Raw genomic sequence first — 352373 nt, forward strand, 5'->3', positions numbered from 1 at the left:
GCCTTTCCGCTCGACTTGCATGTGTTAAGCACGCCGCCAGCGTTCGTCCTGAGCCAGGATCAAACTCTCCATTAAGGCCACACGACCAACCAGAACAGAGGACGAACCCCCAACCCGGCCGGCCAAACCCTGGAAAACAATCCCAGCAATAAACCCCTCCAAAAGAAAGGGTTCCTTGCCTCAAAGAAATCCCCACCACCCCCAAAAAAAGGGGGCGGCCACGGGGCGGCCCGGCCAAATAACGACCGAACCGATAAAGGCACTGGCTTTTAACACGCTGTTGAGTTCTCAAGAAACGGACACCCACCGCGCCGAACCCGCTTCCGCAGGCCCCAGCTCCGGGGCAACCCTTCTAACTTACCCGGTTCGCCGCCGGTGTCAAGCCGATCAACCAAGATCTTTTCGACGGACGGAGACTCTCCAAGTTCCCCCACGCAACGACACAACGACAGACCAGAAGACCCGTCAAGATCGTTTCGTGGAGGATGCCCTACGGGCCGGCCACCTCGCGGCGTCCTGCATCCCGTCTGAGCTTGCCATGCAAGAGTACCCCGGCTCGCAGCATGCTGCGAACCGTTTTGCTCTGCTGGCGTTCCCCGGGGCCGTCCGCCTTCCGGCGTCCCGCATCCCCTTGGGGCACGACAGAGATTAGGCAGCCTTGGACGGTCCGTCAAATCAAGAAGTCCGACCGCGGACACCTACGGTGAACTCGCAGGTCACGCCGCGTTCAATCATTCACTACAGCACTGCGTCAGTGCGGTGTCAGCCGCGCCCGGCCGAGGTAGGCGACATGTCAGCGCGGTCGCCCACGGTGGAGAACGTCACATCCACGACATGTGAGGGACAGCTCGATGGATGAAGTGATCCGTGCCGAAGGACCGCCCAGCCGCCGCCTCGGTCTCCATGTCGCGCAGCATCCAGAACCACACCAGGGCCGCGACGAGCCGCAACCCCGTCCGGGCGTGGCCGGTCTCGATCACATGCCGGAACGCGACCGTGATGTTGCCGCGCTCGGCGGCGACCCGCTCGGCCCAGCGCAGCTGGTCGCGGCGCCGCCGCTCCGGCTCAGAGCGTTCGGCGAGTTCGACCAGGTGGGCGGCGTGGGTGTCCCGGACACGCCGGGTCTCGCCCGCCTGCTCCTGCCGCTCCCCCACATAGGCGTGGACCGCATCCAGCAGGCGGTACCGGACGTCGATGCGCGCAGGACGCAGGACGCAGGACGCAGGGCGCGCAGGGGGCGCGGCCGCCGGCCCGCGGCCTCGCCGGGGCGGGCGGCGGCGTGCCGAACGTCGAGGGGGCCAGGATGCTGGCGCGCACAAGTCCCCTTTCCGGCGCCATTGTTTTGATGTGTGGAACGGGTGTGTCGGGTAAACGTCCGGTATGCCTAGATCACAGATCAAGGACGAGAAGACGTACCAGAAGCTCCGCGATCGGGGCGAAAGCAAGGAGAAGGCAGCGCGGATCGCGAACGCGTCGGCGGGCCAGGGGATGAAGAAGGTCGGCCGCAAGGGCGGCAAGAACCCCCCTTACAGCGACTGGACGAAGGACGAGCTCATGAAGCGGGCCCGCGAGATCGGCATCGAGGGACGGTCCTCGATGAACAAGTCGCAACTGGTGGACGCGCTGCGCAACCACTGAACCGGACCCGTCCTCGTCCGGGCCCGCTCCGATCCCGAGCGGCTCGCGGGCTCTGGTTCGCGGGCCGCTCGTGACGACGGCCGGGCGGTTCCGGTCCTCGCCGGTCCCGAGGGCGGCGAGTTGCACCTGCTCGTCCCGCCGGAAATGGAGAAGACATGAGTACGGTCGTCGACACCGCGCGCAGGCAGAAGGACGAGTACGCCGGCGATGCGGATCGTCCGCTCGGTTCGTACCTCGGCACTCTCGCCGTCTACGGGCTGACCACGGCGGCGATGGTGCTGGCGGGCCGCCGGTTGCGCGACCAGACCCCGTCCATAGGGCTCTCCGACCTGGCACTGATGACCGTCACGACGCACAAGCTGTCCCGGCTGATCGCGAAGGATCCGGTGACGAGCCCGTTGCGCGCCCCGTTCACCCGCTACTCCGGGACGTCCGGGCCGGCCGAGGTGGCGGAGGATGTGCGCGGGCGGGGCATCAGGCACGCCGTCGGGGAGCTGATCACCTGCCCGTTCTGCACGGCCCAGTGGGTCGCGACGGCCTACACGGCGGGCCTCGTGTTCGCCCCGCACGCCACGCGGCTCGCCGGCGCCACGATGACGGCGGTCGCGGGTTCGGACTGGCTGCAGCTCGCCTACGCGCGGCTCCAGCAGTCCGCCAAGGGCTGATCACAGACGTCACATCCTTTACGTTTGTCCCAGATAGGACGGGTACGGCCAACCTCATGGATCTGTCATTCCTCAAGTCGCTGTACCAACATCCGGGGCCCTACGCGTCCGTCTACGCGGACCTCACCCGGACCACCGAGGACGCGCCCAAGGCCGTGGAACTGCGGTGGCGGGCGCTGCGCGCGGACCTGGAGGCCCAGAACGCCCCGCAGGACATGCTCCGCGCGATCGAGCAGACCATCGACGAGGAGATGCTGGACCGCCGCTCCGGGACCATGGTGATCTTCGCGGCGAACGGCGAGGTGGTGCACAGCGAGCGGTTCCCCGGCGCGCCCCGGACGCCCCGCGCGACCCTCGCCCCACTCCCGGACGTCCTGCCCTACCTGGCCGAACGCGGCGAGAGGTTCCCGCACATGGTGGCCGTCGTCGACCGCCGCGGCGGCGCGATCGACTGCGTCACCGCGGACGGGAAGCACCGGCACATCGACGTCGAGGGCGATGAGGACTACCCCATCCGCAAGACGAAGGCGGGCGACTGGAACCAGTCCCGGTTCCAGCGCTCGTCCGAGAACGTCTGGATGATCAACGCCAAGAAGGTCGCCCACGAGATCGACCGCGTCGCCGACAGCTGCGGCGCGGAGGCCATCGTGATCGCCGGTGACACCCGTGCCCGCACCTTTGTGCTGGAGGAGGTCTCCGAGCACGTCTTGGAGCACACCGTCGAGTCCGACAAGAACACCACCGTCGACGACCCTGACCTGGACGCCGAGCTTCGCCGCATCCTGAAGCTGAAGACGACCGAGCGCATCATGACCGTCGCCGAACGTTTCGACCGTGAACTCGCCAACGGCCAGCGTGCCGTCGCGGGCCTGCCCGCCACCGCCGAGGCCGCAAGGCAGGGCCGCGTCGAGACGCTCCTCCTGGACGAGGACCCGGATTCCACCGCCCGCCTCTGGGTCGGCCCGGACCCCGCACAGATCGCCACCACCGCCGACGAGCTCCGCGACGAGTTCGGCGTGGCCGACCCCCGCGAGGAGCGGGCGGACGCCGCCCTGGTCAGAGCGGTGGCGGCGACCGACGGTGAACTGGTCGTCCTGCCGTCCGACGGCCCCGCACCGAACCTTCACGTGGGTGCCGTGCTCCGCTACACGGCCTGACGAGCCCCGGGCGGCGAAGGAAGTGGGGGCGGTGCGTCCCGAACCTCAAGGGCATCGATCGGCGTCCGCCGGTCGGTAGGCTTCCGGTATGTCCATCGAGAGCGAGCACCGCGGTTCGGACTCGCCCTACGTGGCACGTGTGTGGCGCGGGCGCACCTCGGGCGCCGGGATCATGACCTCGGTCGCGACGTCGACCTGGGAGCTGGTCTTCTGGGAGGACGGAGGCGTCGTCCACGCGGCGGTCCGCGGGCCGGAGACGACCGTGTCCAGCGCGGAGATCACCGGTGACTCGGAGTCGTTCGGGATCACGTTCGCGCACGGCACGTCGATGCCGCACCTGCCGATGGCGGGGCTCGTCGACGGCGGCATCGAAAGCCCGCACGTGACTGAACGCACGTTCGTCCTGCGCGGCGAGGAGTGGGAGATCCCCCGCATGGACGACGCGGAGCAGTTCGTCCAGAAGCTCGTGCACGCCGGGGTGCTCACCCGTGATCCGCTCGTGGACGAGGTCGTGTGGGGCGGAATCGCCAAGGTGGGAACACGGTCGGTCCAGCGGCGGGTGTCGTCCGCGACCGGGCTCACGCAGGGCGCGATACGGCAGATCGAACGCGCCAGGGAAGCCGCGATGCTGCTCGGTGAGGGAATCGCGCCGCTCGAGGTGGTGCACCGGCTCGGCTACTACGACCAGCCGCACCTCGCGAAGGCGCTGCAACGGTTCATCGGCCGCACCGCGACGCAGCTGCGGCGGCGCGACGAGGCCGGCGACCCGATGTCGCTCCTGTACAAGACCGAGGATCCGGAGCCTTCCTAACGTGGTCTCACGCGGTGATCGACACCGCGTGAGACCGACCAGGAAGGCCCTCACGTGACCAGCGGAACTGTCACATCGGCCGACGGCACCACCATCGCCTACACGGCGTGGGGCGGCGGCGACCCGATCATCATCATCGACGGCGCGACCGCGTACCGCGCCACCACTCCCGAGAACTCGCAGACGGCCGAGCTGCTCGCCGGCGAGTTCCTCGTGATCAACTACGACCGCCGCGGGCGGGGCGAGAGCGGCGACACCCGGCCCTACGCGGTCGAGCGCGAGTTCGAGGACCTCACCGCGATCATCGAGCAGGCCGGCGGCGGCCGTCCGGCGACGGTGTTCGGCTGGTCCTCCGGCGGGCTGCTCGCACTCAACGCCGCGCAGGCCGGCGTCCCGGTCGCGCGCCTCGCGCTGTTCGAACCGCCCGTCATCGTCGACGACTCCCGTCCGCCACTGCCGGCCGACTACGTCGAGCGGCTCGACGCCGCCGTCGCCGACGGCCGCCCCGGCGACGCCGTCGCCCTGTTCATGACCGCCACCGTCGGCCTGCCGGAGGAGCTCGTCGACGGCATGCGCGAGGACGCCGACATGTGGTCCGGGCTCGAGGCGATCGCCCCCACGATCGCCTACGACGGCCGCAACGTCGGCGACACCATGTCCGGCAAGCCATTGCGCGCCGACCTCTGGAACCGGATCGACGTTCCCATCCTCGCCATGCACGGCAACGACACCTGGCCGTTCATCGCCACGGGCACGCGGGCCCTCGCCGAGCACCTGCCGACGGCGACCCTCAAGCCCGTGCCGGGCGAGAACCACAGCACCACACCCGACGTGCTCGCCGCCGCGCTGCGCGAGTTCATCAAGGAGTCCTGACATGGGAAAGATCGTGCTGACCGAGTTCATCTCCCTCGACGGCGTCGTGGAGGCGCCCGGCGGAGAGGATTTCAAGTACCCGAACTGGAGCTTCGACTTCGACCGCGGACCCGACGCCGAGAAGTTCAAGGAGGACGAATCGCTCGCGGCCGACGCGCTGCTGCTCGGACGCAAGACCTACGAGGGATTCGCCGAAGCCTGGCCGCAGTACGAGGGCGAACTCGCCGACAAGTACAACAGCATGCCGAAGTACGTCCTCTCCAGCACGCTGACCGAACCGAAGTGGAACAACACGACCGTGCTCTCCGGTGACCTGGCCGACGAGGTGTCCCGGCTCAAACGCCGGGTCGACGGCGAGATATCCGTGGCCGGGAGCATCCAGCTCGCCCAGGGGCTGCTCGCACACGACCTGGTGGACGAGATCCACCTCATGTCGTTCCCCGTCATCCTCGGCCACGGCCAGACGCTGTGGACCAAGACCTCCGACAAGACCGTGTGGAAACTGACCGAGGCCACGACGTACGGCGATGGCGTACTCGTCACCATCTACCAGCGCTCTGGGTGACGACCGGGCCGGAACGAGAACCGCCCCGCCGCTCAGGCGAGGCACGTTCGACTTCTCAACTCAGGTGGAGCTATGGGGATTCGAACCCCAGACCTCCTCCATGCCATGGAGGCGCGCTACCAACTGCGCCATAGCCCCTCGGTCGAGGAAAAGCTTAGTGCACGCCGGGAGCGTTTCGGACACGGGCCGCGGAGGGGCGTTCCTCCGCGGCCCGTGAGAACGCGTCAGCCCTGTGTCGCTGTATAGGAGTGCCACTGGTCGTTGACCGTCGGCACATGGACCGTGAGGCTTTTGGGCCACTCGACCGGGATGCCGAGGAGCTTGTTCTCCTTGACGGTCTGGCCGGTGTCGGTGGTGTAGGTGCTGCTGAGCTCGTCCGTGGTCTGCTCCTGCGCCGCGTCCTCCTGCTGCGCCGCGTCATCCTGCGCCTGGTCCTGCTGCATCGCGTCCTGCGGCGTCTCCTCCTGCTTCTCGGCGTTCATCGAGCAGAGGGCTCGCCCGATGTCGGGCTGGTCCGGGAGCAGTTTGAAGTACGACAGGACCTTGAGCGCCTCGGCGCATTCCCCTTCGCTGTAGGTCTCTTCGGCCGGTGGCGGCGCCTCCTGGGCCGTCGCGGGCGCGGCGATCGCGGTGACGGTCGCCGCGGCCAGCGCGGCGGGCAGCAGCCGTCCGGAAATCCGGCTTCTCATCAGTCAGCCCTCATCTCGATCATGCATCGCCACAGGTGGCTGTTCCCGCATGATCGACATTCCGAAGCGCGGCCGGACGAAAGGTAGCCGCGACCATGGCCAACCTTTTAGAGCCAACATGAAGAAGGAGTGGCGTGCCCGCGTTCTCCGCGGCCACGCCACTCCCGACTCGTCTGTGGAGCTATGGGGATTCGAACCCCAGACCTCCTCCATGCCATGGAGGCGCGCTACCAACTGCGCCATAGCCCCGCCGCTGCGTGGACGTTCATCCCGCAGCGCCCCGCCAGTGTATCGGACGGGGGAGGCTGGTCTCGAATCGTTTCCGGCTCAGGTTCCGGCGTCGGGGCGGTCGTCGCTGAGGACGGGCTCGGGGAGGGTGCCGGCGTTGTGTTCGGCGAGGCGCCAGCCGCCGTCGCGCATTTCGGTGATGACGGACCAGCAGCAGTTGGACAGGCCCCCGAGGCGTTCCCATGTCTCTTCGGGGAGGCGCAGGAGGTGGGACATGCCGAGGCGCAGCGCGGCGCCGTGGGAGGCGACGACGAGCTGGCCGGTGGGCGGCAGGTCGTCCAGCGCGCGTTCCAGGGCGGCGCCGACGCGTTTGGCCACCTGGGCGCTGGTCTCACCGCCGGGGGGCTGCCAGGCGGCGTGTTCCGCCGGGTAGCGTTCCCGGATCTCGCGGGCGGTGAGGCCCTCCCAGGCGCCGCCGTCGCGTTCGATGAGGTCCCTGTCGTGGCGGACGGGGAGCCCGGTGATGTCGGCGAGGGCCTGGGCGGTGTCGGCGGCCCGGCGGAGGGGGGACGCGAGCAGGGCGGTGGGGCGGAGCCCGGCGAGGAGCCGGGCGGCGCGCCGGGCCTGCTGTACACCGGTCTCGTCGAGCGGGATGTCGGTCTTGCCCTGGAAGCGGCGTTCGACGTTCCAGGCGGTCTGGCCGTGCCGCCAGAGCACGAGCCGCCGCCTGCCGGGTTCCCGGCTGGGGCGTGCGTCACTCACTCGGGCTCCCGACGGCGCGGGTCCGGTGGTTCTGGTGGGCGGTGACGCTTTCGGGCAGGTCGAGGAGGGGGCAGTCTTTCCAGAGCCGTTCGAGGGCGTAGAACATGCGGTCTTCTTCGTGCTGGATGTGCACGATGATGTCCGCGTAGTCCAGCAGCACCCAGCGGCCTTCGCGCTCGCCTTCGCGGCGGACGGGCTTGGCGTCGCCCTCTTCGCGGAGGCGCCGCTCGACTTCGTCGACGATGGCGCGGACCTGGCGGTCGCTGGGGGCCGAGCAGAGCACGAACGCGTCGGTGATGACGAGCTGCTCGCTCACGTCGTAGGCAAGAATGTCGTCGGCCAGCTTGTCGCCCGCCGCCTCGGCGGCGATCCGGACGAGCTGCGCCGCCCTCTCGGATGCGGTCACGATGCGCTCGCGATCCTCCCTGTAGGGGTCGTCTCCGCTAACACCTTCTCATGCGCGGCGGTTCACTGACCTCTTTGTCGCTGTTCGACCGCGATGCTGATGCGGCCCTGCCCTTTCCAGGGTATGCGGCGGGTCATTCCCCCGGGGCGACGCGGTAGAGGTCGCGCTTGTTGATGTACTGGACGATCCCGTCCGGGACCAGGTACCAGATGGGTTCGCCGGAGCGGACGCGGTCGCGGCATTCGGTGGACGAGATCGAAAGCGCGGGGACCTCCATGAGGGACACCCCGCCGTTCGGGAGGCCGGGGTCGGCGAGCCGGTGGCCGGGGCGGGTGACGCCGACGAAGTGCGCCAGTTCGAACAGTTCGTCGGTGTCGTGCCAGGTCAGCATCTTCTCCAGCGCGTCGGCGCCGGTGATGAAGAACAGGTCGGCGTCCGGGCCCTGGATCTCGCGCATGTCGCGGAGCGTGTCGACGGTGTAGGTGGGGCCGGGGCGGTCGATGTCGACGCGGCTGACGGAGAAGCGGGGGTTGGACGCGGTCGCGATCACGGCCATGAGGTACCGGTCCTCCGCGGCGGTGATCCTGCGGTCCTCCTTGTGGGAGGACAGGCCGGTGGGCACGAAGACGACCTCGTCGAGCGAGTAGAAGTGCGCCACCTCGCTCGCGGCCACGAGGTGGCCGTGGTGGATCGGGTCGAACGTGCCGCCCATGATCCCCAGCCGCCGCTTTTGCGTCATGACGACGAGAATAGCCAGCGGGGCCGTGGCCCGTAACGTCCGGGCGGGAGTCGGGCCAGGCCGGAGCCGGGGCCAGGCGGGAGGCGGGCCGGGCAGGCGCGGTCAGGCCAGGCCGGGCAGCGGCGGCCGGCCGTCCTCCCAGGAGAGGACGCGGACGGCCTTGCCGACCTCGACCCGCGGCACGGTGCCCTCCGGCAGGACGAACACCTCGGCGGTCAGCCCGAGCGACTGGTGGAGGCCGCGGATGAGCTCGTCCCTCGGGTCGCCCGACAGCGCCTCGCAGGCGACGAGGAGGCGGACGGCCGGCGCGCGGCGGTCGACGACGAGCTGGTAGTGCGGCCGGACGAGCCCCGATCCGAGCAGGACGCGCTCGACCTCGCTCGGATACACGTTGACGCCCCGCACGACGATCATGTCGTCGGCGCGGCCGAGGACCTTGCTCATCCGGACCAGGGTCCGCCCGCAGTTGCATTCGCCGCGGTCCAGGGACGCGATGTCGCCCGTCCGGTAGCGCAGCAGGGGCAGCGCCTGCTTGGTCGGCGTCGTGAACACCAGTTCGCCGGGTGTGCCGTCCTCGACCGGGTCGCCCGTCTCGGGGTCGACGGCCTCGACGATGAAGTGGTCCTCGTTGACGTGCAGTCCGTTCTGCTCCAGGCATTCGGTGGCGACGCCGGGCCCGATGACCTCCGAGAGCCCGTAGATGTCCATCGCCTTGATCGGCAGGACCTGTTCGATGGCGGTGCGCAGTTCCTCCGACCACGGCTCGGCCCCGAACAGCCCGGCCTTCAGCGCGTGCGGTTCGGCGCCCGCCTCGGCGAGGGCCTCCCCGAGACGGAGTGCGTAGGCGGGTGTGCAGGTCAGGACGTCCGCCCGGAGGTCGGTGAGCATCCGGACCTGCCGGTCGGTCATCCCTCCCGACATCGGCACGACGGTCGCGCCGAGCGCCACGGCCCCCTGGTGGATCCCGATCCCGCCGGTGAACAGCCCGTAGCCGTAGGCGTTGTGGACGATGCTGCCCGGCGAGGCGCCCGCGCACGACAGTGAACGCGCGCACATCGCCGCCCACAGGTCGAGGTCGGCCTTGGTGTAGGCGACCAGCGTCGGGCGTCCCCGTGTGCCGCTGGAACCGTGCACGGCGGCGACCTGGTCGCGCGGGACGGCGAGCATCCCGAACGGGTAGTTGTCCCACAGGTCCTGCTTGGTGGTGAACGGGAGGTCCCGGAGCCCGGCGAGCGTCACGTCGGAGCCGCCGGCGACACCGGCGTCCTTGAGCCGCCGCCCCTGCACGCCGCCCGCCGCGAGCAGCCGGTCGACCAGCCCCCACAGGCGGTGCCGCTGCAGCGCGGCGCGCTCGTCCGGGGACATCGCCTCGGCTTTCGGGTCGAACATGGGTCGCCTCCCGGGCGGGGCCAGAGCCGGACGGGGGTCCCCCGGCGGGGAACCCTGTGGCGCGGTGGTTCGTCGGAACTACCATGCCAGACATGACGGAGAACACACCGGATCGAGCACGTACGCGGTTCCCGGGGATCAGTTCCCGGGCTTACGAACACCCGGCTGACCGATCGGCGCTGGTGGCGCTGCGCTCGCTGTCCGGTTTCGATGTCGTGCTGCGCAAGATGTCGGGACTCATCAACGAGCGGTCGCTGAGGCTGATGTTCCTCGGCGGGACGGTGCGCGTGGGCGAGGACCAGTTCCGCCACATCTACGACATGGTGCGGGACGCGTCCTACGTCCTCGACATGCCGGAGGTACCGGAGCTGTACGTCCGGCAGGACCCGACGCCGAACGCGATGGCGCTCGGCTCCGACCACCCGTTCATCGTGCTGAACACCGGGCTGATCGACCTGCTGGACGACGAGGAGCTGCGCTTCGTCGTCGGGCACGAGGTCGGGCACATCCTGTCCGGGCACGTCGTGTACCAGACGATGATGCAGATCCTGCTGCAGCTCGGGTCGCGGCTCGCGTGGCTGCCGCTCGGCAACATCGGCATCGCGGCGATCATCATCGGGCTGCGGGAGTGGTTCCGGAAGGCGGAGCTGTCGTCGGACCGGGCGGGCCTGCTGGTCGGCCAGGACCTGGACGCGGCGAAGCGGGTGAACATGAAGCTCGCCGGAGGCGTCAAGCTCAGCGAGATGAGCACCGAGGCGTTCCTGCAGCAGGCCCGCGAGTACGACGCGGCCGGCGACGTGCGGGACGGCATCCTGAAGTTCCTGAACCTGCTCGGGCAGTCGCATCCGTTCGCGGTGATCCGGTTCGCCGAGATCGACCGGTGGGCGCACAGCGGCGAGTACGAGCGGATCCTCGCCGGGGACTACCTGCGCCGCGACGGCGACGGAGACGCGTCGGTCAGCGACGGGGTCAAGGAGGCCGCCAGGTCCTACCGGGAGTCGTGGGAGCGGACGGCGGACCCGTTCGTGGGCAAGGTCCGCGACATGGCGGACGCGGCGGCGGGCGCGGCCGGCGGGCTGTTCGACCGCTTCGCCCGCCGGGACAACGGGCCGACGGACCGCGGCTGAGACCGTTCGGCCGAGGGCCGCCGCGACACGGACGCGGCGGCCCTTCCGCGTCCCCGGCCGGCCGGACGTGGCGGACCGTCCCTAGAACGGTGCGGGGACGAGGAGCTCGACGTTGCGGTCGGCGGCCTCGCCGCGGCGGTTCGAGTCGCGGTCCTGCCAGTCGTTGCCCGCCAGCTCGCGGGACAGCGACGCGAGCCGGACCGGGTCGGTGAGGCGGCCGCCGTAGGACGCCGGGCCCGCCGAGTCCAGGATCGTCGCGAAGATCGACAGTGTGCCGTCGCCGTTGTCGGCGAGTTCGACGATGCGGCTCTGCTGCGGGAAGTCGATGTGCGCGGCCGTGTTCACCTCCCAGAAACCCCCGCCGCCCTGGCGGGCGTGCGGGATGACCTCGTTGCGGTGCGTGTGGCCGTTCACCCACAGGATCACGTTCGGGTGGCGCAGCAGGAGCGCCTTGACCTCGTCGCCGAGGACGCGGTCGCCGCCGAGGCCGTTCTCCATGGAACTGATGGGGTGGTGGCTGAACAGGACGAACAGGCGATCCTTCGCGGCGTGCCTGACGACCGAGCCGTCCGCGGCGAAGTAGCGGCTGCTGCCCGCCTTCAGTTGCGACTCCAGCCACGCGAACTGCGCCTTGTCGAGCGAACCCTCGGAGTAGCCGTTCTGGTTGACGGTGTCGAGGACGAGGCCGCGCACGATGCCCTTGTCGAACGCGTAGTAGGCCGTCCCGTCGCGGAGGTTGGCCCACGTGAAGCCGTGCCCGCGCAGCGGCTTGCTCGTCTTGAAGTGCTCGGCGACGACCTCGCCGCGCGACAGCATCCGCCGGTTCCAGTCGGGCGTGACGGGACGGAACAGGCCGCCGGCGGCGCCCTGCTCGCGGCTGAGGCGGACGAGTTCGGCGGCGTCGCCCTCGCTGACCATGCGGGCGAGGCGCTCGGCCTGGCCGCTGTCCGCCGGGGCACCGATCTTGATGCCGCCGGTGGCGAGGCCCGAGATGAGCGGGTTGACCGGCAGGTTGCCCTGGATGAGGCCGTCGTGGTTGCCGAACACGGCGTACCACGGCGAGTTCAGCCCGGTCGCCTGGAACGGCCTGCGAGCGGCGTCGATCAGGCCCTTCACGCGGGGGAAGCCGTACTTGGCGATCGCGACGTCGGTCTCGGCGCCGGGCGGCGGCCCCTCGGGATGCCAGTACGCGCGGTCGTAGGACGCCCAGTCCATGACGCCCTCGTACCGGTTCGGGTCGCCGGAGTCGGGGCTGACGCGCTCGCCGTCCAGCAGGTCGATGATCCAGCGGACCTCGTTGTACTGGGCGTTGTCGGTGGTGTCGCCGGTGTTGATGGTGAACGCCAGGTTCAGGCCGGTCGCCGGTCCGCGCCCGACCCTGTTCACCGCCTGCACCATCGCCTCGCCGACGTGGGTCGACAGGATCTCCTGCGGACGGTACCCGCCCTCGGGGAACCCGCTGATGACGTCCCTGAAGCGGTCGATGAACTCGACGCGGGCCGGGGACTGCGCGTCGAGAACGTGCACGTCGGTGAGATGCCCGAAGGCCAGGACGCCGCGGCGGGTGGCGGCGCGCCGCGCGGCGGCGGTGCCGCCGAGGTCGCGGCGCAGCAGGTGCGGCTCGCCCGGCCCGGTGATCACGGGACGGTACCCGCCCGCGCCCGCGGCGCCGAGCACGTACGTCCGGTCGATGGTGGTTCCGGCGGCGGGGCCGCGCAGCGCGGGGGCGGCCGCGGCGGCGGGACGCGCCGGGAACGCGGTCAGTCCGGTGGTGGCGATCCCGGCGCCGAGGGCGGCGCCCTTCAGGACACGGCGGCGGCTGTACTCACGAGTCACAATCGTGAATCAGACCACACCCCACAACGTGACATCAATGGCAAAAATGTCACAACTTGCTCCGCGTCGTGTCGGGCAAGGTGTCAGCCGCGCAGATGGCCCTCACCGGTCACCACGTACTTGGTGGACGTCAGCTCCGGAAGCCCCATCGGGCCGCGGGCGTGCAGCTTCTGCGTCGAGATGCCGATCTCCGCGCCGAAACCGAACTCCTCGCCGTCGGTGAAACGCGTCGAGGCGTTCACCATCACGGCCGCCGAGTCGACCAGGGCGACGAAACGCTTCGCGGCGGGCTGGGACGTCGTGACGATCGACTCGGTGTGGCCCGAGCCGTACCGGCGGATGTGGGCGACGGCGTCCTCAAGGGAGTCCACGACGCGTCCGGCGATGTCGAGCGAGAGGTACTCGGCGCGCCAGTCGTCCTCGGTCGCCTCCACCACGTCCTGGCCGTACGACCGCATGCGGTCATCACCGTGCACCGTGACCCCGGCGTCCTTCAGCGCCTCAAGCGCGCGCGGGACGAACGTGTCGGCGATGTCGGCGTGCACCAGGAAGGTCTCTGCGGCGTTGCACACCGACGGACGCTGCGTCTTGGAGTTCAGCAGCACGTCCACGGCCATGTCGACGTCGGCGGCGGCGTCCACGTACACCGCGCAGTTCCCCACGCCCGTCTCGATCACCGGGACGGTCGACTCCTCCACCACCGAGTTGATCAGTGATGCGCCGCCGCGCGGGATCAGCACGTCCACCAGGCCGCGCGCCCGCATCAGGTGCTTCACCGACTCGCGGGACGTGCCCGGCACGAGCTGGACCGCGTCCGGCGGAACCTCGGTCCCGGCCAGCGCGCCCTGCATCACCGCGACCAGCGCCGTGTTCGAGTCGTACGCCGACGACGACCCCCGCAGCAGCGCCGCGTTCCCGCTCTTCAGGCACAACGCGGCGGCGTCCACGGTCACGTTCGGCCGGCCCTCGTAGATCATCCCGACGACGCCGAGCGGCACCCGCACCTGCCGCAGCTCCAGCCCGTTCGGCAGCACGCTCCCGCGCAGCGACTCCCCCACCGGGTCCGGCAGCGCGGCGACCTGCCGGACGGCCTCGGCGATCGCGGCGATCCGCTCCCCCGACAGGCTCAGCCGGTCGATCATGTACTCGGAGGTGCCGTTCTCACGGGCCCGCGCGACATCGCCCTCGTTCGCCTTGACGATCTCCGGCGCGGCGGTGACCAGCGCGTCCGCGATCCGGTGCAGCGCCGCGTCCTTCACCGCACGCGGCAGCGGCGCCAGCACGGCCGCGGCCTCCCTGCCGCGCCCCGCCACCCGCAGGAACTCCTCGCGCTCCGCCTCGCTCATCGCACGTCCCTCTCTCGTCCACTTACGGCGTGTCGTCGTCATGCGTGCGCGTGGAACGGCGGCACGCCGCGACTCAACGTTCGTCGGTCAGGACCACCAGGTGGTCTCTGTGGATTATTTCGCGTTCGTACCCGGCGCCCAGTTCCCTCGCCAGCCAGCGCGTCGAGCGTCCCATCAGCTCGGGGATCTCGGACGCGTCGTAGTTCACCAGGCCGCGCGCGACGACGTGACCGGCGGTGTCGCACAGGTCGACGGGGTCGCCCGCGGCGAAGTCGCCGTCCACGCCCGTGACACCGGCGGGGAGCAGCGACGTGCGGCGCCGCACGACCGCCTCGACCGCGCCGGGGTCCAGCATGACGCGCCCCTGGCCGGTGGTGGCATGAGCGAGCCACAGGTTCCGCGTCGACATGCGGCGTCCCTCGGCCGGGTGGAACAGGGTCCCGACCTGATCGCCGGCGAGCGCCTGCGCGGCCGACGCGGCGTTCGTCAGCACCACCGGGATGCCCGCGATCCGGGCCGCCTCGACCTTGGTGACCATTCCGCCGGTGCCGACGCGTCCCGAACGGCCGAGCTCGACGTCCTTCAGGTCGTCCGGCCCGCGGACGTCGCCGACGCGGCGGGCGCCGGGCCGGCGCGGGTCGCCGGTGTAGAGGGCGTCCACGTCCGACAGGAGGATCAGCGCGTCCGCGCGGGTCAGGTGCGCGACGAGCGCGGCGAGGCGGTCGTTGTCGCCGAACCGGATCTCGTCGGTGGCGACGGTGTCGTTCTCGTTCACGATCGGCAGGATGCCGAGGGCAAGGAGCTGCGCGAGCGTGCGCTGCGCGTTGCGGTGATGCGAGCGGCGCATCATGTCGTCGGCGGTCAGCAGCACCTGCCCGACCGTCAGCGCGTACCGGGTGAACGACGCGGTGTAGCGGGCGAACAGCAGGCCCTGCCCGACGCTCGCCGCCGCCTGCTGGGTCGCGAGGTCCCGGGGGCGGCGGGTCAGCCCCAGCGGCCCGAGCCCGGCGGCGATCGCGCCGGACGAGACGAAGACGATCTCGGTGCCGTCCGCGCGGCGGGCGGCCAGCACGTCCACCAGCGCGTCGATGCGGCCCGCGTCGATCGCGCCCTCCGGCGTGGTGAGCGACGACGACCCCGCCTTCACCACGATCCGCCGGGCCTTCGCGACCGCCTCGCGCTCGCTCATGGACCTCTCTCCTCCAGTGGGTCTAGCGATGTCCGCCGAGGCGCCGGTCCGTGCCACGGGGGCCGGGGACGCCGTCGCCGGCCGGGACCTCGGGCTCCCAGTCGAAGACGATCGAGTCGTCGACCGTGCCGATCAGGACCGTGGCGCCGGGCGACGCGCCGGCGTTCGCGAGCGCGTCCTCCACGCCGAGCCTCGCGAGACGGTCGCCGAGATAGCCGACGGCCTCCTCGTTGGCGAAGTCCGTCTGCCGCAGCCACCGCACCGGCTTCGAACCGGTGATCAGGTACGTGTTGTCACCGAGGTCCTTCACCTCGAACTCGGTGCCGCCGCCGACCGGCTCGGGGCGGATGACGATGCGGGTCGGCTCCGCGGGCGGCAGCGAGGCGCGGTATTCGCTCACCATCGCCGCCATCGCGAACGACAGTTCCCGCAGCCCCTCGTGCGTCGCCGCCGACACCTCGAAGACCTTCAGCCCGCGCGCCTCGAACTCGGGCCTGACCATGTCGGCGAGGTCGCGGCCGTCCGGCACGTCCACCTTGTTCAGCACGACGATGCGGGGACGGTCCGACAACGGCCGGTCGCCGAGGACCCGGTCGTAGGCCTGGAGTTCGCGTTCGATGACCTCGAAGTCGCTGACGGGGTCGCGTCCCGGTTCCATCGTGGCGCAGTCGAGCACGTGCGCGAGGGTGGACGAGCGCTCGATGTGGCGGAGGAAATCCAGGCCGAGGCCCCGGCCCTCGCTGGCGCCCTCGATCAGGCCCGGCACGTCCGCGACCGTGAACGTCGTGTCGCCCGCGCTCACCACGCCGAGGTTGGGGATCAGCGTCGTGAACGGGTAGGCGGCGATCTTCGGCTTGGCGGCCGACAGCGCGGCGATCAGCGAGGACTTGCCCGCGCTGGGGAAGCCGACGAGCGCGACGTCGGCGACGCTCTTGAGTTCCAGGACGACGTCCCGCGCGTCCCCCTGCTCACCGAGCAGCGCGAACCCGGGGGCCTTGCGCTTGGCGGACGCCAGCGCCGCGTTCCCGAGCCCGCCGCTGCCGCCCCGCGCCACCACGAAGCGGGTCCCTTCGCCGACCAGGTCGGCCAGGACCTCCTCACCCGCCTTCACGACGGTGCCGTCCGGGACGGGCAGGACCACGTCGCCGCCGTCCGCGCCCGTCCGGTGGCCGCCCTGCCCCGGGCGGCCGTTGCCCGCCTTGCGGTGCGGGCGCCGGTGGTACTCCAGGAGGCTCGCGGCGTTCGAGTCGACGACGAGGACGACGTCGCCGCCCCGGCCGCCGTTCGCGCCGTCCGGGCCGCCGAGCGGCTTGAACTTCTCCCGGTGGACCGAGGCGCAGCCGTTCCCGCCGTTGCCCGCGGCGACGTGCAGTACCACCCGGTCGACGAACTGCGCGCCCGATCCCGCTCCAGCGGCCACGGTGACTCTCCTCGGTGAAATGGCAAAGGGGCGGACCGAGAACGGTCCGCCCCTTTGAAAACGTTCTGGCCCCAGGCGGACTATTCCGCCGGAGGAACGATGCTCACTGCGTTGCGGCCACGGTAACGGCGGAACTGCACCGCACCCGCGACCAGCGCGAACAGGGTGTCGTCGCCGCCGCGGCCCACACCGGGGCCGGGGTGGAAGTGGGTGCCGCGCTGCCGGACGATGATCTCGCCGGCGTTGACGACCTGGCCGCCGAACCGCTTCACGCCGAGGCGCTGGGCGTTGGAGTCGCGACCGTTACGGCTGGACGATGCGCCCTTCTTGTGTGCCATCTGACCGCTCCCTTACTTCCCGGCCTTGATACCGGTGATCTTGACCTCGGTGTAGGGCTGACGGTGACCCATCCGCCGCTTGTATCCGGTCTTGTTCCGGTAGTGCATGATCTTGATCTTCGGGCCCTTGACCGCGCCGAGGATCTCGGCGGTCACCTCGTAGCGCGCGAGGTCGGCCGACTTGCTGACGACGTCGTCGCCGTCCACGACCAGCACGGCCGGGAACGTGACGGTCGAGCCGATCTCGCCGGCCAGCTTGTCGACGGTCAGCACGTCGTCGACGGCGACCTTCTCTTGCCTGCCGCCTGCGCGGACAATCGCGTACACCGCGGAAACCCTTCGTCTGCGCGCGCTTCCGGACTGAACCGGTCCCGCGCGTGGCTTACCAGCCCCCGTGTGGGGGCCTACCCCCGGCACCGGGCCGAGGGCGGCACACCAGGGAGACCCCGGCGCTCTCTGCTTGGCCCCACCGGATGGGTGAGGTGAACACCGAACGCCCCCCGGACGGGGGTCGCGGTGCAGGTTCGGATGACGCGCCCACGACGCGCCGAAGGCCAAGGATACCGGATGCCCCGAGCGGAACGCGAATGGAGTCTTCATCGCGGCGCCCTTGGCGGCGGGCCCCGGCCCCGGCAGGGATTGACACCTGCCGGGGCCGACACCCTCTTCGGCTATTCCGCTTCGGCTTCGGCGGGCTGGGCGGTGGCGCCGCGGTGAGCGGCCGGCTCCCCCTCGGTGTCCGGCTGGGACGTGGAGCCGTTGGGCTCGGTCGCCTCGGTCGCCTCGGTGCCGTTCAGGCCAGGGGTCCCCGGCTCCGTGCCGTTCGGGTCCGTTCCGTTCAGGTCGGTGCCGGACAGGTCGGTGCCGTTCGCGGCGGCCGTGACCGGCTCCGTGGAATCCAGGGACTCCAGCACGCCCGGGGGCGCCTCGTCGGCCTCGTCGGCGGCCTCGGCCGCCTCCAGCGCGGCCTGCGCCGGGGACTCGTCTGTGTCGATCTCGGGCGGCGGGCCCGCCGGACGCTTGGCCGGCCCCGACCTTCTCGGCCGCGTACGCACGGGCTCCGGCAAGGCCTCCGGCATGGTCTCCGCGGGCTCGGCGGCGGGCGCCGCGGCGACCGGGACGACCGGCGCCTCGGGCTCCTCGGGCTCGGCCGGCCAGGCGGGCTCGACCGGCTTGGCGGGCTCGGCGCGCGTGGTCTCGTGCCGGGACAGCTTCTCCTCGACGGCCTTCTCGACCTCGCCCTTGCGCTTGCGGCGGCGGCCGTTGTCCTTGGCGGCCGCCTTGTCCGCCTTCGGCTCGACGGGGCTCAGGTGGACGTGGATACCGCGGCCGTTGCAGGACTCGCAGGTCTCCGAGAACGCGTCCAGCAGCCCCTGGCCGACGCGCTTGCGGGTCATCTGCACCAGGCCCAGCGAGGTGACCTCGGCGACCTGGTGCTTGGTGCGGTCCCGCGACAGGCACTCCACGAGGCGGCGCAGCACCAGGTCCCGGTTGTTCTCCAGCACCATGTCGATGAAGTCGATCACGACGATGCCGCCGATGTCGCGGAGCCGGAGCTGGCGGACGATCTCCTCGGCCGCCTCCAGGTTGTTGCGGGTGACGGTCTCCTCCAGGTTGCCGCCCTGCCCGGTGAACTTGCCGGTGTTGACGTCGACGACCGTCATCGCCTCGGTGCGGTCGATCACCAGCGAACCGCCCGACGGCAGCCACACCTTGCGGTCCAGCGCCTTGGCGATCTGCTCGTCGATGCGGAACGCCGACAGCGCGTCCTGGCCGCCGGTCCAGCGCTCGACGCGGTCGGCGAGATGCGGCGCGACATACTCGACGTACTCGGAGATCGTGTCCCAGGCTTCGGAGCCGGACACGACGAGCTTGGTGAAGTCCTCGTTGAAGATGTCGCGGACGACCCGGATCGTCAGATCGGGCTCACCGTAGAGAAGGGAGGGCGCGGAGGCCGTCTTCACCTTCTTCTGGATGCTGTCCCACTGGGCGGCGAGGCGCGACACGTCCCGCGAGAGCTCCTCCTCGGTGGCGCCCTCCGCGGCGGTCCGCACGATCACGCCCGCGTTCTCCGGCATGACCCTCTTCAGGATCGACTTGAGGCGGCTGCGCTCCTTGTCGGGGAGCTTGCGGCTGATACCCGTCATCGAGCCGTCCGGCACGTACACGAGATAGCGGCCGGGCAGCGAGACCTGGCTGGTGAGGCGGGCGCCCTTGTGGCCGAGGGGGTCCTTGGTGACCTGGACGAGCACCGACTGGCCCGACTTCAGCGCCGACTCGATGCGGCGCGGCTGGCCCTCCAGTCCGGACGCGTCCCAGTTGACCTCGCCCGCGTACAGGACGGCGTTGCGGCCCTTGCCGATGTCGACGAACGCCGCCTCCATCGACGGGAGCACGTTCTGGACCTTGCCGAGGTAGACGTTGCCCACGTACGACTGGTGGGTGGCGCGGTTGACGTAGTGCTCGACGAGCACGCCGTCCTCCAGAACGGCGATCTGGGTGCGCTCGCCCTCCTGCCGGACCACCATGACCCGCTCGACGGACTCGCGGCGCGCCAGGAACTCCGCCTCGGTGATCACCGGCGGGCGGCGGCGGCCCTGCTCGCGGCCCTCCCGGCGGCGCTGCTTCTTGGCCTCCAGCCGGGTCGAACCGCGGACGGACTGGACCTCGTCCTCGACCGGGCGGGCCTCGGCGGCACGGGTGGAGCGGACGTGCACGACGGTGTTCGGCGGGTCGTCCGTGCCGTTCCCGCCGTCGCCGTCGGTCCCGGACCGGCGCCTGCGGCGGCGACGGCGGCGGCTCGTGCCGGACTCGTCGTCGCCCTCGTCGCCGGAGCCGCCCTCCTGCTCGGCCTCCTCGGCCTTGGGCTCCTTGTCCTTCTCCTTGTCCTTCTCCTTGCTCTTGGCGACCCGTTCCTTCTTGGGCCGGTCCTTCTTGGCGGGCTGCTCGTCCTTGGGCTCCTCGGCCTCCTCGGCCGGCAGCTCGTCCTCGGCGCCGTCCTTGCCGGCCCTGCCCCGGCCGCGTCCGCCCCGGCGGCGGCGCCGGCGGGACGGCCGGTCATCGGAGTCGTCCTCGTCGGACGGCGGCTCGCCGGACTCCTCGTCGACGTCGTCGACGTCGGCGGGCTCGGCGGGGCGCTTCGGCTCGTCCTTGGGACGGGCCGGCGGCTCGGCCTTCGGCTGCGGCGGCTGGAACACGACCATCGGCGGCTGGAACGTCACGCCGGGGACGCCGACACCGCTGGCGGGCTCGATCTCCGACACCTGGTCGGCGGGCGTCCCAGCCCCGGCGGCCGGAACGGAGGGAACCTCCGGAACGGACGGGACCGACGGGACGGACGGGACGGCGGGCACGGCCGGCGCTTCCGCCGCGGCCGCGGAACGCCGGCGGGTCCGGGTGCGGGGCGCCCGGGGCTCGTCGGCGGGCTGGTCCGCCTCGGCGGCGGGCGCGGGCTCGTCCCCGGTGCCGGGAGAGGTCTCGGTGCCGGGAGAGGTCTCGGCGCCGGTCATCGGGACGGGCTCGGACGTCTCGGCGGCCTTCCCGCTCCGGGTGCGGGTACGGGCCCGGGTCGTCTTCTTCGGCGGCTCGGCATCGTCGGCGGGCGCGGCCTCGGCGGGCACCTCGGCGGGCGCCGGCGGCTGCGCCTCCGCGGCGGCGGGGGTGTCGGCGGGGGGCTGGGCGGGGGTGTCGTCCACGTCGGGCGGCGGGCCCGCCGGACGGCTCGCGCGGCGCGGGCGCGAACTCACCGCGTCCGCGTTCCCGGTGCCGGTCTCCTCCGTTTCGGCGTTCTCGTAGTCGGCGTTCTCGTTCTCGGTGCCTTCGGCCGTGGCCGAATCGGCTTCGTTCTCACGCATGCGGGCAATCTCCCGTCAGGCTCCCGGGCGCGTCCGCTTCGCTCCGCCGGTGGCGGATCGGTGCGGTGCGCCGCACGAGAGCTCTCGTCAGTCGGTGCCGTCCTGGCCGGACGGTGTCCGGTCATGACGACGAAGTCGTCGGGGGTGCGCCGGCCGTACCCTGCGGGACCGGTTCCGTGCTGCCACGGCTTCGGTCCCACGGTCAGGCGCTGACGGCATCCGCGCTCGCGGCGTCCCCGGGCTGCGGCCGCTGCGGGCCGCCGGCCGTCTCGGCATCGTCGCCGGACGGCAGGCCGGTCACCCGGTCGGGATCCAGGGGATCCGCGAGGCCACCGGTGTCCGCGTCGAGGGGCCCCTGCGCCAGCCTGGTCACCAGTGGGGGTGACGGCGGCGCTAGGTCGGCGACCTGGCGCAGTCCGGTGAGGATGTCGTCGGGTCGTACGGCCGGTGTGGAATGCCGAACAACCATTCGAAGTATGGCACAAGGGGCATCCGCCGCCTGCGCGGCGCGCCGGTCCAGCTCACAGGAGGACACGGCAGCGCGCACGTCGAAACGGCGTCGCCCCTTCTTCGTGAGGCGCTCGACCTCGATGCTCCCGGCGGCCATGAAGGCGGCCACGGCGGCGGCGGCATCGTCGGATGACACGCCGTCCAGCCTGATCCGCCATTCGGACGCCTGGAGCCGATCGGCGAACGCGCTCGGTCTCGGCTGCGCGTCGCCGCCGCTTCCCGCCCTTACCGGCACGACATCGACGATGTCGAGCCCGGGGGGCAGGGCCGCGTCGAGATCGGCCCGCACCCGCGCAGGGTCGCAGGTGTCGGTGAGCCCGATTTCGAGGTACTCGGCCTCACTGGCCACCCCTGTCGCCGCCGCACCCGCGTACGAGATCTTCGGGTGGGGGGTGAATCCGCCGCTGAACGCGACAGGGATCCCGGCACGCCTGACGGCGCGTTCCACGGCCCGGGAAATGTCGCGATGGCTCGTGAACCGCAGCCTGCCCCGCTTGGCGTAGCGGACGCGCAGTCGCTGGGTCACGGGGGCCGGCGCCGGACCCTCCGGCATGGGTGCCAGGGTTCTGGTCCTTCCTACTCGTGGCGAGTCGAAATAAAGGTCTCCCTACAGAGTACGGGTCGCCGGGCATCGTTTGTCCCCCGGCCGCCCCTTCACGGCTCTGACCCCCGCAGCTCAGGGGGTCCGCGCGACCGATTCCGGGCATCCGGGCACCCGGGCGGGGCGCGAACCGCCCGGAAGGGGCCGCCGGGACGGTCAGACGACCGACAGCGGCAGCAGCTTCTTCCCGGTGGGGCCTATCTGGATCTCGGTGCCCATCGTGGGGCAGACGCCGCAGTCGTAGCAGGGCGTCCAGCGGCAGTCCTCGACCTCGGTCTCGTCGACGGCGTCCTGCCAGTCCTGCCAGAGCCACTCGCGGTCGAGCCCGGCGTCGAGGTGGTCCCACGGCAGGACCTCGACCTCGTCGCGCTCGCGGACGGTGTACCAGGCGAGGTCGACGGGCCCGTCGGCGAGGACCCTCTCGGCGCAGGCCGTCCAGCGCTCGTAGGAGAAGTGCTCGCTCCAGCCGTCGAAGCGGCCGCCGTCCTCCCACACGGCGCGGATGATCTCGCCGACGCGGCGGTCGCCGCGCGACAGCAGGCCCTCGATGATCGACGGCTGCCCGTCGTGGTAGCGCAGGCCGATGGCGCGGCCGTACTCCTTGTCGCCGCGCAGGGCGTCCTTGAGGGCGTGCAGGCGGCGGTCGACGGTCTCGTGGTCGCACTGCGCGGCCCACTGGAACGGGGTGTGCGGCTTGGGCACGAACCCGCCGATGGACACGGTGCAGCGGATGTCCTTGCGGCCGGTGGCCTCGCGCCCGGCCCGGATGACCCGCTTGGCCATATCGGCGATCGCGAGGACGTCCTCGTCCTCCTCGGTGGGCAGCCCGCACATGAAGTACAGCTTGACCTGCCGCCACCCGTTCTCGTAGGCGGTGGTGACGGTGCGGATCAGGTCGTCCTCGGTGACCATCTTGTTGATCACCTTGCGCATCCGCTCGGAGCCGCCCTCCGGCGCGAACGTCAGCCCGGAGCGCCGCCCGCCCCGGGAGAACTCGTTGGCGAGCGTGATGTTGAAGGCGTCCACGCGGGTCGACGGCAGCGACAGCGAGGTGTTGGTGCCCTCGTACCGGTCGGCGAGGCCCTTGGCGACGTCGCCGATCTCGCTGTGGTCGGCGCTGGACAGGCTGAGCAGCCCGACCTCCTCGAAGCCGGACTCCTTCAGGCCCTCCTCGACCATGTTCCCGATCGTGGTGATCGACCGCTCCCGGACCGGGCGGGTGATCATCCCGGCCTGGCAGAACCGGCAGCCGCGGGTGCAGCCGCGGAAGATCTCCACGCTGTAGCGCTCGTGGACGGTCTCGGCGAGCGGGACCAGCGGCTTCTTCGGGTAGGGCCACTGGTCGAGGTCCATGACGGTGTGCTTCTCGATCCGCCACGGGACGCCGGGACGGTTCGGCGCGACCCGCTGGATACGGCCGTCCGGCAGGTAGGTGACGTCGTAGAAGCGCGGGACGTACACGCCGCCGGACGCGGCGAGGCGCAGCAGCAGCTCGTCGCGGCCGCCGGGCCCGCCCTCGGCCTTCCACTCGCGGACGACCTCGGTGATGCCGAGCGCGATCTCCTCGCCGTCGCCGAGGACGGCGGCGTCGACGAAGCCGGCGATCGGCTCGGGGTTGAACGCGGCGTGCCCGCCCGCGATGACGATCGGATGGTCGTCGGTGCGGTCGGCGGCGTCCAGCGGGATGCCCGCGAGGTCGAGCGCCGTCAGCAGGTTCGTGTAGCCGAGTTCGGTGGAGAACGACACGCCGAACACGTCGAACGCGGCGACCGGGCGATGGGCGTCCACGGTGAACTGCGGGATGCCGTTGTCGCGCATGACGGCCTCCATGTCGGGCCACACCGAGTACGTCCGCTCGGCCAGCACGCCGTCGCGCTCGTTCAGGATCTCGTAAAGGATCTGGACGCCCTGGTTGGGCAGCCCGACCTCGTAGGCGTCCGGGTACATCAGCGCCCACCGGACCTCGGCCTCGTCCCAGTTCTTGAGCTGGGAGTTCAGCTCGCCGCCAACGTACTGAATCGGCTTCTGCACGCTCGGGAGCAGCGGCTCCAGGCGTGGGAAGAGCGACTCGACCGGCATGACGGAACCCTCCGTGCAGGAAACGTGGGACAAACGTCCAGCCTACCGCCGCTCAGTCGGAACTCCGCTCAGTCGAATGCGCGGCGACGCACGTGCACGGCCTGCAGCAGCCCGAAGGCGATCATGTTCGCGAACGTGGCGGAACCGCCGTAGGACGTGAACGGCAGCGGCAGCCCGGTGATCGGCATGATGCCGATCGACATCCCCACGTTCTGGAACGTCTGGAACCCCAGCCAGCACACGACGCCGGTCGCGACCAGCGTCCCGAACAGGTCGGCGGCCTGGGTCGCGATCCGCAGCCCGCGCCACAGCACCACGCCGAGCAGCGCGACGATCACGGCACCGCCGACGAAACCGAGTTCCTCCCCCGCCACCGTGAAGATGAAGTCGGTCTGCTGCTCGGGGACGAAGTGGCCGCCGGTCTGCTCGCCCTGGAACAGGCCCTTGCCGAACAGGCCGCCCGACCCGACCGCGATCCGCGCCTGCCGGGCGTTGTAGCCGGCGCCGCGCGGGTCGGCGTCCGGGTTCATGAACGCCGTGAACCGGTCGACCTGGTAGTCCTCCAGCAGGCCGAAGGCCCACACCGCGGCCACCGTGAGCGCGCCCGTGCCGACGAGGCCGGCGAGCCAGCGCTTCTGCACGCCGGAGATCGCCAGCATCCCGACCACCACCGCGATGAAGACCAGCGTGGTGCCGAGGTCGGGCTGCAGGATGATGAGCACCGCGGGCACCCCGGCCAGCACCAGCGCGAGGAGCACGTCGCGGACGCCGGGGCCGATCTCGCCGTCGCGCGGCTCCCCGAGGATCATCGCGAGCAGCACCACGAGGCCGACCTTGGCGAACTCCGACGGCTGCACCTGGAAACCGCCGCCGATCACGATCCACGAGTGCGACCCGTTGATCGTCTCGCCGAGCGGGCTGAGGACGGCGACCAGCCCCACGCACGCCAGCCCGTACAGGATGGGGACGTAGGCGCGCAGCAGCCGGTAGTCCAGGAGGGTGACGACGCCACCGAGCACGAACCCGATGCTCATGTTCAGGATGTGCCGCTTGAGGAAGCCCTCCGGGTCCTTGCCCTGCTCGGCCAGCCCCTGGAACGTCGCCGACCGCACCAGCAGCGCGCCCACCACCGACAGCGCCAGCACTGCCAGGACCAGCGGCCAGTCGAGACGCCGCAGGCCGGCGAGGCGGCCCTTCCACGTCCGCCGCCCGCCGTACCCCTCGACGCTCCCGACGCTGCTGCCGGTGATCACGGGGCGGTCCCTGAGCCGGGCATCTTGGGGATGCCGGTGGGGAGCCTGCCGTCCTTGAGGATGGGCTTGCGGTCCTTCGTCCCGTACATCGCCTCCCAGATCTTCCGGACGATGGGCGCGGACGTCTGCGCGCCGTAGCCTCCCTGCGACACCATCGCGACGATGGCGTAGCGCGGCTCCTTCACCGGGCCGAAGGATGCGAACCAGGACATGTCCTCGCTGCCGTACCGCTCGGCGGTTCCGGTCTTGCCGCCCACCGCGACGCGCTTGAGGTCGAACCCGGCGAAGGCCCCGGCGGCGGTGCCCTCCTTCGGCACTTCGGCGAGCGCCTTGCGCATGTAGGCCAGGACCTTGTCGTCCACCGGCACCCGCTTCGGCTCGGGCGCGTCGATCTTGCGGACGACGGTGCCGTCGGGCCGGACGACCGCGACGCCGATGCGCGGCGTGTGCAGCGTGCCGCCGTTGGCCACCGCCGCGTAGGTACGGACGAGCTGCAGCGGCGTCACCATCACGTTGCCCTGCCCGATCGACAGGTTCGCGGCGTCACCGGCGCGCCACACGAAGCCCTCTTTGCAGTTCTCGTTGGCGACGGCCTTGAGGTAGGCGGCGCGGGCGGGATCCGTCTTGGCGACCTTCGGGTAGCCCTCCTTGGCGCCCCGGCAGCTCCCCTCCCTGGTCGACTCCCAGTACTCCCGCTTCCACCGCCGGTCGGGGATCCGGCCGGCGCTCTCGCTGGGCAGGTCGACCCCCGTGCGGGAGCCGAAACCGAAGCCGCGGGCCATCTGCACCATCGGGTTCTTCGCGTCCGGCGGGGCGTTCTTGCCGCCGTTGTGCAGCCACATCTCGTGCGCGAACTTGTAGAAGATCGTGTCGCAGGACTTCACGAGGGCGGTGTGCAGGTTCATGGAGCCGAGGTTGGCGCTCTGGAAGTTGTTGAACGCGCGGCTGCCGACCATGTACGAGCCGGGGCAGTTGTAGGTGCCGTGCAGGTCGTAGCCGTCCTTCACCGCGGCGGCCAGGGACGACACCTTGAAGGTGGAGCCGGGCGGGCCCAGCCCCTGCGTCACCCGGGAGATCAGCGGATGCTCGTTCTTCTCGCCCAGAAGCGCGTCGTACTTCTTCTGGGAGATGCCGCCGGTCCAGACGGCCGGGTCGTAGGTCGGGTAGCTCGCCATCGCGACCAACCGGCCGGTGCGGACGTCCATGACCACCGCGCCGCCGGAGTCGGCGGGACTGCCGCCCTTGCGCGCGGCCTTGATCCCCTCTTCCAGCGCCTTCTCGGCCGCGCCCTGCACCTCGGCGTCGAGGCTGGTCACGAGGTTGCTGCCGGGGACCGGCTTCTCCTCGTCGGCGACGCCGGTGACGCGGCCGTGGCTGTCGACCAGCACCCGGCGGTACCCGGCGTCGCCGCGCAGGTCGCGGTCGTACTGGGCCTCCAGCCCGGCGCGTCCGACGAGGTCGACGCCGCTGTAGCCGGTGACCTTGATGCTCTCGCGCTTCTCCAGCTCCTCCTGCGTGATCGGCTGCAGGTAGCCGAGGGTCTGTACGGCACTGGCGCCGTGCGGCTCCGGGTAGGCGCGGACGGGCTGGATCCGCGCCGTGACGCCGGGGAAGTCCTCCTGGCGCTCCATGATCTGCAGGGCGCGCTGGGGGTCGGCGTCGTCCTCGACGGGAATCGGCTGGTAGGGCGAGCCCGACCAGCAGGGCCGCTTGACAGTGGGGCTGCACAGCCGGACCCGCTTGGAGATCTCCTCGTGGCTCGTCCCGAGGGCACCCGCCAGCCGTTTGAGGACGGCCTCGCCGCCGTCCTCAAGCCGCGCCAGCGTGGTGCTGTCGACGGACACGACGAGAGAGCTGGTGTTGCGCGCGAGGGGCCGCCCCCGGTCGTCCAGGATCATGCCGCGCAGGGCCGGGACGACGATGTCGCGGGTGCGGTTCTCGGCGGCGATCCGCTCGTAGCGCTCGCCCTCCAGGACCTGCAGCGTCCACATGCGCGCCACCAGGACGAACAGCAGCACGCCGACCATCACGTACAGGACGAGGATGCGGAAGTGCGTGCGCGGGTTCACAGGTTCCCGCCCCGGCCGGACATCGCGCGGTAGCGGGCGGCGGGCACCGAGAGGCCGTCTCCCCGGGATCGTTCGCCGCGTTCGTACCGCCGGGTGGCGCGCAGAACCGCCCACACGACGAACGGGCTCGCGATGACGTCGTACAGGACCTGCAGCGGCACCATGCTCGACACGGTGTCCCACCCGGCGCGCGGGTCGTCGAGCATCATCCCGGTCCCCGCGTACAGGACGGTCCCGGCGAGGGCCCCGGCGGCGACGGCGAAGAACGGCACGGCCGACTGCCGGTCCATCTCGGCGGACGCAACGCCGCACAGGAAGCCGATCAGGCAGTAGACGAGCGCGTAGCGGCCGAGGGTGTGGTCGGCGGGCGGGATGATGTCGGCGGCGAGGCCGGCCAGGAAGCCGGTGACCATCCCGGTCATCGACCCGGCGACGAGCGCCAACGCCACGACGGCCAGCAGCACCAGATCGGGCTGGACGCCGCCGGGCAGCGGCAGCCGGTTGGCCACCGACACCTGCAGGATCAGTGTCACCGCGATCACCACCGCGCTCATCGCGGTGCGGCCGGCCGGCGACGGCTCGGGCGGGTTCAGCACGTCAGTCCCCCGAGTTCGGTTCTGTGGACAGGCCTCGCGTGCCGCGCGGCCGATCGTCCGGGTCACCGCCCGGCGACGGGCTCGCGGACGGGCTCGCGGATGGGCTCGCGCTCGGTGTGGCGGACGGCGGCGGCTTCGGCTTCGGCGGCAGCACCGCGTCCCGGGGGTTCTTCTTGGGCGGGGCGACCACGACCGCGACGACGTCCAGGCTCGTGAAACGCACGAACGGCCGGACGTGGGCGGTACGGGTGAGGCCGTTGGAGTTCTCGATCCGCTCGACCACGCCGATCGGGACGCCCGGGACGTACGGACGCTGGCCCTGCGACCCGAGCGTCACGATCCGCTGGCCGACGCGGATCGGCGCGGCGGCGTCCAGGAGCTGGAAGCGCAGCGGCGTCTCGCCGTGCCCGCCGAGGCCGCGGCGCCCGAGGCCCTGAACGATCCCGATCTCCTTGGAGTCCTCGAGGCGGGACCCGACCGACGACGTCTGGTCGGTGGCGAGCAGGACGGTCGACGTCGCGGGCCCGACGCGGGTGACGCGGCCGACGAGCCCGTCCGCGCTCATCACGGTCATGTCGCGCTTGATGCCGTCGCCGCCGCCGACGTCGATGGTGACGGTGTCCTCGAATCCCTGACCCGCGGAGATCACCCGCGCGGCGAGGATCTTGTAGCCGCCCATCCCGGCGGTGCCGAGCAGCCGCTGGAGCTGCGCCGACCGGTCCCGGTCGAGGCCCGAGGCGCGCAGTTTCTCGCGCAGCTTCTGGTTCTGGCGTTCGAGCCGCTCCGCGCGCCGCCGCTGTCCCGGCGCGTCGGTGATCGACTCGAAGGTGTTGCTCACCGGCCGCACGACCGACGCCGACACCCGCTCCACGGGGCCGAACACGGTCGCGCCGATGCTGCGCAGGCCGCGCAGCGGGGAATCGTCCCCGCCGCGATGGTCAATGGTGATCATCGCGAGCGCCACCACGAGCAGCGCGGCGAGGACCACGCGGGTGCGCCGGGTGTCCTTCACCCACCGACCTCCCGTTTCCCAGTCCGTTCGGTCCCAGTCCGTCGGGGGGTGTTCAGTGCCGCGGCTCCGGCACGAGGACCTGCCGGAGCTCCTCGAAGTCCTCGACGCACTTGCCGGTGCCGAGCACGACCGAGTCGAGCGGGTTGTCCACGAGGTGGATCGGCATCCCGGTCTCCTCGCGGAGGCGCTCGTCGAGGTTCTTCAGCAGCGCGCCGCCGCCGGTGAGCGCTATCCCGCGGTCCATGATGTCGCCGGACAGCTCGGGCGGGCATTTGTCGAGCGTGGTCTTCACCGCGTCCACCACGGCGTTGACCGGCTCTTCGATGGCCCGCCGTACCTCCTCGGCGGAGATCACGACGGTCTTCGGCAGCCCGCTCACGAGGTCGCGGCCCCGGATCTCGGCGTGCGGTTCCTCCTCGCCGCCGGGATAGGCCGAACCGATCGCCATCTTGATCTCCTCGGCGGTACGTTCCCCGAGCATCAGGGAGTACTCCTTCTTGGAGAAGGAGATCACCGCCTGGTCGAGTTCGTCGCCGCCGACGCGGACCGACTGGCTGGTGACGATGCCGCCGAGGGAGATGATCGCGACCTCGGTGGTGCCGCCTCCTATGTCGACGACCATGTTGCCGGTCGGCTCGTAGACGGGCAGCCCGGCGCCGATCGCGGCGGCCATCGGCTCCTCGATGATGTAGACGCGGCGGGCGCCGGCCTGGTAGCCGGCCTCCTTCACCGCGCGCTGCTCCACCCCGGTGATCCCGCTCGGCACCGCCACCACGATCCGCGGTTTGGCGAAGTGCCGGCGCTTGTGGACCTTCTGGATGAAGTAGCGCAGCATCCGTTCGGTGACGTCGAAGTCGGCGATGACGCCGTCCTTGAGCGGGCGGACCGCGACGATGTTGCCCGGTGTGCGGCCGATCATCCGCTTCGCCTCGATGCCGACCGCGACGATCTTCCCGGTGTTGGTGTTGATCGCCACCACGGACGGTTCATTGAGGACGATGCCACGCCCGCGCACATACACCAGGGTGTTGGCAGTACCGAGGTCGACCGCCATGTCGCGGCCAAGGAACGACAACTTGTTACCCATGAAGAAAGGGAGCCCTTCACGATTGACGGGCGTGTATAGCGGCGCGTCCATCGTAACGTGAACACGTGTCCGCGGGCAGTAACCCAGCCGCCGCGCGTCGCCCAAAAAAGGACCCCTGACCTGCTCGGGCGACCAAGAAGAAGTCTGGCCCGGGGCCGGTTTCCCCCGGGCCGGAACGAGCTCAGCCCAGGTCGGGGAAGAACAGCTTGATCTCGCGGTCGGCGGAGTAGGTGGAGTCCGAGCCGTGGACGATGTTCTCGCCGATCTCCAGGGCGAAGTCGCCCCGGATGGTGCCGGGCGAGGCGCTCACCGGGTCGGTGGCGCCGGCCAGGGAGCGGAACGCCTCGATGGCGCGGGGGCCCTCGACGACCATGGCGACGAGGGGGCCGCCGGTGATGAATTCGACCAGCTCGCCGAAGAACGGCTTGCTGGCGTGCTCCTCGTAGTGGGCCTCGGCCGTTTCCCGGGCCAGGGTGCGGAGTTCCATCGCGGCGAGCGTCAGGCCCTTGCGCTCGATGCGGGAGATGACCTCACCGATGACGCCGCGGCGGACGCCGTCGGGCTTGACAAGGACGAGAGTGCGCTCGGACACGGGTGGTTCTCCTCGAAGAATTCGGATGGTGCAGCGCGCGAATCCTACCCGGCTCGCGACCTCGCGGCCGCCTTACCGGTGTGAGTCGCACTTCTCGTCCCGGCGCGTCGCGCGCTCACGCGGGCGGTGGCGGCGGCGAGGAGGACGGTGGCGGCCGCCGCGATCACGAGCCAGACGTGGTACGCGTCGAGCAGCACGGCGGCCTGCTGCGTCTCTGTCGCCGGCCGCAGCCGTTCCAGCCGGGACGCCTGCAGGGACAGGACGAGGAGCTGCCCGGCCAGCAGCGCCGGGAAGCACAGCGACAGGCCGAACAGCGCCGCGCCGACTCCCGCGTCCCGCAGGGAGGCGGCGAGGGCCAGGCCGGCGCCGGCGGCGAGCGGCACGAGCGGGAGGAGCGGCGCCCAGCGGTCGTGGGGGTCGGCGGCGAGGCCGAGCAGCACGGCCGCGGTCATCAGGCAGTACCCGGCCGGGACGGCGAGGCGCGCACTCAGGCGGGTCGAGGCGAGCGCACCGGCGAGCGCGGCCGCCGCGGCCACGGCGGACGGGAGCAGCGGCACGCCCGCGGCGTCCCCTCGCGCCCGGGCGGTGACGGAGGCGAGCCCGGCCAGCGGCCCGGCGACCGGATGGCAGAGCAGGCCGACGGCGATCATGACGAGCGCGCAGCCGAACGGGCTGCCGGCCGTCGCGTCCCGGCCGGCGGCGACGGCGAGGCCGAGCAGGGCGGCGAGGGCGAGCCCCGCCACGACGAGCCGTGCACCGGGCGACCAGTCCTGCGCGGCGACGACGGCGAGGAACGCGAAGCCCGCCGCGGGGACGAACGGGAGGAGCAACTGGCCCCGTTCGGCGTGCCGGGCGACGGGCAGCGACCAGGGCCCGCGCCCGCGCAGCAACGGGTAGGCGGGCGCGGCGACGGCGGCGGCAACGGCGGGCCACGGGAAGGGCGCGAGCGCGACGCGCCAGTCGGGGACGGCGGTGCCCTCTGCGGGCATCGGGACGGCCTTCAGCGCGAGGGGCATGGCGAAGATCAGCGTGCCCGCGAGCGCACCGGCCCAGGCGGCGGCGAGCACCCGGCTTCCGCGCTCCCACACCAGGACGAGGGAGGCGGGGAGCACGATGCCCGCGCCCGCGCCCTGCGCCGCGCGGACCACCGCGACCAGGGGCACCGAGTCGGCGAACCGGGCGGCGCCGAGGCCGGCCAGCAGGACGGCCACGCCGGTGACGAGGACGCGCCACGCGGGGAACCGGCGCGCGGCCACGGCGGCGAGCGGGACCGCGAGCAGCAGCGCGGGCAGGGAGTACCCCGTGGCGCGGAGCAGCCCGGCGATCTCGGTGTCGCCGAGTCCGAGGGCGCGTGCCGCGGCGGGGACGACGTGGAAGGCGGCGTCGGGGACCACCAGGACGGCGGCGGGCAGCGCGGTGAACGTCAGCAGCAGCGCGCCGGGAACCGCGAGCCGGTGTTCGGGGGCGTGCGGGGACACGGCCTGCTCCTTCGCAGAGTCGACGTCATCCACCGGACGCACATTTCCCAAAAGGGAAGAATGTCGGAATTAATGCACTAACCCGAATTGTCGGATCGGCGGATGAAAAGGCTTGCCGTTCCCTCGCGAATTTAGCGCGCCTGAACCGCCGCCGCCTTGCGTCCCATCCAAATCGCCGTGGCCCAAAGCGCCCCGAACACGGCACCGAGGAAGAACATGGCCGGCACCATGAACCCGGTCGCGATGATCAGCACCTGCAGGACGCTCCCGGCCGCGACCGCCCACGGGAAGCGCAGCAGGCCCGCCATCAGCAGGCAGGCGACGGCCAGCCCGCCGCACACCGCCCCGGCGGTGCCGCCGTCCACGTCCAGCACGGTCACCGCGACCGGGATCGCGAGCGCGATGACGATGGCCTCGCTGGCCAGGATCGCGGCGAACAGCCTCCGCGCCGGGTTCGCCGTTCTCTCGGCGTTCATGCCGGTCACCGTCCTTCCGCGACGCGCAGCAGCGTCCTGGCCTCGCCGGCGGTGACGACCGAGCCGGTGATCAGCACGCCGGCGCCCCGGTACTCGCCGGTCTCCTCGGCGATGCCGATCGCCCGGTCGATCGCGTCGTCCAGGCGCGGCTCGAGATGGACCCGCTCGGGACCGAAGACGCTCCCGGCCAGCTCGGCCAGCTCCTCGGGCGGCATCGAGCGCGGCGAGGAGTTACGGGTCACCACCAGCTCGGCCAGGACGGGTTCGAGCTGGTCGAGGACTCCCGCGACGTCCTTGTCGGCGGAGATGGCGAGGACTCCGGCGAGCCGGGTGAAGCCGAACGACTCGGTGATGGTGGCGACGGTCGCGGCCATCCCCGCCGGGTTGTGCGTCGAATCCAGCAGGACGGTCGGGCCGGTGCGGGCCACTTCGAGGCGTCCCGGGGATGCCGACTTGGCGAAGCCGCTGCGCACCAGCGCCGGGTCGAGCTGCCCCTCCTCGCCGCCGATGAAGGACTCCCCGGGCGCGATCCGGGTCGCGGCCTCCAGGTTCGCCTCTCCCCTGGTCGGCGCTCCGCTCGCGAACGCCTCGACGGCGGCGAGGGCCGTCGCGGCGTTGCCCGCCTGATGATCGCCGAACAGCGGGAGGTAGATCTCGTCATAGACGCCGTGCAGGCCCCTCAGGCGCAGCATCTGGCCGCCCACGGCGACGTCCCGCTCGAGCACCCCGTACTCGATGCCCTCGCGCGCCGCCGCGGCGCCGATCTCCACGACCCGCCGCAGCAGCACCTCGGCCGCCTCGACCGGCTGCTGCGCCAGCACCGCGACCGACTCCGGCTTGATGATGCCCGCCTTCTCCCCGGCGATCGCCTCCAGCGTGTCGCCCAGGTAGCGGGTGTGGTCCAGCCCGATCGGGGTGATCACCGCGACGACGCCGTCCGCCACGTTCGTGGCGTCCCACACGCCGCCCATGCCGGCCTCGACCACCGCCACGTCGACCGGCGCGTCGGCGAACGCCGCGAACGCCATCGCCGTGAGGACCTCGAAGAACGACAGGCCCGCCGGGTGCTTGCCGTCGATCAGCTGGACGAAGGGCAGCACGTCCTCGAACGCCTCGGTGAACCGTTCCTCGCTGAGCGGCTCCCCGTCGATCGCGATCCGCTCCCGCAGCGTGGTCATCTCGGGGCTGGTGAACAGCCCGGTGCGCAGCCCGCGCTCGCGCAGCAGCGACTCGACGAGCCGGGCGGTGCTGGTCTTGCCGTTCGTCCCGGCGATGTGGATCACCGGATACGCGCGGTGCGGCTCGCCCAGGACGTCGACCAGATCCCGGATCCGGTCGAGGGTGGGATCGATCTCCCACTCGACCCCGCGGGCCATGATCGCGCCGATGGTGCGCTGATAGCCGGACGGCTCGGATGGCTGGCTCACGGTCACAGAGCCTACTCGGCGGTGCCGGTGGTCCCGTCCGGGCCCACACTGGAGATATGGACGTGTTCTTCCGCGAATGGGAACGTCGCACCCCGGGCGAGACCCGCGACGTCGGACGGGCCCGTGCCCTGGCGAGCGCCCTGGACGTCCTCGCGCCGGCCCCGCCCGTCCTGACCGTCGTGGGATCCAAGGGGAAGGGGACCGCGGCGCTCTACGCCTCGGCCTTCCTCGCGGCCGCCGGCCTTCGCGTGTGCACCGTCACGAGTCCCGGCCTGCGCACCGACCGCGACCGGATCAGGGTGGACGGCCGCGCCGTCACCGAAGCGGAACTGGCCTCTCTCGCGGACGCGCTCGACGAGGCGATCAGCACGCTCCCGCCGCCCTCGGACGGCTATCTGTCGCCGGCCGGGCTCTTCACCCTCGCGGGCGTCCTGCACGCGCGGCGCGCCGGCGCGGACGCGATCGTCCTGGAGGCGGGGATGGGCGGGCGGTCGGACGAGGTCGCCCTCTTCCCGCCGGCCGTCGCCGCGATCACACCGGTCTTCCGCGAGCACGCCGGCGTCCTCGGAGACACCCCGGCGGAGATCGCCGAAGAGAAGCGCGGCGTCGCCGGCCCGGACACGGTCGTCGTGTCGGCGCCGCAGTCCCCCGAGGTCGCCGCGGTGCTCGGGGCGGTGGAACGGGTGGAGTCAGGCGGCAGCGGGCTCCCGGCGGACCTGCTGCCCGCCGGACTGGGCCGCGGCAACGCCGAAGTGGGAGTCGCCGCGGCCCGGCGGCTCCCGGGGGTGAGCGAGCCCCCGGCCGGGCCGCTCAGGGACGTGCTGTCCTCGGTCGTCCTGCCGGGGCGGCTCTCGTGGCACGACGTGCCCGGGTCGGCGACCCGGCTGCTCGTCGACTCCGCCATCGACCGGACGGGCGTCGCCGCCGCCCTCGCGGCCGCGCGGCGCGCCTGGGGGACGATCGACCACGCCGTCGTCTGCCTCCCCGACCACAAGGACCTGGACGGGGCCGCCGCCGAGCTCGGCGGGCTGCCCGTGACGTTCGTCCGGCTGCCGCTGCCGCACCTGCGCTTCACCCGTCCGCTGCCGTCCGGCTGGGACGTCGTCGGCCCCGGCGCCATCACACCCGAATCCCTGGCCACCCTCGGGCACCGCGTGGCCGTCCTCGGCACCGGCTACTTCACCGGGCTCGTCCTCGGCGTGGTGGACGCCGACACCGAGCGGCTGTTCCTCACCGCGGCTTCTCGACGTCGTTCCTGATCCGGCGCATGACGTCGGCCATCAGCGGGAACTGCGGGCTCAGCGCGGGACGGTTGGAGGCGACGACCCCGAAGGAGTCCCGCGTCGCCCACGCGCAGAACGTGTGGGTGTCGGCGAGGACGGCGAACGTCCCGCACGCGGCCTTCCCGCCCTTGCGGCCGGGGTCGGCGTCCTGCCCGGCGATGAACGTGGTGGGCTGCACCTTCTGCAGGAAGGCCTCGGGATCGCCGACCGGGCCCGTCCCGCCCATGAACAGGACGTCGACCGGCCCGGCGGGCTCCTCGGTGTAGACGGCCTGGCCGCCCTTCACGACGGGGATCCCCGCCGCCTCGACCGCTCCCGCGACGAACGGGTACGCGGCGCTCGCCTGGGGTGCGGTCAGGGCGTCCTTGCGCAGCCCGCCGGCCATCGCCCCCGCGACGATCACCTTGCCGGACGCCGGGACGCCGATGGTGCGGGCGTCCTTCTCGCCGCCGGCGGTGCCGGCGCCCTCCATCCCGAACGCCAGCACGCCCACCATCAGCACGCCGGCCGCGACCGTGGCGGCGCCGGTGACCAGCAGGAACCTGGGAAGCCGCCGTCTCCTGGCCGGAGCCGGCGCGCCCGGCGGCGCATGGCCCGGAGCCATCGGGAGCGGGCCGGTGCCGCCGGGGACCACCGGATGCGCGCCGGACCCGCCCGCCACGAGGGGGTGGCCGCCGGTACCGTCCGAGATCACGACCTGCGGGCCGGTGCCGTCCCGCAGGACGCCGTGCGGGCCCGTCCCGCCGGGGATCGGATGCGCACCCGACCCGTTCGCCGGGCCCGCCATCGCATGCGGGCCCGTCCCGTCGCCGGAGTCGGCCGACCACCACGGACGTGAACCGCCCCAGGGTGCCGGCTCGGCGCCGGCCCGCCAGGGCGGGCCCCCGTCCTCGACGACCTGAGGCGCGTTCAGGTCATCGCCGGACGCGGAGTCCTGCGTGTCGGACCGAGGGGGTGATTCGGCCATTGCGCTCCTGATCGTTCGGCTGCCGGCAAGCCTCGGGGGCACACCCACGGATCGTAGCCGCGACGGGCGGCGCACGCCGACCGTTCGCCGGGTCAGCTCCCCTGTCAGCCCGCCGGAAGGGCGGTCAGCTGCGACTCCAGCCGGCTGATGTCGGCCTCGGCCTGCGCGAGACGCTCCCGGTTCTTGGCGACGACGGGCTCGGGCGCCTTCGCCATGAACGCCTCGTTGCCGAGCTTGCGGGTCGCCTGATCGACCTCCTTGCGGGCGGCGGCCAGGTCCTTCTCCAGCCGCTTGCGCTCCGCGGCCACATCGATGGCCCCGGCGGTGTCGAGCCGGACGGTGACGCCCTCGGCCGGCAGGGACGCGGTGGCGGAGAAGCCGGCGCCCGGCTCGGTCAGGCGCAGCAGCGCGCGGACGCCCTCCTCGTGCGCGGACAGCGGCGAGGCGCCCCACTCCAGCGTCGCGGCGACCTTCTGGCCCGGTTTGAGGCCCTGGTCGGCGCGGAACCGGCGGACCTCCGTGACGAGGCGCTGCAGCGACTCGATGACGGTCTCGGCCTCCCGGTCGCCGCGGGCGGGATCGGCGGACGGCCACGGAGCGGTGACGACGGTGCCGGCCCCGGTCAGGGACGTCCACAGCTCTTCGGTGACGAACGGGATCACCGGGTGCAGCAGCCGCAGGAGCTTGTCGAGGACCTCGCCCAGGACGCGGCGCGTGCCTTCGGCCCGCTCGTCGGCCAGCTGGACCTTCGCCAGCTCCACGTACCAGTCGCAGACCTCGTCCCAGGCGAAGTGGTACAGCGTCTCGCACGCCTTCGCGAAGTCGTAGCCCTCCAGGTAGCCGTTCACCTCGGCGATGACGGACTGGAGCCGCGACAGGATCCAGGCGTCCACGGTGGACACCTCGGCGGGCATGTCACCGCGGACGTGCGCGCCGTTGATGAGCGCGAACCGCGTCGCGTTCCACAGCTTGTTGCAGAAGTTGCGCGAACCCTGCGCCCACTGCTCCGCCACCGGGACGTCGCCGCCCGGGTTCGCGCCGCGCAGCAGCGTGAAGCGGGTCGCGTCGGCGCCGTACGCGTCGATCCAGTCGAGCGGGTCGATGACGTTCCCGAACGACTTGGACATCTTCTTGCCGTACTGGTCGCGGACCATCCCGTGCAGGGCGATCGTGTCGAACGGCTGGACGCCGTCCATCGCGTACAGGCCGAACATCATCATCCGGGCGACCCAGAAGAACAGGATGTCGTAGCCGGTCACCAGCACCGACGTCGGGTAGAACCGCTTCAGATCGGCGGTCTCGTCGGGCCAGCCCAGCGTGGAGAACGGCCACAGCGCCGAGGAGAACCACGTGTCGAGGACGTCGGTGTCCTGCGTCCAGCCGGCGGGCGGCTCCTCGCCGGGCCCCGGGCAGACGACCTCCCCGTCCGGCCCGTACCAGACGGGGATGCGGTGCCCCCACCACAGCTGCCGGCTGATGCACCAGTCGTGCATGTTGTCGACCCACTCGAAGTAGCGGGCCGCCATCTCCGGCGGGTGGATCGTGACGCGGCCGTCGCGGACGGCGTCGCCGGCGGCGCGCGCCAGCGACTCGACCTTCACGAACCACTGCAGCGACACACGCGGCTCGACGACCGTGGCACAGCGCTGGCAGTGCCCGACCGAGTGCTCGTAGGGGCGGACCTCCTTGACGATCCGGCCCTCCTCGCGCAACGCCGCCACGACCGCCGGGCGCGCCTCGAACCGGTCGAGGCCCTCGAACGGGCCGGACGCGGTGACGACGCCGCGCTCGTCCATGACCGACAGCGACGGCAGGGAGTGCCGCCGGCCGATCTCGAAGTCGTTGGGGTCGTGCGCCGGGGTCACCTTCACCGCGCCCGTCCCGAACTCGGGATCGACGTGCTCGTCGGCGACGACCGGGATGCGGCGGCCGGTCAGCGGAAGCTCGATCTCCCGGCCGATGAGGTGCGCGTACCGGGCGTCCCCCGGGTGGACGGCGACGGCGGTGTCGCCGAGCATCGTCTCCGCCCGCGTGGTCGCGACGACGATCTCGTCCTCGCCGGAGCCGTACCGGATCGACACCAGCTCCCCATCGACGTTCTCGTGCTCGACCTCGATGTCGGACAGGGCCGTCAGGCAGCGCGGGCACCAGTTGATGATGCGCTCGGCGCGGTAGATCAGCCCGTCGTCGAACAGCCGCTTGAAGATCGTCCGGACGGATTCGGCGCGTGCGGCGTCCATCGTGAACGCCTCGCGCGTCCAGTCGACGCCGTCGCCGAGCCGGCGCATCTGGCCGAGGATCCGGCCGCCGGACTCCGCCTTCCACTCCCACACCCGCTCGATGAACGCCTCGCGCCCGAGGTCGTGCCGCGACACGCCCTCCTTGGCCAGCTCGCGCTCCACGACGTTCTGGGTGGCGATGCCCGCGTGGTCCATGCCGGGGAGCCACAGGGTCTCGTGGCCGCGCATCCGGTGCCACCGGACGAGGGCGTCCTGGATCGAGTGGTCGAGCGCGTGCCCCATGTGCAGGGAGCCGGTGACGTTCGGCGGCGGGATCACGATCGAGAACGGGGGCCGGTCCGGGGCGCGCCCCGGGTCCGCGGTGAACAGCCCCTCCGATACCCACCGCTCGTAGAGCCGGCCCTCAACATCCGCCGGTCGGTACTGGGTGGGCAGGTCGACGTCCGCGGCGGCCCCCTGGCCGCGCTCAGTGCTGGGCTGTGTCACGGCTGACGATTCTACGGGGACCGGAAAGGTAGAACGCCCCGGGCCACTCCCGCGTCCCATAATCGATCGTGGGTGGGAACGCTCCCACCCGTCCGTTCACGGCATCAGGACGAGGAGTCTCATGAGTGGCTGGAACCCCCCGCCCGCCCATCCGCCCGGTGGGCCCGGACCCCAGGGACCGTTCGGACCACCGCCCGGCCCGCCCGGACCACCGCCGTACGGCGGGGCGGGACCGGTCATGCCCGGCAGGCCGCCGGGCGCCCCGCGGCGCAAGCGCGGCCCCGGCTGCGTGATCGGGCTGCTGGCCGGCGCGTTCGTGCTGGTGCTGGTGCTCGCCGTCGGCGGGTTCGCCGTCTATCTCGCGGGCACGAGCCACGAACTCTCCACTCCGCGGACGGCGGGTGGAATGACCCTCGACAACAGGTATGACAAGGGGGCGGACGACCTCGCCGACACCCTGCGCGGGGCGATCCGCAGCACCACGCGCCCCTCGGGCTCCGACTGGGCGGACGGCGTCTACCGGGACGGCGACCTGGCGTTCCTGTTCATCGGGTTCAGCGGCTCCTACGACCGGGACAACGTCATCAGCCAGCTGGACTTCCACCTGCGCCACGCGCTCAGCACGCCCAGCGTCCGCGTCACCACCAGGCTCTGGGAGATCGACGACCCGGGCGGGGACGGAACGGGGTTCTGCGGGCGCGTGACCGCGGCGGCGAAGAGCACCTACGCGTACTCCTCGGTCTGCGGGTGGGCGACCAGGACGACGTTCGCACTGGTGGTCCCGGCCGGCAACTACACCAAGAGCAACGAGCCACGGGAGTACAAGGTCTCCGGGCTCCAGCGCGTGATGCGCGCCGTGCGCGCGGACGTGGAGGACTGACCGGTGCGGAGAGGCGCCGGACGCCCCCTTCCACGCGCCTCACCCAGAGAGCGTTTTCCCGCCGCGGTCGGGACACAGGTCACCTGACACCGGGTCGCCCCGCCGGAAAGGGTGACGGTGAACACCCGCGACGGCGGGGCGAAAGGAGAGGGACGGGATGCGAGCGGTCCTGGCACGCGCCGCCGTGCTTGCCGGCGCGTTCACCGCGGGGGCCGTGGCGGCACGTGCCGCGACCATCCCTCACCTCCGCAGCCTCACCGCCGACCTGCAGCGCTCCCGGGAGCGGATCCTCGCCAGCCGGGAGGAGGAGCGGCGGCGGCTGCGGCACGACCTGCACGACGGGCTCGGGCCGACACTGGCCAGCCTCGCGATGTCGCTGGACGCGGCGCGCATCACGCTGGCCGGAGAGCCGGAGCGGATGGAGCCGCTGCTGTCCGACGTCCGGGACCGGCTGGCGACGGCCGTCGGGGAGATCCGCGACCTCGCGCACGGGCTGCGCCCGCCCGCCCTGGACGACCTCGGGCTCGTCGCCGCCATCGAGTCGTTCGCCGGAGGCTGCTGCGAACGGGTGGACGTGCGGTTCGACGGCGAGCATCTGGAACTGCCGGCGGCGGTGGAGGTGGCGGCGTACCGGATCGTCCAGGAGGCGCTGACGAACGTCCGGCTGCACGCCCCCGGCAGCACCGCGACGGTCCGGCTGTCCCGCGACACCGACTTGCGGCTCGTGGTCGCCGACACCGGGCCGGGCCTGCCCGACCTGGCCCGCAACGGCGGCCAGCCGAGGTCGCGCCGCGGCATGGCCGCGATGAAGGAATGGGCGGCGGAGCTCGGCGGCAGCTGCTCGATCACGTCCCGGAGCGGCGGCGGGACCGTCGTCTCGGTCCGGCTTCCGCTCGCCGCCGCGGAGACCGCCGCCGGGTACGATCGTCCTTCGACCGGAAGAGGCGGACGCAGATGACGGAGAACATCCGGGTTCTCATCACCGACGACCACCCGGTGTTCAGGCAGGGCCTGAAGGGGCTGCTGCAGGCGCTGGGCGTGGAGGTCGTCGGCGAGGCCGAGAACGGGCCGGCGGCGGTGCGGCTCTCCGCCGAACTGCAGCCCGACGTCGTCGTGATGGACCTGCACATGCCGGGCGGCAACGGCATCGAGGCCACCCGGACGATCACCCGGACCAGCCCGCGCATCGGCGTGCTGGTGCTGACGATGTTCCGCGACGACGACTCGGTCTTCGCGGCGATGCGCGCCGGCGCCCGCGGCTACCTGCTGAAGGAGTCGGGCGCCGAGGAGATCGCCCGCGCCGTGCGGGCCGTCGCGGCGGGCGAGGCCATCTACGGGCCCGAGATCGCCCGCCGCGTGCTGACCTACTTCACCGACATGCCCGACCCGCGTCAGGCCGCGTTCCCGGAGCTGACCGAGCGGGAACGGGAGGTCCTCGAACTGATCGCGCAGGGCCGCAGCAACACCGAGATCGCCGGGACGCTGTTCCTCAGCCCCAAGACCGTCCGCAACCACGTCTCGAACATCTTCATGAAGCTGCACGTCGCGGACCGCGCGCAGGCCATCGTCGTCGCGCGCGAGGCCGGTCTCGGCGAATCCGCGCGTTGACCGCGGTGACGGCCCGCCGCGCTTGCGTGCATGGCTGAGGCCGCTTCACCAAGTATTCGCCGCCCCGCGGACGCGTGACGCGTGGACGCGTGGCGTGGCGTGGAACACGCGAACGCCCCCGCGGCCGGGGGCGTTCGGGTGCTCTGTTCAGGCGCTCTTCTCCCGCGGCTCACGCTTGGGGCGGTCGCGGGGGACGAGCGTCGGGTTGACGTGCTCCAGGACCGCCTCGCGGGTGATGACGACGCGGGCGACGTCCTGCCGGCTCGGCACCTCGTACATCACCGACAGGAGCACTTCCTCCATGATGGCGCGCAGGCCGCGCGCGCCGGTACCGCGCAGGATCGCCTGGTCGGCGATCGCCTCCAGCGCGTCGTCGGTGAACTCGAGGTCGACGCCGTCGAGTTCGAAGAGGCGGTGGTACTGGCGCACCAGCGCGTTCTTCGGCTCGGTGAGGATGTTGATCAGGGCCTCGCGGTCGAGGTTGTGCACCGAGGTGATCACCGGGAGCCGGCCGATGAACTCCGGGATCAACCCGAACTTCAGCAGGTCCTCGGGCATCACCTCGCCGAACACCGCCGACGACTCCTCGAAGTCGGACTTGGAGCGGATCTGTGCACCGAAGCCCATGCCCTGCTTGCCGACCCGGGACTCGACGATCTTCTCCAGGCCGGCGAACGCGCCGCCGCAGATGAACAGCACGTTGGTGGTGTCGATCTGGATGAACTCCTGGTGCGGGTGCTTGCGGCCGCCCTGCGGCGGGACGCTCGCGGTGGTGCCCTCCAGGATCTTCAGCAGGGCCTGCTGGACGCCCTCGCCCGAGACGTCCCGCGTGATCGAGGGGTTCTCGCTCTTGCGGGCGACCTTGTCGACCTCGTCGATGTAGATGATCCCGGTCTCGGCCTTCTTGACGTCATAGTCGGCCGCCTGGATCAGCTTGAGGAGGATGTTCTCGACGTCCTCCCCCACATATCCGGCCTCCGTCAACGCCGTGGCGTCCGCGATGGCGAACGGGACGTTGAGGAGCTTGGCGAGCGTCTGCGCGAGGAGCGTCTTGCCCGATCCGGTGGGGCCCAGCAGCAGGATGTTGGACTTGCCGATCTCGACCGGTTCGTCCCTGCCGGTGTCGCCCGACTGGATCCGCTTGTAGTGGTTGTAGACGGCGACGGACAGCGCCTTCTTCGCCGTGTCCTGCCCGATGACGTAGGAGTCCAGGAACTCGTAGATCTCCCGCGGCTTGGGCAGGCTGTCCCACTTGAGGTCGGAGGTCTCGGAGAGCTCCTCCTCGATGATCTCGTTGCAGAGATCGATGCACTCGTCGCAGATGTACACGCCCGGACCCGCGATGAGCTTTTTGACCTGCTTCTGGCTCTTACCGCAGAACGAGCATTTCAGCAGATCACCACCGTCGCCGATGCGTGCCACCCAACTGTCTCCTTTTCGTGGGGCCGCCCGCCTTGGAGGATGCGGCGCAGCTCGGTTGCGTCCCGAAGGCTCTCGACGTTGGACTCGACGTTACCGCCTCCAACGGACTTGGAAAGCCCCTCGCCCGGAAGTGTGGCGGCCGGGCTCGGGGATCTCCGTGTCCTCGTGTCGTCTCAGGACGACACTACCTCGGCCTTGCGCTTCCTGCTGGCGAAGACGTCGTCGATGAGACCGTAGTCCTTCGCCTCGTCCGCCGTGAGGATCTTGTCGCGTTCGATGTCCTTGCGGACCTCGTCCATGCTCCTGCCGCTGTGCTCGGCAAGGATGCTCTCCAGCAGCTCGCGGATCCGCATGATCTCGCGCGCCTGGATCTCAATGTCGCTGGACTGGCCGTAGGTGCCCTCGGTCGCGGGCTGGTGGATCAGGATCCGCGAGTTGGGCAGCGCGGCCCGCTTGCCCGGCGTCCCGGCCGCGAGCAGCACCGCGGCGGCCGAGGCGGCCTGGCCGATGCAGACGGTCTGGATGTCGGGCTTGACGAACTGCATCGTGTCGTAGATCGCCGTCATGGCGGTGAACGAGCCGCCGGGCGAGTTGATGTAGATGCTGATGTCGCGGTCGGGGTCGATCGACTCCAGCGTGATCAGCTGGGCCATCACGTCGTTCGCGGACGCGTCGTCGATCTGCACGCCGAGGAAGATGATCCGCTCCTCGAACAGCTTGTTGTACGGGTTCATCTCCTTGACCCCGTACGTGGTGCGCTCGACGAACGACGGAATGATGTAGCGGCTCTGCGCCGGAGCCGGGGAGCCGCCCGCCTGGACGCCGGGCCGGACCAGATCGCTGAAGCCGGGTCGGTTGAGATCGCTCACTGTGTGCCTCCGATAAGTGAACAGGTCGTCAGGAGACGGTGCCCTCGGAGGGCACCTGGGTGGCACTGAGCACCACGTGGTCCACCAGCCCGTAGTCCTTGGCCTCGTCGGCGGTGAACCAGCGGTCGCGGTCGGAGTCGCGCTCGATCTGCTCGAGCGACTGGCCGGTGTGTTCGGCGATCTTCTCGGCGAGCGTCTTCTTGACGTAGAGCATCTGCTCTGCCTGGATCTTGATGTCGGAGGCCGTGCCGCCGATGCCGCCGGACGGCTGGTGCATCATGATGCGCGCGTGCGGCAGGGCGTAGCGCTTACCCGTCGTCCCGGCGCACAGCAGGAACTGGCCCATCGAGGCGGCCAGGCCCATGCCCACCGTGACGATGTCGTTCGGGACGTACTTCATGATGTCGTAGATCGCCATGCCGGCGGTGACGGAACCACCGGGCGAGTTGATGTAGAGCGTGATGTCGCGCCGGCCGTCCTCGGCCGACAGCAGCAGGAGCTCGGCGCAGATGCGGTTGGCGATATCGTCGTCGACCTGCTGGCCGAGAAAGACGATCCGCTCGCGCAGCAGCCGCTGGAACAGCTGGTCGCCCAGAGGCGACAGGGGCGCCTCGGCGACCCGCGCCTGGATCCGCGACGACTCGTCGAAAGTCGGAGGCATGCTCACCGGTGTTCCTCCGGTCCTTTTTAATCGGTTCGGATGTTTGGACATTAACGCGCGCACGGGCCCGCTTAAGCCCGGGGGGCCGCCTTTTCGCCAGGGGCGTACCCGCGCGGCGCCGGACGCCTCCCGACACTCCCGGCGATCTTCATGAAGGCGGCATCCCCCCGGGGACGCCTCCCACACCCGTTTCGCTCCGCCCCGCACCCCGGTTCTCCGCACTCAAAGCGGACGCCCCGCACCCGGTGACCGGATGCGGGGCGTGCCCGATGCTCAGAGAACGTCCAGGAGGTGCTAGGAGTCCTTGTCCTGCGCGTCCTTCGCCTCAGCGGCCGGAGCCTCCTCAGCAGCGTCCTCAGCCGTCTGCGCGGGCGCCTCCCCGGCGTCCTCGACGGTCTCGGCGTCCTCGGCCGTCTGGGCGTCCTCGGCCGTCTCGGCGTCCTCGGCCTGGACGGTCTCGCCCGTCTCGCCGTTCAGCTCCCGCTGCACGGCCTCGACGTCGATCTCGTTGCCGGACTCGTCCTTGACGGCGACGTGCTCGACGACGAGGTTCAGCGCCTTGCTGCGCAGCACCTCGGAGACGATCGCCGGAAGCTGGTTGTTCTGGGTGAGGTACTCGGCGAGCTGCTGCGGCTGCACGCCCATCTGCATCGCCTGGGTGACGACGTACTCGCTGAGCTCCTCGTTCTCGACGGTCAGCTCCTCCTGGACGGCGAGCTGGTCGAGCACGAACCCGCCCTTGACCGCGAGCCGGGCGGCGTCGGCGACCTCGGTGTCGAACTCCTCCGCGGTCTTCTCCTCGCCGGAGAGGTAGTCGTCCTTGGTCATGCCCGCCATCTGCAGCTGCTGCTCCAGCTGCTGGTTGCGGCGGTCGATCTCCTCCTCCACGACCTTGTCGGGAAGCGGGATCTCGACCTTCTCCAGCAGCGCCTCGAGGGCCTTGTCGCGCGCCTCGGACAGCTGCTGCATCTTCACCTGCCGGCCGAGCCGCGTCCGGACGTCGTCGCGGAGCTCGCCGATGGTGTCGAACTCGCTGGCGAGCTGGGCGAACTCGTCGTCCAGGTCGGGCAGGTTCTTCACCTTGACGCCCTGCACGGTGGCGGTGATCTCGGCCTCCTCGCCGGCGTGCTCACCGCCGGTCAGGGTGCCCGTGAACGTCTTGTCCTCGCCGGCGGCCAGGCCGATGAGCGCCTCGTCCAGGCCCTCGATGGCCGACTTGCTGCCGACCTCGTAGGAGTAGCCGCTGGTCGAGGCGTCCTCGATCTCCTCGCCGTCGATCTTCGCGACCAGGTCGACGGTGGCGAAGTCGCCCTCCTCGACGGCCCGCTCGGCGTTGGTGAGGGACGCGAACCGCTCGCGCAGGTTGTCGATCGTCTCGTCGACCTGCTCGTCGGTGACCTCGGCGTCGTCCACCACGACCTCGAGGCCGTCGTAGTCGGGCACCTCGAACTTCGGCCGGATGTCGACCTCGGCGGTGAACGCGAACTGGGTGCCGTCCTCCAGCTCGGTCACCTCGACGTCGGGCTGCCCGAGCACGAAGATCTCGGACTCCTCGACGGCGCGGCCGTACAGCTCGGGAAGCGCGTCGTTGACCGCCTCCTGCAGAACCGCACCCCGGCCGACGTACTTGTCGATCAGCGGGGCGGGGACCTTGCCGGGCCGGAAGCCCTTGATCCGCACCTGCTGCGAGATCTCCTTGTACGCCTTGTCGAGGTTCGGCTTGAGCTCGTCGAACGGAACCTCGACGGTGAGCTTGACCCTCGTGGGGGTCAGCTCCTCGACATCGGTCTTCACTGGGGTAGGTCTCCTTGATCGGGCGCTGTCTCGGCCGCGGCGTTCGACGCGTACTTCTTCCTGCCTGCGAGCTTGTTGCCTGCGAGTCCTCGGACTGCACGCCTACGGGCCCGGTACCCGGTCCGTCTGCGTCGTCACTCAGCCGGTCAGTCTCTCAGCGGCGCGGGCACGCCGAATACGGCTCCGCGCCTTCGCGCGGCCAAGTCTATGGGGTAGCGGAGCCGTGTGCGGACATCGGACGCCCGCAAGACAGGCGAACCCGCGTCAACGTTCCCGCACGGGCAGTGACATAACGCATCGGAAGGCCCATACTCGTCCGGGATGAACGGGATAGCTGCGGCCTTCAGTGCCACCGGGCTCTACTACCTCGGGTTCGCCGTCTTCAAATTGGCCGCGGACCGGATGGCCCCTCTCCGGGGCAACCGCATCATGCACATGATCTGGACGATCGTCACCAACTGGATCTTCCTGATTGCTCTCACGATCGTGCTCGGCGGGCTCGGCCTGCAGATCCTCGCGCTGAGCATGCTGCCGTTGTCGACCGCCGTGCCGATCTTCATGTCCGGCATGGTCCCGCTGCTGCTGATCGCGCTGGTGTTCTTCGGAGAGCGGCTCACCGCGCGCGAGTGGCTGAGCGTGGTGCTGATCGGCGCGGCGATCCTGCTGCTCACCGCGTCGCTCAGCGGGGACGAGCCGATCGGCTCGGCGGACGCGCCGCTGTGGAAGATCGCGGTGGCGGTCGCCCCGGCGGTGCTCGTGCCGCTGCTGATCCTGGTGCTCGGCGACTACCGGCCGGACGGCCGGCACGCCCGCCCGGTCACCGGGATCGCCTACGGGCTCGGCTCGGGCTTCCCGGTCGGCACCGCCGAGCTGGCGATCAAGGGGTGGAGCGACCACGCGGACGCCACCAGCCTGCGGATCGCGCTGACGCCGTGGCCGTATCTGACGGTGATCGCGGCGGCCATCGGGTTCGGGATCATGGTCATGGCGTTCCAGCGCTGCCGGGTGTCGATCGTGGCCACCGTGATGACGGTCAGCGCCAAGACGTACCTGCTGGCGATGGGCACGTTCATGTACGAGGAGGCCTGGCCGCAGGACGGGGCCTACTCCGCGATGCGGCTGGGCGCGCTGACGCTGGGCGCGATCGCCGTCCTGCAGTTCCCCCGGCACAGGCCCGTCGAAGGTGAGCCCCGCGACTCCCGGGAGGACCTGTCCTCCGCGCACGACCCGTTCGGCGGTTTCGTGCAGGGCGGGCCGGCACTCGGGGGGCCGCAGCTCCGCCATGCCGACCAGCCGTTCCCCGGACATGCCGACCAGCCGTTCCCCCACCTCAGGGAGCGGGCCGAGGACGGGACGCCGCTCCTGTCGGCACCGCCGCAGCGTTCGCCGTACGCGCAGGACCCGCTCGGCCAGGGCCCCTACGACCGGCCGCCGGGAGCGGAGCCGCGGCCGCCGCGTCGTCCCGTCCGCCCGGAGAGCCCCACGGAGACGGGTACCGACGGACGCTGGCGCGGCTTCGGCAACTGACCGGCGGCGCCCCCGGTCCCGCCCGTCCGACGTTCGCTTGCGGCGTGTCGCCCTTTCGTGGGCCGATGAGGGCGACACGCCGCAGCTCAACGGTTCTTGCGGTCCTTGGCGGGGAGACCCTTGTCCAGCCCTGCGCGGCGGAGGGCGTCGGCCATGGCACCGCCGCCGGAGGCGTCGCCGCCTCCCTGGCCGCCTCGTCCGCCTCCGCCTTGCCCGCCGCGTCCACCGCCCTGACCTCCGCGCTGGCCGCCCTGCCCACCGCCCTGCCCACCGCCTTGCCCGCCGCGTTGGCCACCGCCTTGCCCGCCGCGTGGGCCACCGCCTTGCCCGCCGCGTCCGCCGCCGCGGTTCTGGCGGCCGCCTCGGTCGCGCTGCTCGCCGCGTCCGCCGCCGCCCTGCCGGTCACGACCCTGCCGGTCGCCGCCTTGCCTGTCACCACCGGGCCCGTCACCACCGGGCTCGTCGTCCAGCCGTAGCGTGAGCGAGATGCGCTTGCGCTGCAGGTCGACGTCCAGGACCTTGACGCGGACGATGTCGCCGGGCTTGGCGACATCGCGCGGATCGGACACGAACTTGTCGGACATCGCGGAGATGTGGACGAGCCCGTCCTGGTGGACGCCGACGTCCACGAACGCGCCGAACGCGGCGACGTTGGTGACGACGCCCTCCAGGATCATGCCGGGCTCGAGGTCTCCGAGCTTGTCGACGCCCTCCTTGAACGTGGCGGTCTTGAACGCCGGGCGCGGGTCGCGGCCGGGCTTCTCCAGTTCGGCGAAGATGTCGGTGACGGTCGGCAACCCGAACGTGCCGTCGACGAAGTCCGCGGGCTTCAGCGAGCGCAGCGCGGCGCTGTTGCCGACGAGCGCCTTGATGTCGTTGCCCGCCGCGTCCAGGATCCGGCGGACGACCGGGTACGACTCCGGGTGCACGCTGGAGGCGTCGAGCGGGTCGTCCCCGCCGGGGATGCGCAGGAAGCCCGCGCACTGCTCGAACGCCTTCGGGCCGAGCCGCGGGACGTCCTTCAGCCCGCCGCGGGTCCGGAACGGGCCGTTGGCGTCGCGGTGGGCGACGATGTTCTCCGCGAGCCCGTCGCCGATGCCCGACACGCGGGTGAGCAGCGGCGCGGACGCGGTGTTGACGTCGACGCCGACGGCGTTCACGCAGTCCTCGACGACGGCGTCGAGCGACCGGGACAGCTTCACCTCGGAGATGTCGTGCTGGTACTGGCCGACGCCGATCGACTTCGGGTCGATCTTGACCAGTTCGGCGAGCGGGTCCTGGAGCCGGCGGGCGATGGAGACGGCGCCGCGCAGCGACACGTCCATGCCGGGCAGTTCGCGGCCGGCGTATTCGGAGGCCGAGTACACCGACGCGCCGGCCTCCGACACCATGATCTTGGTGAGCTTGAGGTCGGGGTACCGGGCGATGAGGTCGGCGGCGAGCTTGTCGGTCTCCCGGGACGCGGTTCCGTTGCCGATGGAGACGAGGTCGACCTTGTGCTCGCGGGCGAGGCGGGCGAGCGTCTCGATCGACTCGTCCCACTTCCGGCGCGGTTCGTGGGGATAGATCGTGTCGGTGGCGACGACCTTGCCCGTGGAGTCGACGACGGCGACCTTGACGCCGGTGCGCAGGCCGGGGTCCAGGCCCATCGTCGAGCGGGTCCCGGCGGGCGCGGCGAGAAGCAGGTCGCGCAGGTTCGCGGCGAACACGCGGACCGCCTCGTCCTCCGCCTCCTGCCGGAGCCGGGTGCGCATGTCGATGCCGAGGTGGACGAGGATGCGGGTGCGCCACGCCCAGCGGACGGCGTCCGACAGCCACTTGTCGGCCGGACGGCCCTGGTCGGTGATCTGGAACCGGCGCGCGATCTCCACCTCGTAGGAGCTGCGGGCGCCTTCCTGGGGGGCCTCCTCGGGCTCCAGGTCGAGGTCGAGGACCTCTTCCTTCTCGCCGCGGAACAGTGCGAGGACGCGGTGCGAGGGCAGCCTCGTGAACGGCTCGGCGAACTCGAAGTAGTCGGAGAACTTCGCGCCCGCCTCCTGCTTGCCGTCCCGGACCCGTGAGACCACCCGGCCCCGGTTCCACATGCGTTCGCGGAGGGCGCCGATGAGGTCGGCGTCCTCCGCGAAACGCTCGACGAGGATGGCCCGCGCGCCCTCCAGCGCGGCGGCCGCGTCGGCGATGCCCTTGTCCGCGTCCACGTAGTCGCCGGCGGCGGCCTGCGGATCGTGGGACGGGTCGTCCAGCAGCAGGCCGGCGAGCGGTTCGAGGCCGGCCTCACGGGCGATCTGCGCCTTGGTGCGCCGCTTCGGCTTGTACGGGAGGTAGATGTCCTCCAGCCGCGCCTTGGAGTCGGCCGCCGTGATCTGGGCTTTGAGCGCGTCGTCGAGCTTGCCCTGCGACTCGATCGAATCCAGGATCGCGGCGCGGCGCTCGTCCAGCTCGCGCAGGTAGCGCAGCCGCTCCTCCAGCGCGCGCAGCTGCGCGTCGTCGAGGGTGCCGGTCGCCTCCTTGCGGTAGCGGGCGATGAACGGGACGGTCGCCCCGCCGTCGAGCAGGTCCACCGCGACCCGCACCTGTCCCTCGCCGACGCCGATCTCCTCGGCGATGCGCTGGGTGATGGGCCGGACCGCGGGCTCGGTGCCCTGCTGGCCGGTGGACGTCTGGCTGGTGGTCGCTGTCACAGCTTGGATTCGCTTTCTCCCCTGGATGTCAGCGTGCATTGTCCAGGGAACGGGCCTCGTTGTCTTGTCACCGCGTTGTCTTGTTACCGCGTTGTCTTGTTTCCGCTCGATGACCGCCGAGCACGTGGGTGCGCTGGGGGCAGGGTAGGTCTAAGCCCCCTGCATCCGCCCGCGAAAGTGGGCCTAGCACCACCGAGCCCTGGACCGGGGCAGACCACAATGAGGGAGTCGGGATCTACCGGATGGAACGCCCACGGAGGACCAGGTGAGTGAACGCCAGCACGTCGTCGAGCTACTCGCAGAGTATGCGCGGCGTGTCCTCACGAGCTTCATCCGCGGGGTCGTCCAGATCGTGCTGGCGTTCACCGTGAACCTGCCGCTGTTCATCCTCGCGGTGTTGTCGCTGGTGTTCATCCCGCTGGGCGTGGGAGTCGTGCTGACACCCGTCGCGTTCCAGGCGATCCGCACGATCGCCGACCGGCAGCGGGCCTGGGCGGCCGAATGGTCGGGCGTGCGGATCGCCGTCCCGTACCGGCCGGAACCGCCGGGCGTGCTCGGCCCGTTCGCGCGGCTGCGGTGGCTGCTGGCGGACCCGGCGTCGTGGCGCGACCTCCTGTGGACGTTCGTGAACATCCCGGTCGCGCTCGTCCTCGGGGTCCTGGCGGGCGGTCTGGCGGTGTACGGGCTGGAGGGCGTGTTCGTCGCGCCGTGGATCGCGTTGTTCGGGAACTTCGGCTGGGGCCCGTTCTGGACGCTGGACGACTACGGGCTGCTCGGCTTCGCCGGCCCGATCGTCCTCGGGGCCGGGATGGTGGCGGCGTCCGTCCCGCTGGGGCCGGTGTTCCTGAAGGCGCACGCGCTGTTCGGCCGGGCGCTGCTCGCACCGACGCGGGGCGCGCTGACCGAGCGCGTCCAGCGGCTCACCGAGACGCGTTCGGAGACGGTGGACGCGTCCGCCGCCGAGCTGCGCCGCATCGAGCGGGACCTGCATGACGGCGCGCAGGCCCGGCTGGTCGCGCTGAGCATGAACATCGGGCTCGCCGAAGAGATGATGAAGCACGATCCGGAGACCGCGCAGCAGCTGCTGGCCGAGGCCCGCGCCGCCAGCGGGACGGCCCTCACCGAGCTGCGCGACCTGGTCCGCGGCATCCATCCGCCGGTCCTGGCCGAGCGCGGTCTGGACGGTGCCGTCCGGGCGCTGGCGCTGACCCTGCCGCTGCCCGTGGACGTCCGGATCGACCTGCGGGGGCGTCCGGACGCCCCCGTCGAGTCGGCGGCGTACTTCGCGGTCGCGGAGATGCTCGCCAACGTGGTCAAGCATTCGGGCGCGCGGCGGGCGTGGCTCCAGATCGAGCATTCGGACGGCCGGCTGCTCACGATCATCGGGGACGACGGGACGGGCGGCGCCGATCCGGCGCGGGGCTCCGGCATGCGCGGCATCGAGCGCCGGCTCGCGGCCTTCGATGGGACGATGGCCGTGACGAGCCCGCCCGGCGGGCCGACCGTCGTGACCATGGAGCTGCCGTGCGCGTTGTCATCGCCGAAGATCTCGCCCTCCTCAGAGACGGGCTGATCCGCCTTCTCGGGGCGTTCGGGTTCGAGGTCGTCGAGGCCGTCGACAACGGCCCGTCGCTGCTGCGGGCGCTCACCACGCACCGTCCGGACGTGGCGGTCGTGGACGTGCGGCTCCCGCCGACGTTCACCGACGAGGGCCTGAGGGCGGCGCTGGAGGCGCGCCGGGAGCTCCCCGGGCTGCCGGTGCTGGTGCTGTCGCAGCACGTGGAGCAGTTGTACGCGCGGGAGCTGCTGTCCGACAGCACGGGCGGCATCGGCTACCTGCTGAAGGACCGGGTGTCGGACGTCAAGGTCTTCGTGGAGGCGGTGCGCCGGGTCGCGGGCGGCGGCACCGCCCTGGACCCGGACGTCGTGGCGCAGCTGCTGACCCGGCACGCCCGCGAGGAGCCGCTGCAGCAGCTGACCCCCCGCGAGCGCGAGGTGCTCGGGCTGATGGCCGAGGGCCGCTCGAACGCGGCGATCGCCGGGAAGCTGTTCGTCACCGAGAAGGCGGTCAGCAAGCACACCAACGGCATCTTCGGCAAGCTCGGGCTGCCGCAGTCCGAGGACGACAACCGGCGGGTCCTCGCCGTCCTCGCCTACCTGGGCGCCTGACGGCTTGCCCCAGCGGCCAGGGCCCGCCGGGTCACCGCGCCCAGGGCGGGACGATCCGCTCGTCGCCCTGGGGTGCGATCTCGCATTTGGAGTCGTCGACGACCTCGTCCGGGTCGTAGGCGAGGCAGCCCGCGTGGGCGGCGACGACGGCGGTGAACCCGGCGTCGGGCGGCGAGGTCATCTGGCGCGGCGTGTCGGCGGGCAGGACGACGGTGTCGCCGGGGCCCGCCTCCAGCTTGCGCCCGTCCAGGTCGATGGTGGCGGTGCCTTCCAGGAACGTCCAGACCTGCTCGGTGTCGAAGGCGTGCAGCGGGCCGGTCCTGCCGGGCGCCATGTCGACGCGCCAGACGGCGAGGCCCCGCGTGCCGCCCTGGGTGGGCGTCGCGAACGTGGTCATGGTGCCGTTGGGCGTGTCGGTGCGACGGCTTTCGGCGTCGTGGATGAGCGTCATGAGTCCCGATCCCCTAGATTAGACAATGTGGTTGTCCATATAGTCAATGAGGTTGTCTTCTATGTCAAGTGACGGCGACGCCCCGGGGTTCGAGCTGCCGCTGCGGCTCTTCCTCGCCTTCCGGGTGATCATCGATGAGCTGCACACCGAACTGGCCGCCCAGGGACATCCCGACATGCGCCCGCTGCACGGCTTCGTGTTCCAGGCGATCGGCCCGGACGGCACGACGGCGGTGGAGCTCGGCCGCCGGCTCGGGGTGTCCAAGCAGGCCGCGGGCAAGATGATCGAGTCGCTGGAGCGGATCGGCTATGTCGAGCGCACCGCCGACCCGTCCGACGCCCGGCGCAAGATCGTCCGGCTGACGGCGCGGGGCACGGACTCCCTGGACCGGTCCGCGCGGATCTTCGACCGGATCCGGGACGACTGGGTGCGGCGGCTGGGCGCCGGCCGCGTCCGCGCGATGGAGCACGACCTCCGGCAGGTCACGCCCGCCGACCTGTGGCGGCTGGACTTCCCCGGCTGGTTCGGGACGCCCTGAAGATTCTTTCCGGAACGTCCGCCCGTATGTGCCCAGGCAGCCGCTTAGACCACCGTTTCCCTCGATCACGGGCCGTCCCGAACCCCTTGAACGCGCCGTTCCACCCGGTTACCATCTGGCCAATTCTTAGGAAACTTTCCTAAGAATTGCGCGGGGATTCCTGTTTGCTCGGGGGCCGATCGAACGGAGAATCATGTCAGGACCGGGCGGACGGCGGGCCATGGCGCTCGCCGGCGCGACATCACTGGCGGTGGCCACCGCCCTGCTCACGGCGCCACCCGCGTCGTCGGCCGGGACGGTCACCGCCACCTGTACCAAGACCCAGGACTGGGGCACGGGCTTCGGCGGCACGTGCACGATCACCAACGGGACGGACGCGTCCCTGAACGGCTGGACCATCGAGGCCGACATGCCGTCCGGGACGGCCGTGACCTCGGTGTGGGACGCGACGAAGAGCGTCTCCGGCGACCACTACACGTTCACCAACGCCGGCTGGAACGGGACTCTCGCCGCGGGCGCCACGGCCGGCTTCGGGTTCAACGGGACCGGGCCCGGCTGGTTCACCGGCTGCACGGTCAACGGCGCTGCCTGCGACGGCTCCGGCGGACCCGGCGACGACAGCGAGGCTCCCGCCGCCCCGTCAGGTCTGCGGTCCACCGGCGCGACCGCCACGAGCGTCTCGCTGGCGTGGAACGCGTCGACCGACAACGTCGGCGTCACCGGCTACGACGTCTACCGGGGCGCCACGAAGGCCGCCTCGGTGACCGGCACCACCGCCACCGTCGGCGGGCTGTCGGCCGGCACCGGCTACAGCTTCACCGTCAAGGCCCGCGACGCCGCCGGGAACAGCTCCCCCGCGTCCGCCCCCGTCTCGGTCACCACCGACGAGGACGGCGGCGGCCCCGGGAACGGCGGCGGGAAGGTCATCGGATACTTCGCCGAGTGGGGCGTCTACCAGCGCAACTACCACGTCAAGAACATCGAGACGAGCGGCTCCGCCGACAAGCTCACCCACATCAACTACGCGTTCGGCAACGTCCAGGGCGGCAAGTGCACCATCGGCGACGCCTACGCCGCCACCGACAAGGCCTACACCGCCGACCAGAGCGTCGACGGCGTCGCCGACACCTGGGACCAGCCGCTGCGCGGCAACTTCAACCAGCTCCGCAAGCTGAAGAAGCTGCACCCGGACCTGAAGGTGATCTGGTCGTTCGGCGGCTGGACGTGGTCCGGCGGCTTCGGCCAGGCCGCGCAGAACCCGGCCGCGTTCGCCGAGTCCTGCTACAACCTGGTCGAGGACCCGCACTGGGCGGACGTGTTCGACGGCATCGACATCGACTGGGAATACCCGAACGCCTGCGGCCTCACCTGCGACACCAGTGGCCCGCAGGCGCTGGAGAACCTGCTGTCGGCGCTGCGCTCCAAGTTCGGCTCGAACAACCTCGTGACGGCCGCGATCACCGCCGACGCCAGTCCAGGCGGAAAGATGGACGCGACCGACTACGCCGGCGCCGCCCGGTACGTCGACTGGTACATGCCCATGACCTATGACTACTTCGGCGCCTGGGCCGCCCAGGGACCGACGGCACCGCACTCGCCGCTGACGTCCTACCCGGGTATCCCGCAGCAGGGCTTCAACTCCGCCGACACCATCGCCAAGCTGAAGTCGAAGGGCATCCCGGCGGGCAAGCTGCTGCTGGGCATCGGCTTCTATGGCCGCGGCTGGACGGGCGTCACCCAGTCCGAGCCGGGCGGGACCGCGACGGGCGCCGCACCCGGCACCTACGAGGCCGGCATCGAGGACTACAAGGTCCTCAAGGGCAGATGTCCCGCGACCGGCACCGTCGCCGGCACCGCCTACGCCAAGTGCGGCAGCCAGTGGTGGAGCTACGACACGCCGTCCACCATCGGCGGGAAGATGGCCTACGCCCAGGACGAGGGCTTGGCGGGCGCCTTCTTCTGGGAGCTCAGCGGCGACACCTCGAACGGTGAGCTGATCGCCGCGATCAAGAACGGTCTCGGCTGAGCCGTTCGCCCGGGGGACCTCCCAGCCCCCTCAGGCAGCCGAGACATCGGGCCCCTGACCACCTTGGACGCCGGTCAGGGGCCCGTTCCATGCGTTGCGGGCGAAGACACGAGGATGGTGAGACGGTTGTTCGCCCGACGACGTTTGGAGCTCCCTTGCACGACCGGACGCTGGGCAAGACGTACCGGCATCCGGTGAGGTTCGGTGGGACGTGCATGGGGACGAGCACGCGGACCCGGTCGTCCTGCTGCACGGCACGCCGTTCTCGTCCTACGTGTGGCGTGGTGTCGCGCGCGCTCTGGCAACGACCCACCGCGTGTACGTGTGGGACATGCCGGGGTACGGAACGTCCGAGATGAGCGCCGGGCAGGACCCCGCTACCACGCCCTCGCCCTTGTCGACCCCGTCGCGCTCGCCCCGTGGGGGTCGCCGTTCTTCCGTCTGGTCGGGGCCTCCGACACCTGGATCCCCGCCGCCAAGGGCCACGAACTCGCCGCCCTCGTCCCCGGTTCGGGCCTCCAGGTGATCGACGGGGCCGGACACCTGGTGCAGGAGGACGCGCCCGCCGAGCTGACCGCCGCGCTCGCCGCCTTCCTCACATGATCGCGGCCGTGCTGTTCGACCTCGACGGGACGCTCCTCGACCATGAGGGGGCGGCGGCCGAAGCGATCATCCGCTCGTTCCCGGACGCGGACCCGGCGTGGCTCGTCCCCCGCTGGACGGAACTGAGCGAGGCGGCGATCGACCGGTACCTCGCGGGTGAGCCGGGCCTCGCCGCACAGCGCCGCTCCCGGATCGTCCCGCTGGCCCGGGAACTGGGGCTCAGGCAATGGGACGACGCCCGTGGGCGGCACCGGCCGTGTCCCGGTGCCGCCCGCGCACGTCCGGGTCAGGACGTCTGGAGGCTCGCCTGGATCTCCAAGATGATCTGCACCTTGTCGCCCAGCCCGAGCCCGTTGCCGCCCGGAACCTTGCCGGCGTCGCCGACGCCGAACTCCAGCCGGCTGATCTCGCCCGTCGCGGTGAAACCGGCGCGAGCGCCCTTGAACGGGTCGTCCTGCCGGAACGGGTCGGGGCCGAACCCTCCCAGCTCCAGATCGAGCGGGACCTGCTTGGTCAGGCCGCGCAACGTCAGTTCGCCGTCCAGGATGAAGCCGTCCCCGTTGCGACGCACCCCGGTGGAGCGGTACGTCATCGCCGGGTACTTCTCGACGTCGAGGTAGTCGGCGGACCTGACGTGCGCGTCGCGCTGGGCGTTGCCGGTATCGATCGAGGTCAGGTCGATGGTCGCGGTCACCGACGAGCCGATGGGGTCCTCGCCGGTCACGACCGTCCCCTCGAACGTCCCGAAGCGCCCGCGGACCTTGCTGACCATCAGGTGCCTGATGGTGAAGCCGACGTCGGAGTGGACGGGGTCGATGGTCCAGGTGCCGGCGATGTAGCCGGGGATCTCGACAAGCTCGGTCGTCATCGTGTCTCCTAGGGTTACGACAAGTAAGGCGGTTCTGTTTGGGAACCGCCTCTATGGTGCGGACACCCTCGGAGTCGGCACAAGAAGGCACTTTTTTCTGCCCTGGTCACCTGGAGATAACCATGGAGCACACACCCGCGGGGTGCCGGGCCCGCGAGATCCTCGACCGCGTCGGCGACAAATGGTCGCTGCTGGTGATCGCGCTGCTCGGCGAGCGCACCAAGCGGTTCACCGAACTCAAGCGCGAGATCGACGGCATCAGCCAGCGGATGCTCACCGTCACCCTGCGCGGCCTGGAACGCGACGGCATCGTCACGCGCACCGTGTACCCGGTGATGCCGCCGCGCGTGGACTATTCGCTCACCCCGATGGGCGCGACGCTGATGGACGCGGCCAACACCCTCGTGAGCTGGGCGGAGTCCCATCTTAAAGAGATCGACGCCGCCCGCGCCGACTACGACGTCCGCACCGCGGAGACGGAGGCCCTCAAAACACCGTGAGGCCCGCGGCGCGGCGGCCCCGAGGCATTTCTCACCCTTGATTGGCCCAATTCTCCACGTATCGTACAAAAAGGACAGTGAGGGGAGCCTGACGTGCTGCGCGTGTTCTGTTTCCACACCCTCGGGATCACGGTCGAGGACCTCTACCTGGTCGACCCGGACCCCCACCGCGGCGGACACGAACGCGGCGTCCGCGTCGAACTGCGGCTGCTCGGCACACCCCCCTGGCGCGGCTCCCCCAACGCGTCCCAGCAGGTCGTCGTGGACCAGGCCGTCTGGCGGGCCGACTTCCTGGAGTCGGTCACCGGCGGTCCAGGCTCCAAGGACCGCATGCACCACCACCCGGGCATGCTCGACAACGAGCCCGGCCGGCGCGTCTTCGAGCCCGGCCTCACCGCCGACCCCATGGGCTGGCTCGAACACCGGCTCTCCGACGTCCTCCCCCTCCTGAAGGCCGCCCACGTGGACGCCCGCAGCCACCACGCGTCCGCCGAAGCCCTCCGCGAAGCGGCCCCCGAGGTCGCCGGTACCGTCGCGACCGTCCTGGGCGAAGTCCGCGCCGGCACCCTTGCCACCACACCCCCCGAAACACCCATACGTCGCTCATAATCTCCTTTACCCCTTTCCTGTACTTCAGAAAAGCGCCAACAAACGGTGATCGCCCGGTATGAGGCGTTACGCGGCAACCCTTCAGGGAACTGCCTGGCAGCGACTGGATCCGCCACTCATTACTTAGGGAAATGGGGAAGAGCATGCGCAAGTTCCTCGGAGCGGTGAGCCTGGCCGCCCTGGTCGCGTTCGGTCCCGCGGCACCCGCATTCGCGGAGCAGGCCAAGCCACCGGCCGTCCAGCAGGTGCAGCAGCAGGCGCAGAACGAGGACGACGGCGGCGGCAAGGCGGGCCTGTGGGGCTTGCTCGGCCTCCTGGGTCTCCTCGGCGCGATGGGCATGAGGAAGACCAAGAAGCCGAAGGTCGGAACCGCGGAGACCCGCACCGGCACCGGCCGCCGCGAAGGCCCGGGAATGTAGGACGCGTCCCCGCATCCGGCCGCCGCCCGAGCGCGCCTCACGGCGTCGACCGAGCGGCGGCCCGGGACGTCCCGTCGGGCTGGCGGGATTTGAACCCACGACCCCCGGCACCCAAAGCCGGTGCGCTACCAAACTGCGCTACAGCCCGCACACGATGACGCGAGAAGTCTAGACCCGATCAGCCCCCGCCGCCGCTCCTAACCCGGCGCCCGCACCACCGGGCACGCCCGCCCCCGGAACCCTGTACGCTACGGGTTGGCGATCGAGGGCCCGCAAACCCTCCGCTCGCGGGCGTAGCTCAATGGTAGAGCCCCAGTCTTCCAAACTGGCTACGCGGGTTCGATTCCCGTCGCCCGCTCTCTCGTTTCCCCAGGTCAGAGCCCTGCGGGGCGATCTTGAGTGCCTCTTTCAAGATCATTTGTCACCCTCACTGGGATCTGGCACGTCTGGGCGGCATCCTGGTTCAACTACGAACCTCGGTGATCATGGTCTGACCATCCCTGGCGGAGATCAGCACGCCGACGAACCTGGCACCCTCAACACGGAAGGTCCGGCCCCCTGACGGGAACCGGACCTTCGTTCGTTGGACGGCTCGCTAGTTCGGCTCGATGCCGAGGAGCCGCCGTAGGTCGACTGTCACGACGCGGTAGCTGGCGCCGATGCGGATCACCTTGCAGGGGAACTGTCCATGGCGGGCAAGCTGGTAGGCGCGCGTGCGCCCGAGCCCGATGGCACGGGCTGCGGTCTCGACGCTGACCGTGATGGGGAGCGCAAGCAACTCGTCCTGGCTCATCTGCTTCACGCTCCGGCCCCTCTCCGGGGGTTGCCGAACCATCTCGTGCGCAGCCGCCCATTCTCGGGATGTCTCGCTCGTGGCTCGGTTCGTCGGAGCGTGGCCGCAGGTGCCGGTTCGACGACGGGGGCGGGGGACGGTGTTGCGCTGCCTCCGGGCGACAGACCGCTGCTGTGAACGTGGTTGATCGCGCTCCGGGCCTGGTCGACCGCCTCGCTGCATCCCGCGCCTTGGTGGCGGGCGTGGAGGATGGCGCGACCGAAGGCATCGAGTGCGGCGGCACCGAGGTAGCTGGTCGGGGCTCCGTCCGTCGGACGGCGTTCAGCCTCTCTGCGGCCCGGCGTGCGGCATCGGCTTGGGCGAGGCGCTGCTGGGCAAGACGGTGTTCGGCCGCCGACTCGATGAGGTCGGCGAGGTTCGCTATGAGGAACAGCAGATCGACGGTGAGGTCTCTTCTCTGCTCGCGTCGATCTCCCCAGCCGACGTTGGCGATTGCAAGCGTCCGTGCTGCCGCACGCAGGGCGCTTCCGTACGGAGTGACCGGTGGCGGACGACCGAACGGTTCTCGGGCAGCGCGGTCGTAGTCGTCGGCGGCCCGGGCCAGTTCGCGGTTGCCGGTGATGTCCGCCGTGACGTGCAGGACGTCAGCGGTCGCCACTGCGAGATCGGCGCGGGCCCTTGGATCATGGAGCGTTCGCATCTGCCAGGCCGCCGTCCCGGCCGCTCGGGCGGCCTCCCGGTAGGCCGCGGCCCGCACTTCGTGGTCGGCGGACGAACCCGGCGTCCACCTGCGCGACCGGACCGTCGGTCGGCGGGCCTCGCCGTCCGTCCATCGGTGACGCAGCTTGGGCAAGGTGAGGTCGGCGGCGAGCTTGCCGCCGGAGAAGAAGATCGGTTCACCCGCCGAGTTGTTGTAGTCGGGCACCGCGACGGCGTAGCCGGTCACCTCACCGGGCGTCCGGACGCTGAACCTCAGCCGCACCGCCAGCCCGCGCTCACGCAGGCCGGTGAAGAACGCCTCCTCGCTGCCGGACGATGCGGCAACGGCGGCCACGTGCCGCCGCAACGCAACACGCGGCGGCTCCTCCAAGCCAGCGCGCTGGGCCCGTTCCAGCTCAGCACGCGAAGGACGCGGCGCCGCCGTCCGATCCGCGGGCGCGGTACGGCACAGCCCATACCGCTGCTCGACAACCTGGCACGCAGTGCGGGCCTTGAGGTAGTCGCGGGTGATGTTGGGTCTGCGGCCGTCCTCTCGCGCGAGTGTGGCCACGACATGGATGTGATCGTCGGCGTGACGCACGGCGATCCACCGGCACGCCTCGGGATCGCCGCGTGGTGCGATGCCGGTCTGGTGCATCAGCTCCTCGGCGACGTCGGCCCACTCCTCATCGGTCAGGGGACGATCAGTGGGGGCGGTCCGGAGCGAGCACTGCCAGACCGGCTCAGCGGGCCGGCTCCGCCGCATCGTCTCCAGGGGCGAGCGCAGCGCCTCGGCCAGCGGCCGGAGATCACGCTTCCCGTCCGCGCGTCGTGTGGGTTCCAAAGCGGCCGGGTGGGGTACCCGGCAACGATGTGCGGGTCGGCGTGCTCGTTGCCCTTGCCCGGCCCGTACAGGTAGCGCAGGAGGTTGCCGACATCGGCGCCGCGAGTGACCTTCGCGATCACGGCAGCCGCCTACCGAGTTCCACGACGACGGCCTCCGCCCGCCGCACCACCTGAAAGCAGTACGCCGCCAACCACGTCACTGATTCCGGGACCTCGTCGTAGGCATTGGCATGGCGCACGAGCTGGTTGAGGTTCACCCCGACCGCGTTGATCTGACGGCTGGCATTCCGCAGCTCGGCATGCAACGCCACGAGCGCCCCGTCCACAGGTCGCTGCTCGCGAATCGCAGTGCGAACGGTCTTTACGACGAAAGCGCTGCAGGCGAGCCCGGCTCGCGTCGCCGCTTCGTGAAGCTCTTCATACTCCACGTCGCTGACACGGATTCTCAGCTCCCGCTCTCGCCGCCGCCCACCGCCGAGCTTCGCTCGACGCTGCAGCGGCTCCGCCCTGCCGTTGCCTCGCTTGTCTGTCGTTATATACCTCCGCTCCTGGCTTTAAGGACCGCGCTCGGTCCCCACCTGGCCAGTGTGATCTTCCGAGCGGAAGTTATCCACAATAGGTAGCGCTCTACCAGCTATCTTGCATCCCGCATTGACCTGATTATGCGTCAGTTCTCGAAGGCAAGTTCATGTCAATTGGCGAGCCGATTCTGACGCTTACTGTCGGCCGCTACCGCACCGTTCATCTTGCTGATGGAATACCCACTACCCGGTCTGCGCAGCAAGAACAGGAACCGCCGAGAACGTCCTCGGTGTCAGGTTCGTCCAGTCGATCTGGCGAGGGGAGGGATTTCATCCGTCGTAGGTTGCGAAGAGGTGGGCAGCCGTACTCGTTCGACTGATGGTCTTCCCAGGTTCGACCAAACCCGGGATGTCTGATGTACAGCAACACCATCGAATGCCCAGGACGAGGACGCTGTTACGCGCCCTCGTCGCCGTTCAACGCTCGCTTGAACCAGCCGAGAGAGCCGGTCTTCTGCGCCTCCTCGGCGAGACGCTTGGCAGACGCAGTCTGGAGCTGCGCAAGTGAGCTGTCTATCCACGGCTCGGTGTTCTGATTGCCGTGCTCCCGGTACTCGATGGCCTGAATGAGGCACTCAAGCTTGTCCGCGTCGCGGGCGCACATCGCTTCGGCGCTGGCCTTCCCCTCGTACTCCGCGACTACACCCGAGATCATCCTCGTGACCACCTCAGGCAGGCCGCGTGTCTGGCGCTCGGTGACCTGCTCGTTGGGTGCCTTCTTCACGTACGGCTTGGCCACATAAGGGATATCGGTGAGGCGCGTTTCCTGAGTGTCGTGGAAGAGGCTGAGCAACGCGGCGCGCTCGGGGTTGGCGCCCTCCATCGCGGCCAGGACGCTTGCGATGACCGCCGTACGGAGCGAGTGATCGGCGATGCTCTCGGGGTCCTTCACACCTGCCACGAGCCAGCCTGTGCGCTTGTAGCGCTTAAGAAGGCCGATCTCGTACAGGAAACCCGCCAGCCGCTCCGTCTCATTCGCCATGCTCACCCTCCTCTTAACGGCCGTCCGCCATACGTAGACCGTAGAGGGACCTCTTCCAACTCCCGTCGCGACTGGACGGACATCGCGGCTCCGTTCAGGACCCACGCCGCCCGATCCTGCAACCGACCGAGCATGCCGGGCTCGTCATGGACGATTGCGGGCCGGTGTTGCAGGACTGCCCAGACCGTATGAGCGACGACATCGATGTAGACGTTAGTCGGCTCCAACTTGCCCACCAAATGAGCCGGCAGCTTCGTGCCCCTCCATGACCGAGTGGGCAACTCGACCATGAACGTTTCGGCCGTCTGCGGTAAGAGAGCCCTCGCCGCACCGCTCGACTCACGGGCTCTCGTCGTGATCGCATGATGGGCTGTCAGGGGAGGTCGTGTGCTCCGCGCTTGATGTCGGCGGCCAGTCGGCGGAAGCGCTCAGCCAGAAGGGTGATGTGGCGGCCGCTCGGGTCCTTGCTGTCGCGTACGCCGACGTCACCAGAGAGATTCGCAACCTCCACGCAGTTGGACTGGCCGCCTGTGCCGCTGCGGCTCGACTTGCGCCACTGGGTCATGTGTACTTCTCCAGTTCGGCCTCCAGGTAGGCCCGACTTGGGCCGACCGGGGCGGCTATGTCGCTCATCAAGTCGTACCTTACTGCCACTTCTTGCACATCGAACGGGTCCATGAGGAAGCAGCCACGCGTCGCCGCTTCGGTGTAGGCGATGTCCCGGTCGCCGACCGTGAGGAGCACGAAAGGGCCGTCGAGGCCCGGATGCGCGCCCGCGTTGTTCTCCACTATCCGGATGCTGATGAAGGGAAGCTCGCTCAGCTCGATCAGCCGAGTGAGTTGGCCGCGCATGACGTCCGGACCGCCCACGATTTGTGACACTGCCGCCCAGCCGAGAAGGGCCGTCACTCGTGGTGGCTTCGTCCTGCCGAATACGGTGGCCTGCCGTGCCAGCCGCCGCTCAAGGGTCGCTTGAAGATCCTCCGCTGTTCCGGCGCTCAGTGCGGCACGCGCGTAGTCCGGTGTCTGGAACAGCCCCGGGATGACCGATGACTCCCACATCCTGAGCCTGGATGAGCGCGCCTCCAGTTCGGCGAGTTCCAGCAGCCAGTTGCCCTCGTCGGCACGCTCGGCGAACCCGACCAGGGCCGTGAACATGCCGTCGGTGTTCCACACACGGTCGATGATCTCCGCGTGTTCCCGCTTGAGCTTGAGCGTGTTGGACTCGTAGCGGGAAACAGTCGAACGGTCACACTCAAGCAGGTCGCCGAGAGCCTGCCCGGACATTCCGTGTGCTTTGCGGTGGCGGCGCAGGTGGCACGCTATGAAGTGCCAAATCGATCTTGACGGGTCGAGCGACTCCCGCGCGAGCATGGCCTCTCCCGTTTGTTGCGGATGGTTCCGGAACGTAGCGAGCGTAGCTCAGAGCGAGCATCCTTACACCCGAAGTAACCGGCAACGTTCCGAAGGTTGTAGCGATATGTCCGCACCTGCCCCAGAAATCCCGACTCTTCTTCTCGCCCCCAACGAAAGTGCGCCGGCGTTGGCGAGGAATTTCCTTTCCGCGCAGTTCCGGATGTGGGGCTCCGCGGACGACTTCGTGGCGCGTCTGGTGGTGTGCGAGTTGGTGACCAACGCGTGCCGGCACGGCGAGGGTCAGATCATCCTTCGTGTCTTCCGCGACGTCCGCGCGGACTTGGCGGTGATCGAGGTGTGGGACCAGGGAGCGGGGCTGCCGGTGGTCGGCCCGGAGGACTTGGAGGCGACCTCGGGGCGGGGCCTGCTGCTGATGTCGCAGATCGTGCACGACTGGGGAACCCGACCGATCACGGAAGGCGGAAAGATCGTATGGGCCATCTGCGCCCTCTGAACGTCCAGGTTGAGCGGCACGTCCTGCGGTGGCGGACGTACCGGGGCCGCGCCACGACGGAAACGTTCCTGAGCCTGTTGGCCGTGGCTCTGGAGCCTCGGGGGTGGCGCCTCGTCCGGCTCTACCGCCCGCAGGGGTTCCCGGTGCCTCTGCTATGGGTCTACGCCGGCGGCCCCGACGATCACGTCGGGCTCGGGTTGGTCGTCCTGGCCGTTCCTGGCGGCGCATGGGGATACCACGACGCCGAGCGCGGGCGGCGCGCCTACCTGGCTCCCTGCGGCGACACCAAAGCCGCTGCCGAACAGGTCGAAGACCTGCTCAGACACCGCATGTTCCCCGGCACCTGGTAGGCCGCGGGAGGGACGACCCCACGGAATGGGCTAGGAGAGTGTTCCTCATTCTCGGCGGTGCTGCACGGCCCCTGGCTGGGGAACTCGGGCCGCCACACGTCACCGTCCGTCCCGTCTTGCTGCCTCGCCCCGAGGCAGCGAGACGGGGCACCGCCGAGGTACGGGGCGGATGCACAGGGAGCGTCAAGAGGATCTGACATCACCCATTTGCAGTCAGGTCGGCATTCTTTGTGCAAATTCTGGCATAGATGACCAGAAGGACGTCTGTTCCTCACCGTCGGGAGCGATCTCCACGCCGCCTCGTTGAACCATCACCAGGGAGGTGAGTAGTACACCGCGCAGCAACTCTTGAGCAACGACGTGGTGGGTGGAAAAGTAATTTTTCACAAGGGCGCTCGTAAATTCACTAAACACAGACGGGTTGATGTCGTACATATCTTCGGCAACCGCCTCCAGGCCCGTTGGAAGCTCTAGGGTACGGGCGATCGCTTCCGCAAGGTTGACATACAGTTGCCCGACCCACAGTGATGGGCTCCACACGGTCTCGTCGTCGATGTCGAAGATGTAACCCATTATGACCACTCCAGCATGATCTGTTCGTTTGGATTCGCTTGACGCAACCTCTCGACTGCCGATTCTACCTCGGATCGAAATGAGGGATCGGCACCGGGACTGGTGAAGCGAAAACCGATGGGCGCTTGTTCGTAGTCGACCATGTACTGGCGCGCATCGAGATAAGATGAGAACTTCTTGTCAATGTGCTTGGCCACCCATCGTTCGATGTCGCCAGCGTTGGTCGCACTTTTCTCTTCCCACAGCACCCCGTCTTCGATGCAGTCGATATCAGTGATCGTCCTACCGGGCACGGCCGGATCGTCGACGACGTAGTCTCTACGCCCTTCCAACCGTGTGGGCTTGCTCGCTGCGCCCTCACCGGTACCGTCTCCCTCCGCATCCATACCACTGTCCCCGCCCTGGTCACCTTGAGCCTCTGGGGGCGCGGAATTCTCGCCAGTTTCTGCGGGGGGCAGGGGGTCTGCTGGTTCGGCTGGCGGTTCGCCGCTGTCGTCGTCGGTACCGCCGGGTGCCTCAGCGGTTGGGGGCTGTGCTTCGGGCTCGCGCTCGTCGCCTCCCCGGTTCTCGCTCTGCGGTGGGGCTTCTCTGTCGCCATCGGCGGTCTGGGCGTCTTGGAAGATGGCTCGCAGTTGTTCTGCGTTTTGGAGTTGTGCTTCGCGGGCGCGGGCCAGGCTTTCCAGGCGGGAGAACGGCCTGGGAGGGGCTTCGTAGTCGGTGGAGAGGGAGTTTGGCTGCTGAGGTGCTTCGGGGTCGTCAATCTTGTCGTCCGCGCTGCTACCGCTGTCCTGGGGGTGCGGTTCCTTGGTGCGGTCGTCCTGGTCTTTCGCCCCTCCGGCTTCGGGTAGACCGGTCCCGGGTCCACGGTTGTCGTTGACCAGCTCGCCCTCGTCCTCGCGCGGGTCCTCGGCCTTGGCTTGGCCGGGCTTCTCCGCTTCCGGGCCGCTGTTGCCGGCCTCAGCGGGGTCGGCTGTGTCATCGGGTTCTTCGGTCAACTGGATGCCGACGTAGGTCTTGTCGGCCTCTGGATCCTTCTTGGTGTCCGACTTGGCTTCGATCGAGCGGTCCCCGAGGGTCTGCTGCTTGTCGCCGGTCGGATCGGCCGGCGACTGGTCGCGAGTGCCCTGCGGGGGGACCTTGTCGGCGGTCTCGGGGCCTCTGCCCGGCCCACGGGGGTGATCCACGCCCACGCTCGCAATCCTTCGACAGGGGGAAGGCGAAACGCCCGACCGGACGGCTCGCCGGGCGTGTCCGTGACGTGCGGGGTCTACGCCGGATCACACCGGCCTCTACATAACCGCGCGCGTGGGGAGTTTGCACGTGCGCGATGCCGAGGCCGCAGCGCCCGCATGCGTTTGACGTTGCATCCCCATTAAAAGCCTTGATGTAGCCCGGTCTGCCGACCGCCGCTCAGGTCGATTCCGCGCCCGATACGGCCATCCCCCAGCGTCCAGTGGGGCCGTGACAAGCGGGCTTCAGGAAGAGCGAATGTCCTTCACGTTCTGCACCCTTACTCCCTTTCGGTCACCGGCCAACCCCGGCAGATGGGTGGCGTCGGCGGTCAAGATCAGCACATCAGGTTGTTGCCCCGCCGCCTCCGCACGATGGGCGTACATGTGAGCCGTCGCGGCGACCAAGGCGTCAACAACCTCCGTGGAGTCGAACCCTGCGTCACCGATCAGCTTCCCGGCGGCGCGTGCAAGGTCCTCAGTGACAGGCTCAACGACGGTCCTGGTGCTGGACAGCACATGGTTCAGTTTCGTGTCCCGGTCGGAGCCACGCAAGATCTCCGTCAGCACGACGCTGGACGTGACCAAGCGTGCCTGCTTGCGCAGCGCAGCCGCGAAGAAGATCGCAACGTCGCGGTCCGTGGCGGCCTTGTTGATGGCGTCGTTGTCGAGTACCAGAACCCCGCCGAGCCTCGCAGCTCGACGGCCTCGCACGGTGCTCACTGATCTTGCGCGGACGGCCAAGCGGCGAGGGCGGCCTGGATCTCGTCCTCACTGAACGGTCCGTGCCGATCTTCCAGCTCGTCAACGAACTCGGCGAGGGCGTCGAGTTGGAGCTTGGCCGCGATCGCCTCATCAACGTAGGCAGAATCGGAGAGGCCCAGCTTGCGGGCCTGTTCGCGGATCTCAGCCTTGCGGCCCCGGCGGATGGTCGCCGACAACTTCTCGGTCGCACCCGGACCGCCCGCGGGCTTACGAACCTTCGCGGCCTTGCCGCGCTTCGCGACACGGAGGGGCTGCTTGACGGGAGTCTGCTTAGCATCCACAACTCAATCATACCAATGGTAGGAGTGAGCTGCCCTCGGTGAGGGAATGAGATCTCGCATGCGCGCACCAGGACCCCTACGGCGGCATGCTCGTGACCATGGTGCAGGGATCCGCGCGCCAGGCTACGGATCACCCTGATCAAGCGGCGGACCAGGCGGGGCCTGCTTCCGACTGATGGCGCTTGCGGTCATCGCGTCGGCCGCGTCGGCCGCGTTGATCAGGTTTCCTCGCTGATGCCGCCGAGTCGTTCGACGTCCTCGGCTGGGATACCGGTCCGGAGGGAGACGCTTGTCGAGCGTGGCCTGACGCGTCTTCACGCGGCAGGATGCCAGATAGGCGCACACAGCCCTCACCCGCCGTCGTCCTTCTTGAACGCCATGAGGAAGGCGGCGCCTTCAGTGAGCAACCCGCCTGTGTCCATGTCCTCTTTTGCGGCACGCCGGTCCGCTTCACCTGGGACTTTGACAGCGGCCACACGATCACCTCCACCACTGGTATTCCGATAGACGATGCCGGTAGGCACGGAAAATGGGATCGAGGGGGACCCTCGCGCATTGTGTCAACCCGTCAGTGACGCAACCGCAGCCGATCTGCCGCAACTGGCCGTCACCGTGCCGCACCCGTCGTCGCCGGGCATCACAGCCTCATACCCTTCCCCTGGGACTGAGTATCATCCTGGTTCATTTTCGAATCTTCGTGATCATGTTGCGACCGCCCTCAGCGGAGATCGACACGGCGGCCCCAACGCCGGAGGCCCGGCTCCCGCCGGGGAACCGGACCTTCAGTCGCAGACGTCTTTTCAATTCGCTTCTGCCCGAGCGGTAGAGGTAGGTCAGCGGTGACTATGCAGTAGCTGACCCCACACGGATCACCTGCAGGGAAACTCTCTCGTCCGGGCGTCTGGTTCAGGATGCGCTGAGGGTGTTGCACTGCTCAGGGGCGGCCGTGATCGTCCGGACGAGGAAGCCCGTTGACGGGCTTGATCGCGCTCTGGGCGTGTTGGCGGCTTCGCCGAGCCTGGACGATCCAAGCTTCATCGCGAGTACCTCCTCCGGGGACGGCTCAAGCGGGAAGTTCGGTGACGCCGAGGGAGAAGTTCCAGCCGCCCACCCCGTGACGTGCGAGGCCCATGGTGAGCACACCCGCTCCTTCCAGCCAGTGCGCCATGTCCAGGCCGCCGACGTCCATCGGACGCATCCCGAGGCTCTTGATGAACGCCTCCACGGCCGCCTTGGCCTGCGTATCGTCGCCAGCGATGAAAACGTCGGGCCGGCCCTGCTCCAGGACATGACGGAAAATGGTGTTGAATCCCTTCACCACGCTGGCACTGGCCGGGGCCGCCTTTGCGGCTTTCTGCGCGATCGAGGTGACCCCGGGGTGGGCCAGACCGTCGGCCGTGGCGTTGAAAGGGTTGCTGATATCAATAATGACCTTGCCCGCGAGGGCGTCTCCGTAGTGGGCGACGACCGGAACGACATTGTCGGACAACAGGGCCGCGATGACGATGTCGCCGGCCGGAACGGCACCCCACTCTCCCGTCGTGGCGCCGCCGCCGAGAGCCTTGGCCAGGTCAGCGGCCTTGTCGTGATCGCGGCCCATGACCTCGACGGTGTTGCCGCCGGCCACCGCCAGCGCGCCGATCGTACGGGCCATGTTCCCGGTGCCGATGATGCTGATGCTGCTCATGAAGTGCCTCTTCCTTGTTCTCGAAATATCGCTTTGATTCGTGGTGCAGAGTCACGCCGCTCCGCATTCGAGGCTCAGTTCCTCGGCCCTGACGACTGCCTTTTTTCGCGAGTGTGTGGCGTATACCGGTGTGTTCGTTCAGATCACCGTGGTGCCGCCGTCGGTGGTCAGTTCCAGTCCGTTCACGTAGCTTGAGTCGTCCGAGGCGAGGAACAGCGCGACCGTGGCGATCTCCTCGGGGCGGCCCATCTCGCGCCGCGGGATCAGGGACTCGAACTGCTTCTTGGTCTCCCCGTCGAACAGCTCCTCCTGCTTGGCCGTGGCGACCTGGCCGGGGGTGAGCACGTTCACCCGGAGCCGCCGGTCCCTCAGCTCGTTCAGCCACACACGGGCCCACGCCTGCTGGACGGCCTTGCTCCCCGCATACACACTCCACCCGGGGAAGCCCCTCAGCGAAGCGTTCGACCCGGTCATGAAGATCGAGCCACCGTCGTTGAGCAGCGGCAGCGCCTTCTGCACCGTGAACAACGTGCCGCGCGCGTTCAGCCAGAACGCACGGTCGAACTGCTCCTCGGTGATCTCACCGAGTTCGCCCTGCTCCCCCGTCCCGGCACTCGCCCACAGCACGTCGATCGAGCCCTTCTCCCACCTGACCGTCTCGTACAAACGGTCCAGGTCGGCCAGGTCGGACGCGTCACCCTGCACGGCGGTCACGTTCCGGCCGATCACCTTCACCGCCTCATCCAGCGCCTCCTGCCGCCGGCCGGTGATGAAGACGTGTGCCCCCTCCTCAACGAACAGCTTCGCGCCGGCCAGCGCCATGCCGGTCGACGCGCCCGTGATCACCGCCACCTTGCCATCGAGCTTTCCCATAACCACTCACTCTCTGGTAAACCGATCTGTGTACGTAACGTATCCGCCCATCGACGGGAGCGCAAGCTATGTAAACCGAGCGGTACCGAACTGAGGTACGATGCAGGCATGACGAAGTTGGAGAAGGGCCCCCAAGGCCGGCGTCGCGGCAGGGGCGCGCGCGAGCGCATTCTCAGCGCGTCACAGCAGCTGTTTCGGACTCAGGGCATCAACCGCACCGGTATGAACGAGCTCTGCGCAGTGGCCCAGGTCTCCAAGCGCACGGCCTACCAGCACTTCACCTGCAAGGACGAGCTGGTCGTCGAATACCTGCGCCGGTTCGATCCCGGCCTCATGGCCGCGGTGTTCGACCGCACCGACCTCACACCCCGCGAACGGCTCCTCGCCGCCTTCGAGATGCCCACGTCCGGCCCAGACGAGCTCACGCCCCTTTGCCCCTACATCGCGGCTACCGTCGAAATGCACGACCCCCGACACCCCGCGTCCGAATACGCCCGCGAATACAAGCTCGCCATCGCCGCGCGGCTCGCCGAAACGGCCCGCGAAGCCGGCGCCACCGACCCCGAACAGCTCGGCGAACAACTGGCGCTGCTCCTCGATGGCGCCTCGGCCCGCACCCGAGTCCTCAACGCCGAGTCCTTCCCCACCGCCGCCGCCATCGCCACCGTCCTCATCGACAACGCCCTCTCCGTGACGGGTGGGGAGCAGGAAGACGTAAAGGCAACGGACGGGTAGTGGCCCCACTTCCTTCGGGCTATCCCGCAAGGGTGTAGCGCTTCGTGCCTCACTGAGTCAGATCAGGTGTAGTCCGGCTGTGGCCTACGCCTGATCCGCACCGGGGCGAAACGTAACAATGTGAGCGTGGAGTCCCTCAAGTGGCTTCGCCGGTGAGGCGGCGGCTCATCAAGTCGATCGCGGCTACGTGGATCATGGTTCGGGAGCTGGCGGACGGCGTGGGCGGTGCCGGACGTCAAGAAACCCCTGGTAGGACGGTTGATCTCTCACAACCCCCGTCCCCACCAGAGGCCTCACATGCTTTTGTACCGTGCTTCGCTGCCGTTGCCGCGTCAGACCTGGCCTACGCCACCGGGGTGGTGCGCCGCCACCGCCGGGCCGTTGGGAGCAAGGGCCGGTGCCTGCACCCGGGCAAGCAGGCCCTGATGACCCTGGCCTACCTGCGCAAGGTGTCGGGACGCTCAGTGGTTTTTCATGATCTTGTGAATCGATATATCCGGCCAGGGCGGCCGACGTAGTACCGCTGCGGTCGCCAGTCCCGCGGCGACGAGCCCGATCAGCCCGCCCAGCAGCGCGATCCGGGTCCCGTCTACTGCTGGTGTCCAGGACGCCCTGCCTTCGTGGACGACGAAGACGCCGAGCGGCGTGGCCCGCGGGCATCTGCCGCCGGTGACCTGGGCGACCGGAATCACCGTGGCGCCATCGGGCCTGTCGTATGGCTCGCCGAAGACCCGTTGCGCGCCCTCGCCACCTCGCAGCCATTCCAATTGTTTCCCTGTTTCCATTTGGCCTCCCCCGGCCCGCTCCCGACGCCTCAGGTTCCACGACTGATGGCGCCGGCGCGCACATTATGACCGCACTCGGCCAGGTGCTACACAGTCCCCGGAGACTTCCAAGCTCTGCGAAGCCAGCCGTCCGGAGACACGGACCGCTCACGTGCACGATCCCGAACGGCCGAGTCGGCCTGGGGGAGGGAGGCGGGGGATGACGGCGGCTACGCCGCTCCCTGCCGCCTCCACCAGTCCGTCTCAACCGTCCAGCTCTCGGGTTGTTCCCACCTCGCGACGCGATCAAGGACGGCTTGCGGTAGCCGTACCGAGTGCTCGCGGACGTAGTGCCCGAGCCCCTCCGGCCACAGATACTTGCCGTCCAGCAGCTCAAGGCTCCCGACAGACTCACCGCAGATGCGACACGTGGACTTGCCAGCGGCGGCCCAGGGAGCGCGCCGGCCTTGGTCCAGATAGTCCGCGACCCGTTCACGCTCGGCACTGTCCCATGAGGGATCTACCCACCGGTGAGGGTCCGGCCAGCGGGGCTCTCGTTCGCTCCACCAGTAGCCGATCAGGGTGAGCGTGAAGCAATCGTCGTCCATTCGGACAGGGTGCCAGGATCCGCCCGTTCGCGAACACGCGTGGGTGACCGCGTGCCCGATCGCGCCTGAGTCACCAGCGCTCGTCCAGATGAGCCAGCATGGCGCGGAAGCGGCGAGCATCGCGCCGAGGTAGAACGTGGGCGGCCGCCTCCAAGTAGGACCGCACCTCCCATGGATCGGTGCAGCACTCCCAGAAGCCGCAGCCCTCGTATCGCGTGTCCTAGAGCCGGTGGTGGGGATCATTCAGGACTGCTCCCCAGAGTCGGAGTGTGGCCGGTGGCGTCGAAGGCGTCGCGGACGAACGGCACGAGGCCGAGTCTGCGGCGGTAGGCGCGCAGGATCTCGGGTTTGGTGGTGTCGTCGATCTCACAGGCTGACGACCGGCGGCGGGACGTGATCCCCCACAAGCGCATGTCCTGGGGGCAAAGAAGCGGTCAGCGGCGGCGTGCGGAGTGCGTCATGGGGTAGTCCGGCTGCGTCACAGGGGAGGAATGATGATCAACACACTGCACAAATGGGGCGTGCGGTCCAATCTGATGTACACGGCGGGCATCGCCTCGATCGGGCTCGCGTTCACCTCGTGGATCGCGTCCAACCGGCTGGAGGCCGCGGGCCTGGACCGCGCTGACAGGTGGGGCATCTTCATCGGCGAGTGGGCACCGACGTTCTTCGCGATGGGGGTCGCTCTGCGCATGGAGGAGACGCGGGAGCAGGCCATGGAGGCATCCGGACAACGGGCCGACATGGAGGACCGGGTCGGCGGCTACGCGATGCGATAGCCGCGGGCCGGCCGCGGATCATTTCGGCCGGGCTCGCCGGGTAGCCGTTACCGGGTTGCGGCGCGGAGCCGGGCGATCGGCGGAGGGGGGCTGTGGTGGGCGTCAGAGTCGATGGAGTGCGGACCCACGCGTTCGAGGTCTCCACCGATGGGCCCGGCGGGGCCGAGGAGGACGGCACGCTCCGGTGGAACTCCACGACCGTGATCCTCGTGGAGGTGCAGGCCGAGGGGCATACCGGGATCGGCTATACCTACGGGGACGTCTCGGTCGCCGCGTTCGTGGAGTCGACGCTGGCGTCCATCGTCCGGGGCGGTGACGCGCTCACGCCGGCGGTGGCCTGGCATCGCATGTTCGCCGGGATCCGGAACGCCGGACGTCCCGGTGCCGGGGCGATGGCGGTGTCCGCCGTCGACATCGCGCTGTGGGACCTCAAGGCGCGGATCCTCGGCCTCCCGCTCGTCCAGGTGCTGCCGGCCTTCCACGACCGGGTGCCCGTCTACGGCAGCGGGGGGTTCACGAACTACTCCCTGGAGCGGCTCACCAGCCAGCTCGCCGGCTGGGTCGAGCAGGGCATCGGGCGGGTGAAGCTGAAGACGTCCCGCAGGCCCGGGGACGATCCGCGGCGGCTGACGGCCGTCCGGGAGGCGATCGGGCCCGGGCCGGAGCTGTTCGCCGACGCCAACGGGGCCCTGACCCGCAAGGAGGCCCTGTACTGGGCGCGGCGGTTCGCCGAGGAGTGGGACGTCCGCTGGTTCGAGGAACCGGTCTCCTCCGACGACCCCGCGGGGTTGCGGCTGGTGCGCGACCAGGGGCCAGGGGGTCTGGACGTGGCGGCCGGGGAGTACGGATTCGTCCTGAAGGACTTCGCCGAGCTGCTCGACGGGCCCGCCGTGGACTGCCTGCAGGCCGACGTCACCCGCTGCGGCGGGATCACGGGGCTTCTCCAGGTGGCGGGGCTCGCGTCGGTTCAGCAGATCGACCTGTCGGCGCACTGCGCGCCGGCGGTCTCCGCGCATGCGTTCTGCGCGGTGAAGCGGCTCCGGCACCTTGAGTACTTCCACGACCACGTTCGCGTGGAGCGTCTGCTTTTCGACGGGATCCTCGAACCCGGGGACGGCATGCTCGTGCCCGCCACCGACCGTCCAGGGCTGGGCCTCCAGGTCAGGTGGGACGATGCGGAGCCGTATCGCGTGTACGGCGACCGTCCGCCCCGGACGTGACGGATGCGGCCGGCAGCAGCCGCGGGGCGATGGCGGCTCCCAGTGTCGCCGCCGCGGCGGCCGCCGTGACGACCAGCCAGGCGCCCGGCCCCAGCGGGGTGCAGCCGAAGAACCCGCTGAGACCCGGTATCTCGACGACGGCGAACAGTGCACCCGCCGAGACCACACAGGTGGCCATGACGAGGGGGCTGTGCCTGCGGGCGATGAGGGTCTGGCCGAGCTGGGCGCCGACCAGAGCCGCCAGAGCCATCGTGGACGCCCTGCGGCGCCCGCCGGGGATCAGGCCGGTCAGCCTGCCGGCCTGCCAGGAGACCAGGGCGGCGGCCGCGGTGGCGGCGCCGCGCACGGCGAGCGCGGACCGCATGTCGTGGCCGCTGAAGCCGTGGACGGGCGCCCCGCCGAGCGGCTCCGCGTCGTCGGCTCCGTGGCCGGCGGGTGTGAGCGCCACGGCCAGCGCCGGGAGCATGTCGGTGAGCATGTTCACGACGAGCAGCTGCCGGGTGCTGAGCGGGGCGTCCCCGCTCAGGGCCGTCCCGAGGATGGTGAAGGACACCTCCCCCGCGTTGCCGCCGACGAGGATGGCGGCGGCGTCGCGGACGCTGTGCCACAGGGCACGGCCTTCGCGGAGCGCGTCCAGGATCAGCGCGTTGTCCGGTGCCGTGAGGACGAGGTCGGCCGCGGTGCGGGCCGCGCCGGAGCCGCGTCCGGCGACCGCGATGCCGACGTCGGCGCGGCGGATCGCGGCGGCGTCGTTGACGCCGTCGCCCGTCATCGCGACCACCCGGCCGGACCTGCGCAGGTCCTTCACGATGCGCACCTTCTGAGCCGGGGAGACACGGGCGAAGACGGCGGCGCGCTGGACGGCCCGGCGCCGTTCGCCGGCGGTCATGGCGTCGAGCTCGGTTCCGGTGAGGACCCGGTCGGCGTCGGGGATGCCGAGCTCGGCGGCGACGGCCCCGGCGGTGGCCGGATGGTCACCGGTGATCATGGTGGTGCGCACTCCCGCGGCGCACAGCCGCCGCACCGCGTCCTCGGCGGTGGGACGCGGCGTGTCGGCGATGCCGACGAAACCCAGCAGGGTCAGACCCTCGACGTGGCCGGCGATCTCGCCGTGCACCCGGCCCGGGTCGGGGGCCTCGGCGACGGCGAGGACGCGCAGGCCCTGCCCGGCCAGGCGCCGGACGATCGCGGCGGCGGCGCGGCGGCGGGCCGCGGTGAGCGGCTCGTCCCGGTCGGCGGCGTCGCCGGGGACATGGATCCGGGCGCACCGGGCCAGGACCACCTCGGGGGCGCCCTTGACCGCGATGACCGGCCGGCCGCCGTCGCGTCCGAGTGAGGCGGAGAACCCGCGGGTGGCCTCGAAGGGCAGTTCCTCGTCCAGGGTCCACCGGGTGTCCGGCGGCAGATCGCCGGCGGACTCCAGCACGGCCCGGTCGGTGGCGTGCGCGACCCGCCTGCCGTGCGGCGGCGGGCAGGCCCGCGCGGCGACCCGGAGGATGCGCCGCCCGCCGGCGCCGGTGAGCGGGAGCGGCCGTGCCGGGCCGGCGGCTCGGACCAGGCGGAGCCTGCCCTCGGTGAGGGTGCCGGTCTTGTCGAAGCACAGGGTGTCGACGCGGCCCAGCGCTTCGAGCGCGCGGGTGGAGCGGACCAGCACGCCGAGGCGCGACAGCCGCCGTGCCGCCGCGAGCTGCGACAGGGTGGCGACCAGGGGCAGTCCTTCGGGGACGGCGGCCACGGCGACGGCGATGCCCGATTCGAGGGCGCGGTGCAGCGGCAGGCCGCGCAGCATGCCCAGCGCGGTGACGGACGCGCCGCCGAGGAGGGTGGCGGGGAGGGCCTGGTGGGTGAGTTCGGCGAGATGCGCCTGCATGCTGGACGAGGCGTCCGCCGCCCCGGCCAGGGCCGCGGCCCGGCCGGTCTCGGTGGCCTCGGCGGTGGCGACGACGAGGGCGACCGCGCCGCCGGCGACGACGGTGGTGCCCTCGTAGACCATGCAGTACCGGTCGGCCGGGTCGGCGCCCGGCGCCGGCTCGATGCTCTTGCCGACGGGCACCGACTCCCCGGTGAGCGTCGCCTCGTCCACCTCCAGCGACTCCGCCCACAGCAGCCGGGCGTCCGCCGGCACGACGTCCTCGGGGCGCAAGTGGATCACATCGCCGATCCGCAGGCGGCCGGCCGGGAGCTGCTCGGTGGCGGCGGACCGCAGATACGCGAACGCGTCCGGGTCCCCGGCGCCGGGCCGCGGGGGGCGGGCTGCGCCGTCCCGCGGGGGGCGGGCGGCGCCGTCCCGCAGGCGGCGGGCGGCGACCTGCTGTCCCAGGAGCAGTTCGCCCAGGACGCGCTCCGCCCGCATCCGCTGCACGCCCCCGATGACGGCGTTGCCCGTCATGACCCCGGTGACCAGCAGCGCGTCCACGCTCGACCCCACCACGGCGGACGCCGCCGCGCCGAGCGCGAGCACGGGGGTCAGCGGATCGTCGAGTTCCTGCCGCACCGCCGCCGCCAGGCGCAGGCCCGCCCCGACCGGCCGGACCACCGTCCATTGCAGGGGCGGCACCGCCGCCAGCCCGGCGCGGACGGCGGCGGCACGCGAACCCGGGCCCCGCGTCCCGGTTTCGCCGGGCGCGGGTTCGGCGGCGGTGCGGTACAACCGCCCGAAGACCTCCTCGGCGGTGAGGGCGTGCCAGGCGTCGCGGACGACGGGCGGCGGCAGCGGCCGGTGGTCCAGCCGCCGGGCGCTGACCGCGTTGGCCAGCATCGCCATCATGCCCGCCACGTGCACCGGCGGGAGGTCGCGCCAGTACGCGATCCCGCGGCGCCGGGGCCGTCCCCCGGCGAGCAGGAGCGCGCCGAGCGCCGACGCGCTCAGGGACAGCTCCGCGGCGCGGTCACTGGCGCGCCTCGCCGGCCGGACCGCCGTCAGCAACCGCCACGCCTCACCGAGTCCCGGGCCGCACACCAGGTCGGCGCGCCAGTCGGCCGACCCGTCGCCGCACAGCACGCTCACTCCGACGTCGGCCGCGTCCAGCGCCCGGTCCTGACCGCGGGCGATCACCAGGACCCCGTGGCCCTCGCGCTGCAGGGCGCGCACGGAGTCCGCCAGGTCACGGGCGGCCACCGGGGAGTCGTCGCCCCAGGCCACCAGCTCCCTCGTGCTGGCGTGCTCGGTCAGGACGACCACGTCGGCCGCCTCGTGCGCCGCCGCCAGCAGCGCCTCGGCCAGCGGATCGAGCGAGCAGCCCACCTGCACATGGCCGCACCGCCGGTCTTGTCCGTCCAGCAGGTCCAGTGCGGTGCCCGGCGGGTCGGCGGGACCACCGTCCGCCGTCCTGACCAGGCGCCATTCCGGCGCCGTGTCCGGGTCGCCGCCCTCGCCGCCGGACCGCCCGGCCTGCCACGGGCCGGGCCCGGCCAGGTCTCCGGCGCCGAGGCCGGCGAGCAGCGTGCCGGCCACGCGCCACACGCCCGCGTCGTCCAGGCCGTCGCCGGTGGCGTCCGCCGACAGCAGCCGCGGCCGCCCCGCGCACAGCACCGCGGAGTCGATCACCACCGCGCCGACCCGGTCGAGCCGGCGCAGCGCGGCCGGGTCCAGCACCACCGCGCCGCGGCCGGCGAGGTCGTGCGCCAGCACCGCGGCGAACGCCTCCCGGCCGTGCCGCGCCGCCTTGGGCATGGTCGCCAGCAGCAGGTCGGCGGCGCGGGACGCGTCCCCCGTGGCCGCCATGACGCCGGATCCGCCCAGCAGATGTCCGAGCGCCGTGCGGTTCCCGGTCTTCTCCACCGGGCCGTCCGGCAGGGGGCACGGCCGCCGGACCCGGGTCCCGCACTCCTGCGGCTGCCGCCCGGCCACCGCGAGATGCGGCTCGCGGCGCCGCCACGCCTCGCGGCGCGCCCCGATCTCGTAGAGCTGGAACACCCGGTGCACGGCGTCCGAGGCCAGCGGGGCCACGCCCTGCCCGGCCCCCTGGACGACGGCGTTGGCGGCCCCGAGCAGGGCATCGGTGCGCGGCCCGCCGAGCCGCCGCTCCAGCGCCGTCCGCACCCGCGGCATCGAGTCCACCAGCGACACCGCCGCCCGCACCGGGCTCGGCATCGGCGGAAGGGCCAGCAGCCTGGCCGCCGTGGCGGCGGCCGACCCCACGCAGTCCGCCGCGAGGGCGGACACGGCCGCCGCCCACGCCATCTCGTCGTCGGGGCGGCACGCGTGCGCGTCCTCGTCGAACCGGGCGGCGTCGTGCGCCTTCTCCACGTCCTGGACCGCCGCCACCAGGGTGCTCAGGGCCACGTCGGGTTCCGCGTACGCCACCAGGATGTGGCCGGTGACCGCGTTCACCTCGGCCCAGTCCACGCCGTCCAGCCGCTGCAGCGCCCCCGTCAGGGCCCGCACGTACCGCCGGTGCGGCCGCCCGCCGCCCGACAGGCCGTTCACCTGGATGTGAGCATGTCCGCCGTGCGCCCACACGCGCCGCCGGGTGCCTCCGGCGGCCAGGGCGGCGAGCGCGCCCGCGGCCCGGGAGGCGCCGTGCGCGCCCTCGTCCACGGCCTTGCGCACGGGCCGCACGGGCCGGGCCCGCACTCCCGCCTTCGCTCCTCGTACGGCCAGCGTGGACGCCGTATCCGCCGCGGCGACCGGCACGCTCAGCACCGTCCTGGCCAGGGACGCCCCCCGAATCGCCACCGCCCGCTCCTCCTGACCGCGGATGCCCGCCCCACCGACGAACGCCGGTTACCCGCGGCTACGCTGCGTAAACAGCGGTGGTCGCGGTGGGGACGGCGGGGAGCACGGCGTGGGGACGGCGGCACCGGTGGCCGTTAGAGCGGGGCGTCGCCGGGTAGCAGCGCGATGTCGGCATAGCCGGTGATCCGCCGGGACCATGGGGGGCAGAGATGACCACGCCTGAAGAGAACGCGCCGAAAACAGAGGACACGGACCAGGTCGTGATGAAGCCGGGTGGTGACCGGGGTCGCGACCCCGAGCAGGAACCCAGGCCGCGGCCTGACGATCGCACGGAGCTCGGCGCCGAACTCGAAGAGAAGCTGTCGGAGAAGGGGCTCTCCCGCGACGACTTCTCGGAGTCTTGAACACGATCAAGGGGCGCCCGGCGGGGGGCGCCCCTTGGGTCGGTGCGGTTACTTGACGAAGGGGAACCGCTTGGCCAGGCGGGTCTCGCCCCACCAGCGGCCCAGGCCCAGGGTGTCACCGGCGCTGACCAGGGCCAGCCCGACGATGACGATCGCGTAGATCAGGTGGTCGTCCATGAACGGGTTGTTCGCCGGGGGCAGGACCGCCGTCCACATCATCACCAGCAGCGCCGTGCCGGCCACCGCGGCCAGCCGCATCCCGATGCCCAGGATGAGGGCGGCGCCGATGCCGGCCAGGCCCAGCATGAACAGCCAGTCCGCCCACACCGCCCCCGCGATGTCGTTGTAGAACCCCGCGAACGGGCCCTCAGGGCTGTTGGCCAGGAACCCCTCGGTGGGACTGCCGCCGTCGACCCACGCCTTGGCGGCGGGGGTCTCGTGGCCCAGACCGAACATCTTGTCCAGGAACGCCCACGCGAACACCCAGCCCAGCGCCAGCCGCGCAGCCGCCCACACATACCGCGCCGCAGGCGACTCGGTCAGCGGCCCGGTGGCCATCACCCGCACCAGCGTCCGGTGCCCCTGGTGGTTCGTGTGCACCTTGTGCTCGGAGACTGCCATCGCCGTCTCACCTTCCATCACATCGCCGTTTCGCTTCACCTATGACTCAACCGCGGGCGGCGGGCGGGCCGTAGGTACGTTCGGCGCATGATCGGCGGGACGAAGGTCCCCTCTATGCGGGCTTCAGGGGGACGCGCCAGACGAGGACGGTGCCGCCGCCGGGACGGTCCCGGGTGGTGCAGTCGCCGCCCAGTCCCCCGGCGCGGTCGGACATGTTGCGCAGGCCACTGCGGCGGCCGCCCTGGGGGATGCCGACGCCGTCGTCCTCGACGCGGAGGGTCAGGTCCTCGTCGCCGACGTCGATCACCACCATGGTCTCGGTGGCGCGGGCGTGCCGGGCCACGTTCGAGAGGGCCTCCCGGACGACGGCCAGAAGATGGTCGCCGGTCTCGTCGTCGACGGCGGTGTCCAGGAGGCCGTCCAGCCGGACCGAGGGCGCGAAGCCGAGCTGTTCGGCGGCCGCGTCGACCAGGGCGTGGACGCGGCTGCGCAGCGACTCCTCGTCGGCGGGGGTCTGCAGCGCGAAGATGGACGAGCGGATCTGCCGGATCGTGTCGTCCAGGTCGTCCACCGCCCGCTGGACCCGGACGGCCACCTCCCGCTTCTGTGTGATCTTGCCCACGGCCATCAGCGTCATCGCGGTGGCGAAGAGCCGCTGGATGACGGTGTCGTGCAGGTCCTTGGCGATCCGGTCGCGGTCCTCCAGCAGTGCGAGCCGCTCGGTGTCGCGGCGCCGGTCGCCCAGTTCCAGCGCCACCGCCGCCTGCCCCGCGAACGTCTCCAGCAGCCGCTGGGTGCCCTCGGTGAACACCGCGCCGCCCGGCGGGTTGATCACCGAGATCACGCCGCGCGCGGAGGCCCCGAGGCCGAGCGGGACCGCCACCACCGGGCCGGCCGCCGGTTCGCCGTCCGGGGCGTCGTCCTCGCGGGCGGCCTCGGCGCCGGCCAGCCGCAGCGCCGCGCCCTCGGCGAACACCCTCCCGATGACCGAATGATCACGGGGGATGTGCAGCCCCTGGAGCCGGTCGGCGCCGTCGCCGTCCGCGGCCTCGAACACGAAGCCCTGCCCGTCCTCGTCGGCCAGCGCCACGGTGCCGAGCGCGGCGCCGGCGATCTGCCGGGCCCGCTCGGCGACCAGCGCGGTCACCTGATGCGTGCCGACGCCGGACAGGAGCGCGGTCGAGATCTCCGCCGACGCCTCCAGCCACCGCTCCCGCCGCCGGGTCTCCTCGTACAGCCGGGCGTTCTCGATCGCGACGCCCGCCGCGGTGGCCAGCGCGGTCACCACGATCTGGTCCTCCTCCTCGAACTCGCCGCCGCCGGCCTTCTCGGTGAGGTACAGGTTCCCGAACACCTCGTCCCGCACCCGGATCGGGACTCCCAGGAACGTCCGCATCGGCGGGTGGCCGGGCGGGAACCCGTAGGACTCGGCGTGCTCGCTCAGGTCCGGGAGCCGCAGCGGGCGCGGGTCCTTGATCAGCAGCCCGAGGATGCCGTGGCCGTGCGGCCACGGGCCGATCTCGGTGATCTCCTCGTCGCCGACGCCGGTGGTGACGAACCGGACCAGCCGCTCGCCGTCGTCGCCGATCACCCCGAGGGCGCCGTAGCGGGCGTCGACCAGGGTCGTGGCGGCCTCGATGATCCGGTGCAGCACCGTCTCCAGCTCCAGGTCGCTGCCGATGGAGACCACCGCCTCCAGCAGCGCGTGCACCCGGTCGCGGGTGGCGCGGGCCGTCTCCAGCCGCGCCTGCAGTTCGGTCAGCAGATCGTCCAGCTGAAGCTGGGGCAGAATCAGCCTCGCCCGATCATCTTCGAAACGAGATTCGTCGGCCACACCGCCAGTATCCCCGCATCTGCCGGAGAGCGTCAGCCGGGACCTAGGTCCTTCCGGTCGCGGGACGTCCCGCTGCTGTGTCGCGGCACGCGCGGCGGGTACCGTCTGATCCGTCACCACCGAGCAGAGAGAAGAGCCGATGACTGACCCGGGGAACGCGGAGCCGATCAGGGTGTTCCTGGTGGACGACCACGAGGTCGTGCGCCGCGGGGTGGCGGCGCTGCTCTCGGCCGAGGACGACATCGAGATCGCCGGTGAGGCCGGCAACGCCTCCCAGGCCCTGGCCCGCATCCCCGCGTCCCGGCCGGACGTGGCCGTCCTCGACGTCCGGCTTCCGGACGGCGACGGCGTGAGCGTCTGCCGGGAACTGCGGTCACAGATGCCGGACCTGGCGTGCCTGATGCTCACCTCCTACGACGACGAGGACGCCCTCTTCGAGGCGGTGATGGCCGGGGCCGCCGGCTACGTCCTCAAGCAGATCCACGGATCGGACCTGGTCGGCGCCGTCCGTACCGTCGCTACCGGCCAGTCCCTGCTCGACCCCCGCTCGACCGCCCGCATGCTGCAGCGGCTGCGCGACCGGCAGGAGAAGAAGGACCCGCTGAAGGGCCTGACCGAGCAGGAACGCCACATCCTGGAGCTCATCGGCGAGGGCCTGACGAACCGGCAGATCGGCGAACGCCTGTTCCTCGCGGAGAAGACGGTCAAGAACTACATCTCCAACCTGTTCTCCAAGCTCGGAATGAGCCGCCGGACCCAGGCCGCCGCCCTCGCCGCCCAGCTCAAGGCGGATGCCGCGAAGTCCAAGGGCCTGCGGGACTGATGCCTTCCGAGGCCGTTCACGGGGACCTTCGTCCCTGACGGCCCGATACCCGCCCCGGAAGCCTGGAGGCATGCACCTCGATCACAGCGGTCTGGAGATCCTCGACCGGGACGAATGCCTGGCCCTGCTCGCCCGCACGGCCGTCGGCCGGATCGTGTTCACGCATCAGGCGCTCCCCGCTGTCCAGCCGGTGAACTTCGCGTTCAACGGCACCGACATCGTGATCAGGACGTCCGGCGCCTCGCGGCTCGCGACCGCCGCCACCGGCACGATCGTCGCTTTCGAGGTCGACGAGTTCGACACCGGCGCCCGGACGGGCTGGTCCGTCGTCGCGATCGGCCCCGCCCGCCATGTCACCGCCCCGGACGAGCTGCGCGTCCTCGAACGCCTCCCGCTGGAGACCTGGGCCGCCGGCGAACGCGACCACTACATCTGCCTGCGTCCCGAGCTCATCACCGGCCGCCGGATCCCGGCCGCGGGACCTTCGTCCGCAGATCGAGGGCCAACGGCCCTCCTTGCGCGGGGCACCGGCTGATTCGCTGTCCTTGGTCACCTCGTCCAGGGAGATGCTGATGAGCACGCAGTTCGCGGAACGCCCCACCACGTCCGGCGAGGTCGCCGAGGCTCCCCGCAAACCCGTCCCGGTGCCGCGGCTGACGGCCGCCGCCCGGCGCGGCTGGCGCGATCTGGCGACGCCCTCGGAGCCGGGAAGGCCCTACGACCCCGACATGGTGCGGGACCTGCCCGCACCCGCCCGGCGCTGGCTGAACCACGCCATCCGGGCCGGGACACCGCTCCGCGGCGCGGCGCTGCTGGAGATGCGGGGACGGATCCGGCTCGGCGCCTGGTGGCCCTCGTTCCACGCCACGCAGATCCTCAGCCCGCCGTCCGGTTTCGTCTGGGCGGCGACCGCGCACGCCGCCGGCCTCACGGTCCGGGGGTACGACCGGTACAGCGGCGGGAAGGGCGAGATGCGGTGGCGGCTGATGGGCGCCGTCCCCGTCATGTCGGCCAAGGGACCCGACATCTCGCTCAGCGCGGCCGGCCGGCTGGCGAGCGAGTTCGTCTTCGTCCCGGCGGTGGCGCTTTCGCCGGCGGTCCGCTGGGAACCGGTCGACGACCAGCGCGCACGCGCCCACGTGGCCATCGCCGGACGGGACCACGCCGTCACGCTGACGGTGGCGCCGGACGGGGCGCTCAGGGTGGTCTCGCTCCCCCGCTGGGGCAGCCCCGGGAACGGCCCGTTCAGAGAGCACCCGTTCTCCGTCATCGTCGAAGAGGAGGCCGCCTTCGGCGGATACACCATCCCCTCCACAGTTAGCGCGGGCTGGTCCTGGGGAAGTGAGCGACAGCCGGCCGGCGAATTCATCCGGTTCACCCTGGACCGCGCCGACCATTTCTGAACGCGACCGAGACCCCTGGAGGTCATACCGATGAACGCCGCCGTGAGCGAGACCCACATCGGCGTGGTCTTCTTCGTGGGCGACCGGGCCTACAAGCTCAAGAAACCGGTGGACGTGGGATTCCTCGACTTCAGCACGCGGGAGCTGCGCGAGAGGGCATGCCATGAGGAGGTCCGGCTCAACCGGCGTTTCGCGCCGGACGTCTACCTCGGTGTCTCCGACGTGCACGCGCCGGGCGGCGGCGAGGTCTGCGACCACCTGGTCGTGATGCGGCGGATGCCGGCGGACCGCCGCCTGTCCACCCTGGTGGAGGCCGGCGCGCCGGTCGAGGACGCGCTCCGCGACACCGCCCGCATCCTGGCGGCCTGGCACGCCGAGGCGCCGCGCGGACCGCAGATCGCCGCCCAGGGCACCCGCGACGCCGTCCGGGGCCGCTGGAACGACAGCTTCGACCAGGTGCGCCCCTTCCACGACCGAGCCGTCGACGGCGCGGCGGCCACCGAGGTCGAGGAACTCACGACCGCCTTCCTCGCCGGCCGCGAGGCGCTGTTCGACGCGCGCATCGCCGACGGCCGGGTGGTCGACGGCCACGGCGACCTGCTGGCCGGCGACATCTTCTGCCTGGACGACGGGCCGCGCCTCCTCGACTGCCTGGAATTCGACCCGACGCTGCGCAGCCTGGACGGCCTCGACGACGCGTCGTTCCTCGCCATGGACCTCGAACGTCTCGGCGCACCCGGACTCGCCGAACGCTTCATCGACTCGTACGCGGGTTTCGCGGCCGACCCGGCGCCGCCCTCGCTGCGCCACCACTACGTCGCGTACCGGGCGTTCGTCCGCGCCAAGGTCGCGTGCCTGCGCTACGGCCAGGGCGTCCCGGAGGCCGCCGACGAGGCGCACGCCTACACCGACGTCGCACTGCGTCATCTGCGCGCGGGGAAGGTCGATCTGATCCTGGTGGGCGGGCTCCCCGGCACGGGCAAGACGTCCCTCGCCGGCGCGCTGGCCGACCGGCTCGGCTGCTCACTGCTCAGTACCGACCGCGTCCGCAAGGAACTCGCCGGCCTCCCGCCCGAGGACTCCGCCGCCGCCGCTTACGGCACCGGGATCTACACCCCGGAGTGGAGCAGGCGCACCTACCGCGAGCTGGCCGGACGCGCGGCGAGCCTGCTCCGGCTCGGTGAGACCGTCATCCTGGACGCGTCCTGGTCCGCGAAGGAGGAACGGGATCTGATCGCCGCCGTGGCCGAACGCGAGCATGCGCATCTGATGTCCCTCCGCTGCGAGGCCCCCGAATCCGTCGCCACCGAACGCATGCGGGTCCGCGCCCGCTCGCGGGGCATCTCCGACGCCGACGCCGGCATCGCCGCGGCCATGCGGGCGGACGCGGCCCCGTGGCCCGAGTCGGTCGCGGTCGACACCGGCGGAACGGTGGAGAACGCCGTCGGACAGGCCCTCGCCGCCGTCCGGCCGGCGGGCGCCGAACACCTCTGGCACCGCCGCCCGCTCCTGTCCCCCGGCTGACTTGCGGTGCAACGCCGATGACTGGAGGATTCACCGATGCGGGTGATCTCGGAGACACACCTCGGCGCCGTCCTGTCCGGTCTGCCGGGCCGGCCGCGGGTGGTGGCCGGCGGCAACTTCGCCACGCCGGGCCGGGCGCTGGCCGTCCTGGACGAGGCGCTCGCGGAGTACCGGCTGTTCATGCTGAACGCCCAGGGCGAGCTGCCCGACCGCGACGGGGTGGAACTGGAGACCCCGTTCGTCGGCGCCGGGATGCGCGGCCGGGACGGCCTGCGGTACTACCCCTCGCGGCTGTCGCTGGTGCCCAACCTGCTCAAGGAGCTGCTGCCGCCGGACGTGGTGGTGATGCAGACGTCCATGCCCGCGGGCGGGACGGTCTCGCTCGGCATCGAGGTGAACATCCTGCCCGCCGCGATCGAGGCCGTCCGGGAACGCGGCGGCCTGGTGATCGCCCAGCTGAACCCGCGGATGCCCTACACCTACGGCGACTCCGTCCTGGCCCTGGAGGACGTCGACTACGCCATCGAGACGGACGAGCCGCTCGCCACACCCGTACCGCGGCCCCCCGGTGACGTCGCGCGGGAGATCGGGCAGCGGGTCGCGCGGCTCGTCCCCGAGGCGGCGACGCTGCAGCTCGGCATCGGCGGCATACCCGACGCGGTGCTGGCCTCGCTGCTGGACCGCCGGGGCCTCGGGGTGTGGTCGGAGATGTTCAGCGACGGCGTCCTGGCCCTGGAGAAGGCCGGCGCGCTCGACACCGCCACGCCCATCACCTCCTCGTTCGCCTTCGGCAGCCGCGAACTGTACGACTGGGCCGACCGCAACGAACGCGTCCGGATGCTGCGCACCGAGAAGACCAACGACCCCGGTCTGATCGCCCGCAGACCACGCCTGGTCTCCGTGAACTCCGCCCTCCAGGTCGATCTGTACGCCCAGGCCAACGCCAGCCGCGTGCGCGGGGTCATCTACTCCGGGTTCGGCGGCCAGACCGACTTCGTCGTCGGCGCCCTGCACTCCCCCGGCGGACGCGCCGTCATCGCGCTGCCGTCCTGGCATCCCCGCGCGGACGTCTCCACCGTCATACCGTGCCTGGCCGGGCCGGTCACCTCGTTCCAGCACAGCTACATCGTCAGCGAACAGGGCACCGCCGCCGTCTGGGGCCGCGACGCCGCGTCCCAGGCCCAGCAGATCGTGGACGAGGTCGCCCACCCCTCCGTACGCGACGAACTGCGCGAAGAAGGCCGCAGGCTCGGTTTCCCGCTGCGCTGATCCGGCCCGTTCGCACGCCTTTGGTCCCCTCCTTGAGGGACCTTCGTCCCTGTGGCGGCGCACCGGCGACCGGGGAGCCTGTCGTTACAGCGTCTGCACGTGGGAGGAACGCCATGCCCCACCCGTTCGCCACACACGTCGGGGTCCGGCGCCTGGTGTCCGCGGCCATCGCGGCACCGTCGGTGCACAACACCCAGCCCTGGCGGTTCCGGCTCGTCGACACGGCGGTGCTGGAACTGCACGCCGACCCGGACCGAAGGCTGGACGTCATCGACCCGCGTGGCCGGGCCCTGTTCATCAGCTGCGGTGCGGCGCTGCTCAACCTGCGGCTGGCGATCCGTATGACCGGCCACAAGCCCCACGTCCAACCCATCCCGGACGCCGTGGACAGCCCCACGCTGCTGGCGTCCGTCCAGGCCATGGACGCGCCCATGCCCACGATCGGCCAGTCCGAGCTGTACGCGACGATCCCGCACCGGCGCACCAACCGGAGCCCGTTCAGCAAACGCCTGGTCCCGCGGCTGGTCCGCGAGGAGCTGATGGCCGCCGCGCGGGCCGAGGGGGTTGCCCTGAGCCTGCCGGGGCCGCAGGCCACGGCGTATCTGCTCAGCCTCGTCGCGGCGGCGGACGGGAAACTGGCCGCCGACGCCGGCTACCTCGCCGAACTGGCCCGCTGGACACCGGACCGCACCCGCGGCGACGGCGTCCCCTGGTACGCGTACGGGCCGCGGCCGAGCGGGCGCGGCGTCCCGCTGCGGGACTTCGGCCTCGCCGGGCCGGGGTCCGGGCGGCCGGTCGACGACTTCGCCGCCCGCCCCCAGCTCGGCGTCCTGCTCACCAAGGGCGACGGCCCCGCGGACTGGCTGCGGGCCGGGCAGGGCCTGCAGCGGGTGCTGCTGACCGCCACGCGGCACGGGGTGGCGACCTCGATGCTGTGCCAGCCCCTCGACATGCTGGCCGCGGACCGGTCGGACCCGGCCGCCGAACGGCCGCCCGGCCACATCCAGGCGATCATCCGGTTCGGGTACGGGCCACCGGTTCCCGGCACGCCACGCCGGCCGTTCCCCGAGGTGCTGACCCGGTCGGCGACGGCGCGGAGCCAGCATGCCTGAGCCCCGCATCATCCAGGGCGGCATGGGCGCGGGAGTGTCGGGATGGCGGCTGGCGCGCGCCGTGGCCGCGACCGGGCAGCTCGGCGTGGTCTCCGGGGTGGCGCTGGACGCGCTGCTGGCGCGCGGGCTCCAGGCCGGGGACCCGGGAGGCGACCTGCGCCGCGCGCTCGGCCACTTCCCCGTCCCGGAGGTGGCCGAGCGGATCCTGCGGCGCTACTTCGTCCCCGGCGGGATCGAGCCCGGCCGCCCCTTCCGCCCGGTGCCGAGGCTCGGGCTGCGGCCGAACAGGAGCCGGGACGAGCTGATCGCCGCCGGCAACTTCGCCGAGGTGTGGCTCGCCAGGCAGGGGCACGACGGCCAGGTCGGGATCAACTACCTGGAGAAGATCCAGATCGCGACCCCGCCCGCCGTCTTCGGCGCGATGCTGGCCGGGGTCGACTACGTCCTGATGGGGGCCGGCATCCCGAGCGAGATCCCCGTGCTGATGGACGCGCTGGCCGCCCTGCATCCCGCGCATCTGACGGTGACGGTCGCCGGCGCGGACACCGGCCGCACCATCGAGTTCGACCCGGTGTCACTGGCCGGGCCGGGGACGCCGATGGCACGCCCGTGCCGGCCGCGCCTGCTGGCCATCGTCTCCTCGTCCGTCCTGGCCATGTACCTGAACCGGTCGCCGGTCACGCGGCCGGACGGGTTCGTCGTGGAGACGCCGGTCGCGGGCGGGCACAGCGCGCCGCCCCGCGGGCGGATGCGCCTCGACGACGACGGCGAGCCCGTCTACGGCCCGCGCGACCACGTCGACCTGGCCAAGGTGGCCGCGCTCGGGCTGCCGTTCTGGGTGGCCGGCGGCTACGCCAGGCCCGGCGCACTGGCCGGGGCCCGCGCCCTGGGCGCCACCGGGATCCAGGCCGGCAGCATCTTCGCGCTGTGCCGGGAGTCCGGCCTGGAGCCCGGGCTGCGGCGGCGGCTCGTCCGGCAGGCGATGGACGGCGACCTGCGGGTGCGCAACGACCCGCGGGCCTCACCGGCCGGGTTCCCGTTCAAGGTCGCGCCGCTGCCGGAGACCCTCTCCGACGACGACGTCTACGAGAAGCGGCCCAGGCTGTGCGACCTGGGCTACCTGCGGACGCCCTACCTCAAGGCGAACGGAGCGGTCGGCTACCGCTGCGCCGCCGAGCCCGTCGACGACTACGTCCGCAAGGGAGGGGCCGCCGAGGACACCGACGGCCGCCGCTGCCTGTGCAACGCGCTCGTCACCAACGTCGGGCTCGGCCAGCACCGGGCGGACGGCTACGTCGAGCCGCCCCTGCTGACCCTCGGCCAGGACCTCGGGTTCCTGCCCGGCCTCCTCCACGCGGACGGGGAGTACTCCGCCGCCGACGCCGTCGACTACCTGATGAAGCCATGACACAGATCCGCGTTCCCCGCCATGACCCCGCCGACCGGCCGTTCATCGTGATCTGGGAGGCGACGCGGGCGTGCCCGCTGGCGTGCCGGCACTGCCGCGCCGAGGCCCTGCCCGACCGGAACCCGGAGGAACTCACCACCGCCGAGGCGTGCGACCTGATGGCGCAGGTCGCCGCGTTCGGGACGCCGCCGCCGCTGTTCGTCATCACCGGAGGCGACCCGTTCCAGCGGCCGGACCTGTTCGACCTGGTCCGGCACGGTACGCGGCTCGGCCTGCCGGTCTCGGTCTCCCCGTCGGGCACACCGACGCTGACCAGGGCGAACCTCGCCGGGCTGAGGGAGGCGGGCGCGCGGGCCATCTCCCTGAGCCTGGACGGTTCGTCCGCGCGGATCCACGACGACTTCCGCGCCACCCGGGGCGTGTACGGCTGGACGCTGGACGCCTGGCGCGCCGCCCATGACCTGGGGCTCAAGGTGCAGATCAACACGACCGTCTCCGGGCACAACCTGACCGATCTGGCGGAGGTCGTCCGGGTGGTCCACGCGATGAAGGCGCTGACCTGGAGCGCGTTCCTGCTCGTTCCGACCGGCCGGGGCCGGCTGCTTCCCGGGCTCGATCCGCACCAGGTCGAGGACGTGCTCAACTTCGTGTACGACGCCGGGGCGTTCGTCCCTGCCCGCACGACCGAGGCGCACCACTTCCGCCGCGTCGTCCTCCAGCGGGAGATCCTGCGGCGGCACGGGGACGACCATGTGGCCGTGCTGGGGCTGGGGCCGCTCTACCGGGAGCTGCGGGAGCGGCTGGCCGAACTGGCCCTGCCGGTGCGGCGGGCCCGCCGTCCGCCCATGGACGTCGGCTCCGCGCGCGGGTTCGTGTTCGTGTCGCATCTGGGGGCCGTGCATCCCAGCGGGTTCCTGCCGGCCGCCGCGGGCGACGTCCGCCGCGAGAGGCTCACCGACGTGTACCGGACCTCTGCGCTGTTCGCCGGATTGCGCGATCCCGGCAACCTGACCGGAAGGTGCGGCGCCTGCGAGTTCAAGGCGGTCTGCGGCGGTTCGCGCTCGCGGGCCCTGGCCCTGTCGGGGGACCCGTACGCGGAGGAGCCGTGGTGCTCCTACCGGCCGGGGACGTTCCCTTACCAGGATGAGCTCGCCGCCGCCCTCCACTGACCCGGAATGTTTGCGTTAACCGACTGAACTGTTAACGATCTGCGGGACAGGTACGCGTTACAGCTGGTCAAAGCCGTACAGATCGAACGCTTGCGGGGCGGCGCTTCTCAGGTGTTGACGCACGTCGTGATAACGCTAACAATCGGGTGGCGAGTTGGGTCACGGTTGTGACGCGGCGCACACAGGCCTCTTGACATGGCAGTGTGACCGGTAACAGCCTGTCCTGCGACCACCGGCAGCCACCCCGAGGTGAGACGTGAAGCGTAGGAAGCTCGTCAGCCTGGCACTGGGCCTTGGGCTCACGCTCGGCATGACCGCATGCGGGTCGAGTGAGAAGACCATCGACAAGGAGAAGGCCGAGCAGACGTCGGCGAAGGGCGCCCTGGTCGGCGTCACGATGCCGACCCGCTCGTCCGAGCGCTGGATCCACGACGGCGACAATCTCAAGAAGCAGCTCGAGCAGCTCGGCTACAAGGTCGACCTGCAGTACGCCGAGAACGACATCCCCACCCAGGCCAACCAGATCGACAACCAGATCACCAAGGGCGCCCGGCTGCTGATCATCGCCTCGATCGACGGCACCGCGATAACGACGCAGCTGCAGAAGGCGGCCGACAACGACATCCCGGTCATCGCCTACGACCGGCTGATCCGCAACTCCCCGAACGTCGACTACTACGCCACCTTCGACAACTACAAGGTCGGCGTGCAGCAGGCGACGTCGCTGCTGGTCGGGCTCGGCCTGAAGAAGCCGGACGGGTCCGAGGGCACCGCGAAGGGGCCGTTCGACATCGAGCTGTTCGCCGGCTCGCCCGACGACAACAACGCCACGTTCTTCTACAACGGCGCGATGGACACCCTGAAGCCGTACATCGACAAGAAGACCCTCGTCGTCAAGAGCGGCCAGACGGACTTCAAGACCATCGCGACGCTGCGCTGGGACCCGGGACGCGCGCAGAAGCGCATGGAGGACCTCCTCACCCGCGAGTACGGCGGCGGAACGAAGATCCAGGGCGTCCTGTCCCCCTATGACGGCCTGTCGATCGGGATCCTGTCGGCGCTGAAGTCCAGCGGCTACGGGACCGAGGGGCAGCCGTACCCGATCGTGACCGGCCAGGACGCCGAGGTCGCCTCGGTCAAGTCGATCATCGCGGGCGAGCAGTACTCGACGATCTACAAGGACACGCGGCAGCTCGCCTCGGTCACGGTGAAGATGGCCGACGCCGTGCTGAAGGGCGGGAAGCCGGAGGTCAACAACACCAAGGACTACGACAACGGCGTGAAGGTCGTGCCGTCCTACCTGCTCAACCCGGTGATCGTGAACAAGGACAACTACAGGAAACAGCTCATCGACACCGGCTACTACACCGAGGACCAGCTGAAGTAACGCGCCGGGGGCAGGCGCCCGCGGGCCCGGAGCCCGCGGGCGCCGCCGACCCCGAGGAGGACCATGACCGACGCGATACTGCGGATGCGCGGCATCACCAAGACCTTCCCCGCGGTGAAGGCGCTGGAGGACGTCAACCTGGAGGTCCGCAGGGGCGAGATCCACGCGATCTGCGGCGAGAACGGGGCCGGCAAGTCGACGCTGATGAAGGTGCTGTCCGGCGTCCACCCGCACGGCGACTACAGCGGGGACATCGAGTTCGAGGGCGAGCCGTGCCGGTTCTCCGGCATCCGCGACAGCGAGCGGCGCGGCATCGTCATCATCCACCAGGAGCTGGCGCTCAGCCCCTACCTGTCGATCGCCGAGAACATCTACCTCGGCAACGAGCGCCGCGGGCGGTTCGGGCTCATCGACTGGAACCGGACGAACGCCGAGGCGGCGGAGCTGCTCGACCGGGTCGGGCTGCGGGAGAACCCGGTGACGCCGGCGATGGACCTCGGCGTCGGCAAGCAGCAGCTCGTCGAGATCGCGAAGGCGCTGTCGAAGCGGGTGCGGCTGCTGATCCTGGACGAGCCGACCGCCGCGCTGAACGACTCCGACTCCGAGCATCTGCTGGATCTGCTGCGCGGCCTGCGCGACGAGGGCATCACCTGCGTGATCATCTCGCACAAGCTGAACGAGATCCGCGCCATCGCCGACTCCACGACGATCCTGCGCGACGGCCGGACGATCGAGACGCTCGACATGCGCGGCGACGTGTCCGAGGACCGCATCATCTCCGGCATGGTCGGCCGCGACCTGGACCACCGCTTCCCCGACCGCGTCCCCGACATCGGCGGCGAGGTGCTGCGGATCGAGGACTGGACCGTCCACTCCCCCACCCAGCACGGCCGCGTCGTCGTGGACGGCGCCGGGCTGACGCTGCGCCGCGGCGAGATCGTCGGGCTCGCGGGCCTGATGGGCGCGGGCCGGACGGAGCTGGCGATGAGCGTGTTCGGCCGCAGCTACGGCATCGGGATCACCGGACGGGTCTACAAGAACGGCGAGGAGATCACGCTCCGGACGGTCACCGACGCGATCCGGCACGGGCTCGCCTACGCCACCGAGGACCGCAAGACCTACGGCCTCAACCTCATCGAGGACATCCGGCGCAACATCTCGGCGGCGGGTCTGCGCGGCCTCGCCAAGGCGGGCTGGGTGGACGACAACCGCGAGTACGAGGTCGCCGAGCGGTACCGCAAGGAGATGAACATCAAGGCGCCGAGCGTGCTGACCCCGGCGGGGCAGCTCAGCGGCGGCAACCAGCAGAAGGTCGTCCTGTCGAAGTGGATGTTCACCGACGCCGACGTCCTGATCCTGGACGAGCCGACCCGCGGCATCGACGTGGGCGCCAAGTACGAGATCTATTCGATCATCAACCGGATGGCCGACCAGGGCCGGGCGGTGCTGGTGATCTCGTCCGAGCTGCCGGAGCTGATCGGAATCTGCGACCGCGTCTACGCGATGGCCGAGGGCCGGATCACCGGTGAGGTGCGCCGCGCGGACGCGACGCCCGAGCGGCTGATGCAGTACATGACCCAGACCGAGGAGACCACAGCATGAGCAGCGTGGCGCCGGCCGACCAGGCCGTGACCCCGCCGCCCGCCGAGCGGCCGAAGGCGGGCCGGACCCTGCCCGTCAACCTCCGGCAGAGCGGGATCTACATCGCGTTCGGGCTGATCGTCGCGCTGTTCGCGGTGCTCACCGACGGACAGCTGCTGTCCCCGCAGAACATCTCCAACATCATCGTCCAGAACTCCTACATCCTGATCCTGTCCATCGGGATGATCCTGATCATCATCGGCGGGCACATCGACCTGTCGGTCGGCTCGGTGGTGGCGGTGACGGGCGCCATCGCGGCCGTGCTGATGGTCGAGCACAACGTGCCGTGGCCGGTGGCGGTCGTGCTGACGCTCCTGGCGGGCGCCGCGATCGGGGCGTGGCAGGGGTACTGGATCGCCTACTTCGGGATCCCGGCGTTCATCGTGACGCTCGCCGGGATGCTGGTGTTCCGCGCGCTGACCCTGACCGTCCTGGGCAACAAGGGCATCGGCCCGTTCCCGGACGAGGTGCGGACGATCGCCAACGGCTTCCTGTCCGGCTACCTCGGCAACATCGGGCTCGGCCCGCTCGGCGGCGCGGACCTGTTCACGCTGCTGATCGCGCTGGTGCTGGTCGCCGGGTACGTCGGGTTCGGCTGGCGGAACCGGCAGGGGCGCATCGGGTACGGGCAGAAGGTCGAGCCGTTCACCGTGTTCGTGATGAAGAACGCCCTCGCCGTCGTGGTCGTGATGTTCATGGCCGTGCAGCTGGCGCGGTTCAAGAACATGCCGTGGGTGCTCGTCCTGCTGGGCGTGCTCGTCCTCGGCTCCACGCTGGTGATGAACCGGGCCGTGTTCGGCCGGCACGTCTACGCGCTCGGCGGCAACCTCCTCGCGGCCCAGCTGTCGGGCATCAAGGTCAAGTCGGTGTCGTTCTGGCTGTTCGTCAACATGGGCGTGCTGTCGGCCATCGCCGGGATCGTGTTCGCCGGGCGGCTGAACCAGGCGGGCCCGACCGCCGGGAACATGTTCGAGCTGGACGCGATCGCGGCGGCGTTCATCGGCGGCGCGGCCGTGCAGGGCGGCGTCGGCAAGGTGATCGGCGCGATCACGGGCGGCCTGATCATGGGCGTGATCAACAACGGGATGTCGCTGCTCGGCGCGCCGAGCGAGCGGGTCATGCTGATCAAGGGCCTGGTGCTGCTGGCGGCGGTCGCGTTCGACATCTGGGCCAAGCGCCGCAGCGGGACGGCCCGCTGACCGGGCGGAGGACGTTCCCGCGGGGCGACCCGATAGATTCGGGAGCGACATGACCGCCACGCCACCACCGGCCCGCCCCGGGCTCCGCGACGTCGCACGGATCGCCGGGGTGTCCCACCAGACCGTGTCCCGGGTGTTCAAGAACCATCCGATGGTCAGCCCGAAGACCCGGGACCGGGTGCTGGCCGCCGCGGCGCAGCTGGACTTCCGGCCAAACGCGGCGGCGCGGGCCCTGGCGACCGGGCGGTCCCGCACGCTCGGCGTCGTCAGCTTCGACACGGCGCTGTTCGGACCGGCGTCGATCATCGCGGCGATCGAGCGGAACGCCCGCGCCGCCGAGTTCTTCACCAGCGTCGCGAGCCTGGAGTCGCCGGGGCACGGCGCGGTCGCGGGGGCGGTGGACCGGTTCCGCGACCAGGGCGTGGACGGCATCATCATGATCCCCGGGCATGTCCCGCCGGACGAGGCCCTGCGGCACCTGCCGGACGATCTGCCGACCGTCCTGCTCGGGCCGGAGGCCACCGTCGCGACCGTGTCGGCCGACCACTACCTCGCGCCGCGGGAGGCGGTCCGGTACCTGCTGGAGCTCGGGCACCGGACCGTCCACCACCTGCCGGGCCCGGCGAACTGGTGGGAGGCGAACGAGCGCACGCGAGGCTGGCGGGACGGGCTCGCGGAGGCGGGCGCGGACGTCCCCGGCTGCGCGCCCGGCGACTGGAGCGCCCGGTCCGGCTACGAGCGCGGCCGGCTCCTGGCCGCCGACCCCGGCGTCACGGCCGTGTTCGCGGCCAACGACCAGATCGCGCTCGGGCTGCTGTGGGCGATCCACGAGAGCGGCCGCCGGGTACCGGACGACGTCAGCGTCATCGGCTTCGACGACATCCCGGAGGCGGCGTTCCTCACCCCGCCGCTCACGACCGTCCGGCAGGACTTCACCGCCCTGGGCCGGCACTGCGTGGAGCTTCTGATCGGGCAGCTGACCGGGCCGGGCACGGCAGTGGACGCGCCGCCCCAGGTCCCGAGCCAGCTGATCATTCGCCGCAGCACCGCCCCCGCCGCCCGCTAGAACCACCTTCACCTGCGGCGTGGCGCCCTTGAGGTCCGCTCATGAGGGCGACATGCCGCAGGTCAACGGAGGGAGCGGAGGCGATGCATGATCTCGCCGTCTCCGAAGCGGTCGTGGAGCGTGCGGTAGATCTCGTAGAGGGAGTCGTAGGCGTCCGCGCGGGCCTTGTTCGGGGTGTAGGCGGACGGGACGCGTCGGCCCATCGCCGCGGCGGCGGACGTGATGTCGGGGTAGGCGCCGGCGGCGACGGCGGCGTGCACGGCGGAGCCCAGGGCCGGGCCCTGGGACGAGCCGATCAGCGACAGCGGGCGGCGCAGGACGTCGGCGTAGACCTGCATGAGGAAGCGGTTCTTCATCAGGCCGCCCGCGACGACGAACTCCTCGACGGGCACGCCGGACGCCTCGAACGTCTCCACGATCATGCGGGCGCCGAACGCGGTGGCCTCGATGAGGGCGCGGTAGACGTCCTCGGGCCGGGTGGCGAGCGTCTGGCCGACGACCATGCCGGACAGGTCGTGGTCGACGAGGACGGAGCGGTTGCCGTTGTGCCAGTCGAGCGCGACGAGGCCGTGCCGTCCGACCGGCTGCTCCTCGGCGAGGGCGGTCAGGTGCTCGTGCACGGTCAGCCCGGCGGCGGCCGCCGCCTGGTTGTAGTGGGCGGGAACGCAGTTGTCGACGAACCAGGCGAAGATGTCGCCGACGCCGGACTGGCCCGCCTCGTAGCCCCACAGGCCGGGGACGATGCCGTCCGCGACGACGCCGCACATGCCGGGGACCTCGGCGAGCAGGCCGGACGACATGACGTGGCAGGTCGACGTGCCCATGATCGCGACCATCTGGCCGGGGCGGACGGCGTCGGCCGCGGCGGCGGTGACGTGGGCGTCGACGTTGCCGACGGCGACCGCGATGCCTTCGGGGAGGCCCGTCCAGGCGGCGGCCCGCGCGGTCAGGGTTCCGGCGAGGCCGCCGAGGGGGGCCAGGTCGTGGCCGAGTTTGTCGGGGAAGTCCGCGAAATCCGGGTGGAGGGCGGCCAGGAACTCGCGGGACGGGTACCGGCCGTCCTGGTGGATGCCCTTGTAACCGGCCGTGCAGATGTTCCGCGATTCCTGGCCGGTCAGCTGCCAGACGATCCAGTCGGCCGCCTCGATCCAGCGTTCGGCCAGGCCGTAGAGCTCGGGGTCGTGCTCCAGCAGCTGCAGGGCCTTCGCGAACTCCCACTCGGAGGAGATCTTGCCGCCGTAGCGGCGCAGCCAGGGTTCGCCGCGCTCGGCGGCGAGGGCGTTGATCCGGTCGGCCTGCGGCTGCGCCGAGTGGTGTTTCCAGAGTTTCGGCCAGGCGTGCGGCCGTTCCGGGTGCAGGTCGGACAGGGGCGTCCCGGCGGCGGTCGCCGGCAGGACCGTGCAGGCGGTGAAGTCCGTGCCGATGCCGATGACCTGGGATGGCGACACGTCCGCGACGGCCAGCGCCTTCGGGACGGCGGACCGCAGCACGTCCAGCCAGTCCCGGGGCGCCTGCAGGGCCCAGTCGGGATCGAGGCCGCCGCCGTCCGGCAGGGCCTCGTCGATCACTCCGTGGTCGTACTCGTGCACGCCGTCGCCGACCTCGGCGCCGTCCCGGACGCGGACGAGCACCGCCCGGCCTGACAACGTGCCGAAGTCGACACCGACGACGTACCGCTCTTCCGCGCTCATGGGCTCCTCCTCGTCACGGACGTGATCCTTACAGGCCCCTGGCCAAGCGGTGGTACGCCTGGTTCCAGCGGATCTCCTTCGTGAACTGGCGCAGCGTGGTGCCGGCGTCGATGGTGAGCAGTTCCACCCCGGCCATCTCGGCGAGATCGTCCAGCTCGTCCGCGCCGAGCGCCGCCGACAGGACGGTGTGGTGCGGCGCCCCTGCGGTCAGCCAGGCCTCGGTGGACGTGCGCAGGTCTGGCAGCGGACGCCACACCGCGCGGGCGACCGGCAGCATCGGCAGCGGCTCCGGCGGCGCGACGACCTCGATCTCGTTGGCGACCAGGCGGAACCGGTCGCCCATGTCGGCGAGCCCGGCGACGACGGCCGGGCCCGGCTCGGCGTCGAAGACCAGCCGGACGGGGTCCTCGCGCCCGCCGATGCCCAGCGGATGGATCTCCAGCGAGGGGCGCCCGGCGGCGATGGACGGGCAGACCTCCAGCATGTGCGCGCCGAGGATCAGCTCGTTGCCGGGTTCGAGGTGGTAGGTGTAGTCCTCCATGAAGGACGTGCCTCCGGGCAGGCCGGCGGCCGCGGCCTTCAGCGTCCGCAACAGCGTCGCGGTCTTCCAGTCGCCCTCGCCGCCGAAGCCGTAGCCGTCGGCCATGAGCCGCTGGACGGCGAGGCCGGGGAGCTGCCGGAGCCCACCGAGGTCCTCGAAGTTCGTCGTGAACGCCTTGAAGCCGCCGTCGTCGAGGAACGTCCGCAGGCCGAGCTCGATCCGCGCGCCGTAGCGGAGGGAGTCGTGGCGTTCGCCGGCGGGACGCAGTTCCGGGACGATGTCGTAGAGGTCGTCGTACTCCTTGACGAGTTCGGTGACGTCGTCGTCCGGGACGGCGTCCACGACCTCGACCAGGTCGTTCACGCCGTAGGTGTTGACGGAGACGCCGAACCGCAGCTGGGCCTCGACCTTGTCGCCCTCAGTGACGGCGACGTCCCGCATGTTGTCGCCGAAGCGGGCCAGCTTCAGCCGCCGCAGTTCGTGGAGGCCCGCCGCCGCCCGCGCCCACCCGGAGACGCGGACCCCGACCGACGGGTCGGAGACGTGCCCGGCGACGGTCTTGCGGGCGACGCCGAGCCGCGACTGGACGTATCCGAACTCGCGGTCGCCGTGGGCGGCCTGGTTCAGGTTCATGAAGTCCATGTCGATCGAATGCCAGGGCAGCCCGACGTTCGCCTGAGTGTGCAGGTGCAGCAGCGGCTTGGTCAGCACGTCCAGCCCGGCGATCCACATCTTCGCCGGGGAGAAGGTGTGCATCCACGCGATCAGGCCGATGCAGGAGTCGTCGGCGCCGGCGTCCAGGCACGTCCGGCGGATGGCGTCCGCGCCGGTGAGGACGGGTAGCCACCTCACGGTGACCGGCAGCGCGTCCCCGAGCCGCGCGGCGATCGCCGCGGACTGCTCGGCGACCTGCCGGAGGGTGTCCTCGCCGTACAGGCCCTGGCTGCCGGTGAGGAACCAGATCTCGCGGTTCGGAAAGCTCATGGTCGGCCCCTCTGCCCGTAGACGTTCTGGTAGCGGTCGTACAGCCGGTCGATGTCGCCGGCGTCCATCGGGAGCGGCTCGCCGATCTGGCGCGCCAGGTGGACGGTCCGGGCGACGTCCTCGCACATCACGGCCGCCTTGACCGCGGCGCGGGCGTCGGCGCCGATCGTGAAGACGCCGTGGTTGCGCATCAGCACGGCGGGGCTGCGGTGGCCGGCGAGGGTCTCGACGATGCCGCGGCCGATGTCGTCGCCTCCGATGAGCGCGAACGGGCCGACGGGGATCTCGCCGCCGAACTCGTCGGCCATCGCGGTCAGCACGCACGGGATCGGCTCGTCCCGCGCCGCCCACGCGGTCGCGTAGGTCGAGTGGGTGTGCACGACGCCGCCGACGTCCGGGCGGTGCCGGTACACGTAGGCGTGGGCGAACACGTCGCTGGACGGCTTGAGCGCCGGCTCACCGGCCGGCTTGCCCTCCAGGTCGCACAGCACCATCGCGTCGGGGGTGAGCCGCTCGTACGGCACGCCGCTCGGCTTGATCAGGAAGGTGTCGGCGTCGACGCGCGCCGACACGTTCCCGGCCGTCCACACGACCAGCCCGCCCTCGACGAGGAGCTGGTGCAGGACGGCCAGCTCCGTGCGGAGCGCGGCGGTCCCGCCGGCTGGCTCTGGCATCTCGGCTCCGTTCTGTTAGCGCTAACATCATGTGGCGTGACGAAGGACTGGGCTCGCGGGAACGGGACGGGGGCTAGGTCCGGCGGCGGACCCCGGTGCTCTCCCGGACGACGAGTTCCGGTTCGACGACCCGGCGCGACCCCTGCTCCAGGGGCCCGCCGATCCGGTCGAGCAGCAGGTCGAAGGCCCGCCGCCCCACCTCGGCGAAGTTCTGCCGGACGGTGGTGAGCGGCGGCGGGAAGTAGGCGGCCTCCGGGACGTCGTCGAAGCCGACGACGCTGACGTCGCCGGGCACGTCCCGGCCGGCCTCGCGCAGGGCGCGCAGCAGGCCGAGCGCCATCGCGTCGTTGGCGGCGAAGACGGCGGTGACCTCGGGGTCGGCGGCGATCCGCCGGCCGTACTCGTAGCCGGACCGGGCGCTCCAGTCGCCGGCGGGCGACGCCGGGACCTCGCGTCCCGCGGCCTCCAGCGCGGTGCGCCAGCCGTCGACCCGCCCGATCGCGTCCACCCAGTCGGCCGGGCCGGCCAGGTGCAGGACGGTCTCGTGCCCGAGGCTGAGCAGGTGCCGCACGGCGCGTTCGGCACCGGCCCGGTGGTCGACCGCGACGACGGGGAACGGCACGTCCGCGCCCGCGCCGACCGCGACGAGCGGGGTGCTGGACGGCAGTTCCTTCAGGCCCTCCGCCGCCGACTCGTGCGGCGCCACGACCATGATCCCGTCCACCGACTGGGCGCGCAGCCGCTCCACGCCCTCGCCGATCGAGCGGCGGTTCAGGGAGCTCAGGCTGACGATGCTGACGTTGTAGTCGTGCTCGCGGGCGACCTGCTCGATGCTGAACAGCGTGGACGCCGGGCCGTACAGCGTGGTGTCGAAGCTGACCACGCCGAGGACGCCGGACCTGCCGGTGGCCAGCACCCGCGCCGCCGAGTTCGGCCGGTAGTCCAGGGCCCGCACCGCCGCCATCACCCGGGCGCGGGTCTGCGGCCGCACCTTCTCGGGCGAGTTCAGCACCCGCGACACGGTCATCGCCGAGACGCCGGCCATCGCGGCCACGTCCTCCATCACCGCCAGCCGCCGGCCGTCGGCCGTCTCCGGTGATTCGGCGGCCACATCGCCTCCCCGCGCCTTTTGTACCGCTACACGCGAATGTTTGCGCTAACTAACCCGGATGTCAACACCGCCGCGCAGCAACCGCTCCCCGCTCACCAGTAACCTTCGGCTTACCGACGAGCGGAGGAGAGCTTCTATGGGCGAGTTGAGTGCGGCGGAGACCACGCGGGCCGTCGACCAGATCATCCATGACATCGGGGCGAAGTGGATGCTCGACAAGGCGACGTGGGCGCACGGGAAGAAGAACGGGTTCGACAACCCCTTCGCGCACTACTTCGCCGGGCGCTGCGGGGTGCTGGGCGACGTCGACGCCGACGTCGTGACCGCCGCGCTGGGCTGGTTCGCGCCGGGACTCGTCCGGCCCATGTGGGAGGAGGGCGTCGCGGTCGCCGGGGCGCGCGAGGCGGCACGGCGGTACGCGCTCGCGTGCGCGGACTGGGGCCGGGAGCACGTCCCGGACGACCCGCGCCTCTGCGAACTGGCCGAACAGGTGGTGCGGGCGGCCGAGGGGTCGGGACTGCCGCTGTTCTGCGGGTGGCGGGCCGAACCCCTCCCCGAGGACGGGCCGGCGCGCCTGACGCACGTGCTCCACCTCCTGCGGGAATGGCGCGGCGCGCTGCACCTCGTCGCGACGACCGCGGCCGGGCTCGCCCCTCTTGAGGCCGTCCTCGCCGCGAACCCGCCCGAGCGGGCCCAGTTCCTCGGCTGGCAGGGCGACTTCCCGGACTGCGACGCCCTCAAGCCGCAGCGCGCGGAGGCCGAGGAGATGACCGACAGGCTCACCGCCGCCGTGTACGAGCGCGCCCTGTCGCCGTCCGAACGCGCCGAGTTCGCGGAACTGGTCGGCAAGGCGGGGACGGCCGTCCTCGGCTGAGCCGTTCCCCGAGGTACGGCGGCGAGGCCGTGTTTCACGGGCGGGGCGGCGGGTAGGTGGAGGCCGCGCCGAGGTGAGAAGGGCGGTGTGACGTGGGCGTTCGCAGATGGATCGGGTCATGGCCCGTCTACCGCCAGTTCACCGGCGACGATCCGCTGGGCCGGGGGGCGGCCGCCAAGAGCGCGGGCACCGAACGGCTCGAAGCGAGGGTGAGCACCGCCGACAAGGTCGTGAAATCCGTCTGCCCGTACTGCGCGGTCGGCTGCGGGCAGGACGTGTACGTCCAGGACGGCAAGGTCACCCAGATCGAGGGCGACCCGGATTCACCGGTCAGCCGGGGGCGGCTGTGCCCGAAGGGCGCGGCGAGCCTCCAGCTGACCACCGGGTCGGCCCGCGAACACCAGGTCCTCTACCGGCGCCCGCACGGCACGGACTGGGAGCGGCTCGACCTCGGCACGGCGATGGACATGATCGCCGACCGGGTGATCGAGGCGCGCCGGCACGGCTGGCAGTGGGAGAGCGACGACGGGCTGCGGGTGCGGCGGACGCTGGGCATCGCGAGCCTCGGCGGCGCCACGCTCGACAACGAGGAGAACTACCTGATCAAGAAGCTGTTCACCGCGCTCGGCGCGGTACAGATCGAGAATCAGGCGCGTGTTTGACACTCCTCCACCGTTCCCGGTCTGGGAACCTCGTTCGGACGCGGCGGCGCGACCACCTTCCAGCAGGATCTGCAGAACGCGGACTGCATCGTCATCCAGGGCTCGAACATGGCCGAGTGCCATCCGGTCGGGTTCCAGTGGGTGATGGAGGCGAAGGCGCGCGGCGCCAAGCTGATCCACGTCGACCCGCGGTACACGCGGACGAGCGCTCTCGCGGACGCGCACGTCCCGCTGCGCGCGGGCAGTGACATCGCGTTCCTCGGCGGGATCGTCAACTACGTCCTGCAGAACGAGAAGTACTTCCGCGACTACGTCGTCTCCTACACCAACGCGTCGACGATCCTGACAGAGGACTTCCGCGACACCGAGGACCTGGACGGGGTCTTCTCCGGCCTGGACCGGGAGGGGCGCAGCTACGACCACACGACGTGGCAGTACGAGGGCATGCAGGTCCAGTCGGCCGCCGGGCAGCGCGACCTGCAGTACGAGGACCGCATCCGGGCCGTCGCGGAGGCGGGACGCGGTGAGGCGCACGGGTCCGGCGGCGCGGCGATCGGCGAGGGCCACCCCGAGCGGGACCCGTCGCTGGAGCACCCTAGGTGCGTGTTCCAGGTGCTCAGGCGGCACTACGAGCGGTACACGCCGGAGATGGTCGAGCGGATCTGCGGCGTCCCGCGGGACCAGTTCCTCAAGGTGTGCGAGATGGTCGCCGACAACTCCGGCCGTGACCGGACGACCGCGTTCGCCTACGCGGTCGGGTGGACGCAGCACACGGTCGGCGTCCAGTACATCCGGACGGCGGCCATCCTGCAGAGCCTGCTCGGCAACATCGGGCGTCCGGGCGGCGGCATCATGGCGCTGCGCGGGCACGCGTCCATCCAGGGCTCGACGGACATCCCGACGCTGTTCAACCTGCTTCCCGGGTACATCCCGATGCCGCACGCGCACACGAACCTGGATCTGGAGTCGTTCGTCCAGGGCGAGTCGGCGCGCAAGGGCTTCTGGGGCAACATGCGCGCCTACATGGTCAGCCTGCTGAAGTCGTACTGGGGCGACGCGGCGACGGAGGACAACGAGTACTGCTTCGACTATCTGCCGCGCCTGACCGGGTCGCACAGCACGTACGAGACGGCGATGGCGCAGATCGACGGGGTGTGCAAGGGCTACTTCCTGATGGGCGAGAACCCGGCCGTCGGGTCGGCGAACGCCAAGGTCCAGCGGCTCGGGATGGCGAACCTGGACTGGCTCGTCGTCCGCGACTTCTCGCAGATCGAGTCCGCGACCTGGTGGAAGGACGGCCCGGAGATCGAGACCGGCGAGATGCGCACCGAGGACATCGGCACCGAGGTGTTCTTCCTGCCCGCCGCGACGCACACCGAGAAGGACGGCAGCTTCACCAACACGCAGCGGATGCTGCAGTGGCACCACCAGGCCGTGGAGCCGGCCGGGGACGCGCGCAGCGACCTGTGGTTCATGTACCACCTGGGCCGGATCATCCGGGAGAAGCTCGCCGGCTCGCCCGACGAGATGGACCGCCCGGTCCTCGACCTCACGTGGGACTACCCGACGCATGGCGACCTGGACGAGCCGGACGCCGAGGCGGTTCTCGCGGAGATCAACGGCTACGACGGTGACGGGAACCCGCTGTCGTCCTACACGCAGCTCAAGGGCGACGGGTCCACCTCGTGCGGCTGCTGGATCTACTGCGGCTGCTACGCGGACGGCGTCAACCAGACGGCGCGCCGCAAGCCGGGCCGGGACCAGAACTGGGTGGCGCCCGAGTGGGGGTGGGCGTGGCCGATGAACCGCCGCATCATCTACAACCGGGCGTCCGCCGACCCGGAGGGCAACCCGTGGAGCGAACGCAAGGCGCTCGTGTGGTGGGACGCCGAGCAGGGCGAGTGGACGGGCCACGACGTGCCCGACTTCGTCGCCGACCGCCCGCCGGACTACGAGCCGCCGGATGACGCGACCGGCCCGGACGCGCTCGCCGGCACCGACCCGTTCATCATGCAGGCGGACGGCAAGGCGTGGCTGTACGTCCCGGCCGGGCTGATGGACGGCCCGCTGCCGACGCACTACGAGCCGCAGGAGTCGCCGTTCACGAATCCGCTGTACAAGCAGCAGCGCAATCCCGTCCGGCATCTGCTGCCGCCGCATCCCGACAACCGGTCGGCGCCGAGCGGCGACGCGCCGGGCGCGGACGTGTACCCGTTCGTGGCGACGACGTACCGGCTCACCGAGCATCACACGGCGGGCGGGATGTCGCGGTGGCAGCCGTACCTGGCCGAGCTCCAGCCGGAGTTCTTCTGCGAGATCTCGTCTGAGCTGGCGGCGAAGCGGGGACTGGAGCACGGCGGCTGGGCGACGATCGTCAGCCCGCGCGCCGTCGTGGAGGCGCGGGTCATGGTGACCGGGCGGATGCAGCCCCTCACCGTGGACGGGCGGACCCTGCACCAGGTCGGCCTGCCCTACCACTGGGGCCCGAACGGCTACACCACGGGCGACGCGGCGAACGAGCTGCTGCATCTCGTCCTCGACCCGAACACGCACATCCAGGAGGCGAAGGCCCTGTCGTGCGACATCCGCCCGGGCCGCCGCCCTCGCGGCCCCGCGGCGGCGGCCCTGGTCCGCGAGTACCGGGACCGGGCCGGCATCACCGGCGACACCGGAACCGAGGTCTGACCGGACGACGGTCACCGCGGCATGCCGCCCCTGTCGGCGGTGCCATGGGGGCGGCACGCCTCAGGTCAGCGGACGATCAGCGGGTGGGCGGCGGCGGGGATCAGTTCGCCGATGACGGGGGCGCCGGGGATCTCGCCGGCGATGAGGAGGCCGCCGGACGTCTGGGCGTCGGCGAGGAGGAGGCGTTCCTCCTCGCCCGCATCGCCGAAGTCGGTGTGCGGGGCGACCCAGTCGAGGTTGCGGCGGGTGCCGCCGCTGACGTATCCGGCGCGGGCGGACTCGCGGGCGCCGTCCAGGTAGGGGACGGCGGCGGCGGCGACCACGGCGGTGACGCCGGACGCGCGGGCCATCTTGTAAAGGTGGCCGAGGAGCCCGAAGCCGGTCACGTCGGTGGCGCAGACGGCCCCGGCGTCCAGTGCGGCGGCGGACGCGGCCGCGTTCAGCCCGACCATGGCGGCGACGGCGTGCTCGAAGACCTCGCCGGTCGCCTTGTGCCGGTTGTTCAGGATCCCGATGCCGAGCGGCTTGGTGAGGGTGAGCGGCACGCCGGGCCTGCCGGCGTCGTTGCGCAGGAGGCGGGCCGGGTCGGCGACTCCGGTGACGGCCATGCCGTACTTGGGTTCCGGGTCGTCCACGCTGTGGCCGCCGCCGACGTGGCAGCCCGCCCGGGACGCGACGTCGAGGCCGCCGCGCAGCACCTCCCGTGCCAGTTCGAACGGCAGGACGGCGCGGGGCCAGGCGAGCAGGTTCACCGCGACGAGGGGACGGCCGCCGACCGCGTACACGTCCGACAGCGCGTTCGCGGCGGCGATCCTGCCCCAGTCGTACGGGTCGTCGACGACGGGGGTGAAGAAGTCGGCGGTGGCGACGGCGGCCAGGCGGCCCGGGGAGCCGGGGACGCGGACGACCGCCGCGTCGTCGCCGGTTTCGAGGCCGACGATCAGCTCTCCGTTCGGGGACGCGGGGACTGCCCCCAGGCCCGCGAGGACGTCTTCCAGTTCACCCGGCGGGATCTTGCAGGCGCAGCCTCCGCCGTGCGCGTACCCGGTCAGCCTCTTCGTCATCTCAGGCTGGTTCGTGTCAGGCTGGTTCGTGGCAGGCTGGGTCGTCTCGGCCTGGGTCATGTCGTCCTTCCTGTGCAGCGCCGGCGGAGGTCGTCCACGCGGACCGTGTAGCCCCGCTCGTCCAGGTGCTCCAGCAGCGGGACGGCGACGCGGCGGGTGGTGCCGAGGGCGCGGCGCGCCTCGCTCAGCGTGAACGTGTCGCCGAGTTCCGCGAGCAGCGCGGCGGCGCGGGCGTCGTCGCCGGGCAGCAGGACGATCCCGTCGCCGATTCTGAGGAGCGCGCCGGCCCCGGCCGCGGCGGCGAGCATCTTCGGGGTGAGGCCCAGTTCTGCGAGGCGGTTCGCGTCGGGGGCCCGGAACGGGGTCTCGGCCAGCTCGCGGCGGACGGCGTCGACGGCCGCCCGGACGGCCGGGGGCAGCTCGGGCGCGGTCGCCCGGCCGTAGATCCGCCCGTCGCGCTGCCGCAGCCCGGCCGCGAGCGCGTCCAGGAGCGCGCGGTCGGGCAGGCCGAGGGCCCTTCGGGCGGCTTCGGCGGGCATCCCGGGGTCGGCCGGGTCGGCGGCGGCGTGCTCCTCGACGACCGCGACGAGACGCTTGCGCAGTTCGTCCCAGAGGCCGGGGTCGGCGACCCAGTCACCGGCGACGGGCTCGCTGGAGACGGGGACGCCCATCGCGATCAGGTCCGTCCGCCTGATCAGGCCGCGGCGGCGCAGCTCGGCGGCGCCGTCCGGGCGCCCGGTCAGGGGGGCCAGCTCCCGTGCCCGGGCCGCCGCCGCGCCCCGCCTGGTGAACGGCTCGGGGCGGACGTCCAGCACCGTGACCCCGGCGGGGACGCGGTGGCGTCCGGGGTCGCGCAGCAGGGCGATGTCTCCGACCCGCAGCGGCAGCGGCCGCCGCAGCGAGATCCGGGCGGTGTCGTCGCCGAGCGGGCGGACGTGCACCGGCACCGCCGCCGACCCCACGTGGAGGACCAGCTCGCGCGGCAGGTCCCGGGCCGGGTCGCCGCGCAGCCGCACGTCGATGACGTCGGCGCCGAGCCAGCGTCCCGGCGCCAGCAGGGCGTCGCCCCGGCCGATGTCCCCCGTGCCGCCGTGCACGTTGACGGCGACGCGGGCGACGGCGCCGACCGTCTCCCGGTCCTCCTTGAGACTTTGCAGCCCGCGCACGCGGACGAGCCCGCCGCCGGCGGCGAGCCGGTCCCCGACGCGGATCGTCCCGGCGCCGAGCGTCCCGGTCACGACGGTGCCCCGGCCCCGGATGGTGAAGACCCGGTCGACCCAGAGCCGGACATCGGCCTCGCCGTCGGGGGGCGGCAGCGACCCGGTGAGCCGCTCCAGCGCGTCCCGCAGCCCGTCGACGCCCTCGCCCGTGGCGCCGCTGACCGTGACCGCCTCGACCTTGCCGAGCGAGGTGGCCGCGATGCGGGCGAGCGCGTCGTCCCGCACCCGGTTCGCCGCCGCCTCGCCGGTGAGGTCGCGGCGCGTCACGACGAGGAGGCCGTGCCGGACGCCGAGCGCGTCCAGGACCGCCAGGTGCTCCTCCGACTGCCGCTGCCAGCCCTGATCGGCCGCGACCACGAACATGACGCCGGGGACGGGCCCGACCCCCGCCAGCATCGTCGCGACGAGGCGCTCATGCCCGGGGACGTCCACGAACGCGACCCGCCCGCCGCCGGGGAGCGTCGTCCAGGCGAAGCCGAGGTCGATCGTCAGGCCCCGCCGCCGCTCCTCCTCCAGCCGGTCGGGCTCCATCCCGGTGAGGGCGCGGACGAGCGTGGACTTGCCGTGATCCACGTGGCCCGCGGTGGCGATGACGTGCGTCATCGCGCCGCCGCCCGCACCGCCCCGGCGATCTCGTCGTCCTGACCCGGCGGCACCGAGCGCAGGTCGAGCAGGCAGCGCCCGTCCTCGACGCGTCCCATCACCGCCGGTGCCGCCCGCCGCAGCCGCGCCGCGTACCCGCCGGGCAGCGACACCGCCGCGCTCGGCAGGACGACGCCGGGCGCGCCGCCGCCCCCGACCGCCGCCTCGCTCTCGACGTCCATCGCGTCCACGCCCTCGTCCCGCAGTCGTGCGGCGAGCCGCCCGGCCCGCTCCCGCAGCGCCGCCGCGTCCGCGTGCAGGGCCGCGTCCGTCGGGGTGCGCGGGCCGCGGACGGTGGCCTCCAGCGCGGCGAGCGTCAGCTTGCCCACCCGCAGCGCCCGCGCCAGCGGATGGCGGGCCAGCCGCCGCACCAGGTCGTCCCGTCCGAGGACGAGCCCGCACTGCGGCCCGCCGAGCAGCTTGTCGCCGCTGGCCGTGACCAGGTGCGCGCCCGCCTTGAGCATCGAGGCCGCGTCGGGTTCGTCCGGAAGGAGCGGCTCGTGCGCGAGCAGCCCGGAGCCGATGTCGGCGACGACCGGCACACCGAGCCCGGTCAGTTCGGCGACGCCGGCGTCCTGCGTGAAACCCGTCATGCGGAAGTTCGACGGATGCACCTTGAGGATGAAGCCGGTCTCGTCCCCGACCGCCGCCGCGTAGTCGTCCGGCGTGGTCCGGTTGGTCGTGCCGACCTCCCGCAGCCGCGCGCCCGTGGCCGCGAGCAGTTCGGGGATGCGGAACCCGTCCCCGATCTCCACCATCTCGCCGCGGCTGATCACGATCTCCCCGTCCCCCGCGAGGGCGGTCGCGGCGAGCACGAGCGCCGCCGCCCCGTTGTTGACGACGTGCGCCGCCTCCGCCTGCGGCACCCGCTCCAGCAGCGCGGCCAGCACCGACCGTCCCCGCCTCGCCCGCTTGCCGGTCTCCAGGTCCAGCTCGACGTCGGTGGCCCGCGACGCCACGGCCACCGCGTCCCGCGCGGCGTCCGACAGCGGCGCCCGCCCCAGGTTGGTGTGCAGCAGGACGCCGGTCGCGTTGATCACGGGACGCAGCCCGGACGCGGTCGCCGGCAACGCCTCCACCGCCGCGTCGGCCACCGCGTCCGGCGGGATCTCCCCCGCCCTCGCCCGTCGCTGTGCCGCGACGAGGGCCGCCTTCACGACCCCGCGGCCGAGCCGTTCCTCCGCCCGCGCGAGCCGCGGATCGCAGAGCAGCACATCCGTCCGCGCGATCCGCCGCCGCCCGTCCCCGGCGGGCACCGCTTCATGATCCATCGCCCGACCTCCGCTGCGCCGGTACCCGTCAGCCCGCACCCGAAACGACCAGCGGGGCCTGAACACGGCCCTCGGGCCGTAGCCGTTCGGGGTGCCGGGTGGGTTTATCACCGAAGTGAGTGTCGCGGGGGGCGGGATGTGCCTAGCCTGGCGGCCCAGGCGTCCACTCCGGAGGTGACTCTTGACCGAGGTGCATGTGAAATCCTCCGGGGACGAGCTGTCGGCCCAGCCGTGGAGGGACGTCCCGCGCGAAGAGGCGGAGTGGATGCGGCCGCACCTTGCGGCATTGGCCGACATCATGGTCGAGGGGGTGCTGCGGCACGTTCCCGAGTACGCCCGGCCCGACGATCCCGTCTACATCGATGCGATGCGGATCGCGGCGGAGCGGGGCATGGGGCACTTCGTCCAGATGATCGCCGATCCGGACGCGTCCTGGCAGGAAGTGCACCAGGTCTTCTTCGACATCGGGTACGGGGAGGCGGTCGAGGGACGCTCGCTGGAGCATCTGCAGAACGCGCTGCGGATCGCGTCCCGGACGGCCTGGCGGTACCTGTCGCGGGAGGCCGATCGGCTGAGGAAGCCGCGCGAGCTGGCGATCTCGCTGACCGAGGTGAACTTCGCGTACCTGGATCTGCTGGCGTCCGCCGCCGCGCAGGGCTACGCGCGTGCCCGGGAGAAGGCGGCGGGCGAGCGGGAGCAGCGCCGCGGCCGGCTGCTGAGCCTGCTGCTGTCCGACCCGCCCGCACCGAAGGACATCGTCGCCGAGCAGGCGAACCTGGCCGGCTGGGCGCTGCCGGAGCGGCTGGCGGTGATCGTGCTGACCCCGCGTCCCGGCAGTGGCGGGGAGGGCCCGGCGGGGCTGCCGCCGGGACTGCTCAGCGGCCTCGACCGGGGGCGGCCGTGCCTGGTGATGCCGGACCCGGACCGCCCGGGCGGGTCCGACCGGCTCACCGCGACCCTCGGCGGGTGGACGGGCGCGGTCGGGCCGTCGGTGCCGGCGGACCAGGCGGGCATCTCCCTGCACTGGGCGCACCGGACGCTCGACCTGATGGCCGCCGGGCGGCTCGGGCACGCACCGGCCCCGGGTCCCCGGGTGAACGGGAGCGCGCGGCGGACCGGCGTCCTCGTCCACGCGGACCGGCACATGCCGGACCTGCTGCTGCAGGAGGGCTGGACGCTCGCCGAGGCGGCGGCGCGGCGCAGGCTGACGCCGCTCACCGCGCTCGGCCCGCACCGCGGCGGCCGGCTGGCGGTCACGATGCTGGAGTGCCTCAAGCACGGCTTCAACGCGACCGACGCCGCGGAGGCGCTGAGCGTGCACCCGCAGACGGTCCGGTACCGGCTCGCGCAGCTCCACGAGATCTTCGACTACGACATCGAGGACCCGGCGCTGCGGCTGGAGCTGATGCTGCTGCTTCCCGTCTGGCTGCGGGACGCCGGCGAGGAGGCGTGAGCCCGGGTCACTCGGTCCTGGCGGGCACCTCCGTGGTCGGCAGCGTCTCGTCGAGGTAGGCGAGACGGCAGGCGGACCGCGCGATCTTCCCGCTGCTGGTGCGGAGCAGGCCGCCGGGCTCGATCAGCACGAAGTCGTGGACGCGCAGGTCATGCTGCTGTTTCACGGCCGTCCGCACCGACTGCGCGACCTCGTCCGGGTCGAGCAGCGCGATCGGCACCCGCCGGTTCCGCTCGGCGATGACGACGAGGCCCTCGGTCTCGCCGGTGTCGGTGGGCACGTCGACGGACACGGCGCAGGTGTACTCGGGGCGGATGGCCTTGTGGGCGCCCGAGACGGTGAACTCGATGTCCTGCGGGTAGTGGTTGCGGCCGTCGATGATGACCAGGTCCTTGATCCGGCCGGTGACGAACAGCTCGCCCCGGTGCAGGACGCCGAGGTCGCCGGTGCGCAGCCACGGCCCGGCGGGCAGGTCGCCCGGGTCGTTGAGCCGTGCCTGGAAGGTCTCCCTGGTGGCCTCCGGGCGCCCCCAGTAGCCGGCGGCGACGTTCGGGCCGTGCACCCAGATCTCGCCGACCTCCCCGTCCGGGAGCCGGTTGCCGGTCTCGGAGTCGACGATGACGGCGTGCTGGCCGTAGGACGTCCCGCAGGCGATCAGCTGGATCGCGCCGGGCGCGTCGGCGGCGCACGGCTCGGCGGCGCCGCGGCGGAGCCGCTCGTGGTCGAACGCCTGGCGCGTCGGTTCCCGGAAACGCGACGACGCCGACACGTAGACGGTCGCCTCGGCCAGGCCGTAGGCGCACACCTGCGCCTCGGGCTTCAGCCCGCAGTCCTTGAACGCCTCGTAGAACCCGCTGAGCGTGCTCTCCCGGATCGGCTCGGCGCCGTTCATGAAGACCTGCACGCCGCTGAGGTCGAGGCCCTTCTTCTCCTCCTCGGTGACCTGCGCGGTGAGGTACTCGTAGGCGAAGTTCGGGCCGCCGGTGAACGCGTGGCTCTGCGCGCTGAGCAGCTCCAGCCAGCGGACGGGACGCATGATGAACGCGACCGGGTCCATGATCACGCCGGGGTTGCCGTACACGAGCGGCAGCGCGACGGTGGTGACCAGGCCCATGTCGTGGAACACCGGCAGCCAGTTCACGCCTGACGACTCGCGCGGGATGCCCTCGAACGTCCGCCACAGCTGCTCGGCGTTCGTCGCGAAGTTGCCGTGCGTGATGATCACGCCGGCGGGGGTGCGGGTCGAACCGGAGGTGTACTGCAGGTAGGCGACGTCGTCCGGGTCGATCGGCTCGGGCGTCCAGTCGAGCGTCCCGTCCACCTGGTCCGCGACGATGATCTCGGCGGGTTCGCCGACGCTGTTGTCCGCCAGGAACGCCCTGACGTGCGGCAGCGACGCACTCGTGGTGATCACGACGTCGGGTTCGGCGTCCTGGTAGACGGCCAGGAGCCGGTCGCCGTGGCCGGGCAGGTCCGGCGAGAACAGCGGGACGCCGATGACGCGGGCGTACATCGCGCCGAGGAACCCGGTGACGTAGTGGAGGTCCTGCGGGGCGAGCAGCGCCACCCGCCGCCCCGGCTCGGTGGCGCGGCGGATCGCGGCGGCGATGGAGCGGGCGCGCCTGTCCAGTTCGCCCCAGGTGACGTGGAGGGCGACGCCGTCCGGGTCCTTCATGTAGTCCATGAACGTGTAGGCGCGGTCGTCGGGGAAGTCCTTGGCGAACCGGGACAGCCGCTCGATGAGGGGCGTCCGGTCGAGGGCGGGCAGTTCGGTCATGCTTCGTGGCTCCTGTACGGGGAGGCGGGTCAGGAGGAGACGGGGTCCGCGGCGGCGTCCGGGGCGGTCCCGTCGCGGAGGCCGCGCCCGCGGGGGACGCGGCGGGAGGCGAGGCGCTCGTGGTCGGGCCAGCGCACGTCCCAGACCCAGCCGAGCCTCTCGAAGATCCAGATGACGCGGGCGCTGATGTCGATCTGCCCCTTGAGGACGCCGTGCCGGGCGCACGTCGGGTCCGCGTGGTGCAGGTTGTGCCAGGACTCGCCGAACGACGGGATCGCCAGCCACCACACGTTGCGGGCCTTGTCGCGGGTCTTGAAGTCCTCCCTGCCGAACACGTGGCAGATCGAGTTGATCGAGAACGTGACGTGCTCGCCGGCGAACACCCGCATCAGGCCGCCCCAGAACAGCGCGGTGAGGGCGCCGTGCCAGGAGAGGGTGAGCAGCGCGCCGAGCCCCATCGGGACGAGGAACGTGGAGAGGACGATCACGGCGTAGACCGGGTCGAGGGACAGGAACCGGATGTCCTTGTCCCTGAGCAGGTCCGGTGCGTACTTGCTGCGGGACGTCCTGTCCTTGCTGAACAGCCAGCCCATGTGCGCGTGGTACAGCCCCTTGGTGAGACCCCACACGCCCGGCCCGTACGCCCACGGCGAGTGCGGATCGCCCTCCTGGTCGGAGTACTTGTGGTGGCGGCGGTGGTCGGCGACCCACCGGACGACCGATCCCTGCATCGCCTGCCCGCCCAGGATGGCGAACGCGATCCGCAGCCACCGCTTGGCCTTGAAGCCGCCGTGGGTGAAGTGCCGGTGGTAGCCGACCGTGATCCCGATCGCGTTGAGCGGATAGAGGAAGGCGAAGATGGCCACGTCCGTCCAGCCGAGCCCCCAGCCCCAGAGGAAGGGGACGGCCGCCAGTACCCCGATGATCGGCGCGACCACGAACACCACGACCGCGATGCGCTCTGGCAGCGGGACGGTACCGGAGATGTCCGGCTGCGGGGTTCGGCTGCCGGCGTCGGCGACACCCGCTGTCATGTACGGCTCCTTAGATGTTCGGTTGCGGGGAGGCCCCGGCACGGGGTCCGGGCCACCGGTCGTCCCGGCGGCCCGGCCCGCGGGCGGGGGTATCGGTCAGCAGTTGCCCTCGGCGGGCTTGCCTGCGAACCGGTCACCGAGGAATTTCGTCACGTCCCCGGCCGCACCCCAGTCGGTGCTCAGGTGCTCGGTCGGGTAGTTGTTCTTCCACGTCGTGTTGATGCCGGCGTCGCAGTAGCGCTGCCGCGTGGCGTCCTCGGTCTCGTGCGGGATGATCTCCTCCAGCCAGCCCCGGTACTGGAACACCGGGAAGCCGATCTTGTACTTGGCGTCCGAGGAGGGGGTGCCGATGCCGACGCCGAGGCGCTGCCGGTCGACGAGCTCGCCCCACGTCACGCCGCCGGGGCCCTTCAGCGCGTAGATCTGCTCCAGCGTCAGCCCGTCGTCGGAGAAGTTCTCGACCTTCGCGCCGAGGAACACCGCGAGCGTCCCGAACAGGCAGTGGGATTTCACGTCCCGGATGGCCTTCTCGCCCGTGTCGTTCATCAGCTCGGTGAACGGCATCTCCGGGTAGGCGGCGTTCAGCCCGACGAGCGCGTCGGCGAGGAAGCCCGCGAACAGGCTGCCGTTCAGCTGCTTCGCCGTCACCTTCAGGTCGCCGGGCACGCCGCCCGCCGCCGCGCCGACCACGTTCAGCTCCGGGGCGTAGGACGCGGCGAGCTGCGCGCCCCACAGCGCGGCGGCGCCGCCCTCGGAGTAGCCGGAGATGCCGACGTCGCCGTCCGCCTTGAGCGTCCCGCCCGGGATCCCGCGGGACGCCCGGACGGCGTCCAGCAGCGCGTGCCCGGCGTTGGCGCCCACCATGTACGTGTGGACCTGCCCGTTCAGGTACCCGACGCCGTCGGTCGCGGCGACCGCGTAGCCGGCGTGCAGGAACAGCTGCAGGTTCCCGCCCTCGTACATGTCGACGTACTGTCCGGCGAGCTGCCTGGAGAACGCGCACTGGAGGCCGGAGCCGAGCGTTCCGGGGTTGAACGCGACGGTCGGGCGGGATCCGTCTCCCGTCCAGGGGGCGTCGGGGATCGCGACCGTCCCCGTCACCACGTTCTTTGCGCCCTTGGCGTCCGTCGAGACGTACCGGACCTTCCACGCCTGCATCGGGACGTCGCCCGGGATGTTCGTCAGCTTCACCGGCCGGCAGGCGAGCAGGTCACCCGGGTTTCCCGGCACCGCGGCGGGCGGCGCCGCGTAGATCTCGGCGTCGGTGGCGTCACAGCCCGGCGGTGCCGCGTCCCGGGGTGCGGCGATCGCCTGCGGCGCGGCGACCGCGGGCACGGCGAGCGCCGCGCTCACGACCGCGGTGGTGAACAGGCTACGAAGACGCATTCTCGCTCCGGGGTGGGCCGGGGATCCGAATGCTGACGACTGTGTCCCACCGGCCTGACGCGCGGAATGAAGTCTCCTCACATGCTCGGGCGCCGTTATTAGCAACGAACTCAATAACCGGGCGGTGCGGCCGGTCTCCTAACGTCGTCGGCATGAGCGAGTCATCTCAGCGCGCGAGGGACGCCCGCGGCGCCCGTCCGCCCCTGGTCGGACGGCACCTGGCACTGGTGTTCGCGGCGACCTTCACGAGCCTGGCCGGAGTCTTCCTGCTGCTGTCGGTCGTCCCGATGTACGCGGTGGACGGCGGGGCGGGCCGCGCCGGCGCGGGCGTCGCGACGGGCTCGCTGATGCTGACGACGGTGCTCGCCGAACTGGCCCTCCCCCGCCTGCTCATCCGGTTCGGGTACGTGCCGGTTCTCGCGGCCGGCCTGCTGCTTCTCGGCCTTCCGCCGCTCGCGCTGCTCGCCTCGTCGGACATGGCGACGATCATCGTGGTGAGCCTGGTGCGCGGCGTCGGCTTCGGAGTCGCCGTGGTGGTACCGAACGCGCTGGTGGCCGCGCTCGCCCCCGCGGCGCGCCGGGGCGAGGCACTCGGCGTCTTCGGGCTCACCACCGGGCTGCCGGCGGTGCTCGCGCTCCCGCTCGGGGTGTGGCTCGCCGGACAGGTCGGCTACCCGGCCGTGTTCATCGCGGCCTCGGTGGTCTCGCTCGCCGCCCTGGCCGCGCTGCCCGGCCTGCCGCGCCACCTCGCGTCCACGTCCGGGCGGCGGAGCTTCGGGATCGTGGCGGGGCTGCGGTCGCCGGGGCTGGTGCGTCCGGCGGTCGCGTTCGCCGCGACCGCGATGGCGGCGGGCGTGCTGATCACGTTCCTGCCGGAGGCGGTACCGGCCGGGGGCGTCGCGGCGGCGGCGCTGTTCGTCCAGCCGGCCGCCACGACGTTCACCCGCTGGCGGGCGGGACGCGCCGGGGACCGGCACGGCGCCGCGCGCCTGCTGGCGCCCGCCGTCATCCTCTCGGCGGCCGGGATCGCGCTGCTGGTCCTCGTACCGGCCCCGGCCGCCGTGTTCGCCTCGATGATCCTGTTCGGCGCCGGGTTCGGGGTGACGCAGAACGCGAGCCTGGCGTTGATGTACGAACGGGCGCCCGCCTCCGGTTACGGGACGGTCAGCGCGCTCTGGAACATCGGCTACGACGGCGGCATGGGCATCGGCGGCGTCGCGTTCGGCGTCGCCGCCGCCCACACCGGCTACCCGGCCGCCTTCGCCGTGACCGCCGCCGTGATCTTCCTCACCGTGCCGCTGGCCGTCCGGCGCCGCACCCGCCGGCCACGGCGTCGCGGCCCGGCGCCCTAGCCGTGGGCGGGACGCGGGGGTTCGCCCGACCGGGCCGGGCGGGTCGGGCGGCTGGTGTCCGTGTGGCGCGGGACGGTGTCCGGTGAGCGCGAGATGGTCTCGGCCGCGCGGGCGGGCTCGGCGCGCCGGCCGGGGCCGTCGTCGGCGTCCGCCCCGGCGTCCGCGGGCAGGAGGCCGGACGTCTCCAGGTAGTTGCGGCCCCGGGGCGTGAGGTCCCACGCGTTCTGCCGCCACTCCTTGCGGCGCCACACGACGCCCGCCGACAGCAGCTTGCGGCCCACGCGGCTGATCTCGGTCTCGTCGGTGCCGAGTTCGGCGGCGAGCTGCCGGTTGGACATCCCCTGGCGGCGGGACACGGCGAGCATGAAACGAGCGGCGTGGCCGTCGGGCTGCAGCGCGAGCTGGAGGCCGGACGGGAGCCGCTTCAGCGCCCAGTGGACGACGTCGATCAGACCGAGGATGCGGCCGCGCTGCTCGCGCTGCGGGCCGTCCAGGGCGCCGACGTCCAGGTAGTGGCGGTGCAGCCACTGCAGCCCGTCCTGGCATTCGACCAGGGCGGGCTCGTCCGCGCTCAGCGACGCGTCGGTGATGAGCATGCCGAGCGCGCTGAAGTGGCCGTCGCTGATGATCTTGGCGTGTTCCATCGCGTCGATGAGGCGCCGGACCTCCGTCCGGCGGTCACGGACGGAGTCGGTCGTTGCGCTCATGGTCACACTCCCGGGTCGACGGGCACCGCCGGACAGATCCAGAGTGCGGCTTTGCCAAGTGAATGTCAAGTGATGCGGATCCAGGTTCTGTAGCGGAGGACACTGAATGCGGAGTGCGGGGGAGTTAGCATCGATCCACCACCCGTAACCGTGCGTGTCAATCCCCCGGGGGCGCTTATGACGGATCAGTTGGCTGCAGCCGTGTATCCGGCCGAACCAGCTGATCTCTTCGTCCAGCTCTACGACTCGATGCCGGACGACGCCTTCCGGAGCTGGACGGCCACGCGCTGGTACGCCGAGGAGCGGGTGCGGCGCAAGGCCGGGGAGATCGCCGACGGCGTGCTGGAGCGCGGTGTCCTCGATCCCGCCGAGACCGCGCGGATCGTCGCCATGCGCGGCGACCTCGGGCGGTTCACGATCCTGCTCGGACTCGACATCGCGCTGGCCCACGCGAGCCCGTACGCGCCGTACCACGACGCTCCCGCGCTGGCCGGGGTCCTGGTCAACTACCTGACCGAGGGGAGGCTGAACGGCCCGGCGACGACGGGCGCGCTGCTGCCCAGGTGCGCGTTCCCCGGCCGGCCGCGCGGGATGCGGTCCAAGGAGGAGTTCTTCGGCGTCCACCGCGTCTCCCAGGCGGAGTGGGAGCGGATCGACCACACCGTCCTGCCCGCGGTGAACGACCCGCACTTCAGCCGGGACGAACCTGTCACGGTCGGCTGTGCGCCGGTCCTGGAGACGTTCGACGACCTGGACATCGAGTTCGAGGAACAGAACGGGATGACCGTCTACCGGCTGTGCCCGATGGACTCGTCCGGGATCCGCAGCCGCATCAAGGCGATCGTCCGGCGGCTGGACGAGTCCGGCGCGCAGCTCGCCGTGATGCCGGAGGCGTCGCTGTCGGACGCGCTGCTGGAGCACTGGAAGGAGGTCGCGTTCGACACCGCCGGACGCGACCGGGACCACCGTCCGCTGCGGTTCCTGCTGCTCGGCAGCGGCCCGCTCGGCGGCGAGGACCCGCCGCCGAACCGCGCCGTCCTCCTGGACCGCTGGACGGGCCAGGAGCTCCTCGTCCAGGACAAGCTGGCGGGCTTCACGCTCGACCCGGGGCAGATGAAGCTGTGGCGGCTGCCGGACGCGCCGCCCGGCGGCACGGCCGTGGAGTACGCCCGGCCCGGCACGCGGATCGGCGTGCTCGACTCCTCGCTCGGCCGGCTCGCGGTGCTGATCTGCGAGGACCTCGGCCGGTCGACCGGCTGGGAACGCGAGCTGCAGGCGTGCGGGGTGTCGCATCTGCTCGTCCCGATCTTCTCCAAGCCGATCCTGGAGCACCGCTGGGAGGACCAGGGCGCCGAGCGGCAGGTCGTGGGCCTCGGGAGCTGGGTGGCGGTGTCCAACAGCCTCGCGATCGGCGCCGCCATCCCCGACGAGGACCTGCCCGGCCCCCGCTACACGTGCCTGGTCGCCGGCCCGAAGAGCCTGGACCGCACCGCCTACGTGACCGAGCGGCAGTTCGGCGTCGCGCGCACGGGCGCCGAACTCGGCCGGCTGCCGACGTCCGAGCTGCCCCGCGTGTTCCCCGGCGCCGCCTATGACGCCTGGCATCCCCACTGGCAGGACGCGAAGTAGATCAGAGGCAGGCCGGTGGCGGGGTCATTCGACGGTGAAGGGCTCCGGGGCGGCGACGGGACCGGCCGGGGTGATCACCACCGGCGGGCCCGTGGTGGCGCCCGGCGGGACGGCCGTCCGGATGAGGGTGTCCGCCGCGTCGGAGATGCGCGACTCGGCGGCGCCGAAGCGGACGGCGGTCACGGAGCCGAGGCCGGTGCCGTGGACGGCGACGGTGGTGCCGACCGGGCCGCTCGCGGGCTCGACCACGGTGATCCGGGCCGCGAGCACCTGGTCGCGGCCGGGCGGCGCGTAGGCGAGCAGGGTGGAGAAGACGCTGCGGAGCTTCTCCGACGTCTCGCGGGAGAACAGCCCGACGAGCGCCGCGATGGCGGTGACGCCGTACGGGTTGATGTCGGACGCGCCGCCCGCCGGCGAGGTCAGGCCGCCGCGCAGCACGAGGTAGACGATCAGCCCGAGCAGCGCCCCGACGAACGGCAGCAGCAGGTACATCACCAGCCAGCTCCGGCGCAGCGCGCGGTTGCCGACGTACCAGTAGAACGACCGCAGGACGTGCACGACCGAGCCGAGTGCGCCGGCCGCCATGACGATCACGAACAGGCTCGTCTCGCGGGACAGCGTGGGCGACCACCCGAGCAGCTCGACGGTCGTGGTCCGCGCGGGGATCTCGGTGCGGCCGTCGGGGGAGACCTTCGGGGCGGGCGGCCACACCTGGATGAGGACGATCACCAGCACGGCGGTGAGGACGAGGAGGACGACGGCGGCGGCGACGATGTCGCGGGTGCGGGCGTACTCGGATCCGACCGGCGACTCGGTCACGGCTCTCCTTCTGCGCGATGCCTTCTGCGGAGACTATCGAGGGCGGGCCGGACGGTGTTTCGTCATGGCCCGGCCATGGGACACCCTCGATTCCGACAATCCATTGCAAATTGATGGAGTCTTCATTAACGGTTCGGGGGTCGGGAAAGCCGCGGCTCTAGTCTCCGGCCATGCGCCGAACAGCAGCAGCACTCGCGACCGTCCTGACCGCCGGGCTCGCCGGCGGCGTCCAGACGGCCGCGGCGGCGGAGCCGTCCACCTGCGGCACCCCCGCCGACCACCAGATCGCCGAGGTCCAGGGCAGCGGCGGCACCAGCCCCGTCAGCGGGCGGACCGTCCGCGTCGAGGGCGTCGTCACCGCGGACTTCCAGCGGTCCGACCAGCTCAAAGGCTTCTTCATCCAGGACCCCACCCCCGACACGGACCCGAGGACCTCCGACGGTCTGTTCGTCTACTCGGCCGCGGAGGTCGCGGAGGGCGACCGCGTCCTCGTGACCGGCAAGGCCGTCGAGTACAACGGGCTCACCGAACTGTCGCCGGTGTCGGCCGTGGACGTGTGCGGGAAGGGCCGCGTCGCCCCGTCCCGCGTCCGGCTCCCGCTGGCGGACGGAGCGGAACCGGAGCGGTACGAGGGAATGCTGCTGCGGTTCGGGCAGCGGCTCACCGCGACCGAGACCTACACGCTCGGGCGGTACGGCGAGGTGACCGTGGCGGCCGGCGGCCGCCTCTTCCAGCCGACCGACGGGCACGGCTCCACCCAGGCGGAGAACGACGCGCGGAAACTCCTCGTCGATGACGGGTCGAACGTCCAGAACCCGGACACGATCCCGTACACCGACCCGCGCGTCCTGCGGATCGGCGACTCGGCGCACGGGCTGACCGGCGTCCTCGGCTACGGATTCGGCGAATACCGCCTGCAGCCGACCAGGAAGGCACATTTCGCGAACACCAACCGGCGGCCGGGCAGGCCCCGGCACGTCGGCGGCAACGTGCGCGTCGCCGCCTTCAACGCCCTCAACTGGTTCACGACGCTGGGCGAGCGCGGCGCGGACACGGCGGAGGAGCAGGAGCGGCAGCTCACCAAGCTGATCGCCGCGCTCAGGGGGCTGGACGCCGACGCCGTCGGGCTCATGGAGGTCGAGAACAACGGCGACACCGCCGTGAAGGCCCTGGTCGACCGGCTCAACCAGGCCGCCGGCGCCGGGACGTACACGTGGGTGAAGCACCCCCACCCCGGGACGGACGCGATCCAGGTCGCGCTCATCTACAAGCCGGCGAAGGTCGCGCCGGTCGGTGCGCCGCGGTCGTCGCAGGACCCCGTCTTCGACCGCCCGCCGCTCGTGCAGACCTTCAGGCCCGCCTCGGGCAGGACGCCGTTCACGATGATCGTGAACCACTTCAAGTCGAAGGGCTGCAGCGGCGCCGACGGCCCCGACGAGGACCAGGGCGACGGCCAGGGCTGCTACAACGCCCGCCGCGTCGCCCAGGCCGAGGCGATCGGCGAGATCGCGGACGGGTCGCAGAACCCGCTCGTCATCGGCGACCTCAACTCCTACGCGGCCGAGGACCCGGTCGAGGTGCTGACCGGCGGCGGTCTCGTCAGCCAGACCAAGCGGTTCGTCCGCCCCGACCGGCGGTACAGCTACGTGTTCGACGGGCAGTCGGGCGAACTCGACCACGCCCTCGCCGGGAAGTCCCTGTCGCAGCAGGTGACCGGTACGACGATCTGGCACGTCAACAGCGACGAGCCGGTGTTCCTGGACTACAACACCGAATTCAACCCGCCCGGGTTCTACCGGCCGGACGCGTTCCGCTCGTCCGACCACGACCCCATCCTGCTGGGGCTGCGGCTGCGCTGACCCTGGTATTGGGCCGGCCGTCCAAAAAGTGGCGGCCGGCCCCTCGCGCGCACCGATCACGAATCGTATGATCCGTGTCACACCTCTAGTGATCGGTGCGCTCCATGACCGAAGCAGTCTCCGCCGCCTCCGTCCCCGCCACCGCCTCCCGTCCCGCGTTCGGCATCGGCCCGGACGGGACCTACACCAGAACCGGGCAGGCCGCCGCGTTCGTCCTCGGCGTCCTCACGATGTTCGCGTTCCTGCCGCTCATGGTGGTGGCCGCCCTCCTGTACACCAAGGCCGAAACCGTGTTCCCCGAAGATCCCGCGCGGGCCCGCACACTGGTGAACTGGTCGTGGATCAGCATCACCGTCCCCGTCGCGATCGCCGTCGTCGCCGTCCCCGTCCTCATGACCCTGGCGGGCTGAGCGGGAAGAGGACGGATGCCCGGCGGGTTAGGGCACGTTATGAGCGTGCCCTTCTCCGTCCTCGACCTCGCGCCCGTCGTCAGCGGCTCCACGTCCGGCCAGGCGCTGCGCAACACCCTCGACCTGGCCCGGCACACCGAGCGGCTCGGCTTCCACCGGTACTGGCTGGCCGAGCATCATGCGATGCCCGGGATCGCCAGCTCCGCGACCGCCGTGCTGATCGGGCAGGTCGCGGCGGCGACGTCGGCGATGCGGGTCGGGTCCGGCGGGGTCATGCTGCCGAACCACGCGCCGATGGTGGTCGCCGAGCAGTTCGGGACGCTGGAGGCGCTGTACCCGGGGCGCATCGACCTCGGCCTCGGCCGCGCCCCCGGCACCGACCAGGCCACCGCGCGGGCGCTGCGGCGCTCCCCGGACGCCCTGTCGGTGGACGACTTCCCCGAGCAGGTCATCGAGCTGCGCTCCTACTTCGGCGCGGACAGCAAGGTGACGCCCGCCGCCGGGAACGAGCCGCCGGTCTGGCTGCTCGGGTCCAGCGGCTACAGCGCCCGGCTCGCCGGGCTGCTGGGGCTGCCGTTCGCGTTCGCGCACCACTTCAGCGCCGAGAACACCGTCCCCGCGCTGAAGCTGTACCGCGACTCGTTCCGTCCCGGCGCGCTGGACGAGCCGTACTCGATGATCGGCGTCTCGGTCACCGCCGCGGAGTCCGACGAGCGGGCCCACGAGCTGGCGCAGCCTCAGGCGCTGGGGTTCCTGCGGCTGCGGCAGGGCCGTCCGGGGCCGCTGCCGACCCCCGAGGAGACCGCGTCCCACCCGTACACGCCGCTGGAACGTCAGATGATCGACTCGCGGCTGGCGGACCAGGTGGTGGGCGGCCCGGAGACCGTCCAGAAGGAGATGGACGCGCTGATCGAGCGGACGGCCGCGGACGAGGTCATGGTCGTCACACAGGTCTTCGACCACGGCGACCGGCTGCGCTCCTACGACATCCTCGCCGGCCTGTACGGCGCGTCCCTCCAACCGCGCTGACCCGCCCCCGGCGGGGCGGATGATGACGGGCCGGCCTCCCCGGCGGGAGGCCGGCCCGTTCCGGTGGCGGGCGGCCCGGCCCGGCCGTCAACCCGCGAAAGCCTCGTCGAGGACGTCGAGTCCCTCGGTGAGGAGGTCCTCGGAGATCACGAGCGGTGGCAGGAAGCGCAGCACGTTCCCGTACGTCCCGGTGGTCAGGACGAGCAGGCCCCGCTCGTGGCAGCGGCGTGCCACCTGCGCGGTCGCGTCGGGGTCGGGGTCCTTGGTACCCGGCCGCACCAGCTCCACCGCGATCATCGCGCCGCGTCCGCGCACGTCCCCGATCGCCGGGTGCCGCTCCGCGAGCGCCCTGAGCCGAGGCAGCATGATCTCGCCGATGCGGCGGGCGCGCTGGGTGAGCTTGCCGTCCTCGATCTCCTCCAGGACGGCGAGCGCCGCCTCGCAGGCGAGGGGGTTGCCGCCGTAGGTGCCGCCGAGGCCGCCGGCGTGCACCTTGTCCATGATGTCGGCGCGTCCGGTGACGGCGGCGAGCGGCAGCCCCCCGGCGATGCCCTTCGCGGTGGCGACGAGGTCGGGGACGATCCCCTCGTGCTCGCAGGCGAACATGTCGCCCGTCCGGGCGAAGCCCGTCTGCACCTCGTCGGCGATGAACAGGATGCCGTTGGCGCGGCAGAACTCGGCGATCGCGGGCAGGAACCCCGGCGCGGGCTCGATGAACCCGCCCTCGCCCTGGATCGGCTCGATCAGCACCGCCGCGACGTTCGTCGCGCCGATCTGCTTGGTGATCTGGTCGACGGCCTGCGCGGCGGCCTCGGGCCCGCAGTCGTCCGGGCCGGTCGGCCAGCGGTACGGGTAGGCGGCCGGCGCCCGGTACACCTCGGGCGCGTACGGGCCGAACCCGTGCTTGTACGGCATGTTCTTCGCGGTCAGCGTCATCGTCAGCAGCGTCCGGCCGTGGTAGCCGTGGTCGAACACCACGACCGCCTGCCGGCCCGTCGCGTACCGGGCGATCTTGACCGCGTTCTCCACGGCCTCGGCGCCGCTGTTGACCAGGAACGACCGCTTCTCGTGGTCGCCGGGCGTGATCCGGTTGAGGTTCTCGCACACCTCGACGTACGACTCGTACGGCGCGACCATGAAGCAGGTGTGGGTGAACCGGTCCGCCTGCGCCTTCACCCGGGCGGCGACCCGCGGGTTGGCGTTGCCGACGCCGGTGACCGCGATGCCCGAGCCGAAGTCGATCAGCGAGTTGCCGTCCGCGTCGACGACCACCCCGCCGTCCGCGTCGGTCACGTACACCGGGAGCACGCTGCCGACACCCGGCGGCACCGCCGCGACGCGGCGCTTCTGCAGCTCCCGGGAGCGCGGGCCGGGGATCTCGGTCACGACGCGGCGTTCCTGCGGCAGGCGGCTCGAACCGCCGAAATCCTCGCTGGTCATGGCCTGAACATAAGCCGGGCGCCGCCTACCATGAACCGTACGGGGCGGCGAAATGCGCCCCGCGAGATGGACACTTTGCACAAGGATTGCGATGCCGCCCACTCTGGCCTCCGTGGCCGCGCTCCCCCAGCTCGGCCTGCGGCCGCTCACCGGCCCGCTCCCCGACATGACCGTCGTGTGGGTCGCGGTCAGCGAACTGGAGGACCCGACCCCGTTCCTCGAGGGCGGTGAACTCGTCCTCACCACCGGCATGCGGCTGACGCCGGCGAACGCCGCCGGCTATGTGTCCCGGCTGGTCGGACGCGGTGTCGCCGGGCTCGGGTTCGCGATCGGCGTCATCCACGAGACCGTCCCGGACGAGCTGCTCGCGGCGGCACGCGACCAGGGGCTCGTCCTGCTGGAGGTGCCGCGCCCCACCCCGTTCATCGCCATCGGCAAGGCGGTGTCCCGGATGCTGGCCGCCGAATGGTACGAGGACGTGACCCGCGCGTTCCAGGCCCAGCGGGAACTGAGCCGCGCCGCGCTCACCGGGCCGGGCGCGCTGGTCACCCGGCTGGGCAGGCTGCTCGGCGGCTGGGCGCTGCTGCTCGACCCGTCCGGAACCGTCCAGCACGCCGAACCCGCCACCGCCGCCGGCCGCGCCGAGGCGCTGTCGCCCGAGCTGGCCCGCCTCCGCAGGCCTCCGAGGTCGCGGAGCGCGGACGTCCCGTCCGCGAGCATGGCGCTCTCGCTGCCGGGCGAGCACATCGTCGTGCAGCGGATCGGGCTGGGCGGGCGGCCGCGCGGATTCCTCGCCGTCGGAACCGGGACGCCGCTCCCCCATGTCGCGCACACGATCGTCGGGGCGGCCGTCGCGCTGCTGACCCTGCAGTCGGAGACGCCGCGCACCGGCCGCGACCTGCGGGCCTCACTCGCGGCGCTGCTGCTGGGACGTCCGGGCGACGGCCCGGCGGTGCCGCGCGGGCCGGTCCGGGTGCTGGCCTGCGCGGGCGGCGCCGCCGTGCTGGACGTCCTGGAGTCCGATCCCGCCGGAGGACGGTGCCTGGCGCTGCCCCTGGACGGGTACATCGCCGTCATCGTCCCGGACGAGGTGGGCGGGACGATCGAGTCGTTGCTCGCGGGCACCGGCCCGATCGGCGTCAGCGACGCGGCCTCCGGCGAACTGGCGGGCGCGCTGCGGCAGGCCGGGGAGGCTCTGGCGGCGGCCGTGCGGTCGGGGCGGGACGTCCTGCACCACTCCGCGCTCCCCGGCCAGGGCGTCCTCGGGCTGATCGACCCGGAACTGGCGCATGCCTTCGCCGACACACTCCTGGCACCGCTGCGCGACGAAGATCTGGTCGGCACCGTCCGGGCCTATGTGGCGGCCAACGGGCAGGGCGAAGCGGCGGCTCGGGCGCTCGGCGTCCACCGGCACACACTGCGGTCGCGGATGCGCAAGGCCGCCGAGGTTCTGGGAGCCGACCCCGACGACCCGGCCGTCCGCGCCGAACTGTGGATCGCGCTCGCCGTCACGTCCACTCAAGACGACGGGATTGGACAGAATGGCGACTCGCATTCGGCCGCGCCGTAGGTAGCGTGAACGCATGAACGTGACCCCATTCTGGCTGGCCGGCCGGCCCGAGACCGGTGACGGTGAGCTGACCGTTACGCATCCCTACGACGGCCGCGTGGTCGGGAAGGCGGCCGTGCCGACGCCGGCGCAGGTGGAGGAGGCGATCGCGGCCGCGGACGCCCTCCGCAGGGACGCCGCCGCGCTGCCGCTGCACGTGCGGGCCGAGGCGCTCGCGCACGTGTCCGCGCGGATCGCCGAACGCGCCGAGGAGATCGCCCGCCTGATCACCGGCGAGAACGGCAAGCCGCTGCTGTGGGCGCGCGGCGAGGTGACCCGCGCGATCTCCACGTTCCGGTTCGCCGCCGAGGAGGCCCGCCGCTTCAGCGCCACCACGCAGCGGCTCGACACCGACCCCGCCGCCGAGGGCCGGATGGCCTACATCACCCGCGTCCCGAGGGGCCCGGTGCTCGGCATCTCGCCGTTCAACTTCCCGCTGAACCTCGCCGCCCACAAGATCGCCCCGGCGATCGCGGCGGGCACCCCGATCGTCCTCAAGCCCGCCCCGGCGACGCCGCTGTCGGCGCTGCTGCTGGGAGAACTCCTCGCCGAGACCGGCCTGCCCGCCGGGATGTTCTCGATCCTGCCCGTGCCGAACGACCGGGCGTCCGCGCTCGTCGACGACCCGCGGCTGCCGATCGTGTCGTTCACCGGGTCCGTCCCCGTCGGCTGGGCAATCAACGATCAGGCGCCCCGCAAGCACGTCACCCTCGAACTCGGCGGCAACGGCGCGGCCGTCGTCCTCCCGGACGCCGACCTCGACTGGGCCGCCAAGCGCATCGGGCTGTTCTCCAACTACCAGGCCGGGCAGAGCTGCATCGCCGTCCAGCGCGTCTACGTCGACCGCTCCGTGTACGACGAGTTCGTGCCGAAGCTCGTCGACACCGTCGCCTCCCTCGTCACCGGCGACCCGTGGGACGACAAGACCCAGGTCGGCCCGCTCGTCAGCCAGGACGCCGCCGAACGCGTCGAGTCCTGGGTGGACGAGGCCGTCTCGGCGGGCGCCAGGATCCTGACCGGCGGCACCCGCGAAGGCGCCGCCTACGCCCCGACCGTCCTCGCCGGCGTCCCCGCCGGCACCAAGATCTCCAGCGAGGAGGTCTTCGGGCCGGTCATGTTCGTCCAGCCGGTGGACGGCGTCGACGAGGCGTTCGACCTCGTCAACGACTCCAAGTTCGGCCTCCAGGCCGGCGTCTTCACCCGCAACCTCGACATCGCGTTCCGTGCCCACCGCGAACTCGACGTCGGCGGCGTGGTGATCGGCGACGTCCCGTCCTACCGCGCCGACCAGATGCCGTACGGCGGCGTGAAGGACTCCGGCGTCGGCCGCGAGGGCCTCCAGTCGGCGATGGCCGACTACACCGAGGAAAAAGTCATGGTCTTCACGGGCCTGCCCCTCTGACCTGGTCTGCACACGGGCCCGGCCTCACCAGGGGCCGGGCCCGTGTGCTCACTGCGGCGGGTCAGGGCTTGGCGTTCAGGGCCAGGGCGGTGCGCAGCGCGCCCGCCGCCTCCGACATCGCCTCCTGGAACCGTCCGCCCAGCGGCCACATGTTCGCGAACCCGTGGATGAGGTCCTCCTGCCGTCGCAGAGCGACCCGCACCCCGGCCTTCTCGAGCCGCTTCGCGAACTCCTCCCCCTCGTCGCGCAGCGGGTCGAACCCGGCGGTCACGAGGTAGGTCGGCGGGAACCCGGCCAGATCGTCGGCCAGCAGCGGCGACGCGGCGGGCTCCTTCCGGCGCTCCTCAGGGCAGTAGTGGTCGCTGAACCACGTCATGTCGGCGTCGGTGAGGTAGAACCCGTCCGCGAACAGCTCCCGCGAACGCCGCCGGCCCGTCAGGTCGGTCGCCGGGTAGAACAGCAGCGCGAAGTCCGGCTTGCGTTCCGCGAGGAGCCCCACGACCGCCGCGAGATTGCCGCCCGCGCTGTCCCCGCCGACCGCGACGGCCCCGGCGTCGGCGCCCAGCTCCGCGGCGTTCTTCACCGCGTACTCGTAGGCGGTCATGGCATCGTCCGCCGCCGCCGGATACCGGTGCTCGGGGGCGAGCCGGTACCCCACCGACAGGACCCGGACCTCGGCGTGCACGGCGAGATACCGGCACACCGTGTCGTGCGTCTCGATGTCGCCGATGACCCAGCCGCCGCCGTGGTAGAAGACGAGCAGTGGCGACCCGTCCGCGAGCCCCTTGGGGGTGTAGAGCCGCCCCGCGATGGCGTCCGGGATCGTCACCTCGCGGGTCTTCACCGGACGCGCGGGCACCCGGCCCATGAGCACCTTCGCCCGCGCGAGCCCGTCGCGCGACTTCTCCACCGTGTCCGCCGTCAGGTTCCTGCCTTCCAGCCGCGACATCAGGATCAGCAGCTGCGCGTCCAGCGCCAGCTCCTGCCCGTCCCGCCTCACCGGTGCTCCCACGATCAGCCGCTTGACCGGCGCCGGCAACGCGAACACGCCACGGAGTACGGCGCCCGCCGCCGCGGGGGGAACCATCTCGGTCAACTGCGCCATGCGATCCTCCAAGCCCAGGGGGTTGCGCCAACCGTACTCTCCGGTAGCCCCTGTGTCCGGCCGGCGGCCGTTGCGCCGTCCCCACCATTCACCTTGCCGGACCATTCACCACCAGGTCGGACGGCGTTGAGCCGGCCCATTGCACACAACCGCGGCGGCCGGGGTTTGCGCGGACGGACCAGATCATGAGATAGTCTGAATGGACCGCCTGGTCCACTGTCACAATGAATGGCATTATATCTTGATCGACACTTCCAAGAATGTAGAAAAATATGGCGTTTCTGCGTAGTCGGCAACTCGCTCAGCGTCCATTGTTCATACGATTTTCGGGGGTCATCCAATGACGGTGCGAGACGTCCGGACTGTGGCTAAGGTCATGGGACGGCGAACGACGCTGCGCTATTTGATGATAGGCGTCGGAGCAAGTGTCCTCGCAGCCTGTAACGGCGATGGGGCCGGCGGCGAAGCCCACGGTGGCGGCGATACCGGCCGGGGCGGCAGGACCGGGGACGATCGTACCGGTCCGAGCGGAAGCGGCGCGAGATCGAACGGTCCCGCAGCGAAAGCGGTGGCCGCGTTCGTCCGGGGTGAATGGAAGATCCAGGTGACCATGGCAGGCGGCGATCAGATCAGCGGGACGGCACGGGTCGACGAGTCGACGTGGAGACTCCGTGTCGAGCAACGCGACGAAACCCCGATGGGAGGGTGGGCGCTGATAGACGGGAAACTGCACATCCACGTTGGCGAGTTCTTCGGAGGAGGGCAGGCAGTGGTGCACGGCGTACCGGCGAAGGTGCCCTCAGAAACGGCTCGCGTGTTCTCGTGGCAGCCGCCCACCGGACCCTCTGGGTCCTCCGGGGAGAGCCTGAAGGTCACCCGCTCCAATGGCACCGTCCGCATCGTGCACACCGAAGGCGGCAGCCGCACGACGATCGTCTGCACCCGCGCCTAGACCGTCAATGGGGAAGCCGTGCGGCTCAGTGGTCGCCGGTCGTCCGGGAACGTTCGCCGGGTACGCGACAAGCGACGCCCGTGTCCCCCGCCGGGGACGTCTCCGGAGTCAGGTGGCGGCTCGAACCAAGCGCGTGCGGCGCCGGTAGTAGGCGACGGTGACGGCGGCGAGCAGCGGCCCCCACAGCACCAGCGGCGCGTAGGCGACGACGCCGAGCACACCCTTCCAGTCATGGAAACCGATGGGGGCGTCGTTCTCCAGCGGGCGCCCCTGGATCGTCTCCTGGAAGACCACGCAGTTCACGACGGTGACCGTCCACAGCACCGTGAGGATCGCGGCGCCGACGGCGGCGGGGATCACGGCGGCCATGGTCGGGACGCGGCGGCCGCGCAGGCCCGGTATCCAGCGGGGGAACACCTCGCCCCAGCGGGCTATCAACCCGATCGCGGTGAAGGCCACCAGCTCCGACACGATCGAGAGCAGCACCACGTACACCTCAAGGGGCACCCAGGACGGAAGGTCGCCGTTCGTGTCCCCCTGCCTCAGGCGACCGCTGACGATCGGAAGATGGAAGGTGAAGGCCGCGATCCGCCACAGCCCGGAAGGCAGCACGGTGAACGGGACGGCCAGCGCGGCGATCCGCGCCCAGCGGGGAACACCCGCAACAGGTTCGTGTGCGGCGGCCCACATGGCTCGCAGCCACCCGGCCGGAGCCGCCGGCGTACTCAGAACGGTCATCGCTGCCTCTCTCGGAAAGTCTGACGATTCCAAGGTCACAGCCGTGACCGGCCATCCGGATCACCCGTCGGCACCATCCGCCTCCCCCGCACGGGGGACCGGTGCCGCGCACGGGTACCAGTGCCCCGCCGGACGACGACCGGGGCTATGCAGGTTTGCGGAACAGGAGGTGGCCTGCCGGGAAGCGTTCCAGGTCGGTCGGTTCCCGGACGAGGCGGGCGGCTTCGTTCAGGCCGGCGTCGCGGAGCAGGGCGGCGAGCCGGTCGGGCGGCCAGCGGTAGGCGAGGGTGACCTTGTGATCGAAGGACCGCGGTACGTCGCCGTCGCATGCCTGGAAGGCGAGCAGGAGGTGCCCGCCCGGGGCCAGGACGCGGTGATCAGCGCGCGGCCCAGCGGAAGGGCGTCGAGAACGTCGCGGAAGGTGTCGGCGTAGAGGGCGGCGACGGCGTCGTAGGCCGTCCGGGTGACGGGGTCGGTCATGTGGGCGGACGATAGCGGGCCTGGCGGGCGGCGGGTCCGCCGGGGACCAGGCCGGAGAGTCCTCGTTCCACGGCGGCCGCGGCGCGGCGGCAGAACGGTTCGGGCTCGTCCGCCGCGTCCGGGTGCTCGGGGACGAGTTCGTCCGCCAGGCCGTCGCGCAGGAGGTCCGCCGAGCGGACGCCCTGCGCCGCCGCCATCTCGTGCGCCCGTGCGACGGTCCGGTGGACGATCAGCGACGCGCCCTCGGGCGGGAGCGGGGAGAGCCAGGCATGGGCGGCGGCGAGCACCCGGTCGGTGGGCAGCAGCGCCAGCGCCGCCCCGCCCGTGCCCTCGCCCAGCAGCAGGCACAGCGTCGGCGCGGGAAGGGTGATCAGGTCGGCCAGGCAGCGGGCGATCTCGCCGGCGAGGCCGCCCTCCTCCGCCTCGGCGGACAGGACGGCGCCGGGCGTGTCGACCACGGTGACCAGCGGCAGGGCCAGCTCGGCGGCCAGGCTCATCCCGCGCCGGGCAACGCGGAGGCCGGCCGGGCCAAGGGGGTGGCCGGTGCGCTGGCTGCTCCGATCCTGGCCCACGACGACGCAAGGGGCCGCGCCGAATCGGGCCAGGGCGAGCAGCAGGCCCGGGTCGGCCTCTCCCTGGCCGGTGCCCGACAGAGGGGTCACGTCCGTCGCGCCGTACCGGAGTAGTTCGCGGACGCCTGGACGGTCGGGGCGGCGGGACCGTTCGATCGACTCCCATGCCGTCACCTCTCGGACGACCCCCACGGGAGCCTGGGCCGAGGCAGACACGGGCGGGCTTCCGCATAGGACGTTCAACGCCTGGGACGCCACCTCGCCCAGGTCGTCGATGTCCATCACGGCGTCCAGGAGTCCCTTGGCGGCAAGGTTCTCCGCGATTTGAACGCCGCTGGGGAACGGCTCCCCGTACAGCCCCTCGTAAACGCGCGGCCCCAGGAAACCGATCAGCGCGCCGGGTTCGGCGGCCGTCATATGACCGAGCGACCCCCACGAGGCGAACACCCCGCCCGTCGTGGGGTGCCGCAGATAGACGAGGTAGGGCAGCCCGGCGGCACGGTGGGCCATGACGGCGGCGGTGATGCGGGCCATCTGGACGAACGCGGCCGTCCCCTCCTGCATGCGGGTGCCGCCGGACGACGGCGCGGCGAGCAGCGGAAGGCCCTCGGCGGTGGCGCGTTCGACGGCGGCGACGATCCGGTCGGCGGTCGCGAGGCCGATCGAACCGGCGAGGAAGCGGAACTCGGACACGACGAACGCGACGCGGCGGCCGCGCAGCCGGCCCTCCCCGGTGACGACGGCCTCGTCGCATCCGCTGCGTTCGCGGGCGGCGGCGAGTTCCCTCCCGTAGGGGGACGCGGGGCCGGGCAGCCCGGCGGGAGGGGTGTCCCAGCACGTCCAGCCATCCTCGTCCAGCACGCGGCGCAGCAGCTCGCGCGCACCGACTCGTTCAGTCACGCGCCCATCATGACCTCGGCGGCAGGCCGGCCGGTGCGCGGGGGTGGACACTGGTGGGACCCGGCAGAAGGGAACCCACGTTGTCCGACGAGATCCACTTCATGTCCGCCCGTGATCTCGCCCGGCGTATCCGCGACCGCGAGTTGTCGGCGCGCGAGGTCGTCCGGGCGCATCTCGACCAGATCGAACGGACGAACCCGCAGGTCAACGCCGTGGTCACGCTGGTCGCGGAGGAGGCGATGCGGCAGGCGCACGACGCCGACGAACGACTGGCGGCCGGGGCCCGGCCCGGACCGCTGCACGGCCTGCCCGTCGCGCACAAGGACACCCACGCCACGCGGGGCATCCGCACCACGTCCGGGTCGCCGATCTTCGCCGATCATGTTCCGGACACCGACGAGCTGGTCATCGAGCGGATGCGGGCCGCCGGGGTGATCACGCTCGGCAAGACGAACGTGCCGGAGTTCGCCGCCGGGTCGCACACGTTCAACCCGGTGTTCGGCCTCACCCGCAACCCCTACGACCCGTCCCGGTCAGCGGGCGGCAGCAGCGGCGGGGCGGCGGCCGCGCTGGCGTGCGGGATGCACCCGCTGGCGGACGGCAGCGACATGGGCGGCTCGCTGCGCAACCCCGCGTCGTTCTGCAATGTCGTCGGGTTCCGCCCGTCCCCGGGGCGGGTGCCGTCATGGCCGGTGCCGGCGGGCTGGTCGACGCTGGGCGTGCAGGGCCCGATGGCCCGCGAGGTCGCGGACGTGGCGCTGCTGCTGTCGGTGCTCGCCGGGCCCGACCCGCGCAGCCCGATCGCGCTGGAGACGCCCGGTTCGGCGTTCGCCGGGCCGCTCGGCCGGGACGTCGCCGGGCTGCGCGTCGCCTGGTCCCCCGACCTCGGCGGAGCGGTGCCCGTCGACCCGGCCGTCACCGGCGTCCTCGAACCGGCCGTCAAGGTGTTCGAAGAGCTCGGCTGCGCGGTGGAGGAGGCGTGCCCCGACCTGTCCGGCGCGGACGAGGTCTTCCGGACGCTGCGCGCCTGGCACTGGGACATCGCGCTCCGCCCCCTCCTGGACGAGCGCCGCGCCGACGTCAAACCGTCCCTCGCGCAGAACATCGACGCCGGGCGCTCGCTGACCGGCGCCGACATCGGGCGGGCGGAGGTGCTGCACACGGCTCTGTTCCACCGGGTCCGGAAATTCTTCGGGCGGTTCGACGTGCTGCTCCTGCCGGTCAGCCAGGTGCCGCCGTTCGACGCCGGGATCGAGTACCCGGACGAGGTCGCCGGGGAGCCGATGCCCGACTACCTGGAGTGGATGCGGTCGTGCTTCCTCGTCTCGGCGACCGGCTGCCCCGCGCTGTCGGTGCCCGCCGGGTTCACCGGGGACGGGCTGCCGGTGGGGCTGCAGATCGTCGGCCCGCATCACGCGGACCTCGCCGTCCTCCAGGCCGGGCACGCGTTCGAGCAGGCGACCCGGCACGCGGCCCGCCGTCCGCCCGCGACGTGACCGCGGCTCGTCCGGTGACCCACGCCCCCCCGTGACTACGGCACCGGCCGGGGGATGCGCAGGACGAGGCGCCCGCCCTTGTCGCTGTCCGCGGCGATGAGCGTCCCGCCGTGCGCGCGGGCGATGTCGCGGGAGATCGTCAGCCCGAGGCCGGTGCCGCCGGGGTCGCTCGCGCGGCCCTCGGCGAGCCGGTGGAAACGCCGGAAGATGCGCTCGCGGTCCTCGGGCGCGATCCCGGCACCGTCGTCACGGACCTCCATGACGGCGTCCGGCCCGGCCGTGGTCACGGTCACCCGGATCCGTGACTCCGCGTGCCGCTCGGCGTTGTCGAGCAGGTTCGTCAGCAGCCTGGCCATGTGGTGGGGCGTGACCCGCACCATGATCCCCTCGTCCACGGCGATCTCGACGGGGACGCGCCGTGCACGCCGTGCCGTCTCCGCGCGGACCATTTCGCCGAGGTCGATCAGTTGCCGCGCGACCTGTACGCCCGCGCCTAGCTTGGCCAGGATCAGCAGGTCGCTCACGATGCCCTGGAGCCGGTCGGCGTCGGCGAGCGCCGCCCGCGCCACCGCCGGCCAGTCCTCGTCCTCGGGATGTTCCAGCGCCACCTCCAGCTCGGCCCGCAGTCCGGTGAGCGGGCTGCGCAGCTCGTGTGAGACGTCCGCGACGAAGGCGCGCTGGCGGGTGAAGAACTCCTCCAGCCTGCCCAGCGTCACGTTCACCGATTCGGCCAGCTCGGACACCTCGTCGACCGGATCGGGGACGGTCACGCGGCGGTCCAGGGCGCGCCCGGTGATGTCGGCGAGTTCGGCGCTCATCGTCCGCACCGGCCGCAGCGCCCGCCGCACCGACAGCGACACGATCCAGCCGGCCGCGGCGGTGCCGAGGACCACCACCGCTACGAGCATGCCGATGAACAGGCCCTGGTAGCGGATGAACACGGTGATCGGTGCGCCGGCGTGCACGATCCGCCGGCCGTCCGGAGTCTGAATCCGTTCGGTGACCAGGTAGACCGGGCCCTTTCCCTGGATGTCGATGGTCCGGTAGACGGGTTCGTCCACCACGCGCGGCGCCGGCACCTCCAGCGGGCCGTGCCCGCGCAGCGACTCACTGGACGCGAGGATGCCGCCCTTCTCGGTCACCACCTGGAGAACGTTGAAGTCGGTGTTCTGGACGGGAACCGTGCCCCGCGGATCGCTTGTGCGGACGAGCGTGGCGAGTTCCGCGACGGCGGCGCCGGCCCTGTCATGCAGTCCCTGGTACACCGTGGCACGGACGGTCTGGTAGAAGAGGACGACGCCGATCACGAGCAGCAGGGCGACGACCAGGGTCGCCGCGGCGGTCACGCGGGTCCGCACCGACCAGCACGACGGCGACATCAGGTCCCCGATGTTCCGCACCCCGGCGCCCTCCCCCCTTTCCGCTCGCCTGCGGCGGCCGGCGCCGCGTCGTGTCCCAGCGCCTGGGGGTGAACGCAGAACTGGTTGTTACCAGACCATTGCCCTGCGAAACATCACTACATACCGGACAGATGCCCGCGCGGCCACACCTCCCACCCCTGAGGGCGCCGGCCACGCGGGCATCTTCTCCGGTGCCGCCAGCCGCCCACCACCCGCGCGCCGAGGAGGTTCCATCGGGGGCCGGGCCTGCTGCCGAACCACCTCCACCCTGCACTTCTCCGGTGCACGGGGCGCTACATCGACGTGACGATCACGTTTCCGCACTTCCTGGAAGAACGCGCCATAATCCGCCGCCGATCGGGGATAGGCGGACAGGAGAGAAGCGAGGGAGCCGCGAACACCCCATGGACGGAGACATCAGGCCGCTGGAACCCGCCGACCCCCGCGAGGTCGGCGGGCACACACTGCTGGGCCGCCTCGGCTCGGGCGGCATGGGGATGGTCTATCTCGGCACCGACCCCGACTCCGGCGGCCGGGTCGCGGTGAAGACCATCCATCCGCACCTGGCGGGCGACCCGTCCTACCGGCGGCGTTTCAAGGACGAGGCGTACCTCGCGAGCCGCGTCGCCTCGTTCTGCACCGCGCGGGTCCTCGCGCACGGCGAGGAGGACGGCCGTCCCTACCTCGTCACCGAGTACGTGGGCGGCATCTCGCTGCACAACCGGCTCGTCGGCGACGGGCCGCTGCCGGCCGCCGACCTGCACGGCGTCGCCGTCGGCGTCGCGTCGGCGCTCGCGGCGATCCACGCGGCCGGGCTCGTGCACCGCGACGTCAAACCCGCCAACGTGATGCTCACCCTGTCCGGGTGCCGCGTCATCGACTTCGGCATCGCGCGCAGCCAGGACTCCTGCGGCGCGACCGCCGCCACCGGCCAGGTCCTCGGCACCCCCGGGTGGATGGCGCCGGAGGTGCTCATCGGCGGTCCCGCGACGCCCGCGGCCGACGTCTTCGCCTGGGGCTGCCTCATCGCCCACGCGGGGACGGGACGGATGCCGATCGGCGGCGATCCCGCGACGCTCCGCACCGCCACCGAGGATCCCGACCTGTCGGGACTGCCGGAATCGCTGGTCGCGGCCGTCCGGTCCGCACTGGCCAAGAACCCGGCCGAACGTCCGACCGCGTCCGACCTGCTGCTCACGCTCGTCGAGCAGCAGGAGCCGCATGCCGGTGAGCGGCTCGGCCCGCGCACGGCCGCGGCGCCCTCGGCGGCGGGCGCGCCGGCTCCCGCCGCGCCTCGTCCGGCCCGGCGGTACGTCCAGGAGGAGACCGACACCAAAGCGTTCACGCCGATCGGTGTGGCGGGTGCCAGGTCGTCCACGCGGACCCGGCTGCTGGCGGGCGCCGGCGCCGCCGCGGGCACCATACTGGTCGGCGCCATCATCGTCGGGCTGACACAGGGCAAGAGCGACCCGCAGCCATCGCCGACGACACCGGCCCCGTCGACACCGACGGTCTCCCCCACCACGACGAAGCGTGCGGGCTTCATCAAACCGGCACCGCCCAGACAGCCGGTGAAGTCGCACAAACCGAAGCACAAACCGAAGCACAAGGCGAAACACGAAAAGCAGAGAGGCCGGCACAGGCGCCCCTAGCGATCCTGCGCCGGGGTGTCCGCCCGGACGGTCAGGTGCGCCAGATCAGGACGAGGGCGCAGTCGTCGTCGCGGGCCGCCGCCATCGTCTCCACCAGTTCTTTCGCGCCGCTGCCGAACCCCTGCGGGACGAGCCGCTCCGCCTCGCCGAGGAGCCGGTCAATGCCGGTGTCGAGGTCACTGCCCGGCGACTCCACCAGCCCGTCGGTGTACAGCAGCAGCGCGTCGCCCGGCCGCAGCAGCCCGTGTTCGGGGATGCAGCGCAGATCGGGCACGACCCCCAGCACCACGCCCTTGGCGGGGCTGACCTGCCAGGCGCCGCTTCCCGCGTCGAACTGCACGGCCGGCGGGTGCCCCGCCGACTCGACCGTGTACTCCCCCGACTTCAGATCGACGACGACGTGCACGGCCGTGACGAATCCCTCGTCCCACCGCTGGCGATGCAGGTAATCGTTGCACGCGGGCAGGAAACGCTCTGGCTGGATCGATCCAAGAAGCCCGCCGAACGCGCCCGACAGCATCAGTGCGCGGGTTCCGGCGTCGGTGCCCTTCCCCGAGACGTCGACCAGCGCGACCTCCAGTGTGTCGCCGTCGCACGCCGACACCACGAAGTCGCCGCCGAACGACGACCCGCCGGCCTGCAGCAGCACGACCTGGGAGTCCCAGCCGTCCGGCAGCTCGGGCATCTCCCCCTGGCGTTTCAGCCGGTCGCGCAGCTCCAGCAGCATCGAGTCGCCGCGCAGGCCCTGCACGCCGAGCTGCTGGCGCGTCCGCGCGAGGGTGAGCGCGAGCACCGCGGTGATCGTCAGCGTGGCGATCATCCCGATGCCGATCGCGGGGACGTCGGCCCAGGCGTTGTAGGCCACCATCGCGACCACGACGCCGAGCAGCGCGACCAGGCTCCGCACCCTCAGCAGCAGCCCGCCGCCGAGCACGATCAGCACCAGCACCCCGGAGGGGGCCAGGCCGCGCGTGTCCTTCGCCGTCGCGATTCCGATCCCGATCGCCAGGACCGCCAGGGCCGCGAACACGTACCGCTCCCTGGTCAGCTTCCCCCGGCGCAGCCACCGGTACAGCACCACGAGCACCGGGATACGGCGCAGCACGGCGCGCACTCTCGGCGGAAGGAGGTGCACCAGTCGTTGAAGCATGACTCCGGCACTGTATCGAGCAATCACCCCGACAGGTCGGTATCCGGCCCACCGGTGACTATTTGCAACGCTCCAGCTACCGTTTCTCCGGGTAGATGGTGCGGAACGGGCAGGTGGACCAGGAGAGGCGGCGGCACGTGGGACAGCCGGGAATGCGCATCACGGTGGACGCGGCGATGCGGGCACGGGACGTCTCACGTCCGCGGACCGAAGGCGAGGAGGCGCCGGCCGCCGGCGCGGGAACGGGCCCCGGCTCCGGTAGGCCCGCCGAGCCCGCCAAGCGGACGAAGGCCGCCAAGAACGAGCGGCGCCGCCTCGGCAAACGCGGCGGTGCCCGCAAACCCCCGGCGAACGGCCTCTGACCGGCCCGCCACCGGGCCGATTCGCCGCCGGGTCAGTTCCCGCCCGGCAGCGGCGGGAGCTCACCCGTCCGCTCGTAGTCGCCGAGCATCTCGATCCGGCGGGTGTGGCGCGGCTCCTTGGAGTACGCCGTCTCGATGAACAGCTCCACGAACCGGGTCGCGGACGCCAGGTCGTGCTGCCGTGCGCCAAGGCTGATGACGTTCGCGTCGTTGTGCTCGCGGGCGAGGGCGGCGGTGTCCTCGCTCCAGACGAGCGCGGCGCGCACGCCCTTGACCTTGTTGGCCGCGATCACCTCGCCGTTGCCGGATCCGCCGATCACGACGCCCAGCGTCCCCGGCTCCGCGGCCGTCCGCTCGGCGGCCCTCAGGACGAACGGCGGGTAGTCGTCGACGGCGTCGTACTCGAACGCGCCGCAGTCGACGGCCTCATGACCGTTCGCATCCAGCCAGGAGACCAGGTGCTCCTTCAGTTCGAAGCCGGCATGGTCGGATCCAAGAAACACGCGCATGAAGCCGATTCTCGCAGGCACCGGGGGGCCGTGCGCGCGGGGGTGGCCGGTCAGTCGTCGTCGCGCCTGCGGTCGACGATCGTCCGGTCCGCCAGGTTCAGGTCGTCGTCCTCGGTGGCGTCCTCGGGCACCTGCGTCTCGGGCGCGTCCGGTTCCTCGGCGTCGTCCGCGGGGCGCTCGGGCTCAGGTTCGGCCGGCTCAGGCTCAGGCTCGGCCGGCTCCGGCTCCGGCTCGACGGGCGGCTGCGGCGGGACGGGCGGCGCGCCGAACTGCTGCGGGGCGGGCGCCCCGGGCTGCTGCGGAGCGGGTGCGGCGCCCCACGGGGGCTGCTGCTGCGGCTGGCCCTGCGGCGGGATATAGGGAACCGCTGACGGGTGCGGTTGCATCGGCTGCTGCGGTACTCCCTGTTGCGGTGCTCCTTGCTGCGGCACTCCCTGCTGGGGCATCCCCTGCGGAGGCATCTGCTGTTGCGGCATTGGCTGTTGCGGCATCTGCGCGCCCGGCTGCTGTGCGGCGTAGGCCTGCGGGGCGTACGGCTGATGCGCACCATAGGGCTGCTGTGCGCCGTAGGGCTGCTGCTGAGCCCGGTCGCGCGGACGGGTGAGCAGGAAGCCGCCGAGCGCGCCGAGGCCCGCGATCCAGCCGAACATGAAGCCGAAGCTCGCGCCGTTGCCGATCATGCTCCAGATGGTGCGGCTCAGCATGGGGCCGGGAACGTCGATCGTCCAGCCCACCAGGGCGCCGCCGATGAGGCCCGCCACCCCGCCCGCGACGGTGGTGGCCCACCAGCCGGTGATGACCGCGCCGAGCACACCCTGGCGCGGTTCGATCGTCCTGGCCCCGGCGAAGACCATCAGCGCGAGCAGGGCGAGGAACAGCAGGAAGGAGAAGTCGACGGCGAGCAGGTAGCTCCAGTCGCCCACCCCCGGCGTAAGCCGCCACTGGGGGAACTGGAACGCACCCACCAGCGGCCCAATGCCCGTGTGGAAATCGAAGTCGCTCTTCCGAGTCGCGTCGACGATCCATTGGTTGTTGAACAGCAACGCGAGAAGGGCGATGGGCGCTATCGCGCCCCCCGCCATGACCACCATCCGCCGCATCGTCATGGCGCGCAAGGGTAGTGGCGATCGGTGCCCGCCGGTAGGCCCCGCGCTACACCCGGTAGGCGGCCGGGAAGCGGAATCCGGGGTCGACCTGTTCCTCCAGGTTCTCTCCCGCCGCCCTGCTCGCCCAGCTCCGTGCGTTCTTGACGTGGAACTCGACGGCGAGCCGCTGGAACTCGTCCCAGTCCTTGACGCGCGCGTCCACTTCGGCGCGCATCCGGTCGAGGGCGGCGACGTTGCCGTCCTCCAGGACGACGCCGTCCCGGCCCTGCTCCAGCGCCCGGACGGCGGCGGACTGCCCGATCCAGGTCAGCAGGTCGCCGCCGACGTGCTCGCGCAGGTAGGCGACGTCGGCGTCGGACTGCACCTTGTTGCCGACGACGCGGATGGCGACGTCGTAGTCGCGGGCGTACTCGGTGTACTGCCGGTACACGCCGACGCCCTTGCGGGTGGGTTCGGCGACCAGGAACATCAGGTCGAAGCGCGTGAACAGTCCGGACGCGAAGGTGTCCGCGCCGGCGGTCATGTCGACGACGACGTACTCGCCCGGCGCGTCCACCAGATGGTTGAGGTAGAGCTCGACCGCGCCGGTCTTGGAGTGGTAGCAGGCCACGCCGAGGTCGTCGTCGTTGAACGGGCCGGTGGCGAGGAGCGTGATACCGGCCCCACCCGTTTCGCCGCCCGCCCCCACCTCCTGCCCGGCGTTGTGGACGGGGTCGTCGCCGCGGAACCGCAGCAGCCGCGAACCCGTCCCGGCCGGGGTGGTCTTGACCATCGCGGACGCGGAGGAGATGCGGGGGTTGTCGCCGCGCAGATGCTCCTTGATCTCGGGGATCCGGTCGCCCAGTGCGGGGATCTTCGCCGCGCGGTCCTCGTCCAGGCCGAGCGCGACCCCGAGGTGCTGGTTGATGTCGGCGTCGATGGCCACCACCGGCAGCCCGCGCGCGGCCAGGTGCCGGACGAACAGCGACGAGAGGGTGGTCTTGCCGCTGCCGCCCTTGCCGACGAACGCAACCTTCACGATTACCCCATTTCGGATATGAAAACCGTTACCAGTGTCGGGCAATCGAGTCTGGTGGAGGGGACGGGCGGGAGGCAAGCTGAACGGCCGAAGACCACCGAATCGGCCGGACCGGCGGACGGCCCGGCGGACGGCTCAGCGGACGGCGGCCGCCGGGTCGAACCCGAAGGGCAGTTCCAGGCGGTGCGCGGCCAGCAGATCGGCGTCCATGAGCAGGTCCCGGGTGGGGCGGTCGGCCGTGATGACTCCGCCGGACAGGATCACCGACCGCGGGCACAACTCGGCCGCGTACGGGAGGTCGTGGGTCACCATCAGGACCGTCACGTCCAGGCTCAGCAGGATCTCCGCCAGTTCGCGGCGGCTCGCCGGGTCCAGGTTCGACGACGGCTCGTCCAGCACGAGGATCTCCGGCTCCATCGCCAGGACCGTCGCGACGGCGACGCGGCGGCGCTGCCCGAAACTGAGGTGCTGCGGCGGCCGGTCGGCGACGTCCAGCATGCCGACGCGGGCCAGCGCGTCCCGCACCCTGCGGTCCAGTTCGGCGCCGCGCATCCCGAGGTTGGCCGGGCCGAACGCGACGTCCTCGCGGACGGTCGGCATGAACAACTGGTCGTCGGGGTCCTGGAAGACGATGCCGACACGGCGGCGGATCTCCCTCAGCGTCTTCTTGTCGCCCGGTTCGACCGCGAGCCCGCCGACCCCGACCTCGCCGAGGCCGCCGTGCAGGATGCCGTTCAGGTGCAGCACGAGCGTCGTCTTCCCGGCGCCGTTCGGCCCGAGCAGCGCGACCCTCTCACCACGCGCGATCGTGAGGTCGACGCCGTAGAGGGCCTGCGTGCCGTCGGGGTAGGCGTAGGCGAGGCCCTTCACTTCCAGCGATGGCGTCATGACGCGATCCAAGCAGCCAGCGCGACCAGGGCCGCGGCCGAGGGCAGCGCGGCGGCGGCCGTCCACTGCGCGGCCGTCGCGCCCACGTCGTGCACGACGGGCATGCGGCCGTCGTAGCCGCGGCTCATCATCGCCAGATGGACGCGTTCGCCCCTCTCGTAGGAGCGCAGGAACAGCGCGCCGACCGATTTGGCGAGCACGCCCGTGGCGCGGACGCCGCGCGCCTCGAAGCCCCGGGAGGCCCGCGCCACCTTCATCCGTCCCAGCTCGGCCGTGACGACGTCGACGTACCGGAGCATGAACGTGGCGATCTGCGTGAGGAGCGACGGCATCCGCAGCCGCTCGATGCCGAGGAGCAGCAGCCGCGGCTCCGTCGTCGCGGCGAGCAGGATGGACGCGACCACGCCGAGGGTTCCCTTGGCGAGGATGTTCCAGGCGTCCCACATCCCGCCCTCGCTCACCCGCAGGCCCAGCAGGGCGATCCTCTCGCCCTCGGCGACGAACGGCAGGAGGATCGCGAACGCGACGAACGGGACCTCGATCACGGTCCGCCGCGCGACCGTCCGGAACGGGACGCGGGCGATGAGCGCGACGGCCGCGAGGAGCAGCGCGTACGCGCCGAACGCCCACATCCGTTCCCGGGGCGTGGCGACGACCAGCAGCACGAACGCCAGCACGGCGACGATCTTGGTCTGCGGCGGCAGCCGGTGCACCGGCGACGCGCCCGGCACGTACAGCCGGTGCGCGTGTCCGGCGCCCACTACCCCTGCCCGGACGTTCCGGCCGGCGCCTTCTCGTCCGGCCCCTCCCGGTCCGGTGCCTTCCGGCCGGGCGCCGGGCCGGGGCCGCGCCGCCGGACGGCCCAGAACAGCCCGCCGCCGACGAGAAGGACGGCCCCGACGCCGATCACGCCGGACAGCCCGGCCGAGACCCACTCGTTGCCGACGCCCTTCACCCCGTAGTCGCCGAGCGGGGAGTCCTTGAGCGCGTGGTCCTTCTCCTCGGCGCTGATGCCCTCCTGTTCGGCGACCTTCTCCAGCCCGTCCGGGCTGCCGCTGGCGTAGTAGCTGACGAGCCCCGCGAGGACGAGGGAGACCAGCAGGAACCCGACGAAGAAACGCTTGGCGGCCATCTGCCTCCTCCTCAGGCCTGGGACGGGGTGGGCTGGGCGGTGCGCAGCTCGACCGGCTTCATCAGGCCGCGCGCCCCGTACACGAGGTCGGGCCGGACGGCGAGCACGCTCGACACGGTCACGGCGGTGATCAGCGCCTCGCCGATGCCGATCAGCACGTGCACGCCGAGCATCGCGGCGGCGACCTTGCCGATCGACACGTCCGCCGTCCCGCCGACCGCGTAGATCAGCGTGAACGCGAAGGCGGACGCGGGCACCGACACGAGCGCCGCCGCGAACGACGCCCCGCCCGCCGACGCCCGCGTCTTGGGCAGCACGCGCAAGAGCAGCCGGAAGACGGCGTAGCCCACCACGACGGTGACCAGCGCCATCAGGATGATGTTGACGCCGAGCGCGCTGAGGCCTCCGTCCGCGAACAGCAGCGCCTGCAGGAACAAGACGACCGAGACGGCCAGCACTCCGGTGTAGGGCCCGACGAGTACGGCCGCGAGCGCCCCGCCCAGCAGGTGGCCGCTCGTCCCGGCGGCGACCGGGAAGTTGAGCATCTGCGCGGCGAACACGAACGCCGCCGTCAGTCCCGCGAGGGGTGCGGTCCGGTCGTCGAGCTCGCGCCGCGCGCCGCGCAGCGCGATCCCGACGCCCGCCACCGCGACCGCACCCGCCGCGATCGACACCGGCGCGTCGATGAAACCATCCGGTACGTGCACTCCGAACTCACCGTCCAACCTGTTCTAGCGATGGGACCAGTGTGACGGCACATCAGCAGTAGTTGCAACATGGTCGCAATAGCAAGCGATGTGTGGCTCGGGGGTGACGGACGGGTCAGTCGAAGATCGGGTCGCGGGTGCGGCTGCGCTTCAGCTCGAAGAAACCGTCCGTGGCCGCGACGGCCAGCACGCCGTCGAAGAGCTTGACGGCCGCCTCGCCCCGCGGGGCCGGCGACACCACCGGGCCGAAGAACGCGTTGCCCTCGACCTCGATCACCGGGGTGCCGACCTCCTGGCCGACGCGGTCGATGCCGTCCTTGTGCGAGGCCCGCAACGCCTCGTCGTAGTCGGTGGACTCGGCGGCGTCGGCGAGCGCCGGGTCGAGACCCGCCGCGGTCAGCGCCTCCTCGAAGAAGGGACGGCCGAACTCCTGCTTGCCGTGGTGGCGGCGCGTGCCCAACTCGGTATAGAGCCTTCCGAGCACCTCCGGCCCGTACTTCTGCTCGGCGGCGATGCACACGCGCACTGGGCCCCAGGCGTCCTTGAGGCCCTGCCGGTACTCCTCCGGTACGTCCTTGTCCTCATTGAGGACGGACAGGCTCATCACGTGCCAGCGCACCTCGATCGGGCGCAGCTTCTCCACTTCAAGAATCCATCGGGAGGTCATCCAGGCCCAAGGGCACAGGGGGTCGAACCAGAAGTCCACGGGGGTGAGATCGTCCTTGGCCAACGTCGTCTCCTACAGCGCGATACGGGATGCCTTAAGGCGACAACCGGGGCGCGCCCGTCCCGATTCCCGCCCGCGTGAAGGTTTCCAATGACCGTGGCGTACGGGCCGGATCGCCCTGTGATTGGTAGACATGAGGGCACCAAGCGATTGAGCCGACCAAGGAGTTCATGTGGCAGGCAACCTCACGCGCGACGAGGCGCGGGAACGGGCCCGGCTGCTCACCGTCGAGTCGTACGCGGTCGAGCTGGATCTGACGACGGGTGAGGAACGTTTCGCGTCCACCACGGTGACCCGGTTCGGCAGTGCCGAGACGGGCGCCTCCACCTTCGTCGACCTGCACGGCGCCGTCGTGCGGGAGGCGACGCTGAACGGGAAGGCCCTGGACCCCTCGTCCTATGACCCCGAGAAGGGACGGCTGCCGCTGCCGGACCTGGCCGCGGAGAACGAACTCCGTGTCGTGGCCGACTGCGCGTACTCGCGTTCGGGTGAGGGCCTGCACCGGTTCGTGGACCCCGTCGACGACAGCGTCTACCTGTACTCGCAGTTCGAGACCGCCGACGCGCACCGCATGTACACCTGCTTCGACCAGCCCGACCTGAAGGCGACCTTCGAGCTGACCGTGCACGCGCCGGAGGACTGGGAGGTCGTCACCAACGAGTCGGCCGACTCCGCGTCCGGCGGGGTGTGGCACTTCCCGCCGACACCGCAGATCTCCACCTACATCACCGCGCTCATCGCCGGGCCGTACCACGTCGTCCGGGACGAGTACCGCCGCGACGACGGCACCGTCATCCCCCTCGGCGTGTACTGCCGGGCGTCGCTGGCAGAGCACCTCGACGCCCCCGCGATCGTGGACGTCACCCGGCAGGGCTTCGGCTACTTCGAGAAGGTCTTCGGCCGCGAGTACCCGTTCGGCAAGTACGACCAGCTGTTCGTGCCCGAGTTCAACGCGGGCGCGATGGAGAACGCGGGCGCCGTCACGTTCCTGGAGGACTACGTCTTCCGGTCGCGGGTCACCGACGCCGCCTACGAGCGGCGCGCCGAGACGATCCTGCACGAGATGGCGCACATGTGGTTCGGCGACCTGGTCACTATGCGCTGGTGGGACGACCTGTGGCTGAACGAGTCGTTCGCCACGTACATGAGCGTCCTGTGCATGTCCGAGGCCACCAAGTGGAAGGGCGCGTGGACGACGTTCGCGAACCTGGAGAAGGCGTGGGCGTACCGGCAGGACCAGCTGCCGTCCACCCACCCGATCTCCGCCGACATCCCCGACATCCGCGCCGTCGAGGTCAACTTCGACGGGATCACCTACGCCAAGGGCGCGTCCGTCCTCAAGCAGCTCGTCGCCTACGTCGGTCTCGACAACTTCCTGGAGGGCGTGCGGCGCTACTTCGACCGGCACGCGTGGGGCAACACCGTCCTGACCGACCTGCTGGGCGCGCTGGAGGAGACGTCCGGGCGCGACCTGGCGTCGTGGTCGAAGGAGTGGCTGGAGACCGCGGGCGTCAACACGATGCGGCCCGAGTACGAGGTGGACGCCGGCGGCGACTTCGCGTCGTTCGCCGTCCTGCAGGAGGCCAAGGCCGGCTACCCGACGCTGCGCTCGCATCGCCTCGCCATCGGGCTGTACGACAGGACCGCCGGCGGCCTCGTCCGGCGGGAGCGCGTCGAGCTGGACGTGGTCGGCGCCCGGACGGAGGTTCCGCAGCTCGTCGGAAAGAAGCGGCCCGACCTGGTCCTGGTCAACGACGACGACCTCGCCTTCGCCAAGATCCGGCTGGACGAGCACTCGCAGCGAACGCTGATCGAGAGCATCGGCGACATCAAGGAGAGCCTGCCGCGCGCGCTGTGCTGGTCGGCGGCGTGGGACATGACCCGCGACGCCGAGATGGCCACCCGCGACTATGTCCGTCTCGTCGCGAAGGGCATCCGCGGCGTCACCGACATCTCGGTCACGCAGACGCTGCTGCGGCAGGCCCGCCTCGCCGTCCAGCAGTACGCCGACCCGGCGTGGCGCACGGACGGCCAGGCGCTCTTGGCCGACACGCTGTCGGACCTGGCCCGCGAGGCCGAGCCGGGCTCCGACCTCCAGCTCGCCTACACGCAGGCGTTCGCCGCGTCCGCCGTCTCCGGCGACCACCTGGCGTTCGTCCAGGCCCTGCTGGACGGCTCCGAGGTCCTCGACGGCCTCACCGTCGACACCGACCTGCGCTGGTCCCTGCTCCGCCGCCTCGTCGTCACCGGCAAGGCGGGCGAGGCCGAGATCGACGCCGAGCACGAGCGGGACCGCACCGCCGCCGGCGAACGGCACGCGGCCGGCTGCAAGGCCGCGATCCCGTCCGCGGACGCCAAGTCCGCCGCGTGGGAGCGGGTCGTGTCGGGGGACCTCCCCAACGCCGTCTACCGGGCGACGCTCGGCGGGTTCGTGGAGCCCGACCAGGCCGACCTGCTGGTGCCCTACGTCGACCGGTACTTCGCCGAGGTCGGGCGCATCTGGAAGGAGTGGAGCAGCGACATGTCCCAGACGTTCGCGGAGGTCGCCTACCCCTTCCTGGTGATCGAGCAGTCGACGCTCGACCGCACCGAGGCGTACCTGTCCGACGAGAAGCCCCCGCCGGCGCTCGCCCGGCTCCTGTCGGAGGGACGCGACGGCGTCGCCCGCGCCCTGCGCGCCCGCGCGAAGGACGCCGCGGCCACGTGAGCCCGGCCGCGTGGACCTGCCCGCCGGGCCGGGCCACGTGCGCCGCGTCCACCTGACCCCGGCACCTGGGCGCGGCCACGTGAACGGGTCTGATTGAGCCTGTCCCCGACCCCCGTGACCATGGGATCGTTACATGGTCACGGGGAGGGGATCGCGTGGAGACGGTGCGGGACGTCCTGACGGCGCTGGCCCGGCGGTACGCGTTCGGGGACCTGGCCGCGCTCGTCGCGCGGGACCGTCTCGTCCCGGACGGCCGCGCGGGCGCCGTCGCCGCCCTCTGCGCGTTCGGGCAGCGCGTCCTGGACCTGGACGCCGAGGACTTCGGCATGCCCGAGGACGCCGGCGAGGTCCCCCACGACCTCCTCGACCGCGCCCGCGCAAGCCGGATGCCGCAGGCGGCCCGGGAACGTCCCCGCGGCGCCCTCGCCAGCCTCCGCCCCGCCTACTCCCTCCTGCTCGAGGTCATCGCGATCCGCTGGCACCGCCGCGACATGGCCGCGCTCGTCGCCGCCGTCCACATCGCGAGCGAGTACCTCCCGATGCTCGCGTGGGAGCCGGTCCTCGGACACGCCGGAGACCCCGCCCGCATCGGCGCGTCCGTGGAGGGCGAGGGCAGCCGCTTCGGCGTCCCCGTCGAACCCGGGTCGGCCCGCATGTGCGACCACACCCGGCCGGAACGCTCCGCGTGCGAACGCACCCTGCGCGTCTCCAAGGAGCCGCCGCCCGGCTGGCGCGCCTATCTCGACCGCCAGCACAGCCAGGTCGCCTCCGCCCTGGGCGACTGCGCCGCCCGCTGCCGGACCCCCTGCACGGTCATGACCCGCCTGGACGACCTCGTCCGCACCGACCTCACCGACCGCTGCAGACTCGCCTCCGACTTCACCGACGGCGCGCTCGTGAAACTCCGCCACGCCGCGCCGGTCGGTCACGGCTTCGGGGTCCCGTCCCCGGAGGAGGTCCAGGCGGCCTGGACCCGGGCCCGCAGGTCCCTGTCCAGACACCCCCTCGGCAAGACGGCCTTCGCCAACGCCGAGGACGACCGCTACCCTCTCCCGGGCCTCCCCGGCCTGTTCTCCGCCATCGCCGCGACCCCCCTGAGCCCCGACACCCTCCTCCACGACGTGACGACGAGGATCACGACGACGCTCTCCTGAAGAGCTTCAGGGCGTCGTGGGCCCGGAGGTCGTCCAGGAAGACGGGGCGGCCTTCGGGGCCGGACAGGGGGACTCGCCAGTTCGGGTACTCGTTCGTGGTGCCCGGCTGGTTCTGGGTGCGGCGTTCGCCGACGGCGTCGGCGAGGGAGATGCCCGTGAGGCGGGCGGGGGTGCGGGCCAGGAAGGCGTGCAGGGCCGTCACGATCTCGTCGTCGTGGTCCGCCGAGTCCGCGTCCAGAGCCCTCATGATCTCGGCCGGCGGGGTGGGCAGCAGGTTTTCGGCGTGCAGGACGGCCAGCCAGTCCGCGAGCCGGCGGCGATGGTCGTCCTCCTCGCCGGCGCGGGGCCGGGTGAGGAGGCCGAGGCGGTCGCGGAGGGCTATGTGGTCGCCGTGGACGAAGCCGGTGATCGGCGGCATGTCGTGCGTGCCGACGGTGGCGAGGGAGAGTTCGCGCCACCGGTCGGGGGGCTTGGGACGTCCCGCCGCGTCACGCTCGAACCACAGGAGGGACGTGCCGAGGACGCCGCGGTCGGCCAGGTCGTCGCGGAACCCGGGTTCCACGGTGCCGAGGTCCTCGCCGACGACCACGGCGCCCGCGCGTTCGGCCTCCCATGTCAGGCAGCCGAGGAGGGCGTCGCGGTCATAGCGGACGTAGGTGCCGTCCGCCGGTGAGCCGCCCTCGGGCACCCACCACAGGCGCGACACCTGCATGGCGTGGTCGAGGCGCAGCCCGCCGCCGCGCCGGAACGCCGTGGCCAGCATCTCGCGGAACGGGACGTAGGCGGCTTCGGCGAGACGGTGCGGATGCCAGGGCGGCTGGCCCCAGTCCTGGCCGCGCTGGTTGAACTCGTCGGGGGGCGCGCCGACGCTCATGCCGGGAGCGAACAGGTCGCGGTGGATCCAGGCGTCCGCGCTGCCGTGCGCGACGCCGACCGCCAGGTCGTGGACGATCCCGACCGGCATCCCGGCGTCGCGGGCCGTCCGCTGCGCCGCCGTGAGCTGGCCGTCCAGCCGCCACTGCAGCCAGGCGTGGAAGTCGACGCGGCCGGCGAGGCGGGCGGCCTCGTCCGCGACGGCCGGGCCCCCCGCGTCCTGGAGACCGGCGGGCCAGCGGCGCCAGTCCGGGCCGTGCTTCTCCGTCAGCGCGCACCAGGTGGCGAACGAGGTGAGGGCCGCCCCCTCGCGGTCGCGGAACCCGTCGTAGTCGCGCTGCGCCTCCGTGCCGCGCGGGAGCCGGTGGAGGGCTTCGAGGGCCTGCAGCTTGGCCGTCCACACCGCGTCGCGGTCGAGGGCGGCGTCGTCCGCGCGGAGCGGCGCCGCGAGGGCGGACAGGCGTTCACGGTCCTCGGACGGAAGGGCCGCGAATTCGGGGAGATCCTCGACGCGCAGGTAGATCGGCGCGGCGAACCGGCGGCTCATCGGCGAGTACGGGGACGGGTTCACCGGCGGGACGGGCTCGGTGGCGTGCAGCGGATTGATCAGCGTGAAGCCGGCGCCCAGCTCGCGGGCGCTCCAGGACGCGAGGTCCGCCAGGTCGCGCAGGTCGCCGAGACCCCAGGACGCGCGGGAGCGCACGGAGTACAGCTGGGCGGTGAACCCCCACAGACGGCCGGGCGGGTTCAGCCGGCGGGGCGCGACCAGCAGCGGCGCGGTCTCCGGCCCGGCGCGGAGGCGGTGCCAGCCGGGCGGAAGATCCGCCGTCGCGGGCACGGTCTCGCCGGACGCGAGTTCGACGGCCACGTCGCGCAGGTCCGCCGGCAGGCCGTCCCCGCGGCGCACGACGACGACCGGCGGCAGCCTGCGTCCCGGCTTCCCGGCGCGTTCCAGCTCCGCCCGGACGGCGGCGGGGGACGACGCGTCCACCCCCAGCGCCGCCAGGACGGACACCAGGGTGCCGGGCGAGACCGCCGCCTCCCGTCCACGCCAGTCGGTGTAGCCGGCCGCGACACCGTGCCGTCCGGCCAGCGTGATCAGCTCATCGTCACCCACGCCTGCACCATGCCCGGTGCGGGCGTGCTCACGCCGTCCAGATCGCGGGCTTGCGGCCGATCCACGGGCGGGCCTCTTCGAGCTGCGCGGACAGCGAGATCAGCGTGCCCTCGGCGCCGAGACGCCCCGCGAGCATGATCCCGATCGGCAGGCCGGACGTCTCCTCCCGCGGGGACGAGCCTCCGGGGGCCGCATCCGATGTCCAGTGCAGCGGGATGCTCACCGCCGGCTGCCCGGAGATGTTGTACGGCGCGGTGAAGGGGGTGAACTTCTTCTGCCGCGCGAAGTTCTCGGCGGGCTCCTGGTCGTGGAAGTACCCGACCGGGGCGGGCGGCTGCGCCAGCGTCGGATGCAGGATCGCGTCGAACTCGTCCATCACCGGGAACGCCGCGCGCAGCGCCCCCTGCAGCGCCGCGTGCGCCTGGAAGATCTGCGGCGCCGTCGTGGCCTCGCCGCGCGCCCGCAGCCAGCGCGTCAGCGGCTGGAGGAGGTGCTCGCTCTCGTCCGCGACGGGCGTGATCGTCGCCATGACGCCCCACAGCATCTCGAAGTGCGGGACGAGTTCGGGGCCGAGCACCCGCGGCAGTTCGACGACCTCGTGCCCCAGTTCCTCCAGCAGTTCGGACGCCGCCTCGTATGCGGCGACGCAGTCGGGATGCACCTCGGCGCCCGGCACGGCCGGCTCCATGCTCCGCGCGATCCGCAGCCTGCCCGGCGGGCGTTCGGCGTACGAGGCGAACGTGCCCCCGGCGGGCGGCGCCGCGTACAGGTCGCCGGGCATGTGGCCCGCCATCACGTCCAGCAGAAGGGCCGCGTCGCGGACGGTCCGGGCGATGGGCCCGTTCGTGGACAGCCCGAACAGGTCCGGGATGACCGGCCCCTGCGAGACCCGTCCCCGGGTCGGTTTGATCCCGAAGAGCCCGCACGCGCTGCTGGGGATCCGGATCGAGCCGCCGCCGTCGCTGCCCTGCGCGATCGGCGCGAGGCCGGACGCGACCGCGGCTGCGGCGCCGCCGCTGGACCCGCCCGCCGACCGGGAAAGGTCCCACGGTGTGCGCGCCGGCGGCGCGACGGCGCCCTCGGTGTAGCACGGCAGGCCGAACTCGGGCGTCGTCGTCTTGCCGAGGAGCACCGATCCCGCCTGCCGCAGCAGCGTCACGACGTTGTCGTCCGCGAACCCGGTCAGGTCGGAGTAGACGCCCGACCCGAGGGTCGCACGGACGCCGTCGACCATGTTCAGGTCCTTGACGGGGACCGGGACGCCGAGCAGCGGCGGCAGGTCCGCCGGGTCCGCGGCGTCCAGCACGGCCTTCTCCGCCTGCCGCGCCTCCTCGCGGGCGCGTTCGGCGGTGACCGTCACGTAGGCCCCGACCTGCTCGTTCAGTCGTTCGATGCGGGCCAGATAGTGGTCGGCGAGTTCGACCGGAGATACTTCCCTGGTGCGGACGGCCGCAGCCATCCGGGTGGCGCTGAGGTCATGGGTTTGTGTCACAAAACGGAACGCTAGACGCCGTGTGCGCGGGCATCAAAGAGGGCAGGGACGACTGCAGCGGCAGAAGGAGAAGAATATCCACGTACCCACCCGTCACGGCAGTGAATCACCTACGGATGGCGACAAAACTATTAACCCTGCATGACTAGTCGCCAACCGTCCGGATGATTACTCTGCGCACGGAGGATCATGCCCCCAATGGGAAAGGAATACGGAGCGTCACTCATGGCGATCATGGAGCGGGGCAACACGCAGGGGGCCAGGGGCCATCCCCGGGCCCAGTCGGACGCAACGGGGTCGGAGGAAACGCGTGAGCACCACCACCAGGCTCCGGTGAAGGAGCGTCCCGAGGAGAGCACCGCCGCCGCGATGCTCGCCGATCCCAGGATCCGCCGCTGGCTGTGGCCGGCCGGCGTCGCCGCCGCCGCCGGCGCCGCCGCCTGGGTCCTGACCTCCTGGCGGCTCGGCGTCACCGTCGCGGTCCTGGTGATCGTCGGGGACGTCGTCCAGCGGTCGCGCAAGAGCTCCACCGTCGCCGCCTGGCAGAAGTCCTCGGCCGCCGAACGGCGCACCGAGAAGCAGCTGAAGTCCCTCCAGCGCAACGGGTACCTCGTGCTCCACGCACGCGCCGTGCCCCGCGACGACGAGGGCGTCAGCGACGGGCGCATCGACCACCTGGTGATCGGGCCGAGCGGCGTCTACGCCATCGACTCCGAGAAATGGGACAAGCGCCTCCCCGTGCGCACCATGTCCCACCTCAAGCTCTTCCACGGCCCCTTCAACAAGAAGGATCGCCTGGACGAGGCGCGCTGGGAGGCCCAGATGGCGAGCAGCATCCTCGCCGAGCGCGTCGGCTTCGAGGTGCCGGTGCAGCCCTCGGTGGCGATCTACGGGCCGTCCATCCCGTGGAAGGTCATGCGGGTCCGCGACGTCGACGTCTACGCGGGCAACCGGGCGCGCGCGTACCTGCGCCGCCGTCCGAAGATCCTGACCGACGGCGACGTCCAGCGCATCTTCCAGGCGGCGGAGAAGGCCCTGCCGCCGAAGTACCCCGACTAGCACGTGGGGGCGGCCCTCTTCACCGGGCCGCCCTGGCTCAACGACGAGCCCGAGCCGGGACGCACGCGTCCCGGCTTTCTTCATGCCCCCGCACCGGTTGGTAGCATCGGGGGCACACAGGCCGGCCCGCGCGCGACCTCCGCTGAGCCGGCGGCAGCGCCGCGATCCGCCGCTGCGAGCACGTACATCGCTCCCACACCGCGGGATCGCCCACGTCACGTCAACCGTTGGAGAGGTCACACATGCCACCGCTCAGGTCACGCACGGTCACCCATGGCAGGAACATGGCGGGCGCCCGCGCGCTCATGCGGGCCAGCGGCGTGGAACGCGAGGACTTCGGCAAGCCCATCGTCGCGGTGGCCAACAGCTACACCCAGTTCGTGCCCGGCCACGTCCACCTGAACGAGGTCGGCACGGTCGTCGCCGGCGCCGTCCGCGAGGCCGGCGGCGTCCCCCGCGAGTTCAACACCATCGCCGTGGACGACGGCATCGCCATGGGCCACGACGGCATGCTGTACTCGCTGCCGTCCCGCGAAGTGATCGCCGACGCGATCGAGTACATGGTCAACGCGCACTGCGCCGACGCCCTCATCTGCGTCTCCAACTGCGACAAGATCACCCCGGGGATGCTGCTGGCCGCGCTGCGCCTCAACATCCCGGCCGTGTTCGTCTCCGGCGGCCCGATGGAGGCCGGCAAGCCCGTCGAGGGCGTCATGGGCGGCAACAAGCTCGACCTCATCGACCCCATCATCGCGTCCGCCGACGGCTCGGTCGCCGAGGACACGCTCCTCGAAATGGAGGAGAGCGCCTGCCCGACCTGCGGGTCCTGCTCCGGTATGTTCACCGCCAACTCGATGAACTGCCTCACCGAGGCGATCGGGCTGGCGCTGCCCGGCAACGGCACCGTCCTCGCCACCCACACCGCCCGCCGCCGCCTCTACGAGGACGCCGGCCGCACGGTCGTGGACGTCGCCCGCCGCTACTACGAGAACGACGACGACAGCGTCCTGCCGCTGAACATCGCCACCCGCGAGGCGTTCGCGAACGCCATGGTCCTGGACGTCGCCATGGGCGGCTCCACCAACACGATCCTGCATCTGCTCGCCGCCGCGACCGAGGCCGGCGTGGACTTCGGCCTGTCCGACATCGACGAGCTGTCCCGCCGCGTCCCCTGCATCTGCAAGCTGGCCCCGGCCACCGGCAAGTACCACGTCGAGGACTGCCACCGCGCCGGCGGCGTCCCCGCCCTCCTCGGCGAACTGAACCGCGGCGGCCTCCTGCACCGCTCCGCCCACTCGGTCCACTCCGCGTCCATGGACGAGTTCGTCGCCAAATGGGACGTCGGCTCCCCCGACGTCCTGCCCGAGGCCGTCGAGATGTACCACGCGGCGCCGGGCGGCGTGCGCAGCACCTCCGCGTTCTCGCAAAGCGCGCGCTGGGAGTCCCTCGACCTCGACCGCGAGGACGGCTGCATCCGCTCCGTCGAGCACGCCTACACCGCCGACGGTGGCCTCGCCGTCCTGCGCGGCAACATCGCCCCCGACGGCGCGATCGTCAAGACCGCCGGCGTCGAAGAGGACCTGTGGACGTTCACCGGCCCCGCGGTCGTCTTCGAGTCGCAGGACGACGCCGTCGAGGGCATCCTCGGCGACAAGGTCAAGGCCGGTGACGTCGTCGTGATCCGCTACGAGGGCCCGAAGGGCGGCCCCGGCATGCAGGAGATGCTGTACCCGACGAGCTTCCTCAAGGGCCGCGGGCTCGGCAAGGCGTGCGCGCTGATCACCGACGGCCGCTTCTCCGGCGGCACGTCCGGCCTGTCGATCGGGCACGCCTCCCCTGAGGCGGCGGGCGGCGGCATCATCGCCCTCGTCGAGGACGGCGACCGCATCGTGATCGACATCCCGAACCGGGTCCTCGAACTCGACGTCCCGTCCGACGAGCTGGACATCCGGCGCGAGAAGCTCCTCGCCGACCTCGGCGGGTACCGTCCCCGCGACCGGCACCGCCCGGTCAGCGCCGCCCTGCGCGCCTACGCCGCCATGGCCACCTCCGCCTCCACGGGCGCGGCCCGCGACGTCGGCCAGCTCGACCGCCCGAACGGCTGAGCATTACCCGCCAGGTAATCGCTTTCGTTCCGCATCGCGGGCCAGAGTGGACTCACCGGCCGGGGCCTACCGGCTCCGGCCGCGCCATTCTCGAAGGAGACCGTGATGACCGCCTACGCCCTCGCCCACCTGCGCCCCCCGGCACCGCTCCACGACGACGTCTTCATCTACATGGAGCGCATCCAGGCGAGCCTGGACCCGTTCGGCGGCCGCTTCCTCGTCCACGGCAGCGACCCCGAGGTGATGGAAGGGCCCGTGGACGGAAGCTACGTCCTGGTCGAGTTCCCCGACATCGACAAGGCCCGCGCCTGGTACGAGTCGGACGCCTACCAGGCGATCCTGCCCATGCGCACCGACAACATGGAGGGCACCGCCGTCCTCCTGCACGGCGTCGCCGACGACTACGACGCCGCCGCGACCGCGAAGTTCGTCCGCGCGGCCCAGACCGCCTGACACGGCGCCACCGTGACGAAGGAAACTAGGAGCAGCAGCCTCCGCCGCAGCAACCGCCGCCCCCGGCGCTCGGCGGGGGCGAGGGGGCGCCGCCTCCGGAGGTGCCGGTGACGGCGACCGTGGACAGGAGCTTGACCGTGTCGTCGTGGCCGTCCGGGCAGGAAGCCGGATCGGACGCGTTGATCATCGGACGGGTGACCTCGAAGGTCGACCCACAGGCGCGGCAGCGGTAGTCATAGCGAGGCACGCCCCAAGGATACGCGTCTCACGCGGCGGGTTCGGTGACGTACGGGGCCCATTGGGGGTCGCCGTCGTGGACCAGCCCGATGAGGCGCCAGTGGGCGCCCCGGGGGACGGCGGGGGTGATGGTGAGCGCCCAGCCGAGTTCGGAGAGCAGGCGGTCTGCCTTGCGGTGGTTGCAGGTCATGCAGGACGCGACGCAGTTCTCCCACACGTGCTTGCCACCGCGGCTGCGGGGGTGGACGTGGTCGATGGTCTCGGCGCGCCGGCCGCAGTAGACGCAGCGGAAGTTGTCGCGGCGCATGAGGGCGGCGCGGGTGAGGGGGACGCGGGTGCGGAAGGGGATGCGCACGTAGCGGCGGAGCCGGATGACGGACGGGACGTCGATCGACATCGTCGCCGAGTGCAGGGCCGCGCCCGAGGTGTCGTGGTGGACGATCTCCGCCTTCTCGCGAAGCACGAGGCAGACCGCCCGCCGGAGCGGGAGCGTGGTGAGTGGTTCGTACGTCGCGTTCAGGAGGAGGACCTGTCGCATCAGACGCCCTCCGCCGGGCCGTGCCGGTGATTCGCCTCGGCGGGCGCGGCGGAACGCGCCTCGAACCGAGGCCCGATTATGTTCTCCGGTTCCTGCGCTCTCGCCATGAGGACCTCCCCAGGGGCGAACCGACCAGAATCAGTGTGGCGTCTCAGGGAGGCCGTCCGCTACCCCAATAATCCCCCTTCGAGCGGCCGATCGAACACGAACACGCGTTCGCGGCGGGTCGCGGTATGCGGGACGGGCAGTCCGGAACGGCCAATACAGTGCAACTCATGACGCCGTATCCGTCCGCGAAGCGCCAGGACATCGTCGACGACATCCACGGTCACCGGGTCGCCGACCCGTACCGCTGGCTTGAGGACGCCGGAAGCGACGAGACCCGGGAGTGGCTCGCCGCGCAGGACAAGCTGTTCCACAAGGTCGCGGACGCCCTGCCGGGGCGGGAGACGCTGCGGCGGCGGCTCGGGGAGCTGCTCGGCGCGGGCAGTGTCGGCGCCCCCGTCTGGCGGGGCGAGCGGTGCTTCTTCACCCGGCGCGCCGCCGACCAGGAGCATCCGGTGCTCTACACGGTCGATCCCGGCGGTTCCGAGCGCGTCCTCGTCGACCCGATGGCCCTCGACCAGGACGGGACGACGACGCTGGACGGGTGGCAGCCCGACAAGGAGGGACGCCGGCTGGCCTACAAGATCTCGACCGGCGGGGACGAGGAGTCGCTGCTGTACGTCATGGACGTCGCGACGGGCGAGCGGGTGGAGGGGCCGATCGACCGGGCGCGGTACTCGTCGGTGGCGTGGCTGCCGGGCGGCGAGGCGTACTACTACGCGCGGCGGCTGCACGCGCGGGACGTCCCGGCGGGCGAGGAGCAGTACCACCGGCGCGTCTACCTGCACCGGGTCGGCACCGAACCCGACACCGACGATGTGCTGATCTTCGGCGCCGGGATGGACAAGACCAACTACTACGGGGCCGGCGTCAGCCGCGACGGGCGCTGGCTGACGATCTCGTCGTCGCAGGGCACGGCGCCGCGCAACGACCTGTGGATCGCCGACCTGTCCGCGTCGCCGCCCGGCGCCCCCGAGCTGCGCGTCGTGCAGGAGGGTGTGGACGCCGGCACCGGCCTGCACGTGGGACGCGACGGCCGCGCCTACATCTTCACCGACCGTGACGCACCGCGGTCCCGTCTCTGCGTGACCGACCCCGCCGACCCGTCGCCTGAGACGTGGCGGGACCTCGTCCCGCAGGACCCCGAGGCCGTCCTCACCGACTTCGCGATCCTGGACGACCTGGACAGGCCCGTCCTGCTCGCCGGCTGGACGCGGCACGCGATCAGCGAGATCACCGTCCACGACCTGGAGACCGGGGAGCGGCTCGGGTCCGTCCCGACGCCGGGACTGGGGTCGATCGGCGGGATCGTCGAGCGGCCGGAGGGCGGGCACGAGGCATGGTTCGGGTACACCGACAACGTCACTCCGTCGTCGGTCATGCGCTACGACGCGCGGACGGGCGAGACCACGCTGTGGGCGTCCGCCCCGGGGACGGTCGACGTTCCCGATGTCGAGACACGCCAGGTCACCTACACCTCCCGGGACGGGACCGAGGTACGGATGCTGGTGGCGTCCCGTCCGGGCCTCTCCGGGCCGCGCCCGGCGATCCTGTACGGGTACGGCGGCTTCAACATCTCGCTGACGCCGTCGTACTCGGCGAGCATCCTCGCCTGGGTGGAGGCGGGCGGCGTCTACGCGGTCGCGAACCTGCGCGGCGGCTCCGAGGAGGGCGAGGAGTGGCACCGCGCCGGGATGCGCGAGCGCAAGCAGAACGTCTTCGACGACTTCCACGCCGCCGCCGGGAAACTCGTCGACGACGGATTGACCACGCCGTCGCAGCTCGCGATCTCCGGCGGCTCGAACGGGGGGCTGCTCGTGGGCGCCGCGCTCACCCAGCGTCCCGACCTGTACCGGGCTGTGGTGTGCTCGGCGCCGCTGCTGGACATGGTCCGGTACGAGAGCTTCGGACTGGGGCAGACGTGGAACGACGAGTACGGAACGGCCGATGACCCCGAGGAGTTCGGCTGGCTCATCGGCTACTCCCCGTACCATCACGTCCACGCCGGCACCGCGTACCCGGCCGTGCTGTTCACGACGTTCGGCAGCGACACCCGCGTGGATCCGCTGCACGCCCGCAAGCTCTGCGCCGCGTTGCAGCACGCGACCGCATCGGACGCACCGGTCCTGCTCCGCAACGAGGCGGAGGTCGGGCACGCCGCCCGCTCGGTGAGCCGCTCCGTCGACCTGATGGCCGACACGCTCGCCTTCATGGCCGCGCAGACCGGCCTCGGCCTTCCCGCCGCGGGCACGGGGCCGGGGCGCGGCGATGAATTGACGAGTGGTCTAATACGAGGGTGAGCAAGTCGACCGTGCGCGGCGCGTCAGCCGTGGAACGCGTGCTCGGGCTGCTGAGGGATCCGCCCGCGGAGCCGGACACGTCCGCCGGCCACCTCGACCTGCTCGGTCCCGGCGCGCAGCCGTCGCCGTCCCTCGCCCAGTCGGCGATGGAGTCGACGTTCCTGCCGCAGATCTACGAGCGCGTGTGGCGGCCCGTCGGGTTCAACCTGGCCAAAGGCTGGCCGTTCGGCCCGGACACCGCCGCCGAGCACGCGATGGCCCGCGACTGGCTCGGGCTCTCCCACCCCGGCTACGCGGCCCGGCCACCCGCGACCGTCCTGGACGTGGCGTGCGGACCCGGCAACGTCACCCGCGCACTCGCCGAAGGCGTCGGGCGGGGCGGACTCGTCGTCGGGCTCGACACGTCCCAGACCATGCTCGCCCGCGCCGTGGAGGACACCGCGGACGGCGACGTCTGCTACGTCCGCGGCGACGCCGTCGACCTCCCGTTCCGGGACGGGACGTTCGACGCCGTCTGCTGCTTCGGCGCGCTGTACCTGTTCGACGACCCCTGGACGGCCCTGGACGGCATGACCCGCGTCCTCAAACCCGGCGGCCGGCTCATCATCCTCACCTCGCGGCGCCCCGTCCCGCTGACCGCGGCCCGCATCGGCGGGGAGCTCATCCGCCGCGCCACCGGTCTCACCGTCTTCGGCGACCGCGAGATCACCAGGGCCCTCTCCGAGAGGGGCTTCACCGCCGTCCGGCAGCACCGCTACCCGCTGATGCAGGTGGTCGGAGGCAGCCGCGGCCACCCCCTCCCCTAGTCGACGACCGGGGATGACGCTACGCTCCCACCAGAACGCGCACGGGAACACTCCCGTGCGACATCGCCCCCTCCTGGGGTTGGGAAGCCTCCAGGAGGGGGTTTGGTGTTCGAGCCCAACCCCGGGCCGCGCGGCCTCGCGGCGGACCGCGCCTCCGGCGCGAGGCCCCGCGGCCCGGGTGTCTTCAGCGGAGCGGCTTCTCTATGTAGATGTTGACGATGCCGCCGATCGCCTCCCGGCGCGTCTCCGTCCAGCCGAACTTGCGGTAGAGCTCGAGCGCCGGGGCCTGCAGTTCGGTCGTGTCGCCGCGCAGGACGCGGTAGCCGAGCTCCTTGGCACGTTCCTCCAGGGCCTGGACGACGGCGGCGCCGTAGCCGCGGCGCTGGACGGCGGGCAGGACGCGCAGGCGGACCATCTCGACGGCGTCGAGGACCGGGTTGCCGGGCGCGTATCCGCCGAACGCGCGGGCGCGGCCGCCGGGGACGAGGTCGGCGCGGCGCAGGCCGCCCATGGCGACGATCCCGCCGTCGAGTTCGCCGACGATGAACTCGCCGTCGTTGCGGAGGTAGATGTCCTCCATCCGGAAGAAGTCGTGGTCGTAGTAGACGCCGTCGCCGGGACGCAGGCCGACCTGGGCCAGGCCTTCGCGGTGCAGCGCGAGGACGATGCCGTGGTCGGCGGCGTGGTAGCGGCGCAGCCTGAGCTCTCCGAAGCTCCAGACCGGCGGCTCGTCCTGGATCCGGACGAGAGTGTGGGCGGGGTGGTCCTGCCAGGGGGTGTTGTCGGGCATGCCGCGTCAGACCTGCTCGGACGGGGAGACGGACGGGCGCTCCTGCGCCGGGCTGGTGACCCAGGGGCCGGCGAGCGCCTCGTAGAAGTCCTTCAGCGCCGGTATCTCGCCGTGCTTGGCGGCGACGGCCGCGCCGATCTGGCGGGCGCGGTGCACGAGGATGTCGGACCGGTGGTCGGACGGCAGTTCGAGGATGGCCTCCCGCCCGGCCACGAGCGCGCCGTCGGGGTTGCCGGCGTGGAACTTGCACATGGCCCGGTCGAGGCGCACGAGGGTCAGGTCGACGCGGTCGGTGGGCGAGTAGAGGGTGAGGGCGTGGCTCAGCACCTCGTCGCCGTGCTTGTGGTCGCCGAGGCTGGTGAACGTGTCGCCCTCGTAGAAGGCCATCTGCCGGTCGGTGAACCCGTACACCAGGTCGCTGGTGTCGGCCTTGGAGAGCTGGTCGAACACCGAGCGTCCGCGGACGAGGGCGCGGCGGGCGCTGGGGGCGGCGTCGCCGCGTCCCCGCATCGCGAGCATGCCGAGCGCACGCGCCTCCACGGCGGGCGCCATGGCACCGGCGACGCCGGGCGTGCGGCCGGCGAGGTCTTGTGCCTTGCGGGCCAGGTGGAGGGCCTCGCGGGGATCGCCGTAGTACATCGGCACCAGGGACTCACGGACGGTCACCCAGGCGCGCAGCTGCCGGTCGCCGGTCTCGTCGGCGGCGGTGCGCGCGGTACGGAAGAACGAGCGGGCCAGCCGGTGGTCACCCAGGTTGATCATGATCAGGCCGGAGAGCCCGGACAGCTGGGCCGCGATCCGGCACAGGCGTTCCTGCAGCTCGACCGGCTGGCGTTTGTCGCACATGCGGCGCACCTCGCTGAAGTCCAGCAGGACGTCGCAGAGCATCCGGAGGGACGGGGTCGCCTGGTACTGCTGGCCGTAGCCGTAGGTCGTCTCCTCCCACTGGTCCAGCATGGTCGGCGAGACGGTCGCGCCCACGAGTGTGTCGTCCATCTTGCGGCGCAGGTTGTCGACTGCCCCAAGGAACTGACCGTCGAGCGCCACGCCCGCTCCGGCCAGCAGCTGCAGCAGGGTCCTACGAAGCACGATGTCCTCCTCTCCCACATCAATGGTCAGGGGGCCGTCGGCGCGGTCCGGGCCCCGTAGGTCGTTGACGGTTGCCCAGGGACGTTCGTCGGCCCTGGGGATGATCGCCCCGACGAGCGCGTCGGGGTCGGGTGCCGGGCGCCGGTCGGGTTGCCGCGGCTGCGGGACGCTCGCCGCCCCGGGGCGGCCCGCGTGACCGCGGCCGCAGATGCAGGGACCCTGGTAGTCGAGGGCGTCGGGTTCCACCCGGTAGACGGCGCAGAGATAGTGCAGATACTCGGGGCCGGGTCTCTTGTAGCCGCTCTCATAGGCGGACAGCAGCGTCTCCCCGAGGCGGGGCGCGGGTTTGCCGTCGACCTCGTAGAGCGCCTTGACCTGCGCCACGATGTCGGACAGCGCGACACCGTGGGCCAGGCGGTGCGCCTTGACCCTGCTGGTGCCGAACAGCGGTCCGCACTGCTCGTGGATCTCCTGCGCGATCTCGACCGGACCGTGTCCCCGCCCCAGAGCGCGCGCACGGATCCGGCGAGCCACGTCCGTTTCTTTCCGAGGGGGGTCCGACATCCTCCGGCCTCCTCCCGTCGTGCCGGGACGCCGCTCTCCCGGGGGAGAGGGCGATCGTCCCCGCCACGGCGACCGGTCACTTCACTTGATGGCCACGACAGATAATCTTCCGCGCACGCAGCGTAACCCTCGCCACGGGGGCGGCCAAGCGATTCCACAGAAGAAGCGGCGGTCAGGGCACCTCCCGCCTCCCCGGGGTAGAGATTCTTCCTCCACAGGGGTGCAGGCTTCCCCTGAGGTGGGGGAATTCGGTACCGGACGCCACGCCCCGTCACTTGACCCGCACCCGTGAGAGTTGCGATTCTCGCCGCGAGTGACCGAACGGATTCACAGAGTCGATCAAAGACAGCCGTCAAAGCCGGTGCTCGCCCGTGGAGCCGGCGCTCTCCAACGGAGGGGGTGTGAAGGTGGTCAGCGACAGACGCGTCGGCTACCTCGAGGAGCTGGAGCACGAACTCGACACTCAGGGCCTCGTCGCCCGCGTCGTCAGGACCCGTTCGGGGCCGGCGTTCCTGCGGGTGGTGAACCCGGAGGCCGCGAGCCTCGCGGAGGACGTCACGTGCGCCCCGGCCCCGGAGACCACGGACCACTACTTCTGGTGGTCCTGGGGGGAGCGCATGCACCGCGTCGACGACGTGGGAGGCGCCGCGATGAAGCTGGCGCACGTCCTGCAGCCCCGGGACGCTCTGACATGACGCTCTGAGAACCCGGGCGCCCCCGAGACCGAGCGATCCCGCGAGGCCGTGGCCAGGACGGCGCGGCAGCCGCGGACCCCGCGGGACACGCTCGCCCGATCAGCCCCTCCCCGGCCGGGCCGGGACACGTCGCCAGCGGTAGTACGAACCGGTCGGAACCGTCCCCTACGATCAGGCTCGTACCCGCCGCGGGTCCACGGCGAGGTGTCCAGGCACCACTCACGACGGCCGGGGAGGGTCTGCCGCCATGTCACTCGCCGTCGAACCGTTGCTGCCGTGGGCCCAGGACGGCTCCCCCGAGGCCGCCTGCCGCGACCGGACGCCCACCGCCTCGTGCCGGCTCGTCTGGAACATCTCGCACAACACCGACTTCACCCGGTTCTACTCGACCTGGCTCGACGGTCCCCTCACCACCCTTTTCTGGATCATCGTCACCCTGGTGGCCGCGCTGATCGTGAAGAGCATCGCGCACCGCATGATCACCAAGGTCACGCTGCGGATGGCCGAGGGCACGATGTCGGAGCGGGTCAGGGAGCGTTCCCGGACGGTCTTCGAGGGCAACCCGGCCCTGCTCAACAAGCGGCGGGCCCAGCGCGCCCAGACGCTGGGCTCGGTGCTGCGCTCGATCGCGTCCGTGCTGATCATGGGGACGGCGGCGTTCAGCGTGCTCGGCTCGCTCGGCCTCAACCTCGCGCCCATCCTGGCCAGCGCGAGCGTCATCGGCGTCGCGGTCGGGTTCGGCGCGCAGAACATCGTCAAGGACCTCCTCGCCGGGCTGTTCATGCTGCTGGAGGACCAGTACGGCGTCGGCGACTACATCGATGTGGGCACCGCCAAGGGGACGGTCGAGGCCGTCACGCTGCGCGTCACCCGGATGCGCGACATGGACGGCGTCGTCTGGTACGTCCCGAACGGTGAGATCAAGAAGGTCGGGAACGAGTCGCAGAACTGGGGCCGTGCCGTCCTGGACATCCCGGTCGACATCCACGAGGAGACCGAGCGGGTCAAGGAGATTCTGCAGACCACCGCCGACACGATGGTCGCCGACGCGCCCTGGAGCGACCTCGTCCTGGAGGAGCCCGCCGTGTGGGGTGTGCAGGCGCTCGCCGGGGACGCCGTGGTCATCCGCGTCGTGCTGAAGACGGCCCCGGGCAGGCAGGGCGACGTCGCCCGCGAACTGCGCGAGCGGGTCAAGCGGGCGTTCGACGAGGCGGGCGTCACGGTCGCCACCCCCGCCCCCTGATCGATCAAGATCGGGACCGGGGCCCGCAACGGCGCGCGTCTCGCATAGGGTGGGGAAGCTATGGCTGAACAGGTGACCTTCTATGAGGCGGTCGGCGGCGAGGAGACCTTCCACCGGCTGGTGCACCGCTTCTACCAGGGTGTCGCGGACGACCCCGACCTTCGCGCCCTCTACCCCGAGGAGGACCTCGGCCCCGCCGAGGAGAGGCTGCGGCTTTTCCTGATCCAGTACTGGGGCGGCCCCAACACCTACAGTCAGCGGCGCGGGCATCCCCGGCTGCGGATGAGGCACGTGCCGTTCGTCATCGACGAGGCCCAGCGGGACGCCTGGCTCCGGCACATGCGGGTGGCGGTGGAGGATCTGGGGCTTCCCGAGCCGCTGGAGCGGCAGCTGTGGAACTACTTCACCATGGCCGCGCAAAGCTTGGTGAACGCCCCGACATAACAGGGTAGATCGGCCTGTATGACGCGAATCCCGTGGTGGCGCAACGCCGTCGTGTACGAGGTCTACGTCCGCAGCTTCGCCGACTCCGGCGGAACCGGTGAGGGCGACCTCCAGGGGATCCGCTCCCGCCTCGGGTACCTGCGCGACCTCGGCGTGGACGCGCTCTGGCTCACGCCGTTCTACACCTCCCCGCTGGCGGACGGCGGCTACGACGTCGCCGACTACCGGGACGTGGACCCGCGGTTCGGCACGCTGGACGACTTCGACGACCTCGTCGCGGACGTGCACGCGCACGGCCTGCGGCTGATCGTCGACATCGTCCCGAACCACTCGTCGGACCGGCATCCCTGGTTCCAGGAGGCGCTCGCCGCACCGCCCGGGTCATTCGAGCGTTCCCGCTACATCTTCCGCGCGGGCAGGGAAGGGGAACGTCCCGGTGAGGAGTGGCCGCCGAACGACTGGCCGTCGGCGTTCGGCGGCCCCGCCTGGACGCGGGTGGACGACGGCGAGTGGTACCTGCACCTCTACGCGCGCGAGCAGCCGGACTTCAACTGGCGCAACCCGGAAGTGCAGCGCGAGTTCGAGGAGATCCTGCGGTTCTGGCTCGACCGCGGCGTGGACGGCTTCCGCATCGACGTGGCGGCCGGCCTGTTCAAGGACGCGTCGTTCCGCGACCTCGGCGGGCGGGATCGCCGCGCACCGAACGGTCCCATCTACAGCCGCCCCGAAGTCCACGACGTGTACCGGCGGTGGCGGCAGATCATCGACGAGTACGACGGCGACCGCATGGCCATAGGCGAGGTGTGGACGGACGGGCCCGCCGACCTCGCGCTCTACCTGCGTCCAGACGAACTGCACCAGGTCTTCCAGTTCGACCTGCAGCTCGCCTCGTGGTCGGCCACGGCGTTCCGCGATGTGGCGACGGCCGCGATGAAGGCCGTCGCGCCCACGGGGGCCGCGCCCACCTGGGTGCTGTCCAGCCACGACTCCGTTCGTCATGTCACCCGGTACGAACAGCCGGAGAGCGTCCCCGGGATCGGCTGGGCCAGAGCCCGTGCGGCGCTGCTGATGCTCCTGGCGCTGCCGGGGTCGGCGTACGTGTACCAGGGGGAGGAACTGGGCCTGCCGGAGGTGACCGACCTGCCCGGCGAGGCCAGGCAGGACCCCATCTGGGAACGCACGAACGGGCGGCTCGCGGGACGCGACGGCTGCCGGGTCCCGCTGCCCTGGTCGGGCGACGCCGAACCGTACGGGTTCTCTCCCGGCGGCGTCCGTCCGTGGCTGCCGATGCCGGAACGCTGGGCGTCGCTGACCGCCGAGGCGCAGGCGTCCGACCCGTCCTCCATGCTGGCGTTCTACCGTGAGGCACTGGCGCTGCGCCGCCGCGTGCTGGACGGCCTGCCGGACGACGTGGAGTGGCTCGACTCCCCCGACACGGCCGTCTTCTTCCAGCGGGGCCCGCTCACCTGCACCCTCAACTGCGGAGAGAACCCGGTGCGGCTCCCGCCGGGCACCCTGCTGCTCGCCAGTACCCCGCTCTACGGCGATCTGCTCCCCGGCAACGGGTCCGCCTGGCTTAGCACCGGCTGACCCGGCGCGCGGAAACCCGGCGCGCACGCAAAACCGGGCGGGCGAAACCCCGCGCGTGGAAAACCGGTGGTCGAAACACGACGCGCGGAAACGCGGTGTGCCGGTCCGGGCGAGGGGTCAACGCACGGGCCCGGCACACCGCGAGCCTGACGGAACGGCTCGGTTCCCGCTACAGCGGCGGACGCTGGAGCTGGAGCGGGTCGTCGGCCCTCGGGCCGGACTTGAGCGTCTGCAGGCCGGCGTCGACACCCGCCCAGCGCTTGATGTCGGCGATGGACTTCGACCTCTGATCGGCGGGCAGCTTGTCGATCAGGCGGCCGCTGTGGTTCGCTCCCTCGGCGACATAGACGGCGGAGTCACGGCTGCCGCGGCCGAGGCGGAACGGCTCGGCGCCCCACGGGTCGTTCGAGCCGTACAGGAACAGCATGTGGTTCGCGTTCCCCCGCACCCAGCGGTCGATGTCGCGCATCGCACGGCCGCGGTCGAACCGCATCGGGATGTCGCGCGGGACGTAGGTGCGCGGGTGGTAGCTGTCCTCGTACCGCAGCAGGTGGCGCATGTGCTTGAACTTCGGCGACGGCCAGCCGAGCTCCGTGCCCGCCTGGTAGTAGTACGGGACGTAGGGCGTGAGGCCCTGGTCGGTGTAGAACGACAGCCCGGAGATGGAGTCGAGCGTGTCATAGATCTCGTCGTCGGAGGCGTCCACCGGCGGCAGGTCCGCGCAGTCGGACTGCAGGCTGTACTGCCAGAACGCCCACTCGTAGTCCATCACGGAGTTCTCGAACGCCCGGTCCGGGGTGCGCAGGATGTCGAACGTCCAGCCGTTCTTGCCGGCGGCGTCCGTGAAGCGCTTGAGCATCTCGGGGCGGCGCTTGAGGAACTCCCGCGCGAGCGCCTGGAGGTGGCTGCGGCATTCGGGGTCGGTGCCGACCGTCTGGAAGAACCTGTCGTAGGCGCGGTCGTCGTTGTTGCGGTAGTCGTTCGGCGCGACGTAGACGACGCTGCCGTCGACGTCACGCGGGTAGAAGCGCTTGTGGTAGACGGCCGTCATGCCGCCCTTGCTCGCGCCCGTCGAGATCCACTTCCCGTTGTAGATCCTCTTCAGCGCGCGGATGATCCGGTGCTCGTCGGTGGCGGCCTGCCAGATCGTGTCCTTGCGCCAGTCGGTCGGCTCGGGACGGGACGGGCTGAAGTAGCGGTATTCGACGGAGATCTGGTTGCCGTCGACCAGCGCGGTCGGCTCGGAGGTGAACATCACCTCCGGGGTGTGGTAGCCGCTGGTGTAGAGGACCATCGGCCGGTCGGTGGACTTGTGCTGCAGCATGATGCGCTGCTCGAACCATGGTCCTTGAGGGTCGCGATGATCGACCGGCTGCCTGTACTCGAGCCAGAACCAGCGGTGGCCGGGCAGCGTGGAGGTCTTCTCCGTCACCTCCATTCCGGGAATCGCCTTGAGCCGCTCGAGAATGTCGCCCGTCTGGACGGTGCCCGTCCGGGTCGTGCCTGCCGGGAGGGTGCCCGCCTGGGTGGTGACCGCCTGCGCCGCCGTGGCGCCGGCGCCGGTCATTCCCGCGGCGAGCAGCAGTGCCGTCGCTCCTCGTGAGACGCGCCGCATTGTGCCCCTTTCACGTGGGTTCTCCACAATCGCGTCGCGACCCTAGAGCGATACGTCAGCCGGAAACGGAGTGCTGCATCGCTTGTTATCTATCCGTGACGACTCGGTTGCCAACGGGGCAGTCAGGCGGACAACGGTCAGAAGGCACGCAACCACCGGGCGACCTCGGAGAGGGGTGCCGCCGGAGCAGGGCCGCGTCAGGCGGGGGGAGTCAGCGCGACCCCGTCGTCCCAGGGGGCCAGGCGCTCGAAAAGCCGCTCGTCATGCCAGCGCCCGTCCAGGTGAATGTGCCGGCGCGCCGTCCCCACGACCGTGAAGCCGTTGCGTTCCAGCACCTTCTGGGACGCGGAGTTGTCCACCCTCGTGAACGCCTCGACACGGTGCAGCCGGAGCGCACCGAACGCCACGTCCAGCGCCAGCCGCAGCGCCTCGGTCGCGACACCGTGTCCCGCGTGCTCGCGCGCCACCCAGTACCCGACGAAACAGCACTGCAGAGGCCCGCGCAGAACATTGTTGAGCGTGATCCGCCCGGCGATCTCACCGTCGGCCAGGATGACGCCCGGCCACATCTCCTCCGTCGCATACGCCTCGACCAGGTCATGCAGATTGTCGAGCTGGCCTTCGACGGTGTAGTAGGAGTCGTCGCGCTCCGGCTCCCAGGGGCGCAGGTAATCGCGGTTCGCCTCGTAGAGCGCGGCGAGTTCCTCAGCGTCCGCCATCTGGACGACCCGCAGCCGCACCCCGGGATGGGCACGGTCCAGCGGGGCGGACGGCCCCGCGAGCGCCGTCATGCCGAGGGCGCCACATAGCGCCCGATGAACTCCCGCTCCTCCGGGGTGAAGCGGCGCAGCCGGTTCGACTCCACATCGAACGCGACGAGCGTCGAGGTCGCCTCCGCGTAGACGTTCTCGTCGTCCCGCACCTCGTAGGCCAGCTTGAACGAGGCCGCGCGCGCCTCGGTCACCCACGTCTCCACCCGGATCGGGTAGACGGTCGGCAGCAGCGGCGTCCGGTAGTCGATCTCATGCCGCGAGATCACCATGCCGCGGACGGGCTCGTCCCCCTTGCGCACCGGGTCGCCGTGGAACATCTCCAGCCGCGCGTCCTCCAGGTAGCCGAGGAACTTCACGTTGTTCACATGGCCTTGGGAGTCGATGTCACCGAACCGGATGTTGAACTCGTAGACGTGCCGGTATTCGGCCGCGGGCAGGTCGGTCTGCTGCATGTCCTCGCCTGGGGGTACGGGGGAAAACCGGATCCGGCTCGATGTTACCCGCAGTAGGTTTCCGCCCCGCCGGGGTCCCCCGGCCGCCCCCGGGCCCCCGGGCGCCCCCCGAACGCTCCCGTCAGCCGCGCACGAGACACGGGCGTTTCGGGTCGAACGTCCAGCCGGGGACCAGGTACTCCATCGCGGCGGCGTCGTCGCGGTCCCCCAGCCCGTGCTCGACGTAGAGCCGGTGCGCGGCCTCGATCCGCTCCTCGTCGACGTCGATGCCCAGGCCGGGCGCCTCGGGCAGCGCGATCCGCCCGTCCACGATGCGCAGCGGATCCCTGGTGAGGCGCTGGCCGTCCTGCCAGATCCAGTGCGTGTCGATCGCGGTGATCTCGCCCGGGGCGGCCGCGGCGACGTGGGTGAACATCGCCAGCGACACGTCGAAATGGTTGTTGGAGTGCGAGCCCCAGGTCAGGCCCCACGCCTGGCACAGCTGCGCCACCCGCACCGAGCCGCGCATCGTCCAGAAGTGCGGGTCGGCGAGCGGGATGTCCACCGCGTCCAGCCGGATCGCGTGGCCGAGTTCCCGCCAGTCGATCGCGATCATGTTGGTGGCGGTGCGCAGGCCGGTGGCGCGGCGGAACTCCGCCATCGTCTCGCGTCCCGAGTAGCCGAGTTCGGCGCCGCACGGGTCCTCGGCGTAGGCGAGGACGCCCTTGAGCTCGTTGCCCAGGCGGACGGCCTCGTCCAGGGACCACGCGCCGTTCGGGTCCAGGTTGATCCGGGCGCCGGGGAAGCGCGCGGCCAGCGCGCGTACGGCGTCTGCCTCCTCGTCGCCCCTGAGCACGCCGCCTTTGAGCTTGAAGTCGGCGAACCCGTACCGCTCCTGCGCCGCCTCCGCCTGCCGGACGATCGCGTCCGGCGTCATGGTCTCCTCGCGCCGGACCCGGAACCAGCCGTCCGCGCCCTCCGGCGGCGGCTCGTACGGAAGGCCGGTCTTGCGGCGGTCGCCGATGTAGAACAGGTAGCCGAGCATCGGGATCGCCCGCCGCTGGACGCCGTCGCCGAGCAGCGCGGCCACCGGGACGCCGAGGAACCGCCCCATCAGGTCCAGCAGTGCCGACTCGATCGCGGTCAGCGCGTGGACGGTGATCCTGGTGTCATGCGTCAGCGGTCCGCGCCCGCCCGCGTCCAGGTGGCCGAACGTGCCGCGGATCGCGTTCAGGATCTCGTCGGACCGTCCGATGGGCCTGCCGACGATCAGTTCACGCGCGTCCTCCAGCGTCCGCCGGATGCCCTCGCCGCCCGGCACCTCGCCGACACCGGTGCCGCCGGACGAGTCGGTGAGCAGCAGCAGGTTCCGCGTGAAGAACGGCCCGTGCGCGCCGCCAAGATTGAGGAGCATGCTGTCGTGTCCCGCGACGGGGACGACGCGCATCCCGGTGACGACCGGCGTGCTCATCGCTGCGCCCCCTGGTAGGCGATCGGACGCTGGAACCGCTCGACGGCCAGGCTCCCCACGGACGTCGTCCGCGAGTCGGACGTCGCCGGGAACGGGCCGCCGTGGACCATCGCATGCCCCACTCTCACCCCGGTGGGCCAGCCGTCCCACACGATCCTTCCGGCCAGGCGCTCCAGGACGGGCAGCAGCCGCGCCGCGGCGTCCCGGTCGCCGGGACCGGCGTGGATCGTCGCGGTCAGCTGCCCCTCCAGGCCGCGCGCCAGCTCCCGCACCTGGTCGAGGTCCGCGCATCGGACGACCAGCGAGCACGCGCCGAAAACCTCCTCCTGGAGGTCGGGACCGAAGTGCTCGGCGTCCACCGCGGCGAGCGCCGCCGCGCCCCCCACGGCCGCCTCGGGTTCCCGTCCACGTGCGAGGATCTCCACGCCCGGACGCCGTTCGAGCCGCGCCACACCGTCGGCGTAGGCGCGCGCGATGCCCGGGGTCAGCATGGGCGCGCCCGGGGTGCCGGCGATCGCCTTCGCGGCCGCGTCCAGGAACGCGTCCAGCTCCGGGCCCCTGACCGCGAAGACCAGCCCGGGATTCGTGCAGAACTGGCCCGCCCCGAGCGTCACGGAACCGACGAACGCGTCGGCCAGCTCGCCGCCACGCGCCGCGAGGACCTCGGGCAGCAGGAACACCGGGTTGACGCTGCTCATCTCCGCGTACACCGGGATCGGCCCGGGCCGGTTCGCCGCCGCCTTCGCGATCGCCAGGCCCGCCGCCCGCGACCCGGTGAACCCGACGGCCTGGACGCGCGGGTCCGTGACGAGCGCGATGCCGAGCGTCGGACCGTCCCCGTAGAGCATCGAGAACACGCCCTCGGGGAGGCCCGCCTCCCGGACGGACTCCGACACGGCCCGGCCGACCAGCTCGCACGTCCCGGGGTGGGCGTCATGCGCCTTCACGATCACCGGGCAGCCCGCCGCGAGCGCCGACGCCGTGTCCCCGCCCGCCACCGAGAACGCCAGCGGGAAGTTGCTCGCCCCGAACACCGCCACCGGGCCCAGCGGCACCTTCCCCTGCCGGATCTCCGGCCCGGCGTCACCGGCGGGATCGACGCTCACGAATGAATCACCAGCGGCGCGGAGGCCGGTGGCGAAGAGCCGGAGCTGGCCGGTGGTGCGGGCGACCTCGCCGGTCACGCGCGGGACGGGGAGCCCGGTCTCCGACGTGGCGCGGGCCACGAGATCGTCGGTGAGTTCGTCCAGCCTGCCTGCGATCGATTCGAGGAACGCGGCGCGGCGCTCGGGGGACGTCGCGCGGTAGACGTCGAAGGCCTCGTCGGCCAAAGCGCAGGCACGGTCCACCTCGGCCTCGCCGCCGTAGCGGTACTCCGGGTCGAGACGTTCACCGGTGCGGGGATCCACGGCACTGATCGCCGCGCCCGTCCCGGCGACGCGCTCGAAGCCGATCACCATGTGTCCGGTGAGCTGCGCCATCGTCCGTCCTCCTCGGTCAGGCGGGGTGGGTCAACCCGGACGATAGGAGACGGAATCGATACCTGTCCAACACGAAATACGCATCGTTCGATGCACGCCTTGTATCACTCGGCTACGGGCGCGAACACGGACGGCCGCGCGGTCGATCGAGGACCGCGCGGCCGTCCGGGAACCCGTTCAGAGGATCAGGATCAGCGGGTGAGCTTGCGGTGCGTCACCCGGTGCGGACGGGCGGCGTCGGCGCCCAGCCGCTCGATCTTGTTCTTCTCGTAGTCGGCGAAGTTGCCCTCGAACCAGAACCAGTTCGAGCCCTCTTCCCACGCGAGGATGTGCGTGGCGATGCGGTCCAGGAACCACCGGTCGTGCGAGGTGATCACGGCGCAGCCGGGGAACTCCAGGAGGGCGTTCTCCAGGCTGGACAGCGTCTCGGTGTCCAGGTCGTTCGTCGGCTCGTCCAGCAGCAGCACGTTGCCGCCCAGCTTGAGGGTGAGCGCCAGGTTGAGGCGGTTGCGCTCGCCGCCGGACAGGACGCCCGCCGGCTTCTGCTGGTCGGGGCCCTTGAACCCGAACGCCGCGACATAGGCGCGGGACGGCATCTCGACCTGCCCGACGTTGATGTGGTCGAGGCCGTCGGACACGACCTGCCACACCGACTTCTTGGGATCGATGCCGCCGCGGCCCTGGTCGACGTAGGAGACCTTGACGGTTTCGCCGACGCGCAGTTCCCCCGCGTCCGGCTGCTCCTCACCGACGATCATGCGGAACAGGGTGGTCTTGCCGACGCCGTTCGGGCCGATGACGCCGACGATGCCGTTCGGAGGCAGGTTGAACGACAGGTCGTCCATCAGCAGCCGGTCGTCGAAGCCCTTCGTCAGCTTCTCCGCGACGATCACCGTGGTGCCCAGCCGCGGACCCGGCGGAATCTGGATCTCCTCGAAGTCCAGCTTGCGGAACTTGGAGGCCTCGGCGGCCATCTCCTCGTACCGCTCCAGGCGCGCCTTGCTCTTGGTCTGCCGCGCCTTCGGGTTCGACCTGACCCACTCCAGCTCGTCCTCAAGGCGCTTCTTGCGCTTGGCGTCCTTGTTGCCCTCGACCTTCAGCCGGTCGGCCTTCTTCTCCAGGTAGACGGAGTAGTTGCCCTCGTACGGGTAGCAGCGGCCCCGGTCCAGCTCCAGGATCCAGGTGGCCACGTTGTCGAGGAAGTACCGGTCGTGGGTGACGGCCAGGACGGTGCCCTCGTACTTGGCGAGGAACTGCTCCAGCCACTGCACGCTCTCCGCGTCCAGGTGGTTGGTCGGCTCGTCCAGCAGCAGCAGGTCGGGGGCCTCGAGCAGGAGCTTGCACAACGCGACGCGCCGGCGCTCACCACCCGACAGTGTCGTCACCTCGGCGTCGCCCGGTGGGCAGCGCAGCGCGTCCATCGCCTGCTCGAGCTGGCTGTCGAGGTCCCACGCGTTGCGGTGGTCGAGCTTGTCCTGGAGCTTGCCCATCTCCTCCATCAGCTCGTCGGAGTAGTCCGTCGCCATCTTCTCGGCGATCTCGTTGAACCGGTCGAGCATCGCCTTCGTCTCGGCGACGCCCTCCTCCACGTTCCCGAGGACGGTCTTCTCCTCGTTCAGCGGAGGCTCCTGCTGCAGCATGCCGACGGTGAACCCGGGCATGAGGCGCGCGTCGCCGTTGGACGGCTGCTCCAGACCGGCCATCATGCGCAGCAGCGTCGACTTACCGGTGCCGTTCGGCCCCAGGACGCCGATCTTGGCACCCGGAAGGAAGTGCAGGGTGACGTCGTCCAGGACGACCTTGTCGCCATGTGCCTTGCGCACACGCTGCATCGTGTAGATGTACTCGGCCATATCGTCCAGCCTAGAGGGTCACGGGCACCGCTTCGTCGCCCCAGCCCGACGCCGCGCACCCGCCCGCCCGGCCGCCGGGGCGGTGCGGTCAGCCGGGTGCTTTGGGGCCGTCGAGCGCGGGGAGACAGACGCGGTCGCGGCCGGACGACTTGGCCCGGTAGAGCGCCAGGTCGGCGGACGCCAGAAGCTCCAGGAGGTCCTGGCCGTGCGTGCGGAACAGCGCGACGCCCACGGACACCGTGACCGTCACCGTCCCCTCCTCGGCGGGGACCGCGAGCCGGCGGACACGGCCGCGCAGACGCTCGGCGACCCGGCACGCCTCGACGGTGTCGGCGCCCGGCAGGAGCACGACGAACTCCTCGCCGCCGAACCTGCCGACCACGTCGTAGTCGCGCAGCTGGTGGCACAGCGTGCTCGCCACGCCCACCAGCACCTGGTCGCCCATCAGGTGCCCGTGGGTGTCGTTGACCCGTTTGAAGTGGTCGATGTCGATCAGCAGCAGAGCCACGGCGTCATGCGTGCGCTGCGCCCGGGACAACTCGGTGTCGGCCTCCCGCTGCCAGGCCGCCGCGTTGAGCAGGCCCGTCTTGGCGTCCGTCCGCGCCGCCGCCTGCAACTGCTGGTGCATCAGGCTGCGTTGCAGCAGCATCACCGGTGGCAGCGCCAGGAGAAGCAGCCCCAGCGACAGCGCGCTCGTGATCGCCACGATGGTGCCCACGCACAGCTCCACCACGTCCAGGAGCAGGCTCTCCCGCGTCCACAGGACGTCCCGCCAGCGGCTCTCGGGGTTGGCCGCGTGCGCTGCGACCGCGACGATCGCGGTGTTCACCACGGTGAACAGCGCCGCGCACCCCACGGCCGCCGGAATGCCCGGGTACGCCTCGACGACCCACTGCGGCGCCCCCTCCAGCGGCTCGGGCACCACCAGGTGGAACACCATGGACGCGCACGCCCCGGCGATGCCGAACGCGGCGGAGACCAGCGCCCGCCGGTAGATCAGTGTGCGGCGCACCCGGAACTGGAGCAGCGCCTGCAGCGGTATCGGCATCAGCAGCGAGTACACCGGGGGCAGCAGCAGCGCGACCGGCAGCCACCACGCCGACAGCAGGTCGCGCGCGACGCCGGCCGGCATGCCGAGCCGCCGGGACGCCTCGATGCACACCGCCCCGCACGCCAGCAGCGCCGCGAACGTCGCGGCGTCGCCGACCCGGAACGGCGTCTCGAACAGCCCCGCGACGGTGAGCCCCAGATGGGCGGCCACGAGCACCGGCACATAGATCACGAGCAGGGACGGACGCCCCAGTCGCGCCCGTCGCCTTGGCCGGTGGGCCAGCTCACCACCGCGGTCCTCGGCGGACGACTGCACTGCCGTCATCCTTCCCCCTTACGCGCATCACCTTCCGTAACACGATAGTTGCAACGTGTGCGGAAGGGGCGTGAAACAGGTACGTTCGGGAACGCATATGCGGGTGGCCGTTCAGACCACCGGCATCAGGGGTCCGCGGATTCGCGGCCCCGGGCACATCCTGGGGGGGATACGACCATGCGCGGCATTTCCTGGATCTGACGCCGCACACCCCGACGGTGCGGGGGCGCCGACCGGCAGCGACCCGATGCCGGCCACGCCCCCGCTCCCAAGAGCCCAGGACCCCAGGCAGAGCCACGCAGGCGACCACTGTTCCCACCCGGACACACGCCGACGCCATCGCCGAACGCGCGCACCCGAACCGCCGGGAGTGACCGTCAGGCGGCCTTGGGTTCCTTGTCCTCTTCCGCAGGAGCCGCCAATGCCCATTCGTCGGCGGCGTCGCGGGCCAGTTGGCGGTCCTCTTCGCTGAGGGGGCCGCCGCGCTGGACGGGGCGGAAGTCGGCGGTGCCGCGCAGGAGGTCGGGGCCGAGGGTGGAGGCCTCGATCTCGGCGGAGAACCGCCACTGGCCGTCGCGCTCGTACTGGCGGATGCGCAGGCGGCCCGTGACCAGGACCGGGGTACCGCGCGGGAACTCGGACGCGTTGACGTTGTCGGCGAGGCTCCGCCAGCAGTTGACGGTCAGGAACAGCGTCTCCACGTCCTGCCATTGGCCGGCCTGCCGGTCGTAGCGGCGGGGCGTGCAGCCGACCCTCAGCGAGAGGAACGGGGTTCCGTTGGGCGTCATGGTGTAGCGGGGCTCGGCGGCGACCCAGCCGGTGATGGTGATGTGCGCCTCGTTCACTGCGTCCTCCGTCGTCTCACGTACGGGTCCGTTCCGCGTACAGGTCAACGGTGGCGCAGCGGGCGCGGGCGGGAGGAGCGGCCGCGGAATTGTGGATAACCCGGCGTGGGCCGGTCAGCGTCGGCCGAGGGCCACGTCCACGTTCTCGCGGAAACGGGCGTAGACCTGAAGGTCGTCCTCGATGGGCCCGATCACCTTCTGGTACGCGACGCGCTCGATGCCCACGCGCATGTGGTGCTCCATCCTGTCGCCGTGCTTGGCCGACGACAGGGCCACCAGGTTGCGGCAGGCGGACGCGGTGAGCCAGCCCATGCCGAGCGTGCACACGACCAGGACGGCGACGTACGGGATGAGGCCCGCCTCTCCGATGAGGCCCGGGTTGTCGCCGCCGAGGCCGAGCAGGCCGTAGGCGACGAGGAAGCCGATCCACACGATGCTGAGGGCCGCGACCAGAACGAGGAAGTACTGCCAGGTCTTGACCAGCCACCACCAGCGGGGCACCACGTTGAACGTGGGCAGGGCGTCCTTGAGGGATTCGCCCAGGCCCTCCGGGATCTCCGTGGCGTGCGCGCGGGCGGCGGCGCGGACGGAGCGTCCCCAGTGGGTGGGCAGTTCCTGGGACAGGCCCTCGGTGACGTTCTGGAGCGCGTTGTCCACATCGCCCTGCTGGGCGCCGATCGGGCCGGTGAAGGCGTTGCGGAGTTCCTCGCGCAGTTCGGTGAGGCGCATCCGGCGCAGCGGGTCGGAGCGCAGCCGCGCGACGATGGCGGCGACGGGCCAGCCGACGAAGTCGGCGGCGCGCAGTTCGTAGGCGCTCTCCATGGCCTCCGCGACCGCGGGCGCGCCGGCGGCGTCGGTGAAGGCCTGGACGAGGTCGGCGCGGCGGCCGTCGTCGACGGTGGTGGGCGGCTCGGTGGTGAAGCGGTAGTCGTCGAACCGCTCGGCGACCCTGTCGACGTCGGCGGACAGGCGCTCGGTGCGCGCGCGGCGGGCGGCGACGGTGTCGACGAGGACGTCGCGGAAGCCGTAGGTTCCGTCCTCGGCGACCGCGGAGGTGGTCACGATGCGCGGGTCGGCGAGGCCCTCGGCCTCCAGCAGGCGGCGCAGGTCGGCGACGCAGTCGTCGATCTCGTGCGGGGTGAGCCGGTCGACCTGGTTGAGGACGACGAGGGTGACGCCGGTGTGCCGTGCGAACGGGACGATGTAGTTGCGGTGCAGGGCCGCGTCGGCGTACTTCTGCGGGTCGACGACCCAGACGAGCAGGTCGGCGATGGTGACGAAGCGGTCGACCTCCGCGCGGTGCATCGCCTGGATGGAGTCGTGGTCGGGCAGGTCGATGAGGACGAGGCCCTGAAGGGAACTGTCGGCGCGCTCCAGGTCGAGGGCGCTGGCGCGGGCGTAGCGGTGCCGCTTGTCGACGGCCAGCCAGTCGAGCAGGGGGCCCGCGCCGTCCAGCCCCCAGACGCACGCGTGGGCCTGGGACGTCATGGGGCGGCGCATCCCGGTCGGCGACAGTTCGAGCCCGCAGATGGCGTTGAACAGGGACGACTTGCCGCTGCCGGTGCCGCCGGCGAGGGTGACGACGGTGTGCTCGCCGGACAGCCGCAGCCGCTGCCCGGCCCGGTCCAGCAGCGCGGCGGCGTCGTCCAGGACGGGCTGGTCGAGCCGGCCGATGCCGGCGTGGACGAGGCGGTCGAGCCCGTTGAGCCGGTCGGTCAGCCCGGGCGGGCCGGCGGGTTCGCCGGCGCCGTTCATGTCCGGGGCCGCGATCGGGAACCCGCCGGTGCCGGCCGGCGAGTTCGCGGGGAGGGCCGAGGTTGTCATCGGGCGACCTCGAGGTTGTAGGTGGCCTGGTACAGCTGGACGGGGACGGTCTCGTCGGGGATGCCGGCGGAGTCGAGCACCTGCCCGAACCGGATGGCCTCCTCGTCGAACAGCATCCCGATGCGGCTGCGCAGGTCGGCGCGGGCCTTGGCGCCCATGCCGCGCAGCGACTCGGCGCCGAACAGCGCCTTGAGCAGCCGCTGCGGGACGGCGCTGTTGCCGCCCTCGACGGCCACGTCGGACGTGCCGTACCCGAGCAGGCCGATCGTCAGGACGAGGGAGACCGCCTCGGTGTCGAACGAGACCAGCTTCGCGACCGAGCGCTTGGTGACGCCCTCGGTGCGGATCAGCTCCTGGACGTGGTCCTGCCAGGAGCTGACGGCCCGGGTGACGCGGCGCGACAGCTCCGGGGAGACGTGCCCGAGGTCGGCGCCGGCCCCGGCGATGACCTGGCGTCCGGACGGGTGGTCGCGCCAGCGGGCGACGACCTGTTCGGCGCCGTGCTCGGCGGACGCCATGATCAGTGATTCGAGGCTGCTGCGCAGCGCCGCCTTGAGGGCGCGGACGCGGGCGGGGCTGCGGCGGTTGCGCCGGCCGGCGGAGCGGCCGCGGCGACCGCGCTGGACGTGCAGGGAGCGCAGCAGGTCGCCGGTGCCGGCGAAGTCCTGCCAGCGGGCGAGCACCTCGCCGCGCAGGAGGGAGCCGTTGCGGGTGGCCTCGTCCAGTTCGGCGAGGGCGGTGCCGTAGCCGGCCTCGACCTCCCCGGCCAGCTCGGTGCGCTGCTCGACCTGCGCCTCGACCTGCCGGGCGAGTTCGGGGACGCGGGTGCGGAAGCTGTCCAGGACGGCGGCGAGGGTGTCGCTGATGACGATCTCGCGGTCCTCGGCGTCCTCGGCGACGCCGGTGAGCCAGGCGCGGATGTCCTCGACGGTCTCCTCGGGGAGGCGGCTCTCCTCGATGCGCGTCTCGGGGATGGTGAAGCGGCGGGCGTCGCCGACCTCGTGCTCGTCCAGCATCTCGCCGAAGTGCTCGACGATCTCGGCGCCCTGCGGCCCGGCGCCCTGCGGGACGCGCGACAGCACGACGCCGATGGTGGCGCCGTTCTCCTTGGCGCGCTGGAGCATCTGCCACACCTGGGCGTCGGCGTAGCGCGCCGCGGTGGTGACGCACAGCCACAGGTCGGCGGCGGACATCAGCTTGGTCGCGAACTCGTAGTGGTCCTCGAAGACCGAGTCGAAGTCGGGGCTGTCGAGCAGCGCGAGGCCGGACGGGAGGACGTCGCTGGCGATGATGACCAACTGGTCACCCGCGATGGCGTCGGGCGCCGGGCCGCGGACCCGTCCCATACCGGGCAGCAGCGGCCCCTCCATGAACCACTTCACGTGATCGGGGTGGCACACGAGGATGGGGCTGCTGGTGGTGGGACGCAGCACGCCGGTGGCGCTCACGCGGTCGCCGACGAGCGTGTTGACCAGCGTGGACTTGCCCGCTCCGGTCGACCCGCCGAGCACCACGAGCATCGGCGCGCCGGCGGCCTGGATGCGCGGGAGAACGTAGTCCTCCAGCTGGCCGCGCAGCTCGTCGCGGGCCTCGCGGGCCTCCTCGACGCCCGGGACGTCCAGCAGGAAGTCGAAGGCGCCGAGCTGTTCGCGGAGGCTGGTCAGCGCCCGGGTCAGCTCGCCCTGGCGCACCGTCCCGCCGCCGGGCCTGGCGGCCCGCAGGCCGCGCTTCGGCTTGGCGTCCCCGGCGGCGGTCTCCGGGCCGGCCCGCGTCTCGTCGTCGGCGCCCTTCCCGGACGTCCCCTTCTTCGGCTTCTCCTTGTCGCGCACCTCGTCCTTTTCGCGCGCACGTCGCCCGCGCGCCTCTTCGTCGGGCGCGGCGTCCTCGCCGGGGACCGCGGAGTCCTCGATTCCGCGTCCCGGACCGGCGCCGGCCTCCTCGTCGTGGACCGCGCTTCGCTCTGCCGGGGGTGTCACGGATCCCGTCCCATGTCCGCTCGAATCATGTCGATCTCTCGTGCCACGTTCACCACGTCGCCCACGACCACGATCGCCGGCGGCCGGACTTCACCGGCGGCCATCGCGTCGGCCACCGTACCCAGGGTCGCCGTCAGCGACCTCTGGCCGGGGAGGGTGCCGTCCTGGATCACGGCGACCGGCGTGTCGGACGATCGACCATAGCGCATGAGGGCCGATGCGATGGGCTTCATCCGCTCCACCGCCATGAGCAGGACGATGGTGCCGTTCGTGCGTCCCAGCGCCTCCCAGTCGACGGTCGAGGCCTCATGCCCGGGGGGGACGTGCGCCGAGACCACGTGGAACTCCTGCGCGACGCCCCGGTGGGTGACCGGGATGCCGGCCGCGGACGGGACGGCGACGGCGCTGGTGATGCCGGGAACGACCATGACCGGGACGCCGTGGCGGGCGCAGTGCAGGGCCTCCTCGCCGCCGCGCCCGAACACGAACGGGTCCCCGCCCTTGAGGCGCACGACGAACCGTCCCTCGCGCGCGTGCTCGACCAGGTGTCCGTTGATGATGTCCTGGGTGACCGTCCGCCCGTAGGGGATCTTGGCCGCGTCGATCACCTCGACGTCGGTGGCCAGCTCGTCCAGCAGCCCGCCGGGGGCGAGGCGGTCGGTGACGACGACGTCGGCCATCGCGAGGAGCTGCCGGCCGCGGACGGTGATCAGGCCGGGGTCGCCGGGGCCGCCGCCGACGAGGGCGACTCCGGCGGGCTTGCGCCGGGAGTGCCGCGATTCCAGGGCCCCGTCGCGCAGCCCGGCCACCACCGCGTCGCGGATGCCCGCGGCGCGCCGGGGGTCGCCGCCGAGCAGGACGCCGACGGTCGCGTCGCCCGCGTGCCCGCTCGCGGGCGTCCAGGCGGGCGAGGACTCGGCGTCGTCGGCGCGGACGGCCCAGATGCGCGCGGAGTCCGCCTCCGCGACCACGTCGCCGTTGACCTTCGCGTCGTCGGTGACGGCCTGCACCAGCCAGGCCCCGGCGCAGTCGCCGCGCTCGTACGGGCGCCGGTGCCAGGTGATCTTCCCGCGCTCGGCCAGGCCCTCCAGGGAGGCGGTGACCTCGGGTGAGACCAGCACGACCGAGGCGCCCGCGTCCAGGAGGGCGGGCACACGGCGCTGGGCGACCCGTCCTCCGCCGACGACGAGGACGCGTCGCCCGCCGAGTCGCAGGCCTAGCAGGTACGGGGGCACGTGGGTGAGTCTCTCGATCGGATGTGCGGAGCAGCTTGCGGACGCCGGTTACGGACACGTGTCTTCGTCGAACAAAGGTACTCGGGTTCACCAGTGCATGGAGAGTGCCTCAGCCCGTTCGATAGCCGAGCGTGACTCATTCCGTGATCTTTTGGTGACGACGTCCGGCGTCCTTGCCGCTGACTCCGGCCGAGTCGAACGTGGCGACCTCGTGCAGCACCCGCACCGCGCCCTGGACCAGCGGCAACGCCAGCAGCGCGCCGGTCCCCTCGCCGAGCCGCAGTTCCAGGTCGACGAGCGGGCGCAGGCCCAGCGCGTCGATGGCGGCGGTGTGGCCGGGCTCGGCCGAGCGGTGTCCCGCGACGCACGCCCCGGCGGCCCGGGGGCACATCGCGGCGGCGACCAGGGCGGCGGCCCCGGCGATCACCCCGTCGAGGACGACCGGGACGCGCAGCGACGCCGCGCCGAGGATGAACCCGGCGATCGCGGCGTGCTCCAGCCCTCCGACCGCGGCGAGGACCTCCATGGGGTCGGCGCCGTCTCCGGCGGGCAGGCCGTGCAGGTCCAGGGCCGTCCGGACGACCTCGACCTTGCGGGCGTGGGTGGCGTCGTCGATGCCGGTGCCGCGGCCGGTGACCCGCTCCGGCGGCAGGCCGGTGAACGCGGCGACCAGCGCGGCGGACGCGGTGGTGTTGGCGATGCCCATGTCACCGGTGATCAGGCACCCGGCGCCGGAGGCGGCCAGGTCTCGCGCCACGCCGATGCCGGTCGCCACGGCGCGGCGGGCCTCGTCGGCGGTCATCGCGGGCCCGCGCGTCAGGTCGGCCGTGCCGGGCGCGATCTTGCGGAGGAGCAGCCCGGGTGCCGCGTCGAGGGCGGCGGCCACGCCGATGTCGACGACGGTGACCTCGGCGCCGACCTGGGCGGCGAACGCGTTGACCACGGCGCCGCCCGCCAGGAAGTTGGCCACCATCTGCGCGGTGACCTCCTGCGGCCACGGGGTGACGCCCTGGGCGTGGACGCCGTGGTCGGCGGCGAAAACGGCGACCGCGGCGGGTTCGGGCATCGGCGGCGGGCACTGCCCGGTCAGCCCGGCGAGCCTGACCGACACCTCCTCCAGGACGCCGAGTGACCCGGGCGGCTTGGTGAGACGGGCCTGATGGTCGCGGGCGTCCCGCATGGCGGTCTCGTCCAGCGGCGCGATGGAGGCGATGGTCTGCTCGATCAGGTTCACGGTGTCCTTTCTGGGGCGGCCCTTGCTCAGATGCCCAGTTCGCCGAGCACTTCTAGCAAGGCGTCATTGGACGGCCGGTCGCGTACGGCGATGCGTAGCCAGTCGGGGCCCAGCCCTGGGAATGTGTCGCCTCGCCTGACGGCGTAGCCACGCTGCCTCAGCAGGGCCCTGATACCGAGGGCGTCGGGCACGCTCAGGCACAGGAACGACGCTCGCGCCTCGGGTACGACGTAGAGGCCGCGCGTGCTCAGTTCCGCCGCGAGCCTGTCGCGTTCGGCGCCGAGTTCGGCGGCCCACGCTTCGGCTTCGGCGACCGCCTCCGGTGTGGAGCACGCCTCGACGGCGACGAGCGCGGGCGTGGACACGGCCCAGAGCGGCTGCGCTTCGGTGAGCCGTCCCACCAGGTGGGGATCGGCCAGGACGTACCCGGCGCGCAGCCCGGCGAGCCCCCATGTCTTGGTCAGGGAGCGGATGACCACGACCCCGGTGGGCAGCCGGGAGGCCAGGGACTCCGGTTCGCCGGGGACGCAGTCCATGAACGCCTCGTCGACCACGACCGTCCGGCCGGGTCTGGCCAGCGCGGCGACGGCGTCCGCCGGGTGCAGGACGGAGGTGGGATTGGTCGGGTTGCCGATCACGACGAGGTCCGCGTCGTCGGGGATCAACGGCTGTTGCCGGGGGGTCTGGGGGGTCGTCCCCCCAGAAGTGAACGGCTCTTGCCGGGGGGTCTGGGGGGTCGTCCCCCCAGAAGTGAACGGCTCTTGCCGGGGGGTCTGGGGGGTCGTCCCGCCGGAAAGGGAGACGGGGTCGAGGGTGAAGTCCTTGGTGAGGATCACCCGCTCCACGGCGTGCCCGGCGGCCCTCAGCGCGGCCTCGGGCTCGGTGAACTGCGGATGCACGACCACCGCCCTGCGCGGCGCGAGAACCCGCGCGAGCAGGACGAACGCCTCCGCGGCGCCGGCGGTGAGCAGGACCTCGCCGGCGGACCTGCCGTGCCGCCTCGCGACCGCCCGGCGGGCCGGACGCGGGTCGGGGTAGGCGGCCAGGTCCGCGATGGACGCCCGGAGCCGCTCGGCCAGCCACTCCGGGGGCATGCCGGTCCGGACGTTCACGGCGAAGTCGGCGAGCCCGCCGCCGACCTCCGCGTCCCCGTGATGGCGCAGGTCGACCTCGTCCGACTCGAAGGGGGGCGCGGTCACAGGAACCCCGCCTCGTCGTCCAGGTACAGCAGCGCGTTGACGGCTGCCGCGGCGGCCACGGAACCGCCCTTCTCCGAGACGTTGCTGAGCTGCGGCAGCCCGCTTGCGCGCAGCGCGTCCTTGGCCTCGCAGGCGCCGACGAAGCCCACCGGCATCCCGATGACCAGCGCCGGGCTCACCCGGCGGGCGATGATCTCGGAGATCGCCTCCGGGGAGGAGCCGACCACCCAGACCGCGCCCGGGCCCACGTCGGCGTACGACAGCCGGACCGCGGCGGCCGACCGGGTGATGCCCGCGGCGCGCGCCATCCGGGCGGCCGCCGGGTCGGCGGCGTGGCAGACCGTGTCCCGGGCGGTGATCCCGGCCGCGACCATCCCCTCGTCGGTGACGATCGGCGCGCCGTCGCGCAGCGCGGCCCAGCCCTGCCGGAGGTACTCCTCCCTGGTGACCAGGTCCACCGCGTACTCCAGGTCGGCAGTCGCGTGGATCACCCGCTCGGTCACGGCCCGCCACAGCGGCGGCATGGGGGACAGGTCGACGCGGGACCGCAGGATCTCATACGACCGGACTTCGATCGGGTGGGGTTGACGGACGGTCAACTGCGCCTCCTGCTTCGCTTCCAGGACGGGACAAGGGTTTCACGGCTTGCGGGGGGTCACGCCCCTGGGCCGGATCCGTCCAGGTCGTCCGGCTCGCCGGGAAGGGCGGGGATGGTCTCGATGGGCCGGGAGGTACGGGACGTCCGCCGTCCGGGGACAGGGGTGTCCCGCACGCCCCAGACGACGATCACCGGGTCCCCGGCCGGCCCGGACGGGTTCAGCGGGGTCGCCTGGAGCCGGACGGCGTCGGCCGTGAAGCCCTGCTCGGCCAGGACGTCCAGCGTCTTCTGGGCTTCGTCGGCGGCGGCGACGGCGACGAGGCGGGCGGGCTTGAGGCCGGCGCAGACGCGGACGGCTTCCGGTCCGCCGCGTCCGGTGAGGCCGGGCCCGATGAACACGGCGTCGGGCCTGGGCAGGTGACCGGCGGTGGACCGCACGTCCCCGGACGCCATCGCCACCTTGACGCCGTGCAGCCGGACGTTCTCCCGGATCCGCTCACATGCCGCATGGTCGCGGTCGACGGCGACCACGGCCGCGCCGAAGCGCGCGCATTCGATTCCCACGGAGCCGTCACCGGACTCCACGTCCCACACCATGTCGCCGACTCTCGGGCCGAGCTTGGCCAGGACGAAAGCCCGGACGTCCGGCGGCGGCCCCGGCCCGTCGCCGAATGCGTCCGCGGGCAGCGCCCATCCGGCGGGGGCCGGAGCGGGCCCCGAGATCCAGCTCGTTTCACCCAGTGCGTGACGGTTGTCCAGGACGAGCACCACGACCGGGTCGTTCCAGGGACGAGTGGTGGCCTCAGCCGGCCGGACGTAGACGACGCGCTCCCCGGGCCCGTCCAGGTCCTCGCAGACCACGAACGAACGCGGCGTCACGGGGAACAGCGCGCGCGCCAGTTCCGCCGGTCCCGCGCCAGGCCCGGTCAGTACCGCGACCTTGGGGTGGGCTCGGCACGCGTTCACGGCCTGCCGCAGGTGCCCGTCCCGGGCCGAGACGACCAGCGCGTCGTCCCAGGGCAGCCCCGCATGGGAGAAAGCCCGCGCCACCAGGGGCGCGGCAGGCAGAGCCTCCGGTGCGTGGCCTTGTTCGAGCAGCACACGGAGAATCCCGAAGTGGCCGGGATCGCCGTCCACGACGAGCACGACGTCCTGGTCTGACACGTCGACGCCTTTCAGCGCGCCCGCGAGGTCCTCGGTGACGACCTTGCGGGCGCCGGGCGCCAGTGGGAGACCGTCAAGGCGACCGGGGCCTCCCACGACCACCGCGGCGCTTTCCACAGCCGCCCGGGCCGCATCGGAAAGCGGCGAACCGTCGCGGCCGACAACCGTCAACATCGCCTGAACCCGCCGCCTACCGGGCCATCCGCCCGAACATGCCGACCATGCGCTCACCCGCCGCATCGACCAGAACGACCTGCGCGGCGACCGGGCTGGTGGCCGAGCCGGCGGCCTCGGCTGCGAGCCGCTCCAGCTCACCGGCGGTCCGGCGGCACAGCTCCCGGCCGAACGGGCCTAGCATGCCGGCGGCCTCCCACAGCTCGTAGGCGTGGCGGGCCGCCGGGGCCCCGGCCACCTCGGCGGCCAGCGCGGCGCCTCCGTCCATGTCGACGGTGATCGATTCCAGGACGGCGGCATCGTCCAGGAGGGCGACCTGCTCGCCTATGCCGGCGACCAGGACGACCTGCGCGAGCCCGTCCTTGACCGCCGTGCGCAGCCCGTCCGTGCCGGCCGGGACGAAACACGCGTCCGGCAGCTTCGGCAGCATCCGGCGGGCCGTGTCGCGCACGCCGTCCCCGTACATCACGAGCGTCCTGTCCTCAGCGGTCACCGGCGCCGTCCCTCCTCGTCCTGGGCGACGAGCCTCCCGGAGGAGCCGCCGGAGCGCCGGCGCGGCACGCCGGCGGGCTGCGATCCGGGCCGCGCGTCGGTGGCGACGCGGCTGAACACGACCATGTCCCGGCTGACGCCGCCGGCGTCGCGTTCCGCTCCCCGCGCGACGCCCTCGCGCACGTAGCCGGCCTTCTCGGCGACGCGGATGGACGCGTGGTTGGTGACCATGGCGCGCAGTTCGACGCGGAAGAGCCCGCAGTCGCGCAGCGCCCAGCCGGAGACCAGCGACAGGGCCTCGGTGGCGTGGCCGCGTCCGCGGACGCCCGGACGCATCCCGTAACCGACCTCGCTGGTCAGGTGCTCCCAGTTCACCTTGAACAGCCCGATGGTCCCGAGCAGGTCGCCGGTGTCGCGGTCCGTCGCCGCCAGGTGGATGCCCAGCCCGAACCGCTGCACCTTGTGGACGCCCTCCCGCAGGAACCACGCGATGGGGTCGGCCTCCAGGACGCCAGGGAAATTGGGCGGCAGGAAGTCCTCACCGGCGCGGATCACCTCGATCAGTGCGGGCGCGTCATCGATGCCGAACGGGCGCAGCACGAGCCGTTCACCCTCAAGGCGGACAGTTCTCTCGAAGGCGTTCACGCGCGCTCCCTCCCCGCCTGCACAGCATAGGCTGTCGCGGTGAGTTACCAGCGCCTGTCCCCGGACGAACGGCGGGCCCAGATTCTCGACGTCGCGCGGCGGATGTTCACCGAGCTGCCCTACGCCGAGGTCTCCACCGCCGCGATCGCACGGGAGACCGGAGTCCAGCGCGGCCTGATCCACTACTACTTCGGGACGAAACGAGAACTGTTCCTCAAGGTCGTCCAGGGTCTCACGGCGTCGGCCGCGCTCCAGGTACCGCCGGTGGACGAGCGGATGACGCTGCCCGATGCGATCGAACTGTGCGTGAACCTGTTCCTCGACACGGCGGAGCAGAACGCGACGACGTGGTTCGCGGCGCTGGACGCCGAGGGGTTCGGGCAGGACCCGGAACTGCTGCGCATCGTCAACCGGTTCCGCGACGAGGCGGTCGAGCACATGCTCGCCGTCCTGCGGGTGCCGGAGCCCACCGAGACCCTGCGCGCCGTCCTGCGCACCTACTCGGGGCTGGCGGACGCGGCGACGCGGCAGTGGCTCCAGGAGAAGACGCTCGACCGCGACCAGGTGCACACGCTGCTCGCGCGGTCACTGCTCAATCTGGTGTGCGACATAAGCCCGGCTCTGGAGAAGCACTAGAAGCTCGACGGGCCGGGCGGGAGCGGCGGTCGCCCCTGGCACCGCGAACCAGACGGCTCGACGGGGCTAGGCGGGAGCGGCGGTCGCCCCTGGCACCGCGAACCAGACGGCCTTGCCGCGGACCGGCGGCCCGAGCCTCGACAGCGTCCGCAGCATGCCCCAGCGTTCCCCGGACAGCTCGCGGACGATGCTGAGCCCGCGTCCGCAGTCGCCGGACGTCCACGAATAGCCGGGCAGGGCGGCGTCGGCGAGCGCGTCGAAGACGGCGCACCGCACCTCGCCGGCGTCACCGGAACCCCCGTCACGAGGACCCTTGCCGCGAGGACCCCTGTCACCAGGCGCCCTATCACGAGGACCCCTGTCACCGGCATCTCCGTCACCGGCCTCGGCGTCGCCGGTCTCGCCTCCGGCCACGTAGAGCCACAGCTCGTGGGGGCCGTGCTCGCCGGCGTGCTGGTGCGCGTTCGTCGCGAGCTCGCTGACCATGAGCTGCGCGTCGGCGATCACGTCGCGTGGAACGCCGAGCGAGGCGAGGGCGTCATGCAGGACGCCGCGGGCGTGGCCCGCACATCCGGGCCCGCCCGGGAGGGCCCAGACCCAGCCGGGCCTGGTGCCCGCCGCGGCACGGGCGTTGTCGGTGGCGTCGGCCATGGCGTCGGCCATGGACTGTGCCGTCAGGTCGGCTGGCGTGCTTGTCACGGGTTCCTCCCGCGGTCTACGTGCCCGGGTGCGCCGGCCGGTCCGTCACTGTCGGTCTCCGGTCGGTCACGGAACACAGCGTGTCGTGAGATTCTCACGATCGCAACTGTCTTCACAGAATTGCTCCCCCCTTTCTGCCGGGTTCGTCAATCGCGTTGTGGCGCGCGCCGAGAGTGGTAAGACTCCACTCCCATGACCTACCGCCCCACCGTTCGTGGCCGCCGCCTGGCGCGGGAGCTCCGCAAGCTGCGGGAGGAGCAGGGCCTGACCCTCCAGGAGGTGGCGGACCGGCTCGACTGGTCGCGAGCCACCGTCTCCCGCCTCGAAACCAGCCAGACCCGCCCGAAACCCGGTGACATCGCCGACATCCTCGATCTGTACGGGGTGCCGAGCCCGGACCGCGACGCGCTCATCACCCTCGCCCGGCAGGCCGGCCAGCGCGGCTGGTGGACCGCCTACCAGGACGTCTTCGCCGGCAGCTATGTCGCGCTTGAGGACGAGGCGTCGCACATCCGCACCTGGGATCCCCAGCTCGTCCACGGGCTGCTGCAGACCGAGCAGTACTCCCGCGCCGTGATCACGGCGGGCCGGCTGCTGCCCGCCCAGGAGGACATCGAGCGCCGCATCTCCGCCCGCAAGATCCGCCAGGCCCTGCTCGACCGGGCCGACGCGCCGCGTCTGCAGGTCGTGTTCGACGAGGCGGTCCTGCACCGCCCGATCGGCGGCGGCGAGGTGATGCGGGCGCAGCTGGACGCCCTCGCCACCGCCGCGGCGACCCGCCCAACGGTGTCGATTCAGGTACTTCCGTATACAGCCAAGGAGCATGCGGGCCTAGACGGACGATTCACCATATTGTCGTATCCGGACCCCGCAGACCCAGATATCGCCTATGTAGAGGGCACCATGGGTGACGTTTACCTTGAGAGTGCGGAGGCAATAGCAAAACATAGGGACCGCTTCGATCGCATCGAGGCGGCCGCCCTGTCCACCGAGGAATCCGCGCACCTCATCGCCGAGGCAGCAAGGAGCAGCCCGTGACCAACCCGCAGCGCGAACTCACCTGTGCCCCCTGGCGAAAGTCGTCCCACAGCGGGAGCGGCGACCAGTGCGTCGAGGTGGCGCCACTGTCCGGCGACCTGTGCGCGGTACGCGACTCCAAGGACCCCTCCGGACCGGCGCTGGTGCTGACACCGTCCGCCTGGCGGGGTCTCCTGGTCGCGATCAAGGAGGTCTAGCGACGGTTCGATCCGGGGGCCGCGGCGGGAGGCGCCGCGGCCCCCGGCCCTTCCACGGAACTAGAACGTGTTCTAGTATCGCCTCCGTCGGCAATCGGAGGGGTGCAACGTGACCGCGGAACTCAAGCTCGGCATCAACGTCGGCTACTGGCAGCGCGACGTCGACGACCAGACCGAGACGGTCCTGGCCGCCGAACGGTGCGGCTACGACTCGGTGTTCACCGCCGAGGCGTACGGCTCGGACGCGTTCACCCCGCTGACCTGGTACGCCGCCCGCACGTCCCGGATCAAGCTGGGCACCGCCGTCGTGCAGATCTCCGCCCGCACGCCCGCGGCGACCGCGATGCACGCGCTCACGCTGGACGCCCTCTCGGGCGGGCGGATGATCCTCGGACTCGGCGCGTCCGGCCCGCAGGTGGTCGAGGGCTGGTACGGGCAGCCGTTCCCCAAGCCGCTCGCCCGCACCCGCGAGTACCTCGACATCGTCCGGCAGGTGTGGCGCCGCGAGGCCCCGGTGACCAGCGAGGGCCCGCACTATCCTCTGCCGCTCCCCGGCGGCGCGGGCCTCGGCAAGCCGCTGAAGCCGATCGTCCACCCCGTCCGGCCGGAGATCCCCGTCTACCTGGGCGCCGAGGGGCCGAAGAACGTCGCGCTGTCCACCGAGGTCGCGCAGGGCTGGCTGCCGCTGTTCGTCGACCCGCAGCAGATCGAGCCGGTGTTCGGCGCGTCCCTCGCCGGCCGTCCCGGCGACTTCGAGATCGCCGCGACCGTCACCACGATCGTCACCGACGACCTGGAGTCCGCGCTGCAGTTCGCCAAGATCCCGCTCGCGTTCTACATCGGCGGGATGGGCGCCCGGGACCGCAACTTCCACCTCGACCTGATCGGCCGGCTCGGCTACGCGGAGCAGGCCGCGCGCGTCCAGGAACTCTTCCTCGACGGCCGCCGCGACGAGGCGATCAAGGCCGTGCCGGACGAACTGGCCGACTCGATCTCCCTCCTCGGCCCCATCGGGCGGATCAAGGAGCGGCTCCAGCTCTGGCGGGACAGCCCCGTCACCACCGTGCTGATCGCCGGCGTGCGGGACGAGCCCACACTGCGCGCGATCAAGGACCTGGCCGACTCCTGACGAGATCGATCGCACATCACCGGGCGGAATGGAGGTAGGGGCCCGGGTGCTGCACAGACAGCACCCAGCCATACACAGACTGGAGATGGACGCACCATGTCCACGCAGGAAGACGCCGCCCGCCTGCTCGTCAGGACCCTTGAGGCGGAGGGCGTCGAATACGTCTTCGGCATTCCCGGCGAGGAGAACATCCACTTCGTCCACGCCCTGAACGACTCCCCGATCCGCTACGTCCTCGTCCGGCACGAGCAGGCCGCCTCGTTCATGGCGGAGATCTACGGGCGGCTCACCGGCAAGGCGGGTGTGGCCTCGGCGACGCTCGGCCCCGGCGCGATCAACCTGCAGCTCGGCGTGGCGGACGCCACCACCAACAGCACACCCGTCGTCGCGATCTCCGCACAGGTCGGCCTGGACCGCATCTACAAGGAATCGCACCAGATCGTCGACCTGGTCTCCCTCTTCCGCCCGATCACCAAGTGGTCGGAGCTGGCCCCCAGAGCCGAGGCCCTGCCCGAAATGGTGCGCAAGGCGTTCAAGACCGCACAGACCGAACGTCCCGGTGCCGTCTACCTGGCGATCCCCGAGGACGTCGAGGCCGCCAAGGTCTCCGCCGACCTGAAGCCGCTGCCGGTCAACGTCGTCCGCGCCCAGGAGCCGTCGCCGTCGCAGATCGCCCGCGCCGCCGACGTCCTCGCCGTCGCCCGGCGCCCCGTCGTCCTGGCCGGCCACGGCGCGACCCGTGCCCGCGCGAGCGCCGCGCTGCGGCACTTCTCCGAGCATCTCGGCCTGCCGGTCGCGACGACGTTCAACGGCAAGGGCGTCTTCCCGGACGACCACCGCAACGCCCTCGGCGCCGTCGGCTTCATGCGCCACGACTACGTCAACTTCGGTTTCGACCAGGCGGACGTCCTCATCACGGTGGGGTACGAGCTCCAGGAGTTCGACCCCGTGAAGATCAACCCGAACGCCGACAAGAAGATCATCCACATCCACCAGTTCCCCGCCGAGGTCGACGACCACTACCCGGTCGAGGTCGGCGTCCAGGGCGACATCTCCCGCACCCTGCACGCCCTGGCCGGCAGCGTGCACCGCCGCTTCGACGTCAACGGCACCGGCCGGAGGATCCGCCAGATGCTCCACGACGAGCTGGCGGAGGGCGCCGCCGAGGACGGCCATCCGCTCTCGCCCCGCCGCATCGTCGCCGACGTCCGCGCCGCCATGGGCCGCAACGACATCGTCCTGGCCGACACGGGCGCGGTGAAGATGTGGATGGCGCGCATGTACCCGACCTACGAGCCGAACACCCTGCTGGTCTCCAACGGCCTGTCGTCCATGGGCTTCTCCGTGCCGGGCGCGATCGCCGCGAAGCTCGCCCACCCCGACCGCAGGGTCCTCGCCGCCACGGGCGACGGCGCGTTCCTGATGAACTCCCAGGAACTGGAGACCGCCGTCCGCGAGAACATTCCGATCACGGTGCTGATCTGGGACGACTCCGCCTACGGCCTGATCGAGTGGAAGATGGACCTCGACCTCGGTGAGAGCTCCAACATCAAGTTCGGCAACCCCGACTTCGTCCGGTACGCGGAGAGCTTCGGCGCCCGCGGCCACCGCGTGGAGAGCGCCGCCGAGCTGCTCCCCACCCTCCGCAAGGCCCTCGCCGACGACACGGTCTCCGTGATCACCGTCCCCGTCGACTACTCCCACAACCTCCGGCTGACGGACAAGCTGGGCGATTTGACCGACCCCTTCTAGCGAGCGGTTCGCGCTGCGCGGCGATTGCCGGGCGGATCACCGGGTACGGGCGGCGGGTGACGTCCGGCAAGGGATTCGACGCCGTCCCGTCCACGTTGCGCAACACGGCGGCGGTGGCCGCGTGCCTCCTGGTCATCGTGGCGGCGGTCGGCGTCCTGGTCTACGCCTTCACGAAGGTCGCGTCACTGGTGATGGCGGTGATCGCCGCGCTGCTGCTGACCGCGCTGGTGTCGCCGGTCACGCGCCAGGTGCGGCGGCTGCGCGCCCCCGCCTGGGTCGCCGCGCTCTCCGGCCTGCTCACCGTGCTCATCGCCATCGGCGGGTCCCTCGCGCTGGTCGGCAACCGGATCGCCGGCCAGTGGCAGGAGATGCGCCGGAGCCTGACCGAAGGGCTGCAACGGGCCCAGACCCAGATCGTGAACGCGCTGCCGATCAGCGACCAGCAGCTCGACACCCTGGTCGACGGCGCCGTGCGCGCCCTCCGGCGGTCGTCGCCCGACCCGGTCGCGAGTGCGAGCATGGTGACGAAGGTGGGCGCCTCCGTGCTGATCGCCCTGTTCCTGCTGTTCTTCATGCTGAAGGACGGAAGGAGCATGTGGGAGTGGGCCCTGCGGCTCGCGCCCGAGCGGCGCCGCCCGAAGGTCGACGTCGCGGGACGCGCGGGGTGGCGGGCGCTGGGCCAGTACGTGCACGGGATCATCCTGGTCGCGCTGGCGGACGCCGCCGGCATCGGGCTGGCGCTCGTGCTGATCGGAGTGCCGTTCGCCCTGCCGCTGACGCTGCTGACGTTCATCGCGGCGTTCATCCCCATCATCGGGGCGATCCTCGCGGGCGCCGCCGCGATCCTCATCGCCTTCGTCAGCGGCGGGACGACCGACGCGCTGCTCGTGCTGGCCGCCGTCGTCGCCGTCCAGCAGGCCGAGAGCAACCTGCTGCAACCCCTGATCATGGGCCGGACGCTGCATCTGCACCCGGTCGTGGTCGTCGTCGCCGTGACCGCCGGAACGCTCGCGGCGGGCATCGCGGGCGCCATCGTCGCCGTCCCGCTCGTCGCGGTCGTGTACCGCGTCGCGTCCGTGCTGGCGGCCGACGACGAGGAGCCGGAGGCGGACCCCCCGCTCGCGGCGGAGGGGCCGCCCGCCTCACGGTGACGGGCGGCGGCGGATCAGGCGCGGCAGAGGATCTCGCCGTGGGTCACGGAGTACCAGCCGTCTTCGGCGGCCGCCCATTCCTTCCAGCCCTCGTAGACGCGCTGAAGTTCGTCGCGGGTGGCGTGGCCGCCGGCGACGGCGTGGTCGGCGACCGAGGACCTGATCATGCGGCCGCCCCAGGATTCGCTCCACCACTCGCGTTCCCCGGGCGTGGAGTAGCACCAGGCCGAGGAGGAGGCGGTGACGTCGGTGAAGCCGGCGGCGCGGGCCCAGGACACCAGCCGCCGGCCGGCGTCGGGTTCGCCTCCGTTGCCGCGGGCGACCCGGTAGTAGATCGGCAGCCAGGCGTCCATGCCGGGCGGCTCCGGGTACCAGATCATGGCGCCGAAGTCGGCGTCGCGTGCGGCGACGATGCCGCCGGGCCTGGTGACGCGGCGCATCTCGCGCAGGGCCCGGACGGGGTCGGCGACGTGCTGCAGGACCTGGTGGGCGTGGACGACGTCGAACGTGCCGTCGGCGTAGTCCAGGGCGTGGACGTCGGCGACGGCGAACTCGACGTTGTCCAGGCCGGCGGTGTTCTCGCGGGCCTCGTCCACGACGTCCTCGGCGGCGTCGGCGGCGACGACACGTCCCGGGGCGACGCGTCCGGCCAGCCCGGCGGTGATCGTGCCCGGGCCGCAGCCCACGTCCAGCACCGCGTTCCCCGGGCGCAGGTGCCCGATCAGGTAGGCGGCGGAGTTCTCGGCCGTGCGCCACCGGTGTGAGCTCAGCACGCTCGCGTGGTGGCCATGGGTGTAGGTCGGGGCCATCGGGATCACCTCTCTGTCCGTGCCCTCACCCTACGATCACTTCTCACATTCTGGGAACTATGTATCAGTATTTGAGACAGCATCACAAAGAAAAAAGGGACCGAGGTCGCTCAATCCCTTTTTTCGTCGTCGGTCAGGCCGCCACGGCGATGCGTGCGGGCACCGGCCTGGTGGACGGCGTCTGCCGCATGGGCAGTGCCTCCACAGGAGCCAGCGCGGGGGAGGTCTCGGCGTAGGCGTTCAGCGTCGCGTGCGGAAGCTCGGTGAGCCACGGCTCCACGACGGTCCGCTCGGCGGGCCCGTCAAGCCGCGGGTGGGAGAGATGGAACGTGCTGGTCGCTGCTCTCATGCCAACACCCCTTCCTTAGCCCGGTGGGCCGCGCCTTTGCGGAGGCCACCGACTGTCACATACCCCTACGTACGTCATCACAAGCAACTCGGTTCGACTCCTGTTCCCAGGTGTCGCCCGAATCACAAGGCCAACGGTACGGAGCACCTCTGACATTCTCGAACCTTTATTCGACCCCCCCGGCCGGGTTCGCAATGCTGACAGAATTCGCCTTGTGGTCATCCGGGTACTGATCGTCGAGAATCAGGACGACGGACACGCGGGGGAAGGACGAGGCACTGGCACCGGAGTCGTTGAACGGGCTGCCCGTGGCGGTCGTGGCCCTCTGGGTGCTGTGCGCCTGCGGATGGGGCATCGTCCTCGCGGGCCTGCGCAGGAGCATCCACGGACCGGCCCGCGGCCCCACGCTGTTCGCGCACACCGCGACGCCCGCGGGGATCGTCCTGACGTTCTCGCTGATCGGCTTCGGATCCCTGTACGGGACGCTCGCGCTGACCGCCGAATGGTGGGCGCTGCTGCTCGTGACCGGCTTCCGCCCGGAACGGCTGCTGTCCACCGGCGGCCTCGGCCGCCTCGCCGCGTGGGCCGCCGTCACCGCCGCCGCGACGCTCGCCGGCGCGCGGCTCGTCTTCCACATCTGAACATCCGGTCCGCGGACCCGAACCCGCCATGGGCCGCGTAAGTCAAACGTACGTAGTATCCAATGCAGCGAACCGCAAAACCCGTCGGAGGTGAATCATGCCGTGTGCGTTGTGCGGCGACATCATCCCGACCGAGGTGGACCGGTGCCCGGCCTGCGGCGCGTGGGCGCGGCGCCGCGACTTCCGCGCCGTCGGCGTCGCCGTCTTCATGCTCCTCGGTTTCAACGCGTTCGTCGCCCTCGGCTCGGGGATCAGCCTCCTGCGCTTCTCCGACCCGCTCCGCTCCGCCACGCACGGGACCTATGACGCGGCGGCCACCGGCAAGGCCCTCGCGCCCTACGCCGACGTGTTCACGATCAGCGCCATCATGGCCGCCGTCACCGGCGTGCTGTACTTCATCTGGCTCTGGCGCGCCTACCGGCAGTCGCCGGGGCCGCACCAGTACCACCGGGCCTGGATCCTCCTCGGCTGGTTCTGCCCCATCGTCAACCTGTGGCTCCCCCCGCGGATGATCTACGAGGTCTGGGTGAACAGTGGCCGGTACCGGACGGCCGAACGCCAGGCCGCCGGGCTCGTCGTCGCCGGCTGGTGGGCCTGCACCCTCCTCGGCGTCGTGCTCGCCTACGCGTTCACCCATGGCAGCGTCGACACCCTCGCCGACGCCCGCTTCGACGTCCACGTCGGCGTCGCCGCAGCCGCCCTCCAGGCTCTCGCCGCCTCCCTCTCCATGGCCACCGTCTTCCAGATCACCAGGCTCCAGATCGCCCCGGGAGAGCTAGCCCGGGGCTGGGCCTGAGCTGCCCTGGCTGGTGTGCCAGAGAGCGGCCCTCGGGGGACGCTTGATGCCCGGTCCGGCGTGGCCGACGTCCGAGTACGGGGACATCGCGAACCCGGTGGGGTGGACGACGCGGTCGCCGACCGGCCGGCCCCGCGGCGCCGGGCCCGCCATGGCGGCGCGGACGGCGTCCGGGCCGCCCCGCCGCCATTCCTCGTGCAGGGTGTTCAGGTCCCAGCAGGCGTAGGCGGTGATCGAGACGGCGCGGGCCCCGGCGCGGCGGACACGGCCGCGGACGACCAGGAGCCAGGAGCCGAAGACGGTGGCGGCGCACCTGTCCTGCACCGACTCGAAGAACGCGAGGTCGATGGGGCCCGTCGCGTCGTCCAGCGTGGCGAAGATGACGCGCTGCCCCGACCTGACCGCCGGGGTCTGTGTGGCGACCTTGACGCCGGCGACCAGGACCTCGCTTCCGCCGGGACGGCCCGGAAGGTCGGCGGCGCGGACGACGCCGAGGCCGGCGAGCAGCCCGTCGTAGAAGGTCATGACGTGCCGGCTGACGTCCATGCCGAGGATGTCCAGTTCCGCCTCGACGACCTCCGCGGGCGTCATCGGAGGGAGTTCGCCCGCCGGGACGTCGTCGGCGAGCTGGATCTCCAGGGCGCCGTCGCCGTCCTCGTGGCCCAGGGGTAGCTGGCCTTCGACGACGGGGGCGCGGGCGGTGGCGCGGTCCAGGGCGCCCACGCGGCAGAGCAGGTCGCGGCGCGCGACGTCGCCGTCGCCGTAGACGCCGTCGAACGCCCCGGCCAGGACGAGGCGCTCGGCGGTCGGGCGGGAGACCCTGGCGCGGCGCCAGAAGTCGGTCAGCGACGCGTAGGGGCGTTCGGCGACGATCGCGGTGATCTCTCCGTCGTTGATGCCCCTGACCTCGCTCAGCGCGACGCGGATCCCGGCCGGGCCGCCCTCGCGGACGGGTTCGACGTGCCAGTCCGGGGCCGAGCGGTTGACGTCCAGGGGGAGGATCGGGACGCCGAAGTGCCGCGCGTCGTCCAGGATGACCCGCTTGGGGTACATGCCGGGATCATGGGTGAGGACGCCCGCGTAGAACGCGGCCGTGTGATGCCGTTTCAGCCAGGCGGACTGGTAGGTGGGCAGCGCGAACGACGCGGCGTGGGCCTTGCAGAAGCCGAACGCGCCGAACGCGGTCAGCGTCCGCCAGACCCGCTCGACGGCCGGCTCGTCATAGCCCCGGGCGAGGGCACGTTCACGGAACCAGGCGCCGACCACGGCCTGCCCCCGCTCGTGGTTCAGGCTCCGCCGCGCCGCCTCCGCCTTCGACAGGCCGCAGCCGGTCATCACGTCGAACACGCGCAGCACCTGCTCGTGGAAGACGACCACGCCGAGGCTCTCCCGCAGCACCGGCTCAAGGTCGGGATGCGGGTAGGCGGGCTCCCTGGTCCCGGCGCGCGACTCCAGGAACGGCGACACCATGTCGGAGTTGACCGGCCCCGGACGGAACAGCGAGATGTCGATGACCAGGTCGTCCAGGTCGCGCGGCTGGAGCCTGCCGATCAGCTCCCGCTGGCCCGGCGACTCGATCTGGAAGCAGCCGAGCGTCCGGGACGTGCGGACCAGCTCGTACGTCGCGGGATCGTCGCGCGGGACGTCCTCCAGCGCGATCCGCTCCCCCGACACCCGTGCTACTTCTGCCACCGCGTGCGCCATCGCCGACTGCATCCGGACGCCGATGACGTCGAGCTTGAGCAGGCCCATCGTCTCGACGTCGTCCTTGTCGAACTGGCTCATCGGGAAACCCACGGCGGCCTGCTCGATCGGTGTCCGGTCCCGCAGCGTGGGGTTCGACAGCAGGACGCCGCAGGGATGCATGGCGATGTGCCGGGGCAGGCCGTCCAGGCGCTCGGCGATCCGGAACAGCACCTCCAGGCGTCCCGCCGCCAGGTTGCTCTGCCGCAGCTCGGGCAGGTCGTCCAGCGCCGCGCGGATCTGGTTCGCCCTGATCTGCGGGAACGCCTTGGCGATCGCGTCGATCTCCAGCGGCGGGAGCCCGACGGCGTTGCCGACGTCGCGGATCGCGCTGCGCGCCCGGTAGGTCTCCATCATCGACACGCACGCCGTGCTCTCCGCCCCGAACCGGTCGAACAGCGCCTCGTACGCCTCCAGCCTGCGGGCCGACTCCACGTCCAGGTCGATGTCGGGCAGGCCCTCGCGGCTGTCGGCGAGGAAGCGCTCCATCAGCAGGTCGTGCCGCAGCGGGTCGAGGTCGCCGATGCCGAGCAGGTGGTTGACCAGGCTGCCGGCGCCGGAGCCGCGGATCGCGCAGCGGATGCCGCGCGACCTGATCAGCGCGGCCGCGTCGGCGACCGTGAGGAAGTAGGACGCCAGCCCCTTGCGGGCGATGACGCCGAGTTCGTCGTCGAGCCGGGCCGCGGCCCGCCATGATCCGCCGAGCCCGCGCCGGGTCATTCCGGCGGCGCAGCGGGCGGCGAGCCGCGCGTACGGGTCGCCCGCCACGGCCGGCAGGTGGACGTCGTCCATGCCGAGGTCGCGGGCCGGGTCCAGGACGCAGCGTTCGGAGAGCCGGCGGGTGGCGGCCAGCAGCGCGTCCGCCTCGTCCGGGCCGCAGCTCAGTTCCGCGACGCGGCGCATCTCGGGGACCGACTTCAGGTAAGCGTGCCCGGTCCGGTCGTCGAGGTGCCGCCGGTCCAGCGGGACGAGGCGGCGCGTCACGTCCAGCACCTGCGCGACCGGGTGGTCGGCCGGCTCCAGGTAGCGGACGGCGTTGCCCAGTACGGCGGGGACCCCGGCCTCGCGGGCGAGCGCGAGCATCCGGGCCGCCCGGTGCCCCTCGCCCCGGTCGTGGTGGTCGACGATCTCGATGACGGTCTCGGCGGTGGCGCGCCACGCGTCGAGCAGCCGTGCCGCCGCGTCGGGCCGCCGTCCGGCGATGGCGCGGCCCACGTCCGACCACGGGCCGAGCAGCACGATGAGCCCCTCGGCGTGCGCGCCGACCATCTGCCGTGTGACCAGCGGGTTGCCGCGTTCGCCCGCCGCGTGCGCCGCCGTCACCAGCCGGCAGAGCGACCGCCACCCCGTCCGGCCCTCGGCGAGCACCACGATCCGTTCCTCGCCCGTGGAGGCGACCTTGAGGTCGGCGCCGACGACGGCCCCGATCCCCGCGTCGCGACATGACCGAACGTGACGGACCGCGCCGTACAGGCCGTCGCGGTCGGTCAGCGCGAGCGTCTCCATGCCGAGGCCCGCCGCGCGCTCGGCCAGCGCGGCGGGCGGCGCGACCCCGTACCGCAGCGAATATCCCGAAGCGACATGAATGTGCACGTCAGTCCCATACCCGGGAGAGCAGCCAGCTGTCAGCGGCCACGTCGAAACGCAGCTCGTAGACGCCGATCTCCCAGTCCGGGGTGGCCTCGACCCGCCAGAACTCCCGCTCACCGGTGGCCTCGCCGTCGGGCTGCTGCTCCCGCCACCAGTCACGGGTCGTGACCCAGTGCTCCAGCACCCGCCGGACGGTGTAGAGCCGGTCACGCCAGACGAACCGGATGGGACGTCCATCACTCACCCAGACGTCCACCGGGTCGCCGAACACGCGTGTCATCTGCCTCCCCCTCGCGCGCACCGCACGGGGGAAGAACATGCGGATATTCGAACAAACGTTCGCACCCGAGTCTAGAGACCCCGTGGAGGAGAGGGCAAGGCGGGGGCTACCCCAGCAGGTGGATCAGGCGGTCGGCCACGTCGGGGGCGTCGGCCACGCCGGCCATACCGCCCGGCCAGAGGTAGTACCAGCCGTCGCCGGACAGGCTCGCGACGACCATGATCTGGCGCCGGGTCCGCGGGCCCGTCACGCCCAGCAGGGACTCCTCGGGACCGGCGAGCCGCCACGAGAGCCCGCGCGCCTCGACCTCGTGCGCGAGCACCGCGAGGTGACGCCGGCGCTCCTCGGCGATCTCTCGCCCACCGACTACAGACACTTCAGCCGCCTCAGCATGGTCCGGACCGCCGGAACCACCTTGGGCGATCATCCGGCGACAACTGGTGACCGAACCTCAGCATGACCCTAAAACCGGGGCTGCGCAGGGAGAATCCGAAGAGTGGGACGGCTCTTTCACAATCCTCGGGGGATGGTCCTCCAGCGGCGGCGCGACGCACCCGGTGCGCGTGCGCCAATCGGCCGAGCCCGTCACTTCCGAATGCCGGAGTCCGGCGCGCATACGGAGGACGCGTCCGTGATAGAAGCCTCTGTGAGCCGGGCGTCCAGCGCCCGCGTCAAGCGGACAGAAGGAGCGAGCCGATGAGCGCCGTCCCCGCCGGCGACCCGTCAGGCCCCGCAGACGAGCGTGCTCCCGCGCGCGCTCTGGCCGGGCTCCGTGAACGCAAGAAGCAGCGGACGAGGTCCGCGCTCGTCGACGCGGCACTGGACCTGTTCCTCTCCCAGGGTTACGAGGCGACGACGATCGACGAGATCGTGGCGGCCGTGGACGTGTCACAGCGGACGTTCTTCCGCTACTTCGCCACCAAGGAGGACGTCGTCACGAGCTTCCTCGCCGAGCACGACGACGTCCTGCGGGAGGCGCTGGCGGCGCGTCCGCCGGGGGAACGGCCGTTCACCGCGCTGCTGGAGTCGCTGCGCGTGATGCTGCGGACGATCGCCGAGGGCGACCCGGCCGACGGCACCCGGTTCCGCCGCGTCCGGCAGGTGATCGAGGCGACGCCGTCGCTGATGGCGGCGCAGATGGCGCGTCACTCGGCGTCCGCGGAGACGCTCGCCGCCGAGATCGCGCGGCGCGAGGGCGTGGACGTCGAGAACGACCTGCGGCCGCGGATCGTCGTCGCGTTCTTCCTGGCGGCGGTCAAGGTCGCCTTCGAGGACTGCGCCCGGCGCGACATCTGGGACGCCGGGACGGTCGCCTCCCGCGTGGAGGAGGCCGTCGCGGTGGTCGCCCGGACGATGCGCGACTGGATCTGAACGTCCCGGCGGGAATGCCCGCCGGCGGCGGCGGGTTCCGATGACCAGCATCCGACTGCAGGAGGGCGACATGCGCGCGATCATCATCACCGAGACCGGCGGCCCCGAGGTCCTGGTGGCCGGGGAGCGCCCCGACCCGGAACCCGGCCCCGGGGAGGTGCTGATCGACGTCGCGGCGGCGGGCGTCAACTTCATCGACGTGTACTTCCGGACGGGCGCCTACCCGCAGGCCCTCCCGTACACGCCGGGCATGGAGGCGGCGGGCACGGTCGCGGCGGCGGGTGACGGCGTCACCGAGTTCGCGGTGGGCGACCGCGTGGCCTGGTCCGGCGTGCAGGGCGGCTACGCGGACAGGGCCGTGGTCCCGGCGGACAAGGTCGTCCCCGTCCCCGGCGGCGTCGGTCTGGAGGACGCGGCGGCGTCGCTGCTGCAGGGCATGACCGCGCACTACCTGACGCGGTCGACGTATCCGGTCCAGGCGGGCGACACCGTCCTGGTCCACGCGGCGGCGGGCGGGATGGGGCTGCTGCTCACCCAGGCGGCCAAGGCCCTCGGCGCCAGGGTCGTCGGCACGGCCTCGACGCCGGAGAAGGAGCAGCTCGCCAAGGACGCGGGCGCGGACGTCACGATGGGCTATGACGGTTTCCCGGAGAGGGTGCGGGAGCTGACCGGCGGCGAGGGCGTCGCGGCCGTGTACGACGGCGTCGGGGCGCCCACGTTCGACGGAAGCCTGGCGAGCCTGCGCCGGCGCGGCGTCCTCGCGCTGTACGGGGCGGCCGGCGGGAAGGTTCCGCCGTTCGATCCGCAGCGGCTCAACGCGGCCGGATCGGTGTACCTCACGCGCCCGTCGCTCACTCATTTCACCGAGGTCCGCGAGGAGCTGCTGGAACGCGCCGCAGCGGTCTACGGATGGGTGGAATCGGGTGCCGTGCGGGTCCATGTCGGGCACCGCCACGACCTCGCCGAAGCCGGTACGGCGCACGCCGACCTGGAGGCGAGGCGGACCACCGGCAAGCTCCTGCTGATCCCCTGACCGGCACGCCGGCGACCCCCGGCTCCCATAAGGTGGGGACGGAGAGACGATCTTCCGAGGAGCGCCGCCCCCCATGACGACGACCGCCGCCGGCCCGCTGGAGCAGGACGAACCCCGCGTCCTCGGGCCCTACCGCCTGCTCGGACGCCTGGGCCGCGGCGGCATGGGCACCGTCTACCTCGGCGCCGAACCCGACGGCCGCCGGGTCGCGGTGAAGGTCGTCAACCGGGAGCTGGCCGGCGAGCCGGCGTTCCTCGCCCGGTTCCGCCGCGAGGTGACCGCGGCGCGGCGCGTCCACCGGTTCTGCACCGCGCCCGTCCTGGACGCCGAACTCGACCAGGACCCGCCCTACATCGTCACCGAGTACATCGACGGGCCGAGCCTGGAGAAGGCCGTCCAGGGCAAGGGGCCGCTGCCCGGCTCCGACCTGGAGGGCCTCGCCGTCGGTGTCGCCACCGCGCTCGCCGCCATCCACGGCGCCGGCATCGTGCACCGCGACCTCAAACCCGCCAACGTGCTGCTGTCGTCCACCGGCCCGCGCGTCATCGACTTCGGCATCGCCCGCGCCCTGGACTCCCCCGGCGAGCCCACCCGCACCGGCCAGTTCGTCGGGACCCCGTCCTCCAGCCCCCACCCGCCACCAATCAAACGACGAGTTTCACTCGGCTCAACAAACTACATCGCGCCCGAGGTGCTGCGGGGCGAACCGGTCGAGCAGGCGTCGGACGTGTTCTCGTGGGGCTGCGTCGTCGCCTACGCCGGGACGGGACGTCCCCCGTTCCAGGGCAAGACGGTCGCGGAGACGTTCCACCGCATCGGCACCGAGGAACCGGACCTCACCGGCCTCGACCCGCGGCTGCGCGAGATCGTCGCCGCCGCGCTCGCCAAGGACCCGCGCGGCCGGCCGACGGCACGGCGGCTCCTCACCCGGCTCGTCGGGCAGGAGCAGGCCGACCCCGAACGCGCCGCGGAGACGATCTCGGCGTCCTGGCGGCGGCCGGATCCGGCCTCGGAACCCGGCCCGATCGCCGCGGCGGACACGGCCGGAGCGGTCGGGGACCACCCGGCGGCCGCGGCGAACGCGGAGGTCCCGCGGCCGCGCCCCGTCCCCGGGGCGGACGAGCCCGCACCCGCCGAGGCCCCGGCCGCCGCGCCCGCGCCGCGAAAGGACGTCGAGCGCGACCCGGGCGCGGCCGAGCAGACCGTCGTGGTCGACCTGCCCTTCCCGGCGGCGTGGCAGGGGCCGCGGCGCTGGTTCACCCTCCTGCGCGGCCTGCTGGTGGTCCCGCACCTGGTCGTGATGCTGGTCATGTACACGGCACTGGTGTGCGTGATGCTGCTCAGCTGGTTCGTCATCCCGTTCACCGGCCGCTATCCCCGCCCGCTGTACGGGCTCGTCGTCGGCTGCCAGCGGTGGTCCGGCCGTGTCGTGGCGTACGCGTTCGGCCTCACCGGCGAGAAACTGCCGCCCTTCCGGACTCTTCCACGTTCACGCCGAACGCCCTGACACGCTTCGCGCGTCTCAATTGCCGTGGACCGCTAGGGTTCTACGGAAAAGACTCCCGTATTCCAGTTCAGGATCACGATGACCACGCACGCAGGAGAGAACGGCGAGGCCCTGCGCCCCGAGGACCCCGAGGAGCTCGGCCCCTACCGGCTGGTCGGCAGGCTCGGCCGCGGCGGCATGGGGACGGTCTACCTGGGTGAGGACCGGGCGGGACGCCGCGTCGCCGTCAAGGTGATCAACCGGGAGCTGGCCGGTGAGAGCACCTTCCGGGACCGGTTCCGGCGCGAGGTCACCGCCGCCCGGCAGGTCCGCCGGTTCTGCACCGCGCCGGTGATGGACGCCGAGCTCGACACCGACCCCCTGTACGTCGTCACCGAGTACATCGAGGGTCCCAGCCTGGAGAGCGCCGTCGCCGAACGCGGCCCGCTGCCCGGCTCGGACCTGGAAGGCGTCGCGGTCGGCGTCGCCACCGCGCTCGCCGCCATCCACGCCGCCGGCATCGTGCACCGCGACCTCAAACCCGCCAACGTGCTGCTGTCGTCCACCGGCCCGCGCGTCATCGACTTCGGCATCGCCCGCGCCCTGGACGCCGCCGACGGGCCCACCCGCACCGGCCAGTTCGTCGGGACCCCGAACTACCTCCCGCCCGAACTGCTGCGCGGCGAGCAGGTGACGCCCGCGTCCGACGTGTTCTCGTGGGGCTGCGTCGTCGCCTACGCCGGGACGGGCAGCGCGCCGTTCGCGGGCAACACCATCCCGGAGATCTTCTACCGCGTCGCGCACGACGAGCCGAACCTCGACCGGCTGGACTCGGGCCTGCGCGACATCGTCGCCGCCGCCCTCGACAAGGACCCGCGCAACCGCCCGTCCGTCCAGGACCTGCTCGGGCGCCTCGTCGGCAACGGCACGACCGACCCGGCGACGCTCGCCGAGACCGTCCAGGCGGGCTGGCACGGCCCCGCGGCCGACCCGACCGTGCAGGCACGGGCCGGCCAGGCACAGGCCGGCCCGTCCGCCTACACCCGGCCCGCGGTCCCGCCCGACGCCGACACCACGCGCCGCGACGGCGGACACCCCGGCGGCCCCGGCCCCCGCTCCGGCCGGACGGCCGGACTCCCCCGCCGCCCGCTGATCATCGGTGCCGCGGTCGCCGCCGTGCTGGCCGTGCTCGCCGTCGTCGGGTTCACCGTCCTGCGCTCCGACGGCCCGCCGGACAACCTGGCCACCGCGTTCAGCGACGCGTTCTCCAACAGCGACTCCGGCTGGGGCGACATCTACGACAAGCAGTACGGCTACGCGGCGGGCAAGTACCGGATGCAGACCAACGGCTCCAGCGGCGAGGTCGCGCGCTGGGTGCCGAAGGACAAGGTCGAGGACATCCCCGACCCGATGCTCGCGACCGTCACCGTGGCGGTCGACCAGGGCTCCCCGGACAGCATGTTCGGCATGCTCTGCCGCGCCAACGACGACGGCAAGAAGCAGTACCTGTTCCTCGTCCGCAATGACGGCAAGGGCGCGGTGCTCCGCAAGTTCAACGGGGACCTCGGCACCAAGGACCTCGCCAACCCGGACTCGGTCCCCGGTTTCGACCCGGATTCTCCGACCACGGTCCAGATCGCCTGCGAAGGCCAGGGGAAGGACGGCGCGGAGGTCCGGCTGCGGCTCTGGGTGAACGGCGAGCAGGTCATCGACAGGACCGACACCGACCAGCCGCTTCCCAACGGCTGGGTCGGGCTGCAGATCATCCGGGGCGGCAACGCGGCCGAGCAGATCGTCGCCGACTTCGACGACTTCGACATGTCGAAGATCCTCGGCTAGCCGCCCGGCGGCCGGCCGTCAGCGCCGGCCGGGCAGGTAGCCGTTCGTCCAGCGGGTCAGCTCCTCGAAGACCTGCGTGCGTGCGGGCTCGGCCGACAGCATCAGGTCGTGCAGGCCGCCGTCGATCCGGACGAGCGTCACGTGCCGCCCGATCCTCGGCGCCCACCGCGCCATGTGCTCGACGTCCAGGACGGCGTCGGCGCCGGTCACGTCCAGCACCTTGCGGGTGGGACGGACGCTGCGCGTCGACGCCATGACCAGCACCGGGACGTCGACGTCCAGGCCCTTGTGCAGCCGGAGCTGCCCGCGGCGCACGGCCGCCAGCCACGCCGCCCGCACCGGGAACCCGAGGATCGGCTTCCACGCCAGGTCGAAGTCCCACTCGCCCTCGTGGTCGCGGTGGATGCTCCGCGGATACCGGTCCGACACGCCCGCCGGCAGTTTCGCCTTCGGGAACCGCGGGCGCAGGAGCCGCGCGAGCCCGGCGCCGGCCTTGCGCATCACGAGCGGCTCGGCGATGTCGAGGAACGGGCTGTTCAGGAACACCGCGTCGACCAGCCCCTCGCCCTTCGCCCGGTCCGCCCACAGCGCGGCGATCAGGCCGCCGGTCGAGTGGCCGTTCAGCAGAAGCGTGCCGTGCCCGTCCACGTCCCGGATGATCCGGACGGCCTCGTCGATCTCGGGGAAGTAGTCCGACAGGCTCTCGACATAGTTCGGGGTCTGGTGCGGGCGCAGCGACCGCCCGTACTTGCGCAGGTCGAGCGCGTAGAAGTCGAAGCCGAGGTCGACGTAGAAGTCGGCCAGATGCTTCTGGAAGAAGTAGTCGATGAACCCGTGCAGGTACAACACCGCCCCGCGGGACGGGCCGGCGGCGGAAGGCGCGGTGCGCCTTCGCCGCACCAGCGTGGCCACGACCTCCCCCTCGGCGTCCCTGCCCATCGGCAGCTCGATCGCCTCGTATCCGGGGCCGAGCACGTCCACCGTCACGTCCACTCTTTCCTCCCGAACCCGCCCATCGATACCGGCATCTAAGCGTATGGGCGGGACGTTCACGGCCGCACGCGGGAACGCGCGGGCCTTGTTCCCACGTCTATGAGACAAACCCCTCCGGCTCCGGGAGACCCCCATGCAGGCCCCCCTTCGTGACCGTGACCCGCGGCAGCTCGGCCCCTACCGGCTGCTCGGGCGGCTCGGCCGCGGCGGGATGGGCACGGTCTTCCTCGGCGAGGACGCATCGGGCCGGCAGGTCGCGGTCAAGGTCATCAACCCGGAGCTGGCCGACGATGAGGCGTTCCACGAGCGGTTCCGCAGTGAGGTGACGGCGGCGCGGCAGGTCCGCCGGTTCTGCACCGCCGCGGTGCTGGACGCCCGGCTGGACGGCGACCCGTTGTACGTGGTCACCGAGTACGTCACGGGCCCGGCGCTGGACGCGGCCGTCAAGGAGGGCGGGCCGCTGCGCGGCGGCGACCTGGAGGCCCTCGCGGTCAACATCGCGACTGCGCTCAGCGCGATCCACCGCGCCGGGATCGTGCACCGCGATCTGAAGCCGTCCAACGTGCTGCTGTCCCCCGCCGGGCCGCGCGTCATCGACTTCGGCATCGCCCGCGCCCTGGACGCCCCGGACGGGCCGACCCGGACCGGCCAGTTCATCGGCACCCCCGCCTACATGGCGCCGGAGCTGATGCACGGCAGGAACATCACACCCGCGGCGGACGTCTTCGCCTGGGGCTGCGTCGTCGCGTACGCGGGCACGGGACACGCCCCGTTCGGCGGCGGCACGCTCCCGGAGACGATCAACCGGGTGACGAGCGGCGAACCCGATCTGGACGGGCTCGACGACACGGCGCTGCGCGCCGTCGTCGCCCGGTCGCTGGCCAAGGACCCGGCCGGACGTCCCTCGGTCAAGCAGCTTATCCAGGCGCTGACCGGCGAGGAGGAGCCGCCGTCGACGCCCCCCGCGGTCGCGCTGCCGGCGGCCGTGCGGACGTTGCCGGAGGCCAGGCCCGGACCGGCGCCCGAGGCGCCGGAGGCGGCGGTCCCCACCAGTGTCGAGTCTGTCCCGGCGACGCATCCGGTGGACGCGCCGCCCGCCGCAGGCGCCTCACAGGTCCCGCCGCCCGCGCCGCCGCCGCAGACGCCGCCGTCACCGATGACGCCGCACACGATGCCGCCGTCACCGATGACGCCATCGACGATGATGTCGAAGCCGCACCCGTGGCGGCGCCGGGGCCTGGCCGTGGGCGCCGCAGCGGCCCTCGTCGGGGTGTCCGCCGTGTTCGGCGTGCCGAACCTGAGGTCCGACGATGGGAAGTCCTCGGGGGGCTCTGAGACCACCCGGGCCGCCGCCGGCTTCGGCGAGCAGCCTCCGGAGGTCGACGACAAGGTCTTCGACGACGACTTCAGCGACGAGACCTCGGGCTGGAGGACGCCGGCCACGCCGATCTGGGACGCGTCCTACCGCGACCGCAAGTACGAACTCCACGTCCTCCCCGCGACGAACCGAACCACCGTCGACGCGCCCGTGGACGACGTCCCCGACTCGCAGCTCATCGAAGTGAAGGTCGAGCAGAAGGGCGGCGAGGCGGGCGTCTACTGCCACGGACAGGGCACCGGCTTCGCGTTCCTCCTGCGCGAGGACGGGCGGGTGCGCATCGCCAAGATGGACGGCTCCAGGCTGACGGACCTGGCGACCGGCACCGCCACCGACCTCCGCAGCAACGACGACCGCGTCCAGGCCGCGTGCGTCGAGGACGGGTCGGACGTCAAGCTCGGCATGTGGGTCAACGGCGAGCACGTCACGAGCACCACCGCGGCGGCTCCCGCCGATCACCCCGGCCCCAGCGGGCTGATCGCGTCGCGTCCCGAGGGCGTCTCCGGGCAGTCCGAGGCGACGTTCGACGACTTCGCCCTCTGCTCGGTCTAGTCTCCAGGTCCGGTTTTGCCCGGCTACTCCTTGCGGCCGGTCGTCGCGACGGTGACGCCGAGGCCGATCATCATCAGCCCGCCGGTGCCGCCGATCGCCGCGAGGCGGCGGGGCGAGCGGGCGAACCAGGTGCGGGCCGCCCCGGCGGCGACGCCCCACACGCTGTCGCACAGCAGCGCGATGAGCGCGAAGATGAGCCCGAACACCATCATCTGCAGCGGCACATGACCGTGCTCCCGCACGGCGAACTGCGGCAGGACCGCCGCGAAGAACACCGTCGTCTTCGGGTTGGTGACGCCCACGATGAAGCCCTGCAGAAGGGCCCGCCCGCCGCGCGCCCCATCGTCGCGGCCGACCGCCTCCTGGAGCGAGCGGCGGTGCCGGAAGGCCTGCACCCCAAGATAGACGATGTACACCGCGCCGACGGTCTTCAACGCCGTGAACACGACCGCGGACCGTTCCACGATCGAGCCGACGCCGACCGCGACGGCGACGGTCAGCACCAGCGCGGCCAGCACACCGCCGACGACGCCCGCGAGGGCCGTGCGGCGGCCGTGCGCCAGCGCCCGGCCGACGACGAACAGCACGGACGGGCCCGGGATCACGATGATGACGAACGCCATCGCGGAGAAGGCGAGCATCTGATGTGTCGACACCATGACCACACGGTATGCCGCGCGCCCCGTCCCGTCCCACCGGTTTTCCGGGCGCCGGGCGCTGTCCGGCTGTGGACGGGATGACGATCGTGACTCCGTCCGGACCGGCGGCATAAGGTTCGATCATGTCCGCTCCGGCCTCCGCGGGATCCGATCCCGCCGAGACCATCCCCCCACCGGATTCCCCCGCCGTCGCCTGGCGGCCGGTCCTGCTGATCGCCGGGGTGCTCGGCGTCGTGCTCCTCGCCGTCAGCGCCCGGTACGGCTACCACCGCGACGAACTGTACTTCCGCGTCGCCGGACGGCACCTGATGTGGGGGTACCCGGACCAGCCGCCGCTGCTGCCGCTGATCGGCCGGGCGGTCACCGCCGTGTTCGGCGACTCGCTGGTCGCGCTGCGCGTCCCCGCCGCGCTCTTCTCCGCCGCCGGCGTGGTCGCCGCCGCGCTGACGGCCCGGGAGATGGGCGGCGGACGGCGGGCCCAGCTCCTCACCGCCGGCGCGTACGCGGTGTGTCCCTTCGTCGTCGCGGCCGGCCACCTGTTCTCGACCGCGACGCTCGACCTGCTGCTGTCGACGACGATCGTGTGGCTCGTCGTCAGATGGGTGCGGATCCGCGACCAGCGGCTGCTGCTCGCCGTCGGCGCCGTGTCCGCCCTGGCACTGAACGTCAAGTACCTGGCCGCGTTCGTGCTGGCCGCACTCGTCGCCGGGCTGCTGATCTCCGGGCCGCGCGAGTTCCTGCGACGCCCCATGCTCGCGGCCGCCGTACTGATCGCGGCCGCCGCGGTCGTCCCGGGGCTGATGTGGCAGGCCGGCCACGACTGGCCGCAGCTCGACATGGCGGACGCGATCGCCGGGAACGGCGATTTCGCCGGACGGCCCGGGTTCGTCCCGTTCCAGATACTGCTGACCGGCGTCGTCCTGTCCTGGCTGTGGATCTACGGCCTGTGGCGGACGTACCGGTCCGCGGACCTGCGGCCGTTCCGGTTCCTCGGCCACGCGTACGTGCTGCTGACCGTCCTGTTCCTCCTCACCGCCGGGAAGCCGTACTACCTCAGCGGCCTCTGGGCGGCGCTGTTCGCGGCCGGGGCCGTCGAGATCGAGCGGAACGGCGCGCCGCGCGGCTGGGGCTGGGTGCCGGCCCTGCCCGTCTACGTGATCACCGCCGTCACGACCGCTCTGCTCACCCTGCCCGTCTACCCGGTGAAATGGCTGGCCGACACCCCGCAGCCCGCCGTCAACGCCGACTCCGCCGAGACGGTCGGCTGGCCCCGGTTCGCCGCCCGGGTCGCGGAGGTCCACGGCTCCCTGCCGCCGGACGAGCGGTCCAAGGCGACGATCATCGTGAGCAACTACGGCGAGGCCGGGGCGCTCGACAAGTACGGGCCCGGCCTCGGCCTGCCCCGCGCGTACAGCGGGCACAACGGCTACTGGTACTTCGGACGTCCCCCGGACACCGGCGGCCCCGCGATCGTCGTCGGACCCGAAACCGAAGCGGGCGCGCCCTACCTGCGGCGGTTCTGGACGGACGTGCGCCCCGCCGGCCGCATCGACAACGGTGTCGGCCTCGACAACCAGGAACAGGGCAAACCGGTGTGGATCTGCCGCGGGCAGCGCGCCCCGTGGCCGGAGCTGTGGCCGCGGCTGAAGACGCTGTCGTGACGCGCCGGGCGGTTCAGGGCGTCAGGACGTCCCAGACGCCGGCGCGGCGCACCATCAGGTTGTGGGTGAGCAGGCTCCCCGGCGGCACGTCCCACGCCGGATCGCCGCCGCCGTCGCCGCGGTCCTCGGCCCACACCTGCGCGACCGCCCAGCGGAGCTTGTCGACGCCGTCCGGGTGACCGGTACCGGACGCGACGAACACGTCCCGCGCCGGGGCCGCCACGACGAGGTCGCCCTCCACGTCCTGGCCCAGCTTCTCCAGGAACCCCTCGTCCAGCAGCAGGCCCGACTCCAGGCTCCCCCGCCGCGCCGGAGCGCCCGTCCCGGACAGCGACACCGTCACGGCGCGCACGTCCGGATACCAGCTGAGGCTCAGCTCGGGGCGCAGACCACGCAGGTTGATCACCGCGCGGCGGCGCAGCTCCTCCGGCGGCACGCCCAGCTCGGCGCAGTGCCGGCGGGCCACATGCTCGTAGCGGCGGCCGGCCGGGGCGGCCTCGTCGGCGATCTCCAGCGCGTAGCTGACATACAGATCGCCGGCGAACGGGTCGCGGATCGGCTCCTCGTCCGGCGGCAGCGGAAACTCCAGCTGGACCTCCGCCGGCACCCGCGCCTTCATCAGCGGGACGATCAGACTTGACCGCGGGTCGGTCACGGGACGTTCCTCCTGATGCCTGTTGCGGCCGGTGCCATCGAAGGGATCACCCTACCGTCGTGGCCGTGCCCGGCCCATCGGCGCGCACCTCCGGCGGCCCGCCTGGCGGGACGACGGAAAGGTTCCGCGGCGCCCCGTTCTCGATGATCCGCCACACGGCATCGGTGTCCAGATGCTCCTCGACGAGGTCGCCGAGCGTGTCCAGAGTCGCCTCCCGCAGGGCTTCGAACGACACATCCGGGGCGGGCGTGAAATCGCGGCCGCTTTCCCTCGCCACGTCCTGGAGAAAGGCGCGCCTGAACCCGTCGTTCTCCATGGCGCCGTGCCAGGTCGTCCCCCAGACCGCCCCCTGCCGGCATCCGTCGAGGAACGGCTCCCCCCTCGCGACCACGACACCATGGTGGATTTCATAGCCGTGGACGTCTTCGCCGTAGGCACTCCCCAATGGCCGCCCGAGCGTCTTCTCCTCCCTGAACTCGACCCGTGCGGGCAGCAGGCCGAGCCCCTCGACCCGTCCCGCCCCCGACTCGACCTGATCGACGATCTCTTCGGCGAGCATCTGATAGCCGCCGCAGATGCCGAGCACGGGCCTGCCCGCACGGGCACGGCCGCCGATCGCGTCGGCCATTCCCCGCTCGCGCAGCCAGGCCAGATCACCGACCGTGGCCCGGGTCCCCGGCAGCACGACCAGATCGGCCTCGGCCAGATCCCCGGCGCTCGCCGCATAACGGACGACGACCCCCGGTTCGCAGGCCAGTGCGTCCAGATCCGTGAAATTCGAGATCCGGGGAAACCGCACCACGGCGACCCTCAGGGTCTCGTTCCCGACCGGCCCCTTCGCCTCAGGCCGAGGCGCCTCCAACGCGAGAGCGTCCTCGGAATCCAGATACAGCCCGGACTTCCACGGCAGCACACCCAGCGTCGGCCGGCCGGTGAGCGTCTCCAGCTGCTCAAGCCCCGGCTCCAGCAATTCCCTGGCGCCCCGGAACTTGTTGATGACGAATCCCGCGATCAGCGCCTGATCGGCTGGTTCCAGCAGGGCGACCGTCCCGTACAAGGACGCGAAAACACCACCACGGTCGATGTCGCCCACAACGATGACCGGCAGTTCCGCGGCCCTCGCGAGCCCCATGTTCACGATGTCGCCGGCCCTCAGGTTGATCTCGGCGGGGCTTCCGGCCCCCTCGCAGATCACCACGTCGTACTCGTCCCGAAGCTCCTCGAGACTTTCTTTCACGACGCCCTTGAGCCATTCCCTGTGCTCCCCGTACTGCAGCGCGTCGACCTCCGCCACGGGCCGTCCCAGAACGACGACCTGACTACGCCGATCGCTCCCCGGCTTGAGCAGCACCGGATTCATCACGGCCCTCGCCGCCACCCCCGCCGCCTGCGCCTGCATGTACTGCGCCCGCCCGATCTCCGCCCCGTCACCCGTCACCATCGAATTCAGCGACATGTTCTGGGCCTTGAACGGCGCGACCTTCACACCTTTTCTCGCCAGCCACCGGCACAGCCCCGCCGTGACCACGCTCTTCCCCGCGTCCGACGTCGTTCCCGCGACCAGAAGTCCACTCACCGCAAACCCCAGATCACGGCCGCCGCCGCGAACGTCACCGCCGCCGAAAGCCGCACGGCCCTCGTGATGTCCCGCACCTCCGGTGCCCTGCCGCCGCCCATCTCGGGACGCCGCTCAACCCGTCCCCCGTACTCGTTGACGCCCCCGAGCCGCACCCCGAGCGCCCCGGCGAACGCGGCCTCACACCGTCCGGCATTGGGACTCGGATGCTTGCCCCCGTCCCTCACCAGCACCCGCCACGCGGCACGCCCGGAGAAAGCCGCGACCAATCCGCCCGTCACCCGTGCCGGGACCCAGTTGGCCACATCGTCCAGCCTCGCCGCCGCCCACCCGAACCGCTCATACCTCGGATTCCGGTACCCGACCATCGCATCGAGCGTGTTGACCGCCCGATACATCAGCAATCCCGGAATTCCGCCCACGGCACCCCACACCAGCGGAGCGACCGACGCATCCGACGTGTTCTCCGCCACCGACTCGACAACGGCCCGCGTCAAGCCCTCCGCATCGAGCCCACTCGGATCCCGCGCACACAAATGAGAAAGCCGCCCCCTCGCCGCCTCCAGATCCCCCCGCTCCAGCACCCGGGCCATGACCAGCCCCTCACGCCCCAGCGACGTCCCCCCGAGCACGGCCCAGGTCACGCCGGCGGTCACCAGAGCATGCGCCACCCGCCCCCGGGCGACCGCCTCCAGCCCGACCCCGAGCACCCCGGCACCCCCCACGAGAACCCCGGTGTGGACGACCCCGCGCCACCGCGAATCCCCGTACAAGGACCGCTCCGCCACCGATGCGACACGCCCGAATCCCGCCACCGGATGCCACTTCTTCGGATCCCCGAAGAACGCGTCCAACGCCACCCCGAGAACAAGGCCCTCACCAGAGACGCGCATCAAGCTCATCCCAGTACCGCTCCAGCCAGTCCTGCGCCCGCCGGATCCGCTGCCCGGCACCCCCGCGCCACATCCGCGCCCAACCCCCGCCGCCTTCCGCCCGAACCTGCATCGCCAGATACGACCGCTCGAACCGCACCCGGGCCGCCGGCAGCACGTCCCGCCGCCCCCGGGCGTCCAACCCGTACGCGTCACAGAAGATCCGCAGCCGCCGCCCCACGTCGACCCGGTACAGCAACGCGTCCCGATCCGCCGGATCGGCGATCGGCCCCCAATGCCGCAACGCCGTCACCACATCGAACAACCGCGTCGTGGGCCGCGCCAGATCGAAGTCGATCAACGCCACCGGCATCCCGCCCCGGAAGACCACGTTCTCCGGCGTCACATCACAATGCCCGATGACCTCGGGCTCCCCGTCCAGATTCGACGTCTCCCCGTCCCAGGGCGCCCCCTCCGGCGCCTCATAGGACGCCACCGCCTCGTGATACCGACGCAGCAGCCGCCCGACACCCCGCAACGCCTCATCTGAGACCACATGACCCGCCAGCGGCCGCCGCGGCGCCTCCCCCGGCACCCAGCTCAGCACCTCCCGCCCCCGCCCATCGACCCCGAGCACCCGCGGCGCACCGTCGAACGCCACCGCCTCCAGATGCCGCAGCAACCCGTGCACGGCCGGACTGTGCGCCCCGAGCGGCCTCCGCACCGTGTCCCCGACCCGTACCACGCCCTCCGACACGTCCCCACCGGAGAGCGGCATCTCAAAGTTCACCGCCACAGCACCCCAAGATAAGACCCGCCCGCCCTCTTCCGCCCGGTAAGGCCGTTATAGATGTGGAGCCTGAGGACCCTCACCCTTACACTGTTTCCCGGCGTCCCGCCGGGCGCCGGGCGCCCGTAGCTCAGCTGGACAGAGCATCGGACTTCTAATCCGACGGTCGCGGGTTCGAATCCTGCCGGGCGCGCCACCCCCACCAGCCGATCAATGCCCTGACCTGCAATGACGCCTCTCGCGCCGGTTCGGCCGGATGCAGCCAGATGCCACCGAACGCAGCCGCGCGGCACTGTTCCCGGAATATACGCGGAATGACTCCGCCCGCGTTTGCCCAGGTCAGCACACAAGACAAGAGAGGCCCCGGAACGTCCCGGAGCCTCTCCACCGCGGTTGCCGATCATGCCGCCAACGCGTCCTCGATGCGCTGGTTGGCTACCTCCCGCTGCCCATCGATGCACCTGGCGTACACACGCAACATCACATCGACCCCGTGCCCAGCGCGTTCGGCCGCTTCGGGAGCATGGACGCCCGCGTTCAGCCAGAGCGACACCGCCGCGTGCCGCAGGTCGTACGGCCGGGCCGCCAACGGCGATTCGACCTGATCCGGAGCGAGCGCCAGGACGCGAGCCCGCTTCCAGACCTGCGCGTACGCCGAGCCGGAGAACGACCGGCCGCCACTGGTGACGAACAGCCGACCATCCTCGGCCGCCCCGAAGGCTTCGAGGTGTTCCCGGAGCATCGTCACCAACTCGGGAGGGATCGGGACGGGCCGCACGATGTCGTCCTCCCGATGCTTGAGGCCCCGATCATCGAAGGTCTCCCCGGAGTCGGTGTACCGCTTGTTGGTCTGAGGCCGGGTCTTCTTCAGCGTGATCAGCCCCCACCCGGTTGCCGGAAGTTCGCAGTCCTGCCGACGCAGCCCCGCCGCCTCAGCCGGACGGAGGCCGGCGAAGTACATGCACCCGAACATCGCCCGCAGCCGAGGCCCCCGCGACCGGCCGACATAGGAAACCGCCGTCAGCAGCTCGCGAGCCTGGGACGGATTCACGACGACCCGCCGATCAACGGCCCCGTTCTGCTTGGGAGGACGCCACTTCACTCGGTCAAGGGGGTTGGCCGCCAGTTCCCCCAGTTCGACCGCGTAGCCGAGCGCATGCTTGAACACCGCCCGCTTGCGCCGGAACGTCGAGGAGGCCGCGGGTTGTCCGTCGAGTTGGAGCGCGAGAATCTCCAGCGCGGCCCGAGCCAATCGCGGTTCGTCCAGTTCGGTAATCGGCATGGACGCCGACTCCAGCCAGCGAAGCGCCGCGCCCAGTTCGGCCGACATGTCGGGACGGCGATCGTCCGGCACGAAGACAAACCGCCGGAGAAGCACCCGGAGGAGGGACGCGTCAGGACGACCGGGCATGTCCTTGACGAACACGAGCGTCACGGCCGTCATGGTGTCGGTGAGGCCCTCCCGAGACTTGGCAGCCGCATGAGGCCAACGCGCCTTGACGTAGGCACGGGCGAACTCCAGCCACGTCCGAGCGGTCGCCGCTTTGAGCATGGACAGCGGAAGGCCCGTGTCCGTATCGAACGCCTCACCGTTCTTGGCAGCCTGCCTGAGGTCAGACAGGAAGCTCTTTGCCTGTGAAGACCGTTCGAACGTCCGAGACTTCTCACGGCCGCCGACCGTCCAACGCGCGGTGTACGAGATGACCTTGCCTGGCTTGTCTGACCTCGGCCCCGCTTTGTTCGGTCGGGTCTCCCAGAACTTGACCTTGTAGGACGTGTTCACGCCGCCTCCCGCAGCGACCAGAGCCACGCGTCGAGATCACTTCGATAGATGCGGATCTCGCCGTTGGGGAGCTTGAACCCAGCCGGAGCCCGACCGATCTCCCGCCACCGGTAGAAGGTCCGCCGAGAGATCCCGCCGAGTTCTTCGAGCACCTGGTCAACCGTGAGAAGTTCATCCCGCTTGCCGCTCACGCTGCCTCCGGAGTTGCCGAAAGTTCGGGGGTGGGGGTGTGGGTGGCTTGGTCGAGTTGCCTGCGTCGCTGGATGCGTTCGTTGATCAGCAGCAGTAGGCGTTGCTCTGCTGGTTTCACGTCCGGGTCGCCAGGCCCGGCGCGTTCCCAGACGTGGACGGCGTTGGGGTCGGCCGGGTTGGTGACGGGTACACCGGCCTCAGCGAGGCGTGCGAGGACCCAGGCTTTGCGGTCGGCTTTGTGGTCGGCCAGCGTCTTCCCCGACCACTTGCGGGAGACCAGGACGCGGCGGCCGCCGTAGCCGAGGTGTTCGCGTCGGTGTGCTTTGCCCTTGCAGTAGCCGGGCGTGAGGCCCTTTCGGGGGTTCTTGGGTTGGACGCCGTAGCGCAGCCAGTTCGCGCACGTGGGTGAGCACGGCTCGTAGCGGAGTGCTTCGGCCATCCGGTCGACGTGTTCGCGCTGCGCGGTGCTTTCGGCGTTGTGGCATTCGGCGACGCCCTTGACGAGGTACTTGGTCAGGTAGCCGATGAGCTTGCGGGACTGCGGGGAGTCGGCCAGAACGCCCTGTGCGTCGATCTGCCGCCCGAACCGCACCACGTGCAGGGGTTGGGCCTCCTCGTCCTGGCCGAGCGCGTCTAGCGCCTCATCCCAGGTGGGGAGGACTTCGCCAGTTGCGGGGTCGAGGTATCCGCCGTTCTCGCCCGCCAGCTCGTCCCAGACCGGGAGCCGTTCCCCCTCGAAGACGACGCGGTCGGTCGAGGGCCACCACACTTGGTGGTACGTAGCGGCCACCACTTGGCGCAGTTCGGCGCGGGAGATGGTGCCGCGGATTGCCATGTGCAGGTGGGGAGCCAGGCGCCGTTGTGGTTCGACGGCTGCGAAGTACTGCACGTCGTAGCCGACGAACCGGCGAAGGTTCTGCACGAACCGATCGATCAGCTTGGAGAAGTGCAGGGCATCACGGGCGGCGCGTGTGTAGTCGTAGGTGTCGGGGTCGATCGGGGTCCCGTCCGAGCGCACCCGCCCGTAGGAGTCCAGGGTCAGGGTGAGGAAGATCGACGGCCGGAACGCCTTGCCGTCCTTGCCTCGGAAGACCTTGCCGACCGTGCGGGAGTCGACCGGCCGCCGGGGAAGGTCGGGGGCATCCTGCCGCCTACGGGTCGACCGCGTCCGCCGGCTCTTGCCCTGTTCGGTCTTGAGGGAGCCGCGGACCCCCGTGCGTTCGAGCTCGTTGTCGAGGTCACGAATGACCGCGTCCCAGAACTCCGGCCCTTCCCCGTCCGCCGTGCCATCCTCGCCCGCGCGGTCACGAGCCGCCGCAGCATGCGCCCGCAGCTCCATCCATGCGCGTTGCTCCTCGTCCGGGTCAGCGCGCGTGATGATCGGTTCCTCGGTCAGGTGCCAGCCTTGACGGCACTGCACGGCCCTCAGCTTGCGCTTGCGTTCGGCGCAGGAGGGGCAGACCGAGGCCAGGGTGTGCCCGCACGGGACGTACACCACCTCGGCTGCGCCGGTGTTCAGGTCGACTCGGCGCATGGGCACGGGGCGGATGCAGACGCCGTGTTCGACCGCGACCGCTTCCAGCACCCCCCGCGCCAGCGGAGGAAGGGTCTTGACCACCGGTTCCGGCTCGGGGGCGTCGAGGGTGGGTTGGGTGACGCGGGCAGGGGGTTTGGTCACGCCGCCTCCACATCGGGTAGGGCGAGCGCGACCATCGCGCGGATATCGGCATCCGAGACGTAGGCTGCCCGCACCCGCACCGGGTCAGGGGAGGCTTCGAGCCGGACGAACCCGACCCCCGCGCCGATGTGCGGGACCGGTGAGATCTGGTCGGCCAGGGCGCCACGGTCGCGGGCACCGTCGCCAAGGACCATGTCGACCTGTTCGTCTTCGTCGAGGCGCAGGGCGATGCGGTCGGGGAACAGGTTGCGCAGGTTGTTGACCTCTTTGCGCGCGTCCTGCTGGGCACCGATGACGCAGTACCCCACCGACCGGCCTTGCGAGGTGAGCACCGCAAGCGCGGACTCGGCCCGCTTGCGTAGGTCGCGTTCGGGGCAGTAGGCGGTCAGGAACGCCAGCTCATCGACCACGATGACCCGGAAAGGAAACTCCCGCGCCGGCGTGAACGACCGGGTCACACCCGCGAAGCGTTCGGCGCGAGCGTTCATGTCCTCGGCCGCCGCCTCCAGCAGATCGACCATGCCGCCCTTGGGATCGGAGGAGTACCGCCCGTACCGCTCGAACAGCACCCGCCCAAACGACAGCTCCATGCGCTTGGGATCGACGGCCCACACCTCCACCAGCCCGGACAGCGTCAGCGGCAGCAGCGCCCGGACAGCCGACCAGATGACCGAGCCCTTGCCGGCCCCCGTCGCCCCCGCGATCAACACGTGCGTGCCGAGGAGCCGCAGCCGCCAAGGTGAGCCGTCCTCGCACCACCCGATCACCAGGCCGGACAGGTCGACATCGGAGGCGTCCGGGACGGGGAGAGCCGGTATCGGTTCGGCGAGGGCATCGCGGCGGACGAACTCCAGCCAGACTCGTCCCGGACGGTCCCCGTCCCGCACCCGGACCAGGGATGCGCCGAAGCCGTGCGCCAGGTTGGCCGTGACCCGTTCCCATGCGTCGGGGGCTTGGCCTTTGAGCATGCGGACCAGCACCCGATCACAGGTCGGTCCGGAACGGACGCGGACGAGGGAGGGCAGGTACTCCCGACCTTTGTGCACTGTGGTCAGGCCCGCCGTGACCAGGACCGGTTGCCAGTGGCGCCGGTAGACGAAGGTGAGGCGCCACCAGGACTGGACGGGACGGGCGATCCAGCGGACGAAGGACGGACGGTCCACCCCCGCCCACACGCCCAGGCCCACGGCGACGAGGGCCAGGACCAGGACGGGGACGGTCCACCCGTAGGCATAGCCGAGCCAGCCGAGCCCGGACGCGGCCGAGACGGGGACGATGTTGCGGACCAGGAACACGACCGCGCGGACGAGTGCGCGGACGGCGTTGACGATGAGGACCAGACCCTCGGGCATGTGCCACACCGGAGGCGCCCACTTCGGGGCCGCGAACGGGTCACGCTGGGTTTCGACGGCGACGTTTTCGCCAGGAGCGAGCTTGCGGAACTCCCATGCCATGATGGGTCACACCTCTTCTTTGTGCTGTTCAGGGGAGAGAAGCGGGGCGGCCGGAGGTACCAGCTCCAGCCGCCCCACCTAGATCAGGCCGCCGGGCTCTCGGCGGATTCGGCCGGGATGTTGTTGAGGGAGTGGAGCCGCTCCACCTCGGCCGTGAACCGGGAGACGACCTCCAGCAGCCGCCGCGCGTTCTGCACATCGCCCGCCTCTACGTCGAGCCTCCGGCCGGACAATGCCAGCGACAGGCCCGGCGTCGAGATCGTCAGAATCGGGCTCGTCGGCGGATCGTCGGAGTAGGTGATACAGCCAAAGCGCGTATCCGCGCCGAAGTGGACGCTCACCGAGCCGTATCCGTCCTTCACGCCGCATCCTTCGCGGCGTTGTCCTTGCCCGAGCCGCGGGCCGCGCCGCCCTTGAAGTTGGCCGGACGCACCGCCGCCGCCTTCAGCGAATAGGCCAGCCGACCGGTACCGGAGTTGACGTACGGCGTGACCGACAGCCCATCGAACTCCACCGGCACGAACGGGAACCCCGCCGGAGCCTCCGGCATCACCGGCTGCACCGGCGCCATCAGCTTGACCTTGAACGTCCCCTTGGACTCCGGATCGGCGTCCAGGACCTCCACTGCCCACACCAGTTCCCCGGTGTCCTTGTCCCGCGCCTGGACGAAGTTCTCCCGGGTCGACCGGTCGAAGTCCCGCACCGGCTCGACACCGCCCTTGACGAACGCGCCGTAGGGGAACACGTCCCCGAACGCCACCTTGAACGGACCCTGCACTGCCATCTCTGGCTACCTCCAGACATTCACCCGTCCGCTTGTCCGGACGAGTGCACGCCTTGAAGATACCTCGCACACTCGACCGAACAACCTCCTACTTGAGTGACCTGTGTCACATTTCACGGGCGGGCAGGTCAAGCCGCCACGCGGTCAGTCCGGGACGCTGTACACGTCCTCCAGCTCATGCAACGACCCCGGCATCACGACCTGCGCCACGAACTGCACCGCATGAGAGGCGTCATGCAGACTCGCCAACGTCGCCAACACCGGCTCACTCTCCTTGATCCCCAAGAGCTTGGCTTCGTCGCCGGCCGGGAGCCGCGCCGTCAGTCGCTCGGTGATGTGGTCGATGCGCAGGCCCCTGACCGTACGCAGATGATCCCGCAGCCCGACCGGCAGGGGTTCGGGCTTGTCCAGGTCGGTACCGAACGTCAGCTCTTGCGGGAACCAGCACGTCACCACCTCCGAGGCAATGCCGTCCCGCTCAGCGACCCAACGCCGCGCCACCACCCGCGCCCCACCCGAATCCAGCGGCCCAGCGACCGGGCCAGGCGCCTCCACCTGACCGACATCGACCAGCCGCAGCCCCGCCGAGGTCTCCGGCTGATCCAACACCGTAAGGCCCGGACGCGACGGCCGCGCAGCCGAGGCAGGGCGCCCCTTGACGAACGAGCCGCGCCCGTGTTCACGGGTGATCCATCCGTCCTGCTGAAGCATCTGCAACGCCCGGACCACCGTGGTACGGCCCACCGCGAACTCCCGGACAAGCTGAGATTCCGAAGGAAGCATCGAACCGGGCGGGTAGTCGCCGTTCTCGATCCGGCGCCGCATCTCCAGCACCACCCGCGCGTACTTCGGAGGCTCGAACTCCAAGCTCGACATTACGACCACCTGACTACTAGGACGCTTGACCACACAAGCGGCTCACGTGGGCAGGGTAGCGACCACATCCGCAGACGTCACGCCCCAGGGCCGCCGCAAGCAGTACCGACACCGCCACAGCCCCCACGACACGGAGCATTCAGGGACTCAAAGGATTCAGACCACGTGGTGCGGCACCGGGAAACCGGCGGCAACCAGAGCCGTGCGCACCTCACCGACCCGGCGAGGCCCGATGTTGCGCACCTCGGCCAGTTCACGCGACCGCAGCAGCCCGAGCACATCCCCCACCGTCGCCGTACGCCCGCGATCGTTGCGCAACGCGTTCAGCACGTGAGCCGACAGCCCCAGGCACTCCACCGGGCACGCCACCGTCACCCGGTCACACTCATGCGGACCCTCACCCGGCACTGCCACCGACTGCGCATGCAACCCCGAGGCCCGGCCCGCTTCCACCAGCAGCCGCAGCAGATCACCGACCGTCCGCACCCCAAGACAAGAGACCGGGCACTCTGGCCCGATCTCTTCATGCCCCGCCCGATGCGTGCCAGTTTCCGCGCCGATCACCTCGGCCACTGCCACCCCCGCGCGTGCACGATCGCCTCCCGCAACTGCCCCGGGTCGCCCGCCTCCACCAAGCGCACATCACGGCGGATACGCACCATCGCCCACCACGCCCCGGTCGCTTGTCCGTACCAGGCCACGACCCCGGAGAACTCCCGCTCAATCTGCGCCGCCACCGGCCGCCGCGCCGTCTCGTCCGACGACGCCACCCACGAGACACCCATCACCCACACCCACCCGACGACGCCGAAGAGCCCGAGAAGGCCGAAGAGGTCGAGGCACCGGCGAACGGCACCGCCAGCACCCGCGCGATCCGCTCCGCCGCAGTGACCGTGTCCGCCACCGGGCACAACGGCTCCAACTCCACCGGCGAACTACGAGTCGGCCCGGACCACACCCACAACCACCACAGCACGCCCTCACGGGGACGGCACAGCACCTCTTGCCGCAACCCCGGCGAGAACACCTGCCCCTGCGGGTCATCAGGGCCCGGCTCACCGGCCGGGTTACGCACCCGCACCGCGCCATGCCCCCACACCTCGGCCACCAAGCCCCGCGTCTCCAACGCATCCACCAGCGCCAACGCCCCCGACCTCCAGGACTCACCCAACGCCACCCGAGCCACCACACGACCCACGACCACCACTCCACTCCCAGACAGAAGACGAAGCGGGACCGCCAGGGCGACGACCATCCGGAGGAGACCCACCAACCCCGAAGGCGCGGCCACTCGGCGGGAATCGACCACGCCCACAGCCGCCGCAACACCCACCGGCCCCGCAGCCCGCTACGCCGCACGCACCCCACGAGCCGGAGCGCACCAACCACACCGCACCCGCTCGACCTCAGGGCCGGAGCCGCCCGGCATTCCCACCAGCACCGCCCGACGAGGATGGACGAACTTCCACCCCCGGCCGCTGCAGTGCCCGCACCCGCTGTTTGCCTGCTTGTCGCGCATGCGGCCAACACTCTCGCCTCGAAACGTCCCATTGAAGGTCCTTCTTAGGTCTTCTATAGGACGTTACAAGGACGTTTGATCGAGTTAGCCGTGTCACAGTGTCCGCTCAGTGCCCGTATCACCGCTAAAGTCGGACACGAAGAGGACACACAGCGGAGGGACCAGCGATGCCGCGCCCAGCAGGCAACACACGACTCAAGGCCGCCCGGCAGCACGCCGGGTACGCGTCCCAGCAGGCACTAGCCGACGCGATGACAGCAGCCGCCCCCCTGCTGGGCTTGGGCCACATGCAGATCAGCGCCCGACAGATACGACGCTGGGAGTCCGCATCCCCGCCATGGCCCCGCGCCGACCACCAACGCCTCTTGGTTCACGTCCTGCAACTGCCCATCGAAGAACTGGGCTTCACCCCACCCTGGGAGACCGCAGACGCCCCGGCCCCGGCACGCCCGAGCACCAGCGCACCCACCACCCACGGCCAGGGAACCGGTGCCGCGCTCCCTCTCCCCAAGGCCAACGCCGCCGTCCAACCCCCCACCGTGGGAGCCGACTTCTCCGCCATCAATGGCGCCCTACGCCGCCTGTACTTCTCCGTCCAGCCCGCGCAGCTCCACCCGACCGTGGTCGAACACACCAAACTCGGCACCCAGCTACTTGCCGAGACCACCGGCGTCCCGCGCACCATCCTCGCCACCGCGCTCGCGGAGTCGCTGCTGCTGGTCGGCCGCATCGAGTTCTTCGACCTACGCCAGCCCGACGACGCCGACGCCTCATACGTCCGCGCCCTCCAGGCCGCCGGAGAAGCCGACGACCCGCTACTAGGCGCCGCGATCCTCGCCCACGCCGCATTCATCCCCGGATGGGACGGCCGACGCGACGAGGCAGCCGAACGCATGCGCGCAGCCCGCACCTACGCCCGACGCGGCAACCCACCCGCCGAGTTCTGGGCATGGCTAGACGCGGTCGAAGCCGAATGCGAGACCCGCTGCGGACACCCCCGCGAAGCCCTTCGCCTCATCGACCACGCCGAACGCATGCTGGCCGAGAGCACCGGAGCGCCGGCCCCCGACTGGTTCAACTGGTTCTCGCCGGTCAGCCTCGCCTCATTCAAGGGAGACACCCAGCTCAAGGCCGGTCAGCCTGCCCAGGCCAAGGCCACACTGCTCGGCGTCCTGGAGGCGATCGGCGACACCAACGCCAAACAGCGCGCCGTCATCCTCGGAGACCTGGCCGCCGTCGAGGTCGCCCAGCGCAACCCCGAGGCCGCATGCACCTACGCAGAGCAGGCCCTGGACCAACTCTCCGTCACCTGGTACGCCACCGGCATGGACCGCGTGCACGACGTCCGCCGCGCCCTCCAGCCATGGGCAGACACCGACTGCGTCCGCCGCCTGGACGACCGCCTGTACGGCTGGCAAACCACCCTCAGCGCGCTGCAGCGTTGAACTCAGCGATACGGCCCGGAAGCTCACCCAGCGAATCAATCCGCATCGTCGGAACGCGGTCGGCTTCCGGGTCGTCCTGCTGAATGATCCCCCACGGCCCCCGCCGGATCAGCGCCGTCCGCAACCCCATCTGCGCCGCGGGCATGATGTCGTTGTCCAGCCGGTCACCCACATACAGCACCTGGTCGGCCTCACACGGCGCCGCCTCCACCACACACCGGAAGAACCCCGGATCAGGCTTGGACACACCCCAGTCATCCGACGTCGCGATCATGTCACTGGGCAGCTCCAGCGACCGCAGGATGCCACCGGCCCGCACCGTCTGATTCCCCGCGATCCCGACCCACAGCCCATCACCCCGAAGCTTGGCCAGCGTCGGACGCGCATCCGGGTACAAGTCCTCATCCCCGAACGTCTCAGGCCGCCCAACCTCGGCCCGCTCCTCACGCTGCTGCGTCAGATCGAACCCCGGCGCGAACACCTGGAACGTCTCCCGGTAGTCCAACCCCCGAGCGATCACCGCCCCGAACATCGCCGAGAACGTATGCCGAGGCACCCCCAACCAGTCCGCCCAAGTCCCATACTCCCGAGACTCATCAACCAGACACTCACCCACATCAAACACAACCGCACGAATCATGGCAGTACCCTACGTCCACAGATATCCGCCAGGCCCAGCGGCCCAGCCGAGCGATACTTCACCTTCCTCGGGGCAGGCAAGCCGGCTCAAAAACGCATGGGCGATGAACTCGCAATCAATACTCGTTGAGCCAAGAACTGCACTAGATCGATATCTGCGCCGAGCAAGCTCGCCTCTCGCGAAAAGGGAAGTATCAGCTCCGGGAGATCGCTTGCGTCGCCGTCCTTCGCGTGCACGATTCGGCAACGCAAATCGTACACCCTATTAGCAACTTGATCAATAATATCGGTTTTAGGGTTACCGAGGTCGATGCGCGCCACATTCTTAATTGCTTTCGAGTTGACAAAGTGAGGTTTCCTTTCAGGATCATCAGAGATGTATCCACGGAGACGCTCCACGTCCACGCAGTTGCGAATTGTGGCCTTAAGTTGATCTCGTTCGCCACCGTAACCTTTTCCAGATCGACTCGCCAGCAGCAGTATTCTCGAGAGGTGAGAATCATCGCTGGCATCAAAAGAGGGATCTCGCAATTCATTTTTAAGTTTGTCGAGCGCGTCTCGCCGACTGTACATTGGGAAATGAAATTCGAGAACCTGATAGTATGCAAGGTACTGCAGGAGCGGCATTCCAAGTGCAGAGCGGGCATACCGATATAGGCTTAGCGGCTTTGCTTGGTAATGATTCTTGGGCATACTGGGTGTATAATTGCTCGGCGCAACCAGCTTCCTGGCGTCGAGGCCAGTACGACTTTCCATCGAACGAGCAAGCGTATATGCCGTGCAATACTTTAGATCAAGTTCGAAGAGTACCGCATCTGACACTTTTTGCAAAAGAGATAGAGCCTCTTCATGGCTCTTGCAAGAAACTTCACGGATTCGTATCACCGGATCTCGATACTTCTTCCGATCACTATAGATACGGAAGCGATCTGAAGGTGACCCGAGTTCAATAACGGGCTCCCCCGGGCGGCCACTTGCCTCAATGGGGATGGTCCAGGTTTCAGTTTTCATTAGTATATCTAGTTGAGAATCATATTCAAGTACGCGGAAGTCCGACGTGCCGAGCAAAGTCTTATTGGCATCCATTCTGAGACCTGGAATGTCAAGCAAAGGTCGTTCGAGGCCTGTGCGGACCAACGAGGCTTCGATTATGCCCTCATCGATGAAATGGACCGCGCTGTAATCGCCCAAATATCTGACGAATTGAAATTCTGATGCGCGATACATCTCCGCTCGACTTGCGTCCGGTACTACACGCCACCGCTTCTCGCGGCCATTTGGAAGGCCAATTTTCAGGCATATCCTCCCGTAAGTTTGGGCATCCCATTCCACTTCAATTTTTGCTGAATTACAAATCCTCTCTACCTCAAACATTGGATTATCGGGAGAGATTTCCCCCTTCAAAGCTTCCACTGACTGGACAGTCTTAGATTCTTCAGGGGAGTCCGGGGTGATGTTCATGCTTATTACCGTAGCCCTATAGCGCTCACCTGTCACTTAGCTTAGGACCGTCAGACCCGATTCACGAAGCCAAAGGTTGCCGAATTGGGCTGTTTTGGATCAAGGGGCGGCGGCGCTCAGGCCGCTGCGCGGCCCCGCGCCAGGCCGCCCGGAGCGTGCGGCGTGGGCGCCGGTCACCGGACGGCCGCGCCGGGCCGCGCATCGCGACGCATCCGCTGGCCCAGGCCCGACCGCTCACCGCGGGGTCGCGCCGCCGCCCTGCCACCACTTCACACAGCGGACAGAGTCAGCTCTCCCTCGCTCGGTTCCTCGACGCGCACGTCGATCGTCGCATCCTCGTCTTCGTCGAACCGCAGGGTGCAGTAGGGCGACAGCGCCACAAAGAACATCCAGCCTTCCCGCTCTTCGCCGGTCAGCGGAGGAACGAAGGTCGCCGAGACGCGCCATCCAGAATCGTCGCTGACAATGACGACGCGCACGTTCACGGAGCATAGGCACGTGTTCCGGTTCGCCCACCACTCCAGCCGGGCCGTACCTTCATACGTGTCCATGGTGTGAGTATGGCGAAGACCGAGGCCCGTGGGGACCGCCCTCGGGCGGGATACTCGTGGTGGCGGAATGTTGCCGCTTGGGCTGGAAGAGTGCGGGGCTCCCCCCGACCCGATGTGTTGATGATGTCGGCGGACGGAACCCGTCAAGGGCGCCCTACGGGCGTCACGCTGTGATGGCTTCGCCACCCTTGACAGAACCCGTCCGCCGCTAGGTACAGGTCTCGTCGGGCCGGGGGGAGGAAGGTGGGGGAAGAACAGCGGCTACGCCGCTACCCCATCCACAGGATGTCGATGATGCGCAGCGTCTCAGCCTCGTCGTCGATCAGCAGCGTGAGCATGCCCTCACTGTTGGCGCCGAAGAAGGCGTGGCGGATGGCTGTCTGACCTGGCCGTTCAGGTACCGCGTCCCACGGTGTTTCCAATAGGTCGAGGAGTCGCTCAAGTAGTGGGCCGTCGCGGACTTCGTCAGGGAGCCCATTCAGCTCGTACAGCGCGCGTCCGTGGAAGCCGTCCCAGCGGTACGTCACACCCGGCCTTCCCAGCCCGGCGGCGTGTAGCGCACGAAGGTGTCTTCCCTGCCCTGCAGGGCGTCCTGCACCGCCTCGTCGTATCCGGGACGGTCGTAGGCGATGGCCCGCAGGCGCCACTGCCGAAGGAGAGTTTGGACCTGCTTGAAGCGCGCCAGGTCGTGAGCGGCGTCGAGCGCCTCGTCATACTCGGCCCGGAACTGGTCACGATGCGCCTGCGGGAGCGCATCGAAGATCGCAGCCGGATCCTCGCCGGGATCGCGCGGCGCAGTCGGTTCCTCGGGCTGGGCGGTCATGGTGTCCAATCTACCTGTGGGCCGCACGCCGCGCCGGGCCTCCCGCGGAGCAAGCAGCGGCCTCCGAGCATGATCCGGAGTATGTACGGAATGATCTTGTGTGGAGCGCCGTCCCGCCGGAGAGTATGCGCAGGTGAACGAGGGTGCGGAGCCGCAGTGGAGCTTCGGACTTCTAATCCGACGGTCGCGGGTTCGAATCCTGCCGGGCGCGCAACCCACTGACGAACTGAGGGCCCCCGAACGTGACCTTGGCCGCCAGGTAGCAGAGCACCTTGCTGGACGGCCGACTGCGCTACCGGTGCGGCGGGGGTGGCGGGGCGTCCGGGCCTTCCGGTGGGGTCGTCCTGCGGTCTTTGGCGTGGGCGGTGTTGGTGTTGCCGGTCAGGTGGGGCGGTTGTGGCGTCGGCCGGTGTTGTGTGGGGGTGGGTGGGTCGCGGCGAGGTGGTCGTGGAGTTCGGCGTGGCGGAACTGGTAGTAGGGGCCGGCGGTGCGTAGCAGGCCGAGGCGGTGGCAGTCGTCCAGGAAGGGCATCAGCCGACGTGGCAGGTGACCGGCCCGTGCCACCTTCCAGGTGGCGAGCAGGAAGGCCCACCAGGCTCGGTGTTTCCCGAACGCGAGCCCGACCGTGAGTCCGCCCGAAAGCCCCGCCGCGAGCCCGAAGGGGAGCCCAAACACGAGCCCCAAAACGGGCCCGTCCGAGAGCCCGACCACGAGTGTGAACGCCAGACCGAACGCAAGAGTGATGGTGCTGACGCGGAGCAGGTTAAGACTCCGGTCGGTGCGCCAGCTGCTCATCGGTGTTGTGGCGTGGTGGGTCTGCGCTGGTGTCGCTGCCCAAGCCACGAGCCCCAGCGCAAGCGTGAGCGGGAGTCCGAACACGAGCCCTGCATACACGACCACCTCCCTGAGCCCGTCCGCGAGCCCGCTCGAGTTCCCGTACGCGAGCCCCTCCACGAGCCCACTCGCGAGCCCGACCGCGAGCCCGAACGCGAGCCCGACCGCGAGTCCGAGCGGGAGCCTGGCCGCGAGGGCGCGCGCGAGGGCGGCCGAGCGTCGGCGGATGTGCAGGTCGGCGTATCCGGGTGCATCTTGCGCCCATGACCGCGTGCCGTGAGCCCGAACGTGAGCCCGAACGCGAGCCCGTAACTGAGTACGGCCGTGAGCCCGGCTGTGAGCCCGACCGTGAGCCTGTTCGAGAGCCCCCCCGTGGTCATGAGCCCGAACGTGAGCCCGACCGCGAGTCCGGTGGTGAGGGTGGTGGTGAGGGTGAGCCGAAGTCGTGTGGTGGGGGCGAAGGTGTGGGTGGTGGCGGCCAGTCGCCACCAGGCGAGGTCGCGGGTGCCCTGGCTGCCGTGACCGCCGGTGGCGGGTTGGGTGGTGAGGTGGTGGGCCAGGTATCCCAGCCAGTGGCGGACCTGGGCGGGGTCGTGGGAGCGTCGGGGGCGGAAGGGGTCGGCGGGATTGTCGCTGGGGGGGCGGGTGGTGATCAGGGCGGGGATGAGCTGGTCGAGCAGGTGGGCTTGGAGCGCGGTGGGGGTGGGGAAGCGGGCGGGGTCGGTCAGTGGGGTGGGGTCGGCGGCGGGTGCGGTGTAGACGGTGCGGACCAGCCACAGTCCCAGCGGGGTGGCGGTGAGGTCGGCCAGCGCCGCCGCCGGCCGGTGCGCCGCCTCCTGGCCGGGTGGGGTCTGGTCGGCGGGGGGTGTGGCGCGCAGCGCGGTAAGGGTCTGCTGCCAGGCCGGTCCGGGGGAGGGCGGCAGGCAGCGGGTGAGGTAGTCGGCGGCGGCCGCAGGCGTGAGCGGGAGGGATTCAAGGACGGCGGCGGAGGTGATCACGTCCCCGGCGGTGGTGACCGCGGCGGTGAACTCAGTGGTGCGGCTGGTGAGGATGAGCTGGTCGTCCCCGCCCAAGGATCGGTTCAGCGCGGTGATCACCGCCTTCTGGGCGGGTGGGGGCAGCTCGTCCAGCCCGTCCAGGACCGGCAGGATGTGCCCGCGACCGGCCAGGGCCCGTGCCACCTCGGCGCCCAGCTCCGGTGAGCGCAGCGCCGGATAGTCGCCGGTGAGCCGGTCGGCGATCCACTCCTGCAGGCGAGGGTGGCGCCGCGTGTCCCAGCCGGCCACCGGCAGCAGCACCGGGACCGGCTCATCGCCGGTGCGGGTGGCCAGCAGGTGCAACAGCAGCTGCACCGCCAGAGTGGTTTTTCCGGCCCCCGGTCCGCCCAGGATCACCAGCCGGCGCCGCCGGGTGCGGCGGAACCGGTCGGCCAGCGTGCCGATATCGGCACTGGATGCTGCCCACCACAACCGCGCCGGCCCACCGGCCGCTCCGGCGGACGGGTCGATGTTGACGGCATGGTCCATCAATTCGGCCGCGTCCGGGGTCCGCCACCGTACCGGGATCGGGTCGGGGGCGTCCAGCGACCGCAGCCGCGCCTCGTTCTTCCACTGCTGGTCCACCAGCTCGGCCAGTAACTCCTTGGCCTGCGCCAGGACGTCCGCGGCCCGTGCGGCGGCGCCGAGTCGGCGGGTGCGGTGCCGAGCCCACCGCACCGTGCCGACCAGGGCCACCGCAGCGGCGAGCAGAAGCCCCCCGGTCAACTGCGCAAGGTCCGCCGCCTCCGGCACTCCGCCCTTGCCCTTGTCGAACACCGGTTCGAAGGTCACCCCGGTCAGCACCAGCACCCCCGCCACCGCCGCCAGCACCGCCAACCACGTCCACCAGCCCTTGCCCCGACCCATGATGGCCATCTTGACGCCGACGCCCCGCACCGCGCTGGTAAAGGTTCACACACACCCCATCCCGGCTCACCCGAACCCTCACCCGACGCGCAGCCGAAACGAGGGGCGCGGCCACCGGGTAGCAGCGCTCGGGCGGCGGACTTCGGCGGCTGGCACTTCTTCGGCTGGGTCAACACCTGACCGCGGGCCGCCGTCCGCTCCGGCGGATGCCCGGTTAGCTGTCGGCCAGCCGCCGGAGCAGGTCTTGGTCTTCCCCGACGACCCTGGCGACGGTTTCGCCGACAGCCGCTGCTCGAGCCGCCACCCCGCTCTCCAGGAGCTGGACGATGAGTTGCTCAACCGTGACGCCAGCGCTCAGCGCCAGCTTGACGAGTTCCGCGTCCAACTCCGGCGGCAGTTCAACGGTGCGGATAGCCATCTGTCGACGCTACTTGAAGGCGTCCCGCGTTCCGCCAGCTTCGACTATCAGCCCCACAACGTCGAGAAGGCCCGACATCAAAGGAACACCATGATCAGACAGAAGCCCGTGCACCGGCATCGCGACGAGGCGAGGCGCCCGCCACTGCGCCGTCCCCCGCCGACGAGGGCACGGACAGCCTCTAAGGCTGGGGGGCCTTGTTCTGCGATCTGACCTGGACGGTGAATGCCTCGATGGCGTCGATGAGCGCCTCGAAGCGGAAGGAGTGGTACAGGTCGAAGGCGTGGTTGCCGCCGCGCAGTTCGGCGTAGACGACGGGGGCGTTCGAGACCTGGCGTAGCTGGTCGGTGAAGTTCCGCGCGTCGGTCACGGGCACCATCGGGTCGAGGTCGCCGTGTGCTACGAAGAACGGCGGGGCGTCCGGTCCGATGTGGTCGAGGGGCGAGGACCCGGGCTCCCCGTTGAAATAGGGGCCGTACCAGCCGTTCAGGTAGACGGCTCCGGTCACGGAGGTGTCGGCGTCTTCGAAGCCCGGCTGGAGGGCGGGGTCGTTGGGGGTGAGCGCGGCCAGCGCCGCCATGTGCCCGCCCGCCGAACTGCCCGCGACGAACAGCGTGGAGGGGTCGGCGCCGTACTCGCGGCCGTGCTCGCGCACCCAGGCGATGATCTTTTTGAGATCGATCAGGTGGTCGGGGTGCTGGACTTGGGGCCGTAGCCGGTAGTTGGCGCTGACGCACACCCAGCCCTGGCTCGCGAGGTGGTAGAGCAGGGGAAGCGACTGGCTGTTCTTGTGGCCGCTGTCGTAGTGGCCGCCGTGCAGGTGGATCATGACGGGCGCGCCTTGCGGGCGTGAGCGGTGGTGGTAGAGGTCGAGCAGGTTGCGGCGGCCGGCGTCGCCGTAGGCGAGGTCGGCCACGCGCCGCACATCCGGCCGGCGCTTGAGGATGGGCAGGAACAGGATGCGGGCCAGCGGCGGTCGGCGCCGCAGCCCTTCGGCGAGGTCGGCGTCGAGGGCGGCACGCCATCCGGCGCCCAGTCCTTGGTCCAAGGCGCGGGCGATCCGCGCGCGGTCGCCGAGCGCGCGATGGGCGATGACCACGAGCCCGGGCGTAGTCACGGCGGCCAGGGCGACGATCGCCCAGCCGCCCGCCGAGTCGATGTCGCCTTGGGCGAACGCCAGCGCCGTCGGGAGCAGCAGCATCCAGAAGAAGGCCGCGAACGGCAGTTCGTTCGCGGCCAGGCCGAAGTAGTAGCTCGGGCGGCCGAGCGGCCGCTCGAACGGCACCGGCCGCAGCGCGAAAAGCGTGCCGAGCGCGACAAGCGCCACAGGGATCAGATAGCCGACGGGCATGAAAAACCTCCAAGTTCGCGGCCCAGAGGGCGGCAAGTGGTTCAGCTGGCGCGACGGGTCGTCATGGCCAGGGCAGGGATGACCACGGCCCCTACCGCCAGGTGCAGCAGGACCAGGCCGAGCCAGTTGGCTGTGCTCACCCCGTGTCCGGTGAACGGGCCGCTCAGCGAGAGCAGCAGGCAGGCGGTCGCGACGGCCGTCCAGATCCGGCCGGGCCGTGCGGAGCCGCTGGCGGGCTGCTTCAGGCCGGGGCCCACGCCCTTGGCGGCCGCCCAGACCGCGACGACCGCGCCGCCCGCCGTGATCAGCCGACGGGAGGCGAGATCCGACATCACGATGCTCCTAACTTCACATGTTGCGCACTCCATAAAATACTCACCATGTGAAGTTTTGGCTAGACTGTCGACATGGCCGCCATCGAGACCCCACGGAACGCACGCAGCCGCCGAACCTCCCAAGCACTGCTCAAGGCCGCCCGGGAGCTGATCGAGCAGCAGGGCCCGGCGGCGGCCACGATGGCGGCGGTGGCCGAACGCGCCGGAGTCTCCCGACGGGCCATCTACCTGCATTTCTCCTCACGCAGCGACCTCCTGGCAGCGCTGGTCGACTACCTCAACGAGGTCGAGGACCATGACGCCGCCTTCCGGCCCCTTTGGGAGGCGGCAGACGGGATCGCGGCGCTGGACGCGCGCGCCCAGATGGCGGCCGACTTCCTTCCGCGCATCATGCCGACCGCCCGCGCCATCCAGCAGGCGACCCGCCACGACCCGGACGCCGTCCAGCACTGGGAGGTGGCCACCGCGTCCCGCTACGGCGGGTGCCGGCGAGCCATCGAGTTGCTGGCGGACGAGGGCCGGCTGGCCCCGCAGTGGACGATCGGGACGGGGGCGGACATGCTCCTCGCGCTCAGCTCGTTCGACGTGATCGACCTGCTCCTCAACGAGCGGCAGTGGACCCGCCAGCAACTCGCCGACCACCTGTCGGCGCTCTACCGGCGGGTCTTCGTGGCCTGAACTCCCCACAAGGCCAGGGCTAATGCGTTCTCAGGTGCTGAATTTGAAAATGCCTTCCGGCATGGGCTGAATCGTGACTTCGCAATCCCGATCCTCCCAAGCCAGAGGCACTTTTCTCATTTCAACGGCCAGGCGTTCAACCTCTCCACGATCACCTCTGGCAGCAGCCACCGCCGGGAGGTCAACTCCCCGCGCGGCACGGGGGCGCATCGGCTCCGGCCGGGTCGGCGGCGCCGTACCCGACGAAAATCTTTCTCGACGCATACCTTCTCAAGAGGTGATCTTCAGCTTATGATCAAGATCATCGCGCGGCAAGGCGCGTTGCACCTCGATCCGCCAGGAGGTCCCATGCAGAAGGTGGAGCAGGCGAAGCAGGTTCCGAAGGTCAAGAAGATCAAGCTGGAGATCAAGCGTCTGGAGAAGATCGAGACGACCGGTCTCCGCGAAGGCGGCTGATCCTCCGCTTAGTGTCCGGCCGGTCAGGTCTCGGCCTGGCCGGCCTTCCCCTGTCGGCAACCAGAAGGCTCGCATGCGGCTTCCTCGAATCAAGCGCGTCCACCAACCCCTGGCCCTGCCCGGCGACCGCATCCTGATCGGCCTGATGCAGCAGGGCGTCGCGGCCGAGATCCAGGACGGTGAGGACGGCGGGATCGCCCGGCTCATCACCCTCATGGACGGCAGCCGCACGGTCGACCAGGTGTGCGCCGCCTTCGCCGAGACCCACCCGGGCGTCGACGAGGACAGTGCCCGCGAGGTGATCCAGGAGCTGATCGAGGGCGGTTTCGTCGAGGACGCGGGCGCGCCGCTGCCCGGCAACCTGGACGAACGCGAGGCCGTCCGCTACGAGCCCGCCCGCAACTTCTTCGCGTGGATCGACACGGCACAGCGCAGTTCGCCGTACGCGATCCAGTCGAAGATCAAGGACGCGAAGGTCTGTCTGCTCGGCCTCGGCGGCACGGGTTCGGCGGTGTCGGCCGGGCTGGTGGCCAGCGGGATCGGCGCTCTGCACGTCGCCGACTTCGACGTGGTGGAGGAGTCCAACCTCACCCGGCAACTCCTTTACACCGAGCAGGACATCGGCCTGCCCAAGGTCGACCGCGCGGTGGAGCGGCTCCGCGCCATGAACGGCCTGGTGAAGGTGACCGGTGACACCGTCAAGGCGGACGGTCCCGACGGGATCGCCGCGCTGATGGAGGATTGCGACCTGTTCGTCCTGTGCGCCGACGAGCCGCACCCCGACATCATGTTCTGGACGAACGAGGCGGCGCTGCGGACCGGCACCCCCTGGTTCGTCAGCTTCTACACCGGGCCGATGGCCGTGGTGGGCGGGCTGGTACCGCGCGAGACCGGATGCTGGGCGTGCCTGCGCCGCCAGGAGGACCAGCGCGAGTTCAAGGCCCACGGACGTTCCCTCACCGAGGAACGCCCGAACGCGGTGATCGCGGCGAGCGCCAACGTCAGCGGGCACCTGTGCGCGCTGGAGGTGCTGTACCACCTCGCGGGGCTGCCCACCCAGGCACGCGGCCGGGTCTTCCACTGGAACTACGCGATGTGGGATCACTCGTACTTCATCGACATCCCGCACGATCACGACTGCCCCACCTGCGGAACGCCGTGACCACGGTCGAGTTCCACCCGCTTGTGGTCCGTCCGGACGACGACGACCCCGACGCGGTCGTCGTCGGACGCCTGCGGATCGGGGAGTTCGCGGAGCTCCCCGCCGTGTACGGGGACGCGATCATCCTGATGCGCGAGGGCCTGACGGTCGACGCGGCCGAGGCGCGCATCGCCGCCGAACACCAGGTCGAGGTCGACCTCGCCGAACTCGTCGAGGCCCTCACCGACCTCGGGTTCGTGCGGTCCATCGACGGGGACCCGCTCCCCGACCCGGCCGAGGACGCCCCGCCCAGCCACTTCACCCGGCTCACCGAGCGCAACGTGGCGTGGCTGTTCGGCCTGCCGGCGAAGGTCGTCTGGGCGGCGGCGGTCGGCGCGGCGCTGGTCACGCTCGCCCTGCGGCCCGCTCTGCTGCCGACCTACTCCGACTTCTTCTGGACGGACTACGTCGGGCTCGCCGTCCTGGTCAACACGGTGATGATGTCGGTGTCGATCAGCGTGCACGAGATGACGCACCTGATGGCGGCACGCTCGCTGGGCGCGCCGGGACGCATCGGTTTCGGCACCCGCCTCCACAACCTGGTGGCGCAGACCGACGTCACTGGGGTGTGGGGGGTGCCGCGCCGGAAACGGTACCGGGTCTACCTCGCCGGGCTCGCCTGGGACGTGTTCCTGATGGCGACGCTGGTGCTGCTGGTCGCCCACACCGGCGTGCCGTCGTCGGCGAAGGCGATCCTGCAGGCGCTGGTCGTCACCGTCCTGATGACGATCCCGTTCCAACTCCAGGTCTACATGCGCACCGACCTGTACTTCGTGCTGCGTGAACTGCTGCGCACCCGCAACCTCTTCGAGGACGGGCTCGCCTACGCCAAGTACCTGCTCTCCAGGTCGACCGCCGCGGTGCTGCGACGCCAGAGCGCCGCCCATGACCCGACGACCGGCCTGTCACCCCGTGAACGCCTGGCCACCCGCGTCTACTCGGTCTTCCTTGTGTTCGGAGCCACCGTCACCCTCACCTCGTTCGCACTGTTCGGCGGACCCATCGTGATCGCGGCCTTCGTCCGCGCGGCCACGGGCGTCGCCGACGGCCTCACCGGTGGCTCCGCGCTCCGCGCCGTCGACTCGGCACTGCTGATCCTCATCGAGGGCGGCATCCAGGCCCTCTTCCTGATCGTCTTCTTCCGCACCCACCGCCACTGGTTCCGCCGTCGCGGCGGGCGCGTCGCCGACCCGGCCCGTCAAGCTCGGTGACGTCCCGAGGGCGAACGGTGGGCGATCATCGCCAGCATGGCGACGGGCCTCCCCCCGCCGACCCAAACATCCTGCCCTAGCCGGCATCGACGTCCCCGGCATTGGTATCGCGGGTCTTCGCCGTTGCGGGGGCCGTCCTCGCGGCGGTTGCCGCGACGCTGTTCAGCCGTCTTCATCCGTGACCGGCGCCCGGGGAGACAAGGAGAACCGCCCCCGTCCGGACAGTCAGCGGATCGGCTGGTCCCAGAGGATCTCCACCTTCTTGAGGTCGTCGCGATCGGCCAGGCAGGCGTAACCGGACCGGTTCGCACCGATGTCACCGGCGAGTAGCGGCGACACTGCGGCGATACTGTCGGTCTCGAAAGGGGCCTTTCCGGGAACCTGCACCCGCACACGGACGCGGTAAAAGCGGGTGTCGTTGATCTGGGCGCGCTCACCGCGCACGCCGAGGATCTCGGCGGTGCAGTTGACCGCGTGGGCGCGGGCCACCCGGCTGCCAGTTATCTCATGATTCACCGAGACGACCAAGGAGATCCCCCACCCGAATCCCGCAGCGGCAACCAAGAAGATCAAACCACCGATTGCCACCTTGGGCTCGCGCTCGCGCAGCCCTCCAACCAGGCCCAACAACCCGAGAGGGACCAGCACCAGCACGGGGATGCTCAAAACAACAATAATGAGGACCACGAGATCATTTTACCTAGATTTTAACTCGCGCTTGGTGGCGCCAACGGCCGGATCGCGCTTGGGTCTGGCCTGGACATGGCCCGCGAATGGTGGCACACACCTGCCTTCGCCATCGAGCGCACGGACGAACTCCGCGCCCTCGTCCTCGGCCTCGCCGGCCGGCCGGCCGATGGGGCCCGCCGTTCGCCCACCGGCTGATCCGGCGGCGGGACGGCTCAATCGGGACCGTTGCGATCTCGCGCTCGAAGGGCTGAAGGACCTCGTCCGTGCGGATCAGCATGGCTTCTGGGAAGAGCTCTGCCGAGGACGCGCAGCCGGCGTCAAGCTCGCCCGAGGCAATCTGTCGGGCTTCTTCGGCGACGGATCGGCGCCAGTGTTCAAGTGCAGCGAATGGCCATGTGGCGGACCGTAGCGAGCCTCCCCGTCATTCCGGTCTGTGATGTCACGCTGATCCATTCGGCGCCCAGGGTGTACGTTTCGTCCATGATCTATCGAAGGGACGTCCAGGCCGCGCTCGCATGAGCGGCCCGGGACAGTGGGAGTTCGGCGGCCCCGTCGGGGACGGGCTCCCCTACTACGAACACGCTCAGCGGCTGCGGCGGATGCACGGCTCCGGTCCACTGCCCCAAGGCGGCCGTCCGATGCCGGACGCGCCGGCGGACGGGGATGAAGCGCCCCATCGGCGCGATCTGACCCGTGCCGACATCGCGGAACTCGTCCGGACGCTGGACCGGGCGGTCACTCACTGGCCGCCGGACCGTGAACTGCTGTCGGTGCTCGACGACCGGATCCGGCCCCTGGACGTCAGTGGCAGCCGCGACAAGCTGGCCGCCGGGATCCGGGAACTCGATCATGTGCCCGCGGACCGCCTTCGCCTGCTGGGGCGATGGCTGGCCGGGACCGGTACCCATGTCAGCGCGGTCGACCTCGGTCTGATCCTGCTGGGCCTGGCCGGGCACGACGACGACCGCGACCTCATCCTCACCCTCGCCTCGCTGAGCCACCCCAGAGGCGCGGCCGACGCCCTGGCCACCTCACAGTCGCGCCCGCACGAAGCGCTGCTGGAAATGGCCCACCAGACCAGCGACTGGGGACGGGTGGACGCGATCAATGGCCTGCGTGGAGCACAGGTGGAGCAGCGCGACAAGGACTGGCTGATCCGCGACGCCTGCGACGGCGGCTTTCTGGACGTCTACTTCGCCGAGGTCGTCGCCGAGACCGGGGACCTGGCCGGAACGCTCGCCGCCGACACCGTCGACGACGATCTCCTGCGCGGCGCCGAACTGGTGCTGTACGCGCTGTGTGAACTCGAATGGCCTTCGCTCGGCATCCTCGGATACCCCGACGCCGAGGCCGCCGTGCAGCACTTTGCCCGGCATGTCGCCGCACGGCCACCGACACTGAACCGGCTGGGGCAGCTGGTGCCGGTGTACGCGTTCTTGTGCAGCCCTTTCGCCAGGGACGCCCACTGGAGCACCGAAGGACTGTCTCGCGTACGTGACCTCTACCGGGACCTTCTGTCGTCACCGGCGGCCCAGGCGATCGTGACCACGAGCCTGGCAGCGGCCGATCCGGGAGAATTCGTCAGGGCGGCCTGGGTCGCCGGGCACGCCGGTCTACCCGTACGGGATCACCTGCTGCGCCGGCTGGAGTCCGATCCCCTGAACCGTCATGTCTGTGCTGGCTCCTGGACGGCGGCCCCGGCGCGCGGGTCGGCGCCACGAACACCGCCGAAGGCATCGACGTGGCGCTCGCCGCCGCCGGACGGCTGCTGCCGCTGCGGCGGTTGATGACCGGGCCGCCGGAGCCCGCCGGGGACGCGGATCCCTACGAAGAGATCCTCGACCTTGTCCTCAGCCGGCTGCGCACCTATCCCGGCCACGGTTGGGAGATTATCCACACCGCCTTGCGGAGCCATGCGCACGGCTACCGCAGCCTGGCCGTACTCACCCTCCAGCGCTGGTCCCCAAAGCAGTTCCCACCGGAGGCCGTCGACGTGCTGGAGAGCGTCCGCGCGGCCGAGCCCTGCACCGAACTCCGCGAGAAGCTCGCCGCGCTCATCGGCCGGGTCCGCACCGGCGGATAGTCCAGTCTCGCCCGTCCCGGCCGGGGAACTGCAGATCGTGGAGGAGAAGCGAGGCTTAGACCACGCCCGTGGAACGAACTCGACCCCAACCGGAAGGTCAACCCACGATGGGGCGTTCCTCGGGGAGTTCGTAGCTGAGGGTGCGCTCGCGCAGGGCCAGGGCGGTGCCGAGGGTGAGGGGGCCGATACGGCCGATGAACATCAGCGCGATCAGCACCAGGTGGCCGGCGGCGGGCAGGTCGGCGGTGATGCCGGTGGACAGGCCCACGGTGGCGAACGCCGAGACCGCCTCGAACAGCACCCGGTCCAGCGGATGGTCGGTCATGGCCAGCAGGGTGAGGGTGGCGGTGGTGACCACGCCGAGGCTGAGCAGCACGATCGCGATGGTCTGGCGCTGGGTGGAGTCGGGCAGCCGGCGGTGGCCGATGTTGACGCGGGGTTCGCCACGCATTTCGGACCACAGCACGAAGGCCAGCAGGCCGAAGGTGGTGACCTTGATGCCGCCGGCGGTGCCGGCGCTGCCACCGCCGATGAACATCAGGACGTCGGTGGCCAGCCAGCTTTCGGGACGCATCGCGGCGATGTCGAGGTTGTTGAACCCTGCGGTGCGCGGCATCACCGCGGCGGTGAACCCGGCCAGCACCCGCGACTGCCCGGGCAGGGCGCCGAGAGTGGCGGGGTTGGTCCATTCGGCCGCGGTCAGTACCAGGGTGCCGCCGACCAGCAGCACCGCCGAGGTGCCGACGGTGATTCGGGTGAGGATCGACCAGGTGCGCGGGTAACGCCAGCCGCGGGCCAGCTCGAACACCACGGGGAACCCGAGCCCGCCGATGATGACCGCGGCGCAGATGGTCAGGCTGATCCACGGGTCGTCGGCGAACCGGACCAGGCTGTCCGGCCAGAGCGCGAACCCGGCATTGTTGAACGCCGACACCGAATGGAAGACGCCCAGGTAGGCGGCGCGGCCGAACGGCACGCCGTACCCCAGAGCGAACCGCCCGCACAGCACCGCGGCCGCGATCGTCTCGCAGGCCAGAGTGAACAGCACCACCTGCCTGATCACCCGGCGGAGGTCGGTCATCCGCAGGGTTTTGGTCTCGGCCTGCGCGGCGAGCCGCGCACGCAGCCCGAGCCGGCGCGACAGGACGATCGCGAACAGGGTGGCCAGCGTCATCAGCCCGAGCCCGCCGATCTGGATCAGGCACAGGATGACGACCTCGCCGAACGTCGTCCAGTGGCCCGCGGTGTCGACGGTGACCAGTCCGGTCACGCACACCGCCGATGTGGCGGTGAACAGCGCGTCCAGTGGCCGGGCCGAACCGGGCTCGTGCGTGGCCGCGGGGAGCCACAGCAGCAGCGTCCCGATCGCGATCGTGGCCGCGAACCCGGTGACCACGATCTGGGCCGGGTGCTGGAAGCGTTCCAGCAGCACCGTCCCCCACGGCCGCACGCGCATTGGCTGAGTCCTGCGCCGAAACAGGGTCGCCCTCCCGAGGTCGATCCGCATTAGAGCACATCGCGCCCGGGGCGCAGCGGAACGGGGCGGGTTCGGTCCCACTCGACCCATGACCGGCGTCCCCGGCTCCGGTGGACGCCTACCCGCGACCGCGGCGTCCCCGTGCTTAGGCGGCACGTGTTCAGGTGCCCCAGTGGTCGGGCGACCCCGTGTTCAGGCGCCCGTGGTCAGGTACCGGAGCGGCGGTCGCGTCCGGTCCGCCAGCGCTCGATCAGGGCGGGCATTTCGCGGAACATGAAGCCGTAGAAGTCGCGCATCTCGTCCAGCCGCCGGGCGGCGGGGCTGTCGGGCCCGGCGGCCTCGATGCCCCGGTCGGCGGACTCGAACATCGCCTGCACCAGGCCGTTCTGGGCCGACATCAACGTGGCCCAGGCGCCCTCGCGCACCCGGTAGTGCTCGCGGCGGCTGCCCGGCGCGGGGGCCCGCTCGATCAGCCCGACGGTGGACAGCATCTTGATCGCCCCCGACACGCTGCCAGAGCTGATCCCCAGCCGCTCGGCCAGATCCGGGGCGGTGACACTGTCCTCGTCGGCGAACATGAACGCCGCCAGCACCCGCGCGGTCGCCTTCTGCAGCCCGCCCTGGGCCAGCACCAGCGCCAGATGCTCGGCAGCCTCGGTAGTGTCCGCCAAGGTCCCCCTCCTGAAAATCGCCTGACGAGATCTTAACAGCTCAGAGTCTTCAAAAATCTTTGAAGACTCTGATAGCGTCTCCCGGCATGAGCGTCGCAGCGATCGACATCGACCACCTCACCAAGACCTACGGCACCCGCCGCGGCCTGGCCGACCTGTCCCTGCAGGTGCGGGCAGGCGAGGTGTTCGGCTACCTGGGCCCCAACGGGGCGGGCAAGTCCACCACCATCCGGATGATGCTCGACCTGATCCGCCCCACCTCCGGAACCGCCCGCGTCCTCGGACTGGACCCCCGCGGCGACGCGGTGCGGCTGCACCGCCGCATCGGCTACCTGGCCGGCGACTTCGTCGTCGACGGCCGGCAGAAGGCCGGTGAGTGCCTGACGTTCCTGGCGGGCCTGCGCGGGGGCGTCCCGGCGCACCGGATCGCCGCACTGGCCGACCGGCTGGAACTGGACCTGGACGCGCGGATCAAGACCCTGTCCAAGGGGAACCGGCAGAAGGTCGGCCTGGTGCAGGCGTTCATGCACCAGCCCGAACTGCTGATTCTGGACGAGCCCACCTCCGGCCTGGACCCCCTGATCCGGCAGATGTTCCTGGACATGGTCGCCGAGGCCCGGACCAACGGCCAAACGGTGTTCATGTCCAGCCACATCATGAGCGAGGTCGAAGCGGTCGCCGACCGCGTCGCCATCATCCGCGAAGGCCGCCTGGTCGCCATGGACACCGTCGCCGACCTGCGCGCCCGCTCCTTCCTCCAGGTGCGGATCACTTTCGCCGCCCCCGTGCCGGTGGAGGAGTTCGCCGGCCTGCCCGGCGTCACCGACCTGGCCGCCGACGGCGCCACCCTGACCTGCCGGGTCGAGGGCAGCCCCGATCCCCTGATCAAGGCCGCCGCCCGGCACACCGTCACCGGCCTGCACGCCGACACCCAGGACCTGGAAGAGCTCTTCCACAGCTACTACACCGGCCAGACCGACGAGCCCGGCAGGGGCGCCGCCGCCTGACCCCTCCCCCCACCCGACACGATCACGAACGGCGGCACCATGACCACCACCGGCCCCGCGGCCACCACCACGATCCCCGGAGCGTCCGGACCCGCCCGCGCCTTCAGCGGCTCGATGTTCACCAGGACCCTGTACGACAACCGGCGCATCTTCACCGTCTGGGCCGTCGCCACCGGCCTCCTGGCGATGATGTACGGCAGCTTCTACCCCCAGATCACCGCCGACTCCCTGGCCGGCGTGCCCGAAGCGATGCGGGGCTTCGGCTTCGACGACGCCACTGACGCGGCCGGCTACCTCCAAGGCGCGGTGTTCGGACTACTGGTCCCGCTGCTGGCCACCTTCTACGGCGCCGCCACCGGCGCCCGCATGATCTCCGCCGACGAGGAATCCGGCTACCTCGACCTGCTCCTGGCCCACCCCATCGGCCGCACCCGCCTGCTGCTGCACCGCTTCGCCGCCCTGGCCGCCGGCGCCCTGGCGATCGCGGTGACCGTCCTGGCCGCCATGCTCGCCATCCGCTCGACCGCCGAACTCGACACCATCAGCCTCGCCGGCTTCACCGCACAGGCGGTCAACCTGGCCCTGCTGACGATCCTGTTCGGCGCGCTGGCCACCGGCCTTGGCGCCGCGACCGGCAAGAGCCGTCCCACCGTCTTCGGCATCACCGCCGGTCTCGGCGTCGCCGCCTACGCCCTGAACGGCTTCGCCCCCCAGATAGGCGCCGACCGGCTCCGCCACCTGACCCCGTACCACTACTACATCGGCGGCGAGCCCCTCAAGAACGGCCTCCACCTCGGCGACGCAACCGTCCTGGCCGCAGCCGCGATCATCCTGATCGCCGCAGGCGCCTGGCGGCTCGCCCGCCGCGACCTGGGCCGCTGAGCAGCACCGGACGTGCGCGTCTCCACGCTTCAGGGGATTGACGATGGAGAACTGCCACGGAAGGCGCATGATTGAGGCATGCGGCACTTGGTGAGAGCAGATCCTCGGCGTGAGCCATTCGCTCCGCGACGTCGGAGGACGCGGGGATCGGCGCTGTATGAGTGACCACGATGTGTTCCTCGCCGACTGCCCCGCCCGCACCACGCTGGACCTGGTGGCCGACACCTGGTCGGTCGTCGTGGTGTTCGGGCTGGGAGGTGGTCCGCACCGCCATGGCGAACTGCGGGAACGAATCGGCGGGATCAGCAAGAAGATGCTGACCCAGACACTGCGCAAGCTGGAGCGCAACAACATCGTGGAGCGGCGGGTCCTGGCCACCGCACCCGCGGGTGTGGAGTATCGGCTGACTCAACCCCGTCGAGATCGAGGGATTCACTCTGGTCGCAGAACCCGGCCGGTCGATGGCGCAGGACATCGAGCGGGCGACCGGCGGACACGTGGTCAAGGCGTTCAACCTCTGCCACGCGCGCGTCTGGCAGATGGAGCCGCCGCTGTTCGACGATCGCCGTCTGGTCGTTCCCTACTGCGGTGACCACCCGGCGGCTCTGGATGCGACGCGCCAACTGATCGCCGACATCGGTGGTGAACCACTGCCGATCGGTGACCTGCGGCAAAGTCTCCACCTCGAAGCGATGGCCGCGATCGTGATCTCATTGCTGTTCGGCGGACGCGACCCTCTCACGGTCTTCAACCTCGTCGACCACGCCATCGTCCCCACGGACGCGTAGCCGAGGGCCGTGGCCGGGTTCTGGACGCTGTGTCGTTTTCGTCCGTGGCCTCTGGCAGCATGCCCGTCATGCTCGCGATGTCGCGATTCGCCGAACTCGTCCGTGCCGGGCTCCCCGAGGATCTCGCCGAGCGTTGGATCCATCTTGCCGAGCCCGACGGGTATCGCCTGTTCGCGGCGGGCGCGGGGGACGAGACCGTCGGCGCGCTCGGTGGCGAGCCGCTGTTGCCGGGTTCCGTCGAATGGCCGCACTGGGAAGGGCACGGCCCGCTCTCGTTCGTCGCCTCGCTGGACTGTGCCGGGCTGCCCGGTGTCGGGCTCCCCAAGGACGGGAAGCTGCTCTTCTTCTATTTCGACCCGCAGGCCCATAACTTCAGCTCATACGTGAACACGGACGATCCGGAGACCTGTGCAGGCGCGCGGGTCCTGTACGTTCCGGACGGTACAGAGGGTGAACCGCGCCGCACACCGGAGCCGCTGTCCCCGTACCGGCACGTGCCGTTGCGTCAAGTGACGGGGATGGACCCGGTCCGCCTCATGGACTCGGAGGTGTGGAAGCCGCTGGGGCTGACGCCGGACGACCTCGACGGCGTCAAGCACTTCGAGTACGTGCTCTTCGACGAGGACCAGGGCGAGGCCGGTCATCAGGTGGGCGGAAGACCTCAGCACATCCAGCATCCGGTCGCCCTGGAGATCGCCGGGAGCGTCGTCGGGAACCTGGACGACGACGAGCGGTTGTGGGACGAGGCGCGCCGGTGGATGCTGCTGGCGCAGATCGCGGGTGACGAGGGCGCGGGCATGGAGTGGGGCGACGGCGGGCGGCTCTACTGGATGATCATGTGCGAGGACCTTGAGGCGCGGCGCTTCGACCGGGTCCGGCTGGTCTGGCAGAGCCACTAGGACACCCAGGGTGATCACGCGGTCCGGTCATCGCGGACGCGGTCGGTCCGGGCGGCCGGCCGTCATTCCGGCAATGAGCGGCAACGGGTATTATCGTGTTCTCTTGAGAAACGAGACTGCGAATCATCTCGTCACCGCCTAGCGAGAAACTGGGAACGCGATGCCCCGCCCTCCAGGCCATGGCCCGGGATATGAGATCAAACGCCAGGAGATCATTGACCGGGCGGCCGAACTGTTCGCCCGGAAGGGGTACGCGGCGACGGGGATCAATGAGATCGGCGGCGCGGCCGGCCTGACCAAGGGCGCGCTTTACTACTACATCGGGTCGAAGGAGAACCTGCTGGTCGAGATCCAGTCCAGGGTGATGCGGCCGCTGCTGCGGACGGCACGCCGGGTCGCCCGCCTGGAGGTGGACGCCGTGCTGCGGCTCAGGCTGCTGTCGGAGGCGCTGCTGTCCATCATCCTGCGCCGGCTCGACCATATCTGGGTTTACGAGCACGACTACCGGATGCTAGGCGGCGATAACCGGACCCGGCTGCTGCGGCAGCGCGGCGAGTTCGAGGGGATAATCAGCAATCTGCTGGCCGAGGCCATGGATTCCGGAGAATTCCGGGAGATGAATCCCCGGCTGGCGATGCTGCAGTTTCTCAATATGCACAACCACACCTACCAGTGGGTCAGGCCCGAGGGCAGGTGGGACGCGGGATATCTGTCGCGCGAGTACTGCGCGACGCTGTTCACCGGTTTCCGGGCGGTGCACGGCCCGGCGGACGACCTGGAGGAGCGGGTGCTGAAATTCCGCGAACAGCACCCGGAACTCGTCCTGGACCCGCTGGAGGCGGAGGAGGCCGGCCCGTGACGGGCGAGCCCGTCACGGGCGGGGGCATGGCGGGCGGGGGCATGGCGGGTCAGACCGCCGCGACCCGGCGCAGGGTCGTCGCGATGGTGTCGGCGTCCGGCAGCCAGAGCCGTTCGAGCGACGGGGCGTAGGGGGCGGGCATCGGCGGCGGCGCGACCCGGACGACCGGTGCGTCCAGGTGCCAGAAGCCCTCGTTGGCCGCCATCGCCACGAGTTCCGCGCCGACACCGAAGTCCCGGACGGCCTCGTGGGCGATCACGAGGCGGTTCGTCTTGGCGAGCGAGGCCAGCACCGTCTCCCGGTCGAGGGGCGTGATCGTGCGCAGGTCGATGACCTCGACGTCGATGCCCTCGGCGGCGACGGCGTCGGCCGCGGCGAGGCAGTCGTGCACCATCCGCGAGTACGAGACGAGGGTGAGGTCCTTGCCCTCCCGGACCACTTTCGCCTTCCCGATGGGGACGAGGTGTTCGGCGGGCGGGCGCGGCCCCTTGCTCCCGTACTGCAGCCGGTTCTCCACGAAGACGACGGGGTTCGGGTCGCGGACGGCGGCGCGGAGCAGTCCGTAGGTGTCGGCCGGCGTCGACGGCATGACGACCGTGAGACCCGGCACGTGCGCGAGGAGGGCCTCCAGGCTCTGCGAGTGCTGGCTGCCGGAGGAGCGTCCGGCGCCGAACTGGGTGCGGACGACGAGCGGCAGGCTCGCCCGGCCGCCGGTCATGAACCGCAGTTTGGCGGCCTGGTTGAGCAACTGGTCGAAGCAGACGCCGATGAAGTCCATGTACATGATCTCCACGATCGGCCGCATGCCGGCCATCGCGGCCCCGACCGCGGTCCCGACGATCGCGGTCTCCGAGATCGGCATGTCCCGGACGCGGCCGGGGAAGCGCTCGGCCAGCCCGCGTGTCAGCCCGAAGACGTTGCCGCCCGCGCCCACGTCGATGCCCGCGACGAACACGTCGGGGTCGGCCGCCAGTTCGTGTTCGAGGGCGGACTTGACCGCGTCCATCATGCGGAAGTCCGCACCGGCCGGCTCGGGTGGCTCGGGCAGGCTCGGGCGGGGCGCCGAGACATGGTCGAAGAGGCTGGACGGGGCGGGAGCGGGGGCGGCACGGGCGGCTTCGACCGCCGCCTCGATCTCGGCCTCCACCTCGGCCTCGACGGCGTCGATCGCGGCGCCCTCCGCACCGGCCGCGGTGAGCCGCCGGCGGGACACCAGCAGCGGGTCGCGCTTCTTCCAGTCCTCCAGCTCCGACGGTGACCGGTACCGCTCGGGGTCGCCTTCGTAGTGGCCGTGCCAGCGGTAGGTCTCCGCCTCCACCAGGACGGGCCCCGACCCGCCGCGCAGCCGCTCGACCACCGACGCCACGACGTCGGTCACGGCCGCGACGTCGTTGCCGTCCACGTGCTCGTAGCCGATGCCGTAGCCGGCGGCGCGGGCCGACAGCGGCGCCCGGTGCTGGTCGGCGGCGCTGGAGAACTCGGCGTAGTGGTTGTTCTCGCACATGAACACCACCGGCAGGTCCTGGACGGCGGCGAGGTTCACCGCCTCGTGGAACATGCCCTGCGCGACGGCGCCGTCCCCGAAGAAGGCGACGACGACGCCTCCGGTGCGGCGCATGGACGCGGCCGTGGCGGCGCCGACCGCGATCGGCAGCCCGGCGCCGACGATGCCGTTGGCTCCGAAGACGCCGTGCCGGGGGTCGGCGATGTGCATCGAGCCGCCGCGGCCGTGGCAGGCGCCGGTCTCCCGGCCCATGAGCTCGGCGAACATCGACTCCGTGTCCAGGCCCCGCGCCAGGCAGTGGCCGTGGCCCCGGTGCGTGGACGTGATGACGTCGCGCTCGTCGAGGGGGGCGCACGCGCCCACGGCGCTCGCCTCCTGCCCGATCGACAGGTGGACGAACCCGGGCACCTCCGACCGCCGGTACAGCTCGGCGGCGCGCTCCTCGAAGCGCCTGATCCGCCGCATCCTGCGGTGCAGTTCGAGAAGGTCGGGGCGGGAGCCGGTCATGGCGTCCTTCCGCGGGTCGGTGACGGTCACGGGGCGGCCGTGGCGGGGCGGTCGCGGAGCAGCCGCTTGAGCACCTTGCCGGACGGCGTGCGGGGCAGTTCGCCGATGAGCTCGACCCGGGCGGGGACTTTGAACCGGGCCAGCCGGGCACGGCAGAAGTCCTGGATCTCCTCCGCCGTCACCGTCTCGCCCGGCCGGGGAACGACGAACGCCCGCGGCACCTCGCCCCAGCGCTCGTGGGGCAGGCCGACCACGGCGGCCTCCAGTACGGCCGGGTGCTCGTAGAGGACACGCTCGACCTCGGGGGTGGCGATGTTCTCCCCACCCGAGACGATCATGTCCTTCTTGCGGTCCTCGACGTAGAGGAAGCCGTCCTCGTCGAGCCGCCCGACGTCGCCGGTGTGGAACCAGCCGCCGCGGAAGGCCCGCTCGGTGGCGGCCTCGTCCCGCCAGTACCCGGCGCACACTTTGGGGCCGCGCAGGACGATCTCGCCGAGGGTTCCGGCGGGCACGTCCCGGTCGTCCTCGCCGACCACGCGCACCCGGACATGCGGGATCGGACGGCCGACGGAGCCGAGCTTGGCGAGGGTGTGCTCCCGGTCCAGGAACGTGTCGCCGGACACGGTCTCGGTGAGGCCGTAGGCGTCGGCGAACCAGGCGTTCGGGAATCCCTCCAGGATGCGGCGGACCAGCGGTTCGGGCATCTTCTCCCCGCCGCCCACGATGAACCGCACGGACGAGGTGTCCCGGCGGCCGAGTTCCGCCGACCCGAGCACCGCGTTCATCATGGCGGGGGCGAGCCAGACGTTCGTGATCCGCTCGCGCTCGATCGCGCGCAGCACCTCGTCCGCGTCGAACTTCCGCTGGACGACGAGGCTTCCGCCGGCGTGCCAGGTCGCGAGCGCAGGAAGGTCGAGCGCGCCGACGTGGTACAGCGGGCCGCAGACGAGCGTGATGTCGGCGTGCGTGAGGCCGAGGTGGATGATCTGCCCGAGGTTCTTGTAGATCACGTTGCCATTGGTGATCTTGACGCCCTTGGGCCGTGAGGTCGTCCCCGAGGTGTACATGAGCCGCTGCAGTTCTCCCTCGCCCGTGTCGACCGGCGGGACGCCGCGGCCGAGGTTCGCCTCGACGAGGTCGGGCAGGCGGGTCCAGGACGGGCCGGCGGCCCCGTCGAGGGTGATGCGGTGGCGCAGTTCGGGAAGCGCGAGGTTCTCGACGGCCGCGCCGAACTCGCTCTCGGTGATGAGCGCGCGGGCGCCCGCGTGGCCGAGGATGTACTCCCATTCCGCGGGGGCGAGCCGGTAGTTGAGCGGCAGGAACACCGCGCCGATCCGGTTGGCCGCGAAGACCGCCTCCAGGAACTCGGCGTGGTTGTAGAGCAGCAGCCCGATCACGTCGCCGCGGCCGATGCCGAGGTCGAGCAGACCGTGCGCGAGCGCGTCGACGCGCGCCTGGAGGTCCCGGTTGGTGAGCCGCCGGTCGCCGTGCACGACGACGGTCTTGCCGGGCCGCCGCTGGGCGTGCTGGTCGAGAACACTCGCGAGGCTGTACATCGCCGGGCCTCTCCTCCGGAATCGTCCGATCGGCCGGCCCGTTAATCAGTCCGACCGGTATATAAAACCGCGTGAACGGCACCCTAAACGGCACGGACGACCTTGACAAGCCCTCGGACGGACTCCGCGGAGTGTCGCGGAGGGAGTCTCGATCTCCGCCCTGGCCTTGACAGTTGATCGACCGCGGGGATTTCATTGACCGATCGGTACATGAAACTATCTGTGAGGTGCCATGAGAGCCCTGCGCTGGCATGGACCACGCGACCTGCGCCTGGAGGACGTTCCGGAGCCTGAGCCGCCAGGGCCCGGTGAGGCGCTGATCGAGGTGGCCTACTGCGGTGTCTGCGGCACCGACGTGCACGAGTACGCCTCCGGTCCGCACATGATCCGTCCCGGCCCGCATCCGCTGACCGGGCACCGCCCGCCGCTCGCGCTCGGCCACGAGATGAGCGGGACGGTGCTGGCCCTCGGCGGTCCCGCCCCCGGCGTCGAGGTCGGCGACCGGGTGGCCGTGGACCCCTGCTGGCGGTGCGGCGAGTGCCGCTGGTGCCGCCGCGGCGAGTACCACATCTGCCCCAAGGGCGGGTCGGTCGGCCTGGCCTCCCCCGGCGGTTTCGCCGAGCGGGTCACCGTCCCCGCCGCCGGGCTCGTCCGGCTGCCGGACGGCGTCCCTGACGACCTCGCCGCGCTGGCCGAGCCGCTGGCGGTGGGCCTGCACGCGGTGCGGCGCGGCGGCGTCGGCCCCGGCGACCACGTGCTGGTGCTCGGCGCCGGCCCGATCGGCGTCGCCGTGGTGCTGGCGGCGAAGACCGCCGGCGCGGCCGGCGTCTACGTCAGCGAGCCGGAGCCCGCGCGCCGGGAGCGGATCTCCGGCCTCGTGACCGAGGCGTACGACCCGGACGCCTCCGACGTGCGCCGCGAGGTCTACCTGCGGACCGGCAAGGTCGGCCCCGACGTGGTCGTGGAGGCCACCGGCCTCCCCGGCCTCGCCGCGGCGGCGGTGTCGTCGGCCCGCCGCGGCGGCCGGATCGTCCTGGCGGGCATCGGCGACCGCCCGGCACAGCTCGACCTGACCGCTCTGACGTTCTACGAGCGCACCCTGGCCGGAAGCCTCGGCTACAACTTCGACGTCGGCCGGGTCGTCGACCTGATGTCCGGCGGCGTCCTCGACCCCGCACTCATGATCACCGGCCGTTTCCCGCTGTCCGAGGGCCCCGGGCTGTTCGCCGATCTGGCCGCCGGCCGCGGTGGCCACCTCAAGGCGCTCCTGTCCCCGAAGGCACCGTGACCCCCATGAACTTCGACCTGCCCCCCGAGATCGTCGACCTGCAGCGCACGGTCCGCGACTTCGCCGCCAAGGAGATCGCGCCGCACGCGCAGCGCTGGTCCGAGGACGAGCACTTCCCGTCCCCGGTGTTCCGCCGGCTCGCCGACCTCGGGCTGATGGGGATGCTCGTCCCCGAGGAGTACGGCGGCACCGGCGCCGGAATGGTGGCCTACGTCGCCGTCATGGAGGAGCTCGGCGCCGCCGACCAGTCGGTCGCCGCCGCGTGGAACGCCCACTCCACCATCGCGAGCCTGCCGCTCGCCGTTTTCGGCACGCCTGAGCAGAAGGAGCGCTGGCTGCGCCCGCTGGCGTCCGGCGAGCGGCTCGGCGCGTTCGGGCTGACCGAGCCGTCCGCCGGTTCCGACGCGGCGGGCATCGCCACCCGCGCCGAAAGGTCCGCCGGCGGCTGGGTCCTCAACGGCACGAAGATGTTCATCAGCAACGCCGGCACCGACATCAGCCTCGGCGTGACGGTGCTCGCCGTGACGGGGACGGGTGAGAACGGCCGCCGGCGCTACGCGACGTTCTTCGTCCCGGAGGGCACCGGCGGCTACACCAAGGGCAACCGGTTGAAGAAGCTCGGCTGGCACGCCCTGGACACCCGCGAGCTGGTCTTCACCGACTGCTTCGTCCCGGACGACCACCTCATCGGCGAGGAGGGCAACGGGCTCCGGCAGTTCCTGGCCGTCCTGGACAAGGGCCGCATCAGCGTCGCCGCGCTCGGCCTGTCGCTCACCGCGGCGGCGCTGAAGCTCGGCGTCCAGCACGCCAGGACCCGCCACCAGTTCGGCCGCCCGCTGGTCGACTTCCAGGCCGTCGCGCACAAGCTCGCCGACATCGCCACCGAGTACGAGGCGGCGCGCGGCCTGATCTACAAGGCGGCCTGGCTCGCCGACCAGGGCCGCCCGCACGCCACCGAGGCGGCGATGGCCAAACTGTACGCGTCGGAGGTGGCGAACCGCGCGGCCTCGCAGAGCCTGCAGGTGCACGGCGGGTACGGCTACATCCGGGAGTCCGACATCTCCCGCTTCTACGCCGACGCCAAGATCCTGGAGATCGGCGAAGGAACCAATGAGGTGCAGCGGAATGTCATCGCCCGCGCCCTCACCCAATAGGAGACAGATGAACGACGACCGCACCGGCCCGGACACCGGCCTGGGCCGGGTCCTCGCGCCCCGGAGCGTCGCGGTGGTGGGCGCGTCCCCCACGCGGAAGGGGCCCGCGACGACCGTGCTGGCGAACCTGCGCGCCGCCGCCGACCCGCCCGCGACGTACGCCGTCAACAACCGGTACGCGGACCATGACGGGTTCCACCCGAGCGTCGCGAGCCTGCCCGAGGTCCCGGACGTCGTCGTCGTCGCCGTCCCGGCCAAGGCGGTGGCGGACGTCGTGCGGGAGGCCGCCGACCACGGGACACGGAGCTTCCTCGTCCTCAGTTCGGGATTCGCCGAGGCCGGCGAGGAGGGACGCGCCCGGGAGGCGGAACTGAAGGCGCTGGCGCTGGAACGCGGCCTGACCGTCCTCGGCCCGAACTCCCTGGGCGTCTTCAACTTCGCGACCGGCGTCCACCTGACGTTCGGGACGGTCATCGGCGGCCACGCCCCCGCCGTGGACGAGGTCGGGCGCGCGGCCCTCATCGTCCAGAGCGGCGCCATCGGCTCCTACCTGTGCGGCATGGCCAAGCCGAGGACGCCCTTCCGGTACATGTTCAGCACGGGCAACGAGCTGGTCCTGCCGGCCGGCGACCTCGTCGCGCACCTGGCCCGGGACCCGGGGATCGACGTCCTCGCCCTCTACGTCGAGGGGACCGAAGACGGCCGGGCGCTGCTGGACGCGATCGCGCTCGCCGACTCGCTGGGCAAGCGGGTCGTGCTGCTGCCGGCCGGGGAGAGCGCCGGCGGCTCGCGCGCCGCGGCCTCGCACACGGCGGCCATGGCGTCCTCGAACGTGCTGACCAGGATGCTCGCGGCGAACGCGGGCGCCTTCGTCGCCGACACGCCGGAGGAGCTGCTCGGCGCGGTCACCGTGCTGCTCGGCCACGGGGAACCGCGGGCGCCGGGGGTGGGGATCGTCAGCGTCTCGGGCGGAGCCGGTGTGATCACGGCCGACCGGCTGTCGGAGGCCGGGCTGGAGATTCCCGAGCCGGCGCCGGAGACGATGGAGCGGCTGCGCGCCGCCCTGCCCGGCTTCGTCGTCCCGGGGAACCCGACCGACACCACCGCGGGGGCCGTCTACGACGCGTCGATCATGGTCGGCGCACTGGAGGCCCTGGACGCCGATCCCGGGCTGGGGCAGCTCATCACGCTCATGGGGGCGGGCGGTGAGCATGCCGCCGGGCTGGCCGAGGCGCTCATCGAGGCCGCGCCGAAGCTGACGAAGCCGAACCAGCTGGTCTGGCAGGCGTGCCCGGAGAACGTGAAGCCCGTCCTCGCGGCGGGCCCGGTGCCGGTGAGCCCGACGCTCGCGAACGCGGTCGGCGTCGCGGCGGTGCTGCGCCGCTCTGGACCGGTCCAGGTGGTGGACGCCGCGGACGACGGCCCGCTGCCCGACCTCACCGGCCTCACCCCCGACGGCACCGGCTTCCTCACCGAAGCGGAGTCCCGTGAGCTGCTGCGGGCGGCGGGGCTGCCCATCGCGTCCGCCGCGTTCATCGGCCCGGCCGGCGAGCAGGGCTTCGGCCCCATCCCCGGCGTCGCGTTCCCCGTCGCCGTGAAACTCCAGGCCACCGGTGTCCGGCACAAGACCGAGATCGGCGGCGTCGTCCTGGACGTCCGCGACGAGGACGAGCTGCTCGCCGCCGTCCGCGCCACGGCCGCGACCGCCCGCGAACGCGTCCCCGGCATCGTCATCGAAGGGTGGACGGTCGAGCAGATGGCGCCGCGCGGCGTCGAGGTCCTGCTCTCCGCCCGGCACGACCCCGCCTACGGGCCGGTCGTGGTCGCCGGCTCCGGCGGGGTGCAGGCGGAGCTGATCGGCGACCTGTGGGCGATGGCCGGCCCGATCGGCGCGCCCGCCGCCCGCGAGCTGCTCGCTCGGACGAAGGTCGGGCACGTCCTGTCCGGGTACCGGGGGCGCAGCACGGATCTCGGGCCGCTGTGCACGCTGATCGCGCGGCTGAGCGGGCTCGCCGCCCGGCTCCCCCGCATCCGCGAGATCGAGTGCAACCCGGTCATCGTGGCGGGCGACGGCACGGCGACGATCGCCGACAGCCTGGTCAAGCTCGCCCATTCCTGATTGTGAGAAAGGTGGTCTCCGGCATGGTGATGCCGTATCTGACGGACGAGGAGCTGGCACTGCGCTCGGCCGTCCGCGACTTCGTCCGCCGCGAATGCCCGCCCGGGCACTGGGACGAACTGGACCAGGCCCACACCTACCCGGCCGACCTGATGAAGCGGCTCGGCGCCACGGGCTGGATGGGCATCGCGTTCCCCGACGCGGAGACCGGCGAGCGCGATCCGCGCTGGGGGACGCTGCTCGGGCTCGTCACCGAGGAACTCGGCAAGGTGTCGTACTCGCTGGCCAGCAACTACTTCAAGGTGACCGGCTACGGAGAGACGATCCTGAGGTACGGGAGCGAGCGGCAGCGCGAGACGATCGTCCCGGGCCTCGCGTCCGGCGAGCTGCTGCTGGCCATCGCCCTGTCGGAACCGGGTGCGGGCAGCGACGCCGCGGCCGTGTCGACGCGCGCGGAACGGGACGGCGACCACTTCGTCCTCACCGGGACCAAGCATTTCAGCACGTGTTCCGCCATCGCGGACCACGTCATCCTCGTGGCGCGGACCGGCGAGCACAAGCACAAGGGCATCTCCGTCTTCCTGGTCGACCCGAAGACGGAGGGGATCACCTTCTCCGAGATGCAGAAGCTCGGCATCTGGACGAACCCGACGTTCAACATCTCCCTCGACCACGCGCGCATCCCGGCGAGCTGCCTGCTGGGCGAGGCCGGTCAGGGCTGGGAGGTCATCACGCACTCCCTGGACGTGGAACGCTTCACCCTGGCCGCCGCGTACGTGGGCGCCGCACAGGACGCCTTCGACTACGCCGCCGCCTACGCCAAGGAGCGCGAGCAGTTCGGACGGGCGATCTCGTCGTTCCAGGTGATCCGGCACAAGCTCGTCGACATGCACATCGCGATCGACCACGCCCGGCTCGCCACCTACCGGGTCGGGGAGATGCTGAACGAGGGGCTGCCGTGCCGGCGGGAGGCGTCGCTGGCCAAACTCGTCGCGTCGGAGGCGTACATGAAGGCCGCGCACGACGGCCTGCAGATCCTCGGCGGCCTCGGCTACACGATGGAGACGCCGATGCAGCGGCACTTCCGGGACGCCAAGCTCGGCGAGATCGGCGGCGGATCGTCGGAGATCCAGCGGAACCTGCTCGCGAAGAGCCTGGACCTGTGACCGGCGCGGCCGCCCGCCCTCCCCGGAGGGCGGTGGTCAGCGGCGTCGGGGAGACGGAGTTCTCGAAGGCCAGCGGGAGGAGCACCACCCGGCTGGCCTTCGAGGCCGTCTCGGCCGCCGCCGCCGACGCGGGCATCGACCCGGCCCGCATCGACGGCGTCGTCCCGTACCCGATGGGGCCGACGGCCGAGGACGTGATCTCGGTGTTCGGGCTCCCGGACGTGACGTTCACCGCCGTCCCGCACCTGGGCGGGGCGAGCGCGATCGCCGGGCTGCGGCTCGCGGCGCTCGCCGTGGAGTCGGGGCAGGCCGAGCACGTGGCCGTGTTCGTCGCCCGCAACGGACGGTCCGGGACGCGCGTCGACCAGCGGGTCGTCCACCTCGCCGGCCGCCACTTCCGGGAGGAGCTGGAGGAGGTCCACGGGCTCAGCACCCCCGCCCAGTGGTACGCGATGATCTGCCGCCGGCACATGCACGAGTTCGGCACCAGCAGGGACGCGCTGGCCGAGGTCGCGCTGACGATGCGGGCGAACGCGCAGCTCAACGAGGCCGCGCAGATGCACGGCCGGCCGATGACCCGCGAGGACTACCTCGGCTCGCGCGTCATCGCCGACCCGTACCTGCTGTTCGACTGCTGCCTGGAGACCGACGGCGCCGCCGCGGTGATCGTCTCCGCCGCCGGCGCGGTGGACGCGGGCCGGGCCGTCGCGATCTCGGCGGCGGCCGAGGGCCACCCGGACTCGCCCGACGATCTGTGCGGCCGGACCGACCTCTTCGACACCGGGCTCACCAGGGCCGCGCCCCGCGCGTTCCGCGCCGCCGGGCTGACCCCGCAGGACGTCGACGTCGCGCTCATCTACGACTGCTTCACGTTCGAGGTGATCCAGCAACTGGAGGAGGCGGGTTTCTGCCCGCGCGGCGAAGGCGGCCGGTTCGTCCAGGACGGGAACATCGCCCTCACCGGCTCGCTGCCGGTGAATCCGCACGGCGGGCTGCTGTCGCACGCCCACACCGCCGGGATGAGCCACGTCGTCGAGGCGGTGCGCCAGCTCCGCGGCACCTGCGGGGCACGGCAGGTGGACGGCGCCCGGGTGGCGGCCGTCACCGGCTGGGGCGACCTCGGCGACGGCGCCCTCGCCCTCCTGTCGGCCGGTTGAGCACATCACGAGAAGGGAGCCGGACGGTGACCGATGGACATCCGGACCTCGCCGGATACCGCGCGGGCGTCGCGGAGGAGGAACTGCGCGCCCAGCGCTGTACGGGCTGCGCGAGGAGTTTCTGGCCGCCGCGCCCGGCCTGCCCGCACTGCCGCTGCCCCGACACGTCCTGGGTCCGGCTGCCGGACACCGGCGAGCTGTTCACCTGGACGGTCGTTGCGCACACCCGGCTCGGCGGCTTCCGGGACGCCGTCCCGTACCCGGTCGGCATGATCGGCCTGCCCGCCGCCGGTATCAGGGTGATCGGGAGGATCGACGCACCCGCCGCGGAGCTCACGGCCGGCATGCCGGTGCGCTGGACTTTCGCCGACTCCCCCGCGGGCGGGCGCCGGCCCGTCTGGACACCGGTCCCGGCCGGGCGGGAGGGCCGATGACCACCAGCCTGCTCGACGAGACGACCATGTCCTGGGTCGGACGGACCGTGACGGCTCCCCCGTACCCGGTGACGCGTGCCGACATCGCCAAGTTCGCGGTGGCCATCGGGGCACGCGACCCGGTCCACTTCGACCCGGAGACCGCGAGGGCGCAGGGCCATCCCGACGTGGTGGCCCCGCTCGGCTTCTACGTCGCCGTCCGGCTCCAGTCGCAGAACCTCGTCCCGCTGGACGAGCTGAACGGCGACGGGGTGTCGCCGGGGCTGACGCCGCCGAGCCGCGCGTCCAAGATCATGGCCGGGGACACCAGGGCCCGGTTCCACCGGCGGATCCACGCCGGCGACGTCATCGGGCTCACCACCGCGATCAGCGGCATCCAGGAGAAGCAGGGCCGGTCCGGCCCGCTCATCCTGGTGTCCTACTCGCTCGACTACACCGACCAGGACAACGGGGAGGCCGTCGTGTCCGAGACGTACGCGCGGGTGCTGCGATGACCGGGACGCCGATCGACGGGTTCACGGTCACGCCGGGGCCCGTCCAGCTGTTCACCTTCTCCGCCGCCACGTGGAACCCGCACCGCGTCCACTACGACGCCGACTACTGCCGGGACGTCGAGGACTATCCGGGCGTCGTCGTGCCCGGCCCCCTCCAGGGTTCCTGGCTGCTGGAACTCGCCGACTCCCGGGCGCGGGCGCTGGGGCTGCGGGTCGAGTCGATCGAGTACCGCAACGTGCGTCCCGCCTTCTGCGGCGCCGAACTCGTCATCGGCGGCCGGCTCGTCCAGGGGCCGCCCGACGCGTCCCTCGAACTGTGGGTCGCCTCGCCGGACGGCGAGCGGCACTGCGTGGCCACGGCGCACCTCCGCCCGCGGAACTGACGCGCACACGAACCGGCCCCTCCCACGGATCACGTGGGAGGGGCCGGTTCGTCGCGCCGGGAGGTCAGCCCGAGCCGTCGACCTTGTAGGTCTTGGCGGTGTCGGAGGCCCGGAAGTCCTCCTTGACTCCGAGGCCGGCCAGGGCCTCAGGGTCGATCTGCTGCACCTGGCTCTGCCGGGTCGTCGGCTGCGCCGGGTCGGAGAGGTTCTGCGGCGGCAGCAGCCCCGGCATCTCGAAGTCGGTGACCTTGCCCCGCGCCTTGAGCAGGCCGGGCCTGGTCAGGTCGCCGCAGGCCTCGGAGAGGATCTTCGAGTAGAGGTGGGTGAGCGTGTAGGCGTGGACGACGGCGTAGTCGGATTCCGGCCTCGTGGTGCCGTACTTCGCCTTCCAGTTCGCGGCCAGCTTCTTGTTGCCCTCGGCGGTGCCGCCGAGCGACCCCATCGGGCTCACCCGCTGGAAGCGCCCTTCCATCGCCGCCTTCGCCGACGTCGACAGGATGCTCGTCCCCCAGGACGACACGTTGCCCATGATCGGCACGTCCAGGCCGCTCGCCTTCATCACCGAGGCCGCCGACGCCGTCTGCTTGGACGTCGCGTCGATGAGGACGGCCTTCACCCCCGCCGCCTTCAGCGCGTTGACCTGGCTCGTCAGGTCGCTGTCGCTGGGCTTGATCTGCTGCGCGACCAGCGTCAGCCCCAGCTGCTTCGCCGCGTACTGGCTGCCCTTGTAGCTGTTGCCGCCGAAGTCGCCCTGCAGGTAGATGTGCCCGACCTTGTCCCCCTTCTTGATCTTGTCGTTGCGGAGCAGCCAGTCCACCCCGTTGATCATCTGGATGTCGTAGGTCGAGCCCATCACGATGAGGTGCTCGTCGCCCAGCAGCTCGGAGGAGAAGCTGGTCAGCCCGGACAGCACCCCGTTCTGGCCGATCTTGTCGCGGAGCGCGGTGATCACCGCGGAGCCGTAGATGTTGAGGAACCCGAACACCTGCGGCTCGATCTCGTCGTAGGCGGTGACGCCCTTCTGCGGGTCGTAGCCGTTGTCGCGGACGACCATCTCGATCTTCCGGCCGCACACGCCGCCGGCCTTGTTGATCTCCTCGACCGCCATCTGGTGGGACTGGTGGATGGTCTTGCCGCTGCCCGCGAGCGGGCCCGACAGGTCCACCAGGACGCCCAGCTTGATGGTGTCCTTGTCGACGCCCGTGGTCGCGCCGTCGTCGCCGCCGCGGGTCGAGCAGCTCGTCAGGGACAGGGCCAGGGCGATGGCGGCGACGCCCGCCGTCACCTTGGGCCGGGGGATTCTGGACATGGTTGCTCCTCCTCGGAACACAGGCTCGGAACACAGGCTGATCATGAAAGGTCGGTGCGGTCGGCGATCGGTCGGCGTGGAACGCCTCACGCGGCCGCGGGTTCGGGGGCGGCGGGACGGCGGCGCACCGTGCGGAACGACCGCATCGACCGGCCCTGTCTCAGCACGACGATCACGACGAGCGCCCCATAGGCGAACTTCGCCGCGAGCGAGGCGTCCACGCCGCCGCTCTGCCCGCTCGCGACGACGAGCGGCAGCACGTCCGCGTACTTGCTCAGCACCAGCGGAAGCCCGACGACGAACGTCGCCCCGGCGACGGCTCCGCCGACCGAGCCCAGGCCGCCCAGGACGACCATGACCAGGACGTCGATGGACAGCATCAGGTCGAAGTAGTCGGGAATCGCCCGCTGGAAGGCCAGCGCGGTCATGACCCCGCCCAGTCCCGCGTACATCGAGGACAGCACGAACGCGGACGCCTTGGCGCGCCGGATCTCCACGCCCATGCAGGACGCCCCGACCTCGCTGTCGCGCATGAGGCGGAACGCCCGCCCGGGACGTCCGCTCAGCACGTTGTGCGCCATCAGCATCCCGCCCGCCATGAGGGCGAGGAACAGGTACCAGAGGTGCTCGACGTCCCCGAACGGGACACCGGCCACCACCAGGCCGGAGGCGTCGGAGAACTCGTGCCCGGCCAGCGAGAACGCCGTCACCGAGCGGCCGTCGTAGCCGCCGGTCAGCGACGGCAGGTTCAACATCAGATGGTGTCCGAGGAAGACCAGGCCGAGTGAGGCGATCCCCAGGTACAGACCTCGGATCCGGCTCGCCACCGGGCTGAACAGCAGCCCGGCGACGCCCGCCAGCAGCACCGCCAGCACCGCCGCGATCAGCGGCGGAAGGCCGAGTCCCTGGACCTTGCCGTGGTCCTCGCCGGACAGGAACGCGTAGCCGTACGTCCCGATCGCGATGAAGAAGGCGTGCCCGAGCGACAGCTGTCCCGCCGCGCCGAACAGCAGGGTGAGGCCGATCGCGCCCATCGCCGCCGCCATCGCGAACAGGCCGATCCGCAGCCAGAAACCGCCGACGTACAGGGGCAGGACGAGCAGGACGGCCGCGATGGCGACGGTGCCGATCACCGCCCGCCGCCGGGTGAGGGTTTCAAACACGACTGACCTCCTTGGCCCCGAACAGCCCGGACGGCCGCCAGAGCAGGATCGCGAGCATGACCACGTAGGCGGCGACGTCCCCGAGGCCCAGGCCGAGGAACGACAGTTCGTCCTGGTAGCCCGCCACCAGAACCTGGACCATGCCGACGATCAGCCCGCCCGCGATGGCGCCGCCGAGCGAGTCCATGCCGCCGATGATCGCGGCGGGGAAGGCGGTGAGAGCGACGAGTTCCATGCTCAGGCTCACGCCCGGACTGGGGAACGAGGCCAGCCCGACCCCCGCCACCGTCGCCAGGAGCCCCGACACCGCCCACGCGCCCGCCGATACGCGGCGCAGGCGGACCCCGACCAGGGTGGCGCCCTCGGCGTCCTCCACGGACGCCCGGATCGCCAGTCCGAGACCGGTCATCCGCAGGACCAGCGCCAGTCCGGCGATGAGCAGCGGGATGAAGGTCACCGTGATGATGACGGTGAGCGGAAGGGTCAGCGACCCCAGCCGGACCACGTGCCCGTCCCAGGGCGCGCCGAGCGGCAGGATGCGCTCGTGGAGCCGGCGGCTGACCTCCGCCAGGATCACGATGTTGAGGCCGATCGTCAGGATCGCCATGCCATGGTGATCGCCGCCTTTGACGCGCGACACCAGGAACCGCTCCGACAGGAGCGTGAGCAGCGCCGTGACGGCCAGCCCGAGCACGAAGGCGGCGGCGAACCCGATCTCCGGTGAGGTCACGGCCACCAGGAAGACGCCGGTCATCATGAACGCGGGGTAGGCGAAGTTCACCACCCGCGTCGCCTTGTACACCACGACGAAACCGAGCGTGATCATCGAGTAGAGGAGCCCGAGCGACACGCCGTTCGCCAGCAGCTCCAGCAGATGGGTCATGAGGAAGGCCTCTCCGTGAGCCTGTCGGCCGCGGGTTCCGACACGGATGCCCCGGCCTCCGGCCCCGCGGGCCGCGCGGGGTCACCGCCGAGGTAGGCGCCGATCACCTCGGGGTCGCGGCGGATCTGCGCGGGCGTGCCGTCGGCGATGACCCGGCCGAAGTTCAGCACGGTGACGCGGTCGGCGATCGACATGACGACGCCCATGTCGTGCTCGACGAACACGATGGTCAGATCCAGTGCGTCGCGGACGGCGGAGACGAGGTCGCCGAGCCGGGCGCTCTCCGCCGCGTTCATCCCGGCGACGGGCTCGTCCAGGATCAGCAGGCGCGGCTCCAGGCACAGCGCCCGCGCGAACTCCAGCCGCTTGAGGTCCCCGTAGGACAGCCGCGACGCGGGCGCGTCCAGCTTGTCCGACAGGTCGGCGAACGCGGCGATCTCGCGGACGCGTTCGCGGTGCGCCCGCTCCTCCCGGCGTCCCAGCCCGAAGGCCGCGCCGATCACCCCGGTGCGGGTCAGCCGGTGCCGTCCCACCATGAGGTTGTCGAACACGGACTCGCCCGGTGACACGACGATGTTCTGGAAGGTCCTGGCGATCCCCAGGGCGGCGACACGGTGGGGACGCAGCCCGGTGACCTCCTGGTCGCCGACGTGGATGGCCCCGGACGTGACGGGATAGATGGCGCACAGGGCGTTGAGGAGGGTGGACTTGCCGGCGCCGTTCGGCCCGATCACCGCGTGCACGGTTCCCGGCTCGACCGTGAAGGACACGTCGTCCAGGGCGTGCAGCCCGCTGAACAGCACGGTCACACCCTCGATGCGCAGACTCGGCGCCGTCATCCGTTCCACCTGCTCAGGGCGGCCACCGGCGCGGCCTCCCGGACGGTTTCGTCCGCGGACTCGCCCAGGTAGAGGCGGCGGACCTCGTCGCTGCCGGCCAGTTCGTCCGCCGGCCCCTGCAGCACGACCCGGCCGAGTTCGAGCACGTAGGCCGACCGCGCGAGGGAAAGCGCCATGGCCGCGTTCTGCTCGACCAGCAGAACCGGAACGCCCTCCTCGCTGATGTTCTTGATCGTCTCGGAGATGAGCTGCACGAGCCTGGGCGCGAGCCCGAGGGACGGCTCGTCCAGGAGCAGCAGTTTCGGCCGCGACATCAGCGCGCGGGCGATGGCGAGCATCTGCTGCTCGCCTCCCGAGAGGGTGCCCGCCGGCTGCTTCATCCGCTCCGCGAGGCGCGGGAACAGGTCGAGCACGTGTTTCCTCGACTTCTCGCGCTCCGTCCGCGACTTGACGGGGAGCGCCCCGGCGGCCAGGTTCTCGGCCACGGTCAGCGCCGCGAAGACGTGCCGTCCCTCCGGCACCTGGACGAGCCTGCTCCGCACGATCTCGGCCGGACTCGACTTCTCGACAGGACGGTCGAGAAAACGAATGGACCCACCCCTCACGGCGCCGCCGTACAGTGGCAGCGTCCCGGAGATCGCACGCATCAGCGTGGTCTTGCCCGCTCCGTTGCTGCCGAGAAGTGCGACCACTCCCGCGTCTCCGACCTGCAGAGACACCTCCTTGATCACGGGTTCACGCGCCCCGTAGGTGACGAGAAGCCGGTCGATATCGAGCATCAGGACCTCCGATTCCGCTCGGGCCGAGCTTCCATGGGCCGATCGAGCAGAAGGCGAGGTGGCTGCATCGGCACCGTCTGACCTCCTGTTTACTGCGGAAACGTTTTACATACCACTCGGTCTATAAAACCTTGGAGTGCACTTTAAGGCCACCACCGCCACCACGACAAGGGGCTGCGAGCCTCGTCTTCAAGATCGGGGCGACGGCGGTTCGCACGCGCGGGGCAGATCCGCGCCGATGTGGTCCATGAGCGGACCGCCGCAGGTACGGGCCGGCACCCCGCACTCCTCCAAGGCCGACCGGGCCCGCGATCAGTGGGCGCGGCGAATCGGCGCCGCCGAGCCGGCCTGAGCCACCCGCCGATGAAGTGACCGCCGGCCGTCAGCCCACGGTGAAACTGAGCATGATTACGTGGTCGTACGTCTGGTCGTAGATGACGACCTCGGTGATCCTGAGTGAGCTCTGAGTGAGAACCAACAGCGAACGGTTGGGGAAGGTGTTGGGTTCCTCCGTGGGGGGCTCGAGGATCACGGACCGCACGCCGGGCCTCGACCGGAACCAGTTGACGACGGTGGTGACCTGGCCCTCCAGATTGCACCCGTCGTCGACGGACTCGTACTTACACAGGGTCGAGTCGACCTCCACGGTCGTGTTGTCGTAAGTCCTTCTGAACTCGGTTGAATGACCAGGGCTCGTTCCCAGCCCCGCGAGTGCGCGCAGATTCGCCTCGTAGCGCATGTCCCCCTGCCTCTCCCGGATTGCCGTCACCGCCCACGTCACCGTGATGGCGAGCATCAGGGCGGTGGTGGCCGCCACGAGAGCGAGGAGAACGACCTTCTTCTTGCGACTGCGGGCGGAGCGTCGGGGCAGCGGCGGAACAGGCGGTTGTGCCGGCGGCAGCAGGAGGGTCGGTTGTGCAGGGGCGCCGCCCTGGGCGACCCGGGTGAGCTGGGCGTGCAGGCTGTCGGGGACCGGGCGCTGGGAGGGGTCTCGGTGCAGCAGCGCCCTGAGGACGGGTTCGAGGGGGCCGGCGTGTGCGGGTGGTGCGGGGTCCTGGGTGGCGATGGCGATGAAGATGGCCCCCGTGCCGGCGCCCTCGAACGGGGGGCGCCCCTCCACGGCGGTGTAGAGCGTGGCGCCGAGGGACCACAGGTCGGCGGCGGCCGCGACCTCTTGGCCGCGGACCTGCTCGGGAGACATGTACGCGGGAGTGCCCAGAACGGCGCCCGTTCCGGTCAGGGTCGCATCGCCATCGACGGCCGCGATGCCGAAGTCGGTCAGGACGACGCGGTCGTTCTCCAGCAAGACGTTGGCGGGCTTGATGTCGCGGTGGGTGATGCCCGCCTGATGAGCCGCGCGCAGAGCGTCCAGCAGTCGCAACCCGATCTGCGCGACCGCGGCGGGCGGCAGCCGCCCCTCGGCCTTCAGCAGGTCGTCCAGGGAACGCCCCCTCACCAACTCCATGACGATCCAGGGGCGGCCGTCATCACCGGTCACGCGGTCGTGCACGGTGACGATCCCGGGATGCCTGAGCCCGGCCGCGGCGCGTGCCTCCCGGTCCAGCCGGGGCGATCCAGGTCCGCCGTACGGCGTCGTCCAGATGCTCGGGCACGCGCAGTTCCTTGACCGCCACCTCACGGTCCAGTTGCTCGTCGTGGGCCCGCCAGACCGCTCCCATGCCGCCCCGGCCGAGCAGCGAGACCAGCCGGTACCGGCCCGCCAGCACCTGCCCGTCCCCGTCCGCCACCGGTCGCGAGCCGTCCTGCCTCAGCGGTTCCAACGGCGGCACCCCTCACAGGAAAACTCGTGTCTGACCGAACAGCTGAGATCTTCTCAGAAGCCGGTCGCCTGTGGGGCGGCATGACCGCCGGAGATCATCCGACACTCCGCGAAACCGGGCGGCGGCCGGCTAGCGCAGCCCGGCGAACCAGCGCGCGACGAGAGCGGTCCCGGCCAGGTTGGAGCCCAGGTGGCGCGAACCCTCGTACGTCACCTCGCCCACGTCCACCACGGGCACGTCCCTGCCGGACGCGGCGAACGCGGCGTGGCAGTGGTCGGTGTTGGCGGTCACGGCCTCCTCATCCCTGCTGATCTTGTAGAGACGGATCGGGACGTGCGGGACCCATCCGGTGCAGACCTCGTCCTGCCGGAGGGCCTCCGCGAACCGGCCCCGCGGGTGGCGCAGCATCGCCAGTCCGTCCTCGGTGAGCAGTTCGTCCAGGGTGCCGGGCAGTCCTCCGACGACATCCTGGGCGGGCGTGGTGCCGTCGAAGAACCCTTCGACGCGCGTGTCGTAAGGAGCCTCGAAGATCTCTGAGGGGTCGTCGTACAACCCGTGGATCCGGTTCCAGGACGTCAGCAGGTACGAGGAGTAGACGACGGCCGCCTTGGGGTTGATCTGCGGCGGCTCTTCCTCGCTCACCAGTGCCGGCAGTTCGGCCCCCCGGAAGTCGTAGGCACCCGAGATCGGGGCGATCGCGCGCAGCCGGAACCAGCGATCGTCCTGGAGCACCCTGGCCAGCCCCAGCGCCGCCGATGCCCCCTGGGAGAAGCCCGTGACCATGACGTCGCGTTCCAGGGTCCTCCCGTGGCGCGGGACGAACCGGCGCGCCGCGCGCAGCAGGTCGAGCGAGGCGGTGGTCTCCGACGGGACGTGCTTCCACGGGGGCGCGCCGGGCCCCACGCCCATGCCCAGGTAGTCGGGGGCGACGGCGGCGAAGCCTCCCGCGGCGAACGTGGCCGCGGGCGCCCCGGTCCACACGTTCCCCAACATGGACGGGGCCTCGGCCTTGTTGATGTTCGTGCCGTGGCCGTAGGAGACGGTGGCGAGGCGCCGCTCACCGTTGCGGGGCAGGACGACCAGGCCGCTGGCGGTGGTCGGCCGGTTGCGCACGTCCACCGTGCGGTAGACGACCCGGTAGGCGTCCACTCCATAGCGGACCGTACCGGTGTCGAAACCGTCACCGGCCAGCCATTCCCGCAATTGGCCGGCAGAGAAGCCGCGCAGATGGACGGACGAGACGAACTGCCCCCTCCAGGAGGCCGGATGGGCATGAGTGGGAGATTTCCCGTCGTGCGTCGAGGTGGCGAGCACCGGCGCGGCCGAGACGGTCAGGCCCGCGGCGATGACCGAAGCGGCGACGCCCACCGCGACAGGGCCAAGGAAGCGATTCATGGCGGAATTCCTCTGGATCGATGAGCGCGAACGTCGTCCAGATTGCTGCGGGGCCCACCGGGCACGCATCGCCCACGCTGCCGATCCTCAAGATCAACCTCAGGGGTGAGTCACGACCGGAGTCGGGCTCGCGGGGAATCCGGCCGTGGTGAGAGGAGAACGAGGTGGAGGTCCGGGAGGCGCCGCGGCCGCGTCACATCTCGTACGTCTGGCCGGTCTGGCCCCCTTCGATGGAGCGGACGTAGGCGTTGGCCGCGGCGGCGACCGGGACGGGTTCGAAGCCGGCGAACAGATCGCCGTAGACGTCCAGCGACTCGGTGAAGACGGTGGGACTGACGGCGTTGATCCGCTGGCGGTGCGGCAGTTCGATCGCGGCGGCTCGGACGAACGCCTCGACGGCGCCGTTGGCCACGGACGCCATCGAGCCCTTCACGAGCGGGTCGCGGACGAGGATCCCGCTGATGAGGGTGAAGGACCCGTCCCCGGCCACGCGTGCGCTGCCTTGCCGGACGAGTTCGATCTGGCTGAACGCCTTGCCGGTGAAGCCGTCCCGCACGTCCTCGGCGCTCAACTCGGTGAAGGGCTTCCACGGGACGGAGCCGGCGGCGTTCGCCACGGCATCGACCCGGCCCACCCGCTCGTACATCGCCTGGATGGAGTCGGGGTCGGTGATGTCCACGGAGATGTCGGAGCCGGTCCGTGAGGCCGTGACGATCTCATGGCCGCGCTCGCGCAGCACCGTGTGGACGGCGCGGCCGAGTGTTCCGGTGGCTCCGATCAGCAGAATCTTCATAGGACGGATGGTCGTGCAGGAAGGTCGGTGTAGTCCAGCTACCTATGCTGCACATCCTTTTAAGATGTGCTCATGCTTGATGTGAAGCGCCTCATCCTGCTCCGCGACCTGGCGGAGTACGGCACCGTGACCGCGGTCGCGGACGTGCACCAGGTCACCCCGTCGGCCGTCTCGCAGCAGTTGCGGGCGCTGGAGACCGAGACCGGTGCGGTCCTGCTGCACAGGGAGGGACGCACCGTGCGCCTGACCGCGACCGGCGCCGCGCTGGTCAGGCAGAGCGAGCGGGTGCTCGCCGAACTGGAACGGGCGCACGGCATCGTGCGGGCCACGGACGGGCAGGTCGTGGGAGAGCTCGTCATCGGCTGCTTCACCAGCGCCCTCGCCCCGGTGGCCGCCCCTCTCGCGGGCGCGCTGGTCGAGCGCCACCCGGGGCTGCGCCCGAGGATCATCCAGGCGGAGCCTGAGGAGGCGCTGCCGATGCTGAGGCGGCGCGACCTCGATCTGGTGCTTCACTACCGCTACCGGCATCTCGGGGCGGGCCTTCCCGGCGGGCTCACCGCACGCACGCTCTTCGAGGACCCGCTGGCGCTCGCCGTCCCCGAGAGGCTGCGAGCGGCCGCCCGGGGGCAGGGAGTCGCGGCACTCCGGCGTGAGCACTGGGCCGCCACGCCCCCGCCCAGCGCCTGCCGCGACGTCATGCTGCACGCCTGCCACAGCGCCGGCTTCACGCCCCTGATAGAGCACGACTACTCCGATCTGCGGTCGGCGCTGGCGCTGGTGGCGACGGGTCTGGCCGTGACGATCCTCCCGTGGCTGCTGTGCGAGGACCCGCCGGACGGCGTCGCGATCCTGCCGCTGCCGGGGAAGGGCCGTACGGTCGAGGCCGTGACCAGGTCGGGCTCGGAGCAGCATCCCGCGATCATCGCGGCCCTCGACGTGCTGACCGGTGGCGCATCGAACGATCGTCGGGAAGTTGGGTCTTGACGGATCTTCGGGGGATGCCCAGACTCCGCATGGGAGCGCTCCCACACGGTGTCTCCGGCGCGCTCGTCCGGCGCATGGCCGGGTGAGCCCCAGGGGTTCTCGTGGGGTGCGCCTCCTCCACCCCCCGAGAGTCTGGAGTACCGGATGAGACGACGGATCGGGATCCTCACCGCCGCCACGGTGAGCATCGTCGCGCTTCTCGCCGCGCCGGCGCAGGCGTTGAAGCACGACGATCCGCTGGCCGGGAAGGCCAGGTTCTACGTCGAGCCCACGACCAACGCCGGACGGCAGGCCGACATCTGGGCGGCCGCGGGACGCGAGGACGACGCGGCGCACATGCGGGCCCTGTCCAAGGTGTCGCAGGCGATCTGGTTCACCGGCGGCACCCCCGCCGAGGTGCGGAAGGCGGTCCGGCGGACGATGGTCAAGGCCGCCGGGCAGCACGCCGTTCCGGTGCTGGTGGCGTACTACGTGCCGGGCCGGGACTGCTCGCAGTACTCAGCGGGTGGCGCTCCGAGCGAGGCCGCCTACCGCGCCTGGATCGACGCCTTCGCCAAGGGGATCGGCGGCGGCCGGGCCGTGGTGATCGTCGAACCCGACGGGCTGGCACTGCTGTCCAGCGAGCCGTGGTGCAACGAGGGCGGCGGAGGCACCACCGGAACGCCGGAGGACCCCGCCCTGGTCGAGGAGCGCTTCCGCGAGATCAACCACGCGATCGGCACCCTGCAGCGGCTGCCGCGCACCGGCGTCTACGTGGACTCCGGGCACTCTGACTGGCAGTCGCTCAACGACTACGACGCCGGCTACGGCGAACCGCGCGCCCAGCTCGGCATGGCCAGCCGCCTGCTCAAGGGCGGCATCGCCAAAGCCGACGGCTTCGCGCTGAACGTCTCCAACTACCGCGGCACCGACGAGTTGGTCTCGTACGGCACCAGGCTGTCCAAGTGCCTGCGCTTCCGCCAGAAGACGGGCTCGGCCAGTTGCTCAGACGCCGACCTGGCCACCGTCCGGGACGCCCCGCGTACGCTGACGCACTTCGTCCTGGACACCAGCCGCAACGGCCAGGGACCGTGGACGCCGCCGGCGGACAAGTACACCGACCCCCAGGTCTGGTGCAACCCGCCGGGCCGCGGCCTGGGCGCCCGGCCCTCGACCCGCACCGATGATCCCCTGGTCGACGCCTTCCTCTGGATCAAGCGTCCCGGCGAATCCGACGGCCAGTGCACCCGCGGCACCGCCGGGCCGGAGGATCCCGAGTACGGCGTGGTCGATCCGGCGGCCGGCGTCTGGTGGCCCGAGTACGCCTTGGGCCTCTCCCAGCAGGCCACACCACCCCTCCGCTGACCTGGTAGGACCGAACGCCGACGACGCCCCGCGGCCCGTCACCGACCACAACAATGCCCCCGGGCTCTGATCCGCGACCGGATCAGAGCCCGTTCAGGGCCTGGCTCGCCGCGCGGCGCCCGCGCTGGAGCATGACATTCCTTTATCCGAAAGCGATGAATTCTGCACGTCGGATGCTCTCGAATGTGCATTGGCGGCCGCTTGCAAAAGGCTTACTGTGGCGCAACTTCTCCCGATGTGCCGACGGCACGGGTTCGCAGGAGGTACCTGACGTGGACCACCCGCCTCGGTCTTGGCGCGGTCTCGCCGCCGTGTTCCTCGCGGGAGCGGCGCTGAGCGTCGCACCGGCCGGGGCCGCTCACGCCGCTCCGCCGGCCGGAGACCGTGTCACGGTCACCGCGGCCGGTTCCCCGGCCTACGACCTGACCGGAGAACTGTCCTCGGGGTCCATCGCCGTCCTCGACAATGTCGCGACGTACGAGACCAACGAGATTCAGGGTGCGGGCACGCTCCCCGGCGCCGACGGCGGGACGGCGGACGTCTCCTTCCAGATCGCCCGTTCCGCCTTCGGGTTGAAAGGCGACTTCACCCTTAAGGACCCCGGCGCGGGCGTGGAGATCTCCGCCCGCGTGAACGGCGGAGTCACGGTCCCCGGTGCGGCGACGGTGAAGTGGGCGGGGATCGGCACCGTCCGGCGCGGCGACTCCTCTTCTTTGCAGGCGGTCACGTTCACGATCGAGGATCGCCGTCCCGACCCGGGCGACCACGCCATCCGCATCACGCACGCCGGGCAGTCCAGGAACGCCGTTCTCCGCCTGCCCGACGACTACGACGGCACCCCGCGGCCGGTGTTGTTCCACTTCCCCGGGCTCGTGGAGACGCCGGGTATCGCCGAGTACTTCGGCCGAATGGCCGACTACGCTCAGACCCGCGGCTTCATCATGGTCACCCCGGAGCATTACGGCATCGGCTGGCAGGGCGTCCCGGCCGGGACACCCTCCCCCGACGTGGACGATCCCGGCTTCGTGCAGCGGCTCCAGGACATTCTCGTTCAGCGGTTCAACGCCGATCCCCGGCGCCTGTACGCCTCCGGCATGAGCAACGGCGGCTTCTTCACCAGCAGGATGGCCTGCGACAACGACCGGTTCGCCGCCTACGTCGCCGTCGCCGGCCAACTGTCGGATCCCGGCTCCTGCCGCCCCGGACGGCATGTCCCGATCGTCATGATCCACGGCGACGGTGATTTCATCGTGCCCTATTCCACGGTGCAGCCGGCGCTCGGCTTCTGGACGCGCAACAACGGCTGCGGCGGCAGGACCGTCGCCACGAACCTGCCCGACATCGCGCCCGACGACAACACCACCGTCGTCCGCCACGACCACCCGGACTGCCCGTCCGACGGGCCCGTCGCCGTCTACCAGATCAAAGGCGGGGGTCACAATTGGCCCGGCGGCATCCCGTTCCTCGGGCCGTTCCTGGGCGGGACCACCTACGACATCGACGCCAACGCCGTGATCTGGGACTTCGTTTCCCAATACCGCCTCCCCTGAGGACGGGACCTGACGAGCGCCTTCAGGTGGGAACGTTCACGGCGTTGTTCTCAGTTCGGTCGCGAAGGCGGCGATCGTCTTTTCCGGGTGCGTCGTCCCGGGGAAGTAGGCGCAGACCCGTTCGGCCACGTCACCGAACCGGGCCTTGATCTCGGCGGCGCATTCGGCGGGCGTCCCGACGACCGCCAGGGTCCGCATCACCGTGTCGTCGATCAGACCGACCATCGTCATGATGTCGCCGGTCTTGGACAGCGCCCTCAGCTCGGGTTGCAGATCTCCCCAGCCCTCGATGTCCAGGACCGGCCTGTACGCGGGGGTCGAACCGTAGAAGGCCAGCAGTGCCTTCACCCCGAAGGCCGCTGCCGCGATCTCGTCGGGAGTGTCACCCATCGCGACGATCGCCTGCGGGTACACCTCGATCCGCTCGCGACCCGCCCTCTCCAGGCCCTCGGCCACGGCCGGGAGTGTGCGCTCGCGGAAATGCCGATGGCTGTGGAACGGCATCACCAGCAGCCCGTCGGCGACCTCGGCCGCGGTCCGGGTCATCACCGGGCCCAGCGCGCCGAGCAGGACCGGCGGTACGCCGTAGGGGTTCGGTCCGGGGACGAAGGTCGCGGGCATCAGGGTGTGCTTGGTGAACTCGCCGCGGAAGTCCAGCGGGGTGCCGTGCTGCCAGGAGTTCAGGATCGCCTTCACCGCGAGCACCGTCTCGCGCATCCGGGCGGCCGGCCTGCTCCAGGTCGCGCCGTACCTGTTCTCGATGTGCGGCCTGATCTGCGACCCCAGCCCGAGCCGGAAGCGGCCCTTGCTCAGCAACTGCAGGTCGTAGGCCATGTTGGCCAGGTTCATCGGGCTGCGGGGGATCGCGATCGCGACGTTGGTCATCAGGTCGGTCGGCGGCACCTCCGGCGAGCCGGCCGCGACGATCAGCGGCAGGAACACGTCGTGCGGGCCCTCGAAGGTGAACAGGCCGTCCACCCCGGCGGCGATCAGTGCGCGGGCCCGCTGCGCCGCCTCATCCGGCCGGCCGTCCAGTTGCACATCGAGTCTCACTGACCGATCTCCGTTCCGCGCGGCACCACGCGTCCGTCGCCGAGGGGCTTTGAGGGGTTCATGCTCCCCTATTCGAGGACGGCACCCTTCGACGCCGACTGGACGAGTTTCGCGTACTTGGCGAGCACGCCCCGCTTGTACGGGTGCGGCACGGGCGCCCAGTCCGGCGTCCGCCGGGCGGCGAGCTCGGCGTCGCCCACGAGGAGGTCGAGCCGCTTACTCTGCACGTCGAGCCGGACGCGGTCGCCGTCGCGCACGAAGGCGATCGGTCCGCCGTCGACGGCCTCGGGGGCGATGTGGCCCACGCACAGCCCCGTCGTCCCGCCGGAGAACCTGCCGTCGGTGATCAGCAGGACGGTCTTGCCGAGGCCGGCGCCCTTGATCGCGCCCGTGATGGCGAGCATCTCGCGCATGCCCGGCCCGCCCTTCGGGCCCTCGTACCGGATGACGACGACGTCGCCTTCCGTGATGGTGCCGTCCTCCAGGGCGTCGAGCGCCGCGCGCTCGCGCTCGAAGACGCGGGCCGTCCCCTCGAACACGTCCTCGTCGAACCCGGCCGACTTCACGACGGCGCCTTCGGGTGCGAGCGACCCGTGCAGGATCGTGATCCCGCCGGTGGGGTGGATCGGGTCGTCGAGCGCCCGCAGGATCTTCCCGTCCGGGTCGGGCGGGGCGATGCCGGCGAGGTTCTCGGCGACGGTCCGGCCGGTGACGGTGAGCGCGTCGCCGTGCAGCAGCCCTGCGTCGAGCAGGGCCTTCATGACGACGGGCACTCCCCCGATGCGGTCGACGTCGTTCATGACGTACCGGCCGAAGGGCTTGAGGTCCCCCAGGTGCGGCACGCGGCTCGCGCCGCGCTCGAAGTCGGCGAGAGTGAGGCCGACCTCGGCCTCGTGCGCGATCGCGAGCAGGTGCAGGACCGCGTTCGTCGAGCCGCCGAACGCCATGACGACGGCGATCGCGTTCTCGAACGCCTCCTTGGTCATGACGTCGCGCGCGGTGATCCCCCGCCGCAGCAGGTTCACGACGGCGTCTCCCGAGCGGTGCGCGAACGCGTCGCGGCGCCGGTCCGCCGAGGGCGGCGCGGCCGACCCGGGCAGCGACATCCCCATCGCCTCGGCCACGGACGCCATGGTGTTCGCCGTGTACATGCCCCCGCAGGCGCCCTCGCCCGGACAGACGGCGCGCTCGATGCGGTCGACGTCCTCGCGGCTCATGCGCCCGCGCGCGCACGCCCCGACGGCTTCGAACGCGTCGATGAGCGTGACGTCCTTCTCCGTCCCGTCGGAGAGCCTGACCCATCCCGGCATGATCGAGCCCGCGTAGAGGAACACGCTCGCGAGGTCGAGACGGGCGGCGGCCATGAGCATCCCGGGCAGTGATTTGTCGCATCCCGCGAGCAGGACCGTCCCGTCGAGGCGCTCGGCCTGCACGACGGTCTCGACGGAGTCCGCGATGATGTCGCGGCTCACGAGCGAGAAGTGCATGCCCTCGTGACCCATCGAGATGCCGTCGGACACGGAGATCGTGCCGAACTGCAGCGGGTATCCGCCGCCCGCGTGCACGCCCTCTTTCGCGCCCTGCGCGAGCCGGTCGAGCGACAGGTTGCACGGCGTGATCTCGTTCCACGAGCTCGCGATGCCGATCTGCGGCTTGGCGAAGTCCTCGTCGCCCATCCCGACCGCGCGGAGCATGCCGCGCGACGCCGTCGCCTCCAGCCCGTCCGTGACCTGACGTGAACGTGGTTTGAGGTCGGCACCTGCGACGATGCCCGACTCCACCGGCGGCATGACTGACATACCACGACCCTACATACCGGGCTCTCGCGCCTTCCGGCCGCGCGCCGGTCAGGGTGAAGGAGGCGGAGCCGCGCAGGCGGTGAGGGTGTCGATCAGGGTGGCGCGGAGGAGGGCCACCTTGTAGGCGTTCTGGAGCAGGGGGTCGCAGCGGGCGGTCGCCAGGTCCGCGGCGGCGGCCGCGGTCTCCTCGGTGGCGGGCTCGCCGAGCAGGGCTTCGGCCACTTCGGGAAGGAGGAGGGGTGTGCGGGCCACCCCGCCCACGGCTACGGCGGCGGAGGTGATGGTGTCGCCGTCGAGGGTGAGGCGGGCGACCGCTTCGGCCAGGGGCCAGTCCGCCATCTCGCGGGCGGTGGCGCGGCGGTAGGCGGCTCGTTCGGCCGGCGTGGGCGCGGGCATGAGGACGGCCTGGAGGATCTCGGCGGGCTCCAGGCGATGGTCGCGTGTCGGGTCGCCGCCGTCCCCGTACAGTTCGGCGATGTCCAGCGGGGATCGGCCGTGGACGTCGGCGGTCGCGGCGTAGGTGAGGAGGGCCGCGGCGAGTGTGGAGGGGTGGGGGGCGATGCAGGGGCCCTGGTCGATGACGGCCGAGTACAGGTGGGCGCCCTCGCGCGCCGGGCAGGTGTCGCCTCCCGTCTGGTGGCACGTGAGGCCGGGAGTGCGCAGGTACCAGCAGCGGTTGCGCTGGAGGAGGTTGCCGCCGACGGTGGCGACGTTGCGGATCTGCGGGGTGGCGATGGCGGCGGCCGTGGCGGCGAGCGCGGGATAGGCGGCGGTCAGGCGGTCGTCGGCGAGCAGGTCGGCGATGGTGGTGAGGGCGCCGATGCGGGCCGAGCCGTCCGGTCGCCAGGCGATGCCGCGCAGGCCGGGGATGCCGAGCAGGTCGACCGGGGGGCGGGTCGCCCGGGTCATGACGTCGGTGCCGCCGGCGCGCAACTCGCCGCCGGTGTCGCGGACGGCTCTGGCGGCGGCCTCGATGGCGGTCACGTGCCGATCCCCTCCAGCAGCAGGTCGGGCCGGATGGGCAGGTCGTGCGGGCGCCGGCCGGTGGCGTGTCTGACGGCGTTGCCGATCGAGGCGGCGACCGCCATGGTGCAGATCTCGCCCAGGCCGATGCCGCGGCCGGGCACGTGGTCCCAGCCCTCGGTGTGGAAGTACAGGTCGATCTCCGGAGTGTCGGCGATACCGGGGATGCGGTAATCCTCCAGGTTCGCGGTGAGGACGGTGCCGGTGGCCGGGTCGTCGTGGCGCTGCTCGAACAGGGCGTAGCCGATGCCCTGGATGATTCCGCCCTCGCACTGGTTGCGGGCCAGCCGGGGGGCGTAGATGTGGCCGGCGGCCACCCCGCTCCAGACGCGGGTGGGCCTGACGCGGCCGAGCAGGGTGTCCACCTCGACCTCGGTGACGACGACGGCTCCCGAGAAGCCCCGGCCGATGGCGAAGTGGTCCAGAGCGAAGGGCGTGACGTATCCGCGGCGGTCCCGGGGACGCCGGCCGACGACCTGGAGCCCCTCCGCCTCTCCGAGGGAGCGGGCGCCGAGGGCCTTGCGGAGGCGGCGCGCCGCGTCCTGGGCCGCCGGGGCGATGGAGGGGGTGGAGCAGCTGCTGGCGGACGTCGGCCCATAGGCGTGGTCACTGTTGCCGAGTTCGACGCGCACCTGGCCGGGCCGCAGGTCGAGCGCGGACCGCACCACCTCGGCGATCACCGAGCGGCTGCCGGTCCCGATGTCCTGGGTGGCGATGCGGGCGACCACGGCGCCCTGCTCGACCGTCAGCGAGACCTTGGTGCCCGGGTCGAGGAAGTACATGTAGTTGGCGGCGGCGACGCCCACGCCGCGGCGGAGACGGCCGTCACCGGGATCCGCGCGGTCGCGCCACATGGGCAGGGCCGCGGCCCGGTCGTACAGTGCGTGGCGCTTGGCGTTGCCGTCCCAGCGGCGGCGCAGGGCGATGGGGTCCTCGCCGCGGCGCAGCGCCACCTCGTCCACGCCTTGTTCCAGCGCCCACAGCATCGGCGGCAGGCCGGGGCCGCGGAAAGGTATGCCGGGGGCGCGGTTGGTGATGTGGTCGTAGTCGCGGATCCGGCGGGGCGCGTTGCCGTAGAAGAACCGCGAGTGCCAGGCCGCGTTGGACCCGATGGAGACGCCGGAGTCGCCGTGGGCGTCCATCGTGAAGGCCGACAGCCCGCCGTCGGCGTCGGCGAGGAGGGCCAGCTCGATGCGCACCCCGGGGCGGGTGCCGCCGTCGACGAGCTCCTCCGGCCTGCTGAGGACGACCCGGACCGGCACGCCGTGCAGGCGGGACAGTTCCACGGCCGCGACCACGTCGGAGGTGACGTTGACCTTGGACCCGAAACCGCCGCCCACATGCTCGGCCACGACGTGGACCTGCTCCGGGCGGAGCTTCCAGCGCTTGGCGGCCTGTGCGGCGACGCGGGTCACGGCCTGGGTGGACAGGTGCAGATGCAGATCACCGCCCTCCCATCGGGCCACGCAGCCGTGCGGCTCCATGCAGGTGTGGGCCTGTACGGCGGTGGTGAAGGTGGTCTCCACCAGGGTCTGGCCGTCGCCGTCGCGGGCCTTTTCGATGCGCTTCACGGCCGTGCGGCCGCGCCAGCTCATGGCGGCGGGCCCGCGTACGTTGCCGTTCCACTTGGCGGACGCGAGCGGGCCTTCGTTGGCGCGCGGAGCTCCCTTGCGGGACTCCCCGGTCGGATAGACGACGGTCTCGTCCTCCGGCGACAGCACCGCGGGCAGGACCGTGTAGCCGACCTCGACCCGCGCCGCGGCCGCGAGCGCCTCCGCCCTGGTGGGCGCGGCGACCGCGGCCACCGGCTGGCCCGCGTACCGGACGATGCGGTCCGGCGGCAGCATCTCGACCAGCGGACCGTCGTGCCGGATCTCGCCGACCTTCGCGTGCGGGTGCGGCGACCGCACGATCACGCCCTCGAACTGCCCCTCCAGGACGACGTCCGCCGTGTACCGCGCCGCGCCCGTGATCTTGCTGAGTGCCTCCACGCGTACCGGCGTCACCGTGCCCTCGCCGTGTTCGCCGTGTTCGCCGTGTTCGCCGTGTTCGTCACCGTCGTGCTTGCCCGCGCACGCCGCCGCGACCGCCTCGTAGATGCCGGCGTACGCTCCGCAGCGGCACAGGTGACCCGCCAGGGCCTCGGCGATCTGCCCGCGGGACGGCTCGGCCGTGCCGTGCTCGGCCCGCCACCGGTCCATGAACGCCGCCGCCTCCACGACGAAGCCCGGCGTGCAGTAGCCGCACTGCAGCGCGTCGTGCTCGGCGAAGGCCCGCTGCACCGGATGGTCGCCGCCGAGACCCTCCACGGTCGTGATCTCGCGGTCCGCCACCGCCCCGGCCGGCATCAGGCAGCTCGCCGCCGTGCGCCCGTCCACCAGAACGGTGCAGGTGCCGCACACGCCCGTTCCGCAGGCGACCTTGGTCCCGGTCAGCCCCATCCGCTCCCGCAGCACCCGCGCCACGGTCTCCTCGGGCTCGATGCCGACGTCGACGGGCTTGCCGTTGAGGCTGAATTCCATTCGCGCTCCATGCGCCGGGCGGTGATCAGCGCCATCGTGGCACAGCGAACACCGCAGATCACTACTTTTGCCCGATGTCACCATCTAAGATCATTTTTGACGGCTTGTGCCAACGGCAGACGGGAACCACGGGTGTCGCAACAGCCAGACGTGCCGCAGGGGATCGACCCGAACACCCCGAACGTGGCTCGCATGTACGACTACGTGCTCGGCGGGAAGGACAACTTCGCCGCCGACCGCGAGCTCGCGGGCCACCTCATCGCCTCCATCCCGGACGGCGTCGAGGCCCTGCGCGCGAACCGCCGCTTCCTCGGCCGCGCCATCGCCCATATCGCCGAGCGGGGCATCGACCAGTTCATCGACCTCGGTGCGGGACTGCCCAACCAAGGCAACGTCCACGAGATCGCCCAGCGCGTCCACCCGGACGCCCACGTCGTCTACGTGGACATCGACCCGATCGTCATCGTGCATGCCCGCGCCCTGCTGGCCGCCGACGACCGCACCGCCGCGCTCCAGGCCGACATGCGCGCCCCCGAGACCGTCTTCGCCTCCGACGCCGTGGCCCGCCTCATCGACTTCGACCGCCCGGTCGGCGTCATCTTCAACGCCATGCTGCACTTCGTCACCGAGGCCGAGGATCCCGCGGGCATCGTCGGCGCCTTCACCGACCGGATGGCCCCCGGCAGCCACCTCGTCATCTCCCACAGCACCCTCGACGACCGTCCCGCCGATCTCGTCGAGATCATCGAGACCGCCTACGAGAACGCCTCGGCGCCCATGGTCTTCCGCGAGCACGACCAGATCCTGCGCCTGTTCAACGGCCTCACCCTCATCGAACCGGGCCTGGTCAAGGTCAACCGGTGGCACTCCGACGAGGAGGAGGCCGCGGCGAGCGGCGGCGCCTGGGTCTACGGCGGCGTCGCCGTGAAATGACCGCACGACCTGCCCGGCTCCGCGGGCGGTCAGCGACACCCGAGACCGGGACTACACCCGGACCTCGCCGCCGCCGGGCGGCGCCGGGTGGAAGGCGGCCCGGCCGGTGACGCGGACGCCGGTGCGGTCGCCGGGACGCAGGCGCACATGCCCGTCGACGCGGACGTCGACCGGCGTGTCGAGGCCCTCGACATCGATGGTGATCATGGCGTCGTGGCCGTAGAAGCGGACGTCGGTCACCCTCCCGCCGGGCACGGCGCCGCCGGGGTCGGTGAGCCGCAGCTGCTCGGGCCGCAGGATCACGGTCCCCTGGACGGCCTCGTCGCAGGCGCGCAGCTCGACCGGGCCCAAGGGGGTCTTCGCGGTCCCGTTCGCGGCGTCCCCCGGAAGGAGAACGGCGTCACCGACGAATCCCGCCACCCACGGATCGGCGGGGTTGCTGTAGACGTCATGGGACGGACCGCACTGCGCGACCCGCCCGTTGTGGACGACGGCCACCAGGTCGGCGATCGACAGCGCCTCCTGCTGGTCGTGGGTCACGAGCAGGGCGGTCGCGCCCGTGGCGCGCAGGGCGGCTCGGACGTCGGCCCGCACCCCGGCGCGCAGCGCGCTGTCCAGCGCGTTGAACGGTTCGTCGAGCAGCACGAGCGCAGGTTCGGGCGCCAGCGCGCGGGCCAGCGCGATCCGCTGCTGCTGCCCGCCGGACAGCTCGTGCGGCATCCGGTCGCCGTACCCGGCCAGCCCCACGAGTTCGAGCATCTCCTCGGTCCGCCGGCGGCGTGCGGCCCGGTCGGCCACACCGAAGGCGACGTTGCGGGCCACGCTCAGATGCGGGAACAGTGCGCCCTCCTGCGGCACGATGCCGATGCGGCGCCGCTCCGGCGGGACGTGCGTCCCGGGGCCGGTGAGGAGGCGCCCGCCCACGGTGACGGTCCCGGAGTCCGCGCGGAGGAAGCCCGCGATGATGCGCAGCAGGGTGGTCTTCCCGCAGCCCGAGGGGCCGAGGACGGCGGCCAGCGAGCCGCCGGGGACGGTGAGGCCGAGCCCGTCCAGGACGGTGCTGTCCGGGCCGTACGCCTTGGTCAGGCCCTCGATCTCCAGATCGTTCATGTGCGCCTTCCGAGAAGGTACGAGGGGACGGCCGCGAGCAGTATCAGCGCGGCCGCGTACGGCGCGGCGTCGGCGTAGGAGGCGACACCGGTCTCCGTCCACAGCCGGGTGGCGAGGGTGTCCATCCCGGTGGGACGCAGCAGAAGGGTCGCCGGCAGTTCCTTCATGCAGACCACGAACGTGAGCGCCGCGCCTGCGGCGATGCCGGGTGCGGCCAGCGGAACGGTGACCGACCGCAGGACCCGCAGCGGGCCGCGGCCGAGAGAGCGGGCGACGTCCTCCAGCACCGGCGGGGACTGGAGGACGGCGGCGCGGGTCGCGGCGACGGCGAGCGGCAGGAACAGCACCGCGTAGGCGCAGACCAGAAGCGGCAGTTCCTGGTACAGCGGGTTCGCGTACCGGACGGCGAAGAACACCATCGCCAGGGCGACGGTGATGCCGGGCAGAGCGTGCCCGGCGTAGGCGGCCTGCTCCAGCAGGGCCGGGAGCCGCCCCCGGTGGCGGGCGGCGACGACGCCGACGGGCAGGGCGAGGACGGTGGTGAGCGCGGCTCCGGCGGCGGCCACGCCGAGGGTGACCCCGGCGGTGTTCACCAGTGCGGCCGGGTCCCAGGTGGAGCGGTTTCCCGTCGCCAGCCAGTACGCGAGCGTGGCCAGCGGGAACACGACGGCCGCCGCGGCGACGGCCGCGCACCAGCCCAGCGACGGGGCCGTCCAGCGGCCGAGGCGCAGCGGCACCGCCGGGCGGGCCGTGCCGGTCCCGGTCCTGGCGTGCCCGCGGCGTCCGCGGGTGCGGGTCTCCAGCGCGACCAGCGCCACCGTCATCACCACAAGCACGACGCTCAGCGCCGCCGCCGGGGTGCGGTCGAAACTGGCCTGGTAGGACGTGTAGATGCCGCGGGTGAACGTGTCGTACCGCATCAGCGACACCGCGCCGAAGTCCGACAGCACGTACAACGCGACCAGCAGCCCGCCGCCTGCCGCGGCGGGGCGGAGCTGCGGGAGGGTGACGCGGAAGAACGTCCGGCCCGGCCCGAGCCCGAGCGACCGGGACGCCTCCTCCTGCGCCGGGTCGATGCCGCGCAGCGCGGCGGCGACCGGCAGGTACACGTACGGGTAGCTGACCAGCGTGAGCGACACCGCCGACCCGGCGAACCCGGCGAGTCCCGGAAGGGCCGACAGCCACGCGAACGCCGCCACATAGCTGGGCACGGCCAGCGGCAGCGTCACGACGATCGACCAGGCGCGGGCGCCGGGCAACTCCGTCCGGACGGTCAGCCACGCCAGCGAGACCCCCAGGAGCAGGCACGCCAGGACCACCGCGGCGGCCAGCGCCAGGCTCCTGGCGAGCAGCAGCGCGGTGCCCTCGGTGGTGACGACGCTCCAGGCGAATCCGAAGCCGCGCTCCAGCGCCCGCACGGCGAGATAGCCGAGCGGCAGCAAGGCCAGTGCCCCGGCCAGGGAGGCCGGGGCGAGGAGCACCCAAGGTGCGCGGGGTGCGCGGGGTGCGCGGGGTGCGCGGGGTGCGCGGGGTGCGCGGGGTGCGCGGGCCGTGGTCATCCGGTCAGACCATGCCGGCTTCCCGGAGCATCTTCAGAGTCTCCTGAAGTGACTCCAGTTCGCCGAGGTCGATCTCGGGCGCCTTCAGCGAGTCCAGCGGCGGCAGGCCGGGGGTGCTGCTGGTGACCCCGGACGCCAGCGGGTACTCCTTCGTCTCGTCGCTGAAGTAGGTCTGCGCCTCCTTGGAGAGCAGGAAGTCGATGGCCTTCTGCGCGGCCGCGGGGTGCGCGGCGCCCTTCAGCACGCCCGCACCCGCCACGTTGATCAGCGCACCGGGGTCGGCGCCGGGAAGGTAGTGGAGCTTGGCGGTGACACTGCTCTCACCCTTCTCCGCGACCCTCTCGTACCAGTAGTAGTGGTTGATCAGTCCCAGGCCGATCTGGCCGGCGTTCACCGCGTCCAGCACGGCGATGTTGTTGTCGTACGCCTTCACGCCGTTGGCCTTGAGGCCCTCCAGCCACTTGCGGGTGGCGTCGTCGCCGTCCAGGACCCGCATGCCGGTGACGAACGCCTGGAAGGACGCGTTGGTCGGCGCGTAGGCGATCTTGCCCTTCCATTCCGGCCTGACGAGGTCGCGGACGCTGTCGGGCGCCTTGGCGACGAGATTCGGGTTGTAGGCGATCACGCGGACCCGGCCGGAGAGCCCCACCCAGTCGCCCGCGCCGGAGCGGAACTGCGCCGCGACCTTGTCGAGGGACGGCTGGGGCAGCTTGGCCAGGCGCCCCTCCTTCGCGAGGGCGCCGAGCGCTCCGGCGTCCTGGGAGAAGAACAGGTCGGCCTTGGTGCCGTCGCCCTCCTCAAGGATCTGCGCGGACAGTTCGGCGCTGGCGCCGTACCGGACCTCGACGTCGGTGCCGACCGCGTCCTCCAGCTTTTCCAGCAGCGGCTTGACGAGGCCTTCGTTGCGGCCGGAGTAGATGATCAGGCCGGCGTCGGATCCCAGGCCGCAGGCCGCTCCCATCGGCAGGAAGACGGCCGCGAAGGCGAGCACGGCGGTGAAACGTCGCAGGGGGTATCGCATGGGCCAACCTCGTGATGCCGTTTCGGGGGCGGTGTCGAAACATAGGTTAGCCTTACTTAAGATGCGCCTGTGAGGCACCCCCACCTGAAGTCCCATCCGGTCCCCTTCGCCCGTGACCTGGCCGATCATGCGGACCGGCCGGCCGTCGTCACCGCAGAGGGGACGCTGTCCTACCGGGAACTGGCGGCGCGGACCGCGGCCACCGCCGACCGGCTCGGCACCGAACGCCGGCTGGTGCTGCTCGCCGGGGCCAACACGGTGGACGCCCTGGTCGTCTATCTGGCGGCGCTGGCAGGAGGGCATCCCGTCCTGCTGGTCCCGCACGACCGCTCCCTCTCGTCCCTGGTCGACCTGTACGACCCGGACGTCGTGGCCTTCCCGGACGGGACGCTCGACGAACGCCGCCCCGCCTCCGCGCACACGCTGCACCCCGAACTGGCGCTGCTGCTCAGCACCTCCGGTTCGACGGGCGCGCCGAAGCTCGTCCGGCTCTCTCAGGAGAACCTGCAGGCGAACGCGGCGTCCATCGCCGAGTACCTGGACATCCGGGAGGGCGACCGCGCCGCCACCACCCTGCCGATGTACTACTGCTACGGCCTGTCCGTCATCAACAGCCATCTGCTGCGCGGCGCCGGACTGATCCTCACCGACCGTTCGGTGACCGACGACCGGTTCTGGACGCTGTTCCGCGACGCGCGCGGGACGACGCTGGCGGGCGTGCCCTACACCTTCGACCTGCTCGACCGGGTGGGCTTCGCCGACATGCGGCTCCCGCATCTGCGGTACGTCACCCAGGCCGGCGGGCGGCTGGCACCCGACCGCGTCGCGCGCTACGCGGACCTCGGGCGGCGGCGCGGCTGGGACCTGGTCGTCATGTACGGGCAGACAGAGGCGACCGCCCGAATGGCGTTTCTTCCGCCCGACCTCGCGGCGTCCCACCCCCAGGCCGTCGGCGTGCCCATCCCGGGCGGCTCCTTCCGGCTCGAACCGCTGCCCGGCCGGCCGGACGCCGACACGGGCGAACTGGTGTACTCGGGTCCCAACGTCATGCTCGGCTACGCCCACGGCCCCGCCGACCTCGCCCTCGGCCGGACCGTCGGCGAACTGCACACCGGCGACGTCGCCCGGATCCTCCCGGGCGGCCTGTACGAGGTGGTGGGGCGGCACGGCCGGTTCCTGAAGATCTACGGCCTGCGCATCGACCCGCAGCGCATCGAGGCGACGCTCGCCCGGCACGGCCTGGCCGCGCTCTGCACGGGCGACGACGAGGGCCTGGCCGTCGCCGTGACCGGTGGCGCCGACGTCCCGCACGTCAGGCGGCTCGTCGCGGCCGAATGCGGCCTGCCCGCCCGGATGATCAGCGTGCACCCGGTGTCCGAGCTGCCCCGGCATCCGACGGGCAAGCCCGACCGCCCGGCCGTGCTGCGGATAGCGCGTCCCGGGCCGGTGCCGGCGCGTCCCGGGCCGGCACCGGCGCGTCCCGGACCGGTGCCGGCGCGTCCCGGACCGGTGCCGGCGCGTCCCGGACCGGTGCCGGCCACGGACCTGGTCGGCCTGTACGCGCGGATCCTCGACCGGACCGACGTGACCGAGGACGACAGCTTCGTGGACCTCGGCGGCGACTCGCTCTCCTACGTCGAGATGTCGCTGAAGCTGGAGGACGCGCTCGGGACGCTGCCCGCCGACTGGCCCATCCGCCCCATCCGCGACCTGCGGCGCCCGGCCGGGCGCTCCCGGCTGCGGACCCTGGAGACCGGCATCCTGCTGCGCGCCGTCGCGATCGTCCTCATCGCCGGATCGCACATCTCGATCTTCACCGTCCGGGGCGGGGCGCACATCCTGCTCGCGGTGGCGGGCTTCAACTTCGCCCGGTTCCACCTCACGTCGCACGGACGCGGCGAACGCCGCCGGCACGTCCTCGGCGCCCTCAACCGGATCGCCGTGCCGAGCGTCATCTGGCTCGTGGCCGCGGCACTCCTCACCGCCGACTATCACCTCGTGGACGTCCTGCTACTGAAGAGCGCGTTCGGGTACGACAGCAACTACTGGTTCATCGAGGTCATCGTCTACATCCTGCTCGCGATGGCCGCGTGGCTGAGCGTCCCGGCCCTCGACCGGTCCGAACGCCGCGCCCCCTTCGGCTTCCCCCTCGCGCTGCTGTCGGCCGCCCTGGTCGTCCGCTACGACTTCTTCGGCCTTTCGGACCTCCCGGACGCGATCACCGCACTGTGGATGTTCCCCCTGGGGTGGGCCGCGGCGAAGGCGGCCACCACCGCGCGGCGGTCGCTGGTGACCGTGACCGCGCTCGCCACCGTCCCCGGCTACTTCGGGTCGGGCGAAACGCTGCGGGAGATCATCGTGATGGGCGGTGTGGCACTGCTGATCTGGGTTCCCGCACTGCCGAGCACCGCCCTGTTCAACCGGCTCGCCGGGATGCTCGCCGGTGCATCGCTGTACATCTACCTCGTCCACTGGCAGATCTATCCGCTGCTGGAGGGCCATTCCCGGTTCCTGGCCCTCCTCGCCTCCCTGGCGGGCGGAGTGGCCTACGCGGCCGCCGCCGCACGGATCCTGCGGCATGTGCGACGTTCCGACCGTCCGGGAGGGCGTGAAGGAAATCATTCGCTGCCTCAAAAGACTGCGGTGCGTTTATCACATGGCGTGACCGTGTGACTTCAGGCCACTGGAAGTGACCCTTCTCGCCCTGTCCCGGAGATAGCATTCATGCTTCTGGTTGCTGAATGTGTCACCCGTCGGACTCTCGAGAGGAAATCCAAGGATGACCCAGGCGTCACCGCATCCGCAGCAGGTCGCCGAGCAGAACCCGCGTGAAGTCGACGCGGTCGTGGTCGGTGCCGGACTGTCCGGCCTGTACATGCTGCACAAGCTGCGTGGGCTCGGCCTGTCTGTGCAGGTCTACGACAGGGGTGAGGGCGTCGGCGGCACGTGGTTCTCGAACCGCTATCCCGGGGCGCGCGTCGACGTGAAGAGCATGGATTACGCCTACTCGTTCGATCCGGAACTGGCGCAGGAATGGGAGTGGACCGAGAAGTACCCTGCTCAGGAGGAACTGCTCAGATACATCGAGCACGTCGCCGACCGCTTCGACCTGCGTCCGCACATCCGGCTCCGGACCCGGGTGACCGAGGCCGTGTTCGATGAGGGCGCCGAGCGCTGGCACGTGCGCACCGACCGTGGCGGACGGGTGTCGGCCCGATACCTGATCATGGCGACCGGCTGCCTGTCGACGTCCAAGCTGCCGGAGATACCCGGGCTGGAGGGCTACCGCGGCCACTGGTACCACACGGCGCACTGGCCCGAGGAGGGCGTGGACTTCACGGGGAAACGGGTCGCGGTGATCGGTACGGCGTCCTCGGGAGTGCAGGTCATTCCGCTTATCGCCGAGCAGGCCGCACAATTGACGGTGTTCCAGCGGACGCCCAATTTCGTGATACCCGCGAACAACCATCCGCTCGATCCGGAAGACCGGCGGTCGGCGAAGGCGCGCCACGCCGAAATGCGCAGGGCGAACCGCGAGTCCGGATTCGGTGTCGCGTTCCCCGAGGCGACCAAAGGTGCGATGGAGGTGTCGGACGAAGAGCGCGACGGCTACTACCGCAGAGTCTGGTACGACGAGGACAACAGTCTCGTCAGCCTGCTCAGCGGCTACAACGACCTGATCATCAACAAGGAGTCCAACGACACCATCGCGCAATTCGTCCGCGACCGGATCGCCGAGGTCGTCGACGATCCCGAGGTCGCCGAGGAGTTGCAGCCCAGGGACCATCCGCTGGGCGCCAAACGCCCCTGTCTGGGCACGAACTACTACGAGACGTTCAACCGGCCTAACGTGAGCCTCGTCAATGTCCGCAGGACACCTCTCGTGGAGATCACGCCCGCCGGCATCCGCACGACGGAGGACGAATTCGCCTTCGACGCGCTCGTGTTCGCGACGGGGTTCGACGCGATGACCGGCGCGCTCATGGCCGTCGACATCCGCGGGCGCGACGGGGTCCGGCTCGCCGAGAAGTGGGCGGAGGGGCCGCGCACCTATCTGGGGATCGCGGTGGCCGGGTTCCCCAACCTGTTCACGATCACCGGCCCCGGCAGCCCGTCGGTGCTCTCCAACATGACCGTCTCGATCGAGCAGCACGTGGAGTGGGTGGGCGACGCGATCGCCGCGATGCGAGCCCGGGGCAAGCAGGCGATGGAGGCGACCGCCGAGGCCGAGGACGCCTGGACCCGGCACGTCGACGACGTCGCGCAGGCGACGCTCTACCCGGCCGCCGACTCCTGGTACATGGGCTCGAACGTGCCCGGCAAGCCCCGGGTGTTCATGCCCTACCCCGCCGGCGTCGGGCTGTATCGCCAGAAGTGCGACGAGGTCGCCGCCACCGGCTACGAGGGATTCGAGCTCACCGACCGACAGTGATGATGCGGGTGACGAAGATCCCTGTTTAGGCGGCCCCCGGACGGTTTGCCGACATGGTGTTGATATCTTGGCGACATGATGTCGATAAGCGGTCCGGGGGCGCCCTGATGTTCCTGGCACTACGCGAACTGCGCTTCGCCCGGGTCCGGTTCGGGCTGATGGGGGCCGTCATCGCCCTGATCTCGGTCCTCATGGTCATGCTGTCCGGGCTGTCGGAGGGGCTGGTCAAGGACGGAGTGTCCGGCCTGCAGAACATTCCCGTGACCTCGTTCGCGTTCGAACGGGACGTCCAGCACGACGCGGCCTTCTCCCGGAGCGTCGTGGACGTGTCCGCGGTCGAGAAGTGGCGGGACCGTCCGGGCGTCGCGGACGCGGCCCCCTACGGCAACCTGCTCGTCAACACCGAGGGGCAAAGGGGCACCGAGATCGACCTCGCGCTGTTCGGGGTGCGGCCCGACTCCTTCTTGGCCCCCCAGGTGGACGAGGGAGCCCGGCTGAACGAGCCCGACGGCGTCGTCGTGAGCGCGACGGCCCTCGACGCCGGGCTCCGGGTCGGCGACACGATCACCGTCGACCGGCTCGGGACGCGGCTGCGGATCGTCGGCTCCACCGGGCGGCAGGACACCTTCGGGCACGTCGACATCGGTTATGTGCCGCTCGCGACCTGGCAGCGCCTCAAGGCGGGGGTGGGCCCGGACGACCCGATGCCCGAGCACGCCACCCGCGACATCACCGCGGTGGCGGTGCAGGCGGAGCCCGGCGCGACGGTCGACCTCGCCGCCGGGGACCGCGCCGCCGGCACCGAGAGCCTCACGATCGACGAGTCCTTCGGCGCGTCCCCCGGCTACACGGCCGAGACGACCACCCTCCAGCTCATCCAGGGCTTCCTCTATGCGATCTCGGCGCTGGTCGCGGGCGCCTTCTTCGCCGTCTGGGCGATCCAGCGCAGGCACGAGGTCGCCGTGCTGCGCGCCATGGGCGCGTCCGGAGGGTGGGTGCTGCGGGACGCGTTGACGCAGGCGTTCATCCTCCTCCTCGCGGCCGTCGCGGTCGGCGCGGCGATCGGCGTCGCGCTCGGCGCGCTCATGACCGGCGGCGGCGTCCCGTTCGCGCTCAGCGCGCCGAACGTGGCGGCGGCCGCCGCCGGGCTCATCGTCCTCGGACTCGCCGGGGCCGGCGCCGCCGTCGCCCGGATCGCCTCGATCGACCCCGCCACCGCACTCGGAGGAAACCGATGATCGGCAGGAGCACGCCGGACGAGGAGACGCGCGCCCGCGCGGACGTGCCCGGCAACGCGGGGCTCGTCCTGGACGGCGTCCATCTGCGGCACGGCGACGGCGACGAGATCGTGCAGGCCCTCGACGACGTCTCCCTCGCCGTGGCGCCCGGCCGGCTGGTCGCGATCGTCGGCCCGTCCGGCGCGGGCAAGTCGAGCCTGCTCGCGGTCGCGGGCGGGTTGGCCCGGCCGGACGGCGGCACCGTCATGGTGGCCGGGCACGACATGACGGCGGCCGGCCGGCGCGGACGGGCCGCGCTGCGCCGCGAGCACATCGGGTTCGTGTTCCAGTCCGGCAACCTGATCCCGGCGCTGACGGCCGCGGACCAGCTCCGGCTTCCGAACCGGTTCCGGCCGCGGCGCACGCGGGCCGGCCGGGACCCGCTCGAACTCCTCGCCGACGTGGGCATGGCGGACAAGAAGAACCGGTACCCGCACCAGCTGTCGGGCGGGGAGCGGCAGCGGGTCGGCATCGCGCGGGCCCTCGCGACCGCCCCGAGCGTCCTGCTGGTCGACGAGCCCACGGCGGCCCTCGACCGGGCGCGCAGCCACGACGTCGTCCGGCTGCTCGCGGCCGAGACGCGGCGGCGGTCCGTGGCGACCGTCATGGTCACCCACGACCATGACGTCCTGGAACACTGCGACACGGTGCATGAAATGATCGACGGCCGCCTCACCGGGGCCGCCTAGCGCGGGCCCGCCGCCCGCGTGCGCGGGGGCGGCGGCCGCCGAGACGACGAAAGGGGGGCGCGTGCCGAGGATCCGGGCGGCGACCGTCGCCGAGCACCGGGCCGCCCAGCGGGCCGCACTGCTGGACGCGGCCCGCGACCTGCTCGCCGAGAACGCGGAGGACACCGAGCGGGCGCCGAGCCTGGCGGACGTCGCGCGCCGGGCCGGGCTCGCGCGCTCCAGCGTGTACTCGTACTTCACGTCGCGGGACGACCTGCTCGACGCCCTGATCGTCGACACGTTCCCGCGGTGGGCGGCGTACGTCCGGGAGCGGATGGAGAAGGCGTGCACGCCCGGCGAACGGGTGCTCGCCTACGTCGACGCGAACCTCCACCTCGTGGCCCGCGGCGATCACGCGCTGGCACGGGCACTGGCCGCGACCAGCCGCACCGACACGCTGGCGAAGTCGAGCCGGCTGCTCCACGACGACCTGGCGTCCCCGCTCCGCACGGCCCTGACGGAGCACGGCGCGCCCGATCCCGTGCGGACGGGCGAGCTCGTCCAGTCGATCGTCTACACGCTCAGCCGGATGATCGAGGACGGCCTGGCCGAGGCTTCGGCGCAGCGGCTCGGCCACGAGCTGCTCACCCCCTACCTGCGCGACGCGACCTGACGAACGGGTCCACCACCCCACGAAACGCAGCCCTTTCAACCGTGCGGTTGACGGGTCGGTGAGTCGCGGCCTACGCTTGTTTCAACCGTTGAGTTGAAAACTGCCGTTGAGTTGAGAACCGGAGGGGCGATGACCGCGGACGCGCTGTCCCGAGTCTTCGCCGCTCTCGCGGATCCGACCCGGCGCGACATGGTCGCCCGGCTCTCGGAGGGCGAGGCGACGGTGAGCCGGCTGGCCGAGCCGTACCGGATGTCGCTGCAGGCCGTCTACAAGCACTTGCGGGTGCTCGAGGACGCCGGGCTCGTCAGCCGGCCGCCGGGGCCGCAGCCTCGGCCGGTGCGCCTGGAGGTCCATGCCCTCGACCTGATGGACACCTGGATCGAGCGCCACCGGACCCGCGTCGAGCAGCGCTACCGCCGCCTGGACGCCGTCCTGGCGGAGATGAGGGGAGACGAGCATGCACAAGATCACGGAGACGGTCATCGAAGCGGACCCGGCGCTGCCGGTCATCCGGATGGCGCGTGACTTCGCGGCGACGCCCGAGCAGCTGTTCCGGGCCCACACCGACCCGGCGCTGTACGCCCGGTGGGTGGGGCCCGACGCCACGACCGTCCGGATCGACCACTGGGACGCCCGTACCGGCGGCAGCTGGCGGTACGTCTCGGTGCACGACGGCACGGAGTACGGGTTCCACGGCTGCTTCCACGAGGTCCGGCCGGACCGTATCGTGCAGACCTTCACGTTCGAGGGCATGCCCGACGACGTCGCGCTGGAGACGCTGTGGTTCGAGGACCTGGGCGAGGGCCGTACGCGGCTGCGGGCGCAGTCGCTGGTCGACAGCATCGACGTCCGCGACGCGTGGCTGCGCAGCGGCATGGAGACCGGTGTCAACGAGGGCTACGCCAAGCTGGAGAGGATGCTCGCCGATGGCTCTGTCTGACCGCCCGGCCGAGCGGCACCGGCGGATCGCCGGGCTGTTCACGGACCGGGTCCGCGGCGCCCGGTCCTGGGACGCGCCGTCCCCGGTGGCCGACTGGACCGCCCGCGACGTCGTGCGTCACCTGACCGAGTGGTTCCCCGCGTTCCTGGCCTCCGGCGCCGGCATCGAACTGTCCCGCGGACCGTCGGTGGACGAGGATCCGGTCGCCGCGTGGCAGGTTCACTGCGACGCGGTGCAGGCGGTGCTGGACGATCCGGAGACCGCGGACCGGAAACTCACGAACCCGCACCTCGGCACCCTGCCCCTGGACGCGGCGATCGACCGGTTCTACACCGCCGACGTGTTCATGCACACCTGGGATCTGTCCAGGGCCACCGGCCAGGACGACCGGCTGGACCCCGGCTTCTGCGCCCAGCTCCTCGGCGGGATGGAGGAGATGGAGGAGGTCCTCCGCTCCTCCGGCCAGTACGGCCCCCGCGTGGAGGTGCCCGGCGATGCGGACGTCCAGGCCAGACTGCTGGGCTTCATCGGCCGGGACCCGTTCTGGCAGGGCCCGGACGTGACCTGACCCTGGCCGGAGGCGCGCTCAGCCGTGGACGGAGACCGATGGCCGGCGCAATGCCGGGGCCAGCCAGCGGTGGAGGAGGGCGCGGAGGTCGGCGTCCTCCTGAGGGGGCTCGCCCGGGTGCTGCAGCAACGACGCCAGCAGCCGCATGATGATCTCGGCGAGGCCGTTGAGGTCGTCCTCGCCGACGCCGGCGGCCTCCCAGTCGACGGGGTAGCGCTTCAGCATCTGGGCGCCGTAGGCGATGGCGTCGCCGGTGGTGATCCCGCGGCCGAAGGCGCCGGAGTCCCCGAGCTGCAGCAGCAGGCTCAGCTGCGGCTCGGTCGGGATCGTCCGCACGCAGAAGACCATGCCCTCGACCACGGCCTCGGCCGGATCGGCGATCCCCTGGAGGTGGGCGACGAGCCGGTCGACGAACGACTCCGCGCCCTGGGCCGCCACCTCGCCGATGATGTCGCTGATCCGGTCGAAGTGGCGGTAGACGGTCTGGCGGGTGACGCCGAGCTCGCCGGCGACGTCGGACAGGGTCGTCTTCGCGACGCCGTGCCTGTCGAGGCAGCGGGCGGTCGCGTCGATGATGCGCTGCCGGGCCTCGGCATTGGACGCGGGAGGCCGGCCTCCCCAGCCGTGGTGCGACATGGCCCTAGGATCCCACAGGCCGCGCGGCCGGTCGTGACCTCGTCGCGCGGAGCGTGACCAGGATGAACGCGGTCGCGGCGGCCGCGCAGAGCGCGGCGTACCACAGGCTGCCGACCGGTGTGCCCTCCTCGGTGACGCCGTCGGCCGACGCGAAGTACGCCGGCAGCGCGATCAGCCACAGGACGACGTGGACGGCGAGGTATGCCGCCGGGTAGGTCCGCGCGAACAGCGGCGACGCCGCCGCCGGGGCCGCCGCGTCGGCGCGCACCGCACGCCAGGCGTCCACGAGCAGGCAGAGGCCGGCGATCCAGACCACGGCGAGTTCGGCGCCGAGGACGGCCCGCTGGATTCCGAGCCGGTCCTCGCCGCGGAAGGCGCCGCTGGGCGCGCTCACGATGATCATCGCCAGCGGCGTCACGGCGCCGGCGACGGCGGTGCGCCAGGCGATCCGCGGGCCGGTGAACGCGGCGCGGCCGTCCTCCGGTCCGACCAGGCGGACCACGAGGTAGGTCATCGCGCCGAAGGAGACCGAGGCGAACAGGAGCATGCTGTTCATCGGCACCGAGGCGAGCGCCGGCTGGTTGATCATCTCGTTGCCGGGGTTCCACGCCCACCACTTCAGCTGGGGGCCGAGGTGGTCGAAGATCTCGTAGAAGACCTGGCAGGCGAACGCGACCGCCACCGAGCCGACCAGCGGCCCGCGCCGCGCGAAGACGCCCAGGGACCGGACGATCTCGTAGGCGAGCTGCGACAGCGCGGGATAGAAGGCCACGATGTAGAGCGGCAGCCGGTCGTACATGAACTGCACGGTGAACACGTTGTGGGAGAAGATGAAACCGACGTGCTCCTCCAGGCCGAACCAGCCCGGGAAGTACAGCGGCGGCTCGATCACGGCGAGGTAGACGACCGAGGCGAACCACAGCGAGATGTTGACGGGGTCGCCGTCGCGCCTCCACCGCCGCCACGCGTGGACGAGGGCGAACACCGCGCCGCCGACGATGAGCAGTTCGAGGACGAGCATGGTGCCGTTCTCGAGGCCGAACGGGTCGCGGAAGGTCACGATCGGGTTCGCGTCGTGGCAGGAGAAGCCGAGTCCTTCGGCGACGCGCTCGGCCGCCGAGTCACAGGTGTGGTCCATCGCTCGCTTCCCGGGTCAGGCGCCGACGCGGTCGCCGCCGCGGCCGGCTCCGGTGGACGACCCGCTCGCGGGGCCGGTGTAGCCGGTGTAGTCCGTGCCGGGCGGGTCCTGCCGGTCGTCGAACCCGCCGGGCACGACCGTGCGGCCGAGCCGCTGACGCAGCTTGTAGCGCGCGATGCCGAACCAGAACCGCGGATCGGCGGCCATCTCCCTGAGCGACCTGTCGAGGTTGAACACCTGCGCGAACGTCCGCTCGACGTAGGCGTCCTCGCGGCTCGCGGCGTTGATGGCGTTGAAGATCGGCCAGCTCAGGCGCGCCGCCATCCTGCGGCGCCAGGCGGGCGCGATCTCGGTCCCGGTCGCGAAGTCGTAGGCCTGGTCGCGGGCCATCGCCAGCATCCAGGGCACGTCGAGGGACTTCTTCTGCCGGTCGAGGAACTCGCGGAAGAAGGCGAGGCCGCCGGCGTCGCGGTCGCGCAGCAGTTCGCCGAGGATGAGCGCGGAGCGGGCGGCCGAGCTCATCCCCTGGGCGTAGAACGGGTTGAAGGCGCAGATCGAGTCGCCGACGCAGACCAGCCCGATCGGGGGCACGTCGAGCAGGTCGAAGCGGCGCCACTTGTTCCCGGTCGCGCGGGTCAGGTGCACCTCGGAGGTCGGGGTGCAGGCGCGGGTCGCCCGGCCGAAGGCCGCGGCCCGGACACGGTCAGCCCCGGCCTCGAACGCGTCGGCCTTGCGCGGCATCTCGATGCCCCACGACCCCATGCACACGATGGCCCGGTCGCCCTCGATCGGGAAGAAGTTGCTGAGGAAATCGTGCTCGTCGGGGTGGTCGCCTGTGTCCTGGGTCGGGGTGACGACCAGGTGCTTCCACCACCACGACGCCGGGCGCCGGTCGGCGGAGGGCAGGTCGTACCACCGCGAGGTGTAGGTGACCTTGGCGTCGAGGGTCTTCTCCGGTGGCGCGGACCAGCCGGCTCCGCTGAGCCAGTCGGCGACGGACGAGCCACGGCCCAATGCGTCGACGACCAGGTCGGCGGCCAGGTACGGCTCTTCGCCGCCGGCGGTGCGGTACTCGACCCCCTCGACGCGGCCTCGCGCGGTGCCGGCCTCCGTGGAGCGGAGCCCGGTGACGGTCGCGCCCTCGCGGATCTCGATGGCCGGCAGCTCGCGGATCTTCTCGCGCAGCACCCGCTCGATGAGCACCCGGGAGCTGTAGACCATCGTCATCGATCCGGACTTGCGCGGGGCCCAGCCGTCGTTCTCGCAGTAGGCCGCGTCCATCGACGGCATGAGGTGCAGTCCGCCGGCGGCGATCAGCGCCTCCTCGAACCCGGGGAAGATCGCGTCGATCGCGCGGCGGCCGGAGTTGAGGAGGAAGTGCGGGTGCTTGCTCTGCGGTACGCCGCGGCGGTGCTCGGCGCCCGGCGGGAGCCGGTCGCGCTCCAGGACGATCACCTTGTCGTAGTGCTTCGCGAGCGCTCCCGCGGCGCACAGCCCCGCCACGCTGCCGCCGAGCACCACAGCCGTCTCTCGCCGCATCCCTTTCACCTCATTCATACAGAATATGGATGAATGTATGACTCGGATCGGGACGGGTCAACCGGCTCAGTGGTGAACGGGCCAACGCCGTGGGTGTGAGTAAGCGCATAGTCACCACTAGGATGTGCATGCCGAGGTCGCAGCGGCCGCGCATCGTGACGGAAACCCAGGGCGGACGGCTCCGCGAGCGGCGTCGATACCCTGCATCGGACTCGAAGGAGGCGAGAGTCGCGGATGGCCAGACGGCAGGCCCGATTCACCGCACAGGATCTGGCGGACGACCCCCGGCTGAGGGACCACTCCCCCGATCTCTGGCGGGAGGAACTCGGAGAAGTGCAGCGCGGACTGTTGACGTCGGCGGTGCGCTGCTTCGCCGCGAACGGTTTCCACGCCACGACCACGCGCGACATCGCCGAGGGCGTCAGCCTCAGCCCGGCGGCGCTCTACGTCCACTTCCCGTCGAAGGAACTGGTCCTGTTCGAGATCATCCGAGTCGGCCATGAGCAGGCCCTGGCGTGCGTCCAGGACCCACTCGTCCCGGCCGCGGCGAACCCGGCGGACCGGCTGCGCGCCATCATCGCGGCGTACACCGCGTGGCATGCCCGCCATCATGTGGTCGCGCGCGTCTGCCAGATGGAGCTGGCCGGCCTGACGGCCGAGCACTACGACGAGGTCCTGGAGCTGCGCCACCGGACGAACGAGTTCTTCCGCGACGCCGTCGCCCGCGGAGTCTCCGACGGGTCGTTCGCGCAGGTCGACGTCAAGCGGGTCACGCGCGCGATGCTGTCGCTGAGCATCGATCTCGTCCGCTGGTACCGGCTCGACGGCGACGACTCGCCCGAGCAGCTCGGCGAGTTCTACGCCGACCTCGCATTGAAGCTGGTCACCCGCGACGAACCCGGCCGCCGCACCGCGCCCGGGGCGCGGTAGCCGCACGGCCGTCCGGCAAGCCCCGCGGATACCGCCGGTCAGGTCGTCCCTGACCCGTGAGCGGAGCGTCCGGTGATCCTTGACACGCCTTCCCCCCGTGGGTAACTATGCGCTTAGTCAGTTGCTCCGGAGGTCCCCTTCCTCCGAGGACGAGGAGAAGCCCCATGCTCCGCACTCGAAACGAGCACGACGGCACCGATGACCGCCCGCCCGCGCCGCCCCCGTCGACCGCCGGCCGCGGTACCGCCGAAGCCGGGCGGCCGTCCTGATGGCGAATCTGACCTTCGACTTCACCGGCCGGATCGTCGTCGTCACCGGCGCGGCCCGCGGCGTCGGCCGGGCCGTCGGGGAGCACTTCCACAACGCCGGCGCGACGGTGTACCTGGTCGACTCCGACGCCGAAGAGATCAAGGTCGCCGAGAGGGAGACCGGTGCGGTGGGCCTGGTCGCCGACGTCTCCGACACCGCCCAGGTGACCGGCGTGGTGGAGCGGGTCGTCGCGAACACCGGCCGCATCGACGTGCTGGTCAACAACGCGGGCATCCTGCGCGACGGAGTGCTGTGGAAACTCTCGGACGAGGACTACGAGGCCGTGATGGCCGTCCACGCCGGCGGCACCTTCCGGTTCACCCGCGCCGCCGTGCCCCACTTCCGCAGGCAGGGCGCGGGCCGGATCATCAACGTCACCTCCTACACCGGGCTCCGGGGCAACCCCGGGCAGTCCAACTACGCCATGGCCAAGGCCGGAATCATCGGGTTCACCAAGACGGCGGCCAAGGAGCTCGCACGGTTCGGCGTGACGGTGAACGCGATCTCGCCCAACGCGCAGACCCGCATGATCGCCTCCATCCCCGCCGAGAAACTGGCCCGGCTCACCGCGGTGACGCCGATGGGCCGCTTCGCCGACGCGTCGGAGATAGCCGAGGCCGTCGCCTTCCTCGCCTCGGACGAGGCTTCCTACATCACCGGTGTCGTGCTCCCCGTCGACGGAGGAATCTCGCTGTGACGTCGCGGTGCGTCGTGCGGTGACGGCCGGCGCGCCGGTTCCATTCAACGGAGGACGGAATGCGCATTGACGGACGAGCGCTGATGGACAGGGCGCCGACCGACCGGACACGAACGAACGGAACACCGGCGAACGGAACACCGGCGAACGGGACGGTGCACGTACAGCCGGCGACGACTCCCCTCCCCTCCGCCGTCTTCCTCGATCTGCTGGCGCGCGAGGCCCCGCCCGCCGATTTCGACGGGCCGCTGGTGACGGCCCGCGCGGCGGGTGCGGGCCCCGATGCGCTCGCCCAGCTGGAGGCCGCCAAGCTCGCGGCGCTTCGGGTGCGCGCCATCATGCAGCGGTACGCCCGCCGCGAGGCCGAGCTGTCCGCACTGTTCGACACCGCCGGCGAACTGGCCGGGCTGCACGACCCCGATGCGATCCTGGACGGGATCGTGCGGCGCGCCCGGTGGCTGCTGAACGCCGACATCGCCTACCTGACGCTGAACGACGACGAGCGCGGCGACACCTGCATGCGGGTGACCGACGGATCGGTCTCGGCGGCGTTCCGGCGGCTGCGGATCCCGCTGGGCGACGGGCTGGGCGGCCTGGTGGCGCAGACGGCGATGCCCTACAGCAGCGACGACTACCTGAAGGATCCGCAGTTCCGGCACCGCGCCTTCATCGACGAGGCGGTGGCCGAGGAGGCGCTGGTGGCGATCCTCGGCGTGCCGATGCGGCTGGGCGGCCGTGTGATCGGCGTGCTGTACGCGGCGAACCGCAGCGAGCGTCCGTTCGACCAGGAGAAGGCGGTGCTGCTGGGGTCGCTGGCCTCGTACGCCGCCGTGGCCATCGACAAGGCACGGCTGCTGGAGGAGACCCGCACGGCGCTGAAGGATCTGGACACGGCGGGCGCGAAGGCCAGGGCGCGCGGCGTCGCGGTCGAGCGGGCCGCGCAGGCGCACGAACGCATGACCGCGCTGGTGGTCCGCGGCGGCGGTGCCGCGGACGTGGCGGCGGTGGTCACCGAGGTGCTGGGCGGGAGCCTGCACGTCCTGGACGCCGACGGCCGCACGCTGGCCGCCTCCGGTGATCCGGCGCCGCTCGCCGAGGACGAGCTCTCCCGCGTCATGGTCACCGCCCACTCCCCCGGCACGCGGGGACGCACAGTGCGGCGCGGCGACCTGTGGGTCGCGTCGGTGTCCACCGGCGAGGAGGTGCTCGGCGCGCTGGTGCTGCGCACGGCGGCGGAGGTCTCCGACGCCGACCGGCGCATCCTGGAACGCGCGGCGCTGGTCACGGCGCTGCTGATGCTGCTGCGGCGCAGCGTCACCGAGGCCGAGGCGCGGGTACGCGGCGAACTGCTGGACGATCTGCTGGACGGGCGCGTGGACGGCGGTGAGGCGTTCGAGGCGCGGGCCCGCCGGGCGAACCTCGACCTTGAAGCCCCGCATGTCGTGCTGTCGGCCCGCTGCGCCTCGCCCGGGCATCGCGGGCGCGCCGCGTTCTGGGCGTCCTCGTACGCCGCGGTGTCGCGGGGCTTGGCGGCGGCGCGCCGCGAGGAGGTCGTCCTGCTGCTGCCGGGCGACGAGCCCGGCCAGATCGCCGACCAGGTCGCCAAGGAGCTGCGCACCGCGCTGGCGGCGCCGGTCACCGTCGGCGCGGCCGGGCCGGTGCGCGGTCCCTCCGGGGTCGCCGGCGCTCACCGGGAGGCGCGCCGCTGCGCCGACGCGCTGGTGGCCCTCGGCCGCCGGGACGGCGGTGCGGACGCCCGCGAACTGGGCTTCGTCGGCCTGCTGATCGGCGCCGACCGCGATGTCGGGGGTTTCCTGCGCACGACGCTCGGCCCGGTGCTCGACTACGACACCCGCCGGGGGACGTCACTGACCGGGACGCTGGAGGTCTACTTCGACACCGGATGCAGCCTGTCCAGAACCGCCGAGCGCCTGCACATCCACGTCAACACCGTCACCCAGCGGCTCAACCGCGTCGGCCGCCTGCTCGGCGACGGCTGGCAGGAGCCCGGCCGGGCCCTGGACATCCAACTGGCCATCCGCCTCCACCACCTTCAAGGGCCACGGAGCTGAGCTCTCCCCCAGGATCAGGCCGGGGCGTCGACGGGCTTCTTCGCGTCGGACGCCCCGTCGCCGGACGCGCCGGACTCGCCGGCCGCACGGCGGGAGGACAGCAGGTGGCGGGCCGTTCCCCAGATGCCCCGGCGGAACAGCAGCACGATCACGATGAAGATCGAGCCCGTGACGATCCCGGTCTCCGCGAACCCGGCGGTGGCCAGGTAGTCCTGGAGCAGGACGACCAGGGCGGCGCCGATCGTGCCGCCCCACAGGGTGCCGATGCCGCCGAGGATGACCATCATCACGACCTGCCCGGACGTGGTCCAGTAGACACCGTCGAGTGAGGCGAAGCCGTGCCCGATGGCGAACACGCCGCCGGCCGTCCCGGAGAGGGCGGCGGACAGGACGAAGGCCAGGAGCTTGTAGCGGTCGACGGGGTAGCCGAGGGCCCGCGCGCGGGCCGGGTTGTCGCGGATGGACACCAGCACCCGGCCGAACGGCGAGCGGACGATGCGCCAGGCGGCGAACAGTCCGGCCAGCACGAACGGCAGCCCGGCGTAGTAGAAGTAGAACGGCTCGGAGAGGTCGAGGCCGAACAGGTCCCGGGGGATGCCCTGCAGTCCGTTCTCCCCGCCCGTCACGTCCCGCCACTGGTTGGCGACGAAGTAGACCATCTGCGCGAAGGCCAGGGTGACCATGGCGAAGTAGATCCCGGTCAGCCGTACCGACAGGAAGCCGATCGGGACCGCCAGCAGCGCCGCGAACGCCGCGCCGCCCACGATCGCGGCGGGGAACGGCATTCCGGTGTGCAGCGCGATCAGGCCGGTGCAGTACGCCGACCCGCCCCAGAAGGCGGCGTGCCCGAACGACAGCAGCCCGGTGAAGCCGAGCAGCAGGTCCACCGCGGCGGCGAACAGCGCCCAGCAGGCGATGTCCATGGCGACCGGCGGGTAGATCATCCAGGGCAGGGCGAGGGCGGCGACCAGCCCGGCCACCAGGAGCAGCGGGCCGGCCCGGCCCGAGCGGGCCAGTCTGTGCAGGATCATCTGAACGCCTCCTCGCGTCCGAACAGCCCGGCCGGGCGCCACAGCAGCACGGCGGCCATGAGGATGAACACGAGAGTCTGGGACAGCGCGGGCACGTACAGGTTGCCCAGCGCCGACACCAGCCCGACGGCGAAGCCCGCGGCGACCGACCCGAACACCGAGCCGAGGCCGCCGATCACCACCACGGCGAACACCGTGATGATCAAGTCGCTGCCCATCAGCGGGTTGACCGCCCGCATCGGCGCGGCCAGGACCCCGGCGAAGCCGGCCAGCGCGATCCCGAACCCGAACACCGGGGTCACCCACCGGCCGACGTCGATGCCCAGCGCCCGGGTCAGCTCGGGACGCTCCGTCGCCGCCCGGACGATCATCCCGACGCGGGTGCGGGTGAGGACCAGCCAGACCGCGACGCACAGCACCGCCGACGCCCCCAGCACGAACACCTGGTAGGCGGGGTAGGTGAACAGCCCCAGGTCGAGCGAACCGCGCAGCGCGGACGGCCTGGGGTACGGCTGGGAGTTCACCCCGTACTCGCGCTTCACCAGGTCCTGCAGGATCAGCGCCAATCCGAAGGTGAACAGGAAGTTGTAGAGCGGATCCAGCGGCGTCAGCCGCCGGATGAACAGCCGTTCCAGGACGATCCCGGCCGCGCCCAGCAGCAGCGGGACCAGCACCAGGGAGAGCCAGAAGTTCAGGCCGAACGAGTCGAGTGCGATGAACGCCCCGAAGGCGCCGAGCATGTAGAACGCGCCATGGGCGAGGTTGACGACGTGGAGCATCCCGAAGATGACGGACAGGCCGAGGGCGAGCAGGGCGAAGAACGCCCCGCCCACCAGCCCGTTGAACGCCTGCTGCAGCACCCCGGCCGCCTACGGCTTGCAGGCCGCGTCGGGCTGCGGCTGGAACGCCTCCGGCGCGGGGATGGTCTTGAGGACCTTCACGTAGTCCCAGGGCTCCTTGACCTCGCCGGACGGCTTCACCTGCGACAGGTACGCGTCGTGCAGCAGAAGGTGGTCCTCGGCACGGATGCTCGCGTTGCGGGCGAACATGTCCTCGAACTTGTGGCCCTCCAGCTGCTCGACCACCTCGTCGGACTCGTCGGTGCCGCCGCGCTGCACGGCCTCCAGGTACGTCAGGGCGGCCGAGTAGTTGCCGGCCATGTTGGCGGTGGGACGCTGGCCCGTCTTGGCCTGGAACTCGTCCGCCCAGGCGCGGGCCTTGTCGTCCATGTTCCAGAACCACATGTCGGTGTAGCGCGTCCCGGCCAGGGCGTCCGGGCCGAGCGAGTGGATGTCGCTGAGGGCCAGGAGCCCGACCGCGAGGCCGACGCCCTTGTCGCGCAGCTTGTACTCGTTGTACTGCTTCACCAGGTTGACCAGGTCACCGCCGGCGTGCATGGTGCCGAGCACCTTCGGCTTGGGGTCGAGGTTCGGGGCCTTCAGCAGGAACGTGGAGAAGTTGTCGTTGGGGAACGCCGTCGGGTCGGCCTCGACCACGGAGCCGCCGGCGGCCTTGATCGCCGTGGTGAAGGTCTTCTGCATGTCCTGCCCGAACGCGTAGTCCGGGTAGATGATGTACCAGTTCTCGCCGCCGTCCTTGGTCACCTCGGTTCCGGTGCCGTGGGCGAGCATGTAGCTGTTGTAGCCGTAGTGGAAGGTGTACTTGTTGCACTGCTTGCCTTCCAGCTCGGTGCTGGCGGCGCCGACGTCGATGAACACCTTCTTCTTCGTCTTGGCGATGTTGGCGACGGCGAACGCGGCCGACGAGGTCGGCACGTCCAGGAGCACGTCGGCGTTCTGCCGGTCGTAGAGCTCCTGCGCCTTGGAGTTGGCGATCTCCGGCTTGTTCTGGTGGTCGGCGGAGATGACCTCGATCTTGTCGGTCACCGCCTTGTCGCCGTGCTCGGCCTTGAAGTCGGCCACGGCCATCTTGACGGCCTCGACCGTCTTGCGGCCGGAGGTGTCGGAGTAGATTCCCGACTGGTCGTTCAGGACGGCCAGCACCACCTTGTCGTCACTGATCGCACCTCCGCCGCCGCCCGGCCCTCCGGCGCCGCACCCGGCCAGCAGCAGCCCCGCGGCGGCCAGGCCGCCGGTCCAGCCCATGATCTTCATCAGGTCTCCTCTGTTTCCGGGATCGTGGTCGTCGTCAGATGCCGAGGTATTCGAGCAGCTCGTGCTCGCGCTCGCGGACCTGGTCGTTGTCCATGGACTCGACGATCCGGCCCTCGGCGAGCAGGTGGTGGCGGTCGGCGACGGTGGCGGCGAAGTGGACGTTCTGCTCGATGAGCAGGACGGTCACCCCCGCGGCCTTGACCTCGCGGAGGATCTCGCCGATCTGGGCGACGATCAGCGGCGACAGGCCCTCGGTGGGCTCGTCGCACAGCAGCAGCCGGGCACCCGTACGCAGCACCCTGGCCAGCGCGAGCATCTGCTGCTCGCCGCCCGACAGCTTCGTCCCGGGGAACCGGCGCCGCTCACGCAGCTTCGGGAACGTCTCGTACACCCGCTCCAGCGACCACGGGCCGGGGCCCATCGCCGGCGGCAGCGTGAGGTTCTCCTCCACCGAGAGGGTGGCGAAGACGCCGCGGTCGTCCGGGACGTAGCCGAGGCCGCGGCGGGCCCTGCGGTGGGAGGCGAGGCCGGTGACGTCCTCACCGGACAGCGAGACTGTGCCCGCCGTCCTTCCGTACGAGCCGTGCAGTCCCATCAGGCAGCGCAGCAGTGTGGTCTTGCCCGCGCCGTTGCGGCCGACGAGCGTGACGATCTCGCCCTCGTCGACCTGCATCGAGACCTCGCGCAGGGCCTGCGCCTCACCGTACCAGGCCGACAGCCGGTCAACGCGCAGCATGAGCGTCTCCGAGGTAGGCGGTGATGACGCGCGGATCGTGGCGGATCTCGGCGTAGGGGCCCTCGGCCAGCACCGAGCCGTGCTGCAGGACGGTCACCCGGTCGGCGAGGCTGGCGACCACGTTCATGTTGTGCTCGACCAGGACCACGGTGCGTTCCGTGCGGATCCTGCGGATGAGCTCGATGGTGCGGTCCACGTCCTCCACGCCCATGCCGGCGGTCGGCTCGTCGAGCAGGAGGACCTTGGGGTCGAGGGCCAGGGCGAGCGCCAGCTCCAGCGCGCGCTTGCGCCCGTACGCCAGCAGGCCCGCCGGTACGTCGCCGTGGCCGGCCAGCCCGACCTGGTCGAGCAGTTCCCCGGCGCGTCCGGCGAAGCGGTCGAGCGCCCGGTCCGAGCGCCAGAAACGCCAGCCCAGGCCGGTTCGGCTCGCCAGCGCCAGTTCCACGTGCCGGCGCGGGGTCAGCTCGGCGAACAGGCTGGTGATCTGGAAGGAGCGCGCGACGCCCAGCCGCGTGATCGCCTCGGGGCTGCGTCCGGCCAGCTCCCGGCGGGCCTCCAGCAGCACGCTGCCCGCGGTCGGCTTCAGGAAGCCGGTGAGGAGGTTGAACAGGGTGGTCTTGCCGGCGCCGTTGGGGCCCACCAGCGCGTGCACGTCACCGTCGGCCACGTCCAGGTCGACGCCGTCCACGGCCCGGAAACCGCGGAACTCCCTGATCAGGCCGCGCGCCTTCAACACGGGGACGGTCCCGCCCGGAGCCGCGCCTGCGGACCCGTTTCCTCGCCCGTGCCCGCCCGTCCCGCCCGGAGCCGCGCCTGCGGAGCCGGTGCCTCGCCCGTGCCCGCCCTCCCCGGGTCCTCCTCCCATGCGTCCTCCTCGCGTCATGGCCGGCCCGAGCCGCATTCGGGACGCCGTGACGGTGAACGCTAGGTGGCGGCCGCGTGACGGGGCGAGGTGACCGGGGCACACATTCGGGGAGCATCCTGTGAGCGATTTCCACACCGGACGGCGCCTAAGACGAGAGACATACGCCCTGATGGGACGCGGAGGCGGCCGATCCGGGCCCGGACCCCGGGATTCATGGAAGCGGCCGCCACAGGACGCCGGTCAAGAGTGGTGTCCGCCGACGTCGCCGCGTCCGCCGCCGGTCGAACAGCATGGCGTCTACCGCGGGCTGGACCGAAGGCCCCGCGTCCCACCCTTCGGAGCCGCATATGCAGATGCTTCGCAGATCATCCGTCGTCCCGGCCCTGCTGGGGTCGCTCGTGGCGGCCCCTCTGGTGACGGCCGTCCCGGCCGCGCACGCGGACACCCGCTGCACCGGCATGGACAGGGTCCACGTTCCCGGAGCGCAGCGGCAGGTCGCCGCCTGCCTGGACGATCTGACCACCGCCGGCACGATCGCCTCGGGCCACACCGTCCCCGAGCAGTGGTCGGGAATGCAGTCCGTGGCCACACGCAACCCCAGCGGGGTGCCGGGAATCCAGATCGACGGCTACTTCCGCGACACCTCCACGTTCAACACCACCCACGGCTGGAACCATGACTCGCAGTTCGTGATCCGGCTTCCGGAGAACTGGAACGGCGGGCTCGTGGTCTCCGGGGCACCCGGAAACCGCCTCCAGTACTCCAACGACGTGGTCATCTCCGACTGGGTGCTGGCCAAGGGGTACGCGTTCGCGTCCACCGACAAGGGCAACAACGGCACGGAGTTCTACAAGGACGGCCGGCGGCCCGGCGACGCCGTCCAGGAGTGGTACCACCGGATGGCGCAGCTCACCGTCGCCGCCAAGCTGACCGTGGCCCGCCACTACCGCAGGTCCCCGCGCAGGACGTACGCGATGGGCGTCTCCAACGGCGGGCAGCTGGTGCGCTGGGCCCTGGAGAACCGCCCCGGGCTGTACGACGGCGGCGTCGAAGCCGAAGGCACGTACTGGCCGAGTGACAACGGGCCGAACGCACTGGTCCACCTGCCGGAGGCGCTGCGCAACTACCCCGAGTACGCGGCGACCGGCGACCCCGGAGCGCACGCCGCGATGATCGAGGCCGGCTACGCACCGGGTTCGGAGTTCCTGTGGGACTTCAACTACCGGTTCATCTGGGACAGCACGCAGCGCAGATACCGCGAGGAGGTCGACCCCTCCTACGACGGCGACCTGGAAGCGGGCATCCCGTTCTGCGAAAGCGGAACGCCCGACTGCGACACCGACTACCGCTACTACACGCGTCCCAAGAGTGTGCACAAGGCGGTGAAGCGGAATTCGCTGGACGGCCGCATCGGCAAGCCGATGATCTCCGTGCACGGGACGCTGGACTCCCTGCTGCCGATCAAGATCCACGGCGACGCGTACGCAGCGAAGATCCGTTCCGAGCGGAGGGGCGGCCTGCACCGCTACTACCGGATCGAGGGCGCCTCCCACCTGGACATCGAGTACGACATGTTCCCGGACAGGATGCGTCCGCTGCTGCCCTGCATGCGGACGGCGTTCGAGGCCCTCGAACGCTGGACGGCCCCGAGCGGCGGCCAGGCACCCCCGCCCAGCGCCACCATCCCCCGGCAGACCACCGGCGACGTGGCCAACACCTGCTCGATCGGCTGACCGGACCGAGGGAGGGGCGCGGGGGCGCGGGGGTGCGGTCCGCCTCCGCGCGCCGGCCGCTGGAGGCGCCGGACCGGCGGGGAGCCGAGTGGGACGCCGTTGCCTCAGTGGCGTTCACGCAGTAGGCGCTTGTGCAGCTTTCCCGTGGCCTGGCGGGGGAGCTCCGCCTCGAAGCCGATCGAGCGCGGGCATTTGTAGCGCGCGAGGTGTTCGCGGCAGAACGCGATGAGTTCCATTGCCAGATCCTCGTCCGGTTCGATGCCGCCGACCGGCTGGACGATCGCCTTGACCACCTCGCCGAGATCGTCGTCCGGGACTCCGATGACCGCCGCGTCGAGCACCTTCGGATGCGTGATGAGCAGGTCCTCGGTCTCCTGCGGGTAGATGTTCACACCACCGGAGACGATCATGTTGATCTTGCGGTCGGTGAGGTAGAGGTACCCTTCGCCGTCGACGTGGCCGACGTCCCCGACGGTGCTCGCCGTCCCGGACGGGTCACGGGACTCGGCGGTCTTCTCCGGGTCCTTGAAGTACTCGAAGTTGGTCGCGCCGCGGAAGTAGATGAGACCGGGGCGGTTGGGCGGGCACTCGTTTCCGTCGTCATCGACGATCAGCAGTTCGCCGAGGACGGCCTTGCCGACGGTGCCCTTGCGGTCCTGCCATTCGTGCGAGTCGCAGATCGTGAAGCCGTGGCCTTCGGTCGCCGAGTAGTACTCGTGGAAGATCGGGCCCCACCAGCCGATCATCTGCTCCTTGACCGGGACGGGGCAGGCGGCGGCGCCGTGGGTCACCGACTCCAGCGAGGACAGATCCGCCGTTTCCCGGACGTCGGCCGGCAGTTTCAGGAGCCGCGAGAACATCGTGGGAACCACCTGGGTGTGGGTCACCCCGTGGTGGGCGATGAGGCGCAGGTATTCGCGCGCGTCGAAGCGTTCCATGACGATGGAGGTGCCCCCGATGCGGAGCGTGCCCGCGATGCTGACCTGTGGCGCGGAATGGTAGAGAGGGGCGGGTGACAGGTAGACCATTCCCGGCCGCTGGCGGAACAGGCGCGCGGCGAATTCCATGACCGGTACGGGTTCGGCGGGGTGCACGTCGGGCAGTGGGCGCAGCACGCCCTTCGGGCGTCCGGTGGTGCCGGACGAGTAGAGCAGCGCCACACCGAGTCTCTCGTCGGAGATCGCCGTGTCGTCCATCCCGGCGATCGCGTCCTCCAGCCGCTCGAAGGGCGCCGGCGGATCCTGTGCCCCGGCCACCAGCCAGCGGGCGACCCGTGGGCAGGCGGCGACCAGGTCCGCGGCGACGTCGAGCATGGCCGCCGTGGTGATCACCACGCGCGCCTCGCAGTCGTCGACGATGTAGGCGGCCTCCGGGGCCGTCAGGTGGGAGTTGATGAGCGTGTAGTACAGGCCGCTGCGCTCGGCGCCGGCCTCGCACTCAAGAAGCCACGGGGTGTTCTCCATGAAGAAGGCGACATGGTCGAGCCGGGCCAGGCCGGTCGACCGGAACAGGTGCGCGATGCGGTTGGCGAGAGCCTCGAACTGGGCGAAGGTGACGACCTCACCGCTGCCGGCCATGATGATCGCCGGCTTGTCCGGCTGATTGATCGCGTGCTGAGCGGCGTACATCTCTCTCCTTGTGGCTTCCTTGTGGCTTCCTTGTGGCGTCGGCACGTCATCGGCCGGTCTCTTCGGACGGGCCGTCCGTCAGGGCGTTCTCGCCGAGGTAGCCGACTTCGAGCAGCCGGCGGTCGGAGGCGAACCCGGCGGCGTCGCCCTCGGCCACCAGGGCGCCGCGGGCGAGGACGTAGGCGCGGTCGGCGACCTCGAGTGCGAGGTGGACGTGCTGCTCGACCAGCAGCACGCCGCAGCCGGTGTCCTCGGCGACGCGGCGCAGGACGGGCAGCAGGCGCTCCACGATGATGGGCGCGAGGCCGAGGCTGAGTTCGTCGACCATCAGCAGCCGGGGCTCGGAGGCGATCGCGCGGCCGAGGGTGAGCATCTGCTGCTCCCCGCCCGACAGCAGCCCCGCACGCCGGTCGAGCAGCGGGCCGAGCGCGGGGAAGTAGCCGAGAACGCGTGAGATGTCCGCCGCGCCGCGCCGGGCGCCGAGCCGCAGGTTCTCGGCGACCGTCAGGGAGGCGAACAGAGACCGGTCCTCCGGCACGTAGGCCAGGCCCCGGCGGGCGAGCCGGTGCGGCTTCGCCCCCGTGGCCCGCGCGCCGAGCATGCGCACCTCACCGCCGATCACCGGGAGCAGGCCGGCCACGGTGAGGAGCGTGGTCGTCTTCCCCGCCCCGTTGGGCCCGAGCAGCGCGACCACCTCCCCCGCCGCCACGCGCAGGCTGAGGCCGCGGACGACCGCCAGTCCCCGGTAGCCCGCCCGCAGGTCCTTCACGTCGAGAGCGTTCACGGGCCCTCCCCTCCGAGGTAGGCCGTGATGACGGCGCGGTCGGCCCGGACGACCGCCGGTGCGCCGGCGGTGATGACGCGCCCGAACTCCAGGACGTAGACGAGATCGCAGATGCTGAACACCAGGCCCATGTCGTGGTCGACCAGCAGCATCGACGTACCGGCGGCGGCGACGCGCCGCAGGTGCCGGCCGAGCGCGGCCGACTCGCCGGTGTCGAGGCCCGCCGCGGGCTCGTCCAGGCACACGAGCCGCGGTCGTGCCGCGAGCGCCCGGGCGACGCCGACGAGTTTGCGCTGCCCCTGCGTCAGTTCGTCGGGCATCCGGTCGGCGAGGTCGTCCAGTTCCAGCAGTGCGAGCGCCTCCGCGACACCGGGTGGGGGCGCGGTCCGGCGTGGGCGGAGGAGATCGAGGAGCATCCCCCCGGGACCCTGCCGATCGGCGGCGACCTGGAGGTTCTCCGCGACGGTGAGATCGCCGAAGAGTTCCAGCGACTGCCAGGTGCGTCCCAGGCCGGCCCGTGCCCGGCGATGTGCCGGCAGGCCGCCGATCCGCCGTCCGGCGAACGTGATGCGCCCGTCGGCGGGGACGAGGCCGGTGAGCGCGTCGATGAGCGTCGTCTTGCCCGCGCCGTTGGGGCCGATCAGGCCGACGAGGGCTCCCTCGTCCACCGTGAGGTCGACATCGGTGAGCGCTTGGACGCCGCCGAACCGCACGCCCAGTCCGCGGGCTTCGAGGAGGGCCGTCATGGTGAGACCGCCTTGCGCCGGGTGAGCCGCCGGCGGGTCTCGCGCAGCGCGCCCGCCATGCCTTCCGGGTTCATGACCGCGGTCGCCACCAACCCGATGCCGGTGACGAGCAGCGTCCAGCGATCCCCGACGTGAACCCACTGCTTGAGCGCCGTGAAGCCCACACCGCCCGCGACGAGGAAGCCGCCGAGGCCGGCGCCGGACACGCTCGTGATCCCGCCGAGGTAGGCGTAGGCGAGAAAGGTCAGCGATGCGACGCCGCCGAAGAACTCGGGCGACACCGAACCGAAGCGGTAGCCGGAGAGCGCGCCGCCGAGGCCCGCTATGAACGCCGCCAGACCGAAGGCGAGCATCTTCGTCCCCGCCACGCTCACCCCCGCGGCCGCGGCGGCGCGCTCGTTGGAGCGGACGGCCAGCATGCGGCGGCCCGTCGCCGAGCGATGCAGATTCGCGACGCCGGCCGCGGCGGCCATCACGACCGCCAGGCAGAAGATCCCGAACCACGGAGTGGGAAGCGTGCCGTCGCCGAGCACCGGCGATGGATCGCGGGGACCGAAGTTCCAGCCGAACAGGCCGGGGGACGGCACCTGGGCGCCCTCCAGGCCTCCCGACCACGCGGGGTTGCCGAAGACCAGCTTCTCGACCGCGACCCCGCCGGCGAGAGTGAGGATCGCCAGGTTGACGCCGCGTACCCGCAGCGCGGGCACCGCCATGGCCAGCCCGAACACGGTCGCGACCAGCGCCCCGGCGAGGGGCGCCAGCGGGAACGGGACGCCCGCGGCGGACGCGAGCTTGGCGAGGACGAAGCCGGAGACGCCGGCGAGCGTCATCTGCGCGAGCGAGATCTGCCCCAAGTAGCCGGTGAGGACCACGAGCGACAGGCAGATGAGCGCCCCGATCAACGTGTTGGTGATCGCCAGACGCCACACCGGGCCGAGCGTCAGCAGCCCGGCCGCGCAGGCGCCGGCGACCAGCACGGCCCCTGCGCCGAGCCGCCTCGGACGGGGGATCTCGGGCAGCTTCGCCGGGGAGGCGGTGCCGCGGGTGGGAAGCGTCTGGCCGCGGATGACCAGTGCGATGACGATGACGACGAACGGCACGGTTTCGCGTACTCCGGGCAGCGGCCCGGACCCGGCCTGCGGAAACCACGGCTCCAGGCTGAGCACCTGGATGAGGCTCTGTGTCATCGCGATGCCCAGCCCGGCGGCGGTCGCCACACCGAACGAGGTCAGCCCGCCCAGCAGCGCCGCCCCCAGGGCCGGGACGACGAGCAGCGTGATGGTGACAGGGTCGAGGGAGCCGTTGACCGTCGCCACGAGTATGCCCAGGAAACCCGCGAGGACGGCCGACAGGATCCAGTTGGCCCCCGCCAGGAAGTCCGGGGAGAAGCCCAGCAGCGTCGCGGCGCGCTCGTTCTCCGCCGCGGCCCGCGTGGCGAGACCGAACCGGGTGAACCGGAACGCCGCCCACAGCGCGATGGTGAGCGCGACGACGATCCCGGCGAGCAGCAGTTGATCGCCCGGCACGACGATGTCGTCCGAGAGCCGAACCGGTGTTTTGGGCAGGATCGGCTGGATCGAACGCGGAGTGCTCCCGAAGCGCAGCAGGGCGATCGCCTGCAGCACGATCAGGACGCCGACCGACGCGACGACCTTGCTCAGCGGCGGCGCCGAGCGCAGCGGACGGAAGACGAGCACATGGCACAGCGCCCCGAGAAGTGCCGAGGCGATCAGGGCGATGACCATCGCGGGCACGACTCCCAGCGGACCGCCGAGCGACAGATCGGTGGGGAAGAGGGTGCCGCCGCGCCGCAGGCCGTCATAGACGTAGGCGGCCTCCATCGCCATCGCGCCGGCGGCGAAGTTGACGGTTCCCGATCCGCGGAACGTCAGCACGATGGTCAACGCGATCGCCGAGATCAGGCAGCCGGTGCCGGTGCCGAGGAGCAGGGCCGTGGCCTCGTCCGGGAGGACCCGGGCGAGGACCACGGCGCCACCTGCCAGTGCGGCGAGGCCGATGGCCGCTGTCCGAATGCGCATGGTACCTAGCCGCCGAGCGCCTGGGCGATCGAGATGGCGTTGCCGCGCAGTGGCGTCGCGACCTGGATCCAGCGGCCGTCCTTGTACTGCTCGACGCCGATCTGGCTCCCGCACAGCGCCGCGAAGACGGGGCTGTAGCCGCACTCGATGGGACCGGCGACCATCATCATCGGGCCCTCGAAGGACTCGATCGCCTTCGCCATCGCCTCGGAGGTCAGACGGTCCGGCCCGATCTCGTGGACGAACTTCATCGCGGTCATGAGGTTCGCGAACGTGTAGCCCGCGAAACCCGTGTACTCGGCGTTCTTCGGGCCGTACTGCTTGACCTTGGCGACGTAGGTGGCCATTCCCGACGCCTCGTCAGGGGCGAAGTAGCTGTACCCGAAATTGGTGAAGTACCAGCCGTCGGGCACCTGGTCCTCTGACCCGACGTCGCGCATGTGCTTGGTCATCGGGGTGCCGAAGCACAGGCCCGTCGCCACGACCCGCGGTGTGACGCCCAGGGACTGCAGGGCGTCGTAGGTGGCCATGCAGCCGGGCACGGTGAGGAAGGACAGAAGAGTGTCGGCCTGGCGCCCGCCCGCCGCCTGGATCGCCGCCGCGACATCGGGGCCGGTGGCGGTGTCGGCGACCCCTACGAGCTTGACGTCCGTGACGCCGAGCTTCTTGAGTTGCGGTTCGAGGAACTGTTCGGCGGCCGCCTTGCCGGCCGGGTTGTCGGCGTAGAGGACGGCGACGCGGCGGACGTCCGGTAGCTGCCGGGCGACGAACTGCGCCATTCCCGCGATCGTCCCCGGTCCGCCCGGCGTGTAGGAGTAGGCGCCCTTGGCGGTGAGATCGTCGCTCGTCGAGGGGCTCGCCTCCATGATGGGCTTGCGGCCTCCGAGCACCGAATAGATCGCCTTGTTCCCCACGGTGAGGACGCCCTCGATGACGAACTTGACCTCGGGGTCGTTCGCCATCTGCGTCCCGCATTTCTGCCCGTCCTCCTCGCTCTGGACGACGCACTTCTCCAGGACGACGGGATGCCCCCCGGCCCCGCCCAGTTCCCGGTTGATGTACGCGACCGCGGCGTCGATGCCGGTCGACGCCTCCGGGAAGGCGGGTGCGCCGCCCTCCTGGTTGATGTAGCCGACTTTGATCGGGGACTTCCCGGTGTCCGCCGGGCCTGCCGTTCCGCCGGTGTACTGCAGCGCCCAGTCGTTACTGACCTTCGGCACCACGGCGGAACCGCCGGCCGCGTTCTCGTCCGAGTCGCCCGTGCCTCCGCCGCATCCGGCGAGCAGCACCAACGCCGCCGCCGAGGCGATCGTCATAGATCGGAATGCCATTGCCCTTCTCCATTCCTTTTCGGTCGGAGCCGTTGCGGTCCCGAACTCGACGCGATGGCGGCCGGGATCGGCGCGCACCGCGTCACGTTCACCGACCACCGGTGAAGGCGTTCCTCAGCGCGGCGGCGCATTCTTCGATCGCCTCTCGGCCCGCGTCCAGCACGGCGGCCATGCTCAGGAATGCGTGGATCGTGGATTCGTAGCGGCGCAGGACGACGGGAACTCCGGCCTCCCGGAGGCGCTGCGCGTAGGCTTCGCCGTCGTCGCGCATGATGTCGAAGCCCGCCGTGATGACGAGCGCGGGCGGCAATCCCGCCAGATCGGCCACGATCGGTGAGACCCGCGGATCCCGCGCGTCAGCCGGATCGGGCAGGTACTGCTCGTACAGCCAGTCGTACTCGTCGCGTCCGAACATGTAGCCGGTCGCGAACCGGGCCATCGAGCGGCTGTGTCCCAGTGTGCCCACCGCCGGGTACACGAGGAGTTGGAAGACCAGGTGCATTCCTTCGTTCGCACGTGCCGTCTGAGCGACGACCGCCGCGAGATTGCCACCGGAGGAATCTCCGCCGACCGCGGTGCGTTCGGGATCGGCGCCGATGACCGCGGCGTTCTCCACCGCCCATTTCAGCGCCGCGTAAGAATCGTCCACGGCCGCCGGGAAGCGGTGCTCGGGCGCGAGCCGGTAGCCCACCGACACCACCACCGCACCCGCCCGATGGGAGAGCATCCGGCAGATCGCGTCATAGGAGTCGATGCTCCCCGCGACCATGCCGCCACCGTGGAAGTAGACGAGCAGCGGGAGGGGATCCCAGCTCGTCCCTCGGGGCCTGTAGATGCGGACGGGGACGGGACCGTCCGGCCCGGGCACGTCGAGATCGCGGGATTCCGCGAGGGACGGATCGGAGGGGAGGCCGACGGACGCGTAGAACGCCGCGTGCGCCGAGCGCATCTCCTCCGGCTCCATCGCCGTGAGGTCCGGAAACGGGGTCTCGGCCAGTTTGTCGAGAAGAAGCCGGGTCTGGTCGTCGAGGGTGCTCATTCCTGCTCTCCCAGGGATTCGAGGATTCCGGCGACGGCGGCGGGCATCAGATGCACGGCGTCATGCCGGGAGGCCAGCTCGAAATAGCGCCAGTCACCGGAATCGCGGGCCATCGCCGCGTAGCCGTCGAAAAGCCCGAGCGGGTGTTCGTTGCACCGGATGAAGATCTTCTCGGCCGCGACCTCACCGTCGGCGCGGACCGGTTCATGGAGCGTCGCCGCCGGGTGCGGGCACATCCGCGCGGCGAAGGCCTCCCCGAGCTCCCCCGTCCAGCCGAGCGAGTCCTCGACCGTGAACAGCGGCGGGATCAGATGCGGTGTGCCGGCCTGCGCGGCGGCGGCCTCCGCCATGCGCACGAAGTCCTCGCCGAGGATCGTCGCGGCCGATTCGCCGTGCCGGGGAACGAAGGCGTCCAGGTAGACGAGCCTTGCGATCCGGGACGGCCGGGCATGCGCCGCGCCGGTGATGACCATGCCGCCGTAGGAGTGCCCGACGAGCAGCACGTCCTCCAGGTCGTTGTCGTCGATGACCGAGACGACGTCGCGGACGTGGGCCGAGAGGTCGGTGTCGGCCGCGGCTTCGTGGCCGCGCTCGGCGAGCCCGGTCAGCGTCGGAACGAAGACGCGGGAACCCGCCGCGCGCAGCCGGGCCGCCACTTCCTCCCAGTGCCATCCGCCATGCCAGCTGCCGTGAACCAGCACGCAGGGACGCTCCGCCATCTGTTCTCCTTCGACCTCGGGCCCGGACTCGACCTTCTCTGGAACGGTGTTCAAGACGAGTGGGGCCGAACGTACTGGTACACTGTTCCAGTGTCAAGAGATGAGGGACGGGAAGCCGCCGGGCACGCCAAGCGCAAGCGTGCGCCGCTGACACTCGCGGACGTCGTCGCGGCCGGCAGCCGGCTGCTGGACGAGGAAGGAGTCGGCGGCCTCTCGATGCGCGCCGTGGCGCGGCGGCTCGGCGTCGGGCACGGAAGCCTCTACTGGCAGGTGCGCGACAAGGACGAGCTACTGCGCCTCATCCTCGACGACACCCTCCGCGATATCGACGTGCCGGCCGAGGGCCCGTGGGACGAGCGGCTCACGCATCTGCTCGTGGCGGCACGCCTGGCGCTGCGTGCGCGGCCCGAACTCATCCCCGTCCTGTGGAAGGCGGGCTGGGATCTCGGCGGCGAGACACTGCGGGTCGCGGATCTGTTCCTCGAACTCATCGCCGAGAGCGGCCTGCCGGAAGACGAGGTGTCCCATGCGTACTGGACCGCGCTCGTCTTCGTCCTGGGCTTCGTCATGGCCGAGACGTCGGCCTCGACCACACGGCGCTACGCCGAACGGCCCGACGACGCCGCCGAACGGTACCCCAACCTGGTGCGCTTCGCTCCCGGCACCGAACCCGAGCTCATGGACACGCGCTTCCAGTTCGGCCTCAAGGAACTCATCACCAGCATGAGGGCACGCGCCGCCCACTCGGATCAGCACACCGACCGGGACAACTGATCCGCGGAACGGATTCGTTACGGGGATACCCGGTCTCGACGCTCTCCCCCGTCGCGGGGTGCGTCGGTGAGGTTCTGGTAGCGGCTCATGTAGGAATCGAGGAGGTTCTGCAAGGTCTCCAGGTCGCGGGTCCAGACCTTGAGGGCGGTGGCGCCGGGATCGGTGACGCTGTACACCTTGCGGGCGGGGCCCGCCGGATTCGGCTCCCAGCGGGCCTGGACGAGACCCCGGCGTTCCAGCCCGCGCAGCGCCCGGTAGATGGCGCCGGGGTCGTCCTGGAGCAGCAGACCGAAGGAGCGGAGGTGCTCGATCAGCGCGTAGCCGTGTCCCGGACGCTCGCTGAGCAGCAGCAACAGGACCGGCTGCAGCAGACTCACGGCTGACTTCATCCTTGCCCTCACCCCGAATGTTACATACGGTGACACTACAGTCACTGAAAATCATGGCCAGCGTTCCCGGCAGCCGGGCCGCCTAACCCGGAACCCGGAACCCGTGTCCATGACCGATGCCAGGCACCCCGGGGGGACGGTGTTCACGGTCGTGACCCGCTTCGCATCGGCCCTCGCGACGCTGCCGGTCTGGCTGTCCGCACTGCTGGTCATCGCCGGGCTGCCCCTGCTGGTCGCCGGGTTCCAGGCGATGGTCAGGCGGCACTTCCCGGTGCTGCGCAAGCGGCAGCACAACGACGTCGCCGGGTTCCTGCTGGCGGTGATCGGTGTCATCTACGCGGTGTCGGCCGGGTTCATCCTGATCGACCAGCACGAGAACCGCAGTGAGGCGAAGGACACGGCACGCTCCGAGGCCGTCAGCGTCATGGCCGTCGCCCAGGCCGGCCAGGTCATGGGTGAGCAGGCCCAGCGGCGGATCACCGAGCGGGCGCTGGCCTACGAGCGGGCGGTGGTCGCGTCATGGCCTCCCGGTGAAGGGAGCACCGACGTGCCCGCACGCGCGCTGGAACGGCTGGTCGCCGAGATCGCGGCGCTCCGGCCGGTCGGCCAGGCGCAGGAGGCGTTCGTCTGGGAGTCCACCCGCGAGCTCATGGAGGTCGGCACCGCCCACCAGTCGCTCCATCTGGAGGCCCGCGAGGGCTACCTCGACTCGATGCTGTGGGCGGCGATCCTCATCTCCAGTGCGGCCACCCTCGCGTTCTGCCTGCTCTTCGGGCTGGAGAACGCGCGCCTGCACTACCTCATGGTGGCGGGGGTGGCGATCGTGGTCGCCGTCAACCTGTTCCTCATGGTCCAGCTCAGCAACCCGTTCAGGGGCGATCTGTCCGTGCAGCCGGACCCCCACCGCCACGTCATTCGGGAACTGGAACGATGAGCGGCCTCCTGGGCGACGACGACAGTGCCTCGTCCAGGGTCATCGCCGCGTTGACCAGCCCCAGATGGCTGAACGCCTGCGGGAAGTTGCCGAGATACCAGCCGGCGCCGTCCATCTCCTCGGCGAACAGACCGAGGTGGTTGGCGTAGGAGTGCACCGTCTCGAAGGCGAGCCGGGCCCGTTCCAGATCGCCGGACCGGGTGAGGGCCCCGATGAACCAGAACGAGCACATGCAGAAACTTCCCTCGGTGCCGGTGAGTCCGTCGGACGCGGCGTCGCCGGTCCGGTAGCGGTACACCAGCACACCGTCGACGAGGTCCTCGTCGACGGCCCGCAGCGTCGACATCCAGCGGGGATCCTGGTGGGAGATGAATCCCACGATCGGCATCAGCAGCACGGAGGCGTCCACCGTGCTGCTGCCCCGGTGCTGGATGAAGGCGCCGCGCCGCTCGTCCCAGAACTCCTCGTGCAGGTTGTCGTAGATGCGGTCGCGCACCTCGCGCCAGCGGTCGATCGGGGCCGGGCGGGATCTGCGCTCGGCCACCGCGATCGCCCGGTCGATGGCGACCCAGCACATCAACCGGCCGTACAGGAACTGCTGGCGGCCTCCCCGGACCTCCCAGATCCCCTCGTCGGGGACCGCCCAGTTGTCGGCGACCCAGTTGGCCGACTCCCGCAGGTACCCCCACAGCTCGTGGCTGACGGGCTGGACCTGCCGGTCGTACCTGTCGACCAGGTAGAGCAGCTCGCCGTAGATGTCGAGCTGCAGCTGGTCGTAGGCGGCGTTGCCCGCCCGCACGGGGACCGAGCCGCGGTAGCCGGTCAGGTTCGGCAGCGCCTCCTCGGTGAGGTCGTGCCGGCCGTCGATGCCGTACATGATCTGGAGCCGGCCGTCCCCGGAGGATTCGCGGTAGCGCTGCGCGACCCATTCGATGAAGCACCGGGGTTCCTCGGTGAAGCCCAGCTGCAGGAGCGTCAGGGCGGTGAGGGACGCGTCGCGGATCCAGCAGTAGCGGTAGTCCCAGTTGCGCTGCCCGCCGACGAGCTCGGGAAGCCCCAGGGTGGCGGCCGCGGCGATCGAGCCGTGGCGTTCGGACGTCAGCAGCTTCAGCGCCAGCGCCGAGCGGGTGACCATCTCCTGCCAGCGCCCCTGGTACGCGCAGCGGTCCGCCCAGTCCCGCCAGAACCCGACCGTGTGCTGGTAGGCGCGGTTGACCCAGCGCGGCTGGGCGGCGGGAGAGGACACGTCCCGGCCGATCAGTTCGAGGACGAAGTCGAGACGGTCGCCCGGGCCGAGCTCGAACTCCGCCGTCGCGTCGCCGTTCTCGACGTCCAGCGCGATGGGGGTCTGCAGGCGCAGCACCTTCTCGCCCTCCCCTTCGGGGACGAAGCACACCTCGCCGTCGCCCCCGATGGCCTTGTGCGCGGCCCGGGCGTAGTCGAATCGCGGCGCGCAGCGCAGGCGGAACCGGACCCGGCCGCGCACGCCCGCGACCCGCCGCACGATGGCGTGCGCGTGGCGCATCTCGCCGACCGGCATGAAGTCGGTGATCTCCGCGACGCCTTCTGCGGACAGGAACCTGGTCAGGAGCACGTTGGTGTCGGGCAGGTAGATCTGCTTGAGCCTGGCCCCGTCCGCCGTGGGACGGATCTGGAAGCTCCCTCCGTTCTCCTCGTCGAGCAGGGCCGCGAAGACGGTGGGGCAGTCGAAGTCGGGCAGGCACAGGTAGTCGATCGATCCGTCGCGGGCGACCATGGCCACGGTGTGCAGGTCGCCGATCAGTCCGTAGTCCTCGATGTGCTTGTAGCTCATGCCGCGGCCCTCCTCGGACGTGACGCGCGCACACATGCCGCGCTCACGCGTGGTGCGGTTCGATGTCGTGCACCGGTTCGGTCAGCGTCACCAGAAGCACGGGCTGGACGACCGCGCGCAGCAGATGCCCGCCGAAGGCGTTGCCGTCGCGGCCCCCGAGCACGGCGTGGACGTGCACCGGAGGATCGTTCGCGAGCGTCACCTGGCCGGTCAGGTTGAGCACCTCGACCTGGTCGTCCGGGATCGGGATCTCGACGAACCGCCCGGTCGGCACGTCGTAGCGGGCGAGGGTGAACTCCTCGAACCCGCCGAGGGCCTCGAAGACCCCCCGTTCGACGGACTCGTCGGCGGCGAACGCGCCGAGCCGCTCCATGATCTCGTCGCCGGGTTCGAGCCGGATGGAGAAGATCCGGGTCTCGTCCGGAACCGCCGGAGCGCGGGTCAGCAGGCTGGTGCGCATGTCGGCCTCCTTCCAGGAGTCACGTGCCGGATCGGGTCAGCTGCGGGGAGGCCGGCGCCCGTTCGGTCAGCGGCGGCTCCAGGTCGGCGGCGTACAGCTGCTCGGTGATGAAGCGGTGCGCGTGCCGGGCGAGGTCCTCCGAGTCGTCCCAGGGGTCGCGCCAGATGCACAGGGCGTTGGACAGCTCGGGGGCGATCACCGCCGAGGAGAACGACTCGAAGACGATCGGGCCGGTGTAGCCCGTCCGGTGCAGGGCGCGGAAGAACCCGGCGAAGTCGATGTCGCCGGAGCCGAGGTAGCCGCGGTTGCTCTCGCCGACGTGCACGTAGCCGAGGCGGCCGCCTGCCACGAGCACCGGGTGCGCTGTGTCGGGCTCCTCGATGTTCAGGTGGTAGGTGTCCAGGTGGACGTCCACGTTGGGCCGGTCGATGTCCTCTGCGAGGGCCAGGGACTGCGCCGCCGTGTTCACGAGGTTGGTCTCGTACCGGTTGCACGTCTCCAGGCCCAGCCGGATGCCCGAGTCGGCCGCCAGGTCGGCGGTCCGCCGCAGCACCTCGACGGACTGGGCGCGGCCCCGCCGCGTGGGCGGATGGGTGTACTTGCCCAGCATGCTGTAGATGGTTCCGCACAGGTGGTCGCCGCCCATGTCGCGGACGAGTTCCACCCCGCGCCGGAGGCGCCGCTCACCGGCGGCGACGGCCGCCGGGTCGTCGCTGGTGATGTCGGTGTCCGGGGTGTGGAACAGGTTGCCCGTCACGGCCAGGCCGTTCTCCGCCATGATGCGCCGGGTGGAGGCGGCGTCGATGTTCCAGGAGTCCAGCAGCGGGATCTCCAGCCGGTCGTAGCCGCAGGCCCGGGTACGCCCGGCGGCGTACCGCGCCCGCTCCTCGTTCCAGTCGCCCGTCCAGACCAGGGCATGGATGCCGAGTGACCGAGAGTCCATGATCATCCTTCCGTCGAGCGGTCTAGCGTCCCGTCACGGCGTGCAGGTACTCGCGGGCCTTCTTGGCGTAGGCGAGCGGTTCCGCCCTGGCGGGGTCCTGCTCGGCCTCGACCACCAGCCAGCCGGTGTAGCCGCCGTCGTCGAGCGCCTGGAGGATCGAGGCGAAGTCGAGCACCCCGTCGTCCCCGGGGACGGTGAAGATCCCCTGCAGGATGGCGTCGTGGAAGCTGGGATCCTCGCGGCGGGCCCGTTCCAGGACGTCCGGGCGGAGGTCCTTGAGGTGGACGTGCCCGATGCGGTGGACGTGGTCCCGGACCAGCGCGAGCGGATCGTCGCCGGACCACGCCAGATGGCCGGTGTCGAGCAGCAGGTGGACCAGCGCGGGGTCGGTCCCGGCGAGGAGGCGCTCGACCTCCTCCCGGGTCTGCACCCCGGTGCCCATGTGGTGGTGGTAGCAGAGCCGCATGCCCTCCGCCGCCGCCATCTCGCCGAGCTCGCCCAGGCCGGACAGCAGCAGCGCCCATTCGGTGTCGTCGAACACCGGCTTGTTCGCCCGCAGCGCGACGGGCTGCTGGTGCACCGCCCGGGCCAGTTCGGCGACGACGATCTCGTTGCCGCCGACCGCCCGCATGAAGCCGAGCTGTTCCCGGAACGTCCGCAGGGTGCGGTCCCGCATGCCCATGGCCGTGAAGTAGGTGCTCGCCCACGGTTCGGAGACGCGCAGGCCGCGCAGCCGCAGCGCCCGGCTCAGGATCTCCGGATCGGTGGGGAACTTGTGGCCGACGCTGCTTCCCTCGAAGCCGGCCAGCGCTATCTCGCTCACGCACTGCTCGAAGCCGATGTCGTCCCCGATCTCGGGGAAGTCGTCGTTCGTCCAGCCGGTCGGCGTGATCCCGAACGACACCCGGTCACCGTCGAACATCCGGCCCCCCTCAGGTCGGCCCGGGCTGCTGACGCCCGAGCATGTGCCGCGCGGCCTTGACCGCGAGTGCGACGCTGGTGAGCGTGGGGTTGCTCGCCGTGCCACGCGGGATGACGTTGTTGCCGCCGAGGTAGAGGTTGTCGACCCCCCACACCCGCGACGTGGAGTCGACGACGCTGCTCTCCGCGTTGTCGCCCATCCGGGTGGTGCCGGTCACGTGCAGCGGGAGTCCCGGCTCCACGAACTGCGGCTCCGACCCGGGCAGGAATCCGCCGAGCGTGTTCGCCGCGCGGAGCATGTCGCGCATCATGGCGTGCTGGTTGCGGCGGTCCTGCTTCGACATGCGGAACGTGAACGTCGGCTGGGGCATGTCGTACGCGTCGCGGTGCCCATCGGAGAACGTCACGCGGTTGTCCTCGCGGGGCTCCACGATGCCGAACCAGCGCAGGTCGACGATCAGCCGCGTGTCGACGTTGGGCGCGACGTCCCCGTAGTGGAAGGCGTCCCGGTGGATCTGGCAGTGCCAGGGCCGGTCGTCGGAGACGGGGATCCACACGTTGGGCTCCGGGTCGTTCTCCGGAATGGGGATCGGGTCGTCCGGGCTCCTCTTGTGGTGCTCGCCGACCCGGTCGGTGAAGCGGGGATCGTCCCGCACACCGTCGACGATGTCCTGGCGCAGCACGATCTGGCAGAACGACACCGGCTGCTCCGACAGGTACCGGCCGAGCGGCTCGGGGCGGATGTGCGAGGCGTACAGCAACTGGGGCGTGAGGACGGCGCCGCACGCGACGACGAAGTGCTCCGCCTCCACCCGCAGGGGATGCCAGTCGGCGAGGTTCTGGATCTCGGCGTACTCCACCCGGCTGCCGTCGGCGCTGCGGACCAGACGCCGGCACAGGTGCTCGGGCCGCAGGTCGAAGAGGTCCTCGTGGGCGCCGTCGGCCAGCGGGCCGAGGACGCTGTCGGCGCCGCTCCAGTGCACGTAGTCGGGGTTGTCGGTGCGCCGCTCCACGGCCAGCGGAAGGTTGCGCACCCCGTACGGCTCCGGCAGGTCGGTGTACTCCCCCTGCAGCGCCTCGCGGACGATGATGTGCCGGATCGCGTGCTCGAAGGCGTCGGTGTGCGTGTTGAGCAGCCGTTCGGCGTCGCCGTAGAGGGCCTCCCACTCCTCGTCCGGGAGCAGGCCGCTCCGCTCGACGGCGGGGTGGTGCCGGGGCGTGGCGCAGGTCCAGTGCGTGGCCATGCCCCCGACCCCGTAGGCCGCCGCCTCCGCGCCGAGGTTGACGTTGGGGTCCTGGTCGGGGTTCTGGTTGTTCAGGACGAACCCGCGGTGGCGCTCGAGGTCGACCTGGAACGACACCGGGTCGAGGGTCACCACCGGCCGGTCGTTCGACGGTACGGAGAGCAGGTTCAGGTGGCCCCGGATGACCGAGGAGAAGAGGTCGAGGTTGCGCTGGTAGAGGTAGGCGTTCTTCAGGTGCTCACCCGGGCGCCGGGACAGCGCGGCCCCGGCGTCCACCATCAGGACGCGGCGGCCGGCCTCGACCAGTTCGCGGGCGAACGCGCTGCCCACGGGACCGGAGCCGACGACGAGTGCGTCCACGCGGATGGTGTCCTGGTTCATGAGAGCCTCCCGTCACCGCGGGCGGTGGTCTGCTGGATGATCTGCCCGTACCTGCTCACGAGGACCTCCCGTCGCCGCGGGCGGACGTCTGCTGGATGATCTGCCCGTACCTGCTCACGAGGACCTCCCGTCGCCGCGGGCGGACGTCTGCTGAATGATCTGCCCGTACCTTCTGCCGACCTCGTCGGCGTGGGCGATGTAGTCGGCCGTGACCTGCGGACCCGGGCGTCCCTCGGCGTAGGGCTCCCCGATCTCGAGGAAGAACTCCTCGAAGCCCGCGGGCGTGAAGATGATCAGGATCCGGCTCGGCCGGTCGGTGGGGTTGTGGAAGCGGTGCAGGACCCCCTGCGGGAAGTGGACGAAACCCCCGGGGCCGATGCCGGTCATCCGGCCGTCGTCGCCGAGGATCTCCAGGTCCCCGTCGAGGATGTAGAGGGACTCGCTCTCCCGCTCGTGGACGTGCGGTGGAGGGCCGCCGCGGGGCGGAACGATGGTCTCGGTCAGCGACAGCCGGTCCGCGGTGTCGGCGCCCGTCGCCTTGACCGTGTCCAGGTCGTCGTACACCCACACGCTCGTGCCCTCTCCGGCGGGCACCCGCAGCGTGCGCAGCGGTTTCTGCTCCAGCTTGCTCATCGGTCATCTCCGATACGCTCCGGCCGCCGGTTCCGGCGTCCGGCGGTCCACCCGGAACCAGGACACACGCTCACCTGCCCGGAGGTAAGTGGTAGACGTCACCAGGCAGGACTCCGCGCGCCTGGTCGAAATCGGTGGATGCGCTGTAGACGTCACCAGGCAGGACTCCGCGCGCCGGGGGGAGGGGGATTTCGGTAGATTCCTTGTCGATGGGTGGCGTACTCGCGGCCGGCTCGCAGGTGATGGTGCGGCCGCTCACACATGCGGACCGGGCGGAGTTCGTCGAGCGGGCGGCCGCCAGTGCCGCGCTGCACCGTCCCTACTTGTGGCTGCCCGTCACCGCCGAGCAGTTCGGGCTCTACCTGGCGCGCTTCGACGAGGTGTCGGCCGTCGCGTACGCGGTGTGCCGCCGCGACGGCGGGGAGGGCGGCGGGGCGATGGTCGGGCACGTCACCATCAACCACATCCTGCGCGCCGGGTATCAGCGCGGCGTGCTCGGGTACGGCGCGTTCGTCCCGCATCAGGGTCGGGGCCACATGTCCGAAGGACTGGGTCTCGTGATGGCCGACGCGTTCGGCCGGCTCGGCCTGCACCGGCTGGAGGCCGAGATCCAGCCGGCGAACGAGCCGTCGATCAACCTGGTCAGGCGGCTGGGGTTCCGCAAGGAGGGACTGGCGCTCGGCCTGATCCGCATCGAGGACGTCTGGCGGGACCACGAGCGGTGGGCCATCACGGCGGAGACGCACGCCGCGGCAGAGGTTTAATGATCTTGCAAATCCGACATATGTGACGAAGGGGAGGTGTGCGGAGCCGCGCCCAGATCCCCGCGTCAGTGCCCGAATCCCACCGTCAGAGGGTAGGTCAAGCGTGGCCGTCGAGGCCGAGGCAGCGGGGGCCGCCGGCACCGCCCCGGAGTGGCCGGAGACCCTGGACGTCCGCGCACTGCTCGAACAGGGCTGGCGTCCGACCCCGTTCCACGAGTTCGTGATCAAGGTGCACAGCCGCTGCAACCTGTCCTGCGACTACTGCTACATGTACGAGATGGCGGACCAGGGCTGGCGGTCGCAGCCCCGGCGGATGGCCCGGCCGGTCGTGGACCAGGTGGCCCGCCGGATCGCCGAGCACGCCCGCCAGAACATGCTCCCGGACGTCGATGTCATCCTCCACGGCGGCGAACCGCTCCTCGCCGGGCTCGACCACCTCCGCTACACGCTGGACGCGATCCGGACGGCGGCCGAACCCGACGTCTCGGTCCGGTTCCACATGCAGACCAACGCCGTGCTGCTCGACTCGCGCTTCCTGGATCTGTTCGACGAGTTCGGCGTGGTCGTCGGGGTCAGCCTGGACGGCGACGAGCAGGCCCACGACCGGCACCGCCGGCACGGCGACGGACGCGGCAGCCACCATGAGGTGCTCGCCGGCCTCGACGCCATCACCGCACCCGAGTACCGGCATCTGTTCGGCGGCCTGCTCAGCACCATCGACCTCCGCAACGATCCGGCGACCACCTACGGGGCCCTCCTGGAGTTCGATCCGCCGGGCATCGACTTCCTGCTGCCGGTCGGGAACTGGGACACGCCGCCGCCCGGACGGTCCCCCGACGAGTCGACGCCGTACGGGGACTGGCTGATCGAGGTCTTCGAGCTCTGGTTCCGCGCCCCGGAGCAGCGGACCCGCGTCCGGCTGTTCCACGAGATCATCCGGCTGCTGTGCGGCCAGCGCTCGCACAGCGAGGCCATCGGGCTCTCCCCCGTCGCCGTGGTCGTGGTCGAGACCAACGGGCGGATCGAGCAGGTGGACACGCTCAAGTCGTCCTACGACGGCGCGCCCGGCACGGCCCTGCACGTGTCACGCGACCCGTTCAACGTCGCGCTGATGCTCCCGGAGATCGCCGCCCGGCAGATCCGCCACCGCGCCCTCGCGCCCCAGTGCCAGGCCTGCCATATGCGGCAGGTCTGCGGCGGCGGGCTGTACCCGCACCGGTACCGCTCGGGAACGGGGTTCCTCAACCCGTCGGTCTACTGCATGGACCTGCTCAGGCTGATCACCCACATCCGCTCGGCCGTACTGAACGACCTCGCGACTCTCTGAACGGCCCCGCCCTCGCGACCCTCTGAACGCCCCGCCCTCGCGACCCTCTGAACGGCCCCGCCCTCGCGACCCTCTGAACGGCCCCGCCCTCGCGACCCTCTGAACGGCCCCGCCCTCGCGACTCTCTGGACGGGCCCCGCTCTCACACGGGCGCCGGGTCGAAGTCGGTGTCGATGCGCCTGCGTTCGAGGAAGATCCTGGCGTCGGGGTGATCCGGTCCCAGCGTGGTGCGGTAGACCTCCTCGGTCCGCTCCTGGAGCGCGGCGGCGTCCTCGGACCGTCCGAGCGTCTCGTAGTCGAGGGAGAGGTTGGCGGCGCAGGCCGAGGCCAGCGGATGCTCGTCGCCCAGCGACATGCGCAGCCGCCGGAGCGTCTCCTCGCCGAGGCGGGCGGCGTCCTCCGCCTTGCCGAGGGCGGCCAGGTCGCTGACCAGGTTGAGGGCCACCGTCAGGGTGTAGTGGTGGTCGCGGCCGAGCTTGGACTCCAGGCCGTTGATGGCCGTCTCGTTGAGCTGCCGCGCGCTCACCGGATCGCCCATGAGCCGGCGCAGGACCGCCAGGTTGCCGACGCAGCCGTGATGGTACGGGTGGTCCTTGCCGTAGACGGACGGGTACCTCCGCACCGTGTCCGCGGCGAGTTCGTGCGCCTCCTCGAGGTTCCCCATGCTGCGGTGGATGTTCGACAGCGCCATCGCGGAGGCCAGCGTGTCGGGGTTGTCGAGCCCGAAGATCCGCAGGCACCGGGCGTGGACGTCCGACGCCAGTTCCAGCGCGCGGTCGTACTCCGCGGACCGCCGCGACGCGATCGACAGGTCGCGCTGGGTGCGGAGGGTCCAGATGTGCTCGGCGCCGAGCTGCTCGACGCCGAAGGCGTAGGCGTCCTCACCGAAGTCGCACGCCTCCAGGTAGTCGCCGCAGAGCCGCACCGCGCGGGCCAGTCCGCTCCAGGCGATCAGCAGCCGGTTGGGGTTGCTCGACTCCGGGTCCAGGACGAGCTGCGCCTGGTACGCCTCTTCGTGGAGCCGCCGGGAGCCCACGTAGTCACCGCTGAGCGCGTAGTCCAGCGCGAGGTTGTTGAGGGCCAGCAGCGTCCGGGAGTCGGAGTCGCCGAACTTGCCGCGGTGCAGGCGCAGGGCCTCCTCGTCGCTGGCCTTGGCGGCCTGGAAGTCGCCGCCGGCCCGCATGTCGGCGCCGTCGCCGCGCAGGAACCGGAGCGTCAGCTCGTCGTCGGGCCCCAGCGTCCGCCGGGCGATCGTCTTGGTCCTGCGGCTCAGCTCCGCGGACGCGCCGAACTCGCCCAGTTCGCGCAGGACGATGGCGAGCTCCAGGTGGACGTTGAGGACGTCGTAGTGGTCCTCGCCCGAGTCCTTGGCCCAGCGTTCGACGAAGTCCTCGGCGAGCGCGCGGGCCGAGACGTAGTCACCGGACACGACCAGGTAGCGCACCATGTTGAGGGCGAGCGTCCGCACCTCGGGCGCCTGGCAGCCGGCCAGCTCCGTCGGCCCGATGTGCCCGAGCAGGTTGAAGTACCGGGGCCAGCCGAGCCGGTTCTCGGAGTTGGCCGGCGCGTACCCGGCCATGAGCAAGTGCACCTCGTGGCGGATCCGTGCCTTCACGTCCTCGGGGAGCTCGTCGCGCAGCAGCGCCTGGATCAGCCGGTGCACCTGGAGGGTGCGGCTCTGGTTGTCGAGCCGGGCGAGCGCGTAGCGCCCGAGTTCGGCGATGACGCGGCTCAGCTGGATCGGGTCGGCGACCAGGCTGGTGAGCCGGGGGCCGAGGCTGGCCTTCGGCTGGCTGAACAGGTCCCGGGGGATCGGCTCGGGGCCGAAGAAGGCGCAGCAGCGCAGCAGGTCGATCGCCTCGGGCAGCGTCCGGTCGAGGGCCGACACCGACAGGCCCCAGGCCGCCGTCATCGACGCGGGGTACTCGGTCGGCTTGCCCTCGGCGAGCAGCTGGCTGGTCCGCTCCCTGAGCAGCCGCAGGTACTCCTCCACCGACATGCCGGTCTCGGCCTGCAGTGCCCCCGCCTGCTCAAGGGCGAGCGGCAGGTCGCCGAGCGCGTCGGCGAGCCGCTCCGCCTCGGCCTTGTCCACCCCGCGCGGAACCCGCTTGCGGAGGAACTCCGCGCTCTCGGCGCGCGTGAACACGTCCACGGCGACCGTGTCGACGACACCGTCCCAGCGGTGGTTCCGCGAGGTGATCAGCACGTGTCCCGGGCCGTGCGGCAGGCTGTCGATCAGCTCTTCGGGCTGGTCGGCGTTGTCGAAGATCAGCAGCCAGTTGCTGTACGGGTCGCCGCGGCGCAGCGCGTCCAGGACGGCGTTTGCGGCGTCCTCGATGCCGCTCGCCGCCGCGGACGGAAGCCCGAGGTGCGCGGCCAGGCCGGCGAGCGAGGAGCGCACCAGGACCGGCTGGTCGGCCGGGATCCACCACACCAGGTCGTACTCGGGCCGGTAGCGGTAGGCGTACTCGACGGCCATCTGCGTCTTGCCGACGCCGCCGAGACCGTGCAGCGCGTGCGGCACGACGGCGGTGACGTTGCCGGTGATGCCGGCGCGCAGCCGGTTGAGCAGCTCGTCGCGGCCGGTGAAGTTCTTGTTCCGAGGAGGGATCTTTCCCCAGACGTCGGGAACCCGCCCCGGTGCGGCATCGGCTCCCATGCGTGGACTCGTCACGCCTTCCGCCTCCCACTCGGTCTCCGCGGCGCCCGCCGCACCGCGGGGTGTGCCGGCCGTCCGGGCCGGGCACGGGCCGGACTCGGGCCGTAACTCTCCCGAGTGAACATCGTTCCCCGTTCCGGCTCTGCGACAGGTGACACAACATCCCCGGATGCCCGAGATTCGGTCAGCGTCCACAGCAATATATGAACGACCCAATCAGCGCGAAGTCCGGCTGAAATCGAGAAGACATTCTAGGTAACGGTTCCGGTTCACGCCATCTGGCCCGGCCGGTGATTTTCTGTCAGACTTGGAATTGTCGTGCGTCACGCCGCCCGCCCGCCCCGAGCGGAGAAGAGAGTGCGAGATGAGAAACACTGACAGCAAGATCAGCCCCATCGATCTCAGCCGGGTCTCGGCATCGCAACTGCACCGCCTGCCCAGCTCCGCACTGCGGACCGCACTGGCCGAAATGCTCGATCCGGCACGGCCCGGAGGCCACCGTCCGGCCGGATTCGGCCAGCTCTACCCGTCGTCACCGGAATCATCGCCCGCCCGTCCATGACCTGACCCGTTAGCCACACTTGGCCATTTCCCGGTTCGAGCGGAGCCGTTTCGGCCAAGGCGGGCCGACGCTGTACTACGGTTGTCAGACCGACCTCTTCGCTGGAGGCCCGTCGGCTGGCAGGTCATGACCAGCAGGTGGGTGGTGGCTTGGCGGAACCGCGAATCCAGCGTGTCGAACTGGATGGCCGCAGTGTCAAAGCAAAAGGTCCACGATCGCGGTGACCGTCCCAGGCTGCGCACGAGCTCACGGCCTGGGGAGGTCACGATGACCGCCCACGATCCGTCCGCCGCCGGCCCGTCCGCCGCCGACATCCCCCCGTATGTGGGAGCGCGACCCTTCCGGGTCGGCGAACAGGGGTACTTCCACGGACGCGCGACCGAAATCCGCGACGTGGCCGACCGATGGCAGCGGCACAGGGTCACGCTCCTGCACGGGCCCGCCGGCGTGGGCAAGACGTCCCTGCTGCACGCCGGGGTGGTCCCGCAACTGCGGGCGAGCGGGCTGCACACGGCGCCCGTCGGCCATCCCGTCCACCGCCCCGCGTGCCCCATCGGCGCACTGCCCGACCAGAACCCGTACGTCTTCGCCCTGCTGTCCTCCTGGTATCCGGACGAGTCGCCGAGCCGCGTCTGGGGGCTCTCGCTGCTCGACTACCTGCGCGGGCGCGCACGTACCGACCGCTTCGGCCTGCTGCCCCGGCAGCTGTTCGCGATCGACCAGGCCGAGCTGCTGCTGCGCGCGGCCGGGCCGTGGCTCCGGCACCGCGAGCTGCTGTTCGACGAGCTGGGGACCATGCTGGAACGCTTTCCCGCCCACCTCCTGATCGTGGTGCGGGACGACCGGCTCCAGGAGATCCGGCCATTAGTCGACCGGCTCGCCGCGCGCCTGCGCGACGGCACCGCCGACCCGGACGGCTACGCGCTGGCCCCCTTCGACCGGGCGGCCGCCATCGAGGCGGTGGACGAGCCGCTGAAACGATCCGGGCACGCCGTCCCGGCCGGGTCGGCGGCCCGGCTGGTGGACGAGCTCCGGACCGTCCGGGAACCCTGGGCACAGCGGCCCCGGACGACCTCGGCCGTCGAGCCGGCGCTGCTCCAGGCGGCCTGCGCCCGCCTGTGGAGCGAGCCGCCCGCCGACGCCGCCCCCACCGCCGGCGCCGGCCCCGGCACCCGGCAGGGCACCGGCACCCCGCAGGGCGCCTCCGCGGGCGAGACCGCCGACGCCGAACGGCTCAGCGACGACGTCGACCGGGGGCTGGCCGAGTTCTGCTCCCAGGCGCTGGCCACCGTGGCGGCCGATCACCGGCGGCCGGTCCGGGAGCTCCTCGTCTGGTTCCGTGCCGCGTTCACGCCCGAGCAGGGCGGCGCCGGCGTCCCCGAGGACTCGGGGGCCGCGCAGTCGGTGCCCGCCGCCGTCCTGTGGGCGCTGGAAGACCGCCATGTGCTGCGAGCCCGGCTCGACTCGGGTGAGCGCCGCTACCACCTGCATCCCCGGCTGATCCAGGCCGTCCACCGGGTCGGGGACAGGCCGGCTCCGCCCCAGCGCCCCGCACCGCCGGCCCGGCTGCGGTTCGCCGAACTCGCCCTCGCCGAGGGTGATTTCGACCTGGCCTCCTATCACGTGTCCGCCGCCGTGCGGGGATGCGGGAACGAGGACCTGAGGCTCCTGGCGGAGGCCGAGTGCCTGCGCGGCGACATCGCCTGCGTGCGGGGCGCGCCCGAGGGGCCGGAGCACTACCGCGAGTCGGCCCGCCTCTACGAGGCCCTCGGGGACACGCCCGCCGTCGGCCGGCTGCTGGTCACGCTGGGCCGGCTGAAGCTCGAAGCCGACGCCACCGAGGCCGTGCGGGACCTGCGCGCCGCCGCCGGCAGGCTGCCCAACGACGCCGCCGTCCAGACCGGCCTCGGCCTGGCCCTGTGGGCGGACGGGCAGATCCGCGCCTCGCTCGCCGTCCTGGACGCGGTGCTGAGCCGGCACGGCGACACCACCGAGGCGCTGCGCACCCGCGGCGAGATCCTCGCCGACCTGGGCCATGCCGAGCCGTCGCTGCGCGATCTGCGCCGCATCGACCACAACGCCCGCTTGTCCACGCGGGCCGCGTGGGCGCTGGCCCAGGCGATGTGCGTGGACGCGTCCGGCGGGCACTGGGACGGGCCCGAAGCACATCCGGACGGCGAGGCCACCGGGGCGCAGTCTCCGAACCCGGCCGACGCCGCACATCCGCACGGCGAGGCGGCCGGGGCGGCCGGGCCGCCGGCGCGTCCGCCGGATCCGGCGGACGCCGACAACGGCCCGGTGCTGCTGCGGCTGGCCCGCGTCGAGCGGCTGGACGGCGACGAGCACGCCGCCGCCGCACTGGCCGCGCGGGCGATGGCGGCGGAACATCCACCGCTGCCGCCCCAACTCCGGGACCAGGCGGAGCGTCTCATGGATGGGCGGGATCATCCGCCTCTTGCAGCACATGTGGCCGAACCGCGCCAACAGCGCGCGTGAGGCACTTCATATTCCTCCCAAGCAACGATAAAAGCCCGCCCGGCCGGTCGGCAAACCGGTAGCATGCCGCTGTTTCGCGGGTATTCCACGATCGACAGTCTGACGTCATGCCGCACTACTAATCAGGACGCACCTGACATTCCTGGTTCGCCTCGAGACCTGCGGGCATGTGTTACTGCTCAAGGGGAGAGTTCGGACCAGTGACCATGACCGCGCCGGCAACGAAGCCGAAGGCGCAGGCGGACCGGAGGACGCGCTCGACACCCGTTGAGGACGGCACCGGAGGCCCCGGGCCGGGGCGGCTCGGGCGGCGGCGCAAGCACGGCCGCGAGCCGTGGCGGCGGAGGCTGCGCCCGCGGCGGCCACACGACTTCACCCTGCTGTGGGCGGGCTCGGCGGTCTCCCAGGTCGGTGCGCTGAACATGGCCACCGCGGCCCCGCTGCTGGCGCTGGCCCTCACCCCGTCCCCCGTCTTCGCGGGCTGGGTGCTGGCCGTCGGCACAATCCCGGGCCTGTTGCTGCACGTCCCGGCCGGGCTGGTCGCCGACCGCGTCGACCGCCGCAAGATCATGTCCTACTGCCAGGTGGTCCGCATCGTGGCGGCGGCCGTGCTCGCGGCCGGGCTGACGTTCTTCGACGACGGGAAGGAGGTCCTGCTCATCACGGCGATCGCCGCCGACGGCTGCGCCGTGGCGTTCTACAACATCGCCGAGACCGTCGCCGTCCGGCACGTGGTGCCGAGGGACACGCTGCACCCGGCGGTCGGGAAGAACGAGGCGAGGCAGCACATGGCGGTGCTGCTCGGCAGGCCGCTCGGCGGCACCCTCTACGCCCTCGGCCACATGTTCCCTTTCGTCTTCGGTGTACTGACCGCCTTGGTCTCGTGCCTGTCTCTGCACTGGATGCGCGCCCGCGACTTCCGGGCCATTAACAAACGGGCATCTAGTGCCATCGCGGATGACACGCATGAGAAGCATGACAAGGTGACACCGAAGCATCCACGGACCTCTCAGGACATTCAACAACAATCGCCTGGAATACTCGCAGGGCTCAAGTTCCTGGCTAAAAACCGATTTCTGCGCGGCACTCTCGGTGCCTGCGCCCTGGCGAACTTCCTCTTCCAGACGGTCATGCTCCTGCTCGTCGTGCGTGCGCAGCAGGAGGGCCTGCCGGGCTCGAAGATCGGGCTGCTGCTGGCGACGAGCGGCCTCGGCGGGGTCCTCGGGTCCATGCTCGCCGGGCGGGGGTCGCGCCGCGCGAGCCCGAGGAGGGTCGTCATCATCTGCGGGGCGCTCTGGCTCGTGCTCATCCTGGTCGTCGCCGTCAGCCAGTCCGCCATCTTCGGCCTGATGGCCTGGGGCGCGTGCGGCTTCATGGGCGCGCAGATCAACGTGACCCTGAGCATCTACGAGCTGACCGAGGTCCCGCCGCACATGCAGGGCGTCGTGGCGGGGTTCAACCGGTTCCTGACGACCGGCGCGATCTCCGTGGGCGCGCTGTGCGCCGGGTACATCGTCGCGGCGCTGGACGTCGACGGGGCGGCGATCCTGGCCGCCGGAGGGTTCACGGTCGTCGCGCTCGCCATCCCGCTCCTGCTGGCCTCCGAGCATCTCCTGCGGATCCGTCCGCCCCGGAGCACCCCGGCCGCCACCGCGCTGGCGGAGGACCCCAAGGCCGCGGCAGGCTGACCGGCATCGGTCACTCGAAGGAAAACGCGGAAAATGTGGCAGGCGCCCCAAATGCCCCCAGCCCGATGATCGTATATTTGTCCGACCGTACGTACGCGCGCGATGACGCGGAGGCACCGCACTGTGAACGGGTCGCTCGATCTGGCTGATCAGGAGCGGCTCGTCACGGCCTTCATGCAGATAGACGGCATGCGCCGGCGGCGTACCCGCGACCTCTACGTCACCCTCCTGGAGGACGAGCTCGGCCGGCATCTCCCGTTCGACCGGCACGAGGAGGAACTGCACGACGTCTGGTCGCTGGTCCGGGCCTGCCTCACCACCACCGGCGCGATCCATGCGCTGGCCGGGGTGCTGGAGCGGATCCACCGCGGCAGCACCCCGATGACCGGCCTGAACGCGGTAGTCGCCGAGCTGATCCCCGAGCCGCTGCTCACCCCGGCCGAAAGCCGTGACCTGCACCGCCTCGTCAGCGCGCTGGAGCGGGGCGGCGGCGCCGCCTCCCCGTACGCGTCGGTGCTGCCCTCGCTGTACCGGCGGGCCGTCGGCCCGGTGGGCCCGGTCCCCGACCACGACGTCCGGAGCATCCGGGAGGCCGTCGCCCATCTGGAGCAGGTCCTCCAGGGCGCGGACGGGGTGCCGCCGCTGCTGGTGCTCGTCCACGGGCTCGCCGAGCACGCCGAGGGGGACACGGCCGCCGCCGTCCGGGACTGGGCCCGCCGTTTCGCGGAGCGCTCGGGCGTCGACCCCGCACGGCTGGCCGGTCCGGAGCGGCCCGCACTGCCTTGGGGCCTCGCACCGGACGAAAGCGCACAGGCCGGTACGTACCTCACCGTCGAGTGCCGCCACGACGGCGCGGGGACCGACAGCCTGATGGTCACGGCCTGGCTCCAGAAGGGCACCGAACCCGGGATCACGCTGCGCAGCGACGACGAGCCGCTGCCGCGCGCGCTGCTCCCCGTCCTGCTCGGGGAACTACTGGCCGACGACCCCGAGGTGGTGAACCGCGACGACCCCGACCTGGTCATCGAGTTCGTGCTGCCCCGGGGCCTGTTCGGGTTCGCCTTCGACCAGCTCGCCATCACGGTCGACGGCCTGGAGCGGCGGCTGGGGGTCGACTACCCGGTGGTCCTGCGCAGCCTCGACCGGCTCCGGCGCGGTGCCCTGCACCACCACTGGCGCCGCAAGTGGACCCGGCTCCGGGACGCGTCGCAGGACGGCGAGGTCTGCTGGGTCGGCACGCCCGGGGAGTTCGACAACCAGTGGCTCTACGCCAGGCTGCTGCAGCCGTCCGCGTCGGTCCTGGCAATGGCCTTCCCGCCGTGGGGGGACACGCCCGAGCCGGTGGACGAGCTGTGGGTGGGCCTGCAGGCGGGAACGCCCGTCATCGCCTGGTGCCGCCGGGAGGAACCGTCCGACCACCTCGTCAAGCAGGTGACGGCGCTGCTGGCCACCGACCCGATGACGCTGCCGCACCGGCTTCTCGACCTGCGGCGCCAGGCAGCGCTGAACGGCCCCGGTGAGCACCCGGGACTGGACCTGGCCCTGCTCTTCGACGACGCAGACCGCATCCCCGAGCCGTACCAGCGGCTCAGACCGCCCACCTGACCGGCCACGAAAGAGGTACCCCATGTCTGATGCAGTGCCCGGGCCGGACGCAGTGCCAGGGGCGGACGCAGGCCCCGGGCCGGACACGGCGCCCGCCCCGCAGAGCGACTGGCACATCTTCACGGGCGGCAACCGGCCGCACGACCGCATCAGGAGCCTGCCGCCGCCTCCGCCTTGGCGGGACTTCAGCGCGGCCGGTTCCACGGGGGACCGGCGGCCCGGCGACGTCCGGCGCGCCAGGTCGTACCGGACGGACGAGAGCGTGGTCGACAAGGTCAATGCGGCGCTGCAGCTGCGCCGGCCGCTGCTGGTCACCGGCAAGCCCGGTTCCGGGAAGTCGACGCTGGCCTACAGCATCGCGTACGAGCTGGGCCTCGGTCAGGTCCTGAACTGGCCCATCACGAGCCGGTCCACGTTGCAGCAGGGCCTCTACCACTACGACGCGATCGGCCGGGTCCACGAGGCGAGCCTGCGCGGTTCCGGACCGGCGTGGACCGGCCCGGCAGCGGCGGAGACCGATGGCGGCGCCGACCCCGACGCCCGGCCCGACGCACCGGGCATCGGCCGGTACATCCGGCTGGGTCCGCTCGGTACCGCGCTGCTGCCGGGGGACCTGCCGCGCGTCCTGCTCATCGACGAGCTGGACAAGAGCGACATCGATCTGCCGAACGACCTGCTCAACATCTTCGAGGAGGGCTGGTTCCTGATCCCGGAGCTGGAGCGCCTCCCCGACGACCAGCCGGTCGTGGAGGTGATGACGGCGGGCGGCGACCCCGCGTCGATCAAGCGCGGCAGGGTCGCCTGCGCGGACTTCCCCATCGTCGTCATCACCAGCAACGGGGAGCGCGAGTTCCCGCCCGCGTTCCTGCGCCGGTGCGTCCGGGTGGCGATCGAGCCGCCGGGCGGCGAGCACCTCGCCGAGATCGTCGAGGCGCATCTGGGCGAGCCGGCCAGGCGGGAGGCCGAGGAGCTCATCCGCGACTTCCTGGCACGCCGCGCCCACGGCGACCTCGCCACCGACCAGCTGCTCAACGCGATCTTCCTGGCGACCTCGGGAGCCCGGCCGCCCGAGAGCGGGCTCGCCGACCTGGTCGACACGATCCTGCGTCCGCTGGGCATCCCGGGCTCGAAATGATCAGCCGGTTGGTCGAGGCGCTGTGGGCACTCGATCCGCCGCCCACCGCGCAGGAGCTGGCGGACGCGCTGTGGCTCGCCGCACGGATGCGGGAGGCCGAAGGGGACGCGGCCCCGCAGGCCCCTGAGGCGCCCCGGCCGCGCGTGCCCGCCGACACCCCTGGACCGCGGCCGGCGGGCGGCGCCGGGCCTTCGCAGGGCCACCGCACGGCGGCCGCGGGCAGGGATCCGGCCCCGCAGGCGGGCCTGTACGTCACGGGCCGTGAGCCGGGCCGGGCGTTCCCGGTCCGCAGCCCGGGGGTGGCCGCGATCTCGCACAGCCTTCCGCTGGTCCGCGCGATGCGTCCGCTGCGGGTCACCGCGCCGTCCCCCTCCCGGACGTATCTGGACGAGGCGCACACGGCGCAGAGTGTGGCCGAGACCGGTGTCTGGGTTCCGGTCATGCGGCCGTCACCGGAACGCTGGCTGGAGATGTCGCTCGTGGTGGACGCCGGCCGCTCCATGGTCATCTGGCAGCGCACGATCGAGGAGCTGCGGTTGCTGCTCCAGCAGCTCGGGGCCTTCCGCGACGTCCGGGTGTGGCGGCTGGACACCGACGCCGAGCGGTTGCGGCTGCGCACCGACACCACCCCCGGGGGCGGGAGCGCGGGCCAGGGCCGCAGTCCCGGCGAGCTGATCGACCCGACGCGCCGCAGGGTCGTCCTGGTCGTGAGCGACTGCCTCGGCGGGGCCTGGCGGGACGGCCGCGCCGCCGCCCTGCTGGAGAGGTGGGGCCGCGCGGGACCGGTCGCGATCGTCCAGCCGCTGCCGCAGCGGCTCTGGTCGCGGTGCGCGGCGGCGCTGGAGCCGGTGCGGTTCAGCACCGCGGTCCGCGCCGCCCCCAACGACCGGCTCACGGCGGTGCCGACCACGGCGCCCCTCCTCGACGAGAACGGCGGCCCGTCCGGGGCGGCCGCCGATCCGGGCGTCGCCGTGCCGGTCATGGAGCTGGAGCCGCGCTGGGTGCGCACCTGGGCGGGGTTCGTCGCCGCCGGCGGGCGGGACATGCCGGGCGTCGCGCTGTTCACCGGGCGCGCGGTGGCGCCGCTCGCCGGGGACGCCGGCGGCGCCGACCCGTCCCCGGTGGAGCGGGTCATGCGCTTCCGCGCGGCGTCCTCCCCCGAGGCGTTCCAGCTGGCGCGGCATCTGGCGGCGGCGCCGCTGAACCTGGACGTCATGCGGCTGGTGCAGCGGGCGATGCTGCCCCGGTCCACTCCGGCGCACCTCGCCGAGGTCTACCTGGGCGACCTGATGCGGACGGCCGGGTCGCAGGGCGGGACCGCCACCGATCACCTCCGCGGGGACGTCGCCGCCGGTGCCGGCGAATCCGATGGTTCTGGCGGCACGGTCTCCTACGACTTCCGGGAGGGGGTGCGCGACGTCCTGCTGAGCGGGGTGCTGCGCGGCGACGCGCTGCGCGTGCTCACGGAGGTCTGGCATGTGGTCAGGCATCAGCTCGGCTCCGCCCACGACTTCCCCGCCCTGCTCGGCGCGGTCCGGCGCGGCGAGGAGATCCTCCCGCGCGACCAGCCGTTCGCCCAGGTGGCCGTCCGGGTGCTGGCCCGGCTCGGCGGCCGCTACAAGGAGGTCGCCGAACGGCTCGGCGGCACGTCCACCGAAACCGGCGAGGACGGCGGAACCCGTCCGGCGGCGGGGCCGGGGCCGGGCGCCGGACGCGCCGCGGGGGCCCCGCCGGTCTGGGGCGGGGTGCCGCCGCGCGACCCCGGCTTCACCGGACGGGACGCCCTGCTGGCCGCTACCCGGGAGGCGCTGGACGGCGGCCCGGTGGCGCTCGTCCCCGAGTCCGGTCACCGGCTCGGCGGCGAGGGCACGTCCGGGCTCGCCGCCGAGTACGCGCACCGGTACGCGGGCGAGTACGACCTGGTCTGGTGGGTTCCCGCCGCCCAGGCCACGGACGCGTGGACCTCCCTGGCGGCGCTGGCGGGGCGGCTCGCCGGGGGCGGCGCGGGTTACGGCACCGCCGCGCAGGCGCTCCGGGCGCTCGGGGCCGGCACGGCGGCGGGGCGCTGGCTCCTCATCTATGACGACGCGGCGGATCCGCCCGGCCTCGAAACGCTGATGCCGCCCGCCGCGACGGGTGCGTCCACCGGTCATGTGCTGGTCACCGGCGGCGAGGCCGGCGCCTGGGCCGCCGCCGGGCACACCGTCATCCGGGTGGGCCGCCTCGACCGCGCGGACAGCGTCGCAATGCTGCGCACACGCGCGCCGGGGCTCACCTCCGAGGAGGCCGGCCTGCTCGCCCGAGACCTGGACGACCATCCGGCGGCATTGACGCTCGCGGCGGCATGGCTGGAGGCGGCACGGCGGTCGTCCGGCGAAGACGTCCGGGACTACCTGCGTCTCCTCGACCGGCGGACGCGGACGCTCGGCGACGAGCGACCGCGGATACCGCCCAGGGTCGCCGCCGCGGCCGGACTCGCCATCACGCGGCTCGGCGCGGAACGGCCCGCCGCCGGGCGGCTCCTGGAGCTGTGGACCCATCTCGGCTCCCACCCGGTCTCCGCCCGCATGCTGTCGTCCGGGCCGTTGGCGGACCTCGCGCCGGCGCTCGCGCACGAGGCCACGCTGCGGGACGCGATGCGCGACATCGACCGCTACGCGCTCGGGCGTTTCGATCCGGACACGGGAGTCCTCCGCGTCCATCCCCAGGTGCGGGCCGTGCTGCGGCTGACAGCGGCCCCGCCGGCGGACCACTCCCCCGTCCGCGGATGCGTCGACGCGATCCTCAGTGCCGCGACCCCGGCCGAGGAACCCGAGAACAGCGACAGCTGGGAGGCGCGCGCCGAGATCACCCCGCATCTGGCGCCCGCCGAGGCCGTGCTCGGCACCGCGCGGCACGTGGTCCTCGACCAGGTGCGGTTCCTGCTCGCACGCGGCGACGTCGACGGCGGCAGGCGGCTCGCCGAGGCCGCGGCCGGTGCGTGGCCGGACCTGCACGGCCCCGACGACGAGCTTCTCCTGGAGATCGGCCGGCGGCTGGCGGAGGCGCTGCGGCTGCTCGGCGACCACCGCGCCGCCGCCGGCGTCGGCGCGGGCCTGCTCCCGCGGATGCGGAGCCGGTTCGGCCCCGACCATCCCGGCACCCTGTCCACCGCGCGCGGCGCCGGCGTCGACCTGCGGTTCGAGGGCAGGTTCCGGGAGGCGTACGAACTCGACGACGACACCTGGCGGCGGACGCTCCGGCGCTTCGGCGCCGACGACGCACGTTCGCTGCTCGCCGCGGCCGACGTCGGGACGGATCTGCGGCTGCTCGGCGACGTCCACCACGCGCACGCGCTGGACTCCGACGCCCACGCGAGGCTGCGCCGCCGCCTCGGCCCGCGGCACCGCGACGTGGTCCGCGTCGCCGACTGCCTCAGCCGCGACCTGCACAAGCTCGGACGGTACGGCGAGGCCCTCGCGGTGCAGCGGGAATCCCTCGGGGACGCCGCCCGTTCCGCGCCGCCCCCGCCCCACGTGCTGCCGCTCCTCGTCACCCACGCCGGGACGCTCCGCGCGTCCGGCGAACCGGCCGAGGCGCACGGCGTCGCGCGGGAGACGCTGGACGGCGTCCGGCGGCAGTTCGGCGCCGACCACCCGCACACCCTCGCCGCCGAGGTGTGCCTCGCCCTCACGGAGATCTCCGTGGGCGTCCTGGGCCGGGCACGCGACAGGCTCCGCGAGGCCCACGCCGCGTACCAGCGGGTGATGGGCGCGGGCCACCCGTTCACCCACGTCTGCGCGGCCGGGTACGGGGCGGCGCTGAGGGCCGCCGGCGACGCCCAGACCGCTCTGGAGATCGACGAGGCGGCCCGCGCCGGCCTCGACGAGAATCCGGATCAGCACCATGCCCTCTGCTGCGCGGCGGGCGTGGCCGCCGACCTCTACCTGCTCGGCGAGATGGAGTCCGCCGCGGAGCTTTCCGCCGATATCGCTGCGGGCCTCCAGAACCGGCTGGGTCCGGCCCACCCGCACACGCTGGCCGCCGTCCACGACCACCAGGTGATCACTCAGAGCTCGGACACGCAGTCGGCCGACGCCCTGCGGACGGTGCTTGGCGACCGGCACCCCGACGTCGCCGCAGCGGCGGCGGGGGAACTCCTGGAGCTCCACATCGAACCCCTCCTGCTGGAGTGACCCCCATGGCAGGGGCGGATCCCATGGCGCACTCGCTGACCGGCACTCATAATCGACCCGTGGACACGGCACGCGGCGACTGGCGACCGGCGGGCCTGTGCTCCCTGTACCTCTGCGACATCGCCTCGTTCGGCGACCCGTCCCGCACCGACCGCGTGCGCGTCCACGTGCGGGACGTGCTCTACGAGAGCCTCGGGACGGCATTCCGGGAGAACGGCATCGCGTTCGACGCCTGCTACTGGGAGGACCGGGGCGACGGCGTGATGATCGCCGTGCCTCCGGAGTACGACCTCACCGCGCTTCTCACCACCGTGACCGACCGGCTCCGCGCCGAGATCCGCCACCACAACGCCGTCTCGGGCGATTCCGCGAAGATGCAGCTGCGGGTGGCCGTGCACATGGGGATGGCGCGTTCGGACGGCCGCGGCCTGGTGGGGACCGCCGTGAACGACGCGTTCCGCATCCTCGACGCGCCCGCGTTGAAGGACGCGCTGCGCGTCTCCGGAACGGCCGTGGGCGTGATCGTGTCCGATCGCGTCTACGACGACGTCGTCCGGCACGGCTGGGACCTGCTCGACCCGGGCGACTACCGGCCGGTCGAGGTGCAGGTCAAAGAGCTGACGACGAGGTCCTGGATGAACGTTCCGGGTCTGCCGTCGTCCGCCCCCGCGCAGTCACCGCCCGCGCAGGCACCGCCGGCACCGCCCGCGCAGTCACCGCCGGCGCCCTCCGCGCCGGCCGGGACGGTCCGCCCCGCCGGGGATCCGCCGCCGCTGTTCGAGCTCGTCGACCACCTGCTCGACATTCCGCTGCTGGCCCACGAGCGGGGACGCGACCAGCTCGTCGACGCCCTGCCGTTCGAGATCGGCGTGGTCATCCCGCGCAGGCCCGACGCCCGCTCCGACACCTACGCCATCGTCCGCACCTGCCTGGACTATCCCGGCGGCCTGAACCGGCTGTACCAGGCGGTCAGGGCGTTCACCGGCCCGTCGATGGCCATGACCCGCGTGGAGCAGACCCTCAACCGCTTCCTCCTGGGCTCCTGAGCCCCCCCACCGGCCATCCGACCCATCAAACTCGTTTGATGTATCCTGGGAGGCATGGAGTCGAAGGGTCCGGAAGTACCGCCGTTCGTGCGGCTGGCCGCCCATCCGCTGCGGTGGCGGCTGCTGACCGAGCTGGCCGGCGGCGACCACCGGGTCCGTGAACTCGTCGAACTGGTCGGCCAGCCGCAGAACCTGGTCTCCTACCATCTGCGGCTGCTGCGCGAGGGCGGGCTGGTCACCGCCCACCGCAGCAGCTTCGACTCCCGCGACAGCTACTACCAGCTGGATCTGGACCGCTGCGCACACGCCCTGGCCGCCGTCGGTTCCGGTCTGCACCCCGCGCTGCGCCTCGGCCCCACCCCACCTCGATCCGCCGGACGCCCGGCGGCTCGGCCTCGCGTGCTGTTCACGTGCACGGGCAACAGCGCCCGCTCACCCATCGCCGAGGCCCTGCTCCGCCACCGCACCGGCGACGACGCTGAGGTGACCAGCGCCGGCAGCCACCCCAGACCGCGTCTCCATCCCGACGCCGTGCGGATCCTCGGCGAGGACTACGGCATCGACGTCGGCGACCAGCGGCCGCGGCATCTGGACACCGTCGCCCGCCGCCCGTTCGACTACGTGATCAGCCTGTGCGACAAGGTCCGCGAGGTCTGCCCCGAGTTCGGCGGCCGGCCGCGACGGATCCACTGGAGCATTCCCGACCCTGCCGCCGCCGGCTCCGGTCAGCCGGGCCACGCCGCCTTCAGGCACACGGCGGCGCAGATCGACACCCGTATCGGGTACCTGCTACCCGTTCTCGCCACCGACCCGGAGGTCAACCATGACGACACCGGATGAGTTCGCCGGCGTCCGCTACATCGTCGACGACGTCGCCGCCGCCGTCGACTTCTACACGACGCACCTCGGCTTCACCGTGCGCTCCAACCCCGCACCCGCCTTCGCCGACGTGGTCCGCGGCCCGCTGCGGCTGCTGCTGTCGGGCCCGCCGAGCTCCGGCGCCCGCGCCACACCCGATGACCACGCCGCGCCGGGCCGCAACCGCGTCCACCTCGTCGTCGGCGACCTCGACGCCGAGATCGACCGGCTGCGCGCCTCCGGGCTGTCCTTCCCCGGCGAGGTCGTCTCCGGCCCCGGCGGCCGCCAGATCCTGCTCACGGACCCGGCCGGCAACCTCATCGAACTGTTCGAGCCGGCCGCCCACTGAACCGCCGGGTCCTGCCCACCGACCCGGCCGGTCAGAGCTGGTCGCGGGGGATGGTGATCGTCCAGTTGCGGGAGGCGACCCGGCGGTCGGCCTCGTAGGCGTCCAGTTCCGCGTGGAGATGGAAGTCCGTCTCGGTGGACGTCAGTTTGGTGCGGGTCACGGTGCTGACGTCCCAGTCGCCCCGGACGAATCCCATGCGCCATTCGACGTCGCCGAACACCGAGGTGAAGTCGTCGCCCGTCCAGCCGTAGGTCTCCTTGGCCAGGCGGGCCATGTCCAGGCCGATGTCGTCGATGCGGACGACGCCGAGATCCTTGACCACCTTGAGCGTGGACGCGTAGCCGACGAGGTCGCGGGACACCGTCCACCCCTCCTCACCGGCCCTGAGCTGCGTGGCGGAGATGGGGGGCGCCCCCTCCGGCTCCCCGAAGGCGCCGACGTCCGGTTCGCCCGGCGCGCCGACGGGCCGGACCGGCAGGTCCACGGCGCCGGCGAAGATCGACAGCCGGACGGAGCGCGGCGGCGGCCAGGCCAGCGGCCAGTACGACGTGGAGATCGACACGCGGATGCGGTGCCCGGCCGGGAAGGCGTGCGCCATCGCGTTCATGGTCACGCCGATCCGGTACCGCTTCCCCGGTTCCAGGGCGCGCGGGGCGGCGTGCCCGTCGCGGTGCGTGAGGTTGAGCAGGCCATAGGTGACGCGGGTGGCCCGGCCGTCCGGCGCCACGTCCGACAGCCGGACGGCCACCATCGCCTGCGGCCGGTTCGCCGCCAGCTCCAGCCGGACGACGGGCGCGCCGAGGACCTCACACCGCTCGTCGAGGCGTTCGCTCTCGAAGACGAGCGACCCGCCGTCCTCCTCGCGCTGGTCGTAGGGCAGGTCCGGGGGCGCGTTGTAGGAGCACCATTTGCCGGCGAACTGCCCGACGGAGAGCGGGGACTCCACGGTCAGTTCCCCGGGTTCGACCTTCTCGCCCTCCTTGGCGATGCGGTGGCTTTCCAGCGGACGGCTGCGGACGTCGATGCGGGGCGACGGCCAGGAGGTCTCGCCGACCCAGCGGCCCGGACGTTCCTCGTACGCGGTGGAGGGCGGCACGCTCTCCTGCATCCAGATGCGCAGTTTCGGCTCGTCCATCACGCCGTTGTCGGTGTCCTTGAGCCAGTGGTCCCACCACCGCACCAGCTCCTGCAGGAAACCGATCGCCGGGCCGGGCACGCCGAGATGGGGGTACTTGTGCGACCAGGGGCCGATGAGCCCCTGCGTGGGGACGTCCAGGTTGGCCAGGACGCGGAACACGGCGTTGGAGTATCCGTCGGCCCAGCCGCTCACCGCGAGGACCGGGCACCGGATGCCGGAGTAGTCCTCGCAGACCGAGCCGTGCCGCCAGTAGTCGTCGCGGTGCTGGTGGCGGAGCCACTCCTCCAGCCACAGCCCGCTGTGCTCCAGGCGTTCCCGCCACATGTCGCGCCATCGTTCGCCGACGACCGCCGGGTCGGGCGGGCACGAGGTGTAGGCGAACATCGTGGACGCCCAGGACAGGTTGTCGCTCAGCAGGCAGCCGCCCATGTAGTGGACGTCGTCGGCGTACCGGTCGTCGCTGAAGCACAGGGGCGCGATCGCGGCGAGGCTCGGCGGACGGCGCGCCGCGACCTGCAGCGCGTTGAACCCGCCCCAGGAGATGCCCATCATCCCCGCACGCCCGTTCGACCACGACTGGTCGGCGAGCCAGGCGAGAATCTCTTCGGCGTCGAGCAGTTCGCGTTCCAGGTACTCGTCGGTGAGGACGCCCTCCGAGTCGCCCGTGCCGCGCAGGTCGACCCGCACGCCCGCATACCCGTGTCCGGCCATGTAGGGGTGATGGATCGAATCGCGCCGCGCCGTCAGGTCCCGTTTCCGGTAGGGGATGAACTCCAGGATGACCGGGACCGGTTCCTCGTCCGAGGCCACCGGCCGCCAGATGCGTGCGGAGAGGCGTACACCGTCCGACATGGGAATCCAGACGTGCTCGTCCTCCCGCACCGCGTAGGGAAGCGCGGTCACCGTACGCATTTCGTTCCTCCGTGAGGCTCGGCGACGCCGGATCGTCTACTCGTCGACCTCGAACTTCAGGGCTGCCAGACACTGCTCGTAACGGGCTTCCAGTTCGGCCTGGTTCGCGGCGCCCATGAAGACGCGGCCCAGCTCGTAGCTGTAGCTGTCCTGCAGGGGCAGTTCGGACAACCGGTCACCGGGCTCCGCGGCGATCTTCACGATCGTGCCCGGAAGGTCCCGCTCGACCGCCGCGATCTCGTCCGCGGAGGGGACGCGCCGGACGACGCCGTCGGTGAACCGCCGGATGAACCATTTGGCGGCCACGTTGTACTCGCCTCCGCCCGAGGGCCGGAGTTCGGGGTCGAGTCCCAGCGCGAGCCGCACCATGTACTGGTGGTTGGGGACGCCGTCCACGTACTCGAACAGCGGGGCGTGCGACTGGGAGTGCCGGGGGTTGATCTCCAGGAGGTTGATCGCGTCGTTCTCGCGATCCCAGAAGTACTCGATGTTGAACGTCGTGGAGTCGAGCCCGATGCGCCTGATCACGCGCTCGGTGATGCCGGTCATGCGTTCGAGGACCTCGCCGGGCAGCGAGGACGGGTACTGGTAGCGCAGGAAGCTCGGCTTGCCGGGGTAGTCGATGGAGTCGACGACGCCGTAGACGCGCACCTCGCCGCCGAAGCTGCAGCCCTCGACCGTCACTTGGGCGCCCGAGATCGCCTCTTCGGCCATGCAGGCCGTACCGCCGACCTCGCCGATCTCCGGCGTTAGGTCGAGCCGGGCCAGGACGGCCTCGAACGGCCTGCCGAGCTGGTCGATGCCCTCGCGGATCTCGGCGACGGCCCGGCCGAACTCGTCCGGGTCCCTGACCAGGAACGCCAGCGCCGCCGACGTCGACTTCACCGGTTTGAGCCACATCGGGTAGCGCAGCCCCGGCGGCGGCCGCGCCTCGTCGGCTTCCAGATCGACCAGCCCGAACGGGGGATGCTCGTCGATCACCGTGCGCTGCTCGATGCGGCTCCAGTACTTGTGCTCGCACTTCACGATGGATTCGAGGGTCGGGCTGCGCAGCCCGTACCGGGCGCACAGGACGGGGACCATCGTCGTGATCGGGAAGTCCCAGAACCCGATGATCGCGTCGATCCGCCCGTCGAAGGCGTCCAGCTCCGACTCCGCCTTCGCCAGCAGCCGGTCGAAGTCGATCTCGCCGTGCTGCATCTCCTCAAGCGACATCAGCGGGTGGAAACGGTATTGCGCGAGGTGAGGGAGTTCTCGGAGCATCCGGAGGTTCAGGTCGTCCAGGCCGAGCACGAACACGTTCTGCGGCATGCATCCTCCAGTCCTGCCGATTCAGGGCTGCGTACCCCATACGGCGTCCCTAAACGGGCCGCCTCCGCGGGGCTTGCCGGACGGCGCAGAGGCCGGTTAAGGTTCACCAATTAACAGGAAGGTTTCCTATCAAATAGAGGCGCACCACTCGGGGTTCGGGGGATTCCCGCCGTCCACATCTCCGTCCCGGGAGCGACATTGAGAAGACCACTCCCCGCCCTCCTGCTCACGGCCCTCTGCTCACTCGTCCTCGCCCTGCTCTCCCCGATCCCGGCGAACGCCGCGTCGGTGACGGCGACGTTCGCCAAGTCCGCCGACTGGGGGTCGGGCTACGAGGCCAAGTACACGATCAAGAACGACACCGGCTCCGCGATCTCCTCGTGGACCGTGGAGTTCGACCTCCCATCCGGTTCGTCCGTCGGAACCTACTGGGACGCCCTGCTCACCGAGTCAGGGCAGCACGCCGCATTCACCAACCGCTCCTACAACGGAACCGTCGCGGCAGGCGCGACGGTCTCGTTCGGGTTCATCGTCACCGGTTCCGGTTCACCCCAGAACTGCACCATCAACGGCACGTCCTGCACCGGCGGAGACGACGGCGAACCCGGTGCTCCCTCCACCCCCGGCGCCCCGACCGTGACCGCCCGGACGGACGACGCACTGACGCTCTCATGGTCCGCGTCGTCCGGCACGGTCGACGGTTACCGCGTCTACGAGGGCTCCGCCGTCCGCGCCACCGTGTCCGGTACGAGCGCCACCATCACCGGGCTGGCCGCCTGCTCCGACCACACCTACACGGTCAAGGCGTACAACTCCGCCGGCGAATCCGCCGCGAGCGGCCCGGCCACCGCCACCACGACAGGCTGCACCACACCGGACGTCACCAAGCACGCCGCGCCCTACCTCTACATGGGCTGGGGCAACCCGCCGAGCCCGTCCACGGTCATGAACGCGACGGGGATCAAGTGGTTCACGATGGCGTTCATCCTGTCCGGTGGCGGCTGCAGCCCGGCATGGGACGGCACCCGTCCCCTCCAGGGCGGTGTGGACGCGCAGAGCATCGCGCAGATCCGCGCGGCCGGCGGTGACGTCCTGCCGTCCATCGGCGGCTGGTCCGGCAACAAGCTGGGCCCGAACTGCGCCACACCCGAGGCTCTCGCCGGTGCGTACCAGCAGGTCATCGACGCCTACGACCTCAAGGCCATCGACATCGACATCGAGAACAGCGACGAGTTCGAGAACGCCACCGTCCAGGACCGCATCCTGAACGCCCTCAAGATCGTCAAGCGGAACAACCCAGGCATCCAGACGATCCTGACGTTCGGCACCGGAACCGCCGGGCCGAACTACTGGGGCACCCGCCTCATCGACCGCGCCGCCGAACTCCAGGCCGACGTGGACATATTCACCATCATGCCGTTCAACTTCGGCGGCGGCTCCGACATGTACGGCAGCACCGTCAGCGCGTCCGAGGGCCTGAGGAACGCACTGAAGTCGGCGTTCGGATGGTCGGACGCGACCGCCTACTCGCACATGGGGATCTCCGGCATGAACGGCCTGTCGGACCAGCAGGAGGTCACGTCCGCGGCCGCCTGGACCCAGATCCGCGACTGGGCCGCCTCGCACGGCCTGTCCCGCCTGGCGTACTGGTCGGTCAACCGTGACCGTCCCTGCCCCGGCGGCGGCGTCACGTCCAACTGCAGTGGCATCGACCAGCAGGAATGGGAGTTCACCAGAATCACCGCAGGCTTCTGACCCTCCGCCCCAGCGGCCCGCGTCCCCCCTCCGCCGGGACGCGGGCCGCACCACGGCCGAGATGCGGGTTGACCTCAAGTTAAGTTGAGAACCTACCGTCGCATTCGTTCGACGAAGAACCCGACCTTGGGGGCGACGACAGATGACACGACTCGACCTTGGACCCATCGGTGTGACCCTGGACGTGCGCGCCGACGGCGGCCACCTCAAGGACGCCGCCATGCTGGAGAGCCTCGGCTACTCGACGCTCTGGATCGCCGGCGGACAGCTGGCGACCCTGGACCCGCTGCGGGACGTCATCCGGGCGACCGAGAAGATTCCCGTCGGCAGCGCGATCATCCCCGCCTGGGGGTACACGCCCGAAGACGTGGCGGCATTGCACCGCGACCTCGACGCCACCGATCCGGGACGCCTGATCACCGGGCTGGGCGGGGCGCACGGCGACCGCCCGCTGCACACCATGAACGCCTACCTCGACAGCCTGGACGCCGCCGACCCGCCCGTCCCCGCCGGCGCCCGGATGCTGTCGGCGCTGGGCCCGCGCATGCTGGAGCTGTCCCGCGACCGCGCGTCCGGCGCGATACCGCTCCTGGTCACCCCGGAGTACACCGCACAAGCCCGGCACATCCTCGGCGCCGAGGCGACCCTGGCCGTCATGGAGTACGTCGTCCTGGAAAGCGACCCGCAGCTGGCCAGGGACACGGTCCGGGAGCCCGTCGGTTTCCTGACCCGGGTCGGCGGCTACCCGCAGAACCTGCGGCGGATGGGCTTCGCCGACGAGGACATCACCGGGACGAGCGACCGCCTGCTCGACGGCCTGGTCGCCTGGGGCGACATCGACACCGTCGCCGCCCGCGTGACCCGCCACCTCGACGCGGGCGCCGACCAGGTCGTGCTCGCGGTATCTCCAACGGACCCGAACGCCGTCCCCCACGCAGAGTGGCGCACCCTGGCGAACGCCCTCATCGACTGACCCGCGCCTACTGCCGGTCGGGGCGGATGATGTACCAGGCGCCGGACGGGGTGGTCCAGATCAGCAAGCCGGGCCAGATGTGGTGGAGTGTCCAGCCCGGGGTTTGTTTGAGCCGGTGATGTCGTCGGCAGAATGGCGCCAGGTTGCAGCGGCAGGTGATTCCGGGTCGCCAGGGCACCGTGTGGTCGAGGTCGCAGCGGTGTGATGGCTGGTTGCAGGTGGGGTAGACGCAGGTGGCGTGGCGCTCTTGGATTTCTCGCCTGAGGTTGTCGGGTGGCCGGTGGCCGGGTCTTCCGTGTCGTGCGGCGTCTGCTTGGCAGAGGGTGTCGCGTTGTGGGGCGAGCCGGTCGTTGAGCTGGTGTACCGCCCGGTTGACGGCGGCGGGCATGTCCGCCGGGCGGGTGCGGTCGCGTAGGTGGGTGAGGCGCCGGTGAACCATCGCCAGTACTTCCGGCAGGCCCGGGTCGTGGTCGGGGGTGGTGGTCGGGGTGGCGTCACCGGCTGCCGTGCCCGTCCGGAGACCGGTGTCCGCCGTTGCAGGCTCGTTCGCCGTCCTGTGTTGGGGTGCTCGGCTGGTCTTGGGTCCTTGGTGGTTGCCCGCTGCGCGGTGCCTGGTTTGGCGGTGGGTGGTTTGGGTGAGGAGGGTGCGGGTGGCGGCGGGGAGGTCGGTGCCGTGCAGGAGTTGGGTGGCCAGGTCGGCGCGGATGAGGTGCAGGGGTCGGGTGTCGCCGTCTTTTTTGAGGCCGTGTGCGGCGGCGGTGATTTTGTTGAAGATGCCGTGGGCGTCTTCGGGTGCCAGGTCGCAGAGTGCCAGGTCGGTGGTGCCGGTTGCGGTGTCCCACAACTCCAGGCGGCGTTGCCGGACGGCTTGTTGTTTGCGTTCCTCGGCCGCCTCGGGGGCCAGGCGGTGCACGATCCGCTTGATGCGGCGGCGGAGTTGCCCGGTGGTCTGGGTGGGCGCCTTGTCCAGCGCGGCGGTTTGGACGTGTTGGGTGATCTGGTCGGGTAGGGAGTCGGTGGTGTCGCAGATGACGCGGGCTTTGGCCATGTCGATCCGGCCGGTTTCCAGGGCCGCGCCGGTGTCGGCGAGTGGGCCGGTCAGTTGTTGGGCGAGGTGGACCAGGGTCGCGGCGGTGTTGCCGGTGACGGTCAGCGCGGCGGCGATTTCTTCGGTGACCGCTTCACGCGCGGGCAGGGTCCGGTAGTCGCCGCCGCCGTCGGGTCCGGTGGTGGTGGTTTCGGTGGTGGTGCGGCGTTGGGTGAGTTCGGCGATGGCGGCGAGTTCGCGGGCTTGGGCCCAGGAGGTTTGGCGGCGGGCGGCGGCTGCGACCTGTAGTAGTTCGTCATCGGTCAGGTCGGCCAGGTGTTGTTTCCCGCCGGATAGGCAGATGGCCAGTTGCGGGCCGGGCGGGAACCATTCCCGGTCTTCCCATTCACGGGCGCCGGCGACAATGTTGGGGCCTTCGATGATTTCGAGGGGCATGGACACGGGGGTTCACCTCCCAACACCAAAATCCGTTACCCGTCATTCTATGGGAAGATCGCGGCAATGCCGGTGGGCAATCCGGACACGCCACATTACTGTCACCGCATTTCTTCCGCCCCCGGCCAGGCCAACCCGGGAAAGGGAGGACGTTTTTTGTGGGCGGTGGTCGTCCAACGGCCGGTGGTGGCTGAGCGCGGTTTTATCGGGGCAGGGTGGTTGCTGCGGGTGGGTGGTTGAGGTGGCCCCGGCGGCTCGGCCGCCCCGGTCGCCCGCTCGGCGTCGCCGATCGCTTGTGCCGCGCGGAGCGCGGCGTCCTGGCAGCCCTGCGCCAACCCGCAGAAGAACACCCTTCCCCGACCGCTACCGCAACCAACGTGACAGCAACCGGCGACAAAGACAAACGAGCGCACCCACCTTCGGAAGGCCACCCCAGCCCCCACCCACCGCAACCACACTGAAACCGGGAAAAGAAGAACCCCAGGCACGCGCACATCAGAGGGAAAGCCCGGATCCCATCAAGGGCCGGGGTTCCGGTAGTTAGTTTTTCGGCCATCGGCACCGTGAAGCCGATCATCGTCTACGTCCGTCCGGGGTGCCATCTCCGGTGAGAGCGACGGCTTAAGCAGGTCGACCGCACTGAGGCGGGGAATCTTGAGCGCCGGCGGCGGGCGTCAGCGGCTCCGGCGCGCGAGGCGGGACCTCAACCGTGGCCGCCGACCACCCGCTGAGGTGAGAGCACCCTCTCCATCGCGATTTCTCCCGCAAAGGGTGACCCGGTGAACGGTGACCGGTGGGCGGTGACCAGTGGAGGGTGGACGGTGAACGTCCCCGCCGCGATCAAGACCAGTCTTCGACGAGTCGCCGAGGCAACCCTCCTATGACGCCTCGACAACCCTGCATACGACGTCCGTCCGGATTAAGGTTTGGCCGTGGACTGGGTTGAGCGGGCATGAGCTGGGTTGAGCGGGCATGAGCTGGGTTGAGCGGGTAACACGCGTCCGCCGATACTCGCGCAATGGGGAGCGTGCCCCGCACAAGCCTCTATTGCTGCTGTACGCCCTCGGCCGGTTCCGGAGTGAGGGGCCGCGAGCGATCGAGTTCTCTGCGGCGGAGCAGGATCTGGGTCGGCTGCTTCAGGAGTTCGGGCCGCCCCGGGCGACCAGTCCGGGCTACCCGTTTCACCATCTGACCAATGACGACCGCCTTTGGGAGGTCACGACCGCTGGTGGCGCGGGCAGCCCGGGTCCCAATGTGGGCACGTTGAGGAATCTGCGTGCCAGCGGACGGCTGCATCCCGCCCTCACTGCCGCGCTCGCCGAGGATTCGGCGCTGCTGCCCCAATTGGTGCGGGCTCTGCTCGATGCCAACTTCGCGCCGTCGCTGCATGCCGACATCTGCCACATGGTCGGTTTGGATCTGGAGGACGCCGAACTTCCGTCCGGGGTGCGCGACGAGTTCGTCCATCGTGACCCGGCTTTTCGGCCTGAGGTGCTGGAGGCTTACGAGTACTGCTGTGCCTTCTGCGGTTACGACGGCTGGCTGAGTGGTGTCGCGGTCGGCCTGGATGCCGCGCATGTGCGGTGGCGGACGTATGGCGGTCCCGACGATCTGAGCAACGGGATCTGCCTCTGCGCGCTCCATCATCGGCTTTTCGATCGGGGTGTCGTCGGCCTGGCCGATGACCGCACCATCAACGTGTCGCGCAAGTACATTGGACGCGCCACGGCGTCCCGGAGTCTGGTCCTTGACCTGGTGGGACGGGCTGCACGGGAACCACAGGCGGGGTTGGCCCCGGTGGAGCACCAGCACATCGAATGGCATACCAGGCAGGTCTTCCGCAGCCCCGCCCGCGCAGCATAATTGGCGAGTATTGCCATTCGAGGACCGTTTATTCGGCCATAGGTGCCGATTTTCAAGACCGTTCCCGCTGGTTCGGCGTTCAACCTGGAGTGGTTGCCCGGCGCCGCCATCCCCTCACGGGACGAAGGGTTGCCCAGGTCACAGCCACTGGTTACGGTGCATTCAAACTGACAGGAAACCTTCCTAACTATTACTCCTTCGCACCTCGACGGCTTCGCCGAGACCGTCCGCCCGCACCTGGACAACCTTCCGTTGGAGGAACCCGTCATGAAGAGACTCTGGGGCCTGGCGGACGCCCACACCCGGACACACCGCCGCAGACGAGACGACACGAAGAGGCTCTCGATCTTGGCGGTCGTCGTCGCCGGGCTTCTGGTTGCGATCACGAGCCCGGCGCACGCGGAGAACGTACTGGTCAACGCCGGTTTCGAGAGCGGGTCGCTCTCAGGCTGGTCCTGCTCGGGCGGCGGGTCAGCGGTGACCAGCCCGGTGCGGACGGGTTCGTACGCGCTCGCGGGCGATGTGACCGCGGGTGACCCGGGGCAGTGCACACAAACGGTGAACGTCCAGCCCGGCACCGCCTATGACCTGTCCGCCTGGGTGCGCGGTAGTTACGTTTACCTGGGAGTGATCGGCGGGACGTCCACCTGGACGCCGTCCGCCTCGGACTTCACCGAGTTGTCGGTCTCGTTCACGACCGGCGCGGACCAGACGTCCGCGCAGATCTACCTGCACGGCTGGTACGGAACCGGAAAGTACTACGCGGACGACGTCGTCCTGGACGGTCCCGGCGGCGGACCCCGGCCGGGAGTGCCGGGAACGCCCGGAACACCCGGGGCAGGGACCGTCACCGACAGCTCCGTCACCCTGTCGTGGACCCCCGCCACCGGAACCGTCACCGGTTACCGCGTCTACGAAGGCTCCGCCGTACGAGCCACCGTGACCGGGACGAGCACCACCATCTCGAACCTGACCGAATGCAGTTCACACAGTTACACCGTCGCCGCCTACAACGACGTCGGCGAGTCGCCCAAGTCCGAGCCGGTCAACGCCCGGACGACCGGCTGCACCGACGCCGGGCTTCCCAAGCACGCCCTCATCGGCTATCTGCACGCGAGCTTCGCCAACGGCTCCGGGTACGTGCGGATGGCCGACGTCCCGGATGCGTGGGACATCATCGACCTCGCCTTCGGTGAGCCGACGTCACCCACGTCCGGCGACATCCGCTTCACCCGCTGCCCGGTGAGCGAATGCCCGAACGCGGAGAGCGAAGCCGAGTTCACCGCGGCCATCCGCGCCAAGCAGGCACAGGGCAAGAAGGTGCTGATCTCGATCGGCGGCGCGAACGGGCAGGTGCAGCTCACCACCACCGCCGCACGGGACGCGTTCGTCCGGTCCGTGTCGGAGATCATCGACCGCTACGGCCTCGACGGCCTCGACATCGACTTCGAAGGCCACTCCCTTTACCTCAGCGCGGGTGACACCGACTTCCGCAACCCCACCACGCCGGTGATCGTGAACCTGATCTCCGCGCTGAAGACGCTCAAAGCCAGGTACGGGGACGACTTCGTCCTGACGATGGCGCCCGAGACGTTCTTCGTGCAGGTCGGCCACCAGTTCTACGGCGGTTCCAGCGCCGGCGACAACCGGACGGGCGCCTACCTGCCCGTGATCCACGCGATGCGCGACGACCTGACCGTCCTGCACGTCCAGGACTACAACTCCGGACCCGTGATGGGACTGGACGGCCAGTACCACACCATGGGCGGCGCCGATTTCCACATCGCGATGACCGACATGGTGAAGGCCGGGTTCCCGGTCGCGAACACCGGTCATGCGTTCCCCGGCCTGCGTCCCGACCAGATCGGCGTCGGCCTGCCCGCCGCCGTCAGCGCGGGTAACGGGCACACCCCGCCGGCCCAGGTGCATCAGGCGCTGACCTGCCTGGTCAAAGGCCAGGAATGCGGTTCGTACACGCTCCGCGGCGGCGCCTCCCCGGGGCTGCGCGGGCTGATGACCTGGTCGATCAACTGGGACCGCTACTACGGCTGGGAGTTCATGAACAGCCACGACCCCTTCCTCAACGCCCTCCCCTGAGAACTCCCCGAGGCGACCCCGGCAACCCGACCCGGGGCCCGGTGAACCTGGCGAACTCAGCGATTTCGGCGAACCCACCCCCACCGGAAGGAAGTCAATGAGATCCGCCCGCTCGAAGGCCGCCGCCGTGGCGGTCACCGTGCCGGCCGCGTCGGTGCTGGTCGTGCTCGGCACCGCGACCGCCGCCAGCGCGCACGGCACCATGTCCGACCCGCCGAGCCGCGTCTACGTCTGCAAGGACGAGGGCCCGGAGAGCCCCGACTCCGACGCGTGCAAGGCCGCCGTCGCCGCCGGCGGCACCCAGGCGTTCTACGACTGGAACGAGGTGTCGCTGCTGAACGCCGGCGGCCGCCACCAGGAGATCATCCCGGACGGCCAGTTGTGCAGCGCCGGACGGGCGAAGTACCGCGGCCTGGACCTGCGGCGCACCGACTGGCCCGCGACCCCGATGTCGTCCGGCCCGCAGACGATCACGTACCACGCGACCGCCCCGCACGGGAACAGCAACTTCGAGTTCTACATCACCCGCGAGGGTTGGGACCCGTCGCAGCCACTGCGCTGGTCGGACCTGGTCCACGTCCGGACGTTCACCCATCAGAACCCCACCACGTTCACCAACTGGACGATCAACATCCCGCCGCGGACGGGCAGGCACGTCCTGTACTCGATCTGGCAGCGGGTCGTGGGCAGCGAGGAGGCGTTCTACACCTGCTCGGACGTCGACTTCGGAGGATCGACTCCCCCCACCGACCCACCAACGGACCCGCCTACGGACCCGCCGACCGACCCACCAACAGACCCGCCGACCGATCCGCCGAGCGGTACCTGGGCCGCAGGGACGGCCTACACCGCGGGCGACCAGGTGACCTACAACGGCGAGACCTACGAGTGCCTGCAGTCGCACACCGCACTCGCCGGCTGGGACCCCTCCGCCACCCCCGCCCTCTGGCGACAGCTGTGACCCGTCCGCGATGACGTCCACGCCATGAAGCGGCGGGTCGTGAAGGGCGCGGCACTGGCCATTCTCGCCGTGTGCGTCCTGCTCGTGTCCGTGCAGTGCGGAGCCGCCGGCGGTTCACCGGGCGGCGGCTCCGCGGCGCGGGGTGGACGCGGGTTCAACGCCACCGACGTGATGTTCCTGCAGATGATGCTCCCCACCAGGAGCAGGGCGTGAAGCTGGCCCGGCTGGCGCGGCGGCATCCCGTCCGTCCCGAGGTCAGGACGCTGGCCTCGGCGATCGAGGCCACCCAGGTCGCCGAGGCGAAGCGGATGCAGGAGCGGCTGCGTGCATGGCGCCGGCCGCCGCGGGGGCGGGCGCACGAGCACGCGGCGCACGGCGGCATGCCGGAGACCACCGATGCCGAACTGGCGGCGCTGAAGCGGCCGCCGTCGCCGCACGTGCTGCCGGTCACCAGCGGTCGAGGTGCAGGACCTCGTCGAGTGGAACGCGCGGGGCGGGACGGAAGGTGTCGCCCGTGTAGTAGGCGGTCGGGATGAGCGCGCCCTGCCTCACGTTCCCGGGCAGGCCGAGCAGTTCCGCCACTTCGTTCTCGTACGTGAGATGCAGCGAGGTCCATGCGGTGCCGAGCCCGCGTGCCCGCGCGGCGAGAGCGTAGTTCCACGCGGCGGGCAGCAGCGAGCCCCACAGGCCGGCCTGGTTGCCGGCGGGGAGGTGCCCGCCGTGCAGCCGCAGGCACGGGATCACCAGGACGGGCACGTCCCCCATGTGTTCGGCCAGGTAGGCGGCGCTGTCGCCGACGCGGCGCTGCACCTCGGCGCGTTCGGGGTCGTTCTGGTAGAGCGAGACGGCCGTGCCGCCGGACTGGGCGTAGGAGGCGAACGCCCGCCGGTAGTACTCGCCGATCGCCGCGCGGACCTCCGGGTCGGTGACGACGATCCACTGCCAGCCCTGCCGGTTGCTCCCGCTCGGGGCCTGCAGCGCGATCTCCAGGCATTCGCGGACGAGTTCCAGAGGCACGGGCCGCTCCAGGTCGAGGCGTTTGCGCACCGTGCGGGTCGTGGTCAGCAGTTCGTCCGGGCCGAGCGGCAGTGTCGTCATGATCCCCATGGTGCCGCAGCCGCCGTCCCGCCCGCCCGACCACCCCCCGCCGTACCGCCGGCGCCGTTTGGACCATGTGGTCCATTTCACACACATAGACCTTTGGACCAGATGGTCCATTCTTCGGTATCGTCACCGCCATGGGACTTGAGGAACAGCTTCCCAGCGGATTCCTGCTGACCACCGTGGAGAAGTTCGCGGGCTGGGCGCGGTCCAGTTCGATGTGGCCCATGACCTTCGGGCTGGCCTGCTGCTCGATGGAGCTGATGGACGTCGGCATGCCGCGCCACGATTTCGCCCGCTGGGGAATGGAACGCGCGTCGGCCACGCCCCGGCAGGCCGACCTGATGATCGTCGCGGGCCGGGTGAGCCAGAAGATGGCGCCCGTGCTGCGGCGTCTCTATGACCAGATGACCGAGCCGAAATGGGTCATCGCGATGGGCGTGTGCGCCTCGTCCGGCGGCATGTTCAACAACTACGCGATCGTGCAGGGCGTCGACCACATCGTGCCGGTGGACTTCTATGTTCCCGGCTGCCCGCCCCGGCCCGAAATGCTGCTGGACGCGGTCCTCAAGCTGCACGACCGGATTCAGAACGACACTCTCGGCGCCCACCGGAAGGCCGAGATCACCGAACTGGAGAACCGGGCCGCCTCGCACCGGCGCCCGTCGAGGATCGTCCCGTAGCCGAGGATCGACCTGTAGCCAAGGATCGTCCCGTAGCCAAGGATCGTCCCGTAGCCAAGGATCGTCCCGTAGCCAAGGATCGTCCCGTAGCCAAGGATCGTCCCGTAGCCAAGGATCGTCCCGTAGCC

General features: G+C 71.3%; 312 protein-coding genes, 5 tRNA genes, 1 rRNA gene and 3 pseudogenes. 136 read left to right on the forward strand and 185 right to left on the reverse strand.

What is annotated here, in order from left to right; translation table 11 throughout:
- Both ACGFK0_RS17740 and ACGFK0_RS17745 read right to left on the reverse strand, forming a co-directional pair.
- A 16S ribosomal RNA gene (locus tag ACGFK0_RS17740) occupies positions 1-75 on the reverse strand; the annotation flags it as partial.
- Between the two features lie 746 nt (positions 76-821).
- Positions 822-1154, reverse strand: coding sequence for a hypothetical protein (locus tag ACGFK0_RS17745; protein WP_392906002.1), 333 nt, complete (start codon positions 1152-1154; stop codon positions 822-824).
- Positions 1155-1380: 226 nt separating this feature from the next.
- Between ACGFK0_RS17745 and ACGFK0_RS17750 the strand changes: the two genes are divergently transcribed.
- The 6 genes from ACGFK0_RS17750 to ACGFK0_RS17775 all read left to right on the forward strand — a co-directional run bounded on the left by ACGFK0_RS17750 (position 1381) and on the right by ACGFK0_RS17775 (position 5709).
- The gene (locus ACGFK0_RS17750; protein ID WP_392906004.1) at positions 1381-1638 is read left to right on the forward strand and encodes a Rho termination factor; all 258 of its coding nucleotides are present in this window, start codon (positions 1381-1383) and stop codon (positions 1636-1638) included.
- Positions 1639-1793: 155 nt separating this feature from the next.
- The gene (locus tag ACGFK0_RS17755; RefSeq protein ID WP_392906006.1) at positions 1794-2303 is read left to right on the forward strand and encodes a DUF1360 domain-containing protein; all 510 of its coding nucleotides are present in this window, start codon (positions 1794-1796) and stop codon (positions 2301-2303) included.
- Between the two features lie 56 nt (positions 2304-2359).
- Positions 2360-3460, forward strand: coding sequence for a Vms1/Ankzf1 family peptidyl-tRNA hydrolase (locus ACGFK0_RS17760; RefSeq protein ID WP_392906007.1), 1101 nt, complete (start codon positions 2360-2362; stop codon positions 3458-3460).
- A gap of 88 nt (positions 3461-3548) precedes the next feature.
- Complete coding sequence (locus ACGFK0_RS17765; protein ID WP_392906008.1) at positions 3549-4271, forward strand: helix-turn-helix domain-containing protein; 723 nt, start codon at positions 3549-3551, stop codon at positions 4269-4271.
- A 54-nt stretch (positions 4272-4325) separates the two neighbouring features.
- Entirely contained in the window at positions 4326-5144 is an 819-nt protein-coding gene (locus ACGFK0_RS17770) for an alpha/beta fold hydrolase (RefSeq protein WP_392906009.1), read from the forward strand.
- A 1-nt stretch (position 5145) separates the two neighbouring features.
- A complete protein-coding gene (locus tag ACGFK0_RS17775; protein WP_392906010.1) occupies positions 5146-5709 on the forward strand; it encodes a dihydrofolate reductase family protein in 564 nt (187 codons plus the stop codon).
- Positions 5710-5774: 65 nt separating this feature from the next.
- Here the strand turns inward: ACGFK0_RS17775 and ACGFK0_RS17780 are convergent.
- From ACGFK0_RS17780 to ACGFK0_RS17810, 7 genes are all read right to left on the reverse strand, one after another.
- Positions 5775-5847: transfer RNA gene (locus tag ACGFK0_RS17780), tRNA-Ala, on the reverse strand.
- A gap of 86 nt (positions 5848-5933) precedes the next feature.
- Complete coding sequence (locus ACGFK0_RS17785; RefSeq protein WP_392906012.1) at positions 5934-6398, reverse strand: hypothetical protein; 465 nt, start codon at positions 6396-6398, stop codon at positions 5934-5936.
- Positions 6399-6574: 176 nt separating this feature from the next.
- Positions 6575-6647: transfer RNA gene (locus ACGFK0_RS17790), tRNA-Ala, on the reverse strand.
- 78 nt (positions 6648-6725) lie between these two features.
- Entirely contained in the window at positions 6726-7388 is a 663-nt protein-coding gene (locus ACGFK0_RS17795; RefSeq protein WP_392906013.1) for a histidine phosphatase family protein, read from the reverse strand.
- Positions 7381-7794 carry a ribosome silencing factor gene (gene rsfS, locus ACGFK0_RS17800; RefSeq protein ID WP_392906015.1) on the reverse strand — a complete coding sequence of 138 codons (414 nt, stop codon included), beginning with the start codon at positions 7792-7794 and terminating at the stop codon, positions 7381-7383. Before rsfS ends, ACGFK0_RS17795 begins: the two co-directional genes overlap by 8 nt.
- Positions 7795-7927: 133 nt before the next feature.
- Positions 7928-8533, reverse strand: coding sequence for a nicotinate-nucleotide adenylyltransferase (gene nadD / locus ACGFK0_RS17805; protein ID WP_392906017.1), 606 nt, complete (start codon positions 8531-8533; stop codon positions 7928-7930).
- 102 nt (positions 8534-8635) lie between these two features.
- Positions 8636-9922, reverse strand: coding sequence for a phenylacetate--CoA ligase family protein (locus tag ACGFK0_RS17810; RefSeq protein ID WP_392906019.1), 1287 nt, complete (start codon positions 9920-9922; stop codon positions 8636-8638).
- 92 nt (positions 9923-10014) lie between these two features.
- Between ACGFK0_RS17810 and ACGFK0_RS17815 the strand changes: the two genes are divergently transcribed.
- Positions 10015-11049 (forward strand): M48 family metallopeptidase, encoded by a 1035-nt coding sequence (locus ACGFK0_RS17815; RefSeq protein WP_392906021.1) that lies wholly within the window; start codon positions 10015-10017, stop codon positions 11047-11049.
- Between the two features lie 81 nt (positions 11050-11130).
- On the opposite strand, the gene ACGFK0_RS17820 is transcribed toward ACGFK0_RS17815, so the two are convergent.
- The 18 genes from ACGFK0_RS17820 to ACGFK0_RS17905 all read right to left on the reverse strand — a co-directional run bounded on the left by ACGFK0_RS17820 (position 11131) and on the right by ACGFK0_RS17905 (position 34161).
- Positions 11131-12885 carry a TIGR03767 family metallophosphoesterase gene (locus tag ACGFK0_RS17820; protein ID WP_392906022.1) on the reverse strand — a complete coding sequence of 585 codons (1755 nt, stop codon included), beginning with the start codon at positions 12883-12885 and terminating at the stop codon, positions 11131-11133.
- An 83-nt stretch (positions 12886-12968) separates the two neighbouring features.
- Complete coding sequence (locus ACGFK0_RS17825; RefSeq protein ID WP_392906024.1) at positions 12969-14231, reverse strand: glutamate-5-semialdehyde dehydrogenase; 1263 nt, start codon at positions 14229-14231, stop codon at positions 12969-12971.
- Positions 14232-14304: 73 nt separating this feature from the next.
- Positions 14305-15420: a glutamate 5-kinase gene (gene proB / locus ACGFK0_RS17830; RefSeq protein ID WP_392906026.1), complete on the reverse strand. Its 1116-nt coding sequence runs from the start codon at positions 15418-15420 to the stop codon at positions 14305-14307.
- Positions 15421-15442: 22 nt separating this feature from the next.
- Entirely contained in the window at positions 15443-16840 is a 1398-nt protein-coding gene (obgE, locus tag ACGFK0_RS17835) for a GTPase ObgE (RefSeq protein ID WP_392906027.1), read from the reverse strand.
- A gap of 80 nt (positions 16841-16920) precedes the next feature.
- Complete coding sequence (gene rpmA, locus ACGFK0_RS17840) at positions 16921-17178, reverse strand: 50S ribosomal protein L27 (RefSeq protein WP_131894964.1); 258 nt, start codon at positions 17176-17178, stop codon at positions 16921-16923.
- A gap of 12 nt (positions 17179-17190) precedes the next feature.
- Complete coding sequence (gene rplU, locus ACGFK0_RS17845) at positions 17191-17505, reverse strand: 50S ribosomal protein L21 (RefSeq protein ID WP_392906028.1); 315 nt, start codon at positions 17503-17505, stop codon at positions 17191-17193.
- Between the two features lie 344 nt (positions 17506-17849).
- Positions 17850-21032, reverse strand: a complete 3183-nt coding sequence (locus ACGFK0_RS17850) for an Rne/Rng family ribonuclease (protein ID WP_392906030.1) — start codon at positions 21030-21032, stop codon at positions 17850-17852.
- Positions 21033-21234: 202 nt separating this feature from the next.
- Positions 21235-22095 (reverse strand): TIGR03936 family radical SAM-associated protein, encoded by an 861-nt coding sequence (locus ACGFK0_RS17855; RefSeq protein WP_392906031.1) that lies wholly within the window; start codon positions 22093-22095, stop codon positions 21235-21237.
- A gap of 204 nt (positions 22096-22299) precedes the next feature.
- Complete coding sequence (locus ACGFK0_RS17860; RefSeq protein WP_392906032.1) at positions 22300-24222, reverse strand: TIGR03960 family B12-binding radical SAM protein; 1923 nt, start codon at positions 24220-24222, stop codon at positions 22300-22302.
- A gap of 68 nt (positions 24223-24290) precedes the next feature.
- Positions 24291-25475 (reverse strand): rod shape-determining protein RodA, encoded by a 1185-nt coding sequence (gene rodA / locus ACGFK0_RS17865; protein ID WP_392906033.1) that lies wholly within the window; start codon positions 25473-25475, stop codon positions 24291-24293.
- Entirely contained in the window at positions 25472-27544 is a 2073-nt protein-coding gene (gene mrdA, locus ACGFK0_RS17870) for a penicillin-binding protein 2 (RefSeq protein ID WP_392906034.1), read from the reverse strand. The genes rodA and mrdA overlap by 4 nt, the downstream gene beginning before the upstream one ends.
- On the reverse strand, positions 27541-28140 hold the full coding sequence (mreD, locus tag ACGFK0_RS17875) for a rod shape-determining protein MreD (protein ID WP_392906036.1): 600 nt from the start codon (positions 28138-28140) through the stop codon (positions 27541-27543). The genes mrdA and mreD overlap by 4 nt, the downstream gene beginning before the upstream one ends.
- 1 nt (position 28141) lies before the next feature.
- Positions 28142-29152: a rod shape-determining protein MreC gene (gene mreC / locus ACGFK0_RS17880; protein WP_392906037.1), complete on the reverse strand. Its 1011-nt coding sequence runs from the start codon at positions 29150-29152 to the stop codon at positions 28142-28144.
- A 52-nt stretch (positions 29153-29204) separates the two neighbouring features.
- Positions 29205-30239, reverse strand: coding sequence for a rod shape-determining protein (locus ACGFK0_RS17885; protein ID WP_132152770.1), 1035 nt, complete (start codon positions 30237-30239; stop codon positions 29205-29207).
- A gap of 181 nt (positions 30240-30420) precedes the next feature.
- A complete protein-coding gene (gene ndk, locus ACGFK0_RS17890; protein WP_392906038.1) occupies positions 30421-30831 on the reverse strand; it encodes a nucleoside-diphosphate kinase in 411 nt (136 codons plus the stop codon).
- Positions 30832-30875: 44 nt separating this feature from the next.
- Positions 30876-32342, reverse strand: coding sequence for a hypothetical protein (locus ACGFK0_RS17895; RefSeq protein WP_392906039.1), 1467 nt, complete (start codon positions 32340-32342; stop codon positions 30876-30878).
- A 98-nt stretch (positions 32343-32440) separates the two neighbouring features.
- Entirely contained in the window at positions 32441-32785 is a 345-nt protein-coding gene (locus ACGFK0_RS17900) for a DUF4233 domain-containing protein (protein ID WP_392906040.1), read from the reverse strand.
- A 5-nt stretch (positions 32786-32790) separates the two neighbouring features.
- Positions 32791-34161, reverse strand: a complete 1371-nt coding sequence (locus ACGFK0_RS17905; protein WP_392906506.1) for a bifunctional folylpolyglutamate synthase/dihydrofolate synthase — start codon at positions 34159-34161, stop codon at positions 32791-32793.
- 107 nt (positions 34162-34268) lie between these two features.
- Between ACGFK0_RS17905 and ACGFK0_RS17910 the strand changes: the two genes are divergently transcribed.
- The gene (locus tag ACGFK0_RS17910) at positions 34269-35471 is read left to right on the forward strand and encodes a hypothetical protein (RefSeq protein WP_392906041.1); all 1203 of its coding nucleotides are present in this window, start codon (positions 34269-34271) and stop codon (positions 35469-35471) included.
- Here the strand turns inward: ACGFK0_RS17910 and ACGFK0_RS17915 are convergent.
- Both ACGFK0_RS17915 and ACGFK0_RS17920 read right to left on the reverse strand, forming a co-directional pair.
- On the reverse strand, positions 35443-36462 hold the full coding sequence (locus tag ACGFK0_RS17915) for a hypothetical protein (RefSeq protein WP_392906042.1): 1020 nt from the start codon (positions 36460-36462) through the stop codon (positions 35443-35445). The two genes, ACGFK0_RS17910 and ACGFK0_RS17915, sit on opposite strands and share 29 nt — an antisense overlap.
- Before the next feature lie 104 nt (positions 36463-36566).
- Positions 36567-39248 carry a valine--tRNA ligase gene (locus tag ACGFK0_RS17920; protein ID WP_392906043.1) on the reverse strand — a complete coding sequence of 894 codons (2682 nt, stop codon included), beginning with the start codon at positions 39246-39248 and terminating at the stop codon, positions 36567-36569.
- Positions 39249-39426: 178 nt separating this feature from the next.
- Between ACGFK0_RS17920 and ACGFK0_RS17925 the strand changes: the two genes are divergently transcribed.
- The 3 genes from ACGFK0_RS17925 to ACGFK0_RS17935 all read left to right on the forward strand — a co-directional run bounded on the left by ACGFK0_RS17925 (position 39427) and on the right by ACGFK0_RS17935 (position 41676).
- Positions 39427-40068: a hypothetical protein gene (locus tag ACGFK0_RS17925; RefSeq protein WP_392906044.1), complete on the forward strand. Its 642-nt coding sequence runs from the start codon at positions 39427-39429 to the stop codon at positions 40066-40068.
- 157 nt (positions 40069-40225) lie between these two features.
- Positions 40226-41026 (forward strand): sensor histidine kinase, encoded by an 801-nt coding sequence (locus ACGFK0_RS17930; RefSeq protein ID WP_392906045.1) that lies wholly within the window; start codon positions 40226-40228, stop codon positions 41024-41026.
- On the forward strand, positions 41023-41676 hold the full coding sequence (locus ACGFK0_RS17935; RefSeq protein WP_392906046.1) for a response regulator: 654 nt from the start codon (positions 41023-41025) through the stop codon (positions 41674-41676). Before ACGFK0_RS17930 ends, ACGFK0_RS17935 begins: the two co-directional genes overlap by 4 nt.
- Positions 41677-41823: 147 nt before the next feature.
- Here ACGFK0_RS17935 and clpX read toward each other — a convergent pair whose 3' ends face one another.
- The 4 genes from clpX to tig all read right to left on the reverse strand — a co-directional run bounded on the left by clpX (position 41824) and on the right by tig (position 46422).
- The gene (gene clpX, locus ACGFK0_RS17940; protein WP_392906047.1) at positions 41824-43098 is read right to left on the reverse strand and encodes an ATP-dependent Clp protease ATP-binding subunit ClpX; all 1275 of its coding nucleotides are present in this window, start codon (positions 43096-43098) and stop codon (positions 41824-41826) included.
- A 173-nt stretch (positions 43099-43271) separates the two neighbouring features.
- Positions 43272-43934: an ATP-dependent Clp protease proteolytic subunit gene (locus ACGFK0_RS17945; protein ID WP_392906507.1), complete on the reverse strand. Its 663-nt coding sequence runs from the start codon at positions 43932-43934 to the stop codon at positions 43272-43274.
- 61 nt (positions 43935-43995) lie between these two features.
- The gene (locus ACGFK0_RS17950) at positions 43996-44628 is read right to left on the reverse strand and encodes a ClpP family protease (protein WP_239067243.1); all 633 of its coding nucleotides are present in this window, start codon (positions 44626-44628) and stop codon (positions 43996-43998) included.
- Positions 44629-44922: 294 nt separating this feature from the next.
- Positions 44923-46422, reverse strand: coding sequence for a trigger factor (gene tig, locus ACGFK0_RS17955; RefSeq protein ID WP_392906049.1), 1500 nt, complete (start codon positions 46420-46422; stop codon positions 44923-44925).
- A 321-nt stretch (positions 46423-46743) separates the two neighbouring features.
- Here tig and ACGFK0_RS17960 point away from each other — a divergent pair, with 321 nt between their 5' ends.
- Positions 46744-47949, forward strand: a complete 1206-nt coding sequence (locus ACGFK0_RS17960; RefSeq protein WP_392906050.1) for a hypothetical protein — start codon at positions 46744-46746, stop codon at positions 47947-47949.
- A gap of 86 nt (positions 47950-48035) precedes the next feature.
- On the opposite strand, the gene ACGFK0_RS17965 is transcribed toward ACGFK0_RS17960, so the two are convergent.
- Entirely contained in the window at positions 48036-50630 is a 2595-nt protein-coding gene (locus ACGFK0_RS17965) for a Tex family protein (RefSeq protein WP_392906052.1), read from the reverse strand.
- Between the two features lie 265 nt (positions 50631-50895).
- On the opposite strand from ACGFK0_RS17965, the gene ACGFK0_RS17970 reads away from it, so the two are divergent.
- Both ACGFK0_RS17970 and ACGFK0_RS17975 read left to right on the forward strand, forming a co-directional pair.
- The gene (locus tag ACGFK0_RS17970; protein WP_392906053.1) at positions 50896-52203 is read left to right on the forward strand and encodes a sensor histidine kinase; all 1308 of its coding nucleotides are present in this window, start codon (positions 50896-50898) and stop codon (positions 52201-52203) included.
- Positions 52155-52799, forward strand: coding sequence for a LuxR C-terminal-related transcriptional regulator (locus tag ACGFK0_RS17975; RefSeq protein WP_392906054.1), 645 nt, complete (start codon positions 52155-52157; stop codon positions 52797-52799). Before ACGFK0_RS17970 ends, ACGFK0_RS17975 begins: the two co-directional genes overlap by 49 nt.
- Before the next feature lie 31 nt (positions 52800-52830).
- Here the strand turns inward: ACGFK0_RS17975 and ACGFK0_RS17980 are convergent, their stop codons facing one another.
- Positions 52831-53250: a cupin domain-containing protein gene (locus ACGFK0_RS17980; protein WP_392906056.1), complete on the reverse strand. Its 420-nt coding sequence runs from the start codon at positions 53248-53250 to the stop codon at positions 52831-52833.
- A gap of 61 nt (positions 53251-53311) precedes the next feature.
- Here ACGFK0_RS17980 and ACGFK0_RS17985 point away from each other — a divergent pair, with 61 nt between their 5' ends.
- The 3 genes from ACGFK0_RS17985 (at position 53312) to ACGFK0_RS17995 (ending at position 56417) form a co-directional block, all read left to right on the forward strand.
- Positions 53312-53788 (forward strand): MarR family winged helix-turn-helix transcriptional regulator, encoded by a 477-nt coding sequence (locus tag ACGFK0_RS17985; protein ID WP_392906058.1) that lies wholly within the window; start codon positions 53312-53314, stop codon positions 53786-53788.
- A gap of 193 nt (positions 53789-53981) precedes the next feature.
- Entirely contained in the window at positions 53982-55814 is a 1833-nt protein-coding gene (locus tag ACGFK0_RS17990; RefSeq protein WP_392906059.1) for a glycosyl hydrolase family 18 protein, read from the forward strand.
- A 324-nt stretch (positions 55815-56138) separates the two neighbouring features.
- Positions 56139-56417: an alpha/beta fold hydrolase gene (locus ACGFK0_RS17995; protein ID WP_392906521.1), complete on the forward strand. Its 279-nt coding sequence runs from the start codon at positions 56139-56141 to the stop codon at positions 56415-56417.
- A gap of 286 nt (positions 56418-56703) precedes the next feature.
- Here the strand turns inward: ACGFK0_RS17995 and ACGFK0_RS18000 are convergent, their stop codons facing one another.
- Complete coding sequence (locus ACGFK0_RS18000) at positions 56704-57285, reverse strand: YceI family protein (RefSeq protein ID WP_392906061.1); 582 nt, start codon at positions 57283-57285, stop codon at positions 56704-56706.
- A 122-nt stretch (positions 57286-57407) separates the two neighbouring features.
- On the opposite strand from ACGFK0_RS18000, the gene ACGFK0_RS18005 reads away from it, so the two are divergent.
- From ACGFK0_RS18005 to ACGFK0_RS18015, 3 genes are all read left to right on the forward strand, one after another.
- Positions 57408-57785 carry a winged helix-turn-helix transcriptional regulator gene (locus ACGFK0_RS18005; RefSeq protein ID WP_392906062.1) on the forward strand — a complete coding sequence of 126 codons (378 nt, stop codon included), beginning with the start codon at positions 57408-57410 and terminating at the stop codon, positions 57783-57785.
- Positions 57786-57878: 93 nt separating this feature from the next.
- Positions 57879-58394: a hypothetical protein gene (locus tag ACGFK0_RS18010; protein ID WP_392906064.1), complete on the forward strand. Its 516-nt coding sequence runs from the start codon at positions 57879-57881 to the stop codon at positions 58392-58394.
- Between the two features lie 143 nt (positions 58395-58537).
- On the forward strand, positions 58538-58813 hold the full coding sequence (locus tag ACGFK0_RS18015; RefSeq protein ID WP_392906066.1) for a WGxxGxxG family protein: 276 nt from the start codon (positions 58538-58540) through the stop codon (positions 58811-58813).
- 74 nt (positions 58814-58887) lie between these two features.
- Here the strand turns inward: ACGFK0_RS18015 and ACGFK0_RS18020 are convergent.
- Positions 58888-58961: transfer RNA gene (locus tag ACGFK0_RS18020), tRNA-Pro, on the reverse strand.
- A 139-nt stretch (positions 58962-59100) separates the two neighbouring features.
- On the opposite strand from ACGFK0_RS18020, the gene ACGFK0_RS18025 reads away from it, so the two are divergent.
- A tRNA-Gly gene (locus tag ACGFK0_RS18025) sits at positions 59101-59171 on the forward strand.
- A 237-nt stretch (positions 59172-59408) separates the two neighbouring features.
- On the opposite strand, the gene ACGFK0_RS18030 is transcribed toward ACGFK0_RS18025, so the two are convergent.
- From ACGFK0_RS18030 to ACGFK0_RS18055, 6 genes and pseudogenes are all read right to left on the reverse strand, one after another.
- Positions 59409-59606: a DNA-binding protein gene (locus ACGFK0_RS18030; RefSeq protein WP_392906068.1), complete on the reverse strand. Its 198-nt coding sequence runs from the start codon at positions 59604-59606 to the stop codon at positions 59409-59411.
- 1228 nt (positions 59607-60834) lie between these two features.
- Positions 60835-61071, reverse strand: a pseudogene (locus ACGFK0_RS18035) (relaxase/mobilization nuclease domain-containing protein); the annotation flags it as partial.
- A gap of 196 nt (positions 61072-61267) precedes the next feature.
- A complete protein-coding gene (locus ACGFK0_RS18040; protein ID WP_392906509.1) occupies positions 61268-61687 on the reverse strand; it encodes a plasmid mobilization protein in 420 nt (139 codons plus the stop codon).
- Positions 61688-62129: 442 nt separating this feature from the next.
- Entirely contained in the window at positions 62130-62714 is a 585-nt protein-coding gene (locus ACGFK0_RS18045) for an HD family hydrolase (protein ID WP_392906069.1), read from the reverse strand.
- 373 nt (positions 62715-63087) lie between these two features.
- Positions 63088-63279 (reverse strand): DUF397 domain-containing protein, encoded by a 192-nt coding sequence (locus ACGFK0_RS18050; protein ID WP_392906070.1) that lies wholly within the window; start codon positions 63277-63279, stop codon positions 63088-63090.
- Positions 63276-64088 (reverse strand): helix-turn-helix domain-containing protein, encoded by an 813-nt coding sequence (locus tag ACGFK0_RS18055; RefSeq protein ID WP_392906071.1) that lies wholly within the window; start codon positions 64086-64088, stop codon positions 63276-63278. Before ACGFK0_RS18055 ends, ACGFK0_RS18050 begins: the two co-directional genes overlap by 4 nt.
- 106 nt (positions 64089-64194) lie before the next feature.
- Here ACGFK0_RS18055 and ACGFK0_RS18060 point away from each other — a divergent pair, with 106 nt between their 5' ends.
- Positions 64195-64584, forward strand: coding sequence for an ATP-binding protein (locus ACGFK0_RS18060; protein ID WP_392906073.1), 390 nt, complete (start codon positions 64195-64197; stop codon positions 64582-64584).
- Positions 64585-64667: 83 nt separating this feature from the next.
- Positions 64668-64934 (forward strand): hypothetical protein, encoded by a 267-nt coding sequence (locus tag ACGFK0_RS18065; RefSeq protein ID WP_392906075.1) that lies wholly within the window; start codon positions 64668-64670, stop codon positions 64932-64934.
- Positions 64935-65147: 213 nt separating this feature from the next.
- Here ACGFK0_RS18065 and ACGFK0_RS18070 read toward each other — a convergent pair whose 3' ends face one another.
- The 7 genes from ACGFK0_RS18070 to ACGFK0_RS18100 all read right to left on the reverse strand — a co-directional run bounded on the left by ACGFK0_RS18070 (position 65148) and on the right by ACGFK0_RS18100 (position 70342).
- Positions 65148-65507 carry a DUF6086 family protein gene (locus tag ACGFK0_RS18070; RefSeq protein ID WP_392906076.1) on the reverse strand — a complete coding sequence of 120 codons (360 nt, stop codon included), beginning with the start codon at positions 65505-65507 and terminating at the stop codon, positions 65148-65150.
- Positions 65507-66697 (reverse strand): hypothetical protein, encoded by a 1191-nt coding sequence (locus ACGFK0_RS18075; RefSeq protein WP_392906078.1) that lies wholly within the window; start codon positions 66695-66697, stop codon positions 65507-65509. The genes ACGFK0_RS18070 and ACGFK0_RS18075 overlap by 1 nt, the downstream gene beginning before the upstream one ends.
- 285 nt (positions 66698-66982) lie before the next feature.
- Positions 66983-67459 carry a PIN domain-containing protein gene (locus ACGFK0_RS18080; protein ID WP_392906080.1) on the reverse strand — a complete coding sequence of 159 codons (477 nt, stop codon included), beginning with the start codon at positions 67457-67459 and terminating at the stop codon, positions 66983-66985.
- Positions 67456-67782: a hypothetical protein gene (locus ACGFK0_RS18085; protein WP_392906082.1), complete on the reverse strand. Its 327-nt coding sequence runs from the start codon at positions 67780-67782 to the stop codon at positions 67456-67458. The genes ACGFK0_RS18080 and ACGFK0_RS18085 overlap by 4 nt, the downstream gene beginning before the upstream one ends.
- A gap of 350 nt (positions 67783-68132) precedes the next feature.
- The gene (locus ACGFK0_RS18090; RefSeq protein WP_392906084.1) at positions 68133-68258 is read right to left on the reverse strand and encodes a hypothetical protein; all 126 of its coding nucleotides are present in this window, start codon (positions 68256-68258) and stop codon (positions 68133-68135) included.
- Between the two features lie 587 nt (positions 68259-68845).
- Positions 68846-69469, reverse strand: coding sequence for an NADPH-dependent F420 reductase (locus tag ACGFK0_RS18095; protein ID WP_392906086.1), 624 nt, complete (start codon positions 69467-69469; stop codon positions 68846-68848).
- Between the two features lie 138 nt (positions 69470-69607).
- Positions 69608-70342 carry an SDR family NAD(P)-dependent oxidoreductase gene (locus ACGFK0_RS18100; RefSeq protein ID WP_392906087.1) on the reverse strand — a complete coding sequence of 245 codons (735 nt, stop codon included), beginning with the start codon at positions 70340-70342 and terminating at the stop codon, positions 69608-69610.
- Positions 70343-70450: 108 nt separating this feature from the next.
- Between ACGFK0_RS18100 and ACGFK0_RS18105 the strand changes: the two genes are divergently transcribed.
- Positions 70451-71077: a TetR/AcrR family transcriptional regulator gene (locus tag ACGFK0_RS18105; RefSeq protein WP_392906088.1), complete on the forward strand. Its 627-nt coding sequence runs from the start codon at positions 70451-70453 to the stop codon at positions 71075-71077.
- A 461-nt stretch (positions 71078-71538) separates the two neighbouring features.
- Here the strand turns inward: ACGFK0_RS18105 and ACGFK0_RS18110 are convergent, their stop codons facing one another.
- On the reverse strand, positions 71539-71862 hold the full coding sequence (locus tag ACGFK0_RS18110) for a hypothetical protein (protein WP_392906089.1): 324 nt from the start codon (positions 71860-71862) through the stop codon (positions 71539-71541).
- 826 nt (positions 71863-72688) lie between these two features.
- The gene (locus ACGFK0_RS18115) at positions 72689-72856 is read right to left on the reverse strand and encodes a hypothetical protein (RefSeq protein ID WP_392906091.1); all 168 of its coding nucleotides are present in this window, start codon (positions 72854-72856) and stop codon (positions 72689-72691) included.
- An 87-nt stretch (positions 72857-72943) separates the two neighbouring features.
- Here ACGFK0_RS18115 and ACGFK0_RS18120 point away from each other — a divergent pair, with 87 nt between their 5' ends.
- Both ACGFK0_RS18120 and ACGFK0_RS18125 read left to right on the forward strand, forming a co-directional pair.
- Positions 72944-73228 (forward strand): hypothetical protein, encoded by a 285-nt coding sequence (locus tag ACGFK0_RS18120; RefSeq protein WP_392906093.1) that lies wholly within the window; start codon positions 72944-72946, stop codon positions 73226-73228.
- Positions 73229-73344: 116 nt separating this feature from the next.
- Positions 73345-74448, forward strand: coding sequence for an enolase C-terminal domain-like protein (locus ACGFK0_RS18125; protein ID WP_392906095.1), 1104 nt, complete (start codon positions 73345-73347; stop codon positions 74446-74448).
- Here the strand turns inward: ACGFK0_RS18125 and ACGFK0_RS18130 are convergent.
- Positions 74390-79126, reverse strand: coding sequence for an HAD-IC family P-type ATPase (locus tag ACGFK0_RS18130; protein ID WP_392906097.1), 4737 nt, complete (start codon positions 79124-79126; stop codon positions 74390-74392). The genes ACGFK0_RS18125 and ACGFK0_RS18130 overlap by 59 nt on opposite strands.
- A gap of 209 nt (positions 79127-79335) precedes the next feature.
- On the opposite strand from ACGFK0_RS18130, the gene ACGFK0_RS18135 reads away from it, so the two are divergent.
- Positions 79336-79530 carry a hypothetical protein gene (locus ACGFK0_RS18135; RefSeq protein WP_392906099.1) on the forward strand — a complete coding sequence of 65 codons (195 nt, stop codon included), beginning with the start codon at positions 79336-79338 and terminating at the stop codon, positions 79528-79530.
- Between the two features lie 48 nt (positions 79531-79578).
- On the opposite strand, the gene ACGFK0_RS18140 is transcribed toward ACGFK0_RS18135, so the two are convergent.
- Together ACGFK0_RS18140 and ACGFK0_RS18145 are read right to left on the reverse strand one after the other, a co-directional pair.
- Positions 79579-80151: a hypothetical protein gene (locus ACGFK0_RS18140; RefSeq protein WP_392906100.1), complete on the reverse strand. Its 573-nt coding sequence runs from the start codon at positions 80149-80151 to the stop codon at positions 79579-79581.
- Between the two features lie 112 nt (positions 80152-80263).
- A complete protein-coding gene (locus tag ACGFK0_RS18145; protein WP_392906102.1) occupies positions 80264-81985 on the reverse strand; it encodes a GAF domain-containing protein in 1722 nt (573 codons plus the stop codon).
- Positions 81986-82124: 139 nt separating this feature from the next.
- On the opposite strand from ACGFK0_RS18145, the gene ACGFK0_RS18150 reads away from it, so the two are divergent.
- The 12 genes from ACGFK0_RS18150 to ACGFK0_RS18205 all read left to right on the forward strand — a co-directional run bounded on the left by ACGFK0_RS18150 (position 82125) and on the right by ACGFK0_RS18205 (position 95986).
- On the forward strand, positions 82125-82808 hold the full coding sequence (locus tag ACGFK0_RS18150; protein ID WP_392906104.1) for a response regulator: 684 nt from the start codon (positions 82125-82127) through the stop codon (positions 82806-82808).
- 70 nt (positions 82809-82878) lie between these two features.
- Positions 82879-83343: a pyridoxamine 5'-phosphate oxidase family protein gene (locus ACGFK0_RS18155; RefSeq protein ID WP_392906105.1), complete on the forward strand. Its 465-nt coding sequence runs from the start codon at positions 82879-82881 to the stop codon at positions 83341-83343.
- 37 nt (positions 83344-83380) lie between these two features.
- Positions 83381-84211: a DUF6544 family protein gene (locus ACGFK0_RS18160; RefSeq protein ID WP_392906106.1), complete on the forward strand. Its 831-nt coding sequence runs from the start codon at positions 83381-83383 to the stop codon at positions 84209-84211.
- Between the two features lie 30 nt (positions 84212-84241).
- Complete coding sequence (locus tag ACGFK0_RS18165) at positions 84242-85735, forward strand: AAA family ATPase (RefSeq protein WP_392906107.1); 1494 nt, start codon at positions 84242-84244, stop codon at positions 85733-85735.
- Positions 85736-85771: 36 nt separating this feature from the next.
- The gene (locus tag ACGFK0_RS18170) at positions 85772-87004 is read left to right on the forward strand and encodes an acetyl-CoA hydrolase/transferase family protein (protein ID WP_392906108.1); all 1233 of its coding nucleotides are present in this window, start codon (positions 85772-85774) and stop codon (positions 87002-87004) included.
- 113 nt (positions 87005-87117) lie between these two features.
- Entirely contained in the window at positions 87118-88116 is a 999-nt protein-coding gene (locus ACGFK0_RS18175) for an Acg family FMN-binding oxidoreductase (protein ID WP_392906110.1), read from the forward strand.
- Positions 88109-89524: a nitronate monooxygenase gene (locus ACGFK0_RS18180; protein WP_392906112.1), complete on the forward strand. Its 1416-nt coding sequence runs from the start codon at positions 88109-88111 to the stop codon at positions 89522-89524. Before ACGFK0_RS18175 ends, ACGFK0_RS18180 begins: the two co-directional genes overlap by 8 nt.
- Positions 89521-90693, forward strand: coding sequence for a TIGR04053 family radical SAM/SPASM domain-containing protein (locus tag ACGFK0_RS18185; protein ID WP_392906114.1), 1173 nt, complete (start codon positions 89521-89523; stop codon positions 90691-90693). Before ACGFK0_RS18180 ends, ACGFK0_RS18185 begins: the two co-directional genes overlap by 4 nt.
- Before the next feature lie 310 nt (positions 90694-91003).
- Entirely contained in the window at positions 91004-92080 is a 1077-nt protein-coding gene (gene chvE / locus ACGFK0_RS18190; protein ID WP_392906510.1) for a multiple monosaccharide ABC transporter substrate-binding protein, read from the forward strand.
- A 63-nt stretch (positions 92081-92143) separates the two neighbouring features.
- The gene (gene mmsA, locus ACGFK0_RS18195; protein WP_392906116.1) at positions 92144-93682 is read left to right on the forward strand and encodes a multiple monosaccharide ABC transporter ATP-binding protein; all 1539 of its coding nucleotides are present in this window, start codon (positions 92144-92146) and stop codon (positions 93680-93682) included.
- Entirely contained in the window at positions 93679-94920 is a 1242-nt protein-coding gene (gene mmsB / locus ACGFK0_RS18200; RefSeq protein ID WP_392906118.1) for a multiple monosaccharide ABC transporter permease, read from the forward strand. The genes mmsA and mmsB overlap by 4 nt, the downstream gene beginning before the upstream one ends.
- 49 nt (positions 94921-94969) lie before the next feature.
- Entirely contained in the window at positions 94970-95986 is a 1017-nt protein-coding gene (locus ACGFK0_RS18205; RefSeq protein WP_392906120.1) for a LacI family DNA-binding transcriptional regulator, read from the forward strand.
- Between the two features lie 62 nt (positions 95987-96048).
- Here the strand turns inward: ACGFK0_RS18205 and araB are convergent, their stop codons facing one another.
- The 4 genes from araB to ACGFK0_RS18225 form a co-directional block, all read right to left on the reverse strand.
- Complete coding sequence (gene araB, locus ACGFK0_RS18210; protein ID WP_392906122.1) at positions 96049-97677, reverse strand: ribulokinase; 1629 nt, start codon at positions 97675-97677, stop codon at positions 96049-96051.
- Positions 97678-97705: 28 nt separating this feature from the next.
- Positions 97706-99202: an L-arabinose isomerase gene (gene araA, locus ACGFK0_RS18215; protein ID WP_392906124.1), complete on the reverse strand. Its 1497-nt coding sequence runs from the start codon at positions 99200-99202 to the stop codon at positions 97706-97708.
- Positions 99199-99876 carry an L-ribulose-5-phosphate 4-epimerase gene (locus ACGFK0_RS18220; protein ID WP_392906125.1) on the reverse strand — a complete coding sequence of 226 codons (678 nt, stop codon included), beginning with the start codon at positions 99874-99876 and terminating at the stop codon, positions 99199-99201. The genes araA and ACGFK0_RS18220 overlap by 4 nt, the downstream gene beginning before the upstream one ends.
- 73 nt (positions 99877-99949) lie before the next feature.
- A complete protein-coding gene (locus ACGFK0_RS18225) occupies positions 99950-100939 on the reverse strand; it encodes a LacI family DNA-binding transcriptional regulator (protein ID WP_392906512.1) in 990 nt (329 codons plus the stop codon).
- 184 nt (positions 100940-101123) lie between these two features.
- On the opposite strand from ACGFK0_RS18225, the gene ACGFK0_RS18230 reads away from it, so the two are divergent.
- Both ACGFK0_RS18230 and fdh read left to right on the forward strand, forming a co-directional pair.
- Positions 101124-101861, forward strand: coding sequence for a hypothetical protein (locus ACGFK0_RS18230; protein ID WP_392906127.1), 738 nt, complete (start codon positions 101124-101126; stop codon positions 101859-101861).
- A 92-nt stretch (positions 101862-101953) separates the two neighbouring features.
- Positions 101954-105208 carry a formate dehydrogenase gene (gene fdh / locus ACGFK0_RS18235; RefSeq protein ID WP_392906129.1) on the forward strand — a complete coding sequence of 1085 codons (3255 nt, stop codon included), beginning with the start codon at positions 101954-101956 and terminating at the stop codon, positions 105206-105208.
- A gap of 65 nt (positions 105209-105273) precedes the next feature.
- On the opposite strand, the gene selD is transcribed toward fdh, so the two are convergent.
- Genes selD through selA form a run of 3 tightly spaced genes read right to left on the reverse strand, consistent with a single transcriptional unit; the run spans position 105274 to position 109405 of the window.
- The gene (gene selD / locus ACGFK0_RS18240) at positions 105274-106332 is read right to left on the reverse strand and encodes a selenide, water dikinase SelD (protein WP_392906131.1); all 1059 of its coding nucleotides are present in this window, start codon (positions 106330-106332) and stop codon (positions 105274-105276) included.
- Complete coding sequence (locus ACGFK0_RS18245) at positions 106329-108095, reverse strand: SelB C-terminal domain-containing protein (RefSeq protein ID WP_392906132.1); 1767 nt, start codon at positions 108093-108095, stop codon at positions 106329-106331. Before ACGFK0_RS18245 ends, selD begins: the two co-directional genes overlap by 4 nt.
- A complete protein-coding gene (gene selA / locus ACGFK0_RS18250; RefSeq protein ID WP_392906134.1) occupies positions 108092-109405 on the reverse strand; it encodes an L-seryl-tRNA(Sec) selenium transferase in 1314 nt (437 codons plus the stop codon). The genes ACGFK0_RS18245 and selA overlap by 4 nt, the downstream gene beginning before the upstream one ends.
- A gap of 190 nt (positions 109406-109595) precedes the next feature.
- Here selA and ACGFK0_RS18255 point away from each other — a divergent pair, with 190 nt between their 5' ends.
- Positions 109596-110858, forward strand: a complete 1263-nt coding sequence (locus ACGFK0_RS18255) for a PucR family transcriptional regulator (protein ID WP_392906514.1) — start codon at positions 109596-109598, stop codon at positions 110856-110858.
- A gap of 7 nt (positions 110859-110865) precedes the next feature.
- On the opposite strand, the gene ACGFK0_RS18260 is transcribed toward ACGFK0_RS18255, so the two are convergent.
- The 3 genes from ACGFK0_RS18260 to ACGFK0_RS18270 form a co-directional block, all read right to left on the reverse strand.
- Positions 110866-112635, reverse strand: a complete 1770-nt coding sequence (locus tag ACGFK0_RS18260; protein ID WP_392906135.1) for a fatty acyl-AMP ligase — start codon at positions 112633-112635, stop codon at positions 110866-110868.
- Positions 112636-112664: 29 nt separating this feature from the next.
- On the reverse strand, positions 112665-113669 hold the full coding sequence (locus ACGFK0_RS18265; RefSeq protein WP_392906136.1) for an acyl-CoA desaturase: 1005 nt from the start codon (positions 113667-113669) through the stop codon (positions 112665-112667).
- Positions 113670-113765: 96 nt separating this feature from the next.
- Positions 113766-115055: a lipase family protein gene (locus tag ACGFK0_RS18270; RefSeq protein ID WP_392906137.1), complete on the reverse strand. Its 1290-nt coding sequence runs from the start codon at positions 115053-115055 to the stop codon at positions 113766-113768.
- Positions 115056-115207: 152 nt separating this feature from the next.
- Between ACGFK0_RS18270 and ACGFK0_RS18275 the strand changes: the two genes are divergently transcribed.
- Entirely contained in the window at positions 115208-116407 is a 1200-nt protein-coding gene (locus ACGFK0_RS18275) for an MFS transporter (protein ID WP_392906138.1), read from the forward strand.
- On the opposite strand, the gene ACGFK0_RS18280 is transcribed toward ACGFK0_RS18275, so the two are convergent.
- On the reverse strand, positions 116404-117114 hold the full coding sequence (locus ACGFK0_RS18280; RefSeq protein ID WP_392906139.1) for a hypothetical protein: 711 nt from the start codon (positions 117112-117114) through the stop codon (positions 116404-116406). The genes ACGFK0_RS18275 and ACGFK0_RS18280 overlap by 4 nt on opposite strands.
- A 189-nt stretch (positions 117115-117303) precedes the next feature.
- On the opposite strand from ACGFK0_RS18280, the gene ACGFK0_RS18285 reads away from it, so the two are divergent.
- A complete protein-coding gene (locus tag ACGFK0_RS18285) occupies positions 117304-118743 on the forward strand; it encodes a hypothetical protein (RefSeq protein WP_392906140.1) in 1440 nt (479 codons plus the stop codon).
- 24 nt (positions 118744-118767) lie between these two features.
- Here the strand turns inward: ACGFK0_RS18285 and ACGFK0_RS18290 are convergent, their stop codons facing one another.
- The gene (locus tag ACGFK0_RS18290) at positions 118768-119562 is read right to left on the reverse strand and encodes an IPT/TIG domain-containing protein (RefSeq protein ID WP_392906141.1); all 795 of its coding nucleotides are present in this window, start codon (positions 119560-119562) and stop codon (positions 118768-118770) included.
- A 170-nt stretch (positions 119563-119732) separates the two neighbouring features.
- Between ACGFK0_RS18290 and ACGFK0_RS18295 the strand changes: the two genes are divergently transcribed.
- From ACGFK0_RS18295 to ACGFK0_RS18305, 3 genes are all read left to right on the forward strand, one after another.
- The gene (locus ACGFK0_RS18295; protein ID WP_392906142.1) at positions 119733-121421 is read left to right on the forward strand and encodes an ExeM/NucH family extracellular endonuclease; all 1689 of its coding nucleotides are present in this window, start codon (positions 119733-119735) and stop codon (positions 121419-121421) included.
- Positions 121422-121525: 104 nt separating this feature from the next.
- Positions 121526-121831 (forward strand): hypothetical protein, encoded by a 306-nt coding sequence (locus ACGFK0_RS18300; protein ID WP_392906143.1) that lies wholly within the window; start codon positions 121526-121528, stop codon positions 121829-121831.
- A 39-nt stretch (positions 121832-121870) separates the two neighbouring features.
- Positions 121871-122860 carry an LLM class flavin-dependent oxidoreductase gene (locus ACGFK0_RS18305; RefSeq protein WP_392906144.1) on the forward strand — a complete coding sequence of 330 codons (990 nt, stop codon included), beginning with the start codon at positions 121871-121873 and terminating at the stop codon, positions 122858-122860.
- An 87-nt stretch (positions 122861-122947) separates the two neighbouring features.
- Here ACGFK0_RS18305 and gabT read toward each other — a convergent pair whose 3' ends face one another.
- Entirely contained in the window at positions 122948-124300 is a 1353-nt protein-coding gene (gene gabT, locus ACGFK0_RS18310; protein ID WP_392906145.1) for a 4-aminobutyrate--2-oxoglutarate transaminase, read from the reverse strand.
- A gap of 91 nt (positions 124301-124391) precedes the next feature.
- On the opposite strand from gabT, the gene ACGFK0_RS18315 reads away from it, so the two are divergent.
- Positions 124392-125870 carry a PucR family transcriptional regulator gene (locus tag ACGFK0_RS18315; RefSeq protein WP_392906146.1) on the forward strand — a complete coding sequence of 493 codons (1479 nt, stop codon included), beginning with the start codon at positions 124392-124394 and terminating at the stop codon, positions 125868-125870.
- A gap of 13 nt (positions 125871-125883) precedes the next feature.
- Positions 125884-127311: an aldehyde dehydrogenase family protein gene (locus ACGFK0_RS18320; RefSeq protein WP_392906148.1), complete on the forward strand. Its 1428-nt coding sequence runs from the start codon at positions 125884-125886 to the stop codon at positions 127309-127311.
- A 61-nt stretch (positions 127312-127372) separates the two neighbouring features.
- On the opposite strand, the gene ACGFK0_RS18325 is transcribed toward ACGFK0_RS18320, so the two are convergent.
- Positions 127373-128416 (reverse strand): alpha/beta hydrolase, encoded by a 1044-nt coding sequence (locus ACGFK0_RS18325; RefSeq protein ID WP_392906150.1) that lies wholly within the window; start codon positions 128414-128416, stop codon positions 127373-127375.
- Between the two features lie 568 nt (positions 128417-128984).
- Here ACGFK0_RS18325 and ACGFK0_RS18330 point away from each other — a divergent pair.
- Entirely contained in the window at positions 128985-129368 is a 384-nt protein-coding gene (locus ACGFK0_RS18330) for a hypothetical protein (RefSeq protein WP_392906152.1), read from the forward strand.
- Between the two features lie 108 nt (positions 129369-129476).
- On the opposite strand, the gene ACGFK0_RS18335 is transcribed toward ACGFK0_RS18330, so the two are convergent.
- The 3 genes from ACGFK0_RS18335 to ACGFK0_RS18345 form a co-directional block, all read right to left on the reverse strand.
- Positions 129477-130106 carry a hypothetical protein gene (locus tag ACGFK0_RS18335; protein ID WP_392906154.1) on the reverse strand — a complete coding sequence of 210 codons (630 nt, stop codon included), beginning with the start codon at positions 130104-130106 and terminating at the stop codon, positions 129477-129479.
- Between the two features lie 228 nt (positions 130107-130334).
- Positions 130335-130586, reverse strand: a complete 252-nt coding sequence (locus ACGFK0_RS18340) for a hypothetical protein (protein WP_392906156.1) — start codon at positions 130584-130586, stop codon at positions 130335-130337.
- A complete protein-coding gene (locus ACGFK0_RS18345; protein ID WP_392906157.1) occupies positions 130583-132058 on the reverse strand; it encodes a carboxyl transferase domain-containing protein in 1476 nt (491 codons plus the stop codon). Before ACGFK0_RS18345 ends, ACGFK0_RS18340 begins: the two co-directional genes overlap by 4 nt.
- Positions 132059-132138: 80 nt before the next feature.
- Here ACGFK0_RS18345 and ACGFK0_RS18350 point away from each other — a divergent pair, with 80 nt between their 5' ends.
- On the forward strand, positions 132139-133554 hold the full coding sequence (locus ACGFK0_RS18350; RefSeq protein WP_392906159.1) for an amidase: 1416 nt from the start codon (positions 132139-132141) through the stop codon (positions 133552-133554).
- Positions 133555-133589: 35 nt separating this feature from the next.
- Here ACGFK0_RS18350 and ACGFK0_RS18355 read toward each other — a convergent pair whose 3' ends face one another.
- Entirely contained in the window at positions 133590-134954 is a 1365-nt protein-coding gene (locus ACGFK0_RS18355; protein WP_392906160.1) for an ATP-binding protein, read from the reverse strand.
- 404 nt (positions 134955-135358) lie between these two features.
- On the opposite strand from ACGFK0_RS18355, the gene ACGFK0_RS18360 reads away from it, so the two are divergent.
- Positions 135359-136606, forward strand: coding sequence for a serine/threonine-protein kinase (locus tag ACGFK0_RS18360; protein ID WP_392906162.1), 1248 nt, complete (start codon positions 135359-135361; stop codon positions 136604-136606).
- A 31-nt stretch (positions 136607-136637) separates the two neighbouring features.
- Here ACGFK0_RS18360 and ACGFK0_RS18365 read toward each other — a convergent pair whose 3' ends face one another.
- Complete coding sequence (locus ACGFK0_RS18365) at positions 136638-137756, reverse strand: PP2C family protein-serine/threonine phosphatase (RefSeq protein WP_392906163.1); 1119 nt, start codon at positions 137754-137756, stop codon at positions 136638-136640.
- A 137-nt stretch (positions 137757-137893) separates the two neighbouring features.
- On the opposite strand from ACGFK0_RS18365, the gene ACGFK0_RS18370 reads away from it, so the two are divergent.
- Entirely contained in the window at positions 137894-138118 is a 225-nt protein-coding gene (locus ACGFK0_RS18370; protein ID WP_392906164.1) for a hypothetical protein, read from the forward strand.
- A 32-nt stretch (positions 138119-138150) separates the two neighbouring features.
- On the opposite strand, the gene ACGFK0_RS18375 is transcribed toward ACGFK0_RS18370, so the two are convergent.
- The 8 genes from ACGFK0_RS18375 to ACGFK0_RS18410 all read right to left on the reverse strand — a co-directional run bounded on the left by ACGFK0_RS18375 (position 138151) and on the right by ACGFK0_RS18410 (position 144145).
- Complete coding sequence (locus tag ACGFK0_RS18375) at positions 138151-138627, reverse strand: ribose-5-phosphate isomerase (RefSeq protein ID WP_392906165.1); 477 nt, start codon at positions 138625-138627, stop codon at positions 138151-138153.
- 50 nt (positions 138628-138677) lie between these two features.
- The gene (locus ACGFK0_RS18380) at positions 138678-139733 is read right to left on the reverse strand and encodes a hypothetical protein (RefSeq protein ID WP_392906166.1); all 1056 of its coding nucleotides are present in this window, start codon (positions 139731-139733) and stop codon (positions 138678-138680) included.
- A 46-nt stretch (positions 139734-139779) separates the two neighbouring features.
- Entirely contained in the window at positions 139780-140751 is a 972-nt protein-coding gene (locus ACGFK0_RS18385) for an ATP-binding protein (protein WP_392906168.1), read from the reverse strand.
- A 135-nt stretch (positions 140752-140886) separates the two neighbouring features.
- The gene (locus ACGFK0_RS18390; RefSeq protein WP_392906170.1) at positions 140887-141639 is read right to left on the reverse strand and encodes an energy-coupling factor ABC transporter ATP-binding protein; all 753 of its coding nucleotides are present in this window, start codon (positions 141637-141639) and stop codon (positions 140887-140889) included.
- Positions 141636-142400 (reverse strand): cobalt ECF transporter T component CbiQ, encoded by a 765-nt coding sequence (gene cbiQ, locus ACGFK0_RS18395; protein WP_392906171.1) that lies wholly within the window; start codon positions 142398-142400, stop codon positions 141636-141638. Before cbiQ ends, ACGFK0_RS18390 begins: the two co-directional genes overlap by 4 nt.
- Entirely contained in the window at positions 142400-142771 is a 372-nt protein-coding gene (locus tag ACGFK0_RS18400) for a PDGLE domain-containing protein (RefSeq protein ID WP_392906172.1), read from the reverse strand. The genes cbiQ and ACGFK0_RS18400 overlap by 1 nt, the downstream gene beginning before the upstream one ends.
- 11 nt (positions 142772-142782) lie before the next feature.
- On the reverse strand, positions 142783-143478 hold the full coding sequence (locus tag ACGFK0_RS18405; protein ID WP_392906173.1) for an energy-coupling factor ABC transporter permease: 696 nt from the start codon (positions 143476-143478) through the stop codon (positions 142783-142785).
- A 115-nt stretch (positions 143479-143593) separates the two neighbouring features.
- Entirely contained in the window at positions 143594-144145 is a 552-nt protein-coding gene (locus ACGFK0_RS18410; protein WP_392906515.1) for a disulfide bond formation protein DsbA, read from the reverse strand.
- A gap of 232 nt (positions 144146-144377) precedes the next feature.
- Between ACGFK0_RS18410 and pepN the strand changes: the two genes are divergently transcribed.
- The gene (pepN, locus tag ACGFK0_RS18415) at positions 144378-146912 is read left to right on the forward strand and encodes an aminopeptidase N (RefSeq protein WP_392906174.1); all 2535 of its coding nucleotides are present in this window, start codon (positions 144378-144380) and stop codon (positions 146910-146912) included.
- 155 nt (positions 146913-147067) lie between these two features.
- Complete coding sequence (locus ACGFK0_RS18420) at positions 147068-148066, forward strand: hypothetical protein (protein ID WP_392906175.1); 999 nt, start codon at positions 147068-147070, stop codon at positions 148064-148066.
- On the opposite strand, the gene malQ is transcribed toward ACGFK0_RS18420, so the two are convergent.
- Both malQ and ACGFK0_RS18430 read right to left on the reverse strand, forming a co-directional pair.
- Positions 148047-150056 carry a 4-alpha-glucanotransferase gene (gene malQ / locus ACGFK0_RS18425; RefSeq protein ID WP_392906176.1) on the reverse strand — a complete coding sequence of 670 codons (2010 nt, stop codon included), beginning with the start codon at positions 150054-150056 and terminating at the stop codon, positions 148047-148049. The two genes, ACGFK0_RS18420 and malQ, sit on opposite strands and share 20 nt — an antisense overlap.
- Positions 150057-150084: 28 nt before the next feature.
- Positions 150085-151548 carry an amidase gene (locus ACGFK0_RS18430; protein WP_392906178.1) on the reverse strand — a complete coding sequence of 488 codons (1464 nt, stop codon included), beginning with the start codon at positions 151546-151548 and terminating at the stop codon, positions 150085-150087.
- A gap of 198 nt (positions 151549-151746) precedes the next feature.
- Between ACGFK0_RS18430 and ACGFK0_RS18435 the strand changes: the two genes are divergently transcribed.
- The 3 genes from ACGFK0_RS18435 (at position 151747) to ACGFK0_RS18445 (ending at position 155165) form a co-directional block, all read left to right on the forward strand.
- Positions 151747-152607 (forward strand): nuclease-related domain-containing protein, encoded by an 861-nt coding sequence (locus ACGFK0_RS18435; RefSeq protein ID WP_392906180.1) that lies wholly within the window; start codon positions 151747-151749, stop codon positions 152605-152607.
- A gap of 242 nt (positions 152608-152849) precedes the next feature.
- Positions 152850-154712 carry a dihydroxy-acid dehydratase gene (gene ilvD, locus ACGFK0_RS18440; protein ID WP_392906182.1) on the forward strand — a complete coding sequence of 621 codons (1863 nt, stop codon included), beginning with the start codon at positions 152850-152852 and terminating at the stop codon, positions 154710-154712.
- A gap of 105 nt (positions 154713-154817) precedes the next feature.
- Positions 154818-155165 (forward strand): DUF1330 domain-containing protein, encoded by a 348-nt coding sequence (locus ACGFK0_RS18445; protein ID WP_392906184.1) that lies wholly within the window; start codon positions 154818-154820, stop codon positions 155163-155165.
- A 25-nt stretch (positions 155166-155190) separates the two neighbouring features.
- Here the strand turns inward: ACGFK0_RS18445 and ACGFK0_RS18450 are convergent, their stop codons facing one another.
- Both ACGFK0_RS18450 and ACGFK0_RS18455 read right to left on the reverse strand, forming a co-directional pair.
- Positions 155191-155412, reverse strand: a complete 222-nt coding sequence (locus ACGFK0_RS18450) for a zinc ribbon domain-containing protein (RefSeq protein WP_392906185.1) — start codon at positions 155410-155412, stop codon at positions 155191-155193.
- Positions 155413-155430: 18 nt separating this feature from the next.
- A complete protein-coding gene (locus ACGFK0_RS18455) occupies positions 155431-155940 on the reverse strand; it encodes an HNH endonuclease (protein ID WP_392906187.1) in 510 nt (169 codons plus the stop codon).
- A 275-nt stretch (positions 155941-156215) separates the two neighbouring features.
- On the opposite strand from ACGFK0_RS18455, the gene ACGFK0_RS18460 reads away from it, so the two are divergent.
- Complete coding sequence (locus tag ACGFK0_RS18460; protein ID WP_392906189.1) at positions 156216-158345, forward strand: prolyl oligopeptidase family protein; 2130 nt, start codon at positions 156216-156218, stop codon at positions 158343-158345.
- A complete protein-coding gene (locus tag ACGFK0_RS18465; RefSeq protein ID WP_392906191.1) occupies positions 158342-159151 on the forward strand; it encodes a class I SAM-dependent methyltransferase in 810 nt (269 codons plus the stop codon). The genes ACGFK0_RS18460 and ACGFK0_RS18465 overlap by 4 nt, the downstream gene beginning before the upstream one ends.
- Before the next feature lie 184 nt (positions 159152-159335).
- Here ACGFK0_RS18465 and ACGFK0_RS18470 read toward each other — a convergent pair whose 3' ends face one another.
- A complete protein-coding gene (locus ACGFK0_RS18470; protein WP_392906192.1) occupies positions 159336-159941 on the reverse strand; it encodes a GNAT family N-acetyltransferase in 606 nt (201 codons plus the stop codon).
- 6 nt (positions 159942-159947) lie between these two features.
- Complete coding sequence (locus ACGFK0_RS18475; protein ID WP_392906193.1) at positions 159948-161564, reverse strand: XRE family transcriptional regulator; 1617 nt, start codon at positions 161562-161564, stop codon at positions 159948-159950.
- Positions 161565-162001: 437 nt separating this feature from the next.
- Between ACGFK0_RS18475 and ACGFK0_RS18480 the strand changes: the two genes are divergently transcribed.
- From ACGFK0_RS18480 to ACGFK0_RS18495, 4 genes and pseudogenes are all read left to right on the forward strand, one after another.
- Positions 162002-162289: a hypothetical protein gene (locus tag ACGFK0_RS18480; RefSeq protein WP_392906194.1), complete on the forward strand. Its 288-nt coding sequence runs from the start codon at positions 162002-162004 to the stop codon at positions 162287-162289.
- Between the two features lie 247 nt (positions 162290-162536).
- Complete coding sequence (locus ACGFK0_RS18485) at positions 162537-163532, forward strand: mechanosensitive ion channel family protein (protein ID WP_392906196.1); 996 nt, start codon at positions 162537-162539, stop codon at positions 163530-163532.
- A gap of 72 nt (positions 163533-163604) precedes the next feature.
- Positions 163605-163970: pseudogene (locus ACGFK0_RS18490) on the forward strand (globin); the annotation flags it as partial.
- Between the two features lie 24 nt (positions 163971-163994).
- Positions 163995-165566: a glycoside hydrolase family 13 protein gene (locus ACGFK0_RS18495; protein WP_392906198.1), complete on the forward strand. Its 1572-nt coding sequence runs from the start codon at positions 163995-163997 to the stop codon at positions 165564-165566.
- Positions 165567-165735: 169 nt separating this feature from the next.
- Here the strand turns inward: ACGFK0_RS18495 and ACGFK0_RS18500 are convergent, their stop codons facing one another.
- The 17 genes from ACGFK0_RS18500 to ACGFK0_RS18580 all read right to left on the reverse strand — a co-directional run bounded on the left by ACGFK0_RS18500 (position 165736) and on the right by ACGFK0_RS18580 (position 185942).
- Entirely contained in the window at positions 165736-167181 is a 1446-nt protein-coding gene (locus tag ACGFK0_RS18500; protein WP_392906200.1) for a S28 family serine protease, read from the reverse strand.
- Between the two features lie 197 nt (positions 167182-167378).
- Positions 167379-167972, reverse strand: coding sequence for a GNAT family N-acetyltransferase (locus ACGFK0_RS18505; RefSeq protein WP_392906202.1), 594 nt, complete (start codon positions 167970-167972; stop codon positions 167379-167381).
- Positions 167969-168406 (reverse strand): acyl-CoA thioesterase, encoded by a 438-nt coding sequence (locus ACGFK0_RS18510; RefSeq protein ID WP_392906204.1) that lies wholly within the window; start codon positions 168404-168406, stop codon positions 167969-167971. The genes ACGFK0_RS18505 and ACGFK0_RS18510 overlap by 4 nt, the downstream gene beginning before the upstream one ends.
- A 121-nt stretch (positions 168407-168527) precedes the next feature.
- Entirely contained in the window at positions 168528-169856 is a 1329-nt protein-coding gene (locus ACGFK0_RS18515) for an enolase C-terminal domain-like protein (protein ID WP_392906206.1), read from the reverse strand.
- Positions 169853-171337 (reverse strand): aldehyde dehydrogenase (NADP(+)), encoded by a 1485-nt coding sequence (locus tag ACGFK0_RS18520; RefSeq protein ID WP_392906208.1) that lies wholly within the window; start codon positions 171335-171337, stop codon positions 169853-169855. Before ACGFK0_RS18520 ends, ACGFK0_RS18515 begins: the two co-directional genes overlap by 4 nt.
- Positions 171338-171528: 191 nt before the next feature.
- Complete coding sequence (ettA, locus tag ACGFK0_RS18525) at positions 171529-173190, reverse strand: energy-dependent translational throttle protein EttA (RefSeq protein ID WP_392906209.1); 1662 nt, start codon at positions 173188-173190, stop codon at positions 171529-171531.
- Positions 173191-173278: 88 nt separating this feature from the next.
- Entirely contained in the window at positions 173279-174565 is a 1287-nt protein-coding gene (locus tag ACGFK0_RS18530) for a GGDEF domain-containing protein (RefSeq protein ID WP_392906210.1), read from the reverse strand.
- A 368-nt stretch (positions 174566-174933) separates the two neighbouring features.
- Positions 174934-175401, reverse strand: coding sequence for a single-stranded DNA-binding protein (locus ACGFK0_RS18535; RefSeq protein WP_392906211.1), 468 nt, complete (start codon positions 175399-175401; stop codon positions 174934-174936).
- Between the two features lie 114 nt (positions 175402-175515).
- Positions 175516-177225 carry a GTPase family protein gene (locus tag ACGFK0_RS18540; RefSeq protein WP_392906212.1) on the reverse strand — a complete coding sequence of 570 codons (1710 nt, stop codon included), beginning with the start codon at positions 177223-177225 and terminating at the stop codon, positions 175516-175518.
- Positions 177222-179201, reverse strand: coding sequence for an AAA family ATPase (locus tag ACGFK0_RS18545; protein WP_392906213.1), 1980 nt, complete (start codon positions 179199-179201; stop codon positions 177222-177224). Before ACGFK0_RS18545 ends, ACGFK0_RS18540 begins: the two co-directional genes overlap by 4 nt.
- A complete protein-coding gene (gene cobA, locus ACGFK0_RS18550; protein ID WP_392906215.1) occupies positions 179198-180436 on the reverse strand; it encodes a uroporphyrinogen-III C-methyltransferase in 1239 nt (412 codons plus the stop codon). Before cobA ends, ACGFK0_RS18545 begins: the two co-directional genes overlap by 4 nt.
- A 136-nt stretch (positions 180437-180572) precedes the next feature.
- Complete coding sequence (cobT, locus tag ACGFK0_RS18555; RefSeq protein ID WP_392906217.1) at positions 180573-181670, reverse strand: nicotinate-nucleotide--dimethylbenzimidazole phosphoribosyltransferase; 1098 nt, start codon at positions 181668-181670, stop codon at positions 180573-180575.
- Between the two features lie 26 nt (positions 181671-181696).
- Complete coding sequence (locus ACGFK0_RS18560; RefSeq protein ID WP_392906219.1) at positions 181697-182869, reverse strand: pyridoxal phosphate-dependent aminotransferase; 1173 nt, start codon at positions 182867-182869, stop codon at positions 181697-181699.
- Positions 182866-183468, reverse strand: coding sequence for a precorrin-8X methylmutase (locus tag ACGFK0_RS18565; protein WP_392906221.1), 603 nt, complete (start codon positions 183466-183468; stop codon positions 182866-182868). The genes ACGFK0_RS18560 and ACGFK0_RS18565 overlap by 4 nt, the downstream gene beginning before the upstream one ends.
- Before the next feature lie 56 nt (positions 183469-183524).
- A complete protein-coding gene (locus tag ACGFK0_RS18570) occupies positions 183525-184805 on the reverse strand; it encodes a precorrin-6Y C5,15-methyltransferase (decarboxylating) subunit CbiT (protein ID WP_392906223.1) in 1281 nt (426 codons plus the stop codon).
- A gap of 16 nt (positions 184806-184821) precedes the next feature.
- Positions 184822-185298, reverse strand: a complete 477-nt coding sequence (locus ACGFK0_RS18575) for a hypothetical protein (RefSeq protein WP_392906224.1) — start codon at positions 185296-185298, stop codon at positions 184822-184824.
- Positions 185295-185942: a GNAT family N-acetyltransferase gene (locus ACGFK0_RS18580; RefSeq protein WP_392906225.1), complete on the reverse strand. Its 648-nt coding sequence runs from the start codon at positions 185940-185942 to the stop codon at positions 185295-185297. The genes ACGFK0_RS18575 and ACGFK0_RS18580 overlap by 4 nt, the downstream gene beginning before the upstream one ends.
- A gap of 39 nt (positions 185943-185981) precedes the next feature.
- Here ACGFK0_RS18580 and ACGFK0_RS18585 point away from each other — a divergent pair, with 39 nt between their 5' ends.
- Positions 185982-186578 carry a TetR/AcrR family transcriptional regulator gene (locus ACGFK0_RS18585; protein ID WP_392906227.1) on the forward strand — a complete coding sequence of 199 codons (597 nt, stop codon included), beginning with the start codon at positions 185982-185984 and terminating at the stop codon, positions 186576-186578.
- A 66-nt stretch (positions 186579-186644) separates the two neighbouring features.
- On the opposite strand, the gene ACGFK0_RS18590 is transcribed toward ACGFK0_RS18585, so the two are convergent.
- Positions 186645-187277, reverse strand: a complete 633-nt coding sequence (locus ACGFK0_RS18590) for an ATP-binding protein (RefSeq protein WP_392906228.1) — start codon at positions 187275-187277, stop codon at positions 186645-186647.
- Between the two features lie 192 nt (positions 187278-187469).
- Here ACGFK0_RS18590 and ACGFK0_RS18595 point away from each other — a divergent pair, with 192 nt between their 5' ends.
- From ACGFK0_RS18595 to ACGFK0_RS18615, 5 genes are all read left to right on the forward strand, one after another.
- On the forward strand, positions 187470-188315 hold the full coding sequence (locus ACGFK0_RS18595; protein WP_392906230.1) for a helix-turn-helix domain-containing protein: 846 nt from the start codon (positions 187470-187472) through the stop codon (positions 188313-188315).
- Positions 188312-188512, forward strand: a complete 201-nt coding sequence (locus tag ACGFK0_RS18600) for a DUF397 domain-containing protein (protein WP_392906231.1) — start codon at positions 188312-188314, stop codon at positions 188510-188512. Before ACGFK0_RS18595 ends, ACGFK0_RS18600 begins: the two co-directional genes overlap by 4 nt.
- A gap of 109 nt (positions 188513-188621) precedes the next feature.
- Positions 188622-189641, forward strand: a complete 1020-nt coding sequence (locus ACGFK0_RS18605; protein WP_392906232.1) for an LLM class F420-dependent oxidoreductase — start codon at positions 188622-188624, stop codon at positions 189639-189641.
- A 96-nt stretch (positions 189642-189737) separates the two neighbouring features.
- The gene (locus ACGFK0_RS18610) at positions 189738-191393 is read left to right on the forward strand and encodes an acetolactate synthase large subunit (protein WP_392906233.1); all 1656 of its coding nucleotides are present in this window, start codon (positions 189738-189740) and stop codon (positions 191391-191393) included.
- Positions 191394-191449: 56 nt separating this feature from the next.
- Positions 191450-192544, forward strand: a complete 1095-nt coding sequence (locus tag ACGFK0_RS18615) for an AI-2E family transporter (protein WP_392906235.1) — start codon at positions 191450-191452, stop codon at positions 192542-192544.
- A gap of 14 nt (positions 192545-192558) precedes the next feature.
- Here ACGFK0_RS18615 and ACGFK0_RS18620 read toward each other — a convergent pair whose 3' ends face one another.
- Both ACGFK0_RS18620 and ACGFK0_RS18625 read right to left on the reverse strand, forming a co-directional pair.
- Positions 192559-193353, reverse strand: a complete 795-nt coding sequence (locus ACGFK0_RS18620) for a methyltransferase domain-containing protein (protein WP_392906236.1) — start codon at positions 193351-193353, stop codon at positions 192559-192561.
- Between the two features lie 133 nt (positions 193354-193486).
- The gene (locus ACGFK0_RS18625; RefSeq protein ID WP_392906238.1) at positions 193487-193702 is read right to left on the reverse strand and encodes a hypothetical protein; all 216 of its coding nucleotides are present in this window, start codon (positions 193700-193702) and stop codon (positions 193487-193489) included.
- Positions 193703-193995: 293 nt separating this feature from the next.
- On the opposite strand from ACGFK0_RS18625, the gene ACGFK0_RS18630 reads away from it, so the two are divergent.
- Both ACGFK0_RS18630 and ACGFK0_RS18635 read left to right on the forward strand, forming a co-directional pair.
- The gene (locus ACGFK0_RS18630; protein ID WP_392906239.1) at positions 193996-194343 is read left to right on the forward strand and encodes a hypothetical protein; all 348 of its coding nucleotides are present in this window, start codon (positions 193996-193998) and stop codon (positions 194341-194343) included.
- Positions 194344-194440: 97 nt separating this feature from the next.
- On the forward strand, positions 194441-195139 hold the full coding sequence (locus ACGFK0_RS18635; RefSeq protein ID WP_392906242.1) for a DUF4328 domain-containing protein: 699 nt from the start codon (positions 194441-194443) through the stop codon (positions 195137-195139).
- On the opposite strand, the gene ACGFK0_RS18640 is transcribed toward ACGFK0_RS18635, so the two are convergent.
- From ACGFK0_RS18640 to ACGFK0_RS18650, 3 genes are all read right to left on the reverse strand, one after another.
- Entirely contained in the window at positions 195119-198475 is a 3357-nt protein-coding gene (locus tag ACGFK0_RS18640) for a DNA polymerase III subunit alpha (RefSeq protein WP_392906243.1), read from the reverse strand. The two genes, ACGFK0_RS18635 and ACGFK0_RS18640, sit on opposite strands and share 21 nt — an antisense overlap.
- 1 nt (position 198476) lies before the next feature.
- Positions 198477-198752, reverse strand: coding sequence for a DUF6504 family protein (locus ACGFK0_RS18645; protein ID WP_392906244.1), 276 nt, complete (start codon positions 198750-198752; stop codon positions 198477-198479).
- 106 nt (positions 198753-198858) lie between these two features.
- Positions 198859-199128 carry a hypothetical protein gene (locus ACGFK0_RS18650; RefSeq protein WP_392906246.1) on the reverse strand — a complete coding sequence of 90 codons (270 nt, stop codon included), beginning with the start codon at positions 199126-199128 and terminating at the stop codon, positions 198859-198861.
- 320 nt (positions 199129-199448) lie between these two features.
- On the opposite strand from ACGFK0_RS18650, the gene ACGFK0_RS18655 reads away from it, so the two are divergent.
- The 4 genes from ACGFK0_RS18655 (at position 199449) to ACGFK0_RS18670 (ending at position 204481) form a co-directional block, all read left to right on the forward strand.
- Positions 199449-200123, forward strand: coding sequence for a TetR family transcriptional regulator (locus tag ACGFK0_RS18655; RefSeq protein ID WP_392906247.1), 675 nt, complete (start codon positions 199449-199451; stop codon positions 200121-200123).
- A gap of 70 nt (positions 200124-200193) precedes the next feature.
- Entirely contained in the window at positions 200194-201156 is a 963-nt protein-coding gene (locus tag ACGFK0_RS18660) for a quinone oxidoreductase family protein (RefSeq protein WP_392906516.1), read from the forward strand.
- A gap of 73 nt (positions 201157-201229) precedes the next feature.
- Complete coding sequence (locus ACGFK0_RS18665; protein ID WP_392906248.1) at positions 201230-202663, forward strand: DUF4389 domain-containing protein; 1434 nt, start codon at positions 201230-201232, stop codon at positions 202661-202663.
- Positions 202664-202741: 78 nt separating this feature from the next.
- Positions 202742-204481: a serine/threonine-protein kinase gene (locus ACGFK0_RS18670; RefSeq protein WP_392906250.1), complete on the forward strand. Its 1740-nt coding sequence runs from the start codon at positions 202742-202744 to the stop codon at positions 204479-204481.
- A gap of 18 nt (positions 204482-204499) precedes the next feature.
- Here ACGFK0_RS18670 and ACGFK0_RS18675 read toward each other — a convergent pair whose 3' ends face one another.
- Positions 204500-205474 carry an alpha/beta hydrolase gene (locus ACGFK0_RS18675; protein ID WP_392906251.1) on the reverse strand — a complete coding sequence of 325 codons (975 nt, stop codon included), beginning with the start codon at positions 205472-205474 and terminating at the stop codon, positions 204500-204502.
- A gap of 133 nt (positions 205475-205607) precedes the next feature.
- On the opposite strand from ACGFK0_RS18675, the gene ACGFK0_RS18680 reads away from it, so the two are divergent.
- The gene (locus ACGFK0_RS18680; RefSeq protein ID WP_392906252.1) at positions 205608-207404 is read left to right on the forward strand and encodes a protein kinase; all 1797 of its coding nucleotides are present in this window, start codon (positions 205608-205610) and stop codon (positions 207402-207404) included.
- A 23-nt stretch (positions 207405-207427) separates the two neighbouring features.
- Here ACGFK0_RS18680 and ACGFK0_RS18685 read toward each other — a convergent pair whose 3' ends face one another.
- Positions 207428-208063: a LysE family translocator gene (locus ACGFK0_RS18685; protein WP_392906253.1), complete on the reverse strand. Its 636-nt coding sequence runs from the start codon at positions 208061-208063 to the stop codon at positions 207428-207430.
- Positions 208064-208185: 122 nt separating this feature from the next.
- On the opposite strand from ACGFK0_RS18685, the gene ACGFK0_RS18690 reads away from it, so the two are divergent.
- On the forward strand, positions 208186-209724 hold the full coding sequence (locus ACGFK0_RS18690; protein ID WP_392906254.1) for an ArnT family glycosyltransferase: 1539 nt from the start codon (positions 208186-208188) through the stop codon (positions 209722-209724).
- Positions 209725-209737: 13 nt separating this feature from the next.
- On the opposite strand, the gene ACGFK0_RS18695 is transcribed toward ACGFK0_RS18690, so the two are convergent.
- From ACGFK0_RS18695 to ACGFK0_RS18710, 4 genes are read right to left on the reverse strand one after another with little or no spacing between them, the layout of a single operon-like run.
- Positions 209738-210379: a DUF1444 domain-containing protein gene (locus ACGFK0_RS18695; RefSeq protein WP_392906255.1), complete on the reverse strand. Its 642-nt coding sequence runs from the start codon at positions 210377-210379 to the stop codon at positions 209738-209740.
- 46 nt (positions 210380-210425) lie between these two features.
- Complete coding sequence (locus ACGFK0_RS18700) at positions 210426-211955, reverse strand: cobyric acid synthase (RefSeq protein ID WP_392906256.1); 1530 nt, start codon at positions 211953-211955, stop codon at positions 210426-210428.
- Positions 211952-212848, reverse strand: coding sequence for a cobalamin biosynthesis protein (locus ACGFK0_RS18705; RefSeq protein ID WP_392906258.1), 897 nt, complete (start codon positions 212846-212848; stop codon positions 211952-211954). The genes ACGFK0_RS18700 and ACGFK0_RS18705 overlap by 4 nt, the downstream gene beginning before the upstream one ends.
- Positions 212832-213623: a phosphotransferase enzyme family protein gene (locus tag ACGFK0_RS18710; RefSeq protein WP_392906260.1), complete on the reverse strand. Its 792-nt coding sequence runs from the start codon at positions 213621-213623 to the stop codon at positions 212832-212834. Before ACGFK0_RS18710 ends, ACGFK0_RS18705 begins: the two co-directional genes overlap by 17 nt.
- 113 nt (positions 213624-213736) lie before the next feature.
- Here ACGFK0_RS18710 and ACGFK0_RS18715 point away from each other — a divergent pair.
- Positions 213737-213813 (forward strand) — tRNA-Arg (locus ACGFK0_RS18715).
- A 204-nt stretch (positions 213814-214017) separates the two neighbouring features.
- On the opposite strand, the gene ACGFK0_RS18720 is transcribed toward ACGFK0_RS18715, so the two are convergent.
- From ACGFK0_RS18720 to ACGFK0_RS18765, 10 genes are all read right to left on the reverse strand, one after another.
- On the reverse strand, positions 214018-215400 hold the full coding sequence (locus ACGFK0_RS18720; protein ID WP_392906262.1) for a tyrosine-type recombinase/integrase: 1383 nt from the start codon (positions 215398-215400) through the stop codon (positions 214018-214020).
- Positions 215397-215591, reverse strand: a complete 195-nt coding sequence (locus ACGFK0_RS18725; protein ID WP_131982633.1) for an AlpA family transcriptional regulator — start codon at positions 215589-215591, stop codon at positions 215397-215399. The genes ACGFK0_RS18720 and ACGFK0_RS18725 overlap by 4 nt, the downstream gene beginning before the upstream one ends.
- Positions 215588-217210, reverse strand: a complete 1623-nt coding sequence (locus tag ACGFK0_RS18730) for a replication initiator (protein ID WP_392906518.1) — start codon at positions 217208-217210, stop codon at positions 215588-215590. The genes ACGFK0_RS18725 and ACGFK0_RS18730 overlap by 4 nt, the downstream gene beginning before the upstream one ends.
- Positions 217211-217266: 56 nt before the next feature.
- Entirely contained in the window at positions 217267-218724 is a 1458-nt protein-coding gene (locus ACGFK0_RS18735; RefSeq protein WP_392906263.1) for an FtsK/SpoIIIE domain-containing protein, read from the reverse strand.
- A gap of 83 nt (positions 218725-218807) precedes the next feature.
- The gene (locus ACGFK0_RS18740) at positions 218808-219086 is read right to left on the reverse strand and encodes a hypothetical protein (protein WP_392906265.1); all 279 of its coding nucleotides are present in this window, start codon (positions 219084-219086) and stop codon (positions 218808-218810) included.
- On the reverse strand, positions 219083-219508 hold the full coding sequence (locus tag ACGFK0_RS18745) for a plasmid replication, integration and excision activator (RefSeq protein WP_392906266.1): 426 nt from the start codon (positions 219506-219508) through the stop codon (positions 219083-219085). The genes ACGFK0_RS18740 and ACGFK0_RS18745 overlap by 4 nt, the downstream gene beginning before the upstream one ends.
- 144 nt (positions 219509-219652) lie before the next feature.
- Positions 219653-220384 (reverse strand): GntR family transcriptional regulator, encoded by a 732-nt coding sequence (locus ACGFK0_RS18750; protein WP_392906268.1) that lies wholly within the window; start codon positions 220382-220384, stop codon positions 219653-219655.
- Positions 220385-220540: 156 nt separating this feature from the next.
- Complete coding sequence (locus ACGFK0_RS18755) at positions 220541-220957, reverse strand: hypothetical protein (protein ID WP_392906269.1); 417 nt, start codon at positions 220955-220957, stop codon at positions 220541-220543.
- Complete coding sequence (locus ACGFK0_RS18760; protein ID WP_184881852.1) at positions 220945-221169, reverse strand: hypothetical protein; 225 nt, start codon at positions 221167-221169, stop codon at positions 220945-220947. Before ACGFK0_RS18760 ends, ACGFK0_RS18755 begins: the two co-directional genes overlap by 13 nt.
- Entirely contained in the window at positions 221169-221528 is a 360-nt protein-coding gene (locus tag ACGFK0_RS18765) for a hypothetical protein (protein WP_392906270.1), read from the reverse strand. Before ACGFK0_RS18765 ends, ACGFK0_RS18760 begins: the two co-directional genes overlap by 1 nt.
- Positions 221529-222070: 542 nt before the next feature.
- Here ACGFK0_RS18765 and ACGFK0_RS18770 point away from each other — a divergent pair.
- A complete protein-coding gene (locus tag ACGFK0_RS18770; RefSeq protein WP_392906271.1) occupies positions 222071-223348 on the forward strand; it encodes a transcriptional regulator in 1278 nt (425 codons plus the stop codon).
- On the opposite strand, the gene ACGFK0_RS18775 is transcribed toward ACGFK0_RS18770, so the two are convergent.
- The 10 genes from ACGFK0_RS18775 to ACGFK0_RS18820 form a co-directional block, all read right to left on the reverse strand.
- Complete coding sequence (locus ACGFK0_RS18775) at positions 223329-223988, reverse strand: HAD family hydrolase (RefSeq protein ID WP_392906272.1); 660 nt, start codon at positions 223986-223988, stop codon at positions 223329-223331. The genes ACGFK0_RS18770 and ACGFK0_RS18775 overlap by 20 nt on opposite strands.
- Positions 223989-224074: 86 nt before the next feature.
- Positions 224075-225448, reverse strand: coding sequence for a hypothetical protein (locus tag ACGFK0_RS18780; RefSeq protein WP_392906274.1), 1374 nt, complete (start codon positions 225446-225448; stop codon positions 224075-224077).
- Positions 225449-225717: 269 nt separating this feature from the next.
- On the reverse strand, positions 225718-225999 hold the full coding sequence (locus ACGFK0_RS18785) for a hypothetical protein (RefSeq protein ID WP_392906276.1): 282 nt from the start codon (positions 225997-225999) through the stop codon (positions 225718-225720).
- Positions 226000-226268: 269 nt separating this feature from the next.
- On the reverse strand, positions 226269-226526 hold the full coding sequence (locus ACGFK0_RS18790; RefSeq protein ID WP_392906277.1) for a hypothetical protein: 258 nt from the start codon (positions 226524-226526) through the stop codon (positions 226269-226271).
- The gene (locus tag ACGFK0_RS18795) at positions 226523-226822 is read right to left on the reverse strand and encodes a DUF6247 family protein (protein WP_392906279.1); all 300 of its coding nucleotides are present in this window, start codon (positions 226820-226822) and stop codon (positions 226523-226525) included. Before ACGFK0_RS18795 ends, ACGFK0_RS18790 begins: the two co-directional genes overlap by 4 nt.
- Positions 226823-227203: 381 nt before the next feature.
- Entirely contained in the window at positions 227204-227617 is a 414-nt protein-coding gene (locus tag ACGFK0_RS18800; RefSeq protein WP_392906281.1) for a hypothetical protein, read from the reverse strand.
- Positions 227614-229560 (reverse strand): NACHT domain-containing protein, encoded by a 1947-nt coding sequence (locus ACGFK0_RS18805; RefSeq protein ID WP_392906283.1) that lies wholly within the window; start codon positions 229558-229560, stop codon positions 227614-227616. The genes ACGFK0_RS18800 and ACGFK0_RS18805 overlap by 4 nt, the downstream gene beginning before the upstream one ends.
- Positions 229561-229774: 214 nt before the next feature.
- Complete coding sequence (locus ACGFK0_RS18810; RefSeq protein WP_392906284.1) at positions 229775-229978, reverse strand: hypothetical protein; 204 nt, start codon at positions 229976-229978, stop codon at positions 229775-229777.
- Positions 229979-230159: 181 nt separating this feature from the next.
- On the reverse strand, positions 230160-231329 hold the full coding sequence (locus tag ACGFK0_RS18815) for an alpha/beta hydrolase (protein WP_392906286.1): 1170 nt from the start codon (positions 231327-231329) through the stop codon (positions 230160-230162).
- 41 nt (positions 231330-231370) lie between these two features.
- Entirely contained in the window at positions 231371-231661 is a 291-nt protein-coding gene (locus ACGFK0_RS18820) for a DUF6069 family protein (RefSeq protein WP_392906288.1), read from the reverse strand.
- A 75-nt stretch (positions 231662-231736) separates the two neighbouring features.
- Here ACGFK0_RS18820 and ACGFK0_RS18825 point away from each other — a divergent pair, with 75 nt between their 5' ends.
- The 3 genes from ACGFK0_RS18825 (at position 231737) to ACGFK0_RS18835 (ending at position 235210) form a co-directional block, all read left to right on the forward strand.
- The gene (locus ACGFK0_RS18825; RefSeq protein ID WP_392906289.1) at positions 231737-232342 is read left to right on the forward strand and encodes a TetR/AcrR family transcriptional regulator; all 606 of its coding nucleotides are present in this window, start codon (positions 231737-231739) and stop codon (positions 232340-232342) included.
- Positions 232343-232871: 529 nt separating this feature from the next.
- Positions 232872-233960: a TOMM precursor leader peptide-binding protein gene (locus tag ACGFK0_RS18830; protein WP_392906291.1), complete on the forward strand. Its 1089-nt coding sequence runs from the start codon at positions 232872-232874 to the stop codon at positions 233958-233960.
- Positions 233957-235210 (forward strand): hypothetical protein, encoded by a 1254-nt coding sequence (locus tag ACGFK0_RS18835; RefSeq protein WP_392906292.1) that lies wholly within the window; start codon positions 233957-233959, stop codon positions 235208-235210. Before ACGFK0_RS18830 ends, ACGFK0_RS18835 begins: the two co-directional genes overlap by 4 nt.
- Before the next feature lie 225 nt (positions 235211-235435).
- Here the strand turns inward: ACGFK0_RS18835 and ACGFK0_RS18840 are convergent, their stop codons facing one another.
- A complete protein-coding gene (locus ACGFK0_RS18840) occupies positions 235436-235897 on the reverse strand; it encodes a hypothetical protein (RefSeq protein WP_392906293.1) in 462 nt (153 codons plus the stop codon).
- Positions 235898-236415: 518 nt separating this feature from the next.
- On the opposite strand from ACGFK0_RS18840, the gene ACGFK0_RS18845 reads away from it, so the two are divergent.
- Together ACGFK0_RS18845 and ACGFK0_RS18850 are read left to right on the forward strand one after the other, a co-directional pair.
- The gene (locus ACGFK0_RS18845; protein ID WP_392906295.1) at positions 236416-237687 is read left to right on the forward strand and encodes a hypothetical protein; all 1272 of its coding nucleotides are present in this window, start codon (positions 236416-236418) and stop codon (positions 237685-237687) included.
- Positions 237642-237983: a hypothetical protein gene (locus ACGFK0_RS18850; protein ID WP_392906296.1), complete on the forward strand. Its 342-nt coding sequence runs from the start codon at positions 237642-237644 to the stop codon at positions 237981-237983. Before ACGFK0_RS18845 ends, ACGFK0_RS18850 begins: the two co-directional genes overlap by 46 nt.
- A 97-nt stretch (positions 237984-238080) precedes the next feature.
- On the opposite strand, the gene ACGFK0_RS18855 is transcribed toward ACGFK0_RS18850, so the two are convergent.
- Positions 238081-239439: a TrkH family potassium uptake protein gene (locus tag ACGFK0_RS18855; protein WP_392906298.1), complete on the reverse strand. Its 1359-nt coding sequence runs from the start codon at positions 239437-239439 to the stop codon at positions 238081-238083.
- Between the two features lie 227 nt (positions 239440-239666).
- Positions 239667-240131, reverse strand: a complete 465-nt coding sequence (locus ACGFK0_RS18860; RefSeq protein ID WP_392906300.1) for a GbsR/MarR family transcriptional regulator — start codon at positions 240129-240131, stop codon at positions 239667-239669.
- An 86-nt stretch (positions 240132-240217) separates the two neighbouring features.
- Between ACGFK0_RS18860 and ACGFK0_RS18865 the strand changes: the two genes are divergently transcribed.
- From ACGFK0_RS18865 to ACGFK0_RS18890, 6 genes and pseudogenes are all read left to right on the forward strand, one after another.
- The gene (locus ACGFK0_RS18865; protein ID WP_392906302.1) at positions 240218-241138 is read left to right on the forward strand and encodes an ABC transporter ATP-binding protein; all 921 of its coding nucleotides are present in this window, start codon (positions 240218-240220) and stop codon (positions 241136-241138) included.
- Positions 241139-241177: 39 nt separating this feature from the next.
- The gene (locus ACGFK0_RS18870; RefSeq protein ID WP_392906303.1) at positions 241178-242020 is read left to right on the forward strand and encodes an ABC transporter permease subunit; all 843 of its coding nucleotides are present in this window, start codon (positions 241178-241180) and stop codon (positions 242018-242020) included.
- A 157-nt stretch (positions 242021-242177) separates the two neighbouring features.
- A pseudogene (locus ACGFK0_RS18875) lies at positions 242178-242420 on the forward strand (winged helix-turn-helix transcriptional regulator); the annotation flags it as partial.
- A gap of 61 nt (positions 242421-242481) precedes the next feature.
- Complete coding sequence (locus ACGFK0_RS18880) at positions 242482-242808, forward strand: hypothetical protein (protein ID WP_392906523.1); 327 nt, start codon at positions 242482-242484, stop codon at positions 242806-242808.
- Positions 242809-242852: 44 nt separating this feature from the next.
- Positions 242853-243707, forward strand: a complete 855-nt coding sequence (locus ACGFK0_RS18885; RefSeq protein ID WP_392906305.1) for a YwqG family protein — start codon at positions 242853-242855, stop codon at positions 243705-243707.
- 160 nt (positions 243708-243867) lie between these two features.
- A complete protein-coding gene (locus ACGFK0_RS18890; protein WP_392906307.1) occupies positions 243868-244566 on the forward strand; it encodes a TetR family transcriptional regulator in 699 nt (232 codons plus the stop codon).
- Between the two features lie 49 nt (positions 244567-244615).
- Here the strand turns inward: ACGFK0_RS18890 and ACGFK0_RS18895 are convergent, their stop codons facing one another.
- Both ACGFK0_RS18895 and ACGFK0_RS18900 read right to left on the reverse strand, forming a co-directional pair.
- The gene (locus ACGFK0_RS18895; protein ID WP_392906308.1) at positions 244616-246577 is read right to left on the reverse strand and encodes a pyruvate dehydrogenase complex E1 component subunit beta; all 1962 of its coding nucleotides are present in this window, start codon (positions 246575-246577) and stop codon (positions 244616-244618) included.
- A gap of 26 nt (positions 246578-246603) precedes the next feature.
- Positions 246604-248133, reverse strand: coding sequence for a long-chain fatty acid--CoA ligase (locus tag ACGFK0_RS18900; RefSeq protein ID WP_392906310.1), 1530 nt, complete (start codon positions 248131-248133; stop codon positions 246604-246606).
- A gap of 232 nt (positions 248134-248365) precedes the next feature.
- Between ACGFK0_RS18900 and ACGFK0_RS18905 the strand changes: the two genes are divergently transcribed.
- From ACGFK0_RS18905 to ACGFK0_RS18940, 8 genes are read left to right on the forward strand one after another with little or no spacing between them, the layout of a single operon-like run.
- Positions 248366-249421, forward strand: a complete 1056-nt coding sequence (locus tag ACGFK0_RS18905) for an alcohol dehydrogenase catalytic domain-containing protein (protein WP_392906311.1) — start codon at positions 248366-248368, stop codon at positions 249419-249421.
- 5 nt (positions 249422-249426) lie between these two features.
- On the forward strand, positions 249427-250575 hold the full coding sequence (locus tag ACGFK0_RS18910) for an acyl-CoA dehydrogenase family protein (protein WP_392906312.1): 1149 nt from the start codon (positions 249427-249429) through the stop codon (positions 250573-250575).
- Between the two features lie 7 nt (positions 250576-250582).
- Positions 250583-252694 (forward strand): acetate--CoA ligase family protein, encoded by a 2112-nt coding sequence (locus ACGFK0_RS18915; protein ID WP_392906314.1) that lies wholly within the window; start codon positions 250583-250585, stop codon positions 252692-252694.
- A gap of 23 nt (positions 252695-252717) precedes the next feature.
- Complete coding sequence (locus ACGFK0_RS18920) at positions 252718-253860, forward strand: acyl-CoA dehydrogenase family protein (RefSeq protein WP_392906316.1); 1143 nt, start codon at positions 252718-252720, stop codon at positions 253858-253860.
- On the forward strand, positions 253857-255017 hold the full coding sequence (locus tag ACGFK0_RS18925; protein WP_392906318.1) for a hypothetical protein: 1161 nt from the start codon (positions 253857-253859) through the stop codon (positions 255015-255017). The genes ACGFK0_RS18920 and ACGFK0_RS18925 overlap by 4 nt, the downstream gene beginning before the upstream one ends.
- 26 nt (positions 255018-255043) lie before the next feature.
- Positions 255044-255451 carry a Zn-ribbon domain-containing OB-fold protein gene (locus tag ACGFK0_RS18930; protein ID WP_392906319.1) on the forward strand — a complete coding sequence of 136 codons (408 nt, stop codon included), beginning with the start codon at positions 255044-255046 and terminating at the stop codon, positions 255449-255451.
- Positions 255448-255945: a MaoC family dehydratase N-terminal domain-containing protein gene (locus ACGFK0_RS18935; RefSeq protein WP_392906320.1), complete on the forward strand. Its 498-nt coding sequence runs from the start codon at positions 255448-255450 to the stop codon at positions 255943-255945. Before ACGFK0_RS18930 ends, ACGFK0_RS18935 begins: the two co-directional genes overlap by 4 nt.
- Positions 255942-256328, forward strand: coding sequence for a hypothetical protein (locus tag ACGFK0_RS18940; protein ID WP_392906321.1), 387 nt, complete (start codon positions 255942-255944; stop codon positions 256326-256328). Before ACGFK0_RS18935 ends, ACGFK0_RS18940 begins: the two co-directional genes overlap by 4 nt.
- A gap of 64 nt (positions 256329-256392) precedes the next feature.
- Here ACGFK0_RS18940 and ACGFK0_RS18945 read toward each other — a convergent pair whose 3' ends face one another.
- The 9 genes from ACGFK0_RS18945 to ACGFK0_RS18985 form a co-directional block, all read right to left on the reverse strand.
- The gene (locus ACGFK0_RS18945) at positions 256393-257637 is read right to left on the reverse strand and encodes an ABC transporter substrate-binding protein (RefSeq protein ID WP_392906322.1); all 1245 of its coding nucleotides are present in this window, start codon (positions 257635-257637) and stop codon (positions 256393-256395) included.
- Between the two features lie 86 nt (positions 257638-257723).
- Positions 257724-258800 carry a branched-chain amino acid ABC transporter permease gene (locus ACGFK0_RS18950; protein ID WP_392906323.1) on the reverse strand — a complete coding sequence of 359 codons (1077 nt, stop codon included), beginning with the start codon at positions 258798-258800 and terminating at the stop codon, positions 257724-257726.
- Entirely contained in the window at positions 258793-259683 is an 891-nt protein-coding gene (locus ACGFK0_RS18955) for a branched-chain amino acid ABC transporter permease (RefSeq protein WP_392906325.1), read from the reverse strand. The genes ACGFK0_RS18950 and ACGFK0_RS18955 overlap by 8 nt, the downstream gene beginning before the upstream one ends.
- Positions 259680-260522 (reverse strand): ABC transporter ATP-binding protein, encoded by an 843-nt coding sequence (locus tag ACGFK0_RS18960; protein ID WP_392906326.1) that lies wholly within the window; start codon positions 260520-260522, stop codon positions 259680-259682. The genes ACGFK0_RS18955 and ACGFK0_RS18960 overlap by 4 nt, the downstream gene beginning before the upstream one ends.
- Complete coding sequence (locus tag ACGFK0_RS18965; protein ID WP_392906327.1) at positions 260519-261301, reverse strand: ABC transporter ATP-binding protein; 783 nt, start codon at positions 261299-261301, stop codon at positions 260519-260521. The genes ACGFK0_RS18960 and ACGFK0_RS18965 overlap by 4 nt, the downstream gene beginning before the upstream one ends.
- A gap of 382 nt (positions 261302-261683) precedes the next feature.
- On the reverse strand, positions 261684-262811 hold the full coding sequence (locus tag ACGFK0_RS18970) for a serine/threonine-protein kinase (protein WP_392906329.1): 1128 nt from the start codon (positions 262809-262811) through the stop codon (positions 261684-261686).
- Positions 262789-263082, reverse strand: a complete 294-nt coding sequence (locus tag ACGFK0_RS18975; RefSeq protein ID WP_392906331.1) for a hypothetical protein — start codon at positions 263080-263082, stop codon at positions 262789-262791. Before ACGFK0_RS18975 ends, ACGFK0_RS18970 begins: the two co-directional genes overlap by 23 nt.
- Positions 263083-263211: 129 nt before the next feature.
- Entirely contained in the window at positions 263212-264477 is a 1266-nt protein-coding gene (locus tag ACGFK0_RS18980; protein WP_392906333.1) for a hypothetical protein, read from the reverse strand.
- Between the two features lie 193 nt (positions 264478-264670).
- The gene (locus ACGFK0_RS18985) at positions 264671-265270 is read right to left on the reverse strand and encodes a short chain dehydrogenase (protein WP_392906334.1); all 600 of its coding nucleotides are present in this window, start codon (positions 265268-265270) and stop codon (positions 264671-264673) included.
- A gap of 72 nt (positions 265271-265342) precedes the next feature.
- Between ACGFK0_RS18985 and ACGFK0_RS18990 the strand changes: the two genes are divergently transcribed.
- The 3 genes from ACGFK0_RS18990 (at position 265343) to ACGFK0_RS19000 (ending at position 269148) form a co-directional block, all read left to right on the forward strand.
- Complete coding sequence (locus ACGFK0_RS18990; RefSeq protein WP_392906336.1) at positions 265343-266254, forward strand: LysR family transcriptional regulator; 912 nt, start codon at positions 265343-265345, stop codon at positions 266252-266254.
- A gap of 144 nt (positions 266255-266398) precedes the next feature.
- Positions 266399-267598 (forward strand): glycoside hydrolase family 6 protein, encoded by a 1200-nt coding sequence (locus ACGFK0_RS18995; protein WP_392906338.1) that lies wholly within the window; start codon positions 266399-266401, stop codon positions 267596-267598.
- A gap of 272 nt (positions 267599-267870) precedes the next feature.
- Entirely contained in the window at positions 267871-269148 is a 1278-nt protein-coding gene (locus tag ACGFK0_RS19000) for an alpha/beta hydrolase family esterase (protein ID WP_392906339.1), read from the forward strand.
- Between the two features lie 36 nt (positions 269149-269184).
- Here ACGFK0_RS19000 and ACGFK0_RS19005 read toward each other — a convergent pair whose 3' ends face one another.
- From ACGFK0_RS19005 to ACGFK0_RS19020, 4 genes are all read right to left on the reverse strand, one after another.
- Positions 269185-270201, reverse strand: a complete 1017-nt coding sequence (locus ACGFK0_RS19005) for a TIGR03617 family F420-dependent LLM class oxidoreductase (protein ID WP_392906340.1) — start codon at positions 270199-270201, stop codon at positions 269185-269187.
- 68 nt (positions 270202-270269) lie between these two features.
- Positions 270270-272000, reverse strand: coding sequence for a dihydroxy-acid dehydratase (gene ilvD, locus ACGFK0_RS19010; RefSeq protein WP_392906342.1), 1731 nt, complete (start codon positions 271998-272000; stop codon positions 270270-270272).
- A 48-nt stretch (positions 272001-272048) separates the two neighbouring features.
- Positions 272049-272984 carry an FAD binding domain-containing protein gene (locus ACGFK0_RS19015; RefSeq protein ID WP_392906343.1) on the reverse strand — a complete coding sequence of 312 codons (936 nt, stop codon included), beginning with the start codon at positions 272982-272984 and terminating at the stop codon, positions 272049-272051.
- Positions 272981-275545: a molybdopterin-dependent oxidoreductase gene (locus ACGFK0_RS19020; RefSeq protein WP_392906344.1), complete on the reverse strand. Its 2565-nt coding sequence runs from the start codon at positions 275543-275545 to the stop codon at positions 272981-272983. Before ACGFK0_RS19020 ends, ACGFK0_RS19015 begins: the two co-directional genes overlap by 4 nt.
- 132 nt (positions 275546-275677) lie before the next feature.
- Here ACGFK0_RS19020 and ACGFK0_RS19025 point away from each other — a divergent pair, with 132 nt between their 5' ends.
- On the forward strand, positions 275678-276478 hold the full coding sequence (locus ACGFK0_RS19025) for an SAM-dependent methyltransferase (RefSeq protein ID WP_392906346.1): 801 nt from the start codon (positions 275678-275680) through the stop codon (positions 276476-276478).
- A 51-nt stretch (positions 276479-276529) separates the two neighbouring features.
- Here the strand turns inward: ACGFK0_RS19025 and ACGFK0_RS19030 are convergent, their stop codons facing one another.
- Genes ACGFK0_RS19030 through ACGFK0_RS19040 form a run of 3 tightly spaced genes read right to left on the reverse strand, consistent with a single transcriptional unit; the run spans position 276530 to position 280168 of the window.
- Positions 276530-277588, reverse strand: a complete 1059-nt coding sequence (locus tag ACGFK0_RS19030) for an ABC transporter ATP-binding protein (protein WP_392906348.1) — start codon at positions 277586-277588, stop codon at positions 276530-276532.
- Positions 277585-279147, reverse strand: coding sequence for an ABC transporter permease (locus ACGFK0_RS19035; protein WP_392906349.1), 1563 nt, complete (start codon positions 279145-279147; stop codon positions 277585-277587). Before ACGFK0_RS19035 ends, ACGFK0_RS19030 begins: the two co-directional genes overlap by 4 nt.
- A gap of 4 nt (positions 279148-279151) precedes the next feature.
- Complete coding sequence (locus ACGFK0_RS19040; RefSeq protein WP_392906351.1) at positions 279152-280168, reverse strand: iron ABC transporter substrate-binding protein; 1017 nt, start codon at positions 280166-280168, stop codon at positions 279152-279154.
- A gap of 69 nt (positions 280169-280237) precedes the next feature.
- Here ACGFK0_RS19040 and ACGFK0_RS19045 point away from each other — a divergent pair, with 69 nt between their 5' ends.
- The 8 genes from ACGFK0_RS19045 to ACGFK0_RS19080 all read left to right on the forward strand — a co-directional run bounded on the left by ACGFK0_RS19045 (position 280238) and on the right by ACGFK0_RS19080 (position 288726).
- A complete protein-coding gene (locus ACGFK0_RS19045; protein WP_392906353.1) occupies positions 280238-282841 on the forward strand; it encodes an AMP-binding protein in 2604 nt (867 codons plus the stop codon).
- 106 nt (positions 282842-282947) lie between these two features.
- Complete coding sequence (locus tag ACGFK0_RS19050; RefSeq protein WP_392906354.1) at positions 282948-284600, forward strand: flavin-containing monooxygenase; 1653 nt, start codon at positions 282948-282950, stop codon at positions 284598-284600.
- A 107-nt stretch (positions 284601-284707) separates the two neighbouring features.
- Positions 284708-285838, forward strand: a complete 1131-nt coding sequence (locus tag ACGFK0_RS19055) for an FtsX-like permease family protein (protein WP_392906355.1) — start codon at positions 284708-284710, stop codon at positions 285836-285838.
- The gene (locus ACGFK0_RS19060; protein ID WP_392906356.1) at positions 285835-286566 is read left to right on the forward strand and encodes an ABC transporter ATP-binding protein; all 732 of its coding nucleotides are present in this window, start codon (positions 285835-285837) and stop codon (positions 286564-286566) included. The genes ACGFK0_RS19055 and ACGFK0_RS19060 overlap by 4 nt, the downstream gene beginning before the upstream one ends.
- 61 nt (positions 286567-286627) lie before the next feature.
- Positions 286628-287218 carry a TetR/AcrR family transcriptional regulator gene (locus ACGFK0_RS19065; RefSeq protein WP_392906357.1) on the forward strand — a complete coding sequence of 197 codons (591 nt, stop codon included), beginning with the start codon at positions 286628-286630 and terminating at the stop codon, positions 287216-287218.
- Positions 287219-287347: 129 nt separating this feature from the next.
- On the forward strand, positions 287348-287743 hold the full coding sequence (locus ACGFK0_RS19070) for an ArsR/SmtB family transcription factor (RefSeq protein WP_392906358.1): 396 nt from the start codon (positions 287348-287350) through the stop codon (positions 287741-287743).
- The gene (locus ACGFK0_RS19075) at positions 287676-288158 is read left to right on the forward strand and encodes an SRPBCC family protein (RefSeq protein ID WP_392906359.1); all 483 of its coding nucleotides are present in this window, start codon (positions 287676-287678) and stop codon (positions 288156-288158) included. Before ACGFK0_RS19070 ends, ACGFK0_RS19075 begins: the two co-directional genes overlap by 68 nt.
- On the forward strand, positions 288145-288726 hold the full coding sequence (locus tag ACGFK0_RS19080) for a TIGR03086 family metal-binding protein (protein WP_392906361.1): 582 nt from the start codon (positions 288145-288147) through the stop codon (positions 288724-288726). The genes ACGFK0_RS19075 and ACGFK0_RS19080 overlap by 14 nt, the downstream gene beginning before the upstream one ends.
- Positions 288727-288744: 18 nt before the next feature.
- Here ACGFK0_RS19080 and ACGFK0_RS19085 read toward each other — a convergent pair whose 3' ends face one another.
- Genes ACGFK0_RS19085 through ACGFK0_RS19095 form a run of 3 tightly spaced genes read right to left on the reverse strand, consistent with a single transcriptional unit; the run spans position 288745 to position 292039 of the window.
- On the reverse strand, positions 288745-289362 hold the full coding sequence (locus ACGFK0_RS19085) for a TetR/AcrR family transcriptional regulator (protein WP_392906363.1): 618 nt from the start codon (positions 289360-289362) through the stop codon (positions 288745-288747).
- Positions 289363-289366: 4 nt separating this feature from the next.
- Complete coding sequence (locus tag ACGFK0_RS19090) at positions 289367-290500, reverse strand: hypothetical protein (protein WP_392906365.1); 1134 nt, start codon at positions 290498-290500, stop codon at positions 289367-289369.
- A 15-nt stretch (positions 290501-290515) separates the two neighbouring features.
- Positions 290516-292039, reverse strand: a complete 1524-nt coding sequence (locus ACGFK0_RS19095; RefSeq protein ID WP_392906367.1) for an NAD(P)/FAD-dependent oxidoreductase — start codon at positions 292037-292039, stop codon at positions 290516-290518.
- Between the two features lie 234 nt (positions 292040-292273).
- Between ACGFK0_RS19095 and ACGFK0_RS19100 the strand changes: the two genes are divergently transcribed.
- The 3 genes from ACGFK0_RS19100 to ACGFK0_RS19110 all read left to right on the forward strand — a co-directional run bounded on the left by ACGFK0_RS19100 (position 292274) and on the right by ACGFK0_RS19110 (position 296047).
- Positions 292274-292969, forward strand: coding sequence for a TetR/AcrR family transcriptional regulator (locus ACGFK0_RS19100; protein ID WP_392906369.1), 696 nt, complete (start codon positions 292274-292276; stop codon positions 292967-292969).
- A 268-nt stretch (positions 292970-293237) separates the two neighbouring features.
- Entirely contained in the window at positions 293238-293975 is a 738-nt protein-coding gene (locus ACGFK0_RS19105; RefSeq protein ID WP_392906371.1) for an SDR family NAD(P)-dependent oxidoreductase, read from the forward strand.
- A gap of 59 nt (positions 293976-294034) precedes the next feature.
- Positions 294035-296047: a helix-turn-helix domain-containing protein gene (locus ACGFK0_RS19110; RefSeq protein WP_392906373.1), complete on the forward strand. Its 2013-nt coding sequence runs from the start codon at positions 294035-294037 to the stop codon at positions 296045-296047.
- Positions 296048-296061: 14 nt separating this feature from the next.
- Here ACGFK0_RS19110 and ACGFK0_RS19115 read toward each other — a convergent pair whose 3' ends face one another.
- From ACGFK0_RS19115 to ACGFK0_RS19135, 5 genes are read right to left on the reverse strand one after another with little or no spacing between them, the layout of a single operon-like run.
- A complete protein-coding gene (locus ACGFK0_RS19115; protein WP_392906374.1) occupies positions 296062-297078 on the reverse strand; it encodes a branched-chain amino acid ABC transporter permease in 1017 nt (338 codons plus the stop codon).
- On the reverse strand, positions 297075-297938 hold the full coding sequence (locus tag ACGFK0_RS19120) for a branched-chain amino acid ABC transporter permease (protein WP_392906376.1): 864 nt from the start codon (positions 297936-297938) through the stop codon (positions 297075-297077). The genes ACGFK0_RS19115 and ACGFK0_RS19120 overlap by 4 nt, the downstream gene beginning before the upstream one ends.
- Before the next feature lie 9 nt (positions 297939-297947).
- Positions 297948-299192: an ABC transporter substrate-binding protein gene (locus ACGFK0_RS19125; protein WP_392906378.1), complete on the reverse strand. Its 1245-nt coding sequence runs from the start codon at positions 299190-299192 to the stop codon at positions 297948-297950.
- A 34-nt stretch (positions 299193-299226) separates the two neighbouring features.
- The gene (locus tag ACGFK0_RS19130; protein ID WP_392906379.1) at positions 299227-299928 is read right to left on the reverse strand and encodes an ABC transporter ATP-binding protein; all 702 of its coding nucleotides are present in this window, start codon (positions 299926-299928) and stop codon (positions 299227-299229) included.
- Positions 299915-300793 carry an ABC transporter ATP-binding protein gene (locus tag ACGFK0_RS19135; RefSeq protein ID WP_392906381.1) on the reverse strand — a complete coding sequence of 293 codons (879 nt, stop codon included), beginning with the start codon at positions 300791-300793 and terminating at the stop codon, positions 299915-299917. Before ACGFK0_RS19135 ends, ACGFK0_RS19130 begins: the two co-directional genes overlap by 14 nt.
- 353 nt (positions 300794-301146) lie before the next feature.
- On the opposite strand from ACGFK0_RS19135, the gene ACGFK0_RS19140 reads away from it, so the two are divergent.
- Positions 301147-302526 carry a tannase/feruloyl esterase family alpha/beta hydrolase gene (locus tag ACGFK0_RS19140; protein ID WP_392906382.1) on the forward strand — a complete coding sequence of 460 codons (1380 nt, stop codon included), beginning with the start codon at positions 301147-301149 and terminating at the stop codon, positions 302524-302526.
- Between the two features lie 104 nt (positions 302527-302630).
- On the opposite strand, the gene ACGFK0_RS19145 is transcribed toward ACGFK0_RS19140, so the two are convergent.
- The 7 genes from ACGFK0_RS19145 to ACGFK0_RS19175 form a co-directional block, all read right to left on the reverse strand.
- Complete coding sequence (locus ACGFK0_RS19145) at positions 302631-304154, reverse strand: AMP-binding protein (protein ID WP_392906383.1); 1524 nt, start codon at positions 304152-304154, stop codon at positions 302631-302633.
- A 46-nt stretch (positions 304155-304200) separates the two neighbouring features.
- Complete coding sequence (locus ACGFK0_RS19150; RefSeq protein WP_392906385.1) at positions 304201-304938, reverse strand: ABC transporter ATP-binding protein; 738 nt, start codon at positions 304936-304938, stop codon at positions 304201-304203.
- Entirely contained in the window at positions 304935-305684 is a 750-nt protein-coding gene (locus tag ACGFK0_RS19155; protein WP_392906386.1) for an ABC transporter ATP-binding protein, read from the reverse strand. The genes ACGFK0_RS19150 and ACGFK0_RS19155 overlap by 4 nt, the downstream gene beginning before the upstream one ends.
- Positions 305681-307723 (reverse strand): ABC transporter permease, encoded by a 2043-nt coding sequence (locus tag ACGFK0_RS19160; RefSeq protein WP_392906388.1) that lies wholly within the window; start codon positions 307721-307723, stop codon positions 305681-305683. The genes ACGFK0_RS19155 and ACGFK0_RS19160 overlap by 4 nt, the downstream gene beginning before the upstream one ends.
- 5 nt (positions 307724-307728) lie before the next feature.
- Positions 307729-309054 carry an ABC transporter substrate-binding protein gene (locus ACGFK0_RS19165; RefSeq protein WP_392906390.1) on the reverse strand — a complete coding sequence of 442 codons (1326 nt, stop codon included), beginning with the start codon at positions 309052-309054 and terminating at the stop codon, positions 307729-307731.
- Positions 309055-309142: 88 nt separating this feature from the next.
- Positions 309143-310093: an alpha/beta hydrolase gene (locus ACGFK0_RS19170; RefSeq protein ID WP_392906392.1), complete on the reverse strand. Its 951-nt coding sequence runs from the start codon at positions 310091-310093 to the stop codon at positions 309143-309145.
- Complete coding sequence (locus tag ACGFK0_RS19175; RefSeq protein WP_392906393.1) at positions 310090-310812, reverse strand: alpha/beta fold hydrolase; 723 nt, start codon at positions 310810-310812, stop codon at positions 310090-310092. The genes ACGFK0_RS19170 and ACGFK0_RS19175 overlap by 4 nt, the downstream gene beginning before the upstream one ends.
- Positions 310813-310902: 90 nt before the next feature.
- Between ACGFK0_RS19175 and ACGFK0_RS19180 the strand changes: the two genes are divergently transcribed.
- Positions 310903-311586, forward strand: a complete 684-nt coding sequence (locus ACGFK0_RS19180) for a TetR/AcrR family transcriptional regulator (protein ID WP_392906395.1) — start codon at positions 310903-310905, stop codon at positions 311584-311586.
- Positions 311587-311603: 17 nt separating this feature from the next.
- On the opposite strand, the gene ACGFK0_RS19185 is transcribed toward ACGFK0_RS19180, so the two are convergent.
- On the reverse strand, positions 311604-311963 hold the full coding sequence (locus ACGFK0_RS19185) for a PadR family transcriptional regulator (RefSeq protein WP_392906397.1): 360 nt from the start codon (positions 311961-311963) through the stop codon (positions 311604-311606).
- 121 nt (positions 311964-312084) lie between these two features.
- Between ACGFK0_RS19185 and ACGFK0_RS19190 the strand changes: the two genes are divergently transcribed.
- Positions 312085-312909, forward strand: a complete 825-nt coding sequence (locus ACGFK0_RS19190; protein WP_392906399.1) for a hypothetical protein — start codon at positions 312085-312087, stop codon at positions 312907-312909.
- Here the strand turns inward: ACGFK0_RS19190 and ACGFK0_RS19195 are convergent.
- The 6 genes from ACGFK0_RS19195 to ACGFK0_RS19220 form a co-directional block, all read right to left on the reverse strand.
- On the reverse strand, positions 312887-314722 hold the full coding sequence (locus tag ACGFK0_RS19195) for a glycoside hydrolase family 15 protein (protein ID WP_392906400.1): 1836 nt from the start codon (positions 314720-314722) through the stop codon (positions 312887-312889). The two genes, ACGFK0_RS19190 and ACGFK0_RS19195, sit on opposite strands and share 23 nt — an antisense overlap.
- A gap of 43 nt (positions 314723-314765) precedes the next feature.
- Entirely contained in the window at positions 314766-315182 is a 417-nt protein-coding gene (locus ACGFK0_RS19200; protein WP_392906401.1) for a PPC domain-containing DNA-binding protein, read from the reverse strand.
- A 19-nt stretch (positions 315183-315201) separates the two neighbouring features.
- Complete coding sequence (locus ACGFK0_RS19205) at positions 315202-316125, reverse strand: sugar phosphate isomerase/epimerase family protein (RefSeq protein WP_392906402.1); 924 nt, start codon at positions 316123-316125, stop codon at positions 315202-315204.
- Between the two features lie 22 nt (positions 316126-316147).
- Positions 316148-317047 (reverse strand): myo-inosose-2 dehydratase, encoded by a 900-nt coding sequence (gene iolE / locus ACGFK0_RS19210; protein WP_392906404.1) that lies wholly within the window; start codon positions 317045-317047, stop codon positions 316148-316150.
- Positions 317048-317057: 10 nt separating this feature from the next.
- Positions 317058-318671 carry a pyranose oxidase gene (locus ACGFK0_RS19215; protein ID WP_392906406.1) on the reverse strand — a complete coding sequence of 538 codons (1614 nt, stop codon included), beginning with the start codon at positions 318669-318671 and terminating at the stop codon, positions 317058-317060.
- Between the two features lie 114 nt (positions 318672-318785).
- Positions 318786-319304 (reverse strand): cupin domain-containing protein, encoded by a 519-nt coding sequence (locus tag ACGFK0_RS19220; protein ID WP_392906407.1) that lies wholly within the window; start codon positions 319302-319304, stop codon positions 318786-318788.
- Between the two features lie 209 nt (positions 319305-319513).
- Between ACGFK0_RS19220 and ACGFK0_RS19225 the strand changes: the two genes are divergently transcribed.
- On the forward strand, positions 319514-320068 hold the full coding sequence (locus ACGFK0_RS19225) for a GNAT family N-acetyltransferase (RefSeq protein WP_392906408.1): 555 nt from the start codon (positions 319514-319516) through the stop codon (positions 320066-320068).
- 103 nt (positions 320069-320171) lie between these two features.
- The gene (locus ACGFK0_RS19230) at positions 320172-321395 is read left to right on the forward strand and encodes an FxsB family cyclophane-forming radical SAM/SPASM peptide maturase (RefSeq protein ID WP_392906410.1); all 1224 of its coding nucleotides are present in this window, start codon (positions 320172-320174) and stop codon (positions 321393-321395) included.
- A 142-nt stretch (positions 321396-321537) separates the two neighbouring features.
- Here ACGFK0_RS19230 and fxsT (ACGFK0_RS19235) read toward each other — a convergent pair whose 3' ends face one another.
- Positions 321538-324069 (reverse strand): FxSxx-COOH system tetratricopeptide repeat protein, encoded by a 2532-nt coding sequence (fxsT, locus tag ACGFK0_RS19235; protein WP_392906411.1) that lies wholly within the window; start codon positions 324067-324069, stop codon positions 321538-321540.
- 349 nt (positions 324070-324418) lie between these two features.
- On the opposite strand from fxsT (ACGFK0_RS19235), the gene ACGFK0_RS19240 reads away from it, so the two are divergent.
- The 9 genes from ACGFK0_RS19240 (at position 324419) to ACGFK0_RS19280 (ending at position 337968) form a co-directional block, all read left to right on the forward strand.
- On the forward strand, positions 324419-324616 hold the full coding sequence (locus tag ACGFK0_RS19240) for a hypothetical protein (protein ID WP_392906413.1): 198 nt from the start codon (positions 324419-324421) through the stop codon (positions 324614-324616).
- A 267-nt stretch (positions 324617-324883) separates the two neighbouring features.
- On the forward strand, positions 324884-327112 hold the full coding sequence (locus ACGFK0_RS19245; protein WP_392906415.1) for a hypothetical protein: 2229 nt from the start codon (positions 324884-324886) through the stop codon (positions 327110-327112).
- Positions 327113-327318: 206 nt separating this feature from the next.
- The gene (locus ACGFK0_RS19250) at positions 327319-328800 is read left to right on the forward strand and encodes an MFS transporter (protein ID WP_392906416.1); all 1482 of its coding nucleotides are present in this window, start codon (positions 327319-327321) and stop codon (positions 328798-328800) included.
- A 123-nt stretch (positions 328801-328923) separates the two neighbouring features.
- Complete coding sequence (locus ACGFK0_RS19255; protein ID WP_392906417.1) at positions 328924-330405, forward strand: hypothetical protein; 1482 nt, start codon at positions 328924-328926, stop codon at positions 330403-330405.
- A gap of 22 nt (positions 330406-330427) precedes the next feature.
- A complete protein-coding gene (locus ACGFK0_RS19260) occupies positions 330428-331540 on the forward strand; it encodes an AAA family ATPase (protein WP_392906419.1) in 1113 nt (370 codons plus the stop codon).
- The gene (gene fxsT / locus ACGFK0_RS19265) at positions 331537-335715 is read left to right on the forward strand and encodes an FxSxx-COOH system tetratricopeptide repeat protein (protein WP_392906421.1); all 4179 of its coding nucleotides are present in this window, start codon (positions 331537-331539) and stop codon (positions 335713-335715) included. The genes ACGFK0_RS19260 and fxsT (ACGFK0_RS19265) overlap by 4 nt, the downstream gene beginning before the upstream one ends.
- 59 nt (positions 335716-335774) lie before the next feature.
- Positions 335775-336761: a hypothetical protein gene (locus ACGFK0_RS19270; RefSeq protein ID WP_392906423.1), complete on the forward strand. Its 987-nt coding sequence runs from the start codon at positions 335775-335777 to the stop codon at positions 336759-336761.
- Between the two features lie 54 nt (positions 336762-336815).
- Positions 336816-337601 carry an ArsR family transcriptional regulator gene (locus ACGFK0_RS19275; protein WP_392906425.1) on the forward strand — a complete coding sequence of 262 codons (786 nt, stop codon included), beginning with the start codon at positions 336816-336818 and terminating at the stop codon, positions 337599-337601.
- A complete protein-coding gene (locus tag ACGFK0_RS19280) occupies positions 337585-337968 on the forward strand; it encodes a VOC family protein (RefSeq protein ID WP_392906426.1) in 384 nt (127 codons plus the stop codon). Before ACGFK0_RS19275 ends, ACGFK0_RS19280 begins: the two co-directional genes overlap by 17 nt.
- Positions 337969-337999: 31 nt before the next feature.
- Here ACGFK0_RS19280 and ACGFK0_RS19285 read toward each other — a convergent pair whose 3' ends face one another.
- Together ACGFK0_RS19285 and ACGFK0_RS19290 are read right to left on the reverse strand one after the other, a co-directional pair.
- Complete coding sequence (locus ACGFK0_RS19285) at positions 338000-340018, reverse strand: CocE/NonD family hydrolase (protein ID WP_392906428.1); 2019 nt, start codon at positions 340016-340018, stop codon at positions 338000-338002.
- A gap of 36 nt (positions 340019-340054) precedes the next feature.
- Positions 340055-341329: an acetyl-CoA carboxylase biotin carboxylase subunit family protein gene (locus ACGFK0_RS19290; protein WP_392906430.1), complete on the reverse strand. Its 1275-nt coding sequence runs from the start codon at positions 341327-341329 to the stop codon at positions 340055-340057.
- A gap of 198 nt (positions 341330-341527) precedes the next feature.
- On the opposite strand from ACGFK0_RS19290, the gene ACGFK0_RS19295 reads away from it, so the two are divergent.
- The gene (locus ACGFK0_RS19295; protein WP_392906432.1) at positions 341528-343084 is read left to right on the forward strand and encodes a cellulose binding domain-containing protein; all 1557 of its coding nucleotides are present in this window, start codon (positions 341528-341530) and stop codon (positions 343082-343084) included.
- A gap of 142 nt (positions 343085-343226) precedes the next feature.
- A complete protein-coding gene (locus ACGFK0_RS19300; protein WP_392906433.1) occupies positions 343227-344057 on the forward strand; it encodes a TIGR03620 family F420-dependent LLM class oxidoreductase in 831 nt (276 codons plus the stop codon).
- 7 nt (positions 344058-344064) lie between these two features.
- On the opposite strand, the gene ACGFK0_RS19305 is transcribed toward ACGFK0_RS19300, so the two are convergent.
- On the reverse strand, positions 344065-345540 hold the full coding sequence (locus ACGFK0_RS19305) for a DUF222 domain-containing protein (RefSeq protein WP_392906519.1): 1476 nt from the start codon (positions 345538-345540) through the stop codon (positions 344065-344067).
- 972 nt (positions 345541-346512) lie between these two features.
- Between ACGFK0_RS19305 and ACGFK0_RS19310 the strand changes: the two genes are divergently transcribed.
- From ACGFK0_RS19310 to ACGFK0_RS19330, 5 genes are all read left to right on the forward strand, one after another.
- Positions 346513-347403: a phosphorothioated DNA-binding restriction endonuclease gene (locus ACGFK0_RS19310; RefSeq protein WP_392906435.1), complete on the forward strand. Its 891-nt coding sequence runs from the start codon at positions 346513-346515 to the stop codon at positions 347401-347403.
- Positions 347404-347670: 267 nt separating this feature from the next.
- Positions 347671-349500, forward strand: coding sequence for a chitinase (locus ACGFK0_RS19315; protein ID WP_392906437.1), 1830 nt, complete (start codon positions 347671-347673; stop codon positions 349498-349500).
- Positions 349501-349597: 97 nt separating this feature from the next.
- A complete protein-coding gene (locus tag ACGFK0_RS19320) occupies positions 349598-350461 on the forward strand; it encodes a lytic polysaccharide monooxygenase (RefSeq protein WP_392906439.1) in 864 nt (287 codons plus the stop codon).
- A gap of 24 nt (positions 350462-350485) precedes the next feature.
- Positions 350486-350674: a hypothetical protein gene (locus tag ACGFK0_RS19325; RefSeq protein ID WP_392906441.1), complete on the forward strand. Its 189-nt coding sequence runs from the start codon at positions 350486-350488 to the stop codon at positions 350672-350674.
- On the forward strand, positions 350671-350997 hold the full coding sequence (locus tag ACGFK0_RS19330; protein ID WP_392906442.1) for a DUF305 domain-containing protein: 327 nt from the start codon (positions 350671-350673) through the stop codon (positions 350995-350997). Before ACGFK0_RS19325 ends, ACGFK0_RS19330 begins: the two co-directional genes overlap by 4 nt.
- Here ACGFK0_RS19330 and ACGFK0_RS19335 read toward each other — a convergent pair.
- A complete protein-coding gene (locus ACGFK0_RS19335; RefSeq protein WP_392906443.1) occupies positions 350909-351559 on the reverse strand; it encodes a nitroreductase family protein in 651 nt (216 codons plus the stop codon). The two genes, ACGFK0_RS19330 and ACGFK0_RS19335, sit on opposite strands and share 89 nt — an antisense overlap.
- A gap of 140 nt (positions 351560-351699) precedes the next feature.
- Here ACGFK0_RS19335 and ACGFK0_RS19340 point away from each other — a divergent pair, with 140 nt between their 5' ends.
- Complete coding sequence (locus ACGFK0_RS19340) at positions 351700-352245, forward strand: NuoB/complex I 20 kDa subunit family protein (RefSeq protein WP_392906445.1); 546 nt, start codon at positions 351700-351702, stop codon at positions 352243-352245.
- Positions 352246-352373 lie beyond the last annotated feature (128 nt).

Source organism: Spirillospora sp. NPDC048823, assembly GCF_043198445.1.
Taxonomy (GTDB): Bacteria; Actinomycetota; Actinomycetes; order Streptosporangiales; family Streptosporangiaceae; genus Spirillospora.

Bases quoted from the DNA above. Each gene is read 5' to 3' on its own strand.
- ACGFK0_RS17750 (WP_392906004.1), top strand. From the start codon at position 1,381: ATGCCTAGATCACAGATCAAGGACGAGAAGACGTACCAGAAGCTCCGC.
- ACGFK0_RS17755 (WP_392906006.1), top strand. From the start codon at position 1,794: ATGAGTACGGTCGTCGACACCGCGCGCAGGCAGAAGGACGAGTACGCC.
- ACGFK0_RS17760 (WP_392906007.1), top strand. From the start codon at position 2,360: ATGGATCTGTCATTCCTCAAGTCGCTGTACCAACATCCGGGGCCCTAC.
- ACGFK0_RS17765 (WP_392906008.1), top strand. From the start codon at position 3,549: ATGTCCATCGAGAGCGAGCACCGCGGTTCGGACTCGCCCTACGTGGCA.
- ACGFK0_RS17775 (WP_392906010.1), top strand. From the start codon at position 5,146: ATGGGAAAGATCGTGCTGACCGAGTTCATCTCCCTCGACGGCGTCGTG.
- ACGFK0_RS17785 (WP_392906012.1), bottom strand. From the start codon at position 6,398: ATGAGAAGCCGGATTTCCGGACGGCTGCTGCCCGCCGCGCTGGCCGCG.
- nadD (WP_392906017.1), bottom strand. From the start codon at position 8,533: ATGACGCAAAAGCGGCGGCTGGGGATCATGGGCGGCACGTTCGACCCG.
- ACGFK0_RS17810 (WP_392906019.1), bottom strand. From the start codon at position 9,922: ATGTTCGACCCGAAAGCCGAGGCGATGTCCCCGGACGAGCGCGCCGCG.
- ACGFK0_RS17815 (WP_392906021.1), top strand. From the start codon at position 10,015: ATGACGGAGAACACACCGGATCGAGCACGTACGCGGTTCCCGGGGATC.
- ACGFK0_RS17825 (WP_392906024.1), bottom strand. From the start codon at position 14,231: ATGAGCGAGGCGGAGCGCGAGGAGTTCCTGCGGGTGGCGGGGCGCGGC.
- proB (WP_392906026.1), bottom strand. From the start codon at position 15,420: ATGAGCGAGCGCGAGGCGGTCGCGAAGGCCCGGCGGATCGTGGTGAAG.
- rpmA (WP_131894964.1), bottom strand. From the start codon at position 17,178: ATGGCACACAAGAAGGGCGCATCGTCCAGCCGTAACGGTCGCGACTCC.
- ACGFK0_RS17850 (WP_392906030.1), bottom strand. From the start codon at position 21,032: ATGCGTGAGAACGAAGCCGATTCGGCCACGGCCGAAGGCACCGAGAAC.
- ACGFK0_RS17855 (WP_392906031.1), bottom strand. From the start codon at position 22,095: ATGCCGGAGGGTCCGGCGCCGGCCCCCGTGACCCAGCGACTGCGCGTC.
- ACGFK0_RS17860 (WP_392906032.1), bottom strand. From the start codon at position 24,222: ATGCCGGTCGAGTCGCTCTTCCCACGCCTGGAGCCGCTGCTCCCGAGC.
- ACGFK0_RS17885 (WP_132152770.1), bottom strand. From the start codon at position 30,239: ATGGGTAACAAGTTGTCGTTCCTTGGCCGCGACATGGCGGTCGACCTC.
- ACGFK0_RS17900 (WP_392906040.1), bottom strand. From the start codon at position 32,785: ATGAACGCCGAGAGAACGGCGAACCCGGCGCGGAGGCTGTTCGCCGCG.
- ACGFK0_RS17905 (WP_392906506.1), bottom strand. From the start codon at position 34,161: ATGGCCCGCGGGGTCGAGTGGGAGATCGATCCCACCCTCGACCGGATC.
- ACGFK0_RS17910 (WP_392906041.1), top strand. From the start codon at position 34,269: ATGGACGTGTTCTTCCGCGAATGGGAACGTCGCACCCCGGGCGAGACC.
- ACGFK0_RS17915 (WP_392906042.1), bottom strand. From the start codon at position 36,462: ATGGCCGAATCACCCCCTCGGTCCGACACGCAGGACTCCGCGTCCGGC.
- ACGFK0_RS17920 (WP_392906043.1), bottom strand. From the start codon at position 39,248: ATGGGACGCGGGAGTGGCCCGGGGCGTTCTACCTTTCCGGTCCCCGTA.
- ACGFK0_RS17925 (WP_392906044.1), top strand. From the start codon at position 39,427: ATGCCCGGCAGGCCGCCGGGCGCCCCGCGGCGCAAGCGCGGCCCCGGC.
- ACGFK0_RS17930 (WP_392906045.1), top strand. From the start codon at position 40,226: ATGCGAGCGGTCCTGGCACGCGCCGCCGTGCTTGCCGGCGCGTTCACC.
- ACGFK0_RS17935 (WP_392906046.1), top strand. From the start codon at position 41,023: ATGACGGAGAACATCCGGGTTCTCATCACCGACGACCACCCGGTGTTC.
- ACGFK0_RS17950 (WP_239067243.1), bottom strand. From the start codon at position 44,628: ATGCCTCCGACTTTCGACGAGTCGTCGCGGATCCAGGCGCGGGTCGCC.
- ACGFK0_RS17960 (WP_392906050.1), top strand. From the start codon at position 46,744: ATGAACGGGATAGCTGCGGCCTTCAGTGCCACCGGGCTCTACTACCTC.
- ACGFK0_RS17980 (WP_392906056.1), bottom strand. From the start codon at position 53,250: ATGACGCTCATCCACGACGCCGAAAGCCGTCGCACCGACACGCCCAAC.
- ACGFK0_RS17985 (WP_392906058.1), top strand. From the start codon at position 53,312: ATGTCAAGTGACGGCGACGCCCCGGGGTTCGAGCTGCCGCTGCGGCTC.
- ACGFK0_RS17990 (WP_392906059.1), top strand. From the start codon at position 53,982: ATGTCAGGACCGGGCGGACGGCGGGCCATGGCGCTCGCCGGCGCGACA.
- ACGFK0_RS18000 (WP_392906061.1), bottom strand. From the start codon at position 57,285: ATGACGACCGAGCTTGTCGAGATCCCCGGCTACATCGCCGGCACCTGG.
- ACGFK0_RS18005 (WP_392906062.1), top strand. From the start codon at position 57,408: ATGGAGCACACACCCGCGGGGTGCCGGGCCCGCGAGATCCTCGACCGC.
- ACGFK0_RS18015 (WP_392906066.1), top strand. From the start codon at position 58,538: ATGCGCAAGTTCCTCGGAGCGGTGAGCCTGGCCGCCCTGGTCGCGTTC.
- ACGFK0_RS18030 (WP_392906068.1), bottom strand. From the start codon at position 59,606: ATGAGCCAGGACGAGTTGCTTGCGCTCCCCATCACGGTCAGCGTCGAG.
- ACGFK0_RS18045 (WP_392906069.1), bottom strand. From the start codon at position 62,714: ATGGCGAATGAGACGGAGCGGCTGGCGGGTTTCCTGTACGAGATCGGC.
- ACGFK0_RS18050 (WP_392906070.1), bottom strand. From the start codon at position 63,279: ATGACCCAGTGGCGCAAGTCGAGCCGCAGCGGCACAGGCGGCCAGTCC.
- ACGFK0_RS18055 (WP_392906071.1), bottom strand. From the start codon at position 64,088: ATGCTCGCGCGGGAGTCGCTCGACCCGTCAAGATCGATTTGGCACTTC.
- ACGFK0_RS18060 (WP_392906073.1), top strand. From the start codon at position 64,195: ATGTCCGCACCTGCCCCAGAAATCCCGACTCTTCTTCTCGCCCCCAAC.
- ACGFK0_RS18070 (WP_392906076.1), bottom strand. From the start codon at position 65,507: ATGGGTTACATCTTCGACATCGACGACGAGACCGTGTGGAGCCCATCA.
- ACGFK0_RS18095 (WP_392906086.1), bottom strand. From the start codon at position 69,469: ATGAGCAGCATCAGCATCATCGGCACCGGGAACATGGCCCGTACGATC.
- ACGFK0_RS18100 (WP_392906087.1), bottom strand. From the start codon at position 70,342: ATGGGAAAGCTCGATGGCAAGGTGGCGGTGATCACGGGCGCGTCGACC.
- ACGFK0_RS18105 (WP_392906088.1), top strand. From the start codon at position 70,451: ATGACGAAGTTGGAGAAGGGCCCCCAAGGCCGGCGTCGCGGCAGGGGC.
- ACGFK0_RS18110 (WP_392906089.1), bottom strand. From the start codon at position 71,862: ATGGAAACAGGGAAACAATTGGAATGGCTGCGAGGTGGCGAGGGCGCG.
- ACGFK0_RS18120 (WP_392906093.1), top strand. From the start codon at position 72,944: ATGATCAACACACTGCACAAATGGGGCGTGCGGTCCAATCTGATGTAC.
- ACGFK0_RS18135 (WP_392906099.1), top strand. From the start codon at position 79,336: ATGACCACGCCTGAAGAGAACGCGCCGAAAACAGAGGACACGGACCAG.
- ACGFK0_RS18140 (WP_392906100.1), bottom strand. From the start codon at position 80,151: ATGGCAGTCTCCGAGCACAAGGTGCACACGAACCACCAGGGGCACCGG.
- ACGFK0_RS18150 (WP_392906104.1), top strand. From the start codon at position 82,125: ATGACTGACCCGGGGAACGCGGAGCCGATCAGGGTGTTCCTGGTGGAC.
- ACGFK0_RS18155 (WP_392906105.1), top strand. From the start codon at position 82,879: ATGCACCTCGATCACAGCGGTCTGGAGATCCTCGACCGGGACGAATGC.
- ACGFK0_RS18160 (WP_392906106.1), top strand. From the start codon at position 83,381: ATGAGCACGCAGTTCGCGGAACGCCCCACCACGTCCGGCGAGGTCGCC.
- ACGFK0_RS18165 (WP_392906107.1), top strand. From the start codon at position 84,242: ATGAACGCCGCCGTGAGCGAGACCCACATCGGCGTGGTCTTCTTCGTG.
- ACGFK0_RS18170 (WP_392906108.1), top strand. From the start codon at position 85,772: ATGCGGGTGATCTCGGAGACACACCTCGGCGCCGTCCTGTCCGGTCTG.
- ACGFK0_RS18175 (WP_392906110.1), top strand. From the start codon at position 87,118: ATGCCCCACCCGTTCGCCACACACGTCGGGGTCCGGCGCCTGGTGTCC.
- ACGFK0_RS18180 (WP_392906112.1), top strand. From the start codon at position 88,109: ATGCCTGAGCCCCGCATCATCCAGGGCGGCATGGGCGCGGGAGTGTCG.
- ACGFK0_RS18185 (WP_392906114.1), top strand. From the start codon at position 89,521: ATGACACAGATCCGCGTTCCCCGCCATGACCCCGCCGACCGGCCGTTC.
- chvE (WP_392906510.1), top strand. From the start codon at position 91,004: ATGACCGCATGCGGGTCGAGTGAGAAGACCATCGACAAGGAGAAGGCC.
- mmsA (WP_392906116.1), top strand. From the start codon at position 92,144: ATGACCGACGCGATACTGCGGATGCGCGGCATCACCAAGACCTTCCCC.
- mmsB (WP_392906118.1), top strand. From the start codon at position 93,679: ATGAGCAGCGTGGCGCCGGCCGACCAGGCCGTGACCCCGCCGCCCGCC.
- ACGFK0_RS18205 (WP_392906120.1), top strand. From the start codon at position 94,970: ATGACCGCCACGCCACCACCGGCCCGCCCCGGGCTCCGCGACGTCGCA.
- araB (WP_392906122.1), bottom strand. From the start codon at position 97,677: ATGAGCGCGGAAGAGCGGTACGTCGTCGGTGTCGACTTCGGCACGTTG.
- araA (WP_392906124.1), bottom strand. From the start codon at position 99,202: ATGAGCTTTCCGAACCGCGAGATCTGGTTCCTCACCGGCAGCCAGGGC.
- ACGFK0_RS18220 (WP_392906125.1), bottom strand. From the start codon at position 99,876: ATGCCAGAGCCAGCCGGCGGGACCGCCGCGCTCCGCACGGAGCTGGCC.
- ACGFK0_RS18225 (WP_392906512.1), bottom strand. From the start codon at position 100,939: ATGGAGGACGTGGCCGCGATGGCCGGCGTCTCGGCGATGACCGTGTCG.
- ACGFK0_RS18230 (WP_392906127.1), top strand. From the start codon at position 101,124: ATGGGCGAGTTGAGTGCGGCGGAGACCACGCGGGCCGTCGACCAGATC.
- selD (WP_392906131.1), bottom strand. From the start codon at position 106,332: ATGACCCAGGCCGAGACGACCCAGCCTGCCACGAACCAGCCTGACACG.
- ACGFK0_RS18245 (WP_392906132.1), bottom strand. From the start codon at position 108,095: ATGACGCACGTCATCGCCACCGCGGGCCACGTGGATCACGGCAAGTCC.
- selA (WP_392906134.1), bottom strand. From the start codon at position 109,405: ATGGATCATGAAGCGGTGCCCGCCGGGGACGGGCGGCGGCGGATCGCG.
- ACGFK0_RS18260 (WP_392906135.1), bottom strand. From the start codon at position 112,635: ATGACCGAACTGCCCGCCCTCGACCGGACGCCCCTCATCGAGCGGCTG.
- ACGFK0_RS18265 (WP_392906136.1), bottom strand. From the start codon at position 113,669: ATGACAGCGGGTGTCGCCGACGCCGGCAGCCGAACCCCGCAGCCGGAC.
- ACGFK0_RS18270 (WP_392906137.1), bottom strand. From the start codon at position 115,055: ATGCGTCTTCGTAGCCTGTTCACCACCGCGGTCGTGAGCGCGGCGCTC.
- ACGFK0_RS18275 (WP_392906138.1), top strand. From the start codon at position 115,208: ATGAGCGAGTCATCTCAGCGCGCGAGGGACGCCCGCGGCGCCCGTCCG.
- ACGFK0_RS18280 (WP_392906139.1), bottom strand. From the start codon at position 117,114: ATGAGCGCAACGACCGACTCCGTCCGTGACCGCCGGACGGAGGTCCGG.
- ACGFK0_RS18295 (WP_392906142.1), top strand. From the start codon at position 119,733: ATGCGCCGAACAGCAGCAGCACTCGCGACCGTCCTGACCGCCGGGCTC.
- ACGFK0_RS18300 (WP_392906143.1), top strand. From the start codon at position 121,526: ATGACCGAAGCAGTCTCCGCCGCCTCCGTCCCCGCCACCGCCTCCCGT.
- ACGFK0_RS18305 (WP_392906144.1), top strand. From the start codon at position 121,871: ATGAGCGTGCCCTTCTCCGTCCTCGACCTCGCGCCCGTCGTCAGCGGC.
- gabT (WP_392906145.1), bottom strand. From the start codon at position 124,300: ATGACCAGCGAGGATTTCGGCGGTTCGAGCCGCCTGCCGCAGGAACGC.
- ACGFK0_RS18315 (WP_392906146.1), top strand. From the start codon at position 124,392: ATGCCGCCCACTCTGGCCTCCGTGGCCGCGCTCCCCCAGCTCGGCCTG.
- ACGFK0_RS18320 (WP_392906148.1), top strand. From the start codon at position 125,884: ATGAACGTGACCCCATTCTGGCTGGCCGGCCGGCCCGAGACCGGTGAC.
- ACGFK0_RS18325 (WP_392906150.1), bottom strand. From the start codon at position 128,416: ATGGCGCAGTTGACCGAGATGGTTCCCCCCGCGGCGGCGGGCGCCGTA.
- ACGFK0_RS18335 (WP_392906154.1), bottom strand. From the start codon at position 130,106: ATGACCGTTCTGAGTACGCCGGCGGCTCCGGCCGGGTGGCTGCGAGCC.
- ACGFK0_RS18340 (WP_392906156.1), bottom strand. From the start codon at position 130,586: ATGACCGACCCCGTCACCCGGACGGCCTACGACGCCGTCGCCGCCCTC.
- ACGFK0_RS18360 (WP_392906162.1), top strand. From the start codon at position 135,359: ATGGACGGAGACATCAGGCCGCTGGAACCCGCCGACCCCCGCGAGGTC.
- ACGFK0_RS18365 (WP_392906163.1), bottom strand. From the start codon at position 137,756: ATGCTTCAACGACTGGTGCACCTCCTTCCGCCGAGAGTGCGCGCCGTG.
- ACGFK0_RS18375 (WP_392906165.1), bottom strand. From the start codon at position 138,627: ATGCGCGTGTTTCTTGGATCCGACCATGCCGGCTTCGAACTGAAGGAG.
- ACGFK0_RS18380 (WP_392906166.1), bottom strand. From the start codon at position 139,733: ATGACGATGCGGCGGATGGTGGTCATGGCGGGGGGCGCGATAGCGCCC.
- ACGFK0_RS18390 (WP_392906170.1), bottom strand. From the start codon at position 141,639: ATGACGCCATCGCTGGAAGTGAAGGGCCTCGCCTACGCCTACCCCGAC.
- ACGFK0_RS18400 (WP_392906172.1), bottom strand. From the start codon at position 142,771: ATGGCCGCCAAGCGTTTCTTCGTCGGGTTCCTGCTGGTCTCCCTCGTC.
- ACGFK0_RS18410 (WP_392906515.1), bottom strand. From the start codon at position 144,145: ATGACCTCCCGATGGATTCTTGAAGTGGAGAAGCTGCGCCCGATCGAG.
- ACGFK0_RS18435 (WP_392906180.1), top strand. From the start codon at position 151,747: ATGGGAAAGGAATACGGAGCGTCACTCATGGCGATCATGGAGCGGGGC.
- ilvD (WP_392906182.1), top strand. From the start codon at position 152,850: ATGCCACCGCTCAGGTCACGCACGGTCACCCATGGCAGGAACATGGCG.
- ACGFK0_RS18445 (WP_392906184.1), top strand. From the start codon at position 154,818: ATGACCGCCTACGCCCTCGCCCACCTGCGCCCCCCGGCACCGCTCCAC.
- ACGFK0_RS18455 (WP_392906187.1), bottom strand. From the start codon at position 155,940: ATGCGACAGGTCCTCCTCCTGAACGCGACGTACGAACCACTCACCACG.
- ACGFK0_RS18460 (WP_392906189.1), top strand. From the start codon at position 156,216: ATGACGCCGTATCCGTCCGCGAAGCGCCAGGACATCGTCGACGACATC.
- ACGFK0_RS18470 (WP_392906192.1), bottom strand. From the start codon at position 159,941: ATGCCCGACAACACCCCCTGGCAGGACCACCCCGCCCACACTCTCGTC.
- ACGFK0_RS18485 (WP_392906196.1), top strand. From the start codon at position 162,537: ATGTCACTCGCCGTCGAACCGTTGCTGCCGTGGGCCCAGGACGGCTCC.
- ACGFK0_RS18495 (WP_392906198.1), top strand. From the start codon at position 163,995: ATGACGCGAATCCCGTGGTGGCGCAACGCCGTCGTGTACGAGGTCTAC.
- ACGFK0_RS18500 (WP_392906200.1), bottom strand. From the start codon at position 167,181: ATGCGGCGCGTCTCACGAGGAGCGACGGCACTGCTGCTCGCCGCGGGA.
- ACGFK0_RS18505 (WP_392906202.1), bottom strand. From the start codon at position 167,972: ATGACGGCGCTCGCGGGGCCGTCCGCCCCGCTGGACCGTGCCCATCCC.
- ACGFK0_RS18510 (WP_392906204.1), bottom strand. From the start codon at position 168,406: ATGCAGCAGACCGACCTGCCCGCGGCCGAATACCGGCACGTCTACGAG.
- ACGFK0_RS18515 (WP_392906206.1), bottom strand. From the start codon at position 169,856: ATGAGCACGCCGGTCGTCACCGGGATGCGCGTCGTCCCCGTCGCGGGA.
- ACGFK0_RS18520 (WP_392906208.1), bottom strand. From the start codon at position 171,337: ATGGCGCAGCTCACCGGACACATGGTGATCGGCTTCGAGCGCGTCGCC.
- ettA (WP_392906209.1), bottom strand. From the start codon at position 173,190: ATGGCCGAGTACATCTACACGATGCAGCGTGTGCGCAAGGCACATGGC.
- ACGFK0_RS18530 (WP_392906210.1), bottom strand. From the start codon at position 174,565: ATGACGGCAGTGCAGTCGTCCGCCGAGGACCGCGGTGGTGAGCTGGCC.
- ACGFK0_RS18540 (WP_392906212.1), bottom strand. From the start codon at position 177,225: ATGACAACCTCGGCCCTCCCCGCGAACTCGCCGGCCGGCACCGGCGGG.
- ACGFK0_RS18570 (WP_392906223.1), bottom strand. From the start codon at position 184,805: ATGTTGACGGTTGTCGGCCGCGACGGTTCGCCGCTTTCCGATGCGGCC.
- ACGFK0_RS18595 (WP_392906230.1), top strand. From the start codon at position 187,470: ATGACCTACCGCCCCACCGTTCGTGGCCGCCGCCTGGCGCGGGAGCTC.
- ACGFK0_RS18610 (WP_392906233.1), top strand. From the start codon at position 189,738: ATGTCCACGCAGGAAGACGCCGCCCGCCTGCTCGTCAGGACCCTTGAG.
- ACGFK0_RS18620 (WP_392906236.1), bottom strand. From the start codon at position 193,353: ATGGCCCCGACCTACACCCATGGCCACCACGCGAGCGTGCTGAGCTCA.
- ACGFK0_RS18625 (WP_392906238.1), bottom strand. From the start codon at position 193,702: ATGAGAGCAGCGACCAGCACGTTCCATCTCTCCCACCCGCGGCTTGAC.
- ACGFK0_RS18635 (WP_392906242.1), top strand. From the start codon at position 194,441: ATGCCGTGTGCGTTGTGCGGCGACATCATCCCGACCGAGGTGGACCGG.
- ACGFK0_RS18645 (WP_392906244.1), bottom strand. From the start codon at position 198,752: ATGACACGCGTGTTCGGCGACCCGGTGGACGTCTGGGTGAGTGATGGA.
- ACGFK0_RS18655 (WP_392906247.1), top strand. From the start codon at position 199,449: ATGAGCGCCGTCCCCGCCGGCGACCCGTCAGGCCCCGCAGACGAGCGT.
- ACGFK0_RS18660 (WP_392906516.1), top strand. From the start codon at position 200,194: ATGCGCGCGATCATCATCACCGAGACCGGCGGCCCCGAGGTCCTGGTG.
- ACGFK0_RS18665 (WP_392906248.1), top strand. From the start codon at position 201,230: ATGACGACGACCGCCGCCGGCCCGCTGGAGCAGGACGAACCCCGCGTC.
- ACGFK0_RS18670 (WP_392906250.1), top strand. From the start codon at position 202,742: ATGACCACGCACGCAGGAGAGAACGGCGAGGCCCTGCGCCCCGAGGAC.
- ACGFK0_RS18680 (WP_392906252.1), top strand. From the start codon at position 205,608: ATGCAGGCCCCCCTTCGTGACCGTGACCCGCGGCAGCTCGGCCCCTAC.
- ACGFK0_RS18685 (WP_392906253.1), bottom strand. From the start codon at position 208,063: ATGGTGTCGACACATCAGATGCTCGCCTTCTCCGCGATGGCGTTCGTC.
- ACGFK0_RS18690 (WP_392906254.1), top strand. From the start codon at position 208,186: ATGTCCGCTCCGGCCTCCGCGGGATCCGATCCCGCCGAGACCATCCCC.
- ACGFK0_RS18705 (WP_392906258.1), bottom strand. From the start codon at position 212,848: ATGCGCGTCTCTGGTGAGGGCCTTGTTCTCGGGGTGGCGTTGGACGCG.
- ACGFK0_RS18735 (WP_392906263.1), bottom strand. From the start codon at position 218,724: ATGGCATGGGAGTTCCGCAAGCTCGCTCCTGGCGAAAACGTCGCCGTC.
- ACGFK0_RS18745 (WP_392906266.1), bottom strand. From the start codon at position 219,508: ATGGCAGTGCAGGGTCCGTTCAAGGTGGCGTTCGGGGACGTGTTCCCC.
- ACGFK0_RS18750 (WP_392906268.1), bottom strand. From the start codon at position 220,384: ATGTCGAGCTTGGAGTTCGAGCCTCCGAAGTACGCGCGGGTGGTGCTG.
- ACGFK0_RS18760 (WP_184881852.1), bottom strand. From the start codon at position 221,169: ATGGGTGTCTCGTGGGTGGCGTCGTCGGACGAGACGGCGCGGCGGCCG.
- ACGFK0_RS18770 (WP_392906271.1), top strand. From the start codon at position 222,071: ATGCCGCGCCCAGCAGGCAACACACGACTCAAGGCCGCCCGGCAGCAC.
- ACGFK0_RS18775 (WP_392906272.1), bottom strand. From the start codon at position 223,988: ATGATTCGTGCGGTTGTGTTTGATGTGGGTGAGTGTCTGGTTGATGAG.
- ACGFK0_RS18780 (WP_392906274.1), bottom strand. From the start codon at position 225,448: ATGAACATCACCCCGGACTCCCCTGAAGAATCTAAGACTGTCCAGTCA.
- ACGFK0_RS18785 (WP_392906276.1), bottom strand. From the start codon at position 225,999: ATGGACACGTATGAAGGTACGGCCCGGCTGGAGTGGTGGGCGAACCGG.
- ACGFK0_RS18795 (WP_392906279.1), bottom strand. From the start codon at position 226,822: ATGACCGCCCAGCCCGAGGAACCGACTGCGCCGCGCGATCCCGGCGAG.
- ACGFK0_RS18800 (WP_392906281.1), bottom strand. From the start codon at position 227,617: ATGAGCAGCTGGCGCACCGACCGGAGTCTTAACCTGCTCCGCGTCAGC.
- ACGFK0_RS18805 (WP_392906283.1), bottom strand. From the start codon at position 229,560: ATGGGTCGGGGCAAGGGCTGGTGGACGTGGTTGGCGGTGCTGGCGGCG.
- ACGFK0_RS18810 (WP_392906284.1), bottom strand. From the start codon at position 229,978: ATGGCTATCCGCACCGTTGAACTGCCGCCGGAGTTGGACGCGGAACTC.
- ACGFK0_RS18815 (WP_392906286.1), bottom strand. From the start codon at position 231,329: ATGCCCGTCGGCTATCTGATCCCTGTGGCGCTTGTCGCGCTCGGCACG.
- ACGFK0_RS18820 (WP_392906288.1), bottom strand. From the start codon at position 231,661: ATGTCGGATCTCGCCTCCCGTCGGCTGATCACGGCGGGCGGCGCGGTC.
- ACGFK0_RS18825 (WP_392906289.1), top strand. From the start codon at position 231,737: ATGGCCGCCATCGAGACCCCACGGAACGCACGCAGCCGCCGAACCTCC.
- ACGFK0_RS18830 (WP_392906291.1), top strand. From the start codon at position 232,872: ATGCGGCTTCCTCGAATCAAGCGCGTCCACCAACCCCTGGCCCTGCCC.
- ACGFK0_RS18845 (WP_392906295.1), top strand. From the start codon at position 236,416: ATGAGCGGCCCGGGACAGTGGGAGTTCGGCGGCCCCGTCGGGGACGGG.
- ACGFK0_RS18855 (WP_392906298.1), bottom strand. From the start codon at position 239,439: ATGCGCGTGCGGCCGTGGGGGACGGTGCTGCTGGAACGCTTCCAGCAC.
- ACGFK0_RS18865 (WP_392906302.1), top strand. From the start codon at position 240,218: ATGAGCGTCGCAGCGATCGACATCGACCACCTCACCAAGACCTACGGC.
- ACGFK0_RS18870 (WP_392906303.1), top strand. From the start codon at position 241,178: ATGACCACCACCGGCCCCGCGGCCACCACCACGATCCCCGGAGCGTCC.
- ACGFK0_RS18880 (WP_392906523.1), top strand. From the start codon at position 242,482: ATGGCGCAGGACATCGAGCGGGCGACCGGCGGACACGTGGTCAAGGCG.
- ACGFK0_RS18890 (WP_392906307.1), top strand. From the start codon at position 243,868: ATGCCCCGCCCTCCAGGCCATGGCCCGGGATATGAGATCAAACGCCAG.
- ACGFK0_RS18895 (WP_392906308.1), bottom strand. From the start codon at position 246,577: ATGACCGGCTCCCGCCCCGACCTTCTCGAACTGCACCGCAGGATGCGG.
- ACGFK0_RS18900 (WP_392906310.1), bottom strand. From the start codon at position 248,133: ATGTACAGCCTCGCGAGTGTTCTCGACCAGCACGCCCAGCGGCGGCCC.
- ACGFK0_RS18905 (WP_392906311.1), top strand. From the start codon at position 248,366: ATGAGAGCCCTGCGCTGGCATGGACCACGCGACCTGCGCCTGGAGGAC.
- ACGFK0_RS18910 (WP_392906312.1), top strand. From the start codon at position 249,427: ATGAACTTCGACCTGCCCCCCGAGATCGTCGACCTGCAGCGCACGGTC.
- ACGFK0_RS18915 (WP_392906314.1), top strand. From the start codon at position 250,583: ATGAACGACGACCGCACCGGCCCGGACACCGGCCTGGGCCGGGTCCTC.
- ACGFK0_RS18920 (WP_392906316.1), top strand. From the start codon at position 252,718: ATGGTGATGCCGTATCTGACGGACGAGGAGCTGGCACTGCGCTCGGCC.
- ACGFK0_RS18935 (WP_392906320.1), top strand. From the start codon at position 255,448: ATGACCACCAGCCTGCTCGACGAGACGACCATGTCCTGGGTCGGACGG.
- ACGFK0_RS18940 (WP_392906321.1), top strand. From the start codon at position 255,942: ATGACCGGGACGCCGATCGACGGGTTCACGGTCACGCCGGGGCCCGTC.
- ACGFK0_RS18945 (WP_392906322.1), bottom strand. From the start codon at position 257,637: ATGTCCAGAATCCCCCGGCCCAAGGTGACGGCGGGCGTCGCCGCCATC.
- ACGFK0_RS18955 (WP_392906325.1), bottom strand. From the start codon at position 259,683: ATGACCCATCTGCTGGAGCTGCTGGCGAACGGCGTGTCGCTCGGGCTC.
- ACGFK0_RS18960 (WP_392906326.1), bottom strand. From the start codon at position 260,522: ATGACGGCGCCGAGTCTGCGCATCGAGGGTGTGACCGTGCTGTTCAGC.
- ACGFK0_RS18965 (WP_392906327.1), bottom strand. From the start codon at position 261,301: ATGCTCGATATCGACCGGCTTCTCGTCACCTACGGGGCGCGTGAACCC.
- ACGFK0_RS18980 (WP_392906333.1), bottom strand. From the start codon at position 264,477: ATGAATCGCTTCCTTGGCCCTGTCGCGGTGGGCGTCGCCGCTTCGGTC.
- ACGFK0_RS18985 (WP_392906334.1), bottom strand. From the start codon at position 265,270: ATGAAGATTCTGCTGATCGGAGCCACCGGAACACTCGGCCGCGCCGTC.
- ACGFK0_RS18990 (WP_392906336.1), top strand. From the start codon at position 265,343: ATGCTTGATGTGAAGCGCCTCATCCTGCTCCGCGACCTGGCGGAGTAC.
- ACGFK0_RS18995 (WP_392906338.1), top strand. From the start codon at position 266,399: ATGAGACGACGGATCGGGATCCTCACCGCCGCCACGGTGAGCATCGTC.
- ilvD (WP_392906342.1), bottom strand. From the start codon at position 272,000: ATGTCAGTCATGCCGCCGGTGGAGTCGGGCATCGTCGCAGGTGCCGAC.
- ACGFK0_RS19020 (WP_392906344.1), bottom strand. From the start codon at position 275,545: ATGGAATTCAGCCTCAACGGCAAGCCCGTCGACGTCGGCATCGAGCCC.
- ACGFK0_RS19030 (WP_392906348.1), bottom strand. From the start codon at position 277,588: ATGAACGATCTGGAGATCGAGGGCCTGACCAAGGCGTACGGCCCGGAC.
- ACGFK0_RS19035 (WP_392906349.1), bottom strand. From the start codon at position 279,147: ATGACCACGGCCCGCGCACCCCGCGCACCCCGCGCACCCCGCGCACCC.
- ACGFK0_RS19040 (WP_392906351.1), bottom strand. From the start codon at position 280,168: ATGCGATACCCCCTGCGACGTTTCACCGCCGTGCTCGCCTTCGCGGCC.
- ACGFK0_RS19050 (WP_392906354.1), top strand. From the start codon at position 282,948: ATGACCCAGGCGTCACCGCATCCGCAGCAGGTCGCCGAGCAGAACCCG.
- ACGFK0_RS19055 (WP_392906355.1), top strand. From the start codon at position 284,708: ATGTTCCTGGCACTACGCGAACTGCGCTTCGCCCGGGTCCGGTTCGGG.
- ACGFK0_RS19060 (WP_392906356.1), top strand. From the start codon at position 285,835: ATGATCGGCAGGAGCACGCCGGACGAGGAGACGCGCGCCCGCGCGGAC.
- ACGFK0_RS19070 (WP_392906358.1), top strand. From the start codon at position 287,348: ATGACCGCGGACGCGCTGTCCCGAGTCTTCGCCGCTCTCGCGGATCCG.
- ACGFK0_RS19075 (WP_392906359.1), top strand. From the start codon at position 287,676: ATGCACAAGATCACGGAGACGGTCATCGAAGCGGACCCGGCGCTGCCG.
- ACGFK0_RS19080 (WP_392906361.1), top strand. From the start codon at position 288,145: ATGGCTCTGTCTGACCGCCCGGCCGAGCGGCACCGGCGGATCGCCGGG.
- ACGFK0_RS19085 (WP_392906363.1), bottom strand. From the start codon at position 289,362: ATGTCGCACCACGGCTGGGGAGGCCGGCCTCCCGCGTCCAATGCCGAG.
- ACGFK0_RS19090 (WP_392906365.1), bottom strand. From the start codon at position 290,500: ATGGACCACACCTGTGACTCGGCGGCCGAGCGCGTCGCCGAAGGACTC.
- ACGFK0_RS19095 (WP_392906367.1), bottom strand. From the start codon at position 292,039: ATGCGGCGAGAGACGGCTGTGGTGCTCGGCGGCAGCGTGGCGGGGCTG.
- ACGFK0_RS19100 (WP_392906369.1), top strand. From the start codon at position 292,274: ATGGCCAGACGGCAGGCCCGATTCACCGCACAGGATCTGGCGGACGAC.
- ACGFK0_RS19105 (WP_392906371.1), top strand. From the start codon at position 293,238: ATGGCGAATCTGACCTTCGACTTCACCGGCCGGATCGTCGTCGTCACC.
- ACGFK0_RS19110 (WP_392906373.1), top strand. From the start codon at position 294,035: ATGCGCATTGACGGACGAGCGCTGATGGACAGGGCGCCGACCGACCGG.
- ACGFK0_RS19115 (WP_392906374.1), bottom strand. From the start codon at position 297,078: ATGATCCTGCACAGACTGGCCCGCTCGGGCCGGGCCGGCCCGCTGCTC.
- ACGFK0_RS19125 (WP_392906378.1), bottom strand. From the start codon at position 299,192: ATGAAGATCATGGGCTGGACCGGCGGCCTGGCCGCCGCGGGGCTGCTG.
- ACGFK0_RS19130 (WP_392906379.1), bottom strand. From the start codon at position 299,928: ATGCTGCGCGTTGACCGGCTGTCGGCCTGGTACGGTGAGGCGCAGGCC.
- ACGFK0_RS19135 (WP_392906381.1), bottom strand. From the start codon at position 300,793: ATGGGAGGAGGACCCGGGGAGGGCGGGCACGGGCGAGGCACCGGCTCC.
- ACGFK0_RS19140 (WP_392906382.1), top strand. From the start codon at position 301,147: ATGCTTCGCAGATCATCCGTCGTCCCGGCCCTGCTGGGGTCGCTCGTG.
- ACGFK0_RS19145 (WP_392906383.1), bottom strand. From the start codon at position 304,154: ATGTACGCCGCTCAGCACGCGATCAATCAGCCGGACAAGCCGGCGATC.
- ACGFK0_RS19155 (WP_392906386.1), bottom strand. From the start codon at position 305,684: ATGACGGCCCTCCTCGAAGCCCGCGGACTGGGCGTGCGGTTCGGCGGC.
- ACGFK0_RS19160 (WP_392906388.1), bottom strand. From the start codon at position 307,723: ATGCGCATTCGGACAGCGGCCATCGGCCTCGCCGCACTGGCAGGTGGC.
- ACGFK0_RS19165 (WP_392906390.1), bottom strand. From the start codon at position 309,054: ATGGCATTCCGATCTATGACGATCGCCTCGGCGGCGGCGTTGGTGCTG.
- ACGFK0_RS19170 (WP_392906392.1), bottom strand. From the start codon at position 310,093: ATGAGCACCCTCGACGACCAGACCCGGCTTCTTCTCGACAAACTGGCC.
- ACGFK0_RS19175 (WP_392906393.1), bottom strand. From the start codon at position 310,812: ATGGCGGAGCGTCCCTGCGTGCTGGTTCACGGCAGCTGGCATGGCGGA.
- ACGFK0_RS19190 (WP_392906399.1), top strand. From the start codon at position 312,085: ATGACCGATGCCAGGCACCCCGGGGGGACGGTGTTCACGGTCGTGACC.
- ACGFK0_RS19195 (WP_392906400.1), bottom strand. From the start codon at position 314,722: ATGAGCTACAAGCACATCGAGGACTACGGACTGATCGGCGACCTGCAC.
- ACGFK0_RS19200 (WP_392906401.1), bottom strand. From the start codon at position 315,182: ATGCGCACCAGCCTGCTGACCCGCGCTCCGGCGGTTCCGGACGAGACC.
- ACGFK0_RS19205 (WP_392906402.1), bottom strand. From the start codon at position 316,125: ATGGACTCTCGGTCACTCGGCATCCATGCCCTGGTCTGGACGGGCGAC.
- iolE (WP_392906404.1), bottom strand. From the start codon at position 317,047: ATGTTCGACGGTGACCGGGTGTCGTTCGGGATCACGCCGACCGGCTGG.
- ACGFK0_RS19215 (WP_392906406.1), bottom strand. From the start codon at position 318,671: ATGAACCAGGACACCATCCGCGTGGACGCACTCGTCGTCGGCTCCGGT.
- ACGFK0_RS19220 (WP_392906407.1), bottom strand. From the start codon at position 319,304: ATGAGCAAGCTGGAGCAGAAACCGCTGCGCACGCTGCGGGTGCCCGCC.
- ACGFK0_RS19225 (WP_392906408.1), top strand. From the start codon at position 319,514: ATGGGTGGCGTACTCGCGGCCGGCTCGCAGGTGATGGTGCGGCCGCTC.
- ACGFK0_RS19240 (WP_392906413.1), top strand. From the start codon at position 324,419: ATGAGAAACACTGACAGCAAGATCAGCCCCATCGATCTCAGCCGGGTC.
- ACGFK0_RS19245 (WP_392906415.1), top strand. From the start codon at position 324,884: ATGACCGCCCACGATCCGTCCGCCGCCGGCCCGTCCGCCGCCGACATC.
- ACGFK0_RS19250 (WP_392906416.1), top strand. From the start codon at position 327,319: ATGACCGCGCCGGCAACGAAGCCGAAGGCGCAGGCGGACCGGAGGACG.
- ACGFK0_RS19260 (WP_392906419.1), top strand. From the start codon at position 330,428: ATGTCTGATGCAGTGCCCGGGCCGGACGCAGTGCCAGGGGCGGACGCA.
- fxsT (WP_392906421.1), top strand. From the start codon at position 331,537: ATGATCAGCCGGTTGGTCGAGGCGCTGTGGGCACTCGATCCGCCGCCC.
- ACGFK0_RS19275 (WP_392906425.1), top strand. From the start codon at position 336,816: ATGGAGTCGAAGGGTCCGGAAGTACCGCCGTTCGTGCGGCTGGCCGCC.
- ACGFK0_RS19280 (WP_392906426.1), top strand. From the start codon at position 337,585: ATGACGACACCGGATGAGTTCGCCGGCGTCCGCTACATCGTCGACGAC.
- ACGFK0_RS19285 (WP_392906428.1), bottom strand. From the start codon at position 340,018: ATGCGTACGGTGACCGCGCTTCCCTACGCGGTGCGGGAGGACGAGCAC.
- ACGFK0_RS19290 (WP_392906430.1), bottom strand. From the start codon at position 341,329: ATGCCGCAGAACGTGTTCGTGCTCGGCCTGGACGACCTGAACCTCCGG.
- ACGFK0_RS19300 (WP_392906433.1), top strand. From the start codon at position 343,227: ATGACACGACTCGACCTTGGACCCATCGGTGTGACCCTGGACGTGCGC.
- ACGFK0_RS19305 (WP_392906519.1), bottom strand. From the start codon at position 345,540: ATGCCCCTCGAAATCATCGAAGGCCCCAACATTGTCGCCGGCGCCCGT.
- ACGFK0_RS19310 (WP_392906435.1), top strand. From the start codon at position 346,513: ATGAGCTGGGTTGAGCGGGTAACACGCGTCCGCCGATACTCGCGCAAT.
- ACGFK0_RS19315 (WP_392906437.1), top strand. From the start codon at position 347,671: ATGAAGAGACTCTGGGGCCTGGCGGACGCCCACACCCGGACACACCGC.
- ACGFK0_RS19320 (WP_392906439.1), top strand. From the start codon at position 349,598: ATGAGATCCGCCCGCTCGAAGGCCGCCGCCGTGGCGGTCACCGTGCCG.
- ACGFK0_RS19325 (WP_392906441.1), top strand. From the start codon at position 350,486: ATGAAGCGGCGGGTCGTGAAGGGCGCGGCACTGGCCATTCTCGCCGTG.
- ACGFK0_RS19335 (WP_392906443.1), bottom strand. From the start codon at position 351,559: ATGACGACACTGCCGCTCGGCCCGGACGAACTGCTGACCACGACCCGC.
- ACGFK0_RS19340 (WP_392906445.1), top strand. From the start codon at position 351,700: ATGGGACTTGAGGAACAGCTTCCCAGCGGATTCCTGCTGACCACCGTG.